The 461,373-nt window shown below is 38.4% G+C and carries 467 protein-coding genes, 6 tRNA genes, 4 rRNA genes and 95 pseudogenes (2 of these 572 cut by a window edge); 288 read left to right on the forward strand and 284 right to left on the reverse strand.

The annotated features are described in order from the left end of the window. From ACWYN3_RS20290 to ACWYN3_RS20300, 3 genes are all read left to right on the forward strand, one after another. Positions 1-310 carry the 3' portion of an ORF6N domain-containing protein gene (locus ACWYN3_RS20290; RefSeq protein WP_456222749.1) on the forward strand. 2 nt of this gene lie to the left of the window's left edge, so only the last 310 of its 312 coding nucleotides appear in the window; its start codon straddles the left edge of the window (only 1 of its three bases is visible, at position 1); its stop codon occupies positions 308-310. 642 nt (positions 311-952) lie between these two features. Next, the gene (locus tag ACWYN3_RS20295) at positions 953-1,297 is read left to right on the forward strand and encodes an arginase family protein (protein ID WP_456222750.1); all 345 of its coding nucleotides are present in this window, start codon (positions 953-955) and stop codon (positions 1,295-1,297) included. Further along, on the forward strand, positions 1,278-1,598 hold the full coding sequence (locus ACWYN3_RS20300) for an arginase family protein (RefSeq protein WP_456222751.1): 321 nt from the start codon (positions 1,278-1,280) through the stop codon (positions 1,596-1,598). The genes ACWYN3_RS20295 and ACWYN3_RS20300 overlap by 20 nt, the downstream gene beginning before the upstream one ends. 389 nt (positions 1,599-1,987) lie before the next feature. Here the strand turns inward: ACWYN3_RS20300 and ACWYN3_RS20305 are convergent, their stop codons facing one another. After that, positions 1,988-2,722 carry a class I SAM-dependent methyltransferase gene (locus tag ACWYN3_RS20305; RefSeq protein WP_456222752.1) on the reverse strand — a complete coding sequence of 245 codons (735 nt, stop codon included), beginning with the start codon at positions 2,720-2,722 and terminating at the stop codon, positions 1,988-1,990. 633 nt (positions 2,723-3,355) lie between these two features. Here ACWYN3_RS20305 and ACWYN3_RS20310 point away from each other — a divergent pair. The 5 genes from ACWYN3_RS20310 (at position 3,356) to ACWYN3_RS20330 (ending at position 5,538) form a co-directional block, all read left to right on the forward strand. After that, positions 3,356-3,667: a type II toxin-antitoxin system HigB family toxin gene (locus tag ACWYN3_RS20310; RefSeq protein ID WP_456222753.1), complete on the forward strand. Its 312-nt coding sequence runs from the start codon at positions 3,356-3,358 to the stop codon at positions 3,665-3,667. Positions 3,668-3,713: 46 nt separating this feature from the next. Next, positions 3,714-4,010, forward strand: a complete 297-nt coding sequence (locus ACWYN3_RS20315) for a helix-turn-helix domain-containing protein (RefSeq protein WP_456222754.1) — start codon at positions 3,714-3,716, stop codon at positions 4,008-4,010. Between the two features lie 288 nt (positions 4,011-4,298). After that, positions 4,299-4,820, forward strand: a complete 522-nt coding sequence (locus ACWYN3_RS20320; protein ID WP_456222755.1) for a hypothetical protein — start codon at positions 4,299-4,301, stop codon at positions 4,818-4,820. Positions 4,821-4,828: 8 nt separating this feature from the next. Beyond that, complete coding sequence (locus ACWYN3_RS20325; protein ID WP_456222756.1) at positions 4,829-5,173, forward strand: hypothetical protein; 345 nt, start codon at positions 4,829-4,831, stop codon at positions 5,171-5,173. Between the two features lie 17 nt (positions 5,174-5,190). After that, a complete protein-coding gene (locus tag ACWYN3_RS20330) occupies positions 5,191-5,538 on the forward strand; it encodes a hypothetical protein (RefSeq protein ID WP_456222757.1) in 348 nt (115 codons plus the stop codon). Between the two features lie 223 nt (positions 5,539-5,761). On the opposite strand, the gene ACWYN3_RS20335 is transcribed toward ACWYN3_RS20330, so the two are convergent. The 5 genes from ACWYN3_RS20335 to ACWYN3_RS20355 form a co-directional block, all read right to left on the reverse strand. Next, positions 5,762-6,223, reverse strand: a complete 462-nt coding sequence (locus ACWYN3_RS20335; protein WP_456222758.1) for a histidine phosphatase family protein — start codon at positions 6,221-6,223, stop codon at positions 5,762-5,764. 125 nt (positions 6,224-6,348) lie between these two features. Beyond that, on the reverse strand, positions 6,349-6,927 hold the full coding sequence (locus ACWYN3_RS20340; protein WP_456222759.1) for a glycine-rich domain-containing protein: 579 nt from the start codon (positions 6,925-6,927) through the stop codon (positions 6,349-6,351). A gap of 7 nt (positions 6,928-6,934) precedes the next feature. Continuing rightward, positions 6,935-7,228 carry a hypothetical protein gene (locus ACWYN3_RS20345; RefSeq protein ID WP_456222760.1) on the reverse strand — a complete coding sequence of 98 codons (294 nt, stop codon included), beginning with the start codon at positions 7,226-7,228 and terminating at the stop codon, positions 6,935-6,937. Beyond that, a complete protein-coding gene (locus ACWYN3_RS20350) occupies positions 7,212-7,421 on the reverse strand; it encodes a hypothetical protein (protein WP_456222761.1) in 210 nt (69 codons plus the stop codon). The genes ACWYN3_RS20345 and ACWYN3_RS20350 overlap by 17 nt, the downstream gene beginning before the upstream one ends. A 317-nt stretch (positions 7,422-7,738) precedes the next feature. Then, positions 7,739-9,241, reverse strand: a complete 1,503-nt coding sequence (locus tag ACWYN3_RS20355; protein WP_456222762.1) for a L,D-transpeptidase family protein — start codon at positions 9,239-9,241, stop codon at positions 7,739-7,741. A gap of 278 nt (positions 9,242-9,519) precedes the next feature. Here ACWYN3_RS20355 and hisG point away from each other — a divergent pair. From hisG to ACWYN3_RS20400, 9 genes and pseudogenes are all read left to right on the forward strand, one after another. Further along, positions 9,520-10,370 (forward strand): annotated as a pseudogene (hisG, locus tag ACWYN3_RS20360) (ATP phosphoribosyltransferase). A gap of 67 nt (positions 10,371-10,437) precedes the next feature. Continuing rightward, on the forward strand, positions 10,438-11,736 hold the full coding sequence (gene hisD, locus ACWYN3_RS20365; protein WP_456222763.1) for a histidinol dehydrogenase: 1,299 nt from the start codon (positions 10,438-10,440) through the stop codon (positions 11,734-11,736). Then, positions 11,726-12,776: pseudogene (gene hisC, locus ACWYN3_RS20370) on the forward strand (histidinol-phosphate transaminase). The gene hisD and the pseudogene hisC overlap by 11 nt, the downstream one beginning before the upstream one ends. A 2-nt stretch (positions 12,777-12,778) precedes the next feature. Further along, a pseudogene (gene hisB, locus ACWYN3_RS20375) lies at positions 12,779-13,915 on the forward strand (bifunctional histidinol-phosphatase/imidazoleglycerol-phosphate dehydratase HisB). Position 13,916: 1 nt separating this feature from the next. After that, positions 13,917-14,506: pseudogene (hisH, locus tag ACWYN3_RS20380) on the forward strand (imidazole glycerol phosphate synthase subunit HisH). Between the two features lie 4 nt (positions 14,507-14,510). Continuing rightward, positions 14,511-15,260, forward strand: a complete 750-nt coding sequence (hisA, locus tag ACWYN3_RS20385) for a 1-(5-phosphoribosyl)-5-[(5-phosphoribosylamino)methylideneamino]imidazole-4-carboxamide isomerase (RefSeq protein ID WP_456222764.1) — start codon at positions 14,511-14,513, stop codon at positions 15,258-15,260. A gap of 3 nt (positions 15,261-15,263) precedes the next feature. Continuing rightward, positions 15,264-16,019 carry an imidazole glycerol phosphate synthase subunit HisF gene (gene hisF, locus ACWYN3_RS20390; protein WP_456222765.1) on the forward strand — a complete coding sequence of 252 codons (756 nt, stop codon included), beginning with the start codon at positions 15,264-15,266 and terminating at the stop codon, positions 16,017-16,019. Continuing rightward, positions 16,016-16,603, forward strand: coding sequence for a bifunctional phosphoribosyl-AMP cyclohydrolase/phosphoribosyl-ATP diphosphatase HisIE (hisIE, locus tag ACWYN3_RS20395; RefSeq protein WP_456222766.1), 588 nt, complete (start codon positions 16,016-16,018; stop codon positions 16,601-16,603). Before hisF ends, hisIE begins: the two co-directional genes overlap by 4 nt. Positions 16,604-16,612: 9 nt before the next feature. Further along, positions 16,613-17,515 carry a WD40 repeat domain-containing protein gene (locus ACWYN3_RS20400; protein ID WP_456222767.1) on the forward strand — a complete coding sequence of 301 codons (903 nt, stop codon included), beginning with the start codon at positions 16,613-16,615 and terminating at the stop codon, positions 17,513-17,515. On the opposite strand, the gene ACWYN3_RS20405 is transcribed toward ACWYN3_RS20400, so the two are convergent. Further along, the gene (locus tag ACWYN3_RS20405) at positions 17,490-18,284 is read right to left on the reverse strand and encodes a C40 family peptidase (protein WP_456222768.1); all 795 of its coding nucleotides are present in this window, start codon (positions 18,282-18,284) and stop codon (positions 17,490-17,492) included. The two genes, ACWYN3_RS20400 and ACWYN3_RS20405, sit on opposite strands and share 26 nt — an antisense overlap. 157 nt (positions 18,285-18,441) lie before the next feature. On the opposite strand from ACWYN3_RS20405, the pseudogene ACWYN3_RS20410 reads away from it, so the two are divergent. Further along, positions 18,442-18,890: pseudogene (locus tag ACWYN3_RS20410) on the forward strand (universal stress protein). 73 nt (positions 18,891-18,963) lie between these two features. Here the strand turns inward: ACWYN3_RS20410 and ACWYN3_RS20415 are convergent. Then, a pseudogene (locus tag ACWYN3_RS20415) lies at positions 18,964-19,316 on the reverse strand (4Fe-4S dicluster domain-containing protein). Positions 19,317-19,393: 77 nt separating this feature from the next. Here ACWYN3_RS20415 and ACWYN3_RS20420 point away from each other — a divergent pair. The 12 genes and pseudogenes from ACWYN3_RS20420 to ACWYN3_RS20475 all read left to right on the forward strand — a co-directional run bounded on the left by ACWYN3_RS20420 (position 19,394) and on the right by ACWYN3_RS20475 (position 27,483). Beyond that, entirely contained in the window at positions 19,394-19,924 is a 531-nt protein-coding gene (locus tag ACWYN3_RS20420; RefSeq protein ID WP_456222769.1) for an acyl-CoA reductase, read from the forward strand. Beyond that, positions 19,869-20,426: a hypothetical protein gene (locus ACWYN3_RS20425; RefSeq protein WP_456222770.1), complete on the forward strand. Its 558-nt coding sequence runs from the start codon at positions 19,869-19,871 to the stop codon at positions 20,424-20,426. The genes ACWYN3_RS20420 and ACWYN3_RS20425 overlap by 56 nt, the downstream gene beginning before the upstream one ends. A 73-nt stretch (positions 20,427-20,499) precedes the next feature. Further along, on the forward strand, positions 20,500-20,703 hold the full coding sequence (locus ACWYN3_RS20430; protein WP_068395172.1) for a fructose-6-phosphate aldolase: 204 nt from the start codon (positions 20,500-20,502) through the stop codon (positions 20,701-20,703). A gap of 3 nt (positions 20,704-20,706) precedes the next feature. After that, positions 20,707-21,389, forward strand: a pseudogene (locus ACWYN3_RS20435) (cell division ATP-binding protein FtsE). Between the two features lie 148 nt (positions 21,390-21,537). Continuing rightward, positions 21,538-22,116: a nucleotide exchange factor GrpE gene (locus ACWYN3_RS20440; protein WP_456222771.1), complete on the forward strand. Its 579-nt coding sequence runs from the start codon at positions 21,538-21,540 to the stop codon at positions 22,114-22,116. A 2-nt stretch (positions 22,117-22,118) separates the two neighbouring features. Further along, a pseudogene (gene dnaJ, locus ACWYN3_RS20445) lies at positions 22,119-23,301 on the forward strand (molecular chaperone DnaJ). A 132-nt stretch (positions 23,302-23,433) separates the two neighbouring features. Next, positions 23,434-23,610 carry a DUF72 domain-containing protein gene (locus ACWYN3_RS20450; RefSeq protein WP_456222772.1) on the forward strand — a complete coding sequence of 59 codons (177 nt, stop codon included), beginning with the start codon at positions 23,434-23,436 and terminating at the stop codon, positions 23,608-23,610. After that, positions 23,535-24,179 carry a DUF72 domain-containing protein gene (locus tag ACWYN3_RS20455; RefSeq protein WP_456222773.1) on the forward strand — a complete coding sequence of 215 codons (645 nt, stop codon included), beginning with the start codon at positions 23,535-23,537 and terminating at the stop codon, positions 24,177-24,179. Before ACWYN3_RS20450 ends, ACWYN3_RS20455 begins: the two co-directional genes overlap by 76 nt. Positions 24,180-24,238: 59 nt before the next feature. Beyond that, positions 24,239-24,361: a hypothetical protein gene (locus ACWYN3_RS20460; RefSeq protein ID WP_456222774.1), complete on the forward strand. Its 123-nt coding sequence runs from the start codon at positions 24,239-24,241 to the stop codon at positions 24,359-24,361. Between the two features lie 28 nt (positions 24,362-24,389). Next, on the forward strand, positions 24,390-25,148 hold the full coding sequence (locus ACWYN3_RS20465) for an ABC transporter ATP-binding protein (protein WP_456223090.1): 759 nt from the start codon (positions 24,390-24,392) through the stop codon (positions 25,146-25,148). A 4-nt stretch (positions 25,149-25,152) separates the two neighbouring features. Beyond that, a pseudogene (locus ACWYN3_RS20470) lies at positions 25,153-26,495 on the forward strand (ABC transporter permease). Between the two features lie 58 nt (positions 26,496-26,553). Then, on the forward strand, positions 26,554-27,483 hold the full coding sequence (locus ACWYN3_RS20475; RefSeq protein ID WP_456222775.1) for a Ppx/GppA phosphatase family protein: 930 nt from the start codon (positions 26,554-26,556) through the stop codon (positions 27,481-27,483). Here ACWYN3_RS20475 and ACWYN3_RS20480 read toward each other — a convergent pair. From ACWYN3_RS20480 to msrA, 12 genes and pseudogenes are all read right to left on the reverse strand, one after another. Continuing rightward, on the reverse strand, positions 27,459-27,857 hold the full coding sequence (locus ACWYN3_RS20480; protein WP_456222776.1) for a Maf family nucleotide pyrophosphatase: 399 nt from the start codon (positions 27,855-27,857) through the stop codon (positions 27,459-27,461). The genes ACWYN3_RS20475 and ACWYN3_RS20480 overlap by 25 nt on opposite strands. Further along, positions 27,844-28,032, reverse strand: coding sequence for a Maf family protein (locus tag ACWYN3_RS20485; RefSeq protein ID WP_456222777.1), 189 nt, complete (start codon positions 28,030-28,032; stop codon positions 27,844-27,846). Before ACWYN3_RS20485 ends, ACWYN3_RS20480 begins: the two co-directional genes overlap by 14 nt. 94 nt (positions 28,033-28,126) lie before the next feature. After that, a complete protein-coding gene (locus ACWYN3_RS20490; RefSeq protein ID WP_456222778.1) occupies positions 28,127-28,333 on the reverse strand; it encodes a hypothetical protein in 207 nt (68 codons plus the stop codon). Continuing rightward, a complete protein-coding gene (locus ACWYN3_RS20495; RefSeq protein WP_456222779.1) occupies positions 28,330-28,527 on the reverse strand; it encodes a hypothetical protein in 198 nt (65 codons plus the stop codon). The genes ACWYN3_RS20490 and ACWYN3_RS20495 overlap by 4 nt, the downstream gene beginning before the upstream one ends. 31 nt (positions 28,528-28,558) lie before the next feature. After that, entirely contained in the window at positions 28,559-29,125 is a 567-nt protein-coding gene (locus tag ACWYN3_RS20500) for a KdsC family phosphatase (RefSeq protein ID WP_456222780.1), read from the reverse strand. Continuing rightward, positions 29,126-29,369: pseudogene (gene iscX, locus ACWYN3_RS20505) on the reverse strand (Fe-S cluster assembly protein IscX). It abuts the gene before it with no gap. Positions 29,370-29,392: 23 nt separating this feature from the next. Continuing rightward, the gene (locus tag ACWYN3_RS20510) at positions 29,393-29,725 is read right to left on the reverse strand and encodes a 2Fe-2S iron-sulfur cluster-binding protein (RefSeq protein ID WP_456222781.1); all 333 of its coding nucleotides are present in this window, start codon (positions 29,723-29,725) and stop codon (positions 29,393-29,395) included. A gap of 111 nt (positions 29,726-29,836) precedes the next feature. Further along, entirely contained in the window at positions 29,837-30,289 is a 453-nt protein-coding gene (locus ACWYN3_RS20515; RefSeq protein ID WP_456222782.1) for a Rossmann-like and DUF2520 domain-containing protein, read from the reverse strand. 59 nt (positions 30,290-30,348) lie between these two features. Then, positions 30,349-30,543, reverse strand: coding sequence for a hypothetical protein (locus ACWYN3_RS20520; protein WP_456222783.1), 195 nt, complete (start codon positions 30,541-30,543; stop codon positions 30,349-30,351). Positions 30,544-30,556: 13 nt separating this feature from the next. Next, positions 30,557-33,026 (reverse strand): annotated as a pseudogene (locus tag ACWYN3_RS20525) (heme lyase CcmF/NrfE family subunit). 8 nt (positions 33,027-33,034) lie between these two features. Then, positions 33,035-33,445 carry a cytochrome c maturation protein CcmE domain-containing protein gene (locus ACWYN3_RS20530; RefSeq protein ID WP_183869486.1) on the reverse strand — a complete coding sequence of 137 codons (411 nt, stop codon included), beginning with the start codon at positions 33,443-33,445 and terminating at the stop codon, positions 33,035-33,037. Positions 33,446-33,855: 410 nt separating this feature from the next. Continuing rightward, on the reverse strand, positions 33,856-34,341 hold the full coding sequence (msrA, locus tag ACWYN3_RS20535; RefSeq protein ID WP_456222784.1) for a peptide-methionine (S)-S-oxide reductase MsrA: 486 nt from the start codon (positions 34,339-34,341) through the stop codon (positions 33,856-33,858). A 78-nt stretch (positions 34,342-34,419) separates the two neighbouring features. Here msrA and ACWYN3_RS20540 point away from each other — a divergent pair, with 78 nt between their 5' ends. Next, positions 34,420-34,671: a hypothetical protein gene (locus ACWYN3_RS20540; RefSeq protein WP_456222785.1), complete on the forward strand. Its 252-nt coding sequence runs from the start codon at positions 34,420-34,422 to the stop codon at positions 34,669-34,671. Positions 34,672-34,678: 7 nt separating this feature from the next. On the opposite strand, the pseudogene ACWYN3_RS20545 reads toward ACWYN3_RS20540, so the two are convergent. From ACWYN3_RS20545 to ACWYN3_RS20560, 4 genes and pseudogenes are all read right to left on the reverse strand, one after another. Further along, a pseudogene (locus tag ACWYN3_RS20545) lies at positions 34,679-36,107 on the reverse strand (Glu/Leu/Phe/Val family dehydrogenase). 169 nt (positions 36,108-36,276) lie between these two features. Further along, on the reverse strand, positions 36,277-36,483 hold the full coding sequence (locus ACWYN3_RS20550; RefSeq protein WP_456222786.1) for a CcmD family protein: 207 nt from the start codon (positions 36,481-36,483) through the stop codon (positions 36,277-36,279). A 111-nt stretch (positions 36,484-36,594) separates the two neighbouring features. Next, positions 36,595-37,254, reverse strand: coding sequence for a cytochrome c biogenesis protein CcsA (gene ccsA, locus ACWYN3_RS20555; protein ID WP_456222787.1), 660 nt, complete (start codon positions 37,252-37,254; stop codon positions 36,595-36,597). Between the two features lie 137 nt (positions 37,255-37,391). After that, positions 37,392-38,051, reverse strand: coding sequence for a heme exporter protein CcmB (locus ACWYN3_RS20560; RefSeq protein ID WP_456222788.1), 660 nt, complete (start codon positions 38,049-38,051; stop codon positions 37,392-37,394). A 113-nt stretch (positions 38,052-38,164) separates the two neighbouring features. On the opposite strand from ACWYN3_RS20560, the gene ACWYN3_RS20565 reads away from it, so the two are divergent. Further along, on the forward strand, positions 38,165-38,335 hold the full coding sequence (locus ACWYN3_RS20565; protein ID WP_456223091.1) for a methylated-DNA--[protein]-cysteine S-methyltransferase: 171 nt from the start codon (positions 38,165-38,167) through the stop codon (positions 38,333-38,335). Here ACWYN3_RS20565 and ACWYN3_RS20570 read toward each other — a convergent pair. The 6 genes and pseudogenes from ACWYN3_RS20570 to ACWYN3_RS20595 form a co-directional block, all read right to left on the reverse strand. Further along, positions 38,324-38,743: a hypothetical protein gene (locus ACWYN3_RS20570; protein WP_456222789.1), complete on the reverse strand. Its 420-nt coding sequence runs from the start codon at positions 38,741-38,743 to the stop codon at positions 38,324-38,326. The genes ACWYN3_RS20565 and ACWYN3_RS20570 overlap by 12 nt on opposite strands. A 155-nt stretch (positions 38,744-38,898) precedes the next feature. Further along, positions 38,899-39,546, reverse strand: a complete 648-nt coding sequence (locus ACWYN3_RS20575; protein WP_456222790.1) for a hypothetical protein — start codon at positions 39,544-39,546, stop codon at positions 38,899-38,901. 282 nt (positions 39,547-39,828) lie between these two features. Next, on the reverse strand, positions 39,829-40,164 hold the full coding sequence (gene gldC / locus ACWYN3_RS20580) for a gliding motility protein GldC (RefSeq protein WP_068395129.1): 336 nt from the start codon (positions 40,162-40,164) through the stop codon (positions 39,829-39,831). 188 nt (positions 40,165-40,352) lie between these two features. Next, positions 40,353-40,514 carry a hypothetical protein gene (locus ACWYN3_RS20585; RefSeq protein WP_456222791.1) on the reverse strand — a complete coding sequence of 54 codons (162 nt, stop codon included), beginning with the start codon at positions 40,512-40,514 and terminating at the stop codon, positions 40,353-40,355. 2 nt (positions 40,515-40,516) lie between these two features. Next, positions 40,517-41,861: pseudogene (locus ACWYN3_RS20590) on the reverse strand (DEAD/DEAH box helicase). A 126-nt stretch (positions 41,862-41,987) separates the two neighbouring features. After that, a complete protein-coding gene (locus ACWYN3_RS20595; RefSeq protein ID WP_456222792.1) occupies positions 41,988-42,665 on the reverse strand; it encodes a GIY-YIG nuclease family protein in 678 nt (225 codons plus the stop codon). 145 nt (positions 42,666-42,810) lie between these two features. On the opposite strand from ACWYN3_RS20595, the pseudogene ACWYN3_RS20600 reads away from it, so the two are divergent. The 9 genes and pseudogenes from ACWYN3_RS20600 to ACWYN3_RS20640 all read left to right on the forward strand — a co-directional run bounded on the left by ACWYN3_RS20600 (position 42,811) and on the right by ACWYN3_RS20640 (position 48,163). Next, positions 42,811-44,156, forward strand: a pseudogene (locus ACWYN3_RS20600) (dihydroorotase). 7 nt (positions 44,157-44,163) lie between these two features. Further along, positions 44,164-44,466 carry a DUF3810 family protein gene (locus tag ACWYN3_RS20605; protein ID WP_456222793.1) on the forward strand — a complete coding sequence of 101 codons (303 nt, stop codon included), beginning with the start codon at positions 44,164-44,166 and terminating at the stop codon, positions 44,464-44,466. Next, positions 44,453-45,070: a DUF3810 domain-containing protein gene (locus ACWYN3_RS20610; RefSeq protein ID WP_456222794.1), complete on the forward strand. Its 618-nt coding sequence runs from the start codon at positions 44,453-44,455 to the stop codon at positions 45,068-45,070. Before ACWYN3_RS20605 ends, ACWYN3_RS20610 begins: the two co-directional genes overlap by 14 nt. A gap of 22 nt (positions 45,071-45,092) precedes the next feature. After that, positions 45,093-45,269, forward strand: coding sequence for a DUF3810 family protein (locus tag ACWYN3_RS20615; RefSeq protein WP_456222795.1), 177 nt, complete (start codon positions 45,093-45,095; stop codon positions 45,267-45,269). 41 nt (positions 45,270-45,310) lie between these two features. Further along, a complete protein-coding gene (locus ACWYN3_RS20620; RefSeq protein ID WP_456222796.1) occupies positions 45,311-45,439 on the forward strand; it encodes a hypothetical protein in 129 nt (42 codons plus the stop codon). Between the two features lie 17 nt (positions 45,440-45,456). Next, positions 45,457-47,162, forward strand: a pseudogene (gene hscA, locus ACWYN3_RS20625) (Fe-S protein assembly chaperone HscA). Between the two features lie 44 nt (positions 47,163-47,206). After that, complete coding sequence (locus ACWYN3_RS20630; RefSeq protein ID WP_456222797.1) at positions 47,207-47,491, forward strand: hypothetical protein; 285 nt, start codon at positions 47,207-47,209, stop codon at positions 47,489-47,491. A gap of 71 nt (positions 47,492-47,562) precedes the next feature. Then, on the forward strand, positions 47,563-47,961 hold the full coding sequence (locus ACWYN3_RS20635; RefSeq protein ID WP_456222798.1) for a hypothetical protein: 399 nt from the start codon (positions 47,563-47,565) through the stop codon (positions 47,959-47,961). Positions 47,962-47,965: 4 nt separating this feature from the next. Next, entirely contained in the window at positions 47,966-48,163 is a 198-nt protein-coding gene (locus ACWYN3_RS20640) for a hypothetical protein (RefSeq protein WP_456222799.1), read from the forward strand. On the opposite strand, the gene ACWYN3_RS20645 is transcribed toward ACWYN3_RS20640, so the two are convergent. The 5 genes and pseudogenes from ACWYN3_RS20645 to ACWYN3_RS20665 all read right to left on the reverse strand — a co-directional run bounded on the left by ACWYN3_RS20645 (position 48,160) and on the right by ACWYN3_RS20665 (position 52,396). Continuing rightward, positions 48,160-48,819 carry a VTT domain-containing protein gene (locus ACWYN3_RS20645; protein ID WP_456222800.1) on the reverse strand — a complete coding sequence of 220 codons (660 nt, stop codon included), beginning with the start codon at positions 48,817-48,819 and terminating at the stop codon, positions 48,160-48,162. The genes ACWYN3_RS20640 and ACWYN3_RS20645 overlap by 4 nt on opposite strands. 75 nt (positions 48,820-48,894) lie before the next feature. Continuing rightward, a pseudogene (gene dnaN / locus ACWYN3_RS20650) lies at positions 48,895-50,017 on the reverse strand (DNA polymerase III subunit beta). A 34-nt stretch (positions 50,018-50,051) separates the two neighbouring features. Next, positions 50,052-50,408, reverse strand: coding sequence for a Gldg family protein (locus tag ACWYN3_RS20655; protein WP_456222801.1), 357 nt, complete (start codon positions 50,406-50,408; stop codon positions 50,052-50,054). Next, the gene (locus tag ACWYN3_RS20660; RefSeq protein WP_456222802.1) at positions 50,372-51,721 is read right to left on the reverse strand and encodes a Gldg family protein; all 1,350 of its coding nucleotides are present in this window, start codon (positions 51,719-51,721) and stop codon (positions 50,372-50,374) included. The genes ACWYN3_RS20655 and ACWYN3_RS20660 overlap by 37 nt, the downstream gene beginning before the upstream one ends. A gap of 186 nt (positions 51,722-51,907) precedes the next feature. Further along, positions 51,908-52,396 (reverse strand): ABC transporter permease, encoded by a 489-nt coding sequence (locus tag ACWYN3_RS20665; protein WP_456222803.1) that lies wholly within the window; start codon positions 52,394-52,396, stop codon positions 51,908-51,910. A gap of 465 nt (positions 52,397-52,861) precedes the next feature. Here ACWYN3_RS20665 and ACWYN3_RS20670 point away from each other — a divergent pair, with 465 nt between their 5' ends. Beyond that, complete coding sequence (locus ACWYN3_RS20670) at positions 52,862-53,470, forward strand: YdeI/OmpD-associated family protein (protein ID WP_456222804.1); 609 nt, start codon at positions 52,862-52,864, stop codon at positions 53,468-53,470. An 85-nt stretch (positions 53,471-53,555) separates the two neighbouring features. On the opposite strand, the gene ACWYN3_RS20675 is transcribed toward ACWYN3_RS20670, so the two are convergent. The 4 genes and pseudogenes from ACWYN3_RS20675 to ACWYN3_RS20690 form a co-directional block, all read right to left on the reverse strand. Continuing rightward, entirely contained in the window at positions 53,556-53,870 is a 315-nt protein-coding gene (locus ACWYN3_RS20675) for a hypothetical protein (protein ID WP_456222805.1), read from the reverse strand. A 7-nt stretch (positions 53,871-53,877) separates the two neighbouring features. Continuing rightward, positions 53,878-54,111, reverse strand: coding sequence for a hypothetical protein (locus tag ACWYN3_RS20680; RefSeq protein ID WP_456222806.1), 234 nt, complete (start codon positions 54,109-54,111; stop codon positions 53,878-53,880). A gap of 304 nt (positions 54,112-54,415) precedes the next feature. Further along, positions 54,416-54,916: a hypothetical protein gene (locus tag ACWYN3_RS20685; RefSeq protein ID WP_456222807.1), complete on the reverse strand. Its 501-nt coding sequence runs from the start codon at positions 54,914-54,916 to the stop codon at positions 54,416-54,418. 89 nt (positions 54,917-55,005) lie between these two features. After that, positions 55,006-55,717, reverse strand: a pseudogene (locus ACWYN3_RS20690) (ATP-binding cassette domain-containing protein). Between the two features lie 108 nt (positions 55,718-55,825). Between ACWYN3_RS20690 and ACWYN3_RS20695 the strand changes: the two are divergent. The 9 genes and pseudogenes from ACWYN3_RS20695 (at position 55,826) to ACWYN3_RS20735 (ending at position 62,176) form a co-directional block, all read left to right on the forward strand. After that, a pseudogene (locus tag ACWYN3_RS20695) lies at positions 55,826-57,312 on the forward strand (glycine--tRNA ligase). A gap of 284 nt (positions 57,313-57,596) precedes the next feature. Continuing rightward, positions 57,597-58,286, forward strand: coding sequence for a CAP domain-containing protein (locus tag ACWYN3_RS20700; RefSeq protein WP_456222808.1), 690 nt, complete (start codon positions 57,597-57,599; stop codon positions 58,284-58,286). 67 nt (positions 58,287-58,353) lie between these two features. After that, the gene (locus tag ACWYN3_RS20705; RefSeq protein WP_456222809.1) at positions 58,354-58,833 is read left to right on the forward strand and encodes a GtrA family protein; all 480 of its coding nucleotides are present in this window, start codon (positions 58,354-58,356) and stop codon (positions 58,831-58,833) included. A gap of 96 nt (positions 58,834-58,929) precedes the next feature. Next, on the forward strand, positions 58,930-59,430 hold the full coding sequence (locus ACWYN3_RS20710; RefSeq protein ID WP_456222810.1) for a hypothetical protein: 501 nt from the start codon (positions 58,930-58,932) through the stop codon (positions 59,428-59,430). A gap of 104 nt (positions 59,431-59,534) precedes the next feature. Next, entirely contained in the window at positions 59,535-59,711 is a 177-nt protein-coding gene (locus ACWYN3_RS20715) for a hypothetical protein (protein ID WP_456222811.1), read from the forward strand. 104 nt (positions 59,712-59,815) lie between these two features. Next, the gene (locus ACWYN3_RS20720; RefSeq protein WP_456222812.1) at positions 59,816-60,454 is read left to right on the forward strand and encodes a hypothetical protein; all 639 of its coding nucleotides are present in this window, start codon (positions 59,816-59,818) and stop codon (positions 60,452-60,454) included. 50 nt (positions 60,455-60,504) lie between these two features. Next, positions 60,505-60,714 carry a hypothetical protein gene (locus ACWYN3_RS20725; protein ID WP_456222813.1) on the forward strand — a complete coding sequence of 70 codons (210 nt, stop codon included), beginning with the start codon at positions 60,505-60,507 and terminating at the stop codon, positions 60,712-60,714. A 2-nt stretch (positions 60,715-60,716) separates the two neighbouring features. Next, entirely contained in the window at positions 60,717-61,418 is a 702-nt protein-coding gene (locus ACWYN3_RS20730; protein WP_456222814.1) for an SDR family oxidoreductase, read from the forward strand. 254 nt (positions 61,419-61,672) lie between these two features. Beyond that, complete coding sequence (locus tag ACWYN3_RS20735) at positions 61,673-62,176, forward strand: C40 family peptidase (protein WP_456222815.1); 504 nt, start codon at positions 61,673-61,675, stop codon at positions 62,174-62,176. Between the two features lie 24 nt (positions 62,177-62,200). On the opposite strand, the gene ACWYN3_RS20740 is transcribed toward ACWYN3_RS20735, so the two are convergent. The 3 genes from ACWYN3_RS20740 to ACWYN3_RS20750 all read right to left on the reverse strand — a co-directional run bounded on the left by ACWYN3_RS20740 (position 62,201) and on the right by ACWYN3_RS20750 (position 64,090). Further along, the gene (locus tag ACWYN3_RS20740) at positions 62,201-62,923 is read right to left on the reverse strand and encodes a flavin reductase family protein (protein ID WP_456223092.1); all 723 of its coding nucleotides are present in this window, start codon (positions 62,921-62,923) and stop codon (positions 62,201-62,203) included. A gap of 169 nt (positions 62,924-63,092) precedes the next feature. Then, the gene (locus ACWYN3_RS20745; protein WP_456222816.1) at positions 63,093-63,938 is read right to left on the reverse strand and encodes a fumarylacetoacetate hydrolase family protein; all 846 of its coding nucleotides are present in this window, start codon (positions 63,936-63,938) and stop codon (positions 63,093-63,095) included. Continuing rightward, positions 63,872-64,090, reverse strand: coding sequence for a hypothetical protein (locus ACWYN3_RS20750; RefSeq protein WP_456222817.1), 219 nt, complete (start codon positions 64,088-64,090; stop codon positions 63,872-63,874). The genes ACWYN3_RS20745 and ACWYN3_RS20750 overlap by 67 nt, the downstream gene beginning before the upstream one ends. Before the next feature lie 438 nt (positions 64,091-64,528). Here ACWYN3_RS20750 and ACWYN3_RS20755 point away from each other — a divergent pair, with 438 nt between their 5' ends. The 4 genes from ACWYN3_RS20755 (at position 64,529) to ACWYN3_RS20770 (ending at position 68,001) form a co-directional block, all read left to right on the forward strand. Further along, entirely contained in the window at positions 64,529-65,476 is a 948-nt protein-coding gene (locus ACWYN3_RS20755) for a homogentisate 1,2-dioxygenase (protein WP_456222818.1), read from the forward strand. Positions 65,477-65,678: 202 nt separating this feature from the next. Next, entirely contained in the window at positions 65,679-66,560 is an 882-nt protein-coding gene (locus tag ACWYN3_RS20760) for a VOC family protein (protein ID WP_456222819.1), read from the forward strand. Continuing rightward, positions 66,508-66,804, forward strand: coding sequence for a hypothetical protein (locus ACWYN3_RS20765; RefSeq protein WP_456222820.1), 297 nt, complete (start codon positions 66,508-66,510; stop codon positions 66,802-66,804). Before ACWYN3_RS20760 ends, ACWYN3_RS20765 begins: the two co-directional genes overlap by 53 nt. A 423-nt stretch (positions 66,805-67,227) precedes the next feature. Beyond that, on the forward strand, positions 67,228-68,001 hold the full coding sequence (locus tag ACWYN3_RS20770) for a YihY/virulence factor BrkB family protein (protein ID WP_456222821.1): 774 nt from the start codon (positions 67,228-67,230) through the stop codon (positions 67,999-68,001). Positions 68,002-68,143: 142 nt separating this feature from the next. Here ACWYN3_RS20770 and ACWYN3_RS20775 read toward each other — a convergent pair whose 3' ends face one another. Together ACWYN3_RS20775 and ACWYN3_RS20780 are read right to left on the reverse strand one after the other, a co-directional pair. Continuing rightward, positions 68,144-68,422 (reverse strand): hypothetical protein, encoded by a 279-nt coding sequence (locus tag ACWYN3_RS20775; protein ID WP_456222822.1) that lies wholly within the window; start codon positions 68,420-68,422, stop codon positions 68,144-68,146. A 112-nt stretch (positions 68,423-68,534) separates the two neighbouring features. Beyond that, the gene (locus ACWYN3_RS20780; RefSeq protein ID WP_456222823.1) at positions 68,535-69,134 is read right to left on the reverse strand and encodes a porin family protein; all 600 of its coding nucleotides are present in this window, start codon (positions 69,132-69,134) and stop codon (positions 68,535-68,537) included. A gap of 169 nt (positions 69,135-69,303) precedes the next feature. On the opposite strand from ACWYN3_RS20780, the gene ACWYN3_RS20785 reads away from it, so the two are divergent. Further along, positions 69,304-70,965: a histidine kinase N-terminal 7TM domain-containing protein gene (locus ACWYN3_RS20785; RefSeq protein WP_456222824.1), complete on the forward strand. Its 1,662-nt coding sequence runs from the start codon at positions 69,304-69,306 to the stop codon at positions 70,963-70,965. 191 nt (positions 70,966-71,156) lie between these two features. Here the strand turns inward: ACWYN3_RS20785 and ACWYN3_RS20790 are convergent, their stop codons facing one another. Beyond that, the gene (locus tag ACWYN3_RS20790) at positions 71,157-71,456 is read right to left on the reverse strand and encodes a hypothetical protein (RefSeq protein WP_041885377.1); all 300 of its coding nucleotides are present in this window, start codon (positions 71,454-71,456) and stop codon (positions 71,157-71,159) included. Between the two features lie 165 nt (positions 71,457-71,621). Here ACWYN3_RS20790 and ACWYN3_RS20795 point away from each other — a divergent pair, with 165 nt between their 5' ends. Both ACWYN3_RS20795 and ACWYN3_RS20800 read left to right on the forward strand, forming a co-directional pair. Continuing rightward, positions 71,622-72,476: a tetratricopeptide repeat protein gene (locus ACWYN3_RS20795; RefSeq protein ID WP_456222825.1), complete on the forward strand. Its 855-nt coding sequence runs from the start codon at positions 71,622-71,624 to the stop codon at positions 72,474-72,476. Then, positions 72,473-72,775 carry a hypothetical protein gene (locus ACWYN3_RS20800; RefSeq protein ID WP_456216187.1) on the forward strand — a complete coding sequence of 101 codons (303 nt, stop codon included), beginning with the start codon at positions 72,473-72,475 and terminating at the stop codon, positions 72,773-72,775. The genes ACWYN3_RS20795 and ACWYN3_RS20800 overlap by 4 nt, the downstream gene beginning before the upstream one ends. Before the next feature lie 22 nt (positions 72,776-72,797). Here ACWYN3_RS20800 and ACWYN3_RS20805 read toward each other — a convergent pair. The 4 genes and pseudogenes from ACWYN3_RS20805 to ACWYN3_RS20820 all read right to left on the reverse strand — a co-directional run bounded on the left by ACWYN3_RS20805 (position 72,798) and on the right by ACWYN3_RS20820 (position 75,934). Then, positions 72,798-73,381 (reverse strand): annotated as a pseudogene (locus ACWYN3_RS20805) (riboflavin synthase). A 6-nt stretch (positions 73,382-73,387) separates the two neighbouring features. Further along, positions 73,388-74,880: pseudogene (accC, locus tag ACWYN3_RS20810) on the reverse strand (acetyl-CoA carboxylase biotin carboxylase subunit). A 9-nt stretch (positions 74,881-74,889) separates the two neighbouring features. Further along, on the reverse strand, positions 74,890-75,435 hold the full coding sequence (locus tag ACWYN3_RS20815; protein WP_456216188.1) for a threonine aldolase family protein: 546 nt from the start codon (positions 75,433-75,435) through the stop codon (positions 74,890-74,892). A gap of 10 nt (positions 75,436-75,445) precedes the next feature. Continuing rightward, complete coding sequence (locus tag ACWYN3_RS20820; protein WP_456216189.1) at positions 75,446-75,934, reverse strand: threonine aldolase family protein; 489 nt, start codon at positions 75,932-75,934, stop codon at positions 75,446-75,448. 517 nt (positions 75,935-76,451) lie between these two features. On the opposite strand from ACWYN3_RS20820, the gene ACWYN3_RS20825 reads away from it, so the two are divergent. After that, the gene (locus ACWYN3_RS20825) at positions 76,452-77,315 is read left to right on the forward strand and encodes an N-acetylglucosamine kinase (RefSeq protein ID WP_456216190.1); all 864 of its coding nucleotides are present in this window, start codon (positions 76,452-76,454) and stop codon (positions 77,313-77,315) included. Positions 77,316-77,395: 80 nt separating this feature from the next. Here the strand turns inward: ACWYN3_RS20825 and ACWYN3_RS20830 are convergent. After that, positions 77,396-78,090 (reverse strand): annotated as a pseudogene (locus ACWYN3_RS20830) (NUDIX hydrolase). Between the two features lie 127 nt (positions 78,091-78,217). On the opposite strand from ACWYN3_RS20830, the gene pfkA reads away from it, so the two are divergent. From pfkA to gap (ACWYN3_RS20845), 3 genes and pseudogenes are all read left to right on the forward strand, one after another. Continuing rightward, positions 78,218-79,198, forward strand: a complete 981-nt coding sequence (gene pfkA / locus ACWYN3_RS20835; RefSeq protein ID WP_456223093.1) for a 6-phosphofructokinase — start codon at positions 78,218-78,220, stop codon at positions 79,196-79,198. Position 79,199: 1 nt separating this feature from the next. Next, entirely contained in the window at positions 79,200-80,048 is an 849-nt protein-coding gene (locus ACWYN3_RS20840; protein ID WP_456216191.1) for a hypothetical protein, read from the forward strand. A gap of 5 nt (positions 80,049-80,053) precedes the next feature. Continuing rightward, a pseudogene (gap, locus tag ACWYN3_RS20845) lies at positions 80,054-81,061 on the forward strand (type I glyceraldehyde-3-phosphate dehydrogenase). 96 nt (positions 81,062-81,157) lie between these two features. Here gap (ACWYN3_RS20845) and ACWYN3_RS20850 read toward each other — a convergent pair. The 6 genes and pseudogenes from ACWYN3_RS20850 to ACWYN3_RS20875 form a co-directional block, all read right to left on the reverse strand. After that, positions 81,158-81,397: a hypothetical protein gene (locus tag ACWYN3_RS20850; protein ID WP_456216192.1), complete on the reverse strand. Its 240-nt coding sequence runs from the start codon at positions 81,395-81,397 to the stop codon at positions 81,158-81,160. Positions 81,398-81,592: 195 nt separating this feature from the next. Then, positions 81,593-81,769, reverse strand: coding sequence for a LytTR family transcriptional regulator DNA-binding domain-containing protein (locus tag ACWYN3_RS20855; protein WP_456216193.1), 177 nt, complete (start codon positions 81,767-81,769; stop codon positions 81,593-81,595). After that, positions 81,723-82,358 carry a LytR/AlgR family response regulator transcription factor gene (locus tag ACWYN3_RS20860; RefSeq protein ID WP_456216194.1) on the reverse strand — a complete coding sequence of 212 codons (636 nt, stop codon included), beginning with the start codon at positions 82,356-82,358 and terminating at the stop codon, positions 81,723-81,725. The genes ACWYN3_RS20855 and ACWYN3_RS20860 overlap by 47 nt, the downstream gene beginning before the upstream one ends. Further along, positions 82,333-83,018: pseudogene (locus ACWYN3_RS20865) on the reverse strand (sensor histidine kinase). Before ACWYN3_RS20865 ends, ACWYN3_RS20860 begins: the two are co-directional and overlap by 26 nt. Continuing rightward, positions 83,000-83,434, reverse strand: a complete 435-nt coding sequence (locus ACWYN3_RS20870) for a hypothetical protein (protein WP_456216195.1) — start codon at positions 83,432-83,434, stop codon at positions 83,000-83,002. Before ACWYN3_RS20870 ends, ACWYN3_RS20865 begins: the two are co-directional and overlap by 19 nt. Then, positions 83,435-83,998 (reverse strand): hypothetical protein, encoded by a 564-nt coding sequence (locus ACWYN3_RS20875; protein ID WP_456216196.1) that lies wholly within the window; start codon positions 83,996-83,998, stop codon positions 83,435-83,437. Positions 83,999-84,197: 199 nt separating this feature from the next. On the opposite strand from ACWYN3_RS20875, the gene ACWYN3_RS20880 reads away from it, so the two are divergent. The 5 genes from ACWYN3_RS20880 (at position 84,198) to ACWYN3_RS20900 (ending at position 89,152) form a co-directional block, all read left to right on the forward strand. After that, positions 84,198-84,581, forward strand: a complete 384-nt coding sequence (locus tag ACWYN3_RS20880) for a hypothetical protein (protein WP_456216197.1) — start codon at positions 84,198-84,200, stop codon at positions 84,579-84,581. Between the two features lie 408 nt (positions 84,582-84,989). After that, positions 84,990-87,254 (forward strand): TonB-dependent siderophore receptor, encoded by a 2,265-nt coding sequence (locus ACWYN3_RS20885; protein WP_456216198.1) that lies wholly within the window; start codon positions 84,990-84,992, stop codon positions 87,252-87,254. Next, entirely contained in the window at positions 87,251-88,039 is a 789-nt protein-coding gene (locus ACWYN3_RS20890) for a PepSY-associated TM helix domain-containing protein (protein WP_456216199.1), read from the forward strand. Before ACWYN3_RS20885 ends, ACWYN3_RS20890 begins: the two co-directional genes overlap by 4 nt. 74 nt (positions 88,040-88,113) lie before the next feature. Beyond that, complete coding sequence (locus ACWYN3_RS20895) at positions 88,114-88,347, forward strand: PepSY domain-containing protein (protein ID WP_456216200.1); 234 nt, start codon at positions 88,114-88,116, stop codon at positions 88,345-88,347. Positions 88,348-88,540: 193 nt separating this feature from the next. Continuing rightward, positions 88,541-89,152: a DUF4267 domain-containing protein gene (locus ACWYN3_RS20900; protein ID WP_456223094.1), complete on the forward strand. Its 612-nt coding sequence runs from the start codon at positions 88,541-88,543 to the stop codon at positions 89,150-89,152. On the opposite strand, the gene ACWYN3_RS20905 is transcribed toward ACWYN3_RS20900, so the two are convergent. From ACWYN3_RS20905 to ACWYN3_RS20920, 4 genes and pseudogenes are all read right to left on the reverse strand, one after another. Beyond that, entirely contained in the window at positions 89,120-89,506 is a 387-nt protein-coding gene (locus ACWYN3_RS20905) for a GNAT family N-acetyltransferase (RefSeq protein WP_456223095.1), read from the reverse strand. The genes ACWYN3_RS20900 and ACWYN3_RS20905 overlap by 33 nt on opposite strands. A 2-nt stretch (positions 89,507-89,508) precedes the next feature. Further along, positions 89,509-89,709, reverse strand: a complete 201-nt coding sequence (locus ACWYN3_RS20910) for a GNAT family N-acetyltransferase (protein WP_456216201.1) — start codon at positions 89,707-89,709, stop codon at positions 89,509-89,511. Between the two features lie 4 nt (positions 89,710-89,713). Then, positions 89,714-91,674, reverse strand: a pseudogene (gene glgB / locus ACWYN3_RS20915) (1,4-alpha-glucan branching protein GlgB). A 36-nt stretch (positions 91,675-91,710) separates the two neighbouring features. Beyond that, a complete protein-coding gene (locus tag ACWYN3_RS20920) occupies positions 91,711-94,182 on the reverse strand; it encodes a glycoside hydrolase family 31 protein (RefSeq protein WP_456216202.1) in 2,472 nt (823 codons plus the stop codon). 518 nt (positions 94,183-94,700) lie between these two features. Between ACWYN3_RS20920 and ACWYN3_RS20925 the strand changes: the two genes are divergently transcribed. The 5 genes from ACWYN3_RS20925 to ACWYN3_RS20945 are packed head-to-tail and all read left to right on the forward strand — an operon-like array spanning position 94,701 to position 98,283. Continuing rightward, on the forward strand, positions 94,701-95,123 hold the full coding sequence (locus tag ACWYN3_RS20925; protein ID WP_456216203.1) for a penicillin acylase family protein: 423 nt from the start codon (positions 94,701-94,703) through the stop codon (positions 95,121-95,123). Beyond that, positions 95,081-96,928: a penicillin acylase family protein gene (locus ACWYN3_RS20930; protein ID WP_456216204.1), complete on the forward strand. Its 1,848-nt coding sequence runs from the start codon at positions 95,081-95,083 to the stop codon at positions 96,926-96,928. Before ACWYN3_RS20925 ends, ACWYN3_RS20930 begins: the two co-directional genes overlap by 43 nt. Before the next feature lie 3 nt (positions 96,929-96,931). Continuing rightward, positions 96,932-97,282 (forward strand): hypothetical protein, encoded by a 351-nt coding sequence (locus ACWYN3_RS20935; RefSeq protein ID WP_456216205.1) that lies wholly within the window; start codon positions 96,932-96,934, stop codon positions 97,280-97,282. Positions 97,283-97,298: 16 nt separating this feature from the next. Next, positions 97,299-98,057 (forward strand): LuxE/PaaK family acyltransferase, encoded by a 759-nt coding sequence (locus ACWYN3_RS20940; protein ID WP_456216206.1) that lies wholly within the window; start codon positions 97,299-97,301, stop codon positions 98,055-98,057. After that, a complete protein-coding gene (locus ACWYN3_RS20945; protein ID WP_456216207.1) occupies positions 98,044-98,283 on the forward strand; it encodes a hypothetical protein in 240 nt (79 codons plus the stop codon). The genes ACWYN3_RS20940 and ACWYN3_RS20945 overlap by 14 nt, the downstream gene beginning before the upstream one ends. Position 98,284: 1 nt before the next feature. On the opposite strand, the gene tyrS is transcribed toward ACWYN3_RS20945, so the two are convergent. Continuing rightward, positions 98,285-99,571 (reverse strand): tyrosine--tRNA ligase, encoded by a 1,287-nt coding sequence (gene tyrS, locus ACWYN3_RS20950; RefSeq protein WP_456216208.1) that lies wholly within the window; start codon positions 99,569-99,571, stop codon positions 98,285-98,287. Between the two features lie 170 nt (positions 99,572-99,741). Between tyrS and ACWYN3_RS20955 the strand changes: the two genes are divergently transcribed. The 3 genes and pseudogenes from ACWYN3_RS20955 to dapA all read left to right on the forward strand — a co-directional run bounded on the left by ACWYN3_RS20955 (position 99,742) and on the right by dapA (position 103,407). Further along, entirely contained in the window at positions 99,742-100,431 is a 690-nt protein-coding gene (locus ACWYN3_RS20955) for an ACP phosphodiesterase (protein WP_456216209.1), read from the forward strand. Positions 100,432-100,491: 60 nt separating this feature from the next. Continuing rightward, a pseudogene (ligA, locus tag ACWYN3_RS20960) lies at positions 100,492-102,511 on the forward strand (NAD-dependent DNA ligase LigA). 4 nt (positions 102,512-102,515) lie between these two features. Continuing rightward, positions 102,516-103,407, forward strand: a pseudogene (gene dapA / locus ACWYN3_RS20965) (4-hydroxy-tetrahydrodipicolinate synthase). A gap of 74 nt (positions 103,408-103,481) precedes the next feature. Here the strand turns inward: dapA and ACWYN3_RS20970 are convergent. The 24 genes and pseudogenes from ACWYN3_RS20970 to rrf (ACWYN3_RS21085) form a co-directional block, all read right to left on the reverse strand. Further along, positions 103,482-103,661: a histone H1 gene (locus tag ACWYN3_RS20970; protein ID WP_456216210.1), complete on the reverse strand. Its 180-nt coding sequence runs from the start codon at positions 103,659-103,661 to the stop codon at positions 103,482-103,484. 260 nt (positions 103,662-103,921) lie between these two features. Then, a pseudogene (locus ACWYN3_RS20975) lies at positions 103,922-105,168 on the reverse strand (aminotransferase class I/II-fold pyridoxal phosphate-dependent enzyme). A gap of 172 nt (positions 105,169-105,340) precedes the next feature. Further along, positions 105,341-106,972, reverse strand: a pseudogene (gene ftsZ / locus ACWYN3_RS20980) (cell division protein FtsZ). 136 nt (positions 106,973-107,108) lie between these two features. Next, positions 107,109-108,468: pseudogene (ftsA, locus tag ACWYN3_RS20985) on the reverse strand (cell division protein FtsA); the annotation flags it as partial. Between the two features lie 92 nt (positions 108,469-108,560). Further along, positions 108,561-108,956: a hypothetical protein gene (locus tag ACWYN3_RS20990; protein WP_456216211.1), complete on the reverse strand. Its 396-nt coding sequence runs from the start codon at positions 108,954-108,956 to the stop codon at positions 108,561-108,563. Further along, on the reverse strand, positions 108,956-109,522 hold the full coding sequence (locus ACWYN3_RS20995; RefSeq protein WP_456216212.1) for a cell division protein FtsQ/DivIB: 567 nt from the start codon (positions 109,520-109,522) through the stop codon (positions 108,956-108,958). Before ACWYN3_RS20995 ends, ACWYN3_RS20990 begins: the two co-directional genes overlap by 1 nt. A 2-nt stretch (positions 109,523-109,524) precedes the next feature. After that, complete coding sequence (locus ACWYN3_RS21000; protein WP_456216213.1) at positions 109,525-109,803, reverse strand: hypothetical protein; 279 nt, start codon at positions 109,801-109,803, stop codon at positions 109,525-109,527. Next, positions 109,796-110,008, reverse strand: coding sequence for a hypothetical protein (locus tag ACWYN3_RS21005; RefSeq protein ID WP_456216214.1), 213 nt, complete (start codon positions 110,006-110,008; stop codon positions 109,796-109,798). Before ACWYN3_RS21005 ends, ACWYN3_RS21000 begins: the two co-directional genes overlap by 8 nt. A 66-nt stretch (positions 110,009-110,074) precedes the next feature. After that, the gene (locus ACWYN3_RS21010; RefSeq protein WP_456216215.1) at positions 110,075-110,653 is read right to left on the reverse strand and encodes a glutamate ligase domain-containing protein; all 579 of its coding nucleotides are present in this window, start codon (positions 110,651-110,653) and stop codon (positions 110,075-110,077) included. Then, entirely contained in the window at positions 110,628-111,164 is a 537-nt protein-coding gene (locus ACWYN3_RS21015; protein WP_456216216.1) for a Mur ligase domain-containing protein, read from the reverse strand. The genes ACWYN3_RS21010 and ACWYN3_RS21015 overlap by 26 nt, the downstream gene beginning before the upstream one ends. Continuing rightward, a pseudogene (murG, locus tag ACWYN3_RS21020) lies at positions 111,165-112,282 on the reverse strand (undecaprenyldiphospho-muramoylpentapeptide beta-N-acetylglucosaminyltransferase). A 10-nt stretch (positions 112,283-112,292) separates the two neighbouring features. Then, a pseudogene (locus tag ACWYN3_RS21025) lies at positions 112,293-113,505 on the reverse strand (FtsW/RodA/SpoVE family cell cycle protein). A 5-nt stretch (positions 113,506-113,510) separates the two neighbouring features. After that, positions 113,511-114,853, reverse strand: a pseudogene (murD, locus tag ACWYN3_RS21030) (UDP-N-acetylmuramoyl-L-alanine--D-glutamate ligase). After that, positions 114,853-116,043, reverse strand: coding sequence for a phospho-N-acetylmuramoyl-pentapeptide-transferase (gene mraY, locus ACWYN3_RS21035; protein WP_456216217.1), 1,191 nt, complete (start codon positions 116,041-116,043; stop codon positions 114,853-114,855). The pseudogene murD and the gene mraY overlap by 1 nt, the downstream one beginning before the upstream one ends. A gap of 58 nt (positions 116,044-116,101) precedes the next feature. Then, positions 116,102-117,563: pseudogene (locus tag ACWYN3_RS21040) on the reverse strand (UDP-N-acetylmuramoyl-L-alanyl-D-glutamate--2,6-diaminopimelate ligase). An 87-nt stretch (positions 117,564-117,650) separates the two neighbouring features. Continuing rightward, positions 117,651-117,929, reverse strand: coding sequence for a Mur ligase domain-containing protein (locus ACWYN3_RS21045; protein WP_456223096.1), 279 nt, complete (start codon positions 117,927-117,929; stop codon positions 117,651-117,653). Between the two features lie 66 nt (positions 117,930-117,995). Beyond that, positions 117,996-119,999: a peptidoglycan D,D-transpeptidase FtsI family protein gene (locus ACWYN3_RS21050; RefSeq protein ID WP_456223097.1), complete on the reverse strand. Its 2,004-nt coding sequence runs from the start codon at positions 119,997-119,999 to the stop codon at positions 117,996-117,998. Further along, positions 119,989-120,420: an FtsL-like putative cell division protein gene (locus ACWYN3_RS21055; RefSeq protein ID WP_456216218.1), complete on the reverse strand. Its 432-nt coding sequence runs from the start codon at positions 120,418-120,420 to the stop codon at positions 119,989-119,991. The genes ACWYN3_RS21050 and ACWYN3_RS21055 overlap by 11 nt, the downstream gene beginning before the upstream one ends. A gap of 3 nt (positions 120,421-120,423) precedes the next feature. Then, positions 120,424-121,331 (reverse strand): annotated as a pseudogene (gene rsmH / locus ACWYN3_RS21060) (16S rRNA (cytosine(1402)-N(4))-methyltransferase RsmH). Then, on the reverse strand, positions 121,321-121,788 hold the full coding sequence (gene mraZ, locus ACWYN3_RS21065) for a division/cell wall cluster transcriptional repressor MraZ (RefSeq protein ID WP_041883311.1): 468 nt from the start codon (positions 121,786-121,788) through the stop codon (positions 121,321-121,323). Before mraZ ends, rsmH begins: the two are co-directional and overlap by 11 nt. Positions 121,789-121,980: 192 nt before the next feature. Further along, complete coding sequence (locus ACWYN3_RS21070) at positions 121,981-123,174, reverse strand: phosphoglycerate kinase (RefSeq protein ID WP_456216219.1); 1,194 nt, start codon at positions 123,172-123,174, stop codon at positions 121,981-121,983. An 80-nt stretch (positions 123,175-123,254) separates the two neighbouring features. Then, the gene (locus ACWYN3_RS21075; protein ID WP_456216220.1) at positions 123,255-123,692 is read right to left on the reverse strand and encodes a GNAT family N-acetyltransferase; all 438 of its coding nucleotides are present in this window, start codon (positions 123,690-123,692) and stop codon (positions 123,255-123,257) included. Continuing rightward, entirely contained in the window at positions 123,685-124,677 is a 993-nt protein-coding gene (gap, locus tag ACWYN3_RS21080) for a type I glyceraldehyde-3-phosphate dehydrogenase (protein WP_456216221.1), read from the reverse strand. Before gap (ACWYN3_RS21080) ends, ACWYN3_RS21075 begins: the two co-directional genes overlap by 8 nt. A gap of 212 nt (positions 124,678-124,889) precedes the next feature. Next, positions 124,890-125,001, reverse strand: a 5S ribosomal RNA gene (gene rrf / locus ACWYN3_RS21085). A gap of 251 nt (positions 125,002-125,252) precedes the next feature. On the opposite strand from rrf (ACWYN3_RS21085), the gene ACWYN3_RS21090 reads away from it, so the two are divergent. Beyond that, positions 125,253-126,011, forward strand: coding sequence for a retropepsin-like aspartic protease (locus ACWYN3_RS21090; RefSeq protein ID WP_456216222.1), 759 nt, complete (start codon positions 125,253-125,255; stop codon positions 126,009-126,011). 19 nt (positions 126,012-126,030) lie between these two features. Next, positions 126,031-126,516 (forward strand): PDZ domain-containing protein, encoded by a 486-nt coding sequence (locus ACWYN3_RS21095; protein WP_456216223.1) that lies wholly within the window; start codon positions 126,031-126,033, stop codon positions 126,514-126,516. 101 nt (positions 126,517-126,617) lie between these two features. Here ACWYN3_RS21095 and rrf (ACWYN3_RS21100) read toward each other — a convergent pair. The 6 genes from rrf (ACWYN3_RS21100) to ACWYN3_RS21125 form a co-directional block, all read right to left on the reverse strand. After that, positions 126,618-126,729: ribosomal RNA gene (rrf, locus tag ACWYN3_RS21100) — 5S ribosomal RNA — on the reverse strand. A gap of 169 nt (positions 126,730-126,898) precedes the next feature. Then, positions 126,899-129,780 (reverse strand): 23S ribosomal RNA (locus ACWYN3_RS21105). Between the two features lie 233 nt (positions 129,781-130,013). After that, positions 130,014-130,087 (reverse strand) — tRNA-Ala (locus ACWYN3_RS21110). A gap of 15 nt (positions 130,088-130,102) precedes the next feature. Further along, positions 130,103-130,176, reverse strand: a tRNA-Ile gene (locus ACWYN3_RS21115). A 164-nt stretch (positions 130,177-130,340) separates the two neighbouring features. Then, positions 130,341-131,861 (reverse strand): 16S ribosomal RNA (locus ACWYN3_RS21120). Together the 16S, 23S and 5S rRNA genes with 2 tRNA genes alongside form the textbook arrangement of a ribosomal RNA operon. A 1,114-nt stretch (positions 131,862-132,975) precedes the next feature. Further along, positions 132,976-134,181: a PAS domain-containing protein gene (locus tag ACWYN3_RS21125; RefSeq protein WP_456216224.1), complete on the reverse strand. Its 1,206-nt coding sequence runs from the start codon at positions 134,179-134,181 to the stop codon at positions 132,976-132,978. A 146-nt stretch (positions 134,182-134,327) separates the two neighbouring features. Between ACWYN3_RS21125 and ACWYN3_RS21130 the strand changes: the two genes are divergently transcribed. Together ACWYN3_RS21130 and ACWYN3_RS21135 are read left to right on the forward strand one after the other, a co-directional pair. Beyond that, positions 134,328-134,966 (forward strand): ABC transporter ATP-binding protein, encoded by a 639-nt coding sequence (locus ACWYN3_RS21130; protein ID WP_456216225.1) that lies wholly within the window; start codon positions 134,328-134,330, stop codon positions 134,964-134,966. After that, positions 134,960-136,048: a hypothetical protein gene (locus tag ACWYN3_RS21135; RefSeq protein ID WP_456216226.1), complete on the forward strand. Its 1,089-nt coding sequence runs from the start codon at positions 134,960-134,962 to the stop codon at positions 136,046-136,048. The genes ACWYN3_RS21130 and ACWYN3_RS21135 overlap by 7 nt, the downstream gene beginning before the upstream one ends. A 21-nt stretch (positions 136,049-136,069) precedes the next feature. Here ACWYN3_RS21135 and ACWYN3_RS21140 read toward each other — a convergent pair whose 3' ends face one another. Then, positions 136,070-136,429, reverse strand: a complete 360-nt coding sequence (locus ACWYN3_RS21140) for a CoA-binding protein (RefSeq protein WP_456216227.1) — start codon at positions 136,427-136,429, stop codon at positions 136,070-136,072. Positions 136,430-136,516: 87 nt separating this feature from the next. Next, positions 136,517-138,060 (reverse strand): annotated as a pseudogene (locus ACWYN3_RS21145) (NAD(P)/FAD-dependent oxidoreductase). Positions 138,061-138,226: 166 nt separating this feature from the next. Here ACWYN3_RS21145 and ACWYN3_RS21150 point away from each other — a divergent pair. The 5 genes from ACWYN3_RS21150 (at position 138,227) to ACWYN3_RS21170 (ending at position 140,988) form a co-directional block, all read left to right on the forward strand. After that, complete coding sequence (locus ACWYN3_RS21150) at positions 138,227-138,808, forward strand: LemA family protein (protein WP_456216228.1); 582 nt, start codon at positions 138,227-138,229, stop codon at positions 138,806-138,808. An 81-nt stretch (positions 138,809-138,889) separates the two neighbouring features. Then, the gene (locus tag ACWYN3_RS21155; protein WP_456216229.1) at positions 138,890-139,333 is read left to right on the forward strand and encodes a TPM domain-containing protein; all 444 of its coding nucleotides are present in this window, start codon (positions 138,890-138,892) and stop codon (positions 139,331-139,333) included. Positions 139,334-139,343: 10 nt separating this feature from the next. Next, positions 139,344-140,123 (forward strand): TPM domain-containing protein, encoded by a 780-nt coding sequence (locus ACWYN3_RS21160; RefSeq protein WP_456216230.1) that lies wholly within the window; start codon positions 139,344-139,346, stop codon positions 140,121-140,123. 16 nt (positions 140,124-140,139) lie between these two features. Further along, positions 140,140-140,544, forward strand: coding sequence for a hypothetical protein (locus tag ACWYN3_RS21165; RefSeq protein ID WP_456216231.1), 405 nt, complete (start codon positions 140,140-140,142; stop codon positions 140,542-140,544). A 12-nt stretch (positions 140,545-140,556) separates the two neighbouring features. Continuing rightward, positions 140,557-140,988, forward strand: coding sequence for an NUDIX hydrolase (locus ACWYN3_RS21170; RefSeq protein WP_456216232.1), 432 nt, complete (start codon positions 140,557-140,559; stop codon positions 140,986-140,988). Positions 140,989-141,107: 119 nt separating this feature from the next. On the opposite strand, the pseudogene dnaA reads toward ACWYN3_RS21170, so the two are convergent. The 3 genes and pseudogenes from dnaA to ACWYN3_RS21185 all read right to left on the reverse strand — a co-directional run bounded on the left by dnaA (position 141,108) and on the right by ACWYN3_RS21185 (position 144,811). Continuing rightward, positions 141,108-142,539 (reverse strand): annotated as a pseudogene (gene dnaA / locus ACWYN3_RS21175) (chromosomal replication initiator protein DnaA). A 196-nt stretch (positions 142,540-142,735) separates the two neighbouring features. Further along, positions 142,736-144,279, reverse strand: a pseudogene (locus ACWYN3_RS21180) (acyl-CoA mutase large subunit family protein). A 1-nt stretch (position 144,280) separates the two neighbouring features. Beyond that, a complete protein-coding gene (locus ACWYN3_RS21185; RefSeq protein WP_456216233.1) occupies positions 144,281-144,811 on the reverse strand; it encodes a DUF7935 family protein in 531 nt (176 codons plus the stop codon). A 295-nt stretch (positions 144,812-145,106) separates the two neighbouring features. On the opposite strand from ACWYN3_RS21185, the gene ACWYN3_RS21190 reads away from it, so the two are divergent. The 4 genes from ACWYN3_RS21190 (at position 145,107) to ccsA (ACWYN3_RS21205) (ending at position 147,768) form a co-directional block, all read left to right on the forward strand. Then, positions 145,107-145,457, forward strand: coding sequence for a HesB/IscA family protein (locus ACWYN3_RS21190; protein ID WP_456216234.1), 351 nt, complete (start codon positions 145,107-145,109; stop codon positions 145,455-145,457). Positions 145,458-145,549: 92 nt separating this feature from the next. Continuing rightward, on the forward strand, positions 145,550-146,563 hold the full coding sequence (locus ACWYN3_RS21195; RefSeq protein WP_456216235.1) for an ABC transporter permease: 1,014 nt from the start codon (positions 145,550-145,552) through the stop codon (positions 146,561-146,563). Next, positions 146,545-146,787, forward strand: a complete 243-nt coding sequence (locus ACWYN3_RS21200) for an ABC transporter permease (protein ID WP_456223098.1) — start codon at positions 146,545-146,547, stop codon at positions 146,785-146,787. The genes ACWYN3_RS21195 and ACWYN3_RS21200 overlap by 19 nt, the downstream gene beginning before the upstream one ends. 327 nt (positions 146,788-147,114) lie before the next feature. Further along, positions 147,115-147,768, forward strand: coding sequence for a cytochrome c biogenesis protein CcsA (gene ccsA, locus ACWYN3_RS21205; protein WP_456223099.1), 654 nt, complete (start codon positions 147,115-147,117; stop codon positions 147,766-147,768). A gap of 709 nt (positions 147,769-148,477) precedes the next feature. On the opposite strand, the gene ACWYN3_RS21210 is transcribed toward ccsA (ACWYN3_RS21205), so the two are convergent. The 7 genes and pseudogenes from ACWYN3_RS21210 to ACWYN3_RS21240 all read right to left on the reverse strand — a co-directional run bounded on the left by ACWYN3_RS21210 (position 148,478) and on the right by ACWYN3_RS21240 (position 154,576). Then, entirely contained in the window at positions 148,478-148,681 is a 204-nt protein-coding gene (locus ACWYN3_RS21210) for an MAC/perforin domain-containing protein (RefSeq protein WP_456223100.1), read from the reverse strand. A 20-nt stretch (positions 148,682-148,701) separates the two neighbouring features. Beyond that, a complete protein-coding gene (locus tag ACWYN3_RS21215; protein WP_456216236.1) occupies positions 148,702-149,235 on the reverse strand; it encodes a hypothetical protein in 534 nt (177 codons plus the stop codon). Positions 149,236-149,592: 357 nt separating this feature from the next. Next, positions 149,593-150,642: a dTDP-glucose 4,6-dehydratase gene (gene rfbB, locus ACWYN3_RS21220; RefSeq protein ID WP_456216237.1), complete on the reverse strand. Its 1,050-nt coding sequence runs from the start codon at positions 150,640-150,642 to the stop codon at positions 149,593-149,595. Between the two features lie 34 nt (positions 150,643-150,676). Beyond that, positions 150,677-151,243 carry a hypothetical protein gene (locus tag ACWYN3_RS21225; protein WP_456216238.1) on the reverse strand — a complete coding sequence of 189 codons (567 nt, stop codon included), beginning with the start codon at positions 151,241-151,243 and terminating at the stop codon, positions 150,677-150,679. Beyond that, positions 151,244-152,267, reverse strand: a pseudogene (gene galE, locus ACWYN3_RS21230) (UDP-glucose 4-epimerase GalE). It lies immediately after the preceding gene. A 6-nt stretch (positions 152,268-152,273) separates the two neighbouring features. Beyond that, positions 152,274-153,262: pseudogene (locus ACWYN3_RS21235) on the reverse strand (UDP-glucuronic acid decarboxylase family protein). Next, a pseudogene (locus tag ACWYN3_RS21240) lies at positions 153,262-154,576 on the reverse strand (UDP-glucose dehydrogenase family protein). The pseudogenes ACWYN3_RS21235 and ACWYN3_RS21240 overlap by 1 nt, the downstream one beginning before the upstream one ends. 179 nt (positions 154,577-154,755) lie before the next feature. Between ACWYN3_RS21240 and ACWYN3_RS21245 the strand changes: the two are divergent. Together ACWYN3_RS21245 and ACWYN3_RS21250 are read left to right on the forward strand one after the other, a co-directional pair. Continuing rightward, on the forward strand, positions 154,756-155,544 hold the full coding sequence (locus ACWYN3_RS21245) for a 3-deoxy-D-manno-octulosonic acid transferase (protein ID WP_456216239.1): 789 nt from the start codon (positions 154,756-154,758) through the stop codon (positions 155,542-155,544). Then, positions 155,498-155,980, forward strand: a complete 483-nt coding sequence (locus ACWYN3_RS21250; protein WP_456216240.1) for a 3-deoxy-D-manno-octulosonic acid transferase — start codon at positions 155,498-155,500, stop codon at positions 155,978-155,980. The genes ACWYN3_RS21245 and ACWYN3_RS21250 overlap by 47 nt, the downstream gene beginning before the upstream one ends. Before the next feature lie 33 nt (positions 155,981-156,013). On the opposite strand, the pseudogene hemH reads toward ACWYN3_RS21250, so the two are convergent. From hemH to ACWYN3_RS21275, 5 genes and pseudogenes are all read right to left on the reverse strand, one after another. Further along, positions 156,014-157,037, reverse strand: a pseudogene (hemH, locus tag ACWYN3_RS21255) (ferrochelatase). Positions 157,038-157,161: 124 nt separating this feature from the next. Then, a pseudogene (locus tag ACWYN3_RS21260) lies at positions 157,162-157,942 on the reverse strand (4-hydroxy-3-methylbut-2-enyl diphosphate reductase). A gap of 175 nt (positions 157,943-158,117) precedes the next feature. Continuing rightward, positions 158,118-158,504 (reverse strand): hypothetical protein, encoded by a 387-nt coding sequence (locus tag ACWYN3_RS21265; RefSeq protein WP_456216241.1) that lies wholly within the window; start codon positions 158,502-158,504, stop codon positions 158,118-158,120. Then, complete coding sequence (locus ACWYN3_RS21270; protein ID WP_456216242.1) at positions 158,473-159,159, reverse strand: hypothetical protein; 687 nt, start codon at positions 159,157-159,159, stop codon at positions 158,473-158,475. The genes ACWYN3_RS21265 and ACWYN3_RS21270 overlap by 32 nt, the downstream gene beginning before the upstream one ends. A gap of 1 nt (position 159,160) precedes the next feature. Continuing rightward, positions 159,161-159,669 (reverse strand): annotated as a pseudogene (locus ACWYN3_RS21275) (phosphoribosyltransferase family protein). 135 nt (positions 159,670-159,804) lie between these two features. Here ACWYN3_RS21275 and ACWYN3_RS21280 point away from each other — a divergent pair. Both ACWYN3_RS21280 and ACWYN3_RS21285 read left to right on the forward strand, forming a co-directional pair. Next, positions 159,805-160,047, forward strand: a complete 243-nt coding sequence (locus tag ACWYN3_RS21280; RefSeq protein WP_456216243.1) for a hypothetical protein — start codon at positions 159,805-159,807, stop codon at positions 160,045-160,047. A 2-nt stretch (positions 160,048-160,049) separates the two neighbouring features. After that, complete coding sequence (locus tag ACWYN3_RS21285) at positions 160,050-160,520, forward strand: head GIN domain-containing protein (protein ID WP_456216244.1); 471 nt, start codon at positions 160,050-160,052, stop codon at positions 160,518-160,520. A 63-nt stretch (positions 160,521-160,583) separates the two neighbouring features. Here ACWYN3_RS21285 and ACWYN3_RS21290 read toward each other — a convergent pair whose 3' ends face one another. From ACWYN3_RS21290 to kbl, 8 genes and pseudogenes are all read right to left on the reverse strand, one after another. Next, on the reverse strand, positions 160,584-160,985 hold the full coding sequence (locus ACWYN3_RS21290) for a hypothetical protein (protein ID WP_456216245.1): 402 nt from the start codon (positions 160,983-160,985) through the stop codon (positions 160,584-160,586). Between the two features lie 9 nt (positions 160,986-160,994). Next, positions 160,995-162,415: pseudogene (rlmD, locus tag ACWYN3_RS21295) on the reverse strand (23S rRNA (uracil(1939)-C(5))-methyltransferase RlmD). A gap of 144 nt (positions 162,416-162,559) precedes the next feature. Next, a complete protein-coding gene (locus tag ACWYN3_RS21300) occupies positions 162,560-162,676 on the reverse strand; it encodes a phenylalanyl-tRNA synthetase subunit alpha (protein WP_456216246.1) in 117 nt (38 codons plus the stop codon). Positions 162,677-162,787: 111 nt separating this feature from the next. Beyond that, positions 162,788-163,363, reverse strand: coding sequence for a TetR/AcrR family transcriptional regulator (locus ACWYN3_RS21305; RefSeq protein WP_068406893.1), 576 nt, complete (start codon positions 163,361-163,363; stop codon positions 162,788-162,790). Further along, positions 163,363-163,515 carry a hypothetical protein gene (locus tag ACWYN3_RS21310; protein ID WP_456216247.1) on the reverse strand — a complete coding sequence of 51 codons (153 nt, stop codon included), beginning with the start codon at positions 163,513-163,515 and terminating at the stop codon, positions 163,363-163,365. The genes ACWYN3_RS21305 and ACWYN3_RS21310 overlap by 1 nt, the downstream gene beginning before the upstream one ends. Positions 163,516-163,520: 5 nt before the next feature. Beyond that, positions 163,521-163,670, reverse strand: coding sequence for a hypothetical protein (locus tag ACWYN3_RS21315; protein ID WP_456216248.1), 150 nt, complete (start codon positions 163,668-163,670; stop codon positions 163,521-163,523). Positions 163,671-163,810: 140 nt separating this feature from the next. Further along, positions 163,811-164,849 (reverse strand): annotated as a pseudogene (gene pheS / locus ACWYN3_RS21320) (phenylalanine--tRNA ligase subunit alpha). A gap of 142 nt (positions 164,850-164,991) precedes the next feature. Then, entirely contained in the window at positions 164,992-166,185 is a 1,194-nt protein-coding gene (gene kbl, locus ACWYN3_RS21325) for a glycine C-acetyltransferase (RefSeq protein WP_456216249.1), read from the reverse strand. A 270-nt stretch (positions 166,186-166,455) separates the two neighbouring features. Here kbl and ACWYN3_RS21330 point away from each other — a divergent pair, with 270 nt between their 5' ends. From ACWYN3_RS21330 to ACWYN3_RS21345, 4 genes are all read left to right on the forward strand, one after another. After that, positions 166,456-167,247 (forward strand): LexA family transcriptional regulator, encoded by a 792-nt coding sequence (locus ACWYN3_RS21330; RefSeq protein ID WP_456216250.1) that lies wholly within the window; start codon positions 166,456-166,458, stop codon positions 167,245-167,247. Between the two features lie 5 nt (positions 167,248-167,252). Next, the gene (locus ACWYN3_RS21335) at positions 167,253-167,621 is read left to right on the forward strand and encodes a M24 family metallopeptidase (RefSeq protein ID WP_456216251.1); all 369 of its coding nucleotides are present in this window, start codon (positions 167,253-167,255) and stop codon (positions 167,619-167,621) included. Further along, positions 167,600-167,968, forward strand: a complete 369-nt coding sequence (locus ACWYN3_RS21340; RefSeq protein WP_456223101.1) for a M24 family metallopeptidase — start codon at positions 167,600-167,602, stop codon at positions 167,966-167,968. The genes ACWYN3_RS21335 and ACWYN3_RS21340 overlap by 22 nt, the downstream gene beginning before the upstream one ends. A gap of 246 nt (positions 167,969-168,214) precedes the next feature. Then, the gene (locus ACWYN3_RS21345) at positions 168,215-168,631 is read left to right on the forward strand and encodes a nuclear transport factor 2 family protein (RefSeq protein WP_456216252.1); all 417 of its coding nucleotides are present in this window, start codon (positions 168,215-168,217) and stop codon (positions 168,629-168,631) included. 334 nt (positions 168,632-168,965) lie between these two features. Here the strand turns inward: ACWYN3_RS21345 and ACWYN3_RS21350 are convergent. Both ACWYN3_RS21350 and ACWYN3_RS21355 read right to left on the reverse strand, forming a co-directional pair. Further along, positions 168,966-169,865: pseudogene (locus ACWYN3_RS21350) on the reverse strand (bestrophin family protein); the annotation flags it as partial. Between the two features lie 33 nt (positions 169,866-169,898). Next, positions 169,899-171,445, reverse strand: a pseudogene (locus ACWYN3_RS21355) (SulP family inorganic anion transporter). A gap of 276 nt (positions 171,446-171,721) precedes the next feature. Here ACWYN3_RS21355 and ACWYN3_RS21360 point away from each other — a divergent pair. The 13 genes and pseudogenes from ACWYN3_RS21360 (at position 171,722) to ACWYN3_RS21420 (ending at position 179,180) form a co-directional block, all read left to right on the forward strand. Next, positions 171,722-172,777 (forward strand): IucA/IucC family protein, encoded by a 1,056-nt coding sequence (locus ACWYN3_RS21360; RefSeq protein WP_456216253.1) that lies wholly within the window; start codon positions 171,722-171,724, stop codon positions 172,775-172,777. 26 nt (positions 172,778-172,803) lie between these two features. Beyond that, on the forward strand, positions 172,804-173,190 hold the full coding sequence (locus ACWYN3_RS21365; protein WP_456216254.1) for an IucA/IucC family C-terminal-domain containing protein: 387 nt from the start codon (positions 172,804-172,806) through the stop codon (positions 173,188-173,190). A gap of 68 nt (positions 173,191-173,258) precedes the next feature. Continuing rightward, on the forward strand, positions 173,259-173,564 hold the full coding sequence (locus ACWYN3_RS21370; RefSeq protein WP_456223102.1) for a ferric iron reductase: 306 nt from the start codon (positions 173,259-173,261) through the stop codon (positions 173,562-173,564). 23 nt (positions 173,565-173,587) lie between these two features. Further along, positions 173,588-174,190, forward strand: coding sequence for a GNAT family N-acetyltransferase (locus tag ACWYN3_RS21375; RefSeq protein ID WP_456216255.1), 603 nt, complete (start codon positions 173,588-173,590; stop codon positions 174,188-174,190). Between the two features lie 505 nt (positions 174,191-174,695). Then, positions 174,696-175,621: pseudogene (locus ACWYN3_RS21380) on the forward strand (IucA/IucC family protein). After that, a complete protein-coding gene (locus ACWYN3_RS21385; protein WP_456216256.1) occupies positions 175,552-176,055 on the forward strand; it encodes an IucA/IucC family C-terminal-domain containing protein in 504 nt (167 codons plus the stop codon). The pseudogene ACWYN3_RS21380 and the gene ACWYN3_RS21385 overlap by 70 nt, the downstream one beginning before the upstream one ends. A gap of 126 nt (positions 176,056-176,181) precedes the next feature. Continuing rightward, positions 176,182-176,562: pseudogene (locus ACWYN3_RS21390) on the forward strand (MATE family efflux transporter); the annotation flags it as partial. A gap of 49 nt (positions 176,563-176,611) precedes the next feature. Next, positions 176,612-177,106, forward strand: coding sequence for an MATE family efflux transporter (locus tag ACWYN3_RS21395; RefSeq protein ID WP_456216257.1), 495 nt, complete (start codon positions 176,612-176,614; stop codon positions 177,104-177,106). Then, positions 177,085-177,468, forward strand: a complete 384-nt coding sequence (locus ACWYN3_RS21400; protein ID WP_456216258.1) for an MATE family efflux transporter — start codon at positions 177,085-177,087, stop codon at positions 177,466-177,468. Before ACWYN3_RS21395 ends, ACWYN3_RS21400 begins: the two co-directional genes overlap by 22 nt. A 58-nt stretch (positions 177,469-177,526) precedes the next feature. Next, positions 177,527-177,760: an acyl carrier protein gene (locus tag ACWYN3_RS21405; RefSeq protein ID WP_456216259.1), complete on the forward strand. Its 234-nt coding sequence runs from the start codon at positions 177,527-177,529 to the stop codon at positions 177,758-177,760. A 35-nt stretch (positions 177,761-177,795) separates the two neighbouring features. Then, entirely contained in the window at positions 177,796-178,194 is a 399-nt protein-coding gene (locus ACWYN3_RS21410; protein ID WP_456216260.1) for a hypothetical protein, read from the forward strand. Further along, positions 178,134-178,604 (forward strand): AMP-binding protein, encoded by a 471-nt coding sequence (locus tag ACWYN3_RS21415; protein ID WP_456216261.1) that lies wholly within the window; start codon positions 178,134-178,136, stop codon positions 178,602-178,604. Before ACWYN3_RS21410 ends, ACWYN3_RS21415 begins: the two co-directional genes overlap by 61 nt. A gap of 18 nt (positions 178,605-178,622) precedes the next feature. Further along, on the forward strand, positions 178,623-179,180 hold the full coding sequence (locus tag ACWYN3_RS21420) for a hypothetical protein (RefSeq protein ID WP_456216262.1): 558 nt from the start codon (positions 178,623-178,625) through the stop codon (positions 179,178-179,180). 61 nt (positions 179,181-179,241) lie between these two features. Here ACWYN3_RS21420 and ACWYN3_RS21425 read toward each other — a convergent pair whose 3' ends face one another. From ACWYN3_RS21425 to ACWYN3_RS21455, 7 genes and pseudogenes are all read right to left on the reverse strand, one after another. Then, the gene (locus tag ACWYN3_RS21425; protein ID WP_456216263.1) at positions 179,242-179,376 is read right to left on the reverse strand and encodes a hypothetical protein; all 135 of its coding nucleotides are present in this window, start codon (positions 179,374-179,376) and stop codon (positions 179,242-179,244) included. 180 nt (positions 179,377-179,556) lie between these two features. Continuing rightward, positions 179,557-180,581 (reverse strand): annotated as a pseudogene (gene obgE / locus ACWYN3_RS21430) (GTPase ObgE). A 78-nt stretch (positions 180,582-180,659) separates the two neighbouring features. After that, on the reverse strand, positions 180,660-181,232 hold the full coding sequence (locus tag ACWYN3_RS21435) for an adenylate kinase (RefSeq protein WP_456216264.1): 573 nt from the start codon (positions 181,230-181,232) through the stop codon (positions 180,660-180,662). A gap of 397 nt (positions 181,233-181,629) precedes the next feature. Beyond that, the gene (locus ACWYN3_RS21440) at positions 181,630-181,980 is read right to left on the reverse strand and encodes an MFS transporter (RefSeq protein WP_456216265.1); all 351 of its coding nucleotides are present in this window, start codon (positions 181,978-181,980) and stop codon (positions 181,630-181,632) included. A gap of 72 nt (positions 181,981-182,052) precedes the next feature. Beyond that, positions 182,053-182,208, reverse strand: a complete 156-nt coding sequence (locus ACWYN3_RS21445; RefSeq protein ID WP_456216266.1) for a hypothetical protein — start codon at positions 182,206-182,208, stop codon at positions 182,053-182,055. A 175-nt stretch (positions 182,209-182,383) separates the two neighbouring features. Further along, positions 182,384-182,587: a hypothetical protein gene (locus tag ACWYN3_RS21450; RefSeq protein WP_456216267.1), complete on the reverse strand. Its 204-nt coding sequence runs from the start codon at positions 182,585-182,587 to the stop codon at positions 182,384-182,386. A 147-nt stretch (positions 182,588-182,734) separates the two neighbouring features. Continuing rightward, positions 182,735-182,950 carry a TetR/AcrR family transcriptional regulator gene (locus tag ACWYN3_RS21455; RefSeq protein WP_456216268.1) on the reverse strand — a complete coding sequence of 72 codons (216 nt, stop codon included), beginning with the start codon at positions 182,948-182,950 and terminating at the stop codon, positions 182,735-182,737. Positions 182,951-183,166: 216 nt separating this feature from the next. On the opposite strand from ACWYN3_RS21455, the gene ACWYN3_RS21460 reads away from it, so the two are divergent. The 12 genes from ACWYN3_RS21460 to ACWYN3_RS21515 are packed head-to-tail and all read left to right on the forward strand — an operon-like array spanning position 183,167 to position 191,605. Next, the gene (locus ACWYN3_RS21460) at positions 183,167-183,595 is read left to right on the forward strand and encodes a hypothetical protein (protein WP_456216269.1); all 429 of its coding nucleotides are present in this window, start codon (positions 183,167-183,169) and stop codon (positions 183,593-183,595) included. A gap of 34 nt (positions 183,596-183,629) precedes the next feature. Then, the gene (locus ACWYN3_RS21465; RefSeq protein WP_456223103.1) at positions 183,630-184,418 is read left to right on the forward strand and encodes an efflux RND transporter periplasmic adaptor subunit; all 789 of its coding nucleotides are present in this window, start codon (positions 183,630-183,632) and stop codon (positions 184,416-184,418) included. Between the two features lie 20 nt (positions 184,419-184,438). Continuing rightward, on the forward strand, positions 184,439-185,098 hold the full coding sequence (locus ACWYN3_RS21470) for a TolC family protein (RefSeq protein ID WP_456216270.1): 660 nt from the start codon (positions 184,439-184,441) through the stop codon (positions 185,096-185,098). Continuing rightward, positions 185,085-185,894 carry a TolC family protein gene (locus tag ACWYN3_RS21475; RefSeq protein WP_456216271.1) on the forward strand — a complete coding sequence of 270 codons (810 nt, stop codon included), beginning with the start codon at positions 185,085-185,087 and terminating at the stop codon, positions 185,892-185,894. The genes ACWYN3_RS21470 and ACWYN3_RS21475 overlap by 14 nt, the downstream gene beginning before the upstream one ends. Positions 185,895-185,917: 23 nt before the next feature. After that, on the forward strand, positions 185,918-186,586 hold the full coding sequence (locus ACWYN3_RS21480; RefSeq protein WP_456216272.1) for an ABC transporter ATP-binding protein: 669 nt from the start codon (positions 185,918-185,920) through the stop codon (positions 186,584-186,586). Between the two features lie 10 nt (positions 186,587-186,596). After that, positions 186,597-187,100 (forward strand): ABC transporter permease, encoded by a 504-nt coding sequence (locus tag ACWYN3_RS21485; protein ID WP_456216273.1) that lies wholly within the window; start codon positions 186,597-186,599, stop codon positions 187,098-187,100. Positions 187,101-187,150: 50 nt separating this feature from the next. Next, entirely contained in the window at positions 187,151-187,837 is a 687-nt protein-coding gene (locus tag ACWYN3_RS21490; RefSeq protein ID WP_456216274.1) for an ABC transporter permease, read from the forward strand. Positions 187,838-187,867: 30 nt separating this feature from the next. Further along, positions 187,868-188,611 carry an ABC transporter permease gene (locus ACWYN3_RS21495; protein ID WP_456216275.1) on the forward strand — a complete coding sequence of 248 codons (744 nt, stop codon included), beginning with the start codon at positions 187,868-187,870 and terminating at the stop codon, positions 188,609-188,611. A 35-nt stretch (positions 188,612-188,646) separates the two neighbouring features. Further along, positions 188,647-189,057 (forward strand): ABC transporter permease, encoded by a 411-nt coding sequence (locus ACWYN3_RS21500; RefSeq protein WP_456216276.1) that lies wholly within the window; start codon positions 188,647-188,649, stop codon positions 189,055-189,057. Positions 189,058-189,077: 20 nt separating this feature from the next. Next, positions 189,078-190,154, forward strand: coding sequence for a sigma-54-dependent transcriptional regulator (locus tag ACWYN3_RS21505; RefSeq protein ID WP_456216277.1), 1,077 nt, complete (start codon positions 189,078-189,080; stop codon positions 190,152-190,154). Further along, positions 190,120-190,452, forward strand: a complete 333-nt coding sequence (locus ACWYN3_RS21510; RefSeq protein ID WP_456216278.1) for a helix-turn-helix domain-containing protein — start codon at positions 190,120-190,122, stop codon at positions 190,450-190,452. The genes ACWYN3_RS21505 and ACWYN3_RS21510 overlap by 35 nt, the downstream gene beginning before the upstream one ends. Beyond that, the gene (locus ACWYN3_RS21515; RefSeq protein ID WP_456216279.1) at positions 190,436-191,605 is read left to right on the forward strand and encodes a sensor histidine kinase; all 1,170 of its coding nucleotides are present in this window, start codon (positions 190,436-190,438) and stop codon (positions 191,603-191,605) included. Before ACWYN3_RS21510 ends, ACWYN3_RS21515 begins: the two co-directional genes overlap by 17 nt. 108 nt (positions 191,606-191,713) lie before the next feature. Here the strand turns inward: ACWYN3_RS21515 and ACWYN3_RS21520 are convergent, their stop codons facing one another. Next, positions 191,714-192,031 (reverse strand): outer membrane beta-barrel protein, encoded by a 318-nt coding sequence (locus ACWYN3_RS21520; RefSeq protein WP_456216280.1) that lies wholly within the window; start codon positions 192,029-192,031, stop codon positions 191,714-191,716. 14 nt (positions 192,032-192,045) lie between these two features. After that, complete coding sequence (locus tag ACWYN3_RS21525) at positions 192,046-194,118, reverse strand: TonB-dependent receptor domain-containing protein (protein WP_456216281.1); 2,073 nt, start codon at positions 194,116-194,118, stop codon at positions 192,046-192,048. A 109-nt stretch (positions 194,119-194,227) separates the two neighbouring features. On the opposite strand from ACWYN3_RS21525, the gene ACWYN3_RS21530 reads away from it, so the two are divergent. The 4 genes from ACWYN3_RS21530 to ACWYN3_RS21545 all read left to right on the forward strand — a co-directional run bounded on the left by ACWYN3_RS21530 (position 194,228) and on the right by ACWYN3_RS21545 (position 197,785). Further along, complete coding sequence (locus tag ACWYN3_RS21530; RefSeq protein ID WP_456216282.1) at positions 194,228-194,602, forward strand: hypothetical protein; 375 nt, start codon at positions 194,228-194,230, stop codon at positions 194,600-194,602. Positions 194,603-194,727: 125 nt separating this feature from the next. Further along, positions 194,728-195,897 (forward strand): histidine kinase, encoded by a 1,170-nt coding sequence (locus ACWYN3_RS21535; RefSeq protein ID WP_456216283.1) that lies wholly within the window; start codon positions 194,728-194,730, stop codon positions 195,895-195,897. Then, the gene (locus tag ACWYN3_RS21540; protein WP_456216284.1) at positions 195,894-196,595 is read left to right on the forward strand and encodes a LytR/AlgR family response regulator transcription factor; all 702 of its coding nucleotides are present in this window, start codon (positions 195,894-195,896) and stop codon (positions 196,593-196,595) included. Before ACWYN3_RS21535 ends, ACWYN3_RS21540 begins: the two co-directional genes overlap by 4 nt. Before the next feature lie 563 nt (positions 196,596-197,158). Continuing rightward, positions 197,159-197,785, forward strand: coding sequence for a helix-turn-helix domain-containing protein (locus ACWYN3_RS21545; protein ID WP_456216285.1), 627 nt, complete (start codon positions 197,159-197,161; stop codon positions 197,783-197,785). 471 nt (positions 197,786-198,256) lie between these two features. Here the strand turns inward: ACWYN3_RS21545 and ACWYN3_RS21550 are convergent, their stop codons facing one another. Beyond that, a complete protein-coding gene (locus ACWYN3_RS21550; RefSeq protein ID WP_456223104.1) occupies positions 198,257-198,769 on the reverse strand; it encodes a LamG domain-containing protein in 513 nt (170 codons plus the stop codon). Positions 198,770-199,339: 570 nt separating this feature from the next. Between ACWYN3_RS21550 and ACWYN3_RS21555 the strand changes: the two genes are divergently transcribed. Together ACWYN3_RS21555 and ACWYN3_RS21560 are read left to right on the forward strand one after the other, a co-directional pair. Further along, a complete protein-coding gene (locus ACWYN3_RS21555) occupies positions 199,340-199,618 on the forward strand; it encodes an ISL3 family transposase (RefSeq protein ID WP_456216286.1) in 279 nt (92 codons plus the stop codon). A 40-nt stretch (positions 199,619-199,658) separates the two neighbouring features. Next, entirely contained in the window at positions 199,659-200,567 is a 909-nt protein-coding gene (locus ACWYN3_RS21560; protein WP_456216287.1) for a transposase, read from the forward strand. Between the two features lie 41 nt (positions 200,568-200,608). Here ACWYN3_RS21560 and ACWYN3_RS21565 read toward each other — a convergent pair whose 3' ends face one another. The 4 genes from ACWYN3_RS21565 to pdxR all read right to left on the reverse strand — a co-directional run bounded on the left by ACWYN3_RS21565 (position 200,609) and on the right by pdxR (position 204,127). Further along, complete coding sequence (locus tag ACWYN3_RS21565; protein WP_456216288.1) at positions 200,609-201,124, reverse strand: hypothetical protein; 516 nt, start codon at positions 201,122-201,124, stop codon at positions 200,609-200,611. Continuing rightward, positions 201,105-201,632, reverse strand: a complete 528-nt coding sequence (locus ACWYN3_RS21570; RefSeq protein WP_456216289.1) for a family 20 glycosylhydrolase — start codon at positions 201,630-201,632, stop codon at positions 201,105-201,107. The genes ACWYN3_RS21565 and ACWYN3_RS21570 overlap by 20 nt, the downstream gene beginning before the upstream one ends. Then, complete coding sequence (locus ACWYN3_RS21575; protein WP_456216290.1) at positions 201,629-202,474, reverse strand: glycoside hydrolase family 20 zincin-like fold domain-containing protein; 846 nt, start codon at positions 202,472-202,474, stop codon at positions 201,629-201,631. Before ACWYN3_RS21575 ends, ACWYN3_RS21570 begins: the two co-directional genes overlap by 4 nt. Positions 202,475-202,642: 168 nt before the next feature. Further along, a complete protein-coding gene (pdxR, locus tag ACWYN3_RS21580) occupies positions 202,643-204,127 on the reverse strand; it encodes a MocR-like pyridoxine biosynthesis transcription factor PdxR (protein WP_456216291.1) in 1,485 nt (494 codons plus the stop codon). 91 nt (positions 204,128-204,218) lie between these two features. On the opposite strand from pdxR, the gene ACWYN3_RS21585 reads away from it, so the two are divergent. The 3 genes from ACWYN3_RS21585 (at position 204,219) to ACWYN3_RS21595 (ending at position 207,150) form a co-directional block, all read left to right on the forward strand. Then, on the forward strand, positions 204,219-205,190 hold the full coding sequence (locus ACWYN3_RS21585; RefSeq protein ID WP_456216292.1) for a multidrug effflux MFS transporter: 972 nt from the start codon (positions 204,219-204,221) through the stop codon (positions 205,188-205,190). A gap of 10 nt (positions 205,191-205,200) precedes the next feature. After that, the gene (locus ACWYN3_RS21590; RefSeq protein ID WP_456216293.1) at positions 205,201-205,476 is read left to right on the forward strand and encodes a hypothetical protein; all 276 of its coding nucleotides are present in this window, start codon (positions 205,201-205,203) and stop codon (positions 205,474-205,476) included. 135 nt (positions 205,477-205,611) lie between these two features. Further along, positions 205,612-207,150 carry a M1 family metallopeptidase gene (locus ACWYN3_RS21595; RefSeq protein ID WP_456216294.1) on the forward strand — a complete coding sequence of 513 codons (1,539 nt, stop codon included), beginning with the start codon at positions 205,612-205,614 and terminating at the stop codon, positions 207,148-207,150. A 155-nt stretch (positions 207,151-207,305) separates the two neighbouring features. On the opposite strand, the gene ACWYN3_RS21600 is transcribed toward ACWYN3_RS21595, so the two are convergent. The 3 genes from ACWYN3_RS21600 to ACWYN3_RS21610 form a co-directional block, all read right to left on the reverse strand. Continuing rightward, positions 207,306-207,382, reverse strand: a tRNA-Arg gene (locus ACWYN3_RS21600). Between the two features lie 112 nt (positions 207,383-207,494). Further along, complete coding sequence (locus ACWYN3_RS21605) at positions 207,495-207,962, reverse strand: redoxin domain-containing protein (protein WP_456216295.1); 468 nt, start codon at positions 207,960-207,962, stop codon at positions 207,495-207,497. Between the two features lie 135 nt (positions 207,963-208,097). Next, on the reverse strand, positions 208,098-208,928 hold the full coding sequence (locus ACWYN3_RS21610) for an SDR family oxidoreductase (RefSeq protein WP_456216296.1): 831 nt from the start codon (positions 208,926-208,928) through the stop codon (positions 208,098-208,100). Positions 208,929-209,078: 150 nt separating this feature from the next. Here ACWYN3_RS21610 and atpD point away from each other — a divergent pair. Then, positions 209,079-210,585: pseudogene (gene atpD / locus ACWYN3_RS21615) on the forward strand (F0F1 ATP synthase subunit beta). 22 nt (positions 210,586-210,607) lie between these two features. Continuing rightward, complete coding sequence (gene atpC / locus ACWYN3_RS21620) at positions 210,608-210,853, forward strand: ATP synthase F1 subunit epsilon (protein ID WP_456216297.1); 246 nt, start codon at positions 210,608-210,610, stop codon at positions 210,851-210,853. Positions 210,854-210,938: 85 nt separating this feature from the next. Here the strand turns inward: atpC and ACWYN3_RS21625 are convergent, their stop codons facing one another. Genes ACWYN3_RS21625 through ACWYN3_RS21635 form a run of 3 tightly spaced genes read right to left on the reverse strand, consistent with a single transcriptional unit; the run spans position 210,939 to position 213,327 of the window. Beyond that, positions 210,939-211,088 carry an ABC transporter permease gene (locus ACWYN3_RS21625; RefSeq protein WP_456216298.1) on the reverse strand — a complete coding sequence of 50 codons (150 nt, stop codon included), beginning with the start codon at positions 211,086-211,088 and terminating at the stop codon, positions 210,939-210,941. 23 nt (positions 211,089-211,111) lie between these two features. Beyond that, a complete protein-coding gene (locus ACWYN3_RS21630; RefSeq protein WP_456216299.1) occupies positions 211,112-212,107 on the reverse strand; it encodes an ABC transporter permease in 996 nt (331 codons plus the stop codon). Beyond that, positions 212,104-213,327 (reverse strand): ABC transporter permease, encoded by a 1,224-nt coding sequence (locus tag ACWYN3_RS21635; protein ID WP_456216300.1) that lies wholly within the window; start codon positions 213,325-213,327, stop codon positions 212,104-212,106. The genes ACWYN3_RS21630 and ACWYN3_RS21635 overlap by 4 nt, the downstream gene beginning before the upstream one ends. Positions 213,328-214,037: 710 nt before the next feature. Between ACWYN3_RS21635 and ACWYN3_RS21640 the strand changes: the two genes are divergently transcribed. The 13 genes and pseudogenes from ACWYN3_RS21640 to ilvA all read left to right on the forward strand — a co-directional run bounded on the left by ACWYN3_RS21640 (position 214,038) and on the right by ilvA (position 228,148). Continuing rightward, a complete protein-coding gene (locus tag ACWYN3_RS21640) occupies positions 214,038-214,928 on the forward strand; it encodes a branched-chain amino acid transaminase (protein WP_456216301.1) in 891 nt (296 codons plus the stop codon). Positions 214,929-214,951: 23 nt separating this feature from the next. Beyond that, a pseudogene (gene ilvD / locus ACWYN3_RS21645) lies at positions 214,952-216,652 on the forward strand (dihydroxy-acid dehydratase). 32 nt (positions 216,653-216,684) lie between these two features. Next, positions 216,685-218,427 (forward strand): annotated as a pseudogene (gene ilvB / locus ACWYN3_RS21650) (biosynthetic-type acetolactate synthase large subunit). 9 nt (positions 218,428-218,436) lie between these two features. Continuing rightward, positions 218,437-219,059, forward strand: a pseudogene (gene ilvN / locus ACWYN3_RS21655) (acetolactate synthase small subunit). Positions 219,060-219,130: 71 nt separating this feature from the next. Further along, positions 219,131-220,618 carry a ketol-acid reductoisomerase gene (gene ilvC, locus ACWYN3_RS21660; protein WP_456216302.1) on the forward strand — a complete coding sequence of 496 codons (1,488 nt, stop codon included), beginning with the start codon at positions 219,131-219,133 and terminating at the stop codon, positions 220,616-220,618. Positions 220,619-220,671: 53 nt separating this feature from the next. Continuing rightward, positions 220,672-222,080 (forward strand): annotated as a pseudogene (leuC, locus tag ACWYN3_RS21665) (3-isopropylmalate dehydratase large subunit). Positions 222,081-222,227: 147 nt separating this feature from the next. Next, a pseudogene (gene leuD, locus ACWYN3_RS21670) lies at positions 222,228-222,816 on the forward strand (3-isopropylmalate dehydratase small subunit). Then, positions 222,816-224,273 (forward strand): ATP-binding cassette domain-containing protein, encoded by a 1,458-nt coding sequence (locus ACWYN3_RS21675; RefSeq protein WP_456216303.1) that lies wholly within the window; start codon positions 222,816-222,818, stop codon positions 224,271-224,273. Before leuD ends, ACWYN3_RS21675 begins: the two are co-directional and overlap by 1 nt. 4 nt (positions 224,274-224,277) lie before the next feature. Next, the gene (gene leuB / locus ACWYN3_RS21680) at positions 224,278-225,369 is read left to right on the forward strand and encodes a 3-isopropylmalate dehydrogenase (RefSeq protein WP_456216304.1); all 1,092 of its coding nucleotides are present in this window, start codon (positions 224,278-224,280) and stop codon (positions 225,367-225,369) included. Between the two features lie 40 nt (positions 225,370-225,409). Continuing rightward, positions 225,410-225,700, forward strand: coding sequence for a hypothetical protein (locus tag ACWYN3_RS21685; protein WP_456216305.1), 291 nt, complete (start codon positions 225,410-225,412; stop codon positions 225,698-225,700). A gap of 1 nt (position 225,701) precedes the next feature. Beyond that, positions 225,702-226,143, forward strand: a pseudogene (locus tag ACWYN3_RS21690) (2-isopropylmalate synthase); the annotation flags it as partial. 78 nt (positions 226,144-226,221) lie between these two features. After that, complete coding sequence (locus ACWYN3_RS21695; RefSeq protein WP_456223105.1) at positions 226,222-226,887, forward strand: alpha-isopropylmalate synthase regulatory domain-containing protein; 666 nt, start codon at positions 226,222-226,224, stop codon at positions 226,885-226,887. Position 226,888: 1 nt separating this feature from the next. Next, positions 226,889-228,148 (forward strand): annotated as a pseudogene (gene ilvA / locus ACWYN3_RS21700) (threonine ammonia-lyase IlvA). A gap of 115 nt (positions 228,149-228,263) precedes the next feature. Here the strand turns inward: ilvA and ACWYN3_RS21705 are convergent. The 6 genes from ACWYN3_RS21705 to ACWYN3_RS21730 all read right to left on the reverse strand — a co-directional run bounded on the left by ACWYN3_RS21705 (position 228,264) and on the right by ACWYN3_RS21730 (position 232,228). Next, on the reverse strand, positions 228,264-229,124 hold the full coding sequence (locus tag ACWYN3_RS21705) for a cupin-like domain-containing protein (RefSeq protein WP_456216306.1): 861 nt from the start codon (positions 229,122-229,124) through the stop codon (positions 228,264-228,266). 219 nt (positions 229,125-229,343) lie between these two features. Continuing rightward, a complete protein-coding gene (locus ACWYN3_RS21710) occupies positions 229,344-230,576 on the reverse strand; it encodes a hypothetical protein (protein WP_456216307.1) in 1,233 nt (410 codons plus the stop codon). Between the two features lie 92 nt (positions 230,577-230,668). Further along, complete coding sequence (locus tag ACWYN3_RS21715; protein WP_456216308.1) at positions 230,669-231,064, reverse strand: hypothetical protein; 396 nt, start codon at positions 231,062-231,064, stop codon at positions 230,669-230,671. Between the two features lie 210 nt (positions 231,065-231,274). Continuing rightward, positions 231,275-231,655, reverse strand: coding sequence for a M12 family metallopeptidase (locus ACWYN3_RS21720; RefSeq protein ID WP_456216309.1), 381 nt, complete (start codon positions 231,653-231,655; stop codon positions 231,275-231,277). A gap of 2 nt (positions 231,656-231,657) precedes the next feature. Beyond that, positions 231,658-231,999 carry a hypothetical protein gene (locus tag ACWYN3_RS21725; RefSeq protein ID WP_456216310.1) on the reverse strand — a complete coding sequence of 114 codons (342 nt, stop codon included), beginning with the start codon at positions 231,997-231,999 and terminating at the stop codon, positions 231,658-231,660. Next, positions 231,935-232,228, reverse strand: coding sequence for a hypothetical protein (locus ACWYN3_RS21730; protein ID WP_456216311.1), 294 nt, complete (start codon positions 232,226-232,228; stop codon positions 231,935-231,937). The genes ACWYN3_RS21725 and ACWYN3_RS21730 overlap by 65 nt, the downstream gene beginning before the upstream one ends. A gap of 260 nt (positions 232,229-232,488) precedes the next feature. Here ACWYN3_RS21730 and ACWYN3_RS21735 point away from each other — a divergent pair, with 260 nt between their 5' ends. Next, the gene (locus ACWYN3_RS21735) at positions 232,489-232,899 is read left to right on the forward strand and encodes a hypothetical protein (RefSeq protein WP_456216312.1); all 411 of its coding nucleotides are present in this window, start codon (positions 232,489-232,491) and stop codon (positions 232,897-232,899) included. Here ACWYN3_RS21735 and ACWYN3_RS21740 read toward each other — a convergent pair. From ACWYN3_RS21740 to ACWYN3_RS21810, 15 genes and pseudogenes are all read right to left on the reverse strand, one after another. Further along, on the reverse strand, positions 232,848-233,186 hold the full coding sequence (locus tag ACWYN3_RS21740; protein ID WP_456216313.1) for a hypothetical protein: 339 nt from the start codon (positions 233,184-233,186) through the stop codon (positions 232,848-232,850). The two genes, ACWYN3_RS21735 and ACWYN3_RS21740, sit on opposite strands and share 52 nt — an antisense overlap. Next, complete coding sequence (locus tag ACWYN3_RS21745) at positions 233,165-233,653, reverse strand: ATP-binding cassette domain-containing protein (RefSeq protein WP_456216314.1); 489 nt, start codon at positions 233,651-233,653, stop codon at positions 233,165-233,167. Before ACWYN3_RS21745 ends, ACWYN3_RS21740 begins: the two co-directional genes overlap by 22 nt. Further along, on the reverse strand, positions 233,641-233,907 hold the full coding sequence (locus ACWYN3_RS21750; RefSeq protein WP_456216315.1) for an ATP-binding cassette domain-containing protein: 267 nt from the start codon (positions 233,905-233,907) through the stop codon (positions 233,641-233,643). Before ACWYN3_RS21750 ends, ACWYN3_RS21745 begins: the two co-directional genes overlap by 13 nt. Before the next feature lie 117 nt (positions 233,908-234,024). Next, entirely contained in the window at positions 234,025-234,840 is an 816-nt protein-coding gene (locus ACWYN3_RS21755) for an outer membrane beta-barrel protein (protein ID WP_456216316.1), read from the reverse strand. A 544-nt stretch (positions 234,841-235,384) separates the two neighbouring features. Then, positions 235,385-235,900 (reverse strand): CopD family protein, encoded by a 516-nt coding sequence (locus ACWYN3_RS21760; RefSeq protein ID WP_456216317.1) that lies wholly within the window; start codon positions 235,898-235,900, stop codon positions 235,385-235,387. Further along, positions 235,900-236,923: pseudogene (gene hemE / locus ACWYN3_RS21765) on the reverse strand (uroporphyrinogen decarboxylase). Before hemE ends, ACWYN3_RS21760 begins: the two are co-directional and overlap by 1 nt. A gap of 6 nt (positions 236,924-236,929) precedes the next feature. Next, positions 236,930-237,424, reverse strand: a complete 495-nt coding sequence (locus ACWYN3_RS21770; RefSeq protein ID WP_456216318.1) for a tetratricopeptide repeat protein — start codon at positions 237,422-237,424, stop codon at positions 236,930-236,932. Positions 237,425-237,453: 29 nt separating this feature from the next. Continuing rightward, positions 237,454-238,161, reverse strand: coding sequence for a response regulator transcription factor (locus ACWYN3_RS21775; protein ID WP_041887337.1), 708 nt, complete (start codon positions 238,159-238,161; stop codon positions 237,454-237,456). A 5-nt stretch (positions 238,162-238,166) separates the two neighbouring features. Further along, positions 238,167-239,033, reverse strand: coding sequence for a sensor histidine kinase (locus tag ACWYN3_RS21780; RefSeq protein WP_456216319.1), 867 nt, complete (start codon positions 239,031-239,033; stop codon positions 238,167-238,169). 55 nt (positions 239,034-239,088) lie between these two features. After that, positions 239,089-240,461 (reverse strand): annotated as a pseudogene (hemL, locus tag ACWYN3_RS21785) (glutamate-1-semialdehyde 2,1-aminomutase). An 81-nt stretch (positions 240,462-240,542) separates the two neighbouring features. Then, positions 240,543-240,716: pseudogene (locus ACWYN3_RS21790) on the reverse strand (porphobilinogen synthase); the annotation flags it as partial. Next, entirely contained in the window at positions 240,664-241,389 is a 726-nt protein-coding gene (hemB, locus tag ACWYN3_RS21795; RefSeq protein WP_456216320.1) for a porphobilinogen synthase, read from the reverse strand. The pseudogene ACWYN3_RS21790 and the gene hemB, both read right to left, overlap by 53 nt. Before the next feature lie 65 nt (positions 241,390-241,454). Beyond that, positions 241,455-243,040: pseudogene (gene hemC, locus ACWYN3_RS21800) on the reverse strand (hydroxymethylbilane synthase). A 156-nt stretch (positions 243,041-243,196) separates the two neighbouring features. Continuing rightward, positions 243,197-244,150 (reverse strand): glutamyl-tRNA reductase, encoded by a 954-nt coding sequence (gene hemA, locus ACWYN3_RS21805; protein ID WP_456216321.1) that lies wholly within the window; start codon positions 244,148-244,150, stop codon positions 243,197-243,199. 38 nt (positions 244,151-244,188) lie between these two features. Beyond that, the gene (locus tag ACWYN3_RS21810) at positions 244,189-244,428 is read right to left on the reverse strand and encodes a hypothetical protein (RefSeq protein WP_456216322.1); all 240 of its coding nucleotides are present in this window, start codon (positions 244,426-244,428) and stop codon (positions 244,189-244,191) included. Positions 244,429-244,559: 131 nt separating this feature from the next. Here ACWYN3_RS21810 and ACWYN3_RS21815 point away from each other — a divergent pair, with 131 nt between their 5' ends. Next, positions 244,560-244,763 (forward strand): hypothetical protein, encoded by a 204-nt coding sequence (locus ACWYN3_RS21815; protein WP_456216323.1) that lies wholly within the window; start codon positions 244,560-244,562, stop codon positions 244,761-244,763. Between the two features lie 35 nt (positions 244,764-244,798). Continuing rightward, complete coding sequence (locus ACWYN3_RS21820; protein WP_456216324.1) at positions 244,799-245,392, forward strand: alpha/beta hydrolase family protein; 594 nt, start codon at positions 244,799-244,801, stop codon at positions 245,390-245,392. 64 nt (positions 245,393-245,456) lie between these two features. Here ACWYN3_RS21820 and ispG read toward each other — a convergent pair. From ispG to ACWYN3_RS21845, 5 genes and pseudogenes are all read right to left on the reverse strand, one after another. Then, positions 245,457-247,422 (reverse strand): annotated as a pseudogene (gene ispG, locus ACWYN3_RS21825) ((E)-4-hydroxy-3-methylbut-2-enyl-diphosphate synthase). Between the two features lie 990 nt (positions 247,423-248,412). Further along, a complete protein-coding gene (locus tag ACWYN3_RS21830; RefSeq protein WP_456216325.1) occupies positions 248,413-248,718 on the reverse strand; it encodes an RDD family protein in 306 nt (101 codons plus the stop codon). Further along, complete coding sequence (locus ACWYN3_RS21835) at positions 248,706-249,035, reverse strand: RDD family protein (protein ID WP_456216326.1); 330 nt, start codon at positions 249,033-249,035, stop codon at positions 248,706-248,708. The genes ACWYN3_RS21830 and ACWYN3_RS21835 overlap by 13 nt, the downstream gene beginning before the upstream one ends. 50 nt (positions 249,036-249,085) lie before the next feature. After that, entirely contained in the window at positions 249,086-249,994 is a 909-nt protein-coding gene (locus tag ACWYN3_RS21840) for a LiaF transmembrane domain-containing protein (RefSeq protein WP_456216327.1), read from the reverse strand. 21 nt (positions 249,995-250,015) lie between these two features. Then, positions 250,016-250,657 (reverse strand): PspC domain-containing protein, encoded by a 642-nt coding sequence (locus ACWYN3_RS21845; RefSeq protein WP_456216328.1) that lies wholly within the window; start codon positions 250,655-250,657, stop codon positions 250,016-250,018. Between the two features lie 375 nt (positions 250,658-251,032). Here ACWYN3_RS21845 and ACWYN3_RS21850 point away from each other — a divergent pair. The 3 genes and pseudogenes from ACWYN3_RS21850 to ACWYN3_RS21860 all read left to right on the forward strand — a co-directional run bounded on the left by ACWYN3_RS21850 (position 251,033) and on the right by ACWYN3_RS21860 (position 253,429). Next, positions 251,033-251,766: pseudogene (locus ACWYN3_RS21850) on the forward strand (MlaE family ABC transporter permease). Continuing rightward, positions 251,763-252,517, forward strand: a pseudogene (locus tag ACWYN3_RS21855) (ABC transporter ATP-binding protein). The pseudogenes ACWYN3_RS21850 and ACWYN3_RS21855 overlap by 4 nt, the downstream one beginning before the upstream one ends. A gap of 24 nt (positions 252,518-252,541) precedes the next feature. Then, positions 252,542-253,429, forward strand: coding sequence for a class I SAM-dependent methyltransferase (locus ACWYN3_RS21860; protein ID WP_456216329.1), 888 nt, complete (start codon positions 252,542-252,544; stop codon positions 253,427-253,429). A gap of 23 nt (positions 253,430-253,452) precedes the next feature. Here the strand turns inward: ACWYN3_RS21860 and ACWYN3_RS21865 are convergent, their stop codons facing one another. Genes ACWYN3_RS21865 through ACWYN3_RS21875 form a run of 3 tightly spaced genes read right to left on the reverse strand, consistent with a single transcriptional unit; the run spans position 253,453 to position 254,647 of the window. After that, entirely contained in the window at positions 253,453-253,704 is a 252-nt protein-coding gene (locus ACWYN3_RS21865) for an HmuY family protein (RefSeq protein WP_456216330.1), read from the reverse strand. A gap of 23 nt (positions 253,705-253,727) precedes the next feature. Continuing rightward, complete coding sequence (locus ACWYN3_RS21870; protein ID WP_456216331.1) at positions 253,728-254,210, reverse strand: hypothetical protein; 483 nt, start codon at positions 254,208-254,210, stop codon at positions 253,728-253,730. Beyond that, positions 254,207-254,647: a hypothetical protein gene (locus ACWYN3_RS21875; protein ID WP_456216332.1), complete on the reverse strand. Its 441-nt coding sequence runs from the start codon at positions 254,645-254,647 to the stop codon at positions 254,207-254,209. Before ACWYN3_RS21875 ends, ACWYN3_RS21870 begins: the two co-directional genes overlap by 4 nt. Before the next feature lie 220 nt (positions 254,648-254,867). Between ACWYN3_RS21875 and ACWYN3_RS21880 the strand changes: the two genes are divergently transcribed. The 4 genes from ACWYN3_RS21880 (at position 254,868) to ACWYN3_RS21895 (ending at position 256,690) form a co-directional block, all read left to right on the forward strand. Further along, positions 254,868-255,245: a hypothetical protein gene (locus tag ACWYN3_RS21880; protein ID WP_456216333.1), complete on the forward strand. Its 378-nt coding sequence runs from the start codon at positions 254,868-254,870 to the stop codon at positions 255,243-255,245. Continuing rightward, positions 255,205-255,924, forward strand: a complete 720-nt coding sequence (locus tag ACWYN3_RS21885) for a hypothetical protein (protein ID WP_456216334.1) — start codon at positions 255,205-255,207, stop codon at positions 255,922-255,924. Before ACWYN3_RS21880 ends, ACWYN3_RS21885 begins: the two co-directional genes overlap by 41 nt. 173 nt (positions 255,925-256,097) lie before the next feature. Next, positions 256,098-256,277, forward strand: coding sequence for a HupE/UreJ family protein (locus ACWYN3_RS21890; protein ID WP_456216335.1), 180 nt, complete (start codon positions 256,098-256,100; stop codon positions 256,275-256,277). Then, the gene (locus ACWYN3_RS21895; protein WP_456216336.1) at positions 256,211-256,690 is read left to right on the forward strand and encodes a HupE/UreJ family protein; all 480 of its coding nucleotides are present in this window, start codon (positions 256,211-256,213) and stop codon (positions 256,688-256,690) included. The genes ACWYN3_RS21890 and ACWYN3_RS21895 overlap by 67 nt, the downstream gene beginning before the upstream one ends. Here ACWYN3_RS21895 and ACWYN3_RS21900 read toward each other — a convergent pair. From ACWYN3_RS21900 to ACWYN3_RS21910, 3 genes and pseudogenes are all read right to left on the reverse strand, one after another. Further along, a complete protein-coding gene (locus tag ACWYN3_RS21900) occupies positions 256,687-257,082 on the reverse strand; it encodes a hypothetical protein (protein ID WP_456216337.1) in 396 nt (131 codons plus the stop codon). The two genes, ACWYN3_RS21895 and ACWYN3_RS21900, sit on opposite strands and share 4 nt — an antisense overlap. 158 nt (positions 257,083-257,240) lie before the next feature. Beyond that, positions 257,241-259,990, reverse strand: a pseudogene (locus tag ACWYN3_RS21905) (DNA gyrase/topoisomerase IV subunit A). A 106-nt stretch (positions 259,991-260,096) separates the two neighbouring features. After that, the gene (locus ACWYN3_RS21910) at positions 260,097-260,585 is read right to left on the reverse strand and encodes a cytidine deaminase (RefSeq protein ID WP_456216338.1); all 489 of its coding nucleotides are present in this window, start codon (positions 260,583-260,585) and stop codon (positions 260,097-260,099) included. Positions 260,586-260,882: 297 nt separating this feature from the next. Here ACWYN3_RS21910 and ACWYN3_RS21915 point away from each other — a divergent pair, with 297 nt between their 5' ends. From ACWYN3_RS21915 to ACWYN3_RS21985, 15 genes are all read left to right on the forward strand, one after another. Continuing rightward, positions 260,883-261,254 (forward strand): PD-(D/E)XK nuclease family transposase, encoded by a 372-nt coding sequence (locus ACWYN3_RS21915; protein ID WP_456216339.1) that lies wholly within the window; start codon positions 260,883-260,885, stop codon positions 261,252-261,254. A gap of 20 nt (positions 261,255-261,274) precedes the next feature. Then, a complete protein-coding gene (locus ACWYN3_RS21920; RefSeq protein WP_456216340.1) occupies positions 261,275-261,772 on the forward strand; it encodes an Rpn family recombination-promoting nuclease/putative transposase in 498 nt (165 codons plus the stop codon). Positions 261,773-261,920: 148 nt separating this feature from the next. Next, positions 261,921-262,274 (forward strand): AsmA family protein, encoded by a 354-nt coding sequence (locus ACWYN3_RS21925; RefSeq protein ID WP_456216341.1) that lies wholly within the window; start codon positions 261,921-261,923, stop codon positions 262,272-262,274. Between the two features lie 53 nt (positions 262,275-262,327). Then, entirely contained in the window at positions 262,328-262,753 is a 426-nt protein-coding gene (locus ACWYN3_RS21930; protein ID WP_456216342.1) for a hypothetical protein, read from the forward strand. Between the two features lie 227 nt (positions 262,754-262,980). Next, the gene (locus ACWYN3_RS21935; protein WP_456216343.1) at positions 262,981-263,250 is read left to right on the forward strand and encodes a hypothetical protein; all 270 of its coding nucleotides are present in this window, start codon (positions 262,981-262,983) and stop codon (positions 263,248-263,250) included. 8 nt (positions 263,251-263,258) lie between these two features. After that, positions 263,259-264,305 (forward strand): hypothetical protein, encoded by a 1,047-nt coding sequence (locus ACWYN3_RS21940; RefSeq protein ID WP_456216344.1) that lies wholly within the window; start codon positions 263,259-263,261, stop codon positions 264,303-264,305. Beyond that, a complete protein-coding gene (locus tag ACWYN3_RS21945) occupies positions 264,302-264,784 on the forward strand; it encodes a hypothetical protein (RefSeq protein ID WP_456216345.1) in 483 nt (160 codons plus the stop codon). The genes ACWYN3_RS21940 and ACWYN3_RS21945 overlap by 4 nt, the downstream gene beginning before the upstream one ends. Then, positions 264,775-265,779 carry a translocation/assembly module TamB domain-containing protein gene (locus ACWYN3_RS21950; protein WP_456216346.1) on the forward strand — a complete coding sequence of 335 codons (1,005 nt, stop codon included), beginning with the start codon at positions 264,775-264,777 and terminating at the stop codon, positions 265,777-265,779. Before ACWYN3_RS21945 ends, ACWYN3_RS21950 begins: the two co-directional genes overlap by 10 nt. Beyond that, a complete protein-coding gene (locus ACWYN3_RS21955; protein ID WP_456216347.1) occupies positions 265,766-266,284 on the forward strand; it encodes a translocation/assembly module TamB domain-containing protein in 519 nt (172 codons plus the stop codon). The genes ACWYN3_RS21950 and ACWYN3_RS21955 overlap by 14 nt, the downstream gene beginning before the upstream one ends. A gap of 64 nt (positions 266,285-266,348) precedes the next feature. Further along, positions 266,349-266,798 (forward strand): translocation/assembly module TamB domain-containing protein, encoded by a 450-nt coding sequence (locus tag ACWYN3_RS21960; protein WP_456216348.1) that lies wholly within the window; start codon positions 266,349-266,351, stop codon positions 266,796-266,798. 189 nt (positions 266,799-266,987) lie between these two features. Then, the gene (locus ACWYN3_RS21965) at positions 266,988-268,280 is read left to right on the forward strand and encodes a hypothetical protein (protein WP_456216349.1); all 1,293 of its coding nucleotides are present in this window, start codon (positions 266,988-266,990) and stop codon (positions 268,278-268,280) included. Positions 268,281-268,335: 55 nt separating this feature from the next. Next, positions 268,336-268,881: a hypothetical protein gene (locus ACWYN3_RS21970; protein ID WP_456216350.1), complete on the forward strand. Its 546-nt coding sequence runs from the start codon at positions 268,336-268,338 to the stop codon at positions 268,879-268,881. Further along, positions 268,812-269,282 carry a BamA/TamA family outer membrane protein gene (locus ACWYN3_RS21975; protein WP_456216351.1) on the forward strand — a complete coding sequence of 157 codons (471 nt, stop codon included), beginning with the start codon at positions 268,812-268,814 and terminating at the stop codon, positions 269,280-269,282. The genes ACWYN3_RS21970 and ACWYN3_RS21975 overlap by 70 nt, the downstream gene beginning before the upstream one ends. A gap of 13 nt (positions 269,283-269,295) precedes the next feature. Next, the gene (locus ACWYN3_RS21980) at positions 269,296-269,796 is read left to right on the forward strand and encodes a YihY/virulence factor BrkB family protein (RefSeq protein ID WP_456216352.1); all 501 of its coding nucleotides are present in this window, start codon (positions 269,296-269,298) and stop codon (positions 269,794-269,796) included. Then, positions 269,774-270,310 carry a YihY/virulence factor BrkB family protein gene (locus ACWYN3_RS21985; protein ID WP_456216353.1) on the forward strand — a complete coding sequence of 179 codons (537 nt, stop codon included), beginning with the start codon at positions 269,774-269,776 and terminating at the stop codon, positions 270,308-270,310. The genes ACWYN3_RS21980 and ACWYN3_RS21985 overlap by 23 nt, the downstream gene beginning before the upstream one ends. Here ACWYN3_RS21985 and ACWYN3_RS21990 read toward each other — a convergent pair. Further along, positions 270,307-272,229 (reverse strand): annotated as a pseudogene (locus ACWYN3_RS21990) (DNA topoisomerase IV subunit B). The gene ACWYN3_RS21985 and the pseudogene ACWYN3_RS21990 overlap by 4 nt on opposite strands. 108 nt (positions 272,230-272,337) lie before the next feature. Between ACWYN3_RS21990 and ACWYN3_RS21995 the strand changes: the two are divergent. The 4 genes from ACWYN3_RS21995 to ACWYN3_RS22010 all read left to right on the forward strand — a co-directional run bounded on the left by ACWYN3_RS21995 (position 272,338) and on the right by ACWYN3_RS22010 (position 276,497). Further along, positions 272,338-273,351 (forward strand): APC family permease, encoded by a 1,014-nt coding sequence (locus ACWYN3_RS21995; protein WP_456216354.1) that lies wholly within the window; start codon positions 272,338-272,340, stop codon positions 273,349-273,351. Continuing rightward, positions 273,345-273,728, forward strand: coding sequence for a hypothetical protein (locus ACWYN3_RS22000; protein ID WP_456216355.1), 384 nt, complete (start codon positions 273,345-273,347; stop codon positions 273,726-273,728). The genes ACWYN3_RS21995 and ACWYN3_RS22000 overlap by 7 nt, the downstream gene beginning before the upstream one ends. Further along, a complete protein-coding gene (locus tag ACWYN3_RS22005) occupies positions 273,700-275,037 on the forward strand; it encodes an MFS transporter (RefSeq protein ID WP_456216356.1) in 1,338 nt (445 codons plus the stop codon). Before ACWYN3_RS22000 ends, ACWYN3_RS22005 begins: the two co-directional genes overlap by 29 nt. Positions 275,038-275,165: 128 nt before the next feature. Then, the gene (locus ACWYN3_RS22010; protein ID WP_456216357.1) at positions 275,166-276,497 is read left to right on the forward strand and encodes a DEAD/DEAH box helicase; all 1,332 of its coding nucleotides are present in this window, start codon (positions 275,166-275,168) and stop codon (positions 276,495-276,497) included. Between the two features lie 78 nt (positions 276,498-276,575). Here the strand turns inward: ACWYN3_RS22010 and ACWYN3_RS22015 are convergent, their stop codons facing one another. The 6 genes from ACWYN3_RS22015 to ACWYN3_RS22040 form a co-directional block, all read right to left on the reverse strand. Beyond that, positions 276,576-278,045, reverse strand: a complete 1,470-nt coding sequence (locus ACWYN3_RS22015; protein WP_456216358.1) for an outer membrane beta-barrel protein — start codon at positions 278,043-278,045, stop codon at positions 276,576-276,578. Between the two features lie 173 nt (positions 278,046-278,218). After that, the gene (locus ACWYN3_RS22020; protein WP_456216359.1) at positions 278,219-278,506 is read right to left on the reverse strand and encodes a hypothetical protein; all 288 of its coding nucleotides are present in this window, start codon (positions 278,504-278,506) and stop codon (positions 278,219-278,221) included. Positions 278,507-278,775: 269 nt separating this feature from the next. After that, entirely contained in the window at positions 278,776-279,234 is a 459-nt protein-coding gene (locus ACWYN3_RS22025; protein WP_456216360.1) for a carboxypeptidase regulatory-like domain-containing protein, read from the reverse strand. Between the two features lie 92 nt (positions 279,235-279,326). Then, positions 279,327-279,794, reverse strand: coding sequence for a fatty acid desaturase (locus ACWYN3_RS22030; protein WP_456216361.1), 468 nt, complete (start codon positions 279,792-279,794; stop codon positions 279,327-279,329). After that, positions 279,778-280,062 carry a hypothetical protein gene (locus tag ACWYN3_RS22035; RefSeq protein ID WP_456216362.1) on the reverse strand — a complete coding sequence of 95 codons (285 nt, stop codon included), beginning with the start codon at positions 280,060-280,062 and terminating at the stop codon, positions 279,778-279,780. The genes ACWYN3_RS22030 and ACWYN3_RS22035 overlap by 17 nt, the downstream gene beginning before the upstream one ends. 216 nt (positions 280,063-280,278) lie before the next feature. Beyond that, complete coding sequence (locus ACWYN3_RS22040; protein WP_456223106.1) at positions 280,279-280,656, reverse strand: phosphoheptose isomerase; 378 nt, start codon at positions 280,654-280,656, stop codon at positions 280,279-280,281. Between the two features lie 266 nt (positions 280,657-280,922). Between ACWYN3_RS22040 and fabF the strand changes: the two are divergent. Next, positions 280,923-282,169, forward strand: a pseudogene (gene fabF / locus ACWYN3_RS22045) (beta-ketoacyl-ACP synthase II). 59 nt (positions 282,170-282,228) lie between these two features. Here fabF and ACWYN3_RS22050 read toward each other — a convergent pair. Next, positions 282,229-282,834 (reverse strand): TetR/AcrR family transcriptional regulator, encoded by a 606-nt coding sequence (locus tag ACWYN3_RS22050; protein WP_456216363.1) that lies wholly within the window; start codon positions 282,832-282,834, stop codon positions 282,229-282,231. 179 nt (positions 282,835-283,013) lie between these two features. On the opposite strand from ACWYN3_RS22050, the pseudogene ACWYN3_RS22055 reads away from it, so the two are divergent. Beyond that, positions 283,014-284,710, forward strand: a pseudogene (locus ACWYN3_RS22055) (sodium:solute symporter family transporter). 254 nt (positions 284,711-284,964) lie between these two features. Here the strand turns inward: ACWYN3_RS22055 and ACWYN3_RS22060 are convergent. The 6 genes and pseudogenes from ACWYN3_RS22060 to ACWYN3_RS22085 all read right to left on the reverse strand — a co-directional run bounded on the left by ACWYN3_RS22060 (position 284,965) and on the right by ACWYN3_RS22085 (position 290,946). After that, positions 284,965-285,712 (reverse strand): annotated as a pseudogene (locus ACWYN3_RS22060) (succinate dehydrogenase/fumarate reductase iron-sulfur subunit). A gap of 5 nt (positions 285,713-285,717) precedes the next feature. After that, positions 285,718-287,642, reverse strand: a pseudogene (locus ACWYN3_RS22065) (fumarate reductase/succinate dehydrogenase flavoprotein subunit). Then, a complete protein-coding gene (locus ACWYN3_RS22070) occupies positions 287,633-288,316 on the reverse strand; it encodes a succinate dehydrogenase cytochrome b subunit (protein ID WP_456216364.1) in 684 nt (227 codons plus the stop codon). The pseudogene ACWYN3_RS22065 and the gene ACWYN3_RS22070 overlap by 10 nt, the downstream one beginning before the upstream one ends. An 18-nt stretch (positions 288,317-288,334) precedes the next feature. After that, a pseudogene (locus ACWYN3_RS22075) lies at positions 288,335-289,806 on the reverse strand (anion permease). Then, positions 289,803-290,780, reverse strand: a complete 978-nt coding sequence (locus ACWYN3_RS22080) for a porin (RefSeq protein WP_456223107.1) — start codon at positions 290,778-290,780, stop codon at positions 289,803-289,805. Before ACWYN3_RS22080 ends, ACWYN3_RS22075 begins: the two are co-directional and overlap by 4 nt. A gap of 28 nt (positions 290,781-290,808) precedes the next feature. Next, complete coding sequence (locus tag ACWYN3_RS22085) at positions 290,809-290,946, reverse strand: hypothetical protein (protein ID WP_456216365.1); 138 nt, start codon at positions 290,944-290,946, stop codon at positions 290,809-290,811. Positions 290,947-291,333: 387 nt separating this feature from the next. On the opposite strand from ACWYN3_RS22085, the gene ACWYN3_RS22090 reads away from it, so the two are divergent. The 5 genes from ACWYN3_RS22090 (at position 291,334) to ACWYN3_RS22110 (ending at position 294,349) form a co-directional block, all read left to right on the forward strand. After that, entirely contained in the window at positions 291,334-292,332 is a 999-nt protein-coding gene (locus ACWYN3_RS22090; protein ID WP_456216366.1) for a hypothetical protein, read from the forward strand. Continuing rightward, complete coding sequence (locus tag ACWYN3_RS22095) at positions 292,329-292,484, forward strand: hypothetical protein (RefSeq protein WP_456216367.1); 156 nt, start codon at positions 292,329-292,331, stop codon at positions 292,482-292,484. The genes ACWYN3_RS22090 and ACWYN3_RS22095 overlap by 4 nt, the downstream gene beginning before the upstream one ends. A 150-nt stretch (positions 292,485-292,634) precedes the next feature. Continuing rightward, the gene (locus ACWYN3_RS22100) at positions 292,635-293,378 is read left to right on the forward strand and encodes a PepSY-associated TM helix domain-containing protein (RefSeq protein WP_456216368.1); all 744 of its coding nucleotides are present in this window, start codon (positions 292,635-292,637) and stop codon (positions 293,376-293,378) included. A gap of 67 nt (positions 293,379-293,445) precedes the next feature. Then, the gene (locus tag ACWYN3_RS22105) at positions 293,446-293,898 is read left to right on the forward strand and encodes a PepSY domain-containing protein (RefSeq protein ID WP_456216369.1); all 453 of its coding nucleotides are present in this window, start codon (positions 293,446-293,448) and stop codon (positions 293,896-293,898) included. A 121-nt stretch (positions 293,899-294,019) separates the two neighbouring features. Next, positions 294,020-294,349 carry a pinensin family lanthipeptide gene (locus tag ACWYN3_RS22110; protein ID WP_456216370.1) on the forward strand — a complete coding sequence of 110 codons (330 nt, stop codon included), beginning with the start codon at positions 294,020-294,022 and terminating at the stop codon, positions 294,347-294,349. A 73-nt stretch (positions 294,350-294,422) separates the two neighbouring features. On the opposite strand, the gene ACWYN3_RS22115 is transcribed toward ACWYN3_RS22110, so the two are convergent. The 8 genes from ACWYN3_RS22115 to ACWYN3_RS22150 form a co-directional block, all read right to left on the reverse strand. Continuing rightward, positions 294,423-294,791: a hypothetical protein gene (locus ACWYN3_RS22115; RefSeq protein WP_456216371.1), complete on the reverse strand. Its 369-nt coding sequence runs from the start codon at positions 294,789-294,791 to the stop codon at positions 294,423-294,425. Then, positions 294,748-295,797 carry a lanthionine synthetase LanC family protein gene (locus ACWYN3_RS22120; protein WP_456216372.1) on the reverse strand — a complete coding sequence of 350 codons (1,050 nt, stop codon included), beginning with the start codon at positions 295,795-295,797 and terminating at the stop codon, positions 294,748-294,750. Before ACWYN3_RS22120 ends, ACWYN3_RS22115 begins: the two co-directional genes overlap by 44 nt. 29 nt (positions 295,798-295,826) lie before the next feature. Continuing rightward, positions 295,827-296,378 (reverse strand): lanthionine synthetase LanC family protein, encoded by a 552-nt coding sequence (locus ACWYN3_RS22125; protein ID WP_456216373.1) that lies wholly within the window; start codon positions 296,376-296,378, stop codon positions 295,827-295,829. A 10-nt stretch (positions 296,379-296,388) separates the two neighbouring features. Further along, positions 296,389-297,285, reverse strand: a complete 897-nt coding sequence (locus ACWYN3_RS22130; protein WP_456216374.1) for a thiopeptide-type bacteriocin biosynthesis protein — start codon at positions 297,283-297,285, stop codon at positions 296,389-296,391. A 26-nt stretch (positions 297,286-297,311) separates the two neighbouring features. Continuing rightward, positions 297,312-299,708 carry a lantibiotic dehydratase gene (locus ACWYN3_RS22135; protein ID WP_456216375.1) on the reverse strand — a complete coding sequence of 799 codons (2,397 nt, stop codon included), beginning with the start codon at positions 299,706-299,708 and terminating at the stop codon, positions 297,312-297,314. An 89-nt stretch (positions 299,709-299,797) separates the two neighbouring features. Continuing rightward, positions 299,798-300,016 carry a hypothetical protein gene (locus tag ACWYN3_RS22140; protein WP_456216376.1) on the reverse strand — a complete coding sequence of 73 codons (219 nt, stop codon included), beginning with the start codon at positions 300,014-300,016 and terminating at the stop codon, positions 299,798-299,800. 56 nt (positions 300,017-300,072) lie between these two features. After that, entirely contained in the window at positions 300,073-301,365 is a 1,293-nt protein-coding gene (locus ACWYN3_RS22145) for a peptidase domain-containing ABC transporter (protein ID WP_456216377.1), read from the reverse strand. After that, on the reverse strand, positions 301,340-302,284 hold the full coding sequence (locus ACWYN3_RS22150) for a cysteine peptidase family C39 domain-containing protein (RefSeq protein WP_456216378.1): 945 nt from the start codon (positions 302,282-302,284) through the stop codon (positions 301,340-301,342). Before ACWYN3_RS22150 ends, ACWYN3_RS22145 begins: the two co-directional genes overlap by 26 nt. A 79-nt stretch (positions 302,285-302,363) precedes the next feature. Between ACWYN3_RS22150 and ACWYN3_RS22155 the strand changes: the two genes are divergently transcribed. The 6 genes from ACWYN3_RS22155 to ACWYN3_RS22180 are packed head-to-tail and all read left to right on the forward strand — an operon-like array spanning position 302,364 to position 308,166. Further along, the gene (locus ACWYN3_RS22155) at positions 302,364-303,791 is read left to right on the forward strand and encodes an ABC transporter permease subunit (RefSeq protein ID WP_456216379.1); all 1,428 of its coding nucleotides are present in this window, start codon (positions 302,364-302,366) and stop codon (positions 303,789-303,791) included. A 35-nt stretch (positions 303,792-303,826) separates the two neighbouring features. Continuing rightward, positions 303,827-304,873 (forward strand): ABC transporter permease subunit, encoded by a 1,047-nt coding sequence (locus ACWYN3_RS22160; protein WP_456216380.1) that lies wholly within the window; start codon positions 303,827-303,829, stop codon positions 304,871-304,873. Between the two features lie 43 nt (positions 304,874-304,916). Then, complete coding sequence (locus ACWYN3_RS22165; protein WP_456216381.1) at positions 304,917-305,912, forward strand: TonB-dependent receptor plug domain-containing protein; 996 nt, start codon at positions 304,917-304,919, stop codon at positions 305,910-305,912. 19 nt (positions 305,913-305,931) lie between these two features. Beyond that, complete coding sequence (locus ACWYN3_RS22170) at positions 305,932-307,428, forward strand: TonB-dependent siderophore receptor (protein WP_456216382.1); 1,497 nt, start codon at positions 305,932-305,934, stop codon at positions 307,426-307,428. A gap of 38 nt (positions 307,429-307,466) precedes the next feature. Beyond that, positions 307,467-307,922 carry an ATP-binding cassette domain-containing protein gene (locus ACWYN3_RS22175; RefSeq protein WP_456216383.1) on the forward strand — a complete coding sequence of 152 codons (456 nt, stop codon included), beginning with the start codon at positions 307,467-307,469 and terminating at the stop codon, positions 307,920-307,922. Then, a complete protein-coding gene (locus ACWYN3_RS22180) occupies positions 307,876-308,166 on the forward strand; it encodes an AAA family ATPase (protein ID WP_456216384.1) in 291 nt (96 codons plus the stop codon). The genes ACWYN3_RS22175 and ACWYN3_RS22180 overlap by 47 nt, the downstream gene beginning before the upstream one ends. A 174-nt stretch (positions 308,167-308,340) precedes the next feature. On the opposite strand, the gene ACWYN3_RS22185 is transcribed toward ACWYN3_RS22180, so the two are convergent. From ACWYN3_RS22185 to ACWYN3_RS22250, 14 genes and pseudogenes are all read right to left on the reverse strand, one after another. Further along, positions 308,341-309,351, reverse strand: a complete 1,011-nt coding sequence (locus tag ACWYN3_RS22185; protein ID WP_456216385.1) for an MFS transporter — start codon at positions 309,349-309,351, stop codon at positions 308,341-308,343. A 113-nt stretch (positions 309,352-309,464) separates the two neighbouring features. Next, positions 309,465-310,165 (reverse strand): annotated as a pseudogene (locus ACWYN3_RS22190) (glutaminyl-peptide cyclotransferase). Between the two features lie 246 nt (positions 310,166-310,411). After that, positions 310,412-310,636 (reverse strand): hypothetical protein, encoded by a 225-nt coding sequence (locus ACWYN3_RS22195; protein ID WP_456216386.1) that lies wholly within the window; start codon positions 310,634-310,636, stop codon positions 310,412-310,414. Positions 310,637-310,717: 81 nt separating this feature from the next. Continuing rightward, positions 310,718-311,266 (reverse strand): endonuclease/exonuclease/phosphatase family protein, encoded by a 549-nt coding sequence (locus tag ACWYN3_RS22200; protein ID WP_456216387.1) that lies wholly within the window; start codon positions 311,264-311,266, stop codon positions 310,718-310,720. Between the two features lie 79 nt (positions 311,267-311,345). After that, positions 311,346-311,795 (reverse strand): endonuclease/exonuclease/phosphatase family protein, encoded by a 450-nt coding sequence (locus ACWYN3_RS22205; protein ID WP_456216388.1) that lies wholly within the window; start codon positions 311,793-311,795, stop codon positions 311,346-311,348. A gap of 134 nt (positions 311,796-311,929) precedes the next feature. After that, entirely contained in the window at positions 311,930-313,246 is a 1,317-nt protein-coding gene (gene nhaA / locus ACWYN3_RS22210; RefSeq protein ID WP_456216389.1) for a Na+/H+ antiporter NhaA, read from the reverse strand. Between the two features lie 41 nt (positions 313,247-313,287). After that, positions 313,288-313,455 (reverse strand): hypothetical protein, encoded by a 168-nt coding sequence (locus ACWYN3_RS22215; protein ID WP_456216390.1) that lies wholly within the window; start codon positions 313,453-313,455, stop codon positions 313,288-313,290. Positions 313,456-313,458: 3 nt separating this feature from the next. Continuing rightward, the gene (locus tag ACWYN3_RS22220) at positions 313,459-313,842 is read right to left on the reverse strand and encodes a VOC family protein (protein WP_456216391.1); all 384 of its coding nucleotides are present in this window, start codon (positions 313,840-313,842) and stop codon (positions 313,459-313,461) included. Between the two features lie 399 nt (positions 313,843-314,241). Next, complete coding sequence (locus ACWYN3_RS22225; RefSeq protein ID WP_456216392.1) at positions 314,242-314,391, reverse strand: hypothetical protein; 150 nt, start codon at positions 314,389-314,391, stop codon at positions 314,242-314,244. Continuing rightward, positions 314,372-314,788, reverse strand: a complete 417-nt coding sequence (locus tag ACWYN3_RS22230; RefSeq protein WP_456216393.1) for a hypothetical protein — start codon at positions 314,786-314,788, stop codon at positions 314,372-314,374. Before ACWYN3_RS22230 ends, ACWYN3_RS22225 begins: the two co-directional genes overlap by 20 nt. A 96-nt stretch (positions 314,789-314,884) precedes the next feature. Then, positions 314,885-315,442 (reverse strand): ATP-binding protein, encoded by a 558-nt coding sequence (locus ACWYN3_RS22235; protein ID WP_456216394.1) that lies wholly within the window; start codon positions 315,440-315,442, stop codon positions 314,885-314,887. A gap of 46 nt (positions 315,443-315,488) precedes the next feature. Further along, on the reverse strand, positions 315,489-315,869 hold the full coding sequence (locus ACWYN3_RS22240) for a PAS domain-containing protein (RefSeq protein WP_456216395.1): 381 nt from the start codon (positions 315,867-315,869) through the stop codon (positions 315,489-315,491). Positions 315,870-315,958: 89 nt separating this feature from the next. Further along, on the reverse strand, positions 315,959-316,156 hold the full coding sequence (locus ACWYN3_RS22245; RefSeq protein WP_456216396.1) for a hypothetical protein: 198 nt from the start codon (positions 316,154-316,156) through the stop codon (positions 315,959-315,961). Between the two features lie 212 nt (positions 316,157-316,368). Next, on the reverse strand, positions 316,369-316,554 hold the full coding sequence (locus ACWYN3_RS22250; RefSeq protein ID WP_041882656.1) for a hypothetical protein: 186 nt from the start codon (positions 316,552-316,554) through the stop codon (positions 316,369-316,371). Positions 316,555-316,939: 385 nt separating this feature from the next. Here ACWYN3_RS22250 and ACWYN3_RS22255 point away from each other — a divergent pair, with 385 nt between their 5' ends. Further along, positions 316,940-317,380 carry a metal-dependent transcriptional regulator gene (locus tag ACWYN3_RS22255; protein WP_456216397.1) on the forward strand — a complete coding sequence of 147 codons (441 nt, stop codon included), beginning with the start codon at positions 316,940-316,942 and terminating at the stop codon, positions 317,378-317,380. Between the two features lie 140 nt (positions 317,381-317,520). On the opposite strand, the gene ACWYN3_RS22260 is transcribed toward ACWYN3_RS22255, so the two are convergent. From ACWYN3_RS22260 to serC, 15 genes are all read right to left on the reverse strand, one after another. Next, positions 317,521-318,855, reverse strand: coding sequence for a M28 family metallopeptidase (locus tag ACWYN3_RS22260; protein ID WP_456216398.1), 1,335 nt, complete (start codon positions 318,853-318,855; stop codon positions 317,521-317,523). Positions 318,856-318,874: 19 nt separating this feature from the next. Next, a complete protein-coding gene (locus ACWYN3_RS22265) occupies positions 318,875-319,168 on the reverse strand; it encodes a hypothetical protein (protein ID WP_456216399.1) in 294 nt (97 codons plus the stop codon). 178 nt (positions 319,169-319,346) lie between these two features. Continuing rightward, positions 319,347-319,961, reverse strand: coding sequence for an HD domain-containing protein (locus tag ACWYN3_RS22270; RefSeq protein WP_456216400.1), 615 nt, complete (start codon positions 319,959-319,961; stop codon positions 319,347-319,349). Next, on the reverse strand, positions 319,951-320,328 hold the full coding sequence (locus tag ACWYN3_RS22275) for a helix-turn-helix domain-containing protein (protein WP_456216401.1): 378 nt from the start codon (positions 320,326-320,328) through the stop codon (positions 319,951-319,953). Before ACWYN3_RS22275 ends, ACWYN3_RS22270 begins: the two co-directional genes overlap by 11 nt. 8 nt (positions 320,329-320,336) lie before the next feature. Further along, positions 320,337-320,816, reverse strand: a complete 480-nt coding sequence (locus ACWYN3_RS22280) for an AraC family ligand binding domain-containing protein (RefSeq protein ID WP_456216402.1) — start codon at positions 320,814-320,816, stop codon at positions 320,337-320,339. A 21-nt stretch (positions 320,817-320,837) separates the two neighbouring features. Further along, positions 320,838-321,671, reverse strand: a complete 834-nt coding sequence (locus ACWYN3_RS22285; RefSeq protein WP_456216403.1) for an amidohydrolase family protein — start codon at positions 321,669-321,671, stop codon at positions 320,838-320,840. Positions 321,672-321,682: 11 nt separating this feature from the next. After that, a complete protein-coding gene (locus ACWYN3_RS22290; protein ID WP_456216404.1) occupies positions 321,683-322,315 on the reverse strand; it encodes a hypothetical protein in 633 nt (210 codons plus the stop codon). Then, positions 322,293-322,925 (reverse strand): MFS transporter, encoded by a 633-nt coding sequence (locus ACWYN3_RS22295; protein WP_456216405.1) that lies wholly within the window; start codon positions 322,923-322,925, stop codon positions 322,293-322,295. Before ACWYN3_RS22295 ends, ACWYN3_RS22290 begins: the two co-directional genes overlap by 23 nt. Positions 322,926-323,223: 298 nt before the next feature. Further along, positions 323,224-324,357, reverse strand: a complete 1,134-nt coding sequence (locus ACWYN3_RS22300) for a M20 family metallo-hydrolase (RefSeq protein ID WP_456216406.1) — start codon at positions 324,355-324,357, stop codon at positions 323,224-323,226. Between the two features lie 15 nt (positions 324,358-324,372). Beyond that, positions 324,373-324,834, reverse strand: a complete 462-nt coding sequence (locus ACWYN3_RS22305; protein ID WP_456216407.1) for a hypothetical protein — start codon at positions 324,832-324,834, stop codon at positions 324,373-324,375. A gap of 8 nt (positions 324,835-324,842) precedes the next feature. Continuing rightward, complete coding sequence (locus tag ACWYN3_RS22310; RefSeq protein WP_456216408.1) at positions 324,843-324,965, reverse strand: hypothetical protein; 123 nt, start codon at positions 324,963-324,965, stop codon at positions 324,843-324,845. A gap of 186 nt (positions 324,966-325,151) precedes the next feature. Continuing rightward, entirely contained in the window at positions 325,152-325,856 is a 705-nt protein-coding gene (locus ACWYN3_RS22315; RefSeq protein ID WP_456216409.1) for a DUF1015 family protein, read from the reverse strand. After that, complete coding sequence (locus ACWYN3_RS22320; protein ID WP_456216410.1) at positions 325,805-326,329, reverse strand: DUF1015 family protein; 525 nt, start codon at positions 326,327-326,329, stop codon at positions 325,805-325,807. Before ACWYN3_RS22320 ends, ACWYN3_RS22315 begins: the two co-directional genes overlap by 52 nt. Further along, entirely contained in the window at positions 326,316-326,600 is a 285-nt protein-coding gene (locus tag ACWYN3_RS22325; RefSeq protein WP_456216411.1) for a hypothetical protein, read from the reverse strand. Before ACWYN3_RS22325 ends, ACWYN3_RS22320 begins: the two co-directional genes overlap by 14 nt. Positions 326,601-326,611: 11 nt before the next feature. Beyond that, complete coding sequence (gene serC, locus ACWYN3_RS22330) at positions 326,612-327,412, reverse strand: 3-phosphoserine/phosphohydroxythreonine transaminase (protein WP_456216412.1); 801 nt, start codon at positions 327,410-327,412, stop codon at positions 326,612-326,614. A 429-nt stretch (positions 327,413-327,841) separates the two neighbouring features. Here serC and ACWYN3_RS22335 point away from each other — a divergent pair, with 429 nt between their 5' ends. The 8 genes from ACWYN3_RS22335 to ACWYN3_RS22370 all read left to right on the forward strand — a co-directional run bounded on the left by ACWYN3_RS22335 (position 327,842) and on the right by ACWYN3_RS22370 (position 336,014). Beyond that, positions 327,842-328,351: a sigma-70 family RNA polymerase sigma factor gene (locus ACWYN3_RS22335; protein WP_456216413.1), complete on the forward strand. Its 510-nt coding sequence runs from the start codon at positions 327,842-327,844 to the stop codon at positions 328,349-328,351. 81 nt (positions 328,352-328,432) lie between these two features. Beyond that, complete coding sequence (locus tag ACWYN3_RS22340) at positions 328,433-329,584, forward strand: FecR family protein (RefSeq protein ID WP_456216414.1); 1,152 nt, start codon at positions 328,433-328,435, stop codon at positions 329,582-329,584. Between the two features lie 431 nt (positions 329,585-330,015). After that, entirely contained in the window at positions 330,016-332,403 is a 2,388-nt protein-coding gene (locus ACWYN3_RS22345; RefSeq protein WP_456216415.1) for a SusC/RagA family TonB-linked outer membrane protein, read from the forward strand. Between the two features lie 63 nt (positions 332,404-332,466). Continuing rightward, a complete protein-coding gene (locus ACWYN3_RS22350) occupies positions 332,467-333,267 on the forward strand; it encodes a hypothetical protein (RefSeq protein ID WP_456216416.1) in 801 nt (266 codons plus the stop codon). A gap of 174 nt (positions 333,268-333,441) precedes the next feature. Continuing rightward, complete coding sequence (locus ACWYN3_RS22355) at positions 333,442-334,932, forward strand: RagB/SusD family nutrient uptake outer membrane protein (protein WP_456216417.1); 1,491 nt, start codon at positions 333,442-333,444, stop codon at positions 334,930-334,932. Beyond that, a complete protein-coding gene (locus ACWYN3_RS22360; protein WP_456216418.1) occupies positions 334,877-335,071 on the forward strand; it encodes a RagB/SusD family nutrient uptake outer membrane protein in 195 nt (64 codons plus the stop codon). The genes ACWYN3_RS22355 and ACWYN3_RS22360 overlap by 56 nt, the downstream gene beginning before the upstream one ends. Before the next feature lie 15 nt (positions 335,072-335,086). Then, the gene (locus ACWYN3_RS22365) at positions 335,087-335,434 is read left to right on the forward strand and encodes a metallophosphoesterase (RefSeq protein WP_456216419.1); all 348 of its coding nucleotides are present in this window, start codon (positions 335,087-335,089) and stop codon (positions 335,432-335,434) included. A 61-nt stretch (positions 335,435-335,495) separates the two neighbouring features. After that, positions 335,496-336,014, forward strand: coding sequence for a metallophosphoesterase family protein (locus tag ACWYN3_RS22370; RefSeq protein WP_456216420.1), 519 nt, complete (start codon positions 335,496-335,498; stop codon positions 336,012-336,014). A gap of 31 nt (positions 336,015-336,045) precedes the next feature. Here ACWYN3_RS22370 and ACWYN3_RS22375 read toward each other — a convergent pair whose 3' ends face one another. Genes ACWYN3_RS22375 through ACWYN3_RS22390 form a run of 4 tightly spaced genes read right to left on the reverse strand, consistent with a single transcriptional unit; the run spans position 336,046 to position 338,027 of the window. Continuing rightward, positions 336,046-336,339 (reverse strand): hypothetical protein, encoded by a 294-nt coding sequence (locus ACWYN3_RS22375; RefSeq protein WP_456216421.1) that lies wholly within the window; start codon positions 336,337-336,339, stop codon positions 336,046-336,048. Positions 336,340-336,362: 23 nt separating this feature from the next. Next, positions 336,363-336,872 carry a hypothetical protein gene (locus ACWYN3_RS22380; RefSeq protein WP_456216422.1) on the reverse strand — a complete coding sequence of 170 codons (510 nt, stop codon included), beginning with the start codon at positions 336,870-336,872 and terminating at the stop codon, positions 336,363-336,365. Continuing rightward, positions 336,862-337,389 carry a hypothetical protein gene (locus tag ACWYN3_RS22385; RefSeq protein WP_456216423.1) on the reverse strand — a complete coding sequence of 176 codons (528 nt, stop codon included), beginning with the start codon at positions 337,387-337,389 and terminating at the stop codon, positions 336,862-336,864. The genes ACWYN3_RS22380 and ACWYN3_RS22385 overlap by 11 nt, the downstream gene beginning before the upstream one ends. A gap of 38 nt (positions 337,390-337,427) precedes the next feature. Beyond that, a complete protein-coding gene (locus ACWYN3_RS22390) occupies positions 337,428-338,027 on the reverse strand; it encodes an RNA polymerase sigma factor (RefSeq protein WP_456216424.1) in 600 nt (199 codons plus the stop codon). A 395-nt stretch (positions 338,028-338,422) separates the two neighbouring features. Between ACWYN3_RS22390 and ACWYN3_RS22395 the strand changes: the two are divergent. From ACWYN3_RS22395 to ACWYN3_RS22415, 5 genes and pseudogenes are all read left to right on the forward strand, one after another. Next, positions 338,423-338,509, forward strand: a pseudogene (locus ACWYN3_RS22395) (hypothetical protein); the annotation flags it as partial. Between the two features lie 6 nt (positions 338,510-338,515). Further along, positions 338,516-339,118, forward strand: coding sequence for a COG4315 family predicted lipoprotein (locus tag ACWYN3_RS22400; protein ID WP_456216425.1), 603 nt, complete (start codon positions 338,516-338,518; stop codon positions 339,116-339,118). Between the two features lie 9 nt (positions 339,119-339,127). Further along, positions 339,128-339,484 (forward strand): hypothetical protein, encoded by a 357-nt coding sequence (locus ACWYN3_RS22405; protein WP_456216426.1) that lies wholly within the window; start codon positions 339,128-339,130, stop codon positions 339,482-339,484. Between the two features lie 45 nt (positions 339,485-339,529). Then, the gene (locus tag ACWYN3_RS22410) at positions 339,530-339,919 is read left to right on the forward strand and encodes a hypothetical protein (RefSeq protein WP_456216427.1); all 390 of its coding nucleotides are present in this window, start codon (positions 339,530-339,532) and stop codon (positions 339,917-339,919) included. A gap of 214 nt (positions 339,920-340,133) precedes the next feature. Beyond that, positions 340,134-341,144 carry a DUF5777 family beta-barrel protein gene (locus tag ACWYN3_RS22415; RefSeq protein ID WP_456216428.1) on the forward strand — a complete coding sequence of 337 codons (1,011 nt, stop codon included), beginning with the start codon at positions 340,134-340,136 and terminating at the stop codon, positions 341,142-341,144. A gap of 8 nt (positions 341,145-341,152) precedes the next feature. On the opposite strand, the gene ACWYN3_RS22420 is transcribed toward ACWYN3_RS22415, so the two are convergent. From ACWYN3_RS22420 to ACWYN3_RS22440, 5 genes are all read right to left on the reverse strand, one after another. Continuing rightward, a complete protein-coding gene (locus tag ACWYN3_RS22420; RefSeq protein ID WP_456216429.1) occupies positions 341,153-341,383 on the reverse strand; it encodes a GNAT family N-acetyltransferase in 231 nt (76 codons plus the stop codon). Between the two features lie 19 nt (positions 341,384-341,402). Beyond that, complete coding sequence (locus tag ACWYN3_RS22425; RefSeq protein ID WP_456216430.1) at positions 341,403-341,660, reverse strand: hypothetical protein; 258 nt, start codon at positions 341,658-341,660, stop codon at positions 341,403-341,405. Positions 341,661-341,845: 185 nt separating this feature from the next. Then, positions 341,846-343,912: a BamA/TamA family outer membrane protein gene (locus ACWYN3_RS22430; protein ID WP_456216431.1), complete on the reverse strand. Its 2,067-nt coding sequence runs from the start codon at positions 343,910-343,912 to the stop codon at positions 341,846-341,848. After that, a complete protein-coding gene (locus ACWYN3_RS22435) occupies positions 343,891-344,406 on the reverse strand; it encodes a hypothetical protein (RefSeq protein WP_456216432.1) in 516 nt (171 codons plus the stop codon). Before ACWYN3_RS22435 ends, ACWYN3_RS22430 begins: the two co-directional genes overlap by 22 nt. After that, positions 344,406-345,419 carry a metallophosphoesterase gene (locus tag ACWYN3_RS22440; protein WP_456216433.1) on the reverse strand — a complete coding sequence of 338 codons (1,014 nt, stop codon included), beginning with the start codon at positions 345,417-345,419 and terminating at the stop codon, positions 344,406-344,408. Before ACWYN3_RS22440 ends, ACWYN3_RS22435 begins: the two co-directional genes overlap by 1 nt. A gap of 175 nt (positions 345,420-345,594) precedes the next feature. Between ACWYN3_RS22440 and ACWYN3_RS22445 the strand changes: the two genes are divergently transcribed. From ACWYN3_RS22445 to ACWYN3_RS22500, 12 genes and pseudogenes are all read left to right on the forward strand, one after another. Then, entirely contained in the window at positions 345,595-346,572 is a 978-nt protein-coding gene (locus ACWYN3_RS22445; protein ID WP_456216434.1) for an energy transducer TonB, read from the forward strand. Between the two features lie 145 nt (positions 346,573-346,717). After that, entirely contained in the window at positions 346,718-347,446 is a 729-nt protein-coding gene (locus ACWYN3_RS22450; protein WP_456216435.1) for a TonB-dependent receptor plug domain-containing protein, read from the forward strand. 35 nt (positions 347,447-347,481) lie between these two features. Continuing rightward, the gene (locus ACWYN3_RS22455) at positions 347,482-349,515 is read left to right on the forward strand and encodes a SusC/RagA family TonB-linked outer membrane protein (RefSeq protein ID WP_456223108.1); all 2,034 of its coding nucleotides are present in this window, start codon (positions 347,482-347,484) and stop codon (positions 349,513-349,515) included. Next, positions 349,446-349,727, forward strand: a complete 282-nt coding sequence (locus tag ACWYN3_RS22460; protein WP_456216436.1) for a hypothetical protein — start codon at positions 349,446-349,448, stop codon at positions 349,725-349,727. The genes ACWYN3_RS22455 and ACWYN3_RS22460 overlap by 70 nt, the downstream gene beginning before the upstream one ends. Before the next feature lie 10 nt (positions 349,728-349,737). Continuing rightward, positions 349,738-351,309, forward strand: coding sequence for a RagB/SusD family nutrient uptake outer membrane protein (locus tag ACWYN3_RS22465; RefSeq protein WP_456216437.1), 1,572 nt, complete (start codon positions 349,738-349,740; stop codon positions 351,307-351,309). 156 nt (positions 351,310-351,465) lie between these two features. Next, a pseudogene (locus ACWYN3_RS22470) lies at positions 351,466-352,524 on the forward strand (alpha-L-fucosidase). Next, entirely contained in the window at positions 352,521-352,763 is a 243-nt protein-coding gene (locus ACWYN3_RS22475; RefSeq protein WP_456216438.1) for a hypothetical protein, read from the forward strand. Before ACWYN3_RS22470 ends, ACWYN3_RS22475 begins: the two are co-directional and overlap by 4 nt. Before the next feature lie 95 nt (positions 352,764-352,858). Beyond that, positions 352,859-354,433 (forward strand): glycoside hydrolase family 2 protein, encoded by a 1,575-nt coding sequence (locus ACWYN3_RS22480; protein ID WP_456216439.1) that lies wholly within the window; start codon positions 352,859-352,861, stop codon positions 354,431-354,433. After that, positions 354,426-354,884: a DUF4982 domain-containing protein gene (locus ACWYN3_RS22485; RefSeq protein ID WP_456216440.1), complete on the forward strand. Its 459-nt coding sequence runs from the start codon at positions 354,426-354,428 to the stop codon at positions 354,882-354,884. Before ACWYN3_RS22480 ends, ACWYN3_RS22485 begins: the two co-directional genes overlap by 8 nt. A 70-nt stretch (positions 354,885-354,954) precedes the next feature. Continuing rightward, positions 354,955-355,473: a hypothetical protein gene (locus tag ACWYN3_RS22490; protein ID WP_456216441.1), complete on the forward strand. Its 519-nt coding sequence runs from the start codon at positions 354,955-354,957 to the stop codon at positions 355,471-355,473. Between the two features lie 240 nt (positions 355,474-355,713). Beyond that, on the forward strand, positions 355,714-356,091 hold the full coding sequence (locus ACWYN3_RS22495) for a hypothetical protein (protein WP_456216442.1): 378 nt from the start codon (positions 355,714-355,716) through the stop codon (positions 356,089-356,091). A gap of 56 nt (positions 356,092-356,147) precedes the next feature. After that, positions 356,148-356,741, forward strand: a complete 594-nt coding sequence (locus ACWYN3_RS22500; RefSeq protein ID WP_456216443.1) for a hypothetical protein — start codon at positions 356,148-356,150, stop codon at positions 356,739-356,741. Positions 356,742-356,797: 56 nt separating this feature from the next. Here the strand turns inward: ACWYN3_RS22500 and ACWYN3_RS22505 are convergent, their stop codons facing one another. From ACWYN3_RS22505 to ACWYN3_RS22605, 21 genes and pseudogenes are all read right to left on the reverse strand, one after another. Then, a complete protein-coding gene (locus tag ACWYN3_RS22505; RefSeq protein ID WP_456223109.1) occupies positions 356,798-357,451 on the reverse strand; it encodes a hypothetical protein in 654 nt (217 codons plus the stop codon). Then, positions 357,397-357,801, reverse strand: a complete 405-nt coding sequence (locus ACWYN3_RS22510) for a hypothetical protein (RefSeq protein WP_456216444.1) — start codon at positions 357,799-357,801, stop codon at positions 357,397-357,399. The genes ACWYN3_RS22505 and ACWYN3_RS22510 overlap by 55 nt, the downstream gene beginning before the upstream one ends. A gap of 9 nt (positions 357,802-357,810) precedes the next feature. Further along, positions 357,811-358,161, reverse strand: a complete 351-nt coding sequence (locus tag ACWYN3_RS22515; protein ID WP_456216445.1) for a hypothetical protein — start codon at positions 358,159-358,161, stop codon at positions 357,811-357,813. A 69-nt stretch (positions 358,162-358,230) separates the two neighbouring features. Further along, positions 358,231-358,877, reverse strand: a pseudogene (locus ACWYN3_RS22520) (SDR family oxidoreductase). A gap of 260 nt (positions 358,878-359,137) precedes the next feature. After that, the gene (locus ACWYN3_RS22525; protein ID WP_456216446.1) at positions 359,138-359,503 is read right to left on the reverse strand and encodes a helix-turn-helix domain-containing protein; all 366 of its coding nucleotides are present in this window, start codon (positions 359,501-359,503) and stop codon (positions 359,138-359,140) included. Positions 359,504-359,592: 89 nt separating this feature from the next. Beyond that, a complete protein-coding gene (locus ACWYN3_RS22530; protein ID WP_456216447.1) occupies positions 359,593-360,345 on the reverse strand; it encodes a LytR/AlgR family response regulator transcription factor in 753 nt (250 codons plus the stop codon). 83 nt (positions 360,346-360,428) lie between these two features. Then, on the reverse strand, positions 360,429-361,439 hold the full coding sequence (locus ACWYN3_RS22535; RefSeq protein ID WP_456216448.1) for a RagB/SusD family nutrient uptake outer membrane protein: 1,011 nt from the start codon (positions 361,437-361,439) through the stop codon (positions 360,429-360,431). Further along, entirely contained in the window at positions 361,429-361,755 is a 327-nt protein-coding gene (locus ACWYN3_RS22540) for a hypothetical protein (RefSeq protein ID WP_456216449.1), read from the reverse strand. The genes ACWYN3_RS22535 and ACWYN3_RS22540 overlap by 11 nt, the downstream gene beginning before the upstream one ends. An 18-nt stretch (positions 361,756-361,773) precedes the next feature. Further along, a complete protein-coding gene (locus tag ACWYN3_RS22545; RefSeq protein ID WP_456216450.1) occupies positions 361,774-362,217 on the reverse strand; it encodes a hypothetical protein in 444 nt (147 codons plus the stop codon). 131 nt (positions 362,218-362,348) lie between these two features. Next, the gene (locus ACWYN3_RS22550; protein WP_456223110.1) at positions 362,349-364,436 is read right to left on the reverse strand and encodes a SusC/RagA family TonB-linked outer membrane protein; all 2,088 of its coding nucleotides are present in this window, start codon (positions 364,434-364,436) and stop codon (positions 362,349-362,351) included. Then, a complete protein-coding gene (locus ACWYN3_RS22555) occupies positions 364,415-364,933 on the reverse strand; it encodes a carboxypeptidase-like regulatory domain-containing protein (RefSeq protein WP_456216451.1) in 519 nt (172 codons plus the stop codon). Before ACWYN3_RS22555 ends, ACWYN3_RS22550 begins: the two co-directional genes overlap by 22 nt. Beyond that, positions 364,930-365,136, reverse strand: a complete 207-nt coding sequence (locus ACWYN3_RS22560; protein WP_456216452.1) for a hypothetical protein — start codon at positions 365,134-365,136, stop codon at positions 364,930-364,932. The genes ACWYN3_RS22555 and ACWYN3_RS22560 overlap by 4 nt, the downstream gene beginning before the upstream one ends. Positions 365,137-365,204: 68 nt before the next feature. After that, the gene (locus tag ACWYN3_RS22565; RefSeq protein ID WP_456216453.1) at positions 365,205-365,441 is read right to left on the reverse strand and encodes a hypothetical protein; all 237 of its coding nucleotides are present in this window, start codon (positions 365,439-365,441) and stop codon (positions 365,205-365,207) included. Beyond that, a complete protein-coding gene (locus tag ACWYN3_RS22570; protein WP_456223111.1) occupies positions 365,429-365,959 on the reverse strand; it encodes a zinc-dependent metalloprotease in 531 nt (176 codons plus the stop codon). Before ACWYN3_RS22570 ends, ACWYN3_RS22565 begins: the two co-directional genes overlap by 13 nt. Next, on the reverse strand, positions 365,919-366,908 hold the full coding sequence (locus ACWYN3_RS22575; protein WP_456216454.1) for a zinc-dependent metalloprotease: 990 nt from the start codon (positions 366,906-366,908) through the stop codon (positions 365,919-365,921). The genes ACWYN3_RS22570 and ACWYN3_RS22575 overlap by 41 nt, the downstream gene beginning before the upstream one ends. Beyond that, complete coding sequence (locus ACWYN3_RS22580) at positions 366,902-367,063, reverse strand: DUF5117 domain-containing protein (RefSeq protein WP_456216455.1); 162 nt, start codon at positions 367,061-367,063, stop codon at positions 366,902-366,904. Before ACWYN3_RS22580 ends, ACWYN3_RS22575 begins: the two co-directional genes overlap by 7 nt. After that, on the reverse strand, positions 367,060-367,407 hold the full coding sequence (locus ACWYN3_RS22585) for a DUF5117 domain-containing protein (protein ID WP_456223112.1): 348 nt from the start codon (positions 367,405-367,407) through the stop codon (positions 367,060-367,062). Before ACWYN3_RS22585 ends, ACWYN3_RS22580 begins: the two co-directional genes overlap by 4 nt. Further along, the gene (locus ACWYN3_RS22590) at positions 367,374-367,862 is read right to left on the reverse strand and encodes a DUF5118 domain-containing protein (protein WP_456216456.1); all 489 of its coding nucleotides are present in this window, start codon (positions 367,860-367,862) and stop codon (positions 367,374-367,376) included. The genes ACWYN3_RS22585 and ACWYN3_RS22590 overlap by 34 nt, the downstream gene beginning before the upstream one ends. A 79-nt stretch (positions 367,863-367,941) precedes the next feature. Continuing rightward, positions 367,942-368,946 carry a histidine kinase gene (locus tag ACWYN3_RS22595; RefSeq protein WP_456216457.1) on the reverse strand — a complete coding sequence of 335 codons (1,005 nt, stop codon included), beginning with the start codon at positions 368,944-368,946 and terminating at the stop codon, positions 367,942-367,944. Next, positions 368,859-369,392 carry a hypothetical protein gene (locus tag ACWYN3_RS22600; RefSeq protein WP_456216458.1) on the reverse strand — a complete coding sequence of 178 codons (534 nt, stop codon included), beginning with the start codon at positions 369,390-369,392 and terminating at the stop codon, positions 368,859-368,861. The genes ACWYN3_RS22595 and ACWYN3_RS22600 overlap by 88 nt, the downstream gene beginning before the upstream one ends. A 314-nt stretch (positions 369,393-369,706) precedes the next feature. Continuing rightward, entirely contained in the window at positions 369,707-370,003 is a 297-nt protein-coding gene (locus tag ACWYN3_RS22605) for a hypothetical protein (protein ID WP_456216459.1), read from the reverse strand. A gap of 207 nt (positions 370,004-370,210) precedes the next feature. Here ACWYN3_RS22605 and ACWYN3_RS22610 point away from each other — a divergent pair, with 207 nt between their 5' ends. Then, entirely contained in the window at positions 370,211-370,393 is a 183-nt protein-coding gene (locus tag ACWYN3_RS22610; RefSeq protein WP_456216460.1) for a hypothetical protein, read from the forward strand. 50 nt (positions 370,394-370,443) lie between these two features. Here ACWYN3_RS22610 and ACWYN3_RS22615 read toward each other — a convergent pair whose 3' ends face one another. Beyond that, positions 370,444-371,565 (reverse strand): lipoprotein N-acyltransferase Lnb domain-containing protein, encoded by a 1,122-nt coding sequence (locus tag ACWYN3_RS22615; RefSeq protein WP_456216461.1) that lies wholly within the window; start codon positions 371,563-371,565, stop codon positions 370,444-370,446. A gap of 435 nt (positions 371,566-372,000) precedes the next feature. Here ACWYN3_RS22615 and ACWYN3_RS22620 point away from each other — a divergent pair, with 435 nt between their 5' ends. The 22 genes and pseudogenes from ACWYN3_RS22620 to ACWYN3_RS22725 all read left to right on the forward strand — a co-directional run bounded on the left by ACWYN3_RS22620 (position 372,001) and on the right by ACWYN3_RS22725 (position 391,013). Next, complete coding sequence (locus ACWYN3_RS22620; protein ID WP_456216462.1) at positions 372,001-372,300, forward strand: hypothetical protein; 300 nt, start codon at positions 372,001-372,003, stop codon at positions 372,298-372,300. Between the two features lie 252 nt (positions 372,301-372,552). Next, positions 372,553-372,626 (forward strand) — tRNA-Ala (locus ACWYN3_RS22625). A 91-nt stretch (positions 372,627-372,717) separates the two neighbouring features. Next, positions 372,718-372,800 (forward strand) — tRNA-Tyr (locus ACWYN3_RS22630). Positions 372,801-373,974: 1,174 nt separating this feature from the next. Continuing rightward, the gene (locus tag ACWYN3_RS22635; protein WP_456216463.1) at positions 373,975-374,457 is read left to right on the forward strand and encodes a hypothetical protein; all 483 of its coding nucleotides are present in this window, start codon (positions 373,975-373,977) and stop codon (positions 374,455-374,457) included. Further along, complete coding sequence (locus tag ACWYN3_RS22640; protein WP_456216464.1) at positions 374,438-376,465, forward strand: hypothetical protein; 2,028 nt, start codon at positions 374,438-374,440, stop codon at positions 376,463-376,465. The genes ACWYN3_RS22635 and ACWYN3_RS22640 overlap by 20 nt, the downstream gene beginning before the upstream one ends. Before the next feature lie 53 nt (positions 376,466-376,518). Beyond that, positions 376,519-377,964, forward strand: coding sequence for a DUF11 domain-containing protein (locus tag ACWYN3_RS22645; protein ID WP_456223113.1), 1,446 nt, complete (start codon positions 376,519-376,521; stop codon positions 377,962-377,964). After that, the gene (locus ACWYN3_RS22650; protein ID WP_456216465.1) at positions 377,961-378,479 is read left to right on the forward strand and encodes a hypothetical protein; all 519 of its coding nucleotides are present in this window, start codon (positions 377,961-377,963) and stop codon (positions 378,477-378,479) included. Before ACWYN3_RS22645 ends, ACWYN3_RS22650 begins: the two co-directional genes overlap by 4 nt. Positions 378,480-378,501: 22 nt before the next feature. Further along, a pseudogene (locus tag ACWYN3_RS22655) lies at positions 378,502-379,089 on the forward strand (hypothetical protein); the annotation flags it as partial. Between the two features lie 102 nt (positions 379,090-379,191). Then, positions 379,192-380,463 (forward strand): DUF7927 domain-containing protein, encoded by a 1,272-nt coding sequence (locus ACWYN3_RS22660; protein WP_456216466.1) that lies wholly within the window; start codon positions 379,192-379,194, stop codon positions 380,461-380,463. A 28-nt stretch (positions 380,464-380,491) separates the two neighbouring features. Next, entirely contained in the window at positions 380,492-380,974 is a 483-nt protein-coding gene (locus tag ACWYN3_RS22665; RefSeq protein ID WP_456216467.1) for a hypothetical protein, read from the forward strand. Positions 380,975-381,015: 41 nt separating this feature from the next. Further along, entirely contained in the window at positions 381,016-381,516 is a 501-nt protein-coding gene (locus ACWYN3_RS22670) for a hypothetical protein (RefSeq protein WP_456223114.1), read from the forward strand. Between the two features lie 92 nt (positions 381,517-381,608). After that, the gene (locus ACWYN3_RS22675; RefSeq protein ID WP_456223115.1) at positions 381,609-382,256 is read left to right on the forward strand and encodes a hypothetical protein; all 648 of its coding nucleotides are present in this window, start codon (positions 381,609-381,611) and stop codon (positions 382,254-382,256) included. After that, positions 382,253-383,578, forward strand: coding sequence for a hypothetical protein (locus ACWYN3_RS22680; protein WP_456216468.1), 1,326 nt, complete (start codon positions 382,253-382,255; stop codon positions 383,576-383,578). Before ACWYN3_RS22675 ends, ACWYN3_RS22680 begins: the two co-directional genes overlap by 4 nt. Beyond that, a complete protein-coding gene (locus ACWYN3_RS22685; protein ID WP_456216469.1) occupies positions 383,541-385,487 on the forward strand; it encodes a beta strand repeat-containing protein in 1,947 nt (648 codons plus the stop codon). Before ACWYN3_RS22680 ends, ACWYN3_RS22685 begins: the two co-directional genes overlap by 38 nt. Further along, entirely contained in the window at positions 385,484-386,470 is a 987-nt protein-coding gene (locus ACWYN3_RS22690; RefSeq protein WP_456216470.1) for a DUF7507 domain-containing protein, read from the forward strand. The genes ACWYN3_RS22685 and ACWYN3_RS22690 overlap by 4 nt, the downstream gene beginning before the upstream one ends. Then, the gene (locus ACWYN3_RS22695) at positions 386,451-387,056 is read left to right on the forward strand and encodes a T9SS type B sorting domain-containing protein (protein WP_456216471.1); all 606 of its coding nucleotides are present in this window, start codon (positions 386,451-386,453) and stop codon (positions 387,054-387,056) included. Before ACWYN3_RS22690 ends, ACWYN3_RS22695 begins: the two co-directional genes overlap by 20 nt. Before the next feature lie 75 nt (positions 387,057-387,131). Further along, positions 387,132-387,491 (forward strand): PorP/SprF family type IX secretion system membrane protein, encoded by a 360-nt coding sequence (locus ACWYN3_RS22700; RefSeq protein WP_456216472.1) that lies wholly within the window; start codon positions 387,132-387,134, stop codon positions 387,489-387,491. A 2-nt stretch (positions 387,492-387,493) separates the two neighbouring features. Further along, positions 387,494-388,138, forward strand: a complete 645-nt coding sequence (locus tag ACWYN3_RS22705) for a PorP/SprF family type IX secretion system membrane protein (protein WP_456216473.1) — start codon at positions 387,494-387,496, stop codon at positions 388,136-388,138. A 55-nt stretch (positions 388,139-388,193) separates the two neighbouring features. Beyond that, complete coding sequence (locus ACWYN3_RS22710; protein WP_456216474.1) at positions 388,194-389,006, forward strand: tetratricopeptide repeat protein; 813 nt, start codon at positions 388,194-388,196, stop codon at positions 389,004-389,006. Positions 389,007-389,148: 142 nt separating this feature from the next. Then, entirely contained in the window at positions 389,149-389,994 is an 846-nt protein-coding gene (locus ACWYN3_RS22715) for an OmpA family protein (RefSeq protein ID WP_456216475.1), read from the forward strand. A gap of 371 nt (positions 389,995-390,365) precedes the next feature. Continuing rightward, positions 390,366-390,725 carry a response regulator gene (locus ACWYN3_RS22720; protein WP_456216476.1) on the forward strand — a complete coding sequence of 120 codons (360 nt, stop codon included), beginning with the start codon at positions 390,366-390,368 and terminating at the stop codon, positions 390,723-390,725. A gap of 18 nt (positions 390,726-390,743) precedes the next feature. After that, positions 390,744-391,013 carry a hypothetical protein gene (locus ACWYN3_RS22725; protein ID WP_456216477.1) on the forward strand — a complete coding sequence of 90 codons (270 nt, stop codon included), beginning with the start codon at positions 390,744-390,746 and terminating at the stop codon, positions 391,011-391,013. Positions 391,014-391,022: 9 nt separating this feature from the next. On the opposite strand, the pseudogene ACWYN3_RS22730 reads toward ACWYN3_RS22725, so the two are convergent. From ACWYN3_RS22730 to ACWYN3_RS22750, 5 genes and pseudogenes are all read right to left on the reverse strand, one after another. Further along, positions 391,023-391,418 (reverse strand): annotated as a pseudogene (locus tag ACWYN3_RS22730) (DUF885 family protein); the annotation flags it as partial. A 58-nt stretch (positions 391,419-391,476) separates the two neighbouring features. Next, a complete protein-coding gene (locus ACWYN3_RS22735) occupies positions 391,477-392,427 on the reverse strand; it encodes a DUF885 domain-containing protein (protein WP_456216478.1) in 951 nt (316 codons plus the stop codon). A 58-nt stretch (positions 392,428-392,485) separates the two neighbouring features. Next, the gene (locus ACWYN3_RS22740) at positions 392,486-392,800 is read right to left on the reverse strand and encodes a hypothetical protein (RefSeq protein WP_456216479.1); all 315 of its coding nucleotides are present in this window, start codon (positions 392,798-392,800) and stop codon (positions 392,486-392,488) included. A gap of 49 nt (positions 392,801-392,849) precedes the next feature. Next, entirely contained in the window at positions 392,850-392,987 is a 138-nt protein-coding gene (locus tag ACWYN3_RS22745) for an AraC family transcriptional regulator (RefSeq protein ID WP_456223116.1), read from the reverse strand. Then, positions 392,972-393,712: a helix-turn-helix domain-containing protein gene (locus ACWYN3_RS22750; RefSeq protein ID WP_456216480.1), complete on the reverse strand. Its 741-nt coding sequence runs from the start codon at positions 393,710-393,712 to the stop codon at positions 392,972-392,974. The genes ACWYN3_RS22745 and ACWYN3_RS22750 overlap by 16 nt, the downstream gene beginning before the upstream one ends. A 254-nt stretch (positions 393,713-393,966) precedes the next feature. Here ACWYN3_RS22750 and hxlB point away from each other — a divergent pair, with 254 nt between their 5' ends. The 3 genes from hxlB (at position 393,967) to ACWYN3_RS22765 (ending at position 395,791) form a co-directional block, all read left to right on the forward strand. Next, positions 393,967-394,551 (forward strand): 6-phospho-3-hexuloisomerase, encoded by a 585-nt coding sequence (gene hxlB, locus ACWYN3_RS22755; RefSeq protein ID WP_456216481.1) that lies wholly within the window; start codon positions 393,967-393,969, stop codon positions 394,549-394,551. Between the two features lie 57 nt (positions 394,552-394,608). After that, on the forward strand, positions 394,609-395,241 hold the full coding sequence (gene hxlA / locus ACWYN3_RS22760) for a 3-hexulose-6-phosphate synthase (protein WP_456216482.1): 633 nt from the start codon (positions 394,609-394,611) through the stop codon (positions 395,239-395,241). A 202-nt stretch (positions 395,242-395,443) separates the two neighbouring features. After that, complete coding sequence (locus ACWYN3_RS22765) at positions 395,444-395,791, forward strand: response regulator transcription factor (protein WP_456216483.1); 348 nt, start codon at positions 395,444-395,446, stop codon at positions 395,789-395,791. A 26-nt stretch (positions 395,792-395,817) separates the two neighbouring features. Here the strand turns inward: ACWYN3_RS22765 and lpxB are convergent. The 3 genes and pseudogenes from lpxB to surE form a co-directional block, all read right to left on the reverse strand. Further along, a pseudogene (lpxB, locus tag ACWYN3_RS22770) lies at positions 395,818-396,946 on the reverse strand (lipid-A-disaccharide synthase). Positions 396,947-396,958: 12 nt separating this feature from the next. Further along, positions 396,959-397,210, reverse strand: coding sequence for a stationary phase survival protein SurE (locus ACWYN3_RS22775; RefSeq protein ID WP_456216484.1), 252 nt, complete (start codon positions 397,208-397,210; stop codon positions 396,959-396,961). Next, positions 397,203-397,981 (reverse strand): annotated as a pseudogene (surE, locus tag ACWYN3_RS22780) (5'/3'-nucleotidase SurE). Before surE ends, ACWYN3_RS22775 begins: the two are co-directional and overlap by 8 nt. Positions 397,982-398,063: 82 nt before the next feature. On the opposite strand from surE, the gene ACWYN3_RS22785 reads away from it, so the two are divergent. The 5 genes from ACWYN3_RS22785 to ACWYN3_RS22805 all read left to right on the forward strand — a co-directional run bounded on the left by ACWYN3_RS22785 (position 398,064) and on the right by ACWYN3_RS22805 (position 403,295). Next, a complete protein-coding gene (locus ACWYN3_RS22785; protein WP_456216485.1) occupies positions 398,064-400,046 on the forward strand; it encodes an insulinase family protein in 1,983 nt (660 codons plus the stop codon). Next, complete coding sequence (locus ACWYN3_RS22790) at positions 400,001-400,999, forward strand: M16 family metallopeptidase (RefSeq protein WP_456216486.1); 999 nt, start codon at positions 400,001-400,003, stop codon at positions 400,997-400,999. The genes ACWYN3_RS22785 and ACWYN3_RS22790 overlap by 46 nt, the downstream gene beginning before the upstream one ends. Before the next feature lie 282 nt (positions 401,000-401,281). Next, on the forward strand, positions 401,282-401,446 hold the full coding sequence (locus tag ACWYN3_RS22795; protein ID WP_456216487.1) for a hypothetical protein: 165 nt from the start codon (positions 401,282-401,284) through the stop codon (positions 401,444-401,446). A gap of 267 nt (positions 401,447-401,713) precedes the next feature. Then, entirely contained in the window at positions 401,714-402,676 is a 963-nt protein-coding gene (locus ACWYN3_RS22800; RefSeq protein WP_456216488.1) for a hypothetical protein, read from the forward strand. Positions 402,677-402,743: 67 nt separating this feature from the next. Further along, positions 402,744-403,295, forward strand: coding sequence for a MauE/DoxX family redox-associated membrane protein (locus ACWYN3_RS22805; protein ID WP_456216489.1), 552 nt, complete (start codon positions 402,744-402,746; stop codon positions 403,293-403,295). Here the strand turns inward: ACWYN3_RS22805 and ACWYN3_RS22810 are convergent. After that, complete coding sequence (locus tag ACWYN3_RS22810) at positions 403,226-403,411, reverse strand: CsbD family protein (RefSeq protein WP_184625682.1); 186 nt, start codon at positions 403,409-403,411, stop codon at positions 403,226-403,228. The genes ACWYN3_RS22805 and ACWYN3_RS22810 overlap by 70 nt on opposite strands. A 108-nt stretch (positions 403,412-403,519) precedes the next feature. Next, positions 403,520-405,419: pseudogene (gene acs, locus ACWYN3_RS22815) on the reverse strand (acetate--CoA ligase). 294 nt (positions 405,420-405,713) lie between these two features. Between acs and rpmB the strand changes: the two are divergent. The 7 genes and pseudogenes from rpmB to ACWYN3_RS22850 all read left to right on the forward strand — a co-directional run bounded on the left by rpmB (position 405,714) and on the right by ACWYN3_RS22850 (position 411,485). Continuing rightward, positions 405,714-405,947 carry a 50S ribosomal protein L28 gene (gene rpmB, locus ACWYN3_RS22820; RefSeq protein ID WP_037437638.1) on the forward strand — a complete coding sequence of 78 codons (234 nt, stop codon included), beginning with the start codon at positions 405,714-405,716 and terminating at the stop codon, positions 405,945-405,947. A gap of 38 nt (positions 405,948-405,985) precedes the next feature. Further along, entirely contained in the window at positions 405,986-406,168 is a 183-nt protein-coding gene (gene rpmG, locus ACWYN3_RS22825) for a 50S ribosomal protein L33 (RefSeq protein WP_008242799.1), read from the forward strand. Between the two features lie 23 nt (positions 406,169-406,191). Beyond that, complete coding sequence (locus ACWYN3_RS22830) at positions 406,192-406,353, forward strand: DUF4295 domain-containing protein (protein ID WP_082036098.1); 162 nt, start codon at positions 406,192-406,194, stop codon at positions 406,351-406,353. 73 nt (positions 406,354-406,426) lie between these two features. Continuing rightward, positions 406,427-407,391, forward strand: a pseudogene (ftsY, locus tag ACWYN3_RS22835) (signal recognition particle-docking protein FtsY). A 33-nt stretch (positions 407,392-407,424) separates the two neighbouring features. Then, positions 407,425-408,760 (forward strand): annotated as a pseudogene (gene rimO, locus ACWYN3_RS22840) (30S ribosomal protein S12 methylthiotransferase RimO). Positions 408,761-408,806: 46 nt separating this feature from the next. Beyond that, a complete protein-coding gene (bshC, locus tag ACWYN3_RS22845; RefSeq protein ID WP_456216490.1) occupies positions 408,807-410,390 on the forward strand; it encodes a bacillithiol biosynthesis cysteine-adding enzyme BshC in 1,584 nt (527 codons plus the stop codon). 9 nt (positions 410,391-410,399) lie between these two features. Beyond that, positions 410,400-411,485, forward strand: coding sequence for an Ldh family oxidoreductase (locus ACWYN3_RS22850; protein ID WP_456216491.1), 1,086 nt, complete (start codon positions 410,400-410,402; stop codon positions 411,483-411,485). A gap of 301 nt (positions 411,486-411,786) precedes the next feature. Here the strand turns inward: ACWYN3_RS22850 and ACWYN3_RS22855 are convergent, their stop codons facing one another. The 7 genes from ACWYN3_RS22855 to ACWYN3_RS22885 form a co-directional block, all read right to left on the reverse strand. Beyond that, positions 411,787-411,978 carry a hypothetical protein gene (locus ACWYN3_RS22855; protein WP_456223117.1) on the reverse strand — a complete coding sequence of 64 codons (192 nt, stop codon included), beginning with the start codon at positions 411,976-411,978 and terminating at the stop codon, positions 411,787-411,789. Positions 411,979-412,001: 23 nt separating this feature from the next. Further along, complete coding sequence (locus ACWYN3_RS22860; protein WP_456216492.1) at positions 412,002-412,496, reverse strand: hypothetical protein; 495 nt, start codon at positions 412,494-412,496, stop codon at positions 412,002-412,004. Between the two features lie 503 nt (positions 412,497-412,999). Continuing rightward, positions 413,000-414,106, reverse strand: a complete 1,107-nt coding sequence (gene lepB, locus ACWYN3_RS22865) for a signal peptidase I (protein ID WP_456223118.1) — start codon at positions 414,104-414,106, stop codon at positions 413,000-413,002. Between the two features lie 66 nt (positions 414,107-414,172). Then, complete coding sequence (gene dapB, locus ACWYN3_RS22870; RefSeq protein WP_456216493.1) at positions 414,173-414,952, reverse strand: 4-hydroxy-tetrahydrodipicolinate reductase; 780 nt, start codon at positions 414,950-414,952, stop codon at positions 414,173-414,175. 74 nt (positions 414,953-415,026) lie between these two features. Next, entirely contained in the window at positions 415,027-415,611 is a 585-nt protein-coding gene (locus tag ACWYN3_RS22875) for a DUF5683 domain-containing protein (RefSeq protein WP_456216494.1), read from the reverse strand. Continuing rightward, complete coding sequence (locus ACWYN3_RS22880; protein ID WP_456216495.1) at positions 415,611-416,528, reverse strand: ParB/RepB/Spo0J family partition protein; 918 nt, start codon at positions 416,526-416,528, stop codon at positions 415,611-415,613. The genes ACWYN3_RS22875 and ACWYN3_RS22880 overlap by 1 nt, the downstream gene beginning before the upstream one ends. Positions 416,529-416,538: 10 nt before the next feature. Further along, positions 416,539-417,342 (reverse strand): ParA family protein, encoded by an 804-nt coding sequence (locus ACWYN3_RS22885; RefSeq protein ID WP_041882301.1) that lies wholly within the window; start codon positions 417,340-417,342, stop codon positions 416,539-416,541. A gap of 179 nt (positions 417,343-417,521) precedes the next feature. On the opposite strand from ACWYN3_RS22885, the gene ACWYN3_RS22890 reads away from it, so the two are divergent. Further along, a complete protein-coding gene (locus ACWYN3_RS22890; RefSeq protein ID WP_456216496.1) occupies positions 417,522-418,043 on the forward strand; it encodes an NADPH-dependent FMN reductase in 522 nt (173 codons plus the stop codon). On the opposite strand, the gene ACWYN3_RS22895 is transcribed toward ACWYN3_RS22890, so the two are convergent. Then, complete coding sequence (locus ACWYN3_RS22895; protein ID WP_456216497.1) at positions 418,030-418,494, reverse strand: hypothetical protein; 465 nt, start codon at positions 418,492-418,494, stop codon at positions 418,030-418,032. The two genes, ACWYN3_RS22890 and ACWYN3_RS22895, sit on opposite strands and share 14 nt — an antisense overlap. Before the next feature lie 147 nt (positions 418,495-418,641). Here ACWYN3_RS22895 and ACWYN3_RS22900 point away from each other — a divergent pair, with 147 nt between their 5' ends. Beyond that, entirely contained in the window at positions 418,642-419,082 is a 441-nt protein-coding gene (locus ACWYN3_RS22900) for an ABC transporter substrate-binding protein (protein ID WP_456216498.1), read from the forward strand. Continuing rightward, on the forward strand, positions 419,043-420,143 hold the full coding sequence (locus tag ACWYN3_RS22905; protein ID WP_456223119.1) for an ABC transporter substrate-binding protein: 1,101 nt from the start codon (positions 419,043-419,045) through the stop codon (positions 420,141-420,143). The genes ACWYN3_RS22900 and ACWYN3_RS22905 overlap by 40 nt, the downstream gene beginning before the upstream one ends. 105 nt (positions 420,144-420,248) lie before the next feature. On the opposite strand, the pseudogene ACWYN3_RS22910 reads toward ACWYN3_RS22905, so the two are convergent. The 3 genes and pseudogenes from ACWYN3_RS22910 to leuS all read right to left on the reverse strand — a co-directional run bounded on the left by ACWYN3_RS22910 (position 420,249) and on the right by leuS (position 425,700). Further along, positions 420,249-421,551: pseudogene (locus tag ACWYN3_RS22910) on the reverse strand (outer membrane beta-barrel family protein). Continuing rightward, complete coding sequence (locus ACWYN3_RS22915; RefSeq protein ID WP_456216499.1) at positions 421,548-422,690, reverse strand: TonB-dependent receptor; 1,143 nt, start codon at positions 422,688-422,690, stop codon at positions 421,548-421,550. The pseudogene ACWYN3_RS22910 and the gene ACWYN3_RS22915 overlap by 4 nt, the downstream one beginning before the upstream one ends. A 201-nt stretch (positions 422,691-422,891) precedes the next feature. After that, positions 422,892-425,700 (reverse strand): annotated as a pseudogene (gene leuS / locus ACWYN3_RS22920) (leucine--tRNA ligase). Positions 425,701-425,886: 186 nt separating this feature from the next. On the opposite strand from leuS, the pseudogene ACWYN3_RS22925 reads away from it, so the two are divergent. The 15 genes and pseudogenes from ACWYN3_RS22925 (at position 425,887) to ACWYN3_RS22995 (ending at position 435,852) form a co-directional block, all read left to right on the forward strand. Continuing rightward, a pseudogene (locus ACWYN3_RS22925) lies at positions 425,887-426,764 on the forward strand (cell division protein FtsX). A gap of 49 nt (positions 426,765-426,813) precedes the next feature. Further along, positions 426,814-426,993 carry a DUF3098 domain-containing protein gene (locus tag ACWYN3_RS22930; protein ID WP_456216500.1) on the forward strand — a complete coding sequence of 60 codons (180 nt, stop codon included), beginning with the start codon at positions 426,814-426,816 and terminating at the stop codon, positions 426,991-426,993. A gap of 86 nt (positions 426,994-427,079) precedes the next feature. After that, a complete protein-coding gene (locus tag ACWYN3_RS22935; RefSeq protein WP_456216501.1) occupies positions 427,080-427,637 on the forward strand; it encodes an undecaprenyl-diphosphate phosphatase in 558 nt (185 codons plus the stop codon). Positions 427,638-427,648: 11 nt separating this feature from the next. Next, the gene (locus ACWYN3_RS22940; protein WP_456223120.1) at positions 427,649-427,798 is read left to right on the forward strand and encodes an undecaprenyl-diphosphate phosphatase; all 150 of its coding nucleotides are present in this window, start codon (positions 427,649-427,651) and stop codon (positions 427,796-427,798) included. Positions 427,799-427,822: 24 nt separating this feature from the next. Then, a pseudogene (truB, locus tag ACWYN3_RS22945) lies at positions 427,823-428,573 on the forward strand (tRNA pseudouridine(55) synthase TruB). An 8-nt stretch (positions 428,574-428,581) separates the two neighbouring features. After that, positions 428,582-429,448, forward strand: coding sequence for a YitT family protein (locus tag ACWYN3_RS22950; protein ID WP_456216502.1), 867 nt, complete (start codon positions 428,582-428,584; stop codon positions 429,446-429,448). Positions 429,449-429,559: 111 nt separating this feature from the next. Continuing rightward, positions 429,560-430,493: pseudogene (locus tag ACWYN3_RS22955) on the forward strand (bifunctional riboflavin kinase/FAD synthetase). 520 nt (positions 430,494-431,013) lie between these two features. Beyond that, positions 431,014-432,261: a cation:proton antiporter gene (locus tag ACWYN3_RS22960; protein ID WP_456216503.1), complete on the forward strand. Its 1,248-nt coding sequence runs from the start codon at positions 431,014-431,016 to the stop codon at positions 432,259-432,261. Next, positions 432,254-433,123 carry a cation:proton antiporter regulatory subunit gene (locus tag ACWYN3_RS22965; protein WP_456216504.1) on the forward strand — a complete coding sequence of 290 codons (870 nt, stop codon included), beginning with the start codon at positions 432,254-432,256 and terminating at the stop codon, positions 433,121-433,123. Before ACWYN3_RS22960 ends, ACWYN3_RS22965 begins: the two co-directional genes overlap by 8 nt. 23 nt (positions 433,124-433,146) lie before the next feature. Continuing rightward, positions 433,147-433,251, forward strand: coding sequence for a hypothetical protein (locus ACWYN3_RS22970; RefSeq protein WP_456216505.1), 105 nt, complete (start codon positions 433,147-433,149; stop codon positions 433,249-433,251). Between the two features lie 89 nt (positions 433,252-433,340). Further along, the gene (locus ACWYN3_RS22975; protein ID WP_456216506.1) at positions 433,341-433,685 is read left to right on the forward strand and encodes a hypothetical protein; all 345 of its coding nucleotides are present in this window, start codon (positions 433,341-433,343) and stop codon (positions 433,683-433,685) included. Continuing rightward, the gene (locus tag ACWYN3_RS22980; RefSeq protein WP_456216507.1) at positions 433,669-434,127 is read left to right on the forward strand and encodes a hypothetical protein; all 459 of its coding nucleotides are present in this window, start codon (positions 433,669-433,671) and stop codon (positions 434,125-434,127) included. The genes ACWYN3_RS22975 and ACWYN3_RS22980 overlap by 17 nt, the downstream gene beginning before the upstream one ends. A 38-nt stretch (positions 434,128-434,165) precedes the next feature. Next, entirely contained in the window at positions 434,166-434,378 is a 213-nt protein-coding gene (locus ACWYN3_RS22985; RefSeq protein WP_456216508.1) for a hypothetical protein, read from the forward strand. Positions 434,379-434,611: 233 nt separating this feature from the next. After that, the gene (locus ACWYN3_RS22990; RefSeq protein WP_456216509.1) at positions 434,612-435,109 is read left to right on the forward strand and encodes a hypothetical protein; all 498 of its coding nucleotides are present in this window, start codon (positions 434,612-434,614) and stop codon (positions 435,107-435,109) included. Between the two features lie 38 nt (positions 435,110-435,147). Then, positions 435,148-435,852 carry a S41 family peptidase gene (locus ACWYN3_RS22995; protein ID WP_456223121.1) on the forward strand — a complete coding sequence of 235 codons (705 nt, stop codon included), beginning with the start codon at positions 435,148-435,150 and terminating at the stop codon, positions 435,850-435,852. A 135-nt stretch (positions 435,853-435,987) separates the two neighbouring features. On the opposite strand, the gene ACWYN3_RS23000 is transcribed toward ACWYN3_RS22995, so the two are convergent. Both ACWYN3_RS23000 and uvrA read right to left on the reverse strand, forming a co-directional pair. Further along, positions 435,988-436,581: a LysE family transporter gene (locus tag ACWYN3_RS23000; protein WP_456216510.1), complete on the reverse strand. Its 594-nt coding sequence runs from the start codon at positions 436,579-436,581 to the stop codon at positions 435,988-435,990. Positions 436,582-436,748: 167 nt separating this feature from the next. Then, positions 436,749-439,566 (reverse strand): annotated as a pseudogene (gene uvrA / locus ACWYN3_RS23005) (excinuclease ABC subunit UvrA). A gap of 269 nt (positions 439,567-439,835) precedes the next feature. Here uvrA and ACWYN3_RS23010 point away from each other — a divergent pair. The 3 genes and pseudogenes from ACWYN3_RS23010 to recA all read left to right on the forward strand — a co-directional run bounded on the left by ACWYN3_RS23010 (position 439,836) and on the right by recA (position 442,626). Next, positions 439,836-440,416, forward strand: a pseudogene (locus ACWYN3_RS23010) (RNA polymerase sigma factor). A gap of 405 nt (positions 440,417-440,821) precedes the next feature. Next, positions 440,822-441,489 (forward strand): annotated as a pseudogene (nth, locus tag ACWYN3_RS23015) (endonuclease III). A gap of 123 nt (positions 441,490-441,612) precedes the next feature. Beyond that, positions 441,613-442,626 carry a recombinase RecA gene (gene recA, locus ACWYN3_RS23020; protein WP_183868471.1) on the forward strand — a complete coding sequence of 338 codons (1,014 nt, stop codon included), beginning with the start codon at positions 441,613-441,615 and terminating at the stop codon, positions 442,624-442,626. Between the two features lie 45 nt (positions 442,627-442,671). Here the strand turns inward: recA and ACWYN3_RS23025 are convergent, their stop codons facing one another. From ACWYN3_RS23025 to tsaD, 3 genes and pseudogenes are all read right to left on the reverse strand, one after another. After that, positions 442,672-443,064 (reverse strand): nuclear transport factor 2 family protein, encoded by a 393-nt coding sequence (locus ACWYN3_RS23025; protein ID WP_456216511.1) that lies wholly within the window; start codon positions 443,062-443,064, stop codon positions 442,672-442,674. Between the two features lie 575 nt (positions 443,065-443,639). Beyond that, positions 443,640-443,819 (reverse strand): hypothetical protein, encoded by a 180-nt coding sequence (locus tag ACWYN3_RS23030; protein ID WP_183885638.1) that lies wholly within the window; start codon positions 443,817-443,819, stop codon positions 443,640-443,642. A 17-nt stretch (positions 443,820-443,836) separates the two neighbouring features. Further along, positions 443,837-444,845, reverse strand: a pseudogene (gene tsaD / locus ACWYN3_RS23035) (tRNA (adenosine(37)-N6)-threonylcarbamoyltransferase complex transferase subunit TsaD). 128 nt (positions 444,846-444,973) lie between these two features. Here tsaD and ACWYN3_RS23040 point away from each other — a divergent pair. The 4 genes and pseudogenes from ACWYN3_RS23040 to ACWYN3_RS23055 all read left to right on the forward strand — a co-directional run. Beyond that, positions 444,974-447,121: a hypothetical protein gene (locus ACWYN3_RS23040; RefSeq protein WP_456216512.1), complete on the forward strand. Its 2,148-nt coding sequence runs from the start codon at positions 444,974-444,976 to the stop codon at positions 447,119-447,121. Continuing rightward, positions 447,090-447,668 (forward strand): hypothetical protein, encoded by a 579-nt coding sequence (locus ACWYN3_RS23045; RefSeq protein WP_456216513.1) that lies wholly within the window; start codon positions 447,090-447,092, stop codon positions 447,666-447,668. Before ACWYN3_RS23040 ends, ACWYN3_RS23045 begins: the two co-directional genes overlap by 32 nt. Further along, positions 447,665-448,171, forward strand: a complete 507-nt coding sequence (locus ACWYN3_RS23050) for a translocation/assembly module TamB domain-containing protein (protein WP_456223122.1) — start codon at positions 447,665-447,667, stop codon at positions 448,169-448,171. Before ACWYN3_RS23045 ends, ACWYN3_RS23050 begins: the two co-directional genes overlap by 4 nt. A 26-nt stretch (positions 448,172-448,197) precedes the next feature. Beyond that, a pseudogene (locus ACWYN3_RS23055) lies at positions 448,198-449,385 on the forward strand (translocation/assembly module TamB domain-containing protein); the annotation flags it as partial. Here ACWYN3_RS23055 and ACWYN3_RS23060 read toward each other — a convergent pair. The 3 genes and pseudogenes from ACWYN3_RS23060 to ACWYN3_RS23070 form a co-directional block, all read right to left on the reverse strand. Further along, positions 449,369-450,584 (reverse strand): annotated as a pseudogene (locus tag ACWYN3_RS23060) (bifunctional 3,4-dihydroxy-2-butanone-4-phosphate synthase/GTP cyclohydrolase II). The pseudogenes ACWYN3_RS23055 and ACWYN3_RS23060 overlap by 17 nt on opposite strands. A gap of 146 nt (positions 450,585-450,730) precedes the next feature. Beyond that, complete coding sequence (locus ACWYN3_RS23065) at positions 450,731-452,098, reverse strand: LptF/LptG family permease (RefSeq protein WP_456216514.1); 1,368 nt, start codon at positions 452,096-452,098, stop codon at positions 450,731-450,733. Between the two features lie 135 nt (positions 452,099-452,233). Further along, a pseudogene (locus ACWYN3_RS23070) lies at positions 452,234-452,616 on the reverse strand (START-like domain-containing protein). Between the two features lie 105 nt (positions 452,617-452,721). On the opposite strand from ACWYN3_RS23070, the gene ACWYN3_RS23075 reads away from it, so the two are divergent. From ACWYN3_RS23075 to ACWYN3_RS23090, 4 genes are all read left to right on the forward strand, one after another. Then, positions 452,722-452,795: transfer RNA gene (locus ACWYN3_RS23075), tRNA-Met, on the forward strand. A gap of 241 nt (positions 452,796-453,036) precedes the next feature. Then, positions 453,037-453,603 (forward strand): methylated-DNA--[protein]-cysteine S-methyltransferase, encoded by a 567-nt coding sequence (locus tag ACWYN3_RS23080; protein ID WP_456216515.1) that lies wholly within the window; start codon positions 453,037-453,039, stop codon positions 453,601-453,603. 48 nt (positions 453,604-453,651) lie between these two features. Further along, positions 453,652-454,230 carry an alpha/beta hydrolase gene (locus ACWYN3_RS23085; protein WP_456216516.1) on the forward strand — a complete coding sequence of 193 codons (579 nt, stop codon included), beginning with the start codon at positions 453,652-453,654 and terminating at the stop codon, positions 454,228-454,230. 5 nt (positions 454,231-454,235) lie between these two features. Then, a complete protein-coding gene (locus tag ACWYN3_RS23090; protein WP_456216517.1) occupies positions 454,236-454,565 on the forward strand; it encodes an alpha/beta hydrolase in 330 nt (109 codons plus the stop codon). Here the strand turns inward: ACWYN3_RS23090 and ACWYN3_RS23095 are convergent. Then, the gene (locus tag ACWYN3_RS23095) at positions 454,546-454,884 is read right to left on the reverse strand and encodes a winged helix-turn-helix transcriptional regulator (protein ID WP_456216518.1); all 339 of its coding nucleotides are present in this window, start codon (positions 454,882-454,884) and stop codon (positions 454,546-454,548) included. The two genes, ACWYN3_RS23090 and ACWYN3_RS23095, sit on opposite strands and share 20 nt — an antisense overlap. A 139-nt stretch (positions 454,885-455,023) precedes the next feature. On the opposite strand from ACWYN3_RS23095, the gene ACWYN3_RS23100 reads away from it, so the two are divergent. Together ACWYN3_RS23100 and ACWYN3_RS23105 are read left to right on the forward strand one after the other, a co-directional pair. Continuing rightward, positions 455,024-455,653 (forward strand): NAD(P)-dependent oxidoreductase, encoded by a 630-nt coding sequence (locus ACWYN3_RS23100; protein WP_456216519.1) that lies wholly within the window; start codon positions 455,024-455,026, stop codon positions 455,651-455,653. A 13-nt stretch (positions 455,654-455,666) separates the two neighbouring features. Next, positions 455,667-455,942, forward strand: coding sequence for an imine reductase family protein (locus ACWYN3_RS23105; protein WP_456216520.1), 276 nt, complete (start codon positions 455,667-455,669; stop codon positions 455,940-455,942). A 38-nt stretch (positions 455,943-455,980) separates the two neighbouring features. On the opposite strand, the gene ACWYN3_RS23110 is transcribed toward ACWYN3_RS23105, so the two are convergent. Next, positions 455,981-457,066 (reverse strand): calcium:proton antiporter, encoded by a 1,086-nt coding sequence (locus ACWYN3_RS23110; protein WP_456216521.1) that lies wholly within the window; start codon positions 457,064-457,066, stop codon positions 455,981-455,983. A 159-nt stretch (positions 457,067-457,225) separates the two neighbouring features. On the opposite strand from ACWYN3_RS23110, the gene ACWYN3_RS23115 reads away from it, so the two are divergent. The 6 genes from ACWYN3_RS23115 (at position 457,226) to ACWYN3_RS23140 (ending at position 460,770) form a co-directional block, all read left to right on the forward strand. Continuing rightward, positions 457,226-458,116, forward strand: a complete 891-nt coding sequence (locus ACWYN3_RS23115) for an alkaline phosphatase (protein WP_456216522.1) — start codon at positions 457,226-457,228, stop codon at positions 458,114-458,116. A gap of 89 nt (positions 458,117-458,205) precedes the next feature. Next, positions 458,206-458,670, forward strand: coding sequence for an HAD hydrolase-like protein (locus ACWYN3_RS23120; RefSeq protein WP_456216523.1), 465 nt, complete (start codon positions 458,206-458,208; stop codon positions 458,668-458,670). Continuing rightward, positions 458,667-458,885, forward strand: a complete 219-nt coding sequence (locus ACWYN3_RS23125) for an HAD family hydrolase (protein ID WP_456216524.1) — start codon at positions 458,667-458,669, stop codon at positions 458,883-458,885. Before ACWYN3_RS23120 ends, ACWYN3_RS23125 begins: the two co-directional genes overlap by 4 nt. 10 nt (positions 458,886-458,895) lie before the next feature. Next, positions 458,896-459,717 (forward strand): FAD-dependent oxidoreductase, encoded by an 822-nt coding sequence (locus tag ACWYN3_RS23130; protein WP_456216525.1) that lies wholly within the window; start codon positions 458,896-458,898, stop codon positions 459,715-459,717. Between the two features lie 47 nt (positions 459,718-459,764). After that, positions 459,765-460,058 (forward strand): hypothetical protein, encoded by a 294-nt coding sequence (locus tag ACWYN3_RS23135; RefSeq protein ID WP_456216526.1) that lies wholly within the window; start codon positions 459,765-459,767, stop codon positions 460,056-460,058. Between the two features lie 118 nt (positions 460,059-460,176). Continuing rightward, complete coding sequence (locus tag ACWYN3_RS23140) at positions 460,177-460,770, forward strand: helix-turn-helix domain-containing protein (RefSeq protein WP_456216527.1); 594 nt, start codon at positions 460,177-460,179, stop codon at positions 460,768-460,770. 61 nt (positions 460,771-460,831) lie between these two features. Here the strand turns inward: ACWYN3_RS23140 and ACWYN3_RS23145 are convergent, their stop codons facing one another. After that, positions 460,832-461,373, reverse strand: partial view of a hypothetical protein gene (locus tag ACWYN3_RS23145; protein ID WP_456216528.1) — the 3' portion only. 220 nt of this gene lie beyond the right edge of the window; 542 of the gene's 762 nt are visible here — the last part of the coding sequence; its start codon lies beyond the right edge, outside the window; it ends in the stop codon at positions 460,832-460,834.

Here is a 461,373-nt window from a genome sequence, read left to right on the forward strand (position 1 = left end):
GGATGAACAAAAAACAGAATTGCTGATTCCAGAGGAATTAGTGATGAATCGCATTTACTATATCAGAGGGCATAAAGTAATGATTGATTCTGATTTGGCGGAACTTTATGAAGTGGAAACCAAGCAGCTTAAAAGGCAAGTCAAAAGAAACTTAGAGCGATTTCCAGAGGATTTTATGTTTGAACTAACTCAGGAAGAGTATTATGTTTCAAGGTGCCAAAATGGCACCTTGAAACAAGGCAAAAATATAAAATACTCCCCAATGGTTTTCACTGAACACAGGGAGTCTCTATGTTATCAAGTGTATTAAATAGCGATAGAGCAATTAAGGTAAACATACAAATCATCCGTATTTTTACTCGTATGCGTCAAATGCTAATTGACAACACTGAAATTAGACTAGAGATAGAAAAAATCAAGAACAAGTTAGACAACCAGGATAAGAACATGGAAATTGTATTTAAGTATCTTGATGAACTACTAGAAAAGCAAGAGAAACCTAATCCTCCTAGAACACGGATCGGTTACAAGCCGGACAATCTTTAATTGATCGAAAAAGCAGGAACAATCTCAAAGGTTATTCCTGCTTTTTTATTTGAATAAACACTATTTTTTTTCTTTCAATTTAAATCAGAAAAATCAAATAGATCCATTGGATTAACTTTCAGAAATTTGACGTAGGTTGATGCATGACTAATACTCGGAGGAAAGTTCTCTATATTAAGACCATTATATTCCTTATACTGGAATGATAACAAATCCACAAAACTTAAACAGATAGTAAAACAGAATTAAAATATGTTATTTATTAATACTCAATGGCAAGGCTCGGGCTTGTCGGAAGAATTGAAATTTGGAGCAGAAACTTTCAGATTATACTTTAAAGAATTTGATGCTATTGAAATTCCACTTTCAGACAAAGAGCTTACAACAATAAATGACATAAAATGCTTTGAACCAATCTTGGAACAAAGTATCTTTTTTTTTTAAAGATATTATATCTGAAATTCATCCCACAAAAATCTCAACCATTGGTGGTGACTGTGGAATTGAAATAATGCCAATTTCCTATCTAAACAAAATTTATAATGGTAATCTTTCTATAATTTGGATCGATGCTCATGCTGACTTGAATACCCCAGAAAGCTCTCCTAGTAAAACTTTTCATGGCATGCCTTTACGAACGCTTTTAGGAGATGGAAATAAACAATTCAAAGAATTGCTTTTTTCCACGATTAAGCCAGAGCAAATTTCTTTCATAGGACTTAGAGATTTAGATGATGAACCCCGAAAGTGATTTTATAAATAATAACAAAATTACAACATTACCTACCTGTGAATTTCAATTTATTCAAAACAAGATAGATAACTCAAAAAAAGTTTACATTCATCTTGATTTAGATGTTTTAGATAAATCAGAATATGAGTTTACGATGTTTCCAACAAATGGTGGCTTTTTAATTCCTGATGTTACAGAACTTATAAAAAAATTGAAAGAGCATTATGATGTTGTGGGTTTCTGTATTACCGAATCTACTGCAACAAAACTTGATCAATTAAATGCAATAAAACCAATACTCGACCAAATTATGTTATAACTTAAATGTCCCGAAAGGAATAATTTACTGTCAAAAGCTTCAAAATCATAGTCAAAATTAGATTTCTGACAAAAATGATTCTCCATCAATTTTTGTGAACAATTATTTTCACAAAAAGCGTTGACATTTATTATCGTCGCATGGCTTTTTTCAATACAATTTTGCATTGTTAAATGCAATAAAGAAGTTAATGACAAAAAACGCCACAACCCCGTCAATTACAGTCTCTTTAAAATTTTTACCGCTGTTTATTTGCCCATTTTTGAATTTCTTCAGAAATGGGTTTAAAACTTTTTCCGTGTTCGGTAAGAGTCTAAACCACCGAATTCTCAGACAAAGTACGTTTTTCAATAGATTTATTCAAGTTATATCGCTTCCAATTTTCCAGCCTAATTATATATTTTCACAGGTTTTTCTATTTTCAGGATGGTGAGTGGGGGGAAAGAAGCGAAATAAGAAGAATATATCAACTTGGTTTGTAGTCCAAGGTGACTGAAGTGCTTTTTGTAATGTTTTACATGCCTAAAATCCGAAATAATACCTATGCCTCCTGGCTTGAGCACCCTGGCTATTTCTTCACAAGCCTTTTTACGGCCTTCTTGATTGTAAATATTGTGTAAACATAAATTGCTGATAACAACATCAAAAGTATCGTCAGCAAAAGTCATTTGCAGAACATTCTCTGTTTTTATCTCGGTATTATCTTCTACGCCCTCAATGCTGACATTCTTGAGAACTGCTTCCACATCATTTCCTGTAAGATCCTCAGCGTTCCAAATATCGATGCCGATGGACTTTCCAGTGGTCAGTCTTTTAGCTGCTCCTATCATTAACAGTCCTTTTCCCGTCCCTACGTCCAGTACCATCTCATGACCAGACCATCTGATCAGGTTTAACATGCGATTTCGGTGAAAGTATTTTCCGTAAAGAGAATATAGAAGCATTAATAATCCTGACAGCATAAAGTAACCACCTGACCACATAAAATAGCTTGTTATAATTAATGCAGAACCTATTTTAATAACAGGGAATACCAAGGGTAATATAAGAAGGGCAAGGCCTATGAGCAGAAGGTTCCTGATGACCTTTGGCGCATCAATACCATAATTCGGTTTCTTATTCAATGTAATTAGATTTACAGACTAATTAATTTGCCTACTCTAATATAATAAATTATTATGAAATTTTACAATATATAAGTCCTGTGCCCTTCTTTGAAATACGGATTCAACAGAATTAGATTATTAGTAAATTAGATCATTCTTAATTTAACAATGTTCCACATTATATCTGGTAATTTCTTTTCTCTTGTAATGGATATGACCTGTAACCAGAATCTGAGGATATCCGGCCAAAATTAAAACTTAGAGCAGTTTATCTTAGTTAGATCGCAAATCCCAGCGGGATTACGAAATGCCTCAATGCAAATTGAGGCATTTTGCATTAAAAATATTAACGAGAATAAAGCCTAGTTTAATCTAACTGTGATCAATTTATTCATAATACGACTTTTTAAAAGTCTGCAAGAGTGTGGTCGTTCACAGTCGTCACATGCGCAATCGTCAGCTGGATGAAAACAATGTCAACCTTTCTTGCAGCCATTAGGATGTCTGTCATATAACATTTGATTTCCCAATGGGTTTTAAAAGAGTAAGCAATATTGTTTATTGAATTTCTAAGGTCATTATAATTGGGAATAAAAAATTAATATACAGAATTGTTCCCAAAACGGGAACAATTCTGTATATTTGTTAAATATGCGAGTGATAGCGATAAAGACTCTAAAAGATTACATTGAGGAATTCCATCAAGCAGAACAAGCGTTATTAAGTTGGCATGAAGAAGCTGTTTCTGCGTTATGGAATAATCCGAATGAATTAAAAGCTCAATACAAAAATGCCTCCATACTTAGTGAAAAAAGAGTTGTATTTAATATTCACGGCAATAGTTACCGCTTAATCGTAGATATAGAATACAGGCTTAAAATTGTATTTGTAGTATGGTTTGGCTCGCATAAACAATATGATAAAATAAATGCTAAAACAATTAGTTATGTTAAAACCAATTAAGACTGAGAAAGAATACGACAATGCTCTAGCTCACGTATATGAGTTGATGCAAACTGATATTGTAGAAAGTTCTGAAACTTCTGACGAATTGGAAATCTTAAGCTTATTGATTAAGGAATATGAATTGGTACATTACCCCATGTCTTATCCAAATCCAATAGAAGCCATAAAGTTTCGAATGGAACAGATGAACTTATCTGAAAACGAATTGAGTGACTTGTTGGGTACACGCTCAAGAAAGTCTGAAGTTTTATCAGGAAAAAGAAAGCTAAGCCTTTCTATGATTCGAAAATTAACTGATATCCTCCATATTCCGGCTGAAGTGCTGATACAAGCTTATTAATTAAAAAAATAACGCCCAATTTTGACGCGTTTTTAGTGTTTTTATTAATAGCAATTGCAGTTAAAAACGTACAAAATAAATGTTGTTGCAGACTTTATAAAGCAGTGATCTTGTTGTCCTTTTGGAACTTCTTTTGATAATCATATCTTTGGTGAAGGTGTATTACTTATTACAAGATAAAACTGTGAAGCAACTACTTTAATATGAAATATTTCATCCTTAAGAAGCCCGACAAAATAAGACTTTTAAGTGCCTCAGAAATTGTTGAGGGGAAACAAAAATTTGGAAATGAAGGAATTTCGGATGATATCGGGTATACTGGAAACATCAGAGAAAGATGATAGGATGTCTGTTAGCTTCCTGGATAGGTTATTGAGGCAAGGATACATTTCTATAACGGAGCCTGAGTACCTTGAATACTTGAATACAGCCGGAACTTTGTTATCTTCTAAAGGAAAGGAGCCGGATGGCGAGATGTATAATATTGTTCCTTGGGAAACGGTGGAAACGCGGTTCTCACCTGGCTTTTTTAATGATGTGAACAAATACTTATATAATTCTGAGCTCCGCAATTTTTGTGTATATTCTGGTGATACTTTCATAGACGGTGATTTGATTATTGACTATTCGGAACTGGTATCTACTGCTCAGACTAAAACCAGGAATATCATAGTGAATGGTAATCTGACCATAAAGGGTAATTTGGATGCTGGACAGTGTATAGAGGCGCTGCCGCAATTTGTGTACATCACTGGCGATCTGTATGCAGATAATCTGTTTTTTTATCCGGTTGGCTGGATCTCGTTGTAGAAGGAAATGTGACCATTGGTAATACTGTATTTGGTTATTTTGGAGAGCCTGGCGGTACGCTGCAGGTAAAAGGCAATCTGACCACCGCCTACCTGTTGAATGGATTTATGTACCGAATTGAAGTAATTGGTTCTACCAGTGGGGTATGTTATAGTTTTGATCCTGTTGATAGTGTGACCGGATTTGAAGCACAGCTTGTCAATGATAGCTTTAAAGATGAAGATGAGTTATCGGAATCTCCTTTGAAAACCTCAGTGATTCCTTTCGATAAGGATATAAAAGAATACCTGTTCAGCTTTGAAAACGCTTGTGAGATGTTACGAAGGGGAGAAACTATTTTTAAATCAATGTAAATTATAATTTAAAGGCGATGCCAATTGATACCTTAGAGAATAGAAAAAACCTTAGAGCTGCATTTAATGAATTAGATTATGGTGATTTTCCTTCTTTTGAAACGATGGAATTCGTACCCGGATGGACAAGTATCTATATAGATAATGCAATCGAACTGGATATTATGACATCTATGAAAGGACTGGAATCTCTTTCTTTTTTGGAATGTCTTGGCCTCGCATCTATTGCGGCCTTTGAAGATGTAAAAGTTCCTTTTTTACATATCAACCAATTAATAGCTAATAAAAAAGCTGTAAACAGACCAAAAGATCAAATAGACGTAATTGAACTAGAAAAAATCAGAGAATTAAGAGATCATAAATAATTTTATTTCTTAACTGATATTACGTAGTTTGGAAAATAGCATTTGTAGTTTGACCGGATCGCTATTGCCGGGTTGTAGGTTCCAGACATAAAAAAATGATTGGGGCCGATTAAAAAAAAGATATAAAATTACGACGGAATTGATAAACCACAATCTGCGACAAATACCCTTAATTCTTCATTTTTTAGTCTTTTCCTCATATCTCCGCTAATTGCTCTTTTTTTCATTTGATTAACCATCTGTGCAAAGTAGAACCACCATGTCCAATAATAACACAGTCCTGTTTCTTACATAAAACATGATCTAAAAAATTGTTTATTCGCTCTTTGGAGTTTTTTCTAGTTTCCGGTTGAGTTGAATGATTAAAATACCATTGTAACCTACCCAAAACCATCCATATTATTGTTGGAAGTTGTAGTCTTGTATTGATAAAGGGTTTTAAAGGGATTTCATTTAAGAGGTCTGTTTTTATTACTTCAATTTCCTCTTGAAAGAGATTTTTGGCGGTCGCCTCGGTTCTTATCAGGTTACTTATATATACAGATTGCCTTTCAATTCTCATTTTTTCTCCCGCTTGAACCGGAGAAAGGTCATACTCCTGACAAGCTAGATCAAATGAATTTGTATTATAAAGTTTTCCCCAGTTAAATAATACTTTTGAATGCCTTATAAAGGTTATTTTCATTATCTGTTATTTTTAAAGGCACCAAGATACTGCAATTTATTTGGCAGTTAAATGCGGGGACTAAATTTTACACGTAAATATTTTTCCTGTTTTAAACTTTCTCTTACGTTATTAATAATATCCCATCATAGATACCGGGAGAACCGGAATACACGTATAATACCTGTAATCTTGTTATATAGCAACCTCTTGCTGTTTTGCAAGACAGTATCAATTTTCTTATCTAATAAATGCGGCAAAATCTCCTTAGGTATCCTCCAGAAATCAGGAGGAGGATTTTCTTTAAAAATAAGCAGATAAAGTTTCAATGTTTCCAGATACCAATCCTGGTGCTTATTGTATTCTATGATACCACCTACGTTGGGGTAATGGTGCAGTTCCCGGCCAAGAACCTGAGGACAGAATTTTTTCCAATATTCTATCGTGTATAACAGGTGCATATGCCAGACTTTATCCACCACAACAGAAGGCGATGCCCCGTTCTGCGATATGCAGCAGAGATACACAAAACGTTTATACTCAACAATCGCCAGCAAAGTAAACCGCCTTGTCCAGCCTTCTGTAACCGCTAATTTCCGGGAGAAGGGGATTGCGAAATCTTCGTTATCCGGCGAATAGGCATAAATCCGTTGCCACAGCGGGTTTACGGTATAATCCTGATATCCTTCGTCCGGCGGTATAGTTGTGAATACAGGTTTCATCATGAATTATTTAACAACCACAGGAAACCAAAGTCTCATAGAGATAAATCTTCCGGGGAGAATAATACCGGTTAAGCAACTCGCAGAAATCGTCAAAAGTTTCCTGCAGATCAGTATCCAGTAAATTCAGCGTAAAATCCAATGCAGGCGATCCTCCAACAGAAACCGAAAGCTGACGGTCAATAATTTGTATATCGGTTATTACTTTCCACTGGATAAGGGTTGTATGCGCATGATAGCGAAGTCCCTCTCCATTTACTGTTAACAACATTATTTTTGCTTCGTGCTCAGCTGCATAAGCCATTATTTTTTATCATCACTAATATAAAAGTGAGTCCTGCCGCAGCATAAAGGGAGATGTATAAGGCCCCTTTCTCTCTCGAAAAGCAAGAAATAATGATCATCGCAAGAAATGTAAACAACAACAGGCCGGCCATACAGGAAGAAGTGCCATAGTCCCGTGCTTTTCTATACAAGATCATTTCATCTTTTGCCATAAACCTTAATATCTGAAGGTTTTATGAAGATAAGAAAAAATTATAGACGAACGTACCACGTTCGGACGAACATCCGTGTGAGTCCACGTCAAGTCCACGTCGGGTCCACAGTGAGTCCGCCTTTTTCTGAAAATAGGTGGATTCACTATTGAACCGTCATAGAATCCTCGTAGATTCACAGCGATCGTCACCCTACCTTAACATAAAGTGATATGGCTAACCGCTCTCCAATAAATTCTTACAGATATTTTTTCATTGCTGAATACAAGTCATCATCAAGACCATAAACATCATTACGGTACTCAATTCTGCCGTTTTCAGCCCATGCCGTTTTGTAATTGATAAACACCGAAATGTTTTTCCTTGTACCAAACCATTTTCGGTTTCAACTGAAACACATTCAGCGTATCTGCTTTCTTTGCCAGCTTTTTTCTATAGATCCCCATTTTTGTTGTATCTACAGGTGGCAGGTTGACTTCCATTCGCAATTGATCGTACTCAGAATTGTTATGCACCATTTTCTGTGCAAACTCCAAAGGTCTTTCTACCCTTACACATCCGTGGCTTATTGCGCGGCTAGCCAAACTAAATGCCGATTTATTATTGGTATCATGTAAATAAATACTCGCACCATTATCAAACATAAACTTGAACTTACCTAATGCATTACCAGAACCAGAACCCTGTTTAAACTGAAAAGGCAATTTCTCTCTTGAATACTTTCCCCATTGTATAGTATCCGTATCATTAACCAGTTTGCCTTTATAATATACCCTCATATTATTATTTGATAAATAATAAGGATCTCTGCTGGCCTGATAATAAATCTCATTCTTAGCAATACTAACCGGGATATTCCAAACAGGATTAACCTCGATAGCGCTAAACTTACTTAACAGAATTGGTGTCTGATGATTTTTAGGCTTATCATCCGGTGAATGGGTTTTTGAATAAACTTTCATTTTTTCATCATAAGCCTTTTCACGTCTCGAGCCCACACAAACCTTCATATGCGTCACCGTGTCCTGCTCTTTAAACCAGGTAAGGGAAAAATCAGGAATATTTACCTCAACATATTCAGAACTTAAACCCGGAATTTTCCATCTGGATCTTTCCATGTTCACTTCAATTGCTTTAATCGCCAAGCTATTACGGGATGGATCTTTCTCCAATGCAGCTAATGTGCGTTGTAATGCTCTGTAGTTTTCAGTATCAGGCTGTACACTTTTCAACAGTTTAGACAGACTTTTTGTCTCTAGTACTTTATTCATTGCTGCACTATCTGGTCTGCTGGTAGTTACATAATATCTATTGAGTACTTTTTTGGGATTAACACTGCCATAACCAACAAATGTGTCATATTTAAGCAGCGAAGAAGCAGCAGCATAAAGCTCCAGATCAGCAAGAACCGGATAAACCTCACTGATAGATTTAAACTTATTATCTGATAAGCCCGACAACAATTGAGCAAGCTCTTTGTAACGGAATATTTCGGGGTTAAACCCATGTGCTTTACTATTTTCAAGATAACTTTTCAGGGTATCTAATTCCCCGTTTGCATAGAATCGGGTAACCAGCAAATTTTTACGGTCATTATTTGCATAAAAATTACCGATTACTTTAGGATTACTTAATTTAGACTGTAATGAATCGAGGTGACGGTTAAAAACTACATTATAAGCCGCGGTATCAAATTCTTTATAAAGTTTATTCTTAAAATGTTCAGATAGGATGATACCGACCTCTGGTGTGGTTTTAAACCAGTTACAGGACGATAAAAAGATACAAAGAGGTAAAATTAGTGTTAGTGCTTTTTTCAAAATGAGCGATATTTAAATAAATTGAGCTTAGTTAAGCGAGTGTTCGAGCATGGTAATCAAATAAAATGCCATATATTTTTGATTTGTCAATTCTATCTATATATTTGTGGAACTCAGTGTGCAACGCATTATTGAATAGAGACATAGATTATGAACAATATTTTGAACCATCACTCACATTTGTACCATCGCCAGTTATGGCGATAGATATTTAATGTTTTGTACTTCAAGACTTGTTTCCGAATTATTTTCCTGTTTCATTCAATAATTTCAATCAATTGAAAACACTTAAAATTGCTATCCAGAAATCTGGAAGGCTAAACGAAAAATCCGTAGAGATTCTTAAAAATTGTGGTCTATCATTCGAAAACTACAAAAGCTCATTAATATCAACTGTTACAAATTTTCCTTTAGAAATCTTATTTCTGAGAGATGATGACATTCCGGAATATGTTCAGGATGGCATTGCCGATCTGGGTATTGTTGGCGAAAATGTAATCACAGAAGTTAATGCAGATGTCACCTATCTTCAAAAATTAGGCTTCGGAAAATGTACGCGAAAATTGCTGTTCCCAATGACAGTGACATCACTGATGTAAACGGACTGGAAGGTAAAGTGATCGCTACTTCTTACCCGGTAATCCTTCAAAAATATCTGGATGATAACGAAGTAAGTGCAGTAGTCCGTACCATTTCAGGATCGGTAGAAATTGGCCCGGGCTTAGGCCTGAGTGATGCGATCTGTGATATTGTTTCTACAGGTGGAACTTTAAAAAGCAATGGTCTGAAACCTTTCGGTGAAGTCATGAAATCTGAGGCTGTTCTGATTGCCAGTAAAGGCCTGGAATTGAACGAAGATGTAATTGAATTACTGCAAAGAATCCGTTCAGTACTGCGCGCCAAAGAGACAAAATATGTTGTATTGAATGTCGCAAAATCAAATCTGGCAAAAGTAGTAAGTTTACTTCCGGGAGTTAAAAGCCCTACGATCGTACCTCTTTTTGAAGAAGACTGGGTAGCTGTGCATTCGGTAATTGCAGAACAAGATTTCTGGGAAAAGATCAATAGCCTGAAAGCTGCTGGTGCTGAGGGAATTGTGGTTATGCCGATTGAAAAAATCATTTCATAGCCCCCTCTTTTAATCAACAAAATCTCTTTTTACCGTTAACTATTAGTTAACATAAAAATATAAAACATTGAAACTCTATAAGTATACTGATTTATCTGAACAGAATATTGAAGAACTCTGTTTAAGACAACTAGCTGATGATGCGAGCATTGCAGAAAGAGTAAAAGATATAATCGGGCAGGTAAAGGCAACAGGAGATCAGGCATTAAAAGATTATGCCTTACAATTTGACAAGGTAAATCTGGATCAGCTTTTCATAGCAAAAGAGGAAATCGCAAAGATTGCCTCGACGATTCCTGATGATGCCCGGATTGCAATTGATACTGCTTATGCGAATATCAAAAAATTCCACGCAGCGCAGATTATTCAGGAAGCAAAGGTTGAGACTATGCCCGGCGTTTCCTGCTGGCGGGAGTCCAGAGCGATAGAACGCGTGGGCTTGTATATCCCTGGTGGAACAGCTGTTTTACCAAGTACTTTTTTGATGCTTGGCATACCAGCAAAATTAGCAGGATGCAAAGAAATCATAGTTTGTTCGCCTCCTCAAAAAGACGGAAAAACCAATTGTTTTCTGGCCTATTGCGCCCAGCTTTTAGGCATCGAAAAGATCTTTTTAGTGGGTGGTGCCCAGGCTATTGCAGCCATGGCATTTGGTACTGAAAGTGTACCCAAAGTTTACAAGATTTTTGGCCCTGGAAACCGCTATGTAACCCAGGCTAAACAACAGGTTTTAGCGTCAGGTATCACAGCGATTGACATGCCGGCCGGCCCATCTGAAGTATTAGTTATTGCAGACGAAACTGCCAATCCGGCTTTTGTCGCTTCCGATCTTTTAGCTCAGGCTGAACATGGAACAGATAGCCAGGCGATCTTAATATCGACCTCAGCAGATCTTATTGAGAAGACCAGCAAACAAATCGAACTTCAACTGAACGACTTACCAAGAAAGGATATTGCAGCCCAGGCTATTGCGAACTCTTATGCTGTGTTAGTAGAAAACAAGACCCAGGCAATGGCTTTCAGTAATACCTATGCACCGGAACACTTAATCCTGGCTACAGTTAATTTTCAGGAACTAATTCCACAGATTATCAATGCAGGCTCTGTTTTTCTTGGGAACCTGACTCCTGAAAGTGCCGGAGACTATGCCTCGGGTACGAACCATACTTTACCTACAAGTGGTTTTGCTAAAGCCTATTCAGGTGTTTCTATTGATTCTTTTATCAAAAAAATCACTTTCCAGCAAATCAGCCCCCAGGGTTTGGTGGCTATTGGCCCCACTGTAGAAATTCTTGCAGCCGCAGAAGGGCTTCAGGCACACAAAAATGCAATCACCATTCGTTTAAAATCATCAGATGGATATTAAAAACCTACAACGTGAAAACATCAAAACCCTTCGCCCCTACTCTACTGCAAGAGATGAGTACAAAGGTCAGGTCAGGCAAGTGTTTTTTTAGATGCAAATGAAAATAGCTACGGCTCTCCTTTACCGGAAAACTTTAATCGTTATCCTGATCCTTTACAACTGGATCTTAAGGATGCGATCAGTAAAATAAAAGGCGTACCGATTGAAAATACTTTTTTAGGGAATGGCAGCGATGAAGCTATAGACCTTTTGTTCCGTGCTTTCTGTACCCCTGGAAAAGACAACGTGATCATCCTTCCGCCTACCTATGGTATGTATGAAGTTTCTGCGAATATCAATGATGTGGAAATCCGTAAAGTGAACTTATTGCCGAATTTCCAGTTAGACCTGGAAGGAATAGCGGAAGCGATTGATGCAAATACAAAGCTGATTTTCATCTGCTCGCCAAATAATCCGACCGGAAATTCTATTGTGCGTACAGATATTGAAACTGTACTGGCCAATTTCAATGGACTGGTTGTGATTGATGAGGCTTATATTAATTTCGCTAAACAGCGAACATTCATACAGAGCTAACTGAATACCCTCAATTAGTGGTGTTGCAGACTTTTTCTAAAGCATGGGGCCTGGCAGGATTACGCCTGGGTATGGCCTTTGCTTCAAGCATCGTCATTGACATTCTGAACAAAGTAAAAGCACCTTATAACATCAGTCAGTCTACACAGGATCTCGCCTTAGCTGCGCTCCAAAATATCGGGCAGGTGAATGACTGGATTAAAATTACAGTGGCAGAGCGGGAATTGCTTGGTAAAGCACTACTGGATTTAGCTATGGTCAGAAAAGTTTATCCTTCTGACGCAAACTTCATTCTGGTAGAAGTAGATGATGCAAATGCAACTTATGATGCGCTGGTTGACCGGGGTATTATTGTACGTAACCGTGCAAAAGTGACCCTTTGTGAAGGCTGCCTGAGAATTACTGTTGGAACTCCGGCAGAAAACGAGATACTATTAACTGCTTTAAAATCGTTAACTAACTAATCATGAAGAAGATACTTTTCATAGACCGTGATGCATGGCACACTGATTACTGAACCAGAAGATGAGCAGGTTGATTCATTTTCAAAGCTTAAATTTTACCCAAGATCTCTGTATTATATGGCTAAAATAGCTGCAGAGCTGGATTTTGAATTGGTTATGGTAACTAACCAGGATGGTTTAGGTACAGATTCACACCCGGAAACTAATTTCTGGCCAATCCACAATCTTGTTCTGGATACTTTTGCGGGTGAAGGTGTAGTTTTTTCTGAAGTCATTATTGATAAAACTTTTGCACATGAAAATGCCCCTACCCGTAAACCAAACACAGGTTTGTTACAGCATTTTTTAACTGGTGAATATGATTTGGCAGGCTCTTTTGTAATTGGTGACCGCATTAATGATGTAGTTCTGGCCAAAAACCTGGGCGCGAAAGCAATCTGGTTAAGAAACAATGATACATTAGGATCGGCAGAAATGCTTGACAAAGCAGAAACACTGACCTCGGTAATCGCCCTGCAAACTCAAAACTGGTTGATATATATACTTTTCTGAGTGCGGGAAGCAGACAATTTCACCATATCAGAAAAACAAACGAAACTGATATTGAGATTGACCTTAATCTTGACGGAACAGGAAAGGCCAAAATAGAAACTGGTTTAAATTTCTTTAACCACATGCTCGATCAGATTGCGCGTCATGGCGGGGTAGATTTGAATATCATTGCAAAAGGTGATTTACATATTGATGAACACCATACTGTTGAAGATACCGGAATTGCATTGGGTGAGGCTTTTGCCAAAGCTATAGGTAATAAACTGGGCTTAGAACGTTATGGTTTTTGTTTACCGATGGATGACTGCCTGGCGCAGGTAGCTATTGATTTTGGGGGCCGGAACTGGATTGTATGGGATGCAGAATTTAAACGCGAAAAAGTAGGTGATGTACCCACAGAGATGTTCTATCATTTTTTCAAATCGTTTAGTGATGCTGCAAAATGCAATCTCAATATTAAAGCTGAGGGAGACAATGAACATCATAAAATTGAATCTATTTTTAAGGCTTTCGCGAAAGCAATTAAAATGGCGATCAAAAGAGATGCAGAAAAGTTAGTTTTACCAAGTACTAAAGGCTTATTATAAAATGATAGGAATAGTTAATTACGGTGCAGGAAATATCTTCTCTCTGACTTCCGCTTTATCAAGACTCGGGCTTGGTTATGGAATGATAAATACTGTGCATGATTTTGATCAGTACTCTCATATCATTATCCCGGGTGTAGGACATGCAGGAGCAGCGATGGAGAAACTAAACCAGACCGGACTGGTGGACTCAATCAGGCAGTTAAAAAAGCCTGTCCTTGGCATTTGTGTAGGAATGCAATTGCTCACAGCGCATTCGCAGGAAGGTGATGCCGAATTAATGAATATTATTCCGCTCGAAACAAAATTATTTGATAAAGACCTTGGTATTAAAATCCCCCATATGGGATGGAATAATATTGAGATCAAAAACAATTTACTATTCGAAGGGTTGAAAATCAGACACAATTTTACTTTGTGCATTCGTACTTTATTGAATATAACGCTATTTTTGAAATAGCGACTGCGACCTATGGCCTGCAATATTCTGCAGCGATACAGAAAGATAATTTTTACGGGGTACAGTTTCACCCTGAAAAATCTGGTGCCGCAGGTGAGCAACTATTATTGAACTTTTCAAAATTAAACTAACAAGATGTACATTATCCCCGCTATAGATATTTTAGATGGTAAAGTTGTTCGCCTTAGAGAAGGTGACTATAACCAAAAGACAGTATATGATGTATCAATTGCTGAAATGATTGAAACTTATAAGTCTAACGGTACAGAATTCATACATATTATTGACTTAAACGGTGCTAAAGGAGATTTCAGCAACCAGGTTGAGCTTTTTGATATTATCAAAAAAACAGATATGCGTGTGCAGTATGGCGGTGGTATCCGTACAATTGCACAGGTAACCAACCTGCTTGATGCCGGCATCCACAGAGTTATTGTAGGTACACAGGCGATTACCAATCCTGATTTCCTGTCCGAATTAAGCAAAGAAGTTGGCAAAAAATATGATTATGCAAACCGCATTGTGATTGCTATTGACGTGTTGGATGAAGTGATTAAATACTCAGGCTGGATGGAAAGCTCACCAATCAAATTAATGGATTACGTTGATAAATGTCTTCAATTAGGCTTTTTCAGGTTCCTGTGTACTGATATTAACAAGGATGGTAAATTAGGTGGTGCAGCTATTGATTTGTATAAAAAATTACTTGAACATTCACCGTTTATCAAGTTGATCGCATCTGGTGGAATCAGCTCAATGGAAGATATTGAAGAACTATCAAAACTGGAAGTCAGATCTTGCGTAGTTGGAAAAGCCATTTATGAAAACCGCATCTCTATTGAAGAGATTAAAGAATGGAACCTCAAAGCAATGACATCTTTATAAGCGATGTTAAGCAAACGTATAATTCCATGTCTGGATGTCAAAGACGGACGGACAGTAAAGGGCGTTAATTTTGTAGACCTTAAAGACGCCGGTGATCCGGTTGAACTGGCCTGGCAATATGCACAGCAAGGTGCTGATGAATTGGTATTCCTGGATATTACTGCTACCCACGAACGTCGTAAAACGATGATAGAAATGGTAAAATCGGTAGCCAGACAACTCAATATCCCTTTTACTATTGGTGGGGGGATTACAGAGATTGCTGATGCAGAAGCATTACTGAATGCGGGAGCTGACAAAATCAGTATCAATTCTGCAGCTGTTAAAAATCCGCAGCTAATCGCTGACCTGGCCAAAGTATTTGGTGTACAGTTTGTAGTGGTGGCTGTAGATACCAAGCTGGTTGCAGGCAGAAACATGGTACATTTGAACGGCGGCCGGTTGATTACTGAGATCGAAACAGAACACTGGATTAAACAAGCAGAAGAATTAGGTGCTGGTGAAATACTATTGACTTCAATGGATCACGATGGTACGAAACAGGGTTTCGACTGTAAACTGCTGGATAGTATCAGTAAAATGATCAACATTCCTGTGATCGCCTCCGGTGGTGCCGGAAAGGTTGAACACTTCACAGAAGTTTTTACTACAACAGGTGTAGATGCTGCATTAGCAGCATCGGTCTTTCATTTTGGTGAAATCCCTATCCCCCACCTGAAAAACGAATTAAAAAAACACAACATACCAGTAAGGTTATGAATATAGATTTTGAGAAAACCGATGGATTGGTTCCTGTAATCATTCAGGATATACAAACATTGGAAGTGTTAATGCTGGGTTATATGAACCAGGAAGCCTGGACTAAAACACAACAGGAAGGGAAAGTAACTTTTTATTCCCGCTCTAAAAGTCGTTTATGGACCAAAGGAGAAGAAAGCGGTAACTTTTTATACGTAAAAGAGACACATATCGATTGTGATAAAGATACCATATTGATTAAAGTTACCCCTGTCGGCCCAACCTGCCATACAGGTAGCAGGAGCTGTTTTAAAACCAACTTTAGTCAGAACTTTATCTTTGAACTGGAGAAAATCATCCATGATAGATATGATAACCCTACTGAAGAGTCTTATATCAATAAACTGCGCAAAAAAGGGCTGAATAAAATAGCGCAGAAAGTTGGAGAAGAGGGGGTTGAAACTGTTATTGCAGCACTAAATGAAACTGATGTTGATTTTGTGAATGAGAGTTCTGATTTGATCTTTCACTTATTGGTTTTACTGAGAGAAAAAGGCAAAACACTGGCTGATATAGGGGTAAACCTGGAAAGCAGACATCGCTAAATTTTAGATATGCTGAAACATTTAAGATCACTTAGTGGTCATCAGAATCCTGTGTATGCCTTAGCTAACTCCGGAAAAGCAGGGATTTTTTTTACTGGCGGCAATGATAAAGGTGTGGTGGAGTGGTCATTGGAAAAGATGTCATTTTCAAAAGTACTGATGCCTGTAAAAACATCTGTCTATAGTCTTCATCAATATAAAAACCAGCTTTTCGTAGGTCAGAGAAGTGGTGAACTAAATATATTTGACCTTGACAGGGAAGTGATAACCGCTAATTTTCAGGCACATGAAAAACCTGTATTTGACATCGTTACAATTCCGGCAAAACAGGAATTTTTAACGGCCAGCGAAGACGGGACGGTTGGAGTATGGTCATTAACTAATCTGTCTTTACTTTACCGGATCAGGGTTTCTGCTGATACAGTAAGAGCAATTACCGTCAGTTCTAATGGTTTACATGCTGCTTTTGGCTGCAAAGATGGCGTCATACGTATTTATGACCTGACGGACTATAGTCTGTTACATACTTTGGAACAGCACACCTTGCCAGTTACTTCGGTTCAGTATTCTCCGGATAGCAAGTACCTGATTTCTGGTGGAAGAGATGCACAGCTAAATTTCTGGTCATTGCCTGATTACCAGCTTCAGCATACTATTCCTGCACATTTATTTAGTATTTATGGCATTGCCTTTCATCCGGCCCTGCTGCCTTATTTTGCTACGGTTAGTCAGGATAAAAGTATCAAATTATGGGGTAGCGATGATTTGAAACTGTATAAAATCCTGAGTATTGAAAAAGGCACTCATGGCCATACCCATTCTATCAATAAACTGGTTTGGAGTGAGGATGGTAAATATTTATTAACCACCGGTGACGATAAACTCGTTATGGTGTGGGAATGGGATCTATAAATCTTTTAATAATCCTGAGCTTGTGGCTATATCGTCCCAGTTCAGGATTATAAATTCCCTGGTCATCAATCGGATCAATTCTTACTTTTCCGGAAGCATGAATGATCTGATTCGCATTCAGCATGAGCCCTACATGGATAATTTTCCCATCGGCATTGTCAAAAAAAGCAAGATCTCCGGTTTGTGCTTCTGGTAGAAAGTTAACGGTTTCTCCTTGCTCTGCTTGTTGTGAGGCATCTCTTTTGAGCTTTATCCCTGCCAGCTTGAAAACTGCCTGTACGTATCCTGAACAATCAATACCAAATATTGTCCGGCCTCCCCATAAATAGGGTGCGTTCTGAAAAAACACGGCCGATTTTGCCAAACTCGCCGCGGTAACCTTTCCCGATAATACCAGCGGCTGAAATAATACCTTGAATTTTTCTTTACCTAATTCACAAACACCATCCTTATAGAAAGGCAAATTACTTGAAGAGACTAAATAATAAGCACTTCCATCGCTTCCAATAACTTCATTAAGAACTCCTAAAGGCACTAATGTAGTGTGTTCCTGTGTATATTCTGCTTCCGGTATTTCGGTTAACTGCTTAAAATCTATCCAACCCTCGTATTCATCATAAGCATTACGGATCCGCCACCAGGGTTCTGCTTTTTCCAATACTTCTACCTGATCTCCAAATAATAATTGGGTCGTGATCTCTGCTTTATCAGATGATGATGCCCTTATTGGAGCTACAGCTACCCTGCAAATTGCGAATGTTTGTTCCATAATGAAATAAGCGCTTTAAGTTTGTTTCAGACAGACAGGGTCTAAGAACCTGCTCTTCTAAAAGTAAAAGTACTGATAGTGATTTATAAAAAAGCAGGATAAACATTTGATTCATAAAATTGTTATACTGGTATTATATTCATTAACGCTAAAAATTATGAACCTCAAGAAGATATTAATCGCAGTAGATAATAGCACCTGCTCAGAAAAGGCAGCAAAAACAGGCTATGAGCTGGCTAAGAATTTTGACGCAGAGGTAGCACTGGTCAATATTATTGAGCCTATGCCAGCAACCATGAACCAGGATCTTACTTTAGCTCCGGTATTTTTGGAAAGTTATGATAATAGCGAAGAGAATAGCCATCAACTGCTCAAAGAGATGGAAGACACTTATGGTAATGGGATAAAAACCACTTATTTAAGTGTGGTGGACACCGCGGCACATGGCATTATTCAGCAGTCTGACGAATGGGGATCTGATCTGATTGTGATTGGAACCTATGGCAGAACCGGGTTGTATCACTTTTAATGGGAAGTGTAGCCGAACACGTGGCCAGAAAATCTGCATGTCCTGTATTGATTATCCCTAATAAGGCGGATGTATAAGCTTTAAAAGGTTTTATATATAACAGAAAAGGACGCAAATGCGTCCTTTTCTGTTATATATACAATTAAAGAACTAGTTTTCCTGGTGTAACCAGGCTTTTTTTTCTTTAATAACTCTTCTTCAGTTTCGCGGACATCTTCGTCATCCACACAACAATCTACCGGGCATACTGCCGCACACTGAGGTTCATCATGAAAACCTTTGCACTCTGTACACTTATCTGAAACGATATAATATACCTCGTCAGAGCCTGCTTCCTGAGCCGCACCAGCATCTACTTCCTGATCACCAAAATCGATGATACCATTTAAATTGGTTCCATCAGAAAATCTCCAGGCTGTACCTGCGTCATAAATTGCATTATTCGGGCATTCAGGCTCACATGCTCCGCAATTAATACATTCGTCTGTTATTTTAATAGCCATGTCTTCGTATAAATCTATTTGCTAAAGTTACCTTTGCTTTGCAAATATAACATTTATACTTTAAAATTACTTCAAACATGTCAATCCTTACCGCTGAAAAGTTAATTATTGCATTCCATAAACTAAGTGATTTCTTAAATCACCCAAGCGATGAATTTAATAATACTATTGATTCAGCACCTAACCATAATGCATGGTTCACTGTAGCTGAGGTAAAGAGATCTTTATCTTCCTTACAGGAAATGCTTAATTTAAATGCCCTGGAAAAATGGTTTGAACAAATTACTGTGAGCCAGAACCCAAAAAAAGTGGGGTTAATTCTTGCAGGAAACATCCCATTAGTAGGTTTCCATGATATTTTATCTGTTCTGGCTACAGGAAATATAGCGATCATCAAACTTTCATCTTCTGATAGCCAGTTATTGCCTGCATTACTGAAACAACTGGTTTTATTTGAGCCTCTTTTAGCTGACAGGATCGTTTATGCAGAAAGATTGAAAGATTTTTTTGATGCGATTATTGCAACTGGAAGTAACAATACATCCAGATACTTTGATTATTACTTCGGCAAAGTACCTAATATCATCATCAAAAAAAAACAGAAATAGCATTGCAGTACTGGATGGTCATGAAAGTATTGAGGATATTAAGTTACTTGGTCATGATATTTTTGATTATTTCGGTCTGGGTTGCAGAAATGTTTCCAAAATGTATGTGCCGGAAGATTATGAGATCAAAAATTTCTTTGAACCTTTAGAAGAGTATCAGGATATCATCAACCATTTCAAATTCAATAATAACTACGATTACAACAAATCTATTTACCTGGTTAATACGGTTCAGCATTTTGATAATGGCTTTTTATTATTAAAAGAAGATGAAGGTCTCTGCTCTCCCCTTGCTGTTTTATTCTTTGAGAAATATAAAACACTGGATGAGCTTACAGCGAAACTTAAAGGTATGCAGGATAATATACAGTGTGTAGTTACCAATACTGCTTTAAGACTGGATGTGGATGTGGACTCAGTGACCTTTGGACAAAGCCAGCATCCTCAGTTATGGGATTATGCTGATAACGTCAATACTATTACCTTTCTAAATAAGTTATAGTATTGATATTTATCTGGTATTAAAATATACCAGCTTCATATTTTCTCATTTTGAAACACTATTTTTGAACAAAATGTATGTAATCAAAGTAAAAGGTATTGCCAAAATCCCGGATTACGTCCAGCTGAGGGATGATAAATTCACCTTACTGGCCTATTTCAGGGTAGACCGGCCTGATAAATCACTTGAAAAATTAGGTCTGGGTGATAAGCTTCCTTATATTATGGATATGGTAAAAGATTTACCATTTGGTCAGATTGCAAAATTAGATATTTAAGACATGGCAGGAAACGCAGTTATAAATTTAAAGAACGTAGATGTATTTCAACAAAAGCATCTTGTACTCTCTGATGTTAATCTTAACATAGATAAAGGTGAATTTGTATTCCTGATCGGACAAACCGGATCTGGAAAGAGCAGTTTATTGAAAATTATTTACGGTGAACTTCATATAGGTAATGGTGAGGGAGAAATTGCAGGTTTCGACCTTAAAAAACTAGCAGAGAAGGATATTCCTTACCTGCGCAGAAAATTAGGGATCGTATTCCAGGATTTCCAGTTACTGACAGACCGCACTATTGAAAAGAATCTTGATTTCGTATTGAAAGCTACCGGCTGGAAAGATAAAAACCTGATCGACGAACGGATTAAAGATGTACTGGAGAAAGTTGGCTTACGTTCAAAAATCAGAAAAATGCCGCATGAACTTTCTGGTGGTGAACAACAGCGTGTAGTTATTGCCCGTTCCCTGTTAAATAACCCCGACATTATTCTTGCTGATGAGCCTACAGGAAATTTAGATCCTGAAACATCCGAAGAAATTGTTCTGCTATTAAAACAAATCAGCCAGAGCGGCACTGCCGTATTAATGGCCACGCATGATTATCATATCATCCGTCCCTGCCTTCCCGTATTATTAAATGTGAAGCAGGTATCGTGCATGATGATGCAACGATAAACTAAGTTCTGTTTACAACAGAGCTGACCATTCCTGACAAAATAATTCCTTTTCAGCCATTCTGTACAGTCTTGTTCAAACAAAACTGACAGCATGGCTGATATATTTCATTGGCAAACCTTTTGAGTTTGCATCATAAAATTCTACTATAGCATGTTTAGCAAGAAGAAAACAAACGATACAGAAAATCCTATTACGGAAAATACTGCTGAAGAGCAGTTGAACAAAGAGCTTACAGATGACGCGAATGCGGATACTATCACAGAACCTGTTGTGGAAATTTCTGCTGAAGAGCAACTAAAGCTTGATAATGCAGCATTAAACGATAAATATCTTCGTCTTTTTGCTGAATTTGACAATTTCAAGAGACGTACCCAAAAAGAGCGTGTTGAGCTTTTACAGACTGCTGGTAAAGATGTAATTATTTCTATGCTTCCTGTTCTGGACGATTTTGACCGTGCTAATAAAGCAACTGAAAATGCTACTGATGTTAATGCAATCCGCGAAGGAATTCAATTGGTACATACTAAACTTAAAAGCATTCTAAATCAGAAAGGCTTAAAAGAAATGGAAAGTATCAATTTAGCTTTTGATACAGACCACCACGAAGCAATCACGAAAGTTCCTGCACCAACTGAAGAGTTGAAAGGAAAAGTTATAGATGAATTAGAAAAAGGATACACTTTAAATGACAAAGTTATACGCTTTGCAAAAGTAGTTGTAGGTAGTTAATTATGAGTAAGAGAGATTATTACGATATCCTTGGTGTAAGCAAAGGTTCTTCTCCGGAAGAAATCAAGAAAGCTTACAGAAAGCTGGCGATTAAGTTCCATCCGGACAAAAACCCTGATGACCATACGGCTGAGGATAAATTTAAGGAAGCTGCTGAAGCTTACGAGATTTTGAGCAACCCGGAGAAAAAACAACGGTATGATCATTATGGTCATGCAGCAGGAGGTTGGTGGAGCTTCAGGAGGCGGTGGCGGTTATGGCGGCGGCGGCATGAACATGGAAGATATATTCAGCCAGTTTGGCGATATCTTTGGTAATGGCGGCGGTGGTGGCGGCAGTCCTTTCGATAGCTTTTTCGGTGGGCAGCAACAACGCAGCAGCGGCAGAAGGGTAGCTAAAGGTTCTAATCTTCGTATTAAAGTCAAACTTACCCTTGAAGAAATCGCGCATGGCGCAGAGAAAAAAATAAAGGTTAATAAACAAATCGTTTGTAAAACCTGTGATGGTTCGGGAGCTAAGGATAAATCATCTATCAGCACTTGTAAAACTTGTGGTGGCAGTGGTTCTGTTCGCAGAGTAACGAATACCATTTTAGGACAAATGCAGACTACTTCTACTTGTCCTACCTGTAACGGTGCTGGTTCACAGATTACTTCTAAATGTACATCATGTCATGGTGAAGGAACTGTACGTGGCGAAGAAACGATTACAATCAATATTCCTGCGGGTGTAAGTGACGGTATGCAGTTAAGCATGAGCGGAAAAGGTAATGCTGCCCCTAATGGTGGTATACCGGGTGATCTGATCATTCTGATTGAAGAGATCCCTCACGAAACATTGAAACGTGAAGGAAACAATATCGTTTATGATTTACATTTAAGTATCATTGATGCTGCTTTAGGTTATAGTGCCGAAGTACCAACAATTGATGGTAAAGCTAAAATCAAAATTGAACCAGGTACACAAAGCGGAAAGTTATTACGCCTGAAAGCTAAAGGTATTCCTGAAGTGAATTCTTATCACCGTGGTGATCAGATCATTCATGTGAATATCTGGACACCAAAAGCCCTGAGCAGTGAAGAACGGAATATGCTGGAGAAACTTCGTGAGTCTCCTAATTTCAAACCTCAGCCAGGTAAAAATGACAAGAGCTTCTTTGAAAAAATGAAAGAATACTTCGAGTAGGATTTCATAAAATATATAAGTTCCGTAAAATTTAAACGAAAATTTAGAAACAGGCTGTATCCAACAAGATGCAGCCTGTTTTTTATATAAAAACTTTGCCCCATAATCGTTGTTTAATCTAAAAAACCGCATATGGAAGCACATCAAGCTATAAAATGGAGAATTGGCTGCTCAGGCTATTATTATAAAGAGTGGAAAGATATCTTCTATCCTGCCGGTTTACCTCAAAAGGAATGGTTCAGCTATTATTGCCAGCACTTCAACACGATAGAAATCAATTCTTCTTTTTTTATAAACAACCATCTCTAAAAAGCTTTAATACGTGGTACGATTCAAGTCCGGCGGATTTTATTTTCACCATTAAAGCACCCAGGACAATTACACATTACAATAAATTCAATGAAGCTAAAGAGTTGATTAATGACTTCTATGAGGTTATTACTACCGGACTCAGGGATAAATTAGGTTGTGTATTATTTCAGCTCCCACCCTCTTTTACTTATACAGAAGAAAGACTGTCGCTTCTTCTGGAAAATTTAGATCCGGTATTTCACAACGTTGTTGAATTCAGACATATCAGCTGGTGGAACAATAATGTAATGACTGAATTCAAAAATAATCACCTGACTTTTAGCGGACTGAGTTATCCATCGGCCTTGCCTGATGGGGTAATTCAATTTAATGACCCTGTCTATTACCGGTTTCATGGCAAGCCAGTTCTTTATAAATCTCTTTATACCAGGCAGGAAATAGTTACATTCGTTAAATCCATAATAACTGAGCCTAAGACATTATTCGTATATTTCAACAATACATGGGGCACGTCGGCATTAACCAATGCAAAACAGTTAATTACATTAACGGGTTCCAAAGATTAAGAACCTGTAACATTTTGTCAGATTTTAGTCTAACGGTTAACTAAAAAACTAAATTAAAAATGCTTAACGTAAATAATATTGTTAAACAATATGCTACGCATCTTGCTTTGGACGACGTGAGTCTGAGTGTAGAACAAGGCAAGATATTCGGCTTACTTACTGGGACCCAATGGCGCCGGTAAAACATCCCTTATCAGAATTATTACGCAGATTACTGCACCAGATAGTGGTGAGGTGATCTTTAACGGGCAACGTTTAAATGCTTCGCACATCTCGCAAATCGGATATCTTCCTGAAGAACGCGGTTTATACAAAAAAATGGAGATCGGCGAACAGGTCATGTATCTCGCCAGATTGAAAGGGATGAGTTCTGCTGAGGCCACAAAAAGAGTTAGGTTCTGGTTTGAAAAACTGGAAATGGGAAGCTGGTGGAATAAAAAAGTAGAAGATCTAAGTAAGGGTATGCAGCAAAAGGTACAGTTTGTAGCTACTGTACTGCATGAACCTGAACTGATTATCCTGGATGAACCTTTTTCTGGTTTTGACCCGGTAAATGCAGATATTATAAAGAATGAAATCCTGGAACTGAATAAACAGGGTGCGACATTTATCTTTTCTACTCACCGTATGGAGTCTGTGGAAGAATTATGTGACAGTATCGCATTGATTCATCATTCTAAAAAAATACTGGATGGTTCTGTAGCTGATATCAAAGAGAAATACCGGAACAATACTTACTGGGTGGAGTACGAGGGAGAATATAGCCCCGTAATTGGAACAGAAATATTCGATGTACTGCAAAAAGATGTGCACAAAGGCAAAACTACATTGAAGGTGCAGTTAGCGGAAGGAAAGACTGCTAACCAGCTGTTATCTGTACTGCTGCCAGTAGTAAATATTCACCGTCTGGACGAAGTAATCCCTACGATGAATGACATTTTTATTGACCAGGTTAAACAAAAAAATTAAGGTTATGCACAAGATTTTACTCATTATACAAAGAGAATACCTAAGCCGGGTCAGAAAAAAAATCATTCATCGTCATGACTTTGCTGACTCCGATTATTGTTGCAGGTTTTTATGGCCTGCTTATCTATTTTTCTATTCAGGGCGCTTCGTCTACTAATAATAAGATAGCTGTCGTCAGTGAAAATAAAACACTGACTGAAAAACTGACTTCTACTAAGAATACCTCTTATGTTTATGTCAATAAATCATTGGCAGAAATGAAATCCAGTCTGGAAAAAGATGGTTTTGATTATATCCTTTACCTGCCGGATTTTAGTTTGGATGCCCCATCCGGGATACAGCTTTTAGGTAATAAACAGGCTGGATTATCCATGAACAGCAAAGTGGTTGATGATGTAGAAAATACGATCCGGATTCAGAAACTTAAAGAAAGCGGGATTGCACAGGAAGATCTGGACAAACTGAAGTCTTCGGTCAGTATAGATAATAAAAAAATAGATGAAGCCGGGAAGGAAGAAGATTCCAGTGCCGGGGCAACAACTATTATTGGTTCTGCGGCCGGTATTTTGATGTTCATGTTTATTTTAATTTATGGCATCCAGGTGATGCGTGGTGTGATTGAGGAAAAAACGAGCAGAATTATCGAGGTGATGATTTCTTCGGTAAAACCTTTCCAGCTGATGATGGCAAAAAATTATCGGTATTGCCTTAGTAGGGCTCACACAGTTTGTACTCTGGATATTGCTGTCTGCCTCAATTTCGACATTAGCAGTTAAACTTTTTGTAGATAAAAAGGATTTGGCGCCTATGGCTGTTTCTGCTGTACAGGCAAAAACTGGTGCCCGGATAGACAAACAGATAGACAAACAGGTTACAGATAATGGACCGATTGCTTATGTACAAAAGAGTATGGCAAACCTCGATCTGACTAAGATCTTACTGGTTTTTCTATTCTTCTTTATAGGTGGTTACTTATTCTATAGTGCGCTTTATGCAGCTATAGGTTCAGCAGTGGACAGTGAAACAGAGACACAGCAATTTATAATGCCCGTCATGATGCCATTGACACTGGGGTATGTATTATCATTAAGCGTAGTCACGAATGATCCATATGGCAACATCGCCTTTTGGTTATCAATGATTCCTTTTACCTCTCCTATAGCGATGATGGTCAGATTACCTTATGGCGTACCAAACTGGCAGCTGGCTTTATCAATGGGTTTATTAGTGATTGGATTTATAGGTACAGTATGGGTAGCTTCAAGGATATACAGAGTGGGTATATTAATGTATGGCAAGAAAACCAGCCTGAAAGAAATGCTAAAGTGGTTTACGTACAAAAATTAAAACTACAGAGAAGAACAGTTCATTAAGAATTAACTTACAAAAAGAATTAACGAAACAAATGAGAGCAGCGGTTATTGACTTAGGGACGAATACTTTTCACTTGATTATAGCAGACCTCACCCCTACTGGTGTTGAGGTCATTTACAAAACGAATTTGCCTGTCCAGTTAGGACAAGGCCGTATCAATGAGAATATGATTATCCCTGAGGCTTTTGAACGTGGTATACAGGCTCTAAAGGGTTTTAAAAATGAAATAGATGCACATCAGGTAAAAATAGTCCGGGCAACAGCGACCTCTGCGGTACGTAGTGCTGCCAATGGGAAGGATTTTGTTATTGCAGCACTTAGGATAGCGGGTATAGCTATTGAGATCATCAGTGGTGAAGATGAAGCTGCCTATATCTTTAACGGAGTTAAAGCTACTGGTGTAATTAATCAGCAATCACTGATTATGGACATTGGTGGTGGCAGCACCGAATTCATTATCTGCAATCCTGATGGCCCTTTATGGAAGAAAAGTTATAATATAGGTGCTGCAAGATTATTGCAGGCCTATTTCCATACTGATCCGATCAGTGCGGAAGACCAGTCTGCGATTAAGAAACATCTTGATGAAGAATTAGCCGATCTGAAGATAGCCTGTCAAAAGTATCAACCTCAGGTTTTAGTAGGTTCTGCAGGTGCATTTGAAACTTTCGCAGCCATGCTGTTAGAGAATGTTGATTTAAAAACATTGGGTTCAGCCAGCCTGGATATAGATCAATATCATAGTCTTTCTGAAAAACTGATTGCTTCTACTCACGCAGAGCGGGTATCGATGCCAAACCTCATTCCACTTAGAGTGGATATGATTGTCATCGCTGCGCTGCTGACCAATTATATAATTAGCGAAACGGGATTAAAAGCAATCAGCTTATCTACTTATGATCTAAAAATGGGTGTATTATATCGTATTTGGGCAGATCAGAAATTTGACAGCTCCATATAAAGCTTTTCTGTTGGTAATCCCATTACATTCGTATAAGAACCTTCTATTTTCTCTACTGCGATAAACCCAAGCCAGTCTTGTATTCCATAAGAACCTGCTTTATCCAATGGGCTGTATTTATTGATGTAGTGTTCTATTTCTTCTGTAGTCAGGACTCTGAAACGCACTTCTGTACGGTCAAAAAAAGTTTTAAGCTTGTCTTTATAAGCCAGACTTACTCCTGTATATACCTGGTGACTGGTTCCTGATAACTTTTCCAGCATCACTTTAGCATGCGCAGCATCTTCTGGTTTCCCTAGTATTTCACCATTATAAGCCACGATAGTATCTGCAGTAATCACCAGGTTGGTTAACCGTTCTTCAACAAATGCCATTTTTTTTTTTTTTTTCTGAGATATAACAGGCGATTTCTTCAGGTGAAAGCTGCTCAGGATAACTCTCATCCACATCTTTTAGTAAAACCTTAAAGTCGAGCCCCATCAATTGCATCAGTTCTTGTCTGCGGGGTGATTTAGAAGCCAGAATAAGAGGAGTTGTTTGCTTGTACATATTTATTTTTGCGCTAAAATAATAAAAGCGGCCCAAAGCCGCTTCTATTATTTTGTTATTTTAGTTATTTGAATAAGCTATAGCTTAACATGCTTTAGTTATCGGCAGGCTTATCGCCTCCCTGTCCCCCAGCTCTGTTCTTCATTGCGTTTCTTCTCTCTTCCAGAAAAGTCTCGTATGCTTTTTTCTGATCGTCAGTCAATACTGCTTTGATTTTTTCATTATTTCCCTGCATCAGCGTCATCATTTTTGTACGCATTGCTTTTCTATCATCACCCGCTTCTTCGCGTGCTTTGTTCATTTGAGTATATTCTGATCTAAAAGGATATCATGGATTTTTGTTTGCTGGTCAGCTGTCAGCGTTAATTTTTTAGTCAGTTGAGCAGTAGATTTTGTTGCTCTTTCTTCTGGTGTACCACCACGGTTTCCACCTTGTGCATGTGCAAATGTTATTACACCGAATAACATACCGCAAATCATCAATAATTTCTTCATATATCTATTCTTTGTTTTTTTAGAGATAGAGTTAAAAACTAAGGGAAGGTTTAAAATCGTTGTGTAACTTATATACTGGAATCGACTGCTGAAGGATTGGCATCAAACCATTTTCCCTGCACTCTAAGGACTTTTTTTCGATCACGTCTCTCGCTGCTGTCCTGCCTCCTTTAAAAGGTGAGATATAATCACAGATAGCTTTGATATCAGTACAGGCATCAGCCGGACAGGCAGGAATGCCTACAAGCTTCATCACATTAAGATCTGGAATATCATCCCCCATGTATAAGACCTGCTTAGGTTTGATTTTATAGATCTCCAGATAATCATTGAATACTTCAACTTTATCAGAAACTCCTAAAAAAACATCAGGAATACCTAAACCTTCAAAGCGTTTTTCCATTGCCTGACCACGGCCTCCGGAAATAATACAAACATGGTATCCCTTTTTAACGGCCAGCTGTAAAGCATAGCCGTCTTTAATATTGAAAGTACGCATCAACTCTCCGGAATCCGTAGCTATGACGTCGCCGTTTGTTAAGACGCCATCGACATCAAAAACGAATGTCGTAATTCCTTTAAGTTTTTGCAGTAACATTTAGTCTTGGTTATCTCTCCACTCGTAAACCCAGGCAGACTGGATTTGCTCCAGGTGACCTTCATTGCTTTCTTCTCTTGTACCTTTGAAATTAGGCAATGAAAGAACCCAGTCAACCAATTCAGTAAACCTGATACGGTAGATTTTAGATTCATTAAAATCATCACCAAATTTTTCATATAATTCCTGAGCGATATCTTCGTGATCTTGCCAGTGAATAGGGTAAAGCAAACTTATCCTGCATGTTTTTCTTTGTTTTTATTATAATTAATGGCCTAAAAATTCTGACTGGTTAGGGATAGTGACTTCGATATTTCCGTTAATCACTACACACTGGCAACCTAATCTGGAAGAAATCTTTGGACTTACTGCCCTATCAATGAAATCTTCTTCTTTATCAGATATTTCCTGAATGTTGTCCATTCCTTTAGTCACATATACATGACAGGTACTACAACCGCAAACACCGCCGCAGTTATGTTGTAGGTCTATTCCGTTATCAAGGCAAACTTCAAGAACTGATTCTCCTCCGGCAATTGGTAGTTGAATCTGCGCTTTACCCTTTTCTTCAAAATTGACTGTTAATTGATAAATATTCATAATTGTTCTCAAAAATAAGCAGCAAAAACGGGAATCCTGTTATAGATGCGTTTTTTTTTTTAATGCTATTACTTAATGTTTCATAGATTTTCTGCAATTCGGGTCTACCGTTCAGCAAATCAAATCGATGTTTTTTCTTATAGTCTTCTGGTCGTTTCTGCTAGCCGGGCCGGTTTGTGCTTCAGCCGGTGATGCAGACTGCACTTTTTCTGCTGTCTCCAGAATTAATGGTTTCAATAAATCGAATTTAAGATTGTGCTGTTCTAGTAACTCACTGCTCAGCTGATAAAGATGATTGCTAAAATTACAGGCAATAACAGCCGCAAGATGCAAAATTCCACGTTGCTCCGAAGTAACAACAGAAACCTTTGGGCTTAATAGCTGCGCGATAACGCTTATCTTTTCTAAAGTACTTTCCTGATCTGCCTCAATACATAAAGGCACACGGGTCATATCTACTGCTTTTGATTTAGAGAAGGTTTGTAATGGATAAATTACTCCATAGCCATTTTTCACAATTGAAAGCACACTCATTGGTGTTGCTCCCGAAGTATGTACGACCACGCCCTTTACATCTGTCAGGTGTGCAGCAACCGAACCAATCGCATCATCCTTTACCGCAATCAGGTAACAACATCATCAGCAGAACGATCCAGATCGTTCCAATTGCTGATTGGTGTTGCTTTTGTTAATGCAGCAAGAATTTCTGCATTTTTACTATCATGACTCCAGACCTGAACAATGTCTGCACCTATCGCTTTTAAAGCAATGGCAAAATGTGTAGCCACATTTCCCGAACCTATGCAAACAATGTTCATTTCAAAGAGGTGCTTAGACTGACTTAATTTCTTTTTGTCTTCTGATGATGGAAATCATAAATCCAATCACCATCACGATCAATCCTACCCAATATAAATTGATAAAAGGGAATTCGATAGATTTAAACACAACCCAGTCTTTAGATTGCTGAGGTTTTTCAAAAACCTGCAGTTCTACTTTCTTCTGATCAGGAAGGATCTTAGTAAATCTAAGTCTTAAACCTAATTCAGGAATATTACGGGCAAAATCAAATGTATTGTTTCCTTTTACTAAGAATATCGGTTCAGTTTTATAAATCTTACCATTCAGGTTGATTTCTAAAGGAAGCCCAACAGCAATATCTCCTTCTGCTAAAGCAAGGCTTTTCGCAGTTGGTTTGAAGTTAAGATCTTTTACGGTGATGATACCACTGCTGGTATGTAAAGTATCACCAGTACTTACCGTTACAACTCTTGGTTTTTTTTTATAATTCTGTTCATCACTCTGTGCATCACTATCAGCATGCGCATCCTTTTTATCAGGAGCACTGGTGATATGCGTATACACATCGTAAGTTAGATAATGTTTCGTATCCGGAGATGCGATCAATCCCATTTTTTCATTGATCTGAACACGTGGGTTCAGGTTAAAGTCTTCCTTAAGCTTACCTGTTTTCTCATCAATCACTTTAAAGTTCAGTGTATAATAAGTATTAGGGGCTATCGTAGTATCATTGGTATAAGTAACTGTAAAACGGCCCATTTTCTTAGGCTCATTTTTGTATAGCACCATGTTCTCACCTGGTTTTTCGACTTTCTCAAAATCCTTTACAGGAATAAGTTTGTCGCATTGATAGAAACCGGCTTGCTCGTTGCAGCAGCAACCAGTGCTCCTACTAATAACAAGGCAAATCCTATATGCGCAACCGCAGCTCCCACAAGCTTACCTTTACCACTAAACCCTTGTGTAAGGACACGTGCATTGGAAAGAATAGCAAACATACAACTGAAAGACAGTAAAATATAGATCAGGTTATTATATACGTTAGTTACATAGACAAACCCTGCTGTAACCACAACCGAAATGATTAAAGTTGCAACCAGGCTACTATAGAATTTACGGGTATCTGTACGTTTATATTTTAAGAACTGAGAGAAACCTGAAATCATTGTAATCAGGATAGCAAACGGAGCCTGCCATTGATTATAATATTTGATGGCATCAATAGGTGGGGCAAAGTTAGTTCCGAAAGCTTTATTGAATACGGGAACAGATGTCGAGAAAATAACCTGGATACAGGCTACGGTTACCACAAGAGCACCAATGAACATCCAGAATTCTCTTGAATAAGTTTCTTCGTCTTTATTCGTAATAGGTAATTCTTTCCAGCGCAAAATGATCAGGATGACCGGAATTGCAAGGAATACCACATTGTAAAGAATCAGGTGACCAAACATTCCCAAATCGGTGAACGAGTGTACAGATGTTTCACCAAGGATACCACTTCTGGTTAAGAAAGAAGCGTATAACACTAAGATGAAACTTACCAGAACCAGTGCAATAGAGGTAAAGAAAGCATGACCTGTATTTTTGAAAGCAATCATCACATGGACAGCACCAATTAAGGTTAACCATGGAATCAATGAAGCATTCTCAACCGGGTCCCATGCCCAGAATCCACCAAAGTTCAGTGCTTCATAAGCCCAGAAAGAGCCCATGATAATTCCTGTTCCTAAAACCATTACAGCAAACAAAGCCCATGGCATAGCAGGTTTTACCCACTCTTTATATCTTTTTTGCCATAAGCCAGTAATCACATAAGCAAAAGGGACAATCATACTCGCGAAACCAAGAAATAAGGTTGGCGGGTGAATAACCATCCAGTAATTCTGCAGCAGTGGATTTAACCCTCTGCCATCAGTAATAAATTTCAGATAGTTTTTATAGTTTTCAGCATCGGCAAATACTACCGGGGCCATATCTTTCAGGTTTACAGCATCCCTTAAAAGGATAAAAGGAGAACTTCCGATACGTTCTCCGAAGATCTGGACACCCAATAACATGGAGGTTAAAAACACCTGTGAGAAGGCAACAACCGTCATCACACCATTTTCCCAGGTCTTTGCTTTCCACATCAGGATAGTACCTAAAAGTGCCTGCCAGAATGCCCAAAGCCAGAAACTACCTTCCTGTCCTTCCCAGAATGCGGAAACGATATAATATACAGGAAGTGTTTTTGAAGAGTGCGAATAAACGTAATAATATTCGTTATAATGATTAAGGATCAGATAGAACAGTGTTACCCCAATTCCAATTACACTAAACAGATTAGTTAAAAATGCTATTCTCCCCAACCGTTGCCAGGATTTGTCAGCAAGATCTTTATTGCGGGTTGCAAAGAAATAAGAAATCGTTGATAGTAGTGCAGCGGCAAACGCTAAAACAATAAAAAACTGCCCAACTTTGCGGGGAGGAGGGTTTCTCCTGTGAATTGTATGTCCATTAAAAAAATTATTTGTATCGTTTAACCTGTCCGTCCTGCTTAATCTCTACTAGGTCGTTATTATATTTAGAGGGGCACTTCATTAATATTTTAGAAGCGTAAAAAGTTCCTTTATTCATCTTACCGATCAACACGAGTTTTTCAGAACGCTCAAAGTCTTGTGGTTTAGTCCCACTGTAGATGACTTTTTCAATATCACCTTTTTCATCTTTCATATAGAATGAAAAATGATTAGCATCTTTTAAAGCATCATAATAAGTTCCCTTTTCTTTTGCCCAATGTCCCATTACGTGAAACTCTCTGGAGTCTTTAGCCGCCTCTGTAAAAGTAGAATAGTTACTGGTGTCAGCATTTAAGCTTACCAGGAAACAAACACAGATAGCTATTGTAATTAAGCCAATAATTGCACTTTTCTTCATGAGAATATATCGTTTTTTGTCAAAATTGATGTTTGCAGGTGTACATTATTTAAAATAATGCTTATGCTGCTTTTTCATCAGTATAAATTTGTTTTTAATGGTGATGAAGCTATCATGTACTACCCGATTTTGTTCAATTCGGTTGATGTTCTGCTGTACATGATGGTTTCATAGTTAAAACTCAAACCGGCTCCGCCGGTTTAAACAGGATATAGCTTGCTTACACGAACCTCCTTCCCTAACCAATTAAAAGAGTACACAAAGATAAAAAATATAAGTACCTAATATCCCTTAGACACCGGCTATTACTTTAGATGACAAAATATTGATAGTTGCCTGACAAATAAACGACATAATGCCAGCTATCCTATTCAAAATAAGCAGAAGCAATCTATTTAAGGTATTCATTTTTAATCAGTTTGAGGCAGTTCTTTCCTTACATGCATCACTTTTGGTCTGGAAACACTTCTGATGTAAGGATCCCATAAATTTCGCTCATAATAATCCTGATGTGAACTTTCTGCAGGATAAAAGACCTGAAAAGGTTCCAGTTCTGTAACAAAACTACTGGGATAGTATTTAGCAGCTTCCATTTCGGACATAACTTTGCTAATTGTCTTTAGTTCTTCAGGACTACGGTAAAAAGCAATCGACCGGTAATCATTACCTACATCCGGCCCCTGTCTGTTCAATTCGGTGGGATTATGAGCAAAGAAAAAAGCACGCAGCAATTGCGCATAAGAAATTATTGCCGGATTATAATAAACCTGAACTGACTCTGCGTGGCCGGTATTCTTGGTCAAAACATCTTCATAGGTAGGATTTACCGTACTTCCTCCTGCATAACCACTGATTACAGTGTTTACTCCTTTCAACTGGATCATGCTTTCCTGCATAGCCCAAAAACACCCTCCTGCAAGGTTGCAACAGCTTCATTAGAATTAGGCTGTGGTAAAACAGCGAATCCGTTATTAATGGATATTTTTTGTTCTCTTCCAGAGCAGGAAGCGAATATTAAGCTGATTACTAATAAATATATGCCAGTTCTGTTATTTGAGATAACCATAAGAATCATTCCTCCAAACCAATATACGAAATTACAGCAGCGGGGATTTCAAGATGAATGTCATATTGATGGAATGATTTTTTGCGAAGAGTTTTTCAAAAATCCATTTCACAAAAAAATCCGCAACGTTTTACACGTTGCGGATCCAATATTTATTTAGATGAGGCTTATGGCCAGATACCTAAGTTCATGTAAGAAACAGCAATTTTGTCGATTGAACCAACAAAAGCAGCAGTTCTTAAAGTCTGGATACCAGGTTTAGTTACCAAAGTCTCTCTGATCTCATGGTAAGAATGGATCATTGTATCTTCTAATCCTGAATTTACTAATTCTAATTCAGAAGCACCTTTAACAATCATTAAACGGTGTTCAGCAGGAATACTCTGACCTGTTAAGCTTTCTAATGTATTAATTAAATTAGCATTTGAGTTTTCAGCATAACGTTTTTCCATACGGCCAAAAGCTACGTGAGAAAGGTTTTTCAACCACTCAAAGTAAGAAACAGTTACACCACCTGCATTACAGTACATATCAGGAATGATAATACCGCCCATTTCAGTGAAGATTTCTTCAGCTTCAGGAGTACATGGGCCGTTTGCACCTTCAGCGATAATTTTCGCTTTGATGTTTCTGATGTTTTCTGCAGTGATTTGGTTCTCTAAAGCCGCAGGAACAAGGATATCACAGGGTTGTTCCAGACCTTCCATAGAATTTTTGAATTCTTTAGCTCCTGGGAAACCTAAGATTGAACCTGTTAATTTACGATGTGCGAACACTTCGTCAACGTTAAGTCCGTTCTCATTGTAGATCGCACCTTCAAACTCACAAAGACCAACAATAGTAGCACCAAATTCAGTAAGTAAGGAACTTTGCAGAGTGGTACCCTACATTTCCTAATCCCTGAACAATAACTCTTTTGTCATCCAAACCAGCTTTAAGACCGATTTTCTGCATATCTTCAGTTACTCTTACACATTCTCTTACTGCGTAAGCAACACCACGGCCAGTAGCTTCTTTACGTCCGCGGATACCATGTAAAGCAATTGGCTTACCAGTAACACAACCTAAAGCATCCAGCTGACCTGGATTCATTGTCATATATGTATCAGCGATCCAGCTCATTTCACGTTCACCAGATCCATAATCAGGAGCAGGAACATCAATACCAGGACCGATAAAATTCTTTTTAATTAACTCTGTAGTATAACGGCGGGTGATATTTTCTAATTCACCTGTTGTATAGTTTTTGGGTGTGATTTTAATTCCACCTTTTGCACCACCAAAAGGAACATTCACGATTGCGCATTTATAAGTCATTAATGCCGCCAATGCCATTACCTCATCTTCATTAACCATTCACTCACTGTAACGAATCCCTCCTTTGGTAGGACTCATGTGGTGAGAGTGTTCAACACGCCATGCATCAATTACCTCGAACCCATTTCCTCTGCGAATTGGAAACTGGAAACGATAAACACTGTTACAAGCTTTAATTTGGGATAGTAAACCCTCTGGGTGACCGGTGAATTGGGCTGCGTTATCAAAGTTTTTACAGACGTCTGTAAAAAAATTTGTCTCGTTTGCTGTAGTAGCCATTATTTGATTTTTATGAATTTGAATTATGTTCTTATTCTAATCCTGCAAAATTGCACTAAAAAAAAAAAAAACGATTAATACAAATTAATAATTGCTTAGTGTAAGTGAAACACCCCACTTAAAATGAGCCAAAAACCTGTGTTAAAGGCTTTAAAATAATTTTTATACCTTAAGATTTTTTTTCTATTTTTTTTAATCTGCGGTCAATTGAGAACAGGAAAAAGATTAGTCCCAGTAAAATAACTGCTGCACAAACAGCAACCACATAGATTTTCTCTGATCCGGCAAGGGTATCAGTAATTGCAGAAGCCTGATCCTGTGCAAAAAGCTGCAGAGTAACCATTAACATCAGGACTGTAGTAATAATTTTTTTCATCCGTATATAATTGTTTTTTATCGGTGATGAAGCTATCAGATTTATTTATCCCACTACGTGGTTTGAATAAATCATGATGGTTTCATCGCTATATTTAATGATTTTATAGAATTATGCTGTTTTGTTTTTCTCTAAAGAGGACACTCTGAAAAGTAAAGTGTATATCCAGTAACCGATTAATATCCAGCCTAAACAAGCCGGATAAAAGACCATTCTCATATGGCTGTCCAGATCATAGGCATTAAATCCAGGGTTACCGCCATTACCAGGATGCAATGAATCTGATAACCGTGGTAATACAAAAAGTAAAACAACCATCATCGGAAAGGCGAAAATATTGTAGATCGCTGCAATTTTTGCTCTTTTCTGATCTTCATCAATTGCATTTCTGAGTACGAGGTAAGCGAAATATAATAAAAGGGCAATAGCTGCAAAATTTTGCTTTACATCAAAACTCCAGGCCTGACCCCAGGTAAATTTGGCCCAGATTGCACCTGTAATTATTCCCAGGATACCGAACACCACACCTGCATTGACACTTTGCACGGCTTTCATATCATGTTCTTCATTATTATTGCTCAGATATTTGATACTATGATATACCGAAACACTAAAAAGCACGATCATACTGAACCACATTGGTACATGGAAATATAGATTTCTAATGCTTTGATGCAAGATTGGTAAAGCAGGAACTGAAGACAAGAAGCCAAATACTGTAGAATAAACTACCAGAACTGCTCCCAAAATTTTCCACCAGGATTTATACATTTATTTCAGATTTAAGATCGCTTATTAAACAAATCACAATTTGGCATGATCAGTTTAATTTTGCGAGTTCAAAGGTAACAAAGCTTTATATATTTTAGTTAATTTTTAAATTTCCCTTAACTGCCAGTTATAATTTCCTAGTCGCGCCATAAGTAAGGAAATAACATCAGGGAGAACACAGCAACCAATACATTGATAATCAAAAGAATTCCTATTTCGTCCAGACTCACACTTCTGTCCAGTCCGTCAATTGCATTTTTACTTAGCTTGATCAATACAGTAATGACCGGTATAATTACCGGAAAACTTAAAATAGCCATCAGCATCCCTCCATTACCAGCTTTAGACGCTATTGCTGAGATCATCGTAAATATGGTTGAAAAGCTCAGACTACCTAATATTGTAGCGACAAGATACAGCCACATATCTTCCGGGACATAATCAAAAACCAGCGTATAAAAGCCTAAAGCAATCAGCGTCAGGAGCAACATCAGAAAGATATTGTAAATAGTTTTGGATATAATTAATGCCAGTGGGCTTGCAATGGTATAGATATATAATTGCCTTCCCTTACTTTCCTGAAGAAAGCTTTTAGAAACTGCATTAATAGATGCAAATAGCATGATAATCCAGAACAGCGCATTCCAGGTTACCCCTTTCAGCGACACAAAGGAAAGAAAACAGACAAACACAGTGGATACTACATACAGAACTACACCATTTAAAGCATATTTTGAGCGCCACTCCAGCAACAACTCTTTTCCAATTAAATATTTGACTTCCTTTATTAACTGCATTTCGGCACAAAGATAATTTTATGGATTGTTTTTTTACTGCAGGAGACTTATTTCCCTCTTAAATATTGATTATATTGTACTTCTATGATAAAAGACTACTGTAGCGTGGTACTATAGCGAGTGCAAATGGCAAAAATAACCTTGCTATTGTCGTACCCTGCCACCGTGTAATCGGCAGCAGCGGTAAACTCATTGGCTTTGGTGCAGCTCTCTGGCGTAAACAATGGCTGCTGAATCACGAGCGTGAAATCTCCCGGCACGGGCAGCTTCCGTTAAACTTCTGATAACGGAACTACAGGAACCTGCTGTATAACAATCGGCCTTCCCACTGTAATTAAGGGTAATACTCCAGCTAAAATCACAAACCAGCCCCATTTATATTTCACCATACCTGAAGCCAGGTTGATCAGTTTTTTGAAATGTATAAAACTAAAATAATCATGCGATTTAAACCATACCGCAGCCAGCGTCAGAATAACCATCCCAACAGCAGCCCACCCACAAAACCGTAGTAAACCCGTTTTATTCAGGAATGCCCCTAAAAAAGCTAAAACAACGATCGCATAAAAGATAGTCCCTAAAGACTGGTCAATCCCGAAATAGTTCCAGTTTCCAATAATAGGTACATGCACCAGAGGACACATCCCTCCTATAGCCATCAATAAGGCACCAATCACACCTTGAATCTTCATAAAAAAGAGTATTTTAAATAAACAGAGACAAAAGTATCATCTATTTACTGAATTTGACCTAAGATAATTCACAAATTATTTTTCAGTGATGATAATAATTACCCCAGGAAAGGAAAGTCTCTGATTGAGGTTCCCTCTTTTCTTTATTCTTCGCTTTAAGGCTTTATTGTTTTTAGATTTCTATCTATATCTACATATCTGGTAACCCCATCAATTTTAACTATTTCCTGAATCACAAAATCTAGTTTTCTATCAATGTTATCAAAATTAAGTTGAATCACATCGAATTTGACATCCGCTCCATCAAACCTTTCGTCAAATCTACCCATCCTTTTTTCAAGACTATGAAGTCTTGCCTCTAGCTGATCAACCCTTTCTTCTACCCTATCAAGTCTAGCCTCAATCTTATCAAGCCTTTCTTCTACTCTGTCAAGTCTGGCCTCAATCTTATCAAGCCTTTCTTCTACTCTGTCAAGTCTGGCCTCAATCTTATCAAGCCTTTCTTCTACTCTGTCAAGTCTGGCCTCAATCTTATCAAGCCTTCCTTCAATCCGTTCAAGTCTGGCTTCAATCTTATCAAGCCTTTCTTCTACTCTGTCAAGTCTGGCCTCAATCTTATCAAGCCTTTCTTCTACTCTGTCAAGTCTGGCCTCAATCTTATCAAGCCTTCCTTCAATCCGTTCAAGTCTGGCCTCAATCTTATCAAGCCTTTCATTAATTTTAGCAATTCCGAGTTCTACACTACCAACTAATTCCTGAATCACTCTTTCTAAGCTAGTTAACCGTTCTTTTAATTGTTCCATTTCTTTAAATCCTGAGCAATAAAACTACTAAACTTAATTTAAACACAAACAATTTAACTTAAAAAACACATCAATAGATGTTACCACATCCCTTTAAGCAACCAACAAGCTATTTCACCAGTTAACCAAATAAGCAGTTCAATACGCAATCCCCAGCAGCTCCTCCAATCCAGTATACGTAAGAATATGGCAAATAAAAAGCAGAAGGGGTATTTCTGGCATTGTTCACCTTTCGGTGAACGCGGCCAGAAATACCCCTTCTGCTTTTTATTTGTTCGAGAATTACTTCCCTGGATCTATCCCCATTTTATCAGCAAAATGCGCACAGTAATCTCTTAAATCTTCAATGATCAAAGTCTCCCCTGTTGCTTTCAAAAAGCTATCACCCATAGTCTGCAAAGTCTCATAAAAGAATCTTTTCATCTCATCTACAGGCATATCTTTAGTCCAAAGATCGATACGCATTGAATTCTTATAATTATGATCCCATAAAGCCAGCATCATAGATTTCACCGGAACTTTTTCCTGAGTTTCTGCATCCGTAGATTCCCACATTAAGTTCTCAGGAACGTTATTATCATCAAGCTCAACCGTTATTTTAATTTCTGCTGTTTTCATTACAATGTAATTGTTGTTTTTCGTGTTTTTTATTGTTTCCAAAGCTTTCCGGCAGGCTTTCCCTCTTATCCTGTAATAAAATTATCCCAAAGAAACCCTTAGAATAACCATTAAAACTACAGTAAATACGATCAAAGCACATTCTACTATCCATAGCTTGCCCAGCAAAGGTATAAACTTCCGGAAAATCAGATCTGAAATGAAAGCAATAATGCAGTTAAAATACAAAGACCTATTAATAACCCATTCATCCCTTTTTGTACAGGAAGCTGTTTATCCGGGCTGAAAAACAGCAGCAGAGCCAATACCAGGCAGCCCGAAGTAACGATATTTAACGGAGTTAATTTCAAGTCTAGGTTTTTTTGAATTTCCTTTTCTTCCAGGCCGGAGTTTTATCCATCTTTTTCTTAGCAGAAGCAGCAGCGGCAGCAGCAATTGCAGCAGCATGTTTTTTCTCATGGAAAGCACCCTTGAAATCAGGATCATCTTTCCTTTTCTGGTTATCGACCTCTCTTGCAATATACTGACGCTCCTCATACGGGGTTTCCTCTACGAAAACCTCTTTAGGCAATTCCATTACAGGAATAGTCTGACGCATCAGTTTCTCAATTTTTTTGATATAATACTTTTCAGCTTCGGTACAGAAAGTAAGCGCATCACCTTTAGCATATGCCCTTCCGGTACGGCCAATACGGTGAACATAATCCTCAATAATAATAGGGACATCAAACATCAAAGTTAATTACATGACTAACCTCAGCAACATCAATCCCACGTGAAGCTACATCAGTAGCTACCAGTACACGGATATTTCCCTCTTTAAAACTATTGATTGAATTAATTCTCGTATTCTGTCCTTTATTAGCATGGATAACTCTTACTTCGGCTGCACCATATCTTCGTTCAATAAAACTGAAAATATTATCAGCAACAGTTTTAGTCTTACAAAAGATAATCAGACGTTTAAAGTCTATTTCATTCTTTAGTAAATGCTGTAAAAGATTGATTTTGGTCTTGAAGTTAGGAACTTCATATAATCCCTGCGTAACTGTTTGCGCCGGAGTAGCTTGTTGTCCAACTTCAATGATTGTTGGATTTTTAAGGAAATCACCAGCAATTTTATGTACCAGATCACTCATTGTTGCCGAGAAAAGCAAATTTTGTCTTTTGCGCGGTACAACTTCAAGGATTCTGTGAATAGAGCCAATAAAGCCCATATCCATCATTTTATCCGCTTCATCCAATACCAGGAATTTCAGGTATTGTGTATTAATATGCCCGGCAAGATAAATATCAAGGAAACGGCCCGGAGTAGCTATAATAATATCTACACCAGCTTTGATCTGTTCTATCTGTGTTTTCGGCCCGATTCCTCCAAAAACAACTACCGAACGTAAATCTGTATATTTTGAAAATATTTTAACATGTTCAGCGATCTGCATCGCTAACTCACGTGTAGGTGCAAGTATTAAAGCACGCGGAGCATCGCCCTGTGCATATTTAAGCTGCATTAATATAGGCAGCACATAAGCTGCCGTTTTTCCAGTTCCTGTCTCAGCGATACCAAAAATATCCTGTCCCGATAAAACCGGTGCGATTGCTTTTTCTTGTATTGGAGTAGCAACCGTAAACCCTGCATCAGCAACAGCATTTAAAATCTGTCTGTTAAGGTTGAACTCTTCGAATGGTTTTGGCATTTTGCAAATATAATATAATTAACAGCACCGGTAATCACATTTTTCAGATCTGTGGCGTGAAACACCACCTGAAAATTACCAGCCTGCTAAAAGCAATTAAAAAAAAAAGAAAGTAATTATATGAGGTTACGCTTCAACAGCAGCAACCTGTACTCTTGCTTTTAAATTCTTGAATTGATAATCAGGGATTAAATCTCTTTTTTCATGTACTTGTGTAAACTCGAAAGATTCTTCAGTTTCCAAAGCTGTAATTGCATCCTTAGCTTTATTGTACGAACATCTGTATAATTCACCAGAGTCAGTTGCTTTTCCGCTTTTTTCTACCAGGTAATTAACTTTGTTTTCACTTAGTTTTTGCTGAATCTTACGTTCGCTTCTTCCTTGTGTAGCAGTTCTTGCATCATATAAAAGTACCCAGTCATCAAAACCAGCATATCTGGTTTTAGGCATGTTTAAACTTTTGATTCTGTCAATGATATTACTTGTAGAACCAACTTTAATTAAAGTTCCTTTTCTTGAACCAGCAACAATGTAAATAAAACCAGCTTCATGCTCTCTTAATAAAAGTGCAATTTTTCCTGTTTCACATTGTGGACAATGACCTGCAATAGTTTTGAAATTATGATTATCATCTTTAGTACAACCTACAGTGTTGTATGCGAAGACTGTGTTTGTCTCAGACATACGCTCCTTTAGCTCTTCTGTCATCCCCTCTCCTTGTGCGTCAAACAGCAAATCCGCCGGGATTTTGTGTTTTTTTATAAAGCTTTCCTGTGTCTTGGTTAATACGTGTTTAATAGTCATTTCCAAAATTAGTCATATTAATTGGTTTTAAATCAGTTAAGCTTGTAACTAGTACAAAAATAATCGTATATTTAACCTTGCCTTTCACTTTAGCAATTGCAATCAGACAAAAAAATATTGCTTCAAAATCCTTAGATTTGGCAATATGAACACCATCCTTATAAAAGCCGCAACCTTAGTTAACGAAGGAAAAATCTATGTCGCGGACGTATTTATCAAAGACGATTAATTAATTGAAGAAATCAGTCCGGTGATAAACAGGTCCGCAGATCAGGAAATCAATGCAGAAGGGTTACACCTGTTACCCGGTATGATTGACGACCAGGTACATTTCAGAGAACCTGGTTTAACCCACAAAGCAGACATCTTTACAGAAAGTATGGCTGCCGTTGCCGGAGGGATTACTTCCTTCATGGAAATGCCCAACACAGTTCCTAATACCTTAACACAAGGTTTACTAGCCGATAAATATCAGATTGCCTCAGAACTTTCACTGGCCAATTATTCCTTTTTCATGGGTGCTTCCAATGACAACATCGAAGAAGTCCTGAAAACTGACCCGGGCCAGGTATGCGGGATTAAAGTATTTATGGGTTCCTCTACCGGAAACATGCTGGTAGATAACGAACAGGTCTTAGACAATATTTTCAGAGAAGCACCGATGCTTGTGGCTACACATTGTGAAGATGAGCTGACCATCAGGACTAACATGGCATGGCTGCTTTTTCAAAAAATACGGAGAGGATATTACTATAGATATGCATCCGCTGATCCGCAATGCCGAAGCTTGTTACATTTCTTCGTCACTTGCCGTTTCACTTGCCAAAAAACACAACACGCGTGTGCATATTCTTCACATCTCTACAGCCAAAGAAATCGCATTATTTGATGCCATTACTCCGCTGAAGGACAAAAGAATTACTGCCGAAGCCTGCGTACACCATCTATGGTTCAGCGATCAGGATTATGCAGAGAAAGGAAACCTGATTAAATGGAACCCGGCTGTTAAGACCGCAGCAGACAGGGACGCAATTTTAAAAGGCGTATTAGATGGCCATATCGATGTAATTGCGACAGACCATGCCCCTCATACTTCAGAAGAAAAAGCCCAGTCTTATTTGAAAGCACCAGCGGGAGGCCCATTAGTACAACATGCGCTTTCTGCACTGCTGGAAATGTATCACCAGGGAAAAATTTCACTGGAAAAAATAGTCGAGAAAACTGCACATAATGTAGCTAGCTACCTGCTTCCAGATTGACAGAAGAGGATTTATCAGAGAAGGATACTGGGCAGATTTAGTACTTGTAGCGCTGAATGATCCTGTTAAAGTAACCAAGGCAAATATTTTATATAAATGCGGGTGGTCTCCTTTTGAAGGACAAACCTTCAAAGCTGATATTACACATACCTTTATTTCCGGGAATCTTGCTTATCAAAAAGGAAAGTTCATGACCAATGAAACAGGAAAAAGACTAGCTTTCAACAGATAATATACAGATGAATCCTGCGATCAAGTCAAAAATCCGCCGTTTAATTATTTTGAGCTGTATCGCTTTACTGATCTTCCTTTTAGGATTGAGCAGTAAATTGACAGAATCTATTTATTCCACTGGCATTTATCAACTGACTTCGGTCGTACAACGCCTGATCAGCTCACCGTTTCCTTTTGCGGTGGGCGATTTTCTCTATCTGCTCTTAATTATTTATTGCCTGTGGTCTGTCTTTAAAGCGATCAGAAAAAAAAAAAAACAGAACACCAGGACAACAATTGCAATTCTTTTTCCCATTGCAGCTAGCTAATTTTACGCTGATCCTATATATAACATTTAAGCTCCTTTGGGGCCTGAATTATTCCAGGCCATCAATTTCGAGTCAATTAGGTCTCAGTAATCAAAAATACACTACAAAAGATCTTGTGCTATTGGGTGATTTCCTGATTAACCGCGTAAATACAATTAAGCAAAAAATAAAGCAGACTGGCACCCAAAAAGAATTCAATATCAAAGAACTGGAAAGTGGCTCTAAAACTGCCTGCGACAAATTAGCTCAAACCAATTCTTTATTTACCTACAGGATTCCGGCAGTTAAACCAGTGATACTTGAACTAACTATCACTAAAATGGGTATAGAAGGCTATTATGCTCCCCCTTCGGGCGAAGCCAATGTCAACATGCTGATCCCGGCAATAAACCTGCCCTTTATCACCTGTCATGAAATTTCGCATGAACTGGGGATAGCCCGTGAGGACGAGGCCAATCTTGTCGGTTACCTGGTTAGCACCAGCAGTTCTGATCTGAATTTCCAATATTCCGGTTACTATAATATCCTTCGAAGCGTACTTTTAGAGATCCGGATTAAATCGCCCGAAGACTATGCCTCTCTTTTAAAAAAAAAAAATAAATGAGGCTACACTTGCTGATTTCGCCTTGGAGCAGGAATTCTGGAAAAAATACAATTCTGAAATGTCGGGATACTTAGGTGCTGCATTTGACAAATTCCTTAAAATCAATAATCAGAGTAAAGGAACAGACAGCTACCAGGACATCGTTTTATGGGTATTTAATCTGCATAAGAAGGATTTGGGCAAAACATTACAACCTTAATACACTAAATAAGGACAAAACATTCTAAATTTGCCGTAATTATGGCAAAGATATCCATCAACCTGGCAACAGGTTCTTTACAAAAAGAAGAGATCATTGTAGGTATTGATTTAGGGACAACCAATAGTCTGGTTGCTTTATTGATCCTGACAAAAATCCTAAAGTTATAAATGACACAGGAAAAGGGTTGTTAGTTCCTTCTATTGTCCATTTCAATGCTGCGGGAGATACCTTAGTGGGTAATGAAGCCAGAGAATTTCTGATTACAGATCCAGCTAATACTATATTTTCGGTTAAACGTTTATTAGGCAGATCTTATAAAGATATTGCAGGTCATCAGGATACATTTTCTTACAAACTGATAGATGAAGGTAATGATTCACTGGTTAAAATACAGGCCGGTGATAAATTCTATACCCCTATTGAGTTATCAGCAGAAATCTTAAAAGAACTTAAAGCCAGAGCAGAACATGCGTTAAAAACACCCGTTAACCGTGCGGTGATTACCGTGCCTGCCTATTTTAATGATAGCCAGCGCCAGGCAACAAGAGATGCGGGCCGTTTGGCAGGATTAGATGTATTAAGAATTGTCAATGAGCCAACTGCTGCAAGTTTAGCTTACGGAATAGGTCTTGATCCTACAGAAAAAAAAAAAACTATTGCAGTTTATGATTTGGGAGGCGGAACATTTGATGTTTCTATCCTTGCTATTCAGAACGGCATATTTGAAGTACTTTCAACTAATGGAAACACTTTCCTTGGCGGAGATGATTTTGACCGTGCAATTGTTCATTACTGGATTGAAAAAAATAAACTGGATACAGCAACTATAGATTCAGGTTTAATGCAGCAGCTCCGTTTAAAAGCTGAAGAAGCTAAAAAAGCATTAAGTACCCAAAACCTGTTCAATGAAAAATCAGGTGAAATCTGGTATACGCTTGACAGACATACTTTCCAGGAATTAATCGAAGCCAAAGTCACTGAAACACTGAACTCTTGTAAACAAGCTTTGAAAGATGCCAAATTAACTATTACTGATATTGAGGAAGTAGTTATGGTAGGCGGATCTACCCGTACACCTTATGTAAAAGAACAGGTAGCAGCTTTCTTTGGCCGCCAGCCGCATGACCAGATTAACCCGATGAGGTAGTAGCCCTTGGTGCAGCGATACAAGCTGATATCCTTGCCGGTAACCGCTCAGATATACTTTTACTGGATGTTACCCCACTCTCTCTTGGAATCGAAACCATGGGCGGATTAATGGATGTAATCATTGCCAGAAATGCGAAAGTACCAACTAAAGCAGGTCGTCAGTATACGACCTCTATCGATGGTCAGGTCAATATGAAGATCTCTGTTTACCAGGGAGAACGTGATCTGGTTAAAGAAAACAGGAAATTAGCAGAGTTTGATTTAAAAGGCATCCCTTCTATGCCAGCCGGAATGCCAAAAGTCGATATCAACTTTATCCTGAATGCGGACGGAATATTAACCGTTCAGGCAATTGAATTACGTTCGGGTGTGAAACAGGAAATAGATATTACCCCCAGTTATGGTCTTACAGACGATACCGTAGAAAAAATGCTGATTGACAGTATTACACATGCGGAGAGTGACGTAGCACAAAGAATGCTGATCGAGGCACGTGGAGAAGGTGAACAGCTGGTTTATACCGCAGAGCGGTTTATTGATAAAAACAGCTTTATATTAACCACAGAAGAATTAGAAAACACGAAAATTCATATCACTGCTTTAAGAGATGCTTTAGCCGAAGGACATAAAGATACTATCCTTAAAATAGCAGATGAACTGAATGAATTTACCCGTCCTTTCGCAGAGCGATTAATGGACATGGCTGTTTCCAAAGCCATGAAGGGGAAAGCAATAGACTAAAATAAATTACCACGATATTCTTGTTTAGAATTAAATTTACGAAAATGAAAAGACCTTTCATTTTCGTATTTTTTTTAGCCCTGATTTTACTGACAGGTTCATGGGGCTTTTTTGCTCATATCCGCATTAACCGGCTCGCGGTATTTATCCTCCCTTCCGGAATGAGCAGGTTTTACAAATCAAACATACAGTATCTCGCAGATCATGCCACAGACGCAGACAAAAGGCGTTATGCAGATACACAGAAGCCCCCCCCAGGCATTATCTCGATGTCGAAGTATATGAGCTGCAGATTGACAGTATCCCCCGGAAATGGAACGATGCTGTAAAAAAATATGGATCTGAAAAACTAGCCAAAAACGGCATATTACCATGGCAAATTCAGCGTACCTATTATCAATTGGTCAACGCCTTTAAAATAAGGGATTCTTTAAAAATCCTGATCCATTCTGCTTATTTAGGTCATTACCTTGCAGACGCCCACGTTCCCTTACATACTACTGAAAACCATAATGGTCAGCTCAGCAATCAGCCGGGTATCCATGCTTTCTGGGAAAGCCGTTTACCCGAATTATTTGCAGAAACCTATAGTTTCCTGGTAGGAAGAGCAGTTTACATTGAAGACCCATTAAAAGAAACCTGGAAGATTATCAGTCATACCCATCAGCTTGTTGACAGCGTTTTAATTATTGAAGCTAATTTAAACAGGAGTTTTCCGGCTTACCGGAAATACAGTTATTCAAAAAGGAAAACAGGTGATCAGACAATACGCCTTAGCCTATTCAAGCGCTTATCATAACAGGATGAATCAAATGGTTGAACGGCAAATGCGTGCTTCCATTTTAGCGATTGGTTCCTTTTGGTATTCTGCATGGGTGGATGCAGGACAGCCAAAACTGGAAAAGATGATTAAGGTATCGCCGGATCCGGCAGCAGAAAGAGAAATAACAGAGCTGAACAGAAAGTTCAGCTCTGGAAAAATTATAGGCAGAGAAAACTAGCTCTCTACGATTTCTTTGGTTTTGAATCTTGATTTTACCGCTGCAAAAATTACTGGTGCAAACGTCACTACTGCGATAAAGATAATTACGATAGAGAAGTTATCTCTGACGATTGGAATCTGTCCCAGTAAAAATCCTGCGAAAAGTAAACTTGCAATCCATCCTATTCCCCCAATGATATTGTAATAGGTAAATCTGCCAAACGGCATTTTTGCCACACCAGCAACAAAAGGAGCTATAGTTCTGAAAATTGGCAGAAAACGGCTGAAAATTATTGCTTTACCACCATGTTTTTCAAAGAACATATGTGATTTATTATAATACTCAAGCTTTAGGATTTTATTACCTTCCTTGAAAACTTTCACACCGAAAAAGCTACCTAAACGGTAATTTAAGCTATTGCCCAATATAGCTGCAATAGCTAAAATTAAGAACATGATCCAGATATCCAGACCAGTGTTTCCTTTGGCAATTAAAGCTCCTACTGCGAACAGCATAGAATCACCAGGTAAAAATGGAGTCACTACAAATCCGGTTTCGGCAAAAATAATTAGGAATAAAATAAGATAGGTCCAGGTCTGGTAATTACTTACCAGCTTAACCAATTCTACATCCGTGTGCAGAATAAACTGTATCAGCTGATTGATGATGTCCATATTGTTACATAGCAAACGTCATTATAGCGTGTTTATTTTCGCTTATAATGACGTTCAGGTAATTTATTTATAAAATTAATTATAGTTGTTCAGCATAACTGGCATAACCAGCATCAGGACATCTTCGTTCTCGTCATTGGTTTGAGGAATTAATAAACCAGCACGGTTAGGTGTAGAAAGCTCTAAAGTTACTTCTTCACCAGAAAGGTTGCTTAACATCTCGATCAGGAAACGTGCATTGAAGCCAATTTCAAGATCTTCACCTTCATACTGACAGCTTAAACGCTCATGAGCTTCATTTGCAAAGTCAAGATCTTCAGAAGAGATATTTAATTCACTTCCGTTGATTTTTAACCTTACCTGGTGAGTTGTTTTATTAGCGAAAATAACCACACGACGTAAAGTGTTCAGGAATAAAGCCCTGTCGATAATTAATTTATTAGGATTGTTAGCAGGGATTACTGCTTCATAATCAGGGTAACGCTCATCGATTAAACGACATACCAGGTTGATATTCTCAAATTTGAAGAATGCACTGGTTGCATTGTAATCAACTGATACATTAATATCTGTTGAAGGTAAAGCCGCTTTTAATAAAGTCAATGCTTTTTTAGGCAGAATGAACGAAGCTGTTTTATCTGCTTTGCTGTCCATACGTCTGTATCTTACCAATTTGTGAGCATCTGTAGCTACAAAAGTGATAAACTGATCAGATAACTGGCAAAAAACACCCGTCATTGCCGGACGAAGTTCGTCGTTACTTACAGCAAAAATAGTTTTGGTAATCGCTTCTGTTAAAACTGAAGCAGGCAGGTTTACCGAAGAAGCGTTTTCTACTACCGGGATTTTAGGAAAATCATCTCCGTTTTCGCCACTCAGTTTGTACTTTCCGTCACCGGCGCTAATTTCAATAGAAAATGTAGCATCATCAATGTTGAAAGATATAGGCTGATCAGGAAGTGTTTTCAATGTATCTAATAAGATTCTTGAAGGTACAGCAACTTTTCCGCCCTCTTTTGATTCAACAGGTAAAGAAGTAGTCATACTTGTCTGCAAATCTGTAGCGGAAATAGTTAAACTTCCGTCTAATCTCGAAAAGGAAATTTTCCAGTATCGGCAAAACAGTACTGCTGCTTGAAGCACCATTAACCGTTTGTAAATGTTTTAATAGCGTTGATGTGGATACAATAAATCTCATAATATGATTATGTCAGTTCTCAAAAATATAAAAATTACCTTGCATACTTATACTTGCGGTAATAATGTTGAAAAATTGCGAACGATATTAACAGTAATAAGGGCAATATAAGGTTAATAAACTGCCATTTAGTTTTTGATTGTCTTAAAAGCTGTTTATCCAGTAGCCTGACCTTAACCTCTTTATTCCTTAATTCAATCAAATTATCGTCACTGGACAAATAATCTGCAACATTTAGCAGAAAAGCCTTGTTCCCAAAATTTCTTTGGGTATATCTGTCAAAACCCAGCGGAAAAACAGAACCATCACGCCCGCTCACCTGGTTCAGGAAAATATCCCCATCACCAATAACAATCATCCTGGTCTTTTTACTTTGCCCGGCAGTACCCATAATTCTCTGTAATCCCCGCCGGAACTGCCCGGTTTACAAAGACAGACGGAAACCCCCCCTTCCAGTAAAACCGCCGCATTTTGAGGAGGATTTGAATATAATTTCTGATCCGGTGCCTCTGCGACAATCCCTAAGGATAAAAGTTTTGGCGTATTGTATACTACATGATAAGGCGATGTACGAAGAATAGCCGTTTTATGTACTCCTTTTACTCCAATGGTATCTACTGTGCTTAAAAACTCTGTTTTTACCCCATCAATATTTCTGACCATATTATTTGAAGTATCCGGAACCAGCACCGGGTAATAAATCCACGGAGCCATTTGAATATCACGCCCTGTCCCTCCACTCATCGCTATTGGAATTTCTGCACAATTTAAATCTGCCACCAGGTTATAATTTATCCTTGCGCCATACATAAACAGCATATCATCCAGATTCAGTTTATTATTAAAGGCCAATTGTTCTCCTTTACCTCTTAAGCTGTCCAGGCTAGCACTTACCTGGTCAATACTCCAGACTACCCTGCCACCATTCATTACAAAATAGTTGATCTTGTATTTTACAGCTTCCGAAAACTCATGCTGAGGTTTAGTAATGAAAAGGATTTTGAGTTTATCCAATCCTTGTTTACTAATCTGATTCAGATCTACACGCCCCACTTCATAACTATCAGACAATGATTTCATCGCATCACTCAAATAGAGATCGGAAGGCTCTCCATTCCCTTCTGTGAAGCCAATGCGCGGATTCTCTCCTGTAGTTACTTTTTTAATTGCAGAAGTAAAGACATATTCAAGGTTTTGAATAGAGTTATTAATATTTTCCTCATAATTCCCCCCTGCGTCAAGATTTTGAAGCAGTTTAACTGAAATCTGTCTATCTCCGGCCTGTACAATAGCCATTGGAAAGATCGTTTTCTGTGTGAATCCTGCATCGTTTTTGATATTCAGATTAGTAGGTTCAATACCTATTCTATATAAATTACTCAAAACAGTATCCCGTTCCTGTTCTGCCAGTCCACTAATAGGATCAGTAAATACAACTTTGATCTTCACAGAAGAATTGGCCTTATAATCATTCAGTAAATCTGCTGTAGCCCGTTGCAAACGTTTAAAAGCGGCAGGAAGTTCACCATCTAAAAATACAGTTATGGTAACCTGCTGCCTGGTTTTATCTAAAACTGCCCTGGATTTGGGATTAAGTGTAAACCTTTTATCTTTAGTGAAATCGAAACGGGTATAAAAATAGTTAGCCGCTATATTCAATACAATAAGCAGAATAGCGAAAAGAAGTATTTTCTTTTTTACCATTTCCTACCTCCTATCACTATGCGGGTTATGCCCAGGAATAATAAAATAAAAGTTATAAAGTAGATCAGATCACGCGTATCCAAAACGCCTCTGCTCATGGATTGAAAATGTTCATTGATACTCAGCCATACAAATATATTTTCCAATACTGTGGAAGCGAAAATTTTACTTAGTGAATCAAAAACACTATAAAGCAATAAAAGACAGTAAAACAGCCACAGCGAAAGCAATAACCTGGTTTTTGGTAATGGATGAAGCAAAAATACCAATCGCTGTAAAAGCCGCCCCTAACAATAGCAAACCTATGTAAGAACCTGCAACCGCCCCACCATCGATATTACCTTTAGGCATACCTAGCTGTATGATAGAATAGTAATATAATAAAGTAGGAATCAGTGCAAAGAATACCAGGGTAAAGCATGCAAAATACTTGGCGAGGATGATTTGCCAGTCGGTCAGCGGTCTGCTGGCCAATAAAATGTAAGTCCCCTCTCTGCGCTCTTCTGCAAATGAACGCATCGTGATAGCAGGGATTAAGAACATAAATAAAAATGGAGTAAGACTAAAAAAACCGTTCAGCTCAGCGTAACCATATTCAAGAATAGAAGTATCCGGAAAAAACCAAAGAAGTAATCCGGAAACCAATAAGAATACACCAATAGTGATGTAGGCCATTAATGAATTTAATAAACTAAACTGAATAATTCGCGTTTAAATACTGCGTACATGAAAAATTATAATGATGCCGAAGTTAGTAAATATTCCATATTCCAGCATGCGATATTCCTTTTCCTTCTGATAGTGATGTTTTTAATTGATCATTTTTTAGAGTTCTAAAAGAAAAGGTGTATGAATTTTAAGATTGCAGACATCCTGCATGAACATTTAGCCAGTCACGAGCCGGGTTGTGGCTGGGTTGGCATCTATGTTGGTAAGGGGTTGGTAAGGCCAATGGCCTTACCAACCCCTTACCAACATAGATGCCTTACACTTGTTAACCACTTTCTCTTCGTACGTTAACTTGTTGACATGGCAAATGCATTAGAAATTGTTTTTTAATGCGTTTGCCATGGAGATTGACCGGCTTTTTCTTAAATTAGTAATCAATTATACAGGCCAATTTATTAAACCGTATGTATCATGGAAAAATTTGATAACCGTGTCGATCTTTACATTGATAATGCTGCTGTTTTTGCGCAGCCGATACTAAATCACCTCAGAATGCTGGTTCATGAGGCTTGTCCTGAAATTATAGAAAAGATAAAGTGGGGCTGTCCTCATTTCGATTATAAAGGGCCGGTCTGTCATATGGCAGCTTTCAAACAACACTGTGCTTTTGGTTTTTGGAAAGGGGCTCTGCTTCCTAATCTGCATCACCTTGTGGGGGAAGATAAACAACATGCGATGGGACATCTGGGGAAACTTGAATCTGTAGAAGATCTGCCTGGTGATGATGTTTTGATCACCTATATACAAAATGCTGTAATTTTAAATAAGGAAGGCATTAAACTGCCTAAAAAAGATACCGCTCCTAAAACAGGCTTACAGGTTCCGGATGATTTTGTAGATAGACTCGTTGCAGTTCCTGCAGCCGGAGTGAATTTTGAGAAGTTAAGCTTTTCAAAAAGGAAGGATTACCTCGAATGGTTTTCTGAAGCTAAAACAGAAGCGACAAGAAACAAACGCATGGATACAGCTTTGGAGTGGATAACTGAAGGAAAATCCAGAAACTGGAAATATGAAAGATAATATGCAACAATAACTCCTTTCACAAAACAGCGTCTTAAATTTTCATTTAAGACGCTGTTAATATTAAGAATTAAAAATTCCTGGACTAAAGGCCAAAGTTATAAGCAACTCTCAATCCAAAAAACCCTACTGATGACTCTTTTGACCATCCTTCATATTTCGCACTTAAATCAATTGCATTTTTGTTGGCAAGCGGGAATTCAAAACCAATACTTGGTGAATAGGCAAAAGCAGTTCCTCCACCATCTCCGGTTATGAAAGCTGCACCTACTTCACCACCTGCATAAAAGCTATCAGAAATAAAATATCTTGCACCAATTTTCACAGGAACTACTCCTGCATTAGGAACATCAGCCTGACCAACGTATACCCCTTTGTTATTAAATGCTAGATACTGCACATTGCTTTTACCTACAAGGTTCAGATAACCAGCGGAAGCTGTAAAAGTTCAATTTTCCCGCAATTGGAGTTTGGAACAATAGAGATCCTCCAAAACCAAACTTGTAACTATCGCTTAAGCTACCCATTGGCACAGCAAAATCAGCTCCTAAACCTAACTTAGGGCCTTTAGTTCTTTGTGCAGACGCGTTTGAGAACGCAAAAACACCGGCAAGAGCCGTTAATAGAAATAATTTTCTCATAATTAACTTTTTAGATATTAAAATATTCGCGATATTAAACAAAAAATAGCTTAAACGCAATTACAAATAACAAAAAATTAATTTTAAGCGGAATAAACTTAACCTATTGTTCCGAATAGCCTGTTTTATATTTAAATATCAATTTCTTCTACCTAAAAGTATGAGCACAAAAAAGCGTCTTAAATTTTCATTTAAGACGCTGCTGAGTATTAAGGTTTAAAACCTGTTATTATTAAATAATACGCTCCTAGATACCAAAGTTATAAGCAAGTCTCAAACCGATGAAACTTTTAACTGGGTACAATTAGTGAAGTGATTTGTCTTTTCTATCACCTGACCATCCTTCATAACGAGCACCTAATTCAATAGTAGACTTGTCAGCTACAGGAAATTCAACACCAATATTTGGTGTATAAATAAATGAAGTTCTTGATCCAGAACTAGTTCCTATTGCTGCACCAAGCTCACCACCTACGAAAACATTTTCTGCTAAGAAATATCTCAATCCTGCTTTTAAAGGTACAGCACTGTATTTAGGGTATTTAATTCCACCAAAATCCTTACCAGTGAAACTTAAGAATCCAGCACTACCAGTGAAATTTAAACTTTGTGCAATTGGTGTTTGAAATAATAATGATCCACCAAATCCTAATTTATACAGATCGTTTGTACCACCTGTTGGCAAGGCAAAATCAACACCTATACCTAATTTCTGACCTGACATCGCAGGATCCTTTTTTTGAGCTGAAACGTTTGAGAATGCAAAAATTCCTGCTATAGCTGTAAGTAAAAATAACCTTTTCATTTTTTCTAATTTAAGTTAGCGGATATAATCCTCTAAGTAGTAAACAAAAAGTCTGCCAAACCCAAATAAGTTACACAAAATATTACATATCAACTAGTTAACACCCTGAACAAATCCTCCAAAGAGTCAGTTTTATGTTGTTTTTTTAAGATCAATTAATGACGAATCTGCTACAATTTTTCCTTTATTGATAATCACAACCTGTTCACACAGTGCTTCAACCTCCTGCATAATATGTGTAGAAAGAACTACAGTTTTATCCTTTCCTAAATTTCGGATCAGCTCACGGATATCCGATAGCTGATTAGGATCTAAGCCGGTAGTAGGTTCATCGAGTATTAAGATCTTTGGATCATGGATAATAGCCTGTGCTAATCCTACACGCTGTTTATACCCCTTGCTGAGCATAGCAATCTTTTTATGCTGCTCTTCACCAAGCCCTACCCTTTCAATAACCTCTTTAACTTTAATTTCAGTACCTGACAGTTGATAAGTGTTAGTTAGCAACAAGGTTAGAAATTCACGGACATACATATCAGTATATAACGGTGTGTTCTCTGGTAAATATCCAAGAATACGACGCATTTCAAGACTTTGAAGCTGTGTATCATACCCGCCCAGACTGGATTTTCCGGAAGTTGGACGCAAATAACCTGTCAGCATTCGCATTGTAGTAGACTTACCTGCACCATTGGGCCCCAGAAAACCAAGGATTTTACCCGGTGAGGCCTCGAAACTGATACTGTCTACTGCTTTTTGCTGACCGTATCTTTTTGACAGTCCTTCTACCTTTATACTCAATGGGCTAATTTTAATTGTGATTGATAGCTGATAACTATCAATTCAAAAGTAATAATTCGTATTTAATATACACTAAAATTACCCTCCAAATTCTATATTTGCAGTATTATGGCCAAAACAAATAACGACGAACAATTTAAAAATGTGATCTCCCACGCCAAGGAATATGGTTTCGTATTTCAAAGCAGCGAAATTTATGATGGCTTAAGTGCCGCCGTTTATGATTATGGTCAGTTAGGTGCTGAACTAAAGAATAACATCAAAACTTACTGGTGGAAATCTATGGTTCAGATGCATGAGAACATTGTAGGGATCGATTCTGCAATTTTTATGCATCCGAAAGTATGGAAAGCCAGCGGCCACGTAGACGGATTCAGTGATCCGATGATCGATAACAAAGATTCGAATAAACGTTACCGTGCTGACCAGTTATTAGAAGATAAAATCACCCGTTATGAAAAAGACGGTAAAACAGATAAAGCAACAAAATTACAGGCTGACATGGATGATGCCCTCAAAGCTGAAAACCTGCCGCAGCTTAAAGTGCTGATTGAAGAACATGAAATTGCCTGCCCTGTAAGCGGAACAAGAAACTGGACTGATGTACGTCAGTTTAACCTGATGTTCAGTACGCAGTTTGGTGCAATGGCCGAAGGTGCTGATGAGGTGTATTTACGCCCTGAAACTGCACAAGGTATCTTTGTCAATTTCCTGAATGTTCAAAAATCAGGAAGGATGAAAATCCCTTTTGGTATTGCCCAAATCGGTAAAGCTTTCAGAAATGAAGTAATTGCACGTCAGTTTATCATGCGTATGCGTGAATTTGAACAAATGGAAATGCAATTCTTTGTACGCCCGGGCGAAGAAATGAAATGGTTTGAGTACTGGAAAGAAGCACGTCTGAAATGGCATACAGCTTTAGGTACTGATCCTGCAAAATATAAATATCATGACCATGCTAAACTTGCACACTATGCAAATGCAGCTACTGATATTGAATTTGAATTCCCATTTGGCTTCAAAGAAGTTGAAGGTATCCATAGTCGTACAGATTTCGATTTAACACAGCACCAGGAATTCTCTGGTAAGAAAATGCAATATTTTGACAATGATCTGAATGAAGATGGCAAACCTTATGGTAATTACATCCCCTACGTAATTGAAACTTCAATAGGTTTAGATCGTATGTTCTTATTAACTATGATTGGTTTGAAGAAGAAGAACAGGATCTGAGCGAAGGTGAAAAAACTGACAGCCGTATTGTACTTCATTTACACCCTTGTCTTGCTCCGATCAAAGCGGCTATTTTACCATTGACTAAGAAAGACGGTTTACCTGAGAAAGCAAAAACGATCATGGATAACCTGAAACTGGATTACAATGTCGTATATGAAGAAAAAGATTCAATTGGCAAACGTTACCGCAGACAAGATGCGATCGGTACTCCTTTCTGTATCACTATTGATCACCAGACCTTAGAAGATGATACTGTAACTATTCGTCACCGTGACAGCATGGAGCAACAAAGAATTGACATCAAAGATCTGGAAGAACTGATTGCAAATAAAGTAAGCTGGAAAAACCTTTTGAGATAATCTTAGAAATAACAAATCCAGACTATTGACTGGATCTTTATAAAAAAGCCTTCTCGCATTGGAGTGCCCCCAAAAAGTCAGACACTTATTGGGGGCTTTTTCTATGTAGTAGGAAAAAGTAATACTGGCTGGACTATAAATTTCGGTAACAAAAAAATTTACCTGCTGATCATAGCTCTTGCAATAATTGCATATTCACTGGCTTAATTTCAATATTTACAAAGGGTGGTCTTATTATTGTTAACAGCAGATATTAAATCTGCTTCCCTAACGTTAACCTTAACATGAAATTCATCCCTATAGCATTCTTTCTCTTTTTTTTCGGCACAAATGCTATAAAAGCACAGTCATCTGCTAAAAACTGGACACCCGAAGAACTCGAAAATGCAAATACTGCCAAAAACACGAGTTACCTTAATGATGAAGAAAAGAAGATCGTCTTTTACATGAATCTGGCACGTACCGATGGAACGAAGTTTTTCAACACCTATTTCCAGGATTTCGTAGAGGCATATAATGTGGATATGCAGCAGTATAGCAATTATAATGAACTAAAAGTGAACCGTAAGGACAAATACTACCGGGGACTGGAAAAAGATTTAAAGGACATTAAAGGTCTACCCCTTTTTAGTCCGGACGAAACACTGACCTGGATCTCACAGCAACATGCTAAAGACATGAAAAAACATAACCTTGCCGGGCATAATTCAAGTGATGGAAGATCAGTATCAGATAGAATCTGGAAATATTACCCAAGAAGAGCTGTATCCGAAAACCTGGCCTTTGGATTTTCTAAAGGACTCGCTAATGTATGTATGTTATTACTGGACAAAAATGTTCCGGATCTTGGACACCGGAAAACAATTTTAGGCACAAGTTATAATTTAAGTCTGGTTGGTGTAAATATAGGTTCTCATCCGGGTTATAAATATTGTGCAGTTATAGACTTTATTTCCGCTCCTGCAGCCCGTTAATATGAGCTTAATTTTCGATATCGGATATCAATTCCTAACTTGCCCCCTTTATTGAATTTAATACCCCATGCGTAAAGCCGTACTCAGATTTATAGACTTTTTTTACCCCCCATTTTCACGCTGGGTATCTCCTCATACTTTCAGATATATTATATCTGGCGGTACAACAGCCGCATCCGGGATTATAGTTTATTATATCGTCTATAATTATATTCTCCATCAGGAACACGTTGACCTGCCCTTTCCTCCGGGAATGATTACAGCTCCCGTTGCTGCACTGATTATCGAGTCCTTTATCACTTTTATCATTGGTTTTGCCCTGAATAAATATCTCGTATTTACACAATCCAAACTAAAAGGGAGAGTCCAGTTATTCCGCTATGGTACTGTAGTAGCTACGAATATTCTGCTCAATTTCGCTATGCTGAAGGTATTGGTAGAAACCTGTCATCTCTATCCAACCATAGCTAAGATTATCTGCACACTTATCCTTGCTGTTTTTAGCTATTTCAGTCAGAAGCACTTTTCTTTCAAGGTAAAAAAATAAATCATCCAGAAGTAAAAGGAACACGGTTTTCTTGATAAATCGTGTAGTCCACCTTATCTTTAGACAAACACAAATATAAAAGGCAATGAGCGATTAATGACTGACTTTAACAACCCCCGGGTAGCACAGCTCCCGAAGCATCTGAGGCAGTTTATCGTAGATCAGAACTACGCTAAATATACGCCGGTTGATCAGGCGGTTTGGCGTTATGTAATGCGTCAGAATTACAGTTATTTAAAAGATGTTGCCTATTATCCTTATATCAAAGGTTTACAGCGTGCTGGGTTAAGCATTGAGTATATCCCGGATTTACAGACGATGAATGACAACCTGGGGAAATTGGGTTGGGGCGCTGTTACTGTGGATGGATTCATTCCTCCGGCAGCATTTATGGAATACCAGGCCTATCATGTACTGGTTATTGCTGCTGACATCCGTCAGATTAACCATATTGAATATACGCCCGCTCCTGATATTATCCATGAGTCAGCTGGCCATGCCCCTATTATTGCAGATGCAGATTATAATAGTTACCTGAGTTATATCGGATCTATTGGTGCAAAAGCTATGTTTTCGGCCAAAGATTTTGAATTATAGAAGCTATAGCTATACGTGCTTTATCTATTTTAAAAGAAGCGGTCGATGTTCCTGAATTTGAAATTACCAAAGCTGAAGAACAATTACAGGAGATTTCGGCAAACATGGGCGAGCCTTCAGAAATGGCCTTATTAAGCAGGTTACATTGGTGGACGGTAGAATATGGTTTGATCGGCAGTCTTACTGACCCTAAAATATATGGGGCCGGTCTTCTTTCTTCTATTGGAGAAAGCTCTAGCTGCATGACCGAAAATGTAAAGAAACTTCCCCCTATACCATAGATACGATTAAATATTCGTATGATATTACTAAAACGCAGCCACAGCTTTTTGTAACAGAAACCTTTCAAAACCTGATTGATGTACTGGAACAATTTGCAGATACAATGGCATTTAGAAAGGGTGGTGCTGAAAGTGTACGCAAAGCAATGGACTCTAAAAATCCGGCAACGGCAGTTTATAGTTCTGGCCTACAGGTAACTGGTATATTCAGTGATCTGGGATTAGATGACGCTGGTGAACTTACTTTTATCAAAACTACAGGCCCTTCAGCACTTTCAGTTGCTGACAGGCAATTAGAAGGTCATGGTAAACTTTATCATAAGGATGGTTTTTCATCTCCGGTTGGTAAACTGAAAAACTCCGCTGTAGCATTGGAAGATTTTGGAAGTGAAGAACTTTATGCTTCCGGGATCATAGAAGGTAATACTACTAAGCTGATTTTTGAAAGTGGAATTACTGTAAATGGTCTTGTAAAAGCTGTTTACAAGAACGGGGATCATGTTATTCTGATTACTTTTGAAGACTGTACAGTTAAAGAAAACAATGGAAATATTCTTTTCCAGCCAGAATGGGGTACCTATGATATGGCTGTTGGAAGTACTATTGTTTCTGTCTTTAATGGCGCAGCCGATAAGGATGCTTATGAGGAAATTACTTATATCAGCGAAAAACAAACTGAAAAGATTGTTTACGATGAGGCTACAAGTCAACTTCATAATATTTACAGCGCTGTAAGAGACTAATCCGGGAAGGCGGCAATGATGACGAAAGGCTGCCTGCTTTATTTGAAACTTTGAAAACCTCTTATGCTCAGGATTGGCTTTGTGCTTTGGAGATTTTAGAAATTGTTCATTATAAAGGCACCAATCATGAACTTGAACAGGAAATCAGGGCATATCTTGAAGCAAAAGCTTCAGTTGAACCCCAACATGAAAAACTGATCAATGACGGGCTACATGTAATTGAAAATCCTGTTACACAACTAATTACAGAAGAAGATTAAGCATGAATATTGTATTAACAGGAGCAAGCAGCGGAATAGGTTTTGAAGCTGCTTTGGAATTTACGTTACAGACTGAAAATAAAGTGGTATGCATTGCCAGGTCTGCTGATAAACTAAGAAAACTATTAGAAATCGCGAAAGGGATTAACCCGGATTGCACACTGCTGCCAGTTGAGTTCGATATTGTCAATGATGATTATGCTGCATTAGTACCTTTTTTGAAAGAAAGACTGGGTACAGTGGATATTCTGATCAATAACGCGGGTTCATTAATTAATAAGCCATTTTTAGAGACTTCTGCGAAGGATTTAAATGACATGTTTCAGAGCAATGTAACTGGTCATTTTAATATGATTCAGAATCTGTTGCCGCTGATGCATAGTGGAAGCCATATTGTAAATATCGGCAGTATGGGCGGTTTCCAGGGAAGTGTTAAGTTTCCGGGCTTAGCTGCTTATTCTTCGAGCAAGGGGGCGTTACATACGCTTACTGAGTGTCTCGCTTTTGAATTAGCGGATAGTGGGATTAAGGTAAATTGCCTGGCTTTAGGGTCAGCACAAACGGAAATGCTTGAACAGGCATTTCCAGGGTACCAGTCTCCGGTAATGGCTTTTGAAATGGGGAAATATGTGGCGGATTTTGCGAAGACTGGTCATAAGTTTTTCAACGGTAAAGTGATTCCTGTAGCTGTGACTACTCCTTAGAGATTTTTTAGGGGATAAAAAAAAACACCTGTTGTATTTCTGGCGCACGTTCCCTCTTCGAGGGCCCTAATGCCAGAAATACAACAGGGTGTTTTTTTATTTCTCAAAATTAACTGCGGTTCCGCATTTCCTTCAGAGTTAGTGGTAGTTGGGTGGTTAACTGGGTGGAGAAATTAAAGGATAGTTTGTTTGATGGATAACTGGGTGCTTTTTTATTGCTTTGTGAAATATTTTGATAACTTAGCGGACGATATATGAAGAAAAGCCTGTTATTATTCTGCTTCGTAGTTCTTGTTGCCGCATCTGGCAAGTCGCAGACCGTACCTGTTAAGTATCAGGAACTTCTCAAAAAGATGGTTGCTAATAAGACCTCTAATCAATTGATAGGTTTTGCAAAAACACTAATTGGTATTCCTTACAGATATGCATCAAGTAATCCTGCAGTAGGGTTTGACTGTTCGGGTTTTGTGAGTTATGTATTCCATAACTTTGGGTTCAATGTCCCGCGCTCCTCCACAGAGTTTAATCAGACGGGGACTCCTGTTAAACTGGAAAATGCAAAGGTTGGTGATGTGCTTATTTTCACAGGGACCAACCCAAGGCGACGCGTAGTAGGACATGTCGGCATCATTGCAGCTATTGAGGGAGACACCATAAAGTTTATCCACTCCACTTCGGGCAAAGCTCATGGGGTTACTGTTACCACACTTAATCCTTATTACAAAAGCCGGCTGATGAAAGCGGTTAGTATTCTTTAATATTTAGATTTTATTCTTTAATACTTAGCTTTCCAGTAATACAACTTTTAGTGCGTCAAGCACTTCACCCCTGCTCAGCATTTCTTTAGCTAATTCATGCAATTCGCGCTGACGGTTTACGCCATCGCCAATAGTAGCATCCAATACTTCTTTTACACCAGAATGGCTTCTGATAAAGTCGATCTCTTCTTCTGTAGGAACCTTTTCTATATTCCCCAGCATCCCAAGATCGTTACCACTGAGTACATAAGAATTTCTCACACCATGAGGCAAAGCATCTACTCCAATTCCCAGTGTAGTCAATGGTTTGGCTACTTTAAACAAGTTATCGGCCGTTACACGACAATACCAGTCACCACCTAAACGGGCTACTAAATCTATCTTTACCTGATCAATTTTTCCGTCTTCATCCAGAATCTCTTCATGAATGTGAATCAGCTTTATTTCTGCAAGGATCAGGTTGCCAGCACCGGGGTTATCTCCAAGGTGAATTACTTCAGTTACAATACACTCCATTTGAACAGGGGCTTCTGCCACACGCGGTGGTTTAACCAGCTCCGAAGGAAGCATTGTGAAGCCTGCCTTTTCAAATTCGTTGACCCCTTTTGCATACTCAGTACTAGCCAGACTCATTTGCTGAACCATTGGATAGTTCACAATATTGATTACGCATTCTTTTACCTCCAGCACATTCCCGAGGGTATGTTTAGTGGTATTATCACGGACTCTTCTGGCTGGAGAGAATATACAAAGAGGCGGATTGGACTGAACATATTGAAAAAGCTGAAAGGACTTAAATTGATATTTCCTTCTTTGTCAATAGTTGTAGCGAAACATATAGGTCTTGGCGCAACTGCATATTGCAAATAGTTTTGCAGTTGCGCCGGACTCAAATCTGAAGTTTTAACTGTCAGCATTATTTTTTAAGGGCTAAAATAGAAAAATCAGTATCTACCTTACGGATTGTATTGCTTAAACGGCCAAGGCCTGTAATTTCCATCTCCACAACATCTCCGTCTTGTAACCATTGTGGCTTATAGTTAGGGTCGTTCAATAATCCTGTACCGTTAAGTTCAAGAAAACATCCTGTTCCTACTGTACCTGAGCCAATTACGTCACCTGGCAAAATATCCACGCCATAAGCACAACGCTCAATAATTTCGGCAAACGTCCAGTCCATATCAGCTGTATTACCTGCAGAAACTTGTTTTCCGTTCACGGTACAAGTCATTTCAAGCTTGTAGCTATTTCCAGTATGACCAGCTTTAGGGCTTTTTTTATATTCTTCCAGTTCATCAGGAGTAACTAACCACGGACCGATAACTGTAGAAAAATCTTTTCCTTTTGCCGGGCCCAGGTTTAATAACATTTCTTCCATCTGCAATGTTCTGGCACTCATGTCATTCATAATCATATAACCTGCGATATAGGCATCTGCCTCCGCAGCTTTAATGTTTCTCCCTTTTTTACCTATAACTACTGCTACTTCCAGTTCAAAATCCAGTTTTTGGAAATGATCGGGCATACATTCAATTTCTCCAGGCCCCTGGATAGCATTGTGATTAGTAAAATAGAAAATCGGGTACTGATCAAATTCAGGAATCATATCTACCTTACGGTTTCTGCGCGCTGCGGCAACATGCTGACGAAAAGCATAACCGTCTCTGCATGAGCTTGGGTGCGGAACCGGAGCCACTACTTCATAAAACGCTTCTTCTTTAGGTTCGATCTCACCTGATTTGATTTTAGCATCGATCGCCAATCCGCCCGCTCCATCAGTACTTCTGAATCTTTTAAAAACTCGTTCATATCATTTGGGATCTGCTTATCGCATGAATTCAAATTATAGATATGTCCGCTAATGAAAACACCCAGATGTTCTCTGTCTTCTGTTTTGTAGGATACTAATTTCATATAGTTTTAATTTGGTAGCACAATGTATCGAATAGCTGGTCAAAGCTAGAGAATTTAGGCCACAATGAATAAAAGCCTGCAAAATAAATGACAATAGAATATATGGCAGAAATTTGATAGCTAACAATATAATTCTTAAATTAGCCTTCGCAACAATGACAAAGCGCAAACTAAAATATCAGGATCGTATTGCCAGCCAGATACTGGCCGGATTCAGGTATGCTATGCTCTCTAAGATCATTTTTGCACAATACTCCATTTAAGCTTTTTTCTAAAGCACCCGTATATTAAACGTTCTCACGTTTTCTATCCATCCCTTTATTTTAACCATATATAACCTATAGATATGCCTATTTTTATCATACCTTAGGAACCATTCCACCTAAAAGACACACCGTTTTTAGAAAACCAGACGGTGAGCTTTATGCAGAGGAACTGGTGTCCACTGAAGGATTTTCAAGCTTGTATTCGCTTGTCTATCATTGTCATCCACCTACTATCGTCAAATCACTTGGAGAGCCCTACTCTGTAGAGCCAAAAATTGCCAGGGAGAAACATTTGAAGCACACTTCCCTGATCGGTTTTAATGTCGCTCCGGAAGATGATTATCTGAAAAGCAGAAAACCAGTACTGGTTAACAGTGACTTGCATATATCGCTCGCTGCGCCAAGAAAATCTATGACTGATTATTTTTATAAAAACAGTCAGGCTGATGAAGTTATTTTCATTCATCAGGGTACTGGTACATTGAAAACAGGCTTTGGGAAGATCCGTTTCGCCTATGGCGATTACCTGGTTATCCCCCGGGGTACCATCTATCAGCTGGAATTTGATGACGAAAAAAACCGTTTTTATTCATCGTTTGAAAGCTTCAGCCCTATCCGGTCACCAAAACGTTACAGAAATGAATATGGCCAGCTGATGGAACATTCACCTTATTGTGAACGTGATATCAGAAGACCTGCCGACCTGGAAACTATTGATGAATTCGGTGATTTTAAGGTCCTGATTAAAAAACAAGGACTAATGTATCCTTATACTTATGGTACACATCCTTTTGATTTTGTAGGCTGGGATGGATTCCATTACCCGTGGGCTTTCTCTATCCATGATTTCGAACCGATTACAGGCCGTCTTCATCAGCCACCACCAGTACATCAGACTTTTGAAGGACACAATTTTGTAATCTGTTCTTTTGTACCACGCAAATTTGACTACCATCCTTTATCTATTCCTGCACCTTATAATCACAGTAATGTAGACAGTGATGAAGTCCTGTATTATGTGGATGGTGATTTTATGAGTAGAAAAAGTGTTGTTAAAGGTCAGATTACACTCCATCCAGGTGGAATTCCTCATGGACCGGACCGCACCCGGGTACAGTAGAGAAATCGATTGGTAAAGAAAGTACGGAAGAACTGGCAGTAATGATCGATCCTTTCCGCCCTTTAATGCTAACAGAAGATGCATTGGCAATTGAGGATGAAAACTATCACAAAAGCTGGCAGATCTAATACTGAATAATTAACTAACCATTATACCTAAATTTTTTTTTTTTTTTTTTAAAATAAAAAAAAAAAACAAAAACATGCAAACACTAGTCGTAGAAAAAGACACAGATGTACGTGATTTCCTGCCGCTTAATGGCACAGATCACCTTGAGCTATATGTGGGCAATGCAAAACAATCTGCACACTTTTACAAAACAGCATTTGGCTTCGAAACTGTGGCGTATGCAGGACCAGAAACGGGACTGAGAGATAGGGCTTCCTATGTATTGCAACAGGGAAAAATCAGATTGGTATTAACTACTCCATTAAGTTCTGAAGGAGTAATCGTAGAGCATATTAAAAAACATGGTGATGGAGTTAAAATTCTTGCATTATGGGTTGATGACGCTTATAAATCCTATGAAGAAACAGTTAAACGCGGTGCAGTATCCTATCAGGAGCCTAAAACCTTAACTGATGAATTTGGAGAAGTTCGTACAGCTGGTATTTATACTTATGGTGAAACTGTCCATTTATTTGTAGAACGCAAAAATTATAAAGGTGCATTTATGCCTGGTTACACTGCTGTAGAAGGCGGTTACAAACCAGGAAGTACAGGTCTTTTATATATTGATCATTGCGTTGGAAACGTAGGATGGAATAGAATGAATGAGGCTGTGAAATGGTATGAAGATGTAATGGGCTTCAAAAACATCCTTTCTTTTGATGATAAACAGATCAACACGGAATACTCTGCTTTAATGAGTAAAGTGATGAGCAACAAAAACGGTTATGTGAAATTCCCGATCAATGAACCAGCTGAAGGTAAAAAGAAATCACAAATCGAAGAATATTTAGAATTCTATGATGGTGAAGGTTCAGCACATCGCTGTAGCTACACACGATATTATTCAAACAGTAAGAGACATGAAAGCCCGCGGGGTAGAGTTTTTAAGTCCTCCGCCAAAGGCTTACTATGATACTTTACTGGCACGTGTTGGAAAAATTGACGAAGATATCGCTCCATTACAGGAATTAGGAATTTTAGTGGATTATGATGAAGAAGGATATTTACTTCAGATTTTCACTAAACCAGTTCAGGATCGTCCAACGCTATTCTTTGAGATCATTCAAAGGAAAGGTGCACAATCTTTTGGAGCAGGAAATTTTAAAGCTTTGTTTGAGTCATTAGAACGCGAACAGGAATTAAGAGGTAACTTATAAGAAACGGTTTAATTTCATATGATGAATTTTAAATCATTTCTCTAAAAAAATGTGCTGTGTACTGGCTGTATTACCTTGTCTGAGGGGGTAAGGAATGCTATGCCATCACATAAGCACATTTTTTTTAAAAAAAAAACTTTACAGACGCATGGGGTTTTATACTACTACTTCATGTGTCTTACTATATTAAAGTATAAGTTTTATCCGTTTAGGATCTTACTGATACTTAAAATACTTTTATAGTTTAATAACTATATGGTGTGTTGTTTAGTTAATTATGTGGTGTGTTTAGCTAAATTGTTTACAAGAACCAGGTATAACTCGTGGGACGGCCTTTGGGCCTCCCACGGGATTTCCCTGGTAAAAAAGTATTTCATTCAGAAAATTTAAGTACTTTCGGGCTTCACCGGTAACCAGAGAGGCATGTTTAACTATACTATCCAGAGAGTTCATATTTTCACCATACATTTCCGGAAAGCATTTAAACTGTTTCAAAAGAATGACCCGCTAAGACTTGCAGGAGCAACGGCTTTTTTCGCAAACTTTGCTTTACCACCGATATTATTAATTCTAATCAGGCTATTTGGCTTTTTTATAGACCGGAAAACTTTAGTAAATAGAATTTTTGAGCGTCTGGGAACGCTATTGGATGGATGTAGCACACAACAAATCAGACAGACTTTAAGAAATATCAGGGGGATGGATCATAAATGGTATGCTACACTGCTCAGCTTCATATTTTTCCTCTTTGTAGCAACTACGCTTTTTGCTGTGATCAAGAATTCAATGGATCAGATATGGTCTATCGGAATGAAAGATCACACCAGCTTTTTGTTTAAACTAAAAATAAGGGCCAGATCTATGGTCATTATCCTGCTTGCTGGCATACTTTTTTTCGTAGGATTACTCACTGACAGCTTTCAGGCACTGATAAGTGTTTACCTCAATACGGCAGCCCCTACATTTGCACGTCTAATCTTAATCATCCTGAATCAACTCTTGTTTATTGCTATTGTAACGACATGGTTCAGCGTCTTATTCAGATTCCTCACCAGTGGAAGGCCAACCTGGAAATCTTCTATCAGAGGTGGTATCTTAACAGGGATACTCTTTACACTGGGGAAATACATTCTACGTATCGCACTGCCAATGATAATATTGGCAATATCTATGGCGCATCAGGGTCTATTGTTCTGATTATGCTATTTGTATTTTACTCTTCTTTTATATTTTATTTCGGAGCTTGTTTTGTGAAGGTATTAAGCGATGCCAAAGAAACCCCTATACGCCCCATTAAGGGTGCGTTCAATTATGAAATAAAGGAGATTCTGAAGACATCCTAAGTTAGTTCCTGCAAAGCAGTACGCTCAAACCCATGCATTTCAAATACAGCTAATTTATTCAGGAGGTTATAATGAAGGGTACCAAAAAAATTAATTATTCCATCTTTATTTTTGCCTTCGATACAAATGCTCTCTTTACTGACCTCAGGGTGTTGTAAAAACTGTACAGCTAACACCTCTTCGTCCTTAATTTTAATATCAGCGATATCGATAGCATACTCTTTCATTAGCAATAAAAAGCTCGTTCCATTCAATAATAATTCTTTGATACTCATAACTGCAGGGTTTAAGGTTAGGGAAGTTTGGTACTGCAAATTTTTAAAGCCAAAAATAAAGGGGTAAACCTATATGGCTCACCCCTTTACATAATATTTAAAGAATTGATTTCTAGAACAATCTAAGCGCAAGTCCTAAAGTGAATAAATTCAACCTCTGGCCATCATAATTTTGTTTTCCCAATTTGGTAATACCAGCTTCATATCTAAGATCGACACCTAACTTACCTAAATCCAAACCAGCGCCAAACTGCCATGCAACTGCCTGTTTTTTGAAGTCACCTTTAAAAATATTGCTTGTTGCATCACCAATAGATTGTTTATCATCTAAAATAAATGAAACTACAGGTCCTGTATTTAAACGTACTCCAATACCAGCAGCACCAATTTTAGTTCCGATCAATAAAGGCACGTCAAGACTTGTAAATTTAACTTTGTTTTCCTGACCAGCTGATGCAGGATCATTACTCGTCATTGTCGTATTTTTTCCTGACAAATAAAGCTCCGGTTGAAAATGTATACCTGCCGCACCGATTTTTGCCCAAACACCCGCATAGTAACCCGCTGAGTTATCACTGCTAAATGTATTATGACTGCTCAATTTAGAAAGGTTGGCTCCTCCTTTAACACCAAACTGGAAAGATGGTAATATCTGGCCGAAGGCAACTGCACTAAAGCAGACAAACAATGAGAATAGGATTATTTTTTTCATAAGTTTTTATTTGTTTATTTTTAAAATTAATAACGAACAATACGTTTTTATATGCAGTAAAATTAGGAATATTTTTTTTGCAAACTAAATTACGTCAATTTAAATTAATCGCGCCTTATTTCATAGATTTGTTGATGCCCTCGAACCATATGCAACCATCACTATTCTAATGGATTTTGATTTCAACCTCTATGCATTAAGCCTGATTATTTCCGGCATTGTCACATTGCTTCTTTCTGGTTATATATTAAACAACGAAAAGGGGGCAGTCCGTTGGGTAGGATATTTAATGTTATCAAACTCAATCTGGTCAATGGCCTATGGTTTTGAACTGGCAAGCAGGACACTCGAGGAAATGAAGTTCCTGATCAATATCGAATATATAGGTATTGTCGCTGTTCCTCTTTATTGGTTTTTGTTCTGCATGGATCTGGCTGGGAAAGAAGCCTGGTTAAAGAAAACATCAAATAAATTATTAATTACCGCAGTTCCTGTATTTTCATTAATACTGGTATGGACCAATCATTTCCACCACCTGCATTATAAAATGCTTAGTGTAGACAATAGCGGCACCTTTCCTATGCTCAGGATAGCTCCGGGAATAGCATTTTATTTTTTCATAGGCTATTTCTATACCTTACTCCTAATAGGAAATTATTTTCTGGTTAAAAAATTCAGAGACTCCGACAGGGTCTACAAGAAACAAAATCAGGTTATTCTGACTGCCGCGATAATCCCATGGCTTGCTAACTTTTCTTATCTCGCAGGCTTAAGACCTATACCGAATCTGGATATCACTCCATATGCCTTTCAAATCTCTATGACATTGATATTTATAGCAATTTACAGATTTAAACTGCTGAATGTATTGCCAGTAGCCAGAGAAAAAGTTTTGGAACTTATGCGGGATGGATTTATTGTATTAGATCACCGGAACCGGGTTATAGATTATAATTCAGCCTTCAAGAAATATATCAGCGTTTATCACTCTAATAAAATTATTGGTAAAGATATTAATGAATTACTGCAATATCAGCCCGAATTATTGGATCTGCTTAATCAACAGGAATCAGGGAAAGTGGAACTGCTTGTACATACGGCAAATGGAGTTTTTGATCTGGAAGCTGATATCTGCTTTTTAAATGAGAACAAGCTAAACCGCAATGCAACAATCATTAAACTGCAGGATTTAACAAATGTCAGACAGGAAGCCCTTAAATCTAAACGTCAGGCAGAAGAACTGCAAAAGCTGAACCAGCTAAAAGACAGGATATTCTCTATTATGGCGCACGATCTGAGAGGCCCCTTATTAAATCTCGCAGAAGTACTGAAAATGACCTCTGATGATACAATAAGCGCTGAAGAATTCAAAGACCTTTCACCCACCCTGACCAAAGATATTTCTTATACAACTGATCTGTTAGAGAACATTTTACATTGGTCCAGAAGTCAGCTTAAAGGATATGGGATTAATAAAGAACTTTTCGATTTAAAAATACTGATCAATTCGGAAGTAAACTATCATCTTAAAGCAGCATCAGGAAAAAAAATAGCTATAAACCAGCAGTTAACGGATGATCTGATGGCTTATGCTGACTTGTTAATGATGCAGATTGTAATCAGAAATCTGATTATTAATGCAATTAAATTTTGTCATGAAAACTGCCTGATCAGCATTTCAGCTTCTTATATAAATGCGGATTATATAGGCCTGCGCATCCAGGATAATGGTGTTGGTATTGCCTTCGAGAATATTCAAAAAATCTTTAAAGGGGAGAATTTTTCAAGCAGGGGAACGCAAAACGAAAAGGGTACTGGAATTGGAATCTGATGGTATGTATGCTGGGATTTCATGGCCAGAAATGAGGGCACTATCCATATTAAAAGTGAGCCAGGCAAAGGAACTGCTTTCGAATTACAGATTCCCAGGAAGCCAGCGTAACACCCCGGGTTCTGCTATAAAAAAAGGACTGTTCTTTCAAGAACAGTCCCTCTATATTCAACAATTAATCTGATTATCCCCTAACCCTTAGTTGCATCGTTGATGATCTGTCTCTCTTTAAGCGCATCAACATTATTTTTATTTCCGAAATTTTGAGTTTTATCAGCAAAGTAAGCCAGTATTTCTACAATAGTATCTAAGTTATCTGCTACACGCTGATGCATATCTGGTAAATCTTTATCTAGTTTTTTATCGCTCAGCTCAATGTTATCTACTTCAATTTTTCCAATTTTCTGAATAATTGCTTGTTGTGAGTGTTGTAAGTCTTCTAATTCTCTTACAATCTTCTCCATTAATTCAAATTTCTTTAGCGTATCCATATGACTTATTTTATAATCTTCTGTAAATATTTACAATCATGATCAACCAATTACCTTGCCATAGATTTCAATCCCTCTCCTGATACGAGGTGTTTCTTCAAATAAGTCCACTATAAATTAGGATAAAAGCTATATAACTAATACATTAGTTATATAGCTTTTAAAATGATGAAACAATTGATCCCGCTTCTTATTTTATGCTGTTCTGCATTTGCAGCAACTGCTCAGTCTGCTCCTGTATTAGATAGAGAAAAACTATTGGATTTCTATCAGAACCAACGTTTCAGTGAAGCTGCTGCCTATTTGCAATCCGTTTACAGTGAAAACACCAATGATCCTAAAGAAATTTCCCAGCTCGCCTATACCAATATGATGGCCGGAAACTTACCAGCCGCCGAGAAGAGCTATCTGAAGCTTTATAATTTGCAACCAGGCAGTTTACCGGTATTATTTAACCTCGCCAGTCTTCAACGCCGCAGAGGTGACGATAATAAAGCAAAAGCCTATTATCAGGAGATCATTAAGATAGACAGTTTGAATTTTAATGTATACAAACAGCTGGCTGCATTAGTCCCAAATCCAATGAACCCTGAGAAACAATTTTATTTAAAAAAGGCAAATGCCCTCCATCCGGCAGATGCCGATATCGCATTCGATCTGGCAAATAGTTTCAGCCAGAAAAAAAAAAACGACTCTGCTTATGCAGTATTGCAACCTGCTTTAAATGCAGATACAGCTAATCTGATGCTCTTAAAAGTAAAACTTCCAGTCTGTATTGCTTTAAAAAAAATGGACGAGGCTGTACTGACTGGTGAACGTTTAATGGTATCTGGTGACAGTTCTGGTTACGTACTGAATAACATGGGGAAAGCTTATTTTATATTGAAGCAATATGATAAATCACTACGTTTCTTCAAAATAATTGAAAATATGCAGCAGCAAAATGAATCAACTTTATATTATACGGCACTTTGCTATCGTGAACTTAAAGACTACTATGTGCTTGCGGCGAATACATGAATAGATCCATAAAAGAAAGCATCTCTCCTTATATGGCTAACTACTATAAAATTCTGGGAGAAGTTTATGAGAAAACCGAACAGATTAAAATGGCAAATCAGAGTTATCAGAAAAGCCTTGACTATGAGAACAAAGGGGAAGTATATTACAATCTGGCTTTACTAAATGATTTCAAGCTAAAAAATAAAAAGGCTGCTGTTAAATATTATCAAAAGTTTTTAAACAGCAAGCCAGACCTTGAAAAGTATCAGGAAGTAGTAGATTATATCAAACAACGCATGGTAAGCATTGCTAAATAATTAATCAATAAATAACCCATGGTTATTTATTGATTAAACGGGCTACATATTTACCAATAATGTCGAATTCGAGGTTCACAGTATCGCCGGTATTTACTTCGTGCAGGTTTGTATGTTCGAAAGTATATGGAATAATGAACACGGAGAATTCATCGTCAGCAGAGTTCACAACTGTCAGACTGATTCCATAATACAAACAGATCCTTTTTCTACAGTTACATTACCTTTACTGCTGTCGTATTTAAAACGGTACTCCCAGCTGCCATCTAATTCCTGTCTCAATACACATATCCCTGTCTGGTCTACATGCCCCTGGACAATATGTCCGTCAAGACGGCCATTCATCTGCATACAGCGTTCCAGATTTACTTTCATACCAAGGCCTAAATGCTGAAGATTACTTTTCTCCAGGGTCTCCTGAATAGCTGTAACCGTATGCGTAGTATCATTCAGCGCAACGACAGTTAAACATACGCCATTATGCGATACGCTCTGATCAATTTTCAATTCGTTACTAAATGCAGATTTAATTGTAAAATGAAGATTTGTTCCTTCTTCTTTAACCTCTGTAACTGTTCCTAGTGTTTCAATAATCCCTGTAAACATAAATTTTTAATATTTTGTCCGGTTTTTAAGCCAGTTGCTGGTTGTTCCGTCTGCTGTTTCTATGCTAGCAGAAACTTTTTTCTTCTTTAAGCTTTTCAACGCGACTATTGCCGCTATCAGCGCTTCGTCTTCATTTGTAATTTCCTTATTTTCCGGATTGAAGTATTTCCCTACAAAATGGGTATCGAAATTTCCGGAAGTAAAAGCCTCATGCTCCATGACAAATTTACCAAAGTTCAAAGTAGTTTGAATGCCTGTAATGTCATATTCTGAAATCGCCCTGCGCATTCTGGAAATAGCTTCTTCTCTGTTTGCTCCAAAAGTAATCAGTTTGGCAATCATAGGATCGTAATATACAGGAATTTCCATTCCCTGCTCAAATCCGTCATCTACTCTAACCCCATTCCCTTTTGGAGTACGATATGTTTTTAACACACCTATGTCAGGAAGGAAATTATGCTGCGGATCTTCTGCATAAACTCTTAGTTCTATGGCATGTCCATTGATTTTTAAATCTTCCTGACTATAAGCCAGTTTCTCGCCTCTCGCGATTTTAATCTGTTCCTTAACCAGATAACCAGATCAAGCCCGGTAATCAGTTCTGTAACCGGATGTTCTACCTGTAAACGGGTATTCATTTCCAGAAAAAAGAAATCCAGATTTTCATCTAAAATAAACTCCACCGTTCCTGCTCCGGTATAATTAACGGATCTGGCTACATCAACAGCACATTTACCCATTTTCTCCCTGATTTCGGGACTAAGTACGCTGGATGGAGCTTCTTCAATCACCTTTTGATGTCTTCTCTGAATAGAACATTCTCTTTCAAAAAGATGAACTATGTTTCCATAATTATCACCCAGAATCTGTATTTCAATATGTCTTGGTGAGGAAACGTATCTTTCTATAAAAACTGCCCCATCACCGAATGCTGATTTAGCTTCACTTACTGCCAGTTGCATTTGTTCTTCAAAAACAGCAAGTTCTTCGACAATCCGCATTCCTTTTCCACCACCACCGGCGGCAGCTTTGATCAGGATTGGAAAACCGACTTCCTGCGCTCTGCGTTTAGCTTCTTCAATATCAGTAATTGCTTCTTCGGTTCCGGGAACCATAGGAATATTATATTTCAGGGCCGCAGCTTTTGCAGATAACTTATTTCCCATTATAGCCATCGCTTCTGGTGATGGCCCGATTAAAATCAATCCTGCTTCTTTCACCATTCTGGCAAATTCAGCATTCTCAGATAAAAAGCCGTATCCCGGATGTATCGCTTCTGCTCCTGTCAGCAAACAGGCATCTATAATTTTCTGTCCAACCAAATAAGATTGACTTGCCGGAGCGGGCCCGATGAAAATAGCTTCATCTGCATAACGCACATGCAGGGCTTCTCTGTCAGCCTCTGAAAATACAGCAACCGTCAAAATCCCCATCTCTTTTGCAGAGCGCATAATACGCAGCGCAATCTCTCCTCTATTGGCAATTAAAATCTTCTTCATATAAACTGTTTAGAGATTCTTTAATGGTTTTAATTCTTTAATAATTTGAATAGCTTGTGAGATCTGATCAGCATCTGTATTCAGGTGTGTAACAAATCTTAAGGTATCAGGCCCAAAGGCTCCACATAAAATCCCATTTTCATTTAAGTTATCCAGAATACTCCCAGCCGTATAACCCGCAGCAACTTTAAAAATAACAATATTTGTTTCTACAGGAACTACGGAATCTACAAAAATTGCTTTCTCCAAAGCATCAGCAAGAAGCTGTGCATGGATATGGTCATCAGCAAGCCTGTTTACCTGATGATCTAAAGCATAAATACCAGCAGCGGCCAGAAAACCAGCCTGACGCATGCCACCGCCAAATGCTTTACGGATCTTTTTTGCTTTATGAATAGTTTCCTTAGATCCCAGCAGCACGGACCCTACAGGGGCTCCCAGTCCTTTAGAAAGACAAATTGAGATACCATCAAAGTACTGACCGTAATTTCCGGCAGCATCACCCGTTTTTACCAGGGCATTAAAAATTCTTGCCCCATCGAGGTGCAGTTTCAAGCCTTTGCTTTTACATAATGCTGCTATGGGCGCAATCTGATCGATCGAGTGTATAGCAAGCTCCTCCTCCTTTATTAACTGTATTTTCTAATACGACTAAACTGGAATTGGGATAATGAATATTGTCTTCGTTAATTTCCGGCCCGATCATTTCCGGGCTCAGAATCCCTCTTGGCCCGTTAAGTAGTCTTACGGAGGCAGACGAATGAAAAGCAATTCCACCGCCTTCATAACGGTAAACATGTGCCGTCTGATCACAAATAACTTCATCCATTGGCTGGGTGAAACATTTAATAGCTATCTGGTTGGTCATTGTTCCCGAAGGACAGAATAATCCGGCTTCCATATTAAAAAGTCCGGATAGTTTATTCTCCAGTTCGGCAACCGTTTCATCTTCTCCGTATACGTCATCACCAACTTTTGCCGTCATCATTGCAGCAAGCATCCCTTGAGTGGGCATAGTTACTGTATCACTTCTAAAATCTATTTTTTTCTGCATGGGGTAATTAAGGGGAATTGTGAAATTATCACAATTACAGCTTACATCAAAGTAGTATTTTTATTCGTGCGTTCGTGAAATACAACATTAAATTCTTTAATTGCTCTTTATGAGTGTTTTAAAATTGAATGATTGGGTATTTTAAAAGAATATTATGACATTTATCAACTGCGATAAAATATTAAAATTTGGAATTTAAAATAACTAGTGTAATTTTATCTTAGTGTTAATTTAACAATATCTTAATTACGAAGGCTTATTACCTGGATATTTGCTGTTTACGAGGAAGCATGAGAAGATGAGATTTGAATTGAGGAGGATAAAAACAGGTAAATGCAGGGAATAAATAATAAAACTAAAAAATAAATACAAGGATAAACGCCGGTATCAGGTAAACAAAAACTGAACAGGCAAAAACACCATAAACAGACCATTAAAAAAGACCGAAAATGGAAAAAAAAAAAAAACAAGTTGTCAGGAATATTTACTTTTACCCAAAAAAAAAAAACAAATTAAGATGATAGTTATTGCAGATGGTGGTTCAACCAAAACCAATTGGTGCTTAATTAATGAAGCTGGTAGAAAAATTCATTTTAACACTGAAGGTTACAATCCGTATTTTTCCCGTACAGATTACATTGTTGAATCTTTAAAAAAGTCTTTACCAGATCATTTAGAGGCAGATAAACTAACAGAAGTATACTATTATGGTGCAGGCTGTTCAACTGACGCGAATAAAAAAATTGTATCTGATGCGATGGCGCAAGTCTTCCCAAATGCAATCATCTTTATCGGGCATGATTTACTGGCTTCCTGCAGAGCGTTATTAGGCGATGAGCCTGGTTTTGCCGCGATTTTAGGAACAGGTACAAATTCGTGTCTTTACGATGGAAGTGACATTTCTTTAAACATTGACTCTTTAGGTTATTTCCTTGGAGATGAAGGTAGCGGATGTTATATCGGTAAACGTATTCTAGGCGATTACATGAAAGGTTATATGCCAAAAGGCCTGAGAGAAAGCTTTTATGATAATTTCGCACTGACAAACGAAGATATTTTCGATCATATTTACAACAAACCTCTTCCAAACCGTTTTTGTGCAGGTTTCAGTAAGTTCTTATATGATTTCAAGGATAACTATGAGGATTATGCGTTCTCTACAGTTGAATATGCTTTCACTGCATTCTTTGAAAACCTGGTTATTCACTACCCGAACTATAAAGATTACACTTTAAACTGTGTAGGTTCTGTAGGTTATAGCTTCAGAGATATTTTAAGTATTGTTGCCGACAGATACGAAATGGGCGTAGGTAAAATTATCCGTTCTCCTATAGATGATCTTGTAGATTACCATATGCAACCAGCAAGAAGTTTGAGATAGAAAACAAATAAAAAAATCCCGGTTATGAATAACCGGGATTTTTTTTTATTTATAATACGCTTCGATTTATTTGCATCTATTTAAAAAGAGATTTCTTTTCCAAATAGCTTTCCATATTTTCTTTTGTCAAAACGATACAAAGTAGCCGCCCGAAAGGAAACTCCTTTTTTTGCTTTTCATCATTCAAATCTTTTAAAACGTTAAAGCTTAACATCTTTTTCCTGAAATTCCGCTTATCCAGTTTTTTACCCAGGATAACCTCATACACATTCTGCAATTGCGTTAAGGTGAATTTTTCCGGGAGTAATTCAAAAGCTATAGGCTGATGTTTGATTCTTCTTTTAATTTTCTCTAGCCCCTGATCAAAGATCTTCTGATGGTCAAACGCCAGCGGAGGCAGTTCTTTAACATTAATCCAGTGCGCTTGTTTAGCATAATTGCTGATCGGCTTCAGGGCTTTGTCCCCTCCCAAACGCAACATAGCATAATAAGCTACAGAAATAATTCGCCCCTGAGGGTGACGGCCTACATCGCCAAAAGTATAGAACTGTTCCATGTAAACATTCTCTATACCAGTGAGTTCATGCAAGATACGTGCTGCTGACTGATCCAAACTTTCGTTCTCATTTACAAGATATCCAGGAAGGGCCCACCAATCTTTAAAAGGTTCTTCATTCCTTTCAATCAGTAGAACTTTTAATTCTCCTTCATCAAATCCGAACAAAACACAATCTATTGAGAAGGTGGAATTAAGCTGTGGTAAGACTTCTTTCAAAACATTAAATTTTTAAAAACTAAAGCAAATTAATATACTTGTTTGCGATTTACATAAAATAAATCAAAATAAATTACTTAGTGTAATATCTACACGGTATATTCGTAATATAAACACATGAAACCAAATATCAAAAAAAAATATCGCTGTATTGACATCTGGGGGTGACGCTCCCGGAATGAACGCATGCATAAGAGCAGTTGTACGTACCGGTATTTACAATGGTATAAATATGTTTGGAGTTTTGCAAGGTTATCAAGGATTAATAACTAACAATATTATTCCTATGGATGCCCGTTCAGTGAGCAATATTATCCATTTAGGCGGAACAGTACTAAAAACGGCACGTTGTTTAGAGTTTAAAACAGACGAAGGCATGGATCTTGCGTACGAAAATCTCAAGCTGCATCAGATAGATGCACTGGTTGTGATTGGCGGAGATGGTACTTTTACCGGAGCCCGTCGTTTTGCGCAAAGACATCACATTAATGTGATTGCCATTCCTGGAACCATCGACAACGATTTATACGGTTCTGATTTTACATTAGGTTACGATACTGCGATTAACACAGTTATTGAAGCCATAGATAAAATCAGAGATACTGCAGATTCGCATGACCGTTTATTCTTTGTTGAAGTAATGGGCCGGGATTCGGGCTGTATCGCTTTAAGAAGTGCAATTGCTTGTGGAGCTGAAGCTGTATTGCTGCCTGAAAAGGCAACAAGTCTGGACGAGCTGATCAAACAGCTGGAAGTCGGAGCGGCTACAAAAAAATCTTCGAGCATTGTAATTGTATCTGAAGGCCATAAACAAGGAGGTGCTTACGACATTGCCAAACATGTTAAAGAAAAGTTCAACCATTATGATACAAAGGTCACTATATTAGGGCACTTGCAGCGTGGAGGAAGTCCAAGTAGTTTTGACAGGATCTTAGGAAGCCGTTTAGGTTATGCAGCCGTGAATGAACTGTTGAAAGGCAGCACTCAGCAAATGGTTGGATTAAGGGGTAACGAGATTAAGTTAACCACTTTAGACGAAGCGCTGACAGAACATAGTTTTAAACTAGAAAGTGATCTTTTGGAAATGACTAAAGTTTTATCCATTTAACATGATAGCGGTAGTATATAGCGGCTCAAAAACGGCACTGTGGAAAATAGCTAAAGACGGCAAAACAATTGCTGAATGTAGTATGCCAGGTATAAACCCGTTTTTTGTAGATCAGAAGTCATTATTACAGCAACTCAATAAAAAATCTATTCTGATCAACAATGCAGAACAGATTAAAAAAATTCATGTTTTTGCAGCCGGAGCAACATCTTTAGAACGCCGGAATGAATTAGTGGCCTCTTTAGAAATGTTCTTTAAACATAGCAAAATCACTGTTCAGGATGATTTATATGGCGCTGCTATAGCCGCTTGTTTTAATAAAAGTGGTATTGTGGGCATCCTGGGCAGCGGAGCAAACTGTGCATATTTTGATGGCACCAAACCTGAACCGAATAATTTTGGCCTTGGCTTTATCCTCAGTGATGAGGGCTCAGCTACTTATCTGGGTAAAATGATCCTGAAATATTATCTTCAGGAAAAACTACCCGCTGATCTGATGAAAAAATTCAGTAAAAAGTATGACCTGAACAGATCTGAAATACTGGACAAGGTCTATAAAAAAACTATGGCTCAGCAGTTTCTGAGTTCTTTCCTGGATTTCTTTATAGAGAACAGGGAACATGAATATATACAACAGTTAATAAATGACGCTTTTCAGCGTTATATAGATACTTACCTGTTGCCTACAATGAAACTTCATCCAGGTGAGGAAGTCCATTTTGTAGGTATAGTAGCAGGGAACTTTCAAGACCTTTTGCGGGCAATAGCAAAGAAAAACGGTTTTGAAATTACTACGATTACCAAAAACCAATATATATATATTTATTTACTTAATTACTATTCAAATTAATAATAATGACAAAAATTGGAATAAACGGTTTTGGCCGTATCGGCAGATTAGTTTTCAGAGCTGCATTAAAGAGAGGTTTAAACGTAGTTGCAATAAATGATCTTGTGGAGCCAGATTACATGGCTTATATGTTAAAGTACGATTCTACACATGGTCGTTTTGACGGAACTATTGAAGTAGTTGACGGACATTTAGTAGTGAACGGAAAAAAACTATCCGTATTACTGCTGAGAGAGATCCGGCTAACTTAAAATGGAAGGAAGTAGGTGTTGAAACTGTTATTGAGTCTACAGGGTTATTCTTAACTCAGGCTGATGCAGAGAAACACATTACTGCAGGAGCAAAAAGAGTTGTTCTTTCTGCTCCGGCTAAAGATGATTCAATCCCTACTTATGTAATGGGTGTTAACCATCTTCAATTAACAGCAGATCAAACTGTTGTTTCTAATGCTTCATGTACTACTAACTGCCTTGCACCAATCGCAAAGGTATTAAATGACAACTGGGGTATTGCTGAAGGATTAATGAGTACTGTACATGCAGTTACTGCAACACAGAAAACTGTTGATGGTCCTTCTGCGAAAGACTGGAGAGGTGGACGTGGTGGTTTCTCTAACATCATTCCTTCTGCTACAGGTGCTGCTAAAGCAGTAACTAAAGTTATTCCTGCACTTAAAGGTAAATTGACTGGTATGGCTTTCCGTGTTCCGGTTGCTGATGTATCAGTAGTAGATTTAACTGTACGTTTAGAAAGACCTGCTACTTACCAACAGATTAAAGACGCGATGAAAGCAGCTTCTGAAGGTGAATTAAAAGGTGTTCTGGGTTACACTGAGGATGAAGTAGTTTCTTCTGACTTTATCGGTGATGACCACGCTTCTATCTTTGATGCGAACGCAGGTATCGCATTGAATGATAACTTCGTAAAAGTAGTTTCATGGTATGATAACGAATGGGGCTATTCTTTCTTCTGCATTAGCTAAATTCGTAGAGTACTACGGAAACTTAAAATAAAACCCGCTCATACCGGTTTATATTTTTTCAGAAAAGGGATGGTCTGCATGGATCATTCCTTTTTTATTTCTATATCTTTATGGAGCAGTCCCGTCTCTAAACGTTAAACTCATCCAGAGAATAGGGCATTTCTATACATAAAAAGCCTTGTTCAAGCAATAATTGTTCTACTTCAATAGTGCAAAGAACCGGGCTCACTACTCTAAGAATCTTATCTACATCTTCTAAATCAAAAGTCCAGTTCTTCTCCCCGAGAAAGGCATCTAATTCTGGCCTTACACAATCCAGATCATCTTTGTCCTGGACTGAAGTTTTAAAAATAATCACGTTCATCATTTATAATTAAATAGTTCAAGATTTATAAAATTATCAGCGTGCAAACAGCGGTCTGCTCATTTCCACTGCAGGGTAGAAATCATTAATATAAAGATGTGATATAACGCTAACTATTTAAAGAGATTTAAGGCCGAAACGCACAAAATAGACGGTGAACAGTCAGAAATGACCGGTAAACATGAATTACAAATATTACTACTTTCTAGCCAGCCAATCCAGAAACTGAGGAGTCTTTTCTTTACTGATGGTTATTGATTCTTTGAATGAAACAAAAAGATTGATCACCAGCTTACGGGAAAAAAAATGTGCAGCGTCTTTTACTGCTTTACGATTGACCAGGTATTGACGGTTTACCCTGAAAAAAAAAATCATCACCCGATAGTTTTTCCAGTTCTTCCAGATTCTTATTCAGCACATATGTTTTCTGATCAAAAGTCAACAGATTAGTCTCTTCATTCGCAATGTAAAACAACGCAATATGATCTGTTTTAACTGGTATAATTTTGTCTTTATAGCTAACCAGTATAGAAGATGTCTTTTGCGGCATCTTACTGACAAAAAGATCAAAAATTGCATCGTAGGATATCTTTTCAGGAGAAAAGCCTCTGCGCAAAGAATGGTATTTATTCAGAGCCTGAGCAATAGATGCTTCCGTAAATGGCTTTAGGATATAGTCAATACCATTTGTCTTGAAAGCATTTAAAGCATATTCGTCGTATGCCGTACAGAAAATTATAGGCGCAGCAACATTTACAGTTTTAAAAACATCAAAACTCACACCATCCCCCAATTGAATATCACTAAAGATCAGATCAGGCGCAGGGGTATTTTCAAAATACGCAACGGCTTCTTTTACAGACCTTAAAAAAGCAACCAACTGTGCATCCGGCTGCAATTTCAAAATCACATCAGCAAGATCCTCAGCCGTCAACTTTTCATCTTCTATAATTACGATCTTCATTTTCTAATATTTTTAAACTAACTGAAAAGGTTTTACCGTCGTCTTTGATCTCAATCTCATCACCAGACAACAATTTGTATCTTTCGGCAAGATTTGCTAACCCGCTTCCAGTAGAGTGTTCTGCTACAGACCTTAATTTAATATTATTAATTACACTGATCCAGTCTCCATTTTGCTTTATTTCAATAGTAAGCGGGTCTGCATCGGTAAGTTCATTATGTTTGATTGCATTTTCCAAAAGTGGCTGCAAAGAAAAAACTGGCAATAACCCATCCGATTTTCTGATCTCAAAAGAAAAGCGCAAAGCTTCACCAAATCTGACTTTTTGCATTTCCAGGTAATCTATTCCTAGTTTCACTTCCTCGCTGAGCGATGCCAGCCCACCCTTATTACCAGATACAGAAACCCTTAAAAAATCTGATAACCGCAGCAAGTAATCTTCTGCTCTTTCAGGGCTCTTTTTTTGATTAATGATTTAAGAATATTAAGTGCATTAAATAGGAAATGAGGTTGAATTTGCTGCTGCAATAATCGATGTGCTGCCTCAGAACTTGCCGCGTTTAAACGGGAATTCTCCAATTGTGCTTTATTATTTGCGTCCTGAACGATAATAAAGTTTTGCAACAGCAGCAGTACACAATTTACAAATACGCCCTGCACCGCAGTATAAAAAGAAAAACAACATCTCCCTTTACTCTGACACCTAATGTCTTCGCCGAGATCCCCTGCTGGATCAGATAAGTCTGGAAACCATACATAATCCACATGACGAGTATACTCATCACGAAACTGGAAATATAAAACGACACCGTGCAACTACGGCCTCCGTTGCGATTAGTTTCCTTCAAAATTACGAGCAAACCTGTATTACCCATATTGATAAACATCATCAGAAAGAAAAACAGAACTGATCTGCATAATGCGCCTTCAATAGTCTCTCCTTCCATATAGGAAGAACTAAATAAGAACAAGCTTATTGCCAGGGAAAAACAACAGCTTACTTTCAATAGACTTTGAGTTGGAAGCTTTGTCTTCATCATGGCAAATATAGTCAGGATCGAAAAAGGATCTTTCATTTATTTTTTCTTTGGGGCTCTCAGTTTACTATTCGGTATAACATACGATACATTCATATTAAAAAATGTGGATCCTATTTTAGTTCTGGATTTATAATCATTAAAATTCTCATTCACTTTAATCAGGCGGGTAGTGAGTGTATTTCTATATCCCCCTTTAACGCCAAACAGGAAACTTTTCCCAAGCATATGTTCGTACCCAACATAGCTGTTGATCTCATTAGAAATCCATTCATAATTACCCGAACGATATTTTCCTTCCTCATCCTGCTTCACAAAGAAAGAATTATTGGTCAGCTCTACACCAGTACTCAGCCAGCCGTCTAACACCCCTGATCTTCTGGCAATCAATTTTTGCGGAAGTAAAAGATCCATTTCCCATAGACTATTAGAGAATTTATGCCAGTAAGAATACATCGGGAAGAATGGTAAAATGGTCGATCTATCCAGATTTACATAAAGTCCGATAATGGAAAGTGCTGAAGCATTCTGTTTCAGAATCAGAGAAGAAGACAGACTTCCGCTTAACTTTTTAATATTAAAAAAATTAGACCTTCCAAGCATTACCGTAGCATTGTAAAAAACTGTTATGCGAAAATGCTTAGTTAGTCAGAAGCTAAAAAGTATTTTACACCTGAAACGGACAACATTACACCCGAAAAGCATAATTATGATAAATCGGTTTAAATAAGCAACTTTTGAGGTTGTCCCCTCCCGTCTGGCAAAAAAATAGTACATTTGCGCCATATTCAAAGCACATTCATTGAGAAAATCAGTCTGCATTTTATTATTCCTTATCATTGCCTCACAATCCTTTAACAAATTGTGGGTAACGGTTTCGTTTAAAATGAATGAGCGTTATATTTCATCTGTACTTTGTGAGAATAAAAACAGACCTGAAATGCACTGTAATGGCAGATGTATTTTAGTTAAAAAACTAAAACAGGCTGAAGAAAACGAACAAAAACAAAGAAATCAAAATCAGGAAAATACGAACGTATTATTTTTCTGCAAACTTAACAGGCTCAAAGTCACTGAATTTCTTTTAGCCGTAAAAATAGATAGTTTCAACAGGTTCTATCTTGATTTCAAACCTTCCGCTTTTCATAACGATATTTTCAAACCACCACAGGGGCAACTCGTTTAATTTTTATTGATATACCTGAATTCCTCTGCAACGTGAATTAAATCATGCTGTTCGGATATGCTGTTGTATTTATTGAACAACAATATTTTCAGAAGGTATCTGTGTGCTGCATTTCTGGCAGTGCGAATAATTGGCTTCTTGCTGGTTATATACTTTAATTATGTACGTATGATTTGGCATTAGTATAAACTGATATCAAATCAAAAATTGTAAAAACATGAAACCATCATGATTTTTCAAACCACAAAGTGGGATGTAAAAATCTGATAGCTTCATCACAAGTAAAAACAAATCATAAACAAATGAAAATCAATGTTTTCCTTATTATATTTTTATTTCTCTCTGTTCACAAGCTCTCTGCGCAATCTCCATCAGGTTCTTTACACGGTAATATTGTTTCTTTCGACAATGAGCCCATTCCGAATGCTAATGTTGTCAAAAAACACCGGACTTAAAACCACAACTGATGTAAATGGAAATTTCAGTTTCAGGAACATCCCTGCCGGCACTTATATCCTGATCGTTTCTAATGTCGGTTATACAGCCAAAAGACAAAACCTTATCATTGAACCTGGCAAAAAATTAAGGCTCAGTTTTCAGCTTTCAAAGAGCAGACAGGAACTCAATGAAGTTGCGATCAGTGGTGCTAAAAACCATTATAAGGTAAAAAACTCCAGTACTTCTACAAGAATGGATATTCCTTTATTAACCACCCCGCAATCTGTACAGGTGGTTTCGAACCAGGTAATCAAAGATCGTCAGGCATTTACTTTAAATGAGATTTCAAATTCATTTACCGGAATGAAAGCCAATAACGGAAGTGGTTCCTTTAGTATCCGTGGTTTTACAGCCTATTCCCCTACCGATGCCAGTTTCCTTTTGTATAACGGAATCCGTGGAAATTTATACCTGTGGAGCCAGCAACCTCTGCTTTATAACATTGAAAATGTAGAATTGCTGCGCGGACCATCAGGGGCATTATTTAGTGAAGGTTCACCAGGAGGAGTTATCAATTTTGTCACTAAAAAACCACTGGAAAAAGAAAGATATGAATTTGATATTGCCATGGGCAGCTGGAATTTCAAGCGCCTCTCAGCTGATTTAACAGGGCCTTTATCTAAAAACAAGAAACTGCTTTACCGGGCGATCATCGGTTATGATAAATCAAAAAGTTTCAGGGACTATCAGGATAAAGAAAACATCTTTATCGCTCCTTCACTTACTTATCTTTTCTCCGGTAAAACTGATCTGAATTTAGAGCTCAATTATGCACATCAAAAAACCAATCAGCAATATGATAATGGTACCTATATCCGTACCAATCCTGACGGAACTTTTGATTTCAATTATTATCCGGATAACCTGACGGTACAGAGTCCAACAGATTATGGAAAAACTGACAATGTATCTGCCACGCTGACTTTTAATCATCAATTTAATGATAAGCTAAAGCTAAAGCTAACAGCCGTACACCGTGCCGTAAACAGTAAACTGGATTATACGGATCACATCCCGGTAGGAAAAATAAGAAATGATTCTATTAGCCGCGGGTTTCAGGATTGGGAAACCAGCCGTTTTAGCCTGCAGACTACAGCCTATTTATCATACCGGACCCAAACAGGTTTATTAAAACATAACATAATTACCGGAGTTGATTATAACCGTTATGGCTGGACTAAAAATGACTATCAATACAAGCCCGCTATGCGCATTTCTATCTTCAACCCTGATTATAGTCATGACCCACCTGCCGAATCTGTTAAAGCGCAGGAATCAGATGATAATAAAAGAATCACCAGCCTTATTGGTTTATATGTACAAGATCAGATCAGCCTTGGTGAAAAGATAAAAGCATTGCTCTCCCTTCGTTATGATAATTACAATGCTAAAGAAACACCTCTTTCTGCCAGAGATAATAAACAGGGTGATGAATTACAGGCTTCAGGATTTATTCCGCGCGCCGGACTGGTTTATTTACCTGCTACTAATATTTCTTTCTACGCCAGCTTTTTAAAGTCGTTCAATCCACAAACGTCTAATAATGCTTTATCAGGAGGTCCTTTTCCTACCCGCAGGGCTACTCAATATGAAATTGGTTATAAAGGAGATTTCTTTAACAATGCACTTTTTACCAGTGTTTCTGTTTACCAGATCAGGTATGCGAATATTCTGGCTTCAGCACCAACTGAAGAGAACTCTCATCGTCAGGAGGCGCTTAAAGGAACAAGAAGTAATGGTATAGAGTTTTCAGCTACGGGTACGATTCACAATTTTAACATCATAGCTGGTTATGCTTATAACGACCATGTGATTTTAAGTACTAGTACATTGGGTAAAAAAGGGGACCGCTTTAACAATGCGCCAAAACATATCGCCAATTTATGGCTGAAATATAATGTAACAAAAGGTGCGGTTAAAGGGATTGGTATGGCTGCAGGAGTAATATATGTAAGTGATCAGGTAGGTCAGATCAGCAATCAGAATTTTGTATTCCCATCCTATACAGTTTTTGACGCGGCTGTTAACTACCGCAGAGGAAAATACAATGTCCAGCTGAATGCTTATAATTTAACAGACAAACGTTATTTCACGGGTAGCCGGTCAAGTACGGTAACCGGTGGCCTGGGCGATCCATTGAATTACAGAATAGGAATAAGTTATCTGATTCAATGAGAAAGATAAATTTAACACGGGTCCTGGTTTTTTCGATACATAGCTGGCTGGGCTTAATTACTGGTGTATTTCTACTTTTACTAGGGATCAGCGGATCTGGCCTGGTATTTTTAAAAGAAATAGATCAGGCCGTCCACTCAGAGCTATTAACAGTTAAGCCGGCAGGCAAACGTTTACCGCTGGATAGTTTTTATCTTAAAATTACCCGCAGCCATCCGAAGATTAAAGGGATAGCCTGGCTTAATCCTGATGCAGCTCCTGACAGAGCATATGAATTCAGGCTCTATCAGAATGACGGTAAGATCAGTACTTATGATTTGGGAATGGTTAGCATGAACCCTTATACCGGAGCGGTCATAAGAGCAGGAAATCTTAAAGATTTCAACACGGGTTTCATGCATTGGTTAATACAGTTCCACTGGAGTTTTCAATTAGGGCTTCCCGGGCTATTGATGGCAACTATATTTGGAATTACCATGTTGATTTCAATGATAACCGGCCTGATCATTTATCGGAAATATATCTGGAAGGTACTGACTTTCAGGGTAGGGATTAAATGGAAAAACAGGAGCACTATAGCTTCTGGTTTACATCGTGTAGTTGGGGTATGGGCGCTTGCCTTTAACCTGATCATCTTTTTCACAGGTTTCTGGATGAATATGTTTGCTTTGGATAAAACTTACTGGCAAAAACAAACCATCGCCTGCCCTGTCAATACTTTGGCTAAACAGCCGTTCGAAAAATTATTGAACCAGGCTAAGGAACAATTCCCTGATTTAATTTAATTCCGCAAAATGTCTATCTGCCCACACAGCCAGGTAGCAACTTCAAAGTAAATGGCTCATTAAAAGACCAAAATGTGTTATTTCATGGTGGAAACTCTATTTCCTTTGATGTCATCTCAGGGCAACTGACAGCTATAAACAAACTGAGTGAAAAAAGTTTGTGGGATAAAACAGAGGCGACATTTTTCTCTTTACATACAGGAGATTTTGGTGGTGTTTTTATTAAAGCAGCTTATGTTTTAATCGGTTTATTACCTGGATTGCTATCCATCACCGGCTTTTTGCTTTGGTGGAGAAAAAGAGGCTGATTGTGATTTATTAACCCAGGTGCATGAATAGCTTTTTGCATTTAAGGAGATTTGTAAGATCACATTAAAAAAAATATCATGAAAAAATCAGTAGAAACAATTGCATTTTGGATCATCTTATTAACAGGCTTGGGGTTGATCTTTATAGGTTCGCGCTTTTTGCTCGTTCCTCTTACGGGAAGAAGCCTTTGGCATCAAGGTGCCAGTTAATGGTAATTTTTCATTCCATTACATTAAGGGCATCAGGGATATTTTTTCGGGAATTATTGTAACAGCTCTTTTGCTGACCAAAGAATACAGGGCATTAGGCATTATATTGCTTTGTGCTTTCATTGTTCCAGCGACCGACATGTTCATTGTTTATTCCCGTCCCGATCACGAAATGAGCAGGCTTTATCCGCACCTGACAGCTATCATTATTTGTCTTGTTTTCGGTGTTTACTATTTACGCTCAAAAAAAAAAAAAATAAAGATCATGGTTATTTTCAATATCGCGCTGCTTGTTCACTTCACCGCCTTTTTGTTGTTCTTATCAAAATTGATATTATTGTTTCCCAGGGAACAACGATATACAGATAAGAGTGGCCTGTTATTGGGCATCGTCCTGTTAATTACCGGCCTTTTAATGGTCGCCCTGAAATATCCGGCCATTAACTATTATAAAGTAATACCAAAAACAGGCATATTCCTGGTGATCTCAGTACTCTGCGCCATTTACAGCGGGAAGGTTTTGCCGAAACCCGTTTATTTCACCCTACTGGTTTTGACCGTATTAGCAAGTGTAATAGCTGTTTTCAGGGTATAAATTAAAGAGGGATAATCCCTCTTTAATTTCAAATGTTTTTTTCTCGTATACAAATGTATCTCTGAATCGTCCCTTCATCTCAAAATCTTTCTTAATCAGTCTGATCCGGAAAAAACCACAATGTTTTAAGACTGCCTGAGAGGCAAGATTTAAAATATCACAAGTGGCATCGATCGTTTTCACCCCTAATTCTGTAGCTGCATATTGGATTAAGGCTTTTGTTGCTTCTACAGCATATCCACTTCTCCAATACTGTGGATTAATGATATACCCTAGATTCCCTTTCTGTTCCTCCTGTATATCAAATCTGAAACCACATCCTCCAATCAGCCGGTCTTCTTCTTTTAATACAATTGCTAATTCAAAACTGGTTCTTGAACCATTTTTTTAGACTCCAGTACATTTCCAATAAATTCTTTGGTATCGGCTTCACTGTTTGGTCCCCAGTTCTCATAGATCAGAATCTCCTCCTTCTTTGCATATTCATGAACTGCTTCCCAATCTGACTCATTGTATTCTCTGAGTATTAACCTTTCCGTTTCTATCCAGATCTCCATCTTTTTATACGGTTTTCAATACCATCGCTCCTAAGGGTGCGATATTGATTGAAATAGAATAATCTCTCCCATCTGCCTTAACAGCTTCCGGTAAAGAAACTTGTTTATTCAGTTTACCACTGCCAAAAAACTCCACATCATCACTGTTAAAGATCTCTTTCCAGGATGCCTTAAATGGCAAACCTATTCTATAATTCTGTCTGTAAACAGGTGTCATATTTAAGATCACAATCAATGTATCCTTCGCTTTATGCCCTTTACGGGTATAAACGTAAATAGAATGATCCCTGTCGTCAGCACTGATCCATTCAAAACCTTCCGGAGAAAAAAATTGAAATCATATAAACCAGGCTCTGTGCGATACAGCTTATTCAGTGCTTTCACATAAGTCTGCATTCCCGAATGAGATTTATAACGCAACAAATCCCAATCCAGAGATCTTGTAAAGTTCCATTCTCCATTCTGTGCAAATTCATTGCCCATAAAAAGAAGTTTAGTTCCCGGCTGAGTAAACATATAGGCGTATAAAAGACGCAGATTGGCATGTTTTCTCCATTCATCACCCGGCATTTTATAAATCATAGACGATTTACCATGCACCACCTCATCATGTGAAAAAGGGAGCATAAACTTCTCAGAAAAAGCATAAGTAATACTGAAAGTAAGCTGATGATGATTATATTTTCTGTCGATAGGATCTGTTTTGAAATACTTAAGCGTATCATTCATCCATCCCATCATCCATTTCATACCAAAACCTAAACCTCCTTCACTTACCGGATGTGTTACCCCGGGATAGGTGCTGCTCTCTTCTGCAATAGTTGTACACCTTTAAAATTGGTATAAATTGATTCATTCAGATCTTTAAGGAACTGGATTGCCCCTAAATTCTCTGAACCACCAAATTCGTTGGTCGCTGCGTCTCCAGCTTTTCTGGAAAAATCAAAATATAGCATAGAAGCCACAGCATCCACACGTAAGCCATCTGCATGGAACTGGTCTAACCAGTACATCGCATTGCTGATCAGAAAAGATCTGACTTCATTCCGGTCATAATTGAAAATATAGGATTTCCAGTCCGGATGAAAACCTTTGCGCATATCGGCATGCTCATATAAATGTGTTCCGTCAAAATGGAATAATCCATGGGCATCACCAGGAAAATGTGAAGGAACCCAGTCCAGAATTACTGCAATATCATTTTTATGGAACTCTTCAATCAGGTACATGAGTTCCTGTGGGGTACCATGTCTTGAACTGGCTGCAAAATATCCAGTAATCTGATAACCCCATGATGGATAATAAGGGTATTCCATGATCCATCAGCTCCACATGGGTAAAGCCCATTTCCTGCACATAAGGGACAAGGCTTTTTGCTATTTCTTTATAAGTTAATATACGGTCAGGTTCTGAAGGGTCGCGCTGCCACGAACCCAAGTGGACTTCATAAACAGACATGGGCTGATCCAGTGCATTTAATACAGGACGCTTTTTCAGCCATGCTTTGTCTTTCCATTTATACTCAGTATCCCAGACTACAGAAGCTGTTTGAGGAGGATGCTCCCATCTGGTCGCAAAAGGATCTCCCTTTTCATAATCTTTCCCGTCAAATCCTTTGATAAAATATTTATAAACTGTTCCTTTTCCTAATTCAGGAATAAAGCCTTCCCAGATCCCCGATTCATCCAGTCGTTTATACAACCGGTGTGAGGTGGCGTGCCATTGATTAAAATCCCCTGCAACATAAACATCCTGCGCATTTGGAGCCCAGACTGAAAAATAAGTTCCCTCAGTATCGTTCAATGTCAAAAGATGCGCACCCATTTTTTCATACAAACGAAAGTGCTTGCCCGAAATAAATAAGGCAACGTCAAAATCTGTCAGTAAACTAAAAATCCAGACAGGTGCATCTGCAGGTACGGCAATAATTTCTTTAACAGGATTACCCTGATTCGCTTTAGCCATTATGATTAAGGATTATATTCTTTCAAAATCGGGATCTTATTCTCCCTGTATTTGTATTACAGCGAAGTTTTTATTGGTTTTAAAACGCAAACAATTTCTATCGTCGTTATGATAATCTTTAATTTCCAGTCCATCTACAATCACTTTTTTAATCCCAAAAGGGATACCAATTAAGTTATAATTATAGGTTTCATAATTCGGCGTATACAAGCCCTCCAGTTTTTGCTGGATTAGCAGACGGCGATCATTTCCTTTAACCGTAAACTTCTTTTCAGAATAAATATCCTGCTCATAAGCAAAAGTATCTCCGTGATCTTCAAAGAAAAACGAATTCACTTCATAATTCGCATAATAAATATTCAATAATACCTCATCTACATTTTTCTCTCCCACATACTGCATCACCGGATACTCCGGAATAACAGCTCCTGCTTTGATGAAGATAGGCATATCTTCTAATGGTGCGTCTATTAAATGTTCATTTTCACCGCCAAGCAATTCATGCGTCCAGAAGTTATACCATTGTCCCTTTGGTAAATAAACTGTTCTTGAAACAGCTCCCTGTTCCAGAATCGGGCAAACCAGGATTTTATCGCCGAAGGCAAATTCATCTTGTCTGAAATGGTTGCTCACATTTTCCTGCTCCAGCATCACCAGAGGTCTTAAAATAGGGAAACCATAACGGTGATGCTCCCAGAACACAGAATATAAATAAGGCATTAACCGGTATCTCAGTTCAATAAACTTACGGTTGATTGCTGTATAAGGTTCTCCGAAACTCCACGGCTCTCTTTCAGCAGTATCACCTGCTGAATGTGCACGCATAAAAGGAGAAAATGTACCTAACTGAATCCACCTGGTAAACAGTTCGCCATCCGGTTCTCCGCTAAAACCTCCGATATCAGTTCCACAAAATGGTACTCCGGATACTGACATTCGCTGGCATTGGATATTTCCCATTTTTAAATGCTCCCAGCTGGCTACATTATCACCTGTCCATACACAACCATAACGCTGCATTCCGGCATATCCGGCACGCGTAATGGTAAAAGGACGCTTATTGCGCATTAGTTTTTTTAGCCCGTCATAAGTTGAACGTACCATTTGCATTCCATAAACGTTATGCGCTTTACGGTGCGATCCTCTGTGTCCATCATAATTATGACGTACATCATTTGGAAATGTTCCTGCTCCGAAAACTGCCGGCTCATTCATATCATTCCATACTCCTGCAACACCCATATCCACCAATTCTTTATACAATCCGCCCCACCACTCTCTTACGGTAGGATTGGTAAAATCAGGAAACTGACATCTGCCTGGCCAGACATGACCTTCCATAAAGTAATCATCACTCCTTCTGCAGAAATAATTATTTTCTTTTCCTTCTTTAAATACCCAGTAATTGTCATCAACTTTAATTCCGGGATCGATCATGACAACAGTCTTGAATCCATCATCAGCAAGCTCTTTGATCATTTTACGCGGATCAGGAAAATGCTTTTTGTTCCAGGTGAAACAACGATAGCCATCCATATAATCGATGTCAAAGTAAATCGCATCACAAGGAATTTCCCTGGAACGGAATCCTTCGGCTACTTCTTTTACTTTAGTCTCCGGATAATAGCTCCATCGGCATTGATGATAACCTAAAGCCCATTTTGGAGGCATAGGATGTGTCCCCGTTAAACTTTGATAACGTTTAACCACGTCCATCATATGTGGCCCGTGGATATAATAATATTGCAATTCACCACCATCTGCCCAGAAGCTGGTCTTATCATTATCTTCTTTTCCGAAGTCAAAATAAGAACGGAAGGTATTATCAAAGAAAATCCCGTAAGCAGATTTCTGGTGCACTCCTGTATAAAAAGGGATTGTTCTATATAGTGGATCCTGATCCCATCCAAAAGAATAGGCATCAGTATTCCAGTTTTGAAAATGACGGCCGCGCAGATTCATGTTTCCTGACTTATCTCCAAGACCGAAAAAATTCTCTTCAGGAAAACATTTCTTGGTTGCAAAAACGTAATATCCGCCAAAGTCTGCGTTTTCTTCCCAATGCATTGGAGAAGCGTCTTCACTCATCACAGTCTGCGTCAGGTTCTCCGTAAATGAAATATGAAAATCGGCCTTCCTTATTTTACAGGTAACTGTATTTGTAGAAATTGCATAATAATCTTCCTGGTCATCCAGGCTGAAAGTACTTACTTTCTGATCCACTACAGGAACAGCGTAAGAGAAATCTTCCAGAAAAACACTATGAGGAGCCAGTCTGACACGGATAATCTCATTACTGACTACCCTGACCTCTACACAAGCTTCGCCATCCGAAAAGAAAAACTTGTTTCCTTCTTTACGTACATCCTGCACGTGAGTGAGATATTTCTTAACTATCGGTTTTAAGGCTAATACCGGATTGTTTAAATGTTGAATAGTAGTTTCAACTATTTCCTTAATATTATCGTTGTCCTTTATTTCGTTTCCTTGTTCTTCGAATTCTTCCATAAAAAGGTTTCCGTAATCTGTTTGTCTAAGTAAAATGTCTTGTTGCTATAGCTAAAGTGTTAATTATTATGCCAAAACACAAGGTTTTTCAGATATAATTCAAACCAGATTTCAAAGTTTTGTGTTAAAAATACACTTTGCTGAATCTATTTAGCTTTTTCTTTAACAAACCATAACAGATCTTCAGATCAACCACATAAAAATATTTAGATTAGTAATCAATCCAGTTTTGTATTAAATTGCCGTAGAATACCATTATAAAAAAATCTCTTTAATCGGCAATTCAATAATTCATATGAGGAACAAATTCAAAGCATTCATTTGCGTCATTATACCCATACTGTTAGCCAGCCTTTGTTTTAAATACCAAATTTGGCAGCCTTCCCCCGCTCCTGAAATTTCTAAACCCTTTTACAGGTTTTTGGCAGAATGCAGAAAAGATGAGCATTTCAAAACAAAATGCCCTCAAATAAAAAAAAAGAACAGAAGAAACTGTTGATGTCGTATTTGACGACCGTATGATTCCTCATATTTTTGCTAAAAATGACCATGATGTATACTATACTCAAGGGTATATTACAGCAATGAACCGTTTATGGCAAATGGATTTTCAAACTCGTTATGCGGCCGGCCGGTTATCTGAGGTGGTAGGTGCTAAAGCGATTGAACTGGACAGATACCAGCGCCGTATGGGCATGGTTTATGGCGCAGAGAATTCCTTGAAAGGGATGATGGAAGACCCTAAATCAAAAGCAATGATTGAAGCTTATACAGATGGGATCAATGATTATATCCATTCTTTATCCAGCGCACAGCTTCCTTTAGAATATAAGATACTGGATTTTACCCCTGAAAACTGGACTGGACACCACTTAAATGTGCACTATTGCTTAAACAGATGTCTGCTGTATTGGCTATGGGTTCTGATGAATTTTACATGAGCAATATCATGAAAAAATATGGCCCGGTAGTAACCTCAGAGCTATTTCCTGATTACCCTTTCCGTGAAGATCCGATTATTCCTGTTGGAACAAAATGGGATTTCAAACCATTGCAGGTACCTCAGGCCCCTGCCGATTTTACAGAAATGACTACGGACAAAGTAAAAACTAAAGTGCTGGAAGATGGGATTGGCAGTAATAACTGGGCATTATCCGGTGCAAAAACAGCTTCGGGCTACCCTATCCTTGCCAATGACCCGCATCTTAATTTAACCTTACCTTCTATCTGGTATCAGATTCAGTTACATGCGCCAGGATTAAATGCTTATGGAGTATCCCTTCCGGGCGCGCCTGGCATCACTATTGGCTTCAATAAAGACATTGCATGGGGAGTAACTAATGTTGCTGCAGACGTACTTGATTTCTATCAAATCACATTTAAAGATAATTCTCATAAACAGTATAAGTACAACAATGCGTGGAAAAACACTACCACAAGATTGGAAACAATCAAAATCAGGGGTGCTAAAAATGAAATTGATACTGTTGTTTATACCCATCACGGCCCGGTTGTCTATTTTCAGAAACCAAACAAACTCAGCATGGCTGATAACGTACCTACCGGAAATGCACTACGCTGGATAGCCCATGATCAATCCAATGAGCTCAGGACTTTTTATGAGCTGAACAGAGGGAAAAACTATGATGATTACCGGAAAGCTTTAACCTATTACTCAGCTCCTGCACAGAACTTTATCTTTGCTTCTTCACAAAATGATATTGCTATCACGGCCAACGGAAAATTCCCATTGAAATGGAAAGATCAGGGCAAATTCATTCTGGATGGCTCTGACCCTAAAAATGACTGGCAGGGATGGATACCAGCAGCACAGAACCCTACGGTTAAAAATCCGGAAAGAAACTTCGTCAGCTCTGCAAACCAGTCTTCTACTGACCCAACTTATCCTTATTATATCAACTGGGAATTTGGTTCTTACGAAAGAGGTAAAAGAATCAATGACAGGCTTAAAGCCATGAAAGGGGCAACAGCCGATAGTATCCGGATCATGCAGGGCGATAGCTATAGTATTCTTGCACAAAACCTGTTACCAACGCTGGTATCAAAAGTTGACCCGGCAAAATTAAATGCCACACAAAAAGAGGCATTGGAGATTACAGCTAAATGGAACAAGTTCTTTTCAGCAAAAGCCATCGCAGGAAGTATTTTTGACCTTTGGACTAAACGTTTATTCTTTGATATCTGGGATGACGAATTTACTATTGCCTCTGTTCCGATGCGTTATCCTTCAAAAGACAGAACAACAGAACTGATTTTAAAAGACCCTGGATCAAAATGGTTTGACAACGTAAATACGCCTCAAAAAGAGACATTAAATGATCTGGTTAGCGAAGCCTTTAAATATGCTTGTGACAGTCTGGAGAGAAAATACGGACCAATTGGTAAAAACTGGCAATGGGCAAATGTGAAACAAACACATGTCCCGCATTTAGCAAAGATTCCTGGTCTGGGGTCCAAAACGCTGATGATTGGTGGTGCTAAAAGCACAATCAATGCTTTAGGCGAATCCAACGGGCCTTCATGGAGAATGATCGTTGAATTGGGTAAAACACCTAAAGGCCACGGCGTATATCCAGGCGGACAATCTGGTAATCCGGGTAGTTTCTTCTATGATAATATGATCAATACCTGGGCAGACGGCAAATTATATGATCTCTACCTGATGAACTCTGCTGATGATACACAGGGTAAAGTACTTTCTTATTTAAAAATTTCTAAAAAATAACTCATGGTCTTTCTGGTTATACTTATCGCCTCTTTTCTATTACAATTGGTTTTACCCTGGTGGGTGATTGTAATCATTTCATTCGCGACCTGCGGATTGATTGGTAAAACTGCAAAATTATCACTGTGGCAGCCATTTTTTGCCATTCTCCTATTATGGACAGGAGTAGCTTTATATAAAAGCCTGCCTAACCACAACCTGCTGGTTTCGCGTATTGCTGAAATGTTTGGTCTCCATTCGTGGTGGTTAATCTTATTAGTTTCTGCACTTTTAGGTGGTTTTGTTGCTGCGGTAAGCGGCTATTGTGGCTATCAGTTCAGAAAGGCTGTATTGGTTAAAAAAACTAACGCATAAAGTGTATTTTTGCGGCGTGAAAACTTTAATTCCTCAAATATTTTCTATCCGCGATGAACAACAGTTTAATGAAGCCGCACTGGCTATCTTTAAATATCAGGCGGAATATTGTGTTCCTTATCACCAGTTTATAACAAACCTGAACATTAAGGCAGATCAGATAAACAGGGTGGCCGATATCCCCTATTTACCTATTAGTTTTTTCAAAAGCCATCGTGTAGTGAGTAATACGGATGCAGAAGAGATCATTTTCAGCAGCTCAGGTACAACAGGACAGGTTCAAAGCAAACACTATGTGACTGATCTGAAGGTTTATGAAGATAGCTTTAACAAAGCTTTTGAGCAATTCTATGGTAAAGCAGAAGATACTTGTCTGCTTGCTTTACTTCCTTCTTACCTGGAAAGAGACGGCTCTTCGCTGATCTATATGATTGATGTCTTGTTAAATCAGAGTAAACATCCCGATAGTGGTTATTTCCTGCACAATCACGATGAGCTTTTCAACAAATTAATTGCCTTAAAAGAGGCCGGACAGAAAACCATTTTAATAGGTGTAACCTATGCCCTGCTTGATTTTCTTGAGCTTCACCAACTGAACTTCCCCGAATTAATTGTCATGGAAACTGGTGGGATGAAAGGAAAGAGAAAAGAAATGGTGAGAGAAGAATTACATGAAATCTTAACAAGCGGATTTGGGGTTGATGCTATTCACAGTGAATATGGAATGACTGAACTGCTTTCACAAGCCTATTCTTCAGGAAATGGGCGTTTTTGATTGCCCTAACTGGATGAAGATTGTGTTAAGGGATACGAATGATCCCCTAACACTCCTCAATTCTAATCAAACAGGAGGAATAAATATCATTGATCTGGCAAATATCAACTCCTGCTCATTTATCGCTACTCAGGATCTGGGCCGTTTATTGCCTGGCGGTTCCTTTGAAGTACTTGGCCGTTTTGACAACGCAGACATCAGAGGCTGTAACCTGCTGGTTCAATAAACTATTCTGCGATTAACAGGAAGTAGTTCTTTTTACCTTTCTGAACGATTATATATTTATCATTAATCAGGTTGCTGACAGTATAACTGGCAGTAACCTCTGCAACTTTCTCTTTATTAATACTCAATCCGCCGCCATGTATTGTTTTCTTCACCTCTCCTTTTGAAGGGAATACTGTAGTTTTTTCAGCAAGTAAAGTGGCAACGTCAATTCCCGCACTTAGTTCTTCACGGCTAATTGCAAACTGAGGTACACCTTCAAATATTTCCAGGATATGAGCCGGGCTCAGATTTTCTAAGAATGACAGTGAACCATTACCAAACAAGAACTCCGAAGTCTTAATCGCCGTTTCTAAAGCAGCCTCAGAGTGTGTTCTTATAGTAATATCAGTTGCAAGGGCTTTCTGAAGAATCCTTAAATGTGGAGCTGCATCATGCTCTTCTTCCAGTTTTTCTAATTCCGGCTGAGTCAGTAAAGTGAATATACGTATCCATGATCTGGCATCCGAATCCGTTGCATTCAACCAGAACTGGTAATATTTATAAGGAGATGTTTTTTCAGGGTCCAACCAAATCGCACCACTTTCAGTTTTACCGAATTTAGTACCGTCTGCTTTTTTGATCAGCTGTGTAGTCAATCCATAAGCAGTACCTCTGTCTTTTCTTCTGATAAATTCTGTTCCGGTTACAATATTACCCCATTGATCAGAACCACCCATTTGAATAGTACAGTTGTTATTTTTCCATAAATAATAGAAATCATAACCCTGGATCAGCTGGTAACTGAATTCAGTAAAAGACATCCCGGTATCGCCTTCCAGACGTTTCCTAACACTGTCTTTGGCCATCATATAGTTCACAGTAATGTGTTTTCCTACATCTCTGATAAAGTCCAGAAAGCTGAAATCTTTAAACCAATCCGCATTATTAACCATTACAGCACCATTACCTTCTGCGCTGAAGTTTAAAAATTGATTTAACTGTTTTTTGATACCATCCAGGTTGTGAGCCAGCGCTTCTTCAGTCAGTAAATTTCTTTCCTCTGATTTCCCGGATGGATCACCGACCATACCAGTAGCCCCACCAACAAGCGCATAAGGCTTATGGCCAGCACGCTGAAAGTGAATTAACGTCATAATCTGTGTCAGGTGACCAACATGTAAAGAGTCTGCTGTAGGATCAAAACCTATATATCCTGAGCACATGCCTTCATTTAATTTATCTTCTGCATTGGGCATGATATCGTGTAACATGCCTCTCCATCTTAATTCATCAACAAAATTGGTCATCGCTTTATAATTTCGCCAAAGATAAGAAACCGTTTAAAATTAGAAGAGGTTAAAATTTAGATTTGAATAAAAGGTCATCTTGGACAGATTCTTGTCAGGTTTAAATAATTATAGGCTATTTTGACCATTTCTCAGGATACCTCCTAAAAAAAAACTCTATTTTTAAAGCAATGAACTTTCTTTCGCATTTTTATTTTGAACGGCAAAACTCCAATGATTATATGGTGCTGGGTGTGGTATTGCCGGATCTGATTAAAAATGCAGATAAAGACTGGAACCTCAACCCGCAAAAAGATGAATACCTTTTCAGGGATGTGCCCGACTATGCATCATTGCTTAGCGGCTGGAAAAGACATCTTGAAGTAGACCGGATCTTTCACTCTTCACAATTTTTCAAAGAACAGACCGGCCTGCTGAAACAATTGATCTTACCTGCTTTACAAACCGGGCCGGTAAAACCTTTTTTTTTAGCGCATATCGGACTGGAGCTTATCCTGGATCACCTGCTCTTAACTCAGGGCAAAGTAGATACAGCACACTTTTATCATCAGCTTAGTGGTGCACATACCGAATCCCTAACTGGTTTTTTAAAATATGCTGGCCTGCCTGATCAGGGAAGATTTGATGATTTTCTCAGCAAATTCATTTCTAGTGAATACCTGTTCAGTTATGAAAAAATCGAGAATATTACTTATGCATTGAACCGGATCTGCATGCGATTGTGGCTTAATCCATTTACAAATGAGCAGTTAAATATACTCACGCAAAAGCTCGAAGAATTTAAACAGCAACTGTATAAGCAGAACTACCTGAGTATATTTAGCCAGATAGAGGAAGAACTGAATAAACAGTCCTTCTGATCATAAAAAAAATCCTCCAAAATCAACCACGCAAATCAGCCGATTTAGTACCTTCGCCTTATGTCGCAATCCACTATAAAAGACACTATGGACGCCTTGGTTAATGAACTTAACCAACACAGTTATAATTATTATGTACTGGCGATGCCAACCATTGCCGATTACGAGTTTGACAAGAAACTTGAAGAACTTGCAAGACTGGAAAAAGAGCATCCGGAATTTGCTGATCCCGATTCCCCTACCTTAAAAGTTGGAGGTGATATCACTAAAAACTTCGTCACGGTAAAGCACAGATGGCCAATGCTGTCACTGGGCAATACTTATAACGAGCAGGATCTGCGTGACTTCGATGAAAGGATCAAAAAATCAATAGGCGATAATTTCGAGTACGTATGTGAATTGAAATTTGACGGTCTTTCTATTAGCCTGACTTACCAGGATAATCAGCTTCTGAGGGCTGTTACCCGTGGTGATGGAACTAAAGGTGATGACGTAACTGCCAATGTAAAAACAATCAGTAATATTCCTCATCATTTAAAAAAGGCAAATACACCAGCTTTATTTGAAATCAGAGGAGAAATATTAATGCATAGTGCAGCCTTTGAAAGACGAAAAAAAAAGAGAAGAACTGGGAGAAGTACCTTATGCGAATCCCCGTAACTTTGCTTCCGGTACTATAAAAATGCAGGATCCTAAAGAAGTAGCTAAAAGACCTTTAGATGCATTCTTTTATTCCCTGCATACAGAAAAAGAATATTTCAAGACCCATTGGGAAAGTTTACAGGAACTTAATAAATGGGGCTTCCATGTTTCCGAACATACCAGATTGAGCAATAGTATTGAAGAGGTTCTTGAATTTATCCATTATTGGGAAAACGAACGTTTCAAACTCAGCTATGACATCGACGGGATCGTTATTAAAGTAAACAGTTTCACCCAGCAGCAGGAATTAGGCTTTACAGCTAAATCTCCACGCTGGGCTATTTCCTATAAATATAAAGCACAAGAAGTAGAGACCATTCTTGAAAGTGTAAGTTACCAGGTTGGACGTACCGGAGCGGTTACTCCTGTAGCCAACTTAAAACCTGTGCAGTTAGCGGGAACAACGGTTAAACGAGCAACTTTACACAATGCCAATGAGATTGAAAGACTGGATCTGCATGTTGGAGACAGTGTCTTTGTAGAAAAAGGCGGTGAAATTATTCCAAAAATCATTGAGGTAAACCTGGAGAAAAGAAAAGTAGGTGCGCAAAGAGTTATTTATCCGGTAATCTGTCCTGAATGCGGTACTTCATTAGTGCGTAAAGAAGGTGAAGTTGCATTTTATTGTCTCAACGATGAAGGCTGCCGGCCACAGATTGTAGGTAAAATTCAGCATTTTATCTCCAGAAAAGCAATGAATATTGATGGCCTGGGCGATGAAACAATTGAGTCTTTCTATCAAAAAGGCTTATTGGGCCATATCAGTGACTTATATACTTTAAAAGACCGTTCAGAAGAATTGAAGAATATAGAAAGATTCGGAGAGCGTTCTATAGAAAACATGCTGAAAGGTATAGAATTATCTAAGCAGATGCCCTTTGAAAAAGTTCTTTTCGGTCTGGGAATCAGATATGTAGGAGGAGAAACAGTAGCGAAAAAACTAGCGATAGGAACTGGTCATATTGACCGTTTAATTGCTGCTACGCAGGAAGAATTGACGGCAATCGATGAAATTGGGGGACGTATTGCAGAAAGTATTACCGAGTATTTCAGTAAAGAGGCACATATAGATCAAATTAACTTACTGAAATCGTACGGTTTACAATTTGAGACCATCAATACAGTGATTACGCTGGATAGTGACAAATTAACTGGAAAAACATTCGTAATTTCGGGGGTTTTTGAACAATACAGCAGAGAAGAGCTGAAAGATATGATTGAAAACAATGGTGGAAAGATATTAAGCAGTATTTCCGCCAAATTGAATTACCTGCTTGCGGGTGATAATATGGGCCCTTCAAAATTAGAGAAAGCCCAAAAATTGAATGTTCCCCTGATTTCAGAGAACGACTTATTAGAGATGTTGAATAAAGATTAAAAAAATGAACAAATTTCATGGAACGGGTGTACCCTTGTTACGCCATTTAATGCAGACGGATCAGTAGATTTCGACGGTTTAAAAAAACTGATCAACTACCAGATCGACGGAAAGGTAGAATACCTGGTATCACTAGGTACTACAGGAGAAACAGCAACACTCAATAAGGACGAAAAGAAGAAGATCTGGGAATTTACAGCAGAAATAAATAACGGCAGATTACCACTTATCGCTGGTATCGGTGGTAACAATACAGCCGAAGTTGTTCAGGAAATCAAAGAATTTGACGGCTTAGGGTATGATGCAATATTATCAGCCAGCCCTTATTACAATAAACCTACGCAAGAAGGAATCTATCAGCATTATAAAGCAATCAGTGAAGCTACAGATTTAGCTGTACTGCTTTACAATGTTCCGGGCCGTACAGCAAGCAATGTAAGTGCAGAAACAACCTGTCGTCTGGCGGTAGATTGCAAAAACATTATCGGAACAAAAGAAGCCTCAGGTAATTTTGATCAGTTCAACCAGATCAACCATTTGATGAGAGATAAAAACCAGCAGGTTTCATGTTGATTTCTGGTGATGATCCTGTTGCATTACCAATGATTGCATTAGGTGCTGTGGGTGTGATTTCTGTAGTCGGAAATGCAATTCCATTATCTTTCTCAGAAATGATCCGGTTATGTCTTAAAGGCGATTTTAAAAGTGCTCAGGCACTTCATTTGAAAATGGTTGAATTCACAAGGTTAGTTTTTGAAGAAGGCAATCCTGCAGGAATAAAAGCTGCTTTAAAATACTTTAATGTTTGTGGTGATCAGGTACGTCTACCGTTAGTGCCAGCATCGGCGCGTCTTGCCCAGCTGATCAGCACTCAAATCAAACAAATCAGTATCTAAATATCCTTTAAAACAGGCAAAAAAAAACGCCCCGGTATTACCGGGGCGCTATAAATTCAAAACAAGAAATTGGTTTAAGCCTCTTTGTTTTTGGTTTCCTGAATCTCCAAACGGATAGCCTGAGCTATGTTTTTCAGATCCTGCAACCTTTTACGGACACGGGTTCCGGCTGCACTGTTGGCTTTGTTGTAAAACTTGTCTGCATCAGCTTCTAATGTGGTAACAAGTTTCTTTAACTCATCAAATTTTTTCATTTTCTAATTACCTTTTGGTTTATTATTAGGTTTGATTAATACTCAATTACTAATGTAAGTGGTTTATTCTAATAAATAAAAAATTAACAATACAATTAAAAACGATAAAACCGTGTTTTTATCCACAAAAAGCATGGTTATTCACAAATTCGTTAAAAAATTCAGGATATCTTACTGAAAAACAGTTAAATACAAAATAAGTCAAATAAAAAAGGCCCTTTACAATATTGCAAAGGGCCTTTTTTATTTATAGAAATCAGCTATTCCGGGCTGAATTTATTGTCGTTGTAATAACCACTTTTCAGCTTATCTGAAACTTCACTGAAAGCTTCCAGCGTACGCTCAACATCTTCTAATGTGTGCATAGCTGTTGGTATCAATCTTAATAATGAAATTAAAGCCCTTAGGGATAACAGGATACACTACAATTGAACAGAAGATACTATAGTTCTCACGAAGGTCCATAGTCAATGCTGTTGCCTGTAACAATTCACCTTTTAAGAATACCGGGGTAACCATGGTATTGGTAATCCCTAAATCGAATCCACGTGCTCTTAATCCTTTTTGAAGTGTAGTAGCAATGTTCCACAGTTTCTCTCTTAACTCAGGATTGTTCTTCAACAATTCCAGACGTTTAAGTAACCCCATTACCATTGGCATAGGCAATGCCTTAGCAAAAGTCTGAGAACGCATGTTATAACGTAAGAAATTAGTGATCTCTTCTGTTGAAGCAACAAAGGCACCAATTCCAGCCATTGACTTTGCAAATGTTCCGAAATAAATATCTACACCTTCAATACAATCCTGTTCTTCATGTGTTCCGGCACCGGTTTTACCCATTGTACCAAATCCATGTGCATCGTCAATTAACAAACGGAAATTGAAGTCTTCTTTCAGTCAATAATTTCCTTTAGTTTACCCTGCGCACCTGACATTCCAAAAACACCTTCTGTAATTACAAGTATCCCCCCACCCGAGCTTTCTACTAATTTAGTAGCTCGTTCAAGTTGTTTACGGGCACTATCTATATCGTTATGCTGATAAACAAAACGTTTACCTAAATGAAGACGTAAACCGTCAATAATACACGCATGGCATTCTCCGTCATAAACAATCACATCATTTCTATCTACAAGACAGTCAATGATCGATAACATTCCCTGGTAACCGTAGTTAAGCAGGAATGCATCAGGCTTACCAACAAATTCAGCCAGTTGCTGCTCTAACTGCTCATGATATTTAGAGTTTCCAGACATCATTCTGGCTCCCATCGGGTACGCCATACCGTAATCTGCTGCTCCTTTTGAATCCGCTTCTCTTACTTCCGGGTGATTAGCTAATCCAAGATAATTATTTAAACTCCAAACCAAATGTTCTTTACCCCGAAAATTCATATGTGTGGTGCAATGGGTCCTTCTAATTTTGGGAAGGAAAAATATCCATGTGACCATTTCTGGTGCTGCCCAAGCGGGCCCATATGCTTTGCTATCTTTTCAAAAATATCCAATGTATCTGTATTTAAGTTGTCTTATTATTTTATGCAAATTTAAGCTTTCTACGGCTGAAATACAAGATTGGCCGAAAACCGGCAACCTTGCTGATTTGCATACGATTATTATGCCAAAAAAGCCCTAACAAAGGATTGTTAAGGCTTTTTTGTTAATTCTTATTCAATATGTTTAATCAACGTTATCGTGAAGGAAGGAATTATTAGGTCTGATTTCAGTACTACCCTCTTCATCATTGCTCAATGTGAACCTTGATACCTGCGATTCTGATGAATGCTGTACCTGTTGTAACTGAGTTTGTTTACGTTTATAAGCCGGCTCATTTTCAAGCTCCTGCAATCCATTCGTTGTACGCAATTTCATGCTCAGATCTTTAAGCCTCATAATCTTCTTTAGATTTTTTCAGCTGATCTTCAATAGACTCATCGTTCTTATCATCATCCAGTCCAGGAACAGCAATTTCTTCCTGTTGTGCAGGAGCCGGTTCATTGTAGTTTGATTTAGGTGTCTCAAAAACAAAATCAGTTTCTGATACTTTCAATTCAAAATCTATTCCCGCTTCCTGTTTATTTTCTGCCGGAGTAGATTCTTCTTCTACCAGCGTATGTCTGATGATCCCACTATCTGAATCTTCTCTTCTGTTTTTATTGCCGCTGTACATGTCACCAAAAAGATCAGATTGTTTCAAATCATCTTTTAGTTTCATGACCGGCTCATTCGTATAAGCACCTGCTTTTGGCTCAATAAAAGAGTTAACAGGTTCTAATGGTTTTACTAAAGGAGCTTCTTCAGGAGTCAGTAAAGAAATTTTCTTTACGTTCTTTTTGTCGTGTGCACGTTGTTCTGTAGTTTGAAATCCTGTAGCAATAATCGTTACAGAAAGTTTCTCCCCAAGGTTTTCATCATCAATACAGTTACCCCAGATCAGGTCTGCAGTTAAACCAGCCTTATCCTGAATATAATCAGTGATAATTGCTACTTCATCCATAGTAACCTCTTTTAAACCAGAACTGATGTTTAACAGGATATATCTTGCACCTTCAATCTCGTTGTCTTTCAACAGCGGAGAAGCTAATGCACCTTCTACAGCAAGCAATGCACGGTTTTCTCCTTCACAGGCAAAACTACCCATGATAGAAACACCGCTGTCTTTCATCACAGTACGCACATCTTTAAAATCCACGTTGATATAACCCGGAACCGTTATGATTTCGGCAATACCTTTTGCCGCAGTAGTCAAAATATCATCTGCCTGAGCGAAGGCGGAACCTAAAGTAAGGTTACCAAATATTTCACGTAAACGATCATTTGAGATCACAAGATAAGAATCTACGTATTTCTTTAGTTCGTCCAGACCATCTTCTGCCTGCATCTTACGTTTTTACTTCGAAAAGAGAAAGGCGTGGTAATAATAGCCACAGTTAAAATGTCAAGTTCTTTCGCTGCCTGCGCAATGATAGGACTCGCACCTGTTCCTGTACCACCACCCATACCAGCAGTAATAAACAGCATTTTTGTAGTACTGCCTAACATGCTTTTGATATCGTCTATATTTTCAATAGCCGAATTTTTTCCCACTTCCGGAATTGAGCCTGCACCCATTCCTTCGGTTAAACTTGCACCAAGCTGTACTTTATTAGGTATAGGACTGAACTCCAATGCCTGGGCATCAGTGTTACAGATTATAAAGTCTACACCTGCAATTCCTTGACGGTACATATGGTTAACCGCATTACCACCACCGCCACCAACACCAATTACCTTGATGATTGATGACTTATCTTTTAACATTTCAAAATACATATATTTATGAATCAGTTACTTAAAAATTGGTTTTACCTGTTCATCTCTCATTGTAATATTAACACTTTTTCAACACACGTTTTCCAAGTGTTTGTAATGTGGAAAAATAGTCCATTGTGGATAAATATACGGTTTTTTTTATATAATCCTCATCGCTTACGTTCATGTCGTCTTTGATGAAATCTTTAGTCTTTGCTAACAATTTATCAAATAATCCACCTCCCGGGCGTTTCACTTTATCTTTAACAACAGCTGGTCTTTCGACATAAATACCCGGCTGTTTTAACTCTTCAATTAACTCCTCAGCTTTTTGAATTCCTTTAATCAGCAGACCTACACTGGTCGCGTACATCGGGCTTTTCAAGTCATCATAAATAGTCTTAGGCATATCCTCATACTTCGACAAATGTTCATTCGGATAACCTACACGACAGTCCAGTCCTGTTACATATTCTACCAATTGAGAGAGGTGTTTTAATAACGCTCCACCACCGGTAATTACTACACCACCGATTAGTTTTTTCTCATAACCAGAAGATTTAATCTCGTAATAAACATGCTCAATGATTTCTTCCATACGGGGGCCGATCACACATAAGCAAGGTTTTTTACTGAAATTTCTTTAGGTTCTCTGCCGCGCAGACCTGGTACACAAATAATTTCATTCTCTTTATTTTCTTCAGCTAAAGCAGAACCGAAACGTGTTTTCAACAGTTCAGCCTGATTTCTCATTACTGAACAGCCTTCACGAATATCTTCAGTCACACTATTTCCACCGAAAGGAATAACCGCAGTATGGCGGATAATACCTTCATGGAAAATAGCGATATCAGTAGTACCACCACCTATATCGACTAAAGCAATCCCTGCTTCTTTTTTTCTTCATCACTCAAAACAGATTCAGAAGAAGCAAGTGGCTCCAAAATCAACTCCTGAGTCTGTAAACCAGCATTAGTTACACATCTCATGATATTTTTCACCGCTGTTACCTGACCAGAAATAATGTGGAAATTCGCTTCTAAACGGACACCCGCCATACCAATCGGATCTTTTACACCTGGTTCATTATCGACAGTAAATTCCTGTGGCAGTACATGGATGATCTCTTCTCCCGGGGGCATAACCAGTTTGAACATATCATCAATTAACTTATCCAGATCTTTTTTACTGATCTCATTATTCAGTTCTCTTCTTGTCAGGATTCCACGGTGCTGTAAACTCTTGATATGCTGACCAGCAATACCAACGTTTACTACACGTACTTCCACATTGGACTGACCGCTTGCCAATTCAACGGCCTGTGAAATACCCTGTACAGTTTTCTGTATGTTGGAAACCACACCACGGGTTACGCCCGCAGATTCTGCTTTCCCAATACCCAAAACCTCAATCTTGCCATGCTGTGTTCTGCGACCAACTATCACACAGATTTTTGTGGTACCGATGTCCAATCCCACTACTATTGGAGACTGAACGGTGGTTTTTTCTTTGCCCATAACTATATTTATTTGTCGAATTATCTAATCTTGTTTTTCTGGTATCTTGATATTTTTTTGTGATTTTGCTAACGATCCAATATTAGGGTGCATCAGGCTTTAACCACGGTTTTATGTGTATTTTTTATTGGTTTTGCTATTACTTTATCTTTTACTGTTTTTGCAGCAATGTTTACCGGTTTAGGGGTAACCTTTGCTGGTTTATGTGCCGCATCTACCGGTTTATGGATAGTCTTTGCAGGTTTATGCGTAGCATCTACCGGTTTATAGGTAGTCTTCGCAGGCGGATGTACAACCTTAACGGGCTTTGGCCTAACCTTCACTGGCGTATGCGCAACCTTTACAGGCGTATGTGCTATCTTCACAGGTACATGTGCAACCTTCACAGCCGGCGCACTGCTTTTTTTCTCAGGAGCTGCACTCACAGCTGCTGTTTCAGGATTATTGCGCAATTCCGCTGCAACTTCAGCTCTAACCAATGAGTCCATTACTTTCTTTGCTGATGCAATGGTTGGTTTTGCAGGCTTAGCTCTGCCCACTGATCCCAATATGGAATCCATGTTGTTTTTTTCACAAACAACCTGATTGGTATATTTATGTTTATGGTTTTGTAAGTGTCCCATCCTACCTTTGGCATCGCCTTTTTGTAAAAGGTCAGCAGGTTGGTCATTTTCGTTTGAAGAGAATCCGCATTACCTAAAATGATACGCTGGTTACCCACTCTTGGTATCAATTCTATATCATCTTTATCATTAACAAATATTTGTTCAATTTGTGAGTCCCACAAAGTATCTTTTTTCAAAAACAATGCCGTTTTATACAAATCTGAGGCCATCTTGGTAATCAGTGTATCTACCTTGCCACTAAAGTGCTCCAGTATATGTCCGTTTGCGACAACAACATTTGCTGTAAAGTTCACAGACACAGGCATTTTCAATCCATTTTTATCAATATAAAAATCCTGACCGCTCGAACTTATAATTCTCAATAAAGGTTGTCTCTGACTAATTTCTATATGGATCACTCCCTCCATATCTGCATAAATTGTAGACAATGCTATATAAGGATTAGCCTTAATTTTTTGTTCGATTGCATGCAGGTTTTTATATCCTCCAGTTTACGCCCAATTAGCTGACCTTCATTCTGTTTCAATATCGCATCAATTTCTTCCCGCTCGATAAAATTATCTGCCCCTGGAATAAGAATTTTAATATTGGTAACCTTAACAGTTTTTTTTTTGATCGACACGAAGCTCATTAAAGTAACTATTCCGCCAAGACAAACTATCCAGGCAAAACACTTAAATACAAACTTCCAGTCGACTCTTTTAAACATTGGTCAAAATCTTTTTTAATGGTTGAATCAAAGTATCTATATCACCAGCGCCCACAGTAACCAGTAATTCTGGCTGGCTTTCCTTTATATACGTCAATACTTCTTCTTTTTTATAAACCTTACTGTTTTTCAAGGTAAGTTTTGCTCTTAAAAATTCTGCATCAATACCCTCCATAGGCAATTCTCTTGCAGGATAAATATCCAATAGCAGTAATTCATCAACAGTACTTAAAACCTTTGCAAAATCATCTGCGAAGTCACGTGTGTACGGCTAAAAAGGTGTGGCTGAAAAAAACAACAGTTTTTTTTTATCCGGATACAATTGTCTTACTGCATCAAAACAAGCACGCAGCTCCTCAGGATGATGTGCATAATCATCAATATATACATGCCTATCCTCACGGACAATATATTCGAACCGTCTTTTTACACCTTTAAAACTTGCGATAGCTGCTTTTACCTTTTCTGGATCTATACCCAGTTTAAGTGCTGCTGCCATGGCAACTGTAGCGTTTTCTATATTATGTTTTCCAGGAAGCATCAATGGTATATCCTTAATGCTCACATTTTCATCTTTATAATCAAAAACAAAAGTCCCTTCTTCTACCCTGATATTTAAGGCCTGAACCACCGGATCTGTACCAGTTCCGTAAGTAATTCCTTCTTCAAGCGGTAAACCTTCCTTAAAGAATAAAACTCCGTCCGTTTTCAGCTGTTTAGCAAACAGATGAAAAGATTCATGTAATTGCTCAGCATCACCATAAATATCCAGGTGAGGTGATCTGCATCCATTGAAGTAATCACTGCAATATCCGGGTGCAGCGTTAAAAAAAAGAACGATCGTACTCATCTGCTTCCACAACCACTACGTTATTATCCCCAAGCAGGAAATTACTCTGGTAATTCGTTGTAATACCTCCTAAAAAGGCAGTACATCCATAACCAGTTGCTGTCAGGATATGCGCCACGATAGAAGAGGTCGTTGTTTTACCATGTGTACCAGCAACGGCAATACAAAATTGTCCTTTGCTGATTATCCCTAATACCTGTGAGCGTTTCTGCAAATTGAAGCTATTGTCCCTGAAATAATTCAGCAACACAGCATTGCCTGGAATCGCAGGAGTATAAACAATGAGTGTATCCTTAGCTGTCACCTTAAATTCTGCAGGTAACGAATTCAACTCATCAGCATAAGAAATCAAAATCCCCTCGTCTTCAAGCGTACGGGTTAAAACAGTACTCGTTTTATCATATCCGCCTACCAGGCAGCCGCGTTTTTTTTTGAAATAACGCGCAAGCGCACTCATTCCGATGCCACCGGCACCAATAAAATAAACGCGTTTGATCAAATCCAGTTCCATTTATATATCCTTCTTTACTACTAATTTAAACACCTCTCTTGCAATCAGCTCATCAGCTTCAGGCAAAGCCATCTGACCAATGTTTACTGAAAACTCTTCACAACGACTACTATCATTTAATAACTCCAATGCTTCCTTAACCAGAGTATCTTCCGCAGAGCGGTCGTTAATTAAAAGCGCTGCGTTTCTTTGCACCAATGCCATTGCATTTTTTGTCTGATGATCTTCAGCCACATTAGGTGAAGGCACCAGGATTACAGGTTTCTTAATCAGACAAAGCTCAGCAATTGTCCCCGCACCTGCCCTTGAGATGATTACATCGGCAGCTGCATAAGCCAGATCCATCTGATTCAAAAACTCAAGAACACGCACGTTCGGATGAAAATCTGCTCCAATACGTCCTATAATTCCTGCATAATAATATTTACCAGTTTGCCAGATCAACTGTACATCCTGGTCTATAAAATCCTGCAAATGCTTTTCAATACTTTTATTCAATGTCGCAGCACCAAGACTTCCGCCCGTTACTAAAACCGTTTTCTTTAATGGATCCAGTTTAAGCAGTTCCGAACCATGGAAACGCTTATTGTAAATATCTATCACATCTTTACGTACCGGATTTCCCGTTTTCAAAACTTTCTCAGCAGGGAAAAACTTGTCCATACCATCAAATGCAACACAAATTTTAGAAGCCTTTTTCCCAAGCCTTTTATTAGTCATACCAGCATATGAATTCTGCTCTTGTATCAGGTATGGGATTTTTTTCCAGGAAGCGGCAAATAAAACCGGCCCCGAAGCATAACCACCAACACCAACGACTACATCAGGCTTGAAAGTTGAAATCAACTTCAATGCTTTCTGCATACTGTCAATCAGTTTAAAAGGCAGACTCAGATTTTTAAGTATTGATCCTCTTTGTATTGTATTCCACTGATATTCAATCCTACGATTTTGTAACCGGCAGCAGGAACCTTTTCCATTTCCATTCTGCCCAGCGCGCCTACAAATAATATTTCACAATCAGGCTCTATGCGTTTGAGCGCATTGGCAATAGCAATAGCCGGAAAAATATGTCCGCCTGTACCGCCTCCTGAAATGATAATTCTTGTTGGTCTCATTCTATATATTTTATGTCATTGCCGGTAACTCACCAACAATCACTTTATTTATCTTACTTTCTGGTTTAGCGAGATCTTCACTTAACCCTTTCTTACCATTCTCTTCTACATCCCTGCTTACGCTCAGGATAATTCCAAAAGCGATACTCGTGAAGATCATCGAGGTACCTCCCATACTTACTAGTGGAAGAGGCACACCAGTTACGGGTCCTAAACCAACAGCAACTGCCATGTTCGCAAATGCCTGTATCGTTAAGCTAAAACTTAAACCTGCCGCCAGCAGTGCGCCAAAAGCCTTCGGACTCTGCGTGACAATTCTGACACATCGATACAGCAGTACCAGGTACAGGATGATTATAATCAAGGCACCAAACAAACCATACTCCTCTACGATAATCGCAAAGATAAAATCCGAATACGGGTGCGGCAGAAAGTTACGCTGGGTACTATTACCCGGCCCTTTTCCAAAAACACCTCCGGATGCCAATGCAATTTTGGCCTGATCTGCCTGGTATGTTTTATCAGAATGTTGTTTCTCAGGGTGCAGGTAAGAGTTCACACGTGACTTATAAGTCTCACGTCTTGGTCCCAGAAAAACCACAAACATCAGTAAAACAAAACCACCCGCACAAACAACCATAATTTGTTTGATACTGATCCTGCCGATAATGAGCAATAATATACTTACGCCAAACAACATCAATGCTGTTGACAAATTGGCTAATGCAATTAAAACGAAGACTACACATACAGAACCCATAATCGGGATAAATGAAGTCTTTACATCCTTAATATTTTTTCTTGTGTTTCTTGGTTAGCATCCTGGCCAGAAACGTAATCAGGGCCAGTTTAGCCAAATCGGACGTTTGAAAAGTTAACCCGATAATAGGAATCTTAACCCATCTGGATGCATCGTTTAAGCTTGTCCCAAAAACCAACGTATAAAACAACAGTGGAATCGTAATAATCATCAGGATTTTTGAAATCCCCGCATAATATTGATAATCTACTAAATGCGCAATATAGATCATACCAATCCCCATCACCACAAAAATCAAGTGTTTGGTGAGCAATATTTTTTCTACAGTTTTACCCTGTTTATAGGCTAGCGTTCCTGTTGCACTATAAACCGCAAAAATAGAAATCAAAGACAACAGGATAATGATAAGCCATATCCAGCGGTCCCCTTTGGTTTTCTCTAAAAGCGCTTGTACCGTACCCATTTTTTTTATAATTCTTTTACAGCCATTTTAAACTGGTTTCCACGATCTTCGTAGTTCTTAAACAAATCAAAACTTGCACAAGCTGGCGACAACAGAACGGTATTCCCTTTCGTTGCCAGGTGATAAGCTACCTGTACTGCTTCATTTGCAGAGAATGTATTCACTATAATATCCACATCATCTTCAAAAGCTTCGTGAATACGTTTGTTATTTTTCCCAAGACAAACAATAGCTTTCACTTTTTGCTTAACCAGGTCTTTCAACATATCATAATCATTCCCTTTATCAACGCCACCCATAATCAGGATCACATCAGTGTTTACACTTTCCAATGCATACCAGGTAGAATTAACGTTTGTTGCTTTTGAATCATTGATATAATCCACACCAGAAATCTTGGCGACGTGCTCCAACCGGTGTTCAATATTTTTAATATCTCCCATACTCTCTCTGATAGTCACGTTGCGGATTTCCAACACTTTAGCGACTATGCCCGAAGCCATAGAGTTGTAGATATTATGCTTGCCTTGTAAAGCTAACTCTGAAATTGACATGGTTAAATGGTCTTTTGGATTTATATTATATGAATATTGTTGCCTTCAAGATAAGCTCCACCTTCTACCTTTTTACGGATAGAGAATGGACATCTCTGTGAATTCACCTTCGTGCTTTTTAAAGCTTTCAGGGTTTCATCATCATCGGCACAAAAGATAAAATGATCTTCAGGTCTCTGATTCTGTACTATACGCATTTTTGAAGCTGCGTAATTTGTCATTTTGTAATCGTACCTGTCCAGATGGTCAGGCGTAATGTTTAAAAGTACAGCGATATCAGCCCTGAATTCATGCATATCGTCCAGCATAAAGCTTGATATTTCCAGTACATACCAGTCGAAATTCTCCGTAGCTACCTGAGCAGCAAAGCTATGTCCTATATTCCCTGCCAGGCCAACATTTAAGCCAGCTTTTTTAAGGATGTGATAAGTCAGCATTGTCGTGGTTGTCTTACCGTTTGAACCAGTAATACAAATCGTCTTTGCGGTCGTATATCTTTTAGCAAACTCAATTTCTGAGATCACCGGAATATTTTTCTTTTTCAGCTCTTTAATAATAGAAACTGAATCTGCAATTCCGGGGCTCTTAATCACTTCATTAGCATTCACAATGCTGGCTACAGTATGCTGCTTCTCTTCAAATGCAATATTCAGCTCCACCAATGTTTCTTTATAGCGGTCTGCAATTGCCCCAAAATCAGAAACAAAAACATCAAAGCCCTGCTTCTGTGCAAGTATGGCTGCACCTACGCCGCTTTCACCAGCTCCAAGTATGACGATTCTTTGCTTTTCCATTATCTCAGTTTTAAAGTGATTATGGTGATGATAGCCAATAATATTCCTACAATCCAGAAGCGCGTAACGATCTTCGCTTCATGGTATCCTTTTTTCTGGTAATGGTGATGCAATGGTGACATCAGGAATATCCTTCTGCCCTCTCCAAAACGCTTTTTGGTATATTTAAAATAAGATACCTGGAGCATTACAGAGGTCACTTCAATCAGGAACACACCACATAAAATCGGGATCAGCAATTCTTTCCTGATCATAATTGCTAATGCAGCAATTATACCCCCGATAGCCAGACTTCCGGTATCTCCCATAAAAACTTGCGCAGGGTATGAATTATACCATAAAAAGCCGACACAAGCACCTACAAAGGCACCTGCGAAAATCATTAACTCACCCGAATTGGGGATATATAATATATTCAGATAATCCGCAATAACCGTGTTACCTGACACATAGGCCAGTAAACCAAGCGTAATTCCTATAATAGCGGAGGTGCCCGTTGCCAGGCCATCTATCCCATCGGTTAAATTAGCTCCGTTCGATACTGCCGTAATAATGATGACTACAAAAAGGATGAAAACAAAAACTGCATATTTTTCATAGCCAGGGCCTAAAAATTTAAGAACTTTAGCATAATCAAACTCGTTATTTTTATAAAAGGGGATGTTGGTAATCGTTGATTTCACATCCTGTGTATAATAGAACTTCTCTCCTTTTTGTCTGAGTACCATAGGTGCAGTATTCTTGCTTACCCCCGTTTCATCCACAGTCTGTCTGACCACAATATTCGGATTGAAGTACATTGTCCAGCCAATGATTAAAGCTAATCCTACCTGCCCAACAATTTTAAACCTGCCTGCAAGTCCTTCTTTGTTCTTTTTAAATACTTTGATATAATCATCTACAAAACCTACTGCACCCATCCATACCGTGGTTACAATCATCAGTAACACGTATACATTAGTCAGATTAGCCAGTAATAAAGTCGGGATCAGAATACCCATCAGAATCATCACCCCACCCATAGTTGGTGTGCCTTGTTTCTGCATTTGTCCTTCCAGACCTAAATTCCTAACGGTTTCACCTACCTGCATTTTGTGCAGATAATTGATAATTCTTCTTCCAAACACCGTGGTAATAATCAAAGAAATAATAATTGCCAGCGAAGTACGGAACGTAATATATTGGAACAACCTTAATCCAGGAAATTCGTAATGTGCATTTAAATATTCAAATAGATAATATATAACATTAGCTGATTAAGTTTAATTGTTCCATTAACACTTCTTTATCATCAAAATGATATCTTACTCCATTGATCTCCTGGTATTTTTCATGTCCTTTACCTGCGATCAGGATAATATCCCCCGGTCTGGCCAAATGACAAGCAGTTTTTATCGCTTTTTTGCGGTCAGCGATAGTTAATGTTTTTCTTTTATTTGTTGGTGATACACCAGCTTCCATATCAGCAAGGATCTGATGCGGATCTTCCGTTCTTGGATTATCTGAGGTCAGGATTACTTTATCGCTCCAGTCACAAGCTACCTGAGCCATTATAGGACGTTTAGTTTTATCTCTGTCACCACCACAACCAATCACAGTGATCACCTGCTCAGTACCTTTTCTGATATCATGAATGGTACTTAAGACATTCTGAACTGCATCAGGTGTATGGGCATAATCAACCAGACCAATAATCTGTTTTGAATTTGGCACTTCTTCAAACCGGCCTTCTGCACCAGTCAGTCAGATTGCTTAGCAAAGTCAATACCGCTAATTTATCCTGATCCAATAACATAGCAGTACCATAAACAGCCGCCAGGTTATAGGCATTGAATGAGCCTACCAGTTTAAAAAATACATCTGTGTGATCTATTTCAAGATTCAAACCACTGAATCTATTTTCAATGATGCTTACTTTATAGTCCGCCAGTTGTTTTAATGCATAGGTCTTTTTTGAAGCCTTAGTATTCTGAAGCATTACCATACCATTTTTATCATCGGCATTGGTTAAGGCAAAAGAACCTTTTGGAAGCATGTCAAAAAATGACTTTTTAGCTTTGATATAATTATCAAAGGTCTTATGAAAATCAAGATGATCGTGCGTGATATTTGAAAAAACACCACCTGCAAAAGTCACACCTTCTATTCTGTGCTGTACCATTGCATGCGAACTCACTTCCATAAAACAGTAAGTGCAGCCCAGTTCAACCATTTGTTTCAGGAGTTGATTTAATGCTAATGGATTTGGTGTGGTATGTGTAGCAGCAATTACCTTATCATTAACCTGATTCTGTACTGTAGAAATTAACCCGGTATGAAAACCAAGGCTTCTGAATAATTTAAATAAGATTGTAGCAATTGTTGTTTTACCATTTGTTCCGGTAATTCCCACCAGTTTCAAAGCAGAAGAAGGATTTCCATAAAAATTAGAGGCCATAATCCCCAATGCTACTGAAGGATTTTCCACTACGATATAAGTCACAGCAGGGTTCGCCTCTGCTGGCATATCTTCACAAATAATAACCGTTGCCCCTGCAGCAATAGTCTGGCTGATAAAAGTATGTCCGTCTGATAAAGTTCCCTTTATAGCGAAAAATACAGTATCCTGCTGTACCTCGCGTGAGTCAAACGTAAGCGCACTGATTACCCTGTTGGTTTTTCCAACCAGGTTCTTAATCGCTACTCCATATAAAACATCCTGCAACTGCATCTTATTTCAATTCTAATTGTACCAATAATCCCTCTTCCAATCTTCATTCCCGAAGGCACCGACTGGCTTATTACTTTTCCACTTCCCTTAATCTGTGTTTTTAAACCGGCATTTCCTAAAAGGTATAAGGCAAGGATTTCCATAAAAATTAGAGGCCATAATCCCCAATGCTACTGAAGGATTTTCCACTACGATATAAGTCACAGCAGGGTTCGCCTCTGCTGGCATATCTTCACAAATAATAACCGTTGCCCCTGCAGCAATAGTCTGGCTGATAAAAGTATGTCCGTCTGATAAAGTTCCCTTTATAGCGAAAAATACAGTATCCTGCTGTACCTCGCGTGAGTCAAACGTAAGCGCACTGATTACCCTGTGGTTTTTCCAACCAGGTTCTTAATCGCTACTCCATATAAAACATCCTGCAACTGCATCTTATTTCAATTCTAATTGTACCAATAATCCTCTTCCAATCTTCATTCCCGAACTTACATTAGGCATCATCCCTTTCACAGAATTATATTCTTCATAAACAATCCCGTTGCTCGTATCTATACTATTGAAATAGTCAGATTTGGCTGCATAAAGGGCTTTAATCCCTAAGGCATTGTAAACGCTTTTTACCGCTTTACTCTGTCCTGCTTTCGCTTCCGGACTTTTTGTATTTCCAACCAGATGGTCGGTCATATCATTATACATCTGCATATCGCTTGCATAAATACGATCTGCTATTTCTTTAAATACCGGTCCCGCTACTGTTCCACCATAGTATCCATTTTTAGGTCCGTTGATAGAAACCATAATTGAATACTTCGGTTTATCAGCCGGGAAGTATCCGCAAAAAGAAGCCTGATAACTTCTCTTGGCTTTATATCCATTTCTTCCATCAGCTACCTGGGCAGTACCAGTTTTACCAGCAACCCGGTAAAAAGGAGATCCCATCAGTTTACCAGTACCTTCTGTCACCGTCCCTTCAAGCATAGCCTGTAATTTTTTCACTGTACTTTCAGAACAAACTTTTTCTTTGATTACTCTTGCATGAAACTGTTCAATAGGATTTCCCAGCCTTCTGATCTCTTTTACAAAAATTGGTGCTATATATTTTCCATCATTTGCAATGGCATTATAAAATGTCAGAATTTGCAGCGGAGTAATCTGCATTTCATAACCATAAGCCATCTGTGCTAAAGTTAAACCACTCCATGATCTGAAAGACGGGTTTTTAATAACCGGCTTTGTCTCTCCTGGAATTTGTAAATCCAATTTTTCATTCATATGGATTCTATACAAATGATCTGTAAATTCTTTAGGGTCATCTTTATAAGCTCCATAAACAAATTTAGCTACAGCCGTATTTGATGAAACTTCAAATGCCTTTTTCGCGGTTACAACCCCTACACCACCATGAGAATCTTTAATATTATGGTTATAAACCCTAAAAATTCCATTACCAGTATCTACAGTAGTATTCGTATCTATTTTCTTATCTTCCAGCAAAGCCATATAAGAAGCCAGCTTGAAAGTAGACCCCGGATCCTGACTACCACCTATTGCGTAATTGAACATCTCTTTATAAACACCTTCACTTTCCCTGGTAAAATTCGCTACTGCTCTAACCTCACCAGTCTCGACTTCCATCAATATCACAGTTCCATGATCAGCATCACTTTTGATCAGTTGTTTCTCTAATGCACTTTGTGCAAGATCCTGCATGTTGATATCAATGGTAGAAATAATATCAGATCCTTCTTTGGGTGCAATTTCTGCCTCGTCATTGACCGGCATCCAAACACCACCGGCAATTCTTTGCACTAATCTCTTACCACTCTCCCCATTAATATAATTACCGTAAGCACCTTCCAGCCCTACTCCGTTTGATACGTTTTCATTTTTATAACCAATTGTCCTTGCAGCCAAAGATTTAAAAGGTAAAATCCTTTTATTTTGCTGAATCGCCATTAAACCACCACTATATTTTCCAATATTATATAGTGGAAAAGTGCGGATAGTCTTTAAATCCTGGTAATTCACTTTACGTTTAATCAATAAATATCTTACGCTGTCTGCCCTGGCAGTACGCAGGATACGTGAATATTCTTTTGGCGTTTTGTCAACAAAAAATTGTGAAAGTTTCATCGCCAGAGAATCCACTTTAGCATAAAAAACTTTGTTCTCACTGATTCCGCCAGCATATAAATCCATCCGAAGTTCATACTCCGGTACAGACGTAGCTAACAGGCTTCCATCATTAGAGTAAATATTACCACGTGCAGCATCCACATTGATATACTTTGTAGAGAGACTATCGGCCATGGCACGCCATTTATGTCCCTCTACAAATTGTACATCGCATAACCTGACTAATACTGCCACGGCAAGCAGTACAATCAGTCCGAAGGACAAATAAACACGTAATAGTATGTTAGCTCTAATGTTCATCATTATTTATGATAATTTTTTTAGGAGGCTCTGTTAGCTCCTTAATGCCTAACGTATCTACTTTTTTAGCTACTTCTGTTAACTTGCTTTTGAACATTAAATCAGCTTTCAGCGATTTATATTCCCAGCTTAGTTCTTTAACTTCTTTATTCAGCTTATCTATATCTCTGATATTCTTAACCGCCATGTGACTGTTTGCGATGTAAAGCATCGTTAACAGCGACAAGAAAATAAGGAAAGGCAACATGGCAGTAGCAGCTTCTTTAGTCACTACTCCATCCACAAAAAGCTTTTTGAAGAAAAGATTAGCATTTTCAGGCTCCTTCTTTTCTTTCTTAGGCTTTTTCAAGCGAATTACCGGTTCTTCTTCTGGTAATTCCTCTTCGTCCTCTACCTCTTCTCCTCTGAACTGGTTGTTCATATCTTAGATCTTTTCTCCAATTCTCAATTTTGCACTTCTGGATCTGCTGTTTCTCTCCAGCTCGTCCTCTTCAGCAATCACCGCTTTACGCGTAATTGCTTTATAAGGTTTTTCTTCATTACCAAAGAAATCCTTATCCGCTTCTCCTCTGATTTTCCCTTTAGCAATAAAATTCTTTACCGGTCTGTCTTCCAGTGAATGATAAGACATCACGACTAATCTGCCCCCTGGGCTTAACACCTCGGCAGTTTGTAATAAAAAGCTTTCCAGCACCTCGATTTCAGCGTTAACCTCGATACGTAAAGCCTGGAATACCTGTGCCATGTATTTATTCTCTTTTCCTTTAGGAATATGAGCACCAGCAGCCGTTTTAAAATCAGCCAGTGTTACAATAGGCTGTCCTGCACGGAACGTAACCACAGCTCTGGCTAATGATTTCGCATTTTTGACCTCACCGTATATCCCAAATATTTTATGAAGTTTATCCTCTGTATAGGTATTTAAAACATCAGCAGCAGTAAGCTTGCCTTGTATCCATCCATACGCATATCCAAAGAAGATTCAAATCTTGTTGAAAAACCTCTTTCCGGCTCATTAAACTGATGTGACGAAACACCAAGATCAGCCAGAATACCATCTACCTGTTTGTATCCAAGTAAACGAAGGTTGTTTTTCAGGAAAGCAAAATTCTGATCAACGAACAAAAAGCGTGGATCATCAATCTTATTTCTTTGCGCATCAGGATCCTGATCAAAAGCGATGAGTATACCGTCTTTTCCCAGTTTAGACAAAATCTCTCTTGAATGACCACCACCGCCAAAGGTAACATCGACATATACGCCATTAGGTTTGATATTCAAACCATCAATACATTCTTTCAAAAGTACTGGTACATGATAATTATTTTCCATCTTCCCCCCTGTTTTTATTTCCCATCACTTCTTCTGCCAGATTTGCAAAATCTTCCGGCTCACTGTCCAGTAAATTATCGTATGCAGTTTTAGACCAAAGCTCTATTTTATCAAACTGACAAGACAGAATTACCTCTCCATCTATACCTGCAAATTCCAATAATGACTTCGGAAGATTGACTCTACCCGAAGCATCCAGCGTCAATTCTGTCGCGCCACGCGTAAAAAACCGAATAAATTCCCTGGTTTTCTTCTCGTATTGGTTCAGTTTACTCAGCTCTTCCACTATTCCTTCCCACACTTTTTTAGGGTAGATGACCAGGTGCTTTTCAAAACCTCTATTTATCACAAGTCCCTCTTGCTCAACGTTTGGCAATTGTTTTTTCAGATTCGACGGGACCATCATGCGGCCTTTCGTATCCAATTTACAATCAAATTCTCCAAGTAGTTGAACCATTTTAGTATCTACACATTTTATGTAGTGTAAAAATAGACACTTCTACCACTTTTTACCACAATCTACCACAAAAAAGTTATCAACATAAATTACTTCCCACATTCTACCACCATACATGAAAAAAGGCCGCTTTAAAAAGCGGCCTTCTAAAAGGATGATAATCCTGTGGAAATTTTTTTATTGATTTTAACCTTATCCGTTAATCGCCTTTACACCAGGCAGTTCTTTACCTTCCATGTATTCAAGCAAAGCACCGCCACCTGTAGAAACATAACTTACTTCATCTTCCAGGTTGAATTTGGCAATTGCAGCAGCAGAATCACCGCCACCGATTAAAGAAAATGCACCATTTTCTTTTGTTGCAGCTACAACCGCTTCAGCGACTGCACGTGTACCCTGCTCAAAATTAGCCATTTCAAAAACGCCCATAGGACCGTTCCATAATAAGGTTTTAGATTTCTTAATCACTTCAGAGAAAAGCGCAACTGACTTAGGGCCAATATCCAGTCCCATCCAGTCTGCCGGAATATGACCTGCGTCAACATCTTTCTTTTCTGCGTTATTGTCAAATTTATCAGCAATAACAGTATCCAGTGGTAAAAGTATGTTTACACCTTTAGCTTTTGCTTTTTCCAGTAATTGCAGACAAAGTTCCATACGGTCTGCTTCCAGTAAAGAAGTACCTATTTCACCACCTTGTGCTTTACTGAAAGTATAAGCCATACCTCCACCAATAATCAGGTTATCTACCTTTTCCAGTAAACTTTCGATTAACAGGATTTTGTCTGATACTTTTGCTCCACCCATAATTGCAGTGAAAGGTTTTTCAGCATGATGATTGATTTTTTCCGCATTTTTCAACTCTTCTGCCATCAGGTAACCAAAGTATTTTTCTGTAGGGAAAAACTCAGCAATGATTGATGTGGAAGCATGTGCACGGTGAGCTGTACCGAAAGCATCATTAACATATACGTCACCTAATTTTGCAAGTTTAGCTGCAAAATCTTTATCTCCTTTTTCTTCTTCTTTGTAAAAACGAAGATTTTCTAATAATAAGACTTGTCCGGGAACAAGATTTCTGGCTTTCTCAACAGCAGAAGCTCCGATACAATCGTCTGCAAATTTCACTTCAAGATCAAGCATTCTTGATAAATCACCCAAAATGTGTTTCAGCGAAAATTGATTTTCAGGACCTCCTTTTGGACGGCCTAAATGCGACATTAAAATCACAGATCCACCATCATTCAAAATTTTAGTGATCGTTGGCAATGCAGCACGCATTCTTTTATCATCAGTGATATTGAAATCTTTATCTAACGGTACATTAAAATCTACCCTTACAAGAGCTTTCTTATCCTTGAAATCACATTGGTCAATTGTTTTCATCTTATATCTAATTTTTAGGTGTTAAATGGAGCTATTATCCTTTTATGAGGATAAATAACAACGTTTCTTGTTATAAATATTTATTTCTCGGCTATTTGGCTAAACATATCATAATGCGGACCGACTCCTGGGATATCAAATTCATCAGAAATGACTTCAAAACCCAGTCTGCTGTAAAAACCTACTGCAGCAGTCCTTGCATTACACCAAATATAAGAAGCGTGAACCGATCTAAGCTCATTAAGTGCAAAATTAATCAGTTCTGCACCAAAACCCTGACCTGCATAAGCGCGATCGGTAGCCATTCCGCGTAATCTGAATCCTCCGGCCCCTCTTTCTTTATAATCTTCAGGCATAAATGTGCCTATACATACCAGTTTTTCATCGGCAAAGCAACCTAAATGAAAAGTGCCTTCTCTATTATCTGTAGGAAAAACGCATTCTTCGGGTGGCATATTATTTCTTAGCACGGAACTTCTTAAAGGTAGAGTCTGCTCTTGTGAAATCCTTTTAATCATAAAGGGCTGAAATTTTTGTTACCAAATCTACCAATCTTGCAGAATAACCGGATTCATTATCATACCAGCCCACAACCTTAACCAGATCACCAACGATAGAGGTAAGCTGTGCATCAAAAATACAAGAGTGTGTATTATCTAATATATCAACCGAAACGATCGGGTCTTCTGTATATTCCAGCACCGCATTCATTTCGTTTTCTGCGGCTGATTTAAAAGCATCATTAATTTCTTCAATGGTTGCTTTTGATTTCAGGATACAGGGAAAATCAGTCAAAGACCCATTTAATACCGGAACGCGGATTCCAGCCCCGCCTAATTTTCCTTCCAGATGAGGAAAAATATTGGTAATTGCTTTTGCCGCTCCTGTACTTGTAGGAATAATAGATGCCGAAGCAGCTCTCGCCCTTCTTAAATCCTTATGTGGTGCATCATGCAGGTTCTGATCACCAGTCATGGAGTGGACAGTTGTGATATAGCCATCAAGAATCCCCCATTTATCATCAAGGATCTTCACCATAGGTGCTACGTTATTAGTTGTGCAGGAAGCATTAGAAATAATATCTGCACTTAAATCAATTGCAGCATCGTTAACCCCTAATACAAACATTGGAATATCTTTATCTGCCGGAGCCGAAATCAGTACCTGTCTGGCCCCTGCCAGCAGATGTTTACCTGCCCCTGTTCTGCTAGTAAACTTACCTGTAGATTCTAAGACAACATCGATTTCTAAAACCTTCCACGGTAAATTTTCGGGTTGTGACTCTCTATAAACCCTGATTCGCCTTCCATTAATAATCAGCGCTTCATCATCGAAGGTCACCTCTCCCTTAAAACCACGGTGAACTGTATCATATTTAAAAAGGTGTGCTAAAGTCTTCAGATCACCAAGATCATTTATAGCTACCACATTGATATCTTTCTCTAGTGCCGCACGTAAAAACATACGGCCTATCCTACCAAAACCATTAATTGCTAATTTCATGTTATATTCAATTGACGGCACAAAACTAGCTATATTCTTCGGGGTTAACCCATGATATTTGATTGTTTTACATCTAGTTTATAGATCAATGAATAACAATGGTTTAAAGAGTTTAAATGGCTATAGGAACACAAAAAAATTATAGAATTTACAATTCAAGGCACTATTAAAACAAGAAAAGCCTGCAGTTTTCACTACAGGCTTTCTTTAAGATTTGGCACCGACCTACTCTCCCACGTGTTACCGCAGTACCATCGGCTCTGGTGGGCTTAACTTCTCTGTTCGGAATGGGAAGAGGTGGACACCACCGATATAGACACCTAAATATTTTGAACGTTTATAAAAAACGCTTAATGTCTTATTGATGCCTCAAAGATAGCTAAAAAACTCATATATCACCTATTTTTTACAAAAATTCACCGTTAGCTTAACAATTCTTTTTTGTATATTTAATATAAAGAATTTCTAACCAAACATATTTCTTACCCTTAGATTCAGCATTCCCCGGCTTTTATTGGTGTTATCTGTCTTATAATTTTGAAAATTATGTTCCCCTGGAAATTATAACCAGAATTATGATGATCCAACGCCTCTCCAAGCATCCCATCAAATTAAGATTATTCCTGATTTCGGCTATACTAATTATAATGTCCCTGCACTTTCAAAGTACGCTCTATGCACAGAGTTTTGAATTTAGCGGAGGCCGTCAAAAGCAAACGATCAGTTTTACCATGGTGAAGAACCTGATCGTTATTCCTGTTTATATTAATGGCAAAGGACCTTATAATTTTCTATTAGATACAGGTGTAGCCCAAATGATTATAACTGACACTACTTTTCTGGCCGATTTAGATATTAAAAATGCCCAGACTGTAAAAGTTCAGGGATATGGTTTTGGTGATAATATCGAGGCTGTTTTAACCCGAAATATCACTGCAAAAGTCGGTAAAGCAACAATTAAGAATATACCTACTGCGATCTTCAAAAAGGACATTTTCGACCTGTCCAGTTATCTTGGTATTAAAATATATGGAATTCTTGGATATTATTTCTTCAACAGTTTTGTAGTGAAGATCAATTATAGTGCAGGCAGACTTACATTTTACAGCCCTGATGCAAAAATAGAACCTAAAGGGACAAAACTACCTATACAAATTACAAGCGGTAAGCCTTATCTAACTACACAAATAGAAACAGCTGGCCTCGGGAAAATAGATGTTGAACTACTCATTGATAACGGATCCAGTCATCCATTAATGATGGAATCACTGAATGACAAACCCTTTCCCCCTTCCACAAAAAGTAATCCCTGCAAATCTGGGTGTTGGAATTAATGGTATAATCAATGGGTCCATGGGCCGGATACCTACGCTTACACTTGGAGCTTATTCCTTTAATGAAGTATTAACAGGATTTCCAGACTACAATATCGAACGCTCAACACTTGAAGGTAAACCACGTAATGGTAGTCTTGGATCCGATATACTGCGACATTTCCTGGTTACTTTTGATTATCCAAATGGAGCATTATACCTCAAAAGGACAAATAATACCCCGCCTAAATTTGAGCATGACATGTCCGGGCTGGAAATCTATGTGATACAAGGAACTAAGGATAGATTTTATATTGGAAGAATTGAATCAGGATCTCCCGGGGAAGAAACCGGTTTGCAGCCAGATGATGAGATTGTAGCCATAAATTTTAGTACTGTACAGCATTTCACACTTAATGATTTAACTGAATTACTGAAAGAACATGACGGTAAACAGATCCTCATTGAAATAATGAGAGGTTTTGATAAACATGTTTATCTGCTTAAGTTGAAAAAGAGAATCTAGTTCATAAATTTCTTTAAATTCTTGCCAAGGGGTTCGAATTCCTCTTCAGAAAAAGGTTATAAACAAGAAAAGCCTGTAGTTTCCTACAGGCTTTCTTTAAGATTTGGCACCGACCTACTCTCCCACGTGTTACCGCAGTACCATCGGCTCTGGTGGGCTTAACTTCTCTGTTCGGAATGGGAAGAGGTGGACACCACCGATATAGGCACCTAAATGTCTTTATCCAGCTTTTGTTATTATTACTCGATTGATATTTTTTTATAGTTTGTCCTTTTCAGTTCCGGTTTTTACATTGCTGCATTATACCTTTCCATCTTTGGAATCAAACGATGACATATTATTGAAAGAAGTTAGTTATGAAGAACAAACAACAGTTTATTGCTCTTGAAAGCTTCGGATGATTAGTATTACTCGACTATGCTGTCACCAGCTTTACATCTATAACCTCAACAACGTAGTAGTCTGCTACGGTCCTATATGGAATTCTCATCTCGTGGCTAGTTTCGCACTTAGATGCTTTCAGCGCTTATCTATTCCCAACGTAGCTACTCTGCAATGCCCCTGGCGGAACAACAGATTCACTAGAGGTTAGTCCAACCCGGTCCTCTCGTACTAAGGTCAGCCCCACTCAAAATTCCTACGCCCACAACAGATAGGGACCGAACTGTCTCGCGACGTTCTGAACCCAGCTCGCGTGCCACTTTAATCGGCGAACAGCCGAACCCTTGGGACCTTCTCCAGCCCCAGGATGTGACGAGCCGACATCGAGGTGCCAAACCTCCCCGTCGATATGAGCTCTTGGGGGAGATCAGCCTGTTATCCCCAGCGTACCTTTTATCCTTTGAGCGATGGCCCTTCCATGCAGAACCACCGGATCACTATATCCGTCTTTCGACCCTGCTCGGCTTGTCTGCCTCACAGTCAAGCAAGCTTATGCTATTGCACTCCTCATACGGTTACCAAGCGTATTGAGCTTACCTTTGAAAGCCTCCGTTACCTTTTTGGAGGCGACCACCCCAGTCAAACTACCCATCAAACAATGTCCCCCCCGAAAGGGGTTAGACACCGAATACAAAAAGGGTGGTATTTCAACGTTGACTCCACAACACCTAGCGATGCCACTTCATAGTCTCCCACCTATCCTACACATCTTGTATCCAATGTCAATGTTAAATTGTAGTGAAGGTGCATGGGGTCTTTCCGTCCCGTTGCGGGTACCCGGCGTCTTCACCGGGACCACAATTTCACCGAGCTCATGGCTGAGACAGCGCCCAGATCGTTACACCATTCGTGCAGGTCGGAACTTACCCGACAAGGAATTTCGCTACCTTAGGACCGTTATAGTTACGGCCGCCGTTTACTGGGGCTTCGATTCAATGCTTCTCCTTACAGATGACATCCCCTCTTAACCTTCCAGCACCGGGCAGGTGTCAGGCCTTATACTTCATCTTTCGATTTTGCAAAGCCATGTGTTTTTGTTAAACAGTCGCCTGGGCCTTTTCACTGCGGCTGACATTGCTGTCAGCGCCCCTTCTCCCGAAGTTACAGGGCCATTTTGCCGAGTTCCTTAGCCATGATTCACTCGAGCACCTTAGAATTCTCTTCCCGGATACCTGTGTCGGTTTGCGGTACGGGTTTTTATAACCTGAAGCTTAGCGGTTTTTCTTGGAAGTCTGATTACCTGCGCTATCCACTTACCCGAAGGCTTGCGGTACTATCGACCTTTAGCTAGAGTGGCGGATTTGCCTACCTCTCCAATACCTACAGTCTTTAACGATCTATTCCGTCAGATCGCGGCAGTGTCACTACTCCGTCCCCACATCGCAGTTATAAAAAGTACTGGAATATTAACCAGTTGTCCATCGAATTTCCCCTTCGGGTTCTCCTTAGGCCCCGACTAACCCTGATCCGATTAGCGTTGATCAGGAAACCTTATCCTTTCGGGGGCAGGTTTTTCTCGCCTGCCTTATCGTTACTTATGCCTACATTTGCTTTTCCAGAAGCTCCACCACAACTTACGTCATAACTTCGCTGCCGCTGGAATGCTCCCCTACCGTAATAAATTCATATTACCCATAGCTTCGGTGTACTACTTTATGCCCGTTTATTATCCATGCACGATCGCTCGACTAGTGAGCTGTTACGCACTCTTTAAATGAATGGCTGCTTCCAAGCCAACATCCTAGCTGTCTAGGCAATCGCACCTCGTTAGTTCAACTTAGTAGTAACTTGGGGACCTTAGCTGATGGTCTGGGTTCTTTCCCTCTCGGCCCGTGACCTTAGCACCCCGGGCCTCACTGCAGTGTATATTTAATAGCATTCGGAGTTTGTCTGGATTTGGTAGGATTTGACTCCCCCGCACCCAATCAGTAGCTCTACCTCTATTAAACTTTACCACCACGCTGTTCCTAAAAACATTTCGGGGAGTACGAGCTATTTCCCAGTTTGATTAGCCTTTCACCCCTACCCACAGATCATCCGGAAACTTTTCAACGTTTATCGGTTCGGTCCTCCAGTACGTGTTACCGCACCTTCAACCTGTCCATGGGTAGATCACAAGGTTTCGCGTCTACCTCCCCTGACTATACGCCCTATTCAGACTCGCTTTCGCTTCGGCTGCGTGTCTTAAACACTTAACCTTGCCAGAGAAGAGTAACTCGTAGGCTCATTATGCAAAAGGCACGCCGTCACGCCACCTGGACGCTCCGACCGCTTGTAAGTACACAGTTTCAGGTTCTATTTCACTCCCCTGTTCGGGGTTCTTTTCACCTTTCCCTCACGGTACTGGTTCACTATCGGTCTCTCAGGAGTATTTAGCCTTACCGGATGGTGCCGGCAGATTCCCACAAGGCGTCTCCGACCTCGCGGTACTCAGGATACTACTAGACTAATGTTACTTACGTGTACGCGGCTCTCACGCTATCTTGCCAGGCTTCCCATCCTGTCCACTTCATTTCATTAATGCCATATTGTAGTCCTACAACCCCAGCTATGCCGTAACATATCTGGTTTGGGCTCTTTCCCGTTCGCTCGCCACTACTTAGGAAATCATTATTATTTTCTCTTCCTCTGCTTACTTAGATGTTTCAGTTCGGCAGGTTTGCGCATCGTAATGCGACTAGTCTTCAACTAGCCAGGTTTCCCCATTCGGAAATCTCCGGATTAATTCATATTTGCTAATCCCCGGAGCTTATCGCAGCTTATCACGTCCTTCATCGCCTCTGAGAGCCAAGGCATCCCCTGTGTACTCTTTCTTACTTTCTTCTCTCCATAGCCTTTTGCGCCTATGGAAATGCTTTTTTTGATTGTTATTAACCCTTTCGTTAGTTCATATGCAAGCACATTCACTTCCTCAAAGCTAACAACGTCTCTATTGTTGTTTGCTCTTCTTTATTAACTTCTTCCAATATGTCAAAGAACTTTATTGTCCCAGATACCCAGTATTGCTACTTCGTACCCTATTTCTCGTGTCTTTTATCTTAAACACGGGCCAATTGTGGAGAATAACGGAGTCGAACCGTTGACCTCCTGCGTGCAAGGCAGGCGCTCTAGCCAGCTGAGCTAATCCCCCTTAGAATATATAATGTAGTCCCGAGCAGATTTGAACTGCTGACCCCTACATTATCAGTGTAGTGCTCTAACCAACTGAGCTACGGGACTAAATTGTCTTAACTTTCAGTAGGTGAACAACACTAATTTTGATGTTTCATCCTATGGGTTTTCTTTTGAGATTTTATTGTCATTTACTATATATACTAAAACACCTCTCTTTCGAGTCCTTGTTAGTATATCATTTACGCAGCGAGTAATCTACCTTTCTCCAGAAAGGAGGTATTCCAGCCGCACCTTCCGGTACGGCTACCTTGTTACGACTTAGCCCCAGTTATCGGTTTTACCCTAGGACGCTCCTTGCGGTTACATACTTTAGGTACCCCCAACTTCCATGGCTTGACGGGCGGTGTGTACAAGGCCCGGGAACGTATTCACCGTATCATTGCTGATATACGATTACTAGCGAATCCAACTTCAAGAGGTCGAGTTGCAGACCTCTATCCGAACTGTGAATGGCTTTTGGAGATTTGCTTGCTGTTACCAGCTTGCTGCCCTCTGTACCATCCATTGTAGCACGTGTGTAGCCCCGGACGTAAGGGCCATGATGACTTGACGTCGTCCCCTCCTTCCTCTCTGTTTGCACAGGCAGTCTGTTTAGAGTCCCCACCTTAACGTGCTGGCAACTAAACATAGGGGTTGCGCTCGTTGCGGGACTTAACCCAACACCTCACGGCACGAGCTGACGACAGCCATGCAGCACCTAGTTTCGTGTCCTTGCGGACTCATCTATCTCTAAATGATTCACTAACTTTCAAGCCCGGGTAAGGTTCCTCGCGTATCATCGAATTAAACCACATGCTCCTCCGCTTGTGCGGGCCCCCGTCAATTCCCTGAGTTTCAATCTTGCGACCGTACTCCCCAGGTGGAATACTTAACGCTTTCGCTTAGCCGCTAACTGTGTATCGCTAACAGCGAGTATTCATCGTTTAGGGCGTGGACTACCAGGGTATCTAATCCTGTTTGATCCCCACGCTTTCGTGCCTCAGCGTCAATAAAATCATAGTAAGCTGCCTTCGCAATCGGTGTTCTGTGACATATCTATGCATTTCACCGCTACTTGTCACATTCCGCCTACCTCTAATTCATTCAAGCTCTTCAGTATCAAGGGCACTGCGATGGTTGAGCCACCGTCTTTCACCCCTGACTTAAAAAGCCGCCTACGCACCCTTTAAACCCAATAAATCCGGATAACGCTTGGATCCTCCGTATTACCGCGGCTGCTGGCACGGAGTTAGCCGATCCTTATTCCTTCGGTACATTCAGCTACTTACACGTAAGTAGGTTTATTCCCGAATAAAAGCAGTTTACGACCCAGAGGGCTGTCTTCCTGCACGCGGCATGGCTGGTTCAGAGTTGCCTCCATTGACCAATATTCCTTACTGCTGCCTCCCGTAGGAGTCTGGTCCGTGTCTCAGTACCAGTGTGGGGGGTCATCCTCTCAGATCCCCTAGACATCGTGGTCTTGGTGGGCCGTTACCCCGCCAACTAACTAATGTCACGCATGCCCATCTTAATCCTATAAATATTTGATCATTGTACAATGCTGTACTGTGATTTTATGCGGTGTTAATCCGAATTTCTTCGGGCTATCCCCCTGATTAAGGTAGGTTGCATACGCGTTACGCACCCGTGCGCCACTTTCCTCCTTAGCAAGCTAAAGAGTATCGTTCGACTTGCATGTATTAGGCCTGCCGCTAGCGTTCATCCTGAGCCAGGATCAAACTCTCCATTGTAAAATGTTGTTGTTTGAACACTGACCATTCTTAACTTGTATTAATAATAGTCTTATTCTTATTTGTCTGTCAGAATAGACTTAAAAAACTCGCGCGGTTCATGTACTTTGAACTTGTACGTGTTTACCTCGCTACGTTTGTAAATGACATCTCTTTAATGAACTTATCGACTTAACCTCACGGCAGTCTATATATTTTCCAATGGTTACTCTCTATTTCCTAAAGTCTTAATGTTCTTCAGGTATTTTCCAGCTCTCATCGTTTCAATCTTGTTATTGTTGCCCTATCAACATCCGTTGTAAAGCTTCCCGTTTTTGTTGGGACTGCAAAGGTAGAAATCTTTTTCGTTTTGGCAAGCTTTTTTTTTTTTTTATTTTTAGAAGTTTTTTATCCCTTCCTAAAATGCTTACTAACACTCCTACTCTACATCCTTTCAATCTTCCTTTTCACTCTTTCCCTTCCTCCGAAGCGGGATGCAAATGTAGGAAAATTATGCCACCAAACAAACAATAACACACTATTACTTGTATACAATCCATAACTCCATGGTTTACAACACTAAAAACTTTATTCCAATTCGAACAGAACCAAATTAAAGCGTATTTTTCTTCATTCAGCCCCGCCAATCCACCAGGTTTTCAACCCGGAAATCAAAAAAAAAAACAGAATCAAACAGTGGGGCAAACCAATCGGTTCTTCTCTTTTCAATGCATTAACCCTTATTTTCAGGTCAAAACTAAAGACTCAGGGACCCAGGTAATACCTGTATCTAGTTAACAAACACCCAAACAAGGTCAGAAATATGGTTGACACTATAGAAAACTCCTATTAATATGCGTAAGTCATCTATGTTGGGAAGGGGTTGGTAAGGCCTATGGCCTTACCAACCCCTTCCCAACATAGATGACAACCCGATTCAGGTACAGCCACAATACTGCATCTAAATTGTCCTGGAAACTTCTCTGTCTATTATCAAACTACGACTAACCCCGTTTTTTCAGCAATCACATATAGTATATATACATACACCATATGTACTATACCAAAAGCATAAAGATTATACCCGGTTTTCACATCATTGCAAGAAACTCTTTTTGTTTGTTTTACCAAAGAATCAGGCTATACCTTTAGAGAGCTGAACATTCTTACCCTCCACAGTCTGCTTATTAATCATAATAACAGCATCATCAAGTTCTTTGGAAGATACAGCGAGAAAATCAATAAACTCCAGAACCTCTTCATTGCTTGCAGAATCCTTAATTAAGCTAATCAGCCCCATTATATTAGTCAGCGGCCTTCTTACCTGGTGAGAATTCAGCCAGGCAATCTCTTTGAGCTTTTCATTTTGACTAAGCAACTGCTGTTCGTACTTTTTCTGTTTATCAATATCCTGCATCGCCCCTATCATTCGGATAGGCTCTCCATCCTGATCAAAGATTGCATAACCCCGGTCTCTGATATATTTAAAAGAACCATCTGCACATCTGTACCGGTACTCTGCAAAAAAGTACTTTTGTTTATCAGTAAATATTTTTTTGAAGGAATCCATTACCAATAACCGATCATCCGGATGGATCTTTTGCATTGCCCCAAAAATATCAGGACTTGTATCTGTAGCGTAACCATAAGTTTCATTATACCCCTGCATCCATTTAAGCTGATCGTCCACGAAATTATAATCCCAGATTACATCATTTGTTGCATGATTAACTGTTTCATATAAATGGAGCAAATCATTAATCTTCTTTTCATCTTTGATAGACTTATCTATATCTACAACCATAACAAGATACGCTCCATTTTTTTTAAAGGGTATGGGATGAAAAGTCGTCTTTACATAAAAACATTCGTCATTTTTTTTCTGATGAAGCCAGACAATAGATTCGGGTTCCTGCTCCCCATAACGTTCCATAAAACTTTTAATTCGTTCACGCTCCTGTGCAGGTCTGATATCAAAAGATGTCATTTGCAAAAATTCCTGTTCTGTATAACCATATAATTTCGTCATGGCCTCATTCACAGAAAGTATCTTAAAACTTCCTTTTGCCATCACATAAATAGCCAGCGGACTGGTATTAAATAGCTTTTGATAGTTTAAGGCCGTAGTCTCCTGATCTTTTTGATAAAACCGGATAGAAAAAAAGATAATAAAAGACGCAATGATCATGAAGGCTACATCCAGAAAAACATGGAAATTCATCAGACTGTTATGATTCTTCTCTATGGAAGTCCAGTCAATCAATCCGTGCCCCAGCAGCAATACAGTAATGCCGAGCAACAAATAAAAAGCTATTATTTTAAACAACGGCAGGCTCTTCATCTGGTTAAGATTTATGTTCTATAAGTATCTTATTTATCTAAAATAACTATCAATTATCAAATAATCATCTTTTTAGCAATTAAAATTTATTAACCAAACAAAAAAAACTCCTGTAACATTGCCTTACAGTTATCATCTAAAAACAAATGGATCAAACAACATTGAGCTTAAATAAGCTGAGCAAAAAATATGGAAGCCATACCGTTTTCGAATTTGATCATTGGGAAGTAAACCAGGGAATTTATCTGATCAAAGGAATTAATGGAGCCGGAAAAACCACTTTATTTAAGATCATTTCCGGACAAATACCATTTAATGGTGAGGTAGCTATCAACAATATCACCTTAAATCAAGAACCGGAGACCTACCGCTCTATGCTCAGTTACGCAGAAGCAGAACCGCAATATCCGTCCTTCCTTACTGGCAATGAGCTTTTGGACTTTCACCTCAATATCCGGAAAGTAGAAAGAAGAACTGCTAATGAACTTATAGAAGGGTTTAGAATGGGAGACTACATGAAAAACAAGATAGAAAGCTACTCTAGTGGAATGCTAAAAAAGTTATCATTAATCTGCGCATTTACAGGTAATGTGAAATTATACATTCTGGACGAGCTAATGATAACTATTGATCAGGCTTCGATCGAAGTACTTTATACATTGATAAAAAACCAGCTGCAGGAAGGAAAAATATTTCTGATTTCTTCCCATCAGGATTTAGACTACACCAAAGTTCCGATGAATGGTATTTTTCAAATCGATAACCAGCAGTTGAAATTATGCTGAAATTATGGATTAAAACCTTCGGCAGAGAGTTTTTCGCACAACATGCCGGATTATTTCTTTTCCTTTTTTACCTGATTTTCGGAGCAGTCCCAAACAGTCAGCTCAAAGGCTATATATTAGCCCTAGGTATAAATATCAATTCATCTCCTGTAGCAGGAGCAATATTTATGCTGATTACACTTCTTTTTAGCCTCAAATCTTTGTTTTTTGTACAAAAACTAATCAATACATCAGTTTATAATTTTGTAAAAACCAGCACCGCAGCAGTCAAAAAGATACAATTACTAAATTGGCTTGTCTTATACCTGTTTTTAAACAGTCCGCTGGTCATATTTGGTGTGTTTGTTATAGTAACAGGTATGTATGGACATTTTTATTTATCAGCCGCAGCATTAACGGGATTTATCATCCTGATATTCAGCGGCCTGTCTATTTTCACTTTTCGCGCTGTTAATTACACCTTCAAACCAGCCAGAAAGCTGATTACTTTACCACAAATATCAGTTAGTAAAAAAAAACCTTACTGGACATGGCCACTCCACTATATACTGAAAGAGCAACCCCTTACCTTAATAGTTTGCAAAATTCTATCTTTTTTCCTTTTTAAAGGGATTATATGGATGTTCGCGGATAATGGCAATGATGTCAGGATCTACTTATTAAGTCTGATGGCGGCAACAATTTCCCATTGTATTCTAATTTCAATTGTTCTCAGATTTGAAAGAAGCAAGGCGAATTTCATCAATAGTCTTCCGGTAAATTATTCGTACAAGCTAATCAGTCTGTTTGGTTTCCTGCTTGCCCTTTTGATACCTGAGTTAATCTTTTATAGTATTGTTTCGGGGTTCTCCACATTCAATACCATATTGGGAATATTGCTGTGTGCAGGGATTTTGCTTACCCTGCGCATGTCACTTTATTTGGTAAATGATGATGCTGAAAGATATCTTAAATATATATTCATCCTGCTAGTTGGCTCTATCATGGCAATTATAGCCAGATTATATTTTCCGTTCAGCATAAGCTTAATCGCTTCAGGGGTAATATATCATCGATATTTATACAAAAAGAACAGACTGTGATCATAAAATAACAAGTAGTGATCAATACTGACCAGTAGACAACAAAACCAGTGTACAAGCTTCAACAGCCTCTATATTATTCTCTTCTAACAAGGTTTCCAGCTCATCGTTTTCCGTTCCGGGATTAAAAATCACCCGTCTCGGTTTTGTTTGAAGGATATAATCAAAATACTCCGCTTGCAAATGGGGGCTAACATATAAAGTTATCGTATCAATACCGGTATGTATTTCTGCAGGCTTTTCAATCGAAACACCAGCGACCTCTCCACTTTTAACACCTACGTTAACAATTGAATGACCTTTTTCTGTAAGCATTTTTGCTGCCAGATAAGCATATCTTGCAGGATTTGGGCTCGCTCCTATGATTAATGTATTCTTCATCGCTATATAATTTTATCAGCAAGTCTTTAATAAATTTTAAAAGAGACTAATGTTAACACGTTAAAAACAGCACCAATACAGAATTGTTTAACTAAACCTTTTTATTGCATTCGCACAGTTTACCCCATCTATCGCGGCTGAGACTATTCCTCCGGCATAACCAGCTCCTTCTGCGCATGGATATAAACCACTTACTTCAGGATGCTGAAAGGTTTCACGGTCTCTTGGTATCCGCACTGGCGATGAACTTCTGCTTTCTATACCAACTAATATCGCCTCATTAGTATAATAACCCTTCATCTTTCTACCAAAAAGCGGTAAGGCATTCTTTAAACTTGAAGCAATAAAATCAGGCAGCATATCTTTTAGCATCACGCTTTTTGTACCCGGTAAATAAGAATTCTTTGGTAAATCGGAAGAAAGCCTGTCTTCGACAAAGTCGATCATCCGCTGTGCGGGAGCAACTAAATTACCGCCACCCATGGCAAAAGCTTTTTCTTCAATAGCTGACTGGAAGTTCATCATCCGTAACGGATCATCACCCCGGAACATCATCAAGGGTAACCTGAACTACTGTACCTGAATTTGCAAAAGGATTATTCCGTTTTGACGGAGACCAGCCGTTAACTACAATTTCATTCTCATAAGTAGCACAGGGAGCAATAATTCCCCCCGGACACATACAGAATGAAAATACGCCTCTGTTGCCTACCTGCTCTACTAAACTATAATATGCCGGTGGTAAAAACTCACTTCTAACCGGACAATGGTATTGCGCTTCGTCAATAATTGCCTGAGGATGTTCTATCCTTACCCCCATTGCAAAAGGCTTCGCTTCTACCAGAATGCCTTTCTGATGTAAGAGCGTATAAATATCGCGTGCAGAATGTCCCGTCGCCAAAATCACGGCATCAGCCGACAAAGTGTAAAGTTCATTTACCACTACACCTTTAATCTTCCCTGACTCTATAATAAAATCTGTGACTTTCTGATCAAAATTAACTTCACCGCCTGCGTTTAAGATCGTCTCTCTGATAGCGGTGATAAATATGAGGGAGTTTATTGGTTCCGATATGGGGTCTTGCATCAACAAGGATATCGTCTGTTGCGCCGTGCTGAACAAAAATCTGAAGTACTTTATTGATATCACCACGTTTATTAGAACGGGTATATAATTTTCCATCAGAGTAAGTCCCTGCTCCGCCTTCTCCGTAACAATAATTCGATTCTGTATTTACAATACCTTCTTTATTGATTAATGCCAGATCACGTCTGCGCTGTTTGACGTCTTTCCCCCGTTCAAGCACAATGGGTTTCATCCCGTTTTCGATACACTGGAGTGCTGCAAAAAGGCCAGCCGGACCAGCACCAACAATAATCACCTCTTTTTTATCAGCAACATTCTGATAATCGAGCGTAAATTTATCATCCGCCTGAGGTTCATCAATGAATGCTTTTACCTGTAATCTGAAAATGACTTTGCGGGAACGGGCGTCTATAGATCGCTTAAGGATTTTAAATCCTTTTATACGTAATATATCCAATTCCAGTAATGCAGAGAGCTTTTTTAAGATTTGTTCTTCTTGTCCTGCTTCTTCCGGCGCGATGGTTATTTCTATTTCTTTTTGCATACATTATGTCAGGTATTTATCCTGAATGGCCACAAAGGTACAGAAATATGAGTTTACTTGTCCAATTACATACAAGTTGTCATGTTTTTTTCCTTAAATGTAACAAAGGTACGGAAATTGAGTTCTAATGTGTAAATTAACACATACAAACCAAAACATGATAAAAATGAAAAAAGCAATATTAGGAGTTATCGCTGCCTTGTTCATCACCACTACGTTTAGCAGCTGTGGATATAACACAATGGTTAAACTGGATGAGGATGTAAAAACTAAATGGAACCAGGTGGAAACTCAGTACCAGAGACGCTCTGATTTAATCCCTAATTTGGTAAGTACAGTAAAAGGTGCTGCTAAATTTGAGCAAAGCACATTGACTGCTGTAATCGAAGCGCGTGCACAGGCAAGTCAGATTAAAGTGAGTGCTGATGATTTAACTCCTGAAAAATTAGAAAAATTCCAGGCTGCTCAAGGTCAGATTGGACAAGCTCTGGGTAAATTGATGGTACTTACTGAAAACTATCCTGAGTTAAAAGCTACACAGCAGTTCAGTGATCTTTCGGTACAACTGGAAGGTACAGAAAACAGAATTGCTGTAGCCCGTAAAGACTTCAATGAAGCTGTACAATCGTATAATGTTAAAGTAAGATCATTTCCTAACAACCTGACAGCAGGTATGTTTGGTTTCAAACAAAAAGCTGGATTTAAAGCTGATGCGGGTGCGCAAAATACACCTAAAGTAGAATTTTAATTCACGTTTATAATATTTAAGGGTATTGAGTGTTTTATTTATAAGACATTCATTACCCTTATCTGTTTAATTCTTATCATTATGCCATTTCTGACAGAACAAGAACAAGACCTGATTACCAATGCTATTGGTGAAGCCGAAAAACTTACATCAGGCGAAATTAGAAATGCTGTAGAAAAACATTGTAAAGGTGAAGCCTTTGAGAGAGCGACCGCCTACTTCTCTAAACTGGGCATGGATAAAACGTCACAACAAAATGGCGTTCTGATCTATCTTGCTCATGTTGACCATAAATTTGCGATCATAGGTGACAGAGGAATTCATAAATTATTGCCAGAAGATTTCTGGGAAACTACACAGATTGCAATGCAAGCACATTTTGCAGGTGGAAACATCGCAAATGGCCTGATCGCTGGTATCGGACTTGTTGGTGAAAAATTAGCAATACACTTTCCTTATCAAAATGGGGATATTAATGAATTGCCTAATGATATCATTTTTATGGATCAAAAGCAATCAAATTAGATAAGCTCGAATGAAGAAAATATTAATTGCCCTATTTCTTACCGTACTTTATACAGCTGCATTTGCACAGGAATATCCTGCGAAGCCAAATACACTTGTCAATGATTATACTGGTACGCTTTCTGAATCTCAGAAACAACAACTTGAAAGTAAACTTGTAGCATTTGATGATTCTACCTCCACACAAATTGCCATTGCGATTGTAAAAAGTGTGGGTGAATATGATATTAATGAATATGCGCTTGGACTGGGCAGAAGCTGGGGTGTTGGGGGTGCAAAAAACAGCAATGGTGTAATGATCGTTGTTGCTTTAGGCGACCGAAAAATCGCGATGCAGACCGGATATGGTGTTGAAGGCGTTTTACCTGATATTATTACCAAGAGGATTATTGAGAATGAGATTAAACCTGAATTCAAAGCTGGTGATTACTATGCAGGACTGGATGCGGGTACAACAGCTATTATCAAATACACCAAAGGTGAATACAAGAATGATAATCCCAGAGCCTCATCAAAAAAAAAAGGTGGCGGTGGTTCTAGTGTCTTTGTAATTATTGTTATTATCGTAATTATCATTATCGTCATCAGAAAAGGTGGTGGCGGTGGCAACGGTGGCCAGGTAATTGGCGGCCGTGGCGTCGGTGAAGCATTATTCTGGGGCGCGCTATTAGGCAGTGGGAGAAGTTCTGGCGGTGGCTGGGGCGGCGGAGGCAGCAGTAGTGGCGGTGGCGGATTTGGTGGCTTCGGCGGAGGTAGTTTTGGTGGTGGCGGTAGTAGCGGAAGCTGGTAAAAGAGGCTCATAAAACATGTATAAAAGAGATTTAATAACTGCTGAGATTCAAAAAATCTCACAGGCAATAGCAAGAATCCTGGGCCTGAAACAGGAAGGCAAACTCGAAGAAGCTGACAACGGCTTAAATGAAATGCTGGAATCAGATTTTGGAATTCTTTTTTCAGATCTGGTAGCTTGTGATGATAGTGATTTCATGGCTTTTCTGACGAAAAAAAACTTTCCGCCAGAAAAGCTTGAAATACTTTCGCAAGTACTTTATATCAAATTCAACACAGCAGAGCTGACCGGAGAGCATAAATCTGTTGCAGAAAAACTACAGCTTACTTATCAGACCTTAGAAGTTAAACATCATGTAGTCAACATGAACAATCTTAGCCGTCAAAAGACAGTAAAAGACTATCTGAATCAGAAGGGTTAACAATACATACAAATGGAGATTTTGAAATGGGAAAAACTTTCCTCCAGATACCTGGTGAAGGAAAGATGGGCAACTTTGCGGGTAGATACCTGTAAATTACAGAACGGTGCAGTAAAAGATGATTATTTTGTATTGGAGTATCCCGATTGGGCCAATGCTGTTGCGTTAACGAAAGATCATAAAATCGTACTAGTACGTCAGTACCGTCATGCAGCAGATATCATTTCATTGGAAATCCCTGGCGGTGTTGTTGAGTCAGGAGAAGATCCGCAAGATGGAGTAAAAAGAGAGTTACTGGAAGAAACTGGTTATTCTTTTGAAAGCTGTGAGCTGATTGCTACACTTTATCCTAATCCTGCCACTTCCGATAACAGGACATTTACATATTTACTGACCGGTGGCATTAAAACACAGGAACAGGATCTGGATGAACAAAAATCTTAAATGTTGAAGAATATACCATAGCAGAGGTTAAACAAATGCTTGCTGATAACAAGATTGATCAATCTTTACATGCGGCTGCGCTATTTTATGGACTAATGAAACTAGAAGCGATTAAGTAGTTAACTCATTTTGAGTTTTTTCTGAATATCGTGCACATAACCTTTAAACTTCTTATCGGTATCAATCAGGTCTTCTACCGTTTGACAGGCATAGATTACTGTAGAGTGATCTCTGCCTCCAAAGAAAGCACCTATCGTCTTTAATGAAGATTTAGTATGGCTCTTGGAAAGGTACATGGAAATTTGTCTTGCCTGTACGATCTCTCTTTTACGGGTAGGTGACTTGACCATATCAACAGGGACTTCAAAGTATTCACATACTAATTTCTGTATGTATTCCATCGAAATCTCTTTAGTCGTATTTTTGATAAAGTTCTTCAGCATTTGTTTTGCTAAGGAAAGATCGATATCTTTTTTATTCAGAGTTGACTGTGCAAGCAAAGAAACCATTGCACCTTCCAGTTCTCTTACATTGTTATCAATATTATTCGCAACGTATTCAACTACTTCCTGAGGAAGCTCAATACCATCTGCATACATTTTCTTTCTCAGAATAGCGATCCGGGTTTCCAGATCAGGGATTTGCAGATCTGCTGAAAGCCCCCATTTAAATCTGCTCAATAATCTTTCTTCCAGGCCGGCTAAGTCTTTAGGTGCTTTATCTGAAGTAAGGATCACTTGTTTGCCCGACTGGTGCAAATGATTAAAAATATGGAAGAAGATATCCTGTGTTTTCTCTTTCCCGGCGAAATTATGCACATCATCCATGATAATGACATCCATTGCCTGGTAGAAATTCACGAAATCATTGATTGTGTTATTTTTAAGCGAGTCTACAAATTGCTGGCAGAATTTTTCGCACGAAACATAGATGACCAGCTTATCAGGCATTGTCCGCTTAATTTCATTCCCGATAGCCTGACCAAGATGAGAGTCTTACCTAAACCCACCCCGCCATAAATCATTAAGGGGTTAAAAGAGGTTCCTCCCGGCTTTGCAGCAACAGCATATCCCGCAGAACGTGCAAGACGGTTACAGTCTCCTTCGATATAGTTCTCAAAAGTGTAATTTGAATTTAGCTGAGGGTCAACATTCAGCTTTTTAAGTCCTGGAATTATAAAAGGATTCTTGATATCCTTGTTTATAGAAACAGGTATTGGCATAGATTGTAATTTAGCTTCTGCCCCATTACCATTAGAGGGCATATTTGTAGTGTAAGGTGAGCCACTATTGGAAGACTTATCTACAACGATGTTATATTCCAGTCTGCCTTCATCCCCAAGCTGCTTTTTAACAGTCTTTCGCAGCAGACCAACGTAGTGTTCCTCTAACCATTCATAGAAAAATAAGCTAGGTACCTGGATTGTTAAAACTTTCCCATCAAGCTTAAGGGCAGAGATAGGTTCGAACCAGGTTTTAAAACTTTGACTCGGATATTGTCCTTAATAATTTGGAGACAGTTTTTCCATACTTCGGTACAAGTTTTTTCCATAGTGCCCTAAATAGATAAATGATTTTCCTCACCGAAAACAGCCAAAGAAATTGCTGTTCCGAGAGATCGAAGATTCAAAAAATTATCAACAAAAAAAACTAAAATTTCATTTATTTAGTAAGTACCTAATCAGCAGAGTCATACCATAGTTAACCTAAATTTTTTATGTGGATAACTATTTTTTAACATTGCGTTTTTAATACTCTCCAAAAACGCTACGCAATACATCTGCAATTTCACCTAAAGTTGCATAGGCCTCCACAGCAGTCAGAATAAAGGGCATCAGGTTTTCAGTTGATTCAGCCGCCTTTTTCAAATTAGCCAGAGCGACAGAAACAGACTCATTATCCCGCTCTTTTTTCAACCGGTTTATTTTATCAGTCTGTATCGTTCTTATCGATTCATCAATTCTTAACGTATCAGTGATTCCTTCTTTTTCCGTGTAAACTTGTTCACTCCGACGATCACCCTGGTAGCCTCTTCGACCTCTACCTGGTAAGCATAAGCTGCATCAGCAATTTCATTCTGAATATAACCATTTTCTATTGCATTTACAGATCCGCCCATGGCATCAATTTTATCAATATATAATTGCGCCGCAGCTTCAATTTCATTGGTTAGATTTTCCACAAAGAAAGATCCTGCTAACGGATCTACAGTTTCAGTTACCCCGCTTTCAAAAGCAATCACCTGCTGGGTACGCAAAGCAATTTTCGCTGCTGCCTCAGTTGGCAATGACAGGGCTTCATCATAACCGTTGGTATGTAAAGACTGTGTACCACCAAGAACGGCCGCCATGGCCTGATTGGTAACTCTGATGATATTATTCATCGGTTGCTGTGCAGTGAGCGTAGAGCCTCCCGTTTGGGTGTGAAAACGCAACATCTGCGCCTTCTCATCTGTCGCTCCCAAAGTTTTGGTAATATTTGCCCACATTCCTTGCCGCCCGGAATTTTGCAATTTCTTCAAAGAAATTATTATGGCAATTAAAAAAGAAAGAAAGACGTTTAGCGAAGACATTAATATCAAGTCCTTTTTCCAGCGCAGCGTTTAAATAAGCTTTTCCATTAGCCAGCGTAAAAGCCAGTTCCTGTACGGCTGTAGAGCCTGCTTCGCGGATATGGTATCCAGAAATAGATATTGTATTCCATTTTGGCACCTCTTTACTACAGTATTCAAAAATATCTGTAATAATCCGCATAGAAGACTTTGGCGGATAGATATAGGTGCCTCTTGCGGCATATTCTTTTAAAATATCGTTTTGTATGGTTCCGGAAATCTGCCTGATATCTGCACCTTGTTTTTTGGCTAAAGCAATATACATCGCCAGTAAAACAGAAGCTGTAGCATTGATTGTCATGGAAGTCGTAATCTTTTCCAGTTCAATTCCGTCAAACAGAGTTTCCATATCTTTTAATGAATCAATGGCCACCCCTACTTACCAACCTCCCCTTCCGACATTTCATGATCAGAGTCATAACCAATCTGCGTAGGCAGGTCGAATGCGACAGACAAACCCATCGTACCTTGTTTTAACAGATAATGATAACGTTTATTAGACTCTTCGGCAGTACTAAAACCTGCATATTGGCGCATAGTCCATAACCTGCCCCGATACATATCTTTCTGGATACCTCTTGTATAAGGGAACTCACCTGGTACTTCAGTCATCGGTTTGGCAAGTGTATAGGTTGCCTTAATTTCAATCCCGGAACTGGTAACGAATTTTTTATCTTCCATATTAAAATAACTGATGAATATCTTTTTGAATCAATTCGAGCGTAAGATCATATGGGTTATCGGCAATGCCTGCCATATGTTCTAATACTTTCCTGCTCAGATCTACGCCGCTTGAATCAGCTGGCAAACCTGCGACAGCGTTATTTAGCATGGCAATAGTATCTTCTTTTAATTTACGCATCACATTCCAGCTTGCTGCACTGACATAGAGCTGCTGGGTCACATTATGCTGATATTCTGATCTTATCTCATTCAAAATGACCGATTGAAGTTCTTTTGCAGAGATTCCCTGCTGATGTAATCTGATGAAAAGGTTCGCAGGATTAAGCCTTTCTACAAAAACGATCATCCTTTCATAGGCTTGTAAACGAAGCGGAAGTAAGTGGCTTCGCTCCTCTTTTCTGGTTTCAAAAGATTTCAGGTTAAAATATTTCTGCACATCATTTCTGATCAGATACCAGGCAAAAAGCATGGTGATGATCCCTCCAGAGGCAAAAACGGCCACCTGCGTCAAAAAGTATTGTAAGTTCATTTGGTTCTGTTTGTCTTCAGCAAAAATGTATTTTTATTTCTATAAATATTGAATTTTATTCAGCAATCTATTTAGACGACTTCTAAATTCTTTACCTCAAATTGACTGTCTTATCATTTTTATGTTATACAGTATAAACCATTTGTTATTATCTTTGTTCGGACAATCCGGGATATTGGACAGCCCAACCCATATCGCATTAGATTTTTTATATTCCGATATAAGACCTTTTAATTGCTTCTTTAGGCGTTTGGGCACCAGAAGGATATATTTGTTATTCCAAAATAGAAATATCATGAGTACAGTTGATACAGCGTTTGCACCAGTTTCTTTTACTGAAACTGCTTTAAAAGAACTTTTGAAATTAAAAGATCAGCAGGAAATTGCTGAAGATTTCGGTTTGCGTGTTGGTGTTGAAGGTGGTGGATGTTCAGGTATGAGCTATCTGCTGGGTTTTGACCAGAAAAAAGATGGCGATCAGGAATTTATCATTAATGGAATGAAGATTTTCATGAATAAGGCACACCAGATGTATTTACTGGGTATGCAGGTAGACTGGCAGGATGGATTAAACTCGAGAGGTTTTACTTTCAGTAATCCGAATGCAGAAAGTACTTGTGGCTGTGGAACGAGTTTTTCAGTATAATTAAAACATTTTCCTTGTAACATTTTGAAAGTCCCGTTGTCATAACAGCGGGACTTTTTATTTTTAGCCCATCCAAATTAGATCAAAAAGAAATGACCTATACAGAAAACATAAGGCTAGCCCTGCAATCTATACAAAGTAACCGCCTGCGAACGATGCTTACTGCATTGATTATTGCTATTGGTTTATCGGCACTGGTAGGGATTCTGACAACTTTGGATGCGGTAAAAACAAGTATGACTGATGCGTTCTCCAGTATGGGGGCAAATGCCTTTACAATCAGGAATAAAGGCACAGGAATCCGTTTTGGCGGGCCAGGTCAGGAAGCAAAATCTTCTAAAGCTATTCGTTACGAGGATGCGATTACATTAAAAAAACAATTGAATGTCCCTGCACTGACGACAATCAGCGTAATTGCATCAGGTGCAGCGACAGCTAAATATGGTCAGCAGAAAACAAATCCCAATATAAATATCAGGGGTATTGACGAAAACGGTCTTAAATCTCAGGGGGCTGACATTGCAAATGGCCGTAACTTTACTCCTGCCGAAGCAGAACTAGGCCCTAATGTGTGTATCCTTGGTAGTGAGATTGCGACTACATTATTCAAAACTGAATCTCCGATAGATAAATTCATAACTGCAGGTGGCAGCCGCCTGAAAGTAATAGGCGTATTAGCCCCTAAGGGCTCGAGTATGGGATTTAGTGCCGACAGAGCGATATTCATACCGCTTTACAAAGCTAAGGTCATCAATGCGTCGCCAAATCCTTCTTATACGATTAGTATCATGGTTAATAAGCCTGATCAGATGGAAAACGTAATTGGTGAGGCAACAGCTGAGTTCAGAAATGTGAGAAAGATTAAGATCAAAGAACCTAATAACTTTGAGATAACCAAAAGTGATGCGCTTGCCCAAACGTTGTTTAAAGATCTTGCAATGATCGCAGTGGGTGGTATAGCGATAGGTGTGATCACTTTGATCGGGGCTTCGATCGGCTTAATGAATATCATGCTGGTATCGGTAACGGAACGGAACGTACCCGCGAAATTGGGATCAGAAAAGCTATCGGGGCAAATCCTTCTGTCATCAGAAAACAGTTTCTGATAGAGGCCGTCATCATCTGTTTGATGGGAGGCGCAATGGGAATTCTGTTTGGGGTACTGCTGGGAAATGCCATTTCATTAATGATGGGCGGCTCATTCATTATCCCATGGATGTTTATTTTTGGAGGTTTCGCCTTATGTGTCATGGTAGGGGTAGCTTCAGGTTATTATCCTGCAAAGAAAGCTTCGAAGCTTGACCCCGTAGAAGCACTACGTTACGAGTAAAGGTTCAAAAAAAACAGGATAGCCCGTTGCTGACTACGCCCCCTCTGCGAGGGTTCTGATGTCAGCAACGGGCTATCCTGTTTTTTTGAATTCACACGGGCACTCCATTTTGGCATGATGCTTAGCCCGTATAATGGCCTGGTTGGTTAATTAGCTGGTAATCGCAAAGCTTTTTAAAAGGTCAAAACACAATAAAATGAAATTGTAATAATCTCTTTATTGTAATTTTGTTTTAAACAAGAAAAACAGAGTTATACTTTATAATAAAAATATAGTTATTTGTCCATGTATTTAAATCAAAGCTAATTGACACTCATGGATAAATTAATGTTTAAATCTTGGTGGAAAATTCTCGCTTCAATTTTAGTCCTTTATTCATTAATTGGAGGATTGTTATTTCCTGTTCCCGAATTGCCGATACTCCACGAAACTATAAGAAATGTATACTTTCATGTTCCAATGTGGATAGCAATGTTTGTGTTATTTTTATTATCGGTAGTATTCAGTATACGATATCTGCGGTCAGGTAATATAAAATATGACTTTATTGCGGTTGAGTGCGTGAAGACAGCAATGGTTTTCTTTATATTAGGTCTAGTAAGCGGTATGGCATGGGCAAAAATGACCTGGGGAGAAGCATGGAGTAATGACCCAAAACAAACAAGTGCAGTTATAGCCTTTTTACTATATTCTGCTTATCTCATATTACGTAACTCAATTGATGATGAACAAAAATCTGCCAAAATATCTTCAATATACAATATTTTTGCTTTTCCATTAATGATCGTATTATTGATTATTTTACCGCGATTGACTGATTCTCTACATCCGGGAAACGGAGGTAATCCAGCATTTGGTAAATATGATTTGGATAACCGTATCAGAATGGTTTTATACCCTGCTTTTATTGGATGGACACTTATTGGTATATGGATAGCTACAATGCGATACAGACTGCATTTAATACGAAATGAAATTTAATCCTGTAGCTTAAAAATTTAATAATGAATATTACTATTCTTGATATAACTTCAATGCTAGGTCAATACAACAAATTTCCTGTTGTAATTTTAGTCCTTTTGATAATATTTATAGGATTATATACTTTTTTAATGATGATATCCAATCAAATTAAAAAAAATAGAAAATTTTAGACTTAAAAATACAAAGAATAAAAATAAGTAGGTCGTTATTAATGATGCTATAAAATACCAGAATCATGTGAATTCCTGGGATTTAATACTATTCTCAGTATTCCCCCTCTGCGAGGGTTCTGATGTCAGCATAGGGCTATCCTTTTTTTTTGAATTCACACGGGCACTCCATTTTGGTATGATGCTTAGCCGATATGATGGCTTGGTTGTTTATCTGGAACATCTTCCTGGACAAGGGCCTTAGATTTACTCCGTAAATTTAATTTGCCAATTTGACCGCCTTAGTTGCAAAATATTGTTCGATATAAGATTTTACCTCCGCTTTTTTTTTACGCTATCGTCAATAAAACTATCAAGAGGGACCAGACGATTGTTATAAATACCAATAAATCGTGCCTTATCTTCTGTAGTAGAAGAACGCCAATTCGTAATATTCAACATCAGCCTATTATTTATGATTTCGGTTTTCAATTTGCTCATATCGCCCCCAATAGAGCTATAATAGATCCTGGCTGAAGAATTTGCATTTAAGTTCACTAAGTTACATCATCCAAATAGCCACTCATTAAGCCGAATGTTTGTTTTAATGCATAGCGTAATCCCTCCACAATGATGGATGCTCTATTTACCTCAGGAGCCTCTGCCTGATAAATGACATCAAATTTCGACCCCATTTCTACCCCAGCCAGAACATGTGTTCCATATTTATGAACAAGCTCTTGAGCGCTTAATAAAGTAATATCACTCTTGAAACCAGCTGTTAAAAAAAACTATTTACACCTTGATCATAATAAAATGTGTATCTTTTCCATACCACGTAATTGGAATAGTATCCGTAAACATACTTTTTATCAGTGGCCACTGTTCCGGGGAATGCCTTTTCCACCGTGTTTCCAAAGAGTCTCAGCCCCTTAGTTTCTTTAAATGAATTGGAGAATTTTTCTGATAGATCTAAAGCATTTTCAGCCTCAATGGTTCTCCATGAACCTTCTGTACCTCTAATTAAATTAATCCTATAAGATCCGCTAGCGGCATAAGCCGGAATATCGACTACATTTCCCCTTACCGAAACTTCGTCGTTGAATTTATCTGTAGCGTCATATCCAAATCCTAAAAAATTATAGGTTTCAGACCATGGATATAAAGGCGGGGTTTCTTGTGTTGCTCCCTTAACTACCAGTTCAATATCTGGGGATAATTTCTCTTTTTTATCAGGATTTGTGACTTCGTCAGCTTGTTTCTTGCATGAGACAAGCATAGCGAAAACCGCCATGACCAGAATTTCTTTTTTCATTTGGATTAAATTTGTGTGTATGTCGCCACCCTCAATACTAACATCATCTTAACGATAAATTTTAAAATTTGATGCCATTTTATTAAGCCTAAACAAAGATACTTTTTTTTCATTTATATTATCAACAATTTCATACAAACTAAATATATACGTCATAAATGTATACGCCATACAAGCCCCCTCAAATGGACCCAGAAGGGGACCTCAAAGCTTTATCATCCCAGTATAAAAAGACATGTAAGGGGAAATCTTAGAGCAAAAAAAAAATCTGTTAATGAATTCTGGCATCAGGGCCCTCAAAGAGGGAACGTAGCCAGAATTCATTAACAGATTTTTATTTGCCTCTTTTCCCTGAAACTACCTGTTATACTGAGTTTGATAGTACTTTTCATAGTTCCCTGAAGTAACATTCTCTAACCACTCAGAGTTCTCCAAATACCATTCTACAGTCTTCTCCAATCCCTCTTCAAACTGTAAACTTGGTACCCAGTTCAGCTTCTCCTGTAACTTAGTTGAATCAATAGCATAACGTAAATCGTGTCCTGCACGGTCAGTTACAAAAGTGATCAGTTTAGCAGATTCGCCTTCTTCACGTCCTAATTTTTTATCCATAATCTTACATAGCAAATGAATCAAATCAATGTTTTTCCATTCGTTATGACCACCGATATTATAGGTTTCGCCAGTTTTAGCTTCATGGAAAATCACATCGATTGCACGTGCATGATCTTCTACCCATAGCCAGTCGCGAATATTCTCTCCTTTACCATATACAGGTACCGGAAGACCATTTTTGATATTATTAATCGCAAGTGGGATCAGTTTTTCAGGAAAGTGATGAGACCCATAGTTATTTGAACAGTTTGAAATCACAATATCAATACCATAAGTATCATGATAAGCTCTTACGAAATGGTCTGAACTCGCTTTTGAAGCTGAATAAGGACTATGCGGATCATAACCTGTGGTTTCTGTAAACATTCCTGTATCGCCTAAAGCACCATAAACTTCATCCGTTGATACATGATAAAAACGCTTGGTTTCATAGTCGCCTTTCCAGAACTCTCTTGCCGCATTAAGCAGGTTAACAGTACCGATTACGTTAGTCATTACAAATGCCGTAGGATCAGTGATAGATCTGTCAACATGTGATTCTGCTGCAAGATGGATTACGGCATCAAAGTTTTCATGCCGGAACAATGAATTGATTTCTTCAGCATCAGTAATATCAGCCTTTACAAATCTGTAGTTTGGGTTTGCTTCTATATCTGTTAAATTAGCAAGATTACCTGCGTAAGTCAACTTATCAAGATTTACGATTTGATAGTCAGGATATTTATTAACGAATCTTCTCACTACATGAGAACCAATAAATCCTGCACCTCCTGTTATTAAAATCTTCTTCATTGTTGTTTTTATATTTTTTCTTTTTATAGGTATGTTATAGTTCCTTTGGCAACCCCAATTCTGATGCCGCTTTTGTTAAATCGTGCTGTTCCAGCTTTACCAGGACAACATTAAACTCTTCTTTCAGATCGTACTGTAAATCTTCGTGCAGCTTCTGGTATTTTTTATACAAAGCCAGTGTTGTTCTCAGAAAATACGTTTTCAATCGCTCATTAAATTTAGCCAGCGGCGATAATACACTTTCATTATAACCCGCAGGGACTTTTTTCAACAAGTATAACCTAAGTTCCGCTTCTGTATTAGGATCTTTAGTCACTTTATAGTGGTGGTTTACCCTGCCATTCAGCTTTCTCAGAATTAGTAATGCATCTTTAGAGGTCGATTTTCTCATCTGATTCAGTATTTCTACTGATTCGTCAATCTCCTCTTTCAGTAATTGATGTCTTTCTTCCAGGTCAGATTCATCTTCCAGTAACTTAAAATGAAGATGCTCTGTCAGTACTTTATCTTTTGCGATCAGACGAAGTAATAACTTATCCTTCTCTTTATCAGGGATTGCTGTTATTGCTGCTTTAAGGTCTTTATGATCTTTTAATAACATTTAAAAGGGGTTATCTTTGATATAGTTTTCCCAGGCCCATGCCGATGACATCATTTCATTAATATCAAGTTCCGCTTTCCAACCCAGCTGATCAGCTGATTTAGTTACATCTCCCCATACCTGTTCGATATCGCCTTCTCTTCTTGCACCTATAGTATAGCTTAATTTAGCTCCTGTAGATTTTTCAAAAGCACTGATAATTTCCAATACTGAACTGCCTTTACCAGTCCCTAAATTAAATACTTCGTAGTTAGTTTCTGCTTTTCCACTTTCCATACGCTTAATTGCAGCAACATGTGCTTTGGCAAGATCTACAACATGGATATAATCTCTTATTGCACTTCCATCAGGTGTATTGTAATCATCTCCGTAAACTGTAATTGGCCCGCGTTTACCGATAGCCGATTGCGTAATGAAAGGGATTAGATTTTGAGGTACACCAATTGGCAATTCACCAATAAGCGCTGTTTTATGAGCGCAACCGGGTTAAAATAACGCAGAGAAGTCACTTTTAAGCCTGGGGTAACAGCACAGGTTTCAGCAAGAATTTCTTCAGCGATCTGCTTCGTATTTCCATAAGGTGATTCTGCTTTCTTAACTGGCGCATCTTCTGTTACTGGTAATTTATCCGGCTGTCCGTAAACAGTACAAGAGGATGAAAATACCAGGTCTATTTTGCTATCAAAAGCATTAATCAAATTGATTAATGAATAAAAGTTATTTCTATAATATTTAAGTGGCTGCTGCTGACTGACTCTCCTACTGCTTTAAAAGCAGCAAAATGTATTACGCCTGTAATTTCAGGATGCCCGGCAACAAACTCAGTTACTTTTGCCTCATCACAAAGATCAAGCTCCACAAATTCTGGTTGCTGACCAAGTATAGTTTCCAGTTGTTTAAGGATTCTTCTATTGGAATTAGAGAAATCATCTACCAGTATTATTTCGTAACCTGCATTAATCAATTCAACTGCAGTATGAGAACCTATGAATCCTGTTCCTCCTGTAACTAATATTTTTGCCATTTCTAATTAACGGTTATAAGTTGTAAAATCTTTATGTTCTTTATTGATCAATGCTTCTGCTGGCAGACTTTTGAAGTATTCATAAGTAATTTTCAAGCCTTCTGCACGGCTTATTTTAGGCTCCCACTTTAATAACGCTCTTGCCTTAGTAATATCTGGTCTGCGTTGTTTAGGATCATCTACTGGTAAGTCTTTGTAAATAACTTTTTGGGTAGTGCCGGTAAGCTTGATGATCTCTTCAGCAAACTGACTGATTGTGATTTCATCAGGATTCCCGATGTTTACTGGCTGTGCGTAGTCACTTAATAGTAATCTGTAAATCCCTTCTACAAGATCATCTACATAACAGAAAGAACGGGTTTGTGAACCATCACCGAAAACAGTTAAGTCCTCTCCTCTTAATGCCTGTCCGATGAAGGCCGGCAACACACGTCCGTCATTCAGACGCATTCTTGGTCCATAAGTATTAAAGATCCTTACAATGCGTGTTTCTAATCCGTGAAAGGTATGATAAGCCATTGTCATAGCCTCCTGGAAACGTTTAGCTTCATCATATACACCTCTTGGGCCAACAGGATTTACATTTCCCCAGTATTCTTCTGGCTGAGGATTAACACTTGGGTCACCATATACTTCTGAGGTAGAAGCAATAATCATTCTTGCTTTTTTGTTCTTTGCCAGTCCTAAAAGATTATGTGTTCCTAATGACCCTACTTTCAGGGTTGTATAGGAATTTTCAGATAATCTATCGGACTTGCTGGTGAAGCAAAATGAAGGATGTAATCCAGTTTACCTGGCACGTATACGAATTTAGAGACATCATGGTGAGAAAACTCGAAGTTTTCTAAAGCAAAAAGATGTTCTATGTTCTGCAGATCACCTGTGATCAGGTTATCCATTGCAATTACATGGTAATCTTCTTTAATAAATCTGTCGCATAAATGCGATCCCAAAAATCCGGCTGCACCGGTAATCAATACTCTTTTGCGCTCCATTAATCTACCAATTTACGGCCAATACTGTTGTAATAATATCCCAAATCAATCATCTTCTGCAAATCGTATAAGTTACGACCGTCAAAAATAACTTTGTTGGCTAATTTCTCTTCCATTTTCTCAAAATCCGGATTACGGAAAACTGACCACTCTGTTGCAATCAATAAAGCATCGGCCCCTGACAGTGCATCATACTGATTAGTCGCATAAGCTACTTTATCTCCGATAATTTTTTTACATTTTCCATCCCCTCCGGATCAAAAACAGTAACTGTTGCTCCTTGTTTTACTAACTCATCAATAATATATAAAGCTGGTGCTTCACGGATATCATCAGTTTCAGGTTTAAAAGCAAGGCCCCATAAAGCAAAGTGTTTGCCTTTCAGATTATTGTTATAATAGCTCAATAATTTATTTACTAATACCGTTTTCTGTTTCTCATTGATATCCATTACGGCTTTAAGAATCTGAAAATCGTATTTATTTTCTTCTGCTGATTTTGCCAGCGCCTGTACATCTTTAGGAAAGCAAGAACCTCCGTAACCTATACCCGGAAAAAGGAAACGTTTTCCAATTCTGTCATCAGACCCTATCCCTTTACGAACTGAATCAACATCAGCACCTACAAGCTCGCAAAGATTAGCAACTTCATTCATAAAAGTAATCTTCGTAGCCAGAAATGAATTTGCGGCATACTTGGTCAGCTCAGAAGATTTCTCATCTCATCCATAAAAAGAATTGGATTCCCCTGACGTACGTATGGCCCGTATAATTCTGCCATTAATTTCTGCGCACGCTCACTTCTGGTACCTATAACCACACGGTCAGGCTTCATAAAATCTTCAACGGCTACGCCTTCACGCAAAAATTCAGGATTCGAGACTACATCGATTTTAATATCAGTATGTTCTGCGAATACTGCCTGTACTTTATCAGCTGTGCCTACTGGAACAGTAGATTTATTGACGATGACTTTGTATTCAGTAACCAATTTGGCAATGTCTTTCGCTGCACCTAAAATATAGGATAAATCGGCTGCACCATCTCCTCCTGGAGGCGTCGGCAAAGCCATAAAAATGATCTGTGCAGAAGCCACTGCCAATGCAAGGTCAGTAGTAAAGGTTAATCTTTTTTGTTCAATATTTCTAAGGAATAATACATCCAGACCTGGTTCGTAAATAGGTATTTCCCCATTTTGCATTTTCAGTACCTTAGCTTCATTAATGTCAACACAAATTACAGTATTTCCTGTTTCAGCAAGACAAGTACCTGTTACAAGCCCAACATACCCTGTTCCGATTACGGCAATTTTCATATAGATATTTTAAAATATATTTAACTCTTTTAAATTAATGGAGCCGTTTAAATTCAGATCAAAGAATTTCAAACAGGCACTCAGATACATCACACTAAAGCCTAACGACTTAACATAAAATCAGAAAATTTTAAATTTTAATCGAGTATCTTCGGCTAAGATAATAAATAAACGACAAAATGCTTTTGCTTTATAATTTTGGTATCGCGCTTTACAGGATGATTATATACATCGCTTCATTCTTTAACCTGAAGGCTAAATTATTTTGTAAAGGCAGGAAAAATATCTTTAATGTTATCGCAAAAAAAGTAGATGGAAAGCAAAAACATATCTGGTTTCATTTTGCTTCTCTTGGTGAATTTGAACAGGGAAGAAGTGTCTTAGAGGAGCTCAAAAAAAAATATCCGGAGAAAAAAATAATCGTTACTTTCTTTTCTCCTTCGGGTTATGAAATCCGCAAAAATTACGCAACGGCGGATGGCATTTTCTATCTGCCACTGGATACTAAAAGAAATGCAAAAAAGCTTTTAGACCTTATTCAGCCGGAAATAGCAATCTTTACTAAGTATGAATTTTGGTATCATTATTTTCAATTGCTGCATGAACGAAAAATACCACTGCTAATTATTTCCGGGATTTTCAGACCCAATCAACTCTTTTTTAAATGGTACGGTGGTTTCTACCGCAGTATGCTGCATTGCGTAACTCATTTTTTTGTACAGAACACAGAAAGTGTTCAACTTCTTAAAGGATTAAAGTTTGAAAACGTCAGCCTGAGTGGTGATACCCGTTTTGACAGGGTAGCAGAAAATGTATTAACGGTTCAGCCTTTACCAGTTATTGAAGAGTTTTGTGGACAGGCCCCTGTTTTTATTGCCGGCAGTACGTGGCCCCAGGATGAACAATTAGTTACCGCTTTGATTGATTGCATCTTATCCCCAATGGAAATTTATCATTGCACCCCATGAAATTGATCCGGCTCACATAGATCAACTCCTTAAGCTGGTTCCCGGAGCATTGCGTTATACACAATTGAATGTAAAAGATGCACAGCCAGATAGTCAGGTATTGCTGATTGATAATATTGGCTTACTCTCTTCTATTTATCAGTATGGACGGGCCGTTTATATTGGCGGAGGATTCGGAGTGAGTATTCATAATACGCTCGAAGCAGCAGCTTTTGGTTTACCGGTGATGTTCGGGCCTGAATATCATAAGTTTCAGGAAGCTAAAGATCTGCTGAGCTTAAATGCGGCAATTAGTATCAGCTCTATGGCTGAACTTTCTGCAGCTTTTGAAAAACTGCAGAAAGATACAAATGCCGGACCTGCAGCCAAAAAATATGTGCAGGATAAAACGGGAGCTACCAAACAGGTTTTAACTTATCTGGAGCAATATATTTAGAAACTGTTCGGGTTTTAAGCGAAGCATCCGGATTTAATTCTGATGTTGATCCTTAACCATTTTCACTAAAGTAGCAATCCATTGCGGATGATCGTTCAGGCTAGAAACCAGTTGTACTTCTTCACCTCCCAATTCTTTGAATTCTTCACCATATTCAACAGTTACTTCATAAAGCGTTTCCAAACAATCGGCTACAAAAGCAGGACAGAATACTAATAGCCTCTTTTTGCCCTTCGCAGCTAATTCTTTAAGTACATCAGTCGTATATGGCTGTACCCATGGTTCTTTTCCTAATCTGGACTGGAAACATACAGAATACTGTGTTGCTGGTATATTCAGTTCTGCTGCGATCAATCTTGCTGTATCATGGCATTGTGCAGAATAACAAAACTTATTTACATCCGTTAAAGTAGCACAGCAGTCAGCTGTTTGAAGACAGTGCCGACCAGAATGATCACATTTCCTGAGCTGACGCTCTGGTAATCCATGAAAACTGAATAAGATCTGATCATAGTAGGTTTTGCTACTTTTTCGCGTTGTCAGCAAATGTACTGATCATCATTTCGTTATCATGAAAAGAGTTTACGAACGACACCGGTGGAATAGTCTGCCATTTACCAACAATTTCCATCACTTTCTGAATCACAGAACCTGTACTTGCAGAAGCATACTGAGGGAATAAAGGAATAACCTGGATACTTTCTACTAATCCAGCCTTCATTCTTTCTAATGCAGATTCAATAGATGGACTCTGATAACGCATAGCCAGTTCAACCTGGTATTCAGGCCCCAATTGCTCCTGAACCAACGCAGCCTGTATTTTACTATAATATAAAAGAGGTGATCCGTTTTCGTCCCAGATCTCTTTGTATAGCTTAGCAGTCTTTGGACTACGGAAAGGCACAATAACACCTTTGACTAATAACGTTCTGCTCAATGTACTGATATCGATAACGCGTTCATCCATCAAAAACTGATCAAGATACTTTCGTACATCTTTTACTTCCGGGCTGTCCGGAGTTCCCAAATTCACTAATAATACACCCTTTTTTCCCATAGTTGATATAAAAAATCAGCCAAAATCTAAATTAAGGCTGGTTTCTGCGACAAATATACATTATGCTTAATGTGCCTTAAAACGGCTTTTGAATAATTACTTTTTAATGATGAACGGTCTTTGACTAAAAAGACTCCAGATGTGCTTTAACCTGCTCCATTAACCACATTGGCGTAGAAGTGGCTCCGCAAATACCGATTTTATCATTTTGACTAAACCACGAAAGATCGAGCTCTTCTATATTGGAAATGAAATAAGAATGTTCATTAAACTTCTTACAAACATCATAAAGCACCTTACCATTTGATGATTTCTTACCGGATACAAAAATGATCCTGTCATAATTCACAACAAACTTCTCCAGATCTTCGTAACGGTTCGAAACTTGTCTGCAAATAGTATCATTGGCCTTCACTTCGTATCCGCGGCTCAATAACTGTTCTTTAATATGATAGAATTTATCTGTCTGTGCTTTTGGTTGTCTGACTGTAGAGTGTAAATTTACCGGGTAAGTCCATATCATCCAGCTCTGCTAAATCCTGAAAAACAATTGCATTACCGTCAGTTTGTCCTTGTAAACCGATCACTTCTGCATGACCATGTTTACCAAAGATTAATATCTGCTCTTTGTCATCATATGAATTCTTGATCCTGTTTTGCAGTTTTAAAACTACAGGACAGGAAGCATCAATTAAAATAAGATTATTTTCCAATGCAAGCTGATAGGTAGAAGGAGCCTCTCCGTGCGCTCTGATCAGTACTTTTTCATTGCGCAGGTTCTGCAATTGCTCATGGTCAATAATACGCAATCCCTTATCTGTTAAACGTCTTACTTCTTCGTCGTTATGTACGATATCTCCAAGGCAATATAAATACTCTTCTTCCGCTAAAATATCTTCAGCCATTTCTATAGCATATACTACCCCGAAACAGAATCCTGAGGCTTTATCTATTGTTACGGCTAAGTCGTATATTTCATCATATATTTTATTTTCAATGGTTATCTGAACCTCAGCAATAATTATCACTAAAGCATTGATACTACAAAATTACGCAAAAAGAGTTTCATATCAATAACACTTATTTTTTACGCTTTTGAAAGATCCTGGCAAAAACTGCATGAATTAATGACATGACCAGAAAAATCATTTGAATGGGATGGAGTAAAACGTTCCACAATGCATTTTGCCCGGCTAGAAAGGAGATCATGACCCGGCTTAAGAAAATGAGCCCCACAGGAAGGATAAGCAATCTGTAGTCATAATCAGCAAAAATAAATAAAGGCCCTCCTATCACTAAAAGAAGATAGAGCAAAGCAACAAAAATATTGTTCCCGAAATTCCTTAATAAACGCTGACCTGTTTTCTGGATCAGATCGGACTGATCATCTGACACATGACTATATATCAAATGATTACCAACCAGTGTTTCTGCTTTAAATTTCTCCTGCTTGACAGCTTTTAACAATTTCCAGAGCTTCGGGCATCTCACCTTTTAGTCTGCGGTGCCATTCGAATTGTTTATAGACAGCCGCATCAAAAAACATACATTGATTGGTTCCCGCAGAAAATGCAGGACTGGAAAACAGACGTACCAATCTTAATGGGATTAAATTCAGCAATACAAAATTATTTAGCGGAAGCAAACAATAATTGAATAATCCGATGATGGATTGTGTAGGAATAATATTAAGAAGGGTAAGATTAAAAACTTTGGTTCTGTAGATTAAACTATTGATCAGGCCGTTTTGAATAATAGTATGTGTACCCAGAAATAAAAAATAGGCTCCCGTAGCTTCATCTTCGGCAGCACCGGTTCTTTGTTTCCTCAACTGGAATCGCTGGTCAGCCGCACAAAATCCAATCAGGTCAGCCAGCGGCTCAGTATCTTTATGCTGCTGAATGATTACTTCTATATCCTGATAATCCTGCTCTTTAATTGAATTTAATAACCCCATTAAACCAACTGTATCGGGTGCAGCTTCAATCAGTATCGAAACCCCGTCATTAAAATGCCTGCCATAAACACCCAGTTTAGGATTAGACAAAAAATTAAATACAGTTACAGAGAAACGAAGAACAAGGAAGATAAGGATTATATAAATAAAAGTGATTATAAGCATATTAGCTCAAATAAACGCCATCCTCCTGTCCTTCTACATCCAAAACCACGTCTACATGTTCTTTTAGAACGGTGGCCATCTGCAGACCTACAAAATCTGTTGCTACAGGATATATTTTATGACTTCTGTCTACCAGCACAACAGTACGGATCTTTTTATGTGGTGTATTTAAGAAAACACCGAAACCATAAGCCAGGGTTTTACCACTATTCAATACATCGTCAACCAGGATGATCACTTTATTCTTTACTTTAACCGGCTCAATATCGGTCGTTGCTGTCAGACAGCTATTTTCCTTTTCCAGATCAATTCTGAGCATAGTCACGGTAAGATCAGATATTTCATTAAAACAGCTTTCAGTCTTAATGCAAGTTTATATCCTCTATCCCAGATACCTGCCAATACAATTTCCTTTTCATTTATATTATCTTCCAGTATCTGATAAGCCATACGGTTGATTTTTTGCTGGATCTGTTTTTTATCAAGAATAAGTAATTGTGAATCGGCCATCTAAATTGTGATTGTTTTAAGGGATAAAAAGAAGGATTTATTAGCTCAACCAAATATCAGAAAAATATTTTCAAAATGTTGCAACGTTTACGATGTCCGTGCGTCTAATTTAGATAAACCAATAAAACCATTCTTATGAAGTCTAACTTTTTACTCAAACCAACGTTGCTTTTGCTGATCACAGCATCGTTCAGCTCCTTCACATTAAAAGCACAGGAGACTAAAAACATATCTTTAAGCAATGTTTCAGGTGTAAGCGTTCATGCTGGTATAGACTTGTTCATTACACAGGGGAATTCTGAATCTGCCAAAATTGTAGCAAGCAGTGTGAATATATCAATGAAGTTGTTGTTGTTGAAAATTCGGGAGGAAATGTAAGTGTGAGCTGGAAAAAAAACAATTTTGGGTCAACTGCCCGCAACAATAAAAGTGCAAAGGTATATATCACCTATAAAAAATTGAACAGTATAGGTGCCAGCAGCGGAAGTAATTTAAAAACTGAAAATACTTTAAAGACAGATGCACTCGATGTGAAAGTTTCTTCGGGAGCGAATCTGACAGCAAGCATCAGCTGTAAAGACCTGCAGGTAAAAACAAGCAGTGGTGCGAACGCAACATTAAATGGAACAACAACCAATATGGAGGTGAAATCAAGTTCAGGAGCTACATTGAAAGCTTTTGATCTGACCAGTGACTATGCAAATGTGACTGCAAGCTCAGGAGCAGATATTAAAATCAATGTGGCAAAAGGATTAGAAACTACTTCAAGCAGTGGCGGCAGTATCCGTTATAAAGGAAATGCCAGCTTGAAAAATAACTCTTCAAGAAGTGGAAGTGTAAGTAAGGACTAATATAAATCAATTGAGTTTTTGTTTAAGCCCCTGACCTATTGCCATTGGTCAGGGGCTTTATATTTACTTTCTGTATGGATAGAAAATGAAATTAGCTCCTTCTGGAACAATCACAAACACACACATAAAATCTTCTGGTTTTTTATAATTTTTCAGAAAAAGTTCTTTAAGCTCTGGCTTAATAATTCCTTTCTCTACAAACTCTTCCACCATAGAAGCCTGAATATTCCAATTGGTATTCAATTCATCTTTGTTCAAAATCATCTCTCCTATTGATACCGTATGCTGGTGAGCAACAAATATTGGATTCTGAGATACTCCCTCAGCAATGATCTCTAATGAAATTTCCCTGATAGAATCAGCGTATAGTTCCAGGTCTTTTTCAAGACTTACCAATGGACTAACTTTTTTTTTTTCGCTTTTCCCCTCCTCAGGCTGTTGTGGCAATAACTCTTCTATATCCATCTCTATAAATTATTTGATTAAAGTTAATAAAACAACATTTTTACTACGTGTTGTGTATGCGGGAACATGTCGACAGGTTTAATGCGGCTTACTTCATATTTCTCTTTCAGTAAAGCCAGATCTCTTGCTTGTGTGGCTGCATTACAGCTTACATAAACAATTTTCTCTGCTTCCATTTCCAACAATCGCTCTACTACATCTGTATGCATTCCTGCACGCGGTGGATCAGTGATTACAACATCAGGCTTGCCATGTGCTGCAATAAAATCAGTAGTCAGGATGTCTTTCATATCACCTGCATAGAAAACAGTATTCTCTATACCATTAAGCTCAGAGTTGAATTTAGCATCTTCTATCGCCGTTGGCACATATTCTACGCCAATAACTTGTTTTACGCTGCCTGCGATAAAGTTTGCAATTGTTCCGGCACCGGTGTATAAGTCATAAACTAGTTCATCGCCCTTAAAACCAGCAAACTCTTTAGTTATTTTATACAGTTCATGTGCCTGTAAAGAATTGGTGATGAAAAGATTTTGCTCCAATCTTGAATTTAAGACCGTTCATTTCTTCAAAAATATAGTCTCTTCCTGCGTAAGTAATTACATCCTGGTCAAATATAGTATCGTTCTTTTTCTGATTAAGGATATAAAGCAATGAAGTTATTTCAGGAAAATTAGCTTTCAGATGCTCCATTAAACCATCTACCTGCTCTTGTTCTGCGTAAGCAAAAAAACTACCACGACCATTACTTCTCCTGTCGAAGAGGTACGGATGATTAAGTTTCTCAGGCTTCCTTCGTGGTTACGAAGGTCATAAAAGCTTAAACCATTTTTAAGTGCATATGCTCTTACTTCATTTCTTAAAGTATTTGACGGTTCTGCCTGCAGATAGCAATGCTGAATATCAAGGATTTTATCAAAACGTAAAGGAACATGGAAACCCAGGGCATTCATCTCCAGATCATCACGATCAGTCATGTCCTGTGAATTTAACCAGCGTTTATTGGAGAAAGTATATTCCAGTTTATTACGGTAATAATATTTATTTTCAGCTGAACCCAGAATTGGTTCCATAGATGAGGTGTCCACTTTTGCAAGACGCTGTAAAGCTGCTTCAACATTCTTTTGTTTAAAGTGCAATTGTGCATCATATTGCATGTGTTGCCATTTACAGCCACCACAAGTACCAAAATGTTCACAAAAAGGATCTGTTCTCAAGTCTGAAGCCGTGTGCAGTGTTTCAATAACTGCTTCTGCAAAATTCTTTTTCTTCTTTACAATTTTGACATCAACGATATCGCCTGGTACGGCTTTATCCACAAACACTACTAATTCATCGGCTTTAGCTACTCCTTTGCCTTCTTCAGCAATATCAATAATACTTAAATTGGGCAGGATTGTAACCGTTCCAGCTTTTCTATTTCTACTCATTCTGCTGCAAAGCTAAAACTTGTATTTAACAGTTCCTATTTTTTTTAGCTTAAGGACTAAGATGATCCTATTTCAACAGATAATTCAGGCATAGCAATTTCATCATGGAAGTTTAATTACAGCCACCCTTAAGAAATCAGCATGTCAGTTTTTAATTCCGAAAACCTTTAAGATTAATCCAAAAAGGCCTCCTTCAAGGTTAAAGCTGACATCGAACTTCTCATCTACCAATATCGAAATCTCTAAAACCTCTTTGCTCATTGTAAATGATGTTACAAAGTAAATATAGATGTTTATATACCGAAAACCAAATTGGTATATATACTTTATGTTAACAAATTATCAACAGATTGTTTATTGGTATCAAAAGGCTTAAAGGGCAGCTTTTACTAAAAAGGGCAGCATTTCTTTCTGGAAACTCACAAAGTTCTTACGAACATCCGAGTCACTCACAGAGGTGAAGGCAAAAGAAAAGACGATACTTTTACTAGCCTTTAATAAAAAGGCCAGTCCTTCTCTTCTGGAAGGATTGTTCTTAAAATGATCTAATCCAAGATAAGCGGAAAGCAGTAATGATTCCAGCTGATCTGAAAGATGTTTAAGGAATTCTTGTGAATTGGCATTTTCTCTAACAAAGTCCCACCCTATAAATTCGTTGCAAACGGTATAGGTGAGTCTGCATGTTTTCATAACCAAAGCCTTCAAATGTTCTTCTTCATCTACGAACTGGGCTTTGTTTTTTAAGATCTCATGCAGGTTCAGGTCAAGATAATCCATCAGAATGGCATCCAGAACTTGTTCCTTGCTTTCAAAATATTTATAAATAGTTGCTTTGGCTATCCTTGCTTTTTTTGCAATCTCATTTACGCTGGTCTTATGATAACCATACTTTCTGAATAATTCTTTGGCAGCTCTAATGATGCTCTCTTTAATTTTTTCTGGTTCCATCAATTAGTTACTCGGTAATTATTTCCTGAAATGGATATAGTATATTGTCTCAATGCTATTTTAGCTGGTGCTTTTGAAGGATTGCCATCCAATAGTGAATATTTTGCTCCTGAACATGGATCATCTAAGGTATAGGCGTTCTCTAAAGTCACGCACATCATCTGTTTTCGGGGTTTACAGTACTGCAACGGTCAAAAGCTTTGTAAGTATAACCTCCACCCCCTGCATCTATGTTATAGCCAATAACAATACCGGCAACGCCATAACCATCGATAAAAATTGCGCCCTTAGCTTTTAGATCTGACAATTGTCCCGGAGTAAAAAAAAAAACCACTCAGGTTTACAGCTACATTAGGCACCTGGTTAGTTTCTTTTCCGCAAGCAGAAAATAGAAAAAGCACTAAAAGAAAGCCCGCAATTTTACCCATATGATTAAATTAAAAGAGATTAAATCAGAGACGTTTTGAATTGTTTCAGGAAACGCTGATCGTTTTCTGAAAACAAACGTAAGTCTTTGATTTCAAATTTCAGGTTTGCAATCCGTTCAATACCCATTCCGAATGCAAAACCACTATATTTTTTACTATCGATACCACAGTTTTCCAGAACATTTGGATCTACCATACCGCAACCTAATATTTCTACCCATCCACTATATTTTACATAGTTGACAACCTGCACCTTTACAAATTGTACAGGAGATATCCATTTCTGCAGAAGGTTCTGTAAAAGGGAAGTATGATGGACGGAAACGCACTTTAGTACCTTCACCGTATAATTCCTGTACAAAATAAAACAGCGTTTGTTTCAGATCTGCGAATGAGACATTCTCATCAACATATAAACCTTCTACCTGGTGAAAGAAACAATGAGCTCTTGCAGAAATAGCTTCATTACGATAAACACGTCCTGGCATTAAAGCTCTGAAAGGAGGTTTTCCTGCTTCCATCATTCTTACCTGCACAGAAGAAGTATGTGTTCTTAGCGCGATATCACCATTTTCTCCACCTTTCTTAATGAAAAAGGTATCCTGCATATCTCTTGCCGGGTGTTCTTCAGGAAAATTCAGGGCAGAAAAGTTATGCCAGTCATCTTCTATTTCAGGTCCCTCAGCTACAACAAATCCCAGTTTACTAAAAATATCGACGATTTCTCTTACTAAAAGCCAGAGGATGGCGTGCACCAACTTCAAAACCAGCACCCGGAAGTGTTAAATCTAAACCAGCATCTTTTCTGGTCAGTTCTGTACTATCCGATTCTTTAAGTGTCTGATACTTTGCTTCAGCGAGTTGTTTAAACTCGTTCAGGACTTTTCCAAGCGTTCTCTTTTCTTCCGGAGATACTGCTTTAAATTCATCAAAAAAATATCTTTTATAATTCCCTTTGTTCCAAGGAATTTAATTCTGAACTGCTCTAATTCGTCTGCATTTTCTGTAGAAAATGCATTTATTTCTGTAGTATATTCTGTGATTTTAGCTTGCAACATGATGCCAAATATACAGCTATTTCATTAATATCTTAATAACCGGCAAATCGCAAAATGGAAAGGACAGATATTTGACGTTAAAAAAAGAAACCGTCATTCCTTTATAAAGAATGACGGCCTATGTTAGTATATACAGAATAGACTAAGAAATCACTTTCAACTCTTTACCAACTTTAACAAAAGCAGCAATTGCTTTATCAATGTGATGTTGTTCATGGCCAGCAGAAAGCTGTACACGAATACGTGCTTTACCCTGAGGAACAACCGGATAGTAAAATCCAATAACGTAAATTCCTTCATCCAGCATTTTTGCTGCGAATTCCTGTGCAAGTTTCGCATCATATAACATCACCGGTACAATCGGGTGAATTCCTTCTTTGATATCAAATCCTGCTTCCGTCATTTTCTGGCGGAAATAAAGTGTATTATGTTCTAATTTATCTCTAAGTGCTGTACTTTCATTTAACAATTCAAGAACTGCAACAGAAGCACCTGCAATTGCCGGAGCCAGCGTATTAGAAAACAAATATGGTCTTGAACGCTGACGCAGCATATCAATAATTTCTTTTTTACCAGCAGTGAAACCTCCTGAAGCACCTCCAAGAGCCTTACCTAAAGTACCTGTGATAATATCTATTCTATCGATTACTCCGCAATGCTCATGAGTTCCTCTTCCTGTTTTCCCCATAAATCCGGAACAGTGAGATTCATCAATCATAACCAATGCTTCATACTTATCTGCCAGGTCGCATATTTTATCCAGCTGTGCAATAGTTCCGTCCATAGAAAATGCACCGTCAGTAACGATGATTCTGTGACGGCAATCAGCTGCTGCTTTAAGCTGCTCTTCCAGATCTGCCATATCACTATGTTTGTAACGGAAACGCTTTGCTTTACACAAACGCACGCCGTCAATGATTGATGCATGGTTCAGTTCATCAGAAATGATCGCATCCTGATCGTTAAATAAAGGCTCGAATACTCCGCCATTTGCATCAAAAGCTGCTGCATACAGAATAGTATCTTCAGTACCCAGAAATTCAGAAAGTTTTTGTTCCAATTCCTTATGTATATCCTGAGTTCCACAGATAAAACGAACAGAAGACATTCCGTAACCATATTTATCAATCGCATCTTTTGCAGCGGCAGTTACCCGGGGATCCGAAGATAACCCAAGGTAGTTATTATTGGCACAAAAATTCACCACTTCCTGACCTGTACTTACTTTGATATCAGCTCCCTGAGGAGTTATGATTACTCTTTCCCGTTTGTATAATCCGTCTTTTTCTATTTGTTCTAATTCCTGTTTAAGAACAGGTTGCAGTGTTTTATACATATATGCTAGTTATTTGATGCAACCAAAGTTATAAAAATATCAACTTAGTAGCTGTTTAAATTTATTCTGTTATTTATCACTATGATTTGAAATTCGCGTTATCCTTACATTGATTTCTAAATAAATTAATAACAATGAATAAATAATAATTCTAACAACATACTTTAAAAGAATTTTATGTCGTATATTGCAATAAATTATAAAGTAAAGATAATTTACAGCTAATATATAATTAACAAGCATTAGTAATTAATTTTCTCAATTAGACATATGACTGATAATCAAAGAAAAAATTTCGGACCAAGATTAAAAGAAATCAGGTTAGCAAAGAAAATGACGCTTCAGGAATTTTACAGTCCGATAGCAAAACACGTAAACAACTTCTCGCCTATAGAAAATGGATCAAGAATGATTGGTAAAAGACTCTCTGAAGATGTAGTAAAACATTATCATATCAATGAAACCTGGCTGGCCACTGGCGTGGGAAAAATATTCTCAGGAGGTGATGCACTTAAAGAAGCCATAAAAAACAATACAGAATCACAACAAGGGGTTCCTTTTATTAACGTTAATCCTTCAGATTATTCATCAGGAGAACTTAATTTCTTAAAAGAGAAACCAGAGTACTATGTAAATTTCAGACCTTTTAACGACTGTGATGCCTACCTGCCGGTATATGGAGATAGCATGTATCCAAAATATTCAAGCGGAGAGATTATAGCAATCAGAGAAGTGGTCAATAAAGACATCATTCAGTGGGGAGAAGCATATTTGATCATGGCAGACGAAAGTGCAAATAACATTAGTACCGTCAAATTGCTTTTTCAGCATACAACACCAGATAAAATTATATACTCCGCGCAGCAAACCCGGATTACATTGGGGATACAATCCTGGATAAGAGTTCAATTAAACGATTATTTATTCTCAAAGGAAAAATTACCAGGAACCAGCTGTAACATGAAATTTGATTATTCCATGAAACTAAAACCAGCCAGAGCAGAATCCCTTTTAGAGAATTACTGTACCTTTGTATACAAATTATTAATCAACGATAAATAGCTCATATGTCAATCACATCAGCAGACGAATTACAAGGAATGCAACGCGTAAGCGAAGCTGTTGCAAATACGCTTAAGCAAATGCGTGAATTTGCTAGACCAGGTATATCTACTAAAGAACTGGATGACTTTGGGGGTAAAATATTAGCTGATTATGGTGCAAAATCTGCTCCAAAACTGACTTATGGTTTCCCGGGATGGACTTGTATCAGTCTTAATAACGAAGCAGCACATGGTATCCCTGCAGAAGACAAAATCCTTGCAAATGGTGATTTGGTTAATATTGATGTCTCCGCGCTGAGCTTGATGGTTTCTGGGCCGATAATGGTGGTTCTTTTGTTCTTGGAGAAGACATTAATAATCATCAACCTCTAGTTGATGCTTCAAGGGATATTTTATATAAAGCAATCAGCAAAATAAGAGGTGGTTTCAAAATTGCTGATATCGGTCGTCTGATAGAAACTGAAGCTAGAAAACAAGGTTTTACAGTTATACGCAATTTAGCTGGTCATGGTGTAGGAAGAAGCCTTCACGAATCACCAGACTGTATTCTGAATTGTTATGATAAATACAATACACAAAGGTTTAAGAAAAATTCAACTGTAGCCATAGAGACTTTTATTGCCACAACATCAAGTATAGCTGTTGAGCAGGCAGATGGCTGGACGCTAAAAGGAAAAAAGGTGGTTTTGTCGCACAACACGAACATACCATTCTGGTAACTGATGGAGTTCCTCAGATTCTGACCCTGGCCAATGGTATCTAATTATTAAATCTTCAAAATAGAAAAAAGAGCCCGTATCATTAATCAAAAATGATACGGGCTCTTTTTTTCTATTTTGAAGATTACCTGAAAATTAATTAAATTAACGATAAAAAACTAATCCTCCTGAGCTATGAAACACATAATAACGTTTTTTTTAACAGCTTCAATATTATTTTCTTGTCACAACGTAACTCAAAAAAGTATGGAACAAAGTAAAAACGAAAAGTTAATAAGAAATTATTTTGAACATTTCAATAATCATGACTGGACAAAAATGGCGAATATGTATACTGAAGTAGCAGAATTTAAAGATCCATCTTTAGGTCAGCAGATTGTGAAAAAAGAAAGAGAGCAAACAATTAAAAAATATCGGGAATTGAACCAGACATTTCCAGATCTTAAAGACAAAATATTAAATATCTACCCTTCAGGAGAAAAAAATATAATCGTAGAATTTATTTCAACTGGAACAGCACCTGACAACTCTAAATTTGAATTACCCATTTGCACGATCTTTACCATTGAGGATGGATTGATCACAAAAGATTTCACTTACTATGACAATTTCGAAGAAAAAAAAAAGAAAGGGATGTTCCATCCAGACACATCCCTTTTCTAACCAAATATAAACCTGTATGAACGGGTTTTCCTTTTATGTATCTGTATAGATACGCATATCATATATATAAAAACTGAGCCAGTTTTACAAACTGTCCATTTTCTGAATATTAGAGAAAAAAAAAACTGCTTAACTGACCTGATTATGAATTTATTCGTACGAATAAAGACCTAGAACGACCTGTTTACTATTCAAATATCATAAAAACATCATTTACCGTCGGATAATTAACATTTTTTAACAATAATATGTTATAAAATCGTAATTACCATAAGCAACCAAAAAATTAAACGCAAATTAAAAACAGTTATTGTGATTATTTCTGATAAAAAGATTAGTCCAGTATATAGCCCTTCTCAGTCGTCGATACAGAAATTTCACGCTCAGACATCTCCAGTAAAGTAGTTTCTATCATCGTACACAACGAATTCAGGGCAAGGTCATTTGGTTCCAATCCGAAAGGATCTTCCAGCTCATCTGCCACTGCTTCTAAGGCAACAAAAGTGTAAGCTATAAAGACAACGATAACTGGCATCATCCAGCCTAAACTATCAACAAAGCCAAATGGCAGTAAAAAACAATAGATATAAACAGTACGGTGCAATAATACTTTATAGGTATATGGAATTGGTGTACTGACAATCCGCTCACATCCGCCCAGAATATTCGATAATTCATTTAAATTCTGGTCAAAGCTAGCTGCAAGAATAGAATCAAAATCTCCATTCAATTTCCGGCTTTTCACCCACCCTCCCATTTCTTTAAGCAACATAGCAGGCTTATAAATTGCGGGTTTTAGTTTATCAGCTAATAATGAGCCCGAAATTCTGGTGATATCAATCGTAGCATCTGAATGGCGCAGCTGATGTTTAAGTGCGTAAGTAAATGAGATTAGTAAATTAACAAATTCATCATCTACTCCTTTACGATCTTTTTCGCCAGCAAAAGTTTGCACCTGTCTTGTCAGAGACCTTGTTGTATTTAACAGAGATCCCCAAAGTTTTCTGCCTTCCCAAAACCGCTCATAGCTTACATTATTTCTAAAACCAAAGAATATGGCCAATGCAATACCAAAAAGCGTGAATGGTCCGGGGTTTAGTTGTATTTTATAATTAAAAACCGAACCGCGACAATAAACTATGATTATAGAGATCAGCAATAAAAGTATAAGACGGAAAAGAATCTGAGGTAAGACAGATCCTTCCCAAATAAAGAGCATTCTTAGCAGTTTTCTTTTTTTTTTTCTTTTTTCCTGATTATCATAGTTTTATTTTCTATCTGTGGCAATAAGGTATTTCGGATCTTCTAAAATATTAACTTCAATCACCGATTCAGCATCTTTTAATAATCTTCTGCAATCAGCACTCAGGTGCTTAAGGTGCAAAACCCTGTTGGTTTCAAGATAACGTTTCGTTAAATTTATTAATAGCATCAATAGCAGACATATCTGCAATTCTGCTCTCTTTAAAATCTATAATTACCCGCTGAGGATCTGAGGAAATATCAAATTTTTCATTGAATGTAGTCACCGATCCAAAAAACAGAGGCCCGAATAACTCGTAATGCACAGCTCCTTCAGTATCCAGATACTTATTGACACGCATACGCTTAGAGCTTTCCCACGCAAAAAAGAGCGCAGATAAAATTACTCCAATAAGAACTGCCAAAGCCAGGTTATGCAACCAGACTGTTATTGCAGCAACCAATATCCCTACAAAAACATCTTGTTTGGGCATCTTGTTAATAATCCGGAAACTCATCCATTCAAAAGTACCTATCGCAACCATAATCATAACCCCTACCAATGCTGCCATTGGCACTCTTTCAATAATCGGGGCACCCCAGATGATAATGATGAGAATAGTTAAGGCCGCAATAATACCTGACAGACGGGCTCTTGCACCAGCAGAAAGATTAACCAATAACCAATGTCTGTGCGATCATTGGGCACCCTCCCATTCCAAAAAAGAACCCGTTCAAAATATTAGCCCCACCCTGCGCAATACATTCTCTGCTGCTGTTTCCTTTTGTCTCTGTAATTTCATCGACTAGATTAAGAGTTAGTAACCCTTCTGTTAAACCTACACCCGCCATAATCAATGCAAATGGAAAAATCACACGAAGTGTATTCAGATTAAGGGGAACAGAAGGAATATGAAAAGGAGGAAAACCACCGCTTACCGCAGCAATATTCCTTACGATCTTAGTATCAATTCCCGCAATTAAGACAATAACAAATACAACGATTATAGCCACCAATGATGAAGGAACAGCTTTAGTTAGCTTAGGAAGTAAAACCACAATCGCTATTGTCAAGGACACCAGGCCCAGCATAATCCAAAGCGGATTACCCGAAAGCCATACAGCATGTCCATTAATCACCGTTTTGAATTGCTCGAGCTGTGACATAAAAATAATGATTGCCAAACCGTTTACAAAACCAAACATGACGGGTTGTGGTACAAGCCTGATGAATTTACCCAGCTTAAAAATCCCTACCAATATTTGTATTAACCCGGCTAAAGCAACAGCAGCAAAGACATAATCTATACCATGAGATTTCATTAATGCAATAAGCACAATTACAGTGGCACCTGCACCTCCTGATACCATACCCGGTCTGCCTCCAAAAACTGCGGTAAATAACCCCATAATAAAAGCCGCATATAATCCCACCAATGGAGGAAATCCGCCAAGAATAGCAAAAGATAAGGATTCTGGAATCATGGTCATCGCAACCGTCAAACCAGCAAGAATTTCTACTTTATAATTAATCTTTTGAGAAAAATCGAAAAGATTTAGATATGACTTCATCAGGAGTCAAAGCTAATCAATAAAATTAAAATGAATAGGTTATCCCTAGGGATTACAGCAAGGAATTCTTGTTTTCGTATTTGTAGATACTATTTAACTAATTCGGTCGTTGAGCAAAGTTTTACTTGTTATTTATAATTATTATAAATAGGTTTTACCACATTAATTTTAATCGATCTAAATAAGAATAATTGATATAATTAAACAAATTGACTACAGATAATTTAAAAGAAGCTCGATTTTTTTGAGAAAAATTTACCCTACATCTATTACAATATGAAAACTACAAACACCAAATTCGACTTAACCGAGTTGCGTAAGCAGGCGGAACAAGTTAATTTCAAATCCCTGATCAATTGCTGCTGCCGCGAGTTTAACAACTGGAGCCATTATGAAGGTATTCCGAAATACGATGTAGCCCTCGCTGATTTTATGCAGTCGACCGGTTATACCTCGTTTTTAAGATTTGATTTTACCAGCATAGGAATAGAAGTATTTGCACCACTTGCTTATTTCTCGGACAGCGGAGTTCATTCTTTCTTTTTCCCCGTTGTGGAACGTAATTGTGAAACTGATGTTATTCGTGAAATAGATCCAAAGCGGTTTCTCGGGTTAATAGCTGAATTTGCAAAAGACAGTTATCCTGATGTTGATCCTGAAATTACCCTTGGGCGTCTGGAAAACAGTATCAGCAATTTAAGAGGCTACCTGTTTAATTTTCAAGAAAACAACCGAACAGCTAATCAGCCTGAGTTATCATTTATTGAGGCCGAACAATCTCTGATTCTGGGGCACAGTGTACATCCTTTGCCAAAAAGCAGAGAAGGTTTTACAGAAAGAGAACTTGCTCAGTATTCTCCGGAAACAGGAGGACAATTTCATCTGCATTATTTTCTGATTCATCCTCAAAATGTAACTGAAAAAACTTCTGAAAAAGAACTGACAACAACTCAGTTAAGAAATGAGATAATAACCCATGGCAATGATGCTGTAAAAAATATCATACAACAATATCCGGACTGGACAGTAGTTCCTGTACATCCCTGGGAAGCTGACTATCTGTTAAACCTGGCAGAGGTTAAAGAAATGCAATCAGATGGACTTTTACTTAGTCTTCTTGGCAAATTCGGTCCATTATTCACTGCAACATCATCTGTTCGTACGGTATACAATGCAGAAAGTGAATGGATGTATAAATTCTCTCTGCATGTAAAGATTACAAATTCTTTCCGCGTGAATTACCCACATGAATTACATCGTGGTTATGATGCAAGTGTTTTGTTAAAAAAACATCATGGGGTCAGGGTATACAAAAGGATTTTCCTGAAATAAATTTCATCACTGATCCGGCCTTTATCATGGTTAGCTATAAAGGGCAGGTTATTGATGGTTTTAGTACCAGTATCCGTCAGAATCCTTTCAGAGCAGAAGCCGCAAAAAAGAATGTTGGTTTAGTAGCTTCTCTATCTCAGGATGGAATATTAGGGCAGGCACCAAGAATGCTGAACCTGATTGAAGAAGCTGCAAAACGCCGGAATAAATCAGCAGAAGAGACTGCACTTGCCTGGTTTAGTCAATATCTAAAAATCACCATCAAACCGCTGGTAGGTATTTTTAATAAATACGGATTAGGCGGGGAATATCATCAGCAGAACATGCTGGTTGAATTTGATGAAGATCTTTTCCCTTCAAAACTTCATTTCAGAGACAATCAGGGTTATTTTTTCCGCCAGGGAAAAAAGTAGAAGAACTTTATACGGTTATCCCTGATTACGGTATAGACAGCAGATCTTTCATTGCAGAGCCCAGACTAATTAATTTTCATAGCTACTATTTACTGGTCAATCACTTGCTAGGCCTTGTTAATGCTCTAGGCAGAAGTAAGCTTGCTGATGAACAGACGCTGATCAGTTTGCTTTATGATGCTTATTGGGCAGAGGAAGAAGCTGATACAACAGGACTTGTTGCTCATTTGCTCCACAGTACCAAACTGACTGTTAAAGGTAATTTGCTTACTAACCTGAACAATATGGATGAAGCCAGTGCACCAAGAACCCATCCTGCTATTTATAAAGATTTTCCTAATCCATTAAATAAAAAGGTTTTCTCCAAAGACTGATTAAACCTGAAGGTAAAGAGGTTGTGTTCAGCCGTTATTTTGCTAAAGAAGATGTTGAAATTACTATTCGTCCTTTAGACCTTGACCGTGATCTTGAAATGCTGCACGAGTGGTTTCACCGTGAACATGCCTTAAAAATCTGGAAAATGAACTGGCCGATCCGTGAACTGGAAACCTTTTACCGCACATTACTTGCGGGGGATGTCGTAAACAGCTATATCGGAGAAGCTAATGGTGTACCAACTTTTAACTTCGAAGTGTACTGGGCCTGCCGCGATTTACTTTCCGGTTACTATGATGCACTATCAACTGATTATGGTACACATCAGTTCATCGCCCCGGTTGATCCGAAATTAAAATATGCTTCACCATCTACACAATCTATACTTGATTTTGTCTTCGCTGAGCCAAAGGTTGGAAAGATGGTAGGTGAAGGGTCGGTAGATTCAATGGCTTCTATTATGAACAAGGCACATGTAGGCTTCAAAATTGAAAGGGTAATAGAACTACCAGACAAGAAAGCAAATTTGAATTTTTGTTACCGGGAGTGGTATTGGGCTAAATTCCCTGCTGCCAAAGATTTCCGAAATGAGCTGGTATCCGAGCTTAGTACTAAAAAAGTATAAGCAAATATTTGTAGCCCACAACCAAAATCATCTCAAAATGAAAACAACAAATTTAACAGGGAGCGTAGAACCCCTGAATATCACTATATGGGAAAAAGTGAACCTGAATCTGTTTGCTAAAACGCTTACAGAATTAATGCACGAACAGGTTGCCCTTCCGCAGATCATCAGTAAAACTGAAGAAGGCCTGATTCATTTCAGGTTGAATACCGATCATGAAAACATCTACTATACATTTTCAGCTTATCCGCGGATGCTGGATTACTGGCACATTCTAAAACCTTCCATTAAAAAACATGAAAATGGGAAAGAGAAACCAGCAACAGATGTTCCCGCTTTTTTTATTGAACAGCAGCAAAGTTTCGGCCTTAACTCATCATTTACATTAGCTCATTACATAGAAGAAATTCTGCATACTTTATACGCAGATGCCTTTATTCAGTCGAAAGGCCGTATCGCAGTTGGTACGCTCGCTGACGCAGATTATCAGACTATTGAGCATCAAATGGATGGACATCCCTGGATTATAGTCAATAAAGGCAGACTTGATTTCAACCATGCAGATTACCTGGAATATGCTCCTGAATCCAATAAAACTATTAAGCTTTTATGGATTGCCGTCCATAAAAGCCGCGCTGCTTTTAAAGCAGTCGATGAGATTAATGAGCAGGAATTTTTCGAAGCTGAATTAGGAAAAGAAAAACTAAATAAATTCGCCGAAATTTTATCCGGCAAGAATGTAATTCCTTCAGACTACTTATTTATGCCGGTGCACGAATGGCAGTGGAATAATAAACTGCTTATTTTGTTTGCATCTGACATTGCAAACCAAATGCTTATACCTTTAGAAGCTGGTGACGATATATACTCCCTCAACAGAGCATCAGGACTTTTTTTAACCTGAGCCATCCTGATAAACACTACGTCAAAACAGCGATTTCTATCTTAAATACAGGTACGGTAAGAGGATTACCACCAAAACAACTGGCAATCGCCCCGCGTTTAACCGCATGGCTTAGAAGTATATTATTAAATGACCAGTATCTCCAGGATCTTGGTCTGATTCTATTAGGTGAGGTTGCAACTATTGGTTATTTACATCCTAATTATACGGAAATTACAGATCCGCCATTTCAATACAACGAGTATCTTGGTGTATTATGGCGTGAGAGTCCGGGTAAATTTCTGAAACAGGGAGAACGGCTAATGACTATGGCTTCCTTGTTATACATAGATGATACTGGAAAAAGCTTTGTGGCAGAGCTTATAGAAAAATCAGGCCTTTCTGCAGAGCAGTGGTTAATGAGTTATCTGAATGCTTACCTCAAACCGCTGTTGCATATCTATTACCAGCATGCTGTTTGTGTCAATCACATGGAGAAAATGTCATCCTCGTATTGGAGAATTATGTTCCTGTCCGTATTGTTCTGAAAGATTTTGCAGGTGATATCTTATTGAATGAAGAGGCTCAGGAAAAACTACCTAAAGACTTTTCAGAGAATATGATCCTGTCATCTAACCCGGAAAACGTACCACTGGTTATCCTTATTGGAGTATTCGAAGCCTTCTTCAGGTATTTGGGCGACATCTTCGAAACTTCTGCTGGTTATGATGAAAAATCCTTCTGGAGATGTGTGTATAATGTTGTACAAAGCTATCAGGATGAACACCAGGAACTGAATGCCAAATTTGAAAGGTATAATTTATTTGTTCCGCATTTTAAACGTCTTAATATCAACAGTCAGCGTTTGTTTAACGGATATAAAGAAACAACCGGATTTGCAAGATCATTTAAAAGTGGTGCGTTAAACAATCCGCTTACCCAGTTCAAAGCTGCTGAGTCTGCAATTTTAAAAGAAAATTAATGAAGACAATAAATAATCTTGCAGACGCGGTCAATTCTGCTGCTGCTATGGCAGGCTTTACAAGGCACGGAGAAAAAATTCACTACTGGCGGAATTAACAGGGCAATTGTATTGTTGTCCGTGCCCATGGTTCTGGAGCTGACCATGGAGTCACTTTTTGTTTTCGTGAATATATTTTTTGTCAGTAAGCTTGGTGCCGATGCCATTCTCATTGTTGGGATCACTCAGTCCATAACCGCAGTAGCTTATTCTGTGGCCATGGGATTAAGTATTGCCGCATCCACTATTATAGCCAGACGTGTTGGGGAAGCTAAATTTGAAAGTGCGGGTTCTACTGCCATGCAGGCTATCTATGTAGGCGTATGTATTGGTGGTTTCATTGCTATTCTGTTATGTATTTTCTCACAGGAAGTCTTACATGCGGTAGGTGCTCCCGATCATTTGATTATCAATGGCCACTTATTCTCTCAGCTCATGTTAGGCAGTGTTTTTTTACTGATCCTCAGAATGCTGTTTAAATGGTATTTTTCGTGGAGCAGGAGACGCTGCTATGGCGATGCGAAACTTATGGGTTTCCAACCTGATCAATATTATCTTATGTCCTATCCTGATTTTTGGCTGGGGAATTATTCCGGCCTTTGGTCTGACCGGGGTCGCATTAGCTACTGTTATTGCCCGGGTCATAGGTATTATTTATCAATTCTGGTATCTGATCTGGGGCAAAACTATTATTGTAATCAAAAAGGCACAATTGGTTTTTGTACCAGAAATTGTAAGAAGTATACTACGATTAGGCTTTGCAGGCACTTTCCAATACCTGATCCCTTCATCCAGCTGGCTGATTATGACAAAGATTATTACACATTTTGGAGCAGATGCTTTTGCAGGATATATTATTGCCCAGCGAGTAGCTTCAGTAGCTACAATGCCAGCATGGGGAATTGGGAATGCTGCTGGTGTGCTGACCGGGCAGAACATGGGGGCTAAACAACCTGAACGTGCAGAACAAACGCGGTATGGAGAGCGGGCATGTTCAACATGTGCTTTTTAAGCCTGGTCGCATTATTCTGGCTGTTTTTTGCTAAGGATGTCATTGGCATATTTACTACAGTGCCCGGGATACTTCAAAGCGGGGTCATGTATATTCAATACCTGTCCATTGCTTATATTTTACTAGGGTATACCATGGTCATTTCCAGAGCACTGAATGCTGCCGGCAATGTAAAACAATTGACTTTGCTGTATATACTTATGTTTTATATCACCCAGCTTCCCTTAGCCTGGTTCCTTGGGATAAATATGAACTGGGGAACTAAAGGCGTCTTTATTGCGATTCTAACTTCAGAACTGGTTCTGGCTATCGCTTGTATTATCATCTTCAGAAAAGGTGACTGGAAGAAAACAAAAGTTTAAAATAGATGACCATCATCTGGTCTTAATCATTATACCAAAAAAAAAAAATAATATGAAAATGTCACCAAAATTACAAGAAGTTTTCTCTACTGCTTTAGCACTCCCCAATGATCAGATCACGGATGATTTAGCTTACCAGAGCGTTCCTGAATGGGATTCCATGTCGCATATGATTCTTATTGCAGAACTGGAATCTAAATATTCAATTACTATAGAAACAGAAGATTTACTTGAAATGACTGATGTCACCAATGTGATCACACGATTAAAGAAATATGGTGTCGAGGCTTAATTAAAAAAGCCCCTATTCTAAAAAAAACACAACCTATGAGACTTTATGATTTAATACGAAGCAATAAAAATCTGGTTTATATTGATGCCTTAACGGATACATCCTATGGCATTAATGAGTTTCACCAATCTATAGCGATTGAGGATAAAAAAGCCGTTGTTTTCTTGTATACAGATAATATGATCGGCTCTGTAGAAGTCTTTTTGAACTTCCTGCAAAGCCGTTTTACAGTGAGCTTATTAAGCCCGCAACTGGATATCCAGTTTAAGCTTGAACTGGAACAGCTCTATCAGCCTTATTATATCTATGACCCTACAAAACAAGAACAGCGGTTGAAGGCTTTAATCTTTACGAAGCATCGTCAAGAATTCAATTGTTTAAAAACCAGTCAGAACCAGACTATCCGGTGCATGAGGAGCTTAAATTATTACTAAGTACTTCAGGAACTACCGGCTCTCCAAAATTTGTAAAGTTATCTGAAGATAATTTAGTGCAGAATGCATATTCCATATTGGAATTCCTCCCTATCAAAGAAACAGATGTAACACCACTTAACGTCCCGATTATTTTCGTCTATGGATTATCCATTTTTACCAGTAACTGTATTGCAGGTGGAAAAATGATTTGTACCAACAGAGATATCTTACAGAAAACCTTCTGGGAAGACTTTGAGAAATATCAATGTACCTCTATCGGGGGTGTCCCTTATGTTTATGAAATGCTCAACCGCATTGGTTTTTTCAAAAAAGAATATCCTTCGTTAAGATACATGACTCAGACCGGAGGAATTCTTAACCATACCCTTGTTCAGGTTCTTGCTGAGAGCACGGTAAAAAAAACATAAAACACAGTTTTTTTTGTGATGTATGGGCAAACAGAAGCAGCCGGACGTATGGCTTATCTTCCACCTGAAGATCTGTTCACTAAAAACACATCGATTGGGATACCAATTAAAAATGGAAGTTTTGAGATTGATCCCGACAGTAATGAACTGATTTATCTTGGTCCTAATATTTTTGGTGGTTATGCCAAAAGACCAGAAGATTTAACTGCGTTTGAACATAGCGCCCGTCTGCAAACAGGTGATGTAGGTAGAAAAGATGATGATGGGTACTATTATATTATCGGAAGGATCAAACGGATTGTTAAATTATTTGGTACCCGGATGAACCTCGACGAAGTAGAACTGATTCTTAAAAATGCATTGGGTGGCGAAACCTTTGTTTGTATGGGGATTGAAGATAAATCAATTATGGTACTTCATTTAAATGAAGAATTAGCCCCTGAAAAGGTAAAGTTAGTTCTTAAAGAAAAACTGAATCTTCATCCCAGTATGGTAAAGGTTAAATTTGTTGAATCGGTTCCCTTAACACCAAATGGTAAAATAGATTATAGTACTGCAATCCAGCTGATAGACTAGTTTTGCCTTTTGAATAGCATACGCTGCAGATGTAAGACCCGCCATTTAAAAATGGCAGGTCTTACTTGATGACTTTAGTAGCCTGGGTATGTGTATTTGCGCTATGCACTTTTTTCTTTGTGATTTTATAAGTGCCTAAAATTAGCATCGAAGCGGCTACAACCGTAAAAAGGAAATAAAATGATCTCTTATCCATACATTATAAATTTAAATTGAAGATTTACAAAATCTGTGCCCATAAAAATATTTGCAGGAGAAATTCTATTCTGGGTAACTATAGACGAATTAGAAGAGCAAACGTTAAGGCACTGATTGTTAACCCTAATTTAAAAATAATTAAGAATAATAACAAATAATTCAACAAAAATCGGAAAATTTATTTTGGCAAAAGAGAGGTCTGGTCAGCATCGATCGCCTGCCATATCATATCCTTTAACTCAACAAGCCCTTTTTGTGCAACTGAAGAAATAAATACAGATGGAATATTTGCAGGTAAATCTTTCTTAATTTCAGCTACCAGCTCATCATCCAGCATATCCGATTTAGTGATCGCCAGTAAATGAGGTTTTTGCATCAGCTCTGGATTATAGTCCAGTAATTCGGATTTAAGAATTTCGTACTCTTCTGTGATCGTTCTGTTTGTATCGGCAGGAACCATGAATAAGAGTACCGAATTACGTTCAATATGACGCAAGAAGCGATATCCTAAACCTTTTCCTTTTGAAGCCCCTTCAATAATACCAGGAATATCAGCCATTACAAACGATCTGTTAGAACGGTAAGACACGATACCTAAGTTAGGAACAAGAGTTGTAAAAGGGTAATCAGCGATTTCTGGTTTGGCTGCAGAAACCACAGAAAGTAAAGTAGATTTTCCAGCATTAGGGAAACCAACTAAACCAACACATCAGCTAAAACTTTTAATTCAAGCACCACCCATTGTTCTGTACCCGACTCTCCAGGTTGTGCAAAACGTGGTGTTTGTAGTGTAGATGTTTTGAAATGCCAGTTTCCAAGACCTCCCCTTCCTCCTGCTGTCAGGATTTCAGTTTGCCCATCTTCTGTGATTTCAAAAAGATCTTCTCCAGTTTCGGCATCTTTAGCTATAGTTCCAAGAGGAACATCCAGATATTCATCTTTACCAGATTTACCGGTACTGGTTGAACTTGAACCAGGTCCGCCATCTGTGGCAAGAATATGTTTACGGTATTTTAAGTGTAAAAGGGTCCAGAACTGGGCATTCCCTCTCAGAATAATATGTCCGCCTCTTCCACCATCACCACCATCAGGACCACCAGTTGAGGTCATCTTATCACGGTGTAAATGTGAAGAACCTGACCCTCCCTTTCCTGAACGGCAGCATATCTTAACGTAATCTACAAAATTCGAACCCTGTGACATACTTTTTTTTTTTTTTCTTACCAATAAAAATAGCGGGAAGAACTTACATTCGTCCCGCTATTAATTATATTATTTTAATTAATATTTATCAAGCACTGCACATAACTCATTAAAGATGTCATCGATCTGACCGATGCCGTTCACTTTTTTAAGTTTATTCTGTGCTTCGTAATAAGGCAAAACATGAATAGTTTTGCTAAAATACTCATCAATTCTTTTTTGCAATTTGTCTGCCTGATCATCAACTCTGTTAGTTAATTTCTGACGTTCAGCAATCCTTTTTGTCAGTTCGCCCTGGTCAACATCTAATGCAATTACAACTGCGATAGAACTTCCTTTACTTTCTAAAAATTCATCCAATGCTGCTGCCTGAGCTACTGTTCTCGGGAAACCGTCAAAGATAAATCCTTTAGCATCAGGATTCTTATCTACTTCTTCTTCCAGCATCGCAATCGTAATCTCATCCGGAACAAGCTGTCCGTCCGCAATAAGCGCACTACTTACCTGTTGTCCCAGTGGACTTTGGTTACTGATGTGTGCTCTGAAAAGATCACCTGTAGAAATATGTATCAACTGATAACGATCAATCAATTTTTGTGATTGGGTGCCTTTGCCTGCACCCGGTGGGCCAAAGAGAACAAAATTTAGCATTTGGGTTGTCTTTAAAAATTTAAAAGCCTTTCAGCAATAGGCTTAAGGCTTTTTCAGTTGATTATATTTAGCTTCTAAAAAAAGATTTAACCACCGAAAACAATTTATTTATTTTTGCCAATTTAAAACATAACTATCTTTAACTATTTCATCAGTAGTTCTACTGAGCAAACAAGAAAAGGTTTATGTTATAAATCAATCTTAGCCAAAAAGACGAGCCTTTTGTTCCAATTGACCATTTTCTTCAGAAGAATTTAGTGTTGCTGACCAGAAAATTACTTCCCTTTAATGCAGCTAACTTCAAATCTTTTCAAGGCTGCAAATATATAATTATTAATTTACTATACTTACTTTTTTCAAAATACTCCCGCTGCGGATGTAAATATTTCCGGTTATTTCAAGGAATGTTCCAGCCAGATATTCTCCATTTTCTGATATAGATTTTCAGGCTGAAATGGGATATGCTGTTTGCAAATTCAGTAGCTTCTGGTGCAGTTTCTATCATGTATGCCTGTGAAGTAAGAAAACATGGCGTCTGTAAAAATCCCCAGACAGCTATTAACAAGACAGTCGCTACAGACACTGATCCCGAAAAATAAAGTGGCACAGACACCGCTATTAGCCCAATCAGAAACACAGCCGTTATCCTGGTTATATTTTTCGTTAATAGTTTACCTGCAACAAAATTCCCTGCGACCCCTGTTAACCCAAACAATAACAGCATCAGGCTGATCGTCTTTTCATCCATCCCTAGTCGCCGCAGCCACAGCTGTTGAGACTAACACCAGGTGAAGAAATGCTGGTAAAACCCCGACTGTCATCAATAACCAAAATGGCGGTGCAAGCGATGATGATACGATATCAGGAATATGACCATCGTTAATGTCATGAGGTATTTCCTGTTAAATCCAGATGCGAACATGGTCATAAAAGGCCCGGCAAGAGCCACAACCATTGCATAAGCACTGAGCAGCATACCTGCTTTATCAATATACTGATATGATAATAATCTGCCAATGAGGGGAGTATTCCAATTACGCCAAATTCGGTCGTAATCATTCCAATAAGGCTGAGACAGCCAATATAAGCTATTTTATGTCTCATGATTAAACCGTCTAAATTGGAATATTCATTCCTCAAACAAAGGGTTTTTAGCTTTTTATAGCATCCCAGGCCGCCTGGATATAGTTATTGATCGTTTCTTCTTTCAGATGAATATAATTACTGTGATGTAATTTCACCAGAGAGACCATAGAGCCACTTGTAAAACCGATCCACTCTTTAATGTCTCCGTCTTTCATTATTTGTTGTGCCTGACCATCTAAATACACCTGATCAAGGTCCTTAAGATACAAACTCCCCCATTATGCTTAGCTATCTGGTCAATGGATGGAGAATAATAAAATTGCTCCAGAAACATAAAATCCAATGGTTCAGCAAGAAAATAATGGATCATTTTTTTCCATAAATAGACAAATCTCTGTTTAACAGAAAGGCTGTTGTCATATCCATGGGCAATTATAGCTGACTCTTTTGTTTTTTAAGTGAAAATATAGCTCGTTTACTAAAGCTTCTTTATTAGGAAAATAGTTATATATAGCGCCCATACCTGTATCAGCTGCTTTTGCAATTTCAGACATTGGAGTGGACTCAATACCTTTCTGCACAATTAATTTCAACGTAGCATTCAGAATTTGCTCTTTCTTATTCATCATCATAGCTTAAATGGAATTGCAAAGGTACATAAACCGGAATACATATTCCATTTTGTGTACAGATTTCTGTCTGGACTGCACAAGTCCCGATAAAATGTCCGATATCCAACAGAACGTTCGATATCGGGCATTCTATTTTAAACAACAAATCCAAATATCTGATTACCAAATAATTACTAATGGCACCCCTCTTGCAAAGCCCTATTCAAAAGAATTTAGATGGATACGATCATTACCGAAGAAGTTAATGCACATAAAAAGAAGAAAATGATTCTGATAAGTATTATTTGCTTAACAGCAGTGGTTGCAGGCATCTGGATCATACGTACATACTTTAAACCTTCATTAACTAAAGCGGAATTTACTACAGCAATTGCAGAAAAAGGAAATATTGAAAACACCATCAATGCAACTGGTGAAATCCTGCCTGAGTTTGAAGAAGTCTTAACCAGTCCGATCAATGCATCTATCAGAAATGTAATTATGGACGCCGGGAATAAAATTACCGCCGGCCAATCTATTCTTACACTGGATAAATCTGCTGCACAAACAGATTTCGATAAATTGAAATTTCAGATAGAATCAAAAGAGAACGAAATCCGCAAGCTGAAGCTGGACCTGGAGAAAAGCTTTTATGACATAAAATAATAATAGTATCAAACAGCTTCGCATCAGTAACCTGATTGATGCGGTTTCCAATACCAAAAAACTATATAAAGCCGGTGGAGGGACCAAAGAGAATATTGAGCAGGCAGAACTAAACCTTAAAGTAGCTGAACTGAAAAAAAAACAGCAGCTTGAAAATGAGATCAAAAACAAGCAGCAGACCATGAAAATCGAGATCAGAGAAGCTGAAATCGCCTTAGCCATTCAAAAAAATGACCAGACCGCACTCAAAAGAAAACTTGACTTAGCCAATGTAATTGCTACCCGGAATGGTGTAATTACCTGGGTAAACAAAAATATTGGTGCAAGTATCAAAGAAGGTGAAGCTTTAGCAAAAATAGCAGATCTGGGAAGTTTCAAAGTGGCTGGAAGCATGTCCGATAACCTGCTCGATCAGTTGCACGGCAACATGCCAGCTATTATCCGGCTCAACGAAACTCAGCTCCGAGGACATATCGTAAATATATCCCCCGCTGTAAATAATAATGGAATCGTCTCTTTTGAAGTACAGCTGGACGAAAGAAATAATAAGCAGTTAAGACCAAATATGAAAGTCGATTTATTTCTGGTCACAGCTGTAAGGAATGGAGTGATCCGTGTGGCCAACGGCCCGGCATTTAAAGGATCAAATCAGCAGGATATTTTCGTAATCAGCAAAGGAAAAGCCCAACGCAGAACCGTAAAAACCGGATTGAATAATTTCGACTATATAGAGATTATCAGTGGACTAAAACCTGGTGAAGTCATTATCACGTCTGATATGAATGCTTATAAGAACTCAGCAGAAATTTCCATTATCAATTAAATCGTTAAGAGAACGCAATCATGAAATTTATTCTGCTCTTTTTCTGGTCACTCTATACTGCAAGAGCTATAGGAAGCAATGGCAATGACACGATAAAACTTGCCCTGCCTCAGGCTATAGCAATGGCCAAAGCAAATTCAATTGCAGCAAAACAAGCAATTACAGTTAAAGAAACCAATTGGGAATTCAGGACTTACAAATCTAATTATCAGCCTCAATTGGCCTTAGAAGGAATCTTGCCGGGCTATAATAAAACTTACACACAGGTATTACAGCCTAACGGTACTATAGAATTTCAGCCTATTCATAATGACAACTCCTCATTAACCATGAATTTCAGTCAGACGATTACCCCAACGGGAGCCACAATTTATGGAAAAACCCAATTGCAGCGTTTTGATGATTTTGATAGAAATAACGTATTGTACAATGGTATCCCTTACGGGATAGGTTTTACACAGCCCCTGTTTCAATTCAATCATTTAAAATGGGATAAAAAGATAGAACCACTTAAATTCAATGAGAGTAAGCAAGCTTATATTGAAGCACAGGAGCAGATTGCTGTAACCGTTAATGGCTACTTTTTTGACTTGTTGCTGGCACAGGTAAACCTGGGTATTGCGAGCACCAATCTAAGCAATACACAGAAAATAATGAAAGTAGCCAATGCTAAATTTTGAACTTGGAAAAATAGCCCGGAACGAGATCCTTCAATTACAGCTTGAAGAGTTAAATGCTCAAAAATCTGCAGGTACTGCGAAGCGCGATATGGAAATTGCCACATTAAATTTACGCAGTTATATCGGCATGGAAGGAGACGTCAGGATTACCCTTGACATCCCTGCCGCAGCCAGTAAAATGACTGTCTCAACAGACAAAGTTCTTACAGAAGCCTTTGAAAACAGATCTGACGCCATTGCTTTTGTAAGAAGACTTGCAGAAGCAAAAAGAGACGTCGCTAAAGCCAAAGGACAAAGTGGCCTCAATGCAACTTTAAATGCAAATCTTGGCTTTTCAAATACTGCAGGAAACATTCCGGATGTTTATCGTTCTCCAAAGAGTCAGCAATCCGTACAATTACAATTAACTGTCCCTGTGCTGGATTGGGGACGTTCCAAATCCCGTACTAAAACTGCACAGGCTAATGAGCAGTTTACAGTCTACGCAGTAGAGCAAGACAAACAAATTTTTAAACAGCAGATTGTAACCCAGGTAACCCTGTTTAATATGATGAAAGAGCAAATGGCACTTACCGCAAGTGCGGAACAGATTGCCTCAGAAAAGTATCAGATTGCAAGAGAACGTTACGTTTTAGGCGATCTGACCATTACCGAGCTCAGCATTGCGTTTCAGGAAAATGACAGAGCAAAAAGAGATTATGTAGGTTCTTTAAGAGACTTCTGGGGCTCTTATTATCAATTGAGATACCTGTCATTATACGATTTCGAAAACAATAAAAAAATTACCTACAACTAAATCTTAATCACTAACTATACAATATGATACGTTTACAAAACATTGAGAAAGTGTATCGCACTGATACAGTTGAAACCCTTGCAGTTAACGGGATAAACCTGGATATAGCGAAAGGCGAGTTTCTGTCTATTATGGGGCCATCTGGTTGCGGAAAAAGCACACTGCTGAATATCATAGGCTTATTGGATGATCCTTCGAAGGGAAGTAGTATCAGAATTGATAATCAGGATACAAAAAACTTATCAGATCAGCAATTAGCGAAATTCAGGAATCAAAAGATAGGCTTTATCTTTCAAAGCTATCATTTGATCAATGATTTACAGGTACTGGATAATGTAGCGCTCCCATTATTATACCGTAATTCTACAGAGAAAGAACGTAAGGCTATGGCAACCGCAGCACTCGAAAAAGTAGGCCTGAGCAACAGATTAAAGCATTTCACTACACAATTGTCCGGAGGACAGCGTCAGCGGGTAGCCATTGCACGCGCAATAGTCGGATCACCACAGATTATTCTGGCCGATGAGCCAACCGGAAACCTTGACAGTGCAATGGGAAATGAAATTATGGATATCCTGATTGACTTGAACAAACAAGAAGGCACTACGATCGTCATGGTTACCCATGATGAAAATATGGCTCACAAGACGCATCGTCTGATCCGTTTATTTGATGGTTCTCAAGTTCTTTAATTCAGAGATTATGTTAAAAAACTACTTCAAAATAGCCATAGCAGTACTAAAACGCAGGAAGTTCTTCACTTTTATCAGCCTGTTTGGTATTAGTTTTACACTCACCATTTTGATGGTGACCACCGCATTTCTGGACAAAATTTTCAGCACCAATTACCCGGATACCAGGCGGGACAGGTCTCTGTATGTAACCAGGGTATTGCTAAAAAACTCGAAAGAAGGCTGGGTCAATAGAACTGCTCCATCATTCTACTTACTGGACCATTACGTTTCAACACTTAAAACACCTGCAAAAATAGCAATCTCTTCTTTGTCAAAATCTACCAACACTTATGTAAATAATAAAAAAGTAGTTATAGAATATAAATATACAAATGCCGATTTCTGGAATATCCTTGACTACCAGTTCCTGGAGGGCAAGCCCTATAATAAACAACAGATCGATCAGGCAGCACACGTCGCGGTAATATCTGAAGACACAAAGAAAGCCTATTTTGGCGATGCTAATTCGTAGTTGGCAAATATATAGAGGCCGATAATGTAAATTATAAAGTTATAGGTGTTGTGAAGAATGTACCCCTGACTATGCCCTATATTTATGGGGATATGTACCTGCCTTATACTGTATCAAAAGTAAACTATAAAGAAGTCGGATTAATGGGTGAATACACCGCTATATTACTGGCTAAATCAGTCGCAGATGTACCAAAAATGAAACAGGAATTTGACCAGATGATCACTAAAGTTCCAATCAATAATAAAGAATTTGATCAGTTTCACTGTGCAGCAGACGGTTATTTCGAAAGTTTCGCAAGAGAGATTGCCGGTAAAGATGATGGTGACTCTGGAGTAATTAAACTGATTTCAATCATGAGTCTCCTTGCTTTCCTGTTTTTACTGCTGCCTACCATTAACCTGGTGAATATCAATATTACCCGGATTATGGAAAGGTCTTCAGAAATTGGCGTAAGAAAAGCCTTTGGTGCTTCATCCAGAACATTAGTGTACCAGTTTATTGTAGAAAACATCATTTTGACATTTATTGGTGGCGCAATCGGTGTACTACTCTCAATTCTGCTCATCTATTTCATCAATACACTCAACCTGATCCCTAACCTGGATCTTTCCTTAAATTTCGCAGTATTAAGTTATGCTTTAATAGCCTGCGTATTTTTCGGGTTACTTTCCGGGGTATATCCCGCATGGCGGATGTCAAAATTAAATGTAGTAACAGCCTTAAAGGCCAATTAATGTAACATTCTCATTTTAAATGAAATCATTATGCTGAAGCATCTATTTATATTAATCTGGAATAAGAGAAAACAGAATTTCTTATTCCTGTCCGAACTCCTTTTATCCTTTATGGTCATCTTCGCTGTATTTTCCTTTCTGGTCTATTATTTTCAGAATTACAAAAAACCTTTAGGTTTTGACTATGAAAAAGTATGGTCAGTTAATTTCACAAACTCCACAAAGATCAAAGACATAGATTCATTGTCTCAGTATTTTGATCATGTACGTCAAACCCTAAAATCGCTACCACAAATCGAAAAGGTTAGTTTCACAGGAAGTAATATTCCTTATGCGAATAGCAGTTCTTCAACAGCCATAACGAATAATGGAAAAAAGTATGACCGGATAAACGACTACAGAGCAGAAAATGAGTACAAAGATTTATGGAATTTGAAAGTAGTGGAGGGAAGATGGTATAATCAGCAGGACATAGCTGGTAAAGATATCCCAAAGGTGATTAATCAAAGTTTTAGAGAAGAAATATTCGGGAAAGGGCCTGTAATCGGAAAATTGATAGGTGATGATAAAGAAAAAGTAAAATGGAGAATCATTGGTGTGGTTGCAGATATGAAAGCCAATGGCGATTTCTATCCTTCAGGAACAGCGATCTATAGTAAAATAGATACTTCAGCTTATCGCTGGATACGTAATGTTGTGATTAAAGTCAGTCCGGATGCTGATGCTGCATTTGAAAGCCATCTCTATAAAATATTATCTAATACCCTACCCTAAAGAATTCTAATCTAGAAATAGTACACCTTACTGATATGCGCAAGTCAAAAAATAAATCTACTATCATCCCAATGGTCATTTTCATCATTGTGGCCGGTTTCCTGATTATTAATGTGGCATTGGGCTTATTCGGTGTTTTATGGTATAATATCAATAAGCGAAGAGGAGAAATCGGATTGCGCAGGGCGATTGGCGCAAGTGGTAAATCTGTCTCTTATCAGCTCGTTTATGAATCACTGATCCTGGCTACCATGTCCTTAACCATAGGTTTTTTGTTCGCCATCCAATTTCCTTTGCTCCATGTATTCGATATACCAGCAAGTGCTTATTTAATCGCAATTTTATTAGCTGTGATTTTTATTTACCTGCTTGTATTTTTATGTTCACTTTACCCGGGTAAACAAGCTGCTGCAATTCATCCGGCTGTCGCGTTACATGAAGAATAATTAAATTATAACTTTGTTAGATGATCCTGATTATTGATGATGATATAGCGGTAAGAACTTCCTTATTGTTATTATTAAATAGTACTGGCCACGAGGTTACTGCGACAGATAATCCTGCAGAAGCAAAAAGGATGATCAATGATCGTATTCCCGATCTCATTATTCTTGATCTGAATTTCTCTATTGATACATCAGGGAAAGAAGGAATGAGTTTACTGAGACATATCAGGGAGGTAGCCCCATCCCTTCCGGTAATTTTAATTACTGGCTGGGCAAGTATTGAATTAGCCGTACAGGGTATGAAATCAGGAGCTAATGATTTTATCAATAAACCATGGAACAACGATCATGTTTTACAGTCCGTTAAAACATTATTGGATCTTAATGTCAAAAAATCAGAAAACCGCAGCCGTAAACAGCTGGATAAGCAATACAACTTCAAACAGATAATTGGTGAAGATGCCAGTATGCTGACTATTCTGGAGACTATTGGAAGAGTCGCTGGTACCGATGCATCTATACTGATCATGGGCGAAAGTGGTACAGGAAAAGAGCTGATTGCCGAAGCCATCCATGAAAATAGTTTACGAAGTGGTAAACCATTTATTAAAGTCAACCTGGGAGGCATTTCTTCTTCATTATTTGAAAGTGAAATGTTCGGTCATATACGTGGTGCTTTTACAGATGCCAGGTATGACCGGACAGGCCGTTTTGAAATGGCCAGTAAAGGGACTGTTTTTCTGGACGAAATAGGCGACCTGGAAGCGGGAAGTCAGGTGAAGCTTTTGCGCGTACTGCAAGACAGAACCTACGAAGTTTTAGGGAGCAGCCGTACTAAAACGGTCGATATCCGGATAGTTTGTGCCACCAATAAAAATTTAAATGAAATGGTAAGTTCAGGTCTTTTCAGAGAAGATTTACTCTACCGGATTAACCTGATTACTGTACACCTGCCTGCATTAAGAGAACGCCCAGGTGATATTCCTCTGTTGGTCAATTTCTTTATTAACAATTTAAAAGAGATTTACAACCGTCCTTTATTATCGGTTTTCTGCTACAGCCATGAAGTGGTTGCAGCAATTACCACTTCATGGTAATATCAGGCAGTTGAAAAACCTGGTCGAACGCTCTATCCTGGTGAGTCATCAGGATGAGCTGGGAATTGATGATTTCAAATCACAGCTTGACATTTCCGCATCCAGAAAGGAAAATTTACAGCTGCCGGGTGTGGGCACTATTACCCTTGAACAAATGGAAGTTGAAATGGTAAAAAGGGCGATGAGCTTTCATCAAAATAAAATTACCAAAGCAGCAGCATCTTTAGGGATTACAAGAAATTCACTGTACCGCAGACTGGACAAATACCAAATTCCATTTAATGAGACTGAAGATTAAATTTATCCTGTTTGTAGTTATACTGCACCTGGTTTGCCTGGTGTTAACTTATCTCATTTTTGAAAACAATAAATTGATCTTCATGGCCGCTGAGGTACTGATCATTATATCTATTGTCATTTCTCTGAATTTATACCGGCAACTCATACAACCGCTCACTTACCTGAAAGAAGGTATTAACGCGATTAGAGACAGGGATTTTAATGTCAAGTTTTTACCGACCGGGAAACAGGAAATGGATGAACTCATAGCGGTTTACAATCAAATGATGGATGAGCTGAGAGCTGAACGGATCAAGCAGGAAGAACAGCATTTTTTCCTGGAAAAGTTAATCCAGACCTCGCCTACGGGAATTATTATCCTGGATTATGATCATCAGATTAAACAAATCAATCCTAAAGCTACAGATATCCTTAAGACCAATCCTGAACTGTTCCTCAACGATCTTCATCAATTAAAGCCCGGTGAATCAAAGCTGATCAGAATTGGTGGATTAAGTACTTATAAAGTTCAGAAGTCCCATTTTATCGACAGAGGTTTTGCCCGTTTTTTCATCTTAATAGAAGAAGTTACCGTAGAAATTTTTGATGCGGAGAAGAATGTTTATGATAAGGTGATCCGTATGATGGCACATGAAGTTAACAATACAATTGGCCCGGTAAACTCGATCATGAACCTGGCATTGGAAACTGAAAATTTATGGCAATCAGTGGATAAAACCCCATTAAAAAATGCTTTACAGATCGCTATAGAAAGAAATCAGAACCTGAATATTTTCATGAGGAATTTCGCAGATCTGGTTAAACTCTCAGCCGTTAATAAGCAGCGTACTGATGCAGTTTCTTTAATTCGTTCGGTAGCCTCATTTATGCAGATTAAAGCAGAAGAAAAAGGAGTTCAGTTCGAGTATAGTTTCCCTGAACAGCCTTTTTATATTTCTGCCGATGTACAACAAATGGAGCAGGTATTGATTAACCTGATCAAAAATGCAATTGAAGCGATAGATAAAGACGGACTGATCAAATTCACATTGGATGAAGTTGAACAAAAAATGATCATATCTGACAACGGAGAAGGGATTTCTGCCGAAATGAATGAACAGCTTTTTAGTCCCTTCTTTAGCACAAAGAAAGATGGGCAGGGTATCGCCTGACCATGGTCAGAGAAATACTTTTGAATCATGGGTATGAGTTTTCTTTAAAAACAGTACAACCTGGTCAAACCGACTTCGTGATTCTTTTCCGGTCTTAAGGAAGTCTGTTTAATTCCTGTTACCGCTTTTAGCCTGTCTGACCGCCTGATTTTCTTTGAGATTGAGCCGGTATACAAAAGTTAAGCGGTAACGTGCCGCATTGGGAATATTAGTCTTTGCAAGTACATAATCATTTCCAGTTATCGTTGTCCGGTATTTACGAAGGTTAAAGGCATTTGCAATATCAAATAATAGCGTTGCTTTATCTTTCAGCAGATTCTTACTTGCACCAAGATCAATATCATGCATTGCCGCTGAATAGCTTTGTGCATTACTTTGCGCACCGGTGAAATTATAGCGGCACTGTAAACTGAACTTATTCTTCAATTTAATCTGTGTACTTAAACGGCTGGTGAATACATTGCCAGTATAATTAAAATTATATGTTTGACAACTTCTTGTTTAAAACTGTAGGCATTGAGTTCAGTACTAAGTTGTAACCATTGTAGTGGATTATATAAGACAGAAAGTTCTACTCCCTTTCGTATTTCCCTGTCAATATTAACAGGAGTAGTAATAAATATCCCATTCTGATTTCTGAAAGTATAATTTTGAATAGTCCCGCTGTTATTTTGATAATATACCGATGGATTAAAAGTAAAAGTATTCCAGCGTTGCAAAAAACCCAGTTCAAAAACATCCGCATAAGATGGATTTAGCTCCGGATTACCAATAAACTGTGCATTAAAGTCTGTCAGTTCATTAAAAGGATATAAAAGATTCAGTGAAGGCCTATTAATCCGCTTACTGTAACTTCCCTGTACAGCACCACCTTTAGCTAATTGATAAGTCAGGCTAAGCGTAGGGAATAAACGAACATAATTCTTATTATTGTTATAAGTACCGGTTATGTCTTCAACCCTGACTCTGGTTAGCTCTGTACGTAAACCCAACTGATGATAAGCTAGCTTACCTATTTTACTACCCAGCTGTGCATAAGCCCCTCCGATCAATTCATTATAGTTTAGTTGATTATTGATATTATCAATGATATTCCACCCCGCTCCTATTTGCTGTTCAGCCCTGAATTCACTAGTCACCCGTCGGTTTTCCGCTTTCAGTCCGAATTCAAGTGTAGTATTGCTATCCAAAGGTTGAACTAAATCTGTTTGCGCCATAAAATCTTTACTTGTCCCAATAGAACTGGTTCGTATAGCTGGCAAAGATTCAATTACTGGCAACAGCTTCTTTGTACCCAGGTTCCAGTCTTTATCACTGTTCCAGAAATCATACTGTATATCAATAGTATATTTTTTACCCGGCTGTTTGAACTTACGGGTATAATTGAACTCCAACTGGTTATAACTTCGTCTTTCCCATGATTCCCCATTACGCAACAAACTGCTGTCCGCACCATTTTTACTCGAATAGTTATAATTTATAGCCGTTTTATCATGGTCATGTGTCGAATTTTTCAGAAAGGCAAGCGTAACAGTCTGCTGATCATTGATCAGATAATCCGCACCGAAGTATAATAACTTTCCATCATCGTGCCGGTTTTCATCCTGCCGCTGATTCAGAAAAGCAGTATTTCCTTCGCTGGAAACAGACTGTTTAGTTGTATATAACCCGACATAATCGGATAACCTGATTCCAAAAGTCGAAAATACGTTCAGTTTATCAGATTTATAATTCAGACTTGGTGTAATCCTTGTTTCATTCGGGATACCACCAACCAATCTGAGCTGACCATTAAATCCCCCCTTTTTATTTTTCTTCAAAATGATATTAATTATTCCTGACGAACCCGCAGCATCGTATCTCGAAGAAGGATTAGTGATCACTTCCACACGTTCTACCTGATCAGCTGGTATTTGTTCCAAAGCATTTCCCTGTGTAAGCCCTGAGCGGCGGCCATTAATCAATACCAGCACATTACTGCTTCCTCTCAGACTTACGGTTCCTGAAGGCCCTACACTAACCGCAGGTACACCATTCAAAAGTTCAACTGCCGTTCCGGTCTGTGATAATATATCTTTTCCTGTTTCGAATACTTTTTTGTCCAGTTTTAAACTGATTGCCGGTTTATCGCTGGTCACAGCAATTTCTTTTAACAACCTTGAATCAGGATTCAAAAATATCGTTCCTGCATTGATATGATTTACAGCGGCAGTGATCAGTAAAGGCTTTGTTATAGTTTGATATCCCATCATACGAAATTCAATAGTCAGATTACCTACCGGAATATCATTTAGCCTGAATGCTCCTTTTTCGTCTGTGATCCCCGCAGCAATCAATCTCAAAGACTCGTCTTTTATACTTACGGTAGCATAAACAACAGGTATTTTAGCTGGCTGCTCCTGAACAATGCCATAAACTGTTTTCTTATTCAGATCGGGAGAACTTGATTGCTGTGCTAAAATACCAGAACAGTAAAATACTGCTATAAAAATAATTAAGAGTCGTCGTTTCATAGCACAAGAGTAATCTGCCGGAACAATTAAACAAGGGAAAAATATGTCAACTGCTCTATCTCCTTTTGAAATGCTCTTTTTTGGTTTATCTTACCCCTAACTTTACCTTATGCAGCGTCTCTTAATTTTCTTTACAATTTTACTCTTGCAATCATCCTGTAAACAGGCCGTGGTATATAAAGAATACCCCACTGTATATCAGACAGGCGATAATAAACTCTGGGCAGAAAAGAATTTCAATGATAGCGGATGGCTTACTGAAAGAGGAAACACAGCTCAAAGAATTTTCTGGTCACGCTCACCGGTGAAATTAATAAAGACCTCTGCTAGTTCAATGGGATTACATCTTCAAGCCTTCGGCGCTTTCGAAGTCTATTGGGATGGGATACTGCTTGGACATAATGGTCAGATCACGCAAAAGGATATACCGGAAGTAGCTGGGTATACCTCAGGTTATTATCAGATACCCGATTCGTTAGCTTAACAGGCAGGCATATATTAGCCCTGCGCACTTCACAATCCTATTTAAATAAAGTTAAACGTCCAGTAGGGATAGAATTAAATCAATATACAGATCTGTTAAGAAACCCACTGATTATCTCGTCACTGATGAACCTGATGGCAGGAGCTTTCCTGATTGCCGCAGTTTACTATTTTTTCATGTACCTCAATAGCAGACGTAAAGAATACAGCATCCTGGTTTTTGCAATCATTTGTTCGCTCTTTTTCGCTTTGCTAATTGCAGAATACATTAAATTCTATATTGTGATACCGTATACCCATTTTTTTATACGACTGGAAATTATTGGCTGGCTCACTTTCGCCCTCGCCATGCTGGTACCTTTGTATTTTAGCATACAGTTCCATTTCAACAGAAAAAAGATACTATTGATCACCTTATTCATTATTTTGATTGCTATTTATAGTTTAAACTATCAACATTTTGATCTGACAGCTATATTGTATAGCAGAGCGATGTGGTTTACATCGGTCATTGTTGTAGTGGATGCCATCTTCAGGAAAGAAAAAGGCGGACTCATCGTACTTACTGGTTTACTGGCAAGTGCAATAGTCAATCATTTTCTGGAATACGACTTTGGTCTATTCATCAGCTTTACGCTGATCATTTTATGTATGCTTTACCTGCATACTATACGGGCCAGAATAATAGAAGATGAACATCAATCTTCCTTACTCCTGTCTTCCAGATTACAACTAGAACTAATTAAAAAGAATATTCAGCCTCACTTTCTCAGGAATACACTGACTTCGCTAATAGACTGGGTAGAAGAATCTCCAAAACAGGGTGCCGAATTCATCCAGGCACTGGCAGATGAGTTTGATATTATGAATTCCATTTCCGAAGCTGCATTAATCCCTATAAGACAAGAAATCGAGCTTTGCAAAACTCACCTTACAGTGATGCAGTTTCGGAAAGAAATACATTATGAGTGGCAGGAATCCGGAATCGATGAAACAGAATATATTATTCCTCCCGCACTGATGCATACAATTCTTGAAAACGGAATAACCCATGGTATTCCAATTACAGAGAGCCTTATTTCTTTCCAATTGAGTTATTTACGCACAAATAACTACAAACAATATACATTTGAGACTAAAGCACTAAACCGGCAGGGATCAAAAAAAAGAGAAGGGGGAACTGGTTTCCGCTATATTCAAGCCCGTTTGACAGAAAGTTATGGTGATCGCTGGAAATTTATTTCAGAAGCAGTTCCCGGCGGCTGGTTAACCACGATTCAGATTTACGACAAATGATGCGCATATTAATAATTGAAGATGAGGCAAGGATAGCCAAAAGAATCGAGCGGATGACCCGTCATTTCTTTGAACAGAATATAGCAACACTTGCAATTTGCGATTCCCTGCAAAAAGGTTTGGCATACATAGAAAATCATACGATTGATATTTTACTATTAGATCTGAATTTAAATGGAGAAAATGGCTTTGACATATTAGGGTCGATGGTAGCCGGATCATTTCATACCATCATTGTTTCTGCCTATACAGATAAAGCGATCATTGCTTTTACTTATGGAGTGCTTGATTTCGTTCCCAAACCTTTTGATCAGACAAGGCTGTCCATGGCTTTCAGAAGAATTACTGCCAGCGGGAAAACCATAGAAAACACGATGAAATACCTGGCCGTCAAAAAAGCAGGTAATACACGTATGATAGACATTAAAGATGTTCTTTATATCAAAGGGGCGGGAATTTATAGTGAGCTGTTTTTACAAAATGGCAAACAAGAATTACACGACAAGTCACTCGAGATGCTGGAACAATTACTGCCCGACTCATTTGAGCGTATCCATAAATCGTATCTGATTTCCTTAGATCAGGCAGAGAAAATCATCATACGCCCCGGGAGCAGCTATAGCCTTTTACTTAAGAACGGTGAAATACTGCCTATTGGCAGATCAAGGTATAAAGAGTTAAAAAAGAAGATGATTTAAGTCTGCCGGCTTCGTCATTCTTTTCAGAAATATAAGTTTTAACTTCACAACATGTTATACCTGACTGGCATCATCATTACATTTTTCCTTGCCATAATTCTGGTAAGCAAACGAAATAAAAGCGAAGCTGATCATATATTAGCCATTTGGCTGATATGTTTAGGGGTTCATATCACCTTATTTTATTTAGTCTTCACAGGAAAATACATAGACTTCCCTTATTTGTTAGGTCTGGAAATCCCTTTTCCTTTAGTACATGGCCCACTGTTATATCTTTATTCCTCTACACTAACCAATCAAACCAATCGTAAAAAATATCGCATTCTGCATTTCTTACCTGCTGTAATTGTTTACTTCTTTTTGATTCGGTTTTATTCATTGCCAGTTACCGGGAAAAAATATTTGTTTATCAGCACAATGGTTTAGGTTTTGAAACTCTAGCGTTATGGATATCGATCATTGTCAACTGCTCAGGAATTGCATACGTAACGCTTTCATTATCAAAAGTATACCAGCATAAAAAGCGTATCGGTGATAATTTCTCAAACATAGAAAAGATAAACTTGTCCTGGTTAATGTACCTGATAGCCGGAGTAAGTATCATCTGGATTGTTGTCATATTTGGGACAAATGAATATATTTTCGCAGCTGTAGTACTTTTTGTGCTTTTTGTTGGGTATTTCGGGATTAAACAAGTAGGCATTTTCACAAGCAGATATGAAGATAATGATCTGGTCATTGACGGCTTGCCCAAGACAGAAACAATCATTCTACATACAGAAACCGCTGTTGTAAATGAAAAAAGTAAATACTCAAAATCTGGCATGAGCGATGATACAATAGATAAAATACATCAGGAGCTTAACTCCTTAATGCAGAGAGAAAAACGTTATACTGACCCTGAGCTTACGCTTGTGCAGTTATCAAAAGAGCTAAATATTCATGCGAATTCTTTATCCCAGGTCATCAATTCTGTTGAGCAAAAAAACTTCTATGATTATGTCAACGCACAAAGAATTGAGGAGTTTAAAAAAATTGTATCAAGCCCCGAAAATCAGAAATTCACCCTATTGTCACTGGCATTTGAATGCGGTTTTAATTCCAAAACTTCTTTTAACAGGAATTTCAAAAAACACATCGGAATTTCTCCCTCTGAGTATATCAAGCAGCAAAACATTTGTTTGCCATAGTAAACTGATCACTGCCACTTTCTTCTCTATAATAATCGGGCCCATCTTATAAGTTGGGGCGATCCGCGCACTTTGTTTCCTAATGGTTATTCACAAAAAACACAGACCGTTCTTAATGCCAGATAAAATTTAATGATGTTTTTTAATTCCTCTGATTTATCACAATAATTATTTGGTTTCTGGCAGGAAAGAAATAAGGAAGAATTAAGGTTGAAAACCGTATTAAAAGGGCAATGAAAGGGCATTGGAAGGGGGTTGGAAGGACCAGGGTCATTGCAAGGTCCTTCCAACGTCCTTCCAACCCCCCTCTCAACGTCCTTTCAACAGGGTTTTCAACCCCTTTTCAAACCCTTGTTTAACGCCGAACCGTAGGTAAATTATTCTTCCGAAAATTCAGGGCCAAAAAATTGGCCATAAAAAAAGCAGGTACCCCATCTGGGGTACCTGCTTTAATCAAAAAATTTATGCTCTCTACTTTCGCAATAGTTCTATCTCCTGATCCGACAATACCCTATTAAAAATGTTCAGCTCATCAATTTTCCCTTTAAATCCGCCAATAGTTTGTAATGGAAAAAACAAGGTTTCCACTTTACGCATCTTTGTTTTGTCTTCATCTGTAAACTGAATCCAGTTATCGTATAGTTTCTTTTGTAATTTTCCGTTTACATACAGGCTCGTTCCTTTATTTGTACCCGCAATAACTAAATGAGTCCAGGTATTTTCAGGCACAGCGTAATCAAAGTCAAAATCATAACCTTCTCTGGAAAAACCCAGTTTCCCATGAATCCCTTGTTTTAATTTGACCACTGAATTAGGAGAACTGAAGAGGACTGCATTATCTGAATTGTGATCAGCAGGATTTATCCAGAATGAAATGGTATAATCATACCCAATTTCGGAGTAAGGAAGTTGAGCGGCACTATATATTCCGGAAAAAAAAGATAATGGTTCTTCGCCAATTTTGATGCAATTTCCGGGATTCAGTTTTTATTCATAAATATCTGTAAATCAGTATTTTTAAAGCAGTTTTCCCTTGTTTTGTAAGTTATTTTTCTGTATCTTAAAGTACTGAATAACAGACACTTTAACCTTGATTTTATCTCATACACTCAACCAAAATCTTGCAGCTTTATTTTATGCTGACTGGAAGATCAAAATATACCGGTCAGAAATACAAGATTCGATAATTCGGCTCTTTGTCCAAAGACCGGGAAAGCGGGCCCAATGTCCCACGTGCTTTAAGAATAGTCATACTGTCCGCTCATTTTATTTCAGAACCTTAATAGACCTTCCTATGGTAGGTAAAAAGGTCTTTATCTTACTTAAGATACGATACGCCGCTTCGCTTGTAAAAACTTTAAATGCCTTAAGTTGATATTTTCAGAACAGTGCAACGATATCACCACACCTTATTCCAGACGGACCGAGAGGGCTACAGGGTATTTAAGGCAGGTCCTTATTGAAATATCTTCCAACAAGGGCGCTTACTTTTCTAAACTGATGCAGATTCCCGTCAGTAATAATACTTGCCTGAGGTTAATTAAGTCTATGAATATGCCACTACATGATAGTCTGTTGTGTGTAGGCATAGATGATTGGGCAAAACGAAAAGGAATGAACTATGGATCGATCCTCGTTAATGCAGAAACTGGCCGCACCATTGATCTTCTAAATAGTAGGGATTCAAATGATGTTATAGATTGGTTCTCATCTCATCAAGAGGTTAAATATGTAACCAGGGATAGGGCGACATCTTATGCGAGTGCAATAACAAAATCAATACCTGCAGCAAAACAAATCGCTGATAGATTTCACTTAGTGAAGAATCTTTAGTGATGTTATCCTTGAAGAAATCAGACTCGAATACGGCCATTTGAAGCAGATTGCAAAAAATCTTTCCCCTGATGCAGAGACAATGTCGTCCAATACAGCAGGTGTGAATGCCAGTAGTGACGTAAATTCCGTAAGTAAGCCTAGTATTTCTTCATATATGACTGAAAGACGGGAGAAGTTTCAGTTAATGGCAAAGTTGAAAAAAGATGGACATAACCTAAGTGACATTGCCCGGAGAACGCAAATGAACTGGCGTACGGTGAAAAAGTATTTGACATCATCAATACCATCGATCCAAAGGGAAACGCGTATTAATTACAATAAGTATATGAGCCAAATCAACCACATGGTTCATTTGGAAATCAATCCTACAGCCATGTTTAAGTCGCTTAAGGATCTGGGCTTAAATTGTTGTGAGCGCTCTTTTACCAGATGGTTTACAATAAATTTTCCTGATTATCAGCACAAATGGAGCAGGATATGTCCTCAACCATTGAAAAATGAACAACCAAGTATTTGGATCAACTATATTCCTCCTTTAAAAAAGCTATCGATATTTGTGATGAATCCAGACTATGGTGTTTCAAAAGAGACGGGTGAATGCTCAAAGGAAAAGGAAATTGTTGACGGACTACTAAATAAAGTTCCTATTCTAGCTAGCCTAAGAAGGGCTTACATCGACTTTAGGAAAGTTTTGAAAGGAGGATGCCCCGAACAATTGGACCTGTGGATAAAAGATGTCCAATCAATGAGCCGGAAAAAAATTGACCGCTTTTGTAATGGATTAAAGAAAGACATTCTGGCTGTGAAAAATGCCATCATGTACAACTGGACTAACGGGTTAGTTGAAGGATGTGTAAATAGGTTGAAAAACAAAAAACGTGAGATGTATGGTAGATGCGGATTTCAGTTGCTTAGACGAAAGGTTTGTCTTTCAGTAATGGGATGATTGCATCAAAATTGGCGAAGAACCAAGATAATGCTCTTCCTTTATACCCTTTGGGCATAAACAGCTTGTTTCAACTGAATATTCTTATCATTTTGATCAAAACTAAAGGTGGCAATTGCCTCTGCACTTGTTTTACCTATTTTTCCCGAAATATTCAGCAAAGGTCCTTCTCCGATATTTTTTCTCAATAAATCAAAGTCATCAAACTTTCGAAGCGTATCATTACCAACCCACATTTTTTCGGAGAGTACCTGCATAGCAGGAAATACACGATCGTGCACGTCTTTTTCCGTAATTCCATTCCCAACAATATCATTCCAGGCTGCAAATGAGCCACCTATAATACTTGGATCTCCGGCAGGAAATTGTACATCGCCGATTAGTAAGGGTGTCCAGCTGCTGTAGATATTCCTGATATTCAGATAATCATAATAATAACCCGCCGCAGGCACAATATAAAGCCATCCATCAGGAGTGCTGATTTGTTTATAACCCAGCTTTTTCATCTCAAGGGGATTAGCATAACCATTATACCAGCTATTCATCGTAACATTCATTCTTTACTGTGACCGGTGTTTTACCCTGAGCATGTGTTAACGCTCCCCAGACCCGCACTTCTTTTCCAAAACCTTGTGCATATTTAATGAAATGATCTGTAAATGCACGAAAAGCCTCTGCATCTTTCTTATCATATTCATCAGTACCAATATGAACTACTTTACCAGTAAACACCGGGTGTTCACCAGATAAATATTCTTTAAATACATTTTCAACTACCTGGTAAGTCAATGGGTTTTTCAAGTCCAGATGATCCATTCCATATAACTTACTCCCAATTTCAGGGACTACCTTAGTAAAAGCAAGTGCATGGGCAGGTACATCTATTTCAGGAATGATTTGTACACCATAATCGTCTGCCAGCTGTTGTAATGCGATGAATTCCTGTTTGGTATAAGAACCATCTTTGGCAGTAAGCCCCGGATAAGTTGCATTTTCTAAACGAAATGCCGAATAGGTACTGTTCCAGTCGTTATTGAAATACTTTTTGAATCCATTATCATTCAAAAATGAATCTGAAAATTATTCATTTTATAATAGGACATAAATTTCACGTAATCTTTCAGAAATTGAAGACTAAAAAATTTCCGGCCATCGTCCAATACAAAACCACGCACCTTAAATTCAGGGTAATCACGAGCTATTCCCTGAGGGATAGTTTTATTTTGCTCAACTAACTGTAGTAAAGTACGTGTACCCCAGAATAACCCCTGATACTTCAGCGCACTGATTTTCACAAAATCAGTAACCGCTAAATAATACCCTTCTTCTCCAATAGAGCCGTCGGCCTTGTCCAGTGTCAGAAAGATGTCCCCTTTTTGTGGTTTCCCAGTCAGGACTTTTAGCTTAAATCCCTTTTCACTTAACTCACTTTGCAAAATAACCGCAGCTTTTTGCAGTATATTTTGATCAGCTGTATTAACAACTATACGTGTTGTCGCTTTTAACTGAAAATCTCCATTACCACCATGCCATTCACTTAAAGAAGGAATCACAAAAGGCTGCTGATTGCCCGCATTGTTCTGATATTTACCCGGAATAACGACTTGTTTTACAACATCGAATCTGATGGTATCTGTTGTATTGTTTACCAGCTGAAAGTATAAATTTACTTTCTTCGTAACCAGCGGGCTGATAATTTTGCCAGTACTATCAACAACAGGACTACGATCACTCCCTTTAAACAGGAGATGATAACCATCCGGGTTTGCCGGAAAAGTGATTTTGGTATCACCCTGCTTGATTTCAGGAACACCAGTAACAGACGGTGCAATATGTCCGCTATTTTGAGCAAACAGAAAGTGCGGGACAAAAACCACCACGCTAATTAATAGTAAGATTTTTTTCATAAGTTAAATAAAACGATTAAACAGAAATCAGGTTCTTCCTTATAACGACTCCTGTTAAAATCTCTCTGAATAGACAAACTGCCTAAGTGATAAGGCAATTATAAAAAATAAAATTAATAAAACTAGAACTATTAATGTAATTGAAAAAAGCATAGCTGTATCACAAAATTAAGTGCTCAATATCTTCTTCAAATTGATCACAGCCTGTTCCATCATCTCCTTTTTAAAACCGGTGAATCCCATCATTAAAGCAGCAGGATGTTTAAATTTTATTGCTAACTCATCAATAGCATATAAGTTCATTCCATATTCTTTCGCCTGATGAGTGATATCCTTTGTCACCTCGTCTTTTAAAAACCAAACAACAAGGTGCATACCTGCATCTGCTGCGGAAATACGTATATCCAGTCCAAAATATTGATAGAGCAAACTGATAAGTTCTTGCTGTGCTTTTTTGTAAACTAGTTTCATCCTGCGCAAATGACGCAAAAAGTGCCCTTCCATTATGAAATTTGTTAGAATCGCCTGGTCTATCACAGGACTCTGACGATCTGTAATTGCTTTGATCATTGCAATCTGTTTCGCCATTACCACCGAGGGCAATACAATATACCCTATCCTTAAAGCAGGAAACAGACTTTTATTGACGTTTCCCAGGAAAATAACTTTTCCAAAGCTATCCAATCCTTTCAATGCGGGTATTGGTCTGCCGACATATCTGAACTCACTCTCATAATCGTCTTCAATGACCCATATATTTTGCTGAGAAGCAATTTTTAATAACTTGATTCTTTCAGCTAGTGGCATGGTCTCTCCCAAAGGATACTGATGTGAGGGAGTGACATATGCAAGTTTGGCTCCCGGAAATTTCCTGACTGCATAGTCCAGGTCCAATCCGGAAGAAGTAATAGGTACAGGACATATCTCCCCCCCGAACCTGGAGAAAGCTGATTTGGCCCACAGGTAACCCGGGTCTTCCATCCAGCATAGATCACCCTTTTTTAATAACAGTTCAGAAATCAGATTTAGTGCCTGACTTGAACCGTTAACAATAACGATCTGTTCCGCAGAACAATTGATAGAACGGTTTATTCTCAAATAATCTGTCAATGCCTGTCTTAGAGGTAAGTACCCCTGAGCACTATCATATCCTAAATGCAACTGATGAATATTTTTGTAAACTGAAGCAGCTATTTTTGCCCAGACCCTAAAAGGAAAATCAGCGAAGGATGGTACAGAAGGCTGAAAAGGGACTAGAGATTCTTGCCCGGTATGCTTAGCAACAAATTTTGAATATAAGGGCACTACTACAGGAGTTTTATCATCCTCAGCCAATTTTCCTATTGTACTTTCCAATTTCTTTGTGGTGGCTTTCAATTCATTAAGCTGTTCACAAACATAAGTACCTGCCCCTACTTTGGATGTTAGAAAACCTTCTAAGGTCAGTTGTTCAAAAGCCAGTAAAACGCAATTGCGGGAAACACTCAGTTCCTGGCTGAGACTTCTTGTAGAAGGCATACGATCACCATGTTTCAGCAAGCCGTCAAATACCCCATCTTTAATTTGCTGATACAACTGTATATAGAGCGGCATTTTAGCCTGACGATTCAGACGTATAAAGGTTAATAAGATATCGGGTGATAGACTTCTCATAATTGGTACTATTAATTTTTCACTAATTGGCACTTTTACAGGAGCCAATATAAAATTAGTTTTACAGCTAATAAAACCTTTTAATACTCAAATGAAAATTAAGGCTCAACCTTTACTGATCACTTTAACCTTAGGCATTTTAACAGCAATAGGCTCTATCTCTATTGATATCTATTTACCGGCATTTGGTGTAATGGCCGGCTATTTTAATGTACCAATTGTGCAGATCGAAGCCACAGTAACCGTATTCCTTTTCGGGATGTCAATAGGGCAATTATTTATCGGGCCCATGTCTGATGTATGGGGAAGAAAAACACCTTTGAGAATAGGGTTAGCAGTATATATCATTTGTAGCATTTGCTGCATACTGACTAGTTCTTTCCCCTTATTTCTGATGCTGAGATTTACTCAGGGCCTTGCAGGAAGCGCATGTCAGGTAATTTGCCGGGCATTGGTAAGTGATATTTATAAGGATAAAAATGCAGCACATGCATTCTCCATTTTACAGATAATAATGGGCGTATCTCCAATATTATCACCAATGGCCGGAGGCATGTTAGCCGGAGAAACTACCTGGAAGTACCTGTTCGTGATTATGGCAATTGTTTCAGGAGTGGGTTTAGCAGGATGTTTAACAGTGCTGCCAGCAGGAAAATCTGCAACAAATGATAAAAAGCTACACCTTTCTATCCTGTTGAAAAACTATAGCTATTGTATAAAACATCCAGCCTTTGTGAATTACGCTTTAGTGAGAGCCATTAGCAATAGTGCAGCATTTTCATTTGTGACGGCTTCCCCATTTGTATTGATACAGATTTATGGTTTAAGTGAAAAGCAGTTTGGTTTTGTGTTTTCAGGTCTGGCTTTAGGCATTATCACGACGGGAATACTCAACACGAAACTGCTTAAACATTTTGAGGTTCAAAAAATCGCGAAATTTGCAATCACCTGCCAATTGATCACAGGCTTAATGATGGTCATCGCACTATACTTACGGACCGTTCCTGATTCTGCTGGCTTTGATTTTTATATTTATGTCTATGCTTGGTTTGATTCTGCCTAATACAACTTCCTTGTATATTGGAGCCATTCCTTCATTTAGCGGATCTGCTTCTGCACTGGTAGGTGCAATGAGTTATCTGTCTGCTTTTTTGATTACTTCTGCCCTGGGTTTATTTTATAATCAGACAGCATATCCAATGATTTTGATGATGTGGTTTTGTGCTATAGTGGCTTATTTGTGTTTGAGACACAAAAATCCCTTAAAATCAAACCAGGAGAGAGATCTCAAGCTCTTCAATCACAAAACTTCTATTATTGGTAATATAAAAGGTGAAAATTTATTATAATTATCCGCATTACTATAGTTTTATTAACATAAATTACTTTAATAATAAATACTCATTATAGCTTAAAGAGCAATACAAAGTAATATGAAACTACACCTCCTTATACCATTGATTATATTTTTCGTAACAAAATCAATGATTACTAATGCTCAATCATCTAAAATAATTAATGATTTTACACATGCGGACACATTACGTGGAACATTATCGCCTCTGCGCTCCTGTTATGATATTAATTTTTACCATTTAGATGTTAAGTTTGATATTGATAAAAAATTCATCACTGGAAGTAACCAATTTAAGTTTACTGTGATGCAGGAATCTACAAAAATACAATTTGATCTTTTTGCTAACCTCACCATAGAGAAGATATTATACCACGGAAAAAATCTACAGTTCACTCGTGAAGCCAATGCGGTATTTGTTTCCTTCCCGACTTCTCTTAAGAATGGAACTAAGGATGAATTTACTGTTTTCTATTCCGGTTACCCAACGATTGCAAAAAAAGCACCCAGAGATGGTGGAGTTGTATTTGGCTCAGATCTATTCGGCAAACCATTTGTAGCTACAGCCTGTGAAAGTACTGGGGCCAGCATCTGGTGGCCAAATAAAGATCACCTTTCAGATAAAGTAGACAGCATGCTTATCAGTATCAGTGTACCTAATCAATTAAAAGATGTATCAAATGGTCGGCTCCGCAAAATAACAGCTCTAAAAAATGGTTATACCAGGTATGACTGGTTTGTTGGTAGCCCTATTAATAATTATAACGTAGCCGTTAACATTGCAAATTATACGCACTTTAGTGATAACTATAATGGCAGGAAAGGCAAGCTTACACTAGATTACTGGGTATTGCCCTGCAACCTGGCAAAAAGCAAAATAGACTTTAAAAAGAATGTTGAACCAATGCTCAATGCATACGAACATTGGTTTGGCCCTTATCCATTTTATAAGGATGGATATAAACTGGTAGAAACCCCTTATCCTGCTATGGAACATCAAAGTGCTATAGCCTATGGTGCTTATTCTGTTGCAGGAATGCTTAAAAATGACCTGTTCGGGATAATTGGAGGACCAAGCTGGGATTTTACAATCATTCATGAGAGTGCACATGAATGGTTTGGTAACAGCATAACCGCTCAGGATCTGGGAGATTTATGGATACACGAAGCTTTCGCAACTTATGCTCAATCGTTATTCGTAGAATACTTATACGGAAAGAAAGCTGGTCAGGATTATATTAACCGTTTACGTAATGGAATATCTAATGATGCATCGATTGTCGGACCATATGAAGTAAACCGAATGGGGTCCGGAGATATGTATTCTAAAGGAGCAATCCTCTTAAATACAATCAGAACAATCATCAATGATGAGAAAAAGTGGATAAGTATATTACATGGATTAAATCAGGAGTTTTATCATAAAGCAGTTACCTACGATCAAGTCACAAACTATATCAGTAACAAATCCGGTAAAAATCTAAGTTCCGTTTTTGATCAGTATTTACGCTGCAAAAAACTACCCGTTCTTGACTTTTTAACTATAAACGAAAAACTAAATTCCCGCTGGATTGCTAATGCAAAAGACTTTACTATGCCTGTACTCATCAAATCAAGAGGTGGAAAGTATCAGTTCATCATTCCCCCTCAGATAAATTTACCCCAGTAAATATTGAAGGAATTAAAAAAGAAAATCTGGTTATTGATACAGCCAATTATTATATTGGTGTTCATTTAGAGTAAGTGATATTCCTTAAATATGTAAAAATTGTAGCCCCGTTAAAACAAAAAAAGGTGACAGATTTTTAAATCTGTCACCTCGTTTGGTGCACTTGTAGGGATTCGAACCCCAAACCTTCTCATCCGTAGTGAGATGCTCTATCCAATTGAGCTACAAATGCGTTTCCGTCTGTCGATATCTTATCGCTTTGGGATTGCAAAAGTAGTATTTCTATTTGAATTTCAAAACTTTTTTCAAATAAATATTCAAATAAATCTAGCCTCTTCTACCTGCTACCCTTCTACAACTTTCTTAATTGCGTCGAAATCAGGAAGATCACCCGCCGATTCTAAAACTTCAGCATAAATAATTTTTTTTCCTTCTTCATCGATCACAAACGCAGCTCTTTTTGATACGCCCTTCAAATTATACACGAATTCTTCATAAATCGACTGGTACGCTGTAGACGTTTCTTTATTGAAATCCGATAATAAAGGGAACTGATAGAACTGTTCTTCTTTAAATTTGGCCAATGTAAAAGGTGAATCCACAGAAATACCTAATACTTCAGCATTCATTCCCTGGTAAAAACCAAAGCTATCTCTCATGGTACATAGCTGAGTTGTGCATGTACCTGTAAAAGCCATTGGAAAAAACTGTAATACTAATTTCTTTCCTTTGAAATCAGCTAATGATGTTTCTTTTAAATCTGAGCTGAATAATTTAAAATCCGGAGCCTTGTCGCCTATTTTTAATCCCATTATAATATATATTAATTGTTTGTGTTACAATATTCTTTTAGCCAGCCTATTTATTCAGCTGATCTCTTTCTTTTAATTGCTGATCCAGCAAAGCAAGTCCCTGCTCAAAACTCCGCGGTGCGTAACCAAGTTCCTTTATAGTCTTATCCAGGATAAAACCAGCCTGACCGGACGTTTTGCTGCCTGATTAAGTGAAGCTGCACTTATTTCAGTAATCAGCCCTTTATCCAGGTGCCAGAAATCTGCAACCCGGAAAACCAATTCAGAAATGCTCATCATATCCTTACCGGAAACATTGAATACACCATGCGCATCCTTCTCTATAACTGCAAGACAGGCATCTGCAAGATCCTCTGCTAAAGTAGGCATCCGCCATTGATCATTGACCACATTAATAGGTGTTCCATTCTCCAGCGCTCCCTTAGCCCATAAAACAATATTACTCCTGCTTTCATCACTGATAATTCCATATACAATAATAGTACGCAATATAGCCCATTTACAACTAGAACTCTTAATGATTTCCTCAGCCTCGAATTTGGTTTTCCCATAATAACTTAAAGGATTGGGTATACCCAGCTCATCATAAGGGCCATTTGCACCATCAAAAATAAAATCAGTAGATAAATGCACAAACTGTATGTTGTATTCTTCGCAGATAGTAACCAGTGTTTTCACTGCTTCAACATTAAGTGCATGCGCCAGCTCTTTTTCTGTCTCACATTTATCAACATTTGTTAATGCCGCAGTATGCACAATCGCATCTGGTTTATATTGCCCCAATACCTCCCTCACATTCACAGGATCAAGTATATCCATTTCGGCATATTCATAGCCCTGAGTGCTTTTAAAACGATTTTCACCTTTAGATGTTGCCACCAGATTAAACTGTTTTCCTGACAATATTGAGGCGGTAATTTTCTGTCCGAGAAGCCCGTTGCTGCCCGTAACTAATACTGTTTTCATGGCTACTAAATTATCGATAAAAAAACTGTGGAAAAACTTTTTATTTATATACAAAAATTATATCGAAAATCCTTAGCTTTGCAAACCGAATTGAAGCCTTTAAAACGGCCTTTAACAATTTGATATTTATAATTTTACCAAAAACAATATATGCCTAACATTGGAAAAATAGCGCAGATTATAGGACCGGTAGTAACGTGAGTTTTGCTGACGATGCTCATTTACCTCAAATTTTCTCTGCATTAGAGATTGAAAAAGAAAACGGACAGAAGATCGTTTTAGAAGTTCAACAACATCTTGGTGAAGACCGTGTACGTGCAATTGCAATGGACTCGACTGATGGTTTAGTACGTGGAATGGCCGCAGTAGATACTGGCTCCCCTATTAAAATGCCTATTGGTGATCAAATCAAGGGTCGTTTATTCAATGTTGTAGGTGAAGCTATTGATGGAATTAACGCAGTTGATAAAACTGGTGGTAAATCTATTCACAACGCGCCTCCTCGTTTCGACGAACTGTCAACAGAATCAGAAGTACTTTATACAGGTATCAAAGTAATCGATTTATTAGAGCCTTACGTTAAAGGTGGTAAAATCGGATTATTTGGTGGTGCAGGTGTAGGTAAAACTGTATTAATCATGGAATTGGTAAACAACATTGCGAAAGCATATGCTGGTTTATCTGTATTCGCAGGTGTGTTGGTGAGCGTACTCGTGAAGGTAATGACCTTTTACGTGAGTTTATCGAGTCTGGTGTAATTAACTATGGTGACGAATTCCTTCATTCAATGGAAAAAGGTGGATGGGACTTAAGCAAAGTTGATACAGAGAAATTAAAAGAATCTAAAGCAACATTGGTGTTCGGTCAAATGAACGAGCCTCCTGGAGCGCGTGCCCGTGTAGCTTTATCAGGATTAACTGTAGCTGAATACTTCCGTGATGGTGATGGAGAAGGCGCTGGAAAAGATATCCTTTTCTTCGTTGATAACATCTTCCGTTTCACTCAGGCTGGTTCTGAAGTATCGGCACTTTTAGGTCGTATGCCTTCTGCTGTAGGTTACCAACCAACTCTGGCAACAGAGATGGGATTAATGCAAGAACGTATTACTTCAACTAAACGTGGATCAATTACTTCCGTACAAGCTGTTTATGTACCTGCGGATGATTTAACTGACCCGGCTCCGGCTACAACGTTTGCCCACTTAGATGCAACAACAGTATTATCACGTAAAATTTCTGAGCTAGGTATCTATCCTGCTGTAGATCCACTGGATTCTACATCACGTATCCTTTCTCCAGCTATTTTAGGAGATGAGCACTATAACACTGCACAACGTGTGAAAGAAATTTTACAACGTTACAAAGAGTTACAGGATATCATTGCGATTTTAGGTATGGACGAATTATCTGAAGAAGATAAATTAATCGTTCACCGTGCACGTCGTGTTCAACGTTTCTTGTCACAACCTTTCCACGTAGCTGAGCAATTTACAGGCTTAAAAGGTGTATTGGTTGACATTAAAGAAACCATCAAAGCATTTAATATGATTATGGATGGTGAAGTTGATGAATATCCTGAAGCTGCATTTAACTTAGTTGGTGGCATCGATGATGCAATTGAAAAAGGAAAGAAACTATTAGCTGAAGCAAACGCTTAATTAAGGCGTATACACTCAACATATGACATTAGAAATATTAAACACACCAGATAAAAAAGTCTACGAAGGCGAAGTAACAGCAGTTACTGTACCAGGTACCATGGGATCTTTTCAGATTTTGAGAGACCATGCTCCTATTATTTCAACTTTAGAAGATGGACCAGTAATTATTAAATGTAAAACTGAAGAACAAACCTTTATGATTAAAGGTGGTGTTGTTGAAGTTTTAAAAAACAAGATTATTGTTTTAGCTGAGGGTGTAGCTTAATATTTAATCATAAATTATAGAAAGAGAGTGTTCCAAAAGGACACTCTCTTTTTTTATGCAGTGTTTTGGTCTACCCGGGTATCCTTTATTCGTATTTCAGCGCATCAACAGGATTGGACTTCGCAACTTTAAAAGTTTGCAGACTAACAGATAATACGGCAATGAATACGGATAACAGAAGAGCGGCTAAGAAAGGTCCATAGCTGATCTCTATTTTGTAGTCATAATTTTGCAACCATTTATAGGCTGTTATATAAGCTACAGGAATTGAAACCAGAGATTGGAGATCATGACCAGCTTAATAAAATCTTTGTTCAGCAGGATAAGGATACTCTTTAAATCAGCACCAAGTACTTTACGGATACTTATTTCCTTACTTCGCTGTTCCGCCACGTATAAGGCTAAACCTAACAGTCCGAGACAGGAAATGAAAATCGCAAAACCACCAAATATTTTAGAAAGGATACTTAATACTTTTTCATCATGCAGTTTTTCCACCATTTTTTGACTGACAAACATCATTTCAAACGGATAGCCCGGATTAAGCTTATGGCTTAGTGCCTTTATTTTTTCGATAGATGAGGTGATGTTTACCGCAGGGTTAAGACGGAGTACAATAACATTGACCACAGCATCAGTCCTGTAAAAATACAAGGAAGGTTCTACTTTTGTTCCTAAGGACGAGTATACATAATCTTTGATGACTCCAATAACAGTAAAAGTCGCGTGCCAGTCATCATTTCTGATCCTTGCTCCTATAGGATTTTTAATATTCATTTTTTTTACGGCAGTCTCATTCAATATAACCGATAAAGAATCATGACCAAATGCACGGTTAAAATCACGCCCCAGAAGTATTTCGGTTCCAATAGTTTGAACAAAATCATACCCGGAGAAATGAAGCTGCATTTTTATCTGTTCATTTTTCTGCTGCCCAGGCCACCTTATTTTCTCCGTACTTACGGCATTATTCGTCACTCCGTTTGTTGTCTCTGTGGCTGCAACTATAGCTCCGGATTTCATCAATTCAGCTTTAAAAAGCTCCAGCGTATGCTGATCGGCTAAAGCACCCGGCCTCCAAAGCTGAACCAGGTTATCTTTATTAAAGCCTAAAGGTTTAGTCCGCATATACTCGGTCTGTTTATGCACAATGAGCGCGCAAACAATCATACAGATGGAGAAACCAAATTGAATAACAACCAGTACTTTACGAATAGAAAGAGAGTTATTCCCTGCACCTTTGAAACCTTTCAATACCTTGACGGGTATAAAAGAAGAGAGAGGTAAAACGAAGGATAACTTCCGGCAAGCACCCCGGTAAAGACTATCAGCAGGATCAGGATTGCCCAGATCCCATAGGAATGGTAATCAATTGACATTTCAATTCCCAATAGACTATTAAAATAGGGAAGTGAAGTTTCCAGCAAGATGAATGCAAGAATCATTGCCAGAGAGGATAATAATAAAGATTCAGTTAAGAACTGCCAGATAATCGCCTGACGGGATGAACCAAGGGTTTTACGGACACCAACCTCCCTTGCTCTTTTTTCGGAACGTGCGGTAGATAAGTTCATATAATTGATGCAGCCAATAAACAGTACACAGGCAGCAAGTATCAGGTATAATCTCACCTGGTCGATACGACCACCAATCAGTTTTCCATTTTCAAAAGAATTATATAAATGATTTTGCTTAAACGGGAAAAGAAAAAACTCGATATATTTCGCCCCATTTTGCTTTTGCATAAAGATCTTTCTCATCTGTGCATCTGCCGCTGCCAATGATTTTTCATCTTTAAGCTGAATGATGGTATTTAATGCCCCGTCACTCCAGTCCATATGTTTTAGGTAAGGCTGCTCTTTTTCTAATAAAGACCAGGTCATCAGTAAATCAAACCGGTAACTATGATTTGCCGACAAATCTTTAATGACTGCTGTCACAACCAAAGGGATACGGTTATCAAATTTCAAGGTTTTGCCTACAGGTTCTTCATCTCCAAAAAACACCTTCGCCGTTTCTTCGGTGATTAAGACAGAACCAGGAGTTGATAAGGCTGTTGCAGGATCTCCTTTGATAAATTTGTAGTCAAATATTTTCAGGAAGGAAGGATCAGCATAGATGATTTTTTTATTGAAATTGTTATTTCGATATTTTAAAAGACCTCCACCTTCAACCAGGCGGGCGACATGTTCAATTCCCGATATAGTTTGTAATGCAGTTCCTGCCAATTGGCTTGGTGTAGCATACGAACGGTTAGTCGTAATCTTATCACTCATCCGGTCATCATTCTCATAAACTGAATATATCCGGTCAATGTTTTTAAACTGCTTATCAAAACTCCATTCGTAATTCACATATAATAACAGTAGTAAACAACTGGCAAGTCCGATTGCCAGTCCACCTATGTTAATCAATGAAAAGACTTTATTCTTCCAGAGATTCCGCCATGCGATTTTTAAAGTCAGTTTATACATCTTGATTTCCAATCTTTAATATACTGGTTAAGAGCCAAACAGTCACGAATTTAATGCCACATTCAAAATAAGTCAAAAACACCTGTCAGTCAGCACTTTAATTACCATCAATTAAATTTACGTACGTTACCGGACAATTGAGTGTACGAACATGAACAGCAATCTATAATTCTGCACTGCTGTTAATCCAGTTTATTTTATGGGAAAACAGTTCTCAAAAACGTTTTTTATTAGACCAACAATCACTCATATTTTTCAAATTTCTTCAGCAGTTTCCAGATTTTAGGCAGAATTTCTTCAATATTATGATGCAAGCAAGCATAAAACCTATACCGAATACCGATATCATATCTGGTCTATTTGACACCACCTTTAGAAAGGTTAATCATATTTTACGCAAAATATTATACCGAATTTAAACCTATTTTATACTTTATATTTTTTTTTCATTTATTTTCATTCTGCTATTGACAGTCTGTAAACCAAAAACTAAATTGTAATTATATAAAGCAAACAAAAAACACAACGAAATGCAAGGTTTATTCAAAGCGCAAATTAATGTCATTATTAACCTAATTATTCTGCTGATTCTTCAGGAGACTAAGGCGCTGTAAATGAATATTTAACCTACAAAAATATCCGAAAGCGCCTCCCAACAGAGGCTTTTTTTTTTAATGAGAGCAAAACCAAACAACCGAAACAAAACTAAAATGCAATACTACGATTCAGCCACAGTCCTTTACTTAAACGGGAAGTTTATCAAGGCCGCAGAAGCCAAGACAAGTTTGTATAGCCAATCTTTACATTATGGCTATGCAGTTTTTGAAGGTATCCGTGCGTACAATACGCATAACGGAACCAGAATATTTAAAGTGAAAGAGCATTATGACCGTTTGCAGCGTTCTGCAGAACTGATGCATATTCCTTTTCCATTCGACAAAAATGAGCTGATTAAACAAACCTATAAATTACTGGAAAAGAACAACATAAAAGACGCTTACATCCGTCCTTTAGTGTATTGCGCACCAAACATGACGCTAAGTGCAGCCACAGAAGTTTCGATCCTGATCTGTGCATGGGAATGGGGAGCATATCTTGGAAATGCATTGCAAAAAGTTTGTGTTTCAAGTTACCAGAGACCTAATCCGAAATCAACTCATGTGGAAGCTAAAGCCAGCGGACACTATGTAAATTCAATACTGGCAACTACGGAAGCTAAAAGTAAAGGTTTTGATGAAGCCATTTTACTGGATATGAACAATAACATTGCTGAAGCTCCGGGAGCTAATATCTTCATCGAAAAAAACGGCAAACTATACACTCCCCCACTGGGAAATATCCTGGCTGGTATTACCAGGGCAACAGTACTGAGGTTGTGCAAAACACTTGATATAGAATGTATTGAAAAACACTTATCAGTGGATGACCTGAAAAGTGCAGACAGTGCTTTCTTCTGTGGAACAGCAGTAGAAATTGCAGGAATTGCCTCTATAGATGACACCATTTTCCCTGCAATCTGGACGGAAACTTTAGGAGCAACCTTACAACGTACCTACAAAGCACTGGTATTAGAGAAACAAAACTACGAAGTAATCATATAAACGAAAAACCATAAAACTAGAAGATGTCACAAACACCAGAATTGAACCGCTACAGCAAAGTTTTCACGCAAGATCCTACCCAGCCAGGCGCACAAGCCATGCTTTACGGTATTGGTCTGACTACAGAAGATATGCAGAAAGCACAGGTGGGTATTGCCAGCATGGGTTATGATGGAAACACCTGTAATATGCACTTAAATGATTTAGCTAAAATTGTTAAAGACGGCGTATGGAAAAATGATATGGTCGGTTTAACCTTCGGTACTATTGGTGTCAGTGATGGCATGTCCAATGGTACTGACGGAATGCGTTACTCACTGGTTTCCAGAGATGTAATTGCAGACTCTATTGAAACAATTTGCGGCGGACAATATTACGATGGCCTGATTACCATTCCTGGATGTGACAAAAACATGCCGGGATCAATCATGGCTATGGGACGTTTGAACAGACCTTCTATTATGGTTTATGGAGGTAGTATCCACTCCGGAAAATACAAAGGAAAATCACTGAATATAGTTTCTGCTTTTGAAGCATTAGGCGAAAAATTAGCAGGTAATTTATCAGAAGAAGATTATCAGGGTATCATCCGCCATACATGTCCCGGTGCAGGTGCCTGTGGCGGAATGTATACCGCGAATACAATGGCCTCAGCCATTGAAGCATTAGGAATGAGCTTGCCTTACAGCTCGTCTTATCCGGCATTGAGTGACGAGAAAAAAAAGAAGAATGTCTTCATGCTGGTAAAGCGATCAGAGTCCTGTTAGAGCGGAACATACTTCCAACAGATATTATGACGGACAAAGCATTTCACAATGCGATTGTGACCGTAATGGTATTAGGAGGTTCAACAAATGCTGTCCTGCATTTAATCGCTATGGCAAAATCGGTTGGCCTGAGCTTAAAATTGGAAGACTTCCAGCGGATCAGTGATAACACTCCTGTATTGGCTGATTTAAAACCAAGCGGTCAGTATTTAATGGAGGATGTTCATGCAATCGGTGGTATTCCGGCTGTTTTAAAATACCTGTTGAAAGTTGGTTTAATTCACGGTGACTGTATGACCGTTACTGGTAAAACCTTAGCTGAAAATGTAGCTGAAGCGGTAGATCTTGATTTTGATGAACAAAAAATTATCTTCCCGGTAACCAGTCCATTAAAAAGTACCGGACACTTACAAATGTTATATGGTAACCTTGCCGAAAAAAAGAGCTGTAGCTAAAATCAGTGGTAAAGAAGGAGAAAAATTTGAAGGCCCTGCCCGTGTATTTGAGGGAGAGCAAAAGTTAATCGCAGGAATTCAGAGTGGAAAAGTACAACGAGGCGATGTAGTAGTTATTACTAATGTTGGTCCAAAAGGAGCACCGGGAATGCCGGAAATGCTCAAACCAACTTCTGCAATTATAGGTGCAGGTTTAGGTAAATCAGTGGCATTGATTACAGACGGACGTTTTTCCGGAGGTACACATGGTTTTGTAGTAGGCCATATTACACCAGAAGCCTGGGATGGTGGAAACATTGGATTGGTTAGAGATAATGACATCATCACTATTGATGCGGTAAACAATACACTTCAATTAAATATCTCTGACGAGGAGCTTGCACAAAGAAGATCTGAGTGGAAACAGTTACCACCACCCGTCAAAAGCGGCGTACTGTATAAATACCTGAAACAAGTAAGCAATGCGAGTGAAGGCTGTGTTACTGATGCCTACACTGATTAATTAACCAAGGCCCCAAATTAAAAGCAAATAAAATGGATACGATACAAGAGGTAACTACCACCCCTGCTGAACCCAAGAAGACCGTACAGGTAACAGGTTCTGTAGCCTTGTTAGAAGGATTAATTGCCGAAGGAACTGAAACTATTTTTGGTTATCCCGGAGGAGCCATCATGCCGATCTATGATGCGATTTATGACTATAAAGAAAAGTTAAACCACATATTAGTAAGACATGAGCAAGGCGCTACCCATGCGGCTCAGGGTTTTGCCCGCACCTCCGGTAAAGTTGGTGTTGTCTTCGCTACCAGCGGTCCTGGCGCAACAAACCTGGTTACCGGACTGGCTGATGCACAAATAGATAGTACGCCTTTAGTTTGTATTACCGGACAGGTTTTCGCACATCTTTTAGGAACGGATGCATTTCAGGAAACTGATGTAATCAATATTACTACCCCCGTTACCAAATGGAATTACCAGGTAACTGATGCAACTGAATTCCTGCTGTACTGGCCAAAGCATTTTATATCGCCAGAAGCGGAAGACCAGGGCCGGTATTAATTGACATCACCAAAAACGCACAGATGCAGCTATTTGATTATGAGGGTTATGTACCTTGTAATCATATCCGAAGCTATCGCCCGAAACCGATTATAAGAAATGAATATATTGAGCAGGCAGCTGCTTTAATCAATAGCGCAAAGAAACCATTTATCCTGTTTGGACAAGGTGTGTCACTGGGTAATGCAGAAGCAGAATTTAAAGCTTTTGTAGAAAAAAGTGGTATCCCGGCAGCCTGGACAATTTTAGGTGCAGGTGCTATTCCTACAGATCACCCACTAAATGTTGGTATGCTGGGTATGCATGGTAACTATGGCCCGAACGTACAAACCAATGCTTGTGATGTTCTGATTGCTATAGGAATGCGTTTTGATGACCGTGTAACCGGCCGTCTGGATAAATATGCAAAACAGGCAAAAGTTGTTCATCTGGATATTGATGATCCGGCAGAAATTGATAAAAACGTAAAAGCAGATGTACCTGTTTGGGGAGATTGCAAAGAAACACTTCCATTATTAACCAAACTGATCACTGAAAAAACACATGCAGGCTGGTTAGCAGAATTCAAGCAATTTGAGAAAATTGAAAAAGAAGAACTGATCGAGCCTGAATTGAATCCTCAAAGAGGAGAATTAACGATGGGTGAAGTTATCCACCAGTTGAACATATTAACTAAAGGCGAAGCCGTAATTGTAAGTGATGTTGGTCAGCACCAGATGGTGGCTTGCAGATATGGAAAATTGAATGCTACCCGTCTGACGGTAACCAGTGGAGGACTTGGAACTATGGGCTTTGGTTTACCAGCAGCAATAGGTGCTAAATTCGGCGCTCCAAACCGTACAGTTGTAGCTGTGATTGGTGATGGTGGATTCCAGATGACTTTGCAGGAATTGGGTACGATTATGCAGTTTGGTGTTGATGTTAAAATTCTGATCCTGGAACAACCAGTTTCTGGGTATGGTACGCCAGTGGCAGCAATTGTTTAATGAGAAACGCTATTCATTCGTTGATATTACAAGTCCTGATTTTGTCAAACTTGCTGAATCCTATTATATCGCCGGTAAAAAGGTTACCGAGCGCGATGATCTTGTAGCTTCATTAGAACAAATGCTGCAGCATCCGGGATCATTCCTTTTAGAGGTAATGGTAAGTAAAGAACATAATGTATTCCCTATGGTTCCTCAGGGCTGTAGTGTAAGTGAAATCAGACTTAAATAATTAACGATTATGAGCAATTCTCAAGATATGGAGTTAGCTAATGCTAAACAGGAATTTACCATTACAGTATATACAGAAAATCAGATCGGGATACTTAACCGTATTGCGATTATATTTTCGAGACGAAAAATCAATATTGAAAGTCTGAATGTCTCTCCTTCTGAAATTGAACACATTCACCGTTTCAATATCCTGATTACCGAGACTGAAGAAGTAGTGCGCAAAAACTGGCAAGACAGATTGAGAAACAGGTAGAGGTTCTTAAAGTATACTTTAATACTAATGAGGATATCATCTGGCAGGAACTTGCACTTTATAAAGTGCCTACCGATACGATTCAGGAAAAAGTAGTCGTTGAACGTTTACTTCGCGAAAACGGAGCCAGAGCAGTAGTGATCCGTAAAGATTACACTGTATTTGAAACCACAGGCCACCGCACCGAAACAGATAAACTGATTGAAGTTCTGCAACCTTACGGACTAATTGAATTTGTCCGCAGTGCCCGTGTAGCGATCATCAAAGACAGTGAAGGCTTCAACAGTAAACTGAGAGAATTCGAACGTCTTGAACCAGGAGAGGATGTGATTGAAAACGAATTCCTTGATAAAGAAAAAAATGTATTTACGATGTAATTCGTTTTACAGATACAGAATTAGCCAATAAAACAATTAAAAGAACCTTAAAAATCAAAAAACAATAAACGATGTCAAATTATTTTAACACACTTCCTCTTAGAGAAAAATTAAACCAATTAGGTATTTGTGATTTCATGGACAGTTCAGAATTTCTGGATGGCGTAAACGCATTAAAAGGAAAAAAGCTGGTAATTGTAGGCTGTGGAGCACAAGGGCTAAACCAGGGTTTAAACCTAAGAGATAGTGGTTTAAATGTTTCTTATACTTTACGTAAAGAAGCTATTGAAGGTAAAAGAGATTCGTGGAAAAATGCTACTGAGAACAATTTTTCTGTAGGTACTTATGAAGAGTTAATTCCTGATGCTGATGTAGTGATTAATCTTACGCCAGATAAACAGCATACTGCTGTTGTTAATGCAATTATGCCATTAATGAAAAAAGGGGCTACTTTATTGTATTCACATGGTTTTAACATTGTAGAAGAAGGCATGCAGATCCGTAAAGATCTTACGGTAATCATGGTAGCTCCTAAATGTCCTGGAAGTGAAGTAAGAGCAGAATATGTAAGAGGTTTCGGTGTACCAACGTTCGCTGTACACCCTGTACACCCTGAAAACGATCCTGAAGGAAAAGGTCTGGTACAGGCAAAAGCTTATTGTGTTGGAACAGGCGGACACAGAGCTGGTGTATTGAAATCATCTTTCGTTGCAGAAGTGAAATCCGATTTAATGGGTGAGCAAACCATCCTTTGTGGTTTATTGCAAACAGGTTCTATCTTATCATTCGATAAAATGATTGAGAAAGGAATTGACCCGGGTTATGCTTCTAAACTTGTTCAATATGGTGTGGAAGTGATTACTGAAGCCTTAAAACAAGGTGGAATCACTGCAATGATGGACAGATTGAGCAATGTAGCTAAAATCAAAGCTTTTGAAATCTCAGAAGAATTGAAAACTATTATGCGTCCGTTGTTTCAAAAACATCAGGATGATATCATGAGCGGTGAATTTAGCCGTACTATGATGGAAGACTGGGCAGCTGGCGATAAAAACTTATTAGCATGGCGCGCCGCTACCGGCGAAACGGCTTTTGAAAAAACACCAGCAGGTAACGTAAAAATTGGTGAGCAGGAATATTTTGACAATGCACTATTAATGGTAGCATTTATCAGAGCAGGTGTTGAGCTGGCTTTTGAAACTATGGTACAGGCAGGCATCAAACCTGAATCTGCATACTATGAGTCATTACATGAAACTCCACTGATTGCCAATACCATTGCACGTAAAAAATTGTTCGAAATGAACAGAGTAATCTCTGACACTGCAGAATATGGCTGTTATTTATTTGACCATGCTTGTAAACCATTACTGGCTGATTTCATGAAGCATGTAGAAACTGACCTGATCGGTAAAAACTTTAATGAAGGCAAAGACGGTTCTGTAGATAACAGAGCATTGATCGCAGTAAATGAAGTGATCCGTTCGCATGAAGTTGAAACTATCGGTGCCGAACTGAGAAAAGCAATGACTGCAATGAAATCTATTAAAACAGTATAAGAATAATATAAAACCTCTCTGGTGAATAGCCTGATTTACAAAACAATTATAAGATGTCAAAAACATTAGTAGAAAAGATATGGGATGCACACGTTGTAAAAAGCGAAACCGGGTTTCCTGATATTCTATATATTGATACGCACTTAATCCATGAGGTTACTTCACCGCAGGCTTTCGATGGCTTGCGCAAAAGAGGCTTACCTGTTTTCCGTCCGCAGCAAACTGTGGCCACAGCTGACCATAATGTACCAACAATTGATCAGCTGCTGCCGATCAAAGAAGAACTTTCACGCTATCAGGTTGATATGCTGACCAAAAACTGTGCAGAATTCGGTATAGAGCTGTATGGCCTGGGACATCCTTTTCAAGGGATTGTTCACGTCATCGGCCCTGAACTGGGAATTACCCTTCCGGGTAAAACAATGGTTTGCGGGGATAGTCATACTTCTACCCACGGGGCATTTGGCGCGATTGCATTTGGTATTGGTACTTCACAGGTAGAGCAGGTTTTTGCGACACAATGTTTATTACAGAAAAACCGAAGACCATGAAAATTGAGGTGAACGGTACTTTAGGAAAAGGTGTATCTGCTAAAGACATTATTTTATACATTATCTCTAAAATATCTGCTGCCGGTGGTACAGGTTATTTTATTGAATATGCAGGTTCGGCAATTGAGGCTTTAAGTATGGAAGCCCGGATGACGATTTGCAATATGAGTATAGAAATGGGTGCCAGAGGCGGATTAATTGCTCCTGACCAGATCACTTTCGATTATATTAAAGGCAGAGAATTTGCCCCTGCAGGTGCAGAATGGGATAAATCACTGGCTTACTGGAAAACTTTGTACAGTGATGCTGATGCTAAATTTGATAGCGTATTAACTTTCAAAGCTGAAGATATTACTCCAATGATTACTTACGGAACAAATCCGGGTATGGGTATGGGCATTCAGGAAAATATCCCGTCTACGAGTTCTCAGCCCGATAAAGAAAAATTATCTTATCAAAAGGCTCTTGATTATATGGGTTTTGATGATGACGATTCTTCATTAATCGGAAAGCCTGTTGATTATGTATTTATTGGCAGCTGTACCAATTCCCGTATCGAGGATTTGCGTGAAGTAGCAGAATTTGTAAAGGGAAAGCAAAAAGCGGAGAATGTAACGGTATGGATCGTTCCAGGATCAAAACAAGTGGAGCAGCAAGCAAAAAACGAAGGTCTTGACCGGATATTTGAGCAAGCGGGTTTTCAGCTTCGTGAGCCAGGATGCAGTGCTTGTCTGGGAATGAACGAAGATAAAATCCCTGCAGGAAAGTATTGCGTTTCTACTTCGAACAGAAACTTTGAAGGCCGTCAGGGCCCTGATGCAAGAACGTTACTGGTAAGTCCGTTAACTGCAGCAGCAGCAGCAGTTACTGGAAGAATTACAGATGTAAGAGAAATGCTGACTCAGGTTTAAGAAATTTCAAAGGATCAAAAACACTCCGAAAAAAACAAATATACGAAATGAGACCATCATGTGCAGCAGAACACAAACCGAAATGAAATGAACAAAATCGGGTAGCACATGATAGCTTCATTACCATTGAAAAACAATTACATTCCAATGAAAAAATTCGAGAGATTAACATCGGCAATTGTGCCTTTAAATATAGAAAACATTGATACCGACCAGATCATTCCGGCCAGGTTCTTAAAAGCGACAACCCGTGAGGGTTTCGGTGAGAACTTATTCCGCGACTGGCGTTATAATGGAGATCATACGCTTAAACCTGATTTTGTACTAAATGACCCCACTTATAGTGGTCAGATTTTAGTAGCAGGAAAAAACTTTGGTTGTGGCAGTAGCCGCGAACACGCGGCATGGGCTATTCAGGATTCAGGTTTTGATGTCGTAATCAGCAGTTTCTTTGCTGACATCTTCAAAGGAAATGCTTTGAACAATGGTTTATTGCCAATCCAGGTAAGTGAAGATTTTTTATCGGCCATTTATACTGCGGTGAGTAAGAATCACAAAGCACAACTGGATGTCGATTTAGAAAATCAGACAGACAGTAACTATCGTAGATAGTGGAGAGAAAACTGATTTTGAAATCAATGCTTATAAAAAATCGTGTCTGATTAATGGCTATGATGATATCGATTTCATCTTAAACCAAAAAAATTTGATAGCAGAATTCGAACAGGCAAAATAATGACGCAACCCATCGTACATATCACAAACCTGGAGCTAAAGTATCATCATAAACTGGTGTTACAGGATTTGAACTGGACTATAAACCGGAATGAGAACTGGTTGTTACGTGGGATTAGCGGAAGTGGCAAAACATCATTAGCCAAAGCAATTGCAGGTCTGATCAGGTTTCAGGGTAATATTGAAGTTAATTTTGATCTGCAGAGCAGCTTACCTCCTATTGCACATTATGTAGCAAACTGGTATCAGTTTAAGGATCTTGAGGGGCAGTCGAATTTTTATTATCAGCAGCGCTATAATAAACAGTCAACGGAAACTACTGCTACAGTCAGATTTGAATTAGAAAGCTATGGCAAAAAACATCAGCTTCAGTTCAGCGAGGCCGAAAAACTGTTAACAGCATTAGGTTTCTCAGATTTAATAGACTCTACATTGATCCAGTTATCAAGCGGAGAACATAAAAAACTACAATTAGTTAGTGCGTTATGGCTAAAACCTCAGTTGTTAATCATTGATCAGCCATATAATGGATTGGATAAACTTTCCCGTCACAATTTGAATGGCTTGTTTGAAGAGATTACCTCAGCTGGTACAACTTTGATTTTAATCAGCAATGACAGGGAATTACCTTCTTCTGTTCATCGTTTCGCAGAAGTTAGCGAAGGTAAACTGATTGAAATTTCAGCTGATGAACATACGCTTGAATTTGAACAGGAAAGCAAACCAATTCCCGATTTTTTAAATGAGGCACCTGTTTCATCTGCTGATGACATTATCAAAATGATCAATGTAAATATCAGCTATGGCGAAAAGCAGGTCTTAAAAAATATTAACTGGGAAGTTAAAGCAGGAGAAAAGTGGTTATTGCAAGGGCCTAATGGTTCTGGCAAATCAACCTTGTTAAGTTTAATTACAGGCGACCACCCTCAGGCTTATGCCAATGATCTTCACTTATTTGGAAATAAAAGAGGCAGCGGCGAAAGTATCTGGGATATCAAAAAACGTATTGGTTTAATCTCTCCGGAGCTGCACTGGTATTTTGATCCCTTAGCAACGGTTAAACAAAGTATCCTTTCTGGATTTTTTGATAGTTCAGGCTTATTCCGCGAACCCGATTATACAAAGCAAACACAAGCAGCTGAGTTAATCAGCTATTTCGGACTGACTGAATACCAGGATATTTTGTTAAACCAGCTTCCATTAGGGAAACAAAGACTGGCATTTTTAGCCCGCACAATTATAAAGAACCCTGAGCTATTAATACTTGACGAACCATGTCAGGGTTTAGATCAGCAGCAAACACAATATTTTAACAAGCTGGTAGATGAATTATGTCAAAATGGTACACTGATTTATGTTGGCCATTTTGAATCACAACTACCTGCTTGCATAGAGAAAAGAATTTTATTAGAAAACGGCGAAGTAAAATCCGTCGAAAACATCTTAGAAAGCGTTTAGTAAAATGAAGAAAAACATACTAGTTATACCAGGAGATGGTATTGGACCCGAAGTTACCCAATGGGGGAAAGCTGTTCTAGAGCAAATCGCAGCTATTTATGACCATGAATTCATCTTTGATGAAGCACTAATGGGACATGCAGCAATCGAAGCTACTGGTAGCCCGTTACCAGATGAAACCTTAGAAAAAGCAAGGAAAAGTGACGCTATCCTGTTTGGAGCTGTCGGCCATGCGAAATATGATAATGATCCTTCTTTAAAAGTACGTCCTGAACAAGGTTTACTTAAAATCCGTAAAGAACTGGGTCTGTATGCTAATTTACGTCCTATTCTATTATTTGATGAATTGTTAAATGCTTCAAGTATCAAAGCACATATCCTCAGAGGTACAGATATTCTATTTTTCAGAGAGCTTACAGGAGATGTTTACTTCGGTGAAAAAACCAGATCTGAAGATAAAAATACCGCATCCGATCTGATGATCTATCATAAATATGAAGTAGAACGAATTGCACATAAAGCTTACGAGGCAGCAATGCAGCGTGGCAGAAAGTTATGTTCTGTAGATAAAGCAAACGTTCTGGAAAGCTCAAGATTATGGAGAGAAACAGTTCAGGAAATCGCCAAACAATATCCGGAAGTAGAAACACAGCATTTATTTGTTGATAATGCAGCTATGCAATTGATTAAAGATCCTAAACAATTTGATGTGGTTTTAACAGCAAATCTGTTTGGTGATATTTTAACTGATGAAGCTTCACAGATTGCGGGTTCAATGGGCATGCTTGCTTCTGCATCTATTGGAGACGGAACTGGATTTTTTGAGCCTATACACGGTTCTGCACATGATATTACCGGTAAAGATCTGGCTAACCCGCTTGCCTCTATCCTATCTGCGGCATTGATGCTCGAAATCAGCTTTGGCTTAAAAGAAGAAGCTCAGTTAATCATTTCAACTATTGACAGGGTATTAAAAGATGGTTACAGAACCAGTGACATCGCCGACGATTCGACCAGCCCATATAAAGTATTAGGTACTCAGGATATGGGTAAACTCGTCTTAAAATTCATCACACAACAAACTTACACTAACTAAACCATGACTATGCTACACGATCCTAATAGAGTTTACGTATTTGACACGACCCTTCGTGATGGAGAACAAGTTCCAGGCTGCCAGCTTTCTACACCAGAAAAAAAAAATAGAAATTGCTAAAGCACTGGAAGCGCTTGGCGTAGATGTAATTGAAGCTGGTTTCCCTATATCCAGTCCTGGCGATTTCCAAAGTGTGGTAGAATTATCCAAAGCAGTACGCGAACCGATTATTTGCGCACTGACCAGGGCAAACAGAAAGGATATAGATTCGGCAGTAGCAGCTTTACAATTTGCAACGCCCAAGAATACATACCGGGATAGGATCTTCTGATATGCACATCAAATATAAATTCAATAGTACACGTGAAGATATTCTGGAGCGTGCTGTTGAAGCTGTAAAATATGCAAAACGATTTGTAGAAGATATTTTTTTTTGCGGAAGATGCCGGCCGTGCAGATAATGCATTTTTAGCCCAAATGATTGAGGCTGTAATTGCAGCAGGTGCTACAGTAGTAAATATTCCTGATACCAATGGCTATTGCCTGCCTGAACAGTATGGTTCTAAAATCCTTTACCTGAAAGAGCATGTTAAAAATATAGATCAGGCGATTATCTCTGTGCATTGTCACAATGATTTAGGTTTAGCTACAGCAAATACGCTAGCCGGTGTAATTAATGGTGCCCGTCAGGTAGAATGTACAATTAATGGTATCGGTGAACGTGCTGGAAATACGGCATTGGAAGAAGTAGCGATGGTTTTAAAAACACACCACCATGCGCTGAATCTGAAAACCAATATCAATACGAAACATTTCAGTGAAATCAGTGCTAAAGTGAGCCGTATGATGAGAATGCCTGTACAGCCTAATAAGGCGATTATCGGGCAGAATGCTTTTGCACATAGCTCTGGTATCCACCAGGATGGTTTCCTTAAGCACAGAGAGAATTACGAAATCATCAACCCTGAAGATGTAGGGATCGATGCAGCAGGAATTATATTAACTGCCAGAAGTGGCCGTCATGCTTTAAAGCATCACTTAGAAAGATTGGGTTATGTGATTGAGAAAATCAATCTGGATCAGGTATATGAGAAATTCCTTCTGCTTGCAGATCAGAAATTAGAGATCTCAGATGATGATTTATTATCATTAATGAGTGATGGTGAAGAGCATACTTATAAAAATGGTTATAAACTGAACTCTTTACATGTAGTTTGCGGAGATTCACAACTACCATCTGCAACTGTAAAACTGGAATATGAAGGCGTAGAACAAGAAGCGAAAGCTGAAGGTGGCCCTGTAAATGCAACAATTAAAGCTATACAAAGTATCATTGATAAAGATATTCAATTGAAAGAGTTTACCATTCAGGCCATGCATGGTGGCAGTGACGATACAAGTAAAGTAAATATGAGAGTTATTTTCGAAGAGCGTTCTTATTTAGGTTACGGATTCAGTACTGATATTGTTAAGGCATCGGCCGATGCTTATCTGGACGCATTAAATAAATTCTTATAACATGAAGCTGGAAAAAGAAGTAGAACTGGATTTTGAAGCTGCGGCCGCACGTATTGCAGACACCGTTAAACGTACTCAACTAGAGTATAATGAAGGACTATCACTAAAATATAATGCAAAAATTTATCTAAAAAGAGAAGATTTACAAGTGGTGCGTTCTTATAAATTACGTGGTGCCTATAATATGATCAGTACGCTTGATCAAAGTCAGACGAGCCGTGGTGTAGTTTGCGCGAGTGCAGGAAATCATGCACAAGGCGTTGCTTATTCTTGGCAAAAAAAAAAACTGAATATACAAGGTGTAATTTTTATGCCTGAAATTACACCAAGACAAAAAATCAAACAAACAGAGATGTTTGGTGGAGATAATATCAAAATTGTGCTTGTCGGTGATACTTTTGATGACTGTATGAAAGAAGCTCTGGCTTATACTGCCGAGCATCAAATGGTCTTTGTTCCTCCTTTTGATAATATTAAAGTAATAGAAGGCCAGGGAACTGTGGGTGTTGAGATTTATCAGGACCTTCCAGGAGCCGAAATCATTGTAATGCCTATTGGTGGTGGCGGACTGGCTTCTGGTGTAGGTAGTTATTTCAAAAATATCAATCCTGAGATTAAACTGATCGGAGTAGAACCTGAAGGTGCTCCTTCCATGAACCAGGCTTAAAAAAAAAACGGTAGTCCGGTTACGCTGGATTATATTGATCGTTTTGTAGATGGTGCTGCTGTGAAGCGTGTAGGTAATCTTACTTTCGAATATTGCAGTGATTTACTGGACCAGATGTTATTGATCCCTGAGGGCAAAATCTGTACGACTATTTTAAAACTATATAATGAGGATGCTATTGTTGTAGAACCTGCCGGTGCGCTTGCCGTAGCTGCACTGGATCAGCTGAAAGATACAATTGCTGGCAAAACAGTAGTTTGTATTGTGAGTGGCGGTAATAACGATATTGAGAGAATGCAGGAGATTAAAGAAAAGTCGTTGCTTTTTGAAGGTCTGAAACATTACTTCATTGTTCGCTTTCCGCAAAGACCGGGTGCATTGAAATCTTTTGTAAATAATGTATTAGGCCCTCATGATGATATTACCCGTTTTGAGTTTATCAAAAAGACAAATAGAGAAAACGGCCCTGCACTTGTTGGTATTGAACTACAGGAAAGTACGGACTATACTTCTTTAAAAGAGAGAATGGCAGAATTTAAGTTTGAAGTGATTGACTTGAATGATGATCAGACCTTATTTGAATACCTGGTATAATACAGTATTATTCTTAAGACTACATAGTATCAAAAAAGGGATTCCATTAATTTTGGAATCCCTTTTTTGATACTGACCCAACCAGAAACAGGGTCACATTAACCATTATTTTATATTATGCTTTGATAGTTTCTTTTAACCTGCATCCCATTCCTGAAGCCAGTGCGTATAAATAAGCAGCAATAGCTTTAGGTTTTCCGCTCTCTTTCTTAAAGTTCCATACATCATTCATAAATAATGGAAAGTTTTTACTGTTGAGCTGATCAAAGGCTACAGAAATTGTTGGCGACAACGAATGTGCTGTATGCCAGATCCCAAATGGGATGTATAAAGTTTCTCCGGCGCTTACTTTAAAACTAATAGGTGTAGCATGTTTAAACTCAGGATGTTTTTCAAAATCAGGATTAAAGACGTTAACATCAGAACGCCATTGATTTTTTTCCGTGGCGTATAAGAATTTCTCCTGCCCCCGTGGAAAAACAGTAAATTGTTTCTCACCGTACAATTGATTGATAATCCATGCACTCAGGTGATAATAATCCTTATGTACATAAGGGAATTTACCACCGGGCCCACCTACGAAAAGTTCGACAATACCTCCCCAGTTTCCGCGTTTAAAGGCTTTATCCTCCAACCAGTTTGGTTTCGCGTAACCAAGATTAATTGGTAAGAGCAAATCCAGCATTTCAGGAATTTCTTTACTGATATTAAAAGTAAGCGGATAAGGAGCCAGTTTCTCTTCAGAACTTTGCTCAGCAAGATCCATTACCTCTGTCATTGTATAGGGTTTCCCCGTTTCCTTATTGGCAACATCACTTTGTTTGTCAGGATAATTTTCACGGAACCAATCAGGAGTGAATAATCCATTTGCTTTCCAAACTTTCGTCGCATCGGTAAAAATCACAGGAATACCCGGATTATGGTGTTCTTCCATAAACTCCTCATAACTGATGCCTGACTTTCGTTGAATTTCCATAAAGAACTGAGCTTTTAATCAGTAACAAATTACTGTATAAAAATCATCATTTACAAATAGACAAAATTCCTGTTGCAGTGGACATATCTATTCGTAAATGGCAAAACTATATATAAAAATTCGACTATTTCCAACCCATCCCACATCAAATAAACGGCTGTACTCATAAATAATGGGTACAGCCGTTTATCAGAATTTAATTTTAAAAGTCAATTTTGACTATGGCTTTTTTTGCACTGTTATTGCAATCCATTCCCAGCTCATTTTGGCTGCAGCATAAACACTGCCACTAACTATCTCTATGGTTTTAGCTGGTGCGAACAAAAACGTTGAGGATCCGCCACCACTTTTAAAACCAACAGTAGCAGTATTAAAACTAAAAGTTTTGGACATCACTGTCCCTTTCCCTGCCTTTTCAATAAATTGGCCAGGTTCAATCAAAAGCTTATCATTACTAAATAATGCAATTCTTTTATCAGCTGGGTAGTTCATTTTCTTTTTTAATAAACTAAACAATGATATAATTTGGTTATCAACTTTAGAATTTATGAAGTCTTCACCACTAAAAGAAAAATCTTCCATTTTCTGTCTTAAAGCACCCGGTAAAAAACCAAATGCAGCATCAGCATTTAATACATCTCCGACTCTTAATGTCAGATACTCTTCATCCCCAAAATTAATATTAAGTTTATTGGCAAGCATTTTACCTGCTACTGAGAATGGATCCTGAACTACTGGTTTACCTGGAACAGATATTTTTTGGACATCAACTTTTATCACCATTGGTGTCCAACCCAAACGCATTTCATCTTTATAATCTCCTGCACTCCAATATTTTACAAATCCAATCCATCTAGGTTGCTGAACTACAGCCCTCACACCGACAGAAGAGAACACTATCCAGTTTTTAGAATAAAAATTCACCTTCAACCTGTTATTTGTAGCTCCAGAAGTCCAATACTTATAGTGTGGGTCACCAAAAATACCCTGAAAAAATTTTCCTACAATAGTATGCTTACTATTGAAATCATATGCATCCATATTAGAAAATGGAGTGCTTACAACACCCCTTGGTGGCCTCGGTTCGGTTGGATCGCCACCTCCACCCGGTGGTCTTGGATTCGAAGGCTCTCCACCATTACGTCCTCCACCTCTTGATGAGCTAGGTTGATCTGCACCAGAGTTTGTAGTTCCGCCTCCACGACGGCTAGAGCTTCCTGTATTAAAATCACCCCTACCAACGGTGTAAGTAGTAATATCAGTACTATAATCAGCATTTGTCTGAGAAGGAGCACTTGGGTTTACTCTAGTACTTCCATTAAGATTTCCATAAGTGTTCAAAACATAAATATCTTCTGCAAGTTTATAGAGCCCACGCTGCTCATCAACGACCTGTAAAGCAGACTGATATTGAGGAAGTAACATTCCATCACCGTCAACCATTCCCTTCATGGTATTCAGACTGCTTTCTGTAACTGCAAAAGTACCAGCCTTTGTGACTTTGTAAATTGTATTTTCAACCTGTAATTCTCCCTTATCATTTACTACTGAGCAAATAATGGATCTTCAATTAAGCTATCTAAATCTACCTCATTTTGTTCACCTACGCTATTGGTTTGGGCTGATTTCATCATTACAGGAGTAGCCATTACATTTTCTCTCCATTTCGCATAAGAAACAAAATTAGATCTTACTGATTGAGCAATTTCCTGGACAATGGCAGTTCCTAAAGTATCTGCAAGACCTTTATTCATCAGTGCCTCAAATGCTTCTTGTGTTGCGAATGTTAATCTTCCATCATTAACAGCCATCCCATTCGCTGAAAAGGCATTTACAGACTTAGTTCTCTTTTCATCTGAAGAAGTTATTGTTTCTTGCTTCTTACACCCCGCAATTATCGAAAATTGCAGAATAAACAAATAAAGTATCCTTTTTTTCATATATAATTATTTTGCCGCAAAATTATATATAAAAACAACTAAAAATTTAAATTATTAAATAATAATTACAACAAATCGAACTGTAAAGAATTAAAATCACAAAACTGTTAACGTACAAGTAAATACGATTCAGGAGATTCAACTTCTTTAGAAATGCTAAAGGCGGCTTTAAAACTGCCTTTAGCATTATTTTCAACTGTATACTATAAATTACAATGCGTAATCAGGGTATAAAAATTTAAACCCTACAAGGTCACCAGCAGACAAAGCAGTTCTTTGTGCGCTGAAAGTAGATCCGTCAAGTTTTGTAATTGTTGGTTGTCCATTACTCGAAAAAGCGCTTGAAGGATACATCATAATAGATCCAAAGTCAAATGCGCCAGTTTGACCACCAGTATAACCTCGGTCTTCCCAGGTATCAAAATTATGTTCAAGACCAGCTTCGATATTATCCTTGTTAATAATTACATAGTCATCGCGGTCAGTTCTGCTTTGCTCATGAAGTAATCCTAAAGCATGTCCTATTTCATGTATAGCGTTCCCCGTTGAGCAGCCAGATCCCAGATTTAGCTTTTGAGCTCCTCCAGCCATTCCTAAGGCAGAAGAACAGCCAGCCAGATCCACACAACAAACCTGATATAGTTTGCCTGGGTAGTCCTTTGTGTAAATGTTAATTTAGTTTTTGCTTTCCAATGCGCTATTGCATCCGTAATTCTTGCTTGATTTGGCACATTTGCATCAATTGAATAATAAACAATACCATTTGTCCATCTTTTGCTTAAATAATCAATAAACGTACTTTCAGTAGCCGTTCCCGTTGGATCATATTTGTGTTTAAGATAAGCAACCTGATTATTGCTTAATAGAATATCACCTCCAAGAACAAATTGACCATTTTTTTTTTGTGAGCTGAATGGTTTTACTTCCACTGCCAAACGTAACTGCTACACCTTTAATTTCTGGAGAAGCCTGTTCTACGGCACAATGGCATTCATCAGCTTTTACATCCGCGGATTGTGCACTCTGCTCATTTTGTTTTTTACATGCACTGGTTAATGCCGCAAAGGCAAATGCAATTAATAAGGCTTTGTTTTTCATCGGTTTTAGGTTTTTAGGTAAAAAAAATTTATTACATAGACGTTTAATAAACTTAGTAGTTTTCAATAAAAACTACTAAGAGTTATTGATAATGGTAATAAAAAGATATTCTATTGTCAATAAATGGTACACAATAGTTGATAATAAATACCGCGGCTATTAAAATCGATTAATAACTATCAACTTTAGATCAATAACATTATATTTACTTATAGATAGATAAAACCTAACCTGACTTTTAAGGTGAAGGGGTTAAAACTTGTTAAATTAATTTACCTTTAAAAAGTTGGCAATACATTTGCTAACTAAACAAGAAACACACAAATATGAAAAAAAAATACATACTATTACTCTTATCAATAACGGCGATCGGATTGTCTTCTTGTAAAAAGGAAAACATTGTACAACAACCACTAACTAACAGAACCATTCTAGCAGATATTTTTGCTAAAGACTGGACAATTACTTCTGATGGCCGCTCTTATTTTAAAGAGATTGCGCTTCCAGAAAACGATGCCTTTAATAAAAATGGGGCTGTTGTTGTTGGAATGGCCTTTGACGATCCTGGTGCTTTTGAAGGATTACCTCACGTTTTCAGTGGTCGTACATACAGATATGTCGCTCAGGTAGGAAAGATAACTTTTTATGTTAATGATGCGAATGGTGGTGTTGTTGCTAAACCTGACTATGATGTAACAGTAAAAATCACATTAGTAGACGGAGAGCTAATTCCATAAAATATTACTTTAAAACTCAAGAAAACGACCAATGTTCGCCTGAACGTGGTCGTTTTTTTTTTATGCTCTCCCCTGTTCAGCTGTATCGCCCTGATAATTACACCATTTCTTTCCAGCAGCAGCTCTTCATAAAAACCTTTATAGTAAACATCCTTCACTTCATACCGTTTACTATTCCAGCCACCCTTTAGCTCTACCCATTCAGGATAAAAAACCACAGACTGACCTTTTGCATGAAGTCCTAATTTCAGTGCATCCTCCGGCTTCAAGACAACAGCATTACCCAATATAGCTGCGCAGTATAAATATGTTCAGGATGATTATAAACATGGGCTGGCCTTCCCTTTTGGATCAGCGTACCATCTTTCATCAGCAATAATTCATCAGCCAGAAACAAGCCATCAGCAGGATCATGTGATACGATGATAACAGTCACCCCCGTTTCAGCAGCAATACGCTTAATATCAGCACGAAGCTGATTTTTCAGCAATGCGTCTACCTGACTAAATGGCTCATCCAGCAACAATACACTGGTGTCCGTAACCAAAGCTCTCGCAATAGCCACACGCTGCTGTTCGCCCCCGCTTAGTTCAGTTATCTTTTTATTTCGCAAATGATCAATATGCAAATGCTGCATCATATTGACTGTCTTCTCTTCCTTCGCTTTTACATTCGTATTAGAAAGGACAGAAGCGATATTATCATAGACTTTCGCGTAGATATTCAGTGAAAAATCCTGAGTCACAATTTGCATTTCCTTGTGTCCGGGAATAAGCTGTTCATGTGTGGCCCCAGGACACGTTTACCATTAAACAAGACTTCCCCCTCATCAACCTTCAGTAAACCGAATATAGACTTTAACAGCGTAGATTTCCCACTTCCGCTTTCGCCGATTACCGCAATAATATCCCCTCGTTTAATGTCAAAACTGATATTTCTGATTCCTGAAGCCTGTTCAGTCTGATATTGTTTAGTTAGCTGCCTAACGCTGATAATATTTTCGTCCACAGTGTAAAGATACGGTTCAGAGGCAAATTATCTAATAACAGTGCTGAATTGAATTCGATATGACATAAAAATGCCCCAGAAAGTTTGTCTAACTTTTTGGGGCATTCAACAATCTAATTAGTGAATTCCGAATGTAATCCCGAAAGCCATATTTTTAAGCCCTTTCTGTGCCTCAGTATCAAACATATCATTAAAATAATATTTAGTAAACAAACCTATCCCTGCATACCCCACTCTGACTGTGCCACCTAAACGCACCTTTTGGAAATCATAATCATTTTTGAATTTCTGTTTACCACGCTCCTCACTAATCTGTTTAACCTTTCCATTCAGCAGAAAACTAACCTCCGGCCCAACCACAAAATAGAATCTTTTCCCCCTTTGATTTTCTTTAGTCCTGAACTCAAAAAAATTCAATGGAATATGCACATAGCTGCTTGAAAACCTGTTTTTACTAAAATCAATTGGTTCTTCTATATAAGTAAGATCCGGTGTATTCTTCTGAATAGTAATATTCCTTTCCAGGCGTATCAGCGTCCAGTCAAAACCTGCCGCTGCATATACCCTGAAATTAGGATTAAAGCGGTAACCAAAATACATCAGATCAAATGATACCGTACTTGTTTTAATCCCCCTATAATTCAAAAAATCATTTTTAGGAGAAAGCTTAAAGCTTCCATTGTCAATTAACCTTGAAAAACCAATATCAAGCCTTGTAAAAGTAAGACCATATCCAAAGCGTCCCGTAGGAGCAGATACATTCTTAACACTATCCTCACTACGTCCAAAAGATACATCTAAATTGTATTTCCGTCCTTTTGAGCTCGTTTTAACAATCGTAGTATCCATAACATCATTTTGTGCACTCACCGTCAGAGAAGCCGTCCCAATAACTCCGGTAAGCATTAAAATTCTTAGTAAATTATTCTTCATATAATCATTTCTATTCGCGTCTCTTAATTATTCTCATTTATAGCTATCAACTGATTACCCAGACTATTAACATACATATTACACAAATAATTTATTAGTCCCGCTAATCTTTCTTAACTACAAACAACAGTTAAAACCTCATTCTGTTTCTTACCGCTAAATTTAATCATTCTCACATTTAATGCTATCAGAGAAAAATCATCTTCCTCCCTATCAATAGCCAACCAGACAATTTTGTGAAATCATACACTAACAGGCTCCCCCACACCTATTTTTCTCCTATAGGTTTCTTCCTATAAGCTCCCTAACATAAATCACTCTGCACCATGCTATCCGCCAACAAACAAACCCACCAAACAAGCAAATTATCGCCGGTAAACCGCCTAAACAGCAGGATCTCCCTTTAGAGAAATAAAAAAAGCCTTGAGTAGTTTTCTGACATTGTTCGCTTTTCGCGAACGTCAGAAGAAAACTACTCAAGGCTTTTTTATTTCCTTTAACCTGATACTACTCCCCGCGTTTCTGGCGATAATTCTTGTACAACTTAACCGCTGTCATTATCCCCCCCAGAAAACACGATCAGTCCGATCAACCCATAAACCCAGTCAACCGCACTTTTCAGTACTACCGTAAACACGATTGCTACTAACAATACCGTAGCAACCTCATTCCATAACCTCAGTTTAAAAGAACTCAGTTTAAAAACCCCGTTCTTCATCTGTTTCATTATCCGCTGACATATAAAATGATAAACCAGCAATAACAAAACAAAACCAAGCTTAACATGCAACCACGGCGTACTTAGCAATCCTGGCCGGATACAAATCATTCCTATCCCTGCAAGAACAGCAAAAGTCATCATTGCCGGATTAGTAATAATATGCCACAGCTTATATTCTATCTTAATAAACTCCTTTTGAAGAATCTCTTTTTCCTGAGCAGGGCGGTCATTCGCTTCCGTATGGTAAATAAACAGACGTACACTATAAAACAATCCTGCCATCCAGCTCACCACAAAGATGATATGGACAGAAAGTACATATGGATAATAATGGTCCATTAATAGCGGAATTCTTTAATGAAATCAATTGCATATTTCACGTTATCAAACGGAATATCAGGCATGATACCATGACCCAAATTAAATATAAATCCGTTCTCACCGCGCATACGCTCAAACAATTGCAAAATATGTTTTTTAATAACCGGCTTATCAGCATATAAAATATGCGGATCAAGGTTTCCCTGAACCGCGATACCAGCTGGCAAAGCTTGTTTAATATTCAATAAATCAGCATTCCAGTCTACAGAAATCACATCTGGTTTTGCAGTAGCCATGATAGGTGCAAACACAGAACTTCCTTTACAGAAAGAAATCACAGGGATATCTTTTCTGTTCAGATTAGCAATGATCTCCTGAATATAACGGTGAGAGAATTCCTGGTAATCGTTCCATGACAAAGCCATAGCCCAGCTATCAAAAATCTGTATCGCATTTACACCAGCAGCAATTTGCAGGTTCAGGTAATCAGCAGTTACTTTAGCAATTTTAGCCAGCAATCTATGAGCAACCTCAGGATGATTATGCATCAATAATTTTGTAAGCTTGAAATCTTTCGATGAAGCACCTTCAACAAGGTAACTCATTACCGTAAACGGAGCACCAGCAAAACCGATTAGCGGGATACTACCATTTAAGCGCTGTTGAATTACTTTAATCGCATCAGCAACATATTCCAGTTGATCCAGACAATCAACATTTAAATTCTCTACATCTTTCAATGTACGTACAGGATTTGCAAAACGTGGCCCTACACCTTGCGTAAAGCTAAGGTCACCACCCATTGCTTCACCAGTAAACCAATATATCACAAAACAAAATAGCAGCATCAATACCCAATAAATCTACAGGTAACATCGTTACATCAGCAGCAATTTCAGGCGTTTTGCACATTTCAAGGAATGAATACTTGTTTTTAATCTCCCAATATTCCGGCATGAAACGACCAGCCTGACGCATCATCCATACGGGTGGGCGTTCAGTTTGTTTTGACCATGCTGCATCTAAAAATAAAGTGTTCATCTAATGTTAATTTGTTGGTAAGCTATTCGCTTCTTTTTCTATTTTATTAATTATCTCTTTCGTTCTTTCCGTATTTGCAAGATCCTTTGCTTTATCAGCGTAGGCCAGTGCCCTTACTTTATCTTTTTTGCGCAGTGCAAGGTTAGCCAGATGTATCAATACAAAAGACTTATCACTTTTTGTACCCAGGGGGAAACGGCTTGCTACCTGAAAATGGTATTCCGCAGCCTGATAATCCTCTTTTTTAAGCGCAATATTGGCAATCATAAATTCATAGTAACCACGTCTGTTTTTGGCCAGACGATCCGGATTTGGCACTTCAGCCAATAATCGTTCAGCTTTATCGTAATCACCATCTTTAAAAGCTTTGGAAGCAATTAAGATGGAGCTGCTTTTGAAATGGCTCCAGATGACGAATCCGACCATTAAACCTAAAATCACTGCCAGCTGAAGCTGGTCATAAAAAAGGCACACTCCAGCGGCAATAACAAAAATTGCCATCAGAGCATACCTGCCTTTTGCGTTATACATTAGTTATGAATGTCCGTAAATTTATAGCCTACACCACGAATTGAGTGGAAGTAAACCGGGTTTTTCTGATCTGGTTCGAAATACTTACGGAAAGTAAGAATGAAGTTATCAATTGTACGTGTCGAAGGATAAACATCATAATTCCAGACAGTCTCCAGAATCTGTTCCCTTGAAACCGCTTCATTTTTACGTTCAATCAGTAATTTAAGCAGCATCGTTTCTTTTTTAGTTAAAGGAACGATTACACCATCATCCTGTTTCAATTCAAATGAATTAAAATAGATAGTTTTTTCACCGATTTTATAAGAATTCAATTCCTTTAAATCGTCAGATTTCATACTGCGTTTAACCAGGATACCAACTCTTAAGATTAGCTCTTCTAAGTTGAAAGGTTTAACCAGGTAATCATCAGCACCCTTTTTAAGGCCCATTACACGGTCTTCACTTGTGTTTTTAGCTGTTAAAAATAAGATAGGCACTTCAGTATTTTCCAAACGTATAGTTTCACAAACCTGGAAACCATCCATTTCAGGAAGCATCACATCCAGAATGATCAGGTTAAAACGTTCTTCTTTGAAAATCTTCAAAGCCGTTTTACCATCCTTTACTGCATGGACTTTGTAACCTTCTAATTCAAGGTTTAATTTTATAGCATCTAATAAGTGGTCTTCATCTTCGACCAATAAAATTCTTAATTTCTGTTGCATAATGATCAACTAAATGTGATTTCAAAAATCGTACCCTGCGGCACATTGTCTCTGACGCTGATATCAGCATCATGTTTTTGCAAAACTTCTTTGACTATAAACAATCCCAGTCCCGTTCCTTTCGCTTTCCTTGTATTTTCTTCACCAACGCGGTAAAACTTATCAAATATGAGCATTTTTTCCGCATCCGGAATACCAGGCCCTCTATCAGAAACACTCAGGAAAGGATGTCCATCACGCATTCCCAGTTCAACACCCACTTCAGCGCATGGGCCAGAATATTTCACCGCATTTTCTACCAGGTTAGTCACTACAGAAGAAAGGGTAAAAGGATCTCCCATAACTTTCACATTCGGCTGGATTACAGGATTAATCACCTGTTCACATCCGCAAGAATGAATTTGCAACCTGTCAGTTATTTTGGTAACCAGTTCTGAAAAATCAAACTCTTCCTTAGGGAAGGAATACGAGCGGTTTTCAATTTTTGTAGCCAGCAGCATATTTTCAACCAGATCATCCAGACGTTCAATATCCTTTAATGAATTGTTCAGTAAAGACATTTGACGCGCTTTATCCAGATCACGTTTCACAATAGTTTGAAGCGACAATTTGATCGCTGCCAATGGCGATTTCAATTCATGCGTAACAGATAACAGGAAATTTTGCTGCTGCTCTCTCAACAGGTCTTCTTTTTTGATCGATTGATGCAGGAAATATGCACCTACACACAAAAGGAACAAAAAAACAGATCCCTCTCCCATGACCATAGCCATTCTGGAAGGCTGGAGTTTAACGACAAGCGTTCCCCAGGAGATCAGCTGTACCAGTGAGTACAGCAACATGAAATAAAATATGATAATTGATTTCTTCAAAATTCCTATTCTCTTAGAACCGCTTAAATCAAACAGTTCTTAAATATACGTTAATTTACTTATTCCTAAAAACAATGTCCAATGCTTCCAGAATCGCTCTTTTAGCCTTTTCCAATTCGATTTTCGTGTGCGCAGCAGAAACGAATCCTACCTCATAAAAGAAGGGCCCAAATAAATCCCCCTGTTTAACAATTCACGGTGCATGATCTTGAATTTCTCCATACTAGCCGGATCAATATCTTCTGCGCATTGTATTTTATCCTTGTCTGTAAAAGCAAACCAGAAGATAGAACCTACGTGAAACACTTTGAATTTATAACTTCTTGCCGTAGCAAAACGTTGAATACCCTCAGCAAATTCCGTTGCTTTTGCATTCAGTTCTTTATAGAAACCTGATTTTAACAGTTCAGTCAGCTGAGCAATACCCGCAGCCATTGCTACAGGGTTTCCTGATAAAGTACCAGCCTGGTAAACACCACCATCAGGAGAGATATGTCCCATGATTTCTGCCGATGCACCATACATACCTACCGGTAAACCACCTCCTAATATCTTACCATAGGTAACAATATCTGGTTTAGCGTTATAATAGCCCGCAGCACCTTCAAAACCTAAACGGAAACCTGTAATTACTTCATCGAAAATCAGCAATGTACCCTTGTCCTTACAGATTTTCTGAAGGAATTCAATATAAGCAGGGTCCTGCATCAGTAATCCATTATTTGCAGGAATCCCTTCAATAATAACTGCTGCCAGCTGATCTTTAAACTGAGCAAAAGCCTGTGTTAAAGCTTCCGTGTCATTTAAAGGAATAACGATTGTTTCTTCAGCAAAAGATTTAGGTACACCCAAAGATGAAGTTTCACCAAAAGTAACCAGACCTGAACCAGCTTTTACCAATAGTGAATCACTGTGACCATGATAACAACCTTCAAATTTCAGGATCTTATCTCTTTTGGTATAACCACGTGCCAGACGAATAGCAGACATAACTGCTTCCGTACCAGAACTCGTAAAACGAATTTTCTCTACGTGTTTGTTATTTTTGATAATCAGTTCTGCAAGTTCATTTTCCAAAGCAGTCGGAGCACCGAAACTCATCCCATTCTGCATGGTTTCAATCACTTTTTCTCTTACTTTAGTTGGATTGTGACCTAAATCAAAAGGTCCCCAGCTACCGCAAAAATCAATGAATTGATTTCCATCGGCATCCCAGACAAAACATCCATCACCTTTTTGAATGAATAGTGGCGTTCCGTAAACAGACTTAAACGCTCTTACCGGTGAATTTACACCACCAGGGAAATAGGTTTTTGCCTTTTCATACAGCTCTTTGGATTTCTCTCTTGAAATATCTGGTTTACTTCCAGTATTTACAGGCATATCTCCTTCGTTGCCGGAAAACATCTTTTTTAACGATTCTAACATATTACATCCAGTTCTTTTTTCTACAATATCTCTTATATGGTAAGTGGTAATTATGCTTGCTCCTGCACGTGCAAAGGCATACATAGTTTCCATTACTATCTTTTGTTCATCAATCCAGCCATTTTGCGCAGCTGCTTTGACCATTGCATATTCTCCTGATACATTATAGCAGGCAATAGGCAAATCAGTATTTTGTTTAAGGTTATGAATTACATCCATGTAAGCTAATGCTGGCTTCACCACCACACAACACATCAGCTCCTTCACTCTGATCAAGCAATGCCTCACGTAAAGCCTCCTCAGGATTCCTGAAATCCATCTGATAAGCTTTCCTGTCACCTTTACCTGGTGCACAGTCAGCAGCCTCTCTGAACGGCCCGTAATAAGCGGAAGCAAATTTAGTCGCATGCGACATGATTGCTGCATTTACATAACCATTCTGATCCAGTAAGTTTCTCATTGCACCGATACGGCCATCCATCATATCAGAAGGTGCTAACATATCAGCTCCAGCCTGTACATGCGTCAGTGCCATTTTAGCAATAACTTCTACTGTTTCATCATTTTGTACGTAATCATCCTTCAAAATCCCACAATGACCATGCGTTGTATAGGAACAAACGCAAACATCAGTAACTATATATAAATCGTCACCAAAATTCTTCTTTAATTCGCGAACAGCAGTGGGAACCAGTGAATGATCATGGTATGCAGAACGTGCATCATCAGATTTTTCATCTCCCACACCAAAAAGCATAATTTTATTTACGCCCAGCTCAAGCCCCTTTTCAACATCTCTGATTAACATATCTGTTGAAAAGTGATTTACTCCCGGCATGGAATCAATACCATGTTTCACTCCGTTTCCCGGAACAATAAAATATGGATAAACAAACATGTCTTTCGACAGCTTTGTTTCGGCCATCATCTCTCTGACAATTGGGTTCTTTCTTAATCTACGTGGACGGTGCAACATAATCAACCTCTCTTTTTTTATTTAATATCTATTCCGAATACCGCTTCTGCAAGGCCAATTTCGTCAGGAGAATAAGGAAGGACGTAATCAACACCCATTTCCTCAAATTTCTTTCCTGTTGAATTTCCTATGGCGATTACCTTTTGTCCCGGATCCAGTAAGTTATCAGCAAAATAAGCTTCCACATTGGATGGGCTGGTAAATATTAATACATCAGCATAAGTATGGTCTATATTCTCTTCAATGACTGTCTCATAAATAGGCAAATCAAATCAATAATTTTGGTGTCTTCATTTAAAGATTTCTGAATACTTAACAATGAATCCTGCGCACGCGGAAATAAAACAGTCTGATTTCTAACCAGTACAGCAAAATCTTCACCTACTTCAGTGATATCACCACTTTCACCTACATAATCCGCTTTATAACCATGTTTTCTAAGTGCGTCTTCAGATCCTCTGCCTACAACACCAAATTTCGTATGTTTAGGTAATACAGGTTTCAGTTTAAAGAAGTATTCTACTCCGTTACGGCTGCTGAAAAAGATCCAGTTGATATGTTTAAGATAAAAAGGGTCCAGTACATTCACGATAGGAAAAGTACGGATCAATGATCTTCCTTCTATTTCTATATGATTAGTTTCCAGTGCTCTTCTAAAGTAATTATGCTCTCCGATTTCTCTGGAGATAAATACTCTTGCAGGTAATTTCCTGTCTTTATCAAACTTAGAGACAATCTTTTCAGCCAGTCCTTCGAGGTTTTCTACTCTAAAGAATAAACGATTAGGAAAATCATCAGCCGTTAATGCTTTTGAAGTCCACACCTCATATTGACCATTTTCCTTTTTGCAGTAACAGCCTAAAGGCATGTGACAACCACCTTCAAACAGGTTGAGTACTTTACGTTCTACACCAATTTCCTCCGCCGTATCGGCATCATGAATTCTTTGCAGGATATCAAATAATTCCTGGTCATTTTCTCTGATCTGAATGGCTAACACCCCTTGTGCTGGTGCCGGAATTAATTCAGTAGTGTCTATAACTTCCATATGAAATTCAGACAGGTCAAGATTCAAACGGTTTACACCAGCTTTTGCCAGTAAAATAGCGTCATAGTTCTCATCTCTCAATTTTTGAATACGGGTATTTACATTACCACGCAGGTCTTCAATATTAAGATCTGTTCTTAGCGCAAGCAATTGTGCTTTACGTCTGTTTGATGAAGTACCAACCTGTGCACCTGTTTTCAAAGAAAGTTTTTGCGTAAGATCTACGCAGTCTTTTAAAATCAGTAATAATTCAGAAGGATCTTCACGTTCAGAAACTGCAGCGATAGTCAACCCCGCAGGATGATTGGTCGGTAAATCTTTATGGGAATGTACAGCAATATCAATGCTGCCACTTAATAACTCTTCTTCAAGCTCTTTGGTAAAAAAACCTTTTCCTTCAAGTTTGTCCAGTCTCAGGTTTAGTATTTTATCTCCCTGGGTTTTAATGATCTTCAATTCTGCTTCAACACCAATTTCCGCAAGTTTGTCTTTTGTAAAATTGGCTTGCCACAATGCAAGATCACTGCCTCTTGTTCCGATAATAAGTTTTTTCATTGTTTTGTAGATATCGCGTATTTAGATTCGCGCAAATTTAACCTAAAAGAGTTATAGTCTTAAATAATAAACAAATAATGTATTTGTGCTGACTAATCTACCCAGGAAGGCTAGCTGTTATTAACCAGAATTTCCTTTGCCATGATCATCGGTACGCTAATAATTTCTTTTCTTTTCCATGTAATCCATCACCCTTTCAAGAACCTGTCTTGAGTTTTCGTCAAGCGTATTGATCTCCTCTGCAAAAACAATATCCAGTGCTTTACTTTTAATTGCTTTAATCTTTTGAGGAACTTCACTCATGGCAATTTCTATTTTGCGCTGGCGAAGTACGATATCAAACTCTTTAATATTCTGATCGATGATTTGCTCTGCGTTAACCAGTTCATCATAACGCTCCTGAATATTTTTACGGGCAATCTCTTTTAAAGATTCGACCTCAATATAGTTTATAGGATAGTTTTTGACAACAGAGGGTGCAGTGTCGTTTGGAATTGCAAGATCTACAATAACTTTTTTACCTGTTTCACCGTTAAGCAGTTTCTGGTAAATTTTTTCTGTGATGATTGGTTCAGTAGCACCGGTACAGGTAATGATAACATCAAATCCCTGATCGAAATTTTCCAGTGCTGTTAATGGATAAGCGGTACCATTTAAATCTTTAGCAAGAGATTCTGCTTTTTCTACCGTTCTGTTGAAGATAGAGAAATTAGAATATTTATGCTTTTTAAGGTATTGCGCTAAATTCTTATTAGTCTCGCCGGCACCTATGATCAGGATTCTTGAGCTGGCAGTTATAGTGAGGTCCCTTAATTTGCGGTAAGCTAATGATACTACCGAAACCGGGTTTTTAGAGATATTCGTATGGGTATAGACTTCCTTTGCTGTTTTAACGACCCGGTTCATGATCATTCGCATATAATCGGCTGTAAAGCCAGAAACTCGGCATGCTTCATAAGCCCGGCGTACCTGGGCAAGGATTTCTTTTTCTCCAACCACCAGACTTTCCAATGAGCAGGAAGTACGTAATAAGTGATTGAAAGCTTCCACCTGTTCATAAACAGAAACATTTTCAAGAAACCGTTCCATATAGGCTTCTGGAAGCCCCATGTCCAATACAGTCAGGAAACGAAGGATAAATTCACGATCTAATTCGTGTGCAGTGGAAAAAAAAAAACAAACTCAACGCGATTACATGTACCGATATAAAAAATTTCTTTTACATCCAGTTCATCTTGGATATTCTTCAGTCTGTCATCCAGTGTCTGCTCACAGATAACTAATTTCCCTAAAGACTTTAAGTCAATTTGTTTATGAGTGAAAGCAAGTATCTTTAAATATTCCAATTTGGGTTTGTGTTGTTTTATTAGTGGAAACAAAAGTAACAAGCCAACCCTTAGTGTCTGTCATTATGCTGTAATTAAGAGCAATTTAGAACGATTTTAAATTAAATAACAACCAGACTAAACAAGGGATCGTTATGTTTGTTAATACAGGTAACCAGCTATAAAAGAAAGTTATGATTAAAAAAGAGCAATTTATTTTGTCCGGTTCCAAAGATAAAACCATTTCCGGAGACCTCACATATGACGATAAACACACCGATCAACCCTGCATTTTGTTTGTTCATGGCTTCAAAGGATTTAAAGATTGGGGTTCACATAACCTCGTGCTTCTTCTTTTTTTGCAACAAATGGATATCGTTATTTTAAATTCAACCTAAGCCACAGCGGTGTTACGGCACAACAACCTGATGACGTGACCGATCCAGAAGCTTTTGCGGCAAATACAGTGAGTATGGAATTAAGGGACGTGGATACTGCGATTAATTACATCGCCCACACCTACCCCTTAAGCCCTATATATCTGATTGGTCATAGCCGTGGAGGCGCATTAGCTATACTTAGAGGTGCAGCCGATGATCGGATTCACAAAATCATAACCTGGTCAGCAATATCAGATTTCAGTTCCCTATGGAAAAAGGAACAAGAGGAAGAATGGTTGACCTCAGGCAGAATTTTCGTGGAAAATGCCAGAACCAAAGAGAAGATGCCATTAAACAGCACCCTTTTAGAAGATTTCAATGCAAATAAAGACGAATTCGATATTCTTCATGCCGCAGCAAAGATTAAAATCCCCTGGCTGATTTTGCATGGCGATGACGATATCAATGTGAAATTTAGTGTTGCACAGCAATTGGCTCAGGCACAGCCAAAGGCTCAATTACAAAAAATCAAAGGAGCTAATCATGTTTATGGAGCTAACCATCCTTATGAAGAAAAGAATTTACCAGCTCAGCTATTGGAAGTCTGCGAAAAAAGTCTTGCCTTTATCAAAAGCCCTAACCTATAATTTAAATAGGTTAGGGCTTTAGCACATTTAAGGCTTATTTAAAAACGATAAGGCTTTATCTATATTATTTAACTTCTGTCCAGTTGCCATCTTCTTTGATCAGTTCAATCAGATCATCCAGTGCAAAGGCAGAGCTTTTTTTTTTTCACCACTTCTTTACCGCGATACAAAGTAATTTTGTCCGGGCCTGTACCTACATAACCATAATCAGCATCAGCCATTTCACCTGGTCCATTTACAATACAACCCATAATACCAATCTTAATCCCTTTCAAATGATCAGTTCTTGAGCGAATAAGCTGTGTTGTTTCCTGCAAAAAAAAAAAAGCGTTCTGCCGCAGCTTGGACAAGAAATATATTCAGTCTTGGAAATTCTGGTTCTTGTCGCCTGTAAAATCCCAAAACTTGTAGAATTCATGATCGGAAGCCCCACAGTTATTGGTGCATCAATCCACACCCCGTCACCAAAGCCATCCGTAAATAAAGCTCCTAAATCCGTAGCAGCATATAATTGCAGGTCATCCGCACTAATTGCAGCATACGACCTCTTAATAATCACAGGAATTTGATTTTCACTTTGAAGCAGGGCGACAAAAAAGTCCCTTTGCTCCATCATCCCCTGCTCAGAAGAAGTTTCCAGCACGAGCACAACTGTTTCATCCAATAAAGATAACAGTACTTTGCTATAAGATTTTGCATTTACACTTACCAGGTTCAGGATAGGATCCTTCTGCGTAGTCGCAGCATAATCCTCTAACCGAATTAACGGATGACAATTATTTTTATCCTTTAGTCCTGCCCACGTTCTGTAATTATAAATCGGCGCAGATTGCCCGGAAAAGAGAAAGAAGGCAGTGCATCCCCTAAATAAACTAAATCACAAGCCTGATCAGCCATATTATATTTATCCAGGCCCGCACTATATTTATAACCTACTTCAGTTAAGAAATAAGGATCTTTTAAATTCTTTGAAGACACGTCCAGCATAACTACCGGATGATGATGCCCCCCAATATGCTGAACAGGCTTAGTTACCCTGCGGCTATATCCATAAGGATTATAAGGTAAATCCCGGATTTCAATCCGTTCATTTGTCACTAAAGGAAGTTCTCTCTTTACATAACGGTCAGCCAGAGCTTTTGCTACCGGAGCTTCAAATTCAGGATCTTCCGTTAAAGAAACCCTGATCGTATCCCCTAACCCATCCTCCAGTAAAGTACCGATACCAACCGCAGATTTGATCCTTCCATCCTCACCATCACCCGCTTCAGTAACCCCAAGGTGAAGCGGATAATTCATCCCTTCCTTCACCATAGTTTCTACTAGCAAAAACGATAAGCCTGAACCATCACCTGCGTATTACTCGCCTTCATGGAAATCACCAGGTTATAATAATTCAGATCTTCACAGATCCTCATAAATTCCATAGCCGATTCGACCATCCCGCGTGGAGTATCCCCATACTGGCTCATAATCCTGTCTGATAGAGAACCATGATTGGTACCTATACGCATGGCAGTACCATACTCCTTACATATTTTCACAAGTGGTGAAAACTTCTTATAAATACGATCCAGTTCAGCCTGATAAGCCTGCTGTGTATATTCTATATTTTCAAAACGCTTTTTATCCGCATAATTACCCGGATTAACCCTTACCTTTTCGACAATACGGGCGGCAGCTTCCGCGGCATTGGGTGTAAAATGTATATCAGCCACTAAAGGCACATTATATCCCCTAAACCGTAACTCCTTCTTAATATTGGCGAGATTCTCAGCTTCCTTCATGCTCGGTGCAGTAATCCTTACGTACTCACATCCCGACTCCACCATTCTGATTCTGATCGTCTGTTCAACCGTTCCGATTGTATCCATCGTATCGGTAGTCGTCATCGACTGTATCCTGATCGGATTTATTCCACCCATAGGAATATCCCCTATAGAAACCTCACGTGTTAAGAACCTGGAATACTGATTTAAATGATTACAATAACCACCGGCTAACTCTTTTTGTGCTGATACGTTTTCCATACTGATACAAAGATAAAGATTATGTTTTGTATGTGAATTGAGATAATCGTCAAATTAATCCTCAAGTACTGTCAGCGAGCAGTTGTCTAAAAAAACATGTCGGTTTTAAGCTGTCCTTAACAAGTCTGATTGTGGTCGGGTTGACATCTATGTTGGCAAGGGGTTGGTAAGGCCAATCGCCCTTCCAACCCCTTACCAACATAGCCCGCTTACCCATGTTAACCTATATCTTAACTTAAGCGTCGTCAACAAGCAATCCTTAAGGCGTCGTCAACCAAGCAACCCTTAAAGCGTCGTCAACAAGCAATCCTTAAAGCGTCGCCAACCAAGCAATCCTTAAAGCGTCGCCAACCAAGCAACCCTTAAAGCGTCGCCAACCAAGCAATCCTTAAAGCGTCGCCAACCAAGCAACCCTTAAAGCGTCGCCAACCAAGCAACCCTTAAAGCGTCGCCAACCAAGCAACCCTTAAAGCGTCGCCAACCAAGCAACCCTTAAAGCGTCGTCAACAAGCAATCCTTAAAGCGTCGCCAACCAAGCAATCCTTAAAGCGTCGCCAACCAAGCAACCCTTAAAGCGTCGTCAACAAGCAATCCTTAAAGCGTCGTCAACCAAACAATCCTTAAAACGTCGCCAACAAGCAATCCTTAAAGCGTCGTCAACAAGCAATCCTTAAAGCGTCGTCAACCAAACAATCCTTAAAACGTCGTCAACAAGCAATCCTTAAAGCGTCGTCAACCAAACAATCCTTAAAACGTCGCCAACAAACAATCCTTAAAGCGTCGTCAACCAAGCAATCCTTAAAGCGTCATCAATCAACAATAACTCATCTATACATCTAACCAGCAAACCAAACGAACATGCTCTTGTCAGCATATACATTAGCCATCAAACCGGCCAGATGTAGAAAAATAAAAAAGGTATGCTGTATTTCGGCCATTGTTCATTCCTTCAAATGAACGCGGGCCGAAATACAGCATACCTTTTTTATTTTATATTAGACGGTCCTTGATGACTAATGTCCCCGCTGCAACATCATGGAGGCACTGTTGTTTCTTGTTCAGAAAGCTATACAAATATCCCATGAAAACCGGAGCAACAGACAAAACCTTCGCTATATTTCTCAAAAAAGAAGTTTTGCCCCCTATTCTGTTCCCGCCCATATCCGTCACTTTTATCGCCAAAAATCTTTTACCAATTGTCCCTTGCTTTTCAGAGGCCTCAGCGAAAACACCGTAAATAAACTTTAGCACAGGAATCACAGGCAGAAAAGCCAATGCAGTTCCTATCCTTCCCATTTGATCTTGATGAAAAAAGCAAAACTCATCAGTATAAGCACTGTATATATCAAAAGTAAAATGAAGTAATCAATCATAGAAGCCAGTAAGCGCTGATCGAAAGATGCAAAATACTGAGGTGCAGTCTTTTCATAGCTAAAACCAAAAAGCGCACGGAGTTCAGGGAACTCGTGCGCTTCTTTATAATCGTCCATACCGGGTTTCCTGATAAAGGTTCCCGCTACAATATTCATAGTCTTTAAATGTTCAAAATCGTATGGACCTTCCGGCTTGCCATTTATAACGACTGTATAGCTAATCTCTTTTTCAGGTTCCAATAGTTATTAATATCTGTTGACTTCAAAATTACTCAATCCTCCATCCAGATTTATAAAAATCTTTTTTGTGGATGTTTTATAATTCGAAGTTTCATAATTGCTATTATCGATTTTGATAAAGCCAGGAAAATCTTTGGCAGAAAGGCCAGTTTTAGTTTTAATTCTGCAACCAGATGATTCAGGGATAGCATTTCTACCGAAGCAACACCTGTTTTCACAACAACATCCGTAATCGGCAGTAAAGTTCCTACTTTAAGATCTACAGAAGCAGCGCCACCATCAAACCTGAAACTTCTCATTTTATAATCAGATAAATCCAGTTTTACCTCTCCGGCACCCATATTCATATTGATCGTCCACTCTGGTTTTTTATTAAGCTTCAGATCTACGTCATTTCCACCATTTCCAAGAGACCAGTTTCCTTTTTTATCTTTCATTTTAAAGGTAACCGTGTTAACAGAGTCAGAGCTCTCTTTTTGAAGGATGAAATTTCCGTATTTACGCTCTACATCGGCAGTAATTAACTGATCCGTTTCCCCTTCCAAATTGAAGGATGTCCCTCCTCCGGAAATATTAAGAACAGTCTTTTTTGCACTGTCAGCAGTAATAAACGGCTCAGTAAAGCTCAATTTCTGAGTATCTCCATCCTCAACACTATCCAGGTCAAGATCCAGGTCCTTCGAAAACCGTTCGCCTATCCAGTTTTTATTCAGTGGTGGTTGTTGTCCTCTGTAGAACATAAAACCAAGCATCACTACCAGTACCCCCAGAGAGATCATATTTCCCGTTTCCGATTTATTTCTGTTAAACAGGATGTTCACACCCGCAATAATCAGGAATACAGGCCAGAAACTCCATACATTTCTCCAGTAAAAATTAATGATATCAAAATTCTCTAATAAAAGGACCGCCCCTACAAACAGTAGTACCACGCCCCACATCACTCTATTCAGTTTCATAATTTTTTTTTATTTAGGGGTTTATAATTGATTCTCAGCTGTAGTATCAGATGGCTTAGCAGGTTCTTCTGAAGCCGGCTTTTGTGCCGAAGTATTTATATCTTCTGGCTGCTGATTTTTCCAGTCTTCCCATTTGTCTTTACGCTTAGCTTTCAGAATGAAACTTAAACCAATCGCAACAAATACCAGTGGCCATAATTTACCTAGTCTAAACCAATAAGTATATAATATTAACTCATTCATCAGGAAGTATAAACCTATAACCAAAAGAAATAGTCCCCCGACAGTACGTCCAGTATCATTGTTTTTAGACAAAGATTTAAAATCTACAGGATTTTGCCAGTCATTTGCCGGGTTACTTTTCACATCCGGATTTTCTGTATTCTGCTGTCCAAAGGGCGGTGGTGTATTAAACCCCTGGAAATCATTTTGTTTTTTGAAGTAATCATTAAACTTTGAAAACCTTGCAGCCGGATCATTGTTTACCGGCACTACAATCCACATCACGAGGTAAACAAGGATTCCCGTTCCTACTAAAAATATAGTAGATAATACGAATAACAATCTAATGATAGTCACATCTACCTGCATATATTCTGCTAATCCTGATGAAACGCCGGCAATTATCTTGTCATGTTCGTTTCTTAATAATCTGTTTTCCATAAATCACTCTCCTATATTATTAACAATTAAATCATTAAGAGTTTTGGCAATGTTCATCAATTTATTTTTTGTGTAGCTATAAACATTGATTATCTCTCAATACACAATTAAGACTGAGCAAGGTCTATTAAGTTACAAAAGACAGTAAAGCATTTTTTACACAAAAATAAATTCAGCTAAAATTGCTTAAAACAGCCATTAATTGCCCTATTTTCCCGGCTTATAAATTCACCAGACCAATCTTAACTTACTGCAAAAAACCGCATTATTCATCAAATACCAGAATATTTTTAAGAAATAAACAAAGCCACATTTTTTTTTTTGTTGTTTCTTTGTATTATTATAGTATTAATACATTAGCTAATTTCTTACTGAATGAACTTCACCAATTTTGGTAGATACCTGTTACTGTTGAGAGCAGTTTTCAGAAAACCCGAAAAATTTAAAATATATCTTAAAGCCATTTTTCAACAGATGGATTTTGTCGGTGTTGGCTCACTTGGGTTAATCGCCATCATTTCTACCTTTATCGGGGCGGTTATGACATTACAAATCGCCTTTCAGCTGGTAAGTGATTTTATTCCAAAAACGATCATTGGTTCGGTAACGCGGGATTCAAGTATTTTAGAACTTAGTCCTACCATTACTGCGATTGTACTAGCAGGTAAAATTGGCTCGGCAATTTCTTCAGAGATTGGAACAATGAGAGTTAGTGAACAAATTGATGCGCTTGAAATCATGGGTATCAATTCACCTGGTTACCTGATCCTTCCTAAACTTATTGCAGGGATTACAATGGTTCCTGTTCTGGTTATTTTCGCTATGGTATTAAGTATTACTGGTGGTTATTTAGGTGGTACACTATCAGGAGCAGTAACTCCTGCTGAGTATATCCAGGGGATCACTACTGATTTCAATCCGTATACAATTACTGTAGCTTTAGTGAAAGCATTTGTATTTGGTTTCATTATCACTACTGTTCCGGCATACGAAGGCTTTTACGTAAAGGGTGGTGCATTAGAAGTAGCTCAGGCAAGTACAAGAGCAGTTGTAGTCAGCTGTATCAGTATCTGGCTTGTGATTACATTGTAACCCAATTATTACTATGATCGAAATCAAAGACGTTGAAAAATCTTTCGGGTCCAATACTGTCCTGAAAGGTATATCCGGAATATTTAAAGAGGGCTTAACTAATCTAATCATTGGCGGTTCCGGTTCCGGAAAAACTACCCTGTTGAAATGCATGATAGGTTTGCATACACCCGAAAAAGGAAGTGTGCAATATGATGGAAGAGAATTTATCGACATGAATTTTGAACAGCGCATCGAGATCCGTAAAGAGATCGGGATGCTTTTTCAGGGCTCTGCACTTTTCGACTCTATGACTGTCGAAGAGAATATCATGTTTCCCCTGAATATGTTTTACAGATCATTCTTTTAAAGAGAAACTGGAACGTGTCAATTTTTGTCTGGAACGGGTTAACCTTGCAGGGAAAAACAAGCTTTTTCCGGCGGAACTTTCAGGCGGGATGAAGAAACGTGTAGGAATTGCCCGGGCAATTGCCATGAATCCTAAAATATCTTTTTGTCGATGAACCCAATTCAGGGCTTGATCCGAAAACGTCCATTGTTATTGATGAGCTGATTAAAGAAATTACAGAAGAATACAATACCACAACGATTGTAGTTACCCATGATATGAACTCTGTAATGGGAATTGGTGATTATATTCTTTTCTTACATGAAGGAAAAAAATTCTGGGAGGGTTCTAATAAAGAAATCGCCCATACAGATATAGAAGAACTTAATGATTTTGTTTTTGCCAGCCGTTTCATGAAAGCTGCCAGGAAAAACTTTTAATAATAATTTGTACAAAAATATTTTATGATAAGCCTACTTACCCCCACGCACTGGAAAGATTATGAGTTGATTGATTGTGGAGATTTTGAAAAATTAGAGCGCTTTGGCAATCTTATCCTTTGCAGACCTGAACCTCAGGCTGTATGGAAAAAAACTCTTCCTGAACAAGAATGGAAAAAATTAACACATATCAGGTTTAAAGGACGTTCTGCGACTTCTGGAGAATGGGTAAAGTCTGCTGGAAATTTGCCAGACCGCTGGAATGTAGAATACAAGAACGATGATGTAAAGATTAATCTTCGCCTGGGTTTAACCTCATTCAAACACGTTGGTGTTTTTCCTGAGCAGGCAGTAAACTGGGATTATATCTCTTCTTCAATTAAGAAATTCAAAAATCCAAAACCAAAAGTACTTAACCTTTTTGCTTACACAGGTGCAGCATCACTGATTGCACAGGCATCAGGTGCAGATACAACTCACGTGGATTCTATTAAACAAGTAGTAAACTGGGCAAATGAGAACCAGGAACTATCTCAGTTAAAAGATGTGAGATGGGTTGTGGAAGACGCTTTGAAATTTGTGCAGCGCGAATTAAAACGTGGTAAAAAATATAATGGTATCATTTTAGATCCTCCTGCATTTGGACATGGCCCAAATGGAGAGAAATGGAAACTGGAAGATCATATTCAGGAAATGATGCAGGATGTGGTACAATTACTGGATGAAGAAGAGCACTTCCTGATTCTGAATACTTATTCATTAGGTTTCTCTTCTGTAATTGTAGAGAATCTAATTAAGACATCTTTCCCACAGGTAAAGAACCTTGAAACAGGTGAACTTTATCTTCAGGCAACCTCAGGGATAAAATTACCCCTGGGTGTATTTGGAAAATTTAACACTTTCTCTTCTTAACAAGAGAAAGTGTTATTGAAGTGTTATTGAAGTGATGATGATGGATTTGGTGCTGACTGTAACAACCTATATTCAATTACAGGCCTTCCGTTAGCCCCACCATCCCCTCCAGTACCTGCAGATTTGAATCTAAGTTTATACACATTTCCTTCGGCATCTTTAATCACATAAAAAAGTGTACTATTAACTGTTGCTATCTGTACCTTGTTTAGATCTTTGTCAAGTCCTATCGAAATTGTCCTCCATTTCGTGCCAATAGCATTTCGTGTTTTCAAATATTCCTCATCCTTAATATTTTTCAATCTGCATCCGTGAAATTATCAAACGTCTTTGTCGGAGTATTAGTAAACTGCTTGGCACCAACACCACCTAAAAAGTTAATCAGCACAAAATTACTTACCGAATCCGGCTTATTGTCTCCATCCTGATAAGTACTCCATGTCCATTGAATATCCCATAATGATTTTGCAGGCTCTCCGCCTAAGGATCGATTGTTGAAACTTACAAAGTTGAAATTATAAGAAAGATTTTTATTTACATTAACCGGGCTAAAAGCCTGAGCATTAAGAAGCCCATATTTAACAACATATCCATTTATTCCCCTGTAAACTTGAAATTTATACCATGGGAATTGGAGTAATGAATTATCAATAGGGATATTAGGAGTAGGAGGGTTAGGTGGAATCCGGTTTCTTGTTGTACCAGCCAGACCTGGGTTATAAATATAGACTTTACTATTTTGCTCGTCACTCCCTACTTCAACATGTGTCAGGCCTTTCAAATAACTCGGACCATCAACTCACCTGCAGGATCTATCCTCTTTAGAATTGTTGCTGCAGGCCGGCTAAAATTAAAAGGCCCATCTTGTTGTACAAGATTAGCAGAATCAGCAACGCCAACAGTAGCAATATCAGTTTTGCCAATCACCTCTTGAATCATTGCGCCCATAGAATGATTTATCATAACTTTAAAATCTGCCCCGGGATAAAGCCCTATACTCCAGCTGTCCCGTCTTACAGTAGAAATCACACCTTTGCTAAAGTCTACAAAAACACTGTTAGCCGCATAATAACCTTCTTCATTTCCTGCTATACCTGGAAGTTGTACGCTCTGTCCCTCAAATGGCTTTGGGTATCTGTAATCGACATTATCTTTTTTACAACCTGCAAAAGCAAAAACTGCGCAGCAGCATATAATGATTACTCTATATTTATTCATGTTAAATCTCTAATTCTCTAAAACGCTAAGAAATGTAAAGATAATACTCCTGACCTTGAATTTTATACAAATTCAGAGCGGGAAGCAGCATTATTATCTCATTTCTTATATACTTAATCCTTATTAATTTGATAATTCTTATACAGATAGGAGATTTTGTCAGTCGAATGTGTAGTTTTGCAGACTTAAGAAAATTCATATTTAAACCCTCATAGAACCTATGAAAATACCACAACTCGCGGGAACACTATTAATTGCATTTACGGCTGTCACCTTATTTGCCAACTGCACCTCAGGTACAAATAAAAAAGGTGGAACAACAAAATCAGCATTAAGTGCGTCAGGGGATTCTTCGGAAGTTGCTGTTACAGATACTACACGTAAACCTATTGACACTGCAAAATATAATACCTTAATGCTGAAACTGGCACATGGTGATACTACAGGAAGATGGCCGGTTAAACCTCAGCCTTATCCCCTGCCAGGAGCCATTCTGCCATACAAAAGGATTATTGCTTATTACGGAAATATATACTCAAAAAGAATGGGCGCATTAGGTGAATACGCACCTAAAGAAATGTTGTCCAGACAGACTTGATGCAGAAGTTAAGAAATGGGAAAAAGCAGACCCATCTACACCTGTACAACCTGCTTTACATTACATCGCCGTTGTAGCACAAGGTGATGGCGGTAAAGATGGTAAATACAGATTCAGGATGCCTGATAAACAAATTGACTCCGTACTGGCTATTTCAAGAATGCGTAAAAACATGATTGTGTTCCTTGATATTCAAGTATCATTAAGTAATATCAGAACTGAATTACCTTTATTGGAAAAATACCTGAAAATGCCAAATGTTCATTTAGGTATAGATCCTGAATTCTCCATGAAAGACGGCGTTAAGCCAGGAAAAAGAATTGGTACATATGATGCTGCTGATATCAACTACTGTTCTCAGTACCTTGCAGATCTTGTGAAAAAATACAATTTGCCTCCAAAGGTTTTCACTGTTCACCGTTTTACAAAGAAAATGGTAACGAACTACAAAAACATCAAATTACGTCCTGAAGTACAAATGGTAATGCACATGGATGGATGGGGTGAGCCAGAACTTAAAAAAGGTACTTACCGTCACTTTATTTTCAGTGAGCCGGTAGAATTCACAGGTTTCAAACTATTCTATAAAAATGACATCAAAAAAGCACCAAACAGAATGATGACACCAGAAGAATTATTAAAACTTGTACCAATACCTGTTTACATACAGTATCAATAAGTTTGATGATCTCCAGATAAAAAAAACGCTTTGTTATTGATTAACAAGGCGTTTTTTTATTTATATGCAAAAAAAGATTTCTAAAACGGTTACGCTGTAAAATTATTGTGCCAACCCTATTCAGACTAACGATTATATTTTTATTGTTAATTAAAAATTAATAAATTTGGTCTATGCAAGATTTCTCATTATACTTTGAATTGGGTTGGCAACATATATTAAACTGGAAAGGATATGACCATATCCTTTTTGTCATAGTTTTATGTGGAGCCTATACACTAACCGATTGGAAGAGAGTATTATTGCTGGTTACCGCGCTTTCACTATTGGCCACAGTATCACGCTTGCATTGAGCGTATTAAAAGTCATTACTGTCAAAACCGATTTAATTGAATTCCTTATTCCTGTAACGATACTCGTTACTGCCGCCTCAAATATTCTATCCGGGAAATCATCCAGACCAAAGGGGGTACAACTAAAATATATACTGGCGCTGTTCTTTGGATTAATTCATGGAATGGGCTTTTCTAATTACCTGAATGGCCTGCTGGGTAAAAGCACAAGTATTGTAGCAGAATTATTTGCTTTCAATATCGGGCTTGAATTTGGTCAGATACTTATTGTAACTGGTATACTACTGATTTCTTTTATCCTGATCAATATTTTCAAAGTCAAAAAATGGAACTGGAATTTCTTCCTTTCTTCAGCAATATTTGGAATATCATTTATAATGGCAGCAGAGCGATGGCCCGGCTTATTCCGTTAGAATAAGCCCAGCTGCCCTTTATCATCTATTTCAACATCATCAGGATAGTAATCTCTCTCTAATCTTACATCTTTATTGATTGTACCTTCTTTGGTTACTTTACTTTTAGCATCGGCTGTTTTCTTTGGCTTTGCTGCCGGTTTTGGAACCGGTATTTCAGTTTGCACCGGAGCAACAGGTGTTTCTGCTTTTTCAGAAACGACAGGTAACTCAGCTTCGGCTGGAATAGCTGGTGTTTCTTCCTTCTCAGGAGTAACAGGCGCTTCCACTTTTTCAGGAGCTACTGGTGTCTCTGCAACAGGTAATTCCGGATCAGCTTTCTTAACACGTTTTACCGGACTGCGTACTACTTTATCTGTATCTTCAACTGGCTTATCTACCTTAGGTTCCACAGACAGACTGGTTGGTATTACAACTTCATTTCTAACCCATTCTTTTTTAGGAGCGGGAACTTTTCTCTCTTCAACTTTTGAAGCTTCAACTTCAATAACAATATCCTCAGCTTTTACTTCTTCAACTATATCTTCCTCAATAACGATTGCTTCTTCTGCTACAACCTCTCTTCTACCTGATCGTCTGTTTCCTGACTATCTTCTTCAGTTATCACAACTGCTTCTTCCGCTTCAACAACAGAGTCCTCAGTTTCAACAACAAAATCCTCGGTTTCTTCTATTTCACTATCCGCTTCACGATCTGTCTGGACATCTTCCACTGAAACCTCTGTTTCCTGATTATCTTCAATAGGCTCCTCAGCAGCAACAGCCTCTTCTTTAGCTTCTTCCTCCAGCACAGGCTCATTCTCATCAGCATTGCTAATACTGATCCGTTTTACATCATGCTGGCTCAAACGATTACCGTTAGCTTTAATACCTTTCAAATCTATGAAATCAGCCAGGACAATTTCTAATGTCTCAGGTATCTGTGTTTTACCTTTCAATACATCAACTGTTAAAGTCGCCTCTGGATTACTGGTCAGATGCAGGAATCTCGATCCAGTTTCTTCACTAATCAGACTTTGTTTCTTGCCTATTGCAATAGGCTCAAAAACAATCTCTTTTAATAAAGTAGTTCTTAGCTTTTCCTTCATATTGCACTACCGCAAAGGCTTTCTCCGGATCAAATTTCTGGATCAGTAAAAGATCAGCATCAAAATGATTACTCAATTCGAAAGAACTCAACTCATACCAGCCTTCTTTATGAACCTGAAGGATTTTATCATCCCCGTCAAATTCACCAAGATATTTACCTCTGCCGTCTACATTGAGTCTTCTCAATAAATCGTCATACCAGATTTTCAGCCCCGACAATGTAGAAACACCTTTACTTTTCAGTAATACTTTTTTGACAGGATATTTAGAAACAATGTTTCCCTGAGAAGCACGTCCTTTGATTGCGATATCTGCAAAATCAATATCAAACTGCAATTTTTTCAGCTTGGTATGTGGCTTAAGCAATACAGTAACAATTTCAGCCTCACCATTAGGATTAGGTGTGAAATATAACATCTTCGACCCTTTACTACCCTTTGTTAAGTCATACTCTTTATCACACGGTAAACTCCCATCACAGCAAAACGCTTGATATAAGAAGTACCACTTGCACCATCTTTATAGATTAAGTTATAGATCGTACGGTCATCATTCTTTTTAAATACCTGTGCGTAAACAATCCCTTTTCCTACAAATGTTTTATCTGCAACTTTCGTGATTGTACATTTACCATCTTCTCTGAAAACAATGATTTCATCCAGATCAGAACAGTCGGCAATAAATTCATCCTTTTTAAGTCCCGTTCCGATAAAGCCATCCTCACGGTTCATATATAATTTAACATTGGCAAGTGCAACCTTAGAAGCCTCGACCCTGTCGAACAGGCGGATTTCTGTTTTACGTTCTCTGCCCTTACCGTATTTATCTTTTAATTTCTGATACCAGGCGATTGCATATTCTGTCAGGTGACGAAGGTGATTTTTTACTACTTTAATTTCATCGGCCAGTGCTTTCATCTGATCATCCGCTTTTTTAACATCGAAGCGGGTAATACTACTCATTGGCTTATCAATAAGCTTCTTAAAATCTTCAGGTAAAATCTCTCTGTATAATTGTTCCTGAAAAGGAGCAAATAATATATTCAGAACTTCTACCACGGCATCAAAATTACTTGCATTCTCGTATTCAGCATGCTTGTACATTCCTTCCTGGATGAAGATCTTCAATAAAGAACTGAAGAAAATCTTTTCCTGAAGCTCATGCAGTTTTATTTCAAGTTCCTGTTTAAGAAGATTTTTGGTATTCTTGGTATTTTCTAAAAGAATAGTATTTACACTCAGGAACTGAGGTTTATCATCTTTAATGATACAGGTATTAGGAGAGATAGAAACCTCACACGAAGTAAATGCATATAATGCATCTATAGTTACATCCGGTGAAATTCCTGGTGCAAGCTGAATCACAATTTCCACATGTGCGGCAGTATTGTCTTCAATCTTCTTGATCTTGATTTTACCTTTATCATTTGCAGACAAAATACTATCAATCACAGAACCAGTAGTTGTTACTGTATGGAATCTCTGTAATGACTAAAGTCTTCTTGTCTTTTTCAGTGATTTTTGCGCGTACACGAATCTTACCCCCACGCATTCCTTCATTATAAGCAGAAAAATCTGCCATACCTCCGGTAAAGAAATCGGGAAGGATATTAGGTGATTCGCCCTGCAGAATTGCAATAGAAGCATCAAGCAGCTCAATAAAATTATGCGGCATAACCTTAGTAGCCAAACCTACTGCGATCCCTTCGGCTCCCTGTGCTAATAACAGAGGGAATTTTACAGGTAAAGTAAGCGGCTCATTATTACGTCCGTCATAACTTAACTGCCAGATGGTTGTATCCGCATTAAATACAACTTCAGTTGCAAATTTGGATAAACGTGCTTCAATATAACGCGGAGCAGCGGCACTGTCTCCGGTGATCGGGTCTCCCCAGTTACCCTGACAATCAATTAACAGATCTTTTTGACCTATTTGTACCATTGCATCACCAATAGAGGCGTCACCGCGGGTGATACTTCATCGTATTTCCGATTACATTGGCTGCTTTATTGAAACGTCCGTCGTCCATCTCTTTCAGAGAGTGCATAATTCTACGCTGAACAGGCTTCAACCCATCATTAATATGGGGTACTGCCCGGTCTAAAATTACATAAGAGGCATAATCGAGGAACCAGTTCTCGTAAAGTCCATTAATAGGTATTACGGTATGTTTTGTCTCTTCGTTTACGTTATTATCTAATTCGTCGCTCATCAAGAAAGGGTTTGGATGGCGTAAAGATAAGGCATCCGCTCAAATTTTGAGAACACAATTTCCCAACAGTTTTAAAAAGATTTTATTAACACTTGTGATTTGAGAATTATCCTGCTAAACGGTCTTCTACAAACACAAAAGGCAACAAACTTTTAACCCCTTTTACTTTCAGGATCTTACCGTCAAGACAATAAAAAAGCACTTCTATCTCTTTATTCTGCTTGCGCTCAAATTCTGCCATAACCTGCAGACAAGCCCCGCAGCAAGTGATAGGCTGTTCAATTTTAAAGTTATCGGTATGGGCAGTGATTGCCATACTTTCAATAACAGCATCCGGATAAGCTGCACCAATTGTAAAAAGAGCCACACGTTCTGCACAAAGACCAGATGGATAAGCCAGGTTTTCCTGGTTACTGCCAGAAACAATCACGCCATCACTTAACCTTACCGCAGTAGCGACTTTGAAATTAGAATAAGGAGAATATGAGGTTTTAAGGGCTTCCTTTGCTTTTACACATAAAGACTGGTCATCTGCATTCAGTTCCTGTAACTGATCATAGGATTCATAAGCAATGGAAATATTTAATTTATTCATATATAAGTTTAAAAATATAAAGTATAACAGACATCATTGTTGATGGTTCATGCCTGATAAAACCATCATGTGCAGCAGAACATAAAATGAAATGCAAAAAACTGAGTAGCACATGATAGCTTCATTACCGTTAAAAACCAATTCTATCCCAATAAAAATTAGGGCTTACAATATACGTTGTTAATTTGAACAGATCATAAATAACACAAATACATATAACAATTCAACATATTGTTTCCAATATAGATAAAAACAGCCATGTAAAAGAAAAATATAAATAAATAGGGCATAAATCAAATGAATTATGTCAGAGAGAATAAATACATTGACCCATTATCAGATTTTGGTTTTAAACATCTTTTTGGAGGAGAACCTAATAAAGATATTATGATTGGATTTTTAAATGCACTGTTTGAAGGCCAGAAGAAGATTACAGATATCATATACAGCCCAACAGAATATGCAGGTGACGAAAAAGAGTATAGAAAAGTTTCTTTCGATTTATTATGTACAGGAGATCAGGGCGAGCAGTTTATTGTAGAAATGCAGCGAGTTGCACACTCAAATTTTGATGACCGGTGTATTTTCTACCTGAGCCGGTTGATTCATCAGCAGAAACCTTTGAACAAAGGAAACTGGAATGCTAAACTAAAAAAGAAGTATTTCTGATTGCTATACTGGATTTCAAAATGAAAAGTAGTTTCGAAGATCATTATCTGCAAAGCATTTCACTTGTAAATACAGGAACGGGTGAAATATTCCACAATGGAGTGGGATTTAAATTTCTAGAACTCCCTAAATTCGATAAAAAAGAGGATCAATTAGAAAATGAGCTGGACAAATGGGTTTATATGCTTAAACACATGCACAATCTGGGCAAAATCCCTGATTACCTCGATAAACGCATTTTTCAAAAAATATTTAATATAGCCGAAATGGGTAAGTTATCGCCAGAACAACGATTTTTATATGAATCAGACCTGCAGAAACAGTCCGATTATCAATGTGTCCTTACTGATATGGTTGAAATAGGAATGAAGAAAGGCCTGCAAAAAGGAAAAATGGAACTTTCTATCAAAATAGCCAGAGAAATGAAAAAAGAAAATTTTGATATTTCTAAAATCGCACAATTCACCAAACTCTCCATCGAAGAAATTAAAGTTTATAAGCAATTCTTAACTGAATAAAGATCCCTGTCCGGGGTCTTTATTCATACTTTGATATATTTATTTAAACAAAGTTTTGGTTTATTTGTAGTATACTATAAGTTAAACTGATCCTATGGCATAGTTTTTATACCTTGTCAGGTAATAAATCTCTCAAAATCTACTGGAATTGAATAAATACGTACGTAAAAGTTTAAAGATTGTTTTATGGGTGATCGCCACTATCATTTTATTGGTGGTAGGAATTGCGATTTCTTTAAATATCCCTGCTGTTCAGAACTTTGTTAAAGGCAAGGCTATTGATTATCTGAAAAACAAAACCCATACCGAAGTTAGCCTGGAAAGCATTAAAATCGCTTTACCTAAAGACATCGTACTCAACAAGTTCTACATAGAAGACAAAAAAGGGGACACTTTATTATACGCACAAAAATTAGCAGTTGACATCAGCCTGTTCAAATTATTAAGCAAAAAAATAGAAATTAATAATATAGAGAGCTTGAAAAAATCAGGGCAAACGTAACCCGTATTAATCCAGATTCGACTTTTAACTTCTCCTTTCTGTTGGATGCCTTTATGTCTGAACAGAAAAAGCCAGAAGAACAGGTAAAACAGGACACTACTTCTACCATGAAGTTTTCGGTCAGTAAAATAAGTTTGAAAGATATAGGTATTGTTTATCGTGACGATGTTGCGGGCAATGATGTCAATGTAAATCTTGGAGAATTTCAAACAAATATTAAAGATTTTGATCTGGATAATCAGCATTATGTGATTAAAGATCTGGTTTTGAAAAACACATCTCTTAAATATTTACAACAGAAACCACTTACACAGCTGGCAGCTCACCTGGAAAAAAGCCTTGATACAGCAAAAACAGCTACGGGGAAACTTCCACTTGTAGAAATACAGGATGCTGCTTTCAATAATGTAAAGATCAATTTCAACGATATGTTATCAGACATGCGGGCCAATTTGAATATTAACGAGCTAAAAACCTGAAAAAACTCTTTGCTGACCTCACTAAAAATGATTTTAAACTGGATGAAGCGACACTGAATAAATCGAATATCCTGTTTGCATTCAAACCACCTACAGTTGCCAACGGAACAAAGTCTGCTGATACCACCGCCAAGCCTTCCACTTTAGCTGTATTGGTCAACAAATTAAACCTTGCGGGAAACAACATTCAGTATGATAACCTAGCTGTTAAACCTACCTCAAAAGGCATGGATTACAATCATTTAAAAATCAATGGACTTGGTTTAAATGCCGAAGCATTATCGTACAGCTCAGCTGGTATCAAAGTAAATGTTAAAAGTGGGGTACTAAAAGAGAGAAGTGGTTTTGAACTTTCAAAATTGCAGGGCGATGTTATCTATAGTGACAAAATGGTTAAACTGACCAATCTTGTCTTTAAAACACCACATACGAATATTGAAAATAACACGACCCTTAATTACACTTCTTTGGATGATTTAACTAAACATCCCGAGTAAAATTAGCCATGCAGTTTAAAAATTCTGTTATAGGCTTAAAGGATGCAACCTTTTTTAGTGACGCAATTCCAGCAGATTACCGTAATGAAAAAATTAAAGTAACAGCACGCGCAAATGGTTATCTGAATAACCTCACAATTCCTCAATTGCAGATCAGCGGACTAAAAAGCACAAACATCGATATAAATGGTACTGTTAAAGGATTACCGGATGTAAATAAGACATTTCTTGATCTTAATATTAAACGCTTCTCCTTAACAAAAAAAGATCTCCTGGTTGTGATTCCTAAAAAGTCTTTACCAGCTAACATTGAATTACCGAACAGCATCAATGCCAACGGTAAATTTAAAGGCTCTATGACTAATTTTAGTACTGACCTGAATGTCAATACTGATATGGGTGCAGCTAAATTACTGGCCACAATGAAAGGCCCTAAAGGCAAAGAGAGCTATACTGCTAATATCAATCTGAATAACTTTAACCTTGGCAAGCTGATGAAGATGCAGCCTCAGTTAGGTAAGATCAGTATTAAAGCGACAGTAAACGGCACTGGTTTAGATGCAAAAACTGCTAATGCGAAGATCAATGCACAATTGCTGAGTGCCTACTATAATAAATATACCTACAAAAATTTATTACTGAGCGGAACTTATTCCGGACAGAAAATGAATATCAAAAGTGAAATGGCCGATACCAATGCTAATTTCAATTTAACTGCTTTTGTGGATATGGCTGGCAAATATCCTGCGGTTAAAGCAGACCTTAATCTAAAACAGGTTGACTTACAAAAACTGAATTTTAGTGCTACGGAATTGAGAATGGCGGGTTTGGTTAAAGCTGATATTAAAACTGCTGATCCAAATTATCTGAATGGGGATGTGAGCATCAGGGGACTGCAATTAGTTAAAGAAGGTCAGAGATTTAATGTAGATACTGTTAATGTACATGCAGAGGCTTCAGCTACACATACCCTGCTGACCTTAAAATCAGAATTACTGAGTGCAGTGCACGCGTTGACGGACAATATCAGCTCACTAATCTGGCGCCTGCAATGATTAACCAGATCAATAAATATTATGCATTTGGCCAGGTGACTAAAATCCCCGATCAGCGTTTCAGATTCAGCATGAACATTTATAATCCTAAGTTTATCAAGAATTTTGTTCCTGAGCTAACTACCTTCTCCCCTTCGCGGATAAGCGGTTTACTGGATACTAAAAAAGACAGTCTGATTATGAATGCATGGGTTCCCCAGGTCGTCTATGGAGATTATCAGGTAGACAGCACAAAGCTTACCGTTGATAATGCAAATCGGAAACTGAACTATAAGCTGCTGGTAAAGCATGTACAAAGCAAATCAATAGCTTTATATAATACTGAATTGAGTGGTGAAGCTGCTAACAACATTTTAGGAGTCAATATATTCCTTAGAGATAGTAAACTGAAAGATAAATATATACTTGGTGGTACTTTTAAATCCATTCATAAAGATTTTCAGTTCAGTTTTGTTTTGATCCTGACAAATTGCTGTTAAATTATGATAAATGGGCCGTTTCTCCAGAGAACTTTATTCAGTTTGGTGCAGCTGGTATTCTTGCTAATCAGTTCAATTTGAGCAGGGGTAATCAATTGTTAGGTATTAACAGCCTCAATTCCACACCCAATTCACCAATTAAAGTAGAGTTCAAAGATTTCAAAATAGAAACCCTCACTAAGTTTGCTGAGCAGGATAGTTCACTGGTGGGCGGAGCAATTAACGGAACTGTAGATGTTAAAGGCTTAATGGCTAATCCAAAATTCGAAGCAAACCTGACAATTGATCATCTTCGTTACCAGAAAGATCAGCTGGGCACACTACGTGTTGCGGTAAACAACAATACTGAAAATGCATTTGAAACAAATATCGCGTTAACAGGCGTCCATGAATTAAGAGTAAACGGATTCTATTATACTAAAGCTGAAAATGCTTTGGATCTTACACTGAATATTGACAAGATTGATCTCAAAGCACTGGAAAGTGTTTCCATGGGCCAGATTAAACAAGGTTCAGGAACTATAACCGGACAGCTATCTGTTAAAGGTGCTATTGCTTCTCCGAAAGTTCTGGGGGATATTAAATTTAACCAGGCTGCATTCAATGCAACCTATGTAAATTCATATTTCAGGATGCCAAATGAAACGATCAGTTTTACAGAGGAAGGTCTTAAATTCAATAACTTCACTGTGATCGATTCCTTAAACCAGAGAGCAACTATCAATGGTGGTATACTGACTAAAAATTATAAGGACTTCAAGTTCAATATGGACATCAAGACTGATAATTTCAGAGCATTACATTCTACAGCCGCTGATAATGAAATGATTTACGGAACCGTGTTCCTGACCAGTCTGATTAAAGTAAGGGGCGATTTAAACCAGCCGGATGTAAACATGACGGTTAAGGTTGAAAAGGGGACTAAATTCTTTTTCGCCCTGCCTGCGGATGATCCATCTGTCATAAGCCAGGGAAGGTATTGTGCAGTTTATTGATGCAGATGCAGCACCTTTTAACGGACATAAAGCATTAAGAGCAGACAGTATTAGTAAAGCTCCGATTAAAGGGTTCAACCTGAGTGCAAATATCAGAATTGATCCGGAAGCGGAATTAAACGTTGTCGTTGACCCGGCAAACGGGGATAACCTCAAAGTAAGGGGTACTGCCAATCTGATTGCCACAATGGACCCTAGTGGTAAAACAAGTTTAACCGGCCGTTACGAAGTAACTGACGGAGCTTATAATTTGTCTATTGGAGGGTTAGCTAAAAAATCATTTAAACTGGTTAAAGGCAGTAGTATAATATGGACAGGTGATCCGATGGAAGCTAATGTTGACCTGACTGCATTGTATGAGGTTAATGCTGCCCCAATTGATTTGCTAGGTGAGCAGTCAAATATTCAGGCGAAAACTAAACTACCTTTCCAGGTATACCTGATGATGAAAGATCAATTGATGAAACCGACTATAATCTTTCCGTTTAGATCTGCCGGAAAATGAACGTGGTGCATTAAGCGGTACAGTTTATACCAAATTACAAAATGTAAACAGAGATGAAGGGCAATTGAATAAACAAGTATTTGCGCTATTAGCATTAGGAAGATTCATGGCTGACAATCCTTTTGAAAGTCTTGCTGGCGGAGGCGGTGTTTCCAGTATGGCACGTTCAAGCGTAAGTAATCTGTTAACAGAACAGTTAAACAATCTGGCCTCGGATCTGGTTAAAGGTGTAGATATCAATTTTGGCGTAAATTCATCTGAAGATTATTCAACTGGTTCAATGCAGCAAAAAACAGATCTGGAAGTAGGGCTTTCTAAAAAACTACTGAATGACAGGCTAACAGTAACTGTGGGTAGTTCTTTTGGACTCGAAGGGCCACAGGCTCCGGGACAAAACTCAACTAATATAGCAGGAAACGTGAACGTTGAATATGCGTTATCAGCTGATGGAAGATATCGTTTAAGAGCTACAGACGTAATCAGAATGAAGGTGTTATTGAAGGACAGATTATAGAAACTGGTGTAGGATTTGCATTAGTTGTTGACTATAATAAATTCAAAGAAATATTTCAAAAAAGAAAAAAGAGAAATCAGGTAAAAACAGAACAGAAGCCTAAAGATGAAACCATCATAAACTCACCATCGAAAAAAAATGATTAAGTTCATGATAGCTTCATTACCATTGAAAAACAATAAACACTAAATGAAGACACTAATTAAACCAACCTTATTAATAGTTTCATGTTTAGTGTGGTCTGCCTGCAGCAATACTAAATATTTGAAACCCGGACAGACCTTATATGGGGGTGCCGAAGTAAAAATCAATCCGGATTCTACTGCAAAAATTGCAAATGAAAAGAATGTAAAGAGTGATTTGGAAAGTAAAACGAGACCCGCACCTAATAAAGCAATCCTGGGGTTAAAGCCAAAACTATACATTTATAATCTTGCTGGCGAACCTAAAAAGCCAAAAGGGATACGCCACTGGTTAAGAACAAAAGTTGGTGAACCACCCGTATTATTAACAGATGTAAAATTAAAATATAACAATGCTGTGCTGACAAGTTACCTGATGAGTCAGGGTTACCTGCAGTCTGTGGTTACAGGTGATACGGTAGTAAAAAATCGTGTTGGAAAAGCCATTTATAGAGCAGAAACGGGTAACAGATATAAAATAAATAACATTACTTTTCCAAAAGACAGTGGAAACCTGGCGAACATTATTAATCAGCATAAAGAGAAAACATTACTTAAAAAAGGAGATTTTTATAATCTTGATGTTTTCAAGAATGAGCGTATCCGTATAGATAACGATTTGAAAGAAGGTGGTTATTTCTATTTCAGCCCGGATTATTTGATTCTTCAGGTAGATAGCACTATCGGAAAAAGCCTGGTCAATATCACAGTTAAAGTAAAGGATATAGCACCTGATGCAGGGTTGAAACCTTACACGATCAAAAACATTAATATTTATCCTAATTACTCCTTAAGAAGAGATTCTGTCCTGAGAAAATTACAGCCCGTTGAATATCACGATTTCAACATCTATGATGATAAAAAGATGTTTAAGCCTCGTTTATTTGACAGATTGGTTTTCTTTAAGAAAGGGGAAACTTACAATAGAAAAGACCATAACCAGTCGCTAAACCGGATGGTCAATATCAATGCATTTCAAGCCGTTAAAGCAGAATTCCTACCTGTCGATAGTTTTAAAAACAACCAGCTTGATCTGAATATTTACCTGACACCATTAAAGAAAAACTCTTTATCCTTTGCAGTAACAGGAACGAGTAAATCAAACAACTTTGTCGGTTCAGAAGTAAAAATTACACAGACTACCCGGAACCTGTTCAGAGGGGCTGAACAACTGGATGTGAGTTTAAGCGGCGGTTTTGAAACACAGGTAAGCGGACAAGCCCAGAATCTCAACTCTTATTCATTTACAGCACAGGGAAAACTAACTTTTCCAAGATTTATTTATTGTTCCGTTTTATAAACCAAGCAGTACCACCGCTTTTATTCCTAAAACCATTGCTTCGCTGTCTTACGAATTGTTAAGCAGAGGATCTTTATATGATTTAAGTTCATTTAAGGCTGAATATGGCTATCTATGGAAAGAAAACCAGTATAAAGAACATACATTTAATCCAATCTCATTAACTTATGTCCGTCCCAGTATTACAACCAAAGACACCGCTGGATTGTATCGGGATAACCCGGGATTAAAAAATATTTTAGATAAACAGTTCATTATTGGAAGCAGCTATAACTTTACTTATACCAATCAAATGGAAGAAGCCAGAAGAAATAATATCTATTTCAATGGTAATATACAAACAGGCGGAAATATCTGGGGCTTATTTATTCCAAAAGACGGGAAAGGTGAAAAAACAATTCTTAAGGTTCCATTAACTCAATTTGTAAGACTCGAAACTGATCTTAGAGATTATTATAAAGTCAACAGAAATGTAATTGGGCTAACCGTCTTAACCTGGGGTATGGTTATGCCTACGGAAACAGCACATCAATGCCGTTCGTTAAACAATTTTTCGCTGGTGGAACAAATGATATTCGCGGTTTTGCTTCGAGATCATTAGGCCCTGGAACGTATAAAGTAGCCGATACAGTACAGTTTGCAGATCAGAGCGGTGATATAAAAATCATGCTGAATACAGAGCTCCGCTTTAAACTGGTCAGTGTTTTATACGGTGCCTTATTTGCTGATGCCGGAAATGTCTGGCTCCGTAAAGAAGATCCATCAAGAGCAGGCTCAGGCTTTAAATTAAAAAATGCCCTGGATGAAATGGCCATTTCAACCGGAGCAGGTTTACGTGTTGATGCCAAAATCTTTGTAATCCGTTTAGACGTAGCCTTCCCGATCAGAAAACCATACTTACCAGAAGGACAAAGATGGGTTCTCGATCAGGTCGCATTCGGCGATAAAGGCTGGAGAAAAGACAACTTAGTATATAATATAGGAATTGGGTACCCATTCTAAAGACAGCTAAATAATGAAAGTCATACATAAAATCAAACATTTCTTCATCGCCCTATACCATCTGTTTATAGCAGCAGGAGAAGGCTTTGTAGAAGATCGGGTGATGAAACTAAGCGCAGCACTTGCTTATTACACCATCTTCTCACTAACCCCGCTAATTATTATCGTTATCTCTGCGGCCAGCATCTTTTTCAGTGATAAACTAAACCCCGGCACAGAACTATTTGCACAAATCAATGAAATGGCAGGTCCGGAAGCTGCTAAACAAATACAAGGATTTGTGGCCAATGCCAACCTTACAGGAAAAAGCACAATGGGCTTGATTATAGGCATAGGAACATTAGTTGTCGGTTCAACGGCCATCTTCATTGAAATCCAGGACAGTATCAATATGATCTGGAAAGTAAAGGCAGTTCCAAAAAAAGGATGGTTAAAAATGCTGACCAACAGACTGCTATCTTTTTCACTGATTATATCAATGGGGCTTCCTGTTGCTGGTTTCACTAGTGATTAACAGTATTGTAGTTGGTTTAGGCTCTAAATTAGGAGAACTGGTTACGCAAAGCAGAATCGGCGAAGTCATCCCCGTAGCAGATACAACCACTACCCTATTAATCTATATTCTGAACAATGCTTTTACCTTAGCGGCTGTAACCGCAGTATTCACGATTATTTTCAAAATATTACCGGATGTAATTCTCAGATGGAAATCGGCTATTATAGGTGCCCTGTTTACTGCACTACTTTTTAGCCTGGGCAAATACCTGATTGGTATCTATATCGAGAAAGGAAATCCTGCATCAGCATTTGGTGCGGCAAGTTCGATTATTGTAATCCTGCTATGGATTTATTATACCGCTATTATTTTGTACTTCGGTGCAGAATTTACCCAGGCTTATGCAGAAAAATACGATAAAGGGATCAGGCCAAGTAAATATGCCGTACATACACAGATTACTGTGATAGAAGAAAAGGTTGATGTTTTACCACCACAACATCCTAAAGAAACAAAGGCAGAACCGGCTTAAGCCGATTCTGCAATTTCATCTATAATATCTTCAGAAACTGCTGCAGTTGCAGCATCCAGATCAGCAGAAATCAACTCTTCTACAGTATCCTTCTCTACTCTTAAGTTTCTGATAATATGCTGTTGTCTGTCTGGTGTATTTTTACCCATATAATATTCCAGCAAATTCTTAATCGTCTGATCTTTCAGGATCACAGGATCAAGACGGATATCTTTACCTATAAACAGACCAAACTCATCAGGAGAGATCTCTCCCAAACCTTTGAATCGTGTAATCTCTGGCCTGTTACCTAATTTCTCAATTGCTTTTTTGCGTTCATCATCGCTATAGCAATAGATCGTTTCCTTCTTGTTACGCACCCTGAATAAAGGGGTTTGCAGAATATATACATGTCCTGCCCTTACCAGATCAGGGAAAAACTGAAGGAAGAAAGTCATCATCAATAACCTGATGTGCATACCATACCATCCACATCGGCATCTGTTGCGATTACGATATTGTTATAATGCAATCCATCCAGTCCATCTTCAATATTCAGTGCATGCTGCAATAAATTGAATTCCTCATTCTCATAAACAACCTTTTTGGTCAGCTCATAGCAATTCAAAGGTTTACCCTTCAAACTGAATACTGCCTGGCAATCTACATCTCTTGATTTGGTAATTGATCCGGATGCAGAATCTCCCTCAGTAATAAACAAAGTAGTTTCATAACGTTTTTCATGCGTACTGCTGAAATGCACTTTACAATCCCTTAGTTTCTTATTGTGAAGTGAGGCCTTTTTAGCCCGGTCATTCGCCAGTTTTTTGATCCCCGCAATATCTTTACGTTCCCGTTCTGATTGCAGAATCCGTTTCAATAAAGAATCGGCAACATCTGTATGTTTATGCAGGTAGTCATCCAGTTCTTTTTTAACGAAATCATTTATAAAAGTACGTACAGATGGCCCTTCCGGCCCCCATATTCTGAGAACCCAGTTTAGTTTTCGTCTGTGACTCAAACACCGGCTCCTGTACACGTACAGAAATCGCGGCAATAATTGAAGAACGGATATCCGAAGCCTCATATTCTTTTTTATAGAACTCACGGATAGTTTTAACCACTGCCTCTCTGAAAGCTGCCTGGTGCGTACCACCCTGAGTTGTATGCTGTCCATTCACAAAAGAATGATAATCTTCACCGTATTGCTGACCGTGGGTCATGGCAATTTCAATATCATTCCCTTTCAGGTGAATAATCGGATAACGGATATTCTCTACATCCGCTACTTTATGCAGCAAATCATACAGACCACGTTCCGATAAATATTTCTGATTGTTAAAATTAACAGTTAATCCAGTGTTCAGGAATACATAATTCCAGATCATACTTTCTACAAAATCGGGGATGTAGTGATAATTTCTGAAAATAGTCTCATCCGGATAAAAAGTAATCGCAGTACCATTTCTTTGTGTGGTATCAATAATCGGGTGATCCATTGTGATCTCGCCTCTTGAAAACTCCACCTTTTTTGTTTTTCCATCACGGTAAGACTGCACTACGAAATTAGTCGATAAAGCATTCACAGCTTTCGTACCCACCCCGTTCAGACCTACAGATTTCTGGAAAGCATTACTGTCGTATTTACCACCGGTATTGATTTTTGATACGCAGTCAACCACTTTACCCAATGGAATACCACGGCCGTAATCACGTATATTAACTTTAGAATCGGAGACAGTGATATCGATTGTACGGCCAGACCCCATCACAAACTCATCAATAGAGTTATCCATGATCTCCTTCAGCAAAACATAAATACCGTCATCCTGAGCAGAGCCATCACCCAACTTCCCGATATACATACCAGGGCGTAATCTGATGTGTTCTTTCCAGTCCAGTGACCGTATACTGTCATCGTTATATATAGGTTCAGCCATAATCTTTGTGTAGAACTGCAAATTTAATGAATATCTACCTCAATTAAACATCAAAGTTTCAACAAATACACATTTTGCCTTACCTTCGTACATTTACTCTACCTATCCATGCAGCCTAAAAAACAACTTTCCCTTTTCGATCTGTCTATGATCGTAGTCAGTTTAGTTATTGGAATGGGGATTTTCCGTACACCAGTCAATGTGGCTGCCAAGGCGCAGATCCCCGAATTGTTCTTTTTAGCCTGGATTATCGGTGGTTTAGTTGCCTATTGCGGTGCACTGATTTATGCAGAAATAGGCTCTCGTTTTCCCGTAACCGGTGGTTATTATAAGATATTTTCAACCTGCTATCATCCCTCTGTCGCCTTTGCAATTAATGGTACGGTAGTGTTAACAAATGCTGCTTCGATGGCAGGTGTGACCTTAATTGGTTCAGAATATCTGAGCAGTGTTATTTTCCCATCAGAGATGCAGACTGATTTTTACCGGCTTATAGTTGCAGGTATCACTATACTTATTTTCTATAGCTATAGCATCAACCTGCTTGGCTTGAAAGCCAGTTCCAAAGTTCAGAACATTCTGACCGTGATTAAGATCACACTCGTGCTAACCCTGATTTGTGCCATATTTTTTAACGGACACGCAGAAACCGTTACCCCTATATTTAAAACTGCATCGGGAAGTTTACCCGTCTGGTCAGATTATGGCAGGGCCCTTGGAATTTGCCTTATTGCAGTAACCTTTTCTTTTGCCGGCTATACCCAAACCATTAACCTGGGCGGAGAAGTTAAGGACGCAAAAAAAATTATCCCCAAAGGGATTAAAATGGGACTGTTTATTATCATTACCTTATACCTGTTAATCAATTATGCCTATGTAAAAGTGATCGGGTTTGAACAACTGAAAACAGCCCATAGCATCGCAGCTATATTAGCAGGAAAGATTTTTGGTCCTGCTGGCTTTACCATACTTTCTGCTGTTATTTTCTTGTCAGTTCTCGGGTATGTCAACGTAAATCTGCTAAGTAATCCAAGAGCCATGTTTGCCATGCCATGGGTGAAGAAAAAGCCCTTCCTTCTATTTTTGCGCAGAAGAGCAAAAAAAAAACAGATGTCATGGTAGTCAGTCTAACCACCTTTACTGCCTTAGTAATGGTTACACTCTTTTTTGCACAAACATTTGATAAGATTGTAAATTACTCCATCATTCTGGAATGTATCGGAACAGCAAGTTCGGCAGCTACATTATTTATCTTGCGCAGAACCACTTCTCATTTGGATAAAAACAGCATTTATATGATGAAATGGTATCCGTTTCTTCCTATATTGTTTATTTCCTTTTATCTGTTTGTCGGAATCAGTATTTATCAGGATGATCCATCCGCAGCGATGAATGGATTGTATATATTTATAGCATTCGTAATCATTTATTTTATTGCAAAAATATTCAACAAAAAGAACAAAATAACCGATGCAGCAGAAGGAACTGCCCTTAAGTAAAGAGATTACGTACGCAGCCGGAATGATGGGCTGGAGCATAATGACCAATATTATTATTGTCATGCTTCCCTATTTCTATCTGCCGCCTACTAATTCAGGCTTAACTCCACTAGTTCCGCAACTCATTGTTTTTGGTGCTTTTAACATTCTTTCCCTTATTGCAGCATCAGGAAGATTGTTTGATGCTTTTTATGATCCTTTTATTGCTTCACTGAGCGATGGAAGCAAAAACCCAAAAGGAAGGCGCATCCCGATTATGCGTTATGCAATTATTCCGGCCGTCATTTTTTGCGGATTGATATTCCATCCCCTGGTCAAAGCAGAATCTACAACAAATGCCTGGTGGCTAACCCTGATGCTGATTGGATTTTTCATGTCGGTCACCACTTATATCATCCCATACAATGCATTACTGGCCGAACTGGCACATACCACTGAGCAAAAAATAAAATTATCTACTTTCCAGCAGGTGGGTTTTGTGATGGGCATGATCCTGTCAGCGATGACCAATAACTTTGCCGATCTGATTCAAAATATCTTTCATATTCACCAGCGGATGGAAGCCCTTCAATATACAATTATCGGGCTCAGTATTTTCTCCGGACTGGTCATGATCCTGCCTGTAATTACCATCAATGAAAAGGAATACAGCAATGGTAAACCCACTCACATTGCATTGATCCCTGCCATTAAAAACACTTTTCGTAATTCAAATTTCAAGTATTATCTGATCTCAGATTTCGCCTATTATACCGCATTGAGTATCATTTCGAGCGGGTTACTCTACTTTGTCAGTGTACTCTTGAAACTTCCTGAATCTGATGGCGGAAAATATATGGGGCTTATGGTAATCCTTTCACTTTTATTTTATCCTTTCATTAATTCAGGGGCGAAACACTATGGCAGAAAGGCGCTCGTGCTAGCAGCTTTTGCTGTCTTAAGTCTTATTTTTGTCACTATTTACTTCCTCGGCCATCTGCCTTTCTCACCTGTAATGCAAATGTATATCCTGGTTGTCTGTGCTTCCTTTCCTCTGGCTGCACTGGGTATTTTACCAAATGCTATTCTTGCCGATATTGCACAAAAAGATACTAAAGAGACTGGTGAAAACCATGAAGGCATGTTTTTCGCAGTCAAATACCTGTTTGTTAAACTTGGCCAGACTTTAGGTATCGCGCTTTTCGCCATGCTCACTATTTATGGTAAAGATCCCGGACACGATTTCGGCCTGCGTTTAAACGGTGTTGTGGGCTTTGTTTTATGTGTCCTTGCCCTATTGTTTTTCACCCGCTTTAAAGAAGACAAATAAGTTACGGAACTTATATGTATATTTGCGCCAGCGAAACGTAACTCTTTAAACAGCAAGGAATTCATTAATTAAACACCTGCTGATTGTTAACGTCTCTTCATTATTATACACATTAAAATTCAAACACATTGTTATTCGAAGAATTAAACCTGATTGAGCCTATTTTAAAAGCGCTGCAAGCAGAGGGTTATACTAACCCAACCCCTATACAAGAACAATCTATCCCTACTATATTAACAAGCAGAGACTTACTAGGCTGTGCGCAAACCGGAACTGGTAAAACAGCGGCTTTTGCAATTCCTATGTTACAGCTGCTGAATAAAGAACATCAGAATACTAAAGGCCCCAGACCGATCCGTGCCCTGGTATTAACGCCAACGCGTGAGCTTGCCATTCAAATTGAAGAAAGTTTCAATGCTTATGGTAAAAATCTTTCTTTACGTCACCTGGTTATCTTTGGTGGTGTTGGACAAAAAGCTCAGACTGATGCTTTGCATCGTGGAGTAGATATCCTGATCGCTACACCAGGCAGATTGCTTGATTTAATGAACCAGGGTTTTGTTAATCTTAAAGATGTTGAAATTTTTGTACTGGATGAAGCAGACAGAATGCTGGACATGGGTTTCATCCATGATGTTAAAAAAACCATTGCAAAATTACCTGCTAAAAGACAGACATTGTTTTTCTCGGCTACTATGCCAGCAGAAATCCAGAAACTGGCAAATACTATTTTAACAGATCGTTTAAAAGTAGAAGTAACACCAGTATCTTCAACTGCAGAAAAAATTGAGCAATCAATCTACTATGTAGATAAAAACGATAAAAAAAATCTGCTGATCCATATTCTTAAGGACAAAACAATTACAACAGCTCTTGTTTTTACCCGTACAAAACATGGTGCAGACCGCATTGTTAAAGACCTGATTAAAGTTGGCGTAAAAGCAGAAGCAATTCACGGTAATAAATCGCAAAATGCGAGACAAAGAGCTTTAACTAATTTCAAAGCTAAAACTACACGTATTCTTGTAGCAACTGATATTGCTGCCCGTGGTATTGATGTGGATGAACTGACTCACGTAATCAATTACGAATTGCCAAACGTTCCTGAAACTTATGTACACAGAATTGGCCGTACAGGCCGTGCTGGTAACAGTGGAGTTTCCTTCTCTTTCTGTGATGGAGAAGAAAAAGAATACCTTGACGATATCGAGAAATTAATTGCCCTTAAAATACCTGTACAGGAAGATCATCATCCTTATGCAATGAGCTGGCAGAGCCTGATGTCTGGCGCTGCTGCAGCAAAAGTTAAAGGAAAAAGCAAGCCATCAAGAGGTGGACGTCCTGAAAGAACAGAATATAAACCAAACCTTAGCGGAGCAAAAAGAACTCCGGGCGGTGGTAATGGTGGTGGCGGTAACCGCAGATTCAACGGTTCAAGACCTAAAGCAAAAACAGATTAATTAGCTAAAGCTATTTAGTGTTTAAATAAGTACAATAAAGCCCTGGTAGAAATATCAGGGCTTTTATTTTTTGAACGCTTACTCTCCCCCAAAACTTTGCAGGTTCCAGGTAAAGCTCAGTAAAAAATATCTTGTGATCTGGTTAGTCTTACTATCCGTGGTGGTATTATCGATGACAGACCTGTTCAGATTATTACCCTGATTCAAAAAATCATTCCCTTCCAGTTTCACACTCGCCTGTTTATTCTTAAAAAAAGTCTTCTCAATCGAACCATTAATTATAAACGGGTTTGTTGCAGCAACTGAAAAACCCTGATTGATAGTTTTTCCGGCATTTAGTCCAAGAATCAGACTCTTTAAAATAAACACCCTGCTATCCATATTGAATGCCCAGGTCTGTATCTTATTTGAATTAAATCCTGGAATAGAAAAGACATTACTATTATAGGTATAACTGGCACTAGTATGCAGCATAATCCATTTCCGGTTCATACGCAGTCCTGTTCTCTGGTTGATATTTATCCCTTCTCCAATATTTTTCACCTGCTCTGCAAAAGAGATACGATGATTATAATTTACCCCCCCTACCAGTTCAAAGGTGAATTTCTTTTTAGCAAACGGCAAAGACCAGTAATAGTTAGTGCCAATGTTATAATTACCATTAGCGTTCAGATAATGGGTTTCCTGTTTAAAACCATCCAGAACATCCTTGATCAGTACCGTATTGGATACCACCTGGTTTTGCGTTACTGCACCTCTTATTCCTATTTGCAGATTACTGCCTTTTTTTTTCGGGTTCGAGTGGTTATAATTGAAGTTGATTAAATGATTAAAAGCCGCTTTCAACTTAGGATTTCCAACCACAACATTCTGCAAATTCCGGGTATCTCTTACAGGCTGCAGTTGATTAAAATTAGGCTCTACACTGTTTCCACTATAAAAAGCATTAAACTGATCTTTGGATGAAAGCATATAGTTAAAGCGCGCAATTGGAGAAATATTGAAACCAGCACGATAAATTTTATCAGTCCGCCCCTCGTAAGAACCGGTTAACAAAGTAGGCTGCCCGTTAATCCCCAGAACATAATTAAACTTTTTTGTTTCGTACCTGTAATTCAGACCTATGATATGTTTACTAAACGAAGAAGTATAAGTATTACTTAATGAATCGACTTCCTTGACACTCCCCATGATATCCCTGTTTTTAGTATCCAGGCTATTATTGGTATGATTGAGTGTGAACAGGTAACTGAAATCCAGATTTTTTTTAACAAGCGTATCTGATTTCTTACTCAAAGGCTCGGTAAAAGTAAGATTAGCCGTCACATTCGTAGCCCGGTTACGATCATCTACCAATTGATTTAATAAAGAGTCTTTAACAGCCACACCCGTTGAATCATAATATTTGATTTGATTATTCAGATCAGTGCTATTACTGGTCAGACCAGACCCCGCAAATACACTCAGTGAAAAAATCCTGCCTGTCTTTTTAAATTTGCGGGCCATCGAGAAATCAGCATTCAGATTGGGGTTTTTCTGTCTGCCCATACTTTGTGTATTTAAATCCCGCTTGCTTACACCAGTTTGTTTAGAATCATTTGTTGAAACACTATTTGTTCCTTGTATTACTCCTCTTATACCTCCCCTGATATAATTTGCCTCATCTGTTGATTCCAGGCTCAGGTCAAAGTTATGTGTGTTATTTTTCGAGGAATTTGAATTTACTGATTTATTATAAAGAGTACCCTGCGAGCTTGCTGTTGTAACAAAGCTCTCTTGTACACACTCTCATTTTTTTTATTATAGCTATAATTATAATTACCGTTAATGATCAGTTTTTCACCAATTTTATCCCGGTAACTGGTTCCTGCATTAGCGTTTGTACTAATTCCCGCACCTGTATTCGTGTTACCGGCATTCCCATTTACACCGATCTGTTTAACATCCCGCCATATATAATCGTTAACGTTCAGTCCATAACGTTTATTGGTTCCACCGCTTACGGTCACACTTCCAAAACTCCCGTTATTGCGGTCCGATTTAAGTACGACGTTTAATATCTTCTGAGGTTCCCCGGTTTTGATCCCTGTAAAATTTGCCTTATCTCCATAGTCATCAATAAACTGGAGTTTAGAGACTGTACCAGCAGGTAATTTTGAGATAAACTCCTTGACATCACCCGTAAAAAAGTCTTTTCCATTTACACGGATTTTAGTCAGGGCCTTACCCGCTGAGGTAACATTCCCATCCTTATCTATTTCTACTCCGGGCAGCTGTTTCAGTAGATCATCAATTTTATATCATTTTCATGGACGGCATACGCATCTGCATTAAACTCTACTGTATCTTTCATCACTCGCATAGGCACTACATTGCCTTTAATGATGACTTCATTTAACTGAAGCGCAGCTGATTTTAAGAATACTGTTGGTAAGATTTGTTCTGTCACCCCTTCCTTCAATGTAAAAGCAGTACTATAAGGCTTATAGCCTATACCTCTGATCAGGAGTGTTGCTGTACCGTTTTTTAGATTGGAAAAGCTGAAAGCCCCGCTGTTATCAGTATTACTGAATAAAGTATCTTTACCTGAGATCAAACGCACATTAGTACCTGGAATACCCACATTTGTCGTATCTAATACCAGACCCCGAAACTTAATACGGACTTGTGCATTTGCAGAAAGATGTATAAATACGTTTAAAACTATAAATAAAAACGCGGTTGTATATATTTTCAAAATTGACCCCGGCAGTTAAGTAAATATGAGAATAATCTTTTATTTATAGTGTTAAAAAACATGCCAATATCCTATCGTGAAAAATTATTTTTTTAAGTTTTCCTGATTCTGATGATGTGTAACCAGTGCATAACCTTCATCAGCGGATAAGTAGGGTCAAACTCAAACCATTTAGAGGCAAAGTTTGGGCTATTAGGTTTTTTGTGGTGATTATTCTGAAACAACTCTCCCATCATTAAAAAATCGAGTGGCAAAGAGTTTTTGCTGTGATCATTATTATCATGGTTTGAATAGCCGTATTTATGACCACACCAGTTTACAATTGCACCATGCAAAGGCCCCATCAGGAAATGAATCGGTAATAATAAAAACATCCACCACGCAGTAGCGAAGGTTACATAGAACCAGATATAAAAACTGATGAATACCATTCTTGTAATCCATGAATCACCGATTTTATCAATTAATGGCCATGAAGGATATTTATCACGAAATTGTTCTTCAGGTTCTTCATTATACTTTGCATAATTCAGATAAATATTTTTAGTCTGTATCATCATACCCCATACCCCATACATCCTTTACAAAATGCGGTGAATGCGGATCTCTTTCTGTATCACTGAAAGCATGGTGCATACGGTGAAGTATAGCATAAGCCCGGGGGTTTAAGAAAGAAGAACCTTGAGATAGAAATGTGATAGCATAGAAAAACTTCTCCCAGAAAGTATTCATTTTAAACATCTTATGCGAAGCATAACGGTGTAAGAAGAAAGTTTGAGAAAAAAGTGATAAGAACCAGTGCAGCAGGAAAAATATTAATATGATCATATGGTATTAAGTATAAATCAAACAGGGCACCCGGCTAACCGGATGTTTAATTTACAAAAGTAGCGAAAAAAAAGCATGTGCCTGATCTAATTAGGACCGGGCACATGCATGAATATAATTTATCTGCCGAAATCGTCAGATACACGTACGATATCAGATTCATCAGATGGGTTAGATGGATCAGTATGCTGCCAGATTTCAGAAACAATTCCCCAGTCATCCAAACCTACCAGGATGTCTTTCTCCCTGTTTCAATTTGATAGTTTGCTCAGGAACCAGTTGCTGAACATCACCCTGCTCATCAGTTTCGCTGGTAATTACACCAACAGTACCGCTAACTACTCTCCATATTTCGGCACGACGGTGGTGATATTGCCATGATAAACGCGTATTAGGTGCTACTATTAAAATTTTAGGACTTAATTTTCCTGAAATTTTCAGCTCTTCTACATTTAACCCGTCAAAATAAACATTAGCAAACTGTTGTGCCTGTGCTTCATCTATAACAAAGAAACCACCCCATGGACGGGTCTCATCACGATTAACTACGTTAAAACCTTCAATTTTGAGTCGCTGTGCAACACTGTCGAATATTTATTTTTTTTCTGATCTGACATTATATTTAAATATTTTAATGTTCAAATATAAGAAACTGTCTTATTTAAACAGATTCTTATATAGATAAGATAAATTTAAACAGCGTCATTTTTGACTTTAATATTTGTATTTTCGCGTCATAAATGGGAAAACCGGGAAATTCACCCAGTAATTATACCATTAGGTATTAAATATAATCATACTTTTGTAAGAGTTAATCAAAGCCTTGAAGGCAATGATCAATCATTAATTTATATATGCATATGTTAAAAAGAGTTGTTATCACAGGGATCGGGGCATTAACCCCTTTAGGAAATGATGTAAATACTTTCTGGAGCAATACCATAGCTGGTAAAAGCGGAGCTGCAAAAATCACCCGCTTCGACGCCTCCCTCTTCCGCACGCAATTTGCCTGTGAACTCAAGGATTATGACGTTACAAAATATTTAGACCGGTCAGATATCAAAAGAACAGACCGTTTTACACAGTACGCATTGGTAGCTTCAGATGAGGCAATCAAAGATTCAGGTTTCGAATTTGATAAAATGGATCCGTTTGACGTGGGTGTAATCTGGGGATCAGGACAAGGTGGAATGGATACTTTCGAGCAGCAGGCTTCTGAATTTGCACTTGGTAATGGTACACACCACGCTTTAGTCCTTTCTTTGTTCCAAAACTGATTGCTAACATGGCATCAGGGATGATATCTATCCGTAATGGTTACATGGGGATCAACTATACAACAGTTTCTGCCTGTGCAACTTCTAATACGGCAATTATGGATGCTTTTACTTATATCCGTATGGGTAAAGCAAAAATCATTGTAACCGGTGGTTCAGAAGCTCCGATTTCGGCTTCTTCTGTAGGTGGATTTTGTGCGATGAAAGCAATGTCTGCACAGAATGACACACCTGAAACAGCTTCAAAACCATTTGACGTTAAACGTGATGGTTTCGTTATGGGCGAAGGTGCTGGTGCATTGGTTCTTGAAGAATATGAGCACGCAGTAAAACGCGGAGCAACTATTTATGGAGAAATAGGCGGTGCAGCAATGACTGCTGATGCTTACCATATGACAGCAACCCATCCAGAAGGCTTAGGTGCATCTCATGCAATGAAATTAGCCCTTACTGAGGCTGGTTTAACTATCCATGACATTAACTATTTAAACACGCATGCTACCTCTACACCGGTTGGTGACCTTTCTGAAACGAAGGCCGTAACTAACTTATTAGGATTGGGTAAAAATGACTTGTTTATCAGTGCTACAAAATCTATGACCGGTCACTTATTAGGGGCAGCTGGTGCAATTGAAGCAATTATCTGTTTATTATCAATGCGGGATAGCATTATCCCGCCAACGATTAACACAGATGAGCTTGATCCTGCAATTCCATCAAATCTTAATATCGTGATTAAAGAAGCTATATCTGCCAAAGTTAAAACGGCAATGAGTAATACTTTTGGATTTGGCGGTCACAACGGAATCGTTGTATTCAAATCATTATAAAAAAAGAATAAATACAAGCCGGAATTGTTCAGTCAATTCCGGCTTTTTTATGCCTTCAATTATGCTTTCAGCTGAAGGATCAGTAATTCTACAGTAACCAGGACTTTATCCAGATTTGCTGAATGACCAGTAATCTTCTCAATCATCATTATCCCCCCTTCAATTAAAGCAATGATAGAATAGGCCACACGGTCAACATCTGTATCTGCTTTAAATTCTCCTGCTTCTATTCCTGTTGATATCAGTGTACTAATATCTTTTTTCCAGTCAGTTACAGCTTTTGAAGCTTTTGCCTTTAGTAACGTATTCGTATCATCGGCCTCAATCGCAGTATTCAGAATCGGGCATCCCCCAATAGGGAAAGATGTTCCGCTAAAACTATGATAGACTTGCGCATAAACCATTAGTTTATCATGGTAATTGTCAGCTTTTTGGATACGCTGTACGATTGCCTTTCTGATCTTCAATAAATTATAATCAAAAGCTGCCAGTGCAACATCTTCCTTATTTTCAAAATTCCCATAAATACTTCCCTTAGTCAGATGAGTAGCATCGGTCAGATCTGACAATGAAGTCCCGGCATATCCTTTGGTATTAAAGATTCCTGCTGTAGTCTCAATAATAAACTGACGGGTGCGCTCTGCTTTTGACAATACATTATCCATAAGACAAAAGTCCTTAAAATTTCTGTATCAAACCATAGAAGACGTTTAAATTCAGCTGATAAATTGCATAATAAAATTATTATACTAAATTTATTTCGACAACCAATTATAAACCAACCCCTGATAAAGGAAATGAATTCAAGGACCACACACAACCTTCAATTCAAACCACTTAAACTATGAACTCATTAGGCACTTACGACTACGTCGTTTTCCTGGTCTACTTCCTGATCGTCGCCTTATACGGCTGGACAGTTTACCGCAAAAAACAAGCACAAAAAGAAAATTCAAAAGATTTCTTCCTGGCAAAAGATTCATTAACATGGTGGGCCATCGGAGCCTCCCTGATTGCATCTAACATCTCAGCAGAACAATTTATTGGAATGAGTGGATCTGGCTTCACAATGGGTCTCGCTATTGCCAGTTATGAATGGCTGGCTGCTGCAACCCTGATTATTGTAGCCATTTTTTTTATTCCGGTCTATATCAAAAAAAAACAAGATATATACCATGCCTCAATTTCTTGGTCAGCGGTATAACAGTACTGTAGCGATGATTATGGCCATTTTCTGGCTGCTGCTTTATGTTGTGGTCAACCTGACCTCCATCCTTTATCTTGGAGCCCTGGCCATCAACAGCATTTCTGGAATTAACATCACTGCCTGTATGTATATACTCTCAGTTTTCGCTGTTATTATCACGCTTGGCGGGATGAAAGTAATTGGCTATACTGATGTAATCCAGGTCTTTTTCCTGATCCTGGGTGGTCTGGCTACTACATACCTTGCGCTTGAACTGGTCTCTACACATTTTGGAACCACAGGTGTGTTTAATGGCCTTGCACTGATCAAAGAAAAAGCTACTGATCACTTCCATATGATCTTCCATAAAGAGAATGCACATTACATGGATCTGCCAGGATTATCGATGTTAATTGGTGGAATGTGGATTGTTAACCTGAACTATTGGGGCTGTAACCACCATATATATTACACAACGTGCTTTGGGCGCAGATTTAAAGACAGCCCGCAGTGGATTATTATTTGCTGCATTCCTGAAATTACTGATGCCAGTCATCGTTGTTTTACCAGGTATTGCCGCTTATGTATTATATAAAGAAGGTTACGGAGATTTCCATAAATCAATGTTAAAAGATGGATCTTTAAATGCAGATTCGGCTTACCCCGTATTACTTAATCTATTACCTGCAGGGCTTAAAGGATTATCTTTTGCTGCTTTAACAGCAGCTATTGTAGCCTCACTTGCAGGAAAAGCAAATAGTATCGCAACGATATTCACCCTTGACGTCTATAAGAAAGTTATCAATAAGGATGCTGATGAGAACAAACAAGTAGTTGTAGGCCGGATTACTGTGATTGTAGCCATGATCCTTGCTATTATTATCGCTCCGCAATTAGGAATCGATAAAAAAGGAGGTTTCCAGTTTATACAAGAATATACAGGCTTTGTTTCACCTGGTATTTTCGCGATGTTCTTACTTGGATTTTTCTGGAAAAGAACGACTTCCAATGCTGCATTATTCGCTACAATCGGTGGTTTCATCTTATCTGTATTCTTCAAAGTGCTTCCATCATTCGCTAACCTGGAATGGCTGAGCCCTTATGGTTTCTCTAAACTTGCAGAGCAGAAAAATGGTGCCATGCTATATGAGATTCCTTTTATTGACCGTATGGGTTTTGTATTCGCAATTTGTGTGGTAGCAATGATCATCATCAGTAAAATGGAAAATAGAAATGGTATTAATCCTAAAGGTCTTGAAGTAGACAGGAGCATGTTTAAAACCAATCAGAGTTTCGCTATAGGATCATTGATCGTAGGTGGAATTATAGTGGCTTTATACAGCCTTTTCTGGTAAAAAACATTTTAATAAAACAAAGCCCCTCAATCCATAAGACTGAGGGGCTATTGTATCCATTTGTGTGTGTGGAATTTCATCTACCTAAAAGTTCAAATTCCTGTAATATATATCAACATTGGTAAGCAACAAAACACACCTCTGAAGACCCCCTTAGGCAACTACCATTACCCGATTCCGGTATTCGAATCTTAACCTATTAGCTGTAAAACGTAACGAAATAAGGAAACGCTACAGCTGATAAAAAATATATTTTAATCTTTTAACAAATTCGCTTTCGTATACTCCCAGTTCATTCTTGCAATGTTCAGTACAGATATTCCCTGCGGACATTCTACTTCACAGGCTTCTGTATTACTGCAATGCCCAAAACCCTCCTCATCCATCCTTAATACCATTTTCAACACTCTTTTAGCCGCTTCTTTTTCTCCTTGCGGGATCTTTGCCAAATGAGAAACCTTTGCAGAAGTAAAAAGTGCAGCACTTGAATTTTTACATGTTGCCACACACGCGCCACAACCAATGCAAGCCGCAGAATCAAAAGCAGACTCAGCAGTTTCATGCGTAATCAATAAAGTATTTGCCTCCGCCGGCTGACCAGTATTCGCGCTGTAAAAAACCACCTGCCTGTATAATACGGTCAAAAGCTGAACGGTCAACTTTCAGGTCTCGTTTAATTGGAAAAGCAGCCGCCCGAAAAGGTTCCACATAAATCGTGGCTCCATCTTCAAATTCCCGCATATGTAACTGACATACCGTTAAACCAGGAACCGGCCCGTGGGCCTGGCCGTTTACCATCATTCCGCAGGTTCCGCAAATCCCCTCCCGGCAATCATGGTCAAACTCAACAGGCATTTCTCCTTTCAGAATCAGCTGCTCATTCAGTGTATCCATCATTTCCAGAAAAGACATATGACTCTCTACCTGATCCAGCATATAGTCTACCAGTTTTCCTTTAGTCTTTGCATCTTTCTGACGCCATATTTTAAGATTTATCTTCATGGTTCCTAACTATAACTTCTTACTGATAATTTAACAAACTCGAATTTCAATGGCTCGGGATGCAGTAAAGGAGCAGCATCATTCCCTATCCACTCCCAGGCAGACACATAACAAACAATTTTTTTCATCATCTCTTAATGCCTCACCGTCCACAGTCTGGTATTCTTCCCTGAAATGCGCCCCGCATGATTCTTCCCTGCTCAACGCATCATTACACATCAACTCTGCAATCTCCAGGTAGTCCGCTACCCTGCCTGCTTTTTCCAGTTCGGCATTAATTTCACCAGCAGTCCCCGGAACAATCAGATCTTTATAAAATTCTGCTCTTAGTACTTTGATACCTTTAATGGCTTCAGTCAATCCTGCCCGTGAACGCGATAAACCACATTTATCATATAATAACTTTCCAAGCCGCTTATGAAAATAATCAGCAGTTTTTGTGCCTTTGATCTTACAGAGCCCGGCTAATTGTTCAACAACTCCTTTTTCAATACGATCAAATTCAGGATGATCAGTTGTTATCTTCTCCTTTTTCAGCTCACCCGATAAATAGTTAGCCAGCGTGTAAGGAAGAATAAAATAGCCATCTACACAAGCCTGTAATAAAGAGAGTTTGCGCCCAGTCTGTTTGCACCATGATCAGCAAAATTAGCTTCTCCAATAGCAAACAATCCCGGAATAGTTGTCATCAGTTCATAATCTACCCATAACCCACCCATAGAAAAATGAGCAGCCGGAGAAATTTTCATAGGGGCGATATAAGCATCATCTGCAGTTATCTTTTTATACATAGAAAAAAGATTTCCGTACTTCTCTTTGATTTTATCCTTTCCCTGTTCTTTTATGGCTTTTGAAAAATCAAGATATACAGCATTTTTTTTGTGCACCTACCCCAAAACCAGCATCAATCCTTTCTTTTGCAGCTCTGGAAGATATATCCCTTGGAGCGAGATTACCGAAAGAAGGATAACGTCTCTCCAGATAATAATCTCTTTCCTGTTCAGGAATATCATTCGCAGGTCTTTGCTCATTAGCCAATTTAGGTACCCAGATCCTTCCGTCATTCCTCAGCGATTCAGACATCAGCGTTAATTTGGACTGATAATCTCCTGATTGGGGTAAACTGGTCGGGTGAATCTGTGTCCAGCTTGGACAAGCCATCAGCGCACCCCTTTTATGTGCACGCCAGATTGCAGATCCATTACATCCCATAGCCAGCGTTGACAGGTAATAAATCTTACCAAATCCGCCTGTGGCTATAACCACTGCCTCCGCTGCAAAACGTTCAATCGCCCCTGTATCCAGATTACGGGAAATAATCCCCTTAGCTTTACCTTCAATCACGACCAGATCCAGCATTTCATGTCTGCTGTATAAAGTAACTTTTCCAAGCGAGACCTGTCTCATTAATGCCTGATAAGCTCCCAATAGTAATTGCTGCCCGGTTTGTCCGCGTGCATAAAAGGTACGGCTTACCTGAACTCCTCCAAAAGAACGGTTACTTAAATAGCCGCCATACTCTCTTGCAAAAGGTACGCCTTGCGCTACCGCCTGATCAATCAGGTTCAAAGAACATTCCGCCAAACGATATACATTGGCCTCCCTTGCCCTGAAATCCCCGCCTTTCAGCGTATCATAAAACATCCGGTAAACAGAGTCCCCGTCATTCTGATAATTTTTAGCAGCATTCACACCTCCCTGTGCAGCTACCGAATGTGCTCTTCTGGCCGAGTCCTGAAAACAAAAGGAAATTACAGGATAGCCTTGTTCTGCTAAAGAAGCAGCGGCTGATGCTCCTGCAAGGCCTGTACCCACCACAATAACAGGCATTTTTTTTTCTATTCGCAGGATTAACGAGTTTAGCCTGCGCTTTATATAGGCTCCATTTATTTTCTAATGGGCCAGCTGGTATTTTAGCATCTAATTCCATAATCCGAATTGAGTAATATGAACGTATACTGGAATGATAGCAAAACCTATCGTGATCACATAGCTGTAAATCGTTCCAAAAACCTGTACAAGTCTGGCATAACCAGGATGATATAAACCCAGTGTCCTGACTGCGCTTTTAAAGCCATGTAAAAGATGAAAGCCTAAAGCAAACATGGATAATACATAGATCAATACATACCACCATGATTTGAAGGCATGAACAACCACTACATATAAATCTTTATTTCCATTGCGATCATAAGGAAGAACGCCAAATTTATACACGTACCAGAAATCTTTAAAATGGATGATCAGAAAGATCAAAAGTATAGTTCCCAGTATTCCCATATTTCTGGAATACCATTTACTAGCCTGCCTGCGATTATCATAAGCATATTTTGCCGCCGTCTTTTTATTTCTTGTTGTGATATATAAAGCATCCGCTGCATGCGCAATCAGAGAAAAATACAGGACATAGGAAATGACCTTGATAAATATATTACCAGACAAAAGGTTGGAATAGTAATTAAAACTTTCTCCCGCCCGGTCTGCCGGCAATAATAACTGGAGGTTCCCCAGTAAATGGATGACCAGGAAAAAACACAGGAACAGTCCGGTAAGGGCCATCAGGTTTTTTCTGGATAAAGTGCTTTTAAGAAAGGTTATTGTCATGTTGCTTGTTTTATTTTTTTAATAAACTCCGGTGACTTTCCACCATAAACCACCTAATCCCATCCAGATCGCTAATAAAGCTATCCCGATAATCAGTCCCATGATCCACCATTGCTTAACATCCACATACCCGCTTCCAAAATATACTGGTGCGGGGCCATGTGCATAATGTGTGATTGTACCAAACAGTGATCCTGTAAAACCTAACATCAGTGCGAGCAATAATGGAGGCACGCCCATTGCAATACCTACTGCTAATAATGCAGCATACATTGCAGCCACATGTGCTGTAGCACTTGCAAACAGATAATGACTTAGAAAATAAACAACAATAATGATTGGAAAAGCGAGTGTCCATGACATGCCCAATAACAATGATTGTATTAAATGTCCAAACCACGGAATAAAGCCAAGTTCATTTAGTGATCCGGCCATCATAACAAGTGTTGCAAACCAAACAATGGTGTCCCACGCTCCTTTTTCAGCTTTAACATCTTCCCATGTGATACCTGCGTAAGCAATAAGATAGAAAGCCCGATAAATGCAGTAGTTGTCGCATCTATTTTAAACAAATCACCTGTTACCCACAGTACCAGTAAAATCACAAAAGCCATTAACATCAGCCATTCATTTTTTGTAATCTTCCCCATTTCTTTCAACTTCGCAACAGCCATTGCGGGTGCTTCAGTTGTTTTTTTTAATTCAGGCGGGAAGATCTTATACAATAAATAAGGGATAATAATTACTGATGCCAGTCCCGGAACAATCGCTGCCCAGAACCACGACATCCAGCTGATATGGATTCCCATATCAGCTGCAAATTTCTGGCACATCGGGTTACTCGCGGTTCCGGTAAGAAACATCGCAGAAGCAATCAGATTCATATAATAGCTGTTCAAAGTCAGATATGCACCCACTTTCCGATGTGTTTCAGGTTTATCCGGCATAGAACCCAGACTCATAGCCATAGACTTCATAATCGGATAAATAATCCCTCCTCCTCTGGCAGTATTACTTGGAATAGCCGGAGCTAGCATTAAATCGGCAGCGCCAAGACTATAAGCTAAGCCCAATGAACTTTTACCAAATAACTTGATAAAAATATAAGCTATCCTGCTTCCCAGTCCCGTTTTAATAAAGCCACGGGCTATAAAAAAAAAACTAATCCCGATCAGCCAGATTACTTTATCCCCAAAACTTCTTAAGGCAAGTGTAATTGATTTCCCCGGGTTTCCAGGAGCTAAAACACCAGTCAATGCAACCAGTGCAATTGCCATCATACAGAGTGTCCCCATACTTGCTGCCTTCAGGATAATTCCTAAAATGGTAGCCAGAAAGATAGCTAGTAAATGCCAGGCTTCTGGCTTTACGCCTTCAGGAGCCGGAATAAACCAGATTGCCAGTCCGAACACTACTGTAATCAATAATGGAATCAATTGAATTTCTTTTTTTGGAGGCAAGCCCGCCGCCGGAGCAGATGTAGTTTTCATGGTCGTATTTTTAACTTAACCTGGATTGATTGAACCTGGATAATAAACAGTTCATTATTGTATTGTGTAGTTGCAGGAATATTTCTTTTGTAACGGTCAATATTGACCCCAACCTGAATACGTGCATTATAGGCCTTCAAAAATTCTGCACTGACCATTGGTGTCCAGGTTTGCCTTGGATTTGAAGCATGTTTAAAATCGTTATCAAAATTTTCATACCTGCAGGAGAATTCCAGAGAGCTCAAACGATGATAATTGATTGCATACCTGATATTAGGCAGGATATACATCCCACGCATCTGGTAATTACCCACCCCACCAATACGTTTTGCAGAGTCTAATCCAAAATAATTCGTATGGTTATTACCTTGCTTAAACTCGGTCTCTAATTCCAGTGACCACTTTTTACCCAAGGGAATAGTACCCGATAAATCTACACCAGAGGCATATACACTACTGCCAGCAACAGTAGCCAGACCACCATTCAAGCCTAATTTGATATTCAGGCTTTTCTGCAGGCCTAATTCAACCCTCGAAGAAAAATGCTTCCCGTTATCATTGTCCATAACCTGGTTCCTGTTATTTCCATTGACAATAGAAAACTCATACTTCACTGGTACCTCACCATGTGTTGCCCCATAAATACTCGCACCGATCTGGAAACTTTGCCATCCGTTATTACCGAAAGCTGTATACTGATTAGAATAATCCATTGACTTAATGACATCAACCGGGTACATATCTTCCAAACCGAAGGCTGGTCTGAACTGCCCCATTTTTAAATTGATATAATCATCCAGTCTATAGGTAATAAAAGCATTCTCCAATACTTTATTTTTAGGATCACTTTTAAAATCAGCAAGATTAAGCAATAACACAACATCCGTACGATCAGATATTTTTGAAGTAAACTGCAATCTTGCACGTTTGATATCGAAATCATTATAAATGGCTTTACCATCGGGATGGTGCATACCATTCAAATCGATGTTCTTGTTACCGCTAAAGAGATACCTGGCCGAACAGCCCTTTCATTACAATCTTACCTTTAGCTGTGGAATCTTTTTTCGCAACCTCTTGTGCTGTTGTGCGGAAAGCTCCTGCGAAGGAGAATACCAGTATAATTAAGAATTTATTCATATCAATTTTAATTATCAGCTAAAAACCCTTTGATGATTTATTTAGCATATACAAAGATCCACCATCACAGGCCACCCGAACGTGTTCGCAATCATGTCAAAATATGACCTTAATCAATTAACTTTACCATTTACACTTTTACGTAAACAATAGAGAAAAATCAATAAAATAATAAGCTAATTCGAATTAATAACATTTCAATTCATAAGAATCTGACAAATGAATATAATAAAAATATTTCTCAAATATGGACATCTGTTTTATATGGGCTTGTAAACAAATAAAAAAACTAATTTTGAAAGGTTACAAATACTCAGCAAGATTCATGGAACACTATCTACTTATACTATTTGTTTTTTCATTGGAATATATTTTTATAAATCGGTAATGAAGCTATCATGTGCTACCCGGTTCCTATTCATTTCGGTATGTGTGCTGCTGCACATGATGGTTTCATCAAAATTACTCTTCTCACAAACCGGCAAGGTGGAAATGAAAAATCTGAAACCAGGTTTTAAAGATTATAAGTACCCTGAGGTATATTATTCAGTAAATCCCAAAGTGGCCGAAAAAATAAATACCTTTCTTCAGTTGGACGATCTTGAGCACTTACCTGGTGTCTTCAAAAAGCACCCTTTTGAAAAAATAGTTTATGGTGCAAGTGAGTATGGAACTTCGGTTGACTTTTATAGCTGGCAACAATTTACAACCACAAAAAACATACTGAGTTTTTCTACAGATGGTGAAGCAAGTGGTGCTTATCCGGAAGGTTTCGAGAGTTTTCATAATTTTGACCTCCGAACAGGAAATCCTATTCTGTTAAAAACGCTTTTCACTAAAAGTGCTGTTATTCAGCTGGAGAAACTTCTGAATCAAAAAGTTAAAAGCACTATAGAGGATTATTTAAAAACAATACGCCCGGTTACCAAAGAGAAAAGCCCGGCCAAAGAAGATGAAGCAGATCTGGACGAGCAGGTACAAATGTATGATGAGTGCCTGGAGCGTGTAAAATCAGGCGATATGGAGTATTATGAGTTTTATTTTAAACAAGACAGCATCACTTTTGTCAGAGGAAGATGCTCTAATCATGCAAATAGAGCAATGGATGATCTGAATAAGTATTACATCTCTTTTTCCTACAAAGAGATCAGTAAATATCTATCTCCTTTCGGCAAACAATTGATAGGCAATAGCCAAATCAATTATCCATTACAGGGTCCCGAAGGAAAAATATTTAAAGGAAAAATAAATGACAAGTACCCGATCAGTCTGATCATTAAAAAAATCTACGAGGATGGTTCGTTGAGTTTGCAGTATTGGTACGATAAGGTAAAACAACCCATTGAATGGAGAGGGCAGTTCAAAAACAACCATTTTTTTCATTGACAGAAGAAGATGATTATCATAGTGAGGAGTTAAAGAAATGGATACCAAGAGCAAATATTGAGGCTGATTGGATCGATCATAAAAAAATATTTGGTACCTGGACGAATTATAAGACCAGAGAAGTCTTAAAAGTAGAACTGGATCTTTATTAATACTGCTCTATTTATTTAGAATGATTACACCTATCACTAGGAATCTTAAATTAAAAGCATTTACTTTGCGATCTTTATCTTAATTCATTCTAAATAAACTGCAATGCTATTATTAGCAGACAAAGCGGGATTAGACTTTAGGCTTCGATTATGACTTTAAAAAAAATTAATGCCTGGTTACACTTATGGCTTGGACTTGGTTCAGGTCTTATTGTATTTATAGTAAGTATTACCGGCTGCATTTATGTTTTTGAAAAGGAAATAAGAACCTTGTATCAACCCTGGCAGTTTGTACAGCCTCAGGAAAAAGCTTTCCTGCTGCCAACCCAGTTAATTAACAGCGCGAAACCACAATTAGGTAAATTAAAGCCTACCTCTATCAATTACGGGCAGAAAAATGAAGCGGCTACAGTTAATTCACTAAACCGAAAAAAAGGAACTAGTCTGGTAGTTTATCTGAATCCCTATACGGCGGAGATCATGCATATCGACCGCAAAAGCAAAAATAGCAATCCCGAATTTTTCCGATTTATTCTGAATGGACACCGTACACTTTGGATGGGTAAAACCGGGTCAAAGATTATTGGTATCGGTGTACTCGTATTTGTGGTTTTACTGATCTCAGGAATCATTTTATGGTGGCCGAAGAAATGGATCAAGTCTATGCGGGATAAAAGCTTTAAGATTAAATGGGATGCAAATTTTAAACGGGTAAACTATGATCTGCATAAAGTTGCCGGATTTTATGTTTTCCTGGTATTACTCCTGATTTCATTAACTGGCCTTGTTTATAGTTATAAATGGTATAGTAAATCTTTATACTGGGTAACTTCCGGTGGCAAATCTTTAGAAACACAGAAAAAAAAAACCATTATCAGACACTACACTAAATAGTAAGTTTCAACCTGAAAATATTGATAAAATCTACAGTAAACTGGTTACTACTGATCAGGCCACAGGGATGTTTATTACGCTTCCCGCTAAAGCTTCGGATGCAATAGGCTTTATCGTTTATTTAAAAGCAGGAGCAATTTATAAGGCAGACAGATATGCTTTCGACCAGTATACCACCAAATCTATTACAGGTAATTCTCCCCTTTTAGGAAAATATAAAGATGCCAGCGTTGCTGATAAAATCAGAAGAATGAATTATGATTTACATGTAGGTGCAATTATGGGCCTTCCAACCAAAATCATAGCATTTTTAGCAAGCCTGATCTCTGCAAGTCTTCCTATTACCGGATTTTTAGTTTGGTACGGCAAGAAATTCAAAAAGAAAAAAGGTAAAAAACCTTTAGTTCAGGAAAAAATGGTCTTGAAAAAGACGAATGCTCCATGGCAGATCGAAAAAGTAAACTACTGCAGCTATGCAGGAGCCGGTCGCTTAATCTATTCAAAGCTCATTTCAGGATAAGACAAACTATAAACTGGTACAGTTATGTAGGGGTTGTGTTGCACCCCATTGATACAAAACAATACCAGATTACATAGCCTTAATATTTATTTTAATTTTCCTTCAAATATAGTTTGCAACTATGTTGCAAATAACTATCTTAGCACTGTTGCAACCGGGGACAAGCCAAAAACCCGTCATCACAGTAGGCATTATAGCTAATATAGAACTTATGAAACCATTAGGTGCGATAGCACATAATAGCTTCATGACCTTTAAAAAAAATATAAAACTCATGAAAAATCAATTAGAAAAAATCAAATTAAATCTTGAAGATCTTCAATTAGAGAGCTTTGTAACTAGTATTGATAGTGAAGTTGCAATGCGTTTATCAGGTGGTTTAGGCAATGCATCAGAGCCTACACACACAGAACCAACAGATGATCATCATCATCCTAAGAAGTTAAGTTAAGTGCACTACTGTTATCTGCTAATTTAAGATCAAACCAATAGTCTATAAAAGGGGGCCGGTTTCCGGCTCTCTTTTATTTACCTTCCTCTTCCACACCGATCATTCCACTAATAATTAATGATCGGAGCTGCAATATTATTCTTTCCCGCAGTACTGTAGTTTCCAATATTAACTGCTCATTTCCCGAAAAACTATCAAGGATTAAACTAACCAATTCTTTCCCTGCAACTACCTGTCTGTCAATGCAACTAACCAGTAAGGCACTCAGTTGCCCAATGTAAACAGGTTTCACTCCACCCTGATCAGAGATAAACAATACAGCCTGATGTGTTTGCACAAGTCCCATCATTTCTTTAAGCCTTATATTCAACCGGTAAAAACTCACATGATCATATAATTTAAATGATAAACTGCATAATTCTTCGTCGGTAACTAAAGACAATTGTTTTGCCCTGTCTAAAATAAAATCGTTCTTCTTTTGATAACATAAATATCTTATGTAATTTCCACCGGATGGCCATTTTATTCTCAAAATCAAAAACCTCTGCTATGCCCGAATCTTCAAGTTCCTTTGATCCTCGTATTTTCTGACAGATCTTCTGCTCAAATTCATTAATATCTTCAGCCTGAAGCTCCTGCATAAAATCAGGTTCAAAAGAATTCAAGCAATCAATTGTTTTAGTGTAATGTGCTAAAAATATCCGTCGCTGAATAGCAAATTTACTATGACTGGCTACAGCTGGCGGCAATTTTTCACTTTGCGGTAAAACCGGGTAAACAGCATTATCCATTTCTTGATTTAACAAATACAGCAGTGTATAGCCGACCCCTGCTTTACCAGATAACAGCCCATAATCAAACTGATTAGCAGAAATATAAGTATTATAACTTCGCTTCTTTTCATACTGACTTTTTGCCTGATCGGTAACCGATGCGAATAACCTGGAATAATCCTTTTCAATAAGAGAAGAAAATTCAGATAGAAAAGGCAGCAGTAGCCCGGTATAACCGCTGCAAAGTGTAAAATCAGTTCTATCCAGCTTTTCCAGATCTTTTAAACATCTTTCCATCACCAGTTGACATTGCTGAAAATAAAGTTCTTTTCCTGTCAGTTGCCAGGCATATAATCTGGCAAGACCTACCCCACCAGCTCCATGAGCCCAGGAATTTACCTTTTTCATCTCTGGCAGGAAAATATTCAAATCCCATTGATGGATGTTTGGCAGACTTAACCGGTATTTGCCTAATCTCAAGTCCAGCCAGTTTCCGGATTCAGTATGAAAATATTGCATTTCATAAGCCAGTGTTTGTTCAGCAAGATAAATCAACCCATCATTTTTAAAATAATTTCCAACCTGCATCAGGCAATAAGCAATACCAGATGCACCATGTGAGAACCCAGCCAGACTATCAAAAGCCGACTTTGACTGGTTATAATCCCATTTCAACCCAATGTCAGAAATCCTTGCTTCATTAATTACTCTATTGATAACTGATGAACAATAGCCAGCAGATTTTTTGTTTTAAGGTGATGATATAACAGCGTCATGACCAGCAAACTACCACAATAACCACTTAACAAATCCGCTTTAGCTGTATTATTCACGATATTCTCCTTATTGTCAAGCATTAAACAAGATGCTCGCTGCAAATACTTTTCTTCTTTATTAAGCTCATAAAGTTTAATACAGACATAGGCAACTCCCGTTAATCCTGTATAAAACCCAAATGACCGTGGCTTTAATACATCGTCAGACTGCAAAACTTTATTCATAATATCTTCTGCCATTTTCAAATCTTCCCTATTTCCGGAAAACTCAAAAAGACCGATATAAAACAAAGCGATCCCGCAATTTCCATTAAAAATATCAACTGTAGTTTTAAAAGAAACCTGAACTGCATCCTCATAATAAGGACTTTGCCAGTATAAACCATTATCATCTCTTCTGGACGAAGAAAGCAGGTCGCTTTTAACCTGTTCCAATTGTTTGTGAATTGTTTTGAGCTGTAAACTGGTGAATGAAGTCATGTATTTTTATTTAATAATTGGCTAAAAAGATGAGACATTGACGTGTACAGTACATTCCGTATGCCTCCTCATAATTGGATATACCCAGGCGATTATTATTCATATGCATCATACTGGTAATGATCCCGGTAAGTTTAGTTTCTTCAAAACCCACCGACTGATAATTTTGCAGTATCTGAATATTTACATTTAACAAATCCTGAATATCCCGATCTGCTGTGCCAGTAGCCAGCTTGTCCCAGAAAACCCGTGAAGCAGGTAAAATAAATTCCTTTGTCCGGTTAAATGAGATTTCAAATTCATTTAACCAGTACCTTTCTTGGATCACTGTATCTTCCTCCCGGTTATAAAGCCGGGGGAGCCAGCCCTCAATAAAAAAATTACAAATCGCAATAAGCCTGGGAATATCACAAGAAATCGCAAATAGTAAAATCAGGTGCATTCTCAATGCCTGTGCCTGTATTAAAACAGAGGCACCAGGTTTTTTAGTATTTATCCAGTTCAAAATGAAGACAGAGGATTTAAAGAAATGAGTTTCGGCCCACAGCAAGCTCTGCTGGTTACCATAACGCTCTGTTTCAGGTTCGTAAACTGCAAACTGGATATAATGATCAGCAAATAAAGTTTCCTTATTGAAAGAAGAAGATTGACTCAGACCTGGATATTGAATAAAAAATGCATGCGCCATTTTTTTTAACTCTTCAGCCAAAACCTCTTGCACTGTGCTGTCCGCATTTATCCTTAACCTGATATGACTTCCATTTTCCCAATAACGAATAAAGAAATAATAAATATCCTGCTGCTCATGTGGAAAAAACTCCTTAATAAACGGAGCCACCAACTGACTTAACATCAGATCCAGATCTCCAGGATAAAAAAGATAGATAGCAAACCATCTATTGTTCATTGAATTACATTTTTTTTTATTAATATTTATACCATTGAAGGAGATACTCCTTTACAGTCATAATGACTGGACTTTTCAGTGCAGTTAGCTGTGGGAAGCATTTCTTCTATAATCAGGTATGAACCTGCCCTCGCCAGTAAACGTTTAAACATTTCTACGAGTAAAGGCTGTTCAAAAGACATAAACTGAGGTTTATAATCATCGTTTAGCCCCTCCTTTTTACCTTTTGTTTGTGCAGAGGGTTTGATTACAAAAGATCTTTTTCTGAGGAATAAAAATATATTTACTGGAATCCCATGCTGGCTACGCCACACATTTACACGAATAAAATAGTCATATGCAGTTTCTAAGGGTTGCTGTACGGGTATTGAGGCTGTTCTTACCCGCCAGGTTCTTCTTCTGATAATGACGGTATTTTCGTAAGTGATTCGCGGCAGAGACTCAATTTCATGTTCTTGTTCCTCATCAATATTAAGATAACAGGCATCAATCAGATTTATAAATGGTTGTAAAGAAAGCTTTGTTTCCTGATTAAAATGAGCCATTAACTGGTACAGATTGGAGCGGTTGTAAAAGGACTCCAGACATAAATCGTACGTAAACACCTGTTCATCAAAATAACTAAGTTTTAAAGAACCAGTCTCTTCCTCAAAACTTACAGAAAGCTCATTTACCGGTACCTGTTGTTTCTCAGGATAGCTTTTGTTTCCACCGGGCAGGGCAAGTTCACGGGTTAATAATGACGGATGGATATTAGCGTTAAAACTTGAAGCATCATTTAATTCGACCTTGAGTGTTTCAGGATGGAGCTGTGCATTATATTTAATAAAATCTGCTGTAATATCTGGCGTAAATAAGGGTAAGAACCTGCCACTCACTTTTCCCATTCCGGGAAGAACAGTATTAATCACACCAAAAAACTGCTCATGAGTTCCCTTTTCACCTGCTAGTTTTCCTTTATAAAACTGAACAAAAAGCCCTCTTGAATAGTGATCTGTCTTAGTCAGCGTTTCAGCTATTGGCAAATTAGCAAAGAAGTCACTTCTGAGGTTCAGCATATTTGGTTTATGCTGGGTCAGTGTAATTAATTTTTCACTTATTTCTTTCTCCCAATCACCAGAAACAGCTTTTAACGGGCCGTCTTTTGCTATCTTTTCTTTCTCTGGTTTTTTAACATGAAAATAATATGCCTGGTAAAAATCAATCACTTTGACCTGTGCCTTTGCAGCATAATATTCCAGGAAAAAACTGGTCATTTTTTCACGCTCTGTTTTTAACAGATCCAAAGGAAGTAAATGATTTAGAAGCTGATCGGCCTTTGCCGTGAACTCCTTAAGGGAACTATCTGAAAGAATTTCCTTATCAGCTGTATAACAATCTTCATAAAACAATTGTCTGCCAGCAAAATGATGCGGTGTAAAACTCATAGTTTCAAAAGTTCCGTCGACAGATGATACTTTATCTACCTCTTTACGTGACAACGGTAATCCGGCTTCAGCCTGTAGTTTTTGAAAAACATCAGCCACTGTCTTTTCAGCATAATCTAAAATTAGCTTTCGTTTTGTGGTGTCTCCTTCAGTATAGGCAAACTGATATTGCTGTAACTGTTTAAATAAATGGACAACCTGCAAAACGGCAGGTTCACTGGTTTTCATTTTCAAAAAGAAATCTAATAATTTATGATCCCAGTCAGGATCAATACCTGATGTTTCCAGACCAGCTTCCAGTAAACCAGCCGCCACCAATTTAAAGAGGTAAGCCTTAATTGCACTAGAACCAGCTTCTTCCACAGCATCCGAAAGATTATTTACCAGATCTCTAACAGTTATTAATTCCGTACTACTTTTAAGATGATGAAATATAAGCAGCTGTAATCCTGAGGCAGACAGCTGCTGAAAAGACTCAATATTATTAAAATTGACCAGGAACTGAATCTTATCAGCTCTGATCACTGCCGTTTTATTAAGTTTTACCGTTAATAGTTCGTTAATGCCCGGATGATGAACTAAAATAGATTTCAGATATTCAAATAATGCATTATTAAGTCTGAGACTATTTTTCACTTCTTTAGTTCCGGGTAAAGGAATTGTGGTCTGAGCACTTGCCAGCTGCATAATTCCGGTATAGGTAAAAGTGCTGAATGGAGAAGTCTTAAAACACATTCTGGTTAAATAGCGCAGCAGGCTGAACTCTATTCTATATTCCTTTTGCCTAAAGGAAGCTGGTTCCTTACTTGTATAACCAGATAGTTGTTCCAGTAAAACCGGGCTTGATAAAAGTAGTCCATTTTGCAATGTTGAATCCATAGCCAGCGACTGGAGTTTCTTGCTATATTCAACCATCAGATTCTGATAGTTCAGCGTATTTGTTTGATGGAAGGTCTCCATATTTTGGGTAACCTGCATATAATTTTGAAAATCCAATGCCAGTTCTGCAGGAAATATACTAGCCAGTTCTTCCAGTTTCTGCGGTGAGACTTTTTTATCATTAAATACCTGCCTTTTAAGATTAATCAGCCGCTGCCTGAACTCATCATCTGTCTGAATCTGTCTGAAGCGTAATTAAAAAATAATCCATCGCAAATCAATGTTTTAAGTCTTGCTTTAGCATCTTTCATACGATGATCTTTTTGCAGTATTCCTTTTGATTCTTCAAGTTTAAAAGAATCAAAAACCTGGTAGCCCATACCGGCATATCTTACTAAAGAGTGTGGAAATATCTCGATGCTCATCTTTTTCTTATTTATTTTATGGTTCAGGTTTATTTTATCCGCCAATCATCAATTGACTACTTACTCAACTCCAACTGATTCTTAATCAACTTATAATAATTTCCTTTGAGCTCAATCAGTTCCTGATGTGTCCCTTTTTCAACGAGGACACCTTCATGGAGTACTACAATCTGATCTGCATTTTTTACGGTACTCAACCGGTGCGCAACAATCAAAACTGTTTTACCGACAAAGAAATCATTCAGGTTATTGACAATTGATAATTCATTATGTGCATCAAGAGAATTGGTGGCTTCATCCAGAAATATATAAGCGGGGTTTCTATAGATTAGCCTGGCTATTAAAAGCCGCTGTTTTTGACCCTGGCTTAGACCATAACCATCTTTTCCAACGACAGTTTCATAACCAAAAGGCATAGTCATAAAAAAGTCATGCATATTAGCCAGTTTGGAAACCTCATAAAGGCGCTCCATATCTTTGATAGCCGAACCTGCGAAGACATTATTGGCAATGGTATCCATAAATACATATCCATCCTGCATTACTACGCCACAGGCCGCTCTCCATTGTTTAGCATGTATCTGATTTACAGAACGGTTACCTATATTAATTGAGCCATTGCTCACCTGGTAAAACTTTAGTAACAGTTTGATCAGCGTAGTTTTTCCGCTTCCGCTCATGCCCACAATCGCTGTAACCTTTCCGGCCGGGATCTGCAGGTCTATATTTTTCAAGACAAATGGAGCCTGCCTGTTTCCATATTGAAAACTTAACTGCTCCATCCTTATATCTTCCGGGGCAGTTGCCATTGTCTGATACTCCACCTCAAAATCTCCTTCAGCTTCCTGATGTACCTCTGCCATTCGCTGCAAGCTGAACCTCGTATTCTGAGAAACCCTCGCGAATTCAACGAGCTGTGTGATTGGTGTATTTAGCTGACCACAGATATAAGTAATTGCCAGCATCCCACCCAATGTGACCTGGTCATTAATGACCAGCATAGCTGCAGCATAAGTAATAAAGACATTCTTGATTTCATTAATAAAATATCCGATCCCCTGCATAAGCTGATCTAATTGCAGGGCTTCTAGTTTGAGGTCGTAAGACTGATCCTGTAAACCTTCCCATAATTCTTGTTTTTCATTTTCACTACCTGTCAGTTTAATTTCCTGCATCGCATAAAAAATCTCCAGTAACAACTGCTGATTGGCCGAGAGCACTTTGAATTTCTTCTGGTCAATAACTTTCCTTTTTTGCTTAAAAGAATTTGACCAGGCCACACTAATAAAAGCACCGGTAAGAAAAATTAAAAAGATTTGCCAGTTATATAATAACACAATACCCCCCACCAAGTACAACCAGTGTAATCGCAGATAAAATGAAACTGATCAGTGAGTTAGTCAGAAATTCTTCTACCCGCTGATTGTCATTTACCCGCTGCATATTATCGCCCGCCTGCCGGTTATCAAAAAAAGAAAAAGGCAATTGCATGAGCTTCGCCAGAAACTCTTTTAATAAAATAATACTGGTTCTTGCCCCAAGCCTGAAAAGTAATCTTGCCCTTAAAAAATCCATTAGCATTCTGCCTGAAAACAACATCAATTGTCCTATGCAGATCAAAAAAAAAAGCAGGTTTGTATTTTTCCCGCTAATTCCCTTATCCACAATCTGTTGTGTCAGAAACGGGATAATTAAAGAAAAGACACTGGCTAGTATAAGACTCAGACCAACTGGGATCAGGCTTTTACGATGTAATTTGAGGTAAGGTACCAAAGACCATAAGGATGCAGAATGATCTGCGATACTCTCTTTATCCTGAAAAGCGGGCGTTATTTCCAGCAATAAGGCCCTGCCAATAGTACTATCCTCTTTAATTTGCCACGATTTGATGAAATCCGCCGTTCGTACTTTTACCTTTCCACTCAATGCAGGATCAGATAAATAAGCGTATTTGTTGGTAATCCGGTATAAAACAACATAATGTTCCTTTTCCCAATGCAACACACAAGGCAGTGGAACCTTACTTAAAAGCTGATCGTATGGCAACTCTGCAGCCAGCGTTTTAAACCCCAGCATCCGGGAAGCTTCGATCATACTCGCCATCGTAGTTCCCTGTTTACCTATACTGCATAGTTTTCGGAAATAGGCAACCGGAAAAGTTTTTCCGTAAAATTCAGTGATAATTTTCAGGCAAACCGGCCCGCAGTCCATTGCATCAGGTTGTTTATAAAACGGAAATTTTCTGCCGGAAAAGAAGGAATGAAACATAGATAAACAATTCTTAAATACAACACTGTTGCAAATATTATAAATATAATGCAACTTTGATGCAATTAATTATTAATAAATGTCTTCAACTATATATACTCCTTTACACACTATAGTCTGGAAAGAATTCAGGTCAGCTTTTCGCGATAGAATGATGAGCACATTAGCCATTATTATCTACACCTTGTTCATTGCAAGTGCGTTGCTGACTATTATTCAATATCAAAAGGATCAGCAAAGCCTGGAGCAGTCTAATACAAAATTCCGTCAGCAATGGGAGGCACAGCATAACAATCCACATGAAGCAGCACATTTTGGCACCTATCTTTTTAAACCTTTAAACCTATTAAGTGCATTTGACCCCGGACTAAATGATTACTTCGGTACAACCTATCGTGTAGAGGCTCATGTACAGCATGAAGTAGACTATAGTAATGCTGAGCGCAATGATGCCTTAATGAGATTTGGACAATTTACTCTTGCACTGATTATGCAATTGCTCATTCCTTTACTGTTGTTATTTATCAGTTCTTCGGCACTAACTTTTGAAAAAGAATCAGGCACTTTTAAGATGCTGATGGCCCAGGGCTTAAACCCTGCTCAATTAGCTTGGGGAAAGATCTGGTCAAATTACCTGATGGTCATCATACTGGTAATGCCTATTTTTATAGTTCTGGCAGTTGTTATATTATTCACACCTTCAAGTGTTGTGCTATGGGGACGGTTTTTAGTAATTGCGGGTGGTTACCTGCTTTTTTATCTATTGGTGACACTTACAGGCGTTATGGTATCCGCCCTGAGCGGCACGTCAAGAACTGCTATACTCACCGTTTTAACCATCTGGTTATTCAGTAGTATCCTGCTTCCAAAAATAGCAACCAGTATTGCCTCAGACCATTACCCATTACGCTCACGTGCTGCTTTCAATAATGAGATCAAACAAGGGTTCCTAAAAGGAATTAATGGAGACGGCCCTTTCCATGAAAGAGGTGAAAAATACATTACAGCTTTATTGAAGAAATATCAAGTGGGTAGTGCAAGCCTCCTTCCTGTCAATGCAGATGGCCTGATTCTTCAATACAATGAAGATTATCAGAACCAGGTCTTTGATCATTACTATACCCAAATAGAAGACACCTTTAAACAGCAGCAATCCTTTCTTTCGATGGCCGGACTATTAGATCCTTTTATTAGCTTAAAACGACTCTCTATGGCTATGTCGGGTACTGATTTCTATCATCATCAGACCTTTTTTCTACAGGCAAAATCCTACCGGAATACTTTTATCCGTCGCCTGAATCTTCAGTTAGCCAGCCATCCGATAAAATCCAATGAGATTTATAAAGCTGATCCTTTCTTTTACGCACAGCTCAAAGATTTTCAATACCAGCCTCCATCTTTACTTTATACGCTCTGGCTTCAGCGTTACGCATTATTATCACTCAGCGGCTGGGTATTGTTACTCTCTATTGCCATACGGTTCATTACGAAATCCTCATTGATATAATTCATGTACTTATTCAAATTAATTTTCCGCTTCGAATGGCGGCAGTTTTTACGCCAGCCCGCCCAACTGCTCTCATTCTCTTGTTTTTCTTTTTGATGGGGCTTTATAGTCTCCAAAACGGGCATCATTTTGTAGAAAGACAAACAACAGGACTAGATACGCTTGCAAAAAACCAACAAGTTCATCTTCAAGAGCTGATCAGCAGATTCAGTGCTGATACCACTACTGCTAAAGGGAAGATCCTTGCCAAACAGGCTGGAATACCACAGGTCATAGAGTTTCGTGCATCTCCCGCAGCGACCAATCCGCCCGGCGGATTAGCTTTAATGGCCATTGGTCAGCGGGACATACTCCCTTACTTCGATATCATTAATAGTAAACGCGATATTTTAACACCACCAAATGCAGAAATAGCCAATCCGGAGAAACTAGCATCCGGTAATTTTGATTTCTCTTTTGTACTGATCTATCTGTTTCCCCTTTTGATCATTATTCTGAGTTACGATCTTTTTTCTAAAGAAACAGAACAGCAAACCGATCGTTTGCTCACTGTACAAAGTGGAAATATAAGCCGTATTCTACTACATAAACTCCTTTTTCGCCTGCTTTTGATCAGCCTGCTGACTACTATACTCAGTCTTATTGGTTTCTTTATACATCCATACCCTACTGCCCTGCATCTACCTGATGTTTCTTTATGGTTCCTTGTTACCGGTACTTATCTGCTGTTTTGGTTTTCGGTCTGCTGGCTGATCATTGCAAGCCGGAAAACCTCTCGTATCAACGCCTTAATTCTTCTTGGAATCTGGTTATTCCTAACCCTTATACTCCCGGCTCTGGTTAACAAATTTGCTGCATTGAAATACCCTATGCCACTGCGCACCGAATTGGTATCCAGCCAGCGCGAGACCATGCTCCACACCTGGGAAATGCCTATACCACAACTGCTCGAAAAGTTCTATAAGAACAATCCCCAATATCTAAAACTAAAGAGCACGGCAGACACTGCCACCTATGGTAACAAAAGATTCGTAGCCTACTATGATCTGCTGAGCAGACGCATGAACAAAATGTGTAAATGACTATAAAGATGCGGCAGAACTCCACAACAACTGGCTAAGCAAAATGGCCTGGTTTAACCCGGTGGCCCAAATACAAACCCTGCTTAATGCAACTGCACAAACTGGTTTGAGTGATTATCTCTACTATCAGAAACAAACAGTCCTTTTTCAAAACCAGTGGGTAAAATTGATGAACAGCTACCTTTTGTCCGACAGAAAGCTAACTCAGAACGAAGTAGAAAACCTGCCTTCTTTTCATCCCGCAGAGGATAAAACAAGATTGGCTGGCATATTGAAAAATACACTATCCATCTGGCTGGCCATCCTGCTCATTCTACTGATTGCCAATAAAAAGAAAAAAAAACAAGTTCAAATAATTAAAAATCAGCTAACACCCTCACAAATGAAAAGAATCCTTTACTTATTAACCTTCACTTTCCTGCCCTATTTTCTACAGGCACAACAGCCTAAAAAAGCATCGGATACCACAACACGCAACAAATTAAACCAGATTAATAAGCTAAACCAGATCAATGTGATTAGCAAAAGAAAGGTTAAAATTAAAAATGATACGCTTTCCAATGCTTTAAAACTTCAACAACCTTTAATCCAGATTCCACAAAACATCATCAGTATCTCTAACGGGCTTTTACAACAACAGGGTTTTCTGGAATTAAAAGATGTAGCACGTAATGCCAGTGGTGTCTATTTTGGATATAACAGTAATCCATTCGATAACTCAGCAACTGCACAAATACGTGGATTCGTAGCTTACAGCACCCTAAATGGAATGTCCCGCCGCTTCAGCTATGGCGCCGCTATTGATGATGAATCACTTGTAGAAAATATAGAAATTATCAAAGGGCCGGCAGGTTTTCTGAATTCTGTTGGTGATCCGGGCGGTTCAATAAATATTACGACAAAAACCCCTGGACACAAACTGATCAACGTTGTACAAACTGCTGGAAGCTTTAATTTTTACCGGATCTCAGCAGATATAGGCTCCGAAGTTCAAAAAAAAAGGATTCTCTTTTCGTTTCAATACGGCCTACCAGCATAAAGATTCTTATCTGAACGATTTGCGTACCAATAAATATGTCGTAGCACCAGTATTACAATATAATTTTAGTCCTAATACCTACATTCTCGCAGAGTACGATTTTATCAGAGGAGAAATCCAAAATGGTACTGCAATAAATAAAGTACGCAGTGAACATGATCTGCTAAAAGGCCCGATAAGCGCAAACTACAGTTCAGCACCTGGCTTACCCCTAAGTTATGCGCAAAATCAAACTGCCAGGATTTACGCAATTCATAAATTCAAGAACAACTGGCAGCTAACTTCACAATCTTCTTATTTATTATCTCCATATGTCAGCTGGAATATGACTTCCAAAGGAAGCACAGCAAATGTCGATGCAAACGGAAATACGCTACGCCGCGCAAGTTTTAATAGAGGTGCCGGTAAAACCTTTTCTTCTCAGTTATTTGCAAATGGTCAGTTCAAAACAGGAACAATCAAACATCAATTGTTATTTGGTGCTGATTATACCAACAGCAGAGATTCTCTATCTCTTAATAATGGAAAAATAGAGTTTAGCTATAATAGTTTTGTCGCTAACAATTCCGTAGATCCGAATTTAGTCACTCAAACTACTCGTATTAACAGGACTAACAACAATACTTTTTTAAAATCGGCCTTTGTCTACGACAATATTCAATTACAAAAAAAACTTTTATTAACCCTTGGACTCAGGTATACCTGGTATACAAATGAAAAAGAAACGACCAATGCAAAAGGTGTAGTTAAGACTGTCAATTACGATCAAAAAGCACTTTCACCCCGTGCTGCTCTTACCTATATGGTAAATCCGGCTACCTCAATTTTCTTTTTATATGACCAGTCATTTGTTCCTCAAAGTTATCAGGTGGCTATCGTTGATCCTGTAACCAGAGAAGTTACAGGATCAGAGCCAATTGACCCTATGAAGGGTAAAGATCTGGAACTGGGAATCAAAAGAAACTGGCTGAACTCCCGGTTACTGACTTCTATAACCGGTTTTAACACCATAAAAACTAATGTCCCTATGACAGACCTTGTCAACACAGGAGGTTTTGTAACCCCGGCAGGCCAGGTCACCAGCAGAGGTTTTGAAATTGACGTCATCGGTAATATCACAGATCATCTTTCCTTAACAACGAATTATACTTATGTAAAAGCTACAATTACTAAAGATCAAAAACCGGAACAAATAGGTAAAGAACTTCCCCAAACTCCGCAGCAGATTTTCAATACATGGCTCCAGTACGGTTTTCAATTGAAAAACAAAGCTAGTCTAAACCTGAGTTTAGGTCAGACTTACATAGTCAAACGAAGTACTTCAGAAAAAAATCAATATATCCCGGATTTCACCAAATTCGACGCCGGTATAAGTTATGTACAGGATAAATATTTCATGCGCTTAATTGCGGATAATATCACAGGTAAACGTTATATCTCATCGGGAGATATATTTCAAGTTATCCTTACGAGGGCCGTAACTTCTATTATATCGACGGTGATCCGTTTAATGTAAGAGTTTCTATAGGAATCAAGTTTTAAACAATTAATATCATGCTACAAGCAATAGAACTGACTAAAAAATACGGTGATCAGATCGCACTTGACAAACTGAACCTGAGTGTTGAACCGGGTGAGGTATTTTGTTTATTAGGACAAAATGGTGCAGGTAAAACCACTACAATTAATCTGTTTTTAGGTTTTACAGAGGCTTCTTCAGGAAAAGCTCTGGTTAATGGGGTTCTGGTTACCTCAGCTCAGGCAGAGACAAAGAAATTTCTGGCCTATATTCCTGAAATTGTTATGTTATATGCTAACCTGACAAGTCTTGAAAACCTTGATTTTTTTAGCCGGATCGCCGGATTTAAATACAAAAGAGAAGATCTCGAAAAGTATTTATTACAGGCGGGTTTGCAGCCGGAAGCTTTTAATAAGCGGGTAGGTAATTATAGCAAAGGCAGGCATGCGTCAGAAAGTTGGTATCGCTATCGCTGTCGCAAAAAATGCTGAGGTCATCTTAATGGATGAGCCAACCAGTGGACTTGATCCTAAAGCCACTCATGAATTTAGTGAGATCGTCAAACAACTTTCTAAGAATGGGAAAACTGTTTTTATGGCTACCCATGATATTTTCAATGCCGTAAATGTCGGGACAAGAATAGGGATTATGCGCCAGGGATCATTAATTCACACTTTGAATGCTCAGGATATTTCTGCCAATGATTTGCAGAAATTATATCTGGAAACCATTTAGAATTTATCTGATAAGCTTAAAGCAGTCAGAGGGTCTGAACCTCTTGTTCTGCTTTAAGCTTTTTCGCTTCATTGATCCGTAAAAACCGGAAAAGAGAGAAGCCAATAATTAACGTGATAATTCCCTGGGCCATCACAGTATCAGGCGTCCCAATCCATTGAGACAACGTTCCTATCAATCAAAAACCCCCAGAGGCTGCATTAAAAAAAAAGCCATAGCGTAAAAACTGATCACCCTCCCGCGCATTGCCGGATCTACAGTAGTTTGAATTAAAGTATTACTGATTGTAATCTGTGACATCATTCCAAAACCAGATATTGCAGCAAAAACCAATGCAATAGGATAGTAAGTACTATGCGAGAATAAGACCAGTCCGACCCCAAATATAATGGTATTTGTAGCCAGGATCTTTCTCAGGTTTCTGCCTGGTTTCAAAGAGGCAAGAAAAATAGCACCACAAAAAGCACCCAAACCGATCACACTGTCTATGACACCAAAGGTGGATGCTGTTCCTTTAAAAATATCTTTCGCATAAACAGGAATCAATGTACTGAATGGTAAAACCAGCAAACTGATCAGGGCGAGCATAATCAGTACAAATGCAATAGACGGTGTTTGTCTGATATACTGCAACCCTTCTTTGAGCTCTCCAAAGACATTTTTAGTCCTTGGTTTTTCGAGATATTTGGGCAGTTTCATCATCAGTAAAGAACCAATAACAGCGATAAAACTCACCGCATTCATACCAAAACAGACGTCTTCCCCAAATTTCTCTAAAGCCAGCCCTGCAATTCCAGGCCCTATCAGCCTTGAAAGGTTCACCATAGATGAATTTAAAGCTAAAGCATTAGGTAAATCAGCCTTATTATCAACCATTTCATACACCAGCGATTGTCTGGCGGGTACATCAAATGCATTGATTATTCCCAATAACGCACTGAGTGCAATAATTTCCCAGACAGAATAGTGCTTAAAGAAAATCAGCGCAGTCATCAATATAGCCTGCCCCATCGAAGCAAACTGGGTAATCAACAGTAATTTATATCTGTTATACCTATCGGATGCAACACCTCCAAGGAACGAAAAAACGAAGGATGGAAACATGCTTGCAAATAGCGTAAGCCCAAGCATAAACTTGGAATGGGTTTCTGAATACACGACCCAGCTCACGGCAGTTTTCTGCATCCATGTCCCGATCAGCGAATAGACTGACCAGTAAAATACAACCTGTAATTACGGCTTTTGAAGGCACTGAATGTACTAATATCCATGTTTTACGCTAATACAGCTTCAATTGTTTAATCCAGTTTCAATTTAAAAATCAGCGGCCAGTTTTTACCAGTGACATATAACAATTGATGTTTCTTATCCCAGGCAATCCCGTTTAATACACTGTCTTCAGACTTTAGCGTATAATCTGGTGCATAATTAGAAAGCAGACCAAAACAATCAATAGTACCAACTACTTGTCCGGTGGCCACATTTACTTTCAATATTTTTGTGGTCTGCCATTTATTTACATAAATAAACCCATCAACGTATTCCAGTTCATTTAACTGATCAACCGTACCTAAATCATCCGTAACCTGTATCTGTCCTACGATCACAAAAGATTTGGGATCAAGTTTATAAATAATAGAACTGCCATCACTTACATAGAGATTTTTCCCATCATTTGTCATCCCCCATCCCTCATTTGGCATTTAAATGTGCCCACTACCTTATTTAAATTTTTCAGATCATAGACAAAAGCAACATGATTTTGATACGTTAACTGGAAAAGCTGGTTATTCAGAATCGAGATTCCTTCTCCATATATGCTTTTATCTTTAAGCGGGAACTTCTTTTCTACTTTTCCAGAAGCTGTATCTGCAACCGATATAAATGAGTTCTCATAAGTTCCGGTTCCTTCATAAATTTTTCCGCCATTTAACTCAAACCCTTCCGTATAGGCAGCAGTATCATGAGGTAATGTACCTGTAACCTTATAGGTCAGAATCTTAGGGGTTAGTGTTTGGGTAGAGTCTACTGAAGTTGCAGTAGTTTGTGTTTTTTTTTTTCATTATGACAAGAGGCAAAAGCTAATGCCAGGCCAAAAGCCAGTACTTTATATTTTTTATACATGAAATTGATTGTTACTGCTTTGTGTGTAATCTGCAGGAAATATATAAATATTCTTTTATGCTGTAAAAAATAAAAAGGGCCGCCTGATTAGAGGCAGCCTGATATTGCTTAAGCTAAAATCTTATTCTTCTTCTTTTTTAGGAGCATAACCTCGATCTGCATCCAGGGTAAATGAGGCTTCCGAAGATTGAGCTGCTTGTTTTAAATTGTCTATTTCTGTCGCCTGTGTATCTGCTTCGGATGCCGGAACAGCATCTATTCCATCCGATTGGACATCTTGCTGACTTACTTGATCATCCTCTTCTTCTTCGTTGTTAAATGGGGTATTATTTTCTGTAATAATCATAATCTTCAGGTTTTAGCATTAAAACAAATTAATAAGCAGCTTGTTTCAAACTGGTACATTTAATCGGCTTAATATTAAAAATTACTCTGTTATTATTTTAAAGTTCGCCAGTATCCCTTTATGATCTGTTGGCCAGATTCCATTAGGTTTTAGAAAAGGGTCATACTGCTGTGCATCTTCGAATCCTTTTCCTCTTACTATAGATCCCGACGGGCCTACTACAATGATATCATCCAGAGAGATTCTTTTATCCTGATTGTAATAAATAAAATCTATACGGTCTCTTTCATCTGCATCAGGTGCCCAAACCAGGCTGGATAAAGCAGCATCCTGGTTAAAAGCCGCCCAGGTAAAACCAGGGTATTTTACCGGATCAGGATATTTCACACGGTAAGCATCTTTATAACCTTTATTTTTTAAGGCCAGACTATTTTGCCAGGGTACAACTGTACCGTTATGATCAAATAAATTCTTTGTTTCTTCAGTCCAGTCCAGATGTGAGGGCTCATTAAAGTCACCTCCAAGAATAACAATATTCCCTTTTTTCTGTTCTGTATCCGCATCTGCGATAAAAGCATTGATTGCTTCATCACGCTCTGATGCCAGGTTCTGTTCCAGTACTTTGTTCACATCTGTCACCGGAGCAGGGAGTTTTTTCCAGGTTATACCGTCATATCCCCTTGGCAGATAACATGCATAATGAGTATAGTCAATATGTGCAGAATATACAGCGCGCGATATTTATACCTGCGCTAACCTGTATAATAGCTTTATCAAAAGCACCTGAATACATCTTTGCAGTGAATGACGTTATCGGGAATTTTGAAAGGATACCAACATTGTCGTCATAAAACGAATAGAATGTACTGCCTTTAGCCTTTAAGGCAGCTACTATCCGCTCGTTAAATTTAGTGCCACTATAATTACGGACTTCACTTAGTGTAACCACATTGGCTTTGGATTGTAAAATAACATCTACAATTGCATCAAATCCACCTTTGACCATCGTCCCTTCCTGCCAGACATTTAATTGTAATACATCAACGGTCAGCGGAGGTTTTCCCGGAACAGTGGGTCCGGGATTAACTGGTTCAATTTTACATTGAAGACATAACATGACAATGAAAAACATCGCACAATAAGAAATACTTTTTTTCATAATAGATTGGTTAGATAGAGAGAAATTATCTTTTAATTTCCACTGCAATTTTACATTTTACTTTGTTAAGTAAACATAAAATTTACTATTCTGCCTGATCTATTTTATGGTTAAGATTTCGTTACCTGCTGTATCTAAGCTTTCTTAAAACATTTAAGCATGGTAATTCCCAGGATACCTGCTATCAATGAAGCGATCAGGATACCATATTTGGCCTGCTCTATAAATTCCGGATTCTCGAAAGCGAGGTTACTGATAAATAAAGACATCGTGAAGCCTACTCCAGCTAAGAGTGCAACACCAGTAATGTGTTTAAAGTTAGCCTGATCGGGTAATTGTGCCAGTCCGGTTTTCACCATTAACCATGTGAATAATAATACGCCCACAAACTTACCAATGATTAAACCTGATATTACACCGATACTCACCGGATTAACAAGTGCAGAGAAGAAATCTGCACCTATAACTATCCCTGCATTAGCCAGGGCAAAAAGTGGCATAATTACAAAAGCAACCCAGGGATGCAATGCATATTCAATTTTCTGCAATGGTGTTTCCGCAGCAAGTGTCAGACTCTTTACCTGTTCAATAGTTCTGTGCTGTTCAGGAGTTGTCAATACTCCCTCGTTTGGAATCTCCTGTTCAAAGTCAAACGATAACTTTCTGAGATTCTCAGAGAAGTTATTCTCATTAATTTTAGTTACCGCTGGAATGGTAAATGCAACCAGTACACCTGCGATTGTCGCATGGACACCTGATAACAAAAATCCGATCCAGACAGCTATTCCTATCAACAAATAAAAAGCAGTACTTCTGATTCCGAGTTTATTTCCCACTATCAATATCAGCAGAAAAACTGCTGCTATACCCAGAGGGACAAAATTTAAATTACTCGTATAAAAGAATGCAATCACTAAAACAGCTCCCAGATCATCAGCTACGGCAAGAGCGGATAGAAATACCTTTACAGAAGCAGGAATATGTTTTCCAGCCATAGAAAGCAACGCCAATGCGAAAGCAATATCTGTTGCCATTGGAATCCCCCAGCCATGTTCAGAGGCTAATCCTTTATTAATACAAAAGAATATCGCTGCAGGAACAAGCATACCGCCTAAAGCTGCCATCATGGGCAAAGAAGCCTTCTTTAGGGTAGATAACTCTCCCTCCATGAATTCCCTTTTTAACTCCAATCCAATCACAAAGAAAAACAAAGCCATTAGCCCGTCATTAATCCAGATATGAAGTGGTTTATTTAAAACATACGCATCAAAACCAATAGAGAACTTAATATCCCACAAATGGTGATACGATTCGTGAAATGGCGAATTAGCCCATATAATGGCAACAAGTACACTCAAAAACAGCACTATACCACCTGTATATTCAAGGTGAATAAACCGGCTTACCGGGGCAATAATTTTCTCGAAGGGTGATTTTGGTATTAATTCCATAGGTGTCTGATAAACCCAAAAATAAGGTTTATAATCCTATTTCACATCACCAAATGCCGCAAAACATGAGTTTTTATGCAGTATTTCCAGGCTATATAGTCGAATACTTTTTCGCGATATTCTACTCCTTCAAGTGTTTCAGGATAGGCCCCGTATTTGTCCTTGAAAAGTTGGGTAACAGCAGGTGAGTCGGTCTGTGCTGTTTTCATTATTTATTTTTTAAATCTAATCTCATCGTTTACTTCAAGCCAGTGTCCGTCAGGGTCCTGAAAATAAATTTGCTTCACCCCGTCTACTCTTACAGTTGGGGCTTTAGCAGTTCCAGGCCAATTGGCATAATCAATTTTTTCCAGATCCAGCACCTTCATAAAATCAGTTATTGAAGGGACGCTAAAACACAGATGTTCATTTTTATCATGGATAACTGTCTGTTTCGCTCCCTGAATCAAATGCATTTGTCCTGCAGCCCCCAGGCTAAACCAGACATGCTTACCGTCTTTAAAAGGTTCTTCAATTTTATGGAGATGAAGCAATTTTTCATAAAATGAGCTGCTATTGTTCAAATCTGTCACATAAACAGCTATATGATTTAGCACGGCACTTCCTTTTCCGGCAGATGTTTGCCAAATAACCTGGCAATGGAACCCACAAAAAAACAGAGCGTAAGCAAAAAAGCATGACGTTTCATAGTGTATAATTAGATAAAAAAATGGAGATATCCGGGTATAAAAATTGACAGATGACCACTGAAATATAAAAAGGCCGGGCATTGTTCAGTCTACCCGGCCCCGTGTCATCAATTCATATGAACTGGTGGTGTCATAAGGACAAAACAAATATAAATATATCTTTAGAATTAAACAACAGAAAAAATTGTTAATTACTTAAATTTCAACTAACTATACTTAATACAAAAGATATTAAGGTGTTTTATTCCCCTTTGTTAAATTATTTTATTACTAAAAAAACTCAACATTTAACTTAAAGATTAAGGGCTATCCCTCTCTTTTTACATATGTTTTATTACCATTTTTATTGATATAATATTTTCCACCACGCGGGCCAGTAAGGATTTCTTCACCGTTTGGTCCTGATTTGCTTCTGTCTACTGTTGGTTTATATTCTTTAGCTGCAGGCAGGCGCAACCGTTGCTTTAGGTGCTTTTGCTACTTTAGTAACTGTGGTTTTTGTTTCTTTTGCAGCAGCGGCAGGTGTAGCAGCAGGAGTAACTGCGGGAGCAGGAACTACTTCAGCAGGCTTTGTTTTCGTAGTAACCTTTGTTGTTTTTGTTGCTTTTTCTTTATTTACCGTTTTTGCCGGAGGAGTTACTGTTGTTGTAGTTTTTTCAGTTGTAGTATAACGCTTATCCGGCGTTCCGTCTTTCTTTAATTTTACAGTAGTTTTTGTCTGTTTTGCCGGAGTGTAACGTTTATCTACAGTACCATCTTTTTTAAGTTTAACTGTTGCAGGAGCAGCAGTCTGTGCCATTGTTAAGCTTACCCACAAACTTAATACAGCCACTAACGAAAGTAATTTTTTCATAAGATTCTTATTTAAGAAATTGATTTATAATACAATGTAAGAAATTGCGTATGGATTTTACAAAAAAATGTTAGTAAGAGCACTTTATATTGAGATCTAAACAATAGAATCCAGCCAGAGTGCTGCTGATGTTTTATCATTGAAAAATTGGATAGTCACATCGCTCAGTATCAGATCTGCACTTTTATCAGCGGCAAGCTGGCTAAAGATACTTGGAGAGTAGATCCAGGCTATATATTTAACTCCTGCTTCAGCCAGTGCAGGTATACATTCTGTAGAAACCCAGTCAGATGCTTCCGACCAGTTACCCATCACATTCGAATTATCATTTAATATTTTAACTACCTGACTTTTTTTCACCAGGTCAAGCATAATCAGACAGCCGTCCTGTACGCTTATAAAATTCTGGTACCCCGTCCAGTTTACATCCAGCCGATTTTCCTCATTATTGAACTGCAAATTAATCGTTTCGTCCTCGTAGTAACTAAATTCATCAGTATTTACTTCTGCATGCACTCGCTGATCCGTAATCGGCAGGATAAAATAGAATGTTGCCCCCTTACCTAATTCACTCTCAATCCAAAAACTCCCATTATGTCTTTTAATAATTTCAGAAGAAATGAACAAGCCTGGTCCCAGCCCGTCAAACTTCATAATCGTATTGTCTACCCTGTAATACCGGTTAAATATTTTGGTCAGGTTATCTCTCTTCCTGATAACTTACACCAGTAAATTCTATCCATTTTTTGTTGACATAAATGCATTTCCCATCCATATCCGAACGCCAGACCATAAAAGGGATTTGATCCGCAATGGTTTTAAAGCCGTTTTCATTATCTTCCGAATTCAAGTGAGGGTATTCTTTCCTGTTTTTCTCCCGTACCAATCCAGGTCTCGTCTTCTCTTCTTCCGGAAAAACGATAAATAAAATTATAACAGTAATTAAGAGGAAAATATTAAATATCAGAATAACCTGCGGGGAAAAGAGGTTAAATATACCTGAAAGGATAATCAGCAAAAGGAGTAGAATAAGAATATACAAACACCTTTTAGCAGTGATATAGGTAATAAACAGTTTCATCGGCAGTATATCAAATGATATAATAGATACCTTGAATGTAAGGAAAAAATTAATTCACCAAAAGAAAGCAATGAATTGACTGTTGCAAATCAGTCTGCAAGTTCCACAGTGGGAAGGTCCATTGTGATATCCCATGATTGTTCCAAAACATTAAATTCAGTAGTTCTTAACTGTCGCCTTCTTTTTATTATATCATTTACATTTACAAAACCATCAAAAGGAATGTGTGTATAATCATCCTGATTTTGTAATAACTCCTCAGAGTTTTGAGTGGATTGAGATTGCATGGAATACTAATAATTTGGCTAGAAAATTTAAATATAAATATAGAACAATTATTAACCAAACATCTATAAATGAATAAAATAACTAAATATTTCTGTAAATAAAAAGATATGGCTCCGGGAACCACACCGAAGCCACTATCAACCTAAACTTGACTTGTGAAAATTCTTAATTATTGTTTTTCAAACAATACTATATCTCTTTTCTGCTTTCACTACAGACGGATTCTTTCTTTTCTCTGATGATGGTCTTTCAGTAATTTAACTGCCGTTTTAAGTTTGGAAATATCTTTCATAACTATAGTGGCTTGTTTTAAATCTTTTCTCATCAGGTCTTCTTTTTTCAGGAACATTGATTTCGTTCTGATTTCATTTTCGAGTACGGTAATTGCTACTTCCATAATTTTGTAATAGGATCATTAAACATGATATATACTAGCTAAAAATGTGCTGGTGGAAATTCTAAGGCGAATTATACATCATCTCAGTATCTAACGCAACTCCTCTTAAAATCGCATATCCTTTTACCAGTTAATCATTCATTTATTAATTTAGACTCATATAATTATTAAATAATGTATTGCAAATATACATAATTAGTTTTACCTAATTTATAAGACTAAGTAATAATTATTTACTTTTGTACTGAACAAACAGTAAAATGAAGAAAACCTACTCTGAGGAAAATTATCTGAAAACGATTTACCATCTCGGTAAAAGTGAACGAAAGTTAGCCTTAAAGCGATAGCCGATGCTCTGGAAAATAATCCGGCCTCAGTAATTGATATGCTGAGAAAACTTAAGGAAAAAGAATTGATTACCTATGATAAAACTCAGGGTGCGATTTTGACTGTTCCGGGAGAAATAGCTGCGCTGGACATTATCAGAAAACATAGATTATGGGAAGTATTTTTAGTAGAAAAGCTTAATTATGATTGGGATGAGGTTCATCATATCGCTGAGCAACTGGAGCATATTCATGATGAACAGCTGGCAAAAAAACTGGATGACTTTTTAGGTAACCCCGAATTTGATCCCCACGGTGATCCTATTCCTGCCTCCAATGGCAAAATGCCGGTTTATGCGAATAAAAGATTAAGTGAATTCGAGATTAATCAAACTGGTAAAGTAGGTAGTGTAAGAGATACTTCTACACCATTTTTAAAATATCTGAAACAATTAAACCTGGGCCTGGGATCAAAAATCAAAGTATTAGACAAAACTTGATTTCGATCAGTCAATGGTGATTACTATTGATGATAATGAACCAAAAACGGTATCAAGTAAAATGACTGATAACATTCTTTTGATTACAACATAACATTGATTGAATACGGAACAACTCTTACTCCGTATTCAATCAGCTATCATTTTTTCTCTCGCAAAGCCTTAAATTCAGACCCCTCTTTCCATTTTGGATAAGTAGTTTCATTACTTAAACTATATCCCATATCAAATAATAACCGAACATCTTCGACCATTCCACTCCTGTCTGTGATTGCGTCAAAATTATCCGCAGGAGCATGGTAACGTGATTTAGTGTAATCAGCAACCTGTTTTAATCCCCATTCCCTGCCGTGCCTGATGTTGTCGACACCTGAACCAGTAAATAAGGCTGGTATCCCTACTTTAGCGAAGTTAAAGTGATCAGACCGGTAGTACAGCCCCGATGAAGGTACCGGGTCTCTCACAATGACTCTGCCTTGCTTCTTTGCTGAAGCTTCTGCGTACTCCTCTAAATCTGACTGTCCGTATCCATAAACAACAATATCTTTAGTTTTTCCAGCAATCCCCATCATATCCATATTGATATCTGCCACAGTCTGGCTAACCGGATATACCGGATGTTTAGCATAATATTCAGAGCCAATCAGCCCTTGTTCTTCACCAGTAAAGGAGACAAAAACAACAGAACGTTCTGGTTTATGTGGTGACTTTTGAAAAGCAGCAGCAAGCTCGAGTAAAGCAGCCACCCCGGTTGCATTATCTACAGCTCCGTTATAAATTGAATCACCATTTACTTTTTCCCCGATCCCTAAATGATCCCAGTGCGCAGAATAAATGATATTTTCCTTTGGCCTTTCAGATCCTGGAATGATAGCTACTACATTATTTGATACTGATTTCTTAATTGTATTCGTAATATTCAATGAAGTATTTAATTTTAGTGCTATCGCCTTGAAACCTGGCTTACGCGCTGCTGCAAAATTAGCTTCTGACTGCGCGCTAAGCTTAAACAAAGCTTTAGCAATGTCCATACTGATCCATCCTTCGACAATAGCTCTGGACATATTATTATCTTTTTCTTCAGCTTGCAATTTAGACTTTGACCAGCCACTGCGTACTACAGACCATGGATAAGCCGCCGGTGCAGTATCGTGAATAATCAGGATACCGGCTGCACCCTGACGGGCCGCTTCTTCAAATTTATAGGTCCACCGGCCATAATAAGTCATATTTTTCCCTCTGAACAAGGTTGAATCTGCAAATCCCGGATCATTGATCATCACCACTACCGTTTTTCCTTTTACATTTAAACCAGCGTAATCATTCCATTTAAATTCTGGTGCGACAATACCATAACCAGCAAATACCATTTCAGAATTATTTAAACTCACCAGAGGCTGTACTCGCTTTGTACCTGCTACGAAATCAGTCAGGTAGTTAGCAATCACCTCCCCTTTTGCCCCTTTGAATATCATTTTGCTTTCTGGCACAGATTTAATCTATCATGGGCACTTCCTGAAAATAACTATCCCCATTGCCTGGTTTAAGCCCAAGCAGCCTAAATTGCTCTTTCAGATAATTGATAGATTTAGTCTCTCCGATAGTAAAAGGTTTACGCCCCTGAAACTCATCAGAAGCCAAAACTTTGATATGTCCGGCAAAGCTGGAATCATTAATCATTTTAATGGCTACTGAATCTGGAGAAGCTGCCGTTTCATTTTTCCCGCCCGGCCTACAAGCGGCAAAACAAGATCCAGCCACGGCTAAATAAAGGATAGTTTTCTTCATGCTGACAAATTTTGCTCAATGTATTATAAATTATTCAAAATCATGAGCACACAAAATTCATTATTCAGACCACGGAGAACATAAAATACAATCACAAAAGTTTTTTCGTTGAAAATTGGGAATCATATAAGCACAAACATCTGCCTTAATATTTCCAAAAGTAGTTTCTGTTTTATGCTCAAAACCGGAAAAGAAAGTCGGGATGATTTTTTTTTTTGAAATCTGTTCTCGGAAAGACAGAAATAATCTCTTCGCGATTTACGGTACTCAATTGCTCACACCCCACTCCCATCACATCCAAACCTACACCAGAATACATTAAAGCAACTTCCGGCTCTTTATACTCCGCAATACCAATAGTGGTATGAAAAGCAATAGTATCCCATACCAGTTGTAAAGAATCATCAGGCAAACCATGACCCCGAAGAAAATCTCTTGCAGCATTAGCTCCGTCCACTTCAAAACGTTTATCCGGGCTTGAATATTTTTTAGTCAATCCCAGATCATGGAAAACAGAACTCACATATAATAATTCAGGATCATAGCTAAAACCTTCACGGTTACCTTTTAAAGCAGAAAACAGGAAAACCCTTAAAGAGTGATTATAGATAAAATCCGTACCATATTCACGAAGTAATTCTGTGGCCTGGGATGCAATTTTACTGTCCGGAATAACAATTCCTGCAACAGATTTTGGTTGAGTAACTGTGACATATTTTTTTTTTTTTATACCCTCAAAATTAGGGTTTGCGCAAAGCACAGAAAATGTCAGAACCCGCGGTTTAAATACCAAAACCTGTAACCTGTTTCCTATACCTTTCGGGCGGAAAAGAAGTGTTTTTCTTGAAAAAATGACTAAACTGATAAGGATTAGAAAAATTCAGCATAGAAGCGATTTCTTTAACCGACCTGGAACTGAACTGCAAAAATCTTTTCGCTTCAGCGACCAGCTGGAGCTGAATAATATCTTTGGCCCCTTTTCCAGCATGTTTCCGGCAAAGTTCAGTCAGTTTCCTGTTCGAGATATTAAGCTTTTCTGCGAAAAAAGTCACATCATGTGAGATTTGATAATTATCAGCAAGTAAATCTATAAATCGCTGATAAATTTTGTGATCATTCTTATCAGTTATCTTTGCCAGCAACGCATGAAAATTGGCCACTTTTATAATCAGAATTTTAAGAAAGGCAGCAAGTACATCTCCTTTTTATTGGAATAGTCTGCTGTTTCAAATTCCTTTAGTATTTCCTGAAATAATCTATTCATTTCCAAGACATCATCCTTCTGAAGCTTCAGGTACTGATGAGCAGCTGCATCATTAAACAAAGTGGCTTTACAGTTATTTGCACTCGCAGGTGTTTTCTCCCAGAAGCAATCCCCAAAGCAAAGACTATAGGCTTCCAACCCCTGGCTTTTTTTAAAAGAATAAACCTGATTTTTAGCTAATAAGATCAGAGTACCCGGAGAAACCACATAAATTCTGCCATCAACCAGTATTTTACCTTTACCTTTCTTAAAGAAAAGAAGCTGGTTAAAACTGATTCTATAACTTTGATTCAGCTCAAAAGATGCTGTTGATAAGTATCCTATCGAAAAAGAATCTGATAATGAGGTGTCAATATCAATTGTAATTGCGGTTGAATTTATCATCTCTGAATCTCTCTGTTAATCTTATCCATTTAACCTGTAGAACGCTATTGCATTTGCTCCAAAAAAAAGCTCCTGTTCAAAGGTAGAAAAAGAACTAAAATACGTCTTCACCAATTGTAAAACTTCGGTATAATTTCCTGCTGCCAAACATACTGGCCAATCAGACCCATACATGATCCTGTCAGTACCAAACGCGTTAACTACCACATCAAGGTAAGGGACGAAATCGCTCTTTGTCCAGGTTTTCAAATCTGCCTCAGTCACCAGGCCCGATATTTTACAAGATACATTTTCATGTAAAGCAACCAATTCTATATCCCTCTTCCAGTTTCTGATATCTTTTTCCTTTATACCTGGTTTGGCAATATGATCTATTACAAAACGCTGATTTGGAAAACGAGATACAAATTCAGGAATAAAGGGAAGCTGATTCTGATGAATCAGGATGTCATAAGTGTACCCATGCAGTTCCAATAAAGCTATCCCCTGCTGAAAAGAATTATCAAGACATAAGTCACGCTGTTTCTCTGCTTGCAGGATATGCCTGAATCCTTTTAACAGGTCATACTGGTTGTAATTCTCTAGTTGCTCCTTTATATTCGCTGCCCGAAAATCTACCCATCCTACTACACCTTTAATAAAGCTATTCGAATCAGCTAACTGTAATAAAAACTCCGTTTCTTCTACAGATTGATCAGCCTGAACAGCTATACATCCGTCTATCTCATTTTCAATAAGCACCCCCGAAAGATGCTCAGGCAAAAAGTCACGGCGGATAACGGACATTTCATCACCGATCCAATCGTGTCTCCGTGTATCATATTTCCAAAAATGCTGATGTGCATCAATCTTCATCTTATCAAATTTTAATGTGCTGTTGTCAGTTTGATTTTCTTTACTTTCAGATTAGTCAGGGCGAAATAGAAAACAACTGCAAAACATGCAGCAGGTACTACATAAGCTGTATGAATATTAGTCATATCCGATACCTTACCCATCAGTACAGGAAAAACTGCTCCGCCAACGATAGCCATAATTACGAGTGAAGACCCTTCTTTCATCTTGAAACCCAATCCACGGATACTTAGTGAAAATATAGTAGGGAACATAATAGACATGAAAAACACAACTCCCATCAGGGCATACACCGCAGCCATACCATTCATAGTTACGGCAGCAAAAATCAGTGCAATATTAATCAGACTGTAAATGGCGAGAAGTTTTGGCGGCGCAATATACTGCATTAAGAAAGTCCCTATAAATCTTCCTGCCATAAAACCAAGCAAGGCACCGGAAAGATATAATGCGGCAGATTTTTCTGCTATACCAGCTACCTGGGCAGAAAAACGAATAAAGAAACTACCTACGCAAACCTGTGCGCCAACGTAAAAAAACTGGGCAATGACACCCAGCATCAAATTCTTCTCTCCGAACAAAGATCCGGTACCATCTGTATCACCCTCATGGTCTTCAATTTCAGGTAATGGAGTCCTGATCAAAAAAAACAGCAACCAATAATACAACAGCCCCTATAATCAGAAAAGGGATTTTAACAGATGAAGCGTGATTCAGATAAATATTCAGTTGCTCCGGACCCATTGCTGCTTCTGCGCTGGCATCCAGTTTTTGACCCGAAAGAATAAACATCCCCCCTAACAGTGGTGCTAATGTAGCTGCAAGACCATTGAAAGATTGTGCAAAGTTTAACCGCTGCGTAGCTCCTTTTTCATCTCCTAATACCGTTATATAAGGATTCGCTGCTGTTTCAAGAAAGGCTAATCCGCTGGCTATTATAAATAGTGCCACTAAAAAGAATACATAAGATCTGGTCACTGCTGCGGGATAAAAAAGGAATGCCCCTATAGCAAATAACAATAAACCGAATACAATCCCTCCCTTATAACCAAACCTCTTCATAAATTTACCAGCAGGGATGGCAAGCAGAAAATAGGCGATATAAGAAGCAGAATCAATAAATGCAGATTGTGTATCTGATAGCTGACATGCTTTTTTTAAGTGAGGGATAAGGATAGGATTTAAGTTTAGTGCAAAGCCCCACAAGAAAAACAGGGATATGATCAGCACTACAGCAAAATTATTCTTTCTCATTCTAATCGTTTTATACGTTTTTGGTTTATATTGGTTATGATAAAGAAAGGGTGTTTTCACTAAAAAAAAAAACAACACCTGTTTATCCAGTTATTAAGCTATTTTAACATCTCTATCAATTTAGAAGATAACAACAGGATAAATACATACGATTCTACTGAATTAACACCTATGATCTTCCAGATTCTAAGAGCCGATTTAAATATAAACAGAAAGCCCCGGTATTTAGAGCCTGTTTAATATGTCTGATTAAACAAGCTCTAAATACCGGGGCAGGTAAAAGCAACAATGAAATTTTTTATTCAGCTTTAGGCTCTGGATTATTGACCAGGTAAGGGAACAAAGATTCCAGTAACTGAACATAGAGATCCATGCCTTCTTTAATTTCTTCCAGGTAAATGAATTCATCAGCCGTATGTGACCGCGCAGATTCACCCGGGCCCATCTTTACTGATGGCATATCCAACCAGCCCTGATCTGAACTGGTAGGAGAAATATAAGCTGACCGTCCAATAGACAAACCTGTTTTAACAATTGGGTGCAACTGGTTGATACAAGAAGGTCTTAATACCCCAGGTCTTACCGTAAACTCGCAAAAAGTATGGTTCTGAATAATATGTAAAAGCTCTTTTTCTGTATAGGCATCTGTTAATCGTACATCAACGGTGAATTTACATTCTGCCGGAACAATATTATGTTGTATCCCGGCACTCACCTCAGTAACCGTCATTTTAACCGGCCCCATTACTCTGGATTCAATTGGAAAAACATAAGAAGAGAACCATTGAATGTCTTTTAATGCTCTGTAAATAGCGTTATCACCTTCTTCACGCGCTGCATGCCCTGAACGACCAAACGAAGTACAATCCAGCACCATAGACCCTTTCTCTGCTATGGCCATCTGCATATTGGTCGGTTCGCCAACTATGGCAAAAGAAATCGGGAGCAGATCACCCAGGAGGATGCATTTGAGCCCTTTTTCGCCAGAAGTTTCTTCTTCCGCAGTTGCCGCTAAACAAATATTGAAAGGCAGATCTCTCCTTTTAAAGAAATGAAGGAAAGTTGCAATCAGTGAAACAAGTGCCCCACCAGCATCATTGCTTCCTAGACCATAGAGTTTACCATCGCAGACAACGGGTTCAAAAGGATCTTTAGTATAAGCCGCTGTAGGACGTACGGTGTCATGATGTGAATTCAGTAAAACTGTAGGCTTTTTATGATCGAAATGAAGATTATAACACCATATATTATTATGTTTTCTTAATGTGAAGACATAGTTATCCTGGAGAAATGATTCAATTAAATTCGCCGTCATTTCTTCCTGCCCGCTAAATGAAGGGGTCGATATTAATTGTTTCAATAATTCAAAGGACTCTATCTGGTATGGGAAGAAAGAATCCTGATCAGTTTGATATTCAAAATCTGGTTTCATAAATACAAAGATTAATTAGCTTCTGAAAAAATGCATAGGAAAATGTCTTAAAACGTCCGAAGGGATAGTGTCTGCCTGATGTTTCTCCGGATCGAATAACATAGCTGTACACAAACAGTTACATTTTTTCTTACCCTCCAGGATATCATAGTTCACACAATTTTTACAGCCTTCCCAAAAGAATTCGTCATGGGTAATGTCAGGGAAAGTAACAGGTTCAAAACCCAGTGCAGTATTCATTTTCATAATTGCTGCTCCCGAAGTAATACTCATAATTTTTGCTTCAGGGTACATCTTTCGTGACATCTTGAAAACTCTTTCTTTAATTGCTTTGGCAACGCCAGAGTTTCTGAATTCGGGAGAGACGATCAGCCCGGAATTGGAAACGAATTTATCATTTTCATAGGCTTGAAAATAAGCGAACCCGACCCATTGTCCGCTACTGGTAACAGCGACAACGGCTTTGCCGTCACGCATTTTTTGTGCTACTGATTCAGGAGTACGTTTCGCAATCCCTGTTCCCCTGCAATTGCTGAGGCTTCAGTCTCTTTAACTATTTCATCGGCATATCTGATATCATTTAATGTGGCAACACGCACAAATATCATTTGATTCTCCATTTAGTTTAAAATTTTATAAAAACCTAAACCCAAATGATATGCCCGATGCCACAATTACCAGTAAATAGCTTTTAAAGATCTATTAAGGCAGATTATATTTTAATTGCCTATTACATGACTAACCTAACCCTTCCAAAATGGAATGGTCAGTTTTCATTTCAACAAGGTAGCTTGTTATAACTTTCTTAATAATAGACCAAAAGGGATCTTTGGTTCTACCCATGTTGATTTTGGAGGAAGTTTTATTCCCTGCAGCGCAATGTCCATCATCCTGTCAGCATTAATAACTGCTAGTGTAAAAGCAATTGCAGTAGTGTTTTCAGCCAGAATTTGCTGGATCTCATTTAAAGCATCCGCACCTCCAACAGAAATGACCTGTTCATCTGTCTCCGGATTTTCGATATTAAATAAGGGTTCAAATACTTTTTGCTGTAACAGACAAGCATCCGGCAACTTAACTTTATCGTTCAGCTTATAAACCATTCTGTACCATTTACCCTCCATAAACAAGCCAAATTCACGCTCTTCCAAAGGAACGACAGGCTCGTTACGCTGCGATTTAGTCACTGAAAAAATCTTCTTCAAAGCCCTGAAAACCTGATCTATATAAACATCTTCGGCAGGAATAATAACCCTGTAAGATTCTTTTATCCTCAACTGGTCACTGGACAGATAAAAAGAAGAAATGAAATTAAAATTTCCGGACTCCAATAAACTTTTTGGTTCCATGCTTCTGTATTTTGCTGCTGCCACCAGGCGATGATGCCCGTCCGCAAGATAAACATGCTGCAATTCAGAAAAACACAAACTTAGCTGACGGATCGTTTTCAGATCGTAAACCCGCCATATTCTGTGAAAGATCTTATTGGCATAATACACAGAATTGGCCTCAGCCTGTTTTTGATTTGATTTAAGATGGAGCTGATTGCCCTGTTTGACCGATAGGTAATTAACAATGGGCCTCCTTCTAAACCGACTTCATTCCGGTAGTCTATTAATCCAGAAGAGTTACAAGCCACCGTAGATTCATGCGTTTTGATATGACCGCGGTCGAAATCATCCAGATCAGTTACAGCCCAGACACCTGTTTGAACATGAGTGCCCTGAGTTATTTCATAAATAAAAATACAAGGATGTTCCTCCTGATAAAAATCCCCCGCAAGCATCATCCTTTTGAGATTTGCCAAAATATGGGCGTTTGTCAGCTCCTTATTCCCAAGATGCCCATTATCCAGCATCTGGCCAATCAGCCCATTACTCCTCCCGTTACAGGAGGGGTTTTTGAGCGATAACATTTTGTCTAAATAAACTTCTTGCGGCCTTAATGCCACGAAAGGTCTAATTGTTGCCATATGATAATAAACTGTGTTTCTCGTATTCTTGCATACAAGCTACCAGGGCTTTTACAGAACTGATCTGCAACGCATTATATAGTGAAGCTCTAAAACCTCCGGCTGTGCGATAACCTTTGATTCCTATCATGCCCCTTTCTGCGGCAAAAGACAGGAAATCTTCTTCTTTAGCTATGTCATGCATTTTAAAACAAACATTTACCCGGGAACGATGCGCTTCATCAGCCATTCCATAAAACAAAGGATTTCTTTCAATCTCAGCATATAACAATGCTGCCTTAGCTATATTTTTTTTTCTATCTGTGCAACCCCGCCATTAGCTTTTAACCATTGCAGATTTAACATGGCTACATAAATAGAATATACAGGCGGTGTGTTGAACATACTTTGATTATCGCGGTAAATCCGGTAATCTGACATGGAAGGGACCGGATGTTCAACAGTATCCAGCAATTCATTTTTCACTAAGACTAATGTCATGCCGGCAGGCCCCATATTTTTCTGTGCACCAGCATAAACCAGGTCAAACTGACTGATCGGGATCACCCTGCTAAAAATATCAGAAGACATATCACAAATTAGCGGTACACCTAAATCAGGGAAATCGAACATTTCTGTTCCTTCAATTGTATTATTGGATGTGCAATGGAAATAAGCAGTATCCTTTGTAACCGTCCCGATTTCCGGTACTCTTGAATAACTTGCATCAGCAGAAGAACCGACTATATCCACTTCACCAAAATATTTTGCTTCTTTAATGGATTTATGGCCGAATAATCCGGCATCAAGATAGGCAGCTTTCTGATGTTTCTGTAAGAAATTTTGTGGGATCATTGAGAATTGTGTACTTGCACCACCTTGTAAAAAGAGTACCGCATAATCTTCTGGCACTTCCAGAAGTTCTCTGACCAATTTCTCCGTTTTCTGCATTACCTCTTCGAATTTTGGAGAGCGGTGAGAAACCTCAAGGATAGACAGGCCGCTGTTGTCCCAGTTTTTCACTGCTTCAGCAGCTTGTTCTAATACGCTGGAAGGAAGGATACATGGTCCCGCCCCAAAATTATGTTTAATCTGGATCGTCATCTTTAATTTATATTTGGTTAAGCAAAAGTTAAAGATGCAATAAAGATTGCTTGATGTTAATCCCGTAACTGATTAAAGATAAATAAACTGATTACTACATTATTTTCAGAATAAACAATTGTGAATCAACAAAATTAGCCCTGCACAACAGAATATTGTTCTATACAAAAGAATTAGAAAATATTTAGTAGTTTAACCCACTATTTGTTTAGCATTGATGCACTAAGTTTAAGGATACTTAACATTAACTAAAAATCAGCCAGCCAGTTAATAGCAATATTTAACAAAATAATAATAAACAGAGAATCGTATATTCAAGAATTAACGGTTGTTTTGTTACCAAATATAAGAACAGGTTAATGGTCACTTATGATTCGCTTTCGGACGATGATTTACTCGCGCTTTTAAAAGAGCACGATCATCACGCTTATGCTGAAATTTACAAAAGATACTGGAGTATATTATATATCGTATTCGCGCAAAATCCTGCAAAATGAAGAAGAGTCAAGAGATGTGATTCAGGATGTATTTGTAATGGTCTGGTCTAAATCCAGCACTTTAGATTTACACACTTCCCTCTCTTCATTTCTGTACGCATCTGTCAGAAACAGTATTCTTAAATTATTTGAGCGTGGTAAGGTGAAAGAGAAATACATGAATTCACTGGAGAAATTTATAGACGAAGGGACAGATATAACAGATCACCTTGTTCGTAAACGTGAACTCGCCAGCCGTATTGAAAATGAGATTGCTAAACTGCCAGCCAAAATGCGGGAAGTATTTGAGCTGAGCCGTAAAGTAAACCTATCTCATAAAGAGATTGCCTTCAAAATGGAAATCTCAGATAAAACCGTCAAAAAACAAATGAATAACGCCATTAAAATACTACGTTTAAGATTAGGTCCGCTAGCAGCAATCTTACTTTTTTTCAACTGCTAAATTATTTTTTCATTTCCTCTACTACCATGCTTTGAGCAAACGTTCGTTCTTAACCATATGAGCTGTTAAACCAGCGATACTATGGAAAACGAAAGAGCGAAAAAATTAATAGTGAAATACCTCGAAGGCAATTGTACACCGGAAGAAAAATCCATTGTAGAAAGCTGGTATCTGAAAGAAACTGCTGATATGCAGGATGAAATTGAAGATCCTGATTATTCAGTAATAGAACAAGAACTCTGGAAAGATATCATTGCAGAGAACAAGAAAAAACACCCATTCAAACGCAACATATACTGGTATGCCGCAGCAGCGATTTTAATAATTAGTACAGGCCTGTACTTTGGAACTTCCCCAATCCACTCCTTCAAACAAAATGGAAAATCGGACTTTACAAAAACGGATATACGTCCGGGTGGCAATAAGGCAAGTTTAACTTTAGCCGACGGTTCTAAAATAGTGCTTGATGATGCATCAAATGGAGAAATAGCCAAACAATCCGGCTGTCTGGTTACAAAAACCAAAACAGGACAACTGGTTTATACTATACAACCAGCCTCAAATACAGCCACAGATCTTAAAATACAAACAGCGCTCAACACCATTGAAACACCAAGGGGAGGCCAATACCAGGTTAATTTACCTGATGGGACAAAAGTATGGCTTAATGCTGCTTCATCCTTAAGTTTCCCGGCCAGGTTCAGTGGTCTTCAACGTAAAGTTACGCTGAAAGGTGAAGCCTATTTCGAAGTGGCAAAAAATAAAGCCATGCCATTCATTGTTAATAGCAGCAAGCAAAAAATTGAAGTTTTAGGTACTCATTTTAATATCAGTGCCTATACTGACGAAAACAATGCAAAGACAACTCTAGCAGAAGGAAGTGTGAAAGTCTCCTTACTAGAAAACAGCCAGGAACAGCAGATCTTAAAACCCGGGCAGCAAGCTATTACTGACAACCACATAAAAGTAATTCCGGTAGATATAGAAGAAGCGTTAGCCTGGAAAGACGGTCTTTTTATGTTTAACAACGAAGACCTGGAAAACATCATCAAAAAAAAAGTAGAACGCTGGTATGATGTCAAAGTAGATTTTCAGGAGAATGACTTGCGCAATAAACACTTCAGCGGTACAGTATCAAGATTTGGGAAAGTATCACAAATCCTAAAAACATTAGAATTAACCGGATCAGTACACTTTAAAATTGAAGGGAGGAAGATTATAGTCGTGAAATAAACCACACCATACTGTAATCTCAAAAAAAAAGTCAGTGATGCTGCAAACATCACTGACTATACCGCGGCATAAGCCACGTGTTTTATTGAGGTTAACAGAATAAACTAGGAGATAGAATATTTAAAACCCACAACAAACGATCAAATGTATACAATTTATACTATTTTTTTTCGCAGGTTAAGTGCCTGCATTGCTAAATTTTTGCCAGTTAAGCTACCTGGTATTCCAGGTCTTGACGCAACGTTTAAAAGACAATTAATAATGAGCGTTAAACTTACTACAGTTTTAATGATTATTTTTCTCTGCTCCAGGCGGCTGCCAGCAGTAAGGCCCAGAATATCTCTTTAATACGAAAAAATGTAGCTATAAAATCTATTTTCAGGGAAATCAGAAAACAAACGGGTTACAATGTACTTTGGGAGCAGGATAAATTGCAGACCACCAGAACAATTGATGCCAGGTTTAACCATACCTCTATTGACGAGGTGATGAAAACATGTCTTGCAGGTCAGGCGCTGACTTATGCGATTGAAGAAAATACAATCGTGATCAAACCATTATCAGTTTCTCTGCTCAATAAAATAATCAGCCTTTTTAAAGATATTGATGTAAAAGGAAGAATACTTGACGAAAAAGGATTGCCATTACCTTCTGTTTCGATCCTGATCAAAGGCACAAAAACCTGGTACAAAACAGATGAAAACGGAAATTTTCAGTTTAAAGTGGCTGATCCAAATGCAGTCCTGGTTTTCACCTATTTAGGTTATAAATCACAAGAAGCAACGGTTTCCCAGTCAGGTAATATCAACATTACTCTTACACCTGTACTTTCAGATTTAACCGAAGTAGTGGTAGTAGGTTATGGTACACAGAAAAAAGCAAATCTGACCGGGGCAGTTGATGCAATTACTTCAAAACAAATCGAAAACAGACCGGTTGTTAGCCTGGGACAGGGATTACAGGGTTTAATTCCCAATCTGAATATCTCTATAGCCAATGGTAAACCCAATACTGCACCCGAATTTAATATCCGTGGTTATACCTCTATAAATGGTGGTAATCCATTGATACTGGTTGATAACGTGCCTTTCTCGGCCTCTGAACTTTTAATGTTCAACTCTGCTGATGTAGAAAGTGTTTCTGTATTGAAAGATGCAGCATCAGCAGCAATTTATGGTTCAAGAGCCGCTTTTGGTGTGGTTTTAATTACAACCAAATCTGCAAAAACGAATAAACTGAATGTAAGCGTAAACAGTTATACCGCAATCCGGACAGTTGGTAAATTACCAGATGTAGTGACCAACCCATATACTACACTGCAGATCAAAAATGAGGCTGCCTATCCATTATATAACCCAGCCTATAGTGCAAACCTCGTAGAAGCAGCACGTTTACGCGCTCTGGATCCTTCATTACCTAATGTAATCCTTGATCCCAATGACCCTAACAAATGGTTTTACATTGGTACAACAGACTGGTTAAAAGAAGCCTATAACAAAACAGCTCCAACTTATAATGCCGGGCTAACCATTTCTAAAAAGGCAGATCAGGTGAGTTATTATCTGTCTGCAAATTATTATAGCCAGAATGGAATGGCCAAAGATGCCAAAGAGAAAAACAACCTTTACAATATGAGAGGGAAAGTAGATCTCAATGTGACCAAGTGGCTTACCCTTTCCAACAACACATTATTTAGCGCGGGTACTTACCAAGCTCCGAATATTGTTGACAATAATTCTTATTTCCAGGCAATTAACCAACGTAATGTAATTGATGTACCAAAAAATCCAGATGGTTCCTGGACTTCTGCAGGAGCAAGCGTATTAGGTGCAGCACAACAAGGTGGCAGAAAAAATGTGGACAATCATACTGTTCAGACTACCTTCTCTTTTGATGCTTCATTAATCAAAGACATATGGAGCTTAAAAGGAGATGCAACCTTCAGAAGAGTTGACACACTGAGCCGCTCTTACAGTATTCCTGTTCCTTATAAAACAGGACCTAACCTGGCTCCGCCACTAGCGACATCCTCGGATGCAACCAATAGAAATATAAATGCAAAGTATGACGTAGTCAACCTTTATACAGAAGCCCATAAAAGACTAGGTAATCATTTTATTTCTGGTCTGGTTGGTTATAATCAGGAACATTCTATCAATACCAACTTCTTGGCTTCAAGAAAGCTCTTAATTTCAAATAACATCCCTTCAGTAAATCTAGCCACAGGCGATCAGTCCATTACAGAAAATATCAGAGAATGGGCTGTACAAGGTATTTTCTACAGACTGAACTATAATTTCAAAGAAAAATATCTTGTTGAATTTAACGGGCGTTATGACGGTTCATCACGTTTCGGAGCGGGAAGAAGATGGGCATTTGTTCCTTCAGCATCTGCCGGATGGGTAATATCTGAAGAAAATTTCTTCAAACCCGTTAAAGAAGCAATAGGCATGAACCAATTTAAAATCAGAGGTTCCTATGGTGTTTTGGGTAATCAGGCATCTGTTGGAGAATATGATTATGTAGCCTTGATGAACAGCGGAAAAGGCTCACAGATCCTGGATGGTAAACAAAACACTTATGTTAACGCTCCCGGAGCTATATCCAGTGACTTCACCTGGGAAAAAGTTTCGACCATCAATATGGGAGCCGATCTTACTTTTTTCAAAAACAGGCTGGAATTAAATCTGGATAAATATACCCGCTATACTAAAAATATGCTTGTCCCGGGTAAATTACTGCCAGGTGTATTTGGTACCGCTTCCCCGACTACAAATTCAGCCGACCTGAAAACCAAAGGATGGGGGAAGTTAGACTGAACTGATGAGAGAGATGCAGTACAGGTAGGTGGCTCTCCCCTTTCTTATAATGTAACTTTTGCTTTGAGTGATAGCAGAGCCTATATTACTCGTTTCGATAACCCGACCAAATCATTTGCATTTGATGGAAAGAGCTATTATGAAGGTATGGAAATAGGTGAAATCTGGGGACTGGAATCTGAAGGATTTTTCCAGAATGCTGAAGAGTTAAAAAACCATGCTAACCAGGCAGCAGTGGGTACTGAGGATCAGAGATACCAGTATTTTGTAGGAGACATTAAATTCAAGGATCGTAACGGAGACGGAAAAATAGATTTTGGAAATAAAACAGTAGATAATCCTGGCGATTTACATAAGATCGGAAATAGCCAGATCCGCCTACCTTATAGCATTGACCTTTCTGCATCATGGAAAGGATTTGATGTCAGAGTATTCTTGCAAGGAGTTGGAAAAAGAGACTGGTATGCTGAAGGAAGTAATATTTATTTCTGGGGTATTTATGCACAACCATGGACAAACGTCACTACACAGAATATGGATCACTGGACTCCTGAAACACCCAATGCTTATTTCCCAAGAGTCAAAGCTTATTCTGCTTATTATACAGGTGAGGAACTGGGTACCCCCAACACCAGGTATCTGCAGAATGCAGCTTATCTGAGAGTTAAAAATTTAACCGTTGGCTACACCCTTCCTAAAAGTATATTAAAAAAACTCAAACTGGAAAATGTTCATTTCTACGTAAGCGGAGAAAATCTTTTTGAATACTCCAAACTTAAAGTGAAACTGGATCCCGAAGGATTACAGGGTAATATATATCCATTCCAGCGCACTTATTCATTTGGCATGAACCTTAATTTTTAATCACATGATCTCAAAATATTATAATTCACTGGTTATTGTTATACTGGCCATAATCTTACTTACAGGTTGTAAAAAAGACTTCCTGGAAAGATCACCGCAAACCTCTATTGATCCAAAATATTTTTTTTAAAACTACTGCCGATTTAGAAACCTATAGCAACGTTTTTTTATGAGATGACAGGCATGACTTCACTGGGGCCGGGTACTGACGATGTATTTTCAGATAATATCTCAGTATACCTTGGCGGCAGCGAAATCGACAATATGATCAGAGGTAAAATTTCTGCAACAACGGTTAATGTTAATTCCTGGGAGTGGCAAAATCTGCGCAGAATAAACTATATGCTGAATAATCTGCAGGATGTAAAAGGTGATCAGGCCACAATAGACCACTTCAGGGGGATTGCCCGTTTTTATAGAGCCAATTTTTATTTTGCCATGCTAAAACGATATGGTGATGTACCTTATTACACTACTGTATTGGATCCTAACGATGAGACCGCGCTTTACAAAGCTAAAGATCCCCGCACATTGGTTGCTGACTCTATCCGCGCCGATCTCGAATATGCAACCAGCCATGTAAAAACTACAGGAACCGCTACCAGGATTACCAAATGGGCATCTGAGGCTATGCTGGCCAGATTCTGTCTGTATGAAGGCACTTTTCGAAAATACCATGACGAACTTGGTTTGCAAGGATCTGCAAATACGTTTCTCGAGCGGGCAGCCTCTGCTTCCAAAGAAATTATGGGCGCAGGCTTCTCTATCTACAATACAGGAAAAAAGGGAGAAGATTATCAAAAGATATTTACCAGCTTAGACCTGAGTGCCAATAAAGAGATTCTTTTTTATCAGGATTATGATCAGGCACTTGACCAATCAAACAGTACACATTATGTATTTGACTGGCAATGGTCACTAAGTAAGTCATTTGCTGACACTTACCTGATGGTAGATGGAACTCCGTTTACTTCTACCCCGGACTGGGATAAAAAGACCTACACCGAAGTTTTCAAAAACCGCGACCCAAGGATGGCCACTACGATTATGCCTCCTGGATTTGCAACTAATCTAGGCGGTATACCGAACAAAATCAGACCAACTTTTGGTGGTTATGCTCAGATCAAATTTTATGCTATAGATCCTACAACAAAGGTATACACCGAATTTACTGACCTGCCGGTTATACGTTATGCAGAAATCCTGCTGATCAATGCGGAAGCTAAAACAGAACTAGGAACTATTACACAAACCGATATTGATCAAACCATTAATATTTTACGTAACCGTGCTGGCGTTGCCCCATTAAATATTGGTGCTGCTAATGCAAGTCCAGATCCCGTACTGGCCAGTATGTATCCACAGGTTTCCAGTGGTAATAAAGGTGCCCTGCTCGAAATACGTCGTGAACGTAATGTAGAACTAGCCTGTGAAGGTTTCAGGTATAACGACATATTAAGATGGAAAGCTGGTAAATTGCTGGAAAGACCTACTCAGGGAATATATATTTCTAAATTAGGTGCAATAGATGTTACAGGTGATGGTGTAGAAGACATCGCAATCCTGCAATCACCAGAACAAACCGATCCGATTGCAAATGTACCTGCTGATGTACGGGCGAAACTGGTTATATTACCTGAACAGCAACAGTTTCTACTTAAGTAACACAACCTCAGGATTCATCATGTTCCCGGAAAATATAAGCACACCAAGATCATTTGATGAAGCTAAATATTACTATTTCCCTATACCATTCCAGCAAGTATTACTTAATCCAAAATTGACACAACCTAAAGGCTGGTAATAACCATAAGATAAAATGAAACGAAGAAGTTTATTAAAAACAATCCCTCTTGCTGCTTTAGGACTGGCCTTTGGAAAGGCTGCGCATGCAGTAACCACTCCAGTAGAATCAGCAAATGCACCAAAAAAGAAACTGGTTTTAACCGTAGCCCATATTACAGATGTACATATCAGACAATTTGAAGATGCTACAAGCAGATTTGAAAAATGCCTGCAGGAAATCAAAAAACTCAAAGTAGATTTTTTCCTTAATGGGGGTGATAGTATTCATGCTGCTGATTATGATAATATCAAACGCGAACAAGTTGTAGAACAATGGGCGGTATGGATAAATGTAAAGTATCAGTCAGATTTCAGGATATGAATTACACAGCTGTATAGGTAATCATGATACCTGGTGGGCTGCGCCATCAAAAGAAGATGAAATGTACGGCAAAGACTATGTGGTTAAAAGATTAAAAATCCCTAACCGATATTATAGTTTCTCAAAAAACGGATGGCACTTCATTATATTGGATGGTAATAATAAAAACACCTCTCTGGATGATGTACAGTTCAAATGGCTGGAAAATGAATTACAGCAGCTTGCCCCAAATACACCGGTACTGCTGATGTCACATTACCCGATATTAACTGTAACAGGCACCTGGGAAGGCGGACAGCATGGTGACTACAAAGAACTTAAAAAATTGTTTTATAAATACAAAGACAAGGTCAAAGTATGCCTTAGCGGACATCAGCATTTATTAGACAGAGCCTGGTATAATGGCGTTGAGTATTATTGCAATGGAGCGATGAGTGGCTTCTGGTGGGGCAAGGGCGATGAAAAATCTGCACAGCCTTATTATTATCAGGAAAAACCCCTCCGGGATATGCTATTATCAAATTATATGATGATGGTACACTGGAAAACACCTATATCACTACAAAAATATAATGATTAACAAGTAATGATATTTATCAATACGCAGTTGTTCAATAACGGACAACTGCGTATTTACCCGGTTTTTTAGCTGGGAATAATCCAATGTTTAAAGAGAAAGATACCCCTGCCGATTTCAAACTGGCATCCCCATAACCAATCCCTGTTAAAGGTATTTTTGCAAAAGGTTGTACCCCAATGCTAACTGCCTGACTAATCTGATGATCAAAACTTACAGACACATTGGCTATTCCAAAAAGATGCTGATTCTGGTTGTTAATTTCCAAATTTGAAACCTTTTGTTCAGCACCCTGACCGGTAGTAAATTCGTATTTTTCTTTCAGCATAAAATAACTGGAAAGTCCGGTATTCAAACTGACAGATAGTTTTTTCCTGTTAAAAATCTTATAATTACATTTAGCGGAATATCCAGCACATTACAATCTGCACTCACCTGCCAGTCCGTACCCGGCATATAACTGCTGCTTTGTGGGGATGTACCCCCCGAATTATAAAATTTACGAGAGTAAATAGCTCCCGAAGTCATGCTTATTTTAGGCGTAAAGGCATAGGTAGCTAACACCCCTAAATTCGAACTAACCTTAGAGGGCTTGCTTGATTTTGCAAAGGACATATCCGGAGCAGCCATCGCACTTAATATCAAGTCATTTTGTGGTTTTAAAGAGCTCTCCATTTTGTTTTTCACACTCCGTGCGATTTCTTTAGAATCAATTCTTTCGAACGGGTCTTTACTATGAGCCAGAGCATTAGCCTTTCTAACCAGAACTGCACTATCGGTTTCCATCTGAACAGGCTGTGATTTGGCATTCGCAGCAATCATAGTTTTCAAAGGAATAGCAGTTGCCGGACTAGTTTTCACTGAAATAACTGTTGATGGAGTTGTTACAGTCTCCCGGTATTATTAAAGCTGTTCCTGATGTCACCACAGATGCAGAAGACAACCCAGGAACAATCAGTGTCACTGCTTTTTCCTGTGCTGAATCCAATGACTCAGTTCCGATTACCTTACTTCCAGCCAGTACCTCTCTGAGGTCTTCTAAAGGTTGTATTTTCAACGAACCCGGCTCTGTTAACGGAGCAATATCTTTTCCACTCAACGGGGCAATATCATTCCCTGGTTTTACCACATGTTCAGTTAATGGCCCTTTAATAACCTGTTTATCTAAACTTGCCGGAGCAGAAAAATAAAAGTACAAGGAGACCATTAGCACAGCAGCTATTCCCCCTGCAGTATAAAACCACATTGGAATAACTCTTTTTTTCTCCTGCATTTCAAGTTTGCGTTCCATCTTCCCCCAATCCAATTCATTGAAAGGGATTTCCGGATCGCCTAACCCATCTTTAAATAACTGATCTATATCATTGTCTTTATTCATCAGTATTTATTGTTTTGTTTGCATTCCATTGTTAATACTCAGATTTGTTCTCCATTATACCTGCCCACTTTACGTTCAATCTGTAAATCAGCAGGGATATCCGGAGGTTTATTCATATTCAGCACCATGAGTTTTTCTCTTAACTGTTGTCTTGCTTTAAATAGGTTAGATTTAGATGTACCGGTAGATATTTTTAAAAGACTAGCTATTTCTTCATGTGAATAGCCATCAATAGCATATAAATTAAATACTGTGCGATAAGCCGGGGAGAGCTTTTGAACTAAAATTAATAAATCTTTATAAGCCAGCTGTTCATAAATTGCCGCAGCATGGCCAATATCTTCATGGTCATTCACATCGTCATGATCTGAAAATTTCAGGTTCGTCCGATAATGGTCAATTGCAGTGTTTGTAATTATCCGTGCAATCCATGGTTTAAATGGCTTAGCGGGGTCATACTTGCCAATATGAGTAAAAACTTTCAGGAAACCATCATTCAATACTTCGGCTGCATCATCATCATCATCATTCAGGGCGTACCGACGGCATATAGCCATGCAATAACTATAAAATTCTTTATAGAGTAAGTACTGACTTGACCTTTCTTTTTTGATGCACCCGTCGATGATACTTTGCACCTATTCTTATAATTTAACCTGCGCCATTTTCTACCTATACGTGATTGATGCACGAAAGGTTGCTAAACCTAATAAGAAAATTTCTTTTTACATATAAAAACCTGTATTACAGCTAAATATTTTTTGGTTACAATATTTTTCTACAATCACACGCAACCTTTAATCCACAATTACCGTAACCGCAGTAATTAAAAAGATTATTCACATTTAGCTTTAACAATCATGGTCCTATCTTTAAAAAAATGTCTGGCCCTTTGCAGCTTAACCGTTATAGTTTTGTTGTCCGCCTGCTCAAAAAGCAATGACGCCGCACCTAACGACCCTTATGGCAACCCGCCAGTTACCCCACCAGCCAGTTCTAATCTTGCCCTGGGAACAAGTCTGCATTTGGCAGTATCCTGACTGATGCCAATGGAAAATCACTTTATTTTTTCGCTATTGATGCAAATGGTACATCAGGTTGCACAGGTGCCTGCGCAATAACCTGGATGCCGTATTATGCCGGAAATGAAACTGCACCAACGGGAATTACAGCAACTGATATTACCACAATTACCCGTGCAGATGGTAAAAAACAAACTGTCTATAAAGGATGGCCGCTGTACTATTTTTCTGGTGATGCCAATAAAAATGACATCAATGGTGATGGCTCTGGCGGAACATGGTTTGTGGCAAAACCTGATTATTCAATCATGTTATCAAATAGTCAGCTGGTAGGTATTGACACTAAAAATTATACCGCAGATTTAAAAGAAGGTACTGGTATTACCCAATATCTAACTGATGCAGCTGGCAGAACCCTCTATGCGTTTGCTCCTGACAAATTTAACCTGAACACCTATACCAAAGCAGATTTGAGTAACAACAGCACCTGGCCAATATATGAGTCTGATGTGCTGAATGTACCATCAGTACTTAAAAAGGATATGATGACACAGATCACCTCAGCAGGTAAAAAACAATTAACCTATAAAGGCCATCCATTATACTATTTCGGCCCGGACACTAAGCGCGGAGATAATAAAGGCGTTAGTGTAGGTGCAGGTTTATGGCCAATCCTTACCCTAAACACCATTGCTTTAACCCCTTAAACTATCATTATGTCAAAATACACATCTCCTATATTCGCCATTGCAATAAGTTTCATTTTACTCTCAGCCTGTTCAAAACAACAGGCTGAAGAGCCTAAACCTGTAGTACCGGAAAAACCAGGTGTTAAGGTTACCTATACTGCCATAGTCCAGCCCTTATTTCAAGCCAGATGTGCCGGTTGCCATGCACCAGGCAAAAAAGCTTCCGCTATCTGGAGTTTTAACGGCTATAGCTCAGTAACTGGCAGTGCTGACAAAATTAAGCAGGTTGTTTTAGTCAGTAAAACAATGCCAATGGGCGGAACGCTTTCTGCCGCAGACCTTCAATCTATCAAAGACTGGTTTGACCAGGGTATGCTTCAATAAATAAAAAATCATCGCCATATGAACCTTTAAAAACAAATCTATCTGATGAAAACAAACTATTCAACGAAACAGGTATATATCATTATATGCATGTGTTTATTTACTTTCCATGCGCGTGCCCAGAATATTTTAGTCAGTAAAAATGCCGCCGTTTCTTTCTTTTCCAGTACCGTCATGGAAGATATAGAAGGAAAAAGCAATACTGCCAGTTCTGTGATCAATTCGCAATCCAGAGAGATCATTTTTAAAGTCAGCAATACCTCGTTTCAGTTTAAGAAAAAACTGATGCAGGAGCACTTTAATGAAAATTATATGGAGAGTGACCGTTTTCCATTTTCTAAGTTCAGCGGAAAAATCACAGACGATATAGATCTGAGTAAAGACGGAAATTACACAGTTAATGTGGAAGGAAATCTCGACATCCACACGGTGTAGTCAAACCCTATCAATGTAAAGTAGCCCTACTCATTGCTCAAGGCATTATAACTGCAAAAACAGCTTTTAAAGTAAAGATAGAAGATCATCAGATCAAAGTACCATCTCTTGTATTCAAGAATATCGCCGAATTTGTAGAGGTACGTCTATCGGCTGTATACCAGGCTAAAAAAACCTAAAATCATCAACCGACCATTTTTCAAAAACCTAACAAATGCGAAAAGAAACATTAACACCCCTGTTAAGACAAAAAATATTGACACCCCTGTTCAAAAGATTACCGCTGTTTATATTGGTAATAAGCAGTTTACATAGCTTTGGGCAACAAGATCTCGAAAAAGAATTAATTAATACAGCCCCTGTTCACGAAAAGGTATTTGCAACATTTAAAGATACCAAGCTAATTAACAGCCATACCAATGAGACCATCCATAAAAACGAACTCGAGTTTAAAGTAGACCATCGTTTTGGAGATATTGCAGGTAGTAGTGGCGGGATAAAGCAGTTTTTCGGATTGGATAATTCTACTGATGTAAGAATTGGTTTTGACTATGGTATATCAGACCGCTTAAGTATCGGCCTGGCCAGAGCGAAAGGTGCAACTGCTGTACAGCAATTGTATGAAGGCAGTATTAAGTTCCGGTTACTGGAACAAACAACTGATGATTATATCCCGCTTGCAGTCACTTTGTTTGGAAGTAATACAATCGCGGCAGTTCATGCAAGCGATGATCCGGCGGCGGCTACAGCTTATCGTAAATTTACTGACCGGATGAATTATGTCACACAGATTATTTTTGCTAGAAAGTTTAACTCAAATTTCTCATTCAGCCTGACGCCAACTTATCTGCATAGCAACTTTACAGGTTTCAGGGATCAGAATGACCTTTTTGCCATTGGCGCTGGTGCAAGAGCAAAAATCAGTAAAAGAATGGCTATTGTCGTAGATTATTCTCTTCCATTCCGTAATAGAGCAGACAAAGACTATCTGGAACAAACAAATGGTGTGAAATTCTATAACCCGCTGGGCGTAGGTCTGGAAATCGAAACAGGCGGACACGTATTCCACCTTAATTTCACCAATGCCGCAGCGATTGAAGAAATGCAGTATATTTCTCAAACCACCAGCTCATGGTTAAAAGGCCAGTATCGCTGGGGCTTTAGTATTGCCAGAAGATTTTCGTTCAATAAAAAAAAAAAAAAAAAAACAATAGAAGCTGTTTAAACAGCTTCTTATAATTTTTCTTCAAGATTTTTCTTTGCAGTATCAAACCACTCTTTTTTTAAGATACTCAGAATGATACTGTCTCTTCTGCCGCCATGCCCGTTAGGCATATGACCGCGCAGAACTCCTTCAATTTTACATCCAATACTTTTCATAGCAGCCACACTGGTGTGGTTGCTATTGTCTGCTCGGAATTCAACTCTTTCCATACCCAGATCCTCAAAAGCATATTTCAGCAAAAGATATTTACAATTTTTATTAAGCCCTGTCCTGGAAATCACTTCCATACCAGGTATATCCCAATTGCAGGGTTTGATAAGACTCCTGTATATCATAATACCGGGTAGAACCAGCATAACTACCAGTTAGCTTATCATAAACGATAAATGGATAAGACGTTCCCTTCTCTTTGTCGTCAAGAGCCAGACTAATGTATTTAGTCAGGTTTTCGGCACCAGCAGCACCCTGTAGCGAAAAATGCCAGATATCAGGTTCATTTAGTGAAAAAGTTAACAAATGTTCGTAATCTGATGCGATGAGCGGACGGAAAAAACACGCTCATTCTCTAATATAATTGAAGTTTCCTTTAGTAATTCGCTCATACGTTTAAGATAATAATTTTTCCTTAAGAAGCCATTCAATTTTAAATTGCAAATTATTAATAGCGGAAACTTAATGAAATATATGGGTACCAGCCTTCCTCAGAATGTCCGGCAACAACACGTATCACTGTCATTGAAGCAGGGGCAAAATACAATCCTCTCCAAAACACCATTATGCCATTTACCAGAGTCCTCTCCTTTTTCCCAGACTCTTCCTATATCATGAAACCCCAGTAAACCTAACTGCCCTGGTAATACATAACTCACAAAATCAGCAAGTTTAACCCTCATTTCCAGATTATTATAGAAACTGTGATCACCAGCAAACCTGAACTGACGGAACCCCAGTAAAGTTCCTTCCCCCCCTAAAAATGCGGAAGAATAAAATGGTTGTTTTCCAATCGTCACTGCACCACCAAAACGTTCTGCAATTACAAAATTAGCACGGTTATCCAGATTTTTGTACAGCGCTACACTTCCGGTAAACTGACCATAGGTATTAGAATAACTATTTAAACCTTTGTAGCCCTGTAGTTTCAGATTAATATAGCTGCCTAATGACGGTAATATCTCATTGTTACGTGTGTTATTGATAAAATTAACTGTAACACCAGCATACAGTTTATCTTTTGTGATTGTCAGACTATCCGAAGAATGCAGTTCTGCACTGTTATTAATAAAGCGTCCAGTATTATCATCCTTGTCAAATCTGTAATATTGGAATGAAGGGCCTGCGCTAAATGAAGATTTCGGCCTTTTCCAGCGTAATGCAGGATCGACCTGGTATAAACTAAACCTTGAGCGATAGTAGCTGATCCCACCAATAGATTTATCAAAAGAAGTTTCATTACCAGCCCCAAAGAAATTCTGTGTATTATGCGGAGCATAGGCACTGGCCTGCAAAACCAGGTCAGCCTTTCCAAAGGTATGCATCCACTCCCCTCTGTAATCAAATTTAAAAGCCTTAGTACTGAAAGAATGAATAAAAGAGAAAGTTTGTACATTTCCATAAGGGAAATTTCTGAACCCTGGATTCATATACTTAACTGAAAAACCTAATGATAACCCATCATCATTATTATATCCACCATTTAGTAAATACATACTTCTGCGGTATAAATCTGTTTGCCTGTAAGCAATATTCCCGGTATCAATAGAAAGTTTTTTGTTGAACCTGTTTGCCATACCAGTAAAACTGCTGCTGTCAGGCTTATCATAAAGCTTTACTTTATGATATGAATTCTCTACATGGTAGCTTTTCTCACCATGGCCACCGATAATTCGTAATTTAATATCAGTTCCTTTATTATTTAAAACAAGACTATCATTTCCATCCCTTGTATATAACCTGATCTCTTTGGTGATTTTCGGATCAAACGTTTTGATAAACATCTGCTCCTTCACCTTTTTATTTTTTGATAACTGGTGTATGCTCACTGTTAATCCCCCACCCGAAGCATCAGAAATTTCGATCAGTTCTCCTTTATCACTCGCCTGTATATCTATAATCTTATTTAAGAAATGATAGTATTGATTCATCATTTCAGGCAATTTCCCCCTTCTTTCCTTTAGTTGTGCCAGCAACTGGTCATGGCGTAAAGAATAACCTGGTTCAGGTAGTTTCTTCAATGCTTTTTCAAAAACGTCATCAGTTAAATCAGCACAGAAAGCATGAATAACATCCATCCACTGTTTTTCTGACAACTGGCTTAATAAACGGGTAGCCATAGCTCTGCCTTCCCAGACAAACCAATTGATATTATTCACATTTTTTTCATACCCCTGAATCATAGGTAATAAATAAGAAGACTGTGCATAACGGGGAATCAGACCCTGACTAAGATAAAATACCTGGTCACGATCACGGGGAACAGGTTGATAAACCTCTCTTTTTCCAGATTTATCAAGAGTCCATCTCCACTGATCAAAGTGCCTGTCCCAGTCTCCGATTACTACATCCAATGCTTTAGCTTTTAAATATGCCGGGCCATCATAAGTATAATCGTTATCCTTTGCCAGTTTCTTATACATTTTATAAGTATTGTCAGACTTTCCCGTAGGTTCTCTTTCTTCCAGCAGACAAAGTGTATTTTCAAATACTCTTCCATATTTACCCAGGTTCGCATCCGGAGAAATCCATCCGATCACCGGGTTTGCATGTGGCACACACCGACAGCCTCAGCTATATCCGGAACAATTAATGCCGAAAATGGATGCTGAGCTGACATATTATCTTTCAGGATATCTTTCGCAAAAGTTTCTCTCAGATTTTCTGGTAAAAGTGATTCAGGATACTTTTCTACACTTCTTAACACCCATTCTTTCCCTTGTTTATCTACCATTCTCAATGAATGTGACTGAAAACCACCACCCCGTTGTAAAGGAGTTAAACCACCTTTAATTTCAGAAAGTCTGATCACCGGAACTTTAGTTTCCAGCGCATACTCTTTGCGGTAATTTTCTCCGAAAAAGAAACGGTGAACTTTACTAACACTATCATATTTAGGATATATTTTGATAGAGATACTATCTTTTGTAATCACCTTTACTGTATTTACAGGCTCAGAGCTAACCGGCACAAAAGCTTTAGTATAGCTATATACTTTTTTAACACCACCTTCAGTATACACGTAAAAATCATAACGCATATCGTTATTCATTAGCAAATCGCAGTTACAGTTACATAACCTTGTTCCGATTCCTGGAAGATGGAATTCCTGCCTTTTTTATTTGCAGAATGTTTAGCACCGCCACCACTTACAACCTGGAGATTAAGCTTGTCACTTTTAATCAACTGTAAACCATGATCGTGACCTGAAAAATAAGTAAGATTCGGATAAGCTCCGAAAACTCCGTTTATCTTTTTAATCATATCCTTATAGAGGGGATGATTCAGATCTTCGGGGCTCAAAAAAGAAGAGCGCAGCAGCGGATACAATGATCCGATCACAGGAAGTGGTATATATAAATTTTTATTCAGTGAGGTTAATGGAAAAATATGGTTTTTAAGCGAAAAGTATCCGCCATGTGCGCCATAACTCTGCAGAGGATGATGATCCGCAAATAAAATAATTTTCCCTCTGTTTGCTTCTAATAATTCATGCATACGCGCAATCACATCCTCTTTAGTCTTGCAGTCACACTCAGCTTCCGGATTCTTCTTATTGTAAGGGAACAACCACCATTCACTATCAAAAGCTATAATCGTTAAATTGTCTGTCAGCTTAATTGCTATAGGATCAGGACAGCCATTTGGCGGGATCATTTTTAATAAAGAGTCCTTTTGTTCTGCCAGGTATTCTCCCTGGCGAAGGATTTTAGCTAACCCTTCCGGGCCCATTTTATCCCAGTCATGGTTACCAGGAACAAAATAAACCGCTGCTCCCATCTGACGCATCGGCTGGAACTGGGATTGCAGAATTTGCTTTGTTGTTTCTTCTTCTTTGCTTCCGGATAACCCCATTCCTTTCGGATAAATATTATCCCCCAGATACATTACCGTCGTTTTTCCGGCAATGACATGTTTGGATGCATTTTTCAGGGACTCTCTTTGAGCGATATTCATCTCTCCGGCATCGCCGATAAAGATAACCCGGTATTTTACCGAATCCTGTGCTTTAGTGAAAGCAGCAGTAAATAAAAAGAAGAAGAAGAGCGTAGCATGTTTCATCATAAGTGACATTAATATGAATAGCTAAAATTACAGCATTTCTAACAAAATCAAGGATTAAAACATCAACGTTTTCAAAGCTTGTCCACACAACTATTTGTTCTTTTAAATTAAAAATCAGATTAATTTTTAATTTAAAAGAACTGTAGATAACTTGCACCAGTAATTACACGCAAATATGTCTAAATTTAATTTTCTGCTCTTCAGCCTGTTATGCTTTTGTTTAAAGACTTCAGCCCAGCGTCAAAACACTTACTTTCTTAAAAACGATGGCCAGCACGTTACGGAACCCGATAGTGCTGATTACTTTCGTCACGTTATAGAACCTGCGCAGGGAAGTGATTTGTACAGAGTAAAAGAATATTACCCGGATGGTACAAGGAAAAGCGAAGGTCTTTCCAGTAAAATAGATCCGCTTCTTTATGAAGGTCTGCTGACAACATTTTTTCCCAACGGGAATTTAAAAGAAACAGCAAATTACGTTAAAGGGCAACAAACAGATACAGTCAGCTCTTATTATCCCAATGGTCAGCTATACAGCCTGAGGGTCTATAGCTTGCCTGCTAAAGAAGACAAACATACAGGTCCGCCTTACTTTGCCGCACAAATCATGCTTGTTGTTAAAGATTCTACCGGCAAAGACATTGTGACTAATGGTAATGGGGAATATATTGGTTATAATGATGACTTTAACGAAATCACAGAAAGAGGCCTCGTTAAAAATGGTCAGAAGGACGGAACATGGACAGGAAAAGCAAAAGGTACTTTTTCCAGGTATACAGAAAACTATGCTGATGGAAAACTAATCTCCGGCGAAAGCACAGATGAAGAAAATGTCAGTTATAAATATACTGAATCACAAATTCAGCCTGTTTATAAGGGCGGCATGAGCAAGTTTTACAAATATCTCAGTGTGCATACAACCTACCCCCCCAGCTGCTATAACTCAGGCATACAAGGAGTCGCAATAATGAGATTTGTCGTAGAAAAAGATGGTAAATTAACTGATATTAAAGTTGTCAATTTCATCCATCCTGATCTGGAAAAAGAAGCAATCAGGGTGATGAAAAGCTCGCCTTTATGGGTACCCGGAATTTGGAAAGGTAAAGCTGTAAGAGTTGCTTATAACATACCGTTATCATTCAGCATACGCTAATATACCCGGGTCTTTGCTAAGAACAACAATAATTTCAAACGTTTGAAATGCATGAACAAACGTTTGATCTTTGCACAAGTTTTTTTTTTCACCTTTTCTTCGCCTCATATCTTCTCTAGTTTAGACTACCTAAACAAACCGAACCATGATGAGAAGAAACCAATGCAGAACCACATCCTCCTGTGGTCTTATTTTAATCATTTATTTTACCATTTTATCTATCTTGCCAGCACATGCAATGTATGGAAGCAGGTCAGTAATTGTAAATCCACCGGAAACAATAACCGGAATTGTAAAAGATTATAAAGGACAGCCAATTCCTGGTGTGTCCATTAAAGTAGAAAGTACAAAAAATGGTACTGTTACTGATAATGACGGTCGCTTTATCCTGAATAAAGTTCCCGCAGATGCCATGCTTGTTATTTCCTATATCGGCTATATCGAACAAAGAGTTAAAGCCGCCGGCGAAAAGATGAACATCGTTTTACTGGAAAATGTAAATGAACTTGATCAGATCGTAGTAGTTGGCTACGGAACACAGAAAAAAAGCGATATCACCGGATCTATTTCCTCTGTACCAAAAGATCGTCTGCAAAATCTGCCGGTAACCAACGTGCTGCAAGCTATGCAGGGTTCTGTTGCCGGGGTTAATATCAGCACTTCATCTTCTGCACCGGGGAGTTCACCAAGCTTTTATATCAGAGGGTTACATTCTATTACTGCAAGTAATGATCCACTGATTGTTTTAGATGGTATTCCATTCAGCGGTACTTATAACGATATTAACACAACAGACATTCAATCAATTGATGTATTAAAAGATGCATCCGCCACTGCGATCTACGGACCAGAGGTTCTAATGGTGTTGTATTAATTACTACCAAAAGAGGAAAAACCGGTAAGCCGGTTATTGCCTATAGTACCTGGTTTGGTGTAGAAAATATAACCAATGCGGCAAAGCCGATGAGCGGGGCACAATATGTACAGAAAAACCTTGATTATACGGCACAAACAAATAAAACCTCAGCTCCCGTTCCTAACCAATTTGAAAAAGATAATTACGATAAGGGGATTGAGACAGACTGGCTGAAAGAAATCTCTCAGCAGGGTTATATTCAAAACCATGAAGTGAGTATTTCGGGAGGTACCGAGGATGTGAAATATTATGTTTCTGGTAATTATACCAAAGAAAAAGGAGTATTAAAAGGATATCAGTATAACCGGATCAGTGTCCGTTCCAATCTGGATGCTAAAATAAATTCATGGTTAAAGATGGGGACTAACCTGTTTTTCACCAATAACAATCAGGATGGCGGAAGAGCAAATCTCTATATGGCTACTGTTATGAGTCCTTACGGAACATTGTATAACGCAAAAGGAGATTATGAGGTCTATCCAATGAATCCTGAGCAGCTTTATACAAATCCCTTATTAGGATTGTATTCACCAACTCAAAACCTAAAAAGAACATTAAGTGGTAATGGCTATGCAGAAATAACACCGGATTTTATTAAAGGATTTAAATACCGTTTAAATGCAGCTTATACTTTCAAGCCCGATCGCGCAGCCGACTATACAGGTCGTAAAGCAGGGGACCTTTTAGGTACCGCAACCTTATCTAATGGAGTTGATGGCGGTGGCGAAGGTCAAAACTGGTTAATTGAAAACATCTTTGGTTATCAAAGAGCCTTCGGGAAACACAGCATTGATGTAACCGGGTTATACAGTTCACAAAAAGATGAATCATTCAGGTCAAGCATTAATGCCAATACCTTCATTAATGACATGCTTGACTATAATAATATCGGAGCCGGACAGAAACAAACTACCTCTTCCAAATACGTGGCAAGTATGCTTATTTCTCAAATGCTGAGAATCAATTATGCTTATGACAGCCGCTATCTTTTAACCCTGACTGCCAGAAGAGATGGTTATTCAGGTTTTGGCGATGCGAATAAATACGGGACTTTCCCATCTGTAGCATTAGGCTGGAATATTGCAAAAGAATCTTTTTTGAAGGACAGTAAGTTAGTAAATGAATTAAAATTACGTCTGTCTTATGGTATATCCGGTAACCAGGGTGTTGACCCCTACAATACTTTAAGTACGTTAACCACTACCCCATACATATATGACGGTGTAACAACTATTGGCGTTACACCAAGCAGAATCGGGAATAAAGATCTTAAATGGGAAAGTACTAAAGGCCTTAATGCAGCTATAGACTTCTCGATTCTTTCTAACCGGATTACCGGCTCTTTAGAAGCTTATTCTACTAACACTTACGATTTATTGTTACTTCGTAAAATCCCTAATATCACCGGTTATTCGACCATTCTGGATAACGTAGGTAAGACTTCAAATAAAGGTTTCGAAGCTAGCATTACATCAGTTAATATAGAAAAGAAGAATTTCACGTGGCAAACTAACTTTAACTTCTCTTTAAACCGCAATAAAGTAATATCGCTTTATGGTGATGGTAAAGATGATATTGTGAACAGTTTATTTATTGGTAAATCATTACGTGCAGTTTACGATTATAAATTAATTGGAGTATGGCAAACAGGTGATAATTTTACTGTAGACCCTTCAGCTAAACCGGGCGATTTAAAGTTTGAGGATTTAAATGGTGATGGAAAAATAAACTCCCTTGACCGTACCTATCTGGGAACACGTCTGCCAAGTTATATTGCTGGTTTAACCAATACTTTTAAATACAAACAATTCTCACTGAATATTTTCATTCAGACCACGCAGGGAGTTTTAAAGCCGAATACGATATATGACTATCGAGATCAGGTAGGCCGGATCAATCTTCCAGCCAGTTACACTTACTGGACTCACCTGAGAACAAAAGCAATACCAGCCCATCTTTGGCTTACACCAATTCAAGACAGTATACCTACCCTGTTAACGGATCTTTTACCAGGATTAAAGATGTAACACTGAGCTACGATTTTGCAAAAGAAAAGTTAAATAAGCTTAAAATCAGCAACCTCAGAGTATATGTCAGCGGACGCAACCTGGCTACATTCACCAACTGGCAGGGCTGGGATCCGGAGGCAGATCCTTATCAGTATTTCGAGAATCAGAAAAGCAGTTTTTATCCCCTGGTTCGAAACTTCGTATTTGGTATTAACATTGGTTTACAATAAATCTTTAATTATGAAACAATTATCCTTTTATATATGCACACTGGTCTTGTTTTCGATCTTAAGTACCGGATGTAAAAAAAGCTTCTTAGATGAAAACTTAAAATCATCTTATGCACCAGAAAACACATTGGTAGACCCGCTCGGTTTTGAAGCTGCCATTGCAGGTATGCAAAATACAGTTCGTGATCAATATGAGGGTGATCAGGGAATGATCGCCACGATGTCGAACGGTACTGACATCGCCAGAAACGGGCAGGCAACTTCAGCCATGGTTCCTTTTGAGAGTTACGGCCAACTGAATTCACAGGATGTTGCATCAGCAAAATTCTGGCAGTGGGGTTATAAAACTATTAACTCAGCCAACCAGATTATAGATGCCGCAGAATCTGGAAAAACGACACTGACTACAGAACAAAAGAACAGTTATGTAGCTGAAGCCAAATTTTTCAGAGCTTATGCCTACAATTTCATTTCCAGCCTTTTTGGTGGTGTACCGCTAATCAAAAATTCTTTAACTGCACCAAAAACAGATTTTGTACGCGCTCCGCTAGACTCTGTTTTAAATTTTATGATTACCGATTTAACTTATGCTGAGGCCAACCTGCCGGATTTCGCTAAATTGAAGGCACAAGGCAGAATCAGTAAAGCTGCTGCCTCTCAACTTCTGTCTTTGGTTTATCTTAGAGCAAATAAACCAGAATTAGCAGAAACAGAAGCAAATAAAGTAATTGCAAATGGTGCAATTAAATTAATAAACAGCAGGTATGGGACTAAAAAAGATCAGCCAGGGGATGCCTTCTCTGACCAGTTTATCTATGGAAACATGAGAAGAAACCAAGGTAATACTGAAGCCATATGGGTAATAGAGCAAAACTATAATGTTCCGGGTGGTTTTAGCCCAACAGATCAGCGCAGAAGATGCTGGGTTCCTTTTTACGTAAATATTCAAGGGATGCTAATCGCCGATTCCTTAGGAGGAAGGGGCATCGGCCGGATCAGGCCAACTAACTGGTGGACTTATGATTTATATAAAAAGAATGATATGCGTAACTCTGGTTTCAGTGTTCACCGTAAGTTTTATTATAATGATCCTGCATCTTCTAAATACGGTAAACAGGTAGTAGTTACCGGTTTTGATACCATTCAGAATATTTATGCGCATACCACCAAATGGAACTATTACACAGATCAGGAACCTTTTGGAACCATTACCTATAAAGACCGTATTCAAATGCGTTTGGGTGAGACCTATCTTTTACTTGCAGAAGCACAATTTAAACAGGGTAAATTGCCTGAAGCAGCGGCTAGCATTAACGTGTTACGTACAAGAGCAAATGCAGATCAGGTACAGGCAGGTGACATCACGATGGATTTCATTTTAGATGAAAGAGCAAGAGAACTGACTGCCGAAGAAGACCGCAGAGTTACCTTAATGCGCACCGGCACCTTATTGAACCGGGTGCAAAAATACAATCCAACCTCAGCAGGATCAATCAAAGCATACAACCAGCTCTTACCTATCCCCCAGGCAGAAATTGACTTAAACAAAGATGCAAGGCTAGAACAGAATACCGGATACTAAAAAGAAAAAATTATGAGCAGAAGAAAACTATTCCTGATCTTAATCATTGTTAGCATGGCTTATCAGATAAGCCATGCACAACAGCCTGCAGTTCATTCCGATAAAATCGTACTGGAACATGGCGCCCATCGTACCGGGCGCAGAACAGATGAAGCAATGGCCAGATGGCGGGCTTATGGATTAGGCCAGTTTATCCATTGGGGATTATATGCTATTCCTGGTGGAGAATGGAATGGTCAAAAATATAACGGAGCAGCAGAATGGATCCGTTCGTGGGATGGAATACCTAAATCAACATATGATTCTTTGATTTACCATTTCAACCCCGTAAAATTTGATGCCGCAGCATGGGCAGCTACAGCACAGCAAATGGGTGTTAAATATGTAACTATTACCACTAAACACCATGATGGTTTTTGTTTATGGCCCAGTAAATACACCAAGTATACTGTTGCAAATTCGCCTTATAAGAAAGACATTATCAAACCTTTGGTAGACGCTTATAACAAAGCCGGAATAGACGTCATCCTTTATTTTTCCATTATGGACTGGAGTAACCCGGACTGGCGTTATGAGCTCAAAACCAAAGCTGACAGCATTGCCTTTGAGCGTTAAAAAAAGTTTACCCGTAACCAGCTATTGGAGCTGCTTAAACTGTATCCAACAACCAAAGGTTTATGGTTTGACGGAACATGGGATAAAGCCTGGGTAAAGCAGGCAGCATTTGCCGATGAGCTGGAAACTGAAATGCGCAAGCTAAATCCAGGTCTTATTATCGGAAGCCGTTTCCGCGCAGATGAAAATGGAAAACGTCATTTTGATACCAATGGCCAGTTAATGGGCGATTATGAACAAGGCTGGGAGCGCAAAATCCCTAACACCATAAATGAAGTACATGGGAATGACTGGGATTGTGTAATGACCGTTCCCGAAAACCAGTGGGGCTACAACTCCGCATGGAAAGGTCATATCAAAACTACTGATGAACTGCTTGAAATGCTGGCCAAATGTGTTTCATTGGATGGTAATTTTGTTTTAAACTTTGGGCCAAAGGGCGATGGATCAATCCGCAAAGAAGAGCTTTCTCTTGCTAAAGGTATTGGCGATTGGAGTCGGTTAATCAGGAGGCTATTTATGGTTGTGAATATGCAGGCTTTGAACCTCAGAACTGGGGATATTTCACTAAAAAAACTGGTTCAGACAAAATCTATATGATCGTCTTTAATGTCCCTGTATCAGGTGCTTTACGCGTTAAATTACCACCCAAAACCAGAATTACGAAAGCTTACAGAATGGGGCAGACAGCCCAGACCTTCATACCAGAAGAAATTCAGGCGAATGAAAGTTTTATCCATTTGAAAACAACTGATGAGAAGCACCCTTTTGTGATTGTGCTGGAAACAGCAAAAGATACAGGTAACAATGAGGTTAAATACGAAAAGGCAAAAACGTAATTCTTATTTTCAGACGATATATAACAGTATAAAAACATCACCGCATGACACATTTTTATTTGAGCTACAGATCTAATTTTTTAATCCTCTTGTCCGTGTTTACATTTTCGAGTTTTTCAAGTTTCGGACAATCAAGAGAAAACATATCTTTTAATCAGGACTGGACATTCAGAAAAACAAATGATACCTTAACTCAAAAGAGTGAATGGGAAAAAGTCACCCTGCCACATTCCTGGAACGCTACAGACATGCAGCTGACCAAAGATTTTTATGAAGGTGAAGGCCAGTATAAAAAGCAAATTGTATTTGGCCAGGAGTATAAAAATAAACGCCTGTTTTTACGTTTCGAGGGTGTTGGACAAGTCGCCCAGGTTTATGTCAATCAAAAACTGGTTGGTACGCATAAAGGTTCTTACAGTGCTTTTGCTTTAGATATTACCTACGCAGTAAAACTCGGTGAATCCAATACGATCCTTGTCAAAGTAAACAATAAGGCACGCAAAGACATTATTCCTGTCAACCATTTTCTATTTGGCATTTATGGTGGGATTTATCGCCCTGTTAGTTTATTGGTAACCAGCAAAGTCAATATTACAACGACAGATTATGCATCCCCTGGAATCTATATTTCACAGAAAAATGTAAGTGCCGAATCTGCTGTAGCTGTAGCCGTTAAAATTGAAAACACAGAAACCAGCTGGCAGGATATTATGATCAAAACTGAAATCTATGATCAGGCAGGGAAAATCGTATCCAGTCAGAATACACCGCAAAAGATCACCACTCAGGGCAGACAAAAGTTTGTTCAGAATTTCCGATTACAGCCTCCGCATTTATGGAACGGCTTAAAAGATCCTTATATCTATAAAGTTAAAACTCAGTTACTTCGTAATGGTGAGGTAATTGATGAAGTAGAACAGCCTCTGGGTCTGCGTAAATTTGAACTAATTGCAGGAAAAGGCTTCTTCTTAAATGGCCAGTCCTATCCAATGTATGGCGTTTGCAGGCATCAGGACAGATGGCAGTTTGGCAATGCACTAAGTAATGCACAACACAAAGAAGATTTAGATATTATTAAAGAAATGGGCGCGACCACTATCCGTTTCGCCCATTATCAGCAGGCTGAATATTTATATTCCACCTGTGATACCATGGGTTTTGTTGTCATCTGGGCAGAAATTCCATTTGTCAATACCAGCACAGGTGAGGAAGCTGATAATGCTAAACAGCAGTTGATGGAACTGATTAAGCAGAATTATAACCACCCTTCACTCTATGTATGGGGTTTACATAATGAAGTTTATGGCAAAACACCTGCTGATTACCCCGCTGTGCTTACCCGTGAACTGAATGATATTGCAAAATCAGAAGATCCCGACCGTTATACAGTAAGTGTAAGCGGCTATGGTGAAATGGATCGTCCTACAAATTTAAACGCCGATATACAGGGTATGAACAGGTATTATGGCTGGTATGAAGGTAAAGTAGGTGATTTAGAGGATTGGGCAAAAGGATTAGAGACGAATTACCCGGCTAATAAAGTTATCCTGACCGAATATGGTGCAGACGGAAATGTTTTCCATCAGCAGGAACAATCAGAACTGAAAGAGACTTATGATTATACCTCTGCTTTTTACCCTGAAAGTTTTGAGACCAAAACGCATGAATGAAGTACAATGGCCAATCATTGCCAGACATCCTGGTATTGCAGCTTCTTATATCTGGAATATGTTTGATTTTGCAACGCCAATGTGGAACCGCGGCAGTATGCCGGCCCGTAATATGAAGGGTCTGGTAACTTTTGACCGCAAATTAAAAAAAGATGCTTTCTACTGGTATAAGGCTAACTGGAGCAAAGAGCCTGTCTTATATTTAACAGAGCGCAGGATGGTTGAACGTAAACACGCGATTACCCCGGTAACGGTTTATTCAAATATCGGACAGCCCGTACTATTTCTTAATGGAAAAAAGACTGCCATTCAACCAGTACAGGGAACGAATAAGGTTCAGTTTATTTTTAAAGATGTACAGTTAAAAAAAGGCAAAAACATTCTTAAAACGGTTGTAAAACAAGACAATAAAACGTTCACTGACACTATAGAATGGTCTTTAAACTTATAAATTGATAATGTTCAAAATTAGTCATACCTTTTTTTATCGTGGATAAATTCATTTGAACAAAATCATACCTATGGAATATTCAGTGCTTCAACCACGAAAACCCGGGCATATTGCATTAAGCTTTTCAGGCGGTGGTTTTCGGGCGGCGTCCTACTCACTGGGATGCTTGTCTTATATGGAAACTGTTTATATTGATGGCAAAAAACTAACCGATCTCGTTCATTTTATCTCTTCCGCTTCTGGCGGAACAATTACAAATCTTGCTTATACTGCAAGCCAACGCAAAGGACAGCCATTTCAGGAGTTTTATGCCAATATGAACAAACATATATTACACGGGACTAAACTAATAGACCGTGTTTTTAAAATCCTCAATGCTGAAAGTCACTGGAAAAAGAGGCCGGATAAATCCAGAAACATCATTAATGCATTCTCTATTGCTTATGACGAGCTGCTTTTTAAAGAAGAAGTATTTGGTATTTATTGGAAACCCGTAAAAAACGCAGTTAAAGAGGTCTGCGCCAATGCCACTGAATTTGATAATGGGGATGCTTTTCCGTTTTCAGAATGCCGGGGTGCCCGGGAATAAATTCATTAGATTCAGGAATGAAAAAACTGCAATTGAGGTACTTAAGAAAATTAAACTGGCAGATATCCTCGCCTGCTCTTCCTGTTTTCCGGTAGGCTTTGAACCTTTTGTTTTCCCAAATGACTTCACATACCATGAACTAAGTATAAACTCTTTAGAAAGCGCCGTTAAAGAAGACCCCCGTTTTTCTCCTGATAAAGGCGAACAAGAAGAAACCCCGCCACCCCCCGCTTTGTGCTTATGGATGGCGGAATTGACGATAATCAAGGTATTGATTCCTTTACAAGAGCAGAAGAAAGACTTCAAAACAGGAATATATTTGGTTATGATTTGTATATCACCTGTGATGTAAGCAGTAATTACACCAGTGGATATAATTTCCCTGAAGAAAACAAAAAAAGCTGGCTTCAAAAACTTAACCTGCTGCAATGCCTGCTTATTTTAATCCTGTTCAGTGGGATATTTATAACTGGCGTACTGACAAAAACATGGCTTGAGTTATCCTGTGCTTTTTTAGGGATCAACACTGCCTTGCTATTAGTCGCTTTTTATTTTTTCACCAAAGGCTTTTTTGCTTATCAAAAAAAAAAAAAAAAAAGAAACAGACTTATGGCATAGTCATCCTTGGACATATCTCTTATTTCTTACGTTTGCGACTGAGTGTACTTTTACAATTGATAGATTCAAGAGCTACTTCTGTAGCCTATCTTTCTGCAATCGTCTTTCTAAAAAAAATCAGAAGAGTATCTTATGACCGCTTGTTTGAAAAAATCTCAGAAAGAAAGATAAAAGCCGATGGTACTTTGTTAAAAAAAGGCGAGAAAGAATCCCTGGTTCAAAAAATAGAATTGAAGCACTGGAGGCAATTCAGTTTGATGAATGCAATTTATTTGCTAAGTCCTAAAAATGACTGCCAGAGAATGGCCGATCTTAAGGCCGAAACCTGGTATAAAAAGAACCCTGCGGTTTTGATTAAAGGAAAAAAAATAAGCCTGGCAGAATTGATGAAACCATCTGTAGCCTTACAGGAAGTAGCAAAATTAGCAACAGAAATGGATACTTCGCTTTGGTTTGACAAAAATCATCAGCAAGAAAACAGACCTGCCGCCTTAATTGCCACCGGACAATTTACAACCTGCTATAGTTTACTGCGTTATGCATTCAGATTTGACAGTAATGATCCTTACTGGTCAACTTTGCAAAATCAACTTGCACAAGACTGGTGGGAGTTTAATCAGTCTCCTTTCAGGATGTACACCAACCCATAAGTAATCTGCCTATCACAAACTCAACTCACCAGATGATTGAAATGATTTCCATTACTCTACATCAGAATATCGTTCTCTGCAAGTATAGCAGGCGGCAGATTCTTCTCCCCTAATATCTCTAGCAGATCAATTTCTATCGTCCTGCTCATTGAAGTAACAGGAATATCATTTGGCCCGCCTTCAAACGGGTTTTCAGTACTTTCCCCCACTTGTTCCAATGAAGTAAATATCCAGCCTATAATCATCGCAAAAGGGATAGCCAACCATGCACCATAAGGGCCAAGCTTAGCACATTCACCCAACATTCCAAAAGGCAGTAATAAGACTAGTAAACGGATAAAAAAGAGGTTAATGCTCGCAAACTGCCTTGGATAAGGGAAATTTTTCAAGCGTTCACTTTTTCCTTGATTTTCATAAAAATCTTTAAGCAGGTTCTGCAGTTCTATATGATATAAAGGATCAAGCTGTTGTTTGTTATTCAACACTTTTAATTGTGCAGACTGCAATGCGATGATTTGTGTTGCGCGGTTTTTCTTACTTAAAATAACAACGCGTTCCTCTTCTGTTAAATAGGGTTTTAATTCTTCCGCCAGGTCACTTTCCCATTCGGCAACTTTATAATGTTTTCTAAATTCAGAATTATAGCTTTTCGTCTTTACATTTTCCCAGCTTCTGGATTCTCTGAGTTGAAACGCAAAGCAGTTAACCAGGCAATGTGGCGGTTAATCATTTCACGGTGTATGTTTTTTTCTTCTACTGAATCAGTACAGTGAATAAAGTCTCTGACCATGATTGCAAAAGTTCGGCTACTATTGACGATAGCCCCCCAAATACTCCTTGCCTCCCACATCCGGTTATAGGTCAGTGTATTTTTAAAACCTGCGATAAAAGCAGCTGCTGTCCCTACAAGGGTAATAGGCACCCAGGGAATAGCCAGCCATTTCCACTCCATTACCTGATATAAAAATGTGGGTACAAAGGAGAGTACGAATAACCAGTAAATATTTTTACGGGTCCATAGCAAAAATACTTTTAATTTGTAATGACTACCAATGTTCATAGGAGATATTTATGCCTTAGATAAAGGATACTGCAAATAAATGATAACTAGAGAAAGAGCTAAGAATGGTAACTCAATGGCAAAACCTTTGAGATCTTTGTCTCCTAAATGAAACGCTGCAATTAATAAAATGCCCGCAGCGGTAATGAAATTCCCTATAATAAAAGTTCGGGGAAACAAAACCAGTATAGCACCAATCATCGTAATCGCTCCAAGAACCATTACGCTATTTTTGCCCATCTCCCATTTGCTGAACATTTCCAGCATGGGCGCCTTTCCCGAAAACATCGCCCATCCCTGTTTAATGCCCATATATAAAGCAAAAAGGATAAGCACAGAATTGATAATTTTTAGTATCATATGATAGGTTTTGATTGAAGATAAAAAAAGCCGGCGATTAAACCGGCTTTTTAAAGATGAAAATATTCATTACCTGGTAGTATAACCACCATTAGCAAAAATTGTCTGACCCGTAATCCACCAGCCCCCTGTAACCAGGAACTCAACTATAGGCGCAATATCCTTGATATCAGTCAGGCCTCCCAAAGCAGAAGCTGATTTATGATAAGCTACCGCATCATCATTTTCCTGTCCATAAAAGAATGGCGTGTCCATTGGTCCCGGGCCACAGCAGTTACAGAAATTCCTCTTGCCCCAAGCTCTTTTGACGCAGCTCTTGTAAAATGTTCTACCGGAGCTTTCCCACCTGCATAAGTAGAATAATATCCTGTATAGGCTGCCAATAGTGAAGTCACTATAGTACAGATTTTCCCATGATCATTCAATTGTTTCCCTGCTTCCTGAATAAAGAAATAGGCAACTTTCGAATTGATATCAAACATACTATCATATTCAGCCTCGGTTGTTTCCCCGTAAGGTTTTTTCAATACCTGGCCAACTGTATTAATGGCGATATCAATTCCACCATACCTCGCTTTAGTTTCAGCAAAAAACTTAAGAATATTATCCACCTTTTTGAAATCCGCTTTAAATAAAAATGCTTCTCCCCCATTTGCCTGAATGGCTGCCAGTGTTTTTTCTGCAGCATCTTTAGTGCTGTCACTATTATAGTGAATAGCAACTTTAGCGCCCTTTTCAGCGAAATTACGGCTTAATAAACCTCCAAATTCTTAGCACCCCCGGCAATTAATACTACTTTACCTTTTAACTCATTTACTGACATACATTTTTTTTTTTATGGTTGATTCTATTAATTAATGATATAAATGAGAGTTTATTAATTTATCGTTTTAACAGCAGACAAGCCTGCATAAAACAAAGGTTAGCATTAAAATCAATGTCAATGTGGTGAACTTTTCGGATTCTTAAATCCTGGTTATTTTTTATGATTATTTCTGAATTGCCCCGGTGTTATACCAGAATACTTCTTGAAGAACTTTGAGAAATTAGAGGGGTCGTAAGTTAATTTACGGGCTATTTCAGCAACAGACAATGGTGTTTCGAGTATGAGCTTTTTCGCTTCCTCCAGGATCTTCTGATCGTAAAAGTGACAAGGATGATGACCCTGCGTATACTGGATAGTATCACTTAAGTGTTTCGCAGAAATAAAAAGCCGATCAGCAATCTGATTAATTTCCAGCATTTCTGTATCCTTACCAGCAATAAGGTTTGCGAGATGCTGATCTAAAAAAGCAAAATATTCAGTAGTAATTTCTTCGTTTCTGGTGACTTTTTTCGCCATGCTCTTCCTGATATTTATTAATCACCTAATATCATAAATCATGCCCTGATCAACATGGTGAGCTTTTCGGAAGATTACAAATATCTCTTTTACTGATCAAGCCACTTTTTAAAAGCCTCTGCCCGCTCTTCACTCACAACGACTTCTACGTTTTCAGGTTTAGGCGATAAATTAATCCGTACCCGATTGCGGGAGAGTTTATACATCTCTTTGATCGCATTGATATGAATGATAAATTTACGGTTAATCTTAAAGAAGTTCTCCGGGTTCAGCTTGGGTTCCAGACTGCCGATTGTTTCTTCAATAATATAATTCTGCTGATCATTAGTGACCAGAAAAAGATACTTATCATCGGCCATAAAATAAGCGACCTGGTCGGCAGGAACTGTTTTAATCAGCTTCCCTACTTTAACCATAAACCGGTTACGTGTTTTACCTAATACTTCTTCGACTGTCTGCACTAACTGCGGGGTGCTGACCGTCCCGGTATTTCGGATATTACTGAGTTTGTTTAATGCGCTGCGTACATCTTCTTCATCAAAAGGTTTCAGCAGATAATCGATTCCCTGATTTTTAAATGCCTTCAGCGTATATTGATCATACGCCGTCGTAAAGATTACCGGGCTGTTTACCTCCACCTGCTGAAAGATCTGGAAACTTTCACCATCACCTAAATGGATATCCATAAAAAGTATATCGGCTTTATGTTGCTGTAACCAGCTTACTGCGGCCTCTACAGTACCAACAACCGCATGTACCTGTATACTGGGATTAATGTGCACGAGCATATTCTGCAGCGTTGTTGCAGCCAGTTCTTCGTCCTCAATAATCAGTACAGTCATGCGTTAATTGCTTAACTGTAAAAAAAAAAAAAAAACTCCGGCCTGTAGAAACAGACCGGAGTTAAATCCTTTTTTAAATTATTTTATTGCAGGTTGGGGTTATTCGCAACCGCAGCTTTTGGAAATGGTAATGTATATCTTGAATCATTGGTTTTCAAAACATAATCTACACCATCCACAGTATGTGTCAGCGCTGGTTGACCGTATCTCCTTAAATCATACCAGCGGTGCCCTTCCTGAGCCAGCTCTCTTTCTCTTTCATTCACAATCTCTTCCAGGAGTGCTGTTTTATCCAGCCCCTGAATTCTCGTTTTTTCTGTTTCAAAATAAGCAGGCTTCAGGCGTTTTGCTTTCAAAGCGAGTAAACTCTCCACTGCTAATGCAGCATTCCCTGTTTGTAAAGCAGTTTCAGACTGGATCAGATATAACTCCCCGTTACGGAAAGAGGTTTTTAGCTCATTTGCAGATGTTTTCAAAGAAACATAATGATCATCAGATTTGCTAAAATAAAGCTTATAACGCAAGTCATTCACCTGATCATACCTGCTCAGTAAATGAGCAGATATAAAAAATGCTTTGGATACCGAAGGATTAAAGGGTTTCTCCATAGACATAATACTCTCTTTAGAAAGATAGTGATTAGGTAATTTACGATCAGCTGCATTCAAATCTTCCAGCTGATTATTTAGCTGTAGGGCCTTTTGAGCCGCCTCTAATGAATTCTTCCACTCTCCTTTAAACTGAAGCACTCTTGCTTTTAAAGCCCATGCCGCACGGGTTGTAAAGCGGTAATTTTTACCTGCATCAAAATCAGCTACATTCAGCAGTTTCTGCCCCTCATTGATATCATCCAGTATCTGGTTATAAACAGCCTCAACAGTAGCTGGTTTATAGTTCTGTTCCAGATCCAGTTTAAGTGCGATTGCAATTCCACGATCGCTTGAAGCTGTAGCTGCCTGATAAGGTTTGCCATATAAATTCACCAGCTCAAAATGGCTATAGGCACGTAACAAATAGCTTTCTCCTTTTAATTGATCAGTTTCTGCATTTTTACCTGCTTTTGTTTCTACCTCAGCAATAACTTCATTTCGCATAAAAGATAGTATTGTAAAAACCCAGGTACTGAAAGGGAAGTGTAACTGCATCCGGTGCAGCATCATTCCATTTATAAATATCACGGTAATCCTGATAATAATAATCAGAAGGATTACTAGTCAGTTCGTCTGTACGAGCAGCTAGTAATGATTTGTGTTCCGGAAAGCCAGCATAAGCTGCAGTTAATAATGCCCTGAAATCTTCCGCTGTAGTTGGAATTATTTTTCCTACAGGCTCTATATCTAAATACTTTTTACAGCTGCCTAATGTTACTAACACTAGTAATACAGCACATAATTGAATAATTTTCTTCATCTGACTATATATTTTTGTCTAAAATGTTGCGTTTAAACCAATAGAAATACTTCTTGAAACAGGTTGCGCATAAATATTACCAAAAGTTTCCGGATCGAAATATCCTTTATATCCATTACTGAATACCAGCAGGTTCCTGCCTTCAACACTAAATCTCAATGAATTTGCTCTGACCTTTGAGGAAATTTTTGACGGTAAAGTATAACCTAAACGGACACTGCTTAGTCTTACGTAACTCATCTTTTTTGCGAAGACATCCAGACTTCGGTATGAGTTTGCAGGATCGCCTCTGTTAATCCAGTTATAAGCCATCCAACGGCTGCCATCACCTGTACCTGCATCAATAATCTGAGGTTGATTTGTATTCGTATTTGATGGTGTCCATGCATTTAAAATATCTCTCGAATAATTAAACCCCCGGTCTACAGCAGCAGGATTATAAGTAGGATTTGCTAACATCATCTGATTCAGATTAAAGATCGCAGTGATGGCAAGATCCAGGTTTCCATAACGGAAACGGTTAGTTAAACCACCTGTAAACTTAGGGTCTCTATCACCTGCATAAGTATATAATTCCTGAAACTCTTTATTGCTTAAGCCAGTGCTGGTCGCGTAACCCGGATCAAACTCCGCATAAGGATCATATAATTTGTAGAAATTCTCCAGAGAAATGATTTACCATCTTTTACAAATTGAGGGATGCCATTTGCATCTAAACCAGCCGTTTTCAATACAAACAATCCATTTACAGGATACCCCTCTCTGGATGCAGTGTATTGATTTGCTCTTACTTTTTCTCTTACAACTTTACTTTTGTTATGGGCGATATTAAAATCTGTCCACCATTGAAAATTCTTACCACTAATATTTCTTGTCGAAATAGTCAGTTCCAGTCCTTTATTTTTTACCTGTGAAAAATTAGTATTTGTGAATTCGAAACCATTCTCTAATGGTAATTCCTGCAAGCCTATCAGATCTTTACTGTTCCGATTGTAATAATCAAAAGTAATCTGGAAAGCATTGTTAAATAATCCCAGGTCCATACCAGCATTAAACGTCATTGTTTTTTCCCAGCGTAATTTATCGTTTGGAGGGCTTGTTACACTAATTGTATTTTCATTATTGCCTGGTAATATGGTCGCATTACCAGTATTTCCTACAATTTTCGGAGAAGTGTTCTTGTCAATATTTCCTTGTATACCGTATGAACTGCGGAAGCGTAAATTCGATATCCATTTCGCTTTTTTAACGAATTCTTCTTCATGTACATTCCATGCACCAGAGATAGAATAGATAGGCAGATATCTGTATTTAGGGTCAACACCAAATAAATCAGACCCATCATAACGGATACTACCATAAACTGTATATTTCCGATCATAGGTATAAGAAAGTGTACCAAAGAAAGAAGCATAACCATTACGCTGCTGTAACTTCTGGTAACCACGATAATCAGCGTTATCCGCCTGGTCAGCATTTGGAAATATAATATTCTGGTTGGTTAGCGTTCTTTCGTTGAAGCCGAATCCCTGGGTAATCAGATCTTCGTTATTATTCTTTCTGAATTCGGTACCTGCAAGTGCTTCGATTTCATGCTTCTCATTAATTACCTTTTTATACTCCAGTAAAGTTTTCCAGTTGTATTGGAAAAAGGTGTTCTCCTGATTCTTAAAAATACCGCCATTTGGCAAAAAGTATTCATACTTTTTACTCTGGGAATTATAGAACCTGGTTGCTTCTCTTCTTTTACGTGTAAAGTAAGAATTGGGAGATGAATATTTTTCACTACCTGTATCTTCAAATTGCAGACCAAGTTCAGAATGTAATTTCAGATCTTTAAAGATTTGATAATCCATATCCAATATACTTTTCACACTTTTATTTCCTAAAGTATACCTTGTATTTTGTCTTTCTTCAATCACGTTGAACGGGATGTAAACATCACCAGAAAAATTACTTGTTCCAAAAATATCCTGATCGTAAGCATAACCACCAGAAGAATTTCTTACCTGCTGATATGGATTTACATTTCTTGAATATCTTAATGGACTGGTGAAACTATCCACATCTGCCAGAAAGCTTTTACGTTCACTTTTTGAAGCAAAAACTGCTACTCCGAATTTTAATTTCTGAGAGAGATTAAAATCCGTTTTCAAAGTCAGGTTATACCTTTTTAAACCTGTACCTATAGTTGTTCCTTTCTCATCATAGTAACCACCAGAGAAATAATAATTCGCCTGATCGTTTCCGCCTGATAAACTCAAGCTGTATTGCTGATTAACGGCTGTCTGGAAGAGTTCTCTTCCCCAGTCAGTATTGTTTTGACGAAGGGCATTAATTTCTTGTTGTGTAGCTGAGCTTAAACCTGAAAAACCATTGGTTCTATAATTTTCCAGTTCTTTGTTCTTATTCAGTATTCTGGCTATCGACCCCTGTTCCGGGCGGTAGGTAAGATCTGGTCTTGCCGCAAGACCTAATTCAAAATCAACCTTTTCAGTTGAATTCATCAGGTTCAGCTTGCCTAAATCAGCACGTTCGGTAATAAAAGTATTCGCACTGAAGTTAATAGACACTGGTCCTTTTTTACCTTTTTTTGTAGTGATTACAATGACTCCATTCGCTGCTCTTGCTCCATAGATAGAGGTTGCCGCTGCATCTTTCAGAATAGTAATATCCGCGATATATCGTCAGGGTTTAAACCTGCGATTGGCAAATTACGCAACTGGTCAATGTTGTCTTTATCTGTAAAATCTTTAGGCATATTAGTTCCTTCTAATGGAATTCCATCCAATACCCATAAAGGGTCCTGACCACCATTTAAGGAAACAGTACCACGAATACGGATCTTTGGTGATGATGAAGGCCCACCGCTCAATGTAGACATTGCCACACCAGCAATCTGACCTTCCAGCATCTGGTCTACTCCGGCAACACCAGACTGACGAAACTTGCCATATTCCAAAACAGTTGTTGCTGTAGTATTTTTACGCTTTGCAATAGAAGTATAACCGTTGACAACTACCTCACCCAGATTATTTTCATTACTGGACATTGAAATTGTCAGCTTCGTCTTATTGATAATACTTACCAATATCGAGTTATACCCCATATAACTTACCCTGATAGTTGGAGTACCTTCGGGAACGGCTAAAGTAAATTTACCTTCAGTATTCGTCACACTGTACCAATCGTTGTATTCTGGATTACACCGGTAACTGCGGTCTGCTCGCCTATCGTAGATTTATCCACGTAAACGGATGCTCCTGGTATTGGCAATCCTTCCGGATCCAAAACCTGCCCGCTGATGGTGGTTTGTTTCTGACTATATCCTGAAAGGCTGAGGCCCATCAGAAATAGTATTAACAGTAGATTTCTAATCATAGTTTGTTGTTTAGGTGTGTTTGATAATTTTAATTGTGTGTTTATTGTGTGTGTTCTTGTATGCTGTTTTATTTTATTTGAAGGCTTTGACGAATACGAAGGATCAAGTCCATGTAATGACCTTTAGTCGATTCATCACCTCTGTTTTTATTATTTTCAAGTAACGTTAAGATTTGTAAAAGCTCTCCTCTTTTTGCTGCTGCAGCATCCGAAGTGCGGCTCATTGCTGATACATAAATCATTCTCAGCCCGGCAGCAGGATTACTGCTACGCTCTTCCTCTTTATGCAAACCTAAATCGCGCATATTTGCGGTAAATTATTCAGACCGTTTTGCTGTATCGATTTCTTAGTTATCTTTTCAAGCATTTTATCTGTACTCACCAATAATGCATCAACATAATTTTGCTGTAACATCCTGTCTGTGATAGAAAGTGATTTCCCTTTCAGGGTCTGTGCAAAAATCGCAGGGCGGATATCGTTAAATAATTCCGAAACTGTGAATACTTTGTCTTTACCGAACATCACTTCCATTTCAAGCATTCTCAATAAACGACTTTCGTTCAGCAGGCTGTAAAGTAAACCATACTGGTATTCACGTCTCAGGTTTAATGGAGCATATTCCATCGGGCCTACTGGTGTATCTTTTACAGGGAAGGTTTTTTTAAGCAGCTCTTTATTAAATAACCATTCCGGCATTGTAAATACTTGTTCTTTAAAATACTCTAAAGCACCTTTTTGAACCTTAACAGGTACTGGTGTATAAGCATCTTTGCCATCTCCACTAACTGGGTCCTCTAAAATAATAGCCGCCGATATTTGCAGTTACATGCTCTGCATAAGTTTGCCATTGCCAGATTGCAGCCAGGTAAAGTTTACCTGCCTGGTAGTAATTATCACCTTCAGGTGCAGACCATGTTAAAATTTGCGGGATCAGACGTTTTAGATTTGCCAGTCCATAACGGCTTGCTTTCACTGCATCATCGCCAAGATCTTCGGATTGTGCCCTTGGATCAACAATATCCTGCATTTTCTGTTGTTCCCCATAACGATATAAAGGATCTTTAGCATGTACTTTAATCCATTCTTTAAGTACAGGTATTTCCTGACGCGGATCTTCTCCCGGTAACCAGCGATATCCCCATGCAATAGCATATTTATCGTAAAGCCCTATTTGCGGGGTGATATTAGTTACTTTATCTTCTGGTTGTGCTACGTAATTAAAACGTGCATAATCCATAATAGATGATGCTGTACCCCCCATACGATTTGTAAAAGCTGGTGAACGTAAAGAGTCAACCGGGAAAGATGCTGAAGCAGCAGCCATATTGTGTTTCAGACCTAAAGTATGACCAATCTCATGTGAAGAAACAAAACGGATTGCATGTCCCATTCTTTCATCTGATACTTTATTATATCTCACCGCTGTATCAATGATTCCTGTTTGCACACGCATCCAGTATTGAACAGAGGTCATTACATTATGCCACCAGATCACATCAGATTCTAATATTTCTCCGGATCTTGGATCTACTACTGCCGGGCCCATCGCGTTTGATTTCGGTGAAGCTGCGTAAGTAATTTCATTATAGCGAACGTCATCGCCATCATAATCAGTAGTATCCGTAACTTCGCGGGCCTGAATTGCATTTTTAAAACCTGCTTGTTCGAAGGCTTTCTGCCAGTCAACTACTCCTGCGATAATTTCTTTTCTCCATTGTGGCGGCGTAGCCGGATCTATATAAAATATAATAGGTTTAACTGGTTCTACCAATTCACCTTTAAGGTATTTTGCCTGGTCTTCGGTTTTGGTTCCATTCTCCAGCGGGTTACCAGTTCCCTGGTTTCCAGTTTATGCTGTGCATCTGAAAAATACCATCTTGGTGTACTAAAAAAACCAACTCTATTATCTGCAAAACGTGGTTTCATCGGTTTTTTTCCGGTAATAAAAGAATGTTAGTTGTAATTGCCATACTAATAGGCACACTAATTCCGGCATCCATCACTCTTGAACTCAATAATGCGCGGACAACAATATTCTGAGGGAAACTTTTAATCTTTTCAATTGCTGACAATGATGTTTTAGGAGTAGCTCCCAACCCTATATCAGTAAATACATCATTGAAGCTTTTCTCTGTTCCGTCAAAAACCTTATTCATTTTGATCACAACGGCTGATGAGTCAGGTGAATAAGCTTCGATTTTGAATGACTCTATAACAGAACCAGTAAAGTTATCTTTTACTGAACGGGTAATTGCATCCCCGGGGCAGATTCTACCTGAGGGACTATCGTTTTAACCCATACTGTTTTAGCTAGTTTATTTCTTGAAAAACGGATCACCTTGTTATCAAAATTCACCCCTTTATTGACTCCTGATTCATTTAGTGCGAGAGGCACTGATGAGATTTTATTAACGATTAAAAAATCCTTCTCCATCAAATTCAATGGGATTTCGAAATAGTAATCGCTTTCTACCTGATGTACTTTGAACAAGCCTTTCAGTGTGGTTGCTTTCTTTAATAATTCGGCATAGCTTTTCAGCTCCTTTTTACTGGTGCTGTCTTTATCTGCTTTCTTTTTAAGCGTATCTGCAAGTATTTTTTTACCAGAAATTTTACCTGTAGGTTTTGGTAGTTTCTTAGGTATCTGAGTGTAACCGTTTACGTTGCTAAGTAATAAAAAGAGCGCCGCAAAAGACAATTTCAAAAGGTTTTTAGTCAAAATCATGCCACAAAATCCCCCTTAGTTAGGAGATTATGAAATTATTAAAAGTGAAAGGGTTATTATAAGAAGTGAAAGCGCAGTTTTAAGGAGTGGGTGGTTTTTTAATGAGGGGTAAAAAGCATTTATATGCTCCATTTTCAATTCCATACGTCAAATGCAAGTCTCCAAAATGAGCATAAATACTCTGCAAATATTTAAGGCCCTGTTTCCCCGAATCCTTCACATCGGGACGCAGTTGTAAATTGTTAGTCACCAGCAGACCATCGCCCTCGCTTCTGATACTGATATGCAAAGGTTTCAATTTAGAAACGACATTGTGTTTTATCGCATTTTCGACCAGAGTCTGTACACTCATAAAAGGAATATAGGCTGAAGAATGCTGCTCATTCAAATCGATTTCTAAGGATGCCAGCGCTTCACCGAACCGTATTTTTAATAAGAAAAAGTATTCACTCGCAAAACGCACTTCTCTGGAAACTTCCTCTAATCCGTTTGGTGTAGGATCTAAAACATAACGGTATACCCTGGAAAGTTTCACAACAAATGCTTTCGCTAAGTCCGGCTGTTCTTCAATTAATCCATTCAGGGAACTTAATGAATTAAACAGGAAATGGGGATCGAGCTTTTCCTTGAGTTTATCCAATTGCAATACTGCATTTTCTTTCTCCTGACGTGCAGCCGCTACTTCGGCCAGTTGTCTCAGAATAAATTGCTTTTGCCATTTAGCATGTGACCATTCGATTAAAATCAAAATGATTAAAGTTGTGACGATAAACATGATCATTACATACTTTTCGATCGCCCTCACTTCTTCATCGACAACAAGAACAGCAGTTTCTACCACCATTGTCAATTTCATTCCACTAAGATTTAGTGGTGCATAAAAGCGGAATACGGGAATTTGCAGATAAGCAGAATTTCCTATTTCATAAGTACTGATACTATCAGCCATCTTCAGGTTACCTGCCCTCTTAACTTCTCCGGATATTCTTTTTCCTATCAGTTTTTCATCTGGATTTGTAATATAATGTCCTTTGTCATCAATAATATAGATAGAAGCCCGGCTTTTACTATCTCTACACTCCATAAATAACGCTGCAGATCTTCGAAATTGATGTCAAGCCCCAAAATAAGTATAGAAGAATCTGCCAGACGGTGTCTGGAAGCCAGTAAACCATGAAGAGAATCTTTTACACTTACAATGGTTCCTATCCTTGTCAAACTATCTTTCGCAATAAGCTGGCTATCAATCCACTTTTTCTGATATCCTAATATTGTACCGCGCTTGTAACCGGTATCATTTTTATCAAGGGTTACGTAAACGGTATCTTTACCACTAGCAATTGCATACCAGCCATGTTTTATTTTAGGATGACTCAGCAAAAGTAAGTTGATCATTTTTTCTGCATGCAGAAAATCATCGCTGGACTTAAGTTCAGGAATTATTGCCTCAGAGTTGTTCAACCCCCTGATAAAACCCCGGAATTCACTATTGATAACATTAGACTTCAGCTGATATATGCTAATGGCCATATCATTACTGATCCTTTCTGTGCGCTTATTAAATTTACTGGTTATAAAGAACCAATCCCACTGGAACACAGCAAAATAAATACTCCTATAGCAATAAAATACTTAGAGTTGTATACCGCAGTTTTCATTCCGGCAAATATAGTCAAATTGCTTAAAAGCAGTTTTGGCCTTATTTACAGTTCAGGATTCCATCTGGGTATCCTTTGAAAGATTCCATAGTGCATCTCAAAAAGCATATTTTCAACTTTTTCAGGACTATCACTATAGTTATCATTATAAGTAACATACCAATAGATATCTAAAGCCTCAATATTCTATTTTTCCATTTGGGATGGCCAGGAGATTTTTCTCGGAATATCAGAGAACTCCACTCCGTTTATAAGTTCATCTTTGAGTCCACCGATTCCTGTGTTTTGAATTGAGCTTAACCTCTTTTTATCAATTTCTCCGGTACCGCCAATAAACACGAGTTCAATCCTTCCGTTTTTTAATGCATAAGCAAGAAAAACGCCAGCTTGTTTATCGGGTGCATTACACACTTTATGGAATTGATCTCCTGGAGTTAAGAAGAAATGACCATTTTGTTTATATTTATTTAGTTCGTCAAACATTTTTTTATAATTTTAATTGTATCGGGTTCATATAATAGTTAAACATTTTCTAAATTAACATATTCACAATTATGAAAAGCCACAGCAGTTTAGTGAAGAACTGATCAGGTTCTTAAATGTAATCAGAAAGAAATAGAGGAAAACCCAATCTATGCCCCTATCTTTATTTTTTTTATAGCGCTTACCAAACTTTTTACAGCAAGAACCATGATTAGATTAAACAATGACACCCCCATAGAGGTGCTTCAAGAGGTAAAGAAAGGTAGTTTAGTAACCGACACCTTTAGTAAAACTGGTCTGGTGGAGGAAATTGAGACTACAGATGATGGATTATACAAGATCTACACTTTTCATCTGGTTACTGGCAGAAGCATCGTGATTAAGAGATAAGCTTAACAGTACTACAAGTAATAACAGAACTGGAAATGTAACCGGAAAACTTATAGAGTAGAGTGAAAGTAGATCAGTATAAATAACAATATGCCCGTAAGAAAAATGATTAACAAAATTTTTCTTAGCTTTTTAAAGAGTAAGTACAGATAAAATGGATGACACCATAAAATATTCAGATTATACTTTACTAATTCCAGACTGGAAAATACAGATAGATAAATCAATAAGCAACCAGCTAAACTAATAACTGTAAAAATTACAATAGTTATCAGAATCATTAGATTATTCAAATACAACGATTTTTCTTTAATCAACAAGTTTGTCATTAATAGTATTAAAGACAGACAGTAAAGGGCATTAGTAAAAAAACCTGAATTTAGGGAAACTCCCTCATGATGGTCAGGCTCAAATAAGTAAGCAACCCGCCCGGAGAGTTTAGTATTCCGAAGTTGAATATAGTCAAGCCTTTTTCCTAAAGTATCAGGCAAAAATAAACTGATCATTTTATCGGAAACTGTATCAGTCTTTTTCCCTAACAAAACATTCATTCCAAACATATAAAGATCATCTTCTTTAAGATAATTACTCACCATTTCACGTATAGTATTTCCCTTCCCTTTGTTGATAGCCGACAAAGAACGTTCGAAATCCGGACCTATAGTTTTAATTAGTAAATCTCTTATTTTGGTCGCGCAATTATGACGTACAAAGTCATAATAATAGAACTTATTTGCCGGCTTTATTTCCTCATTAATCAGTGCAAAAAGTTTGTTTTTTTCTTTCAGGGTCAGGTTAAGTGGCTGCGCGGAGACGGCCTGCCCGTTTATCATATATTCCTGCAAAAAAACAGAATAATCAGAGACGGACAAAGAATACTTCATCCTGCCGTTGATAAAATTGATATAAAAATCAGGATCATCATTATCAAATGTCCCATAATTATAGACAAGATCCATTTGCCTTTCGGTATCTCTTATTCTAATCGCACTATGTCCAAATAAAGCATATAAATATTTACTGGTTTTTCCACAGGTCAGGACACTAACAGAAGAGCTTTCAGAAAGGGGAGAAGAATTTCCGATAGATAAATTTGTACTGGCACCAGCTTTATTTTGAGATAAAATAAAGACTAGTAAAATGATTAAATATTTCTGTATCAGCTTATTCACATGAGTAAATTACAATTATAACTTTCATAATCTTTCTGTTGTCAATTTACATTTACACTATTAATTTAATGCGAAATATTCATTGTTTTTTAGCTTAAAAAGCCACAATAATTAACATCAATTCAAGTACACAGCGTAAAAAACCAATTACAAAACACTTTAATTTTTTCATAATTAATTAAATAATTTCATATTTTTACCATCAGTAAACAACTCAAAATTATATAAATGTCAAATAATTTTAACAACTCAATTATAAATTAACAATCCAAAAAAAATGAAAAAAAAATCATTACTTCTATTATTATTACCAGCTCTGCTAATCGCATCCTGCAGTAAGAAATCAGACAATCAACCAGATGACAGTACATCCACCAGATTAACGGATCATGGTCTGAGACTAGCTCAAAGTACGTCTATTATAATGCTTCTAATGTGAAAATATTTGAAGAAACTAACGAAGTAGGTGGCGTATATATTTTTGACGGAAAATCTACAGTTACTGCTACCTATGACGGGCCCCCGAACAAAGGTACTTATACCATAACGAAAGACAATAATACTGAGTATCTCACCATGTCTGGCGATGGGGATACACAGAAGTTCACTATATCATCTATTAGTAATACAAACCTGTCCCTCTCACTAGAGACATTAAATGATTCTTATCTTGAAGGCGGTAAAATTAAAACAGCCGCCAAATCTGTACTTACACAGACCTTTATTAAAAAATAATTATTGTAACTTCCTATCTGGATACCTGATAGGAAGTTACTTACCAATAGGATTTGGAATCAAGTCCTATTGACATTGATAAGCAAAGCTTACTCAAAGTGAAACTTCAAACAATTTAAGAGATTCGAATGCCGTAAGCCATTGCTTCCCTGCGCATGAAACAGATTAAGTAACTGATAAACAAACCCAAACAACAATATTTCATTATTTTATTTGCATCCCATCCAAATTTAATTACTTTTGCCACCCCAAGGGGGATTAGCTCAGCTGGCTAGAGCGCTTGCCTGGCAGGCAAGAGGTCAGCGGTTCGACTCCGCTATTCTCCACAGAGAAGGCTTCAGAGGAATCTGGAGCTTTATTTTTTAGCCTGACGCTAAAAATGATTGCAATGCCAAAGGATATATTGGTAAAATAAACGGGGGGATACCAGAGTGGCCAAATGGGACAGACTGTAACTCTGTTGTCGCGAGACTTCGAAGGTTCGAATCCTTCTCCCCCCACTCTCTTACAAAAGCCTTTCAGTTAACTCTGGAAGGCTTTTTTATTGCCTATAAATTCTAAAATCTCTTTACCTTCAATCTCTTCAACTAAACCCCTTTTACATTTAATATCTGCTTGTACCTTAATAGATACAAAAGAGTATTATTATAGATACAAAATAAATTAATCAACAAGCCACTCTGAACATGGGGAATTTTGGGGAATTTAACGGTTATCCGGGGGCATTTTGCGATCAAAGAATACAGCTTCACCCTTTCCACTAAACTGTATTAAACTGAACACAAATTACATCCCTAAAAAGGACGCCTGAATAAAAAATCATACATGAATTATAGCTTTTCAGACTAGTACCTGAAATAAAAAAATTAATTTATTTTCATCAATACAACCAAGTAGATAAGAATGATATTATTAGCAATTAATATTGAATAAAAATCATAAAACTGAAACCACGACATTGATCTACAACCATTTATAACCGCCATATAATCTACTCCTATTTGGAATAATACAAGACTTAAAAGAGCTACACCCCAAAAAAAGGCCCTTTTCGTGTCTTAATTAAATGTAAAAATTAAGGCAAAACACAAGAGATTAACAATCTTTAGCCGACAATCATAATCCTGAGCCAAATTGATAAACCAATTCTAAGAAAATCTAATTTGAGACTTTTTTGTTAAGAATTTCATTCCATAATCTGCTAAACATATGCATTTCAGCATAGTATCGGCATAATTCTTGATTCCACAATAAATAGACTATTATTTTGTACAAATTAAAATACACATATAAACGTAAAAAAAAAAAGACACTTTTTTTACTATTGCTTATCTAACCTAATATAAATTACCTGAAATCATTTCCAGTTTACACATCTATTACCACCTAATAAAAGCAAAAATCCGATGTATGCTATATAGCATATTAGGGTGTTACGATCTATAACGTATCTAAAGCTCTTAAAGTATGAAAAAAATCTACATTCGAATTCCCATCCCCTATTTCCCGAAAATACAGACTACAGATATATACATTAATCAGATACGATTTTTGGGATAACCCCCCGAAATCAACTTTCTGTTAACATTATTTATCCGAAGCATAATGCCAATATATCTGAGCAATCAGTATCCTATTGATTAATCTAATCTACAACACGTCAAAAGTTTTGCCATGAAACTAATCTACATTCGAAGACTCTCTTTTTTAAAAATCCGTAATTCAAATGCGTGCATTGAGCAATTACCACTACTCGATAATTCCCAATGTGCCGATCATTTTAAAGAAGATCCACCATACGCAAAAAGAAAAACCAGTATTTATCATCAATTCCAGAAGATTGGACTTCTTTTGTTATTCCTGTTTACCGGAATACAGGTAAATGCCCAGTTTACAATTACAGAAAATTTTAAAGGCAGCTCTGCTGCCGGAATAACAATTGGTGGTGACGCAGTATTAACTTCTGGTGGTGTAGATCCGGTAAATGCTGGTTGGCTAAGACTAACCCCTGCTGCTTTAACCAAGAGTGGATTTGCTTATATTAATCAGTCTTTCCCCTCTACACTTGGAGTGCTTGCTGACTTTGAATATAAAACATGGCGTTCTGACGAACCACAATTTGGAGGTGCAGATGGTATTGGCGTGTTCCCTATTTGATGCTACCACATCCCCTTTTAAATTAGGCCCCAACGGAGGTTCTTTGGGTTATACCGCAACTGCAGCCGGTAATGGTTTAAGCGGCGGTTATATTGGTGTTGGTTTAGATGAGTTTGGTAATTTTTCATCCACTCAGGGAGGGCCAGGACAAACTCCAAACGCGGTAGTATTAAGAGGCCCGACAACAGCAGCTCTCAATACATCAAATAGGTATTTAGCTGGAAATCAAGTTTACAACCCTAATCTCCCCTCGGGCCCTCCAACCGGTAATCCAATTGGTTATCTTTCATTAACACCAACCCGGCCTACTGACGCACAATTTTACAGAAGAGTTCAGATAGAAATCACTCCTACTGGTGTTCTTAATACCTATTTAGTAGTAGTAAGATGGAAAACAAGCCCATCAGGGGCTTTTGTACAGTTATTTCAAAATGTCCTGACTACTGCTACCCCTGTACCAGCATTCCTAAAAATAGGTTTTGCCTCATCAACAGGAGGTGGATATAATAATCACGAAATCAGAAATTTAATTGTTACAACTCCGGGAGGAGTTCGGATACTTAAATCTGCAGATAAACTAACTGCAAATGTTGGAGATCCGTTAACCTATACCATGGATGTAACCAATCAGACTAATTCACAGTTAAATGGTCTGAGTTTTAAAGATAATCTTCCTGCAGGTTTTCAGATTACGGATGTGCAATTTCTTCCAAACGGGACTACCAGTACAGCAACAGGATTTACTTCTACTTCTATATCCAATGCTACAGTTAATTTGTCCCCTGCTGCTACCGGAACCTTTGTTGTTAAGGGTACAGTAAGTTCCTATCCGCCGGGGGGGACACTCAACAATACAGGTATCTTTAACACAGGAACAAATGGAGTCAACGATCCCGATAAAACAAATGACACTTCCAGAGTAAGCACGACTATACTCCAAAATGATCTCTCCATTACTAAAACAGTAAACGTCGCTGCTCCAAGAGTAAACACAAATGTTGCCTTTACGCTAACAGTAAAAAACAATGGGACTTTCCCTGCAACCGCAGTCAAAGTCAATGATTTGCTGCCAGCCGGATATACTTTTCTGACGAGCACGCCTGGCACAGGAACTTATAATTCTACAACAGGTGTCTGGACAATTGGTAATCTTGTTGCCGGAGGAACAGCTACTTTCACTATCAATGCAAAAGTTCTCGGGACAGGTCCATATGTGAATTCAGCGACTGTTTCTGCTACCGAATTTGATGCAAATACAAGTAACAATACAGCCACAGCTACGACTACACCGATCGCGCCATATGATCTTGCTGTTGTCAAGGTAGCTACCCCGAGCACAGCAATTGCCGGACAGCCTTTAACTTATACCATAACATTAACTAATAACGGTCCAAGTCCGATACTTGCTACAGATGTCATTAATGTAACTGATAATCTGCCGGCAGGATTTACGGCATCAACCTATACTGCTGCAACCGGAACCTACACCAGTTCAGATGGGAACTGGACAGGCTTAACTTTAGCCTCAGGCCAGTCTACTACTTTGATTATTGCAGGAGCTGTTAGCCCGACAGCTACCGCTGCATTAAATAATACTGCGGTAGTAAGTACACCTGCAGGTATAACTGACCCGGTCCCTGGCAACAATACCTGGACAATCACAACTAGTTTGAACCGGGTTTTAGATCTTGGAGTTGCTAAAACTTCCAATCCAACAACAGTAGTTGCAGGTCAGCCATTGAGCTATACGATTACTCTAACTAATAATGGTCCATCTAGTCTCCTCACTACTGATATAGTGAATGTAGCAGATAATTTGCCAACAGGATTTACGGCGACAAGCTATACAGCAGCAAACGGAACCTATACCAGCAGCAATGGAAACTGGACTGGTTTAACTTTAGCCAGTGGCGGGTCCACTACACTAGTTATAGCCGGTACAGCCTCCCCTTCTGCATCAGGTACATTAACCAATACGGTTACGCTAACGCTCCAACAGGAACCATAGATCCAAATACTGGTAACAACACAGCAACAACACCAACTACCATAACCAGGCAAATAGATTTCAGCTTAACTAAAACTGCCAGCCCTAAGCCAGCAGTAGCAGGACAAGCTTTAACCTATACGTTAACCTTAACAAACAATGGTGTTAGCAGTTTGTTAGCCAGTGACATCGTTAAGGTAACCGACAATTTACCTGCCGGATTTACCGCTACAAGTTATACAGCTGCCGCAGGTACTTATACTAGCGCTAACGGAAACTGGACGGGCTTAACTCTAGCCAATGGACAAAGCACAACTTTAATTATTGCTGGAACAGTGAGTGCAGGTACACCTGCAGGAAACTTAACAAACACTGCGGTAGTTACACCTCCAGCTGGAATAACTGACCCGACACCGGGTAATAATACGGCAACAGATGTTACTGCTGTGACTAGGGTAATTGATTTAGGCGTTGCCAAAACAGCTTCACCCAATCCTGCGGTGACAGGTAATGCATTAACTTATACGATCACTTTAAGCAACAATGGGCCGAGTGCATTAGCTGCAACCGACGTCATTCAGGTGATTGATAATTTACCTGCAGGATTTACAGCCTCGACCTATACTGCTGCTGCGGGTACCTATACCAGTGCCAATGGTAACTGGACAGGTTTAACCCTGGCAAGCGGACAAACTACAACACTGACAATCACGGGAACTGTAGCTGCAAATGCAACTGGTTCCCTAAATAATACAGTCACCGTAACTTTACCAGCAGGAATTACCGATCCAGTACTTGGTAATAATACGACAACGATCACTACACCAATCAGTCGTGTAATTGACCTGACTGTAGCCAAAACTGCGACACCAAAACCAGCAATAGCAGGACAACCTTTGACTTATACCATCACTTTAACTAATGCTGGTCCGGGTACTTTACTGGCTTCTGACATTGTAAAAGTTAATGAAACATTACCTGCCGGATTTACTGCCACTACATTTACACCAGCAGCAGGAATTTATAACAGTTCTACTGGAAACTGGACAGGATTAACTCTAGCTAATGGTCAAAGTACAACACTAACAATTATCGGCAACGTGTCTCCTGCTGCAAGTGGTTCATTAACCAATACGGTTACAATTGACCCACCAACAGGAGTGACAGATCCAACTCCTAATACAGCAACAGATGTAACTCCAATCAGCCGTGTCATCGACTTTGGAGTTAATAAAACAGCAAGCCCTACTACCGGCATACCGGGAGAAACTTTAACTTATACCATAACCTTGACTAATAATGGACCAAGTACTTTAGCTATTACTGATGTTCTTCAGTTAACTGATAATTTACCGGCTGGATTCACAGCTAATACCTATGCAACCAGTAGCGGAACATATACCAGTTCAAATGGAAACTGGTCTGGCTTAACATTAGCCAATGGTCAGTCTGCAACATTAACTATCACAGGAACAATAGCCAAAACGGCAACAGGGTCACTAATAATACAGCTACAGTGACACCTCCAACCGGCATAACTGATCCGGCAACAGGTAATAATACTTCAACAACTACAACTACGCTAACACCCAAACCAGTATTAACAATTACAAAACTGGGTGCTGCTGGTTTAACAGCTGGTAATACTGCTACCTATACCCTCAATATTTCCAATACCGGAAGCAGTGATGCTGTCGGTGCGAGCATTACAGATATCATCCCTGCAGCGTTAACCAATGTCAGCTGGCAAACAGCTGTTGCCGGTGCTGCAACAATAACTTCTGGTGCAACGGGTACAAATAATAATCTGGCCATTATAGCAAACATCCCTGCCGGAGCTGCCAATACCATATCAGTAACCATTACAGGTACAGTAAATCCGGGAGCAACAGGAAGTGTGAGTAATACCGCTACCGTGACACCAGCTGAGCCGACCGGAACAGGAAGTAACTCAACTGTGAATGCAAATGTCACCAGTACTTCGGGTGTGGTGATTACTAAAACAGGTCCTTCCTTCGACCGCTACTGCTGGTAATGAAATCACCTACCAGGTAGAAATATCAAATAATGGACCTAGTAATGCTACCGGTACACAAATCACAGATATTGTCCCTGCCACTTTAAGTAACGTAAGCTGGACCACACAAATAGCAGGTACAGCCAATATAACCGCAGGTGCTACAGGAACAAATAATAATGTAAATGTTACTGCTAATATTGCAGCAGGTACTTCTAATAAAGTAATCATTATTGTAAAAGGCACGATAGATCCTGCTTTTGCCGGAAACATCACCAATACAGCTACGGCTACTCCTGCTGAACCAGGTAGTACGCCTATTAATGCACAAGCTGTAACTACTGTTAAAAAATTACCTGTATTTACTATAACTAAAAGTGGCCCTACCACCGCAACAGCGGGTAACTCAATAGTCTATACGATCAACGTTAAAAACACTGGTCCTTCAAACAGTTTAAATACAGCAATTGCAGATGCTGTTCCTGCTTCAATTTACAGAGTAAGCTGGGTTGCTACTGTCACTAGTGGTACAGCAACCATTAATACTGGCGCCACCGGAACAAGTAATAATATTGGCGTCAATGCCAATTTCGGTGCAAACAGTACCCTACAAATTGTAGTTTCAGGAACGATAGCCTCAAATGCATCAGGTACGATCATTAACACAGCTACAGCTACTCCGTCAGAAACAGGCACAACTCCTGTAACTTCAACACCAGTAAATACTGTATTGAGTTCAAAATCTGGATTAACAATCGTTAAAAGTGTTACTCCTACTGTTAACTCAGGAAGCAGTATTACTTATACGGTCGAAGTGGGGAATGCGGGTCCAAGTGATGCAGTCAATGCACGTGTACAGGACGCTATCCCCGCAAGTATTTTAAATACAACATGGACTTCAACGACACAGGGAGCAGCAACGATCACATCCGGAGCTACCGGTAGTGGCAATACACTGGATGCAACGACCACCATACCAGCTGGTACTGGAAACAAAAAAATCATCTTTACGATTACCGGTAAATCTGATCCTGCTTACAATGGGTCAATATCAAATACGGCTTCGGTAACAGCAACAGAACCAAATAGCCCTTCACCTACTTCTACGGTAAATACAATTGCAAGCAGAACACCGGTTCTGTCGATTACTAAAAACGGCCCTTCATCTATCAATGCAGGAGAAACAATTACCTATACAATCGATGTCACAAATAATAGTGCATCGGATGCGTTGAACCTGGCGATCAATGACATCGTGCCAGCAACAATCAGTAACGTCAACTGGTCAGCTGCGGTAGCAGGTAATGCAAGAGTTATTGGTGCATTAACCGGATCCGGAAGCCCGATTAACATCAATGGGGATATCGCCGCAGGCAGTGCAAACCATATTACGATTACCGTAACCGGTAAAGTAGCTGCTGGTTTTAGTGGTTCACTGACCAATACAGTAACAGCTACCCCAGCAGAACCTGGTACAAGTGCTGTCTCGGCCACTGCCACAACAAACGTAACACGCATACCAGTATTAACTATACAAAAAAATGGACCTGCTACATTAAGTGCAGGACAGGCAATCACTTATACCATCTCTGTAAAAAATATCAGCCAGGCAAATGCCACCGGTTCAATAATTACAGATGCAATTCCAGTTAGCATATTGAATCCATCATGGACAACTTCAATTAACGGAACTGCTTTAGTAACCGCTGGCGCTACTGGAACAGGATCTGCTTTAAGTGTAACTGGTAATCTTGGAGGAAACAGTACTGATGAAATCCTGATTACCATTTCAGGAACAGTTAATCCTGCGACTACTGCAAATATCAGCAACAGCGCAACTGTTACTCCTGCCGAACCAGGATCAGTACCTAAAACAGCTGGCCCTGTTATTACAACCATTACCAAAACACCTTCAGTATCCATAACTAAAATGGGACCGGCAACAGCAAATGCGGGTGAAACAGTTACTTATGTGATTAATGTAGTGAACAAAACCTTCTAATGCAACTGCATTAGCAATCACGGATGTTGTGCCGCCAGAGCTTACTGGTGTAACCTGGTCTGCGGTTCCTTCAGGATCATCTACAGTAGTAACGCCAACAGGAACAAATAATGTAAATGTGACAGGTAACCTGAATGTAGGCAATGCGAATAATATTCAAATCACCGTTTCTGGTAAATTAAGTTCAGCACAGGCAAACGCAGTGTTAGCAAATACAGCTATTGCAACACCTTCTGAACCTGGCATCCCCCCTGTATCATCGAATACCGTAAATACAACTATCAGCAATAAAAATGCCCTGACCATTAGTAAAACCGGCCCTTCAACTGTAAATGCTGGTGAGAATGTGGTTTATAATTTAACAATATCTAATAATGGACCAAGTGATGCAGTGGCATCGGTAATTACCGATCAGGTCTCTGCTAGTTTAACCAATGTCACCTGGTCTGCAACAGTTACAGGAACAGCAACAGTAACCATACCATCAGTACAGGAAATGCGGTTAGTGTAACTGGTAATATCCCGGCAGGTACTGGTAATCATATCAATGTGATGATTACTGGTAAACTTAACCCTGCTTTTACTGGTACTGCAATTACGAATGCAGCAACAGTAACTCCTACTGAGCCTGGTAATAATCCGGTCACTTCAAATACTGTAACTACCGGAGTTACCAAAACTTCTGATTTACGTATCCTTAAATCCGGATCAACTACAGCAGTAGCTGGTAAACCAGTTACCTACACTATCAAGGTCAATAATGTTGGGCCTAGTGATGTTACAGGTGCAAGGGTTCAGGATATTATTCCTGCGGAGATTCAAAATCCATTATGGACAGTTACCACTTCAGGTACTGCAGGGGCAAACTTGTTAAATGGTGGTGGAAACATAGATCTTCTGGCAGATTTAAAAGCCAATGGTCTGGATGCACTTGAGATTACTGTCACAGGAAATCTTGATCCATTGTTTAACGCTAATGCCTCTATTAAAATACAGCAACAATCACGCCGCCAGCGGGAGTTACTGATCCGACACCAGGTACAAGTACAGTAACTACGACTACTTCTGCTTCGGCAAATGTAAGGATCGTAAAATCCGGACCAGCAAACGTTGGTGCAGGTGAACCTATACAATATGAGCTCCGCATTACTAATGCCGGGCCAAGTACAGCCACAGCGACTTCAATTATAGATAACCTGCCTGTCTTTGCAAATGCTAAGGTTCTAAATCCGATCTGGACTGCAACAGCTTCAGGCGGAGCTACAGTATCTGTTCCAAGTGGAGTTGGAAACGTAAGTTTAACAGCTGACATCCCTACTACAGGAACAGTAATCGTGATGGTATCAGGAACAGTAGACCCTGCTTCAACTGACGGTACACCGATGCCGAATACTGCTACAGCTAATAGCGCTATACCAGATCCTGAACCTGGAAATAATACAGCAACATCACCGGCTACAATTACAAATAGCCCTGATTTCAGAGTCTCTAAATCAGGACCTGCAACAGCAAATATTGGTGATCCAATCAGCTATAAAATAGTGGTGACTAATTCAGGTACTGGTGATATCACAGGTGCAACAATAGACGATATTGTTCCTGCAGATGTACAAGTTACAGACTGGACAGCAACAGCATTGTATAATGCCAAAATAAATGGTGCAGCAACAGCATCGGGTACAAATAATACGATTGCGCTTACCGCGGTAGATATCAATGCAGGAACAAATAATGCTATTGAAATAGTTGTTAATGGTTTTGTAAAAAAACAACAGCCGGTGCAAGCTTTATGAATACAGTAGATGTTACAGCTGGCAACACCCATTCAAGTTCTGTTGTTACCTCCGTAAACAAGTCTACCGATTTACGTATCGAAAAACAAGGTCCGCAAAGTGTAGCTGCAGGTGAAAACATCTCTTACACTTTAAAGGTATATAACAACGGAACTGTTAATGCAACTGGTATTACCATTAATGATGTTGTACCACCAGCGGGTGTAGTCGTTAGTGACTGGGCTGCAACTGTTGTTGGAACCGCATCTATATCAACCGGAAATTCAGGTACGACTAATAACATCTCAACTGCAGGAAGTATTCCTGCCGGTGATGACAGTAATTATATTCAGATTACGGTTAACGGAAAAGTTCCTGCAAATTCAGCATTGACCACAATAACTAACACTGCTAACATTGTTCTTCCAGGTGGTTTACTCGATTTCAATCTCGCTAACAATAACTCATCGGTTACGACTGCGATCACTAATAATCCAAGTTTACAAGTATCGAAAAGCGGGCCTCAGACAGCAGTTGCCGGTGAACAGATTCATTATGTAATCCAGGTTAGCAATAACGGGCCAAGTGATGCCCTTGCGGTTAATATAACTGACGCTATACCTCCTCAGCTTATTAATTACAACTGGGTAGCTACTAGTGCAGGAACTGCTGCGATTACCTCTGGTACTACAGGAAATAACATAAACCCTGCTGTTACGGCAAACATCCCGCAAGGAGCAGGTAATATCATTACTATTGATATTACAGGAACCGTAGCCCCTGCTTTCACAGGTACATTTACCAATACTGCTCAGGCAAAAACAGGCGCGAACCCAGCCGTAGTTTCACCTACAGTAAGCACGGTGGTCAGCAAAGTTACCGCATTGAATATCCGTAAGTCAGGACCAGCATCAACAAGCGCGGGTCTTCCAATAACGTATACCATTGAAGTAACCAATGCAGGACCGAGTAACGCAGCAGCAGCAGCAATAACCGATGCTATCCCTGCTATCTTACAAAACGTAAAATGGACTGCAACTGGTCAGAATGGTGCTACGATTACTTCTGGTGCTACCGGAACAGGCCCTGCCTTAAACGTGGTTGCAGCAATTCCAGGATCAGTAAATGCAAGGGTATTAGTTACCATTACCGGTGATATACCTTCTTCAGCAACGGCTGACTTAGTCAATTCAGCGACCGCAACAGAAACAAATAATCCTGTGGTAAATTCTAACGTAGTTACCACAACACTAACTAAAACTCCGGGACTGGTCTTAGTGAAATCAGGACCTGCAACTGCCGCTAGTGAGAGAGAAAATAACTTATACATTGAACCTGACTAATGCAGGACCTTCTGATGCTGTAAATACTGCCATAACAGATGTGGTTGACCCTGCCATTAAAAATGTACAGTGGGCAACTATTGCTACTGGTGGTGCAGTGATCAACTCTGGTACTACTGGTACAAATAACCAGGTTGCAGCAAATGTAAATGTGCCCGTGGGTGGTACCATTACCGTAATCATTACCGGTGATATTGATCCTACCTATAGTAACAGCCTGACCAATACTGCTACGGCAACTCCATCTGAACCAGGCATCACACCAGAAACCTCTACAGTTACTACAGTAGTAAAACCAGTGGTTAACCTGGCCATTACCAAAAGCGGCCCGGCTACTTTATTAGCAGGAGAGGAAATCAATTACGAAATCCGTGTAACCAATAGCGGTCCGGTACCTAGTACAGCGCTTAATGCTGCGATTTCAGATATCGTTCAATCAGATATCACTGTTCAGCAGTGGTCTGTCACCAAAACTGGAAACGCAGTAATTACCGGTGCAAGTTCAGGTACCACAAATACCATTACAACCAATGCTAATTTAACTGCTGCCGCGGGTGATGCATTAATCATAGCAATCAAAGGAACTGTGGCTCCATCATTTAGTGGTTCAATCACAAATACCGCTACAGTCACAGCAGTTGAAGATCCATTGAAACCGATTACATCAACGCCGGTTGTAACAACAGTAAGCAGAAAACCTGTCATTAAAATAGTTAAAACAGGCCCTGCCACATTAACTGCAGGAGCAACGGTTAACTACCTGATTACAGTAAATAATGAAGGTACAGGTGATGCACTTAATCTGGACATTGCAGATAATATTCCAGCCGTACTGACCAGCATTAACTGGAAAGCTACTGCTGCAGGCTCTGCAAATATTATCACACCACCAATAACCAGTGGTAACGGTAATATTGCCTTAAAAGTTAATGTACCTGCCGGAACCGGAAATACCATTACCATTAATGTGAGTGGTAAAATACCTGCTAATAACAGCGTATCACCACTGGTGAATACTGCTACAGCAACTCCTGCTGAACCTGGGCTTACCCCTCAGACTTCTACAGCAAGTACTGTGGTCAGCAGAATTCCGGTGCTTGAAATCACTAAATCAGGGCCTGCTACTGCATCAGCAGGAAGCGACATCGAATATATCATTACGGTAGTCAATACCGGTATCAGTGATGCAATTGGAACAATCATTACCGATAATGTTCCTGCTGCACTGACCAATGTCAGATGGACTGCAACACCGGGTGGAGCAGCTACGATTACCGCGGGGGCAACCGGCACCAATAATAATGTAAGCGTAACGGCTAATATTCCTGCAGGTAATACCAATACGGTAACCATCCGTGTAACAGGATTTCAACCTGCTAATTCGATAGCGACCTTGCAGAACACGGCTACCGTTACTCCTATTGAACCGGGTACAAATCCACAAACCACTCCGCCGGTAATTACTACAATCACTCCGGGAAAATCATCAATGACCTTGACTAAAGCAGCCAATAATACAGGTGCTAAAGCGGGCGATGTGATCAATTATACTTTGATTGTGAAAAACAATGGTGATGTTACTTTGAGCAATATCGCAGTAACAGATCCGGGAGCAGATGCAGGTTCAATCACTCCGGCAAATATTGCCAGCTTATTACCGGCTGCAAGTGCTACAGTAACGGCTAAACATACCCTGACACAAGCAGAAGTAGACGCCGGAAAATTCAGTAACCAGGCGGGTGCAACAGCTAAAGATCCGTTAGGCAACCAGGTTGACAAACCGAAATCTGATGATCCGAATACCTCTGCTATTGATGATCCTACTGTAGTAGTCATTATTCCAGCTCCATCAATGACCCTGACTAAAGTGGCCAATAATACGGGTACTAAAGCGGGCGGTGTGATGTGATCACTTATACCATTGTAGCTACGAATACTGGTAATGTTACTTTAAGTAATGTTGTCGTGAGAGATCCGGTTGCGGATGCAGGAAGTATTATTCCGGCAAACATCCCGGCCATCGCCCCAGGTGCAAACGCAACAGTAACAGCTAAACATACCCTGACTCAATCAGATATAGACTCAGGTACTTTCAGTAACCAGGCTGGTGCAACAGGTACAGATCCAACAGGTAATCCGGTGGACAAACCGAAATCTGATGACCCGAATACGCCTACACCAGATGACGCAACTGTAATTATCATTGGAGCAAAACCTGCCATTACACTAATTAAAGCAGGTGTATCAATAGGCAGTGGTACAAAAATCAGTTACACATTTACGATTCAGAATACAGGTAATATCACTTTAAACACGGTCTTGTTAACTGATGCTAAACTGGGTATCTCAGGTAAAGTAGTTCCTGTAGGTGCTGGTCTTGCTCCGGGTGCTACGATCACAGCGACCGAAATTTACACCTTAACACAGGCGGATAAAGATGCAGGAAAAGTAGTTAACTCTGCAGTCGTAAATGCTACTACTACTGGTGGAGCGAAAGCTACAGACATCTCTGGTACTGATGCTACAAATGATACCCCGACAACAACTGATGTTGACCCATCAGGAAACCCGGCTGGTGCCATGTCATTAGTTAAAACAGCGGTATTCAGCGGAAACCAGATCACTTACACCTTTACTGTTAAAAACACCGGTACAGTAACCTTAAACACGGTTACTTTCAGTGATGCAAAACTGGGTATCAGTAACCGAACAATTAATGTAAATGGAGGACTGATCCCTGGAGCAACTGTAACTGCAACTGAAGTCTATACTTTAACACAGGCTGATAAAGATGCGGGTCAGGTGACCAATACAGCTATAGCTAAAGCTAAGGCTCCTGCTGGAAACGACGTAACCGCTACCTCCGGAACAGATGAAACCAACCAACAATAACCCTGTAATAATTGTGGTTCCTAAATCACCGGTTGCCATAGATGATAAAGCTGAAGCCAAAGCCAATACCACAATACGTATTGACATCCTGGCCAATGACAATCCTGGAAATTCAAGCTTTGATAAAGCAACAGTGGTTATCGTTACCCAACCTCTGCATGGTAAAGTAATCGTAAACAGTGATGGTACCGTTTCTTACACACCAGACCCTGGATATTCAGGTCCTGATAATTTCACTTACCAGGTGAAAGATATGTATGGTTATATCACCAATGTAGCCTCAGTATCACTCACTCTTAATTTCTTCGAAATCAATATTCCAAACCTGTTCACTCCGAATGGTGATGGTACAAATGATGTATTTGAGATTCGTGGATTAAACCAATATGGTGACAACGAGTTAAGTATTGTCAACCGTTGGGGCAACGAGGTATTCAGACAGAAAAACTACCAGAATACCTGGAGTGGTGAAGGCTTGAATGAGGGTACTTATTATTACCTGCTGCGCGTGAAACCTAAAGGTGGAAATTCAGAATGGCAAGTATTTAAAGGGTATATCACCTTAATCCGCGCTTTCAAAAAGTAAGCTAATAAAACCTCAGGCCGGGTCTGCCTGCCTGAGGTTCATAAAAAAACAAACCGGAAAAAAAACAGAATCAGATTGAAGAATAGAATTAATTATACCCGTATGAAAAGAAGCTTGTTATTATTAGTGTTGGTCTTTAGCCTGCTGCTTCCTGCCAAGGTCTTGAAAGCTCAGCAGGATGCACAGTTTAGCCAGTATATGTTCAACGGTATTTATATCAACCCAGCTTATGCGGGATACAAAGAACAGCTGAACTTACATAGTTTTTACCGCAGTCAATGGACAGGAATTAAAGGTGCCCCGACTACTTTCTCGCTGGCTGTTGATGCAAATGCCAATGATGGAAATGTCGGACTGGCTTTACAGGTCTCGGCCGATAAGTTAGGTGCACAAAGTAATCTGGCCGCTTATGCCAATTATGCATATACCGCCTGAAAATGAATGAAAGCGGAACTTCAAGACTTGCTTTTGGAGTAGGAATCGGCGCAGTACAATTAGGGATTGATGGATCAATGTTACATCCTAACGATCAGGAACCAGATCAGCCAACAGGTTCACAGAACACCGTTCTGCCGGATGCAAGAGTTGGGGTATATTATTCAGATGACCGCTTCTTTGCCGGTTTCTCTGCTGACAATTTAATTGCCCAATATATCAACGTTGACCGTTATGCCTTTATACCGCAGCCTAAACCCCATTATTATTTAACTGCGGGTACGCTGATTCCATTAGGACAGGACATTTTATTGAAACCGTCTTTCTTATTGAAGGATGACCGTGGCGGACCAACCAGTTTAGACATCAATGCCTTTGTACTTTTCATGGACAGGATATGGATCGGTGGTTCTTACCGTACAGGGGTCAAATTGTACAATAAAGATTATCTTCAAAAAGATTTGAGTAACCGAAATTCTGCAGTAGCAGCTATTGAAGTTTTTCCGACCAAGACTTTACGTATCGGATATGCTTATGATATTTCCATCGGTCCGTTGCAGGGTTATAGCAGTGGAACACATGAAATATCAATAGGCTATTATTTTAATACAAAAAGTACCAGGATGAGATCTCCAAGGTATTTCTAAAAGACGTCAATTATATAATTAAAACAGATCCTAACGCGTTCCATCGATTAATAGCATGAAAACAATCCAATCCGGTATATTCACAGCCATACTCCTGCTGTCATTCACAGTAAAGGTAAAGGCACAGTACGTCCTCAAAGAGGCCGATACCCAATTTGAATTATTTAATTACAATAAAGCCATCGATTTATATCAAAAGGCTTATCATAAAAAAGCTACACTGCATGCGGCTGAACGTCTGGCTGAAGCTTATCGCCTGACAGACAATTATCCGCAGGCAGAAAACTGGTATCAGGTTGCTTCCACCCTACCTAAAAGCACACCTGAAAACACACTATATTATGCTAAAGCTTTACAAAGTAATGCTAAATATGAGGAGGCTAAAACTGCTTATCAAAAATATGTTAGCTTAAAACCTGACGTTAGTGCTGCTCAGCAGCAGGTCTGGTTTGCTTCCTGTGATTCTGCAAAATACTGGATTAAAAACCCTGTACCTGTGACCCTTTTAAATGAAAAAGGATTGAACAGTGCAGGATCTGACTGGGGCGCGGTAGCTTATCAGAATGGAATCGTTTTCACTTCTGATCGTCAGTTTAAAACGAACACATCAAGACCCTTCTTTAAATTTGATGGCACAACAAAGTTGCCCGATCCAAATAATTATGGATGGACAGGAAATGAATACCTGCGCTTATATCAAAAAACAGGAGTCAATGACAGCCTTAAAGCCTTTGCCCTGAATGCAGAAACCAATTACCATATTGGTGCAGCAAGTTTTACAACTGAAGGCAATACTGTATATTTTACTTTAACCAGAATCCCTAAAAAGATCACCCGCAAAAAAGGAGAACCTTCAACAAACAATTAACCTGGAGATTTACAGCAGTACCAAAGATGCAAATGGAACCTGGGGAAAACCAGTTCCTTTCAGATACAATAAAGTTAATGAATGGTCAGTTGGGGACCCTTCGGTTTCTGCTGATGGAAATACGCTATACTTTTTTTCTGATATGCCCGGTGGCAAAGGCGGAACTGATATTTACAGTACAGCTAAAAATACAGATGGCACCTGGGCAGATGCGGTAAACATAACCCAGGTCAATACCGATGGAAATGAAAGAAACCCTTTTCCTTCTGCGGATGGCAATTTCTATTTTAGCAGTGATGGCCTGATCGGGATGGGTGGACTCGATATTTATAAAGCAAAACAATCCGCAGCTGGTTTGAGCCAGCCAGTGAATATGGGATACCCGGTGAATTCACCTCAGGATGATTTTGCTTTCAACATGAATCTTAAAGGGACAGGTTATATGGCTTCTAACCGCCCGGGCGGAACTGGTAATGATGACATCTACAGCTTTACAGCCAGGATGATCCTTTACTTTAATTTAGAGGGAACAGTCTATGACAGAAAAACTAATCTCCCTATTGCTGGAGCCACTGTTACCCTCAATAAACAGAACGGCGGGTCTTTAACCGCGGTAACTGGTAATCAGGGTACTTTTAAGTTTAGCCTGGATCAGACAGCGGATTATACTTTGAAAGGCGAAAAATCAAATTACAGTTCGGATGCAACTGCTTTAACAACGATAAATTTAACAAGCTCACAGACCTTGCATAAAGATCTGTTCCTGGAAACAATCGTACTGAACAAAGCGATCAAAATAGAAAACATCTATTACGATTTTGACAAATCAAATATCCGTCCTGATGCGGCAAGAGAGCTTGATAAACTGGTCTCTACGCTCAAAACAAATGAGACCATATGGATCGAGCTGAGCTCTTATACTGATAGCAGAGGAAGAGATGAGTATAACCAGTGGTTATCTCAGAAAAGAGCTAACTCTGCTGTGTAGCATATATCATATCAAAAGGTATTGATAAAGCAAGGATTACTGGCCGCGGTTATGGCGAGACCATGCTACTTAACCGTTGTGCTAACGGAGTAAAATGCAGTAATACAATGCATCAGCTAAACAGAAGAACAGAATTCAAAGTGGTCAAACAATAAAACACGAAGTCCCCGCCAGAAAGCGGGGACTTAAAGGTAATTTAGCTCCCTTTACCTCTCTCCGGCAAAATTCATTAATCATTTTCCGCCATTAAATAAGGCTTTAAAGCTATAATTTCAGCGTAATTGCTTATAGCCTGCATTTTCCACCTCTTCCATTGCAACAAGTTGTATAAGATCTCCGTTTAATAACTATCAACAGATCTTATATTACTCATGTCAAAACTGATCCAGATCATAGAAGACGATGAAGCTATACGCGATGTCATAGAGTATATCCTGCAACAATCAGAATTTGATGTTACTGTGGCCTCTAATGCCAGAGAATTTAAGATAAACCTTTTTAATACTTTGCCTGACCTGATTTTAATGGATGTGAAACTTCCAGATGGAAATGGGATACAGTTGTGCCGGAAATTGAAACAAAGCCTGGACACCAGGCATATTCCGGTAATCATCATTTCTGCACATGCTAGTGCTAAAGAAAGCAGCAAATATGCTTTTGCCGATGATTTTATCAGTAAACCATTTGATTTAGACGACTTATTAAAGCGGATTGAAAGTCAATTAGCTTAGAACTAAAAAACTATCTGTATGATTTATTACAAAATTTCGCTTTACGGTGAGAATTTCCAGGTGAAACGACTTTCACCCAATCTGTTTAGAGTAGTGCACAAGAAAGGTATACTGGAAATATATATAAACAGGTCATCAGGAAAATGGTCGGTACTCTTCCGATCCAATCCTGATGACCTGATATCAGCCTCTTTTATAGGGCCTGAAATTGAGAAATCATATCCGGTTGCTCATGGCCATAAGCTCAGCACCGGACGTTCGTCTTCCATGGTCAGGATATTCTCCTGATCATGCTTATTATTTTACTGTCGCCGCCCAATCATCCATTTTAGCTTCAAATACGCTCAATGGTAACGATCCGTCTTTCAACACCTGATGATGGAATTCTGCAAGCTTAAATTTAGCGCCGAGTTGTTTTTCATATCTGCTGCGCAATTCCCGGATTTTCATCGCTCCGATCTTATAGCCTAATGCTTGTGCAGGCATCCCCATATAACGTTCAATTTCTGCTGTTGCACCTTGTTCACTAATAGCTTCATTGTCCATCATATATTTGATTGCCTCTTCCCTGCTCATATTCTTGGTATGAATAGCTACATCTACAACAAGACGGATAGCACGATGCATTTCATCACCCAGTGCTCCCATATGCTGATATGGATCTGTATATAATCCAAGTTCTTTTCCTAACGATTCACAATATAAAGCCCAGCCTTCTACATAAGCATTATGCGTTCCAAAACGACGGAACTTAGGAAGGAAGTCCCGGTTTTTCCTGCGTTAATGAAATCTGGTAATGGTGACCAGGAATCGCTTCGTGAAGAAATAAAGATTCCATACCCGAAGTTGTATTGAATTTAGCAGCATCCAAAATAGGTATATAGAAAATTCCAGGACGTTTACCATCTGCTGATCCCTGATTATATTCTGCACTTGCCGATGCCGCACGGAAAGCTTCTGTCTGACGAATTTCGAATGGTGTCTTTGGAACTACCGTAAACATTTTCTTCAGATTTGGTTCCATCCTTTTATGGATATTATCAAATGCAGCAAGAATCTCAGCTGGCGTTTTATAAGGCATGAATTTAGGATCAGTTTTCATGTATTCAAAAAATGCTTTCAAATCACCTTTGAAACCTGTCTTATTTTTAATGCTATCCATTAAAGAGTGAATTCTTGCTACTTCTTTCAAACCTGTCTGATAAATTTCTTCCGGCGTTTTGGTTGTTGTAGTTTGCTGTTTCACCAGGTAAGCATACATAGCTGTGTACCCTCTGGTAAAAGAAGAGAAGCCAGAAGTAGTTCTTGATTTTGGCAGATACTCATTTTTCAGAAATTCTCCCAGCTTTTTATAAGCCGGAACAATAACAGTCATAATGGTATTGCGGTAAGCTGCTGTCAGTCTTTTTTTATCTGCATCGGAAAACCCTTTAGGCATTTGCTGTACCGGACCATAAAACAAACTCTTTGCGGGATCGGTAACAATCAGACCCAGCATTTGCGGGTACATTTTCACCACCAATGCTTTAGGCAAAACGATACCGGAGGCCATTCCTTTTTTAAAATTACCGATAGCCGTATCTGCCCAGACAGCAAATGCATTGACACGTTTCAACCAGTCTTCATAGTCTTTAACCGTTTTAAAAGGTTGTGCACCGGTACCAGATCCCAATTGACCAATTGTCAATGGTAATGCAGTCATCTGGTTAAAAGGAAGATATTCGAAATGATATTTCAGACCTTCAAGGCCTGTCTCTAAATTATCTTAATACATCGAAAGATAATTTATCATTCGCATCCAGCTGCTCACGTTTGTATTTGCCTAAGCTGTCCAGATATTGCTTGTAGAAACTTTTAGTGGTACTTAAATAAGCGACAGAACCATCATTTGGCAATTCACTATTATACCTGTCGTCTCCTGCATAAGTAGCAGAAATAGGATTTAATTTCAAATAATCTTCATAATACTGATCGCATAGCTTCCCAAATTGCGCATTAGCATTTTTTTTTTTGTCTTCTTGTTTACAAGCTACAATCGTGCTGACAAACAAAAGGGCAAAGGCTATTCTTTTCATAAATTTTGAGTTTAGAAAATAAAGCTAGCAAATATTTATCAGGTTCTTTCTATTCAATGAGGGTATTAAACCTGGATTCAATGTGACTTCTCGCTTGTTTCTGGAAGTCTTCAGGAGAAGTACCAGTTTGCTTTTTGAAGAACCTGCTGAAATAAGACCGGTCGGTAAAACTCAGGTTATAAGCAATTTCTTTAGTGTATTTTCACTGTGGATAATCTGTCTTTTAGCTTCCAGAATAATCCGGTCATGGATGAGCTGCATCACTGTTTTATCCAGTTTATCCTTCAATATCTGGTTGAGACGCTTAGCACTCAAGCCTAATTCTCCGGCATAAAAATCAGCGGTACGTTCCAGCTGATAATTTTCTTCCAGTAACATCATAAACTCGTATACCCTTTTCTGATTTACATCCTGAGTGGTAAAAACATGCTCCTTGATACGGATCAGCTTCAACAAAAAGACTTTTAACAATGCTTTTAAAATCAAGAAACTATTGGCCTGCTCTTTGTATTCTTCCTCGAGCAACTGATAAATTTTATCCAGCTCAACTGCATTTTCTTTAGTTAAAGGCAGGCATGAAAATTCGCCCTGTATATTGAAAATCTTAAAAATGTCAAGATAAAATTCTTTATCTTCTTCATCCAGAAAATCTCTTTTAAAAGACAATAGGATACCATTCTTACCAGCTTTATTCAATTGATGTACACGATATGGGGGGATAAGATAGATCCAGTCTCCGCGCTCCGGCTTTTCTTCTTCTTTGATAGCATGTAACGGAAATTCATTTTGCAGCCAGACTATTTCAAAAAAATCTTTTCTCCCGGGATCATTCAGATAACTAGGGGGACATTTTTCAAGATTCCTGATATAAATCAATGATTTTTCTAATCCAACGCTCGTATTTTCTTCCATCTGCTTCCTTTTCTGTTAAATCCCTGAGATCACCGGATCAGAGATTCTGGGACAAAGATATTAATATAAGTCAGGGATGCGTAAGGGATCTATGTTGGGAAGGGGTTGGTAAGGCCATTGGCCTTACCAACCCCTTCCCAACATAGATGTCAGTACAATCACAACCCGTTTCCAAATAGTCCCATACTATGCGCATATAGTGTAACGTATACGCTATCCCCTGCAATTACCTTTGACGCAGACAAAAAAAAGAGATGAGCAGTGCAAACATAAATCAGCAAGCCGCCAGTTTAAAGGCAAATCTGAAATTGATTTTAGAAGAGAACCAGAAATTAGCCGATCATATTGATTTCAATCAGCTTGCAGCAATTATTCCTTATTTGCATCAGGCAGATCGCCTGTTTATCATCGGTGCCGGGCGTACAGGTTTAGCATTAAAAGCTGCTGCGATGCGTTTAATGCACTTTGGATTTACAGTATTTGTTGCCGGAGAAACAACTACACCAGCTATTAGCAAAGGAGATATTCTGATTGCTGGTTCCGGCTCTGGTACAACCAGTACAATTGTAAAAGCAGCTGAGAAGGCCGTTGCTTCAGGGGCAAAAGTTATTGCTTTTTCTACGACTAACGTCTCTGCTTTGGCCAGACTGGCAGCGCTTGTTCTGATTATTCCTGCTGCCCAAAAGCAAGATCATGGAAAAACCATCTCTGAACAATATGCAGGAAGTCTATTCGAACAGGCGCTATTATTACTCACTGATGCCATTTTTCAAACGATGTGGGCAGCAGACGGAACATCCGCTGAAGAACTATGGAAAAGACACGCCAATCTTGAATAAACGGATATAGGCCATTACATAAATAATTGATTAAAAAAATAATAAAGAACAAACAACATGGCAAAATTACAAGTCGCAATAGATTTATTAACTACAAAAGAAGCTTTGGCATTAGCTGCTAAAATCGCTCCTTATATTGATATCATTGAACTGGGTACCCCATTAATTAAAAATGAAGGCATTGCAGTAGTAACGGCAATGAAACAAGCTCATCCTGATAAATTAGTATTTGCTGATTTAAAAACTATGGATGCTGGTGAATTAGAAGCTGATATCGCTTTTAAAGCTGGTGCTGATTTAGTAACAGTTTTAGGTGCTGCTGGTGATGCAACTATTATTGGTGCAATTAAAGCTGCTAAAGCACATGGTAAAGGTGTGGTTGTGGATACAATCGGTGTAACTGATCGTGTGAAACGTGCTCAGGAAGTAACTAAATTAGGTGCTGAATTTGTAGAATTACACGCAGGTTTAGATGAGCAATGGACTGAAGGATATTCTATCCAGGTTTTGATTGACGAAGCTGCCCGTGCTGGTGTACCTGTTTCAATAGCAGGTGGCGTAAATATCAATAACATCACCGCTGTAATTAAAGCTGGTGCAACGGTTGCTGTTGCTGGTGCTGCAATTTATGGTGCTGAAGATCCTGCTGCGGCAGCAAAAGCATTGCGCGAAGCGATTGATGCTGTATAATTAAAATATTTCACAGAAATGGTGACTCAATATCGTTGAGTCACCATTTTTTATTTAAACGAATAAGTTTTACACATCATTATGTAATATTTAACCCGACACGCTTATTTATGGCTATTATGGAACACTATTTGATAAAGTTCTGAATAAATAAACAGCGTAACATAATTAATTATGACCAAAAGGATACACGTACTTGAAGATGACAGTGATATCAGGTATATCATTGAATATTTATTTATTGAAGGATGAAGGTTATGAATTACAACTTTCTTCGTCAGTTAGTGAACTGAAAAGCAAACTAAGAGACTCCTTACCTGATCTGTTTATTATCGATGTGATGTTACCTGATGGAAACGGAATTGAAATTTGCGATGACCTTAAAAATGATATGTTTACGAAACATATTCCGGTTATCGTGATGTCTGCAAATCCAAGAAGTAAACAAATGAGTACACAGGCCTGCGCTGATGATTATATAAGTAAACCATTCGACCTGGATGATGTGGTTAAAAGAATCAGTAACCTGCTGGTTAAAAACCCAGCTTAAAAAACATAGCTAAATGTCTGCCTGAATTATAAGGCAGACATTTTTTTTTTTCTTAAATAGGCTAAAATCAGCGATGCAGTTCTGGCAGAAGCACCTGGTTTTCCCATAATCGCCGATAAATCTGCATAGTTTTCCAGCATCATTTCTCTCCATGGCCCTTCAATCAGCCTGACAAGATTCTCCGTAATATTTACAGTATTACAATCTTCCTGAATCAGTTCAATGACAACTTCCCGATCCATAATCAGGTTAACGAGAGATATAAATTTAATTTTCACCAGCATTCTTGCAATAGCTATAGAAATTCTACCTCCTTTATAAACTACTACCTGCGGTACATGAAACAAAGCTGTTTCTAAAGTTGCAGTACCAGAAGCGACAACTGCTGCTGTAGCGACATGAAGCAAATCATAAGTTTGTCCGAAAACCAGTTTTACATTTTTAGCACCGATAAACTGCTGATAGTAGACTACCGGAAATCCCGGAGCCGCTGCAACAACAAATTGCTGATCAGGAAAAGTTTCAGTAACACTCAGCATAGCCGGTAAAAGACGTTCTATCTCTTGTTTACGACTACCAGGAAGCAGGGCGATAATCTGCCCCGATCTATTTAACCCATGTTTTTCAAGGAATGCAGAATCTGGTGTAAAAGCGGCCTTCTCATCCAATAAAGGATTACCTACATAAGCTACTTCCATCCCCCTATTCTTTGTAAAAATCAACTTCAAAAGGGAGGATACAGAACATTTTATCGACTACTTTTTTAATCTTGAGTACCCGTTTCTGGTTCCATGCCCAAACTTTAGGCGAAATATAATAGCATACCTTAATTCCGTTTTCCTTACCAAAGCCAGCAATCTTTAAATTAAAGCCAGGAAAATCAATCAGTATCAGCACATCAGGTGCATAAGCCTGGATATCCTCTTTGCAGGTTTTTAAATTCCTGAGTATCGTGCGCAGGTTAAGCAATACTTCTGTGAACCCCATGAATGCCATATCGGCATAATGCTTCGCCAGCATCCCGCCTTCGGCTTTCATTTTATCGCCACCAAAATATCTGAATTCAGCATCCGGATCCTGATCCTTCAGTGCCTTCATTAAATTAGCCCCGTGGAGATCGCCGGAGGCTTCACCTGCTACAAGATAATATCTCATGATTGTGATAATTTATAAAAAAAGAAAAGCAGGCCCCATAAATGTGGCACCTAGTACGCCTCTTCCTGTATTCTCTTTATTAACCTTAAAAAAGTATTTCAGCAGCAAAGCGTTTACGGCAATACAACCGATCAGTAATAAATCGGCTTTTGCCAGGTAAGCAATCTGGTGCATCACAAACCAGACAATAGAAAGCAGTACTCCCGGAAGAAAGACACCGATTCCAAAACCTACCCAAACATCGTTTTTAATATTCTTAATCATTAAATGTCCATGAATTTAATATTGGAATAGCATGGTGCGCAGTTAAGTCAAACTGTACCGGAACTACCGATACGAAACCGTTTTCCAACGCCCATACATCTGTATCTTCTCCTTTATCATTATTTTGAAAAACACCTGCCAGCCAGTAATAAGGACGGCCATAAGGATCTTTACGTTCGTCAAATTCTTCTGCCCATTTCGCATTTGCCTGTCTGCAGATTTTAATCCCCTTCAGATCTGCTCCTTTTGGAAAATTAACATTCAGTAAAGTAGCTTGTGGCAAACCGTGGTCCAGTACCTGGCGTACTATGGTTTTAACAAATTTAAGACAGTGACTGAAATCAGCTTCTTCAAAAAATCATCTAAAGAAAAACCAATGGAAGGAATACCTTCAATAGCACCTTCTACAGCTGCTGACATCGTTCCTGAATAAATAACGTTGATCGAATTGTTTAATCCGTGGTTGATACCTGAAACACACAGATCTGGTTTTTTACCTTTAAATATTCTATTAACTGCCAGCTTTACACAATCTACAGGTGTACCTGAGCATTTATACATTTCAACTCCTTCATAAAGATTTACCCTGTCAAAACGCAGAGGTTTTCCTATGGTAATTGCATGCCCCATTCCTGATTGCGGACCATCTGGTGCCACAACCACGACATTGCCAAATTCTTTAACTGCTTCAATCAGATTCCTGATACCAGGTGCTGTTACACCGTCATCATTTACTACTAAAATATTGGGTCTGGATTGCTCTTTTTTCATGGCAGTAAAAGTACAAAGATTATGGGGTAATTATGCCGGGTTTCTCATATTTCAAATTATATTTGATCATAACTTATTAAACATGAAAAAAAATATATTTCTCGTATCCTGCTTTATCCTCGCCGGATCGTCTTTAATGGCGCAGGTGGGGTATCAGTGGAAAACCGCTTCCTCCGGCGGCTATACTTATAAGTATGTTACGAATGATCCTACAAAGTCTCGTTTTTATACGCTTCAAAACGGACTAACGGTAGTTCTTTCTGAGAATGCTAAAGAGCCAAGTATTGAGTTCCGTATGGCGGTAAGAGCTGGAAGTAATACTGATCCGCGTACCTCGACTGGCCTTGCCCATTATCTGGAACATCTTTTATTCAAAGGAACAGACCGTTTTGGCACATTAGATTATGCGAAGGAAAAGCCTTTATTGGATAAAATAGAAGCACTTTACGAGAAATATCATGCCACAACAGATCCTGCGAAGCGGAAAGAAATCTATGCCCAAATAGATAAAACTTCTGGTGAGGCTTCTAATTATTCTATTGCGAATGAGTATGATAAAATGATGAAATCTATCGGCGGACAGTCTACCAATGCACATACATGGTATGAGGAAACTGTTTACAATGAAGATTTACCATCTAATGCAACAGATAAGTTCCTTGCTTTACAAGCTGAACGTTTCCGTAACCCGGTATTCCGTATTTTCCACACAGAACTGGAAGCCGTTTACGAGGAAAAGAACCGTGGCCTTGATAATGATTCCTGGAAAATTGAAGAAAAACTGAATGACCTGCTGTATCCAACACACAATTACGGACAGCAAACTACTATCGGAACAATTGAACATTTAAAGAATCCTTCACTGGTCGAAATCCGCAAATATTATAACAAGTATTACGTGCCTAATAATATGGCTGTTATTCTATCCGGTGATTTTAAAGCTGATGAGATGATAAAAAAGGTGGCTCAGTCTTTCTCTTATATGAAAGCCAAACCTATTGAATTGTATGCTCCGGAGGCTGAAAAACCTTTGCTTAAAATCCAGTCTGCTGATATTAATGGTCCAAGTGCTGAGGTTGTAAGAATCGGTTACAGAGGATATGCCGAAAATACAAAGGAAAGTACAATGCTTGACCTGATTTCAAGCATTCTTTCAAATGGTAAAGCTGGTTTAATGGATATCAACTTAAACAAGCAGCAGAAAGTATTAGGTGCAGGTGCAGGTTATCAGCAGATGAAAGATTATGGTACTTTCACTTTATCAGCTCAACCGAAACAAGGCCAAACCCTTGATGAGGCTAAACAATTATTACTGGATCAGCTTACTTTATTGAAAAAGGGTGATTTTGATGAAACGCTGATCAAAGCAACTGTAGCAAATAGCAAATTAAGTTTATTGGAGTCTTTTGACAAAAATGATTTCCGTGTTGATGCTATTACAAATGAATTTATCCTGAACCGTGCAACGAAATGGGATAAGTCATTAAGTAACCCTGATGAAATGGCCAAAATCAGCAAGAAAGAAATAGTTGATTTCGCAAATAAATTCTTCAAAGACAACTACGTTGTTATTCTAAAGCATAAAGGAGAAGACAAGAGTATTCAGAAAGTTGATAAACCAGCAATCACCCCCGTTAAAACGAATACAAATGAAACTTCTGCTTTCACTAAAAACTTATTAGCTACTCCTTCAAAACCTATTGAAGCTAAGTTTTTGGATTATCAGAAAGATCTGAATTTTAGTAAAGCGGGCATCGCCGATGTAGTAACTGTTCAAAATAAAGAAAACAGTATTTTCAATTTGACTTATCGTTTTGATATGGGTGCATGGAATAATAAATTATTGCCTTATGCAGCAAAATATCTAACTTTTTTAAGTACAGATAAATATTCAGCTGAAGAAATCAGCAAGCAGTTCTATAATATTGCCTGTAATTATTCCGTTTCCGTAAAAAGTGACGTGACCACAATTGAAATCAGTGGTCTACAAGAAAATTTTGATCAGGCAGTAAATTTAGTGTGGAATATGTTTTTGCAAATTGCAAAGCCAATGAGGAAGCATTGAAGGATATGAAAAGCAGCATCCTTAAATCAAGAGAAAACACAAAGCTGAATAAAGCTTCGATTTTGTCGGGACTAATGAGCTATGCACAGTTCGGGCCTAAAAATCCAACCAACTTTGTGCTGTCCAATAATGAATTAGAACAAATAACTTCTGCACAGCTGCTGGATATTTTACATCACATCAATGAGTTTAAACATTCCATTAATTATTATGGACCGGAAACTCCTGATGTCTTCGTTAAAAATATAGAGAAAGCGCATGTTTTACCTAAGTCATTTACTGAAATAGCGCCTGCTCTCAAATTCACTTACACAGATAATAAAGAAAACCAGGTTTATTTTGCAAACTATGATATGGTACAGTCTGAAATCCGCTGGATAAGAAACAGTGGTATCTATAACCCTGCAGAAGTAGCTAAAGTCAGTCTGTTTAACAGTTACTTTGGTGGTGGTATGGGCTCTATCGTGTTCCAGACTATCAGAGAGTCAAAAGCACTCGCTTATTCGACTTATGCATACTACACTAATCCTGACAAGAAAGAAAAAGAGAGTTCAATGGTGGCCTATGTTGGCAGCCAGGCAGACAAAATGAATGATGCAGTTGGAGCAATGAATGAGCTCTTGAATGTTTTACCTGAGTCTGAGAAAAATTTCGAGTCTTCAAAATCTAATTCTATAAACTCATTAGAGACTTCAAGAATTACTAAAAAAGCAATCATTAACAGTTATTATGCAGATAAGAGGTTAGGTCTTGACCATGATTCAAGAATTGATGAATATAAAGGGCTACAGCCATTAACCTTTGCTGATATTAAGGCTTTCCATGCTGGAAATGTAGCAAACAAACCTTATAATTATTGTATAGTAGCTTCTGATAAAAAAGTAAAAACAGAGGAGATGCAAAAATTTGGCAAACTGAACACGCTTACTTTAGAGCAGATATTCGGTTATTAATTTTAACCTTTATGATTTTATCCAAAAGGAGATGCTAAAAACATCTCCTTTTTTTTGTCTTCAACCAACACCCACACATAAACAACTGTTAACCAATGCTTACAAATAAATATTTCACCATAAAATATTGCAAATTTCAAAAACGTTCGTTAGATTAGTTAAGGCAAACGAAATGAATAAAGCTAAACTAACCAATAGCTAATTATTTAACCTGATTAACCATCAGTTTCACATCTGCCAATTATTTTTTTAACCAAAAACCTACAAACAAACAAAAAAACTATGAAAAAACTAGCTTTACTTTCACTAGTGCTTATTGCAGGCACTTTCACCGCCTTTGCCGTTAAGGCCAATCAATCAAAAATAGCAGCTTACTGCCATTGCGAGCCAGATATCAAGTGTAATTCAACTGGAGCATGGGGCATTAAAACTCAGATCTGCCCTTAGTTTAAATCAAAATCTTATTTCTTAATGAGTCTTTTAAATTTACACAGCGAAATATTTATATCGCTCATTTTAAACGCGCTCTAAATCTTAAAAACAAAAAGGCTGCGCAAGCGGCCTTCTTGTTTATGAAACCATTATGTGCAGCAGCATACAAACCGAAATGAACAAAATCGAGTAGCACATAATAGCTTCATCACCTTTGAAACCACGTAGTGTTCATGAGAACCATTGGAAACTTAAGTACTACGAAAAAACAATTACATTCTGATGAAAAAAAATCTGCTCTTACTTGCTGCACTTTTCTGTAGTGCAATTCTGATTATGTATGTTCTGGTTAAGGGTGCTGAGCCTGACAGAATTTATGCGAATTTCACCAGGGATTACCACAAATATAAATTGCTCCCGGTTGATACTGTTCTGTTTCCTGGCAGGGTAAGCATCATGAAAGCAGATCAGGGTAATATCTATGGTTATGTATATAATCAGAACAGCATTTTCCGTTATAATCTTTCAAATCATAAAATAGACACCTTTTTTACTAAGAAAGACCTGCCAATAAACATTGCCACCAGGCTGGAAATTGATACAGCTATTCATACCTTTTATATTTTTGACGATTCAGGAAACAAAGCCATTACCTATCAGCCAGATAAAAAGAAAATTGACAGTCTTCTTTTCGAAAAAAAAAACACTAAAGCAAGTTCAGTTAGTAGTTTACAAAACAAATCTTTTCTTTCTTCTGGTTATGATACCAAAAAAAAAAAAATACTGCAATTAAAACTTAGAAATTTCTCATTTCCGGGTAAAGACTCTGTACTTCATCAATTTCCTTTCTTTGAAGACGGCGGACTTTCGGCAGATGGATTTTTTGTCAGGAATGCCTCTTCACATGATCATTTTTACATCCCATTTTACAATGGAGACATTCTCAAATATGATGATCAACTCAATAAAACGTATGTATTTCATACAATTGATAAAACAAAAGCCAATAATATTACAGTAAAGACTGGAAAGATCTATATGCGTTCCAGTAAGTCTATTGTAATTAATTCAACAGCTACTGCTGATGCTGAACATCTTTACATATTATCTTACGTACTAACAGAAGATGCTGCCAAGAGCGGATACCGCGGGCCTGTAATTGATGTATATATAATACAAAAACAGGAAATTACGAGGGTAGCTTCAGACTACCTGGTTTCGAAAACAGACCGGTCATACAATTAGCCCGTTATGCAGACAAGCTCGTAGCAGCATACGAAAACAACATTTTAATTTTCAAGCTTTCCTCTTTATGAAAATCAATTACATCCAAACTGCCGTAGTCATACTTTTATGTACACTTTTCATCTATGCAGGGATTTTCAAGGCTATGGATTACCAGTTATTTCTCTCCGACCTTAGTAAATCCCCTTTGCTGGTAAAATATGACAAAACCTTATTGGCCCCGGTTGTACTGGGCACTGAATTTCTGATCGTATTCTTATTGGCTTTTAATTTAACCAGAAAAACAGGACTCTTTCTCTCTTTTTTTGTTATGCTCCTGTTCACGTTATATTTAAGCACACTAACACACTTTTTTTTTTACACAAATATCCCTTGTTCATGCGGAGGTATCCTGGGTAAAATGTCTTACCCAACACATATTATTTTTAATGCTGCGTTTACGTTAATGGCTGCTACGGCTATACTGGTGAGCGTTAAAAAGCCAATTAATCTAAAAAAAAAAAAGGAGAGGCCTTCAGACTTCTCCTTTTTTTTATTTATTAAATCGAATTATAACGATTTCAACCAAGTGATGACTTCATCGCGGGTCTTACCTGTTTTTTGCTGTAATTTACCGTAAAGCTCATCTTCTTTACCTTCCTCATGTTTCAAGTCATCCTCAGTAAGTTCTGCATATGCCTGCTTCACTTTACCTTTCAACTCATTCCATTTTCCTTTTAACTCTAAACTGTCCATAGTATTTGTTTTAATTAATGATTGTTTCGGATTAGGAACAGCTGGAAATTAAAATTGTTTGCAGGAAATTTATCATAGAACTGTTTTATTCCAGACAGCTCTATGATATTATAATTTCTGAGCAGAATCAATAATTTCTTCCACCACCCCCGGATCAAGCAATGTACTTGTATCACCAAGATTTGAAATCTCGCCTTCAGCAATTTTACGGAGTATCCTGCGCATAATCTTTCCTGAACGTGTTTTTGGTAGTCCGCTTACAAATAATATCTTATCTGGCTTAGCAATAGCTCCGATTACACGTGTTACTGTTTGCAATATATCTTTTTTAGTCAGTTCAGGTTCTTCATGCATTTTCGGATAAATTACGAAAGCGTATATCCCCTGCCCTTTTACCTCATGGGGATAACCTACTACAGCACTTTCCACTACACCAGCGTGCATATTGATCGCATTTTCTACTTCGGCCGTACCAATTCTATGTCCTGAAACATTGATTACATCATCTACCCTGCCAGTGATTTTATAATAACCATCTTCATCACGCATACATCCGTCACCGGTAAAATAAAGGTTTGGATAAGTAGAGAAATAGGTTTGTGCATCATCTTTCATGATCGCCATAAGTAGTACGCAATATACCAGGCCACGGGAATTTAATACAAAGATTACCGTTTACCCCATTTCCTTCAATCTCTTTTCCATTCTCATCAACCAGAATCGGCTGTATTCCTGGTAAAGGCAGAGTCGCAAAAGCCGGTTTTAAAGGTGTTACAAAAGCGATTGGTGAAATCATTAACCCACCTGTTTCTGTTTGCCACCAGGTATCTACAATCGGACAGTTTTTATGCCCTACTTCTTCATCAAACCAATGCCATGCTTCTTCATTGATTGGTTCCCCTACAGATCCTAAAACACGCAGGCTGCTCATATCAATTCCTTTTAAAGGCTCTGTACCAAAACTCATCAGCGAACGGATTGCAGTTGGCGCGGTATAAAGAATATTAACTTTATGCTTTTCTACAACTTCCCATAACCTTGATGGTGTCGGATAGGTAGGAATTCCTTCAAATATCAATGTAGTGGCTCCCTGAGAAAGCGGGCCATATACGATATAAGAATGTCCGGTAATCCAGCCAATATCGGCAGTACAGAAAAACACTTCGTCTGGCTGATAATTGAATACATTGGAAAAAGTGTATCCTGCATAAACCATATAACCGCCTACAGTATGCACTACACCTTTTGGCTTACCTGTAGAACCAGACGTATATAAGATAAACAACATATCTTCTGCATCCATTTCTTCTGCAGGACAAATTGTATCAACTAATTTAATTTCATCTTCAAACCATAAATCACGACCCTTTAACATAGAAACAGGAGTACGTGTGTGGGTAAGCACAATAACTTTCTCCACTGTAGGACAACCGATCAATGCATCGTCAATTACCTCTTTAAGTTGAATTTGTTTATTTCCACGGAAAGATCCGTCTGCTGTGATAACCAGTTTACAAGCTGAATCATTGATTCTGTCTGCAATTGATTTGGCAGAAAAACCTCCGAATATAACCGAGTGTACTGCACCGATACGTGCACAAGCCAGTACTACTGCAATAGCAAGCTCAGGAACCATCGGCATATAAATACAAATTCGATCGCCTTTTTTTACACCATTTTTCTTTAACACATTAGCAAAACGACATACCTGTTCGTGCAGAATTTTATAGGTCAGTGTCACACTTGGTTTTTCAGGATCATTTGATTCCCAGATAATCGCAGGTTTGTCACCACTTTTTTCCAGATGACGGTCAAGACAGTTCTCGGTAATATTCAACTTCGCACCCTCGAACCATTTAATCTGCGGATCAGTGAAATTCCAGGATAATACTTTATCCCATTTCTTTTTCCATAGAAATTTTTCTGCTATTCCGCCCCAGAACTCTTCTGGATGCTCGACACTGAACTTATAGGTTTCCTCGTACTCGGCTAAAGATTTGATTTGCATAATATATTTGGTGATAATTTTAAGCTAATATAAATTATTTGAGAGGTATTAAAAGATTCTTATAGCAAAATATATGCTGTCAGTTCATTATAATAGAGCATAATAAAGCAATGAATCGCGTAAGATTCGTATTTATGGGGTATTTATGTATCTTTGCCGGAAGAGCAGGATTAAAGAATCCATAAAATTTGAAAAATAATCACATGGACTCTTGATCGTTACAAATATTTTCGTGATATTTGCACACTCTTAAAAAATTAAGCGAAGAACAATTTAACAATATATATTAAAGGCATGTCTAGAGTTTGTGATTTAACCGGAAAAAAGGCTATGAGTGGTTTTAATGTTTCTCACTCAAACGTTAAAACTAAACGTAAGTTTTATCCCAACTTACAACTTCAGAAATTTTATATTCCTGATGAAGACCGTTGGATAACACTGAAAGTTTCTACTTCAGCTATCAAAACCATCAATAAAATTGGTATTACTGAAGCTATTAACCGTTTCGTAAAAAAAGGATTTTTGTAAAAACATTGTTGATGTGAATCAACTAAATTATTAATAAAATGGCAAAAAAAGGTAACAGAGTACAAGTTATTCTAGAATGTACAGAGCATAAAACTAGCGGCATGCCTGGTATGTCTAGATATATCTCTACAAAAAACCGTAAAAATACAACTGAGAGATTAGAATTGAAAAAATTCAATCCGGTATTGAAGAAAGTAACTGTACATAAAGAAATTAAGTAATACATTTCCAATCTATTTAGATCATGGCAAAAAAGGTAGTTGCAACCCTTAAAACGGGTAAAGGTAAAGAATATTCAAAAGTTATTACGATGACTAAATCACCAAAATCTGGTGCTTATTCTTTCAAAGAAGTTATCGTTCATAACGATCACGTTAAAGATGCTATTGCTGGACAAGGCAAGTAATTTTAATATTTAATGATATTAAAGCCGTCCCTATATTTATGGGAGGGCTTTTTTTGTTTTCATCTACATTTCTATGGGACTATTCGATTTTTTCAAGAAAAAGGAAACTGCTCCTGAAGCTCAGGAAGTATTAAATAAAGGTTTAGAGAAAACTAAAAACGGGTTCCTTAAACAAAATCACGAAAGCTGTTGCCGGAAAATCGACAGTTGATGATGATGTTCTGGATAATCTGGAGGAAGTACTGGTTACTTCGGATGTTGGTGTAACGACTACACTAAAAATCATTGAAAGGATTCAGGACAGAGTAGCAAAAGATAAATATTTGTCTACTTCAGAATTGAATCTGATCCTCCGTGATGAGATCCAGCTTTTACTGGCTGAAAACAACAGCAATGATTTCCGTAATTTCGAATACGGTGATCATAAACCTTATGTAATCATGGTAGTCGGTGTGAATGGTGTGGGTAAAACTACCACTATTGGCAAGCTTGCACATAAACTAAAAGCTGAAGGGCTTAAAGTAGTATTGGGTGCGGCAGATACTTTCAGGGCTGCAGCTGTTGAGCAGATTAAATTATGGGGTGAGCGTATCGATGTAAGAGTAGTTGCCCAGGCAATGGGTTCTGATCCTGCTTCTGTAGCGTTTGACACTATACAATCTGCTGTTGCAAAACGGAGAAGATGTAGTGATCATCGATACAGCCGGAAGGTTGCATAATAAAATCGGTCTGATGAACGAGCTGGGTAAAATCAAAAAAGTGATGGAGAAGGTAATTCCTAATGCACCACATGAGATTTTACTGGTACTTGACGGATCAACCGGACAGAATGCGTTTGAGCAGTGTAAACAATTTACAGAAGCTACAGATGTAAATGCACTGGCAATTACTAAACTTGACGGCACGGCCAAAGGTGGTGTAGTTATTGGAATCTCTGATCAGTTTAAAATCCCTGTTAAATATATCGGGGTGGGTGAAGGTGTCAATGACCTTCAATTATTTGATAAAAAAGCTTTTGTTGACGGACTGTTTAAATAAACAATCCGTTTAAAGCATATATATAAAAACAAGATGAACACAAAAACGACTTCTAAAATTATCCCTGTTAAAAAACCAAAGATCAACGTAATTACACTGGGTTGTTCCAAGAATATTTACGATTCTGAGGGTTTTGATGGGTCAATTGAGAGGGAATAGCTTAAATGTGGTTCATGAAGCTAATGAAATCAATAAGGACGACATTATTGTTATCAATACCTGCGGCTTCATCGACAATGCAAAACAGGAGTCTATTGATACTATCCTTCAGTACAGTCAATTAAAAGAAGAAGGAAAAATCAGTAAAGTAATTGTAACGGGATGTCTTTCGGAACGTTATAAACCAGAGCTGGAATCAGAAATCAAAAACGTCGATGCCTTTTTTGGTACTAACGATTTACAAAACATATTACATTCATTAGGTGCAAACTATAAGCATGAGCTAATTGGAGAAAGGTTACTGACCACTCCTTCACATTTTGCTTATTTTAAAATTGCAGAAGGCTGTAACCGCCCATGCTCTTTTTGTGCGATCCCTTTGATGCGTGGTAAACACGTATCGACAGAGATGGAGGCTTTAGTAAAAGAAGCTAAAATACTGGCAGCAAACGGAACTAAAGAACTGATCCTGATTGCGCAGGATTTAACCTATTACGGTTTAGACATTTACGGTAAACGTAACCTGGATGAATTGTTAAGACGTCTTTCAGATATCAATGGTATTGAATGGATCAGGTTACAATATGCTTACCCTTCAGGATTCCCAATGGAAATTCTGGATGCAATGAACGAAAGAGAAAACATCTGTAAATATCTGGATATGCCTTTACAGCACATCACAGATAATATGCTAAAGTCAATGCGTCGTGGAATCACGAAACAAAAGACTATTGACATCGTTAACCAGATCAGAGACAAAGTTCCTGGAATTGCAATGCGTACTACACTTATCTGTGGTTACCCAGGTGAAACTGAGCAGGATTTTGAAGAAATGCTACGTTGGGTAGAAGATACCCGTTTCGACAGATTAGGTTGTTTCACTTATTCTCATGAAGAAAAAACTCATGCCCATAACCTGGTAGATGATGTACCAGATGAAGTAAAACAAGAGCGCGTTGATGCGATCATGGAATTACAACAGGGAATTTCATACGAGATCAACCAGGAGAAAGTAGGTCAGACTTACAAAGTTCTGGTAGATCGTAAAGAGGGAGATTTCTTCATCGGACGTACTGAATTTGACTCTCCGGAGGTTGATAATGAGGTCTTAATCGATGCAAACACAGGTTATGCTGCAAATGGTAGTTTCGTAAATGTAGCGATTGATCGTGCTGAAGATTTTGATCTATATGGACAGATTGTAAAATAATATTGCGTTTTGCTGAATTATGGTTTATTAACTTAATTTCGTAGCAATGCAGGCCAAGTACATCTCTTATCAGCAAACACACGCTTTTTCATCCATTGTATTGGATTACATAGATGGAAAAGATAACCTGGAGTCTTTTTATAAGTACTCCCCTACTTTAGAGGGTTTTAAAAAAGCAACCGGAGACCGGAAATATTCTGGCGACCGCAGCTTATTAGTAAGCAGCCTGCATAAGCAGTACAAACATCTGCACCCTCTATTAGTTAAGGAAAACATCAACTTATTAGCTGATGACCGTACGTTTACCATCACGACAGGTCATCAGCTAAATATATTTACAGGCCCCCTTTATTTCATCTATAAGATCGTTACAGCAATTAAGCTGGCGGCCGATCTCAAACAACGTTTTCCCGATTTCAACTTCGTGCCCATCTACTGGATGGCTACAGAAGATCATGATTTTGAAGAAATTAATCATGTGAAAGTAGAGGATAAAATGCTGACCTGGAAAAAAGATGCTGCAGGTGCTACGGGCCGTCTCAATACAGCTGATATTATTGATGCACTGATTGGATATAAAGGTTATTTGGGTATCAGTGAAAACGGTACTGAATTTTCACAAATCGTTGAAAAAGCATATACCGCTAACAAAAACCTTGCTGATGCCACACGTGAACTGGTAGATACCCTATTTGGCAAAAAAGGTTTAGTCTGTGTGGATGCTGATGATGCAGCATTAAAAACTCAATTTTCACCTATTGTATATCGTGATATTGTAGAACAGAACAGTTTTGCACAAATCAATGCGAGTAGTTCTGAATTAGAGAAAAAGGGTTATAAGCCACAGGTAAATCCAAGAGAGATTAATTTCTTTTACATGGATGACCAGCTCCGCGAACGTATTGTAGAAGAAAATGGCGAATATAAAGTATTAAATACTAATATAAGCTTCACAAAAGACACGTTAAAACAAGAAATAGATAATCATCCTGAGCGCTTTAGCCCTAATGTGGTTATGCGTCCGGTATATCAGGAATTAATTTTGCCTAATCTCGCGTATATTGGTGGTGGTGCTGAAGTGACCTACTGGCTACAGTTAAAAGCTAATTTTGATTTCTATAATATCCCATACCCCATACTGATCCTGAGAAATTCAGCATTAGTCATTGATGATAGAAGTGCCCGCAAAATGCAGATCCTGGACATCAGCCCGATCACCTTATTTAACAGTGATGAGCAATTGAAAAATCAATGGATTAAAGCACATGTTGGAGATTCCCTTTGTCTTGATGATGAGCAGCGTGCAATAAGAGCAGTATTTGACCAGATCAAACTGAACTCCTATAAGATAGATAAAACACTTTCTATGTCAGCGGAAGCTGCAAAAACAAAGGCTCTGAAACTGGTGACTAACCTGGAGAAAAAACTTTTACGGGCAGAAAAACGTAAGCACACTACTTCTCTGCAACAAATTGAGACCTTAAAAAACAAGTTATTTCCATCAGGTGTATTGCAGGAACGTGTCCTGAATATTGCACCGATGTACGTTCTTTACGGAGAGGGTTTTATTGAAAACCTGCTAACTGCATTCAAGCCCCTCGATCATAAATTTACGGTTCTATACGCTTAACTCATTCAAATGACCTTTCATACTTTTACAGAGACACGTTTACGGGATTTCACCAAAAGCGTCTTTTTGAGAATGGGCTGCTCTGCCACGGATGCAGATCTGGCCACAGACGTATTATTACGTTCTGATCTTAGAGAAGGAATAGATTCCCATGGTGTAGCCCGATTAAGCGGCTATATACGCCTATGGGAGAAAGAAAGAATCAATGCTACTCCTAACATCAGGGTCGTACATGAAACACCAACAACAGCGACTGTAGACGGTGATGCAGGCCTTGGCCTGGTGGTAGCCCCTTTTGCTATGAACATAGCAATGGAAAAAGCTGCAATATATGGCAGTGGATGGGTTGCAGTAAAAAACTCTAACCATTTTGGCATAGCAGGTTATCATGCATTGCTGGCTGTAGAAAAGGATATGATTGGTATCAGTATGACAAATGCCAGCCCATTGGTTGCCCCAACTTACGCCAACGAAAGATTGCTGGGAACCAACCCGATGTGTTATGCTTTTCCGGCAGGGAAATATCCACCTGTAGTTGTAGATATGGCAACTGCAGCAGCAGCGAATGGTAAACTGGAAATTGCCCAGCGGGCAAACCAACCTATTCCAGAAGGCTGGGCACAAGATAAAAATGGTAATGGAACTACCGATCCGAATGCGCTAAAAAATGGAGGCTCATTACTTCCTCTGGGCAGTGATAAAGACCACGGCAGTCATAAAGGCTATGGACTGAGTGCGACTGTTGATATTCTGACAGCAGTACTCTCAGGAGCTAACTACGGCCCGTGGGTACCTCCTTTTGTTGCTTTCCTGGAACCTTCGGCAAACCCTGTTGGTGAAGGCTTAGGCCACTTCTTTGGTGCGATGCGTATTGATGGATTTCGTCCTGCACAAGATTTCAAGGATCACCTTGATAATTGGATTGAGCGTTTCCAAAGTGCAAAAACCATTGATCCCAGCAAAAGAGTTATTATACCAGGTGAACCAGAATATGCATTTGAACAGGAACGAAAGATATCCGGAATTCCATTGGTAGAACCAGTGGTTAACGATTTGAACGACCTTGCCGATAAACTCCGGATTCCCCGGATCTAAGAATTAAAAAAAAAACACATGCTATGTTCAGGCTGCATTTTTTTTGCCCTTCGGGGCAACGGCCATGCTATGCCTTCACATAGCATATGTTTTTTAAAATAAGTTTCTCCCCGGCAAATCCTCCGCCACTTGGGAAGACGCCTTATGTTATGTTAATCGTTATGTTAGTTGCATTACATTACCAGATAATATAAATGTCCATTGTTTATTATAATATTGGGTGCCGAATTATTAATTTAAAGGCATCCCTGTTCAATCAGCTGGTGCATCCCCTATATTTATCAATGATCCCTAAGTACTTCTAAAATGTTCCATTGAAAGAGAGACCTGCGGCCTTTTGCTGATACATAGGCACCAACGAGTATCTAACTGTCTGTTTACCCACAATTAGCTTTTTGAGATTCGGATAAATCAGATAAGCCAGCTTTGTAGAAGCGATCCCCACTCCTGCACCAGCTACTACGTCACTTAACCAGTGTTTATTATTGTACATTCTTAACACACCCGTTGCTGTAGCTACGGTATAGCCAGCATAACCAATCCAATCCAGGGCGAAACATCTCTGTATTCCTGATTTAGAAATTCAGCAGCAGCAAAAGCATTAGCAGCATGCCCTGAAGGAAATGACATCTGGTCTGCATGATCCGGCCGCTCCCGGCCAATTCCAGATTTACCCGAATAGGTAGTAATATATGCAATGGCCCTCGACAAAATAAAAAGGGCTGTACCATCAACCATACCATGCTTACTTTTCACACCAGCTAAATTCAGGGCATAAAAAGCAACCCCCGGAGCAAACACGAGATAATCATCTACACGGACAGAAAAATCAGGATGTTTACTTTGTAGCTCCCCTTTTATATTAAAATCTAACCTCCTGATTCCATTATCCCCAAGAGAGACCAATCCATAGCCTATTAAAACTGCCGGCACGATGAAAGATTGAACTTTAGGAGGATCCAATCCATGAATTTTCATTACAGATACTTTAGTATTTGAATCTTTATCCACGATATTATGCTGAGCACACACTACTATCCCCGGTAAAAACAAACTATAGCAATAAGACAGAAATAATTCATATGATAATTTCTTTGGATTAAAAGGTGATTCCTAATAGAGAGCAAGAACCTGAACAAAAAAAGAAATTACCAGATTACTAATCTAATAAAAAACGCAATCAAATAATAGCAGGCTATAATCAAATTAACCAGTCTAAAAAACTAACTAACTAACTAACTAACTAACTAACTAACTAACTAACTAACTAACTAACTAACTAACTAACTAACTAACTAACTAACTAACCAACTAACCATGACCACCAACTAAGAACACCAACCAGCCACAATGAGTTATTCCTGTATAAATCATGCTACTGGATAATGAAATAAAAAAAAGATGTGCTATGTGATGGCATAGCGTTTTTTTTTTCCTTCTTCAGGAAAAATAATGCCGCCATCACATAGCACATCTTTTTTTTATTTTCGAAGCCGGTCTATGAAGAAACAGGCTTAATGAATACCGTTAAATAGGCGACTCCACCTGATTTTACTAAAGAAAGAACCATTAGTATCATAGCTCATCCAGATAAACAAGGCTTTTCCGACAACATGATCCTCAGGAACGAATCCCCAGTATCTTGAATCCAGAGAATTATGTCTGTTATCACCCATCATCCAGTAGTAGTCCATTTTAAAAGTATAAGTTGATGCAGGTTTACCATTGATTAACCATCCACCAGCAACCTTTTCTAACTTATTACCTTCATAAATAGAAATAGCACGTTGATATAAAGGCATAGAAACACTATCCAGTTTTACTGTCCATCCTTTTTTAGGAATCTGGATAGGACCCCAGTTATCCGCATTCCATTTTCTGTTAGGGTCCTGTGGAAATACATTAGCTTCCACTGCACCAGGTGCAGCAGTACGCGTAACCACAGAAGCTACAAAATCAAGTTTCTTTACTTTCTCCATCATTACCGGTGTACCTACAAAATTGTAGCTATCCTGAGATAGCGCACTGATATCACGGTCTATTACAAACCCCATTTCCTCGAATACCTGGAAATTAACATCACTGGTTTTAAATTTCACCAGGTAATCAATCTGTCCCGTATTTTTCATCGGTTCAGCCTTTCCGTTGATCGTAACCAATCCGTTTGACATACTTAATATATCACCACTGATTCCAATACAACGTTTAATGTAGTTTTCTCTTTTATCTACAGGTCTGCTTACAATTGTATACTGGCTTTGAATAGCCTGTCTTCCAACTGAACGTACCATATCATAATAATCTCTATCCTGAGCTTCCAGTGCTACGGTATCTCCATCGGGAAAATTAAATACTACTACGTCATTTCTTTTGATATCCTGCATTCCAGGTAATCTGCGGTATTTCCATTGTATACCATCATAATAAGCTTTTGTGCCTGTAACAGGCATAGTATGGTGTGCAAAAGGGAAAGCAACCGGAGTCATTGGTATTCTCGCTCCATAATTTACTTTACTCACAAACAAAAAATCGCCAATTAACAGCGACTTTTCCATAGATCCGGTTCCGGTTGGAATTGTATAAGCCTCAATAAAAAATACACGGATAACAGTAGCAGCAATTACAGCAAAAAGAACGGCATCAAACCATTCTCTGCTTTTAGTCTTTTTTTTTTCGGCGCAGTATCATCATTCTTTTGCCAGAACTTCCAATTCATATGTTTTTTGTTTTTTAAATATAAATATATCAGATATATTATAGAATCCCTGCTTATTTTGCAGCCATTCTGCAGCTACAACAGCGCCCAGTGCAAATCCAGCACGGCTATGTGCAGTATGTTTCAATTCTATTTCATCTACTTCTGAACTATAAATCACAGTATGTGTGCCCGGTATATTTTCAATCCGCTGCGAAGCGATAAGTACCTGTTCCTGTTTAAGCACTTCAATCTCCGGGCTACCATCCACTTCATTTACCCACTCAGATTTACGATCCAGATTTTCAATAATACCTTCTGCAAGTGTCATAGCGGTACCACTCGGTGAATCCAGTTTCTGTGTATGGTGGATTTCTTCTACCTGTACATCATATACAGGATAATTATTCATCACTTTCGCAAGCACTTCATTGATATGAAAAAACAAATTTACCCCAATACTGAAGTTAGACCCATATAATAAAGTATTGTTACGGCGCAGACATTCGTCTTTTATTTCCTGCAATTGACCGTACCAGCCAGTTGCACCTACAACCAGGGGCACATTCGCATCAAAGCAAGTATATATATTGTTAATAGCAGCATCAGGCGTACTGAAATCTATTGCTACATCTGCTTTTCTTAAGTTAGAAACAGTCAGGTCGGCCAAATTATCTGTACCGATTTTCAGGACAACTTCATGCCCTCTTTCTATAGCAAAACGTTCAATAATCTGACCCATTTTACCGTAACCGATTAAAGCTATATTCATTTATTTTTAATTTTAAAAAGATGGTTGGTAAATATATTGAAATCTAGAACTTAAAGGCAACCTTTATGCCTGGATTAAAAGCATATATATCCATACATGGTTTGAGAACCGATTACCGTAGGCGAAATTCTGATAGCCAGGTTATCTCCCACATCAAAATAGGAAAGTCTCGCATCCACATAAGCCTCAACAATATTTACCACATATAAACCAATAAAAGAAAAAAGGACAACCTCTCTGTTTCTTCTGTAAACTTCTTTAGCTGTTGTTAAGCCTTGAGTGGAGACATTAAACAGGTAGTTTCCTGGTGTAGGCTGACCACCATGCTCTGCTCTGTACTGAAGCTCTGTAAGATACTCCTTATATTTACTGTTATTCTGAATATAAGACATAGCAAGCAAAGTTCCTCCAGTATAAATCGCAGCAATTTTAATCCCGCGATAAACAGTCAGTCCATTTCCATACTGCCCCCATCCCGGAATCATTGCAGATCTGAGGGCCGCTTTTCTGCCAGCAATACGACCAAGATTTACATAACCTGTATCCACTTTCACAGGGGTACGTTTAAGACTATCACCTTTAACAGTAAAAATTTTCTGTCCGCTGACTGCAAAAACAGTGCAGCAAAACAAAACCGATAACAGTAATTTTTTGGACATTACCAATCTAATAATTCTAATATTCTGCTCAGGTCATCATCAGAAACAAAAGGGATCTCAATTGCCCCTTTACCATTTTCACCAACTTTAAGTTTCACTTTGGTAGCAAATCTTGAAGCCAGATCTTTTTGCAGTTTCTGATATTCGAAAGACACACCCAAAGGCTGTCTTGCACTTTTAGGTTTTATCTGAAGACTATTGATGCTTCTGACTAATTCCTCTACTTTACGTACAGACAATCCCTTGTCAATAATTTCCTGATGAATAAACAATTGTTTATCTGTTTCCTCTACATTAATCAACGCACGGGCATGGCCCATAGAGATTTTCTGATCACGGATTGAGATTTGTATTGCGGGGGGTAATTTAAGTAAACGCAGATAATTGGTAACAGTTGAACGGTTTTTGCCAACACGTTCACCCAGTTGTTCTTGTTTAAGGTTACACTCTTCAAGCATACGCTGAAAGCTTAATGCAACTTCAATTGCATTCAGGTTTTCACGCTGAATATTTTCAATCAGAGCCATTTCCAGCATCTGCTGGTCATTAGCCTCCCGTACATATGCCGGGATTTCTGTTAAGCCTGCTAATTTAGATGCTCTCAGACGTCTCTCACCAGAAATTAACTGATAATTTCCTCCCTCAGCTTTTCTGACAGTAATCGGCTGGATTAACCCCTGTACCCTAATGGAATCAGCAAGTTCATTTAAAGCTACCTGATCAAATTCAGAACGCGGCTGATAAGGGTTAGTCGCGATATCACTGATTTTGATATTACCTATATTGCTGGATTGCGCTTTCTGTTCAGTTTCACTGACTGGATTAATCGCATTTTTTTGCGGATGAGCAGAATCTGAATCATCCAAAAGTGCACTTAATCCTCTACCTAAACCTGTTTTTCGCTGAAAAGATGTCATTAAGTTATATTTAAATTGTTGCCGAAGTCAAACCCTGGCTTTCTTTGACCAATCCGTTTTTACGGACAATCTCCCGGGCAAGGTTCAGATAATTTATTGCTCCCTTACAGTTTGCATCATGCATGATGACCGAAATCCCATAACTAGGTGCTTCACTTAAACGGGTATTTCGCTGTATGATTGTATCAAATACAAGTTCCTGAAAATGTGTTCTCACCTCTTCAACTACCTGATTAGACAAACGTAAACGTACATCGTACATCGTCAGTAAAATACCTTCGATTTCCAGTTCAGGGTTTAATCTGTTTTGTACAATTTTTATGGTATTTAACAATTTACCCAATCCTTCCAATGCAAAATATTCACATTGAACGGGGATAATAACAGAATCCGCAGCAGTCAAAGCATTGATTGTAATCAGACCTAATGAAGGTGAACAATCAATAATGATGAAATCATACTGATCTTTAATTTTTTCCAGAACAGCTTTCATCTTGTACTCTCTGTTGGTCAGATTGATCATTTCAATTTCTGCACCAACCAGGTCAATATGTGCTGGTAATAAATCCAGATTAGGAGTTTCTGTCTTTTGAATAGCTTCTGAAGGTTCTACATCGTTAATGATGCATTCATAAATACTATTTTTGATGCTTCTGGGATCAAATCCAATTCCAGAAGTTGAATTGGCTTGAGGGTCAGCGTCTACTAATAAAGTTTTATATTCTAATACGGCCAGGCTGGCGGCTAAATTTATAGATGAAGTCGTTTTACCCACTCCACCTTTCTGATTTGCCAATGCAATAATTTTACTCATTTATCTTTTTAATAATTACCAATTATTTCCTGAGAATTTGTGAATTAGATCCTTTATGTAAAAAACGCTATTTTTACCTACATTTAGGGGCTTTTTAACAATTAGCTAAGATACAAACTAAATGACAATATTAGCGTTAAACAATAGAGTGTTTTAAACATCTTATTAACAATTTTTACATGATTACGATCATTTCCGGCACAAACAGACCCGAAAGCAATACGCTGAAAGTCGCAAAATATTATCAGAACACACTCTCTAAAAAAGGGCAAGAGGCTAATATACTGAGTCTGACAGATCTCCCAGGACAATTAATTATCTCCGATTTATACGGAAAAAGATCTCCTGAATTCAAAAAAATTCAAGAACAAATTACAGCAGCTGAAAAATTTGTTTTCATCATTCCCGAATACAATGGAAGTTTTCCGGGTGTTTTGAAGACCTTAATAGATGCCTGCGATTTCCCGGATAGCTTTTATGACAAAAAAGCGTGCCTTGTAGGCATATCATCGGGTAAATATGGTAATATCAGGGGTATTGACCACTTTGGTGGGGTATGCAGCTACCTCCACCTGCATGTGCTTCCTTTACGTCTGCACATTCCAGCTATAAAAACTGAACTTGACGAGCACGGCAACTTCTATAAGGAAGATACTTTAAAATTTACAGGACAACAGATGGATAAGTTTATCGCTTACTAAACAGCAAAGTGGTCCAGTTCTTACCTTCATTCCCAAAAATAAAGTATCCGGGATAAAGCATTTCTGCCATGTCTTCCATAGCCTCAACAAAGGATAAAGGATCACTTAAAAAGGCAGAAGTGTCTTCCATCAAATAGACTCTGTTGTAAGCAACGGCAGGCCATTCCTTTTCCAGAAGATCAGGGACCAGTCCCATCATTTGCCCAATACCTATATTTGTCTGGTGATAGATCAGCACTTTTGCCTGCTGTACAATTTCAAGCACTTCGCCACCAACGGTCTCAATGAGGACGTTTAAAACATGATTAGGTGTATTATTTGTGTCAAGACAGGTTACAGGCACTTTGTCCATAAATTTAATCTTATGCAGAATGATATCCACACGCTCCTGCAGATCTTCGCGCAGCGTTTCATCCTCAACATTATTTATAAGTGCATTTAAAAAAGACATATCGATTAATTTATTACTTTGTGCAAAAGTAATATTCCTGACCTGATGATGCCCCGAATTATAAAAAATATTTTTTACACTTTATGTGTTATTGCAGTCTGTGGCTGTCATTTAACGTCTGATGACGGGGACAAAAAAGTCTTTAATATGAACTTTGATCAGAGTTTGACCTCACTGGATCCTGCTTTTGCACGTAATCAGCCGGCGATTTGGATGATGAATCAGCTCTTTAACGGACTTGTTCAGGCGGATAGCCAGTTAAATACTATTCCCGCTATTGCCAAATCATGGGAAGTATCTGCCGACTTATTACATTATACTTTTCATCTGCGAAATGATGTATTTTTTCATAACGACCCACTTTTTCCTGGAGGGAAAGGCAGAAAGGTAATTGCATCAGATTTCGCTTACAGCTTTAACCGTCTTTCAGATCCTAAAGTAGCTTCTTCGGGAGGATGGATTTTCAGTGATAAAGTAAAGGACAGTCATAGTTTTGAAGCCCTTAATGATACCACATTGATCATACATTTAACAAAACCCTTTCCTGCATTCCATTCAACCTTCCTTCTACTACACAATATTGTGTAGTTGTACCTCACGAAGTAGCGGATCATTATGGAAAAGATTTCAGGAGCCACCCTATAGGCACGGGGCCTTTCCGCTTTAAATACTGGAAGGAGGAAGAAATACTTGTCTTGCTTAAAAATGAAAATTACTGGGAGAAAGAAAACGGGAACCCCCTTCCCTACCTGGATGCAGTTAAAGTTTCTTTTATCACTGACAAACAAAGTGCTTTCATGTCCTTTATCAAAAAAGATCTCGATTTCTTTTACAGTGTTGATGGAAGTTACCGCGATGATATTTTAACTAAAAGCGGTCATATGACCAGCAAGTATAAAGGGAAATTTCAACTAATTAAAGGAGCTTACCTTTGTACAGAATATATCGGCATATTGGTGGATACCTCAAAATCTATCGTCCGAAACTCCCCTTTAAGATTTAAAAAAGTACGGCAGGCAATCAATTATGGAATAGATAAACCAAAATTGATCAAATACCTGCGAAATGGCACTGGTGTACCGGCTACTTCCGGCTTTGTACCTAAAGGCATGCCCGGGTTTGACAGCACCAAAGTAAAAGGTTATCACTATGACCCGGCAAAAGCAGCAAAACTACTTGCAGAAGCTGGTTTTCCACACGGAAAAGGAATGCCAGAAATAACGCTCAGCACCTCTACTACCTATAAGGATCTTATTGAATTTATCCAGGGAGAACTCAATTCACTGGGCATGAAAGTCAAAGTGGACGTAACCCCAAGTTCCAGCCTGCGGGAATTAATGTCTAAAAACGAGGTCAACTTTTTCAGAGGCTCCTGGATTGCTGACTATCCTGATGCTGAAAATTACCTCACTGTGTTCTATTCTAAAAACCGTGTACCTTATGGCCCCAATTACACGGGCTATTTCAATAAAGAATTTGATCGTTTATTTGAACAGAGCTACTATGAGGGTGATGCAAAAAAACGTTATGCGCTATACCAGAAAATGGATAACATGGTGCAGAAAATGCCTCGATCGTACCTATTTTATATGACCAGTCTGTTACCATGCTGCAAAATAATATTACTGGCTATCCTATCAATCCGTTAAGTGTAATGATCCTGAAAAGGGTTAAAAAGAAGTAGATTATTTATAAAAAAACCACGTCATCAATGATAACGTGGTTTTTTTTTTTTTTATAACTAATAATTGATCTTATTGTTTAGGACCGCCACCAGCTCCTCCGCCTAATCCACCTGCACCTTCATCCTGTTTCAAATCATCATTATTAATTCCTTTTTTCTTCTTCGGACCAGTGAAAGTTACTTTACCAAACTTGTAACTAAAGTTAACTCCGAAAGACCTTAGCGGATAATAGATATTCATATTCTGACGGAAATCGTCTCCTTTATTCTCATTATGAATATGCAGATCTCTTGAAAATACATTCAGAACATTGATACCTACAGTTGCCTTCTTTTTCATGATGTCTTTCTTAAACGCACCACCGTAAAAAGCCATTGGCTGAAGTCCCTTGAAAAGTTCTTTTTGAAGCATTATAAACTCCAAAAAGTTCAGTATTCCATCCGCCTTTGAAAGAAATAGCTGACCTTGCAAACACCGAATAATTTACAAACACACCAGTACTCTGGTTAGTCTGATAATTTCTTACATCATATGTATTTAAACTAAAATTTCCCATTAAAGTCCATTTAGGCAATGGGTTATACGTAGCAAACACGTTAGCACCATAAGATCTGTTCTTACCAACATTCGCATAAGTCGTCAGCTTTTGCTCAGGGATAAACAAACTCTCAATAACATCCTGAGTAGTGCGGTAAAATACAGACGCATTAATCACAGACCCTTTGATAAAAGTCGAGTAACCAAGTTCTACAATATCACTTATCTCAGGGCTCAAATTCGGATTACCCTGCTGCTGATTTTCAGGATCATTCCTGTTTAAGAAAGGATTCAGATAAGACAAACTTGGTCTTTGCATCCTTCTGTTATAACTTAATTTCAATGTAGAGTTTCCTTTAAGCGTTTTTGAAATAATTGCACTTGGAAATAAGTTAAAATAGTTATTATTAAAATTCAGTGAAGAACCAGATACGCCGCTAATATCAGTGTATTCAGCTCTTAAACCTCCTTTTACATCAACCGTTTTAGCCAGTTTAAAACTCAAAACCCCATAAGCTGCACCAACGTCCTGTTTATAATCGAAGTCCTGATCACTGCTCTGATACTTACTTTTTATATTTCTTAAGATTCCCTTAACACCAGTTTCCAGCGTCATAGTTTTGCTGAAAGGATATACATAATCCGTCTGTAAAGTATACTCATTATTTTTACCTGTGTTATCACCAATCACATCAGGAGCAAGCTGCGACCCATCTAAATTGATCAGCCTGGTATTAAATTGTGCTGTATTCCTGCCAAAACTAGCCTGACCTGAAACCGTAAATTCTTCCCCTTCTTTTTTCGTTGTTCTTCTATAATCTGCACTCCAGTCTATATTTTTAAAACTATATTATTATTATCAGAAGCACGTACGTAACTGGCAGTTTTCATAATTGTATCCAGGATACTGCTGGTTACATTAGAACTCCCGTTTGAGCCATTTGTAAAATCATTATATTTTATATTCGTAGAAAGACTGTTATAACCATTTATATCATAGTCCAGTCCTATGCTACCATTATAACCATATCGTTTCGCCCTGGTAAATCCATCCTGGAAAACATGAGACTGTTTACTATAAACATCATTTTCCAGAACAACCCTGGTATCTTGCGGAATAGCATATTGACCGCCAAAGTTCGAACTGATACCCAAACGCCCTTGTTTAGCATTTAAGCTAAAATTACCATTATTCTGACGCGTACCAACAGATAAAGCCGCATTTCCATTTACTCCCTGAGCAGTTTTCTTTTTAGTGATAATATTGATAATTCCACCAGCACCCTCTGCATCATATTTTGCAGAAGGACTTGTGATCACCTCAACACTTTTGATTTCTTCGGCAGGAATCATTTTTAGCGCATCAGCTACACTGTTTGACATCGTACCTGATGGTTTTCCATTAATCAGCACCCTAACCGCAGAGCTTCCGCGTAAAGAAGGGTTTCCATCGATATCTACAGTAACCATTGGCACTTTACGCATAACATCGCCCGCATTACCACCAGCAGTCGTTACATCCTGTTCCGCATTATAAACAAGCTTATCAATTTTGGTTTCTATCATCGGCGTTTTACCGACAATAGCAACTTCTTTCAAATTGCTTTCCGTCCCAGTCAGGTAAATATTGCCCAAATTTAAATCAGGTTTTTCCTGGCTTGTTTTCACCAGCATAGTTTTACTTTTATAGCCCATAAACCCAATCAGTAATTTATACTGTTCAGGAGCCACATTTTGAAGCACAACTTTACCTTTAGCATCAGTAACACCGCCGTTAACCGATTTATTATCTTTAACCCTCATTAAGGAAACTGTTGCATAATCAACAGGTTGTTTTGTAAACGAGTCAGTCAAAATTACAGCACTTATCCTACCCGTTATAGTTACCTTTTGCGCTCCCCCGCCCAAATTGAATTGCGCATTAACCTGCTGCATCAACCCCAGGGAGGCAAATAATAGTAATAGTCTTTTCATAATTTTTAATAGTGTGATTCTTTGTTCTAGATTAGTCGGCACAAATCTAACTATGTTACAGGCTATTTAAAATTGTTTTTGCCAGCAGGGCGATTATGGCCGGTGAACAGCAGGAATTTACCGGTAAATTCCATATAAAAAATGGTCATTAAGGATCTTACACCCTAATAACCATTATGTAACAATTATATTTGATTCAGATTAAATCACAATATTTACAATACGTCCTTTAACTATAATCATCTTTTTAGGCGTTTTACCATCAAGATATTTTTGAACCTGCTCATCAGCCAATACGATTTCTTCAATCTCCTTAGCCTCAAGAGCCAAACTCAGATTTAAGTTTAATCTTGTTTTTCCATTTTACAGAAACCGGATAGCTGAATAGCTGAATTCATCTTCCACTAAATGAGCCGGATTAAATTCAGGATAAGCCGTATAAGATAAGCTATCTGTGTTGCCTAACAATGACCATAACTCTTCTGTAATATGCGGTGCATATGGAGAAAGAACAACAACCAGGTCCTGCAGGATACTTCGTTTATTACATTTAAGATCCGTCAGCTCATTTACCGCGATCATAAAGCTTGATACCGAGGTATTGAAAGAAAAACGTTCAATATCATCCTGTACTTTTTTAATGATCTTATGTAATGCTTTTAACTCTGCTTTTGTAGGTTCAGCATCTGACAAAGTAAATTCCCAGGAGTCATTATGGAATAAACGCCAGAATTTACGAAGAAATTTAAATACACCTTCAATCCCGTTCGTGTTCCATGGCTTACTTTGTTCAAGCGGGCCTAAGAACATTTCATACATCCTTAAAGTATCTGCACCATAACTAGCGATCAGTACATCAGGATTAACGACATTGAATTTGGATTTTAGACATTTTCTCTACCTCTACGCCACAAATATATTTACCATTCTCCAGGATAAATTCGGCCTCAGCAAATTCCGGTCTGAATAACTTAAACTTCTCAATATTCAGAATCTCATTCTCCACAATATTTACATCAACATGTAATGCTGAAGTTTTGTAGTCATTTTTCAATCCATGAGAAATTAATGTATTAGTACCTCTGCCAGACTCATCAACGACACGGTAAACAAAATTACTTCTGCCCTGAATCATTCCCTGGTTAATCAGTTTTTTGAAAGGTTCTTCCTCCTTTACATAACCCAGATCTTTTAAAAACTTATTCCAGAAACGGCTATACAACAAGTGACCGGTAGCATGTTCAGCACCGCCAATGTATAAATCTACGTCCTTCCAGTATTCAATCGCTTCCTTACCAGCAAATGTCTTCTCATTATTGGCATCCATATAACGATACCAGTACCAGCTTGAGCCTGCCCATCCTGGCATTGTACTCAATTCATAAGTATATTGGTTTTCGTAAGTCCAGTTTTCTGCCCTGCCCAATGGCGGCTCACCAGTTTCTGTTGGTAAATACTTATCTACCTCAGGTAATAATAATGGTAATTCAGATTCTTTAATCAGGTAAGGCAATCCGTTTTTAAAGTAAACAGGAATAGGTTCTCCCCAGTAACGCTGACGGCCAAATATCGCATCACGCATACGGAAATTCACTTTCGCCTTCCCTACTTTCTGATCTTCCAGCCACTTATTCAAAGTAGTTGTTGCTTCAGTATAAGTCATTCCATTGATAAAACCAGAATTGATATAATGGCCTTCTTTTGTTGGGTCAGCTTGTATTTCAATATCTTTTTGTTCGTCAAGAATCTGAACAACCGGTAAGTTAAAATGCTTTGCGAATAACCAGTCACGCTGATCTCCGCTTGGCACCCCCATTACCGCACCTGTACCATAACCAGCAAGCACATAATCAGCGATCCATAACTGGATACGCTCACACCTTACAGGATTAACAACATATGTACCAGTAAAAGCACCAGAAACAGTTTTAGTATCCGCCATGCGGTCTAATTCAGATTTCTTTTTAGTCTGTTCTATATAATTCTTAATATCATTTACCTGTTCTGGCGTAGTCAATGCAGCTACCAATTCATGTTCTGGTGCTAATACCACATAAGAAACACCAAATATAGTATCCACACGTGTGGTAAATACTTCAATGAAATCTGTATTAATATCCGCATCAGTCTCGATTTTGAAGCGAACACTCGCCCCTACACTTTTACCAATCCAGTTACGCTGCATCTCTTTAACCGGCTCCGGCCAGTCAATCGTACTCAAACCTTGTAACAAACGTTCTGCATAAGCAGAAATACGCATGCTCCACTGCATCATTTTTTTCTGTTCCACAGGATGCCCGCCGCGTTCAGAAAAACCATCTTTCACTTCATCATTAGCCAGTACCGTTCCCAGTGCTGCACACCAGTTTACTGTACTTTACTTTTCAGAAAAATGTCAAACGGTACTTCAACAGTTCTTCCTGTTTTTCTTCGGCAGTCATAGCTGCCCAGTCGCTTGGCATGAAGCTTTTTACATCTTCATCACTTGCCGCTTTCACATCAGCACTGCCCGAAGCATTGAATTTTTCAATTAAAGTAGTAATATCTTCAGCACGGTCGGTTTCCAGGTTATACCATGAATTGAACAACTGCATAAAAACCCACTGCGTCCATTTATAATATTCAGGTTCGCTGGTACGTACCTCACGGCTCCAGTCAAAAGAAAAACCAATCTGATCTAACTGACGACGGTAAGTACTGATATTTGCTTCAGTAGTTAAAGCCGGATGCTGACCTGTTTGTATCGCATATTGTTCTGCTGGTAATCCAAATGAATCATATCCCATAGGATGTAAAACATTATAACCCTTTAATCTTTTGTATCTTGAAAATATATCGGAGGCAATATAGCCCAGCGGATGGCCAACATGTAAACCCGCACCCGAGGGTAAGGAAACATATCAAGCACATAAAATTTAGGTTTGGCTGATGTCGCCTCTGCTTTAAACGTTTGGTGTGCTGCCCAAAACCCCTGCCACTTCTGTTCTATTTCTTTAAATTGGTAATCCATTACAAAAATCCTTTATATACGGCGAAAATAAAGAAATTAAGGAGGTTTTAGAAGCCTTATCAAAAGAACTTTAGCGATATAAACGATATTCATACCAAACTAGATATTTTACCCGTTTAAAAGGCATCTAGTTTGCATATATTTTTTTATTTTCGCAGAACATAAAATACACCCAACTCATAAAATATGGAAGAATTTGAAGTTAGTGATGCTTCTAAGAAGACGAAAACCATTTATATCTCTACTATATTTAGTATAACCCTGGTTTTGTTGATGCTTGGCGTATTAGGACTAATACTGGTACATGCTAAGAATCTTTCTAACTATGTAAAAGAGAATATCGTATTAAATATCATAGTTGACGAAGGCGCGAAAGAAGCTGACGTACTGCAATTTCAGAAAGACCTGAATGCTAATCCGGCAGTTAAACAGACTCTTTATGTCAATAAAGAGCTTGCTGCAAAAAACCTTACGCAGGATTTAGGAGAAGATTTCGTGAATTTCCTGGGTTACAATCCTTTGTTATCTACAGTAGATGTTTATCTGAAAGCTGATTATGCAAACAATAAAAGTATTGATGCACTGAAAGCTACGATCAGTAAAAACCCTGTGGTTAAAGAAGTAATTTATCAGAGTTCATTAATTGATATGGTGAACAAAAACATCAATACAATTGGTTTAATTGTATTGGGATTTGCAGCTATATTACTGGTCATCTCTATTGCACTGATCAATAACACGATCAGACTGGCAATTTATTCTCAGCGTTTCCTGATCAAAAGTATGCAGTTAGTAGGTGCTACGAAGAATTTCATCCGCAAACCCTTTATTTTCTGGGCAATGCTTCACGGTTTAATTGCTTCGTTCATAGCTATCTGATTTTGCTTGGTCTTTTATATTACGCACAAAAAGAAATCCCTGAAATCATTATTCTGAGAAATTATACCGAATTTGGTATCGTTCTGCTTGGTTTAATAGGCATGGGAATTTTCATCACCGCGCTAAGCACAACCTTTGCAGTAAGCAAATATTTACGTTTAAAAATTTACGACCTTTACAGATAATAGCAAATGATCGAGAAAAAAGCTGGTCCTGCAACGCAAGACGCTAACAATGAAATGGTTTTCAAAAAAAAATTATCAATTGCTGTTAATCAGCATTGTGATTGTTGTAGTTGGCTTTATGCTGATGATAGGTACAACCGATATCTATGACTTAAGAAAAACTCTTCTGGCTCCAATGGTAGTACTTTTTGGATTCGGATTTGGTATTTATGCAATCCTGAAAAAGTAAGTTTTAGATGACTCTTATAGATGCTATTATTCTCGCTGTTATAGAGGGACTGACTGAGTTTTTGCCAGTTTCTTCTACGGCCATATATGATCATTGCTTCTTCCTTTATGGGAATAGCATCCGATCCATTCGTTAAATTATTCACAATTGCTATCCAGCTTGGCGCTATTTTATCAGTAGTCGTATTGTATTTCAAGCGTTTTTTCAAAACGATTGGTTTCTATGTTAAACTGCTGGTGGCCTTTATTCCCGCAGCTATTTTCGGATTACTGCTGAGTAAAAAGATTGATCAGATGCTGGAAAGTCCGATGACAGTTGCCATATCTTTAGTTGTTGGCGGTGTAATCCTTCTTTTTGTTGACAAGTGGTTTAACAAACCGACTATCCATGAAGAAGAAGAGATCAGCTATCTGACTGCTTTAAAAATTGGCTTCTTTCAATGTCTTGCAATGATTCCTGGTACATCAAGATCGGGTGCAAGTATTGTTGGTGGTATGTCTATGAAATTAAGCAGAAAAGTAGCTGCTGAATTCTCTTTCTTTTTAGCTGTCCCTACGATGTTTGCAGCAACAGGAAAAAAGTTATTCGATTTTTTTATAAAGAAGGAAATACAATTAGCCATGACCAGATTCAGCTTCTTGTAGTTGCTAATGTCATTGCATTTATTGTAGCCTTACTCGCTATTAAAAGTTTTATCGGTTACCTGAATAAACACGGATTCAAAGTGTTTGGCTGGTACCGTATCATTGCTGGATTGATCATCATTGTATTAATATATAGCGGGCATAACCTGCAAATAATTTAATGTGTAAATTGCAGCTTAATTTAGATTACCATTTTGAGTGCACAAAAGTTACTGGAAAGAACCTTCAATTTTGCTGAAGGAGAGTTATTACTCATCAATAAACCCTACAAATGGACAAGTTTTGATGTAGTAGGAAAAATAAGGAATTCGTTAAAACCCCTGAAATTAAAAGTTGGCCATGCGGGTACATTAGACCCCCTGGCTACAGGTTTGTTGATTTTATGTACAGGAAAACTGACTAAACAGATCGATACCTTTCAGGCAGAAGATAAAGAATATACCCGGAACAATGATCCTGGGGGCAACAACTCCTTCATTTGACATGGAAACGGTAGTAGATCAGGAATATCCGCTTACAAATTTAACAGAAGAAGCTATTTATGCTGCTACTGCCCCATTTACAGGAGATATCCAACAATATCCACCAGCACATTCTGCGGTAAAAGTAAACGGAGAACGTTTATATGTTAAAGCCCGCAGAGGTGAAGAACAAGAATTAAGACTTCGTTTTGTATCCGTACCAGTCTTTGAAATTACCCGTATTGCTTTACCAGAGGTTGATTTCAGGATAGTTTGCAGTAAGGGCACTTATATCAGATCTTTGGTTTCCGACTTTGGTAAACACCTTGAAAACGGTGCATATTTATCAAAACTAACCCGTACCAGAAGTGGTAGTTTCTTATTAGAAGATGCCTTTGAAGTAACCGATCTGGTTGAATATCTTAAAAACAAAAGAGAAGCAGCCGCAGCTGAACAGTCTACTCCAAACACTTAATATATACTATGCACAATCATCTCAAAAACTCATATTTACGTCATCTAAAAGATTTTACTTTGATTGGACTGGGCATTGTTTCCGCCTGTTTCGGTCTTAAAAGCTTCCTGATGCCGAGTGAGTTTATCGATGGTGGAGTAACGGGTATATCCCTGTTGATCAGCACGCTGACAGGATTTAAACTTTCCTATCTGATCCTGCTGATTAATATTCCATTTGTGATCCTTGGTTATTCTCAGATAGGTAAAGCTTTTGCTATAAAAACAGCTTTAGCAATCATTATACTAGCTGTTTTTCTGATTATCCTGCCTTTTCAACCAATTACTCACGATAAGTTACTAATTGCTTTTTTCGGTGGTCTGTTTTTAGGAGGTGGTATTGGTTTAGCTATGCGTGGCGGATGTGTGATTGACGGGACAGAGGTTCTGGCTTTGTACATCAGTAAGAATAGCATGCTCACTGTGGGGAACATCATCCTGATCCTGAATATTCTTATTTTTGGGGTAGCAGCAGCAATTTTATTGGATATAGAAACAGCGATGTATGCCATCCTGACCTATTTATCAGCGTCCAAAACCATTGACTTTGTGGTAAATGGACTGGAACAATATATTGGCGTAACCATTATATCAGAGAAAAAAGAGGACATTAAGCTGTTTCTGATTAACGATATGAAAAGGGGTGTGACCATTTATAAAGGTGAAGGCGGATACGGAGAGAAGAAAAAAATTGATATTTTATATACAGTAGTTACAAAACTTGAAATGGGTAAACTGCAAAATGAAATCCGCCAGATAGATCCGGATGCTTTTATTGTGCAGCAGCAAATCTCTGACATCAAGGGAGGAGTAGTAAAACGACATGCCCTGCATTAATTTTAAAGATTCTGATGAAACCATCATGTGCATCAGCATACAAACCAAAATGAATAGGAACCAAGTAGCACATGATAGCTTCATTACCGATAAAAAAACAGTTATATTCCAATGAAAATATATAACCACCTTCTGAATTTAAAAGGTTGAACAATGCTGTTGCAACCATAGGCACTTTTGACGGCGTACATTTCGGGCATCAAAAAATCATTAACAGGCTTTGTGAACTGGCAAAAGCCACCGATGGCGAAAGTGTAATCCTCACCTTCTTCCCTCACCCAAGGCTGATTATTGACCCTGAAAATCAGGATTTGAAAATGATCAATACCATTGAAGAAAAAGCCGAAATATTAGCAGGCTTAGGAGTTGATCATTTAATTATCACCCCATTTACCCGGGATTTCTCTAACCTCAGCCCTGCTGAATACATTAAGAATATTTTGGTTGATACTATTGGAATTAAACAGCTGATTGTTGGTTATGATCACCGTTTTGGAAAAGACCGTTCTGGAGGCATGACAGATTTAATTGCCTTTTCAGGTCCTTATCAATATGAGATCGAGGAAATCAAAGAACAGGATATTAATGATGTGGCGGTAAGTTCTACTAAAATCAGAAAATCCCTTTTAAAGGACAGGTTGGTCTGGCGGCAAAATATCTTGGTTATAACTTTTCCCTTTACGGTCCCGTAATTAAAGGCGATAAGATAGGTCGTACCATTGGTTTTCCAACAGCTAACATCTTTATTGAACAGCCCTATAAACTGATTCCTTCAGATGGAATTTATGCCGTAACCGTAGAAATGGAGAACGAGACTTACAAAGGGATGGCTTACATCGGTCAGCGTCCTACGATTAACGGAATGACCAGGAATATAGAAGTTAATATCTTTGATTTCAATAAAGAGATATACGGCCAATACATCAAAATGAACTTTATGGAGTTTCTGAGACACGACGTAAAATTCACTGGTCTGGAAGCACTTAAAGTACAACTTCAAAAAGATAAAGAAGATACATTGTCTTATTTTAAAAATCATAGCTAATCAAAATAAGCAATTTCATTTATTGAAATATTACACTATTCCATCAAAATAAAGACCATTTCTCTAAAGAAAACGCCTATTTTTTTGTATATTTTACAATAATGAGTTTTTTTTTTTAATGATTATCACAATCTTTTTCATAACGAATTCATGCTTTGCCTTAAAGCCTGAGCCCATTCAGGCTGCCTGTATACCTGGTTTAGAAATTAAACCCGCAGCACTCCATAATCTGCTTCATAAAACACAACAGGAAGACATTTCGAACTTAAACAGGGATACATCAGAGCAGCTGACACTAATAATACAGCACAGAATCCACAAACAAGTCTTAGTTTGTTTACAATTGTTTCATCTGCCGGAAAGTAAATCAATCAGAAATACACCTGTCGGACCTTATCATGCGCAAACACATTTCCATTATAATTTCATATACGATTTTTTGTATCCAAATCACGTTTTCTGGTAACGCCATAACAGCAAAACCAATAACCCGTTTTTTTTTTACAATTAAATACCATGTATGTTACACCTACCCGTATTAATAACTGATTTAGGCTTAATACTCGCAGCAGCCGGAATCACGACTCTGCTTTTCAAAAAAATCAAACAACCATTAGTACTAGGCTATATTCTTGCCGGTTTGCTCGTTGGCCCGCATATTAACTTTATCCCTACCGTAACCGACAATGACAGCATTCATATCTGGGCCGAAATTGGAGTTATCTTTTTATTATTCAGTCTTGGATTAGAATTCAGTTTCAAAAAACTGGTTAAAGTTGGTGGTTCTGCATCCATAACTGCTATTGTAGAAGTCGTTTGTATGCTCCTTATAGGTTTCGTTGCCGGCAAGGCCATGGGCTGGAAAACCATGGACAGTATTTTCCTTGGTGGGATACTATCCGTTTCCTCCACAACAATCATTATCCGTGCCTTTGAAGAACTAGGCGTTAAACATAAAAAATTCGCCGGCCTGGTTTTCGGAGTCCTGATTGTCGAAGACCTTGTAGCCATCTTACTTTTGGTTTTGCTTTCTACTTTAGCAGTAAGTCAGCAATTCGCCGGAGCAGAGATGTTTTTCTCTATCCTTAAGCTACTCTTCTTCCTTATCTTATGGTTCATTGGCGGTATCTTTCTTGTCCCTACATTCCTTAAAGCGACAAAGAAATTAATGAACGACGAGACTATGCTGATTGTCTCCATCGCATTATGCCTGCTCATGGTATTACTAGCCGTTAAAGTTGGATTCTCTCCCGCATTAGGAGCGTTTATTATGGGCTCAATCCTTGCCGAAACGACACAGGCAGAAAAAATTGAGCACTTAACTAAATCAGTAAAAGATCTTTTTGCGGCAATATTCTTCGTATCCGTAGGAATGTTGATTGACCCGGGTATCCTTATCGATTATGCCGTACCCATCCTGGTGATTACCATAGCTACAATCTTTGGTAAATTCCTGAGTTCAGGCTTAGGTGCTTTAGTTTCAGGGCAACCCTTAAAAACATCCGTACAAACCGGGATGAGTTTAGCACAGATCGGAGAGTTTTCTTTTATTATCGCTACCCTTGGGCTCACCCTGAAAGTTACCAGTGACTTCCTTCCTTTACCCTATAGCGGTAGCAGTTTCGGCGATTACCACCTTTACTACCCCCTACCTGATCAAAGCATCAGAACCGTTTTATCTTTTTCTGGAGCGTACCCTCCCAAAAAGCTGGGTTGCTGCCATCAACAGATACAGCTCCAGTACCGCTGGAATTACCACAATGAGTGATTGGAAGACCCTGCTAAAGTCATATACTTTCAATACCATCATCCATTCCGTCATCCTGATTGCCATTATCTTTCTTGGTTCCCGTTACCTGCATCCCTTTATCACAAAAAACCTGATTAACGGTAACAAAGGAATTATCATCAGTCTCATCATCTCATTGATCGTCATGGCTCCCTTTTTATGGGCACTGGCTATCCGGAGAATCGAAAGAAAAGCCCATTCCCATTTATGGTTAAACAAAAAGTACACCCGTGGCCCATTAATTGCCCTGGAAGTATTAAGAGTTGCCCTCGCCTTATTTGCTGTATGTTTCCTGATCTTCCAATATTACTACAATACCTTGGTCGCTATGGCCATTGCCCTGGCATTGATTATCACAGGGATGATCATTTTCTCCAGGAAACTGCAAACCTTCTATGATCGTCTGGAACACCGTTTTCTTTACAATCTGAATGCGCGGGAAGAACAAAACAAGCAGCCGGAAATATTACCCTGGGATACCCACTTAACAGAATTGACAATTGCACCCGAATCATCCTTAGTAGGGAAATCCCTCATCGAGCTGGCTGTACGGGAAAAATACGGTGTAAACATTGCCCTTATCGAGCGAGGAAATATGATGATTCCTACCCCGGGACGTGATGAAAGGTTATATCCAAATGATAAAGTAATGCTGATCGGGACCGATGATCAGCTGGCAGCAGTTGGCGAGCTTTTTAAAGGCAAACCAAATGAAAACCAGGAAAGTGCATTCCCTAAAAAAGATATGACTTTACAGAAGATCGTCATTAATACTTCTTCACCAGTATTTGCCCAGACCATCCGGGACTCTCCGGAATACGGGAGAAAACCCAGGGTTTAGTGGTAGGTATTGAGCGCAATGGCGTGCGCATATTAAATCCCGATTCTAATCTTGTATTTGAAAATGAAGATATCGTATGGATAGTCGGTAACAATAAAAAAATCCCCGACCTCTTAAAGAAAGTATAAATTAATTTTTTGTTTGTTCAATTAAACTACTAGCTTCGTTAAGCCTGAACTCTGCCAAAAAGCAAAGTTCAGGCTCAACAAGCTAAAGAATGAAGATAGACCAGGAAAAGAGTGACTTTTTAGATGAAATGCTTGACCATTGGCAGGACGAGAATCTGCTCACCCTGACCGACATTGAGAAATTAAAAGCAAGCTACGAGACCAAGTCCTTTGACTGGCGTCGTCTTGCCCAGTATTCCTTTTGGGTAGCAATGGCCTGTGGTGTAATTTCCCTTGGTGCCTTATTAATCGACAATAAATTCCTCGACTACTTAAAAAACCTCTACGACACCCCAAAACAGTATCATAGGTTTAATTTCAGCTATAGCTGCGGCGGTCCTATACAAAATAAGTTTTACCCGAAAAAAGACCCTGCCAATGCAGGTATTCAGTAATGATGCCATAATTTTCACGGCCGTCATGTTAACTGCTAATGCTATCGCTTACATGGGGAAAGCCTTTGACAAAGGAGACGGACATTTCTCCGTTCTGATTCTCCTGTCCGTATTTATCTACGGTATATTAGCTTACCTCTTTAAATCACGCCTCATCTGGATCTTCGTTTTGATTTCCCTTGGTGCATGGTTTGGAACCGAGACCGGTTATATGTCCCGTGACAATCTCTATTTCCTGGGTATGAATTACCCCTTACGGTTCGTTGCATTCGGTCTGGCTTTAACCGCAGTTTCCCTCTCCTTAAAAAACGTAAAAGTGTTCAATTACTTTTACGATACCACCTACATCTGCGGGATGATTTATCTTTTCATATCCCTTTGGCTCATTTCCGTATTCGGTAATTTGGAACCCTTGACAAATGGTATGGTATCAAACAAATAAGCCTTTTCTACTGGGCAATTATTTCGGCCGTTGCCTGTGTGACCAGTATCTTCGTTGGGCTGAAATACCGGGATGACATCGCCCGTGAGTTTGGTATTACCTTCCTTTTCATTAACCTCTACACCCGCTACTTCGAGTACTTCTGGGACAGCTGGCACAAGGCTCTATTTTTCAGTGTTCTCGCGGCCTCCTTCTGGCTGATCGGGCGTAAAGCCGAGAAGATCTGGAATGTAGAATTCCTGAAAAAATAGAAGAAAAAAGCGGATAACACCTACGAAAAAGATGACCAGCCTTAATCATAATAAGACATATACGCTACTATTAACATTATGCCTTATACTGTCCCTTTGTATAAAAACAAAAAAAGTAAGCGCACAAAAAACAAATGCAGATAGTTTAAAAGCAGATTTCACAACCTTCAGAAATCTGTTAAAAAAGAGCTACCCATCCCTCTACCGTTATATCTACAAGTAAGTAAGAAAAGATGGATGCTACACTCGATAGCACCTATAACTCCATTAACAATAGCACAACAGACATCGAATTTTACAAGCTACTAAAGAGAACCTTAAGCATCATCAAAGACGGGCACCTCTACTGTAGTCTGCCACCTAAACTCCAAAAACATCGCGAAGAAAAGGCCAGATTCTTTCCCTTACAACTCTACTTCACGGATCAGCACACCTATGCATCTGGCGAAGATAAAGTCATTAATGGCTCAGAGATCATATCCATTAATAATCAGCCAATTGATTTAATCAGAAAGCATACACTTGATTACATCGTATCAGACGGAGATATTCAGACAAAAAAGCTCAGCATACTCAATAACTTCTTTTACTTCTACTACTATCTTTCCAATGGTGAGCAGCCCTCTTACGATGTTAAATTCAAAACCACTGACGGCGCTATACAACAAGTAAAAATAGCAGCAAGAACAGAAAAGGAAATAGTTAAAGGTGAAAACGAAATAACACCATAAAGCATCTTCGACTAAAAATCAGCTCAAACAAGACCGCCATACTCACTATCAAAAGTTTTGAGAAATCCTTACTGGAAACCAACGGAGAGAACTTTCCAGAATTCCTGCACAGATCCTTCGTAACCATACACAAAAAAGGAAAAAAAAAACTAATCATAGATTTGCGTGGAAACGGAGGAGGCAGAGATACCTACGGCCCGTTACTCTACTCCTATTTAGTGCAAAAGCCCTTTCAGTACTACAAGAGTCTAAACACAATAACAACAGAACTCCCCTATCAACAATTCAAGAGTAATACATCCTCCTATAACAATCTAACCAAAGAGATGTTAACCAAGCTTAGCCCAAACAACTACAGACTAAAAAACACAGCCCATCCCAACTTACAAACCATTCAGCCTGCCACAGTCAATTACCAGGGGAAACTATGGTTCTTAATTGATGGCCAATCTTTCTCAACAACAGCAGAATTCTGTGCTATAGCATTCAGTAATAACTTAGGGAAATTTATCGGAGAAGAAACGGGTGGTACCTATGGAGGCAATACATCAGGCGTACAAATCGAGTCCACCTTACCCAACACAAAAATCCAAATCTCATTTGGCACCGTGCAGTATAACATGGCAGTAAGCCCAAAAAGCAATCTAGCCAGAGGAATCATACCCCATTTCAAGATTCAACCTGACATCAGCGACATCATCAATAAAACAGATGTTCAACTAAACTATGCGCTTAAACAATAATCTAATAGCCAACCTAAAAACCAACTAACTAACAATCCAACCGCGTATCATTTTTTCCAATTGTAGCGCATCTCATTATAAAACTATAAAGGTTAGATGTAGAAAATAAAAACAGCAACACCTGTATTTCTGGCATCATTCCTTCTTCAAGGAATGTCGGCCAGTAAATACAGGTGTTGCTGTTTTTATTTCAGATAGACGAGGCTCAGTTTTATAACATGATAAGCGGAAAAGCGAAAGCGCGAAGAAGAGGAGAGCGATGGCCCTATTGACTACATAACTGCTCAAAGCAAACTTTGTTTGAATATACTGTGCGAACCTTGCAAAACCATACAAAGCCACTCCAGCGCCAATTCCCGAACCGATACTGAAAATCGTCAGAGAAACATATCCGATATCGATCCATTCATGAGAAATCAGGTACGTCCCTACAAACAACCAATATGGAATCTGCATCGGATTAAGTACCCCAAGTAACATCCCGTATCTGATACTATCCTTTTTCGAATAATCAGCCTTCGGCATTTCCTTTCTTGATCTCCATGTGATCACCCCTAATACAGTAAACATGACAATCATTACCACATCGATATAATTACCAACTTTGATCTCACTTGACAGCCACTGTACAAATCTCATTACACCAAACGTAAACAGCACTTCAATGCAAGAAAACGCAAGGATAAAATATAAAGCTTGTTTTATTCCTCTGGTAATAGTGATTTGCACAACCGTAAGATTAATGTTTCCAGAGGAATGTAACCTATCGAGTTAAGAATTATTCCAAGGAATAGGGTTAGAAAAAGCATGCGCTAATATAAAGTTTTAATTGATCCGTTTATTCGTAAAAAAGAATAGCCGATGAACATTTCATCAGCTATTCTTCATATAATAACCTAATTATCAGCCAGAGACGGCTTCAAATGTGGCAGTAAATATTTAGCCGTATAAGAATCTTTGGCGTGAACAAGATCTTCAGGTGTTCCTTCGAAAACAATATTCCCACCTTTATCGCCACCTTCCGGGCCAATATCAATTACCCAATCCGCAGATTTGATCATATCCATATTATGTTCAATCACCAGGATCGTATTCCCTTGTTCAATCAGCGTATTTAAAGCAATCAGTAATTTTTTGATATCATGGAAATGCAGCCCAGTAGTTGGTTCATCAAAAATGAACATCGTTTTACTTGCACTATTTCCCTTAATCAGGAATGAAGCCAGTTTAATCCTTTGTGCTTCACCACCAGACAGCGTATTTGACGATTGGCCTAAATGAACATATCCCAAACCAACATCAACCAGCGGCTGTAGCTTATTTAGAATCTTAGGCTCATTTTTAAAGAAATCTACCGCTTCATCAATAGTCAGATCAAGTATATCAGCAACATTTTTATCCTGATAAGTGATATCAAGAATCTGCTGTTTAAACCTGCGGCCTCCGCAAGCTTCACAAGGCAGATAAATATCAGCCATGAACTGCATTTCTATTTTCACTTCACCTTCACCCTGACAAACATCACAGCGTCCGCCTTCCACATTGAAAGAGAAAGCTGCCGGTTTTAAACCAGCCGCTTTAGCAGCAGGTAAAGCCGAGAACAACGCACGCACATCATCCCATGCTTTCACATAAGTCACCGGGTTAGATCTCGAAGAGCGTCCAATAGGATTCTGATCTACCATTTCTACCTGGCTGATCAATTCATAATTGCCAAATATCCCATCATACAATCCTGTTTGTTCCCCGGATAATTACCAATTGCTTTCTGCAGCGCAGGATAAAGTATTTTTTTAATCAGACTTGTTTTACCCGATCCCGAAACACCACTCACAACAGTAAAAACGCCCAACGGGAATTTCACTTCTATATTTTTAAGGTTATTCTCTCTTGCCCCTTTAATCAGAATATGGTCAGCCCATTTTCTGCGTTTTGCAGGGATTACTATATTTTCTTCGCCTGACAGATATTTCCCCGTTAAACTTTTACTATCCTTAATAATCTCTTCATAAGTACCCGTAAACACCAGGTTACCACCTAAAGTACCCGCTTCCGGGCCGATATCTATGATATGATCCGCAGCTCTCATCATTTCTTCCTCATGTTCAACCACGATAACTGTGTTTCCAACATTACGCAAAGACTGTAAAACCTCGATCAGCTTATTTGTATCTCTGGGGTGTAAACCGATACTAGGCTCATCCAATACATAAATAGATCCCACCAGACTACTTCCCAGCGAAGTAGCAGATTTATCCTTTGGGATTCACCACCAGAAAGCGTGTTTGATAACCTGTTCAATGTCAAATATCCCAAACCAACATTGTTCAGATAAAGCACACGGCTAGTAACCTCTGCCAGTAAACGTTTAGATATCTTTTCGTCTGTTTCCGAAAGTTCCAGGTTGTCAAAGAAATCCTGTATAATAGACAGCGGCATTAATACCACATCTACAATAGACTTTCCACCAATCTTCACATAAGAAGCATCTTTACGCAGCCTTGAGCCCTTACAATCCGGGCAGATCGTTTTTCCGCGGTAACGCGACAACATTACCCTGTATTGAATTTTAAAAGTCTGCTCTTCCAATTCCTTGAAAAAGGCATCCAACCCTTCAAAATATTTATTTCCAGTCCAGATTAAACGCTGTTCCTTTTCAGTCAGTTCATTAAATGGTCTGTGAATCGGAAAATCAAATTTCGCTGCATTCTTGATTAACTTATTTAACCATTCACGCATTTTCTCACCGCGCCATGGGGCGATAGCATTATCGTAAAGACTTTTACTTTTATCAGGAACAACCAGATCTTCGTCAATACCAATTACATTTCCATAACCTTCACAACGTTTACATGCACCGTAAGGATTGTTAAAGCTGAAAAAATTAGGTGTTGGCTCTTCAAAACGAATCCCATCCAGTTCAAAGCGATCACAGAAATGAGTGATTTTGCCCTCATGCTCTACATAACAATCACCCTTACCTTCAAAAAATGCAGTCTGAATAGAATCTGCCAATCTGCTCATTGTTTCATCATCCTCATGGAAAACAATACGGTCAATCAGAATCCTGATCGTTTCAGAGTCCTTAAGTTCAGTATCTTTAAACTGCTCATCCTCCAGCACATTCTCAATTTTATGAACAGTATCTCCCAGATAAACTCTCAGAAACCCTTTTTGCAGTAATACAGCAAGTTCTTCCTTAACTGATCTGTTATTGTGCGGATGAAGCGGGCAGAAAATCGTAGCCACACTATCCTCGCCCAGTTTAGACACAAAGTCAACTACCGTACTTACCGTATCTTTTTTAACAATCACTCCCGATTCAGGAGAAATAGTTTTGCCAATTCTGGAAAAAAGCAATTTCAAATAATCATAAATCTCCGTTGAAGTTCCAACAGTAGATCTTGGATTAGACGTAATTACTTTTTGTTCAATAGCAATTGCAGGGGCGATCCCTTTAATGTAATCAACATCTGGTTTGTTCATCCTGCCCATAAACTGGCGGGCATAAGAAGAAAGACTTTCTACGTATCTTCTTTGTCCTTCAGCATAAAGCGTGTCAAAAGCAAGGGAAGATTTCCCTGAACCCGACATTCCAGTGATGACTACCAGTTTATTTTTAGGTATTGCAACATCAATATTTTTGAGGTTATGTACCCTGGCGCCCTTTATAATAATGTTTTTATGTGGATCTTTCTCCGTTTCCTTACTCATTTACTTCCTTATAGGATTTGCTAATATAACCCAAAAAACACAAAATTAGTTTGTGTGGGGAGGATGCAAAAATACGGCTCTTTAAACTAATTTTTTTTTTTTTTACTACTTTTATTCTTGTAATCTGATAAAAAAATGGTTCTTTTGAACTTGTAACACAATCAATTAAATCAACATCTTAAAAAATCATAGGAGAACCACTATAGCAAAAACATCTACTCAATCTTTTTTAGCACAACCAAGCAAGGGAATTTAGTTTAGATAATCCTATGAAGTTACAATCATATAGTGATCAGGAATTAGTGAAGTTATACCTGAAAGGAAATGAGTCAGTTCTCGAAGAACTTTTGAACAGATACAAATCCAAGATATACACTTCCATATATTTATTAGTCAAAGACCAGTACTTAGCAGAAGACATTTTTCAGGATGCCTTCATCAAAGTAATCAATACACTCCGTTCAGGAAGGTACAATGAAGAAGGTAAATTTTTACCCTGGGTGATGCGTATTGCGCACAATTTAGTCATTGATTATTTCAGACGTGAAAAAAACGTGCACCAGTAATAACCAGCGCAGACGGAACGACTGACGTTCTTAATATGCTGCAGATCCATGAAGAGAATGCTGAAGACAAGTTATTAAGAGAGCAAACTCACACCGATCTCAGAGTATTAATCCAGCTTCTTCCGGACGAGCAGAAAGAGGTATTGATCATGCGTCATTATGCAGATCTTAGTTTTAAAGAAATAGCAGATCTTACAGATGTGAGTATTAATACAGCATTAGGCCGGATGAGATATGCGCTGAGCAATCTTCGTAAAATGATGAAAGTGAAGGAAGTAACCTAAATATCGGTTTTATCACTCATTAGAGATATATTTTGATCCCCATAGTGCGCTTGAGTACAAGAGAAACGGACAAAAGGAAAAACAATATGTTCTAATGAAAATAAATGTTGAATTGTTTCGTTAAATTAGAAAACAAAAACAGTTTAATGCTTATGATAACAACCTCTACTCCTATTTCAAATTCCCACTACTTAAATCAGCACGCTGAGAATATAAGTAGTGAGTTTTTCAACGACCTGGATTTAATGTTTTACGAAAGCATTAAATCACAGATGGACTTGTTGAACAAGAACCCAGATGAGGAAACTATTTCCAAAATCCTGGCTTACTCCAAGTCTCTGTAATTGATTTAAAAGATAAAGCTGCCATCAATGGCAGCTTTTTTTGTTTTATCTTTGTCCCATTATGCTCAAAAAAGAAAGATATAAACAATTTGTAGCCTATTTTTCTGCTAAACAGCCTGACGCAGAAACAGAACTCCATTACAACAACCCCTTTCAGCTATTGGTAGCAGTAATTTTATCTGCACAATGCACCGATAAAAGAATTAATCAGGTTACCCCTGCTTTGTTTCAGCGTTTTCCCAATGCAAAGGCACTGTCCGAAGTCACACCCGATATTGTTTTTGATTATATCAGGAGTGTAAGTTATCCGAACAACAAAGCCAAACACCTGGTGGGTATGGCAACATCCTGTTAAATGAATTTAACAATGTTGTACCCTCAGATATTGACCAACTTCAAAAAATGCCGGGAGTTGGCCGTAAAACAGCTAATGTTATAGCCTCAGTAATCTACAATGCTCCAGCCATGGCTGTTGACACCCATGTATTTCGTGTGGCTAACCGTATTGGACTAACCAATGGTAAAACACCCCTTGCCGTAGAAAAAGATCTTGTTAAATATTTACCACAGGAAACTATCCATGTAGCACATCACTGGCTGATCCTTCATGGACGCTATATATGCGTTGCACGCTCTCCAAAATGCAATATTTGTGAAATCACTTCGATCTGCAGATACTATGAAAAACTAAACAAACCGGCTAAAGTTATTAGCCAATCCGAACATTAAATTCAATATTTTTAGATATTTTATTATTAATTGAAAAATATTACTTAATATTGCTAAATAAATTAGTATAATCATTACCACATATAGTTTTAAATATTTTATATTTACGGCCTAATAAATAAGATGATCCCAAACCCAGATAAATTAAAAGCATTACAACTTACATTAGATAAGTTAGAAAAATCTTACGGTAAAGGTGCCGTGATGAAATTAGGTGATACACCTACTGAATCTATTGAGTCTATCTCAACCGGCTCTATCACATTAGATATCGCTTTAGGTATTGGTGGTGTACCAAAAGGACGTGTAATTGAAATTTACGGCCCGGAATCATCAGGTAAAACGACTTTGGCGACTCACATCATTGCTGAAGCACAGAAAAAAGGTGGTGTAGCGGCATTTATTGATGCAGAACATGCTTTCGATAAATTCTACGCAAAAAAACTAGGTGTAGACGTTGACAACCTTTTAATTGCGCAACCAGATAATGGTGAGCAGGCTTTAGAGATTGCAGACAATCTGATCAGATCAGGAGCCATTGATGTAATCGTTATTGACTCTGTTGCAGCTTTAGTACCAAAAGCAGAGATTGAAGGTGAGATGGGTGATTCTAAAATGGGTCTTCAGGCGCGTTTAATGTCACAAGCTCTAAGAAAATTAACAGGAACAATTGCTAAAACAGGATGTTGCTGTATCTTCATCAACCAGTTACGTGAAAAAATTGGTGTGATGTTCGGTAACCCGGAAACAACAACAGGTGGTAACGCTTTGAAATTCTACGCTTCAGTACGTCTTGACATCCGCAGGACTTCACAGATCAAAGATGCCGATGAAGTTTCAGGGAACAGAGTAAAAGTAAAAATCGTTAAAAACAAAGTAGCTCCTCCATTTCGAATTGCTGAGTTCGACATCATGTTTGGTCAGGGAATTTCTAAAGTTGGTGAGATCATCGATTTAGGTGTAGACTTCAATATTGTTAAAAAAGCAGGTTCGTGGTTCTCATACGGTGAAACTAAATTAGGACAAGGAAGAGATGCCGTTAAACAATTACTATTAGACAATCCGGAATTAGCTGATGAAATCGAAAGAAAAATCAGAGAAGAAGTAACTGGTGAGAAACTAGAAGAATTGTTATAATACCTTTTCTAATTCTGATTCAAATAGCTGTATCTAATTACAGCTTCATATAAAAAAAGCGATATGTCCAAACAGGCATATCGCTTTTTCACTTATAAACATCCGTCTGCTTAAATCATCACACAACTTCCTGCAATAACCTTCCCTTCCACTAATACTTTTCCAGACCCTGATATAACGATATTCCCCATCCAGGCTCTCTCCCTCATAGCTTCCCTCTAACGTTATACTAACTGCAACTACAGCAGTATCCCCAATAATATTAATGATCTGATCCTGTGAAGCGATATGATGCACTATCATATCCCCCGAACGATACCCTTCCATTTCTATTTTCTTAGTAATGGTTTGCCCCTTTGGGTTCGTAAAAAGTAAATCTTCGTGAAGCAATAAATCCAATCTCTCTATATCCCTTTCCTTAATAGCCAGCAGAAGCACTTCTTCACATACTACGATCTCAAGTATCTCCTTTGAATTTCCATATCAACAAAAAAAAAAAAATAAAACAATAATCCAAATTAAGAAATCTTACCCACCGAACAAATAAACTAATCATCAATTAAAAAAACAAGCTAACTAAGGCAGCTACCAAGGGTAATCACCAGGCTAAACTACCTAACTAAGGCAATGACCAAGGGTTATCAAAAAAATCTAACAAAGGCAGCTACCAAGGGTAATCACCAGGCTAAACTACCTAACTAAGGCAACGACCAGGGGTTATCAAAAAAATCTAACAAAGGCAGCTACCAAGGGTAATCACCAGGCTAAACAACCTAACTAAGGCAATGACCAAGGGTTATCAAAAAAATCTAACAAAGGCAGCTACCAAGACCACAAACCAATGCAGTCGTTTCTTCCTTAGTCGGTATCCAGTTGGTCTTAGGTTTATCAATCCGGGTTTAAAATTTAGAATTTCACAAAAAAAGCATCTGTATATTTTGACATCAGTTCCATTGAAAAGGGAACGTAGTCAAAATATACAGATGCTTTTTTTGTGAAACCCGAGAAGAAACCTACGGATTCATAAACTTCATATCAACGTTAACCGCTACATAAGCAGCGATAAATATCGCTGCGACTAATACCACAAGACCAATATAATTCTTATTTTTATCCTGTTTAATCATCCAGATCAGCAGTAAAATAAAAGGAATCAGCATCATGCCGAAAAACAGAAAACTCATTGAATTCATAACAAAAATTTAAATATTTAAAACTCCATTCTTGATGCAGGGGCAATATCCTGACCAACAAACTCCTTATTGATAAACTTATAGTGACCAGCAATTGCGATCATTGCAGCATTATCTGTACAGTATTCAAAAGCAGGAACAAAAACATTCCAGCCCAGCTCTTCAGATTTTTCCTGTAAAGCCTTACGCAACCCTGTATTTGCAGAAACACCACCAGCAATTGCAATATCTTTAATATTATACTGTTTCGCTGCTTTTTTCACCTTATTCAACAAGATATGAACGATACTATGTTGTGTAGAAGCAAGCACAGATATCATTTAAATTCTCCTGAATAAAATCAGGGTTCAGCTTTTTTTCCTGTGCTCTGATAAAATATAATATTGCTGTCTTTAGACCACTGAAACTATAATTCAGATCTTTAATCTGAGGTTCAGGAAATTTATAAGCCAGAGGATTTCCCTGCGCAGCATGTAAATCAATCAATGGCCCGCCAGGATAAGGAAGGTTCAAAATCTTGGCAGTTTTATCAAATGCCTCACCTGCCGCATCATCCAGTGATTCACCAACAATCTCCATATCAAAGAAATCTTTCACCAAAACAATCTGTGTATGTCCACCGGAAACCGTCAAACATAAAAACGGAAAAGAAGGCTTAGGGTCTTCTATGAAATGCGCAAGGATATGCGCGTGCATATGATTCACTGCTATAAGCGGTAAATCTAAAGCCAGTGCAAAAGATTTAGCAAATGATACCCCTACCAATAAAGAGCCTAATAATCCGGGCCCCCTGGTAAAAGCTATGGCATTTATATCCTTTTTACTAACTTTAGCATCGATTAATGCCTGTTGAATAACCGGTACAATATTTTGCTGATGAACTCTTGAAGCTAATTCAGGAATTACACCACCATAATTTTGATGAATAGTTTGGTTTGCAATAACATTGGCAGTAATTTTGCCGTTAGTACAAATAGCAACAGAAGTTTCATCACAAGAGGATTCGATAGCAAGTATTACTGACACGTTGATTATTATTAAGCTACAAAACTATCAAAAAACTATTAAAAATACTTCTTTGGTTTATTGCATCGATTCTGCTGCTGCTTGCGATTATCTTATTTTCGCTCCAGTTCCGTCCTGTGCAGACATTTGTGGCGAAAAAAGCAGCGGCTTATCTGTCTAAAGAATTAAATACAACCATTTCTTTACACGGCATTTACGTTAAACCTTTTAAATCTGTAGTGATTGAAGACCTTTTGGTACTCGATCAACAAAAGGATACTCTCTTAAGTACACCTAAATTCATTGTAGATCTCAATCTGCTGTCCTTTGACAGACGGATTATTGACGTGAATACTGTACAGGTAAACAACGGCTCCTTCTTTTTAAAAAAATATAAAGGAAAAGATAAAGGAACAAATCTTGATTTTATCATTGATTACTTTGACTCGGGCACCACAACACCAGTTAAGAAGAAAAAGAAGCCCTATAAAATCACCTTTAACCGGATTATACTCAATAATCTTCAGTTAAAATATAAAAACCTGAATGTTGACACCGTCATCAATGGAGTAAATTTTGAAGATGTTGAACTGACAAGCCTGAACGGGATCTTTGAAAAACTGAATACCGCAGATCATTTACTGCAGGCTGATATAAAAAACCTGACCTTTAAAGAAAAAAGCGGTTTTTATCTTAAGAACCTAACTGCATTTACTACAGTTGACACTAATCGCATTGAGCTTAAAAAACTAACCCTTGTCACCAATAAAAGTCATTTATCAGATTACTTCGAAATGAAGTTCCATGATTATGAAGACTTTAGTGACTATGTCAACAAGGTAAGAATGAAGGCTCATTTCAAAAACAGTCATCTGGAATCAAGAGATGTCGCTTATTTCACTTCAGAGGTTGCAAAAATGAACCTCAATATTGACATTGATGGACAGATTACTGGTCTTGTAAATAACCTGAAAGCAAAAAAGCTCTCCGTAAAAGCTGGTAAGGCAACTTATGTCAAAGGAGACTTCAGTCTTAAAGGCTTACCTAACCTGGATGAAACTTTTATGGAAATGAAAGTTGACATGGCGTCAACCAATAAAAAGGATTTAGATGAGTTAGTAACCAACATTACGGGGAACCATAAAAAAGTAATTCCAGTTATTGTACAGAAGTTCGGAGACATTTATTTCAATGGAAATTTCACTGGTTTCCAGAATGACTTTATTGCCTTTGGTGAGTTTAAAACAAAACTGGGAAGGATTGTTTCGGATGTGAACATGAAGATCAGTAAAAGGGGAGTTCCATCTTATTCTGGAAATGTCAAAACGTACGACTTCAATCTTGGTAATCTGATCGACGAAACCAGTCTTGGAAGAATCACCGCTTCTGTATACGTAAAAGGTAAAGGTACGGAATTGAATAGCCTCACAGAACAGATTAATGGAGATATTAAGTATATAGACTTCAATGATTACCGCTATTCCAATGTTAAAATTGATGGTACTTTTGATAAAAAGTATTTCGACGGTAAGCTGAATATCAATGATAAGAATATACAGCTCGCTTTTGACGGGGGAGTAAACTTAAATCCTAAGCTTCCGGTATTTGATTTTAAAGCATCTATTAAAAAGGCTAAGCTCCGTAACCTGCATTTATTTAAAGATTCGCTGATGGTTGATGCAGACTTCAGCACCAATTTTTCAGGAACCAATCTAAACAATATCCAGGGAAATCTGCTGATTGAAAAGATAAGGCTGAATAATGTAAAAGGGATATACAACATTGATTCAGTCCAGCAGCTGCAGGCCAAAGGAGTCGGAGCAGACAGAACATTAAGAGTCAATTCTGATGTACTTGAAGCAAGTATCCAGGGGCAATATGACCTGAATACCCTGCCCTCTTATTATAAATCATTAGCGAAAACTTATATACCTTCCCTTAAGGCAGACATCGTAAATTTCAAAAATCAGATTTTCAAATTTCAGCTTAAGATTAAACGCTTTGAACCAGTCGCCGAATTAATTGCCCCTGGTCTGGAAATAGAAGATCAGGCTGAATTATATGGTAATTTTGACTCGGAGAAGAAAATAGCTACGCTGAATGGTTTCATTAAAAAACTAAAATATCAAGGTGTCATTGCAAATAATATTATTATTGATGAGAACACAACAACCAATCAGCTACAGGCGATTATCACCTCAGACCGTATAGACCTGAATGATAGTTTGTATATCAAAAACGTCAACATATCAAATGTTCTGCGTAATGACAGTCTTGCACTCAACGTTAAATTATAAAAATGCAGATGACGCGAATCAGCTCGATTTAAACGGCCTGGTTGAATTTGGAAGAGATAGTACACGTATCAGTGTCCTGCCCTCTTTACTTAAGATTAACAGCCAGGACTGGGCAATACAGGATAAAGTAAAAATCAGCTTCAAAGGTGGTAAAACAGAAATCAGTAATTTCGATCTGAGAAATGGAAACCAGCTCTTAACAGTTGATGGCATTTTATCTGAAGACCCAAAAGATGCATTAAAAGTAGGTTTTAAAGCATTCAGTCTAACAACCTTAAACCCTTTCCTTAAAACTGTAGGTGTACAATTATCAGGTAATGTAAATGGAAACACCAAACTTTACGGGCTGCTTAAATCGCCGAAGATAAATGATGATATTAAAATTGACTCCTTAAACTTCAATGACACCTATATAGGCTCACTAACAGATACGTCTTCTTACAATCAGCATACTAATCTTGCTAATGTATTTATGCGGATCAACAGAGACGGAAAGGAAACGCGCTTAAAGTCAATGGAAACCTCGATCTCAAAGAGAAAAACATAGATCTTACAGTAAAAATGGATGAAAGCGAACTAACTGTTCTGTCACCATTTGTAAGCGACCTCGTTTCTAACCTTAAAGGCCATATTTCTACCGATCTAACCATTAAAGGCAGCTTTAAATCTCCAAAAATAGACGGAAGTATTACACTTGATAAAGCACAGCTTACAGTTAATTATTTGCAGACAGCTTATACTATAAGCCATAAAGTGACTGTGGAAAACAGTGTTATAAATGTTGATGATCTCGATTTAAAAGATTCCGGAGGTAACATAGCAACAGCCCACGGTACGGTAGACCTGAACAATATCAACACCCCTACACTCGATATCAACATTAAAGCTAAAGAATTCATGGCTTTAAACACGACAATAAAAGATAACGAACTATACTTTGGTAAAGCTTTCGCTACTGGTACCTTCATCTTCCGCGGGCCAACAAATAAGCTTTTTATTGGTATTGATGCAAAAAAACAGAAAAAGGGACTGTCTTCAATCTCCCTTTAAATAGTTCTGAAACCGTTTCCAGCAAAGACTTTATTACTTTCCTTAATAAGGATACAGCTGCCAACGTTAAAAAAGCAATAAATTTTGATGGTATCACCATGAGTTTTAAACTGCAGGTAGACCCTCAGAGCACCGCTAACCTATTTACCAACCTGGGTAATTTAAGTGGAAAAGGGAATGCAGACCTCAACCTGGAAATCAATAGCCTTGGAGATTTTGAAATGTCCGGAGATTATATTATTGAATCGGGTAGTTTTGATTTTACAGCACAAGAGATCATTAATAAAAAATTCAATATCAGACAAGGTGGTACAATCAGGTGGACGGGTAACCCAACACAAGCTCAAATACAACTTAAGGCTGTCTATGAGCTAAGAGCAGGCCTTTCTGACCTCTATGGTGCTGCTAACAGAGATTTTAGCAGTAACGCTAACCTAAGGGTTCCTGTGGAAGTATAGAAAGAAATGGGATTGAGTGGCCTTTTATTACAGCCAGATATCAAACTGGATCTTTTCTTCCCTTCAAATCCATCCATTAAAGAAGAACTTCAAGCCTATTTCAGTGATCCGAACAATCTGAATCTTCAGGCATTCAGTTTAATTATCAGAAGGAGCTTTGCACCTGGCTCTGGTAAAGAAGATTTAGGTAAACAAGTTACCTCTGGTGTTGCCAGTACAGCAACCGAATTACTTTTCAATCAGTTTAACAATGTACTTTCATCGCTTAACCTCGATTTTGTAGATATCAACATCCGGTCCCTGAGTGAAGCCAGTGCTTCGTTCAAATTCTTTAATAACCGGATAATCGTAAATGCAGGGGTAATAGATAACAGAAGTACGAGTGATTTATCTCCTATCGGATTTTCAAGAAATAGTGTGGGCAGTGAGGTTGAGATTCTTGCACTCATTCGAAAAGACGGTACACTGACTGGTAAACTTGCAAACAAGCCACCTACCCAACAAAGTATTTTTGTAAATACTGGAATAAACCAGAACATGAATGTAACTTCATTCGGACTGATTTATTCACAGCAATTTGATAATTTCAGAGAATTCGTTCAAAAGGTAACCGGAAAATACCGCAAGAACCTAAAGAAAAAACTGGACGACTCACATTCACATAAAAACACTAAACAGTCTGTCAATAAGGATGTGGTCACTGAAGAACAAAAGAGGTTACTACAAAATGTAACGCCCCCTAGCCCTTCATTATAGTATGGCCCATTTTATCTCTTTTAGTTTTCAGGTAAGTTTCGTTATGAGAATTACTTAATATCTCGATCGGGATATTTTCTACAACTTCCAGACCATAGCCAATCAGTCCTGCCCTTTTAGTTGGGTTATTAGACATTAGACGCATTTTTCTGACACCTTGTGCTCTTAAAATCTGTGCACCTACACCGTAATCGCGTTCATCACCTTTAAAGCCCAATTTTATATTTGCTTCAACGTATATCAAAACCAGCATCCTGAAGGTTATAAGACAATAACTTATTCACAAGACCAATACCGCGGCCTTCCTGATTCATATAAACAACAATTCCTTTACCTTCTTTTTCAATCATTTGTAAAGCTTTATGAAGCTGAGGGCCACAATCGCATCTGCATGAGCCAAAAATATCACCAGTCACACACGAACTGTGTACTCTAACCAATATAGCTTCATCCGCAGTCCACTCCCCTTTGCTTAAAGCAAGATGGGTTGCATTGTTTTCCAGCTGTGTATAAGCTGTCATTTTGAAATCACCCCATTCTGTAGGGAGGTTAATCGTAACCTCTTCTTTAATCAGGCTATCATTTTTCAGGCGATAAGCAATCAGGTCTTTAATAGAAATTATTTTCAGCTGATGCTGTGCGGCGATTTTGATCAGATCCGGCAGTCTTGCCATCTCTCCATCTTCCTTCATAATCTCTACAAGGACTCCTGCTGGCACCATTCCAGCCAGCCTGGCCAAATCCACTGCTGCTGCTTCTGTATGGCCCGCACGTCTAAGCACACCGCCATCCTTAGCACGTAAAGGAAATATATGACCTGGTCTGCCCAGTTCATCAGGATTAGTATCCGGATTGATTAGTGCCTGTATAGTTTTAGAACGGTCTGATGCAGAAATACCTGTAGTACAACCATGACCTATCAGATCCACAGAAACAGTAAAGTTCGTTTCATAAGCCGCAGTATTTTTACCTACCATCAGCTCAAGGTTCAATTCATCGCATCTTTCTTCAGTAATTGCAGCGCAGATAAGACCTCTTCCATGAGTGGCCATAAAGTTGATTACTTCGGGGGTTGCATTTGCAGCAGCAGTAAGGAAGTCACCCTCATTTTCACGATCTTCATCGTCTACAACAATTACAACTTTACCGGCTTTTATATCTGCAACAGCATCTTCTATTGCGTTCAGTTTAATTTCCATTTTTGTCAAACTACTTAAACAAAGGATATATCATTAAATCCAGTTTAAGATCATAAAAACAAAGTTACAACCTTCCCCGGAGAATATATATTTAAAATATCATCGTTAAGTAAGTTGTGTTTAATGGAAGCTGAATTCAGAAATTATTACTTTTGGGGAGTTTTTTTCTTCTTGAATAAACCTGTGATCAGCTGCTTATAATAAGTAATATCAAAGAGTGCCGAATCGACCGTAGCTTTGTAGGTTAAAAATGCCCCGACGGGAGACAACACAATAATTGCCATCCAGATCCCTACTACAGGATTGATGTTTCCCTGATTTGCAGACTTCTCCGATACGGTAGATATAATATGGTAGAACAGGAAGAAAATAATAGCCATGACCACTGGCAAGCCAAGTCCGCCTTTCCTGATAATTGCGCCCAGAGGTGCACCGATAAAGAATAACATCAGACAGGAAACAGCAAGGGTAAATTTACGCTGATATTCTACTCTGATCCTGATCAGAGTAACGACTCTGTCTTCGTGGTCCGGTATTCTGCCTTCGACGGTTTGTTTAATGGAGTTAGCCTGATCCAGCGCAGCCTGAATAGTATTTACCCTTTTATCCACCGGAATATTATTCAGAATGGCTGCGTCAATTTTAACGGGTGTAACTTTACGTTTTGTATATCCTTTAGTATAGTTATTCTGCTTATAATAACTGCTTACCGTAGACCTCGCATAGCGATTTACACTATCCAGCTCTTTAGTCAAAGAATCTCCTTTATGAGTTAGCCCCTTAAGGTTGAGCATCTGGTTATTTGACCTGAAACTATTTTCATCAGTCCTGTTCATTTTGAAACTGGACAGATCAAACTTCTGCTCAGTTTGCCCAAAACGCATTCGGGTTAACTGCTGTCTTGGATCATAGCCCGAATTCTGTCCGCTTGCCTCTTCGTATCTTACACCATCATTCAGCTTTAAGATCAGGTATTGTTTATCTTTAGTGGTGTTCATCGTACCATCTTTAGCCACGATAATTTTCGCAACCCCGTTATTCCCGGTATGGTCATAAATCATTATCCCTTTTAAGGAAACACCATCTTTTCCTTTCTCATCCACACGGATTGAATATCCAGGAATACTATTATTAAATACACCTTCCTTAATCAGAAAAGAGAGTTTTTTATTTCGTACATCCCATAACAGAGAGCCAAATTTAAGATTGGCTTTGGGCAGCATATATTCTGAGAACAGAAAAGAAGAAAAAGCTATCCCAACAATCAGTACCAGTAAAGGGCGCATAGCCTTTTGCAGGGATATCCCTGCCGACTTTATTGCGACAAGCTCATAGTTCTCCCCTAACGTCCCGAAGGTCATAATAGAAGACAGTAATATCGCCAGTGGCAAAGCCATGGATACATTCGCGGCAGAAGCATAAAACATCAGCTCTACGATTGTGTACCATTCAAATCCTTTTCCTATGAGATCGTCAACGTATTTGAACAGGAAAAACATCAGCAAAATAAACATCACAATAAAAAATGTGACGATAAATGGTCTTATGAATGTTAAGAAGCAGTATATGGATCTTTTTCAATGTACAAATGTAGGCAATGCAACTGAAATACTATGCACCAATTACAATACTATGCACCGATTACAATACTATGCACCGATTACGCTATGCAGGTAAGTAATCTGGTTATCCCAAATCTGTGTTCTTTCTTTAAGTGTTTCTTCAGTCGCGAAATCAGTAATTGACAAGGCGACATCATTTGTCAGTTCATCCTGTACAATTTCCATTTCAAAATAGCAGTGTGGTTCGTCGTCAATCCATTTGAACTTAACCATCTTATTCTCTTTAAAACTTAACATTTTCGCTTTTTGGACTTCATCATCCCAAGTGAAAGTATATACCTGATCACGGAAAAAACAACATCATCAGCAAACCATTGGGACAAGCCGTTTGGCTCACTTATAAAACTAAACAAAATACGCGGAGACGATTTCAACTCATATTCTAGGGTAAATTTTTTCTTTTCTGACATCTTAAATCGCTTTATATCTTGTTGTTTGTAAATTATTTTTATTTTTTTTCCTAAAGAAAAGTATTTTATTCTATATTTGCAACTCTTAAAAAATAAGAAGCCCACGGCGGGGTAGCTCAGATGGTTAGAGCGCAGGATTCATAACCCTGAGGTCGGCAGTTCGATCCTGCTCCCCGCTACTTGATAATCAAACCTTTAGATGAAACACTCTAGAGGTTTTTTTATGTCCGAACGTTTCTTATCAAGGCTCTTATTCGAATTATCAACGAATATGCCCCTATTTCAAATATAGTATAATAACTCAGAAACAAGCAGAATAAACATATTCCGATATATTTAGTTGCCCGAGTAATTGAAACCAGCAAAAAACGGGTTCGTATCTGGTTATTGATTTCGTATTTTTGAGTCTGATTTCACATTATGGAAACACAACAGGATTTATCAAATGAAACCAATCTGATCAATACCAGGGAAATCTCTACCCCTTTGGGCCCGATGCTTGCCGGCGCTACATCATCAGAAGGTGTTTGTATATTGGAATTCATTAACCGGGTTAAATTAGAAAAAGAGATCATTGATCTACAGAAATTGCTTCATGCAGTTATGTTACCGGGACAGAATCCACATTTAAATCAATTGGAAAATGAACTGGCAGAATATTTTGAAGGAAAGCGAAAGGTATTTTCAGTTCCTCTGCATACACCGGGCAACGAATTTTCACAAACAGTCTGGAGAACACTGCAGGAAATCCCATACGGACAAACATGTTCTTATAAACAGCAAGCTGACAGAATGAATAATCCAAAAGCCATCCGTGCAATTGCATCTACAAATGGCCGGAACCGCTTAGCGATAGTCATCCCATGTCATCGCGTAATTGGCAGTGATGGAACCATGACCGGATATGCTGCTGGAGTAGAAAAGAAAAAATGGCTGCTCAGATTCGAAAGAAGCAATTCCGAAATACCAGCAGATAGTTTATTTTAGTCAAATGAGAAGAATATTATTAATTGCAGGATTTCTGATGGCAGTGCAGTGATTACGACATCCGCTCAAAACAGGCATATTTCAAGCAATAATATACAGACTCAGCCTGACTTAAAACAACTTTCTCTTTGGGGAAACACCATTCCGGATGGCCCCGGCCCGCAGGGAGCAAAAAAAAAAACAACAGCCTCTGGCTCTGTAACCGACGTATCAAATCCACGGCTAATCATCCATAAACCGATTAAACCTAATGGAACTGCAATCCTGGTAATTAGCGGTGGTGGTTATGCACATATTGAAATGGGAAAAGAAAGTACCCCAGTAGCAAACTGGCTGCAATCACAAGGTATAACTGCCTTTGAACTCGTTTACAGACTACCACAGGAAGGCTGGAAAACAACTGATGTCCCTTTTCAGGATGCACAGTGTGCGATGAGGATCATCCGCAGTCTAGCTGTACAATATAGAATAAACCCCAACAAAATTGGCATATTAGGTTTCTCAGCAGGAGGCCATCTGGCCGGAATGACAGCAGCACAGCCTGATAAAAAAAAATCTACAAACCTATTGATACAACAGAAGCTTTATCGGCAAGACCAAATTTTGCAGGACTTATTTATCCCGTAATTACGATGCTCCCCCCTTTCAACAAAACACATGCTAAAAAGAGCATTCTTGGAAAAAACCCCACCAAAACACAAGAAGAAGCATATTCAGTAGAATTGCAAGTTAACAATAACACGCCTGCAACCTTTCTGGCACAAGCTATTGATGATCCTATATCGCCAACAAACAATTCGTACTTAATGAATGCTGCATTACAGAAAGCTGGCGTACCAGTCGAAATGCACATTTTTCAAACAGGTGGGCATGGCTGGGGAATGGGGAAAAAGAATTCACCAGTTGCAGCATGGCCTGCCCTTTTTGAATCCTGGGCAAAAGCTAATGGATTTTGGAAATAGCTCTGTTTGCATTACCCCAATCCTCAATACTTTTTATAATTGGCAATAAACTTAAACCCGTTTCAGTCAGACTGTACTCTACTTTAAGCGGTAGCCCCGGGTAAATTTTCTTTGAAATTATCCCGTATCCTTCCAACTCATTCAAATGCATATTAATAACCCTTGGGCTTGCAGCATCTATTGAGCGATGTAACTCGCTTGGCCGTTTGATCCCTTTATCTAAACAATCCATAATACAGGCTTTCCATTTACCACCAATTACCTTCATCGTGATGATGATCCCGCATTCCAGATCTTCAGGGATTTTTTTCTCGTACATAATCCAAATTTTAACTAAGGTAATAAAGTCCTTACCAAAAGGTAGGGAAAAATTATTCCCCGCCTGAATCTTTTTTCCCTTATTGACAGCCAGTTATATTGTATTGAAGTTTGTATAGACATTAAATCAGAAAATAAACATGGAAACTATAAACAACTCTTCAAACAAAATCACAATAATAGGGCTGGGATCAATGGGATCGACCATAGCCAGCCTGTATCTGCAACATAAATATGAGGTTACTGTTTGGAACCGAAATGCAGAAAAAGCAAAACAACTTGTCCAGAATGGTGCTGTTTTAGCTAAAGACATTGTTGAAGCTGTAAAAGCCAGCCCCATAGTAATCATTTGTGTTTACGACTACAAAGCCACTCACGAAATCTTTATCCATGACGAAATAGCCTCAGCATTAACAGGAAAAACAGTTATCCAGCTTACCACCGGCAGCCCAAAAGACGCTACTGATTCAGAAAGCTGGTTCAATGAATATGGAGCTGAATATCTTGACGGCGCAATCCAGGTAGCCCCGGAACAAATGGCACAATCAGATACCACGATTCTTTTATCCGGTTCAACCGAAATATACACCCAAAATAAAACGCTGCTGGAAATTCTTGGTGGAAATATAACCTATCTGGGAAACACTATTTCTTCGGCCGCTGCTATGGATTTAGCTACTTTATCTTATGTATATGGTTCAATATTTGGATTTTTACATGGTGTACTTATCGCAGAAACCAATCAATTAGATGTAAACGTCTTTAGTTAATATTGTTTCCAAAATGGCTCCCAGCCTGGGCCAGTTTTTACAGCATGAGGGAAATGTGATTCAAAAAGATGATTTCACAATTTCCCAAAGTCCGCTTGCAATTTCAATAGAAGCGATTGACCGCATACTGACATCAGCACAACAAGCCAAAATCAATACTGCATTTCCGGAATTTGCCTCTGCCCTTCTTGCAAAGGCACAAAATGAAGGCTATGCCAATCAGGAATTAGCTTCACTCATTAAAGTACTCCGTCAAAATGAAACAACGGTTTCTCTGGATCTTATTTAAAATCCATCAGCTAAAAAACATAAGACCCAGCTTATAAATTACGGGGCAATAATAGTAAAGAGGTAAACCGCAAAAATCACCAGTAATACTATGCCCTGTAATATATTAGTCCGTCCGGTAGCCAGCGAAAGCATAATTGTAAACTGTGCCAGTAACAACAATACAGTTGCTTTCATATCAATTCCTAAAGTAATACTCATACCCGTTACAATGGATACAATAGCAACAGCGGGAATTGTTAACCCTATACTCGCCAGTGCAGAACCAAGAGCCAGGTTAAGACTGGTTTGTAACCGGTTCTTTTTAGCTGCACGATAAGCAGCAAGTCCTTCCGGCAATAAAACAACGGCAGCAATGATTACCCCTACTAAAGACTTTGGAGCACCCATATTGATGACCGTATTTTCTATATCAGGTGCCAGTGCTTTAGCCAGTAATACAACAATACCCAAACATAAAACCAATAAAATGGCACTCATTAATGCAACTTTGCCCGTTGGCGGATCAGCATGAATATCCTCATTTCCATCTTCAGCCTCAGGAGGTAAAAAATAATCACGGTGTCTGACCGCCTGAACCATTACGAAAGAGCCATATAAAACCAGACAGACTACAGCAACAAAGATCAGCTGAACCTGGGTATATTGAGGCCCGGGGCGGCTTGTTGTATAATTAGGAAGAATTAAAGTAAGTACCATTATCGCTGTCAGTGTAACCAGTGCTGCACTTACCCCCGGCAAACTAAATACCTGCTCTTTAAATTTAGCTCCTCCGACAAGCAGGCTTAGCCCAACAATTCCTGTTAAAATAATCATCACAGCTGCAAGCACCGTGTCCCTTGCAAGTGCAGCCACATCCGGCCCGCCGGTTAGCATCAGCGATACGATCAGCGCAACCTCTATAATAGTTATAGCAAGTGCAAGTAATAAAGTACCAAAGGGTTCACCAACCCGGTGTGCAACAACTTCTGCATGATGCACGGCTGCAAGGACTCCACCAATTAGTACAGCGGCAAGGAAAAAAGTGTAGAGTATCCCAAGATCCAGAGAAATCCCAAAATAAGCCAGCCAGGCTAACACAGGCGTTACTATTGTCCATAATGGCAGTGGTAGTTTCTGTTTCATAAGGATTCTTGTCTAGGATGTAATTGTAAGAACACAAATAAAGCAATTATGATGCTAGATAAATAGCCAGACAATTGTTTACATATACTTAACAAAAGTTAACATTAAAATTTATAAACTAAGTTTAGTTTTGCTATACTTACGGTATAAAACCAAAACATGAAAAGATTAGTATTAGCGTTAACCATCCTGTGTACAGGGTTTCAACTCAAAGCACAACCAAAAAACATTAAACACATTATTCTTATAGGCTGTGACGGATTTGGCGCTTATGCCATTCCCGATGCAAAAATGCCTAACCTGAAACAACTAATGAATACCGGTTCATGGTCTTTAAAAGCGCGTTGTGTACTGCCATCATCAAGTGCAGTCAACTGGGCATCAATTTTAATGGGTGCCGGACCAACAGAACACGGCTATACAGAATGGGATAGTGCTGTTCCTGAAATCCCTTCAGTTGTCAAATCTCAGTACGGATTGTTTCCGGGAATTTTTACTTTAATTAAGGAGCAGAAACCCAAAGCGAAAACAGCTGTAATTTATAACTGGCAGGGTATCGCTCCGTTAATTGAAAAGGATGCAATAACTTTTGTAGTTCCATCACCAGTCAGTGATGATTTATGTGCAGATACTGCTGCTTCAATAATTATCAAAGAGAAACCTCTATTGACTTTTATACACTTTTCAGAGCCTGATGGAACAGGACATAATATTGGCCACCGTACGCCAGCTTATTATGCAGAACTGGAAAATGTAGATAAACGTATAGGAAAGATTGTCGATGCAGTAAAAAAAGCTGGTATAGCCAATGAAACTATAATTATTGTTTCTGCAGATCATGGCGGTACGGGTAAGGGACATGGTGGTAAATCACTTGATGAAGTTCAGATCCCCTGGATTGCAAATGGTACAGGAGTATCAAAAGGCCATGAAATTAAGAATGTGATCATTACTTACGACACTGCATCTACCCTGGCATGGCTATTAGGCTTGAAAGAACCACAAAGCTGGCGGGGAAAACCTGTTACTGAAGCGTTTAATAATCGATAACTCATAAAAATTTAACAATAATATAACACAAAAAGTTTTACTTATATTAAACAAAGTTCTATAATTGTAAACAGATAAAATTATAAGTAATGTCAATAAAATTAGTAGTATTTGATATGGCGGGTACAACCGTAAGTGATGAAAATTATGTAGTCATATCATTTCAGCAGGCAATGAAAAAGCATGGGTATGCAGTAGCTCTGGAAGATGTAAATCCCCTGATGGGATATGAAAAACCTCTTGCAATTAAGATGATGCTGGATAAATATGAAGCTGATGTTAAAAAAATCAACGAAGATTCTATCCATCAAATACATACCGATTTTGTAAACATAATGATCGATTTTTATACGCATTCTAATGATATTAAGCCTCTTCCAAATGTTGAAGACACGTTTAGTCAGCTTAGAAATATGGGTATAAAAATTGGTCTGGACACAGGATTCTCCAGAAACATTGCAGAACTGATCATCAGCCGTCTCGCCTGGGAAGACAAAATTGATGTGATGGTAGCGAGTGATGACGTAAAAAATGGCGTCCTTATCCAGACATGATCAATCAGATTAAAGCGAAGTTAAATATACTTCCAAATGATGAGGTTGTGAAAGTCGGAGACACAGAAGTTGATATCAATGAAGGAATAAATGCAGGCTGCAAATATGTAATCGGTGTAACCACAGGAGCATTCAAAAAACATGAACTGGAGCCATATCATCCAACTCATATCATTGACGATATTTCTGAACTTATAGCTATTATCAATTCATAATTGAGGCAGGATGAATAATGTTCAATATGATTTAATTGTTATTGGCGGAGGAATTTTAGGTACATTCCACGCCTATCATGCACTGTTAAGAGGAAAAAAGGTGCTTCAACTGGAAAAAGATAATTTTCCGGTTGGTGCAACCGTTAGAAACTTTGGTCAGGTCATCCCATCAGGCATGACAGGTGAATGGTTTAATTACGGACTGCGTTCTGTAGAAATCTATCAGGAAATACAACGTGAATACGATATTTCAGTCCGACAAAATCGTTCCGTATATATTGCTTCCGATCAGGATGAGCAGACGCTAATCCACGAATTAAAAGCTTACTATGATACCTTAGGCTATTCTCATAGTTTATTAAATAAAAAACAAGTACTGAGTAAGTATCCTTCAATAAAAGAGTCTTATGCTAAAGAAGCCTTGTTTTTTGATCAGGAAATAAGTGTTGAGCCAAACCTGATGATTCACCGGCTGCATGAATATATGAAGACGAAATTTGAACATTTTACTTTATTATATGATTCACCTGTCATTGATTGCTATTCTGCCTCTAATGACGTTGAAGTACGTTTAACCAATGGCGATAAATTCAAAGCTGCCAAAGTAGTATTATGTAATGGCTATGAGTTTAAGCTCTTATTTAAAGATCTTTTCAAAGAAAGCGGGCAGGTAATCAGTAAGCTTCAAATGATGCGCACTGCGCCAGTAAAAAATATAGCACTCGCTGGAAATATACTAACTGGCTTAACTATCCGCAGATATGAAGTTTTGAAGAAGAATATTGTCCTTCTTTTAAAACCACTTCCCTGCCAGCGCATTATGAAGAATTAAAATCATACGGTATTCACCTGCTTTTTAAAGTAGCGCCTGATGGAAGTGTGATCATTGGAGATTCGCATGAATATGCAGCTGCTCCTAATTTTGATGAGCTCGGTTTTAACCTGAATTTACACATTAATGAATTGATGTTAGCCGAAGCCAGCAGGATTGTAAATTTCGATGTACGACAAATTGCCACTACATGGGCTGGTTTCTATCCTCAGCACCCTGAAAAACATATTTTAGAATATGATATTGACGACCGTATTCATATACGTACCTGTATAGGCGGTAAAGGCATGACTGCAAGCGCCGGATACGCAGAACAAAGCATCAAACAGCTATTTGATTAAAAATATATCTGATCTACAAGTTCCATTTGAAATTCATATTGAATTCCGAATGGAATTTAACATAGTTTTAACGAGTAAACTCTGTCGAATTTCTTAATTTTTGAGCAATTGCCCCTATATGGAAGAGAACATTATACTTAAGATAAGTAACAGAATAAAAGAAATAAGAAGAGAAAGGAATACAACGGTACAGGAACTTGCTGATCTTGCGGGTGTAAGTAAAGGCTTGATTTCTCAAATTGAGAATAACCGGACTGTGCCTTCCTTAATGGTCCTTATAGATATAATAAGTGCTTTAGATGTTGATTTAAATCAGTTTTTCAAGGATATATCTGCCAGTGGTCAGCTCAGCCCTGTGATTGTAAAAAGAAAGAAAGAATATCAATCTTTCGAAAAAGAACAGGCACTGGGATTTTTATATCAGCGTATTTTCACAAAGACTTTTAAAAACTCAACCGTCGACATAGTTCTATTGGAACTTGAGCCAAATGCGACAAGACCCATGGTAGTTACCGAAGCCTTCGAGTATAAATATATTCTATCAGGAAAAGTCGATTATATTTTTGAAGATCAGACCTATAGTCTTTCTGATGGTGATTCTATGCTTTTTGATGGACGTTTACCACATACACCTAAAAATACGACGGATCAAAAGGCGATTATGCTGATCATCTATTTCTTTGAACAAAATGGGAATAGTTCCGGAAAATAAAACGACCTGTTTAAATTTATTTTACAAATCTAAACAGGCCATTTCAGGATTTAATTTATTCTTAGTGCCATTGCATTTCGCCAGTATTTACTTTTGCGCTTAACTCCAGAGCCATTAAAAATTTAGCATTAGGGTAGCGCTTTTTTAACGCTGCAATTAAACCTGCAGAAGTCTTTTCTTTCTTCAATTCCTGGTCGTAAACCTTAAGATATTCTTTAGTATATTTTACAGAAGTAAGATTCAGAGATGCACCTGCTGCTGCATGGGCCGGAACAACTACTTCTGGATTTAAAGAACTTATTTTATCCAGAACAGCTATCCAGTTGGCTCTTTTCTCCAGACTTGCGTCGTCAGCAAGCCATACATGGAAATTATCACCAAAAACGTTGATCCCTCCAACTACAGCTTTGATAGATGGAATCCATACAAATGATCTTTCCGGTGAAGCTTCTGTACTTAGTATTTCCAGTTTCTGACCTTCCAGCTCCAGACTGTTACCTTTCAGTACTTGTGGTAAAACTACATTTTTCGGTGCAGCACTTTTTAACTGCGGCCCCCAGACATCCAATTTACTTTGTGCAGTTGCTTTGATATGATCCACAG

The sequence above is a fragment of the Pedobacter sp. NJ-S-72 genome (assembly GCF_053890575.1).

Bases quoted from the DNA above. Each gene is read 5' to 3' on its own strand.
- ACWYN3_RS22795 (WP_456216487.1), top strand. From the start codon at position 401,282: ATGAAAAAACTAGCTTTACTTTCACTAGTGCTTATTGCAGGCACTTTC.
- rfbB (WP_456216237.1), bottom strand. From the start codon at position 150,642: ATGAAGAAGATTTTAATAACAGGAGGTGCAGGATTTATTGGTTCTCAT.
- ACWYN3_RS20840 (WP_456216191.1), top strand. From the start codon at position 79,200: ATGATAGCGGTAGTATATAGCGGCTCAAAAACGGCACTGTGGAAAATA.
- ACWYN3_RS20640 (WP_456222799.1), top strand. From the start codon at position 47,966: ATGAATCAAATGGTTGAACGGCAAATGCGTGCTTCCATTTTAGCGATT.
- ACWYN3_RS20875 (WP_456216196.1), bottom strand. From the start codon at position 83,998: ATGCTTGGAAGGTCTAATTTTTTTAATATTAAAAAGTTAAGCGGAAGT.
- ACWYN3_RS22235 (WP_456216394.1), bottom strand. From the start codon at position 315,442: ATGAAGTTTGACGGGCTGGGACCAGGCTTGTTCATTTCTTCTGAAATT.
- ACWYN3_RS20605 (WP_456222793.1), top strand. From the start codon at position 44,164: ATGAATCCTGCGATCAAGTCAAAAATCCGCCGTTTAATTATTTTGAGC.
- ACWYN3_RS20775 (WP_456222822.1), bottom strand. From the start codon at position 68,422: ATGAGTATCAAAGAATTATTATTGAATGGAACGAGCTTTTTATTGCTA.
- gap (WP_456216221.1), bottom strand. From the start codon at position 124,677: ATGAAATTAGCAATTAATGGTTTTGGTAGGATAGGCCGTATGTTTTTA.
- ACWYN3_RS22440 (WP_456216433.1), bottom strand. From the start codon at position 345,419: ATGATGAAACATGCTACGCTCTTCTTCTTCTTTTTATTTACTGCTGCT.
- ACWYN3_RS21055 (WP_456216218.1), bottom strand. From the start codon at position 120,420: ATGAACAACCAGTTCAGAGGAGAAGAGGTAGAGGACGAAGAGGAATTA.
- ACWYN3_RS20560 (WP_456222788.1), bottom strand. From the start codon at position 38,051: ATGCAGTTAATAAAGGAAGTCAAATATTTAATTGGAAAAGAGTTGTTG.
- ACWYN3_RS20520 (WP_456222783.1), bottom strand. From the start codon at position 30,543: ATGAACATTGTTTGCATAGGTTCGGGAAATGTGGCTACACATTTTGCC.
- ACWYN3_RS21435 (WP_456216264.1), bottom strand. From the start codon at position 181,232: ATGCTAAATTTTGTTCTCTTTGGCCCACCGGGTGCAGGCAAAGGCACC.
- ilvC (WP_456216302.1), top strand. From the start codon at position 219,131: ATGTCAAATTATTTTAACACACTTCCTCTTAGAGAAAAATTAAACCAA.
- ACWYN3_RS21575 (WP_456216290.1), bottom strand. From the start codon at position 202,474: ATGAAAAAAATCTTACTATTAATTAGCGTGGTGGTTTTTGTCCCGCAC.
- ACWYN3_RS23100 (WP_456216519.1), top strand. From the start codon at position 455,024: ATGGAAACTATAAACAACTCTTCAAACAAAATCACAATAATAGGGCTG.
- ACWYN3_RS21330 (WP_456216250.1), top strand. From the start codon at position 166,456: ATGACTGATAATCAAAGAAAAAATTTCGGACCAAGATTAAAAGAAATC.
- ACWYN3_RS20705 (WP_456222809.1), top strand. From the start codon at position 58,354: ATGCGTAAAGCCGTACTCAGATTTATAGACTTTTTTTACCCCCCATTT.
- ACWYN3_RS21980 (WP_456216352.1), top strand. From the start codon at position 269,296: ATGAAAGTCATACATAAAATCAAACATTTCTTCATCGCCCTATACCAT.
- ACWYN3_RS20825 (WP_456216190.1), top strand. From the start codon at position 76,452: ATGATAGTTATTGCAGATGGTGGTTCAACCAAAACCAATTGGTGCTTA.
- ACWYN3_RS23110 (WP_456216521.1), bottom strand. From the start codon at position 457,066: ATGAAACAGAAACTACCACTGCCATTATGGACAATAGTAACGCCTGTG.
- ACWYN3_RS20780 (WP_456222823.1), bottom strand. From the start codon at position 69,134: ATGAAAAAAATAATCCTATTCTCATTGTTTGTCTGCTTTAGTGCAGTT.
- ACWYN3_RS20475 (WP_456222775.1), top strand. From the start codon at position 26,554: ATGAGAGCAGCGGTTATTGACTTAGGGACGAATACTTTTCACTTGATT.
- ACWYN3_RS21225 (WP_456216238.1), bottom strand. From the start codon at position 151,243: ATGTTATTAAAAGATCATAAAGACCTTAAAGCAGCAATAACAGCAATC.
- ACWYN3_RS20765 (WP_456222820.1), top strand. From the start codon at position 66,508: ATGAAAGCCCGCGGGGTAGAGTTTTTAAGTCCTCCGCCAAAGGCTTAC.
- ACWYN3_RS21300 (WP_456216246.1), bottom strand. From the start codon at position 162,676: ATGAGCAAAGAGGTTTTAGAGATTTCGATATTGGTAGATGAGAAGTTC.
- ACWYN3_RS21270 (WP_456216242.1), bottom strand. From the start codon at position 159,159: ATGCTTATAATCACTTTTATTTATATAATCCTTATCTTCCTTGTTCTT.
- ACWYN3_RS21365 (WP_456216254.1), top strand. From the start codon at position 172,804: ATGGTTAGCTATAAAGGGCAGGTTATTGATGGTTTTAGTACCAGTATC.
- ACWYN3_RS21755 (WP_456216316.1), bottom strand. From the start codon at position 234,840: ATGAAGAATAATTTACTAAGAATTTTAATGCTTACCGGAGTTATTGGG.
- ACWYN3_RS20630 (WP_456222797.1), top strand. From the start codon at position 47,207: ATGAAAAGACCTTTCATTTTCGTATTTTTTTTAGCCCTGATTTTACTG.
- nhaA (WP_456216389.1), bottom strand. From the start codon at position 313,246: ATGGAATTAATACCAAAATCACCCTTCGAGAAAATTATTGCCCCGGTA.
- ACWYN3_RS22600 (WP_456216458.1), bottom strand. From the start codon at position 369,392: ATGGCCATTAGCATATATCAGCTGAAGTCTAATGTTATCAATAGTGAA.
- ACWYN3_RS21445 (WP_456216266.1), bottom strand. From the start codon at position 182,208: ATGCTGCTCAGTGCTTATGCAATGGTTGTGGCTCTTGCCGGGCCTTTT.
- ACWYN3_RS22875 (WP_456216494.1), bottom strand. From the start codon at position 415,611: ATGTCCAAAAAATTACTGTTATCGGTTTTGTTTTGCTGCACTGTTTTT.
- recA (WP_183868471.1), top strand. From the start codon at position 441,613: ATGATCCCAAACCCAGATAAATTAAAAGCATTACAACTTACATTAGAT.
- ACWYN3_RS20665 (WP_456222803.1), bottom strand. From the start codon at position 52,396: ATGGCCTACATCACTATTGGTGTATTCTTATTGGTTTCCGGATTACTT.
- ACWYN3_RS22295 (WP_456216405.1), bottom strand. From the start codon at position 322,925: ATGAGAAAGAATAATTTTGCTGTAGTGCTGATCATATCCCTGTTTTTC.
- ACWYN3_RS20340 (WP_456222759.1), bottom strand. From the start codon at position 6,927: ATGATGAAACCTGTATTCACAACTATACCGCCGGACGAAGGATATCAG.
- ACWYN3_RS21160 (WP_456216230.1), top strand. From the start codon at position 139,344: ATGAAGAAAATATTAATTGCCCTATTTCTTACCGTACTTTATACAGCT.
- ACWYN3_RS22880 (WP_456216495.1), bottom strand. From the start codon at position 416,528: ATGACATCTTTTCAGCGAAAAACAGGTTTAGGTAGAGGATTAAGTGCA.
- ACWYN3_RS20450 (WP_456222772.1), top strand. From the start codon at position 23,434: ATGGAAGCACATCAAGCTATAAAATGGAGAATTGGCTGCTCAGGCTAT.
- ACWYN3_RS21345 (WP_456216252.1), top strand. From the start codon at position 168,215: ATGGAACAAAGTAAAAACGAAAAGTTAATAAGAAATTATTTTGAACAT.
- ACWYN3_RS21215 (WP_456216236.1), bottom strand. From the start codon at position 149,235: ATGAAAAAAGAAATTCTGGTCATGGCGGTTTTCGCTATGCTTGTCTCA.
- ACWYN3_RS23080 (WP_456216515.1), top strand. From the start codon at position 453,037: ATGGAAACACAACAGGATTTATCAAATGAAACCAATCTGATCAATACC.
- ACWYN3_RS21995 (WP_456216354.1), top strand. From the start codon at position 272,338: ATGCAGCCTAAAAAACAACTTTCCCTTTTCGATCTGTCTATGATCGTA.
- ACWYN3_RS21695 (WP_456223105.1), top strand. From the start codon at position 226,222: ATGCCTGTACAGCCTAATAAGGCGATTATCGGGCAGAATGCTTTTGCA.
- ACWYN3_RS20315 (WP_456222754.1), top strand. From the start codon at position 3,714: ATGCAAACTGATATTGTAGAAAGTTCTGAAACTTCTGACGAATTGGAA.
- hxlB (WP_456216481.1), top strand. From the start codon at position 393,967: ATGAGCAGTGCAAACATAAATCAGCAAGCCGCCAGTTTAAAGGCAAAT.
- ACWYN3_RS21945 (WP_456216345.1), top strand. From the start codon at position 264,302: ATGATTAACCAGATCAATAAATATTATGCATTTGGCCAGGTGACTAAA.
- ACWYN3_RS20715 (WP_456222811.1), top strand. From the start codon at position 59,535: ATGGGCGAGCCTTCAGAAATGGCCTTATTAAGCAGGTTACATTGGTGG.
- ACWYN3_RS21760 (WP_456216317.1), bottom strand. From the start codon at position 235,900: ATGGACCATTATTATCCATATGTACTTTCTGTCCATATCATCTTTGTG.
- leuB (WP_456216304.1), top strand. From the start codon at position 224,278: ATGAAGAAAAACATACTAGTTATACCAGGAGATGGTATTGGACCCGAA.
- ACWYN3_RS21155 (WP_456216229.1), top strand. From the start codon at position 138,890: ATGCCATTTCTGACAGAACAAGAACAAGACCTGATTACCAATGCTATT.
- ACWYN3_RS20400 (WP_456222767.1), top strand. From the start codon at position 16,613: ATGCTGAAACATTTAAGATCACTTAGTGGTCATCAGAATCCTGTGTAT.
- ACWYN3_RS22565 (WP_456216453.1), bottom strand. From the start codon at position 365,441: ATGCGCGATTTAGGTTTGCATAAAGAGGAAGAGCGTAGCAGTAATCCT.
- ccsA (WP_456222787.1), bottom strand. From the start codon at position 37,254: ATGTATAAATCCTGGTGGAAAATTTTGGGAGCAGTTCTGGTAGTTTAT.
- ACWYN3_RS20320 (WP_456222755.1), top strand. From the start codon at position 4,299: ATGAAGGAATTTCGGATGATATCGGGTATACTGGAAACATCAGAGAAA.
- ACWYN3_RS21565 (WP_456216288.1), bottom strand. From the start codon at position 201,124: ATGAATGTTACGATGAATAGCTGGTATAATGGTTATGCTAATCCCCTT.
- ACWYN3_RS20455 (WP_456222773.1), top strand. From the start codon at position 23,535: ATGGTTCAGCTATTATTGCCAGCACTTCAACACGATAGAAATCAATTC.
- ACWYN3_RS21440 (WP_456216265.1), bottom strand. From the start codon at position 181,980: ATGGATGAAAAGACGATCAGCCTGATGCTGTTATTGTTTGGGTTAACA.
- ACWYN3_RS20350 (WP_456222761.1), bottom strand. From the start codon at position 7,421: ATGGCAAAAGATGAAATGATCTTGTATAGAAAAGCACGGGACTATGGC.
- ACWYN3_RS21830 (WP_456216325.1), bottom strand. From the start codon at position 248,718: ATGGGAAGGATAGGAACTGCATTGGCTTTTCTGCCTGTGATTCCTGTG.
- ACWYN3_RS20330 (WP_456222757.1), top strand. From the start codon at position 5,191: ATGCCAATTGATACCTTAGAGAATAGAAAAAACCTTAGAGCTGCATTT.
- ACWYN3_RS22300 (WP_456216406.1), bottom strand. From the start codon at position 324,357: ATGAAACCAGATTTTGAATATCAAACTGATCAGGATTCTTTCTTCCCA.
- ACWYN3_RS20685 (WP_456222807.1), bottom strand. From the start codon at position 54,916: ATGAAAAGGTTATTTTTACTTACAGCTATAGCAGGAATTTTTGCATTC.
- ACWYN3_RS21705 (WP_456216306.1), bottom strand. From the start codon at position 229,124: ATGGAAATTCAACGAAAGTCAGGCATCAGTTATGAGGAGTTTATGGAA.
- ACWYN3_RS20735 (WP_456222815.1), top strand. From the start codon at position 61,673: ATGAAGAAAAGCCTGTTATTATTCTGCTTCGTAGTTCTTGTTGCCGCA.
- ACWYN3_RS20990 (WP_456216211.1), bottom strand. From the start codon at position 108,956: ATGGACTCATTGGTTAGAGCTGAAGTTGCAGCGGAATTGCGCAATAAT.
- ACWYN3_RS22540 (WP_456216449.1), bottom strand. From the start codon at position 361,755: ATGAAGAAAATTATTCAATTATGTGCTGTATTACTAGTGTTAGTAACA.
- ACWYN3_RS22245 (WP_456216396.1), bottom strand. From the start codon at position 316,156: ATGCAATCTCAATCCACTCAAAACTCTGAGGAGTTATTACAAAATCAG.
- ACWYN3_RS22180 (WP_456216384.1), top strand. From the start codon at position 307,876: ATGCGTCAGAAAGTTGGTATCGCTATCGCTGTCGCAAAAAATGCTGAG.
- ACWYN3_RS20430 (WP_068395172.1), top strand. From the start codon at position 20,500: ATGTATGTAATCAAAGTAAAAGGTATTGCCAAAATCCCGGATTACGTC.
- atpC (WP_456216297.1), top strand. From the start codon at position 210,608: ATGACATTAGAAATATTAAACACACCAGATAAAAAAGTCTACGAAGGC.
- ACWYN3_RS22320 (WP_456216410.1), bottom strand. From the start codon at position 326,329: ATGGCAACAATTAGACCTTTCGTGGCATTAAGGCCGCAAGAAGTTTAT.
- ACWYN3_RS21165 (WP_456216231.1), top strand. From the start codon at position 140,140: ATGTATAAAAGAGATTTAATAACTGCTGAGATTCAAAAAATCTCACAG.
- ACWYN3_RS22050 (WP_456216363.1), bottom strand. From the start codon at position 282,834: ATGGATAATGTATTGTCAAAAGCAGAGCGCACCCGTCAGTTTATTATT.
- ACWYN3_RS22765 (WP_456216483.1), top strand. From the start codon at position 395,444: ATGACAGTGATATCAGGTATATCATTGAATATTTATTTATTGAAGGAT.
- ACWYN3_RS21495 (WP_456216275.1), top strand. From the start codon at position 187,868: ATGCTGAAGCATCTATTTATATTAATCTGGAATAAGAGAAAACAGAAT.
- ACWYN3_RS22185 (WP_456216385.1), bottom strand. From the start codon at position 309,351: ATGCAGAAAACTGCCGTGAGCTGGGTCGTGTATTCAGAAACCCATTCC.
- ACWYN3_RS22370 (WP_456216420.1), top strand. From the start codon at position 335,496: ATGTACGGCAAAGACTATGTGGTTAAAAGATTAAAAATCCCTAACCGA.
- ACWYN3_RS22530 (WP_456216447.1), bottom strand. From the start codon at position 360,345: ATGACTGTACTGATTATTGAGGACGAAGAACTGGCTGCAACAACGCTG.
- ACWYN3_RS21280 (WP_456216243.1), top strand. From the start codon at position 159,805: ATGAAGTCTAACTTTTTACTCAAACCAACGTTGCTTTTGCTGATCACA.
- ACWYN3_RS22105 (WP_456216369.1), top strand. From the start codon at position 293,446: ATGTTTATTACGCTTCCCGCTAAAGCTTCGGATGCAATAGGCTTTATC.
- ACWYN3_RS22215 (WP_456216390.1), bottom strand. From the start codon at position 313,455: ATGAAAACAGCACAGACCGACTCACCTGCTGTTACCCAACTTTTCAAG.
- ACWYN3_RS22810 (WP_184625682.1), bottom strand. From the start codon at position 403,411: ATGGACAGTTTAGAGTTAAAAGGAAAATGGAATGAGTTGAAAGGTAAA.
- ACWYN3_RS23045 (WP_456216513.1), top strand. From the start codon at position 447,090: ATGACAGTCTTGCACTCAACGTTAAATTATAAAAATGCAGATGACGCG.
- ACWYN3_RS22375 (WP_456216421.1), bottom strand. From the start codon at position 336,339: ATGCTGAAAGAAAAATACGAATTTACTACCGGTCAGGGTGCTGAACAA.
- ACWYN3_RS21585 (WP_456216292.1), top strand. From the start codon at position 204,219: ATGAAAATTAAGGCTCAACCTTTACTGATCACTTTAACCTTAGGCATT.
- ACWYN3_RS23120 (WP_456216523.1), top strand. From the start codon at position 458,206: ATGTCAATAAAATTAGTAGTATTTGATATGGCGGGTACAACCGTAAGT.
- ACWYN3_RS22750 (WP_456216480.1), bottom strand. From the start codon at position 393,712: ATGGAAGAAAATACGAGCGTTGGATTAGAAAAATCATTGATTTATATC.
- ACWYN3_RS21965 (WP_456216349.1), top strand. From the start codon at position 266,988: ATGAAGACACTAATTAAACCAACCTTATTAATAGTTTCATGTTTAGTG.
- ACWYN3_RS22605 (WP_456216459.1), bottom strand. From the start codon at position 370,003: ATGTTTGACGAACTAAATAAATATAAACAAAATGGTCATTTCTTCTTA.
- ACWYN3_RS21090 (WP_456216222.1), top strand. From the start codon at position 125,253: ATGATGATCCAACGCCTCTCCAAGCATCCCATCAAATTAAGATTATTC.
- ACWYN3_RS22355 (WP_456216417.1), top strand. From the start codon at position 333,442: ATGACAGGCATGACTTCACTGGGGCCGGGTACTGACGATGTATTTTCA.
- ACWYN3_RS20510 (WP_456222781.1), bottom strand. From the start codon at position 29,725: ATGAATATTTATCAATTAACAGTCAATTTTGAAGAAAAGGGTAAAGCG.
- ACWYN3_RS22950 (WP_456216502.1), top strand. From the start codon at position 428,582: ATGCACAATCATCTCAAAAACTCATATTTACGTCATCTAAAAGATTTT.
- ACWYN3_RS22030 (WP_456216361.1), bottom strand. From the start codon at position 279,794: ATGATGATACAGACTAAAAATATTTATCTGAATTATGCAAAGTATAAT.
- ACWYN3_RS22850 (WP_456216491.1), top strand. From the start codon at position 410,400: ATGACCTTTCATACTTTTACAGAGACACGTTTACGGGATTTCACCAAA.
- ACWYN3_RS23030 (WP_183885638.1), bottom strand. From the start codon at position 443,819: ATGAATTCAATGAGTTTTCTGTTTTTCGGCATGATGCTGATTCCTTTT.
- ACWYN3_RS20620 (WP_456222796.1), top strand. From the start codon at position 45,311: ATGGCAAAGATATCCATCAACCTGGCAACAGGTTCTTTACAAAAAGAA.
- ccsA (WP_456223099.1), top strand. From the start codon at position 147,115: ATGTTTAAATCTTGGTGGAAAATTCTCGCTTCAATTTTAGTCCTTTAT.
- ACWYN3_RS21940 (WP_456216344.1), top strand. From the start codon at position 263,259: ATGCAGTTTAAAAATTCTGTTATAGGCTTAAAGGATGCAACCTTTTTT.
- ACWYN3_RS21860 (WP_456216329.1), top strand. From the start codon at position 252,542: ATGATAAGCCTACTTACCCCCACGCACTGGAAAGATTATGAGTTGATT.
- ACWYN3_RS22990 (WP_456216509.1), top strand. From the start codon at position 434,612: ATGGATGCTACACTCGATAGCACCTATAACTCCATTAACAATAGCACA.
- ACWYN3_RS22130 (WP_456216374.1), bottom strand. From the start codon at position 297,285: ATGAACAATAGATGGTTTGCTATCTATCTTTTTTATCCTGGAGATCTG.
- hisIE (WP_456222766.1), top strand. From the start codon at position 16,016: ATGAATATAGATTTTGAGAAAACCGATGGATTGGTTCCTGTAATCATT.
- ACWYN3_RS20730 (WP_456222814.1), top strand. From the start codon at position 60,717: ATGAATATTGTATTAACAGGAGCAAGCAGCGGAATAGGTTTTGAAGCT.
- ACWYN3_RS21975 (WP_456216351.1), top strand. From the start codon at position 268,812: ATGCCGTTCGTTAAACAATTTTTCGCTGGTGGAACAAATGATATTCGC.
- ACWYN3_RS23065 (WP_456216514.1), bottom strand. From the start codon at position 452,098: ATGTTTATTTTGCTGATGTTTTTCCTGTTCAAATACGTTGACGATCTC.
- ACWYN3_RS20800 (WP_456216187.1), top strand. From the start codon at position 72,473: ATGAATAGATCCATAAAAGAAAGCATCTCTCCTTATATGGCTAACTAC.
- ACWYN3_RS21470 (WP_456216270.1), top strand. From the start codon at position 184,439: ATGAAATTTATTCTGCTCTTTTTCTGGTCACTCTATACTGCAAGAGCT.
- ACWYN3_RS20870 (WP_456216195.1), bottom strand. From the start codon at position 83,434: ATGAAAGATCCTTTTTCGATCCTGACTATATTTGCCATGATGAAGACA.
- ACWYN3_RS20500 (WP_456222780.1), bottom strand. From the start codon at position 29,125: ATGTTACTGCAAAAACTTAAAGGAATTACGACATTCGTTTTTGATGTC.
- ACWYN3_RS22405 (WP_456216426.1), top strand. From the start codon at position 339,128: ATGTCAAAATACACATCTCCTATATTCGCCATTGCAATAAGTTTCATT.
- ACWYN3_RS22015 (WP_456216358.1), bottom strand. From the start codon at position 278,045: ATGGGCAGACAGAAAAACCCCAATCTGAATGCTGATTTCTCGATGGCC.
- ACWYN3_RS20595 (WP_456222792.1), bottom strand. From the start codon at position 42,665: ATGACTATTAAACACGTATTAACCAAGACACAGGAAAGCTTTATAAAA.
- ACWYN3_RS21485 (WP_456216273.1), top strand. From the start codon at position 186,597: ATGTTAAAAAACTACTTCAAAATAGCCATAGCAGTACTAAAACGCAGG.
- ACWYN3_RS22965 (WP_456216504.1), top strand. From the start codon at position 432,254: ATGAGTGATTGGAAGACCCTGCTAAAGTCATATACTTTCAATACCATC.
- ACWYN3_RS21735 (WP_456216312.1), top strand. From the start codon at position 232,489: ATGAAAAAAAAATACATACTATTACTCTTATCAATAACGGCGATCGGA.
- ACWYN3_RS22490 (WP_456216441.1), top strand. From the start codon at position 354,955: ATGGAATATTCAGTGCTTCAACCACGAAAACCCGGGCATATTGCATTA.
- ACWYN3_RS21305 (WP_068406893.1), bottom strand. From the start codon at position 163,363: ATGGAACCAGAAAAAATTAAAGAGAGCATCATTAGAGCTGCCAAAGAA.
- ACWYN3_RS21195 (WP_456216235.1), top strand. From the start codon at position 145,550: ATGACCTATACAGAAAACATAAGGCTAGCCCTGCAATCTATACAAAGT.
- ACWYN3_RS22100 (WP_456216368.1), top strand. From the start codon at position 292,635: ATGACTTTAAAAAAAATTAATGCCTGGTTACACTTATGGCTTGGACTT.
- ACWYN3_RS21335 (WP_456216251.1), top strand. From the start codon at position 167,253: ATGTCAATCACATCAGCAGACGAATTACAAGGAATGCAACGCGTAAGC.
- ACWYN3_RS21460 (WP_456216269.1), top strand. From the start codon at position 183,167: ATGGATACGATCATTACCGAAGAAGTTAATGCACATAAAAAGAAGAAA.
- ACWYN3_RS20945 (WP_456216207.1), top strand. From the start codon at position 98,044: ATGGGCGTTTTTGATTGCCCTAACTGGATGAAGATTGTGTTAAGGGAT.
- ACWYN3_RS20795 (WP_456222825.1), top strand. From the start codon at position 71,622: ATGATGAAACAATTGATCCCGCTTCTTATTTTATGCTGTTCTGCATTT.
- ACWYN3_RS22485 (WP_456216440.1), top strand. From the start codon at position 354,426: ATGAATGAAGTACAATGGCCAATCATTGCCAGACATCCTGGTATTGCA.
- ACWYN3_RS20570 (WP_456222789.1), bottom strand. From the start codon at position 38,743: ATGAAGATTCAAGGTGTGATTGGTGCCTTATTGATGGCTATAGGAGGG.
- ACWYN3_RS20850 (WP_456216192.1), bottom strand. From the start codon at position 81,397: ATGATGAACGTGATTATTTTTAAAACTTCAGTCCAGGACAAAGATGAT.
- ACWYN3_RS22450 (WP_456216435.1), top strand. From the start codon at position 346,718: ATGATGAGAAGAAACCAATGCAGAACCACATCCTCCTGTGGTCTTATT.
- ACWYN3_RS22715 (WP_456216475.1), top strand. From the start codon at position 389,149: ATGCCCGGTGGCAAAGGCGGAACTGATATTTACAGTACAGCTAAAAAT.
- ACWYN3_RS22560 (WP_456216452.1), bottom strand. From the start codon at position 365,136: ATGATTAGAAATCTACTGTTAATACTATTTCTGATGGGCCTCAGCCTT.
- hisF (WP_456222765.1), top strand. From the start codon at position 15,264: ATGTTAAGCAAACGTATAATTCCATGTCTGGATGTCAAAGACGGACGG.
- ACWYN3_RS21185 (WP_456216233.1), bottom strand. From the start codon at position 144,811: ATGAACTTACAATACTTTTTGACGCAGGTGGCCGTTTTTGCCTCTGGA.
- ACWYN3_RS20820 (WP_456216189.1), bottom strand. From the start codon at position 75,934: ATGCAGAAAAAAATAGATTTTAGAAGTGATACAGTAACTATGCCCACT.
- ACWYN3_RS21130 (WP_456216225.1), top strand. From the start codon at position 134,328: ATGGATCAAACAACATTGAGCTTAAATAAGCTGAGCAAAAAATATGGA.
- ACWYN3_RS22590 (WP_456216456.1), bottom strand. From the start codon at position 367,862: ATGATTTTGACTAAAAACCTTTTGAAATTGTCTTTTGCGGCGCTCTTT.
- ACWYN3_RS20760 (WP_456222819.1), top strand. From the start codon at position 65,679: ATGCAAACACTAGTCGTAGAAAAAGACACAGATGTACGTGATTTCCTG.
- ACWYN3_RS21845 (WP_456216328.1), bottom strand. From the start codon at position 250,657: ATGGAAAACAGATTATTAAGAAACGAACATGACAAGATAATTGCCGGC.
- ACWYN3_RS20770 (WP_456222821.1), top strand. From the start codon at position 67,228: ATGTTTAACTATACTATCCAGAGAGTTCATATTTTCACCATACATTTC.
- ACWYN3_RS22720 (WP_456216476.1), top strand. From the start codon at position 390,366: ATGTCAAAACTGATCCAGATCATAGAAGACGATGAAGCTATACGCGAT.
- rpmG (WP_008242799.1), top strand. From the start codon at position 405,986: ATGGCAAAAAAAGGTAACAGAGTACAAGTTATTCTAGAATGTACAGAG.
- ACWYN3_RS21190 (WP_456216234.1), top strand. From the start codon at position 145,107: ATGAGTACAGTTGATACAGCGTTTGCACCAGTTTCTTTTACTGAAACT.
- ACWYN3_RS22205 (WP_456216388.1), bottom strand. From the start codon at position 311,795: ATGAAAAAAAGTATTTCTTATTGTGCGATGTTTTTCATTGTCATGTTA.
- ACWYN3_RS20970 (WP_456216210.1), bottom strand. From the start codon at position 103,661: ATGAAAAAATTTGATGAGTTAAAGAAACTTGTTACCACATTAGAAGCT.
- ACWYN3_RS21920 (WP_456216340.1), top strand. From the start codon at position 261,275: ATGAAAAGTAGTTTCGAAGATCATTATCTGCAAAGCATTTCACTTGTA.
- ACWYN3_RS22140 (WP_456216376.1), bottom strand. From the start codon at position 300,016: ATGAGCATCGAGATATTTCCACACTCTTTAGTAAGATATGCCGGTATG.
- ACWYN3_RS22915 (WP_456216499.1), bottom strand. From the start codon at position 422,690: ATGAAAAGACTATTACTATTATTTGCCTCCCTGGGGTTGATGCAGCAG.
- ACWYN3_RS21290 (WP_456216245.1), bottom strand. From the start codon at position 160,985: ATGGATATAGAAGAGTTATTGCCACAACAGCCTGAGGAGGGGAAAAGC.
- ACWYN3_RS20930 (WP_456216204.1), top strand. From the start codon at position 95,081: ATGTCTGCTGTATTGGCTATGGGTTCTGATGAATTTTACATGAGCAAT.
- ACWYN3_RS20530 (WP_183869486.1), bottom strand. From the start codon at position 33,445: ATGAAGAAAAGTGCAATTATTGGCTTAATTACAATAGCTATCTGTGTT.
- ACWYN3_RS22980 (WP_456216507.1), top strand. From the start codon at position 433,669: ATGCAGGTATTCAGTAATGATGCCATAATTTTCACGGCCGTCATGTTA.
- ACWYN3_RS23140 (WP_456216527.1), top strand. From the start codon at position 460,177: ATGGAAGAGAACATTATACTTAAGATAAGTAACAGAATAAAAGAAATA.
- ACWYN3_RS20925 (WP_456216203.1), top strand. From the start codon at position 94,701: ATGATTCCTCATATTTTTGCTAAAAATGACCATGATGTATACTATACT.
- ACWYN3_RS22930 (WP_456216500.1), top strand. From the start codon at position 426,814: ATGAAATGGTTTTCAAAAAAAAATTATCAATTGCTGTTAATCAGCATT.
- ACWYN3_RS22195 (WP_456216386.1), bottom strand. From the start codon at position 310,636: ATGATTATTACAGAAAATAATACCCCATTTAACAACGAAGAAGAAGAG.
- ACWYN3_RS22000 (WP_456216355.1), top strand. From the start codon at position 273,345: ATGGTAGTCAGTCTAACCACCTTTACTGCCTTAGTAATGGTTACACTC.
- serC (WP_456216412.1), bottom strand. From the start codon at position 327,412: ATGACGATCCAGATTAAACATAATTTTGGGGCGGGACCATGTATCCTT.
- ACWYN3_RS22740 (WP_456216479.1), bottom strand. From the start codon at position 392,800: ATGAAAAGAATAGCCTTTGCCCTTTTGTTTGTCAGCACGATTGTAGCT.
- ACWYN3_RS22400 (WP_456216425.1), top strand. From the start codon at position 338,516: ATGCCGTATTATGCCGGAAATGAAACTGCACCAACGGGAATTACAGCA.
- ACWYN3_RS20955 (WP_456216209.1), top strand. From the start codon at position 99,742: ATGAACTTTCTTTCGCATTTTTATTTTGAACGGCAAAACTCCAATGAT.
- ACWYN3_RS21525 (WP_456216281.1), bottom strand. From the start codon at position 194,118: ATGAAACGACGACTCTTAATTATTTTTATAGCAGTATTTTACTGTTCT.
- ACWYN3_RS21610 (WP_456216296.1), bottom strand. From the start codon at position 208,928: ATGAAAACAGTATTAGTTACGGGCAGCAACGGGCTTCTCGGACAGAAA.
- ACWYN3_RS21815 (WP_456216323.1), top strand. From the start codon at position 244,560: ATGATTAAAAAAGAGCAATTTATTTTGTCCGGTTCCAAAGATAAAACC.
- ACWYN3_RS22890 (WP_456216496.1), top strand. From the start codon at position 417,522: ATGATTACGATCATTTCCGGCACAAACAGACCCGAAAGCAATACGCTG.
- ACWYN3_RS20855 (WP_456216193.1), bottom strand. From the start codon at position 81,769: ATGATTTTTTTTTTCAGGGTAAACCGTCAATACCTGGTCAATCGTAAA.
- ACWYN3_RS22415 (WP_456216428.1), top strand. From the start codon at position 340,134: ATGCGAAAAGAAACATTAACACCCCTGTTAAGACAAAAAATATTGACA.
- ACWYN3_RS21070 (WP_456216219.1), bottom strand. From the start codon at position 123,174: ATGAAAACAATTGACCAATGTGATTTCAAGGATAAGAAAGCTCTTGTA.
- ACWYN3_RS22680 (WP_456216468.1), top strand. From the start codon at position 382,253: ATGAATACAGTAGATGTTACAGCTGGCAACACCCATTCAAGTTCTGTT.
- ACWYN3_RS22260 (WP_456216398.1), bottom strand. From the start codon at position 318,855: ATGATATTCAAAGGGGCAAAAGGGGAGGTGATTGCTAACTACCTGACT.
- ACWYN3_RS21000 (WP_456216213.1), bottom strand. From the start codon at position 109,803: ATGTTTAAAAGAGTCGACTGGAAGTTTGTATTTAAGTGTTTTGCCTGG.
- ACWYN3_RS23130 (WP_456216525.1), top strand. From the start codon at position 458,896: ATGAATAATGTTCAATATGATTTAATTGTTATTGGCGGAGGAATTTTA.
- ACWYN3_RS21505 (WP_456216277.1), top strand. From the start codon at position 189,078: ATGATCCTGATTATTGATGATGATATAGCGGTAAGAACTTCCTTATTG.
- ACWYN3_RS21710 (WP_456216307.1), bottom strand. From the start codon at position 230,576: ATGAAGGGAATGGTTGACGGTGATGGAATGTTACTTCCTCAATATCAG.
- ACWYN3_RS20550 (WP_456222786.1), bottom strand. From the start codon at position 36,483: ATGAAAAAAATTATTACTACAGTCCTGATGTTAATGGTTACTCTGCAG.
- ACWYN3_RS21770 (WP_456216318.1), bottom strand. From the start codon at position 237,424: ATGGCAATTTTTGTTATTGCCGCTGGAGTGTGCCTTTTTTATGACCAG.
- ACWYN3_RS21170 (WP_456216232.1), top strand. From the start codon at position 140,557: ATGGAGATTTTGAAATGGGAAAAACTTTCCTCCAGATACCTGGTGAAG.
- ACWYN3_RS21475 (WP_456216271.1), top strand. From the start codon at position 185,085: ATGCTAAATTTTGAACTTGGAAAAATAGCCCGGAACGAGATCCTTCAA.
- ACWYN3_RS21840 (WP_456216327.1), bottom strand. From the start codon at position 249,994: ATGAAACTGAATAGAGTGATGTGGGGCGTGGTACTACTGTTTGTAGGG.
- ACWYN3_RS20655 (WP_456222801.1), bottom strand. From the start codon at position 50,408: ATGGGTACTGCCGGGCAAAGTAAAAAGACCAGGATGATTGTTATTGGT.
- ACWYN3_RS22360 (WP_456216418.1), top strand. From the start codon at position 334,877: ATGTACGGGCGAAACTGGTTATATTACCTGAACAGCAACAGTTTCTAC.
- ACWYN3_RS21515 (WP_456216279.1), top strand. From the start codon at position 190,436: ATGAGACTGAAGATTAAATTTATCCTGTTTGTAGTTATACTGCACCTG.
- ACWYN3_RS20750 (WP_456222817.1), bottom strand. From the start codon at position 64,090: ATGAAATTAGTATCCTACAAAACAGAAGACAGAGAACATCTGGGTGTT.
- ACWYN3_RS22280 (WP_456216402.1), bottom strand. From the start codon at position 320,816: ATGATAAATTCAACCGCAATTACAATTGATATTGACACCTCATTATCA.
- ACWYN3_RS22635 (WP_456216463.1), top strand. From the start codon at position 373,975: ATGAAACTAATCTACATTCGAAGACTCTCTTTTTTAAAAATCCGTAAT.
- ACWYN3_RS22070 (WP_456216364.1), bottom strand. From the start codon at position 288,316: ATGACAATAACCTTTCTTAAAAGCACTTTATCCAGAAAAAACCTGATG.
- ACWYN3_RS20420 (WP_456222769.1), top strand. From the start codon at position 19,394: ATGTCAATCCTTACCGCTGAAAAGTTAATTATTGCATTCCATAAACTA.
- ACWYN3_RS20700 (WP_456222808.1), top strand. From the start codon at position 57,597: ATGAAATTCATCCCTATAGCATTCTTTCTCTTTTTTTTCGGCACAAAT.
- ACWYN3_RS22175 (WP_456216383.1), top strand. From the start codon at position 307,467: ATGCTACAAGCAATAGAACTGACTAAAAAATACGGTGATCAGATCGCA.
- ACWYN3_RS21890 (WP_456216335.1), top strand. From the start codon at position 256,098: ATGCAAGATTTCTCATTATACTTTGAATTGGGTTGGCAACATATATTA.
- ACWYN3_RS21410 (WP_456216260.1), top strand. From the start codon at position 177,796: ATGAGACTTTATGATTTAATACGAAGCAATAAAAATCTGGTTTATATT.
- ACWYN3_RS22085 (WP_456216365.1), bottom strand. From the start codon at position 290,946: ATGAATAAATTCTTAATTATACTGGTATTCTCCTTCGCAGGAGCTTTC.
- ACWYN3_RS22310 (WP_456216408.1), bottom strand. From the start codon at position 324,965: ATGATATTTGTGCGTGTTGCCACATTAAATGATATCAGATATGCCGAT.
- ACWYN3_RS21775 (WP_041887337.1), bottom strand. From the start codon at position 238,161: ATGCAACAGAAATTAAGAATTTTATTGGTCGAAGATGAAGACCACTTA.
- ACWYN3_RS22800 (WP_456216488.1), top strand. From the start codon at position 401,714: ATGAAAAAAAATCTGCTCTTACTTGCTGCACTTTTCTGTAGTGCAATT.
- ACWYN3_RS22785 (WP_456216485.1), top strand. From the start codon at position 398,064: ATGAAAAAAAATATATTTCTCGTATCCTGCTTTATCCTCGCCGGATCG.
- hemA (WP_456216321.1), bottom strand. From the start codon at position 244,150: ATGGGGCTTCCAGAAGCCTATATGGAACGGTTTCTTGAAAATGTTTCT.
- kbl (WP_456216249.1), bottom strand. From the start codon at position 166,185: ATGTATAAAACACTGCAACCTGTTCTTAAACAGGAATTAGAACAAATA.
- msrA (WP_456222784.1), bottom strand. From the start codon at position 34,341: ATGCAGGAAAGCATGATCCAGTTGAAAGGAGTAAACACTGTAATCAGT.
- ACWYN3_RS22535 (WP_456216448.1), bottom strand. From the start codon at position 361,439: ATGCGAAATGAAGTTATTGCTGAGGTAGAAACAAAAGCAGGTAAAAAT.
- ACWYN3_RS22385 (WP_456216423.1), bottom strand. From the start codon at position 337,389: ATGAATAAAGACAATGATATAGATCAGTTATTTAAAGATGGGTTAGGC.
- ACWYN3_RS21480 (WP_456216272.1), top strand. From the start codon at position 185,918: ATGATACGTTTACAAAACATTGAGAAAGTGTATCGCACTGATACAGTT.
- ACWYN3_RS21880 (WP_456216333.1), top strand. From the start codon at position 254,868: ATGAAAATACCACAACTCGCGGGAACACTATTAATTGCATTTACGGCT.
- ACWYN3_RS22855 (WP_456223117.1), bottom strand. From the start codon at position 411,978: ATGTACAATAATAAACACTGGTTAAGTGACGTAGTAGCTGGTGCAGGA.
- ACWYN3_RS21910 (WP_456216338.1), bottom strand. From the start codon at position 260,585: ATGAATAAATTAAATATTTCCATTGCTTATGAATCCTATGATCAGTTA.
- ACWYN3_RS22005 (WP_456216356.1), top strand. From the start codon at position 273,700: ATGCAGCAGAAGGAACTGCCCTTAAGTAAAGAGATTACGTACGCAGCC.
- ACWYN3_RS22515 (WP_456216445.1), bottom strand. From the start codon at position 358,161: ATGATACTAAAAATTATCAATTCTGTGCTTATCCTTTTTGCTTTATAT.
- ACWYN3_RS21555 (WP_456216286.1), top strand. From the start codon at position 199,340: ATGCCACTACATGATAGTCTGTTGTGTGTAGGCATAGATGATTGGGCA.
- ACWYN3_RS22885 (WP_041882301.1), bottom strand. From the start codon at position 417,342: ATGAGTAAAATTATTGCATTGGCAAATCAGAAAGGTGGAGTGGGTAAA.
- ACWYN3_RS22150 (WP_456216378.1), bottom strand. From the start codon at position 302,284: ATGTTTCATTCCTTCTTTTCCGGCAGAAAATTTCCGTTTTATAAACAA.
- hxlA (WP_456216482.1), top strand. From the start codon at position 394,609: ATGGCAAAATTACAAGTCGCAATAGATTTATTAACTACAAAAGAAGCT.
- ACWYN3_RS21140 (WP_456216227.1), bottom strand. From the start codon at position 136,429: ATGAAGAATACATTAATCATAGGAGCGAGCCCAAATCCTGCAAGATAT.
- ACWYN3_RS21540 (WP_456216284.1), top strand. From the start codon at position 195,894: ATGATGCGCATATTAATAATTGAAGATGAGGCAAGGATAGCCAAAAGA.
- ACWYN3_RS20660 (WP_456222802.1), bottom strand. From the start codon at position 51,721: ATGGTAAAAAAGAAAATACTTCTTTTCGCTATTCTGCTTATTGTATTG.
- ACWYN3_RS21635 (WP_456216300.1), bottom strand. From the start codon at position 213,327: ATGTATAAACTGACTTTAAAAATCGCATGGCGGAATCTCTGGAAGAAT.
- tyrS (WP_456216208.1), bottom strand. From the start codon at position 99,571: ATGACCAATTTTGTTGATGAATTAAGATGGAGAGGCATGTTACACGAT.
- ACWYN3_RS22580 (WP_456216455.1), bottom strand. From the start codon at position 367,063: ATGAAACCACGTTTTGCAGATAATAGAGTTGGTTTTTTTAGTACACCA.
- ACWYN3_RS22110 (WP_456216370.1), top strand. From the start codon at position 294,020: ATGTTGCAAATAACTATCTTAGCACTGTTGCAACCGGGGACAAGCCAA.
- ACWYN3_RS20910 (WP_456216201.1), bottom strand. From the start codon at position 89,709: ATGGAGATCTGGATAGAAACGGAAAGGTTAATACTCAGAGAATACAAT.
- ACWYN3_RS21535 (WP_456216283.1), top strand. From the start codon at position 194,728: ATGAACCTGATGGCAGGAGCTTTCCTGATTGCCGCAGTTTACTATTTT.
- ACWYN3_RS21135 (WP_456216226.1), top strand. From the start codon at position 134,960: ATGCTGAAATTATGGATTAAAACCTTCGGCAGAGAGTTTTTCGCACAA.
- ACWYN3_RS22495 (WP_456216442.1), top strand. From the start codon at position 355,714: ATGGATGGCGGAATTGACGATAATCAAGGTATTGATTCCTTTACAAGA.
- ACWYN3_RS20935 (WP_456216205.1), top strand. From the start codon at position 96,932: ATGGTCTTTCTGGTTATACTTATCGCCTCTTTTCTATTACAATTGGTT.
- ACWYN3_RS22410 (WP_456216427.1), top strand. From the start codon at position 339,530: ATGAAAACAAACTATTCAACGAAACAGGTATATATCATTATATGCATG.
- ACWYN3_RS22735 (WP_456216478.1), bottom strand. From the start codon at position 392,427: ATGACTGCATTACCATTGACAATTGGTCAATTGGGATCTGGTACCGGT.
- ACWYN3_RS22805 (WP_456216489.1), top strand. From the start codon at position 402,744: ATGAAAATCAATTACATCCAAACTGCCGTAGTCATACTTTTATGTACA.
- ACWYN3_RS21125 (WP_456216224.1), bottom strand. From the start codon at position 134,181: ATGAAGAGCCTGCCGTTGTTTAAAATAATAGCTTTTTATTTGTTGCTC.
- ACWYN3_RS20645 (WP_456222800.1), bottom strand. From the start codon at position 48,819: ATGGACATCATCAATCAGCTGATACAGTTTATTCTGCACACGGATGTA.
- ACWYN3_RS21395 (WP_456216257.1), top strand. From the start codon at position 176,612: ATGCGAAACTTATGGGTTTCCAACCTGATCAATATTATCTTATGTCCT.
- ACWYN3_RS20310 (WP_456222753.1), top strand. From the start codon at position 3,356: ATGCGAGTGATAGCGATAAAGACTCTAAAAGATTACATTGAGGAATTC.
- gldC (WP_068395129.1), bottom strand. From the start codon at position 40,164: ATGAAAACAGCAGAAATTAAAATAACGGTTGAGCTTGATGATAATAAC.
- ACWYN3_RS20920 (WP_456216202.1), bottom strand. From the start codon at position 94,182: ATGGAAGAATTCGAAGAACAAGGAAACGAAATAAAGGACAACGATAAT.
- ACWYN3_RS22240 (WP_456216395.1), bottom strand. From the start codon at position 315,869: ATGAAACTGTTTATTACCTATATCACTGCTAAAAGGTGTTTGTATATT.
- ACWYN3_RS20300 (WP_456222751.1), top strand. From the start codon at position 1,278: ATGATGAACCCCGAAAGTGATTTTATAAATAATAACAAAATTACAACA.
- ACWYN3_RS21675 (WP_456216303.1), top strand. From the start codon at position 222,816: ATGACGCAACCCATCGTACATATCACAAACCTGGAGCTAAAGTATCAT.
- ACWYN3_RS20405 (WP_456222768.1), bottom strand. From the start codon at position 18,284: ATGGAACAAACATTCGCAATTTGCAGGGTAGCTGTAGCTCCAATAAGG.
- pdxR (WP_456216291.1), bottom strand. From the start codon at position 204,127: ATGAGAAGTCTATCACCCGATATCTTATTAACCTTTATACGTCTGAAT.
- ACWYN3_RS22435 (WP_456216432.1), bottom strand. From the start codon at position 344,406: ATGAATAACGATATGCGTTATGATTTTTACGTGTATACTGAAGGTGGT.
- ACWYN3_RS20680 (WP_456222806.1), bottom strand. From the start codon at position 54,111: ATGAGAAAATTATTTCTATTAACGGCTCTTGCCGGTGTTTTTGCGTTC.
- ACWYN3_RS20490 (WP_456222778.1), bottom strand. From the start codon at position 28,333: ATGAACAAAGCACGCGAAGAAGCGGGTGATGATAGAAAAGCAATGCGT.
- ACWYN3_RS22335 (WP_456216413.1), top strand. From the start codon at position 327,842: ATGCTGAAATTTACAAAAGATACTGGAGTATATTATATATCGTATTCG.
- ACWYN3_RS22695 (WP_456216471.1), top strand. From the start codon at position 386,451: ATGAAACCAACCAACAATAACCCTGTAATAATTGTGGTTCCTAAATCA.
- ACWYN3_RS22610 (WP_456216460.1), top strand. From the start codon at position 370,211: ATGATTAGATTAAACAATGACACCCCCATAGAGGTGCTTCAAGAGGTA.
- ACWYN3_RS21400 (WP_456216258.1), top strand. From the start codon at position 177,085: ATGTTCAACATGTGCTTTTTAAGCCTGGTCGCATTATTCTGGCTGTTT.
- ACWYN3_RS20440 (WP_456222771.1), top strand. From the start codon at position 21,538: ATGTTTAGCAAGAAGAAAACAAACGATACAGAAAATCCTATTACGGAA.
- ACWYN3_RS20790 (WP_041885377.1), bottom strand. From the start codon at position 71,456: ATGGATACGCTAAAGAAATTTGAATTAATGGAGAAGATTGTAAGAGAA.
- ACWYN3_RS21245 (WP_456216239.1), top strand. From the start codon at position 154,756: ATGCTTTTGCTTTATAATTTTGGTATCGCGCTTTACAGGATGATTATA.
- ACWYN3_RS22595 (WP_456216457.1), bottom strand. From the start codon at position 368,946: ATGGAGTGTAGAGATAGTAAAAGCCGGGCTTCTATCTATATTATTGAT.
- ACWYN3_RS21640 (WP_456216301.1), top strand. From the start codon at position 214,038: ATGCAATACTACGATTCAGCCACAGTCCTTTACTTAAACGGGAAGTTT.
- ACWYN3_RS20710 (WP_456222810.1), top strand. From the start codon at position 58,930: ATGACTGACTTTAACAACCCCCGGGTAGCACAGCTCCCGAAGCATCTG.
- ACWYN3_RS22365 (WP_456216419.1), top strand. From the start codon at position 335,087: ATGAAACGAAGAAGTTTATTAAAAACAATCCCTCTTGCTGCTTTAGGA.
- bshC (WP_456216490.1), top strand. From the start codon at position 408,807: ATGCAGGCCAAGTACATCTCTTATCAGCAAACACACGCTTTTTCATCC.
- ACWYN3_RS22475 (WP_456216438.1), top strand. From the start codon at position 352,521: ATGATCGTCTTTAATGTCCCTGTATCAGGTGCTTTACGCGTTAAATTA.
- ACWYN3_RS22900 (WP_456216498.1), top strand. From the start codon at position 418,642: ATGAACTTTGATCAGAGTTTGACCTCACTGGATCCTGCTTTTGCACGT.
- ACWYN3_RS22445 (WP_456216434.1), top strand. From the start codon at position 345,595: ATGTCTAAATTTAATTTTCTGCTCTTCAGCCTGTTATGCTTTTGTTTA.
- ACWYN3_RS20345 (WP_456222760.1), bottom strand. From the start codon at position 7,228: ATGGCTTATGCAGCTGAGCACGAAGCAAAAATAATGTTGTTAACAGTA.
- ACWYN3_RS22340 (WP_456216414.1), top strand. From the start codon at position 328,433: ATGGAAAACGAAAGAGCGAAAAAATTAATAGTGAAATACCTCGAAGGC.
- rpmB (WP_037437638.1), top strand. From the start codon at position 405,714: ATGTCTAGAGTTTGTGATTTAACCGGAAAAAAGGCTATGAGTGGTTTT.
- ACWYN3_RS22710 (WP_456216474.1), top strand. From the start codon at position 388,194: ATGAAAACAATCCAATCCGGTATATTCACAGCCATACTCCTGCTGTCA.
- ACWYN3_RS22960 (WP_456216503.1), top strand. From the start codon at position 431,014: ATGTTACACCTACCCGTATTAATAACTGATTTAGGCTTAATACTCGCA.
- ACWYN3_RS22125 (WP_456216373.1), bottom strand. From the start codon at position 296,378: ATGACTTCATTCACCAGTTTACAGCTCAAAACAATTCACAAACAATTG.
- ACWYN3_RS21075 (WP_456216220.1), bottom strand. From the start codon at position 123,692: ATGATTAAAAGGATTTCACAAGAGCAGACTCTACCTTTAAGAAGTTCC.
- ACWYN3_RS22705 (WP_456216473.1), top strand. From the start codon at position 387,494: ATGAATGAAAGCGGAACTTCAAGACTTGCTTTTGGAGTAGGAATCGGC.
- ACWYN3_RS21360 (WP_456216253.1), top strand. From the start codon at position 171,722: ATGAAAACTACAAACACCAAATTCGACTTAACCGAGTTGCGTAAGCAG.
- ACWYN3_RS20575 (WP_456222790.1), bottom strand. From the start codon at position 39,546: ATGGAACAATTAAAAGAACGGTTAACTAGCTTAGAAAGAGTGATTCAG.
- ACWYN3_RS20720 (WP_456222812.1), top strand. From the start codon at position 59,816: ATGGCATTTAGAAAGGGTGGTGCTGAAAGTGTACGCAAAGCAATGGAC.
- ACWYN3_RS22725 (WP_456216477.1), top strand. From the start codon at position 390,744: ATGATTTATTACAAAATTTCGCTTTACGGTGAGAATTTCCAGGTGAAA.
- ACWYN3_RS22230 (WP_456216393.1), bottom strand. From the start codon at position 314,788: ATGAAAAAATTACTTTCGTTAGTGGCTGTATTAAGTTTGTGGGTAAGC.
- ACWYN3_RS22670 (WP_456223114.1), top strand. From the start codon at position 381,016: ATGATTACTGGTAAACTTAACCCTGCTTTTACTGGTACTGCAATTACG.
- mraZ (WP_041883311.1), bottom strand. From the start codon at position 121,788: ATGGTTCAACTACTTGGAGAATTTGATTGTAAATTGGATACGAAAGGC.
- ACWYN3_RS22165 (WP_456216381.1), top strand. From the start codon at position 304,917: ATGGCCTGGTTTAACCCGGTGGCCCAAATACAAACCCTGCTTAATGCA.
- ACWYN3_RS23105 (WP_456216520.1), top strand. From the start codon at position 455,667: ATGGCTCCCAGCCTGGGCCAGTTTTTACAGCATGAGGGAAATGTGATT.
- ACWYN3_RS20670 (WP_456222804.1), top strand. From the start codon at position 52,862: ATGGAAAAATTTGATAACCGTGTCGATCTTTACATTGATAATGCTGCT.
- hemB (WP_456216320.1), bottom strand. From the start codon at position 241,389: ATGATGGCCGAAACAAAGCTGTCGAAAGACATGTTTGTTTATCCATAT.
- ACWYN3_RS22255 (WP_456216397.1), top strand. From the start codon at position 316,940: ATGCTGAGAAAACTTAAGGAAAAAGAATTGATTACCTATGATAAAACT.
- ACWYN3_RS21875 (WP_456216332.1), bottom strand. From the start codon at position 254,647: ATGAATAAATATAGAGTAATCATTATATGCTGCTGCGCAGTTTTTGCT.
- ACWYN3_RS21530 (WP_456216282.1), top strand. From the start codon at position 194,228: ATGCAGCGTCTCTTAATTTTCTTTACAATTTTACTCTTGCAATCATCC.
- ACWYN3_RS22155 (WP_456216379.1), top strand. From the start codon at position 302,364: ATGTCTTCAACTATATATACTCCTTTACACACTATAGTCTGGAAAGAA.
- ACWYN3_RS22545 (WP_456216450.1), bottom strand. From the start codon at position 362,217: ATGATGTTAGCAAATCCTACTTATAATCCTGCTGCTGTAGACCGGGGG.
- ACWYN3_RS20460 (WP_456222774.1), top strand. From the start codon at position 24,239: ATGCTTAACGTAAATAATATTGTTAAACAATATGCTACGCATCTTGCT.
- ACWYN3_RS22510 (WP_456216444.1), bottom strand. From the start codon at position 357,801: ATGAACATTGGTAGTCATTACAAATTAAAAGTATTTTTGCTATGGACC.
- ACWYN3_RS21745 (WP_456216314.1), bottom strand. From the start codon at position 233,653: ATGCAAATTGTGACTCAGGATTTTTCACTGAATATCTACGCGAAAGTC.
- ACWYN3_RS21425 (WP_456216263.1), bottom strand. From the start codon at position 179,376: ATGGATAAGAGATCATTTTATTTCCTTTTTACGGTTGTAGCCGCTTCG.
- ACWYN3_RS21010 (WP_456216215.1), bottom strand. From the start codon at position 110,653: ATGAGTACGATCGTTCTTTTTTTTAACGCTGCACCCGGATATTGCAGT.
- ACWYN3_RS21605 (WP_456216295.1), bottom strand. From the start codon at position 207,962: ATGGGATTAAAAATAGGCGACAAGGCTCCGGATTTTAAATTATTCAGC.
- ACWYN3_RS23125 (WP_456216524.1), top strand. From the start codon at position 458,667: ATGATCAATCAGATTAAAGCGAAGTTAAATATACTTCCAAATGATGAG.
- ACWYN3_RS22935 (WP_456216501.1), top strand. From the start codon at position 427,080: ATGATCATTGCTTCTTCCTTTATGGGAATAGCATCCGATCCATTCGTT.
- ACWYN3_RS22465 (WP_456216437.1), top strand. From the start codon at position 349,738: ATGAAACAATTATCCTTTTATATATGCACACTGGTCTTGTTTTCGATC.
- ACWYN3_RS21455 (WP_456216268.1), bottom strand. From the start codon at position 182,950: ATGATGATGAATAAGAAAGAGCAAATTCTGAATGCTACGTTGAAATTA.
- dapB (WP_456216493.1), bottom strand. From the start codon at position 414,952: ATGAATATAGCTTTAATCGGTTACGGTAAAATGGGTCAGATTATTGAA.
- ACWYN3_RS22525 (WP_456216446.1), bottom strand. From the start codon at position 359,503: ATGGCGAAAAAAGTCACCAGAAACGAAGAAATTACTACTGAATATTTT.
- ACWYN3_RS22160 (WP_456216380.1), top strand. From the start codon at position 303,827: ATGGCGGCAGTTTTTACGCCAGCCCGCCCAACTGCTCTCATTCTCTTG.
- ACWYN3_RS23095 (WP_456216518.1), bottom strand. From the start codon at position 454,884: ATGTACGAGAAAAAAATCCCTGAAGATCTGGAATGCGGGATCATCATC.
- ACWYN3_RS20335 (WP_456222758.1), bottom strand. From the start codon at position 6,223: ATGAAAATAACCTTTATAAGGCATTCAAAAGTATTATTTAACTGGGGA.
- hisA (WP_456222764.1), top strand. From the start codon at position 14,511: ATGTACATTATCCCCGCTATAGATATTTTAGATGGTAAAGTTGTTCGC.
- ACWYN3_RS21930 (WP_456216342.1), top strand. From the start codon at position 262,328: ATGTCTGAACAGAAAAAGCCAGAAGAACAGGTAAAACAGGACACTACT.
- ACWYN3_RS20485 (WP_456222777.1), bottom strand. From the start codon at position 28,032: ATGTACAAGCAAACAACTCCTCTTATTCTGGCTTCTAAATCACCCCGC.
- ACWYN3_RS21015 (WP_456216216.1), bottom strand. From the start codon at position 111,164: ATGGAACTGGATTTGATCAAACGCGTTTATTTTATTGGTGCCGGTGGC.
- ACWYN3_RS20890 (WP_456216199.1), top strand. From the start codon at position 87,251: ATGAGAAAGATAAATTTAACACGGGTCCTGGTTTTTTCGATACATAGC.
- ACWYN3_RS20885 (WP_456216198.1), top strand. From the start codon at position 84,990: ATGAGCCCATTCCGAATGCTAATGTTGTCAAAAAACACCGGACTTAAA.
- ACWYN3_RS23090 (WP_456216517.1), top strand. From the start codon at position 454,236: ATGCTCCCCCCTTTCAACAAAACACATGCTAAAAAGAGCATTCTTGGA.
- ACWYN3_RS21720 (WP_456216309.1), bottom strand. From the start codon at position 231,655: ATGGCTGGAGGAGCTCAAAAGCTAAATCTGGGATCTGGCTGCTCAACG.
- ACWYN3_RS23115 (WP_456216522.1), top strand. From the start codon at position 457,226: ATGAAAAGATTAGTATTAGCGTTAACCATCCTGTGTACAGGGTTTCAA.
- ACWYN3_RS21915 (WP_456216339.1), top strand. From the start codon at position 260,883: ATGAATTATGTCAGAGAGAATAAATACATTGACCCATTATCAGATTTT.
- ACWYN3_RS21050 (WP_456223097.1), bottom strand. From the start codon at position 119,999: ATGAACATTAGAGCTAACATACTATTACGTGTTTATTTGTCCTTCGGA.
- ACWYN3_RS21500 (WP_456216276.1), top strand. From the start codon at position 188,647: ATGCGCAAGTCAAAAAATAAATCTACTATCATCCCAATGGTCATTTTC.
- ACWYN3_RS22080 (WP_456223107.1), bottom strand. From the start codon at position 290,780: ATGCACCATCCCGATGGTAAAGCCATTTATAATGATTTCGATATCAAA.
- ACWYN3_RS22775 (WP_456216484.1), bottom strand. From the start codon at position 397,210: ATGATTAAGAATATTAAAAACGATGTTTGGGTAGGTTTTGGAATCGGT.
- ACWYN3_RS22035 (WP_456216362.1), bottom strand. From the start codon at position 280,062: ATGATCATATTAATATTTTTCCTGCTGCACTGGTTCTTATCACTTTTT.
- ACWYN3_RS22285 (WP_456216403.1), bottom strand. From the start codon at position 321,671: ATGAAGATTGATGCACATCAGCATTTTTGGAAATATGATACACGGAGA.
- ACWYN3_RS21510 (WP_456216278.1), top strand. From the start codon at position 190,120: ATGAAGTGGTTGCAGCAATTACCACTTCATGGTAATATCAGGCAGTTG.
- ACWYN3_RS20540 (WP_456222785.1), top strand. From the start codon at position 34,420: ATGGATATTTTTTGTTCTCTTCCAGAGCAGGAAGCGAATATTAAGCTG.
- ACWYN3_RS21935 (WP_456216343.1), top strand. From the start codon at position 262,981: ATGGATTACAATCATTTAAAAATCAATGGACTTGGTTTAAATGCCGAA.
- ACWYN3_RS20860 (WP_456216194.1), bottom strand. From the start codon at position 82,358: ATGAAGATCGTAATTATAGAAGATGAAAAGTTGACGGCTGAGGATCTT.
- ACWYN3_RS20480 (WP_456222776.1), bottom strand. From the start codon at position 27,857: ATGGCATTTGTTGAAGAACGGTTAACCAACCTGGTGATTACTGCAGAT.
- ACWYN3_RS21150 (WP_456216228.1), top strand. From the start codon at position 138,227: ATGAAAAAAGCAATATTAGGAGTTATCGCTGCCTTGTTCATCACCACT.
- ACWYN3_RS22895 (WP_456216497.1), bottom strand. From the start codon at position 418,494: ATGTCTTTTTTAAATGCACTTATAAATAATGTTGAGGATGAAACGCTG.
- ACWYN3_RS21405 (WP_456216259.1), top strand. From the start codon at position 177,527: ATGTCACCAAAATTACAAGAAGTTTTCTCTACTGCTTTAGCACTCCCC.
- ACWYN3_RS22305 (WP_456216407.1), bottom strand. From the start codon at position 324,834: ATGCGTGACGGCAAAGCCGTTGTCGCTGTTACCAGTAGCGGACAATGG.
- ACWYN3_RS20785 (WP_456222824.1), top strand. From the start codon at position 69,304: ATGGATTTTGATTTCAACCTCTATGCATTAAGCCTGATTATTTCCGGC.
- ACWYN3_RS21595 (WP_456216294.1), top strand. From the start codon at position 205,612: ATGATTACTAATGCTCAATCATCTAAAATAATTAATGATTTTACACAT.
- ACWYN3_RS22830 (WP_082036098.1), top strand. From the start codon at position 406,192: ATGGCAAAAAAGGTAGTTGCAACCCTTAAAACGGGTAAAGGTAAAGAA.
- ACWYN3_RS22975 (WP_456216506.1), top strand. From the start codon at position 433,341: ATGAAGATAGACCAGGAAAAGAGTGACTTTTTAGATGAAATGCTTGAC.
- ACWYN3_RS21420 (WP_456216262.1), top strand. From the start codon at position 178,623: ATGTATGGGCAAACAGAAGCAGCCGGACGTATGGCTTATCTTCCACCT.
- ACWYN3_RS20495 (WP_456222779.1), bottom strand. From the start codon at position 28,527: ATGAAGAAATTATTGATGATTTGCGGTATGTTATTCGGTGTAATAACA.
- ACWYN3_RS22250 (WP_041882656.1), bottom strand. From the start codon at position 316,554: ATGGAAGTAGCAATTACCGTACTCGAAAATGAAATCAGAACGAAATCA.
- ACWYN3_RS21715 (WP_456216308.1), bottom strand. From the start codon at position 231,064: ATGAAAAAAAGGATACTTTATTTGTTTATTCTGCAATTTTCGATAATT.
- ACWYN3_RS22265 (WP_456216399.1), bottom strand. From the start codon at position 319,168: ATGAAGAAAACTATCCTTTATTTAGCCGTGGCTGGATCTTGTTTTGCC.
- ACWYN3_RS22090 (WP_456216366.1), top strand. From the start codon at position 291,334: ATGAAGCTATCATGTGCTACCCGGTTCCTATTCATTTCGGTATGTGTG.
- ACWYN3_RS21095 (WP_456216223.1), top strand. From the start codon at position 126,031: ATGGGCCGGATACCTACGCTTACACTTGGAGCTTATTCCTTTAATGAA.